Annotated in this window: 433 protein-coding genes, 2 tRNA genes, 1 other RNA gene and 1 riboswitch (2 of these 437 only partly in view); of the genes, 340 read left to right on the forward strand and 96 right to left on the reverse strand. The window is 52.4% G+C overall.

Annotation, left to right across the window (positions count from 1 at the left end; all coding sequences use genetic code 11):
• A protein-coding gene (locus tag D888_RS0104575) for a tetratricopeptide repeat protein (RefSeq protein ID WP_020675359.1) crosses the window boundary here: on the forward strand, positions 1-204 show its final stretch. 1,710 nt of this gene lie to the left of the window's left edge; 204 of the gene's 1,914 nt are visible here — the last part of the coding sequence; its start codon lies beyond the left edge, outside the window; its stop codon occupies positions 202-204.
• Positions 205-217: 13 nt separating this feature from the next.
• On the opposite strand, the gene D888_RS0104580 is transcribed toward D888_RS0104575, so the two are convergent.
• The 6 genes from D888_RS0104580 to D888_RS0104605 form a co-directional block, all read right to left on the reverse strand.
• On the reverse strand, positions 218-1,708 hold the full coding sequence (locus D888_RS0104580) for a tetratricopeptide repeat protein (RefSeq protein ID WP_169513265.1): 1,491 nt from the start codon (positions 1,706-1,708) through the stop codon (positions 218-220).
• A 269-nt stretch (positions 1,709-1,977) separates the two neighbouring features.
• A complete protein-coding gene (locus D888_RS24940) occupies positions 1,978-2,385 on the reverse strand; it encodes a GtrA family protein (RefSeq protein ID WP_020675361.1) in 408 nt (135 codons plus the stop codon).
• Positions 2,382-3,077, reverse strand: a complete 696-nt coding sequence (locus D888_RS0104590) for an FkbM family methyltransferase (protein WP_026362210.1) — start codon at positions 3,075-3,077, stop codon at positions 2,382-2,384. The genes D888_RS24940 and D888_RS0104590 overlap by 4 nt, the downstream gene beginning before the upstream one ends.
• 32 nt (positions 3,078-3,109) lie before the next feature.
• On the reverse strand, positions 3,110-4,189 hold the full coding sequence (locus D888_RS20690; RefSeq protein WP_020675363.1) for a Gfo/Idh/MocA family protein: 1,080 nt from the start codon (positions 4,187-4,189) through the stop codon (positions 3,110-3,112).
• The gene (locus tag D888_RS0104600) at positions 4,186-5,373 is read right to left on the reverse strand and encodes a glycosyltransferase family 4 protein (protein ID WP_020675364.1); all 1,188 of its coding nucleotides are present in this window, start codon (positions 5,371-5,373) and stop codon (positions 4,186-4,188) included. The genes D888_RS20690 and D888_RS0104600 overlap by 4 nt, the downstream gene beginning before the upstream one ends.
• Positions 5,374-5,447: 74 nt before the next feature.
• A complete protein-coding gene (locus tag D888_RS0104605) occupies positions 5,448-6,413 on the reverse strand; it encodes a glycosyltransferase family 2 protein (RefSeq protein WP_020675365.1) in 966 nt (321 codons plus the stop codon).
• Positions 6,414-6,594: 181 nt separating this feature from the next.
• On the opposite strand from D888_RS0104605, the gene D888_RS0104610 reads away from it, so the two are divergent.
• Positions 6,595-7,320: a tRNA1(Val) (adenine(37)-N6)-methyltransferase gene (locus D888_RS0104610; protein ID WP_026362211.1), complete on the forward strand. Its 726-nt coding sequence runs from the start codon at positions 6,595-6,597 to the stop codon at positions 7,318-7,320.
• Between the two features lie 4 nt (positions 7,321-7,324).
• On the opposite strand, the gene D888_RS0104615 is transcribed toward D888_RS0104610, so the two are convergent.
• The gene (locus D888_RS0104615) at positions 7,325-7,825 is read right to left on the reverse strand and encodes a DciA family protein (RefSeq protein WP_020675367.1); all 501 of its coding nucleotides are present in this window, start codon (positions 7,823-7,825) and stop codon (positions 7,325-7,327) included.
• Positions 7,822-8,076: a hypothetical protein gene (locus D888_RS0104620; protein WP_020675368.1), complete on the reverse strand. Its 255-nt coding sequence runs from the start codon at positions 8,074-8,076 to the stop codon at positions 7,822-7,824. The genes D888_RS0104615 and D888_RS0104620 overlap by 4 nt, the downstream gene beginning before the upstream one ends.
• A 180-nt stretch (positions 8,077-8,256) precedes the next feature.
• On the opposite strand from D888_RS0104620, the gene D888_RS0104625 reads away from it, so the two are divergent.
• The 11 genes from D888_RS0104625 (at position 8,257) to rsmI (ending at position 16,335) form a co-directional block, all read left to right on the forward strand.
• On the forward strand, positions 8,257-8,565 hold the full coding sequence (locus tag D888_RS0104625) for a putative Se/S carrier protein (RefSeq protein ID WP_020675369.1): 309 nt from the start codon (positions 8,257-8,259) through the stop codon (positions 8,563-8,565).
• 80 nt (positions 8,566-8,645) lie between these two features.
• Entirely contained in the window at positions 8,646-9,998 is a 1,353-nt protein-coding gene (gene ffh, locus D888_RS0104630; protein ID WP_020675370.1) for a signal recognition particle protein, read from the forward strand.
• Between the two features lie 75 nt (positions 9,999-10,073).
• The gene (rpsP, locus tag D888_RS0104635) at positions 10,074-10,349 is read left to right on the forward strand and encodes a 30S ribosomal protein S16 (protein ID WP_020675371.1); all 276 of its coding nucleotides are present in this window, start codon (positions 10,074-10,076) and stop codon (positions 10,347-10,349) included.
• A 50-nt stretch (positions 10,350-10,399) separates the two neighbouring features.
• Entirely contained in the window at positions 10,400-10,633 is a 234-nt protein-coding gene (locus D888_RS0104640) for a KH domain-containing protein (protein ID WP_020675372.1), read from the forward strand.
• A gap of 42 nt (positions 10,634-10,675) precedes the next feature.
• Positions 10,676-11,206: a ribosome maturation factor RimM gene (rimM, locus tag D888_RS0104645; RefSeq protein WP_020675373.1), complete on the forward strand. Its 531-nt coding sequence runs from the start codon at positions 10,676-10,678 to the stop codon at positions 11,204-11,206.
• Positions 11,203-11,943 (forward strand): tRNA (guanosine(37)-N1)-methyltransferase TrmD, encoded by a 741-nt coding sequence (trmD, locus tag D888_RS0104650; protein WP_020675374.1) that lies wholly within the window; start codon positions 11,203-11,205, stop codon positions 11,941-11,943. The genes rimM and trmD overlap by 4 nt, the downstream gene beginning before the upstream one ends.
• A gap of 86 nt (positions 11,944-12,029) precedes the next feature.
• Positions 12,030-12,377 carry a 50S ribosomal protein L19 gene (rplS, locus tag D888_RS0104655; protein ID WP_020675375.1) on the forward strand — a complete coding sequence of 116 codons (348 nt, stop codon included), beginning with the start codon at positions 12,030-12,032 and terminating at the stop codon, positions 12,375-12,377.
• Between the two features lie 86 nt (positions 12,378-12,463).
• Complete coding sequence (locus D888_RS0104660) at positions 12,464-13,105, forward strand: ribonuclease HII (RefSeq protein WP_051092402.1); 642 nt, start codon at positions 12,464-12,466, stop codon at positions 13,103-13,105.
• Positions 13,102-13,467 carry a YraN family protein gene (locus D888_RS0104665; RefSeq protein WP_020675377.1) on the forward strand — a complete coding sequence of 122 codons (366 nt, stop codon included), beginning with the start codon at positions 13,102-13,104 and terminating at the stop codon, positions 13,465-13,467. Before D888_RS0104660 ends, D888_RS0104665 begins: the two co-directional genes overlap by 4 nt.
• Positions 13,468-13,563: 96 nt before the next feature.
• The gene (locus D888_RS0104670) at positions 13,564-15,507 is read left to right on the forward strand and encodes an NAD(+) synthase (protein WP_020675378.1); all 1,944 of its coding nucleotides are present in this window, start codon (positions 13,564-13,566) and stop codon (positions 15,505-15,507) included.
• Positions 15,508-16,335, forward strand: a complete 828-nt coding sequence (gene rsmI / locus D888_RS0104675) for a 16S rRNA (cytidine(1402)-2'-O)-methyltransferase (protein ID WP_020675379.1) — start codon at positions 15,508-15,510, stop codon at positions 16,333-16,335.
• Between the two features lie 13 nt (positions 16,336-16,348).
• Here rsmI and D888_RS0104680 read toward each other — a convergent pair whose 3' ends face one another.
• Positions 16,349-16,849: an LA_2272 family surface repeat-containing protein gene (locus D888_RS0104680; protein WP_020675380.1), complete on the reverse strand. Its 501-nt coding sequence runs from the start codon at positions 16,847-16,849 to the stop codon at positions 16,349-16,351.
• 238 nt (positions 16,850-17,087) lie between these two features.
• On the opposite strand from D888_RS0104680, the gene D888_RS20695 reads away from it, so the two are divergent.
• Complete coding sequence (locus tag D888_RS20695) at positions 17,088-17,426, forward strand: glutaredoxin family protein (protein ID WP_020675381.1); 339 nt, start codon at positions 17,088-17,090, stop codon at positions 17,424-17,426.
• The gene (locus D888_RS0104690; protein WP_020675382.1) at positions 17,426-17,869 is read left to right on the forward strand and encodes a GFA family protein; all 444 of its coding nucleotides are present in this window, start codon (positions 17,426-17,428) and stop codon (positions 17,867-17,869) included. The genes D888_RS20695 and D888_RS0104690 overlap by 1 nt, the downstream gene beginning before the upstream one ends.
• A 33-nt stretch (positions 17,870-17,902) precedes the next feature.
• Here the strand turns inward: D888_RS0104690 and D888_RS0104695 are convergent, their stop codons facing one another.
• The gene (locus D888_RS0104695) at positions 17,903-18,721 is read right to left on the reverse strand and encodes an endonuclease/exonuclease/phosphatase family protein (protein WP_020675383.1); all 819 of its coding nucleotides are present in this window, start codon (positions 18,719-18,721) and stop codon (positions 17,903-17,905) included.
• A 191-nt stretch (positions 18,722-18,912) separates the two neighbouring features.
• On the opposite strand from D888_RS0104695, the gene D888_RS0104700 reads away from it, so the two are divergent.
• Positions 18,913-19,794, forward strand: a complete 882-nt coding sequence (locus D888_RS0104700) for a DMT family transporter (protein WP_020675384.1) — start codon at positions 18,913-18,915, stop codon at positions 19,792-19,794.
• A 34-nt stretch (positions 19,795-19,828) separates the two neighbouring features.
• Here the strand turns inward: D888_RS0104700 and D888_RS0104705 are convergent, their stop codons facing one another.
• Positions 19,829-20,614, reverse strand: coding sequence for a nucleoside phosphorylase (locus D888_RS0104705; RefSeq protein WP_020675385.1), 786 nt, complete (start codon positions 20,612-20,614; stop codon positions 19,829-19,831).
• Positions 20,615-20,840: 226 nt separating this feature from the next.
• Here D888_RS0104705 and D888_RS0104710 point away from each other — a divergent pair, with 226 nt between their 5' ends.
• On the forward strand, positions 20,841-21,350 hold the full coding sequence (locus D888_RS0104710) for a DUF2058 family protein (protein WP_020675386.1): 510 nt from the start codon (positions 20,841-20,843) through the stop codon (positions 21,348-21,350).
• A 48-nt stretch (positions 21,351-21,398) separates the two neighbouring features.
• A complete protein-coding gene (locus D888_RS0104715; protein ID WP_020675387.1) occupies positions 21,399-21,821 on the forward strand; it encodes a hypothetical protein in 423 nt (140 codons plus the stop codon).
• A 146-nt stretch (positions 21,822-21,967) separates the two neighbouring features.
• Here the strand turns inward: D888_RS0104715 and D888_RS0104720 are convergent, their stop codons facing one another.
• Together D888_RS0104720 and ligA are read right to left on the reverse strand one after the other, a co-directional pair.
• On the reverse strand, positions 21,968-22,243 hold the full coding sequence (locus tag D888_RS0104720; protein ID WP_020675388.1) for an acylphosphatase: 276 nt from the start codon (positions 22,241-22,243) through the stop codon (positions 21,968-21,970).
• Between the two features lie 2 nt (positions 22,244-22,245).
• Entirely contained in the window at positions 22,246-24,267 is a 2,022-nt protein-coding gene (gene ligA, locus D888_RS0104725; RefSeq protein ID WP_020675389.1) for an NAD-dependent DNA ligase LigA, read from the reverse strand.
• Positions 24,268-24,458: 191 nt separating this feature from the next.
• Here ligA and D888_RS0104730 point away from each other — a divergent pair, with 191 nt between their 5' ends.
• The 18 genes from D888_RS0104730 (at position 24,459) to D888_RS0104815 (ending at position 45,788) form a co-directional block, all read left to right on the forward strand.
• On the forward strand, positions 24,459-25,703 hold the full coding sequence (locus tag D888_RS0104730; protein ID WP_020675390.1) for an HlyC/CorC family transporter: 1,245 nt from the start codon (positions 24,459-24,461) through the stop codon (positions 25,701-25,703).
• A 220-nt stretch (positions 25,704-25,923) separates the two neighbouring features.
• Positions 25,924-26,364, forward strand: a complete 441-nt coding sequence (gene mraZ / locus D888_RS0104735; protein ID WP_020675391.1) for a division/cell wall cluster transcriptional repressor MraZ — start codon at positions 25,924-25,926, stop codon at positions 26,362-26,364.
• A 10-nt stretch (positions 26,365-26,374) separates the two neighbouring features.
• Positions 26,375-27,310 carry a 16S rRNA (cytosine(1402)-N(4))-methyltransferase RsmH gene (rsmH, locus tag D888_RS0104740; RefSeq protein ID WP_026362216.1) on the forward strand — a complete coding sequence of 312 codons (936 nt, stop codon included), beginning with the start codon at positions 26,375-26,377 and terminating at the stop codon, positions 27,308-27,310.
• 32 nt (positions 27,311-27,342) lie between these two features.
• Positions 27,343-27,660, forward strand: a complete 318-nt coding sequence (gene ftsL / locus D888_RS0104745; RefSeq protein WP_020675393.1) for a cell division protein FtsL — start codon at positions 27,343-27,345, stop codon at positions 27,658-27,660.
• A gap of 1 nt (position 27,661) precedes the next feature.
• Positions 27,662-29,617 (forward strand): penicillin-binding protein, encoded by a 1,956-nt coding sequence (locus D888_RS0104750; RefSeq protein ID WP_020675394.1) that lies wholly within the window; start codon positions 27,662-27,664, stop codon positions 29,615-29,617.
• Positions 29,618-29,630: 13 nt separating this feature from the next.
• Positions 29,631-31,148, forward strand: coding sequence for a UDP-N-acetylmuramoyl-L-alanyl-D-glutamate--2,6-diaminopimelate ligase (locus tag D888_RS20700; RefSeq protein ID WP_245554994.1), 1,518 nt, complete (start codon positions 29,631-29,633; stop codon positions 31,146-31,148).
• Positions 31,145-32,542, forward strand: coding sequence for a UDP-N-acetylmuramoyl-tripeptide--D-alanyl-D-alanine ligase (locus tag D888_RS0104760; protein WP_020675396.1), 1,398 nt, complete (start codon positions 31,145-31,147; stop codon positions 32,540-32,542). The genes D888_RS20700 and D888_RS0104760 overlap by 4 nt, the downstream gene beginning before the upstream one ends.
• 3 nt (positions 32,543-32,545) lie before the next feature.
• The gene (gene mraY, locus D888_RS0104765; RefSeq protein WP_020675397.1) at positions 32,546-33,622 is read left to right on the forward strand and encodes a phospho-N-acetylmuramoyl-pentapeptide-transferase; all 1,077 of its coding nucleotides are present in this window, start codon (positions 32,546-32,548) and stop codon (positions 33,620-33,622) included.
• Positions 33,623-33,624: 2 nt separating this feature from the next.
• Entirely contained in the window at positions 33,625-34,971 is a 1,347-nt protein-coding gene (murD, locus tag D888_RS0104770; RefSeq protein WP_020675398.1) for a UDP-N-acetylmuramoyl-L-alanine--D-glutamate ligase, read from the forward strand.
• On the forward strand, positions 34,968-36,071 hold the full coding sequence (gene ftsW / locus D888_RS0104775; protein ID WP_020675399.1) for a putative lipid II flippase FtsW: 1,104 nt from the start codon (positions 34,968-34,970) through the stop codon (positions 36,069-36,071). Before murD ends, ftsW begins: the two co-directional genes overlap by 4 nt.
• Positions 36,068-37,144, forward strand: coding sequence for an undecaprenyldiphospho-muramoylpentapeptide beta-N-acetylglucosaminyltransferase (murG, locus tag D888_RS0104780; RefSeq protein ID WP_020675400.1), 1,077 nt, complete (start codon positions 36,068-36,070; stop codon positions 37,142-37,144). The genes ftsW and murG overlap by 4 nt, the downstream gene beginning before the upstream one ends.
• A gap of 4 nt (positions 37,145-37,148) precedes the next feature.
• The gene (murC, locus tag D888_RS0104785; RefSeq protein WP_020675401.1) at positions 37,149-38,525 is read left to right on the forward strand and encodes a UDP-N-acetylmuramate--L-alanine ligase; all 1,377 of its coding nucleotides are present in this window, start codon (positions 37,149-37,151) and stop codon (positions 38,523-38,525) included.
• Positions 38,473-39,435 (forward strand): UDP-N-acetylmuramate dehydrogenase, encoded by a 963-nt coding sequence (gene murB, locus D888_RS0104790; RefSeq protein WP_020675402.1) that lies wholly within the window; start codon positions 38,473-38,475, stop codon positions 39,433-39,435. Before murC ends, murB begins: the two co-directional genes overlap by 53 nt.
• Entirely contained in the window at positions 39,432-40,367 is a 936-nt protein-coding gene (locus tag D888_RS0104795; RefSeq protein WP_020675403.1) for a D-alanine--D-alanine ligase, read from the forward strand. Before murB ends, D888_RS0104795 begins: the two co-directional genes overlap by 4 nt.
• 5 nt (positions 40,368-40,372) lie before the next feature.
• Positions 40,373-41,236 carry a cell division protein FtsQ/DivIB gene (locus tag D888_RS20705; RefSeq protein WP_020675404.1) on the forward strand — a complete coding sequence of 288 codons (864 nt, stop codon included), beginning with the start codon at positions 40,373-40,375 and terminating at the stop codon, positions 41,234-41,236.
• Between the two features lie 17 nt (positions 41,237-41,253).
• Positions 41,254-42,483 carry a cell division protein FtsA gene (gene ftsA, locus D888_RS0104805; RefSeq protein ID WP_020675405.1) on the forward strand — a complete coding sequence of 410 codons (1,230 nt, stop codon included), beginning with the start codon at positions 41,254-41,256 and terminating at the stop codon, positions 42,481-42,483.
• Between the two features lie 105 nt (positions 42,484-42,588).
• Positions 42,589-43,749 carry a cell division protein FtsZ gene (ftsZ, locus tag D888_RS0104810; protein ID WP_026362219.1) on the forward strand — a complete coding sequence of 387 codons (1,161 nt, stop codon included), beginning with the start codon at positions 42,589-42,591 and terminating at the stop codon, positions 43,747-43,749.
• 335 nt (positions 43,750-44,084) lie between these two features.
• The gene (locus tag D888_RS0104815) at positions 44,085-45,788 is read left to right on the forward strand and encodes a radical SAM protein (protein WP_020675407.1); all 1,704 of its coding nucleotides are present in this window, start codon (positions 44,085-44,087) and stop codon (positions 45,786-45,788) included.
• Here the strand turns inward: D888_RS0104815 and D888_RS0104820 are convergent, their stop codons facing one another.
• Positions 45,789-46,703, reverse strand: coding sequence for a DMT family transporter (locus D888_RS0104820; protein WP_020675408.1), 915 nt, complete (start codon positions 46,701-46,703; stop codon positions 45,789-45,791).
• Between the two features lie 171 nt (positions 46,704-46,874).
• Between D888_RS0104820 and D888_RS0104825 the strand changes: the two genes are divergently transcribed.
• Positions 46,875-47,969 (forward strand): TRAP transporter substrate-binding protein, encoded by a 1,095-nt coding sequence (locus D888_RS0104825; protein ID WP_020675409.1) that lies wholly within the window; start codon positions 46,875-46,877, stop codon positions 47,967-47,969.
• 88 nt (positions 47,970-48,057) lie between these two features.
• Here the strand turns inward: D888_RS0104825 and D888_RS0104830 are convergent, their stop codons facing one another.
• Positions 48,058-49,383: a TRAP transporter large permease gene (locus D888_RS0104830; protein ID WP_020675410.1), complete on the reverse strand. Its 1,326-nt coding sequence runs from the start codon at positions 49,381-49,383 to the stop codon at positions 48,058-48,060.
• Positions 49,376-49,930, reverse strand: coding sequence for a TRAP transporter small permease subunit (locus D888_RS0104835; RefSeq protein WP_020675411.1), 555 nt, complete (start codon positions 49,928-49,930; stop codon positions 49,376-49,378). The genes D888_RS0104830 and D888_RS0104835 overlap by 8 nt, the downstream gene beginning before the upstream one ends.
• A 339-nt stretch (positions 49,931-50,269) precedes the next feature.
• Between D888_RS0104835 and rpsF the strand changes: the two genes are divergently transcribed.
• The 8 genes from rpsF to D888_RS0104875 all read left to right on the forward strand — a co-directional run bounded on the left by rpsF (position 50,270) and on the right by D888_RS0104875 (position 56,503).
• A complete protein-coding gene (gene rpsF / locus D888_RS0104840) occupies positions 50,270-50,653 on the forward strand; it encodes a 30S ribosomal protein S6 (protein ID WP_020675412.1) in 384 nt (127 codons plus the stop codon).
• A 29-nt stretch (positions 50,654-50,682) separates the two neighbouring features.
• On the forward strand, positions 50,683-50,955 hold the full coding sequence (rpsR, locus tag D888_RS0104845; protein ID WP_020675413.1) for a 30S ribosomal protein S18: 273 nt from the start codon (positions 50,683-50,685) through the stop codon (positions 50,953-50,955).
• Between the two features lie 28 nt (positions 50,956-50,983).
• Complete coding sequence (locus tag D888_RS0104850) at positions 50,984-51,907, forward strand: DUF2232 domain-containing protein (RefSeq protein WP_020675414.1); 924 nt, start codon at positions 50,984-50,986, stop codon at positions 51,905-51,907.
• A gap of 27 nt (positions 51,908-51,934) precedes the next feature.
• Positions 51,935-52,390: a 50S ribosomal protein L9 gene (gene rplI, locus D888_RS0104855; RefSeq protein WP_020675415.1), complete on the forward strand. Its 456-nt coding sequence runs from the start codon at positions 51,935-51,937 to the stop codon at positions 52,388-52,390.
• A 107-nt stretch (positions 52,391-52,497) separates the two neighbouring features.
• Positions 52,498-53,892 carry a replicative DNA helicase gene (dnaB, locus tag D888_RS0104860; RefSeq protein WP_051092374.1) on the forward strand — a complete coding sequence of 465 codons (1,395 nt, stop codon included), beginning with the start codon at positions 52,498-52,500 and terminating at the stop codon, positions 53,890-53,892.
• 54 nt (positions 53,893-53,946) lie between these two features.
• A complete protein-coding gene (locus D888_RS0104865) occupies positions 53,947-54,861 on the forward strand; it encodes a lysophospholipid acyltransferase family protein (RefSeq protein WP_020675417.1) in 915 nt (304 codons plus the stop codon).
• Between the two features lie 122 nt (positions 54,862-54,983).
• On the forward strand, positions 54,984-56,057 hold the full coding sequence (locus tag D888_RS0104870) for a type IV pilus twitching motility protein PilT (protein WP_020675418.1): 1,074 nt from the start codon (positions 54,984-54,986) through the stop codon (positions 56,055-56,057).
• On the forward strand, positions 56,054-56,503 hold the full coding sequence (locus D888_RS0104875) for a hypothetical protein (protein ID WP_020675419.1): 450 nt from the start codon (positions 56,054-56,056) through the stop codon (positions 56,501-56,503). Before D888_RS0104870 ends, D888_RS0104875 begins: the two co-directional genes overlap by 4 nt.
• Before the next feature lie 16 nt (positions 56,504-56,519).
• On the opposite strand, the gene D888_RS0104880 is transcribed toward D888_RS0104875, so the two are convergent.
• From D888_RS0104880 to dusB, 3 genes are read right to left on the reverse strand one after another with little or no spacing between them, the layout of a single operon-like run.
• A complete protein-coding gene (locus D888_RS0104880; protein WP_020675420.1) occupies positions 56,520-57,956 on the reverse strand; it encodes a sigma-54-dependent transcriptional regulator in 1,437 nt (478 codons plus the stop codon).
• Between the two features lie 53 nt (positions 57,957-58,009).
• Positions 58,010-59,098, reverse strand: a complete 1,089-nt coding sequence (locus D888_RS0104885) for a two-component system sensor histidine kinase NtrB (RefSeq protein ID WP_020675421.1) — start codon at positions 59,096-59,098, stop codon at positions 58,010-58,012.
• Positions 59,091-60,071, reverse strand: a complete 981-nt coding sequence (gene dusB, locus D888_RS0104890; RefSeq protein WP_020675422.1) for a tRNA dihydrouridine synthase DusB — start codon at positions 60,069-60,071, stop codon at positions 59,091-59,093. The genes D888_RS0104885 and dusB overlap by 8 nt, the downstream gene beginning before the upstream one ends.
• 373 nt (positions 60,072-60,444) lie before the next feature.
• Between dusB and D888_RS0104895 the strand changes: the two genes are divergently transcribed.
• A complete protein-coding gene (locus tag D888_RS0104895; RefSeq protein WP_020675423.1) occupies positions 60,445-61,758 on the forward strand; it encodes a citrate (Si)-synthase in 1,314 nt (437 codons plus the stop codon).
• Between the two features lie 117 nt (positions 61,759-61,875).
• Here D888_RS0104895 and D888_RS0104900 read toward each other — a convergent pair whose 3' ends face one another.
• Positions 61,876-62,670: a class I SAM-dependent methyltransferase gene (locus D888_RS0104900; RefSeq protein WP_020675424.1), complete on the reverse strand. Its 795-nt coding sequence runs from the start codon at positions 62,668-62,670 to the stop codon at positions 61,876-61,878.
• Positions 62,671-62,977: 307 nt separating this feature from the next.
• On the opposite strand from D888_RS0104900, the gene D888_RS22635 reads away from it, so the two are divergent.
• Positions 62,978-63,967, forward strand: coding sequence for a permease (locus D888_RS22635; protein WP_020675425.1), 990 nt, complete (start codon positions 62,978-62,980; stop codon positions 63,965-63,967).
• Positions 63,968-64,033: 66 nt separating this feature from the next.
• Here the strand turns inward: D888_RS22635 and D888_RS0104910 are convergent, their stop codons facing one another.
• Positions 64,034-64,702: a hypothetical protein gene (locus D888_RS0104910; RefSeq protein WP_020675426.1), complete on the reverse strand. Its 669-nt coding sequence runs from the start codon at positions 64,700-64,702 to the stop codon at positions 64,034-64,036.
• Between the two features lie 134 nt (positions 64,703-64,836).
• Here D888_RS0104910 and D888_RS0104915 point away from each other — a divergent pair, with 134 nt between their 5' ends.
• The 9 genes from D888_RS0104915 (at position 64,837) to D888_RS0104955 (ending at position 73,727) form a co-directional block, all read left to right on the forward strand.
• A complete protein-coding gene (locus D888_RS0104915) occupies positions 64,837-66,030 on the forward strand; it encodes a class I SAM-dependent rRNA methyltransferase (protein WP_020675427.1) in 1,194 nt (397 codons plus the stop codon).
• A gap of 14 nt (positions 66,031-66,044) precedes the next feature.
• Positions 66,045-66,224: a hypothetical protein gene (locus D888_RS0104920; protein WP_020675428.1), complete on the forward strand. Its 180-nt coding sequence runs from the start codon at positions 66,045-66,047 to the stop codon at positions 66,222-66,224.
• An 81-nt stretch (positions 66,225-66,305) separates the two neighbouring features.
• Complete coding sequence (gene fabI / locus D888_RS0104925; RefSeq protein ID WP_020675429.1) at positions 66,306-67,073, forward strand: enoyl-ACP reductase FabI; 768 nt, start codon at positions 66,306-66,308, stop codon at positions 67,071-67,073.
• Between the two features lie 75 nt (positions 67,074-67,148).
• On the forward strand, positions 67,149-68,786 hold the full coding sequence (gene hflX / locus D888_RS0104930; RefSeq protein ID WP_020675430.1) for a GTPase HflX: 1,638 nt from the start codon (positions 67,149-67,151) through the stop codon (positions 68,784-68,786).
• A gap of 81 nt (positions 68,787-68,867) precedes the next feature.
• Positions 68,868-70,535 carry a LysM peptidoglycan-binding domain-containing protein gene (locus tag D888_RS20715; RefSeq protein WP_020675431.1) on the forward strand — a complete coding sequence of 556 codons (1,668 nt, stop codon included), beginning with the start codon at positions 68,868-68,870 and terminating at the stop codon, positions 70,533-70,535.
• Entirely contained in the window at positions 70,535-71,308 is a 774-nt protein-coding gene (locus D888_RS0104940) for a hypothetical protein (protein WP_020675432.1), read from the forward strand. The genes D888_RS20715 and D888_RS0104940 overlap by 1 nt, the downstream gene beginning before the upstream one ends.
• Before the next feature lie 114 nt (positions 71,309-71,422).
• A complete protein-coding gene (locus tag D888_RS0104945; RefSeq protein WP_020675433.1) occupies positions 71,423-72,148 on the forward strand; it encodes a tetratricopeptide repeat protein in 726 nt (241 codons plus the stop codon).
• Between the two features lie 9 nt (positions 72,149-72,157).
• Positions 72,158-72,862 (forward strand): Smr/MutS family protein, encoded by a 705-nt coding sequence (locus D888_RS22910; RefSeq protein ID WP_020675434.1) that lies wholly within the window; start codon positions 72,158-72,160, stop codon positions 72,860-72,862.
• Entirely contained in the window at positions 72,852-73,727 is an 876-nt protein-coding gene (locus tag D888_RS0104955) for an RluA family pseudouridine synthase (protein ID WP_020675435.1), read from the forward strand. Before D888_RS22910 ends, D888_RS0104955 begins: the two co-directional genes overlap by 11 nt.
• A gap of 76 nt (positions 73,728-73,803) precedes the next feature.
• On the opposite strand, the gene D888_RS20725 is transcribed toward D888_RS0104955, so the two are convergent.
• Complete coding sequence (locus D888_RS20725) at positions 73,804-76,218, reverse strand: Rne/Rng family ribonuclease (RefSeq protein WP_020675436.1); 2,415 nt, start codon at positions 76,216-76,218, stop codon at positions 73,804-73,806.
• Between the two features lie 508 nt (positions 76,219-76,726).
• Between D888_RS20725 and D888_RS0104965 the strand changes: the two genes are divergently transcribed.
• The 13 genes from D888_RS0104965 (at position 76,727) to D888_RS0105025 (ending at position 94,792) form a co-directional block, all read left to right on the forward strand.
• The gene (locus D888_RS0104965; RefSeq protein ID WP_020675437.1) at positions 76,727-78,025 is read left to right on the forward strand and encodes a TolC family protein; all 1,299 of its coding nucleotides are present in this window, start codon (positions 76,727-76,729) and stop codon (positions 78,023-78,025) included.
• 11 nt (positions 78,026-78,036) lie between these two features.
• A complete protein-coding gene (locus tag D888_RS20730) occupies positions 78,037-79,395 on the forward strand; it encodes an efflux RND transporter periplasmic adaptor subunit (protein ID WP_020675438.1) in 1,359 nt (452 codons plus the stop codon).
• Positions 79,396-79,424: 29 nt separating this feature from the next.
• Complete coding sequence (locus tag D888_RS0104975) at positions 79,425-82,727, forward strand: efflux RND transporter permease subunit (RefSeq protein WP_020675439.1); 3,303 nt, start codon at positions 79,425-79,427, stop codon at positions 82,725-82,727.
• Positions 82,728-82,785: 58 nt separating this feature from the next.
• Entirely contained in the window at positions 82,786-83,223 is a 438-nt protein-coding gene (locus D888_RS0104980; protein ID WP_020675440.1) for a hypothetical protein, read from the forward strand.
• A gap of 101 nt (positions 83,224-83,324) precedes the next feature.
• A complete protein-coding gene (locus D888_RS0104985; protein WP_026362220.1) occupies positions 83,325-85,244 on the forward strand; it encodes an ABC-F family ATP-binding cassette domain-containing protein in 1,920 nt (639 codons plus the stop codon).
• Positions 85,241-86,503 carry a hypothetical protein gene (locus D888_RS0104990; RefSeq protein ID WP_020675442.1) on the forward strand — a complete coding sequence of 421 codons (1,263 nt, stop codon included), beginning with the start codon at positions 85,241-85,243 and terminating at the stop codon, positions 86,501-86,503. The genes D888_RS0104985 and D888_RS0104990 overlap by 4 nt, the downstream gene beginning before the upstream one ends.
• A gap of 105 nt (positions 86,504-86,608) precedes the next feature.
• Positions 86,609-87,556, forward strand: coding sequence for a DUF2226 domain-containing protein (locus D888_RS0104995; RefSeq protein ID WP_020675443.1), 948 nt, complete (start codon positions 86,609-86,611; stop codon positions 87,554-87,556).
• Between the two features lie 276 nt (positions 87,557-87,832).
• Positions 87,833-88,948 carry a branched-chain amino acid ABC transporter substrate-binding protein gene (locus tag D888_RS0105000; protein ID WP_020675444.1) on the forward strand — a complete coding sequence of 372 codons (1,116 nt, stop codon included), beginning with the start codon at positions 87,833-87,835 and terminating at the stop codon, positions 88,946-88,948.
• A 195-nt stretch (positions 88,949-89,143) separates the two neighbouring features.
• Positions 89,144-90,046 carry a branched-chain amino acid ABC transporter permease gene (locus D888_RS0105005; protein WP_020675445.1) on the forward strand — a complete coding sequence of 301 codons (903 nt, stop codon included), beginning with the start codon at positions 89,144-89,146 and terminating at the stop codon, positions 90,044-90,046.
• Positions 90,047-90,078: 32 nt separating this feature from the next.
• Positions 90,079-91,302 carry a high-affinity branched-chain amino acid ABC transporter permease LivM gene (gene livM / locus D888_RS0105010; RefSeq protein WP_020675446.1) on the forward strand — a complete coding sequence of 408 codons (1,224 nt, stop codon included), beginning with the start codon at positions 90,079-90,081 and terminating at the stop codon, positions 91,300-91,302.
• On the forward strand, positions 91,295-92,098 hold the full coding sequence (locus D888_RS0105015; RefSeq protein ID WP_020675447.1) for an ABC transporter ATP-binding protein: 804 nt from the start codon (positions 91,295-91,297) through the stop codon (positions 92,096-92,098). The genes livM and D888_RS0105015 overlap by 8 nt, the downstream gene beginning before the upstream one ends.
• Positions 92,099-92,242: 144 nt before the next feature.
• Positions 92,243-92,950, forward strand: a complete 708-nt coding sequence (locus tag D888_RS0105020) for an ABC transporter ATP-binding protein (protein ID WP_020675448.1) — start codon at positions 92,243-92,245, stop codon at positions 92,948-92,950.
• A gap of 153 nt (positions 92,951-93,103) precedes the next feature.
• Positions 93,104-94,792 carry an ABC-ATPase domain-containing protein gene (locus D888_RS0105025; protein WP_026362221.1) on the forward strand — a complete coding sequence of 563 codons (1,689 nt, stop codon included), beginning with the start codon at positions 93,104-93,106 and terminating at the stop codon, positions 94,790-94,792.
• 14 nt (positions 94,793-94,806) lie between these two features.
• On the opposite strand, the gene D888_RS0105030 is transcribed toward D888_RS0105025, so the two are convergent.
• Positions 94,807-95,967, reverse strand: a complete 1,161-nt coding sequence (locus D888_RS0105030; protein ID WP_020675450.1) for a DUF362 domain-containing protein — start codon at positions 95,965-95,967, stop codon at positions 94,807-94,809.
• Positions 95,951-96,790 carry an alpha/beta fold hydrolase gene (locus tag D888_RS0105035; protein WP_020675451.1) on the reverse strand — a complete coding sequence of 280 codons (840 nt, stop codon included), beginning with the start codon at positions 96,788-96,790 and terminating at the stop codon, positions 95,951-95,953. The genes D888_RS0105030 and D888_RS0105035 overlap by 17 nt, the downstream gene beginning before the upstream one ends.
• Before the next feature lie 120 nt (positions 96,791-96,910).
• Here D888_RS0105035 and xerC point away from each other — a divergent pair, with 120 nt between their 5' ends.
• The 3 genes from xerC (at position 96,911) to D888_RS20735 (ending at position 99,428) form a co-directional block, all read left to right on the forward strand.
• On the forward strand, positions 96,911-97,810 hold the full coding sequence (gene xerC, locus D888_RS0105045; RefSeq protein WP_020675452.1) for a tyrosine recombinase XerC: 900 nt from the start codon (positions 96,911-96,913) through the stop codon (positions 97,808-97,810).
• A 106-nt stretch (positions 97,811-97,916) separates the two neighbouring features.
• Entirely contained in the window at positions 97,917-98,519 is a 603-nt protein-coding gene (locus D888_RS0105050) for a peroxiredoxin (RefSeq protein ID WP_020675453.1), read from the forward strand.
• A 219-nt stretch (positions 98,520-98,738) separates the two neighbouring features.
• Positions 98,739-99,428, forward strand: coding sequence for a 2-oxo acid dehydrogenase subunit E2 (locus D888_RS20735; protein ID WP_020675454.1), 690 nt, complete (start codon positions 98,739-98,741; stop codon positions 99,426-99,428).
• Between the two features lie 75 nt (positions 99,429-99,503).
• Here the strand turns inward: D888_RS20735 and D888_RS0105060 are convergent, their stop codons facing one another.
• From D888_RS0105060 to dctP, 5 genes are all read right to left on the reverse strand, one after another.
• Positions 99,504-99,746, reverse strand: a complete 243-nt coding sequence (locus tag D888_RS0105060) for a hypothetical protein (protein WP_020675455.1) — start codon at positions 99,744-99,746, stop codon at positions 99,504-99,506.
• A gap of 104 nt (positions 99,747-99,850) precedes the next feature.
• Complete coding sequence (locus D888_RS0105065; RefSeq protein ID WP_020675456.1) at positions 99,851-101,251, reverse strand: TRAP transporter large permease; 1,401 nt, start codon at positions 101,249-101,251, stop codon at positions 99,851-99,853.
• The gene (locus tag D888_RS0105070; RefSeq protein ID WP_020675457.1) at positions 101,248-101,802 is read right to left on the reverse strand and encodes a TRAP transporter small permease; all 555 of its coding nucleotides are present in this window, start codon (positions 101,800-101,802) and stop codon (positions 101,248-101,250) included. The genes D888_RS0105065 and D888_RS0105070 overlap by 4 nt, the downstream gene beginning before the upstream one ends.
• An 84-nt stretch (positions 101,803-101,886) precedes the next feature.
• A complete protein-coding gene (locus tag D888_RS0105075; RefSeq protein ID WP_051092404.1) occupies positions 101,887-102,867 on the reverse strand; it encodes a DctP family TRAP transporter solute-binding subunit in 981 nt (326 codons plus the stop codon).
• A 125-nt stretch (positions 102,868-102,992) separates the two neighbouring features.
• Positions 102,993-103,670: a TRAP transporter substrate-binding protein DctP gene (gene dctP, locus D888_RS0105080; protein ID WP_020675459.1), complete on the reverse strand. Its 678-nt coding sequence runs from the start codon at positions 103,668-103,670 to the stop codon at positions 102,993-102,995.
• Between the two features lie 464 nt (positions 103,671-104,134).
• On the opposite strand from dctP, the gene ispE reads away from it, so the two are divergent.
• From ispE to D888_RS0105190, 22 genes are all read left to right on the forward strand, one after another.
• On the forward strand, positions 104,135-104,995 hold the full coding sequence (gene ispE, locus D888_RS0105085) for a 4-(cytidine 5'-diphospho)-2-C-methyl-D-erythritol kinase (RefSeq protein WP_020675460.1): 861 nt from the start codon (positions 104,135-104,137) through the stop codon (positions 104,993-104,995).
• Between the two features lie 145 nt (positions 104,996-105,140).
• A complete protein-coding gene (locus D888_RS0105090) occupies positions 105,141-106,073 on the forward strand; it encodes a ribose-phosphate pyrophosphokinase (RefSeq protein ID WP_020675461.1) in 933 nt (310 codons plus the stop codon).
• 71 nt (positions 106,074-106,144) lie between these two features.
• Positions 106,145-106,759, forward strand: coding sequence for a 50S ribosomal protein L25 (locus D888_RS0105095; RefSeq protein WP_020675462.1), 615 nt, complete (start codon positions 106,145-106,147; stop codon positions 106,757-106,759).
• Positions 106,760-106,789: 30 nt separating this feature from the next.
• Positions 106,790-107,374 carry an aminoacyl-tRNA hydrolase gene (gene pth / locus D888_RS0105100; RefSeq protein WP_020675463.1) on the forward strand — a complete coding sequence of 195 codons (585 nt, stop codon included), beginning with the start codon at positions 106,790-106,792 and terminating at the stop codon, positions 107,372-107,374.
• 31 nt (positions 107,375-107,405) lie between these two features.
• Positions 107,406-109,412: a sodium-translocating pyrophosphatase gene (locus D888_RS0105105; RefSeq protein ID WP_020675464.1), complete on the forward strand. Its 2,007-nt coding sequence runs from the start codon at positions 107,406-107,408 to the stop codon at positions 109,410-109,412.
• Between the two features lie 81 nt (positions 109,413-109,493).
• Positions 109,494-110,588, forward strand: a complete 1,095-nt coding sequence (gene ychF, locus D888_RS0105110; RefSeq protein ID WP_020675465.1) for a redox-regulated ATPase YchF — start codon at positions 109,494-109,496, stop codon at positions 110,586-110,588.
• Positions 110,589-110,785: 197 nt separating this feature from the next.
• Positions 110,786-111,727, forward strand: a complete 942-nt coding sequence (locus D888_RS0105115; RefSeq protein WP_020675466.1) for a type IV pilus biogenesis protein PilM — start codon at positions 110,786-110,788, stop codon at positions 111,725-111,727.
• Complete coding sequence (locus D888_RS0105120; RefSeq protein ID WP_020675467.1) at positions 111,724-112,335, forward strand: PilN domain-containing protein; 612 nt, start codon at positions 111,724-111,726, stop codon at positions 112,333-112,335. The genes D888_RS0105115 and D888_RS0105120 overlap by 4 nt, the downstream gene beginning before the upstream one ends.
• Complete coding sequence (locus tag D888_RS0105125; protein ID WP_020675468.1) at positions 112,325-112,987, forward strand: type II secretion system protein GspM; 663 nt, start codon at positions 112,325-112,327, stop codon at positions 112,985-112,987. Before D888_RS0105120 ends, D888_RS0105125 begins: the two co-directional genes overlap by 11 nt.
• On the forward strand, positions 112,980-113,354 hold the full coding sequence (locus tag D888_RS0105130; protein ID WP_020675469.1) for a hypothetical protein: 375 nt from the start codon (positions 112,980-112,982) through the stop codon (positions 113,352-113,354). Before D888_RS0105125 ends, D888_RS0105130 begins: the two co-directional genes overlap by 8 nt.
• A gap of 6 nt (positions 113,355-113,360) precedes the next feature.
• A complete protein-coding gene (gene mshL, locus D888_RS0105135; RefSeq protein WP_020675470.1) occupies positions 113,361-115,058 on the forward strand; it encodes a pilus (MSHA type) biogenesis protein MshL in 1,698 nt (565 codons plus the stop codon).
• Positions 115,059-115,085: 27 nt separating this feature from the next.
• On the forward strand, positions 115,086-116,000 hold the full coding sequence (locus D888_RS0105140) for an ExeA family protein (protein WP_020675471.1): 915 nt from the start codon (positions 115,086-115,088) through the stop codon (positions 115,998-116,000).
• Positions 115,997-117,325, forward strand: coding sequence for a tetratricopeptide repeat protein (locus tag D888_RS0105145; protein ID WP_020675472.1), 1,329 nt, complete (start codon positions 115,997-115,999; stop codon positions 117,323-117,325). Before D888_RS0105140 ends, D888_RS0105145 begins: the two co-directional genes overlap by 4 nt.
• Complete coding sequence (locus tag D888_RS20740; protein ID WP_020675473.1) at positions 117,325-119,064, forward strand: GspE/PulE family protein; 1,740 nt, start codon at positions 117,325-117,327, stop codon at positions 119,062-119,064. The genes D888_RS0105145 and D888_RS20740 overlap by 1 nt, the downstream gene beginning before the upstream one ends.
• Entirely contained in the window at positions 119,065-120,288 is a 1,224-nt protein-coding gene (locus tag D888_RS0105155) for a type II secretion system F family protein (protein ID WP_020675474.1), read from the forward strand.
• Between the two features lie 27 nt (positions 120,289-120,315).
• Positions 120,316-120,909, forward strand: coding sequence for a type II secretion system protein (locus D888_RS22915; protein WP_020675475.1), 594 nt, complete (start codon positions 120,316-120,318; stop codon positions 120,907-120,909).
• 3 nt (positions 120,910-120,912) lie between these two features.
• Positions 120,913-121,353 (forward strand): prepilin-type N-terminal cleavage/methylation domain-containing protein, encoded by a 441-nt coding sequence (locus D888_RS24845; RefSeq protein ID WP_020675476.1) that lies wholly within the window; start codon positions 120,913-120,915, stop codon positions 121,351-121,353.
• Between the two features lie 161 nt (positions 121,354-121,514).
• On the forward strand, positions 121,515-121,964 hold the full coding sequence (locus D888_RS0105170; protein ID WP_033423230.1) for a pilus assembly FimT family protein: 450 nt from the start codon (positions 121,515-121,517) through the stop codon (positions 121,962-121,964).
• Positions 121,961-122,419: a prepilin-type N-terminal cleavage/methylation domain-containing protein gene (locus D888_RS0105175; RefSeq protein WP_020675478.1), complete on the forward strand. Its 459-nt coding sequence runs from the start codon at positions 121,961-121,963 to the stop codon at positions 122,417-122,419. The genes D888_RS0105170 and D888_RS0105175 overlap by 4 nt, the downstream gene beginning before the upstream one ends.
• 2 nt (positions 122,420-122,421) lie before the next feature.
• Entirely contained in the window at positions 122,422-123,240 is an 819-nt protein-coding gene (locus D888_RS0105180) for a prepilin-type N-terminal cleavage/methylation domain-containing protein (RefSeq protein ID WP_020675479.1), read from the forward strand.
• The gene (locus D888_RS0105185; RefSeq protein WP_020675480.1) at positions 123,237-123,632 is read left to right on the forward strand and encodes a pilus assembly PilX family protein; all 396 of its coding nucleotides are present in this window, start codon (positions 123,237-123,239) and stop codon (positions 123,630-123,632) included. The genes D888_RS0105180 and D888_RS0105185 overlap by 4 nt, the downstream gene beginning before the upstream one ends.
• Positions 123,633-123,637: 5 nt before the next feature.
• Positions 123,638-127,879 (forward strand): DUF6701 domain-containing protein, encoded by a 4,242-nt coding sequence (locus D888_RS0105190; protein ID WP_020675481.1) that lies wholly within the window; start codon positions 123,638-123,640, stop codon positions 127,877-127,879.
• A gap of 83 nt (positions 127,880-127,962) precedes the next feature.
• On the opposite strand, the gene scpC is transcribed toward D888_RS0105190, so the two are convergent.
• The 5 genes from scpC to D888_RS0105215 all read right to left on the reverse strand — a co-directional run bounded on the left by scpC (position 127,963) and on the right by D888_RS0105215 (position 134,488).
• On the reverse strand, positions 127,963-129,552 hold the full coding sequence (scpC, locus tag D888_RS0105195) for a succinyl-CoA:acetate CoA-transferase ScpC (RefSeq protein WP_020675482.1): 1,590 nt from the start codon (positions 129,550-129,552) through the stop codon (positions 127,963-127,965).
• A 364-nt stretch (positions 129,553-129,916) separates the two neighbouring features.
• Positions 129,917-130,657 carry an outer membrane protein assembly factor BamD gene (locus tag D888_RS0105200; RefSeq protein ID WP_020675483.1) on the reverse strand — a complete coding sequence of 247 codons (741 nt, stop codon included), beginning with the start codon at positions 130,655-130,657 and terminating at the stop codon, positions 129,917-129,919.
• A gap of 66 nt (positions 130,658-130,723) precedes the next feature.
• The gene (locus tag D888_RS0105205; RefSeq protein ID WP_020675484.1) at positions 130,724-132,700 is read right to left on the reverse strand and encodes a transglutaminase TgpA family protein; all 1,977 of its coding nucleotides are present in this window, start codon (positions 132,698-132,700) and stop codon (positions 130,724-130,726) included.
• Positions 132,690-133,517 carry a DUF58 domain-containing protein gene (locus tag D888_RS0105210; protein WP_169513266.1) on the reverse strand — a complete coding sequence of 276 codons (828 nt, stop codon included), beginning with the start codon at positions 133,515-133,517 and terminating at the stop codon, positions 132,690-132,692. The genes D888_RS0105205 and D888_RS0105210 overlap by 11 nt, the downstream gene beginning before the upstream one ends.
• A gap of 32 nt (positions 133,518-133,549) precedes the next feature.
• A complete protein-coding gene (locus D888_RS0105215; RefSeq protein WP_020675486.1) occupies positions 133,550-134,488 on the reverse strand; it encodes an AAA family ATPase in 939 nt (312 codons plus the stop codon).
• Between the two features lie 194 nt (positions 134,489-134,682).
• Here D888_RS0105215 and D888_RS0105220 point away from each other — a divergent pair, with 194 nt between their 5' ends.
• From D888_RS0105220 to glgC, 8 genes are all read left to right on the forward strand, one after another.
• On the forward strand, positions 134,683-136,587 hold the full coding sequence (locus D888_RS0105220; protein WP_020675487.1) for an AMP-dependent synthetase/ligase: 1,905 nt from the start codon (positions 134,683-134,685) through the stop codon (positions 136,585-136,587).
• A gap of 363 nt (positions 136,588-136,950) precedes the next feature.
• A complete protein-coding gene (locus D888_RS0105225) occupies positions 136,951-139,902 on the forward strand; it encodes an insulinase family protein (protein WP_020675488.1) in 2,952 nt (983 codons plus the stop codon).
• Between the two features lie 45 nt (positions 139,903-139,947).
• Positions 139,948-142,095: a bifunctional 23S rRNA (guanine(2069)-N(7))-methyltransferase RlmK/23S rRNA (guanine(2445)-N(2))-methyltransferase RlmL gene (rlmKL, locus tag D888_RS0105230; RefSeq protein WP_020675489.1), complete on the forward strand. Its 2,148-nt coding sequence runs from the start codon at positions 139,948-139,950 to the stop codon at positions 142,093-142,095.
• A gap of 26 nt (positions 142,096-142,121) precedes the next feature.
• Entirely contained in the window at positions 142,122-142,943 is an 822-nt protein-coding gene (locus tag D888_RS0105235; protein WP_020675490.1) for a TRAP transporter TatT component family protein, read from the forward strand.
• An 18-nt stretch (positions 142,944-142,961) separates the two neighbouring features.
• Entirely contained in the window at positions 142,962-143,963 is a 1,002-nt protein-coding gene (locus tag D888_RS0105240; protein WP_020675491.1) for a TRAP transporter substrate-binding protein, read from the forward strand.
• On the forward strand, positions 143,960-144,460 hold the full coding sequence (locus tag D888_RS0105245; protein WP_020675492.1) for a TRAP transporter small permease: 501 nt from the start codon (positions 143,960-143,962) through the stop codon (positions 144,458-144,460). The genes D888_RS0105240 and D888_RS0105245 overlap by 4 nt, the downstream gene beginning before the upstream one ends.
• On the forward strand, positions 144,457-145,719 hold the full coding sequence (locus D888_RS0105250) for a TRAP transporter large permease (protein ID WP_020675493.1): 1,263 nt from the start codon (positions 144,457-144,459) through the stop codon (positions 145,717-145,719). Before D888_RS0105245 ends, D888_RS0105250 begins: the two co-directional genes overlap by 4 nt.
• A gap of 156 nt (positions 145,720-145,875) precedes the next feature.
• On the forward strand, positions 145,876-147,117 hold the full coding sequence (gene glgC / locus D888_RS0105255) for a glucose-1-phosphate adenylyltransferase (protein WP_020675494.1): 1,242 nt from the start codon (positions 145,876-145,878) through the stop codon (positions 147,115-147,117).
• Positions 147,118-147,370: 253 nt separating this feature from the next.
• On the opposite strand, the gene ettA is transcribed toward glgC, so the two are convergent.
• Positions 147,371-149,047, reverse strand: a complete 1,677-nt coding sequence (ettA, locus tag D888_RS0105260) for an energy-dependent translational throttle protein EttA (RefSeq protein ID WP_020675495.1) — start codon at positions 149,045-149,047, stop codon at positions 147,371-147,373.
• A 358-nt stretch (positions 149,048-149,405) separates the two neighbouring features.
• On the opposite strand from ettA, the gene D888_RS0105270 reads away from it, so the two are divergent.
• The 9 genes from D888_RS0105270 to D888_RS0105310 all read left to right on the forward strand — a co-directional run bounded on the left by D888_RS0105270 (position 149,406) and on the right by D888_RS0105310 (position 160,090).
• Positions 149,406-150,416: a PhoH family protein gene (locus D888_RS0105270; RefSeq protein ID WP_020675497.1), complete on the forward strand. Its 1,011-nt coding sequence runs from the start codon at positions 149,406-149,408 to the stop codon at positions 150,414-150,416.
• Between the two features lie 2 nt (positions 150,417-150,418).
• Entirely contained in the window at positions 150,419-152,881 is a 2,463-nt protein-coding gene (locus D888_RS20750; RefSeq protein WP_020675498.1) for an HD family phosphohydrolase, read from the forward strand.
• Positions 152,868-153,257: an rRNA maturation RNase YbeY gene (gene ybeY, locus D888_RS0105280; protein ID WP_020675499.1), complete on the forward strand. Its 390-nt coding sequence runs from the start codon at positions 152,868-152,870 to the stop codon at positions 153,255-153,257. The genes D888_RS20750 and ybeY overlap by 14 nt, the downstream gene beginning before the upstream one ends.
• A gap of 14 nt (positions 153,258-153,271) precedes the next feature.
• Complete coding sequence (locus D888_RS0105285) at positions 153,272-154,114, forward strand: hemolysin family protein (protein ID WP_020675500.1); 843 nt, start codon at positions 153,272-153,274, stop codon at positions 154,112-154,114.
• Entirely contained in the window at positions 154,111-155,646 is a 1,536-nt protein-coding gene (gene lnt, locus D888_RS0105290; RefSeq protein WP_020675501.1) for an apolipoprotein N-acyltransferase, read from the forward strand. The genes D888_RS0105285 and lnt overlap by 4 nt, the downstream gene beginning before the upstream one ends.
• A gap of 258 nt (positions 155,647-155,904) precedes the next feature.
• On the forward strand, positions 155,905-156,924 hold the full coding sequence (locus D888_RS0105295; protein WP_020675502.1) for an amino acid ABC transporter substrate-binding protein: 1,020 nt from the start codon (positions 155,905-155,907) through the stop codon (positions 156,922-156,924).
• A gap of 66 nt (positions 156,925-156,990) precedes the next feature.
• Complete coding sequence (locus tag D888_RS0105300) at positions 156,991-158,199, forward strand: amino acid ABC transporter permease (protein ID WP_083928776.1); 1,209 nt, start codon at positions 156,991-156,993, stop codon at positions 158,197-158,199.
• A 1-nt stretch (position 158,200) separates the two neighbouring features.
• Positions 158,201-159,298 carry an amino acid ABC transporter permease gene (locus tag D888_RS0105305; protein WP_020675504.1) on the forward strand — a complete coding sequence of 366 codons (1,098 nt, stop codon included), beginning with the start codon at positions 158,201-158,203 and terminating at the stop codon, positions 159,296-159,298.
• A gap of 24 nt (positions 159,299-159,322) precedes the next feature.
• Positions 159,323-160,090, forward strand: coding sequence for an ATP-binding cassette domain-containing protein (locus tag D888_RS0105310; RefSeq protein WP_020675505.1), 768 nt, complete (start codon positions 159,323-159,325; stop codon positions 160,088-160,090).
• A gap of 75 nt (positions 160,091-160,165) precedes the next feature.
• Here D888_RS0105310 and D888_RS0105315 read toward each other — a convergent pair whose 3' ends face one another.
• Positions 160,166-160,648 carry an asparaginase domain-containing protein gene (locus tag D888_RS0105315; protein WP_020675506.1) on the reverse strand — a complete coding sequence of 161 codons (483 nt, stop codon included), beginning with the start codon at positions 160,646-160,648 and terminating at the stop codon, positions 160,166-160,168.
• 114 nt (positions 160,649-160,762) lie between these two features.
• On the opposite strand from D888_RS0105315, the gene D888_RS0105320 reads away from it, so the two are divergent.
• Positions 160,763-161,230, forward strand: coding sequence for a PaaI family thioesterase (locus D888_RS0105320; RefSeq protein ID WP_020675507.1), 468 nt, complete (start codon positions 160,763-160,765; stop codon positions 161,228-161,230).
• 62 nt (positions 161,231-161,292) lie between these two features.
• Here D888_RS0105320 and D888_RS0105325 read toward each other — a convergent pair whose 3' ends face one another.
• Together D888_RS0105325 and D888_RS22640 are read right to left on the reverse strand one after the other, a co-directional pair.
• On the reverse strand, positions 161,293-161,994 hold the full coding sequence (locus D888_RS0105325; protein ID WP_020675508.1) for a Bax inhibitor-1/YccA family protein: 702 nt from the start codon (positions 161,992-161,994) through the stop codon (positions 161,293-161,295).
• A 185-nt stretch (positions 161,995-162,179) separates the two neighbouring features.
• Positions 162,180-162,452, reverse strand: a complete 273-nt coding sequence (locus tag D888_RS22640) for a hypothetical protein (protein WP_156826949.1) — start codon at positions 162,450-162,452, stop codon at positions 162,180-162,182.
• Between the two features lie 400 nt (positions 162,453-162,852).
• Here D888_RS22640 and D888_RS0105340 point away from each other — a divergent pair, with 400 nt between their 5' ends.
• Positions 162,853-163,485: a hypothetical protein gene (locus tag D888_RS0105340; RefSeq protein ID WP_020675510.1), complete on the forward strand. Its 633-nt coding sequence runs from the start codon at positions 162,853-162,855 to the stop codon at positions 163,483-163,485.
• A 319-nt stretch (positions 163,486-163,804) separates the two neighbouring features.
• Here the strand turns inward: D888_RS0105340 and D888_RS0105345 are convergent.
• The 13 genes from D888_RS0105345 to D888_RS20765 all read right to left on the reverse strand — a co-directional run bounded on the left by D888_RS0105345 (position 163,805) and on the right by D888_RS20765 (position 171,496).
• Positions 163,805-163,890: transfer RNA gene (locus D888_RS0105345), tRNA-Leu, on the reverse strand.
• Between the two features lie 36 nt (positions 163,891-163,926).
• Positions 163,927-164,757, reverse strand: coding sequence for an aminotransferase class IV (locus D888_RS0105350; protein WP_020675511.1), 831 nt, complete (start codon positions 164,755-164,757; stop codon positions 163,927-163,929).
• Entirely contained in the window at positions 164,747-166,129 is a 1,383-nt protein-coding gene (locus tag D888_RS0105355) for an anthranilate synthase component I family protein (RefSeq protein ID WP_020675512.1), read from the reverse strand. The genes D888_RS0105350 and D888_RS0105355 overlap by 11 nt, the downstream gene beginning before the upstream one ends.
• A 162-nt stretch (positions 166,130-166,291) precedes the next feature.
• On the reverse strand, positions 166,292-167,338 hold the full coding sequence (locus tag D888_RS0105360; RefSeq protein WP_020675513.1) for a tyrosine-type recombinase/integrase: 1,047 nt from the start codon (positions 167,336-167,338) through the stop codon (positions 166,292-166,294).
• 30 nt (positions 167,339-167,368) lie between these two features.
• Entirely contained in the window at positions 167,369-167,683 is a 315-nt protein-coding gene (locus D888_RS0105365; RefSeq protein ID WP_020675514.1) for a hypothetical protein, read from the reverse strand.
• Between the two features lie 10 nt (positions 167,684-167,693).
• Positions 167,694-168,008 (reverse strand): hypothetical protein, encoded by a 315-nt coding sequence (locus D888_RS0105370; RefSeq protein ID WP_020675515.1) that lies wholly within the window; start codon positions 168,006-168,008, stop codon positions 167,694-167,696.
• A gap of 19 nt (positions 168,009-168,027) precedes the next feature.
• Positions 168,028-168,555, reverse strand: coding sequence for a hypothetical protein (locus D888_RS0105375; protein WP_020675516.1), 528 nt, complete (start codon positions 168,553-168,555; stop codon positions 168,028-168,030).
• A 37-nt stretch (positions 168,556-168,592) separates the two neighbouring features.
• Entirely contained in the window at positions 168,593-169,054 is a 462-nt protein-coding gene (locus tag D888_RS0105380) for a hypothetical protein (RefSeq protein ID WP_020675517.1), read from the reverse strand.
• A 3-nt stretch (positions 169,055-169,057) separates the two neighbouring features.
• Entirely contained in the window at positions 169,058-169,951 is an 894-nt protein-coding gene (locus tag D888_RS0105385; RefSeq protein ID WP_020675518.1) for a DUF6731 family protein, read from the reverse strand.
• A gap of 109 nt (positions 169,952-170,060) precedes the next feature.
• Positions 170,061-170,309 (reverse strand): hypothetical protein, encoded by a 249-nt coding sequence (locus D888_RS0105390; protein WP_020675519.1) that lies wholly within the window; start codon positions 170,307-170,309, stop codon positions 170,061-170,063.
• Between the two features lie 49 nt (positions 170,310-170,358).
• A complete protein-coding gene (locus D888_RS20760) occupies positions 170,359-170,667 on the reverse strand; it encodes a hypothetical protein (protein WP_020675520.1) in 309 nt (102 codons plus the stop codon).
• Positions 170,660-171,037 (reverse strand): DUF6864 domain-containing function, encoded by a 378-nt coding sequence (locus D888_RS0105400; RefSeq protein WP_020675521.1) that lies wholly within the window; start codon positions 171,035-171,037, stop codon positions 170,660-170,662. Before D888_RS0105400 ends, D888_RS20760 begins: the two co-directional genes overlap by 8 nt.
• Before the next feature lie 18 nt (positions 171,038-171,055).
• Entirely contained in the window at positions 171,056-171,496 is a 441-nt protein-coding gene (locus D888_RS20765; protein ID WP_020675522.1) for a helix-turn-helix domain-containing protein, read from the reverse strand.
• Positions 171,497-171,590: 94 nt separating this feature from the next.
• Here D888_RS20765 and D888_RS0105410 point away from each other — a divergent pair, with 94 nt between their 5' ends.
• The 18 genes from D888_RS0105410 to D888_RS20775 all read left to right on the forward strand — a co-directional run bounded on the left by D888_RS0105410 (position 171,591) and on the right by D888_RS20775 (position 182,845).
• Positions 171,591-171,809 (forward strand): hypothetical protein, encoded by a 219-nt coding sequence (locus D888_RS0105410; RefSeq protein ID WP_020675523.1) that lies wholly within the window; start codon positions 171,591-171,593, stop codon positions 171,807-171,809.
• Positions 171,810-171,872: 63 nt separating this feature from the next.
• Positions 171,873-172,334 (forward strand): phage regulatory CII family protein, encoded by a 462-nt coding sequence (locus D888_RS0105415; protein ID WP_020675524.1) that lies wholly within the window; start codon positions 171,873-171,875, stop codon positions 172,332-172,334.
• A gap of 3 nt (positions 172,335-172,337) precedes the next feature.
• A complete protein-coding gene (locus D888_RS0105420) occupies positions 172,338-172,553 on the forward strand; it encodes a hypothetical protein (protein ID WP_020675525.1) in 216 nt (71 codons plus the stop codon).
• Positions 172,554-172,851: 298 nt separating this feature from the next.
• Positions 172,852-173,043, forward strand: a complete 192-nt coding sequence (locus tag D888_RS0105430; protein ID WP_020675527.1) for a hypothetical protein — start codon at positions 172,852-172,854, stop codon at positions 173,041-173,043.
• A 14-nt stretch (positions 173,044-173,057) separates the two neighbouring features.
• Positions 173,058-173,210, forward strand: a complete 153-nt coding sequence (locus tag D888_RS23925; RefSeq protein ID WP_020675528.1) for a hypothetical protein — start codon at positions 173,058-173,060, stop codon at positions 173,208-173,210.
• On the forward strand, positions 173,210-173,407 hold the full coding sequence (locus tag D888_RS0105440) for a hypothetical protein (protein WP_020675529.1): 198 nt from the start codon (positions 173,210-173,212) through the stop codon (positions 173,405-173,407). Before D888_RS23925 ends, D888_RS0105440 begins: the two co-directional genes overlap by 1 nt.
• A 22-nt stretch (positions 173,408-173,429) precedes the next feature.
• A complete protein-coding gene (locus D888_RS0105445; protein WP_020675530.1) occupies positions 173,430-173,666 on the forward strand; it encodes a hypothetical protein in 237 nt (78 codons plus the stop codon).
• Between the two features lie 91 nt (positions 173,667-173,757).
• Positions 173,758-174,375 carry a tyrosine-type recombinase/integrase gene (locus D888_RS22920; protein WP_020675531.1) on the forward strand — a complete coding sequence of 206 codons (618 nt, stop codon included), beginning with the start codon at positions 173,758-173,760 and terminating at the stop codon, positions 174,373-174,375.
• A 3-nt stretch (positions 174,376-174,378) separates the two neighbouring features.
• Positions 174,379-174,594: a hypothetical protein gene (locus D888_RS23930; RefSeq protein WP_020675532.1), complete on the forward strand. Its 216-nt coding sequence runs from the start codon at positions 174,379-174,381 to the stop codon at positions 174,592-174,594.
• Positions 174,591-174,797: a hypothetical protein gene (locus D888_RS0105460; protein WP_156826950.1), complete on the forward strand. Its 207-nt coding sequence runs from the start codon at positions 174,591-174,593 to the stop codon at positions 174,795-174,797. The genes D888_RS23930 and D888_RS0105460 overlap by 4 nt, the downstream gene beginning before the upstream one ends.
• The gene (locus D888_RS0105465; protein WP_020675534.1) at positions 174,797-175,399 is read left to right on the forward strand and encodes a phiTE_072 family protein; all 603 of its coding nucleotides are present in this window, start codon (positions 174,797-174,799) and stop codon (positions 175,397-175,399) included. The genes D888_RS0105460 and D888_RS0105465 overlap by 1 nt, the downstream gene beginning before the upstream one ends.
• The gene (locus tag D888_RS0105470; protein WP_020675535.1) at positions 175,396-176,328 is read left to right on the forward strand and encodes a phage Gp37/Gp68 family protein; all 933 of its coding nucleotides are present in this window, start codon (positions 175,396-175,398) and stop codon (positions 176,326-176,328) included. Before D888_RS0105465 ends, D888_RS0105470 begins: the two co-directional genes overlap by 4 nt.
• Positions 176,328-176,774: a hypothetical protein gene (locus tag D888_RS0105475; protein WP_020675536.1), complete on the forward strand. Its 447-nt coding sequence runs from the start codon at positions 176,328-176,330 to the stop codon at positions 176,772-176,774. Before D888_RS0105470 ends, D888_RS0105475 begins: the two co-directional genes overlap by 1 nt.
• Positions 176,775-176,955: 181 nt before the next feature.
• A complete protein-coding gene (locus tag D888_RS0105480) occupies positions 176,956-177,531 on the forward strand; it encodes a hypothetical protein (protein WP_020675537.1) in 576 nt (191 codons plus the stop codon).
• Positions 177,528-177,809, forward strand: coding sequence for a hypothetical protein (locus tag D888_RS0105485; RefSeq protein WP_020675538.1), 282 nt, complete (start codon positions 177,528-177,530; stop codon positions 177,807-177,809). The genes D888_RS0105480 and D888_RS0105485 overlap by 4 nt, the downstream gene beginning before the upstream one ends.
• Before the next feature lie 3 nt (positions 177,810-177,812).
• Positions 177,813-180,797: a CHC2 zinc finger domain-containing protein gene (locus D888_RS0105490; RefSeq protein ID WP_020675539.1), complete on the forward strand. Its 2,985-nt coding sequence runs from the start codon at positions 177,813-177,815 to the stop codon at positions 180,795-180,797.
• An 801-nt stretch (positions 180,798-181,598) separates the two neighbouring features.
• The gene (locus D888_RS0105500; RefSeq protein ID WP_020675541.1) at positions 181,599-182,570 is read left to right on the forward strand and encodes a tyrosine-type recombinase/integrase; all 972 of its coding nucleotides are present in this window, start codon (positions 181,599-181,601) and stop codon (positions 182,568-182,570) included.
• Complete coding sequence (locus tag D888_RS20775) at positions 182,570-182,845, forward strand: Mor transcription activator family protein (RefSeq protein ID WP_020675542.1); 276 nt, start codon at positions 182,570-182,572, stop codon at positions 182,843-182,845. The genes D888_RS0105500 and D888_RS20775 overlap by 1 nt, the downstream gene beginning before the upstream one ends.
• 479 nt (positions 182,846-183,324) lie before the next feature.
• Here the strand turns inward: D888_RS20775 and D888_RS0105515 are convergent, their stop codons facing one another.
• The gene (locus tag D888_RS0105515) at positions 183,325-183,783 is read right to left on the reverse strand and encodes a hypothetical protein (protein ID WP_156826951.1); all 459 of its coding nucleotides are present in this window, start codon (positions 183,781-183,783) and stop codon (positions 183,325-183,327) included.
• 333 nt (positions 183,784-184,116) lie between these two features.
• Between D888_RS0105515 and D888_RS0105520 the strand changes: the two genes are divergently transcribed.
• From D888_RS0105520 to D888_RS20800, 28 genes are all read left to right on the forward strand, one after another.
• On the forward strand, positions 184,117-184,956 hold the full coding sequence (locus D888_RS0105520) for a hypothetical protein (protein WP_020675545.1): 840 nt from the start codon (positions 184,117-184,119) through the stop codon (positions 184,954-184,956).
• On the forward strand, positions 184,953-186,860 hold the full coding sequence (locus tag D888_RS0105525) for a hypothetical protein (RefSeq protein WP_020675546.1): 1,908 nt from the start codon (positions 184,953-184,955) through the stop codon (positions 186,858-186,860). The genes D888_RS0105520 and D888_RS0105525 overlap by 4 nt, the downstream gene beginning before the upstream one ends.
• Positions 186,857-188,080, forward strand: a complete 1,224-nt coding sequence (locus D888_RS0105530; RefSeq protein ID WP_020675547.1) for a phage portal protein family protein — start codon at positions 186,857-186,859, stop codon at positions 188,078-188,080. Before D888_RS0105525 ends, D888_RS0105530 begins: the two co-directional genes overlap by 4 nt.
• Before the next feature lie 131 nt (positions 188,081-188,211).
• Positions 188,212-189,621, forward strand: coding sequence for a hypothetical protein (locus D888_RS0105535; RefSeq protein ID WP_020675548.1), 1,410 nt, complete (start codon positions 188,212-188,214; stop codon positions 189,619-189,621).
• Entirely contained in the window at positions 189,618-189,797 is a 180-nt protein-coding gene (locus tag D888_RS0105540; RefSeq protein ID WP_020675549.1) for a hypothetical protein, read from the forward strand. The genes D888_RS0105535 and D888_RS0105540 overlap by 4 nt, the downstream gene beginning before the upstream one ends.
• A 126-nt stretch (positions 189,798-189,923) precedes the next feature.
• Positions 189,924-190,079 (forward strand): hypothetical protein, encoded by a 156-nt coding sequence (locus D888_RS23935; RefSeq protein ID WP_020675550.1) that lies wholly within the window; start codon positions 189,924-189,926, stop codon positions 190,077-190,079.
• Complete coding sequence (locus tag D888_RS0105550; protein ID WP_020675551.1) at positions 190,066-190,494, forward strand: hypothetical protein; 429 nt, start codon at positions 190,066-190,068, stop codon at positions 190,492-190,494. The genes D888_RS23935 and D888_RS0105550 overlap by 14 nt, the downstream gene beginning before the upstream one ends.
• Positions 190,494-191,597, forward strand: a complete 1,104-nt coding sequence (locus tag D888_RS0105555; RefSeq protein ID WP_020675552.1) for a hypothetical protein — start codon at positions 190,494-190,496, stop codon at positions 191,595-191,597. Before D888_RS0105550 ends, D888_RS0105555 begins: the two co-directional genes overlap by 1 nt.
• A 37-nt stretch (positions 191,598-191,634) precedes the next feature.
• Positions 191,635-191,982, forward strand: a complete 348-nt coding sequence (locus D888_RS22925) for a DUF2190 family protein (RefSeq protein ID WP_020675553.1) — start codon at positions 191,635-191,637, stop codon at positions 191,980-191,982.
• 76 nt (positions 191,983-192,058) lie between these two features.
• Entirely contained in the window at positions 192,059-193,042 is a 984-nt protein-coding gene (locus D888_RS0105565; protein ID WP_020675554.1) for a hypothetical protein, read from the forward strand.
• An 84-nt stretch (positions 193,043-193,126) separates the two neighbouring features.
• On the forward strand, positions 193,127-193,549 hold the full coding sequence (locus D888_RS0105570; RefSeq protein ID WP_020675555.1) for a hypothetical protein: 423 nt from the start codon (positions 193,127-193,129) through the stop codon (positions 193,547-193,549).
• A complete protein-coding gene (locus D888_RS0105575) occupies positions 193,549-194,010 on the forward strand; it encodes a hypothetical protein (protein ID WP_020675556.1) in 462 nt (153 codons plus the stop codon). The genes D888_RS0105570 and D888_RS0105575 overlap by 1 nt, the downstream gene beginning before the upstream one ends.
• Positions 194,007-194,291: a nucleoside phosphorylase-I family protein gene (locus D888_RS0105580; protein ID WP_156826952.1), complete on the forward strand. Its 285-nt coding sequence runs from the start codon at positions 194,007-194,009 to the stop codon at positions 194,289-194,291. Before D888_RS0105575 ends, D888_RS0105580 begins: the two co-directional genes overlap by 4 nt.
• Positions 194,284-194,736: a peptidoglycan recognition protein family protein gene (locus D888_RS22930; RefSeq protein ID WP_020675558.1), complete on the forward strand. Its 453-nt coding sequence runs from the start codon at positions 194,284-194,286 to the stop codon at positions 194,734-194,736. Before D888_RS0105580 ends, D888_RS22930 begins: the two co-directional genes overlap by 8 nt.
• A complete protein-coding gene (locus D888_RS0105590; protein WP_020675559.1) occupies positions 194,733-194,951 on the forward strand; it encodes a hypothetical protein in 219 nt (72 codons plus the stop codon). Before D888_RS22930 ends, D888_RS0105590 begins: the two co-directional genes overlap by 4 nt.
• Positions 194,944-195,429, forward strand: a complete 486-nt coding sequence (locus tag D888_RS0105595; protein ID WP_020675560.1) for a hypothetical protein — start codon at positions 194,944-194,946, stop codon at positions 195,427-195,429. Before D888_RS0105590 ends, D888_RS0105595 begins: the two co-directional genes overlap by 8 nt.
• A gap of 220 nt (positions 195,430-195,649) precedes the next feature.
• Entirely contained in the window at positions 195,650-196,102 is a 453-nt protein-coding gene (locus tag D888_RS0105605) for a hypothetical protein (protein ID WP_020675562.1), read from the forward strand.
• A 12-nt stretch (positions 196,103-196,114) separates the two neighbouring features.
• The gene (locus D888_RS0105610; protein ID WP_020675563.1) at positions 196,115-197,224 is read left to right on the forward strand and encodes a phage tail tube protein; all 1,110 of its coding nucleotides are present in this window, start codon (positions 196,115-196,117) and stop codon (positions 197,222-197,224) included.
• Positions 197,225-197,427: 203 nt separating this feature from the next.
• A complete protein-coding gene (locus D888_RS0105620) occupies positions 197,428-198,849 on the forward strand; it encodes a tape measure protein (RefSeq protein ID WP_020675565.1) in 1,422 nt (473 codons plus the stop codon).
• On the forward strand, positions 198,846-201,191 hold the full coding sequence (locus D888_RS0105625; protein ID WP_020675566.1) for a hypothetical protein: 2,346 nt from the start codon (positions 198,846-198,848) through the stop codon (positions 201,189-201,191). The genes D888_RS0105620 and D888_RS0105625 overlap by 4 nt, the downstream gene beginning before the upstream one ends.
• The gene (locus tag D888_RS0105630) at positions 201,192-201,851 is read left to right on the forward strand and encodes a hypothetical protein (protein ID WP_020675567.1); all 660 of its coding nucleotides are present in this window, start codon (positions 201,192-201,194) and stop codon (positions 201,849-201,851) included. It abuts the gene before it with no gap.
• Positions 201,852-201,889: 38 nt separating this feature from the next.
• The gene (locus tag D888_RS20790; protein WP_020675568.1) at positions 201,890-202,072 is read left to right on the forward strand and encodes a hypothetical protein; all 183 of its coding nucleotides are present in this window, start codon (positions 201,890-201,892) and stop codon (positions 202,070-202,072) included.
• Positions 202,059-202,745: an Ig-like domain-containing protein gene (locus D888_RS0105640; RefSeq protein WP_020675569.1), complete on the forward strand. Its 687-nt coding sequence runs from the start codon at positions 202,059-202,061 to the stop codon at positions 202,743-202,745. Before D888_RS20790 ends, D888_RS0105640 begins: the two co-directional genes overlap by 14 nt.
• Positions 202,746-203,003, forward strand: a complete 258-nt coding sequence (locus D888_RS0105645) for a hypothetical protein (protein ID WP_020675570.1) — start codon at positions 202,746-202,748, stop codon at positions 203,001-203,003.
• An 89-nt stretch (positions 203,004-203,092) separates the two neighbouring features.
• Positions 203,093-203,365, forward strand: a complete 273-nt coding sequence (locus D888_RS20795; protein ID WP_020675571.1) for a spike base protein, RCAP_Rcc01079 family — start codon at positions 203,093-203,095, stop codon at positions 203,363-203,365.
• 1 nt (position 203,366) lies between these two features.
• Positions 203,367-205,586, forward strand: coding sequence for a hypothetical protein (locus D888_RS0105655; RefSeq protein ID WP_020675572.1), 2,220 nt, complete (start codon positions 203,367-203,369; stop codon positions 205,584-205,586).
• Positions 205,586-205,999 (forward strand): hypothetical protein, encoded by a 414-nt coding sequence (locus tag D888_RS0105660; protein ID WP_020675573.1) that lies wholly within the window; start codon positions 205,586-205,588, stop codon positions 205,997-205,999. The genes D888_RS0105655 and D888_RS0105660 overlap by 1 nt, the downstream gene beginning before the upstream one ends.
• Complete coding sequence (locus D888_RS20800; RefSeq protein WP_020675574.1) at positions 205,992-206,228, forward strand: hypothetical protein; 237 nt, start codon at positions 205,992-205,994, stop codon at positions 206,226-206,228. The genes D888_RS0105660 and D888_RS20800 overlap by 8 nt, the downstream gene beginning before the upstream one ends.
• A gap of 82 nt (positions 206,229-206,310) precedes the next feature.
• On the opposite strand, the gene D888_RS0105670 is transcribed toward D888_RS20800, so the two are convergent.
• Positions 206,311-206,386, reverse strand: a tRNA-Ala gene (locus D888_RS0105670).
• Positions 206,387-206,541: 155 nt separating this feature from the next.
• On the opposite strand from D888_RS0105670, the gene selA reads away from it, so the two are divergent.
• The 4 genes from selA to D888_RS23940 all read left to right on the forward strand — a co-directional run bounded on the left by selA (position 206,542) and on the right by D888_RS23940 (position 211,183).
• Positions 206,542-207,951: an L-seryl-tRNA(Sec) selenium transferase gene (gene selA / locus D888_RS0105675; protein WP_020675575.1), complete on the forward strand. Its 1,410-nt coding sequence runs from the start codon at positions 206,542-206,544 to the stop codon at positions 207,949-207,951.
• Positions 207,948-209,876 carry a selenocysteine-specific translation elongation factor gene (selB, locus tag D888_RS0105680; protein WP_020675576.1) on the forward strand — a complete coding sequence of 643 codons (1,929 nt, stop codon included), beginning with the start codon at positions 207,948-207,950 and terminating at the stop codon, positions 209,874-209,876. The genes selA and selB overlap by 4 nt, the downstream gene beginning before the upstream one ends.
• Positions 209,877-209,947: 71 nt before the next feature.
• Complete coding sequence (selD, locus tag D888_RS0105690; RefSeq protein WP_083928779.1) at positions 209,948-210,982, forward strand: selenide, water dikinase SelD; 1,035 nt, start codon at positions 209,948-209,950, stop codon at positions 210,980-210,982.
• 36 nt (positions 210,983-211,018) lie between these two features.
• A complete protein-coding gene (locus D888_RS23940) occupies positions 211,019-211,183 on the forward strand; it encodes a hypothetical protein (protein WP_020675579.1) in 165 nt (54 codons plus the stop codon).
• A 38-nt stretch (positions 211,184-211,221) separates the two neighbouring features.
• Here the strand turns inward: D888_RS23940 and D888_RS0105700 are convergent, their stop codons facing one another.
• From D888_RS0105700 to D888_RS0105715, 4 genes are all read right to left on the reverse strand, one after another.
• Positions 211,222-213,375: a 3'-5' exonuclease gene (locus tag D888_RS0105700; RefSeq protein WP_020675580.1), complete on the reverse strand. Its 2,154-nt coding sequence runs from the start codon at positions 213,373-213,375 to the stop codon at positions 211,222-211,224.
• A gap of 52 nt (positions 213,376-213,427) precedes the next feature.
• Positions 213,428-214,084: a tetratricopeptide repeat protein gene (locus tag D888_RS0105705; protein WP_020675581.1), complete on the reverse strand. Its 657-nt coding sequence runs from the start codon at positions 214,082-214,084 to the stop codon at positions 213,428-213,430.
• Between the two features lie 87 nt (positions 214,085-214,171).
• Positions 214,172-215,053 (reverse strand): phosphoribosylaminoimidazolesuccinocarboxamide synthase, encoded by an 882-nt coding sequence (locus D888_RS0105710; protein ID WP_020675582.1) that lies wholly within the window; start codon positions 215,051-215,053, stop codon positions 214,172-214,174.
• Between the two features lie 4 nt (positions 215,054-215,057).
• Positions 215,058-217,001, reverse strand: a complete 1,944-nt coding sequence (locus D888_RS0105715; RefSeq protein WP_020675583.1) for a SurA N-terminal domain-containing protein — start codon at positions 216,999-217,001, stop codon at positions 215,058-215,060.
• Between the two features lie 204 nt (positions 217,002-217,205).
• On the opposite strand from D888_RS0105715, the gene D888_RS0105720 reads away from it, so the two are divergent.
• The 5 genes from D888_RS0105720 to rodA all read left to right on the forward strand — a co-directional run bounded on the left by D888_RS0105720 (position 217,206) and on the right by rodA (position 222,697).
• Positions 217,206-218,252, forward strand: a complete 1,047-nt coding sequence (locus D888_RS0105720) for a rod shape-determining protein (RefSeq protein WP_020675584.1) — start codon at positions 217,206-217,208, stop codon at positions 218,250-218,252.
• 144 nt (positions 218,253-218,396) lie between these two features.
• Complete coding sequence (mreC, locus tag D888_RS0105725; protein WP_020675585.1) at positions 218,397-219,215, forward strand: rod shape-determining protein MreC; 819 nt, start codon at positions 218,397-218,399, stop codon at positions 219,213-219,215.
• Positions 219,212-219,748 (forward strand): rod shape-determining protein MreD, encoded by a 537-nt coding sequence (gene mreD, locus D888_RS0105730; RefSeq protein WP_020675586.1) that lies wholly within the window; start codon positions 219,212-219,214, stop codon positions 219,746-219,748. Before mreC ends, mreD begins: the two co-directional genes overlap by 4 nt.
• Positions 219,738-221,600, forward strand: a complete 1,863-nt coding sequence (mrdA, locus tag D888_RS0105735) for a penicillin-binding protein 2 (protein ID WP_020675587.1) — start codon at positions 219,738-219,740, stop codon at positions 221,598-221,600. Before mreD ends, mrdA begins: the two co-directional genes overlap by 11 nt.
• A complete protein-coding gene (rodA, locus tag D888_RS0105740) occupies positions 221,600-222,697 on the forward strand; it encodes a rod shape-determining protein RodA (RefSeq protein WP_020675588.1) in 1,098 nt (365 codons plus the stop codon). Before mrdA ends, rodA begins: the two co-directional genes overlap by 1 nt.
• Before the next feature lie 17 nt (positions 222,698-222,714).
• On the opposite strand, the gene yidD is transcribed toward rodA, so the two are convergent.
• Together yidD and D888_RS0105750 are read right to left on the reverse strand one after the other, a co-directional pair.
• Entirely contained in the window at positions 222,715-223,131 is a 417-nt protein-coding gene (gene yidD / locus D888_RS22935; protein WP_020675589.1) for a membrane protein insertion efficiency factor YidD, read from the reverse strand.
• Positions 223,128-224,453 carry a replication-associated recombination protein A gene (locus tag D888_RS0105750; protein WP_020675590.1) on the reverse strand — a complete coding sequence of 442 codons (1,326 nt, stop codon included), beginning with the start codon at positions 224,451-224,453 and terminating at the stop codon, positions 223,128-223,130. The genes yidD and D888_RS0105750 overlap by 4 nt, the downstream gene beginning before the upstream one ends.
• 169 nt (positions 224,454-224,622) lie before the next feature.
• On the opposite strand from D888_RS0105750, the gene D888_RS0105755 reads away from it, so the two are divergent.
• From D888_RS0105755 to D888_RS0105800, 10 genes are all read left to right on the forward strand, one after another.
• Positions 224,623-225,477, forward strand: coding sequence for an NAD(+)/NADH kinase (locus D888_RS0105755; RefSeq protein ID WP_026362234.1), 855 nt, complete (start codon positions 224,623-224,625; stop codon positions 225,475-225,477).
• A gap of 11 nt (positions 225,478-225,488) precedes the next feature.
• Positions 225,489-227,159: a DNA repair protein RecN gene (gene recN, locus D888_RS0105760; RefSeq protein WP_020675592.1), complete on the forward strand. Its 1,671-nt coding sequence runs from the start codon at positions 225,489-225,491 to the stop codon at positions 227,157-227,159.
• Between the two features lie 12 nt (positions 227,160-227,171).
• A complete protein-coding gene (locus tag D888_RS0105765) occupies positions 227,172-227,621 on the forward strand; it encodes an N-acetyltransferase (RefSeq protein ID WP_020675593.1) in 450 nt (149 codons plus the stop codon).
• Between the two features lie 146 nt (positions 227,622-227,767).
• A complete protein-coding gene (locus tag D888_RS22940; RefSeq protein ID WP_156826953.1) occupies positions 227,768-228,634 on the forward strand; it encodes a M23 family metallopeptidase in 867 nt (288 codons plus the stop codon).
• Positions 228,635-228,896: 262 nt separating this feature from the next.
• Positions 228,897-231,596, forward strand: coding sequence for a preprotein translocase subunit SecA (gene secA, locus D888_RS0105775; RefSeq protein WP_020675595.1), 2,700 nt, complete (start codon positions 228,897-228,899; stop codon positions 231,594-231,596).
• A 30-nt stretch (positions 231,597-231,626) separates the two neighbouring features.
• Positions 231,627-233,327 (forward strand): response regulator, encoded by a 1,701-nt coding sequence (locus D888_RS0105780; protein ID WP_020675596.1) that lies wholly within the window; start codon positions 231,627-231,629, stop codon positions 233,325-233,327.
• A 112-nt stretch (positions 233,328-233,439) separates the two neighbouring features.
• A complete protein-coding gene (gene argJ, locus D888_RS0105785) occupies positions 233,440-234,618 on the forward strand; it encodes a bifunctional glutamate N-acetyltransferase/amino-acid acetyltransferase ArgJ (RefSeq protein WP_026362235.1) in 1,179 nt (392 codons plus the stop codon).
• Positions 234,587-235,285 carry a deoxyribose-phosphate aldolase gene (deoC, locus tag D888_RS0105790; protein WP_245554995.1) on the forward strand — a complete coding sequence of 233 codons (699 nt, stop codon included), beginning with the start codon at positions 234,587-234,589 and terminating at the stop codon, positions 235,283-235,285. Before argJ ends, deoC begins: the two co-directional genes overlap by 32 nt.
• Positions 235,282-236,469: a phosphopentomutase gene (locus D888_RS0105795; protein WP_020675599.1), complete on the forward strand. Its 1,188-nt coding sequence runs from the start codon at positions 235,282-235,284 to the stop codon at positions 236,467-236,469. The genes deoC and D888_RS0105795 overlap by 4 nt, the downstream gene beginning before the upstream one ends.
• 73 nt (positions 236,470-236,542) lie before the next feature.
• Entirely contained in the window at positions 236,543-236,923 is a 381-nt protein-coding gene (locus D888_RS0105800) for a DUF2914 domain-containing protein (RefSeq protein ID WP_020675600.1), read from the forward strand.
• A gap of 65 nt (positions 236,924-236,988) precedes the next feature.
• On the opposite strand, the gene D888_RS0105805 is transcribed toward D888_RS0105800, so the two are convergent.
• Entirely contained in the window at positions 236,989-237,411 is a 423-nt protein-coding gene (locus D888_RS0105805; protein ID WP_020675601.1) for a Ros/MucR family transcriptional regulator, read from the reverse strand.
• 216 nt (positions 237,412-237,627) lie between these two features.
• On the opposite strand from D888_RS0105805, the gene D888_RS0105810 reads away from it, so the two are divergent.
• From D888_RS0105810 to D888_RS20825, 8 genes are all read left to right on the forward strand, one after another.
• Positions 237,628-238,668 (forward strand): deoxyguanosinetriphosphate triphosphohydrolase, encoded by a 1,041-nt coding sequence (locus D888_RS0105810; RefSeq protein WP_026362237.1) that lies wholly within the window; start codon positions 237,628-237,630, stop codon positions 238,666-238,668.
• 549 nt (positions 238,669-239,217) lie between these two features.
• Entirely contained in the window at positions 239,218-239,634 is a 417-nt protein-coding gene (locus tag D888_RS0105820; protein ID WP_020675604.1) for a chemotaxis protein CheW, read from the forward strand.
• A gap of 40 nt (positions 239,635-239,674) precedes the next feature.
• Complete coding sequence (locus D888_RS22945) at positions 239,675-241,366, forward strand: response regulator (RefSeq protein WP_020675605.1); 1,692 nt, start codon at positions 239,675-239,677, stop codon at positions 241,364-241,366.
• A 148-nt stretch (positions 241,367-241,514) separates the two neighbouring features.
• Positions 241,515-244,172 carry a valine--tRNA ligase gene (locus D888_RS0105830; RefSeq protein ID WP_020675606.1) on the forward strand — a complete coding sequence of 886 codons (2,658 nt, stop codon included), beginning with the start codon at positions 241,515-241,517 and terminating at the stop codon, positions 244,170-244,172.
• Positions 244,173-244,519: 347 nt separating this feature from the next.
• Positions 244,520-245,197 (forward strand): succinate dehydrogenase cytochrome b subunit, encoded by a 678-nt coding sequence (locus D888_RS0105835; protein ID WP_026362238.1) that lies wholly within the window; start codon positions 244,520-244,522, stop codon positions 245,195-245,197.
• Between the two features lie 10 nt (positions 245,198-245,207).
• Positions 245,208-247,124: a fumarate reductase/succinate dehydrogenase flavoprotein subunit gene (locus tag D888_RS0105840; RefSeq protein WP_020675608.1), complete on the forward strand. Its 1,917-nt coding sequence runs from the start codon at positions 245,208-245,210 to the stop codon at positions 247,122-247,124.
• The gene (locus D888_RS0105845; RefSeq protein ID WP_020675609.1) at positions 247,124-247,864 is read left to right on the forward strand and encodes a succinate dehydrogenase/fumarate reductase iron-sulfur subunit; all 741 of its coding nucleotides are present in this window, start codon (positions 247,124-247,126) and stop codon (positions 247,862-247,864) included. Before D888_RS0105840 ends, D888_RS0105845 begins: the two co-directional genes overlap by 1 nt.
• Before the next feature lie 137 nt (positions 247,865-248,001).
• Positions 248,002-248,883, forward strand: coding sequence for a diacylglycerol/lipid kinase family protein (locus D888_RS20825; RefSeq protein WP_020675610.1), 882 nt, complete (start codon positions 248,002-248,004; stop codon positions 248,881-248,883).
• A gap of 138 nt (positions 248,884-249,021) precedes the next feature.
• Here D888_RS20825 and D888_RS20830 read toward each other — a convergent pair whose 3' ends face one another.
• The gene (locus tag D888_RS20830) at positions 249,022-249,849 is read right to left on the reverse strand and encodes a DsbC family protein (RefSeq protein ID WP_169513268.1); all 828 of its coding nucleotides are present in this window, start codon (positions 249,847-249,849) and stop codon (positions 249,022-249,024) included.
• 245 nt (positions 249,850-250,094) lie between these two features.
• Between D888_RS20830 and leuB the strand changes: the two genes are divergently transcribed.
• From leuB to D888_RS20835, 8 genes are all read left to right on the forward strand, one after another.
• A complete protein-coding gene (gene leuB / locus D888_RS0105860; RefSeq protein ID WP_020675612.1) occupies positions 250,095-251,183 on the forward strand; it encodes a 3-isopropylmalate dehydrogenase in 1,089 nt (362 codons plus the stop codon).
• A 117-nt stretch (positions 251,184-251,300) separates the two neighbouring features.
• On the forward strand, positions 251,301-252,026 hold the full coding sequence (locus tag D888_RS0105865) for a CbiQ family ECF transporter T component (protein WP_020675613.1): 726 nt from the start codon (positions 251,301-251,303) through the stop codon (positions 252,024-252,026).
• 1 nt (position 252,027) lies between these two features.
• Entirely contained in the window at positions 252,028-252,795 is a 768-nt protein-coding gene (gene truA / locus D888_RS0105870; RefSeq protein ID WP_020675614.1) for a tRNA pseudouridine(38-40) synthase TruA, read from the forward strand.
• A 190-nt stretch (positions 252,796-252,985) separates the two neighbouring features.
• Positions 252,986-253,414: a 50S ribosomal protein L13 gene (gene rplM / locus D888_RS0105875; RefSeq protein ID WP_020675615.1), complete on the forward strand. Its 429-nt coding sequence runs from the start codon at positions 252,986-252,988 to the stop codon at positions 253,412-253,414.
• Positions 253,415-253,437: 23 nt separating this feature from the next.
• A complete protein-coding gene (gene rpsI, locus D888_RS0105880) occupies positions 253,438-253,830 on the forward strand; it encodes a 30S ribosomal protein S9 (protein ID WP_020675616.1) in 393 nt (130 codons plus the stop codon).
• Between the two features lie 90 nt (positions 253,831-253,920).
• Positions 253,921-254,958, forward strand: a complete 1,038-nt coding sequence (gene argC, locus D888_RS0105885; protein ID WP_020675617.1) for an N-acetyl-gamma-glutamyl-phosphate reductase — start codon at positions 253,921-253,923, stop codon at positions 254,956-254,958.
• A 123-nt stretch (positions 254,959-255,081) separates the two neighbouring features.
• Positions 255,082-256,260: a L,D-transpeptidase Cds6 family protein gene (locus D888_RS0105890; RefSeq protein ID WP_020675618.1), complete on the forward strand. Its 1,179-nt coding sequence runs from the start codon at positions 255,082-255,084 to the stop codon at positions 256,258-256,260.
• Entirely contained in the window at positions 256,260-257,609 is a 1,350-nt protein-coding gene (locus D888_RS20835; protein WP_020675619.1) for a L,D-transpeptidase Cds6 family protein, read from the forward strand. Before D888_RS0105890 ends, D888_RS20835 begins: the two co-directional genes overlap by 1 nt.
• 19 nt (positions 257,610-257,628) lie before the next feature.
• Here the strand turns inward: D888_RS20835 and D888_RS0105900 are convergent, their stop codons facing one another.
• Positions 257,629-259,440, reverse strand: coding sequence for a diguanylate cyclase (locus D888_RS0105900; RefSeq protein WP_169513269.1), 1,812 nt, complete (start codon positions 259,438-259,440; stop codon positions 257,629-257,631).
• 369 nt (positions 259,441-259,809) lie between these two features.
• Positions 259,810-261,852 carry an HD domain-containing phosphohydrolase gene (locus D888_RS20840; RefSeq protein WP_020675621.1) on the reverse strand — a complete coding sequence of 681 codons (2,043 nt, stop codon included), beginning with the start codon at positions 261,850-261,852 and terminating at the stop codon, positions 259,810-259,812.
• Between the two features lie 388 nt (positions 261,853-262,240).
• On the opposite strand from D888_RS20840, the gene queA reads away from it, so the two are divergent.
• From queA to recJ, 8 genes are all read left to right on the forward strand, one after another.
• Positions 262,241-263,272 (forward strand): tRNA preQ1(34) S-adenosylmethionine ribosyltransferase-isomerase QueA, encoded by a 1,032-nt coding sequence (gene queA / locus D888_RS0105910; protein WP_020675622.1) that lies wholly within the window; start codon positions 262,241-262,243, stop codon positions 263,270-263,272.
• Positions 263,273-263,294: 22 nt separating this feature from the next.
• Positions 263,295-264,404, forward strand: coding sequence for a tRNA guanosine(34) transglycosylase Tgt (gene tgt, locus D888_RS0105915; protein WP_020675623.1), 1,110 nt, complete (start codon positions 263,295-263,297; stop codon positions 264,402-264,404).
• Positions 264,405-264,463: 59 nt separating this feature from the next.
• Positions 264,464-264,775, forward strand: coding sequence for a preprotein translocase subunit YajC (gene yajC, locus D888_RS0105920; protein ID WP_020675624.1), 312 nt, complete (start codon positions 264,464-264,466; stop codon positions 264,773-264,775).
• A gap of 65 nt (positions 264,776-264,840) precedes the next feature.
• The gene (gene secD / locus D888_RS0105925; RefSeq protein WP_020675625.1) at positions 264,841-266,439 is read left to right on the forward strand and encodes a protein translocase subunit SecD; all 1,599 of its coding nucleotides are present in this window, start codon (positions 264,841-264,843) and stop codon (positions 266,437-266,439) included.
• Positions 266,440-266,453: 14 nt separating this feature from the next.
• Positions 266,454-267,359 carry a protein translocase subunit SecF gene (gene secF / locus D888_RS0105930; protein ID WP_020675626.1) on the forward strand — a complete coding sequence of 302 codons (906 nt, stop codon included), beginning with the start codon at positions 266,454-266,456 and terminating at the stop codon, positions 267,357-267,359.
• Positions 267,360-267,384: 25 nt separating this feature from the next.
• Entirely contained in the window at positions 267,385-267,954 is a 570-nt protein-coding gene (locus D888_RS20845) for a tetratricopeptide repeat protein (protein WP_020675627.1), read from the forward strand.
• Complete coding sequence (locus D888_RS0105940; RefSeq protein WP_083928783.1) at positions 267,941-268,876, forward strand: right-handed parallel beta-helix repeat-containing protein; 936 nt, start codon at positions 267,941-267,943, stop codon at positions 268,874-268,876. Before D888_RS20845 ends, D888_RS0105940 begins: the two co-directional genes overlap by 14 nt.
• Positions 268,873-270,606, forward strand: a complete 1,734-nt coding sequence (gene recJ / locus D888_RS0105945) for a single-stranded-DNA-specific exonuclease RecJ (RefSeq protein ID WP_020675629.1) — start codon at positions 268,873-268,875, stop codon at positions 270,604-270,606. Before D888_RS0105940 ends, recJ begins: the two co-directional genes overlap by 4 nt.
• Before the next feature lie 373 nt (positions 270,607-270,979).
• Here recJ and D888_RS0105950 read toward each other — a convergent pair whose 3' ends face one another.
• Entirely contained in the window at positions 270,980-272,167 is a 1,188-nt protein-coding gene (locus tag D888_RS0105950; protein ID WP_020675630.1) for a pyridoxal phosphate-dependent aminotransferase, read from the reverse strand.
• Positions 272,168-272,392: 225 nt separating this feature from the next.
• On the opposite strand from D888_RS0105950, the gene pheA reads away from it, so the two are divergent.
• From pheA to D888_RS0105990, 8 genes are all read left to right on the forward strand, one after another.
• Entirely contained in the window at positions 272,393-273,481 is a 1,089-nt protein-coding gene (gene pheA / locus D888_RS0105955) for a prephenate dehydratase (protein ID WP_020675631.1), read from the forward strand.
• On the forward strand, positions 273,478-274,344 hold the full coding sequence (locus tag D888_RS0105960) for a prephenate dehydrogenase (RefSeq protein ID WP_020675632.1): 867 nt from the start codon (positions 273,478-273,480) through the stop codon (positions 274,342-274,344). Before pheA ends, D888_RS0105960 begins: the two co-directional genes overlap by 4 nt.
• 35 nt (positions 274,345-274,379) lie before the next feature.
• Positions 274,380-275,675 carry a 3-phosphoshikimate 1-carboxyvinyltransferase gene (aroA, locus tag D888_RS0105965; protein ID WP_026362239.1) on the forward strand — a complete coding sequence of 432 codons (1,296 nt, stop codon included), beginning with the start codon at positions 274,380-274,382 and terminating at the stop codon, positions 275,673-275,675.
• The gene (gene cmk / locus D888_RS0105970) at positions 275,672-276,376 is read left to right on the forward strand and encodes a (d)CMP kinase (RefSeq protein ID WP_020675634.1); all 705 of its coding nucleotides are present in this window, start codon (positions 275,672-275,674) and stop codon (positions 276,374-276,376) included. Before aroA ends, cmk begins: the two co-directional genes overlap by 4 nt.
• Before the next feature lie 30 nt (positions 276,377-276,406).
• Positions 276,407-277,237, forward strand: a complete 831-nt coding sequence (gene ispH, locus D888_RS0105975; RefSeq protein WP_020675635.1) for a 4-hydroxy-3-methylbut-2-enyl diphosphate reductase — start codon at positions 276,407-276,409, stop codon at positions 277,235-277,237.
• 160 nt (positions 277,238-277,397) lie between these two features.
• Positions 277,398-279,119, forward strand: coding sequence for a 30S ribosomal protein S1 (locus D888_RS0105980; RefSeq protein WP_020675636.1), 1,722 nt, complete (start codon positions 277,398-277,400; stop codon positions 279,117-279,119).
• A 69-nt stretch (positions 279,120-279,188) separates the two neighbouring features.
• Entirely contained in the window at positions 279,189-280,076 is an 888-nt protein-coding gene (sppA, locus tag D888_RS0105985) for a signal peptide peptidase SppA (RefSeq protein ID WP_020675637.1), read from the forward strand.
• Between the two features lie 38 nt (positions 280,077-280,114).
• Positions 280,115-280,393 carry an integration host factor subunit beta gene (locus tag D888_RS0105990; RefSeq protein WP_020675638.1) on the forward strand — a complete coding sequence of 93 codons (279 nt, stop codon included), beginning with the start codon at positions 280,115-280,117 and terminating at the stop codon, positions 280,391-280,393.
• 220 nt (positions 280,394-280,613) lie between these two features.
• Here the strand turns inward: D888_RS0105990 and ssrS are convergent.
• A non-coding RNA gene (gene ssrS, locus D888_RS23565) (6S RNA) lies at positions 280,614-280,790 on the reverse strand.
• Positions 280,791-280,898: 108 nt separating this feature from the next.
• On the opposite strand from ssrS, the gene D888_RS0105995 reads away from it, so the two are divergent.
• The 3 genes from D888_RS0105995 to D888_RS20850 are packed head-to-tail and all read left to right on the forward strand — an operon-like array spanning position 280,899 to position 283,293.
• The gene (locus D888_RS0105995; protein WP_020675639.1) at positions 280,899-281,843 is read left to right on the forward strand and encodes an RluA family pseudouridine synthase; all 945 of its coding nucleotides are present in this window, start codon (positions 280,899-280,901) and stop codon (positions 281,841-281,843) included.
• 32 nt (positions 281,844-281,875) lie between these two features.
• The gene (gene lgt / locus D888_RS0106000) at positions 281,876-282,655 is read left to right on the forward strand and encodes a prolipoprotein diacylglyceryl transferase (RefSeq protein WP_026362241.1); all 780 of its coding nucleotides are present in this window, start codon (positions 281,876-281,878) and stop codon (positions 282,653-282,655) included.
• The gene (locus D888_RS20850; RefSeq protein ID WP_020675641.1) at positions 282,652-283,293 is read left to right on the forward strand and encodes an HAD family hydrolase; all 642 of its coding nucleotides are present in this window, start codon (positions 282,652-282,654) and stop codon (positions 283,291-283,293) included. Before lgt ends, D888_RS20850 begins: the two co-directional genes overlap by 4 nt.
• Here the strand turns inward: D888_RS20850 and D888_RS0106010 are convergent.
• The 5 genes from D888_RS0106010 to D888_RS20855 form a co-directional block, all read right to left on the reverse strand.
• Complete coding sequence (locus tag D888_RS0106010) at positions 283,290-283,712, reverse strand: ATP-binding protein (protein WP_020675642.1); 423 nt, start codon at positions 283,710-283,712, stop codon at positions 283,290-283,292. The genes D888_RS20850 and D888_RS0106010 overlap by 4 nt on opposite strands.
• 17 nt (positions 283,713-283,729) lie before the next feature.
• The gene (locus tag D888_RS0106015; protein WP_020675643.1) at positions 283,730-284,065 is read right to left on the reverse strand and encodes an STAS domain-containing protein; all 336 of its coding nucleotides are present in this window, start codon (positions 284,063-284,065) and stop codon (positions 283,730-283,732) included.
• A 76-nt stretch (positions 284,066-284,141) separates the two neighbouring features.
• Positions 284,142-287,372, reverse strand: a complete 3,231-nt coding sequence (locus tag D888_RS0106020; RefSeq protein ID WP_020675644.1) for a sodium:solute symporter family transporter — start codon at positions 287,370-287,372, stop codon at positions 284,142-284,144.
• Positions 287,369-287,617, reverse strand: coding sequence for a hypothetical protein (locus D888_RS0106025; RefSeq protein WP_020675645.1), 249 nt, complete (start codon positions 287,615-287,617; stop codon positions 287,369-287,371). The genes D888_RS0106020 and D888_RS0106025 overlap by 4 nt, the downstream gene beginning before the upstream one ends.
• Entirely contained in the window at positions 287,614-289,167 is a 1,554-nt protein-coding gene (locus tag D888_RS20855; RefSeq protein WP_020675646.1) for a bifunctional aminoglycoside phosphotransferase/ATP-binding protein, read from the reverse strand. The genes D888_RS0106025 and D888_RS20855 overlap by 4 nt, the downstream gene beginning before the upstream one ends.
• Positions 289,168-289,394: 227 nt before the next feature.
• Here D888_RS20855 and D888_RS0106035 point away from each other — a divergent pair, with 227 nt between their 5' ends.
• Genes D888_RS0106035 through mutM form a run of 8 tightly spaced genes read left to right on the forward strand, consistent with a single transcriptional unit; the run spans position 289,395 to position 297,294 of the window.
• A complete protein-coding gene (locus D888_RS0106035; RefSeq protein ID WP_020675647.1) occupies positions 289,395-291,113 on the forward strand; it encodes a tetratricopeptide repeat protein in 1,719 nt (572 codons plus the stop codon).
• Entirely contained in the window at positions 291,110-291,892 is a 783-nt protein-coding gene (locus D888_RS0106040) for a DUF4292 domain-containing protein (protein WP_020675648.1), read from the forward strand. The genes D888_RS0106035 and D888_RS0106040 overlap by 4 nt, the downstream gene beginning before the upstream one ends.
• On the forward strand, positions 291,892-293,505 hold the full coding sequence (locus D888_RS0106045; RefSeq protein ID WP_020675649.1) for a peptide-binding protein: 1,614 nt from the start codon (positions 291,892-291,894) through the stop codon (positions 293,503-293,505). Before D888_RS0106040 ends, D888_RS0106045 begins: the two co-directional genes overlap by 1 nt.
• A 30-nt stretch (positions 293,506-293,535) precedes the next feature.
• A complete protein-coding gene (locus D888_RS0106050) occupies positions 293,536-294,513 on the forward strand; it encodes an ABC transporter permease (RefSeq protein ID WP_020675650.1) in 978 nt (325 codons plus the stop codon).
• Positions 294,514-294,540: 27 nt separating this feature from the next.
• Positions 294,541-295,161, forward strand: a complete 621-nt coding sequence (locus tag D888_RS0106055) for a GspE/PulE/PilB domain-containing protein (RefSeq protein WP_026362242.1) — start codon at positions 294,541-294,543, stop codon at positions 295,159-295,161.
• 15 nt (positions 295,162-295,176) lie between these two features.
• Positions 295,177-296,025, forward strand: coding sequence for an ABC transporter permease (locus D888_RS0106060; protein WP_020675652.1), 849 nt, complete (start codon positions 295,177-295,179; stop codon positions 296,023-296,025).
• A gap of 3 nt (positions 296,026-296,028) precedes the next feature.
• Entirely contained in the window at positions 296,029-296,460 is a 432-nt protein-coding gene (locus D888_RS0106065) for a hypothetical protein (RefSeq protein WP_020675653.1), read from the forward strand.
• 18 nt (positions 296,461-296,478) lie between these two features.
• The gene (mutM, locus tag D888_RS0106070) at positions 296,479-297,294 is read left to right on the forward strand and encodes a bifunctional DNA-formamidopyrimidine glycosylase/DNA-(apurinic or apyrimidinic site) lyase (RefSeq protein ID WP_020675654.1); all 816 of its coding nucleotides are present in this window, start codon (positions 296,479-296,481) and stop codon (positions 297,292-297,294) included.
• Positions 297,295-297,385: 91 nt separating this feature from the next.
• Here the strand turns inward: mutM and ggt are convergent, their stop codons facing one another.
• From ggt to D888_RS0106125, 11 genes are all read right to left on the reverse strand, one after another.
• Positions 297,386-299,125, reverse strand: a complete 1,740-nt coding sequence (gene ggt, locus D888_RS0106075) for a gamma-glutamyltransferase (RefSeq protein ID WP_020675655.1) — start codon at positions 299,123-299,125, stop codon at positions 297,386-297,388.
• Positions 299,126-299,298: 173 nt separating this feature from the next.
• A riboswitch (cyclic di-GMP riboswitch) is annotated at positions 299,299-299,387 on the reverse strand.
• 77 nt (positions 299,388-299,464) lie between these two features.
• A complete protein-coding gene (locus D888_RS22950) occupies positions 299,465-302,614 on the reverse strand; it encodes a PAS domain S-box protein (RefSeq protein ID WP_020675656.1) in 3,150 nt (1,049 codons plus the stop codon).
• A 116-nt stretch (positions 302,615-302,730) separates the two neighbouring features.
• Positions 302,731-303,933 carry a hypothetical protein gene (locus tag D888_RS0106085; protein ID WP_020675657.1) on the reverse strand — a complete coding sequence of 401 codons (1,203 nt, stop codon included), beginning with the start codon at positions 303,931-303,933 and terminating at the stop codon, positions 302,731-302,733.
• Positions 303,930-304,622, reverse strand: coding sequence for an ABC transporter ATP-binding protein (locus D888_RS0106090; RefSeq protein WP_020675658.1), 693 nt, complete (start codon positions 304,620-304,622; stop codon positions 303,930-303,932). The genes D888_RS0106085 and D888_RS0106090 overlap by 4 nt, the downstream gene beginning before the upstream one ends.
• Positions 304,623-304,767: 145 nt before the next feature.
• Entirely contained in the window at positions 304,768-306,000 is a 1,233-nt protein-coding gene (locus D888_RS0106095) for an ABC transporter permease (protein WP_020675659.1), read from the reverse strand.
• A 2-nt stretch (positions 306,001-306,002) separates the two neighbouring features.
• Positions 306,003-307,226 (reverse strand): ABC transporter permease, encoded by a 1,224-nt coding sequence (locus D888_RS0106100; RefSeq protein ID WP_020675660.1) that lies wholly within the window; start codon positions 307,224-307,226, stop codon positions 306,003-306,005.
• Positions 307,227-307,230: 4 nt separating this feature from the next.
• The gene (locus tag D888_RS0106105) at positions 307,231-307,962 is read right to left on the reverse strand and encodes an outer membrane lipoprotein-sorting protein (RefSeq protein WP_020675661.1); all 732 of its coding nucleotides are present in this window, start codon (positions 307,960-307,962) and stop codon (positions 307,231-307,233) included.
• Between the two features lie 190 nt (positions 307,963-308,152).
• Positions 308,153-309,550: a sigma-54-dependent transcriptional regulator gene (locus D888_RS0106110; RefSeq protein WP_020675662.1), complete on the reverse strand. Its 1,398-nt coding sequence runs from the start codon at positions 309,548-309,550 to the stop codon at positions 308,153-308,155.
• 3 nt (positions 309,551-309,553) lie between these two features.
• Positions 309,554-311,377 (reverse strand): ATP-binding protein, encoded by a 1,824-nt coding sequence (locus D888_RS0106115; RefSeq protein WP_020675663.1) that lies wholly within the window; start codon positions 311,375-311,377, stop codon positions 309,554-309,556.
• 103 nt (positions 311,378-311,480) lie between these two features.
• A complete protein-coding gene (locus tag D888_RS0106120; RefSeq protein ID WP_020675664.1) occupies positions 311,481-312,398 on the reverse strand; it encodes a phosphate/phosphite/phosphonate ABC transporter substrate-binding protein in 918 nt (305 codons plus the stop codon).
• Between the two features lie 140 nt (positions 312,399-312,538).
• Entirely contained in the window at positions 312,539-313,243 is a 705-nt protein-coding gene (locus D888_RS0106125) for a response regulator (RefSeq protein WP_083928785.1), read from the reverse strand.
• Positions 313,244-313,651: 408 nt separating this feature from the next.
• On the opposite strand from D888_RS0106125, the gene D888_RS0106130 reads away from it, so the two are divergent.
• The 13 genes from D888_RS0106130 (at position 313,652) to D888_RS0106190 (ending at position 333,309) form a co-directional block, all read left to right on the forward strand.
• Positions 313,652-314,698, forward strand: a complete 1,047-nt coding sequence (locus tag D888_RS0106130) for an NHL repeat-containing protein (protein WP_020675666.1) — start codon at positions 313,652-313,654, stop codon at positions 314,696-314,698.
• Positions 314,699-315,196: 498 nt separating this feature from the next.
• Positions 315,197-316,336, forward strand: coding sequence for a hypothetical protein (locus D888_RS20865; RefSeq protein WP_020675667.1), 1,140 nt, complete (start codon positions 315,197-315,199; stop codon positions 316,334-316,336).
• A 321-nt stretch (positions 316,337-316,657) separates the two neighbouring features.
• On the forward strand, positions 316,658-317,845 hold the full coding sequence (locus D888_RS20870; RefSeq protein WP_020675668.1) for a cytochrome c3 family protein: 1,188 nt from the start codon (positions 316,658-316,660) through the stop codon (positions 317,843-317,845).
• Positions 317,846-317,852: 7 nt separating this feature from the next.
• Positions 317,853-319,277 (forward strand): YncE family protein, encoded by a 1,425-nt coding sequence (locus D888_RS0106145; protein ID WP_020675669.1) that lies wholly within the window; start codon positions 317,853-317,855, stop codon positions 319,275-319,277.
• 11 nt (positions 319,278-319,288) lie between these two features.
• Positions 319,289-321,415, forward strand: coding sequence for a hypothetical protein (locus D888_RS0106150; RefSeq protein WP_020675670.1), 2,127 nt, complete (start codon positions 319,289-319,291; stop codon positions 321,413-321,415).
• 110 nt (positions 321,416-321,525) lie between these two features.
• Complete coding sequence (locus D888_RS0106155) at positions 321,526-322,092, forward strand: GNA1162 family protein (RefSeq protein ID WP_245554996.1); 567 nt, start codon at positions 321,526-321,528, stop codon at positions 322,090-322,092.
• Positions 322,064-325,522, forward strand: a complete 3,459-nt coding sequence (locus D888_RS0106160; protein ID WP_020675672.1) for a hypothetical protein — start codon at positions 322,064-322,066, stop codon at positions 325,520-325,522. The genes D888_RS0106155 and D888_RS0106160 overlap by 29 nt, the downstream gene beginning before the upstream one ends.
• Before the next feature lie 67 nt (positions 325,523-325,589).
• Entirely contained in the window at positions 325,590-327,386 is a 1,797-nt protein-coding gene (locus D888_RS0106165; protein WP_020675673.1) for a peptidylprolyl isomerase, read from the forward strand.
• A 62-nt stretch (positions 327,387-327,448) separates the two neighbouring features.
• Entirely contained in the window at positions 327,449-329,437 is a 1,989-nt protein-coding gene (locus D888_RS0106170; protein WP_020675674.1) for a cytochrome c3 family protein, read from the forward strand.
• Between the two features lie 12 nt (positions 329,438-329,449).
• Positions 329,450-330,724: a cytochrome c3 family protein gene (locus D888_RS0106175; RefSeq protein WP_020675675.1), complete on the forward strand. Its 1,275-nt coding sequence runs from the start codon at positions 329,450-329,452 to the stop codon at positions 330,722-330,724.
• 3 nt (positions 330,725-330,727) lie between these two features.
• Positions 330,728-331,627, forward strand: a complete 900-nt coding sequence (locus tag D888_RS0106180; RefSeq protein ID WP_020675676.1) for an NHL repeat-containing protein — start codon at positions 330,728-330,730, stop codon at positions 331,625-331,627.
• A gap of 236 nt (positions 331,628-331,863) precedes the next feature.
• A complete protein-coding gene (locus D888_RS0106185; RefSeq protein ID WP_169513270.1) occupies positions 331,864-332,700 on the forward strand; it encodes a cytochrome c3 family protein in 837 nt (278 codons plus the stop codon).
• A gap of 48 nt (positions 332,701-332,748) precedes the next feature.
• The gene (locus tag D888_RS0106190) at positions 332,749-333,309 is read left to right on the forward strand and encodes a hypothetical protein (protein ID WP_020675678.1); all 561 of its coding nucleotides are present in this window, start codon (positions 332,749-332,751) and stop codon (positions 333,307-333,309) included.
• Between the two features lie 35 nt (positions 333,310-333,344).
• Here D888_RS0106190 and D888_RS0106195 read toward each other — a convergent pair whose 3' ends face one another.
• Positions 333,345-334,832: a sensor domain-containing diguanylate cyclase gene (locus tag D888_RS0106195; RefSeq protein ID WP_020675679.1), complete on the reverse strand. Its 1,488-nt coding sequence runs from the start codon at positions 334,830-334,832 to the stop codon at positions 333,345-333,347.
• Between the two features lie 347 nt (positions 334,833-335,179).
• Here D888_RS0106195 and D888_RS0106200 point away from each other — a divergent pair, with 347 nt between their 5' ends.
• The gene (locus D888_RS0106200) at positions 335,180-336,091 is read left to right on the forward strand and encodes a patatin-like phospholipase family protein (protein WP_020675680.1); all 912 of its coding nucleotides are present in this window, start codon (positions 335,180-335,182) and stop codon (positions 336,089-336,091) included.
• Between the two features lie 5 nt (positions 336,092-336,096).
• On the opposite strand, the gene D888_RS0106205 is transcribed toward D888_RS0106200, so the two are convergent.
• Positions 336,097-336,750 (reverse strand): YceH family protein, encoded by a 654-nt coding sequence (locus D888_RS0106205; protein ID WP_020675681.1) that lies wholly within the window; start codon positions 336,748-336,750, stop codon positions 336,097-336,099.
• 252 nt (positions 336,751-337,002) lie between these two features.
• On the opposite strand from D888_RS0106205, the gene lysS reads away from it, so the two are divergent.
• The 17 genes from lysS to D888_RS0106290 all read left to right on the forward strand — a co-directional run bounded on the left by lysS (position 337,003) and on the right by D888_RS0106290 (position 356,252).
• On the forward strand, positions 337,003-338,484 hold the full coding sequence (gene lysS, locus D888_RS0106210) for a lysine--tRNA ligase (RefSeq protein ID WP_020675682.1): 1,482 nt from the start codon (positions 337,003-337,005) through the stop codon (positions 338,482-338,484).
• 19 nt (positions 338,485-338,503) lie between these two features.
• Positions 338,504-339,754: a lipoprotein-releasing ABC transporter permease subunit gene (locus D888_RS0106215; RefSeq protein ID WP_020675683.1), complete on the forward strand. Its 1,251-nt coding sequence runs from the start codon at positions 338,504-338,506 to the stop codon at positions 339,752-339,754.
• Between the two features lie 8 nt (positions 339,755-339,762).
• Entirely contained in the window at positions 339,763-340,440 is a 678-nt protein-coding gene (locus D888_RS0106220) for an ABC transporter ATP-binding protein (RefSeq protein WP_020675684.1), read from the forward strand.
• Between the two features lie 72 nt (positions 340,441-340,512).
• Positions 340,513-342,756 carry an outer membrane protein assembly factor BamA gene (gene bamA / locus D888_RS0106225; protein ID WP_020675685.1) on the forward strand — a complete coding sequence of 748 codons (2,244 nt, stop codon included), beginning with the start codon at positions 340,513-340,515 and terminating at the stop codon, positions 342,754-342,756.
• 25 nt (positions 342,757-342,781) lie between these two features.
• On the forward strand, positions 342,782-343,285 hold the full coding sequence (locus tag D888_RS0106230) for an OmpH/Skp family outer membrane protein (protein ID WP_020675686.1): 504 nt from the start codon (positions 342,782-342,784) through the stop codon (positions 343,283-343,285).
• Positions 343,286-343,299: 14 nt separating this feature from the next.
• Positions 343,300-344,337, forward strand: a complete 1,038-nt coding sequence (lpxD, locus tag D888_RS0106235; protein WP_020675687.1) for a UDP-3-O-(3-hydroxymyristoyl)glucosamine N-acyltransferase — start codon at positions 343,300-343,302, stop codon at positions 344,335-344,337.
• The gene (gene fabZ / locus D888_RS0106240) at positions 344,334-344,771 is read left to right on the forward strand and encodes a 3-hydroxyacyl-ACP dehydratase FabZ (RefSeq protein WP_020675688.1); all 438 of its coding nucleotides are present in this window, start codon (positions 344,334-344,336) and stop codon (positions 344,769-344,771) included. Before lpxD ends, fabZ begins: the two co-directional genes overlap by 4 nt.
• Before the next feature lie 21 nt (positions 344,772-344,792).
• Positions 344,793-345,563 (forward strand): acyl-ACP--UDP-N-acetylglucosamine O-acyltransferase, encoded by a 771-nt coding sequence (lpxA, locus tag D888_RS0106245; RefSeq protein ID WP_020675689.1) that lies wholly within the window; start codon positions 344,793-344,795, stop codon positions 345,561-345,563.
• A 77-nt stretch (positions 345,564-345,640) separates the two neighbouring features.
• A complete protein-coding gene (gene lpxB / locus D888_RS24535) occupies positions 345,641-346,804 on the forward strand; it encodes a lipid-A-disaccharide synthase (protein WP_020675690.1) in 1,164 nt (387 codons plus the stop codon).
• A 1-nt stretch (position 346,805) separates the two neighbouring features.
• On the forward strand, positions 346,806-348,557 hold the full coding sequence (gene msbA / locus D888_RS0106255) for a lipid A export permease/ATP-binding protein MsbA (protein ID WP_020675691.1): 1,752 nt from the start codon (positions 346,806-346,808) through the stop codon (positions 348,555-348,557).
• Positions 348,548-349,213, forward strand: coding sequence for a lysophospholipid acyltransferase family protein (locus tag D888_RS0106260; protein WP_020675692.1), 666 nt, complete (start codon positions 348,548-348,550; stop codon positions 349,211-349,213). Before msbA ends, D888_RS0106260 begins: the two co-directional genes overlap by 10 nt.
• The gene (locus D888_RS0106265; RefSeq protein ID WP_020675693.1) at positions 349,197-350,507 is read left to right on the forward strand and encodes a 3-deoxy-D-manno-octulosonic acid transferase; all 1,311 of its coding nucleotides are present in this window, start codon (positions 349,197-349,199) and stop codon (positions 350,505-350,507) included. The genes D888_RS0106260 and D888_RS0106265 overlap by 17 nt, the downstream gene beginning before the upstream one ends.
• On the forward strand, positions 350,482-351,732 hold the full coding sequence (gene lpxK, locus D888_RS20875) for a tetraacyldisaccharide 4'-kinase (RefSeq protein ID WP_020675694.1): 1,251 nt from the start codon (positions 350,482-350,484) through the stop codon (positions 351,730-351,732). Before D888_RS0106265 ends, lpxK begins: the two co-directional genes overlap by 26 nt.
• A 5-nt stretch (positions 351,733-351,737) precedes the next feature.
• On the forward strand, positions 351,738-352,787 hold the full coding sequence (waaF, locus tag D888_RS0106275) for a lipopolysaccharide heptosyltransferase II (RefSeq protein WP_051092406.1): 1,050 nt from the start codon (positions 351,738-351,740) through the stop codon (positions 352,785-352,787).
• Between the two features lie 87 nt (positions 352,788-352,874).
• Complete coding sequence (locus tag D888_RS22955) at positions 352,875-353,987, forward strand: glycosyltransferase (protein ID WP_020675696.1); 1,113 nt, start codon at positions 352,875-352,877, stop codon at positions 353,985-353,987.
• Positions 353,980-355,215 carry an O-antigen ligase family protein gene (locus D888_RS0106285; protein WP_020675697.1) on the forward strand — a complete coding sequence of 412 codons (1,236 nt, stop codon included), beginning with the start codon at positions 353,980-353,982 and terminating at the stop codon, positions 355,213-355,215. The genes D888_RS22955 and D888_RS0106285 overlap by 8 nt, the downstream gene beginning before the upstream one ends.
• The gene (locus D888_RS0106290) at positions 355,212-356,252 is read left to right on the forward strand and encodes a glycosyltransferase family 4 protein (protein ID WP_020675698.1); all 1,041 of its coding nucleotides are present in this window, start codon (positions 355,212-355,214) and stop codon (positions 356,250-356,252) included. Before D888_RS0106285 ends, D888_RS0106290 begins: the two co-directional genes overlap by 4 nt.
• Here D888_RS0106290 and D888_RS0106295 read toward each other — a convergent pair.
• The gene (locus D888_RS0106295; protein ID WP_020675699.1) at positions 356,228-357,313 is read right to left on the reverse strand and encodes a glycosyltransferase family 9 protein; all 1,086 of its coding nucleotides are present in this window, start codon (positions 357,311-357,313) and stop codon (positions 356,228-356,230) included. The genes D888_RS0106290 and D888_RS0106295 overlap by 25 nt on opposite strands.
• Between D888_RS0106295 and D888_RS20885 the strand changes: the two genes are divergently transcribed.
• From D888_RS20885 to D888_RS0106445, 30 genes are all read left to right on the forward strand, one after another.
• Complete coding sequence (locus D888_RS20885; RefSeq protein ID WP_020675700.1) at positions 357,313-358,083, forward strand: 3-deoxy-D-manno-octulosonic acid kinase; 771 nt, start codon at positions 357,313-357,315, stop codon at positions 358,081-358,083. The genes D888_RS0106295 and D888_RS20885 overlap by 1 nt on opposite strands.
• Positions 358,034-359,155, forward strand: coding sequence for a glycosyltransferase family 9 protein (locus tag D888_RS0106305; RefSeq protein WP_083928789.1), 1,122 nt, complete (start codon positions 358,034-358,036; stop codon positions 359,153-359,155). The genes D888_RS20885 and D888_RS0106305 overlap by 50 nt, the downstream gene beginning before the upstream one ends.
• On the forward strand, positions 359,148-360,188 hold the full coding sequence (locus D888_RS0106310) for a glycosyltransferase family 9 protein (protein ID WP_020675702.1): 1,041 nt from the start codon (positions 359,148-359,150) through the stop codon (positions 360,186-360,188). Before D888_RS0106305 ends, D888_RS0106310 begins: the two co-directional genes overlap by 8 nt.
• A 28-nt stretch (positions 360,189-360,216) precedes the next feature.
• Positions 360,217-360,795 carry a D-sedoheptulose-7-phosphate isomerase gene (locus D888_RS0106315; protein WP_020675703.1) on the forward strand — a complete coding sequence of 193 codons (579 nt, stop codon included), beginning with the start codon at positions 360,217-360,219 and terminating at the stop codon, positions 360,793-360,795.
• A 5-nt stretch (positions 360,796-360,800) separates the two neighbouring features.
• On the forward strand, positions 360,801-361,781 hold the full coding sequence (locus D888_RS0106320; RefSeq protein ID WP_020675704.1) for a GSU2086 family protein: 981 nt from the start codon (positions 360,801-360,803) through the stop codon (positions 361,779-361,781).
• Positions 361,778-363,250 (forward strand): bifunctional D-glycero-beta-D-manno-heptose-7-phosphate kinase/D-glycero-beta-D-manno-heptose 1-phosphate adenylyltransferase HldE, encoded by a 1,473-nt coding sequence (gene hldE / locus D888_RS0106325; protein ID WP_020675705.1) that lies wholly within the window; start codon positions 361,778-361,780, stop codon positions 363,248-363,250. Before D888_RS0106320 ends, hldE begins: the two co-directional genes overlap by 4 nt.
• A gap of 1 nt (position 363,251) precedes the next feature.
• A complete protein-coding gene (gene gmhB / locus D888_RS0106330) occupies positions 363,252-363,842 on the forward strand; it encodes a D-glycero-beta-D-manno-heptose 1,7-bisphosphate 7-phosphatase (protein WP_020675706.1) in 591 nt (196 codons plus the stop codon).
• Positions 363,843-363,978: 136 nt separating this feature from the next.
• Positions 363,979-364,272: a ComEA family DNA-binding protein gene (locus D888_RS0106335; RefSeq protein ID WP_020675707.1), complete on the forward strand. Its 294-nt coding sequence runs from the start codon at positions 363,979-363,981 to the stop codon at positions 364,270-364,272.
• A 73-nt stretch (positions 364,273-364,345) separates the two neighbouring features.
• Positions 364,346-364,582 (forward strand): hypothetical protein, encoded by a 237-nt coding sequence (locus D888_RS0106340; protein ID WP_026362247.1) that lies wholly within the window; start codon positions 364,346-364,348, stop codon positions 364,580-364,582.
• A 110-nt stretch (positions 364,583-364,692) separates the two neighbouring features.
• Positions 364,693-365,772: a dTDP-glucose 4,6-dehydratase gene (gene rfbB, locus D888_RS0106345; protein WP_020675708.1), complete on the forward strand. Its 1,080-nt coding sequence runs from the start codon at positions 364,693-364,695 to the stop codon at positions 365,770-365,772.
• Positions 365,773-365,816: 44 nt separating this feature from the next.
• Positions 365,817-366,725 (forward strand): dTDP-4-dehydrorhamnose reductase, encoded by a 909-nt coding sequence (gene rfbD, locus D888_RS0106350; protein ID WP_020675709.1) that lies wholly within the window; start codon positions 365,817-365,819, stop codon positions 366,723-366,725.
• Positions 366,722-367,597: a glucose-1-phosphate thymidylyltransferase RfbA gene (gene rfbA / locus D888_RS0106355; protein WP_020675710.1), complete on the forward strand. Its 876-nt coding sequence runs from the start codon at positions 366,722-366,724 to the stop codon at positions 367,595-367,597. The genes rfbD and rfbA overlap by 4 nt, the downstream gene beginning before the upstream one ends.
• A 9-nt stretch (positions 367,598-367,606) precedes the next feature.
• Positions 367,607-368,149 (forward strand): dTDP-4-dehydrorhamnose 3,5-epimerase, encoded by a 543-nt coding sequence (rfbC, locus tag D888_RS0106360; protein ID WP_020675711.1) that lies wholly within the window; start codon positions 367,607-367,609, stop codon positions 368,147-368,149.
• A 207-nt stretch (positions 368,150-368,356) separates the two neighbouring features.
• On the forward strand, positions 368,357-369,367 hold the full coding sequence (gene pseB, locus D888_RS0106365) for a UDP-N-acetylglucosamine 4,6-dehydratase (inverting) (protein WP_020675712.1): 1,011 nt from the start codon (positions 368,357-368,359) through the stop codon (positions 369,365-369,367).
• Positions 369,368-369,376: 9 nt separating this feature from the next.
• Positions 369,377-370,543, forward strand: a complete 1,167-nt coding sequence (pseC, locus tag D888_RS0106370) for a UDP-4-amino-4,6-dideoxy-N-acetyl-beta-L-altrosamine transaminase (RefSeq protein WP_020675713.1) — start codon at positions 369,377-369,379, stop codon at positions 370,541-370,543.
• On the forward strand, positions 370,540-371,235 hold the full coding sequence (gene pseF / locus D888_RS0106375) for a pseudaminic acid cytidylyltransferase (protein ID WP_020675714.1): 696 nt from the start codon (positions 370,540-370,542) through the stop codon (positions 371,233-371,235). Before pseC ends, pseF begins: the two co-directional genes overlap by 4 nt.
• Positions 371,232-372,323, forward strand: a complete 1,092-nt coding sequence (pseG, locus tag D888_RS0106380) for a UDP-2,4-diacetamido-2,4,6-trideoxy-beta-L-altropyranose hydrolase (protein WP_020675715.1) — start codon at positions 371,232-371,234, stop codon at positions 372,321-372,323. The genes pseF and pseG overlap by 4 nt, the downstream gene beginning before the upstream one ends.
• A gap of 180 nt (positions 372,324-372,503) precedes the next feature.
• The gene (gene pseH, locus D888_RS0106385) at positions 372,504-373,073 is read left to right on the forward strand and encodes a UDP-4-amino-4,6-dideoxy-N-acetyl-beta-L-altrosamine N-acetyltransferase (RefSeq protein ID WP_020675716.1); all 570 of its coding nucleotides are present in this window, start codon (positions 372,504-372,506) and stop codon (positions 373,071-373,073) included.
• A complete protein-coding gene (gene pseI / locus D888_RS0106390) occupies positions 373,073-374,125 on the forward strand; it encodes a pseudaminic acid synthase (RefSeq protein WP_020675717.1) in 1,053 nt (350 codons plus the stop codon). The genes pseH and pseI overlap by 1 nt, the downstream gene beginning before the upstream one ends.
• 77 nt (positions 374,126-374,202) lie before the next feature.
• A complete protein-coding gene (locus D888_RS0106395) occupies positions 374,203-375,474 on the forward strand; it encodes a lipopolysaccharide biosynthesis protein (protein WP_020675718.1) in 1,272 nt (423 codons plus the stop codon).
• A gap of 112 nt (positions 375,475-375,586) precedes the next feature.
• Entirely contained in the window at positions 375,587-376,999 is a 1,413-nt protein-coding gene (locus D888_RS0106400; RefSeq protein ID WP_156826958.1) for a hypothetical protein, read from the forward strand.
• An 83-nt stretch (positions 377,000-377,082) separates the two neighbouring features.
• A complete protein-coding gene (locus tag D888_RS0106405; protein WP_020675720.1) occupies positions 377,083-378,324 on the forward strand; it encodes a glycosyltransferase family 4 protein in 1,242 nt (413 codons plus the stop codon).
• On the forward strand, positions 378,299-379,219 hold the full coding sequence (locus D888_RS0106410) for an NAD-dependent epimerase/dehydratase family protein (protein WP_020675721.1): 921 nt from the start codon (positions 378,299-378,301) through the stop codon (positions 379,217-379,219). Before D888_RS0106405 ends, D888_RS0106410 begins: the two co-directional genes overlap by 26 nt.
• Before the next feature lie 178 nt (positions 379,220-379,397).
• Complete coding sequence (locus D888_RS0106415; protein ID WP_020675722.1) at positions 379,398-380,486, forward strand: DUF1972 domain-containing protein; 1,089 nt, start codon at positions 379,398-379,400, stop codon at positions 380,484-380,486.
• Between the two features lie 223 nt (positions 380,487-380,709).
• Complete coding sequence (locus tag D888_RS0106420; RefSeq protein WP_020675723.1) at positions 380,710-382,122, forward strand: sugar transferase; 1,413 nt, start codon at positions 380,710-380,712, stop codon at positions 382,120-382,122.
• Positions 382,123-382,265: 143 nt separating this feature from the next.
• Positions 382,266-383,141 (forward strand): YicC/YloC family endoribonuclease, encoded by an 876-nt coding sequence (locus D888_RS0106425; protein WP_020675724.1) that lies wholly within the window; start codon positions 382,266-382,268, stop codon positions 383,139-383,141.
• Positions 383,134-383,751 (forward strand): guanylate kinase, encoded by a 618-nt coding sequence (gene gmk, locus D888_RS0106430; RefSeq protein WP_033423233.1) that lies wholly within the window; start codon positions 383,134-383,136, stop codon positions 383,749-383,751. The genes D888_RS0106425 and gmk overlap by 8 nt, the downstream gene beginning before the upstream one ends.
• Before the next feature lie 14 nt (positions 383,752-383,765).
• A complete protein-coding gene (rpoZ, locus tag D888_RS0106435) occupies positions 383,766-383,972 on the forward strand; it encodes a DNA-directed RNA polymerase subunit omega (RefSeq protein WP_020675726.1) in 207 nt (68 codons plus the stop codon).
• Positions 383,973-384,056: 84 nt separating this feature from the next.
• Positions 384,057-386,219 carry a RelA/SpoT family protein gene (locus tag D888_RS0106440; protein ID WP_020675727.1) on the forward strand — a complete coding sequence of 721 codons (2,163 nt, stop codon included), beginning with the start codon at positions 384,057-384,059 and terminating at the stop codon, positions 386,217-386,219.
• 26 nt (positions 386,220-386,245) lie between these two features.
• A complete protein-coding gene (locus tag D888_RS0106445; protein WP_020675728.1) occupies positions 386,246-386,626 on the forward strand; it encodes a RidA family protein in 381 nt (126 codons plus the stop codon).
• Between the two features lie 106 nt (positions 386,627-386,732).
• Here the strand turns inward: D888_RS0106445 and rpmB are convergent, their stop codons facing one another.
• The 4 genes from rpmB to purM all read right to left on the reverse strand — a co-directional run bounded on the left by rpmB (position 386,733) and on the right by purM (position 389,209).
• On the reverse strand, positions 386,733-386,924 hold the full coding sequence (gene rpmB, locus D888_RS0106450; protein WP_020675729.1) for a 50S ribosomal protein L28: 192 nt from the start codon (positions 386,922-386,924) through the stop codon (positions 386,733-386,735).
• 73 nt (positions 386,925-386,997) lie between these two features.
• A complete protein-coding gene (locus D888_RS0106455; protein ID WP_020675730.1) occupies positions 386,998-387,456 on the reverse strand; it encodes a 2-thiouracil desulfurase family protein in 459 nt (152 codons plus the stop codon).
• A gap of 1 nt (position 387,457) precedes the next feature.
• Positions 387,458-388,117, reverse strand: a complete 660-nt coding sequence (gene purN / locus D888_RS0106460) for a phosphoribosylglycinamide formyltransferase (protein ID WP_020675731.1) — start codon at positions 388,115-388,117, stop codon at positions 387,458-387,460.
• 42 nt (positions 388,118-388,159) lie between these two features.
• Positions 388,160-389,209 carry a phosphoribosylformylglycinamidine cyclo-ligase gene (gene purM, locus D888_RS0106465; RefSeq protein ID WP_020675732.1) on the reverse strand — a complete coding sequence of 350 codons (1,050 nt, stop codon included), beginning with the start codon at positions 389,207-389,209 and terminating at the stop codon, positions 388,160-388,162.
• Between the two features lie 305 nt (positions 389,210-389,514).
• Here purM and rimI point away from each other — a divergent pair, with 305 nt between their 5' ends.
• The 21 genes from rimI to ndk all read left to right on the forward strand — a co-directional run bounded on the left by rimI (position 389,515) and on the right by ndk (position 412,238).
• Positions 389,515-389,955: a ribosomal protein S18-alanine N-acetyltransferase gene (gene rimI, locus D888_RS0106470; RefSeq protein ID WP_020675733.1), complete on the forward strand. Its 441-nt coding sequence runs from the start codon at positions 389,515-389,517 to the stop codon at positions 389,953-389,955.
• 3 nt (positions 389,956-389,958) lie between these two features.
• Positions 389,959-390,810, forward strand: a complete 852-nt coding sequence (locus tag D888_RS0106475) for a dihydroorotate dehydrogenase electron transfer subunit (protein ID WP_020675734.1) — start codon at positions 389,959-389,961, stop codon at positions 390,808-390,810.
• Positions 390,807-391,745, forward strand: coding sequence for a dihydroorotate dehydrogenase (locus D888_RS0106480; RefSeq protein WP_020675735.1), 939 nt, complete (start codon positions 390,807-390,809; stop codon positions 391,743-391,745). Before D888_RS0106475 ends, D888_RS0106480 begins: the two co-directional genes overlap by 4 nt.
• A gap of 68 nt (positions 391,746-391,813) precedes the next feature.
• Positions 391,814-394,432: a CBS domain-containing protein gene (locus D888_RS0106485; protein ID WP_020675736.1), complete on the forward strand. Its 2,619-nt coding sequence runs from the start codon at positions 391,814-391,816 to the stop codon at positions 394,430-394,432.
• A 104-nt stretch (positions 394,433-394,536) separates the two neighbouring features.
• A complete protein-coding gene (locus tag D888_RS0106490) occupies positions 394,537-395,235 on the forward strand; it encodes a site-2 protease family protein (protein WP_020675737.1) in 699 nt (232 codons plus the stop codon).
• 3 nt (positions 395,236-395,238) lie between these two features.
• Entirely contained in the window at positions 395,239-396,006 is a 768-nt protein-coding gene (locus D888_RS0106495) for a segregation and condensation protein A (protein ID WP_020675738.1), read from the forward strand.
• Positions 395,999-396,604 (forward strand): SMC-Scp complex subunit ScpB, encoded by a 606-nt coding sequence (gene scpB / locus D888_RS0106500; RefSeq protein ID WP_020675739.1) that lies wholly within the window; start codon positions 395,999-396,001, stop codon positions 396,602-396,604. Before D888_RS0106495 ends, scpB begins: the two co-directional genes overlap by 8 nt.
• Positions 396,601-397,320, forward strand: coding sequence for a pseudouridine synthase (locus tag D888_RS0106505; RefSeq protein WP_020675740.1), 720 nt, complete (start codon positions 396,601-396,603; stop codon positions 397,318-397,320). Before scpB ends, D888_RS0106505 begins: the two co-directional genes overlap by 4 nt.
• A 175-nt stretch (positions 397,321-397,495) precedes the next feature.
• On the forward strand, positions 397,496-399,676 hold the full coding sequence (locus D888_RS0106510) for a tetratricopeptide repeat protein (RefSeq protein ID WP_020675741.1): 2,181 nt from the start codon (positions 397,496-397,498) through the stop codon (positions 399,674-399,676).
• Positions 399,677-399,763: 87 nt separating this feature from the next.
• Positions 399,764-400,708, forward strand: coding sequence for an ExeA family protein (locus D888_RS0106515; protein ID WP_020675742.1), 945 nt, complete (start codon positions 399,764-399,766; stop codon positions 400,706-400,708).
• 75 nt (positions 400,709-400,783) lie between these two features.
• Positions 400,784-402,613 carry a DNA mismatch repair endonuclease MutL gene (gene mutL / locus D888_RS0106520; protein ID WP_033423234.1) on the forward strand — a complete coding sequence of 610 codons (1,830 nt, stop codon included), beginning with the start codon at positions 400,784-400,786 and terminating at the stop codon, positions 402,611-402,613.
• Positions 402,614-402,620: 7 nt separating this feature from the next.
• Entirely contained in the window at positions 402,621-403,541 is a 921-nt protein-coding gene (gene miaA, locus D888_RS0106525; RefSeq protein WP_020675744.1) for a tRNA (adenosine(37)-N6)-dimethylallyltransferase MiaA, read from the forward strand.
• A 17-nt stretch (positions 403,542-403,558) separates the two neighbouring features.
• Complete coding sequence (gene hfq / locus D888_RS0106530; protein ID WP_020675745.1) at positions 403,559-403,792, forward strand: RNA chaperone Hfq; 234 nt, start codon at positions 403,559-403,561, stop codon at positions 403,790-403,792.
• Positions 403,793-403,919: 127 nt separating this feature from the next.
• On the forward strand, positions 403,920-405,236 hold the full coding sequence (locus D888_RS0106535; RefSeq protein WP_020675746.1) for a DUF512 domain-containing protein: 1,317 nt from the start codon (positions 403,920-403,922) through the stop codon (positions 405,234-405,236).
• Positions 405,237-405,245: 9 nt separating this feature from the next.
• The gene (locus D888_RS0106540; RefSeq protein ID WP_020675747.1) at positions 405,246-407,678 is read left to right on the forward strand and encodes a heavy metal translocating P-type ATPase; all 2,433 of its coding nucleotides are present in this window, start codon (positions 405,246-405,248) and stop codon (positions 407,676-407,678) included.
• 9 nt (positions 407,679-407,687) lie between these two features.
• Entirely contained in the window at positions 407,688-408,167 is a 480-nt protein-coding gene (locus D888_RS0106545) for a TIGR00725 family protein (RefSeq protein ID WP_020675748.1), read from the forward strand.
• A complete protein-coding gene (locus tag D888_RS0106550) occupies positions 408,157-409,224 on the forward strand; it encodes a DHH family phosphoesterase (protein ID WP_020675749.1) in 1,068 nt (355 codons plus the stop codon). The genes D888_RS0106545 and D888_RS0106550 overlap by 11 nt, the downstream gene beginning before the upstream one ends.
• 94 nt (positions 409,225-409,318) lie before the next feature.
• On the forward strand, positions 409,319-410,377 hold the full coding sequence (locus D888_RS0106555; protein WP_020675750.1) for an N-acetylmuramoyl-L-alanine amidase family protein: 1,059 nt from the start codon (positions 409,319-409,321) through the stop codon (positions 410,375-410,377).
• The gene (rph, locus tag D888_RS0106560) at positions 410,377-411,105 is read left to right on the forward strand and encodes a ribonuclease PH (RefSeq protein ID WP_020675751.1); all 729 of its coding nucleotides are present in this window, start codon (positions 410,377-410,379) and stop codon (positions 411,103-411,105) included. Before D888_RS0106555 ends, rph begins: the two co-directional genes overlap by 1 nt.
• Positions 411,105-411,713 (forward strand): XTP/dITP diphosphatase, encoded by a 609-nt coding sequence (locus D888_RS0106565; protein ID WP_020675752.1) that lies wholly within the window; start codon positions 411,105-411,107, stop codon positions 411,711-411,713. Before rph ends, D888_RS0106565 begins: the two co-directional genes overlap by 1 nt.
• Positions 411,714-411,815: 102 nt before the next feature.
• Positions 411,816-412,238, forward strand: coding sequence for a nucleoside-diphosphate kinase (gene ndk / locus D888_RS0106570; protein WP_020675753.1), 423 nt, complete (start codon positions 411,816-411,818; stop codon positions 412,236-412,238).
• Between the two features lie 120 nt (positions 412,239-412,358).
• On the opposite strand, the gene ovoA is transcribed toward ndk, so the two are convergent.
• A complete protein-coding gene (ovoA, locus tag D888_RS0106575; RefSeq protein ID WP_020675754.1) occupies positions 412,359-414,467 on the reverse strand; it encodes a 5-histidylcysteine sulfoxide synthase in 2,109 nt (702 codons plus the stop codon).
• Positions 414,468-414,669: 202 nt separating this feature from the next.
• Between ovoA and rlmN the strand changes: the two genes are divergently transcribed.
• The 14 genes from rlmN (at position 414,670) to coaBC (ending at position 427,258) form a co-directional block, all read left to right on the forward strand.
• On the forward strand, positions 414,670-415,710 hold the full coding sequence (gene rlmN, locus D888_RS0106580; RefSeq protein ID WP_020675755.1) for a dual-specificity RNA methyltransferase RlmN: 1,041 nt from the start codon (positions 414,670-414,672) through the stop codon (positions 415,708-415,710).
• A 46-nt stretch (positions 415,711-415,756) separates the two neighbouring features.
• On the forward strand, positions 415,757-416,644 hold the full coding sequence (mtnP, locus tag D888_RS0106585; protein WP_026362253.1) for an S-methyl-5'-thioadenosine phosphorylase: 888 nt from the start codon (positions 415,757-415,759) through the stop codon (positions 416,642-416,644).
• A complete protein-coding gene (locus tag D888_RS0106590; RefSeq protein WP_020675757.1) occupies positions 416,644-417,552 on the forward strand; it encodes a PfkB family carbohydrate kinase in 909 nt (302 codons plus the stop codon). Before mtnP ends, D888_RS0106590 begins: the two co-directional genes overlap by 1 nt.
• A 27-nt stretch (positions 417,553-417,579) precedes the next feature.
• Positions 417,580-418,149 (forward strand): hypothetical protein, encoded by a 570-nt coding sequence (locus D888_RS0106595; protein ID WP_020675758.1) that lies wholly within the window; start codon positions 417,580-417,582, stop codon positions 418,147-418,149.
• A 27-nt stretch (positions 418,150-418,176) separates the two neighbouring features.
• Positions 418,177-418,923 carry a tetratricopeptide repeat protein gene (locus D888_RS0106600; protein ID WP_020675759.1) on the forward strand — a complete coding sequence of 249 codons (747 nt, stop codon included), beginning with the start codon at positions 418,177-418,179 and terminating at the stop codon, positions 418,921-418,923.
• Between the two features lie 98 nt (positions 418,924-419,021).
• Positions 419,022-419,543 carry a response regulator gene (locus D888_RS0106605; protein WP_169513272.1) on the forward strand — a complete coding sequence of 174 codons (522 nt, stop codon included), beginning with the start codon at positions 419,022-419,024 and terminating at the stop codon, positions 419,541-419,543.
• Positions 419,540-420,349, forward strand: coding sequence for a purine-nucleoside phosphorylase (locus D888_RS0106610; RefSeq protein ID WP_020675761.1), 810 nt, complete (start codon positions 419,540-419,542; stop codon positions 420,347-420,349). Before D888_RS0106605 ends, D888_RS0106610 begins: the two co-directional genes overlap by 4 nt.
• Positions 420,350-420,473: 124 nt before the next feature.
• Complete coding sequence (locus D888_RS0106615; RefSeq protein WP_020675762.1) at positions 420,474-420,857, forward strand: response regulator; 384 nt, start codon at positions 420,474-420,476, stop codon at positions 420,855-420,857.
• A 29-nt stretch (positions 420,858-420,886) separates the two neighbouring features.
• Positions 420,887-421,336, forward strand: a complete 450-nt coding sequence (locus D888_RS0106620) for a universal stress protein (protein WP_020675763.1) — start codon at positions 420,887-420,889, stop codon at positions 421,334-421,336.
• Positions 421,337-421,466: 130 nt separating this feature from the next.
• Positions 421,467-422,672: a hybrid sensor histidine kinase/response regulator gene (locus tag D888_RS0106625; RefSeq protein ID WP_020675764.1), complete on the forward strand. Its 1,206-nt coding sequence runs from the start codon at positions 421,467-421,469 to the stop codon at positions 422,670-422,672.
• 3 nt (positions 422,673-422,675) lie between these two features.
• A complete protein-coding gene (locus D888_RS0106630; RefSeq protein WP_020675765.1) occupies positions 422,676-424,259 on the forward strand; it encodes an NAD(P)/FAD-dependent oxidoreductase in 1,584 nt (527 codons plus the stop codon).
• 54 nt (positions 424,260-424,313) lie between these two features.
• Entirely contained in the window at positions 424,314-425,432 is a 1,119-nt protein-coding gene (locus tag D888_RS0106635; protein ID WP_020675766.1) for a 3'-5' exoribonuclease YhaM family protein, read from the forward strand.
• Positions 425,432-426,055, forward strand: coding sequence for an MBL fold metallo-hydrolase (locus D888_RS0106640; RefSeq protein WP_020675767.1), 624 nt, complete (start codon positions 425,432-425,434; stop codon positions 426,053-426,055). Before D888_RS0106635 ends, D888_RS0106640 begins: the two co-directional genes overlap by 1 nt.
• A 9-nt stretch (positions 426,056-426,064) precedes the next feature.
• Positions 426,065-427,258 (forward strand): bifunctional phosphopantothenoylcysteine decarboxylase/phosphopantothenate--cysteine ligase CoaBC, encoded by a 1,194-nt coding sequence (gene coaBC, locus D888_RS0106645; protein ID WP_020675768.1) that lies wholly within the window; start codon positions 426,065-426,067, stop codon positions 427,256-427,258.
• 130 nt (positions 427,259-427,388) lie between these two features.
• On the opposite strand, the gene D888_RS0106650 is transcribed toward coaBC, so the two are convergent.
• Entirely contained in the window at positions 427,389-428,312 is a 924-nt protein-coding gene (locus tag D888_RS0106650) for a zinc dependent phospholipase C family protein (RefSeq protein ID WP_020675769.1), read from the reverse strand.
• 52 nt (positions 428,313-428,364) lie between these two features.
• On the opposite strand from D888_RS0106650, the gene D888_RS0106655 reads away from it, so the two are divergent.
• The 12 genes from D888_RS0106655 (at position 428,365) to hypF (ending at position 442,512) form a co-directional block, all read left to right on the forward strand.
• On the forward strand, positions 428,365-429,102 hold the full coding sequence (locus D888_RS0106655) for a uracil-DNA glycosylase (RefSeq protein ID WP_020675770.1): 738 nt from the start codon (positions 428,365-428,367) through the stop codon (positions 429,100-429,102).
• A 66-nt stretch (positions 429,103-429,168) separates the two neighbouring features.
• Complete coding sequence (locus D888_RS0106660; protein ID WP_020675771.1) at positions 429,169-429,627, forward strand: NfeD family protein; 459 nt, start codon at positions 429,169-429,171, stop codon at positions 429,625-429,627.
• A 31-nt stretch (positions 429,628-429,658) separates the two neighbouring features.
• On the forward strand, positions 429,659-430,513 hold the full coding sequence (locus D888_RS0106665; RefSeq protein WP_020675772.1) for an SPFH domain-containing protein: 855 nt from the start codon (positions 429,659-429,661) through the stop codon (positions 430,511-430,513).
• A gap of 228 nt (positions 430,514-430,741) precedes the next feature.
• Positions 430,742-433,444, forward strand: a complete 2,703-nt coding sequence (locus D888_RS0106670; RefSeq protein WP_020675773.1) for a PD-(D/E)XK nuclease family protein — start codon at positions 430,742-430,744, stop codon at positions 433,442-433,444.
• Positions 433,441-436,800 carry a UvrD-helicase domain-containing protein gene (locus D888_RS0106675; protein ID WP_020675774.1) on the forward strand — a complete coding sequence of 1,120 codons (3,360 nt, stop codon included), beginning with the start codon at positions 433,441-433,443 and terminating at the stop codon, positions 436,798-436,800. The genes D888_RS0106670 and D888_RS0106675 overlap by 4 nt, the downstream gene beginning before the upstream one ends.
• Before the next feature lie 13 nt (positions 436,801-436,813).
• Positions 436,814-436,987: a hypothetical protein gene (locus tag D888_RS0106680; protein WP_156826960.1), complete on the forward strand. Its 174-nt coding sequence runs from the start codon at positions 436,814-436,816 to the stop codon at positions 436,985-436,987.
• Positions 436,988-437,090: 103 nt separating this feature from the next.
• Positions 437,091-437,639 (forward strand): DUF2059 domain-containing protein, encoded by a 549-nt coding sequence (locus tag D888_RS0106685; protein ID WP_020675776.1) that lies wholly within the window; start codon positions 437,091-437,093, stop codon positions 437,637-437,639.
• A gap of 20 nt (positions 437,640-437,659) precedes the next feature.
• Positions 437,660-438,058 carry a rhodanese-like domain-containing protein gene (locus D888_RS0106690; protein ID WP_020675777.1) on the forward strand — a complete coding sequence of 133 codons (399 nt, stop codon included), beginning with the start codon at positions 437,660-437,662 and terminating at the stop codon, positions 438,056-438,058.
• Between the two features lie 167 nt (positions 438,059-438,225).
• Positions 438,226-438,852 (forward strand): class I SAM-dependent methyltransferase, encoded by a 627-nt coding sequence (locus D888_RS0106695; RefSeq protein WP_020675778.1) that lies wholly within the window; start codon positions 438,226-438,228, stop codon positions 438,850-438,852.
• 16 nt (positions 438,853-438,868) lie between these two features.
• The gene (locus tag D888_RS0106700; protein ID WP_020675779.1) at positions 438,869-439,465 is read left to right on the forward strand and encodes a DUF924 family protein; all 597 of its coding nucleotides are present in this window, start codon (positions 438,869-438,871) and stop codon (positions 439,463-439,465) included.
• 106 nt (positions 439,466-439,571) lie between these two features.
• Positions 439,572-440,084: a hypothetical protein gene (locus D888_RS0106705; protein WP_020675780.1), complete on the forward strand. Its 513-nt coding sequence runs from the start codon at positions 439,572-439,574 to the stop codon at positions 440,082-440,084.
• A gap of 88 nt (positions 440,085-440,172) precedes the next feature.
• Complete coding sequence (gene hypF, locus D888_RS0106710) at positions 440,173-442,512, forward strand: carbamoyltransferase HypF (RefSeq protein ID WP_020675781.1); 2,340 nt, start codon at positions 440,173-440,175, stop codon at positions 442,510-442,512.
• Here hypF and pfkA read toward each other — a convergent pair.
• Entirely contained in the window at positions 442,445-443,407 is a 963-nt protein-coding gene (gene pfkA, locus D888_RS0106715) for a 6-phosphofructokinase (RefSeq protein ID WP_020675782.1), read from the reverse strand. The genes hypF and pfkA overlap by 68 nt on opposite strands.
• 680 nt (positions 443,408-444,087) lie before the next feature.
• Between pfkA and D888_RS0106720 the strand changes: the two genes are divergently transcribed.
• The 3 genes from D888_RS0106720 to D888_RS0106730 all read left to right on the forward strand — a co-directional run bounded on the left by D888_RS0106720 (position 444,088) and on the right by D888_RS0106730 (position 448,416).
• A complete protein-coding gene (locus tag D888_RS0106720) occupies positions 444,088-445,557 on the forward strand; it encodes a M16 family metallopeptidase (protein WP_020675783.1) in 1,470 nt (489 codons plus the stop codon).
• Positions 445,557-446,978 carry a M16 family metallopeptidase gene (locus D888_RS0106725; RefSeq protein WP_020675784.1) on the forward strand — a complete coding sequence of 474 codons (1,422 nt, stop codon included), beginning with the start codon at positions 445,557-445,559 and terminating at the stop codon, positions 446,976-446,978. The genes D888_RS0106720 and D888_RS0106725 overlap by 1 nt, the downstream gene beginning before the upstream one ends.
• Positions 446,979-447,045: 67 nt before the next feature.
• On the forward strand, positions 447,046-448,416 hold the full coding sequence (locus tag D888_RS0106730; protein WP_020675785.1) for a YhjD/YihY/BrkB family envelope integrity protein: 1,371 nt from the start codon (positions 447,046-447,048) through the stop codon (positions 448,414-448,416).
• Here the strand turns inward: D888_RS0106730 and D888_RS20890 are convergent.
• The gene (locus D888_RS20890; protein WP_020675786.1) at positions 448,371-449,114 is read right to left on the reverse strand and encodes a UDP-2,3-diacylglucosamine diphosphatase; all 744 of its coding nucleotides are present in this window, start codon (positions 449,112-449,114) and stop codon (positions 448,371-448,373) included. The genes D888_RS0106730 and D888_RS20890 overlap by 46 nt on opposite strands.
• A gap of 87 nt (positions 449,115-449,201) precedes the next feature.
• Between D888_RS20890 and gloA the strand changes: the two genes are divergently transcribed.
• From gloA to D888_RS0106755, 4 genes are read left to right on the forward strand one after another with little or no spacing between them, the layout of a single operon-like run.
• A complete protein-coding gene (gloA, locus tag D888_RS0106740) occupies positions 449,202-449,606 on the forward strand; it encodes a lactoylglutathione lyase (RefSeq protein WP_020675787.1) in 405 nt (134 codons plus the stop codon).
• A 3-nt stretch (positions 449,607-449,609) separates the two neighbouring features.
• Positions 449,610-450,389, forward strand: coding sequence for a tetratricopeptide repeat protein (locus D888_RS0106745; protein WP_020675788.1), 780 nt, complete (start codon positions 449,610-449,612; stop codon positions 450,387-450,389).
• Between the two features lie 30 nt (positions 450,390-450,419).
• A complete protein-coding gene (locus D888_RS0106750; RefSeq protein WP_020675789.1) occupies positions 450,420-450,761 on the forward strand; it encodes a CidA/LrgA family protein in 342 nt (113 codons plus the stop codon).
• Positions 450,754-451,449 carry an LrgB family protein gene (locus D888_RS0106755; protein ID WP_020675790.1) on the forward strand — a complete coding sequence of 232 codons (696 nt, stop codon included), beginning with the start codon at positions 450,754-450,756 and terminating at the stop codon, positions 451,447-451,449. Before D888_RS0106750 ends, D888_RS0106755 begins: the two co-directional genes overlap by 8 nt.
• Here the strand turns inward: D888_RS0106755 and rarD are convergent.
• Positions 451,435-452,358: an EamA family transporter RarD gene (gene rarD / locus D888_RS0106760; protein WP_020675791.1), complete on the reverse strand. Its 924-nt coding sequence runs from the start codon at positions 452,356-452,358 to the stop codon at positions 451,435-451,437. The two genes, D888_RS0106755 and rarD, sit on opposite strands and share 15 nt — an antisense overlap.
• 80 nt (positions 452,359-452,438) lie before the next feature.
• Positions 452,439-452,729, reverse strand: coding sequence for a PxxKW family cysteine-rich protein (locus tag D888_RS0106765; protein ID WP_020675792.1), 291 nt, complete (start codon positions 452,727-452,729; stop codon positions 452,439-452,441).
• 159 nt (positions 452,730-452,888) lie between these two features.
• Here D888_RS0106765 and D888_RS0106770 point away from each other — a divergent pair, with 159 nt between their 5' ends.
• Positions 452,889-453,206, forward strand: coding sequence for a CxxCxxCC domain-containing protein (locus D888_RS0106770; protein WP_020675793.1), 318 nt, complete (start codon positions 452,889-452,891; stop codon positions 453,204-453,206).
• A 132-nt stretch (positions 453,207-453,338) separates the two neighbouring features.
• A complete protein-coding gene (locus D888_RS0106775; protein ID WP_020675794.1) occupies positions 453,339-454,763 on the forward strand; it encodes a phosphoglucomutase/phosphomannomutase family protein in 1,425 nt (474 codons plus the stop codon).
• A 188-nt stretch (positions 454,764-454,951) separates the two neighbouring features.
• On the opposite strand, the gene hcp is transcribed toward D888_RS0106775, so the two are convergent.
• On the reverse strand, positions 454,952-456,583 hold the full coding sequence (hcp, locus tag D888_RS0106780; protein WP_020675795.1) for a hydroxylamine reductase: 1,632 nt from the start codon (positions 456,581-456,583) through the stop codon (positions 454,952-454,954).
• Between the two features lie 694 nt (positions 456,584-457,277).
• Between hcp and D888_RS0106790 the strand changes: the two genes are divergently transcribed.
• Together D888_RS0106790 and D888_RS0106795 are read left to right on the forward strand one after the other, a co-directional pair.
• Entirely contained in the window at positions 457,278-459,641 is a 2,364-nt protein-coding gene (locus D888_RS0106790; RefSeq protein ID WP_083928795.1) for a DUF748 domain-containing protein, read from the forward strand.
• Positions 459,642-459,772: 131 nt separating this feature from the next.
• Complete coding sequence (locus D888_RS0106795; protein WP_020675798.1) at positions 459,773-460,264, forward strand: ferritin-like domain-containing protein; 492 nt, start codon at positions 459,773-459,775, stop codon at positions 460,262-460,264.
• 148 nt (positions 460,265-460,412) lie between these two features.
• On the opposite strand, the gene D888_RS0106800 is transcribed toward D888_RS0106795, so the two are convergent.
• A protein-coding gene (locus tag D888_RS0106800) for a TatD family hydrolase (protein ID WP_020675799.1) crosses the window boundary here: on the reverse strand, positions 460,413-461,373 show its 3' portion. 428 nt of this gene lie beyond the right edge of the window; 961 of the gene's 1,389 nt are visible here — the last part of the coding sequence; its start codon lies off the right edge, out of view; its stop codon occupies positions 460,413-460,415.

Raw genomic sequence — 461,373 nt, forward strand, 5'->3', positions numbered from 1 at the left:
GATTATCTGCGGCGCGCCTTGCAGTTAAAGGGGCAGGATGTCGCAATGCTGAAAGGACTGGGGCTGGTCTTGCTGGAATCCGGAGATTTTGCCGGGGCGCGCGAACAGGTGAAACAACTGGAGGGCCTGGACAAAAGAGCGGCAGAGTCATTGCGGACTGTAATCCAATCCGTAAGGACCCCTTCTGTCGGGGCGAAACCTTAATTTCTGAAGCTATTCAAAAAGAAGACATGGGTAATTTAGGTTTCAAGGTGTCGGCGAGGGCCTGGTCACGTTGGGACAGTTCTTTGAGCAGGCCTGAATAATCAATATTTTTCTGCAGTGCTGCGGATATCAGGAGATAGTAAAACAGGGCATGCATGTTTCCGGGCTGCAGTTCACGGGTGATGGTGAAATGCCTTAGGGCTTCAACTTGCCGGTTCTGAAGATAGAGGGCGATCCCCAGATTGTAGTGTGCCTCGGGAGAGCGAGCATTCTTCTTTAAGGCCAGACGCAACAGAGCCTCCGCCTTGGGAAAATCATTGAACCGGCCATAACTGATGGCAAGATTCACCAGCATTTTATCATTGGCTTGCCCCAGCCCTCCTTTATCGATGCTGGCGGCGACCTGGTCGTAATTTTCTTTGGCGTTCTGGAGATCTCCCCGCTTGAACAGGGTGTCGGCTAACATGATCTGTGAACGATAGCTGCCATAGCCGTATGCGACATCATTTGTATAAAGTTGGAGCGGGTCAGCCCACATTGAGTTGCGGTTGTAGGACAGGAGTAAAAAGCCAAGCACCATTGCCAGGGCCGTGGCTGCCGCAAGCTGCGACTTGGTCGGAGATATTTTTGTCAGCAGGTCGACTACCAGAATGGCGAAGCCGAAGAGCGGTACATAGAGTCGGTGTTCGAAGATCGGGTCGAGGGGAATGATTGACGACTCAACCGCAAGAGCCACCGTCATCCACAGCAGGAAAAATAACAGAGTTGGCCATTTTCGGCGGATTGCGACGGCGATGCCGAACAGAGCGATGATGCCCGCCAGCGAGGCGAGAGTTGTCAGGTTAAAGATGGAATGAACCAGAGGGTATGCATAATCCAGGACCTGGTGAACTGGGATGCAGAGTAGTCGCAGGTAAAGCCAGAACACCGACAATTCGGTCGCAAAGTAGTTCAGCGGAGTCGCCGCGACTCCAGAGCGGAGCTGTTCGAAGTTGCCGATGGTTTGCCAGTTGCTCCCGGCCAGCATGGGTATGAGAACCATGCTGGCTCCGATGAGAATCGGTACGATCAGCAGGGGCGAGACATAGGCGAGATTTTTCCTGAAGTTGAAGTTCTTGGGCCGTAAAAAAAAATAATCGAAGATAAGAAACAAAAACGGAATGGTCGCAGCATTCTGTTTGGTGATCACTGCCAGAGCACCGCTGATGAGGTAGCCGGCATAAGGGAGCAAGTGCTGTTTCGCGAGAAAATTATCACCTTTTCCTTCAACTGCCTTTATGTAGCAGTAGAGCGCCATGAAGAGGAAGAGACCACTGAGGCAGGTGGATCTCTGGACGATGTAGGTGACTGCCTGAGTCTGAAGCGGGTGCAGGGCAAAGATGCCCGCCGCGACCCAGGGCCACAGAAGTGAGGCTCTGAAAACGCGAGTCAGGCAGAGGAAAACAAACAGGGTCGTCAGGACATGGATTGTCAGGTTGACAAGGTGGAAAGGAAAGACGTCCATACCCCAGAAACGAATGTTGAGGGCTATGGAGAGCAGTGCTGGGCCGCGTTGTGTGAAAAAGGAGGCAATTGCCTGGGAAATGTCTTGTGCCTGAATGTTGTTAACGATGCCCGGATAATCATCGAAATACCAGGGTGCGTGTAATGATGGAAGATAAGTGATGACGGTCAGGATTGTGAGCGCAACGCATGGGAGTACAAAACAAATGAGACGGCTTGGGGCTGTGGGTTCCTGCGCGTTATATTTTTTAAGCATAGTGATATTTCAGTTCAATCGATATTCTGAAAGGCATGGGTACGAAAAGCAAAATATTTTAAACCAAAGAAACTCACAACTGTGACAAAAACAATATTGATGGCATAGGAGACATAATAACCAAAGCCGTAAATATCTATTAAAATGATTAGACCAGACCATGACAATAACAACTGCAGGACGTAGACACAGAGGTGCCGAGAAAATTCTTTTCCCATGGGGGATTTGCTTTTAAAGGTAAAGTGCTTGTTTACAAAATAACTATTCACAACCCCGAACGACCACCCAATCCCGGAAGATAACAGATAGTGAAAACCTAGATAGGTCAGGGAACAATAGGCCGTAATATTGATAAGAAAGTTAAGGACTCCGGAAAATAGAAAGAATATAATCTGGTGGCCAAGTTTGGTCCTGGATTTCATGGAGTTTGAGTATCCAGAAAGAGGGTATTCGAAAAAGTCTGAAAGAGGGGAGCGTACCCACGCTGGAGCATCAATTTTTCAAAAAGTTCATCTCTGATATATTCTCCGCGGGTAAGAATCCCGGTCTCTATGCAAAGGATTGATGGCCGCCACCTGTCGAAATCCCAGGATTCCAGTACCTCAAAATCCATCCCCTCAATATCAATCGAGACGAAGTCTGGAGCCTGCCGAGGGAAATATTCCGCCAGAAGATCATTGATTCCAACAATCTTTACTTTTTGAATCGCCACCTCTGAACTCATCCCCTGCGAAAGGAGATGTTCTTGCCATTTTGGGTTTAAGGTCGAGAGCCCCTCAATATCCATCACGCTGAGGTCCATATCTTCTCCCCCTACCGCGGCAACGCCAACATTTATGACCTTGTCACGTTTTCTCGCCCGGCGAAGTTTCTTGCACATCTCGGAATTTGCATCGACTAGAACGCCTGAGGACCCGTTTCGGGAAAGGAGGTGCGTATTCGAATGGAGTTTCGGGTGGTTTGCCCCAATATCCAGATAGGTAATTACAGGCTTTCCCATGGTTAGAAAATATTCAAATACGCTCAGGTCTTCACCAAACTGAGAGCCAGATACGCGTCCTAACAGATAATCAAAAAGTTTATTTCTGTAAGCCGCGCGATTTTGCTTCGGCATGGATCGGTACCTTCTTAGTAGAGCTTTTAATTTCACGGGAGACCTCTTTTAGCGTTTCTGGCGTCAGATATTTTTTCCACAACTTGGCACATGGCGGTTACGGTATCGAGACCACGTTTTCCGTCGATGTGAGGCGCTGATTTATTGCTTAAGACTGAGTCAATAAAACTCTGGAGAACAATATCGACGCCGTAATGAAGTTGACCGGTAACCAAGCGGATGCCACTGCTTAAAAATCCTTTCCAGTGTTGAATGGTCGCCGTGCCGGATGTGCGTAAGATATTGAAGGCCAAATGTTGTTGATCGTTTGGCAGTACGATTAAGATATCCCTGAAAAAATCATAAATCGCCAAACGTTTATCACCAACCACCGTGAACAACCATTCACAGACCGGTGATTGAAAATTAATCGCAAGATGGGTTGGGATACCCCCTGCGCTCATTTCGACGCTCATGAGTTGTGGCGTTTTATCGCTGACATCGTCGTTGAAATGACCATAGGCATTCAAAATTTGAAGGGAGCCACCAAGCCGCTGAAGCAAGTAGAAGAAGTGGGATGCCTCGTCGAAGAATAAACCAAGAGGGAGATCTTTGTACCATGATGGCAATCGGCGGTTGCGACTGGTCAGTTGCGATTGCTGGAAAGAGACAATTTCCCCCAACTGCTTCGATTCAACCAGTTCAATCAGGCGCTGCATTCCTCTGGAAAACTGGAAATTATGCATCACATTCAAGGTTAGATTTTTTTCGGCGGCCAGGGATATGAGCTCTTTCGCCTCCGCGGGGTTCATGGTCATGGGTTTTTCAACCAGGACATGTTTGCCCAGGTCAAGACAGGTCTTCGCAAGGAGGAAATGTGTCTGTGGCGGTGTGCCTATCAGGACGGCATCTGTTGTGGTGAACCAGGCGAGAGACTCAAGTTGATTGCGGATATCCTTCCCGTCATTTATGAGGTAGGTGTTTTTCAAGTTGTAGCGTGCTGCTGTTGATGTCAGATCCTGGTTTTTTTTCCCAATAAGGCCGATAGCTTCCACGTGTTTCGTCTTGCGAATGGCAGGCAGGTGCCTCAGGTTGGTGATGTTCCCGCCACCAAATAAGCAGAGTCGTATCATGACTTGAGGTTCCTTTTATCGATTGAAGAAATCATCTGCACTTCGAGCTCTTCAGAGATTCGATCCCAATTAAAGTATGCAATAACCCGCGCCCTTAATTTTTTGGCCAGTTTTTTCCTCAGGCTTTCGTTTTCCAACAGGGTGCAAAGCGTCTCTTGTAGTTGTAATTCACTTTCAATGATCATGCCGTGGTCCGAGTCGATCAGGATTTCTTTAACTCCTCCTGCAGGAGTCGCAACCACCGCACAATTCATGAGCCCAGCCTCAAGAATGCAAGTCGGTAGTCCTTCAGGGTAGCGCGAGGGATAGGCGAAAATGTCCGCGGCATCTAACAACGATAAAACCGTTGAGTGATCAACCTCACCCAGAAAAACAATGCGGGGATGACCTGCTGCCAGGGTAATTAGCGAATTGGCTGCGGGGCCATCCCCGGCAATGAAGAGATAAAGGTCAGGATAGCGGGTTTCAATCGCGTTAAAAGCATTAATGACTGTATCCGCGCCCTTGTCGGGGAGTAAGCGTGCCGCAAAGGCAACAATTTTGGTCTGCTCGCTTAGCCCGTATCCCGGAAGAAAATCTGTTTTTTTGGCGGGAGTATCTTTTAGGTCTACCCCATTGTGGATTGTCCCCGACGATTTTATCCCAAAATGGGACCACCAGACTTCTGCCTGGTGGGAAACCGCGAAATAACTTTCTGAAAAAAGGTTGAGGGTTTTCGCCATGAGGTGTTCATATATGTGGAGGCAGCTATCAAGCCATGATTTGCCCGTTCTTATATGTCCCGTGCCGTGGCCAATGACCAATGCCGGGTTGGATTTGGACCAGCCCATCGCCGCACCGATAAGGCTCAAGGGGAACAGGTGGGTATGGATTACATAGACATCTGGTTTGGAATTCAATAAATCGCGGAGGCTTTTGCGGACAGCGCGCTGCCAGATTTTTGGTATAGGCATCCTACCTGAAGCCAGGCTGACCGATGGAATCCTTACAATTCTGAGTCCGTAATATTTTTCAGTTAACGCCGTATTGTGAAGCTGTGTCGTCAGGATTGTTACTTTCCAGCCCCTCAGATTCAGGTGTTTGGAAATACTAAAGACATAGCGCTCGATTCCGCCAATATGTGGCGGGAAAAAAGCGGCGCACATGACGACATGTCTCTGTATTTTTTCTGGTTGAGCAAGCATTGCAGGTGCCTTAAACAGCAATTGTTGGATATGGGGTGTCCGGGTTGATGCATCGTGTTCGAGCCGATGACTATTCAGCCGCTGCTGCGGGGCAGGGGGATGCGCGGGACACTCTGGACATCGAAATTGAGAAAGGCCAGCAGCATCTGGGTGCCGAGGATGATCGGCAGGGCAGAGAGCATGACGGTTCCGCTTGATACTGTGATCCCACTGGTTGCACTTTCGACCCACTTGATGGCCCCGAAGATTGAGCCGAACATGATACCTGCGCAACCCAGCAGGATTTCGAGAGAAGCGACGGTAAAATCGCGGAGGTAATAATTGTAGGCCAGTCGCTTGAGGAAGTTTCGGCTGTTTTTCAGTAGAAACTCAGGGATGGTTTTAAGGACTTTCAGATTACTCTTTTCTTCCCCGTATAGGGCACTCATCGGCAGATCCGTGACCACCGCCCTGATGGTGTTGAGGCGGAAGAGCATGTCCGACTCAAAAAAGAATCGTTTATCGATTTTATCAAGAGGTAAGTATCTAAGAACATCTGCGTGGATGGCAGTAAAGCCGTTGGTTGGATCAAAAATATTCCAGTAGCCGCTTGCCAGTTTCGTGAGAAATGAAAGACAGGCATTACCAAAAATTCGAACCGCAGGCATTTGGGCCAGATCGTCAGGGTTATGAAAACGGTTTCCCTTAGAATAATCAGCCTGCCCATTCTGGATAGGTTTGATCAATGCCGGGATAAGTTTCGGATCCATTTGACCATCACCATCGAGTTTGACGACTATATCGCAACCTTCCTCCAGGGCCTGTTTGTAGCCGGTGAGCATTGCTCCTCCCACGCCCAGGTTTTCCGTATGCCGCAGCACCTTAAGGCGGGAATCGGTAACTCCCTGTTGTGCCTGCCCTCCGGAATTTTCAGGGCATGCGTCGTCAACGAGGTAAATCATATTGACCTCAGGTCCGATACTGGAGAGGACTGATCGGACCTGCCCCCCGACCTTGTAGCAGGGGATGATTACGGCGATTCGCCACTTCTGCTGGCTCATGCGCTGGGCGCCATTGATGATGTCATCAGGACTCCGTGGGCGTTCTTGGAGATATGGGTTATGGATAATAACAAGAGATAATCCTCTATTTTCACATAGAATGAGAATCTTCGGAAGGGTAGATTTTTTGGTCGGACGTTTATATAGCGAATACTTGTTTGATCGATTATAATCCCACGCCATGGAAACTGTAGATATTTTGTATAGAGAAACCATTAAATTAATTCAGGCTAAAGACGGCTATCGATTTAGCCTCGACCCGGTGTTATTGGCTGATTTTATCACCGTGAATGGTGCAGCGCGTGCCCTTGATTTAGGTGCTGGTTGTGGAGTTCTGGCAGTGTTGCTTGCCCGAAGATCGATAGATTTGAAAGTTTTTGGTTGGGAACGGCAAGGACAAATGGTGACGCGGGCAATGGAGAGCGTCCGGTTGAGTGGGCTGGCAGAGCAGGTTTCGATTTGTGAGGCTGATCTGCGGTGTTTCCGCGAATTGGCTATTGCAGGAACATTTGATCTGGTTGTAACGAATCCACCCTATCGAAAAATTAATTCCGGCCGGATTGCTCCTGTCGATGAGCGTGCGGCTGCTCGACATGAACTGGCGGGCGGGCTGGAGGATTTTCTTGCTGCTGCAAGTTGGTGTTTGAAGCATGGAGGTTGCTTTGGGATTGTCTTTCTTGCCGAGCGACTGAGTGAACTACTGGTGGGCATGACCGCTGTCGGCTTAGAGCCGAAGCGCTTGCGCATGGTACACTCACGCCGGGGAGAGCCTGGCAAGATAGTTCTCGTTGAGGGGCGTAAAAAGGGTGCTGTCGGATTGAAAGTGGAGCCACCACTATTTATCTATAAGAGTTCAGGCGTTAACGAATATACCGAAGAAGTTAAACGAATTTATGAGAAAGAATAAGCATTTAAGTTCTTGATTTTGCTTTGGTTAGTTTTTTTTGCCGAATAAATAACCTGCGCATTTCATTTTTTAAGTCGTTTTCTGGCAATCCTGTCAGACTTTCCTCGATCTCGATTTGTTCGGATTCGGACAGTTTCTCTGTTTGCCACTTAATAGTGGGTTCTGATGCAGTCGTTGTCTCGGGTTGCAGGTCCCCGCGGCGCAGGTAGATGTCATCGATATCACAATTGGGCAGTTCGGCGTGGAGCTTTTTAATAATCTGTGGTTTAAGCATTTGGAGTTGCTGCATCCAGACTGGGTTGTCAACGCGAACTTCAAGGATCTTTTCTCGAATTCTGAGAGGTCGTGCGTGGCGGGCAATCTGCTCGCCAACCACCTTGTCCCAGACGAGCCAGGCCTGGTACCGTGGTAAGCGATCATCCAGCCCTGTGTCACCGAGCAGTTTTTTGAGGAGTCCGGCAACGGCCTCAGCTTTTTTGAGTTTCGGGCGTTCGCTGCGCTTCATAGTTGACGGCGACGGATGCGTGAGCCGGCTATCTGGCCTATCACGGCGCAGGCAAGGGTGAATGGGATAACGGTCCAGCCGAAATCGAGGGTAAGTCGCAGAACGATAATGAAGGGAATTGAGAGGTGGATCAGCAGGAACCAGCGAAAGGAGAATTTACGACTGGTTTCACGCAGGTAGCCGAGGGGGAGGTTACTGCCAAGAGCAAAAAGCAGTAACCCGGTCAGTTGCAGGGCACGATCTGGAGTCACAATGAATATTTATCCTCTGTAATGTTTTAAATTAAAGGTCAATCTTATCATGAGAATCGTTGTGGATGAAAGTGGTGCAGCGTCGATTTTGGGGCGAGATCTGCAGGGGTTTTGTCGGTCAACTGTTGAAGCTTTTGGTTAAGGACATTCCGCTTGCATCTGCAGGGGAGACGTGGCACTATGCCCGGCCGGACTGCTCTTGGGGTCCGTAGTTTGTTTGGGAGAGCGGCATTGGTTAAAGATGGTGATCTGGTCGCGATTTTTCACTCAATCCATCGGGTGATGAAGGCCGAAAAAATATTGAAGCAGGCGGGCAAGCAGGTGTTGTTGATTCCGGTGCCACGGCAATTGACGAGTGACTGCGGCTTGGCGATTCGATTTACGCAAGATTTACGGGTTGAAATTGAAGAGGTTTTGGCGGCTTCCGGCTTGGAAATTCAGGAGCTGTACCTGCGGAAATATAAGGATTTTGTCCGTCTTGATGGTTGATCTGGTGCCCGTTTTTGCTTGACAGGGTTGCCCGACCCTTCATATATTTACTCTTTCGTCTTTTAGGGTATTCTTAAAACGTGTTTGATGGCCTGTCCGACAAGTTGGATGCTGTTTTTAAGAAGTTGCGCGGACACGGGCGACTGACGGAACAGCATATCAAGGAGACCATGCGGGAGATCCGCCTGGTGCTGCTTGAGGCCGATGTTAATTTTCGGGTGGTGAAAGATTTCGTCGCTCGCGTTGGTGAGCGGGCCGCAGGTCAGGATGTCCTGCAGAGCTTAACCCCCGCCCAGCAGGTGATCAAGGTTGTTCGCGAAGAGCTCGCGACCCTGATGGGTGAAGGTGAAGAGAATGGTCTTAACCTGGCGGCACGTCCGCCGGTTCCGATCATGCTCTGTGGTTTGCAAGGTGCAGGCAAGACCACCACCTGCGGCAAGTTGGCGTTGAAGCTCCGCCGTGAAAAACGTAATCCGCTGCTGGTCCCGGCCGATGTCTACCGTCCGGCGGCGATAGAACAGCTTAAAACCCTCGGTCGGCAGCTCGGTATCGAAGTCTTCGATTCTGCGGCTGATCAGGATCCGGTCGATATCTGTCGTCGGGCCCTTGCTTATGGCCAGTTGAACGGTTTTGATACGCTGATTCTCGATACCGCCGGTCGGCTGCACATCGACACTGAGTTGATGGACGAGCTGCGGCGGATCGTTGATGCGGTGTCACCATCCGAGATATTGTTTGTTGCTGACGCGATGACCGGGCAGGATGCCGTTAACGTTGCGGCCAGCTTTAATGAACAGCTATCGTTGACTGGTGTGATTCTGACCAAACTGGACGGTGACGCTCGCGGGGGGGCGGCGCTCTCTATCCGTGCCGTGACTGGTAAGCCGATCAAGCTGATCGGCATGGGGGAAAAACTCGAAGCACTTGAGGTTTTTCATCCTGATCGCATGGCGCAGCGTATTCTCGGGATGGGCGATGTTCTCAGCCTGATCGAAAAGGCGCAGGCTGCGGTTAACGCAGATGAAGCTGCGGCGATGGACGCGAGTCTGCGCAAGCAGGGTTTCACTCTGGAAACCTTTCTCGAGCAGATGCAGATGGTTAAGAAGATGGGCTCGATGGAGTCTATTCTTAAGCTGATTCCGGGCGCGGGTAAAGCCTTGAAAAAGGCTGGAGACATGCAACTCCCCGAGAAGGAGTTGTCACGGATAGAAGCGATCATCCGGAGTATGACTCCTGGCGAACGGTTTGACCCCCGGATTTTGAATGGTTCCCGGCGGTTGCGTATCGCCAAGGGGAGCGGGACGCGCGTGCAGGATGTTAATCAACTGCTCAAACGTTTTGTTGAAGCTCAAAAAATGATGAAAAAAATGCAGAAAATGGGTCCCAAGGGGCTCAAGGGAATGCTCGGCCGTGGTGGTCAGCTTCCGTTTTAAATATGACGCCGAAATAATCTTGAACATTTAAGTTGTTCAGATAGCAAAGACAGATATTTCAGGAGGAACAACAGCATGGCAGTAAAAATCAGGCTCGCACGTGGTGGCGCAAAGAAGAAACCTTTCTATCAGATTGTCGTAGCTGATGAGCGTTGTCCACGGGATGGCCGGTTCATTGAAACTTTGGGTCAATATGACCCTCGTCAGGAGCAGTCTCTGCTCAATCTGAAAGAAGACCGTGCTCTGGCCTGGTTGGGCGAGGGCGCACAACCAACTGACACCGTTCGTCGCCTGTTACGTGATGCCGGCGTCTGGGCCAAGTTCAAGGGCGGAGATAAAGTAGAAGCCTGAAAACTGGTCCGAATCCGGGGCCACGGCCCCATCCACCCGGAGGATGACCTATGAAAGATCTGATCGAGTACATCGCCAAATCGTTGGTCGAAAAACCTGATGAGATCGAAATAACAGAGGAAGTTGCCGAAGATGGCTCGATTCTGGTCAAGCTGGCCGCTGCCCAGGAAGATATGGGCCGAATCATCGGCAAGCAGGGTCGCAATGCCAAGGCGATGCGTACCCTCCTCAATGCCAAGGCGACTCGCGAAAATAAACGGGCCGCACTGCAGATCATGGAGTAAGCTGTTTCATACGGCGATAGATCCGGGACAGGGTTGTTTTTAATGTCGATATCCGAAGACTCGCTGATTGAAACCGGACAGATAATCGGGACCCACGGATTGCGTGGTGACCTGAAGGTGCGGCCACTTTCGGGTGACCCCGGACCCTTGCTTCAGGCTGAGGAGTTTGTTCTGCGTTTGCCGGGTGGGCAGTTGCAGAAAGTAACCCCGCAGCGTCAGGCCCTGCACAAAGGGATTGTTCTTTTACGACTGAGTGGTTTTGAATCGCTGACGGACGTTGAAGGTTTAAAAGGGTGCCGCATTCTGCTAGACAAGACTCTGTTTCCCGTGTTGGAGAATGATGAGTTTTACTGGCACCAGATTCAAGGCTCACTGGTGGTGGACCGTCAACTTGGTGATATCGGCCGACTGGCTTCAATGTTTACCACTGCGGCACATGATACCTGGGTGGTTGAAGGTTCTGCCGGTGAGATTATGATTCCGGTGGTCGCTGAGTTTGTTGTCTCAATTGACACGGAGAAAAAAGTGATTCAAGTTGACCTGCCAGAAGGTCTGGTTGAGGTCGATTTGTGATATTTGAAGTTTTAACCCTCTTCCCGGCGATGTTCGCTTCTCCGATGGAAGAGAGTATCATCGGCCGTGCCATCCGTCAGCAGTTGCTTGATCTGCGGGTGCACAATCTGCGTGACTGGGCCGAGGGCAAGCATCTTCAAACCGACGATATGCCTTATGGCGGTGGCGACGGCATGGTGATGAAGCCTGAACCCGTCGGGCGCGCGCTGGCTGCGCTTAAAGAGAATTCTCCGCGGAGTCGAGTGCTGCTGATGACCCCGCAGGGTCAACCGTTCAAACAGCATCATGCCCTGCAACTTGCGCAAGAGGAGGGTTTGATCTTTCTCTGCGGACGCTATGAAGGGTTTGATGAGCGCATCCGCCAGTCGATGGTAGATGCAGAGTTTTCCCTCGGGGATTTTGTCCTGACTGGTGGGGAACTTCCGGCGATGGTAATAATCGATGCGATTGCGCGCCACTTGCCCGGGGTGCTCGGCAACGCCGGTAGTGCGGTAACGGATTCTTTTTCCGATGGTCTGCTTGAGTACCCGCAGTATACGCGACCAGCAGATTATGCCGGGATGAAAGTTCCTGAAGTGCTGGTGTCGGGTGACCATGCCCGAATTGCCCGCTGGCGTCGCGAACAGCAATTGCGCCGAACCTTTGAACGCCGTCCTGAACTTTTAGCCGCGGCGAACCTGAGTGATGCGGAACGTAAATTTATCAACGAGCTGCGTAACGAAGCGCAGAAAATATAAGAAGGCGGCCGGGTGGTCGCTCACCCCAAAGACCCAAACGTCTGAAAATCAGATTTACACAGAATAGGTAACAGGGAGGAAGCAGCATGAACATTATCGATCAACTTGAATTGGAACAAATGAAAAAAGATATCCCCAGCTTTAGAGCAGGGGACACTCTGAAGATCCATGTCAAGATTACTGAAGGTGACAAACAGCGGATTCAGCTCTATCAAGGGCTCTGCATTCGTCGCCGTAATCGCGGACTCGGTTCATCCTACACGGTACGTAAGATCTCGGGCAACGTTGGGGTTGAGCGGGTCTTTCCGTTGTACTCTCCCAGTGTCGCCGAGATTGAAGTTGTGCGCTGTGGTCGTGTGCGTCGTGCCAAGCTCTACTACCTGCGCAATCTGCGCGGTAAGGCTGCACGTATTACCGAGAAGCGCATGGTCTGATTTCGCTACATCCGCTACAATGAGCCCCGGCATTTTGTCGGGGCTTTTTTGTAGGTACTTTTTCATAAGGGGGGCCTTCAGTTGTGATCAACTTAGAACTCTTCCCTCAGCCTGAAATTTCGACGCTCTTCTTTGAGAAACAGGCTCGAGATAAGGGTTTTTGCGGGGTTGCAGGGATAGATGAGGCCGGTCGCGGTCCTTTAGCCGGACCGGTCGTAGCTGCCGCTGTCATCTTGCCAGAGCATTTTGTTCTCGCCGGTCTGGACGATTCCAAAAAGTTGAGTGAAAAAAAGCGTGAAGAGCTTTTTCCTCTGATCCGCATGCAGGTTCAGGCCTACGGCATTGGACTTGCCACCTCTGGAGAGATCGATCAGCTTAATATTCTGCAAGCGACCCTGCTGGCAATGCGGCGTGCCCTGAAGAGAATCCAGTCACAGGTTGATTATCTGCTGATTGATGGTATCACGGCATTGCCGGTCAATTTACCCCAGCAGACCCTTATCAAGGGGGATAGCCGTTCCTTGTCAATTGCGGCGGCATCTGTTCTGGCCAAGGTCGCGCGTGATCGCTTGATGGTTGAACTTGACCGCCAATATCCGGGTTACGGTTTTGCCCGGCACAAGGGCTATGGTACCCTTGTCCATCGTCAGGCCATTGCCGAGAATGGTCCCGCTGCGCCACATCGTCTGACCTTTGCCGGGGTCAGAGAATTTGTGCAGTCCCCATGACGCAGGCACGACTTAGTCTGGGGGCATGGGGCGAGGACCAGGCGGCGGATTATCTGCGACGACTGGGGCTGAAGATTGTGGCACGAAATTTTTCGACCCCGGTCGGTGAAGTCGATATTATCGCCCGCAGTAAAAAAGAATTAATCTTCATTGAAGTCAAGACGCGTCGAAGTAATGCCTACGGCACTCCGGCTGAAGCTGTTGGTCCGCGTAAGCAGCGACAAATTATCCGCACCGCCCAGTGGTATCTCACCGCGGAGAAGAGCCGCCTGCAACCCCGTTTTGATGTTGTTGGCGTCATGCCTGACGGGGAAGGCGGGGCGCGGATCGAACATTTACCCGCTGCGTTTGAAATGGAATAAGTCAGCGCAAACCGGAGTGGGCGTCTTCGGGTGGCGTCATAAAATAAAAATTTCTGAAACTGTGCAATAATCCTGAGAAAAGATCGGGAGAGACTGATGTCAATTGATTTGAAGCAACTGGGGATGTTCAGGGTCGCGGTGGTTACGCCGGAGTTGCGCGTGGCGGATGTCACATTTAACCTCGCCGCTATCAAAAAGACCGCCCTTGACGCTGGTCAGCTGGGGGCCTCGCTTTGTCTTTATCCCGAACTTGGGCTTAGTGGCTATACCTGTGCCGATCTCTTTTTTCAGCCGCTCCTGCAACAACAGGTTGTCCTGGCCTTATGTGAATTGGCGCGGTTCAGCGCTGCAGATTGTCCTGTGTTGGTGGTCGGCGCTCCTTTGGCGCAGGGTGGACGTCTGTTTAATTGTGCGGTGTTGATTGCGCATGGCGTCATCTGTGGTGCGGTTCCCAAAACATTTTTGCCGAATCGGGGCGAGTTCTACGAGCAGCGCTGGTTCGCCTCGGCGCGGGAACGCAATACCGATCACCTTCTGCTGGCCGGTGACCTGATCCCCTTTGGTGAGGACCTGCTTTTTCAGGCGGATCAGTACCCTGAACTGCGGGTCGGAATTGAGCTTTGCGAGGATCTCTGGGCGGTCGAGCCTCCCAGTGGTTCACAGGCCCTGGCCGGTGCAACCTTATTACTGAATCTGTCGGCCAGCCCTGAAGTTCTCGGAAAACGTGACTACCGTCAGCAACTGGTGGCATCGCAATCGGCGCGTTGTCTGGCCGCCTACGCCTACGCTTCAGCCGGGCCGAACGAGTCGAGCACCGACCTGGTTTTTTCCGGGCATAGCCTCATCGCCGAATATGGTCAGCTTCTCGCTGAAACCGAGCGTTTCCGTTTCGACAATCAGCTGGTCCTGGCCGATGTTGATCTGCAGCGACTGGTGGGAGAACGCCAGCGCAACAGCAGCTATGCCAACGCCAGTCCGCAACGTCAATACCGGGTCCTGAGTTTTTCTCCCCCGGCACCTATTGTCGCAAAACTGTTACGGCCGGTGAATCGGACCCCTTTTGTTCCCGATTCGGGGTCGGAACGTTCCGAGCGTTGTCAGGAAATTTTTGCCCTGCAGACTAGCGGGCTCGCCAAACGGTTGAAACATACCCAAAGCAAAAATCTTGTTATCGGCCTGTCGGGTGGGCTTGACTCGACTCTGGCACTTCTGGTCTGCATTCGTGCTTTTGATCTCCTGGGCTTAGAGAGGCAGGGGATTCATGCCCTGACCATGCCCGGCTTCGGTACGACCAAGCGCACCCGCTCTAACGCAGAAAAACTAGCTGAACTGCTCGGTTGCACCTTACGCATTGTTTCGATCGATGCCGCGGTGCGCCAGCATTTTGCTGATATCGGTCATGCTGAAACCCAGCGGGATCTGACCTATGAGAATTCACAGGCCCGCGAACGGACCCAGATTCTGATGGATGTCGCGAACCAGGTTGAAGGTCTGGTGATCGGTACCGGAGATCTCTCGGAACTGGCCCTCGGTTGGTGTACCTACAACGGTGATCATATGTCGATGTATGCGGTGAATACCGGAGTGCCGAAGACCCTGGTCCGCTATCTGGTCGACTGGTGTGCCGGGCATGAGTTTGAAGGGGAGATTTCGCAGGTGCTGGCCGATGTCTGTGCGACCCCGGTGAGCCCGGAGCTCTTGCCACCCGATGCGAATGGGGAGATTGATCAGATTACCGAAGACCTGGTCGGTCCCTATCTGCTGCATGATTTTTTCCTCTATCATCTGGTGCGCCTGCATTATCCGCCGCAAAAAATTCTACAGCTCGCACAACATTCCTTTGCCGACGAGTTTACGCCTGAAGAATTGAAAAAGTGGTTGCAGGTTTTTTACCGCCGCTTTTTCAGCCAGCAGTTTAAGCGCTCCTGTCTGCCCGACGGACCCAAGGTCGGCACAATCGCGCTCTCCCCACGCGGTGACTGGAGGATGCCGAGCGATGCCTGTGTCGAACTCTGGCTCCAGCAGTTGGAGACCCTGTAAGTGAGCGGTCTCCTGTATGTCGTTGCTACACCGATTGGCAACCTTGAAGATATGACCTATCGTGCGGTGCGGATTCTGGCTGAAGTCGATCTGATTGCCGCCGAAGATACCCGCCACAGTCGGCGTCTGCTTGACCATTACGGTATTAAAACCCGCCTGATCTCCTGCCATGAGCACAATGAAAAGGAACGGAGTATTGAACTCATCCAGCGGTTACAGACGGGCGAGAATGTTGCGCTGATCAGTGATGCTGGAACCCCGGCAATCGCCGACCCGGGTTACCGTCTGGTGCGTGCCTGCCGGCTGGCGGGTGTCGAGGTTGCTTGTGTACCGGGGTGCAATGCGCTGATCGCGGGGCTGTCGATCAGCGGGCTGCCGACCGACAATTTTCGCTTTGCCGGGTTTTTGCCCTCCAAAAAAACTGCACGGCAGAAGCTGATTTCAGATCTCTGCAGTGTCGACCACACCCTGGTTTTTTATGAGACCCCGCATCGCCTTCTGGCCGCACTCGAAGATCTGTGCCATATTTGCGGGGCTGGCCGCGAAGTCGCCATCGGTCGCGAATTGACCAAGAAACATGAAGAATTGTTCTTCGGCACCTTGCTTGAGGCGAGTGAATATTTTGCGCAAAAAACCGTCAAGGGAGAGCTGGTGTTGATGCTCGCCGCCGCCGCGAATGAAGCTCCAATTGAAACGATTGAAGCTGCTCTGCAGCGGCTGCATGCCGAGGGGGAATTAACCTGGAAAGAGATCGTTAAGCGGGTCGCGAAAGAGCATGGCTTGCCCGGGAGCGAGGTTTATGCCCGCTCGCTCCCGTTTCGTTCTTAAGCCTGCTTTGGAGTTAGAAGCGCCAGTTGACCAGAACCATAACCGGTGCAATCTCGTTGGGGAAGTTTCGGAACCAGTCCTTTGTGTTGTTCATGATATTAATCAAGCCCACCTGAACCCCCTTGTCAGAGGATTCAGCGAAATTTATGAAGCCGAGTTGCAGGCCGTGTAATTTAGCCGCGTAGTTGAACGCCGCCCACTGAAACCCGGTGAGCTTCACCGAAGAGTAGTTGGCGAACCATGCCAGCTGCGCCCCTTCGTAGGTCTCCGCATAGTTTGCCAATAATCCGACGGATACTCCTGAACTATCACCCGTGGAGCCGTTGACTAGCCCGAGCGCGATGGCGTTTTGCGGATTTTCTCCCCAGATATTTAAGGAGACCCCCTTGATACGGGTGGTTCTGGCTTGAATGGCGATATCCGGGATTAAGCTCAACTGAAACCCTTGGGTTTCGGCAGCCACCGCTCCGGTAGCAAGGAAGCAGCCGATTAAAACTAGGATCAACTTTTTCATCGTTTATGTCCTCCGTTGATTGTGTTGAGTCCTGACTGTGGATGAATGCCAAGTCTAGAGCGTGAGTGTATCACTAATCAGTCCGAGGGGAAAAATAAAAGCGCGCCCGGTTTTTCAATGTTTATGCGATGAAGAAATGTGGTCCAGGTGCTATCCTGATGCTGCAAATAACCTGTTCCCAGTTCTATCGTAGTGTTGTGTCTTTGGCTGAACCGGGTAACAATTCAAGGAGGATGAAATGCACCATGTAAAATCCAGTATGTTACTGATTCTTGTCCTGTTGTTGTTTTCCGGAAGTTGTTTCGCTGTGGACAACAAAATCTACCCCAATCCCCCCACGCAAAGTGTTGAGCTGTATGTCACCAGCTGGTGCCCTTATTGTAAAATGGCCGAAGCCTATCTGGATAAACAAGGGGTGAAATACCAGAAGTACGATGTCGAAAAAGATAGAGAAGCCGCCAAACGCATGAACCAGTTAGCCGGGGGTGGTGGCATCCCCTTCGCCGTGATTAATGGCGTCTTCATCAAGGGCTGGTCCGAAGGTGCCTACGCTGAGGCCTTGAAGAGGCATAACTGATGACAGCTTTTCATGAAATAGCCGGCGGTTGCCATTGCGGTAATATCACATACAAATTTTTCTCGCCGCTGCCGAAGTCCGAGCTGCCGCTTCGCAGTTGTGATTGCTCATTCTGCACCAAACAGGGCGCCTGTTACACCTCGCATCCCAAGGGGCGGCTGCTAATTCAGATAAAAGACCAGGCCCAAATCAAGCACTACCGCTTCGGTACTGAAACTGCTGAGGCGATACTCTGCGCCAGCTGCGGGTGCTTCCCATTCATCACCGCTGAACTTGATGGACAAACCTTCGCCGTGCTCAACGCTAACAGCATCGACGATCTGCAGATTGACCACGCCGTCATTCCACCGGCCCTGCATCTGGTGGATTTTTCTGTTGCTGAGCGGATTAGACGCTGGAAAAATTTCTGGATCGGGCAGGTTGAGATCGAGACCTTTCTCTGAACCTCAATCTCAACTGAAGGGGAATTAACATCCTCAGGGTTCATTTGTTGCGTGTTGAGCTCGGGCGTTGGCGAACAGAAGATCGTCCTTCTCCACGCAGGAGCAATACGGCCGTCGCGGCAGCTTGCGATCTTCTTCTTGCACTTCGACATCAAAGTCGACCAACACCGGCAGGTGGTCAGAAAAAAGTACCTGGGGTATCTGAAAGTTTCGCACTTTAATTCCCTTGCTGTGCAGGACAAAATCAAGGTGGCGGTGCGGGTTTTTGCTCGGATAGGTCGGCAGGCCTGCGACATTGGCATTCTGCAGTCCTGTCGCGGCAAGAAACATGTCGATTTCAGTTTCGCCCCAGAGCATGTTGAAGTCCCCTGCGACCAGACACGGGCGATCGGTTTGTTTGATCATCTCGTACAGTGCGCTTAACTGCTGATGTCGCGTTCGTGCTCCCAGGGCCAGATGGACCAGATAAACCACGACATGTTGCAGTTCCAGTTCGATCACCAGGCGTTTCATGCCGCTCTTAAAGAAATGAAAAGTTTCGCCACGAATGCGATATCGCGTTAAAAACGCGTTGCCCTGATTCCTTATCACAGGAACATGCCTCCAGAGCGAATCTTCTTCATATTTGATTGAATGTGAGTGATAGTGCCCCAGTGACTTTGCCAGCAATTCAGCCTGATTCTCGCCGCTACTGCGATACGAACCATGATCCACTTCGATGAGACCGACTAGATCCGGTTCAAGGTCGCGCAGGAAAACCGTAATTCGCTCCAGGTTCTTTTTGGAAGAACTGGCCGACTTGTGGAGTCGTGGACCGGTTGCGTAACGAATGTTATAGAGTAAGAACCTCATCAGGACCTCCGGAGTTATTAAAGCACGGCCAGGTGATAACGCAAGAGAGCAAGCCGCCGCAGAGTTCATCGGGCATCCTTGTTAATCTACCACCGGCAAGAGACATGGGGACAGCTACTAGTGGAAATCTCTTTCAATCACTTCTTTCCTGACATGAATGGTCCGCGACTAAACACGAGGAAACGCTCCATATGCGCCGCACCTTGATTAACTCAATTCCCATAATCTTTGTTGTTTTATGGAGTACCGGCTTTATCTCAGCGAAGTATGCTCTGCCATTTATCGAACCTTTTTATTTTCTCTTCATCCGTATGACTCTGACCATTGGTGTGTTTTTGCTTCTGTGTCTGTTATTTCGGGTTAAACGGTTGTCTGCTAAACAGGCAGGCCATCAGATGGTCACGGGTTTTTTGGTGCATGGTGTCTATCTCGGTGGGGTTTTTGCTGCCATTAAGTGGGGCATGCCCGCGGGTATCACCGCTATTGTTGTGGGTGTACAGCCCGTTTTGACAGCTTGTCTGGGTTGGCGTTTCCTGGGCGAACGCTTGCGGCCCAGGCAATGGCTGGGACTTGGGCTGGGATTGGCCGGGGTGGTGGTTGTATTGTTAAGCACCAGCCAACAAGGGGGGGCTGACTTGGCCTGGCCGGCGCTTTTCGCGGCCATTGCGGCCTTGATCGCGATTTCGCTTGGGACCTTATATCAAAAGCGTTTTGGCACCGGCACGAATTTACTGGCAGGATCTGTCTGGCAGTACCTCAGTGTGGCGCTGTTGATGGCGCTCTTAACCTGGGGGTTCGAAACTCAAAAGGTTATATGGGATATTCACCTGATCTTCGCGCTCGGGTGGCTGGTCCTGGGCTTATCGGTCACGGCAATTCTCTTGCTGATGTATATGATCCGTGAGGGTGCAACGGCCAAAGTGGCAAGTTACTTTTATCTGGTCCCGCCTGTGGCCAGTATCGAGGCCTGGTTCATATTTGACGAAGCATTAAGTACCGTCGCGATCGCTGCTATAGCGACAACAGTCCTTGGTGTCTATCTCGTGGTCAAAAGTGCACCAGCAAGAGCCTAGGAACCTGCCGGACTATGCGGGTTGAGTTTGAAATTCAGGCCCCTTTCAACTTCTCCAGCGCCATCAGTCCTACTTGCACCGCATTCTGCTCTGCCCGCAACTTGACGCTCAGGTCGACAGATTCGGCCACCAGGCGTTCGGCCAGCACGGCGCAGATGCATCCAGCTGCAAAGCCGTAGATCAGTCCCATCTTGAACAGGGTTCCGGCCTCCATTTCATAATTGAGGATTCTCAACGCCCGGTATTCTTCGGTTATCCCGCGCATGGAGCGTAGCAGTTGCGGGTTGACTGAACTGCTCCTTTCTTGCCCTTCGTAGAAGGTGTCAACGCTTGCGGTGACACCGAGGTGGGCGCTGATGCCGAGGTGATTGGCTGCTTCCATCAGCGCTACGCTGACATAGGGATCGGCCGCTGCCGGGTACTCGAGTGGCGCGATGTCCTGCGCGGCGCCCTGACGGCAGAGCGCGCTACTTGATATTACCAGTTCCCCTACCTTGATCTGCGCTGCGATGCCACCGCTGGTACCAACTCGGATGATGGTGCGTATACCGACCGATGCCAGTTCGTTAACCACGATCGAGAGGGAAGGGGCACCCATGCCGCTGGTGGCGGCGATAAATTTGTTGCCGGTCGGGCTTTGGCACAGATAACTGTGCAGCCCGCGGTTTTCCGAGAGGGTCGCAAGGCAACTCACCTCCCCGGTCTCTCTGGCAATGCGACGGGTCCGCTCCGGGTCACCGCACAAGAGGGCCGCCGTCGGCGGACTGGTGCCAAGATCTTTTTGACTGAAACCAATATGGTAGAGTTTTTCGTGATTCATGGGGCTACCCTCCGCAGGTATTCAGGGACGTCTCAATTCTAGTCGGTTGCACGCCGAACGCAATCAGTTCTCAAACCGGCAAGCGTGGAGAGGTTTGTTATCGAGGTTGGGCAGCTTCCCTTTTTCTGGATCTTGTTATAGGTTTTGCTACACAGAGGCCAGCTCTGTCGGCGTGAAGAGGCAGTGTCAGTTTCAAACATCAAGAAAATATATCCTGGAGTTAACAATGGGTCTTTCCTTACAAGAACAGCTGCTTAAGGCTGGGTTGGTTGACAAGAAACAGATCAAACAGGCCGACCACGCCAAGAGGGTGCAAGCCAAAATGAAAAGAAAGGCCGGCGATTCTTTTGAAGACCGGGACGCGCTCAGGCTGCAGCAGCAACAGATCGAACGGGCCAAACAGGATCAACAGTTAAATGCCGAACGGAACCAACGCGCCCAACAAAAAGCCGCGCAGGCGGCCGCGCAGCAGTTGATTGAGGCCAATTGCATGCGCCTGGAAGAGGGTGAGGTTGTTTATCACTACGTTTCTGGCGGTAAGATCAAGCGCGTTGCTGTTGGGCCGGAGGTTGCGGACCAGCTTGCTGAAGGGCGGCTGGGATTGGCGATGTCCAAGAGCGGGCTTGTTCTGCTTTCTGCTGAAACGGTTAAAAAGGTGCTGAACCGCGACCCGGATGCAATTCTTGCCTACAATGATCCGACAAAAAGCAAGGATGACTATCCGACCGATTGGTAGGAAATGGCTCGAGGTCGTTATAAGCGTGTATCTTTTTAGAGAATTGACATGATGAGGTTTGAAATAAGCAGTTCTCTGAATTTACCGCTCTGCCTGGAATGTGGCGGGCGGTGCTGTCAGGGGAGCCCCGGAATTTGGGTAGACCCTGAGCGTTTTTTTGCGCTCTTTTTCCACGGGCAGCATTTGTCGCTTGAGCAGCTGCGCGGACGCTTGTCGGCATTGAACATGGTGCTCTGGGAGAAGACCGGGGTGCCGGTTCCGGCGCCGCGGTCGTTGCAAACCGGCTGCTCATTTCTTGGGGTTGAAGGTTGTCGGTTTCCGGTGACTGCGCGCCCCTGCCAGTGTCTGGCGATGACCCCCAACCGCGAGACACTGATTCAGGCACAGGGCTGTCTTTGCCTGGTTCCCGCGGCGTTTAATCGGCGCGCTGCTCAACTTCACTGGCAGGAATATTGGCAGTCGGTCATTTAATCGCGCCGCAACCTCAAAATCCCCAATCTTATTCCGCCGGACATGATCGAGCGATTCTGTTCAGCGGTCGCCGAGTTTCAGTTGGCCGTAATGCCCTGAAGTATCCGTCCAATCCTTCATGACAGAGGGCTCCCGTGAGGTTCGTGTCAGCGGATCGTAAAACTTTCAAAAACTCCGCTATAGGTGAGCTCTTCGATTTCAAGCCCATCAACCTGTGACAGCTCCGGCCCCTGCTGGCACCAGACGAGCGTCGCTTCGACCGCCTGTTGCTCGCCTTCGATCAGCGCTTCAACCCGGCCATCTGGCAGGTTGCGGACCCAACCGGTGACTCCGTTTTTTCGGGCGGCCTGTCGGGTATAGTAACGGAACGAGACCCCCTGGACCCGGCCTGAGATGAGTAATCGCCGACAGATTTGCATCATCGTTATTCTCCGGTGGTCTGGTCGTGCAGTAAGTTCAGAAATTCTTCTTCACTCAGAATTTTGACCCCAAGTTGTTCAGCTTTCGCCAATTTACTGCCGGCACCAGGTCCTGCGACCAGATAGTCGGTTTTCTTGCTCACCGAGCCGCTTGCGCGCCCACCCTGCTGTTCGACCAGTTCCTCCCCTTCGCTGCGGCTGAAACGCTCGAGTTTGCCAGTGAAGACGAAGACCTTGCCAGCTAAGTGCACCCCTTGCGGCGCAGCACTCGCTTCGGGGTGAACACCTGACGCCTGGAGTTGGCGCAGCACCTCAAGGTTGAGCTCGTCGGCGAAAAAGCGCAGCAGGCTGGCGGCGACCTGAGGACCGATTTCGTGGGTCTCGAGCAGTTGCTCAAAGGTTGCCAGGCACAGGTTGTCGAGGCTGCCGAAGCGGCGACTCAGGACCTTGGCCAGGTGCGCACCGACGTGGCGGATCCCCAGACCGAACAGCAGCCGCTCGAGGGGGCGCTGGCGACTGGCGGCGATGGCGGCGAGCAGTTTGTCTGCCAGGACCTCGCCCATGCGCTCCATCTGGAAAAAATCTTCTCTGGTCAGGTGGTAGAGATCGGCGACATTCGTGACCAGTTTCAACTGCAGGAGTTGGTCGATGAAGCGGTCGCCCAACCCTTCGATGTCCATCGCGCCGCGCGAGGCGAAGTGTTTGAGCGCTTCTTTGAGCCGGGCCGAGCAGGAGAGCCCCTGGCAGCGCGGCACCACTTCCCCCTCTTCACGCGCAACTGTCGAGCCACAGGCCGGACAGCTTGTCGGCTCGGGGATAGGCTGCTCTGCGCCAGTGCGTTTTTCGATGAGCACTTTCACAATGTCCGGGATGACATCTCCGGCGCGTTCGACAATCACCGTATCGCCTACCCGGATGCCGAGGCGAGCGATCTCATCCCAGTTGTGGAGGCTGGCGCTCGAAACGGTTACGCCGCTGACATTGACTGGCCTCAAATTTGCCACCGGGGTAATCGCGCCGGTGCGACCGACCTGAAAGCGCACCGATTCGAGCACCGTCTGCTCTTGACGAGGTGGGAACTTGCAAGCGATTGCCCAGCGTGGGGTGCGGCTCTTTTCGCCAAGCTCCTGTTGCAGGGCGAAGCTGTTGACCTTAACTACCAGGCCGTCGATCTCAAAGGGTAGATTATCCCGTTCAGTTTGAAGTTTCTGGTAGCGCGTTATAACGGCTTCGATATCTTCAGCCAGAAAAAGGGTCTCAAGATTGACTCGCAGGCCCCAGGCATGCAGCTTTTGCAGCATCTCAAGTTGGGTGGTTGGCGGCTGTTCTGCTTCAATCTCTCCCAGCCCGTAGCAGCTGATGGTCAAGGGGCGTCGGGCGGTGATCCGGGGGTCGAGCTGACGCAGGCTGCCAGCCGTTGCGTTGCGCGGGTTGGCAAAGGTTTTCTCCCCCTCCTCGCGACGCTGCGTGTTCAACTGGCGAAAGGGGGCGAGCTCCATATAGACTTCGCCGCGCACTTCCAGCAGTGGTGGGGCATCCGGCTTCAGTTGCAGCGGAATGGCGCCAATCGTGCGGGCGTTCGCGCTGACATCTTCACCTACCTCACCATCCCCCCTGGTTGAAGCGTGCTGGAGGAGTCCGTCACGGTACACCAGTTCAATGGCCACGCCATCGAGTTTCATCTCACACAGATAGGCGATCGGTTCATCACTGGCGAGCAGTCGCTTGATGCGGGTATCGAATTCGCGCAGGTCTTCCGCGTTAAACGCGTTTTCGAGAGAGAGCATCGGGCGTCGGTGAACTATCTGCTTGAAGCCTGTTTGTGGCTGAGCGCCGACCCGTTGCGACGGCGACTGCGGCACGATCAGGGAGGGGTGTTTTTTTTCGATCTCCAGGAGTTCTTGCAGAAGTTGGTCGTACTCGGCGTCACTGATCTCGGGAGCATCGAGAGCATGATAGCGGTGACTATGATGATGCAGTTGACGACAAAGTTCCGCGTGCCTGGCTTGAACTTCTTTGTTGGTCATGGAGCGTCCTGCACGAATAGCCGTTGGGGTTAAAATATGTCAAATCGCTGGCCGTTTATATCATGATCAGGACGGACACGGCAATTATCAGTCGCGATGACGGGTGGGTGATGCTGTCGACAGCGCAGTGCAACTGATATACTATGCGCGGACGTTTCAGGTCGTGTGAAATTTACCTGTTGGGAGTGGAAATGGCTGAAGAAAATCTCTGGCGCTTGGGAGTACTGTTTGTGCTGTTGCTGTTGTCCGGTTTCTTTTCCGGGTCAGAGACCGCTTTGCTGGCGCTGGATCGGTTGAGGGTAAAGTATCTGCAGCAGAAAGAACGGCCAGGCGCTGCGCAGTTGGCGAAGCTGCTTGAAAGGCCGGACCGTTTGCTGGGCGGGATCTTGGTCGGCAATAATCTGGTCAATATTGCCGCCTCCGTGGTTGCTACCGGATTCTTTGTGAGTCAATTCGGCGATAATGGAGAGCTGCTGACGATTCTGATTTTAACCCCGGTATTGTTGATTCTTTCCGAAGTTTGTCCCAAGACTTATGCAGCACAGTACCCGGAAAAAATATCATTCCTGGTTTTGCGTCCTATTCTGGTGGTTCTCTGGATCTTATCTCCGATTATTTATGTTGTTACCCGGATTTCTGGGTTGTTGACCAGTTTTTTCCATAAGGGAGAGAAAGAGAATGATTCACTCTCCGAAGATGAGATCCGCGCGATTATTGAGGCCGGTGAATTGAGTGGCGTGGTTGCCGCTGAACAGCGGCGTATGCTGCATGGTGTTTTCGATCTGTCAGAGACCCGCGTCCGTGACGTCATGTTGCCACGCACCGAAATCGTCGGGGTCGAAGCGGGGAGCAGCTTTGCTACCGTGCTGGAGGTCTTGCGCGAGGCCCGGCATTCCCGGTTTCCGGTATATAGCGAGAGTCTCGACAACATTGTGGGGGTGCTTCATTCCAAAGATATTCTTGCTTATGTCGGGCACGAAGACTCATTTTCGCTGAAAAAAATCTGTAGTAAACCGAATTTTGTGCCAGAGTCAAAACGAATTGCGGTGTTGCTGCAGAGTTTTCGTAAACGTAAGGAACACCTGGCGATCGTGGTTGACGAATATGGTGGGGTTGAAGGGTTAGTGACCCTGGAGGATGTGGTCGAAGAGATTGTCGGTGAGATTCATGATGAGCATGATATTGAAGAGGCTGATTTTCAAAAACTTGGGCCGAAGCGCTATCTGGTCGACGGTGCGGTGTCGTTGCGGATCTTGAATCGTCGTTTTCACCTCGAACTACCCGAAGAGCATGTGACGACCCTGGCGGGGTTGTTGATGCAACAGATGGGGAAAATTCCGGTTGAAGGCGACTCCTGTGAAATACTGGGAATTCGCTTCGGCGTGCGGCAGATGGATGATCGGCGGATAGAGACTGTAGATATGCGCCTGGCCTGACAAAAAGGTCCGGCACGGTGGGCCGAAACTGATAACCTTGAGAAACCTTTGGACTTGTGGCCTTCTTCGTTCCGCGAAGGGGGCTTTTTTATTTTTTGACACCGCTCCCCATCGCAACAAACCCCCCGAAAAACCACAAAATTTCTTGACAGTGGGCCAGACCACAGGTATATTTTCCCCAAATAGTGTCTAACAGTGCCATTCAGTGTCAGGTGGGCCAATGTTTTACGGGGAATTCAATAATACTGTCGATTTGAAGGGGCGTGCGAGTATACCGTCGACCTTTCGTGAAACTCTTTTGAGTTTGACAGGCGATGTTTCCCTGGTTGTTACCAAAACTGACAAAGGACTTACCGCCTATCCCGCCTCGAGCTGGAAAAAAATCTCCCAAAAAGTCATGGCCTTGCCCGAGGGTCCGATCAAGCAGGCTAACCTGAGGACGCGTCTCGGGCCGGCCAAGGAGTGCCCTTTTGATAAGCAGGGCCGCATCCAGATTCCACAGGCCCTGCGCGAATACGCCGGCCTTGAGAAGGATATCGTAGTCGTCGGTATGGGGGGCAAAATAGAAATCTGGAATCAGCAGCGTCATGCTGAGGCCACTAGCGCATCTGAAAGTATGCTCAAGGATCACGCTCAAGCTCAAGCCGATCTCGGTTTTTAACCGGGTGGCGCTGCTCTTTGAACATCAGTCGGTTATGCCGCGCGAGGTCATCGACCTCCTGCAACCAGTTAACGGCGGGATCTATCTCGACGGAACCCTTGGCGGTGCCGGACATTCCAGGCTAATTCTGGACACGGCCCCGCAGGCGCGTTTGATCGGAATCGACCGTGACAGGTCTGCACTGGCCAAGGCGCAAGAGGTTCTGGCCGGGCATGAAGGGCGGTTCAGCCTGCATCATCAAACCTTCGATCGTGCCGGTGAGGTGCTGCAGGAGTTCGGGATTGATGGCTTGGATGGCATGCTGCTGGATCTGGGGGTCTCATCCCATCAGCTGGATACGGCCGAGCGGGGGTTCTCCTTCCGCTTTGATGCGCCGCTCGATATGCGGATGGATTGCAGTGCCGGGCCAACGGCCGCCGATCTGGTCAATGAATTGCCCGAAGATGAGCTGGTGCGGATCTTCTTTCAGTATGGTGAAGAACGCTTTTCGCGGCGGGTCGCGCGTGCCATTTTGAAGCGCCGTGAAACCCAACCCTTTACCCGGACCGGTGAATTGGCCGAGCTGTTGCGGGCCGTTATTCCAGGGGGGCGTAAGCCGTCACGGATCGATCCGGCGACTCGGGTGTTTCAGGCCATACGGATCGCAGTCAATCAGGAGCTAGATCAGGTTGAACAGGGGGTTAAGCGCGGGATTGAGCTGCTGAAGCCGGGTGGACGACTGGTGGTGATCAGCTTCCACTCGCTGGAAGACCGGATCGTGAAACATATTTTTCGTGAACAAGCCAGGGGCTGTATCTGCCCGCCGCGCATTCTTATTTGTCAGTGCAACAATCAGCCTGCTGTAGAGATTCTGACTCGTAAGGGTTTGAAGCCGCAGGCCGACGAAATTGAAGTAAACCCCCGGTCCCGCAGCGCTGTGCTGAGGGCCATCAGTCGCATCGGTTGATGCAGGGGTCTTGATATGTTCAGGAGGTGGCGATGTCTGAAGCCGTACAGCGTACAGTAGTCAAAATCAACGGCTTCGTTCTGCACCGTCCCCGGCTGACCCCGGTCTTTGTCGCGATTATTCTGGTCGCGGCCCTCTCCCTGCTGTTTGTCTGGTCGCGCCTGCAGGCGATCAACCTTGAATATGACATTTCACGAATTGAGACCCAGATCCGGGTCGGGACTGAAGATGTCAAAAGGCTCACCCTTGAAGTGGCACACCTTGGGAGTCATCAGCGGATTGAGGGTCTGGCACGTCAGGAGCTGAACATGCGCCTGCCGTCTCCGGGTCAGATCATCCGGGTCGATTGATATGGCGCCGACCGAACGGAGCATTCAGCTACGGATCCGGGTGATCGGCATCCTGTTTGTTGGCGTGTTTCTGGCTGTTTCGGGTCGTGCCGGCTATTTGCAGCTGGTCATGGCGGAGGATCTTACCGCACGGGGTGATCAACAACATCAACGGGTGATCAAACTCACCCCGCAAAGAGGCGTGATCTATGATCGCAACGGCGATCCGCTGGCTCTCAGCCTAGAAGTTCAGTCGCTGTATGCCAACCCCTCTGATCTGCAAGATGTTCCGCAGGTCGCTCATCAGCTGGCGCCCCTGCTTGACTCCCCTGAGAGGCAGATCCGGAAAAAGTTAAGTGAAAAGAAAAGCTTCGTCTGGGTGGAACGCCTGCTTACCCCGGAGGTGGCGAAAAAAATTACCGAACTAAAAATTCCTGGATTGCACTTTGTTCCTGAGCACAAACGTTACTATCCGCACGGACAGATTGCAGCACAGGTCGTCGGGTTTACCGGTCTCGACCCAAGGGGGCTGGAGGGGATCGAGCTGAAATATGACGCCGATCTGCAAGGGGAGGCGGGGCTGCTGATTTCCGAACGTGATGCGCGTGGCCGCGGGATGGCGACGGCGGGGCAGGATATTCGCGGTGGGGTACCGGGGGAGAGCCTGTTTTTAACTATTGATCGCACCCTGCAGTACATCGCGGAAAAAGAGTTAGCCCGAGAGGTTAAGCAGAGTGGTGCCGTAGGCGGCACGGTGGTGATGATCGAGCCGGCCAGCGGGCGGGTGCTGGCGATGGCGAGTCAGCCCTCATACAACCCGAATGCGATTAATCGCTACCATCCGGCTGACTGGAGAAACCGTGTTGTCAGCGATTCTTTCGAGCCGGGCTCGATTTTTAAACCGTTTATCCTGTCGGCAATCATCCAAGAGCAGGTTCTCAGCCCCGGTAGTCAGGTCGATTGCGAGCATGGTCGGTATGAAGTCGGCGGCAAAATCATTCGTGACCACAAGGGATACGGCCGACTACGGCTGTCTGAAATGCTGAAGTACAGCTCGAATATCGGTTTCGCCAAGCTGGGGAAGATGCTTGAACGTGAACGTGTCTATCGGTATGTGAGTGATTTCGGGTTCGGTGCCAAAACCGGGATTGATCTCCCGGGGGAACAAGAGGGCTTGTTACACCCCTCGAAGGGCTGGTTTGAAATTGACCTTGCGACCATCTCTTTTGGGCAGGGAATCAGTGTAACCCCGATGCAGATGGTCACGGCAATGGGTGCTATTGCAAATGGTGGTTTACTGATGAAACCGTATCTGGTCGAAAAAATTGTTGATGGCCAGGGGGCGACGGTCTTTAGCCGGCAGCCGCACGTTGTGCGTCGGGTCATCTCAGCGGCTACCGCCAAGCGCGTTCGTCAGATGATGGTTGGGGTAACTGAGGAAGGTGGCACCGGGACCAAAGGGGTGGTCGAAGGGTTTGATGTCGCCGGGAAAACCGGGACCGCTCAAAAAATCGATCCAGTCACCGGTACCTATTCCGATGAAAAGATGGTCGCTTCTTTTATTGGTATGGTACCAGCGGAAAATCCGGTGATTCTCCTGCTGGTGACGATTGATGAACCCCAGGATAAAATCTACGGTGGCCTGGTGGCAGCCCCTGTATTCAGTCGAATCGCTGATGAAGCTTTACGTTATCTCGATGTTCCGCCGACAACGGTTGTGGCAAAACAGACTCTTCCGGAACAGCCTCCGAAGATTGCCGGTGATAAGAGCGTAATATCGGAGCCTCAGGTCACAGCGGGCAAGGGGAGCTCCATGCCGAACTTCATAGGGATGAGTTACCGTCAGGTGCTGGAGGCGATGCAGCGTTCCGGCCTGAATATTAAATTGTCCGGCAGTGGCAAGGTGGTCGAGCAATCACCTTCCGCCGGCGCAGTCGTTCGCTATGGAGCAAAGATTTGGGTTCGTTTTGGTGCTTGATCAGGGGGTTCAATTGAAACAGAGGGCTCAACTCAGGGCGTTAATTGCAGAAATTCCAGGCTTGCTGGTTACTGGAGGCACCACTGAAGTTGCCGGTCTTGCCTGTGATTCTCGCCGGGTCGTGCCTGGAGATCTGTTTTTCGCCCTGCCAGGAGTCAAATGCGACGGATGGGATTATATCGCCGAGGCCCTGGCCGCTGGCGCCTGTGCCCTGGTTCTTAACCGCGCTCCGCAAACGGAGTATGGCGTACCTGTTGTGGTCGCCGAGAATATCAGACTGGCAATGGCTCAGATTGCGCAGCGCTTTTATGCCGACCCCAGTTCGGATCTGTTGGTTATCGGAGTGACGGGGACCAATGGTAAGACGACGACGAGCTATCTCCTCGAGTCGATTCTGAAGGCCGCCGGTTATCGACCGGCTGTGTTCGGTACTGTTGACTACCGTTTTGGTTCCGAAAAAATTCCGGCCAGTCATACCACCCCGGAATCTATCGAACTGCTCAAACTGGTCGCTGAGTTTCGTGGCAAAGGGGCGAACGCCTTGATACTTGAAGTCTCGTCTCACGCGCTGGAACAACATCGGGTCGACGGCCTCAAGTTTAATGTCGCGATCTTTACCAACCTGACCCCTGAACACCTGGATTTTCACGGGACGATGGACGCCTACTTTTCGAGTAAGGCTCGCCTCTTCGATCTGGTGCCGGCTCACTCTGGTGTAATCAATCTGGATGACAGTTACGGGGTCTGGCTGAAAGATCAGCATCCCGATGCCCTCGGTTTTTCGCGGCTGCTGCCAACAGATATCGGCCTGAAACAGTTGTCTTCAGACGCTAATGGGCAGCGAGGTGAGATGTTGATCGCCGGTAATGCGGTTGCTCTGAACTCGGCCCTGGTGGGTGATTTTAACGTGAGCAATATTCTGGCCGCTGTCGCTGGTGCCCATTGCGCAGGGGTCACGGATGAGGCGATCGCTCTGGGAATAGCCCAGGCGCCGCAGGTTCCCGGACGCCTGGAACGGGTTGAAAACCGGCGCGGGGTGCTGGCACTGGTTGATTTCGCCCACACCAGCGATGCCCTGACACAGGTACTGGCGGCTTTGGTTGGTATTCCCGCCCGCAGACGTATTACGGTGGTTGGCTGCGGCGGCGACCGTGACCCCAAAAAGCGGCCGTTGATGGCGGCAGCGGCGGTGCGGTCATCTGATTTGGCCGTATTGACTTCTGACAATCCTCGAACCGAGGACCCTCTAGCGATACTGGAGCAGATGAAACTGGGTGCGGTTGAGGCTGGTTGTGAACTGACCTTTGCCGAAGCGGTGGCAGGTGAGTCGGGCTTTGTGGTGATCCCGGACCGGAGGGCGGCGTTGGATTTTGCCGCCAGTCTGGCGGCAGAAGGTGACCTGTTGCTGGTTGCAGGAAAGGGCCATGAAGATTATCAGGTTCTGGGAACAACCAAGATTCACTTTGATGACCGTGAAGAACTGACCCGTGCGTTGAACTGCGCTACCCACACTAAAGGGGGGCATCAATGATACTCGATCTTGAGATGATCGCGCGTATCACGGCAGCCAGAATGACCGGTGATGGGAAGTCAATCCAGATCTCGGGGGTCTCGACCGATAGTCGCAATATCAACCCGGGAGAGTTGTTTATCCCGCTGCGCGGTGAGCGTTTTGATGGCCATGACTACATAATCCAGGCTGTCCGCAACGGTGCCGCCGCCTGCTTGAGCGAGGAGGTCATCGCCGGGCTGACCGTTCCGGTTTTATTGGTCAAGGACAGCTTGCGTGCTCTGGGGGATATCGCCAGTGCAGTGCGTCAGCAGTGGCATGGTCCTTTAATCGGGATTACTGGTTCAGCGGGTAAAACCACGACCAAGGAGATGCTGGCAGCGATTCTGTCGCGAACCGGAAGTGGCTTGAAAACAGCAGGAAACTTTAACAATCTGATCGGTTTGCCCCTGACCATTTTAAATCTCAGGGAGGACCATCAGTGGGCAGTGATCGAGATGGGGACCAGTGCGCTGGGTGAGATTGAGCGCCTGACCGAAATCGCGGCGCCTAACATCGGAGTCATTACCAATGTTGGACCGGTACATCTTGAAACCCTAAAAGGACTGGACGGAGTGGCACGGGCCAAAGGGGAACTCTTCGCCGGGTTGAAGGGTGGGACCGCGATCGTTAATCTGGATGATGAGCGGGTCGCCAGCCTGCCCATAGCCAATGGTGTGCGTCGGGTGATCTACGGGCTCGGAAGTTCAGCTGATGTGCGTGCTGAAGAAATTCGAGAAACCGGCAGTCAGGTGTTTTTCCAGTTGGTACTGCCAACGGAAAGGCACATGGTCAAACTGCAGACCCCGGGCCGACATAACGCTCTTAACGCCCTGGCTGCTGCGGCGGCCGCCTGGACCCTGGGGGTAGGTGGCGTAGAAATATCACGCGGTCTGGCCGATTTTATCCCGATCCACGGACGTATGAACATTTTTCCACTCCCCAGCGGGGGGGAACTGCTGGACGACAGCTATAACGCCAATCCCCTTTCCGTCCGCGCGGCACTGGAGACCCTGACCATCAAAACCGGGAAGGGGCGCCGCATCGCCATATTGGGTGACATGCTTGAACTTGGGGATGAGGCAGAGCGTTTTCACTATGATATCGGATGTACCGCAGCGGAAACGAGCGATCTGCTGGTCATCATCGGCCCCTTATCGCGACAAACTGCCAGAGGTGCGCGTGAAAAAGGGTTGAAACCTGATCAGATTCTCGAGTTTGATGACTGTGATGCTGCGATTGCCGGGCTTGCCGGTTTGCAGCGATCAGGGGACCGGATTCTGGTCAAGGGTTCACACGGTATGCGCCTGGATCGTCTGGCAGCGGTGCTCCGTCGTGCGGAAGAGTCCCCGTTATCCATCAGGAATGGAGGCTGACCTATGCTTTATCATCTCCTCTATCCTCTTCACACCGAGTATTCGGTGCTTTATGTTTTTCGCTACATCACCTTTCGTACGATTTACGCCACCATAACGGCGCTACTGATTTCGTTCATTCTCGGTCCCTGGCTGATTACTACTCTCAAGCGACTACAACTCGGGCAATCGATCCGCAAGGTCGGGCCTGAATCGCATTTTGTCAAAGAAGGAACCCCGACCATGGGTGGGGCGCTGATCATTCTTGCGATCGCGTTGCCGACACTGATGTGGGCGGATCTCACCAATCTGTATATCTGGGTAGCACTCCTCGTGACGGTTGGTTATGGCGCGGTCGGATTCTGCGATGACTGGCTGAAAATCGCCAGAAAGAACAGCGCCGGTATCTCGGCCAGGACCAAACTTTTCTGGCAGCTGCTGATCGCCTTTATCGCAGCGATGTTGCTGTATCAGCATGCCGGTTTTGAGACGACGCTATCACTCCCCTTTTTCAAAGGTTTACATCCCGACCTTGGCTGGGGCTACATCCCCTTTGCGATGCTGGTTATGGTCGGAGCGAGCAATGCTGTCAACCTGACCGATGGGCTTGATGGTTTGGCCATAGGACCGGTTATCATCGGGGCCGCAACCTTTCTGCTGCTCGCCTACCTGGCCGGCAATGCACGCTATGCCGAATACTTGCAGATTACCAGCGTGCAGGGTGCGGGTGAGTTGGCCATACTATGTGGCTCGATGGTCGGGGCCGGGCTTGGCTTTTTATGGTTCAACAGTTATCCAGCTCAGGTCTTTATGGGAGATGTGGGGAGCCTCTCCTTAGGTGGAGCGCTCGGGATCACGGCAGTGATCGCCAAACAAGAGTTTTTACTCGTGATCGTCGGCGGCATTTTTGTTGCCGAAGCGCTGTCGGTCATTTTTCAGGTCATCTCATTCCGCCTCTGGGGGAAACGGATATTCCGCATGGCTCCGGTGCACCATCACTTCGAATTGAAGGGCTGGGCTGAACCGAAGATTATTGTGCGCTTCTGGATTATCAGCATTATTCTCGCCCTGATCGGGCTTTCGACGTTGAAACTCAGGTAAATATGGATTATCTGCAGCAAAAAATTGTGGTAATCGGCGCCGGCCTCTCAGGTCAGGCGCTGGTACGTTTTTTCTGCGGCAAAGGTGCAGAAGTCACCTTGTCCGACCGTCGTGGGCAGGCCGATCTGCCCGATTTTGAGAATTTAGCTGATTGCAAGCTGTCCTTCGATCTGGGAGGGCACAGTATCGAGCTCTTCAGGCAGGCCGATCTGATTGCGGTCAGCCCCGGAGTGCCACTGAATATTGAACCGCTGATCGAGGCTGCAAAGGCGGGGGTCAAAATTCTCGGAGAAGTTGAAATCGCGGTCCGTGAACTAAAAGCGCCGATGATCGCGATTACCGGAACCAATGGAAAATCGACAACCACCAGCTTGATCGGCGAAATGCTTAAGGGCTGGGGCAAGAACTGTTTTGTCGGCGGAAACCTGGGGACACCTCTGGTGTCCGCCTGCGGGAAGGGCTACGACAGCCTGGTGGTTGAGCTCTCCTCGTTTCAGCTCGAAGCGCTTGAAACCTTCTCCCCAAACTTTGCCTTGATGCTCAATTTGAGCGAAGACCATCTGGATCGTTACTCCGACTTCAACAGCTATCTGGCGGCGAAAGAGGCGATCTTCAGCAATATGGGCGCGGGTCAGTACGCGATCCTCAACGAGAATGATGCACGGGTGCGAGAACTCATTGTTCCTGTTGCAATCAAAAAAATATGGTTTTCAGCCATCCGTCTCCTCGATGAGGGGATGGGCCGGCGTGAAAATCAACTGGTCTGGCGTTGGCAGGGGAATGAAGTCCGCTTTGATCTTGAGCAGTTGAAGATTAAGGGGGAACACAATATTGAAAATGCCATGGCAGCGATGATTGCGCCGCTTGTCATGGGGATGCCAGCCGAACTGGCGTGGCAGAGAGTCTGTGCATTTACCGGTTTGCCTCACCGGATGCAGCAGGTGTCACGCTTTAAGGGGCTGACCTGGATCAATGATTCAAAGGGAACCAATGTCGGCAGTGTCGTGAAGAGCCTGGCGGGCCTGACGGCTCCGGTGACCCTGATCGCCGGGGGAAAGGATAAGGGGGGCGACTATGCCCCGCTGCGCGAACCGCTCAGCCAGAAGGTCGCCTGCCTGGTGTTGCTAGGTGAAGCAACTGGTCGAATGGATGCGGCATTGGCAGACTGTTGTCCGACCCGTCATGCTGCCGATATGGCCGAGGCGGTAAGGGTGGCGGCTGAAGAGACGACCAGCGGCGGGACTGTCTTGTTATCGCCTGCCTGTTCAAGTTTTGATATGTACACCAGCTATGCCGCGCGCGGTGATGATTTTGTCTGCCGGATCAAAGATTTGGAGGAGCGCGAATGAGGTTGCATCGTGACTTCGATACGACACTGCTTTTGCTGGCGGTGGCCCTGACCTGCCTTGGGGTGGTGATGGTGTTCTCCTCATCCTGTGTTGTGGCCGGTGAAAAATATGGCGACGCGTTCTTTTTCTTAAAGAAACAGCTTAAATTTGCCCTGGTCGGTGGTCTGTTGATGGCTCTGACGATGTATGTCGATTACGAATTCTGGCGCAAAATAGCGATCCCGCTGCTGCTGCTGGGAATCTGCCTGCTGGCACTGCTGTTTGTGCCGGGGATGGGGGTTACGGCCGGGGGCGCTGCACGTTGGTTACGGCTTCCCGGCATCACTGTCCAACCGGCAGAGTTCGTCAAACTGGGACTGGTGCTTTATCTCGCCAGTTCGATGACGCGCAAGAAGGAGAAAATCCGTTCATTCAAGCTGGGACTCCTCCCTTATATCCTGGTTTTGGGGGCGATCCTCGGGCTCTTGTTGCTGCAGCCGGACCTTGGCAGCGCCATGATCATATCGGGTGTCGCCCTGACGATGCTGTTGATGGCGGGGGCGCGCTGGAGTTTCGTTGTCCCGCTGGTGTTGTCCGTCTTGCCGGCGGTTTATTTTATGATCATGCACGTTGATTACCGGCGGCGGCGGATTCTGGCGTTTTTAAATCCCTGGAAAGATCCTTATGACACAGGATTCCAGATCATCCAGAGCATGATTGCCTTCGGTAGCGGCGGCGTTTTTGGCAAAGGCTTGGGCGGCAGTGAGCAGAAACTCTTTTTCCTGCCCGAGGCACACACCGACTTCATCTTTTCGGTGATTGGCGAAGAATTGGGTTTGATCGGAGTGCTGGCGGTCAGTGGAATTTTTCTGCTGCTGGTGCTGAGGGGCTTGCGTATCGCCTGGTACGCGACCGACCCTTTTGCGCGCTATCTGGCCTTTGGCCTGACTCTGCTGCTCGGAATGGAGGCCTTTGTCAATATGGCGGTTTGTCTCGGGTTACTTCCGACCAAGGGACTGGCCTTGCCGTTCATAAGTTATGGCGGTACCAGCCTGATTGCCAGCCTTGTCGCGGTCGGGATATTGCTGAATATCTCAAGCAGGATTGAGGTGCCGCAATGAAAATGCTGCTGGCCGGTGGTGGTACCGGCGGACATCTCTTCCCGGCCCTTGCAATTGCCGAGCAATTGCTGCGCGATGACAGTCAGTCAGAGGTCTGTTTTGTCGGGACGAAGAAGGGGCTTGAGGCCAGACTTCTGCCTAAGTTGGGCTTTCAGCTTGAGTTTATAGACATGGTCGGGGTGGTGGGTCGCGGGGTGCGCGGTATTGTGCAGCTGCTCCCGAAAATGCTGAAAAGTTTGCGCCAGTCCTGGCTGATTCTGCAACGTTTTCAACCCGATATTGTGGTCGGTGTCGGCGGCTATGCCTCCTTTCCGGTCTTGATCACCTCAAAACTAAAAGGTATTCCCTTCATCCTGCACGAGCAGAACGCAGTGCCAGGCTTGAGTAATCGCGTTCTGGCCGGGTTTGCCCGCCGGATCTGCCTGTCGATTCCAGACAGCGGCAAGCGTTTACCCAGGCACAAGCTGGTGATGACTGGTAATCCCTTACGTCAGGCCGTTGCTGAGCTGAGTTCCGCACTCCCGGGCAGTGGGGAAATCTTGGCTTTTGGTGGGAGTCGCGGCGCCCACGCGATTAACGAACTGCTGGCTGAGTCTCTCCCCTTGTTGCGCCGGCACGGGGTCACAGTAAAGGTGGTACACCAGACCGGTGACGCCGACCTGGACCAGATTCGGGCAGTTTATCAGTCACAGGGTGAAACAAACATTGAAGTTATCCCTTTTATCGAAGATATGGCAAGTGCTTATAAAAACTCGCGTCTGGTCATCTGCCGGGCCGGCGCGACAACGATTGCTGAGTTGTGCGCCTGTGGCCGACCCGCGCTGATGATTCCCTTGCCGTCTTCTGCGGCGGATCACCAGACTGCAAATGCGCGCGCTATGGAAGCTGCGGGTGCCGCAATTATGCTGACGCAGCATGAAACAAGTGCTGAAAAGTTGGCGAATACCATTGCGGAACTCTGGCTGAACAGAGATCGCTTGCAGGTCATGGCCGAGGCAGCGGCTTCACTGGGCCAAAAGGATGCAGCTCGCAGGGTCGTTGCGGTTTGTATCCAAGTTTTAACCGAGGGTTAAAGATATGTACGGACGGATTCGTAAAATTCATTTTATCGGCATCGGTGGCATCGGCATGAGCGGTATCGCTGAACTTCTGCTGAACCTTGAGTACCACGTGTCGGGATCCGATCTGCGTGAAACGGATACCACCCGCCGGCTGCGGCAACTGGGTGGTGAGATCAGTATCGGGCACGCCGAAGAGAATATCGCCGGCGCAGATGTGGTCGTGACCTCCACCGCGGTCAAGGTGGACAACCCTGAGGTCGTGGCTGCCCACCGCGAACATATTGCGGTGATTCCGCGCGCCGAGATGTTGGCCGAACTGATGCGCATGAAGTATGGCATCGCCGTCGCCGGAACTCACGGCAAGACCACGACAACCAGCATGATGGCGGTTGTTTTGACCCACGCGGGGGTTGATCCGACCTCGGTGATCGGTGGGAAGGTCGATGCGATCGGCAGCAATGCCAAGCTCGGGCGCGGCAAGTTTCTGGTCGCCGAAGCGGATGAGTCGGACGGCAGTTTCATGCATCTCTCCCCGACCATCGCCGTGGTCACCAATATTGATGAAGACCACCTAGATTTCTATAGCGGGATCGAAGAGATTCGGGCAATTTTCGTTGCATTTATAAACAAGGTCCCTTTTTACGGCCGTGCCATCCTCTGCCTCGACGATCCACAGATTCAGGAGATTCTACCTCAGGTCAAAAAGCGTTACCTGACCTATGGACTGAGCAGTCAGGCTGACTTCCAGGCCACAGAGATTCGTATGCGCCAGGGGCGGACCAGTTTTATGGCGCATTTCAAGGGAGAAGAATTGGGGCGGATCTCTTTCCACATGCCGGGTCGACATAATGTCCTGAACGCGTTAGCGGTGCTGGCCGTGGCGATGGAGCTCGGCGTTCCGTTTCGTACGATCGTGGGTGGATTTCGCAACTTTGGCGGTGTACAGCGTCGGTTCCAGATCCGAGATGAAGTTGGCGGCGTGATGATTGTTGATGACTACGGGCATCATCCGGCAGAGATCCGCGCGACCCTGGCGGCCGCTAAATCGGGGTGGAACAAACGCGTGGTGGCGGTCTTTCAGCCGCATCGTTACAGTCGCACCAAGGCGCTGTTTACTGATTTTTTGACCGCCTTTTATCAGGCTGACTGTTTGATTGTGACTGATATCTACGCGGCCGGGGAAGCACCACTCGAAGGGGCCGACGCCGAAGCGCTGGTCGCAGGAATCCGTGAACATGGCCACCGTGATGTGACCTTTTGCCGCAGCCTGGATGACGCCGTGCTTGTTCTGGAGCAACATGTCGAGCCGGGAGATATGGTGATCACCCTGGGAGCAGGGAATGTCAATCAGCTATGCGATCGGCTGGCTGAAAAACTTCGTTTGCGGGGATGATATGAAGCAGCTCCTCGAGAATCTGATTCAAGGTTTTCAGGGCGAATTTCTTCGTCAGGAACCGATGTCGGCGCATACCAGCTGGCAGCTGGGTGGACCGGCCGAGATCTTTCTGATCCCGCAGAATCGTGAAGATCTGCAGCTGGCGCTGAGGGGAATCCATCAACTTCGGTTACCCTGGCTGGTCCTTGGCAATGGTAGCAACCTGCTGGTGTCGGATCAGGGCTTTCACGGAGTGGTGCTCCAGCTCAAAAATTTGAGCCGGATCGATCTTCTCCCAGGTGGGAAGCTTGAAGTTGAAGCCGGGGTTCAGTTAGGGGATTTGATCCGTCGTTGTTGCCAGCAGGGTTTAGGGGGACTGGAAGAACTGAGCGGAATTCCGGGGTCGATTGGCGGGGCGCTGCTAATGAACGCCGGAGCGCTGAATACCGAAATTGGAAATTTGGTGAATCAGATTTCCTTGACTGACGGGCTGGGTGAGTGGGTTCTGCGCCGCGAGCAGATCGATTTTTCTTATCGTTTCTCGGGATTTGATCAGAAAGACGTCATCCAGTCCGCCATCTTGAAACTTGAAGAAGTTGATCCTGTAGAGCTGGAAACGCGTCGCCAGTTGGTCTTGACGCGGCGGCGGCAGGTGCAGAAGGTCACAGGAGCCCATGCCGGGTCAGTGTTCAAAAATCCCTCGGGAGAATCGGCCTGGAAGTTGATTGAACAAGCAGGAATGCGTGGGCAGCAGCGAGGCAGGGCGCTGGTTTCGCCCGAACATTGTAATCACATTGTTAATCTGGGCGGCGCCAGCGCAGAGGATGTCATGACCCTGATAAAGGCGGTGCAGCAGGCGGTGTTTCTGAACGCGGGACAGCAGCTCGAACTGGAAGTTCGTATGGTCGGTTGGGAGGACGAGGGATGACATTGATCGAAAAAGCCGAGATGAAAACCAGAACGATCGGTGTCCTGTACGGCGGTATCTCAGCTGAACGTGAAATTTCGCTCAAAACCGGAACGGCGGTCTTGAATGCATTGGTGGCCGAGGGTTACAAGGCGGTGGGGATCGATGTCGGATTGAATCTGCCGATCCAGCTGCGGGATGCCGGTATCGAAGTCGCATTTATCGCGCTGCACGGTCGTTTCGGTGAAGATGGCCGTGTTCAGGGGCTGTTGGAGATGCTGCAGATCCCCTATACCGGTAGCGGCGTTTTGGCTTCGAGTCTGTCGATCGACAAGGTCGCCACCAAGCAGATGCTGCTCTATCACGAACTCCCGACCCCTGGTTTTCAGGTGTTGAAAGGGGAAAACGCTGCGGAAAAGGTAATCAATACCTGTCGCCATCTGCCGTTAGTCGTGAAGCCTTCGCGCGAGGGATCGACCATCGGAATCAGCATTGTGCACAGCCTTGAAGCCTTGCGTCACGGGATTGATACGGCTGCCGCGCTGGATGGCACGGTATTGATTGAGGAATATATCGATGGCCAGGAACTGACGGTGTCGGTATTAAACGGTGAGGCGCTGCCGGTGATCCAGATTGTCCCGAAGACCGGATTTTACGACTTTCATGCCAAATATACCGTCGGGCAGACTGAATATCTTTTGCCGGCGCCGATTGATGCAGGGGTCTACAGTCGCGTCCAGGAAGCGGCGGTCGAGGCCTGCAGAGTGCTCGGATGTCGCGGCGCCGCTCGGGTAGATTTTATGCTGCGTGAAAAAGAATTTTACTGCCTCGAGGTGAACACAATTCCCGGGATGACCGAAACCAGTTTGTTGCCAAAAGCGGCCAAAGCCGCTGGGCTCGAGTTTGCGGAGCTGGTTGAATCGATTCTGCTCGATGCCGATCTTGATAAGTAGGATTTATGCATGATCTGAAAGCCAACAGTAGCGGAAGCTTCCGAACCGGCAAACAAAGGGTTAAGGAGAACCGCAAAAACAAGCAGAAAAAACCGCTGAACCTGCGCAAGATTCTGCATCGGACCCTGCGGGTGCTTGTGGTTGGACTCTCAGGAGCTTTGATCGTCTTCGGACTGGTTCTGGTGATTCAGCTGTTGGTGGCTTCGGATCTGTTTCGTATCGATCAGGTGAGTATCACCGGGGAGAAGCAATTGAGTCGGGAGAAGATTCTGGCGCTGTCCGATATCCAGAATGGGGTAAGCACCTTCGCCCTTGATCTTGCGCTGATTGGCCGAAAAATCGAGGAGAACCCCTGGGTGAAGAGCGCCCGGGTTGAGCGGATTTTCCCGCGTCAGGTCAATATCCAGGTTGAGGAGAGGGTGCCGCTGGCGATCATCAATCTGGGCTATCTCTATTATCTGGACCAGTCGGGAGAGGTATTTAAGGTACTGGGGCAGGATGACAGTCTGGACTTTCCGGTGGTGACCGGCTTCGATCGTGCCGATCTGCTGGCCAGGCCCGAGGCAGGTCGGCAGCAACTGGGCCAGGTGGTGGCGTTGATCGAAAATCTAAGTCAGCGCAAAAGTTTCAACCTGACTGAGGTTTCGGAAATTCATCAGGAGCAGAATGGTGGACTGACCCTTTTTACCCAAAATGGCGGGGTCAAAGTCAAGTTGGGGATTGGCCGTCTGCCCGAAAAACTGACGCGACTCGAACGTATTTATGCGCGGCTGAAGCCACGCCTGGAAATGCTTGAATATATCGACCTGAATGTTGATAAACGGATTATTGTCGGAATTGAGCGGCGACATGCTGCTGCCGCAAGCTGAGGGCCTAAGGGGGTTCCATGAGTAGTAAACGTGAAAATTTAATTGTTGGTCTCGATATCGGTACCACGAAAATCTGTTGCATCGTGGGCAACATGACCGAAGAGGGTCTGGATATTGTGGGGATCGGATCCAGTCCGTCCAAAGGGCTACGCAAGGGCGTGGTCATAAATATCGAAAGTACGGTCGAGTCGATTAAGAAGGCGGTGCGCGAAGCCGAACTGATGGCGGGTTGTGAAATTAAAACCGTCTATGCCGGGATCGCAGGAGGGCATATCAAAGGGTTGAATTCGCAAGGGGTGATCGCGATCAAAAATCGCGAGGTCTCGCCCGAAGACCTGACCCGGGTGATTGACGCAGCCAAAGCGATTGCGATTCCGATGGATCGGGAAGTCCTGCATATCCTGCCACAGGAATTTATCATCGACGATCAGGATGGCATCCGCGAGCCCCTCGGAATGAGTGGGGTGCGACTTGAAGCCAAGGTGCACATTGTGACCGGTGCGGTCGCAAGTGCTCAGAACATTGTTAAAAGTTGCAATCGTGCCGGAGTCGATGTGGCTGACATCGTGCTCGAACAGTTAGCCTCGAGCGAAGCAGTTCTCTCCGCCGATGAAAAAGAGCTCGGGGTGGCGTTGATCGATCTGGGCGGCGGGACTTCGGATATTGCGATCTTCTCGGAAGGGGCCATCAAGCATACAGCGGTGCTCTCTATTGGTGGCGATCATCTGACGAATGATATCGCCGTCGGGTTGCGCACCCCAATGGCAGAGGCGGAGAAGATCAAAAAACATTACGGCTGCTGTTTGACTTCGATGGTCGGGCGCGAAGAGACGATCGAAGTCCCCTCGGTGGGAGGACGTGAGGCGCGGGTGCTCTCCCGTCAACTGTTAGCCGAAATTCTGGAACCACGGGTTGAGGAAATTTTTACCCTGGTCAATCGTGAAATTATCAAGAGTGGTTATGCCGATTTGATTGCGTCGGGAATCGTGATTACCGGTGGTTCCTCTATCCTCCCGGGGATGCCCGAATTGGCAGAGCAGATCTTTAACCTGCCGGTTCGACGTGGTTTACCACAAGGGATTGGAGGTCTGACCGATGTCGTGAATTCGCCGGTTTATGCGACGGGCGTGGGACTGGTCAAGTATGGAAGCAAAAACGCCCATCGACCTCCGTTCAAGATCGGCCAGGATAAGGTTTTTGAAAAGGTAATTCAGCGCATGAAAGAATGGTTTGGCGAATTTTTTTAAATCTGAACAACGACCAATTTGGGGTCATTAACAGCTGGTGCGAACGCGGAGTGGACACCGGCCATTCACAAGAGGGAGTCTATTATGCCGAACAATGAGGGAGTCATGTTCCATTTTGAAGAGTCTTTGGCCCAGGGCGCAAAGATCAAGGTTGTGGGTGTTGGTGGCGGTGGCGGGAATGCCGTTAACATGATGATCCGCAGTGAGGTTCTGGGGGTCGAATTTATCACCGCCAATACCGATGCACAGGCGCTGCGAAAAAGTACCGCCCCAATGAAAATCCAACTGGGGGGTCAGTTGACCAAAGGGCTGGGTGCCGGAGCGGATCCCGAAATCGGGCGTCAGGCTGCAGAAGAAGATGTCGCACGACTTGAAGAGCTTTTTGCCGGCGCTGATATGGTCTTTGTCGCCGCAGGTCTCGGCGGTGGGACAGGGACGGGAGCTGCCCCGGTGATCGCGCGTGCAGCCAAGGCTTCGGGTGCGCTGACGGTCGGGGTTGTAACCAAACCGTTTTCGCGTGAGGGGAAACAGCGCATGCTGCGGGCTGAACAGGGGATCAAAGAGCTTCAGGAGGTCGTCGACTCACTGGTGGTGATTCCGAACGATCGGCTGCTCGGCCTGGCGGGAAAACATATGAGCATTCTGGATGCCTTTAAGCCGGCTGACGACGTGTTGCGTCAGGCTGTGCAAGGCATTTCGGATTTGATAATCACCGAGGGGTTGATCAACGTTGACTTCGCCGATGTGCGGACCGTTATGAGTAACCGGGGTATGGCGATGATGGGGATCGGCATCGCCGAGGGTGAACGGCGTGCCTATGAAGCGGCTCATGCTGCGATCAGCAGCCCGCTGCTCGAAGAAATCGATATCTCCGGCGCCATGGGTGTGCTGGTTAATATCTCCGGTTCGTCAAACATGACCATGGAGGAATTTGAGGAAGCCTCGACCATCATCCACGAGAAGGTTCACGAAGATGCGAATATCATCGTTGGTCTGGTGATTGACGAGGATCTTGGCGACAAAATCAAGATTACCGCGATCGCTACTGGTTTCGGTGATGACTTTAAAGGAAAACGCAAGGTAACCGACGAAATCACGCGCAACGCGCACGCGATGATGCGCGGTGGCAAGATCGATCTGGATGTCCCGACGATCATCCGCAATCAGCAAAAAGTTCAACCCCGTATGGCCATTTCAAGCCGTGATCTGTTCAGCGATGACGAGCAGTTTGATATTCCGACATTTTTGCGCAAGCGGGTCGATTGATTAAATGATTCAATTATCAAGCTGAGCTCACATTAATGGCGCAGCACTTGGTACCAGGGGAGGGAGTATCAGCTTCTGGTTCAGTGTGCTGTGTCTGACAGGCGATCTACGCTTATTTTGCAGGAGTTTCATTGTGATGCTGTGCCGGAACTCCGCCCGGCCGATGTACAGCGGTTCTGTACGCTATAATGCCAAGCCCTGACGACTCCCTCGTCTCAAGGGGCCACCTAGTGTGGCCCCTATTTTTTTATTTAAAATATTGCAACCCGCCATGGGGGGTTGTCGAGGTGTCACGACCCGACCTATGATGGGTCATCTTTTCCAGAGGATCACTTTTGTCACGAAAAATTCTTGAAAAACATCGCCGTCGTTATGCCGCCGAATCTGGCGAAAATACTCCCGGGCCTGGTCCTGTCCGGATCGCACTCATCTACCCCAATGGTTACAGTCAGGCGATGGCCAATCTCGGCTACCAGACGGTCTATCATCTCTTTAATGCCTCGTCGGACTGCTGTTGCGAGCGTTTCTTCCTGCCTGACAAGGAGGATTTAGTTGAGTACGAGAAGAATCGTTTCCCTCTTGTCTCGCTGGAGACTGGAACCCCATTGGCCGAATTTGATCTGATTGCGCTTTCGATCTCGTTTGAAAATGACTATCTCAATCTCCCCAAAATCTTTGAACTTGGTCATATCCCGCTCTTTTCTGCACAACGGGGCGCGCATGACCCGTTGGTTTTGTTTGGTGGGGTCTGTGCCTTTCTGAACCCGGAACCGCTGGCCGAGATTGCTGATCTGGTCGCGGTAGGTGAAGCCGAGGTTATCCTGCCTGTGTTGATTCCTGCTTTGCTGACCTACCTGGGTCACGAATCCACAGCTCTTGGCGTCTTTGAACAACTGCCAGGAATCTATCTTCCAGCGCAGGTGGCGGTTGGATATCTTGGCGATGGCACACTGGCGAAGATTTCGGCGCCAGGGGTGTTACGCCAATATCTGGCCGATCTGGACACCTCGGCCAGTCGTTCATTTATTCTGAACGAAGAGGCCGAATTCGGTAGCATGGCCTTGACTGAAGTGATGCGTGGATGCTCACGGGGCTGTCGTTTCTGTGCTGCGGGGTATGTTTATCTGCCCCCTCGCGAACGAAGTCTCGAAAATCTCATTCCCCAAGTGGAGGCGGGGCTCTGCCATCGGTCGCGTATTGGCCTGGTCGGCGCAGCCGTTGCTGACCACGCAGATATCTCGGCGCTGCAGCAGGAGATTATGCTCCATGGCGGGGAGGTCTCGGTCTCCAGTCTGCGCCTTGATGCATTGACTTCGGCGGAGGCGAGGCAGTTACAGGCGGCCGGGTTAAAGACCGTAGCTATCGCTCCTGAAGCCGGCAGTCAGCAGATGCGGGACCTGATCAATAAAAATCTGGATGAAGCCCAGATTCTGCATGCGGTGCACCTGTTGGCCGATGCTGGAATGCTGAATCTTAAGCTTTATTTTCTGATCGGCCTGCCGGGAGAGGAAGATTCAGATATTGACGCCATTCTCGCTCTTGCCGACCAGGTTCGTCTGATCTGGCGTGAAGCAGGTCGTAAGCGTGGGAGTCTGGGGAATTTAACCCTGAGCGTGAACCCCTTTATCCCTAAGCCCTTTACCCCCTTTCAATGGGCGGGAATGGAGACGGAAAAAGGGTTAAAGCAGAAGCTGCGCAAATTACATGTGGGGGTTTCCAAATTACCCAATACCGAACTGATCAGTGAATCGATCCGTTCCTCCCAGTTGCAGGCACTGTTCGCACGCGGGGACCGGCGGATTGGGCGGCTGTTGCCCGAGATTGCAGCTGGCGGGAATTTAGGCCAGATTCTACGCCGCAACGGACTGCAACTTGACTTTTATGTGACGCGCGAGCGGGGAGAATTTGAAATTTTCCCCTGGGAAGTAATTGATCAGGGGAATCAGCGCAGTTATCTGTGGCAGGAATATCAGAAAGGGTTGTCGGGTAAGGCGACCCCGCGTTGCTTTGACGGCTGTCGCCGTTGCGGCATCTGCTGATCAGTCAGTTTTTTTAGCCAATTGAAACAGCACCATCCCGCCGAGCACCATCAGTATTCCGATCAGATGAAAACGTTTGAACTCTTCCCCTAAAAACAGGATAGCCATCCCTGCGGCAAAAACCGGAATCAGGTTGATGAAAAGCCCGGCGCGATTCGCTCCGATGATTTCGACACCGCGGTTCCAACAGATATAGGCCGCGATCGAGGGGAAGAGCGCTATATATAACAGGCCGCCAAATACGCTGGGGGTGGCGGCTGGCGGTCCCTTGACGATTAACTCCAGCACAAACGGTGGAATCAACATGAGGGTGCCGAGGGCGATGGTCAAAAGCAGAAAGCTGAAAGGGTGGACGCGCGGTCGCCGCGGGAGCAAGGTGGAATACAGTGCGTAGCAGAAGACTGCGACCAACATCCATAGATCACCGGAAACTAACCTGAGCGTGCCGATGCTGAGAAGTTTTCCTTGCAGGACAATCCAGACGGCCCCCAGTGAACAGAGCAGGACCCCGGCCCCCTGTTGTAGACTGACTTTCTCCCGGTTAAGCAGGAATCCGCAGAAGATGATGGCCGCTGGCATCAGGGTTTGCATCAGCGCACAGTTGAGTGCGGTTGTCGTCTGGGTGGCGGTATAGAGCAAGCTGTTGAAGCTGGCGATGCCGAACAGCGCACAGAGCCAGATGACGGTCCAGTGACCTTTTAAAAGATGCCGATCGCGCTGTAACTGGCGCCAGGTGAAAGGCGCAAGAAAGAGCAGAGCGCCTGCCCAGCGCAGAAAAGACATGGACATTGGCGGAATCTGCTGGGAAAGGCCGCGTGCCAGGACCACGTTCCCGGCCCAGAATATTGGTGGCAGGATCAAGAGGAGGTAGGGGCCAAAACTCTTGGTAGTCGTTTCGTCTGTCGCGTTTGACATGTTGTTCTCGCTTAATTCCAAGCTAAATAATTGGCGTTATTCTAACAGCCATACACTGTAATTGATAAGGAATTCGGGTTGAATGATTGACAAGTAACAAACGGAGTTCTATCGTTTGGGTTAGAATAGTTTTTCCCCTCAATCCAACATTCAAAGCAAGGGAGGTTCAGCATGGGCGATAACAATCGTCGGGAGTTCCTAAAAAAGGCAACCCTGGCCACGGCTGCAGTGGCAGCCGCAGGCACCGTTGTTGCTCCGGCAGTGCAGGCTGCCGAGAAGAAGTATCAGTGGAAGATGGTCACAACCTGGCCTCCACACTTTCCGGTACTCGGTGAGGGTGCGGACAAACTGGCTGAAATGATCAATAAAATGTCAGGCGGTCGCCTGACCGTTCAGGTCTATGGTGGTGGCGAACTGGTTCCAGCTCTGCAGGCATTTGATGCTGTCAGTCAGGGGATGGTCGAAATGGGGCATGGTGCTGCTTATTACTGGGCCGGCAAAATTCCCGCAGCCCAGTTCTTCGCCGCCGTTCCATTCGGCATGAATGCCCAGGGAATGAACGCCTGGATCTATACCGGCGGCGGTCAGGAACTTTGGGATGAACTCTATGCCCCCTTTAACCTCAAACCGATGCCCGCCGGCAACACCGGTGTGCAAATGGGTGGCTGGTTCAACCGCGAAATAAAAAGTATTGCCGATTTTAAGGGTTTGAAGATGCGGATTCCTGGCCTGGGCGGGAAGGTGCTGGCCAAGGCTGGCGGCACTGCCATCCTTTCCCCTGGCGGTGAAATCTACACCAACCTTGAGCGTGGCGTTATCGATGCCACCGAATGGGTTGGCCCGTACAATGATTACAAAATGGGTTTCTATAAGGTAGCTAAGTACTACTACTATCCAGGTTGGCATGAGCCCGGCACCGTGCTGGAGACCTTTATTAACAAAAAAGCCTATGAGGCATTGCCCGTTGATTTACAGGAAATTGTCAAGCGGGCAGCAGAGGCTTCCAATCTGTGGATGTTGTGTGAATCGGAGACCAAGAACCCTCTATACCTCGACAAGTTGGTTAATGAAGAAGGTGTCAAGTTGAGAAAGTTTCCCGATGACGTCATCCACGCGCTACGTGGTTACTCAAAAGAGGTGCTTGATGAAGTTGTCGCGAAAGATCCGATGAGCAAAAAGGTTTACGCGAGTTTCAGCAAGTTCCAGAAACAGCATGATGCTTGGGGTGAGATTTCGGAAGTGGCCTTGGCTGAAATGGCCAAATAGAATTATAAGATTTTGTCAGCATCAAACAACAAAGGGTTCGCCATTATGGCGAACCCTTTGTTGTTTGATGCTGAAATTAAGACTTAGATCAGGGATGTTTTGACATGATCTTCGGCAACCAGGTGACCGTGTCGGGGAAGAAGACCACCATTGCTAGACAGACCAGCTGGATCGCGATAAACGGGATGATCCCACGGTAAATATGGGCGGTTGTGACCTCGGGGGGGGCGACGCCCTTAAGGTAGAACAGGGAAAAACCGAAGGGTGGGGTGAGAAATGAGGTCTGCAGGTTCAGCGCGATGAGGATGCCGAGCCACAGCATGTCGACTCCCATCTGGTGAAAGATCGGCGCCACTACCGGGACGATGATGAAGGTGATTTCGATGAAGTCGATGAAAAAGCCGGCGATAAAAATGACCAGCATGACAATGAGCAGAAAATGGTGGGGTTCGAGGCCGGCATCCATAATCAGTTTGGTGATATAGCGGTCGCCGCCCAGCCCGCGGAACACCAGGCCAAAGGCCGCAGCCCCGATCAGGAGGACAAAGACCATACATGTCAGGGTGGTGGTGCCACGCATTACGTCGCGCAGGGTCTGCATGTTGAGTTTCCTCTGCCAGACGGTCAGCAGGGTCGCGCCCAGCGCGCCGACGGCAGCAGCCTCGGTCGGGGAGGCGATGCCGGCGAAGATCGAGCCGAGAACTGCGAGGATCAGGAAGAACGGGAGCAGAAACGCACGGAAGATACGGCGATACATACCACTCGCGCGAAATGCAGCCAGCTCATCTGCGGGCATTGACGGCGCCGATTCGGGGCGTACAAAAGCGACGATGATGATCCAGAGGATGTAGAGCACTACCAGCAGCAGCCCGGGGATGACCGCCCCCAAGAACATGTCGCCGATGGAGATGTTCATGACACTCCCCAACAGGACCAGAACGATGGAGGGCGGGATAATCTGCCCCAGGGTGCCTGATGCACAGATGACGCCGGTCGACAGTTCCGGGGAGTAGCCACGTTTCAGCATCGTCGGTAGCGAGAGCAGCCCCATGGTCACCACCGTGGCACCGACGATCCCGGTCGAGGCTGCTAATATTGCACCGACGACGATGACTGAGATGGCCAGACCTCCGCGGAGTTTGCCGAAGAGCATGGCCATGGTCTCGAGCAGCTCTTCGGCCAGTCCTGACTTTTCCAGCATCAGCCCCATGAAGACAAAAAGAGGCACGGCGAGCAGGACGTAGTTCGTCATCGTCCCCCAGATTCGCAAGGGGAGGAGGTGGAAGAAGTTGAGGCCGAAGGTGAAGTAGCCGAAAATCAGCGACACCCCACCAAGGGTAAATGCAACCGGATAGCCAAGCATCAAGAGCGCGAAGACGACGGCAAAAAGAACCAGGGAGATGTACTCAGGCATGAATTTCTCCCACAGGTTTTGACTGATTGTCAGGATCAAGAGGTCGATTAATCAGAGTAAAAAAGGCCCGCAGGGTCATGGCAATCCCCTGTAGCAGCACCAGCACTGAGCTGGTTGGAATCATCGCCTTGAGCAAGAAGCGATAGGGGAGGCCGCCAGGGTCCGGACTGGATTCCATGACTGACCAGCTCATGCTGATAAAACTCTGACTGGACCAGATGATCAGCAGTGAAAAGGGGATCAGAAAAAGTAACCCACCAATCAGGTCTACGAAGGCTTTGCCGCGGGGGGAGAGCAGGGTATAAAAGACATCGACGCGTACATGTCCTTCGTGCTTGAGGGTATAGGCCGCGCCAATTAAAAAGATTACCGCGAAAATATGCCATTCGAGCTCCTGCGCTGCGACGCTACTGTAATTGAAAACATAGCGGGTAACGACGTCATAGCAGACGACCAGTACCAGTCCGGCGGTGAGCCAGGAAACGGCATTGCCAATGCCTTCATTAAGCAGGTCGATCCAGCGAATCAGGCATTTTAATGTGTGCATAAAATCCTCATGACATTTTAATACAAAGGTGAGAAAGATTTCACAAGGAACAAGGTTCTAAACTTAATTGACCGGTTTGGTTCTGTCAACTGGAGTGGTAGTAATACTGCATCGAAAGAGATCCTGTAAACTCTAATTCAAAGGTGCTAAAGATCTGCGGGATACTGCCGGGTCGAAGCGTCCAATATCATCTCATTCGGCTTTTGGCTATCTTTAGGGCTTGAACTGAAAGCCAGCTTGTGCTAGAAGTCCACGTTTGCCACCAAATTGGTTTGGGGGTAAATCTTTCTTCCTTGCTCCGGGCGGGACCGGGGCTGCAACCCAAGAGGAGACGCAACAATGCGTAAGTACGAAAGTTTGTACATTGTTCAACCTGACGTTGTCGGTGAAGAGCTGACCGCCATGGTAGAGAAGTTTCAGTCTGTGCTCACAGAGCAAAATGCTGAAATTCTTAAACTTGATAACTGGGGGACCCGTAAGCTGGCGTATCCGATCAAAAAGCATGTGAAGGGCTGCTATGTGCAGACCATTTTTGAAGCGAGTGCTGAAGTGATTGCTGAATACGAACGGCGTCTGCGTCTTGATGAGAAAATTCTGCGGTTTTTGACTCTGCGTTTTGACGGTGATCTGGTTGAAGCACCTGAAGAAGTCGCTCCGGTCACATCCAGTCATGTTGATGATGAAGATGAAGACGATTCGGAAGGCTCTGATTCCGTAGAATAAACCGTTATCGATTTAAAGGAGTTCCTGTTATGGCTACATCATCTGCAAGTCGTCCGTCAGCACCAGCCCCGCGTCGTCGTTTTGGCCGTCGCAAAATCTGCCGTTTTTGTGCTGAGAAAAATGTAATTATTGACTATAAAGATATTGAAAGTTTGAAGGCCTATCTTTCTGAGCGCGGCAAAATTGTTCCGCGTCGGATCTCTGGCTCTTGTGCTGCACATCAGCGTCAGTTGGCTGAGTCGATCAAGAACGCCCGTCAGGTTGCTCTGATCCCCTATACCGGCTCGCACGCGGTCCGCTAAGCTGTCAAACGCAAAAGGGGAAGCCCCAATGAAAGGGGAAGCTGTCGTTTACAGCATTGCCGGAGTTGGTGTGACCTTGCTGCTCTTGCTAAGTTCACATTGGCTCGGGCCGGTCGGCGCATTTACAAGCATATTGGCGGCATTACCCGCCTGCTATCTGACCATGAGATATGGTCTTTCTGCTGGCATCTTTGTTGTGATGCTGTCTGCTGTGGCGCTTTTACAGCTGGCAGATTTTGCCGGTATCGTCAGTTATCTTGGGATGTATGCTGTTCCGTCACTGTTGCTCCCGAGTCTGCTGAGGCGCTCATGGTCCTGGGACAGGGCGCTACTGGTGAGTGGTGCCGTAACGTTGTTGGTAGCAGGTACTTTGCTTGTCTCTTATGTCCAGTTAAATGGGCAAGAGCTTGGTCCGTTGATAGATCAATACCTGAAGGCCGAGGTAGATTTGGCCATGAAGGCGTATAAAGAAGCCGGGTTCAGTGGTTCGCAACTGACCGACCTCAAGGATGTTGCTATCCAGGTGGCTGATATTATTCGCAATACCTTCGTTGGCCTTTATGCCGCCGGGGTGCTGGTAGTTCATTTTGTGACTCTGGCACTGCTTCAGCGGTTCAGAAGAAATCGCTACCAAATTGATGGTGCCGTATTTACTCAATGGCGGCTCCCCGCACTGCTGATCTGGTTCTTGATTATTGCCGGTTTTGCTCTGCTGGTGCCTCAGGTCGCGGTGGTTGGGCGTAATTTGCTTGCCGTTTTATTGCCACTCTATTTCGTTCAGGGGTTGGCGGTTGTCTGCTGCTTTGTGCAGCGTAAGAGTTGGCCACCGGCGATAAAAGGCCTGATTTATGTGCTGGTCTTTTTGTTGAATCCGCTACCGCTGGTGGTGACCGGGGTCGGGGTTTTCGATTTATGGATCGATTTCCGGCGACCACGTATAAAAGATTTATAAACCGATTTATCATATGGAGGAATCGTCATGGAAATTATTCTGAAAGAGAATGTCGATGGTCTCGGCATCATCGGCGAGCAGTTGTCGGTTAAGCCCGGATATGCTCGTAACTTCCTGGTCCCCAAAGGCCTGGCAATTGTTGCGGATAAAGCTTCGGTCAAGGAGCTTGAGCATCAGAAACGTCAGTTGGGACGTAAATTGGAAAAGGCCACCAAGGATGCTGAGGCGATCAAGGCCCGCATTGAAAAGGTAGCTTGTGAATTTATTCAGCGCGCCGGTGAAGAGGGAAAACTCTTTGGTTCGGTGACTTCGATGGATATTGAAGCCAAATTGACCGCCGCCGGAATTGAGATTGATCGTAAAAAGATCCATTTTGACGATGCGATTAAAACCCTGGGTGAGCATCAGGTCTCGATTAAACTGGATGCTGGAGTTGTCGCCCTGATCAAGGTCATCGTCAAGCCGCTCGAAGAGCAAGCCTGAGTTAATAATTAGTTACCAATTTCGGTTAAAAAGGGTGGTAGATCTCTGCAGATCTGCCGCCCTTTTCCCTTTTGTGCGCGCACCTTTTTTGATATGCTCCAAGGCCTATGAAAACTGCAACTCAATATACTGAAGAAACTACCGGCCATCGTATGCCGCCGCAAAACCTTGAAGCCGAGATGTCGGTTCTCGGCGGGGTTCTGCTTGAAAATGAAGCACTCAACCGGGCGCTCGAACATCTGGTGGCTGATGACTTTTATCGCCGTGGGCATCAACTGATATTTGGTGCCATGATTGCGCTTTCAAACCGCAATGAGCCTGCCGACCTCGTGACGCTGTCGGCCCAGCTCCGGACCCAGAAAATGCTGGAAGAGGCCGGTGGTAGTGGTTACCTGGCGACCCTGGTCGATTATGTGCCGACCGCCGCAAATATCCAGTATTACTGCAAATTGGTCAAAGAAAAATCGATTGCACGCAAGTTAATCAGTGTTTCGACCGACATTGCGACCAGTGGCTATGAGGGTGGCGACATGGAAGTAGTCCTTGATCGCGCTGAAAAAGCGATCTTTGAGATCGCCGAAAATCGGATCCGACCCTCTTATTTTCCGGTGCGCGATATCCTCAAGGATACCTTTCGCAATATCGAGCAACTCTACGAGCGTAAAGAATTGGTCACCGGTGTGCCGACCGGTTATACCGATCTGGATAAGATGACTGCCGGCCTGCAGCCTGGTGATCTGTTAATCGTCGCTGGTCGACCATCTATGGGGAAGACTGCTTTTGCCTTGAACCTGGTTGAATATGCCACGACCCATCCAGAAAAGAAGATTCCGGCGGTCGTGTTCTCGCTCGAAATGAGTAAGGAGCAGCTGGTACAGCGTCTGCTCTGTTCTGTGGCTAAAGTCGATGCCGGCAGGTTGCGAACCGGCAACCTGGGGGAGTCGGATTGGCCAAAGCTGACGATGGCGGCCGGTCAGCTCAGTGAAACCCAACTCTTTATCGATGATACCCCCGCGATTTCAGTGCTGGAACTGCGCTCAAAGGCTCGTCGACTCAAGGCCGAACATGGGCTTGGTTTGATCGTCGTCGATTACCTGCAATTAATGCGCGGCAGCAGTACCGAAAACCGCCAACAGGAGATTTCGGAAATTTCCCGTTCGCTCAAGGCTCTGGCCAAAGAGTTGAGTCTGCCGGTTGTTGCGCTGTCGCAGTTGAACCGTTCCCTCGAGAGCCGCACAGACAAGCGCCCGATGATGTCTGACCTGCGTGAATCCGGCGCGATTGAGCAAGATGCCGACGTGATCATGTTCGTCTACCGCGAAGCCGTTTATTGTGAGGACTGCAAAAGCCGCGAAAAGACTTGTGAACAGGGGCATGAAAAAGACGCTGAGGTCATCATTGGTAAACAAAGGAATGGTGCCATAGGTACAGTGCACCTGACTTTCCGAGGTGAATTTACCCGCTTTGAAAACCAGGCCAAACGTACAGATGGCGGTTATTGATGCCTTTAACAGCCCTGATCCTGTCTCCTTTGCGCCGGCCGTCATGCGAGCAACATGAGCCGCAATAAAACCACCTTTGTCGATTATCCCGTTTATCTCCTCCTGATCGGTTTCCATTTTTTATCACGTCTCTTCCCGTTGGCGATCTGGTGCCGGCTGGGGCAGCTGTTCGGTGGTCTGCTCTATCTGCTGGGCGCCCCCTTTAAGCGGATTGCGCTGATTAACCTGAAGTTCGCCTATGCCGATGAGTTGAATGATGCACAGCGCCGGTTTATTTTACGCAAAAACTTTGCTCATTATGGTGTCGGAGGTTTCGAGTGGATTCGGATGCTGCGACTGAATGAACGACGTCGCCAGCAAATCTGCCGGTTGATCAGGATAGAGGGGCGGGAACATCTGGACACGGCCCGTCAGAACAAGCAAAAAATTATTCTGCTCAGCGGTCATTTCGGCCATTGGGAATATGCCACGGTAAAATATGCCAGTGAGATAAATCCCCTTTCCTTTATCGTGCGTCGCATCGACAATCCTCTGGTTGAACAAGAGCGGTGCCGCTATCATGAGGACTTTGGTGCGCGAATCCTTTATAAAGAGAATGGCCTGCGCGAGGCGATTCGTGGCCTGGCAAAAGGGGTTGATCTGTTGTTGCTTGCCGATCGCAAGGCACAACTGCATGAAGGGATTCCTGCCCGTTTTTTTAAACGTAAGACTTCGACTCTAGCGATTGCCGTGACTCTGGCCCAAAAATATAACGCGGCCCTGGTCCCGATGTTTATTTTGCGTGGTGAGCAGCCCGGCGAACATCGTCTGATCTTTGAACCAGCCTTAGATATCGACAACTTAACGCTAGAAGAGGCTGTGCAGTTACAGAATGATTGCCTCGAACGGAACATTCGACGTGCTCCTCACCTCTGGCTCTGGCTGCACCGTAAGTGGAAGTGCTACCACGCGCAAATTTATCGTCGTTAGACTCAGGGTTTCTTTGTTGTCTAAGCCCTGACCCCTCTATATTCTAGAATTAAAATTCCCTATTCTTTTTGCCTCCTGCTATATTCACGGAATATCTCTCTGCGTATAGATAGGATCGAACTATGGCAAAAATTGATAAATTATTTCAAATTCTCCAGCAACTGGGCGGCTCTGATTTACATCTCTCTCCGGCAAACCCGCCGATGATTCGCGTGTCGGGGCAACTCAAACCGGCAATGGCTCAGGTCCTGAGCAGCGAGCAGTATCGACAGCTCGTCTATGAAATCATGACCGATGCACAGCGCTCAGTATTTGAAGAGCGGCATGATCTAGATTTTGCCTATGAGGTTACCGCGTTGAATGCGCGTTTCAGGGCAAATATTTTTATGGGTCGTCTGGGGATCAGCGCAGTTTTCAGGATTATTCCTGCAGAAATTCTGACCGTTGAACAATTGGGATTGCCCCAGACAGTGCTCGATCTGACGGAGTACAAAAAGGGTTTGATTCTGGTGACAGGGCCGACCGGTAGTGGGAAGTCGACGACGCTGGCCGCTATGATCGATCATATCAACCGCACGCGTAGTGAGCATATTCTCACGGTTGAGGATCCGATCGAATTTGTCCATCAAACTCGTAAAAGTCTGATCAACCAGCGCGAAGTTGGTGTCCATACTCAGAGCTTTGCTTCGGCACTCAAGGCTGCGCTTCGTGAGGATCCCGACATTATTCTGGTCGGAGAAATGCGTGATCTTGAAACGATTGAGCTGGCTATTACTGCTGCGGAAACCGGGCACCTGGTCTTTGGTACCCTGCACACCAGCAGTGCCTCAAAGACTGTCGACCGTCTTGTGAATGTGTTCCCCACCACCCAGCAGGAGCAGATCCGCACTATGCTCGCAGAGTCATTGCGCGGGGTGGTCGCTCAACAACTGTTGCGGACTCTCGATGGTAAACGCTGTGCTGCTCTCGAAATTTTAAAGGTCAATGCAGCATCTGCCAATCTGATCCGCGAAGGGAAGACTTTTCAGCTTCCGTCAGTGATCCAGACCGGGCGTAAGGATGGGATGCAATTGATGGATCAAGCGCTGCAAGAGCTGGTTAATGCGAAAAAGGTTAGTCTCGAAGAGGCAAGGCGTTTCGCTATGAACAAGAATCAGTTTGCTGAACCCAACTCCGGAGGAGGGAACCATTCATGAACGAACAGCGAATCAGTGTCGATGTGCGGCAGATTGAGGTTGTTCTGTCCAACGGGGAAAGATTGATGGGGGAGACCTTTCTGCAACTACATGGGATGTTGCAAAGCGGGCCGCAACGATTGAGTGAGGCGTTAAATGGTGACGATAACTTTTTGCCGTTGCGCGTTGCAGAAAAGATTAAACTGATCAATCTTGATCAGGTAATGGCCGTCTATACGGCCGCTGCAGAGGAATACGATCCACTCCTTGAATTGGGCGAAGAGCATCGGGTCAGGGTGACTCCAGCGGTCGGAGGACCGCTTGACGCGAAGATCTTTGTCAATCTCCCTAACGGAAACAACAGGGCCAAGGATTTCCTTAACCAACCGCGGCGTTTTTTATTGTTTCTATGGGGCGAGCAGGTGGCCTATCTGGCGCGAAAGAGGATTTTACTGGTCGAAGACTGAACTAATTCCTCGCCTGTTAGTCTGTACGTTTTACCGTAATTCCCAGAGTGGTGATCTTTTTACGCAGGGTGTTGCGGTTGATGCCAAGTATTTCGGCGGTGCGCACCTGATTACAGCGGGTCTGCTGCAGGATAATATTGATTAATGGGCGCTCGACCTGATGTAAAACCATTTCGTAGAGATTGTCGAGTTCCTGAAGATTCATCTGTGCCAGGCTGTTTTGCAGCTTATGTGTGACCAGAGCTTCCAGGGAGTCTTCCTGTTTCCCACACTCCTCTGTACAACCTAAACTGGGGAAATCCGAGGGCATGAGGACCTGATTGGGTGTCAGCAGGCTGGCACGTTTAATCAGGTTTTCAAGCTCGCGGATATTTCCTGGCCAACTGTGTTGTTTAAGTCGGAGGATCGCTTCCTTGCTCAATTCGCTCACATTGACTCCCATTTCCTGTTTTGCGCGATGCAGAAAGAATTCGGCCAGATCCTGAATATCTTCAATGCGCTCGCGCAAAGGGGGGAGAACGATCGGGACCACGTTGAGGCGATAAAAAAGATCTTCACGAAAGGTCTTGTCTCGAACCATGCTGGTTAAATTCTGGTTGCTCGCGGCAACAATTCGGACATCCACGGCCATGGTACTGTTGCCACCGGTGCGGGTTACCTCTTTTTCTTGCAGGACACGCAACAGTTTTGCCTGTAGCTCCAATGGCATATCGCCGATTTCATCCAGGAACAGGGTGCCGCCGTTGGCCTGTTCAAACTTACCCGCCTTACGTTCAATGGCACCGGTGAACGCGCCTTTCTCATGCCCAAAGAGTTCACTTTCGAGCAGTTCACGGGGGATCGCCGCACAGTTCAGAGCAATAAAAGGTTTGCCGAGACGTGGGCTGTTGTAGTGGACAGCGCGGGCGATCAACTCTTTGCCGGTGCCGCTCTCGCCGGTGATCAATACCGTTACATCTGAAGCTGCGACGCGACCCAGAATTTTATAAACATCCTGCATCGCCTGGCTGTTGCCTATAATGGTACGCCCGAAACGGTATTGATCCTGAATTTCATTGCGCAACTGGCCTATCTGATCGGTGACTGCGGCCGCCTTTTCTGCTTTAAGGATAATCGCGTCGAGTGCTGAGAGATCAAAAGGCTTGGTTAAATAATCGTAGGCGCCGTTCTTCATCGCCGCAACGGCATTTTCCATTGTTGATTCGGCGGTCATTACCACAACCAGGGTTTTCGGGCTTTCAGTTTGCAAGGTTTGCAGCAGTTCAATCCCCTGGATCCCTGGCATCTTGATGTCGAGGACTGCAAGGTCGTAATGGTTTTTGCGCGAAAGCTGGCGGGCCTGCAGACCGTCCTCGGCGAGATCAACAATGAACCCCTGTTTTTTTAGGGCTTTAGCGAGAACCCAGCGGATACTCTCTTCATCATCGGCAACAAGGATACGGCGGATCGACATGGCAAAATACCTCATTTTTTAGCAGTAGATTGTGTATTGAATCTCGGGTGTGGTCAGTGTCTGTGCAGCGGAAGAGATATGACAAAAGAACTGCCGCAGCCTTTGAGATTTTTAACGCCCAGTAGGCCGTTATGATCGCTGACTATCTTTTGACAGGTCGCAAGTCCCAGTCCGGTCCCACCGGTTTTCGTCGTATAGAACGGGGTAAAAATTCTCTCGAACTGATCAGCCGGAATTCCCGGGCCGTTGTCTTCGATGGCGATCTTGACCAGGGGTACAGCCCTCTCTCCTGGTGAACTGAGATGGTAGTCGGAGTCGATTCTGGTGATGATCCGGACCTCGCCGCCAACGTCAACGGCTTCACCTGCATTCTTGATCAGATTGAGAAAAAGTTGCGTTAGAAGACTCTGGTCCCCCCGAATCGGGGGGATGCTGGGATCGAGATGAATACTGAATCTAATCTGCTTTTCAATAAATGCTTGCCTCTGCAGCAGCACGATCTCGTTCAAGATTCTGCCTAGATTGACCTCATTGTTGGTCGCTATGCGGGGGCGCGAGAGGTCAAGTAATTCTTCAATGATGTTGTTGACCCGTTCCGTCTCGCGGATCATCACTTCCGGGTACTCGCTCAAGGGGCTCCCCGCTTCAAGCTCCATCTGCAGAAGTTGCGCGGCACCCTTAATCCCACCCAGGGGATTTTTAATTTCATGAGCGAGCCCTGCCGCCATGGTGCCGACCATCGAAAGCCGATCCGCGCGTCGGATCGCATCCTCCAAGGTTCGAATCTGGGTCAGGTCGCGCATGATAAGAACTGCGCCCTGTTGCTCTCCGTCCGGCTTGAAGAGAGGCGAAACAGTGGCGCTGACCGGCAGCGATTTCTTCGGCCGTTGAAGTTCGACCGTCTCATGATCTGAGATGGAACGACCAGCCGAGAGCGCTTTATCAACCAGCGAGCAGAGGATCTTCTGGTGACCGAAGCATTCGCTGAAGACCCGCCCCAGACATTGCTTTTCACTCAGTCCGGTCATGTTCTGAGCTGCGGGATTAAAAAGACTGATTTTCTCTTGCGGGTCCAGGGCAATGACGGCCTCACCGACATTTTCAACGATCAGCGCATAGAGTTGCTGTTTGGATTCAGGCAAGTTCTGCGCCTTCTTGTTCATTGAAAAAAGTTTCGCAAAATAACAGAAGTTCGGGCCATGATTCAATCTTCTGCAACTGACCGCGGAAATAATGAGCGCCCGTCAGCCCGCGAACGTACCAACTCAGATGTTTGCGCATCTCCAGTAGAGCTTTGTGCTCTCCGAAATGTTCGGCATGAAAATTCAGGTGTTGCAGTGCGGTCTGCCCGCGATCGGCGGCTCCAGGCAGCAGAGCGGGGGCGCCCCGAAGCAAGGCCGCGGCTTGCTGAAAAATCCAGGGATTTCCATAGCAGCCACGAGCGACCATCACCGCATCACAGAGGGTTTGCCTGAACATCGACTCGATGTCAGCGGCATTAAAAAGATCTCCGCTGCCAATGACTGGAATATCAAGGCTCGATTTCAGCTCCGCGATCATTTTCCAATCGGCTTTACCACCAAAATTCTGACTGCGGGTACGAGGGTGCAGGCATATGGCGTCCGCTCCGGCCTCTTTGGCGATACGTCCGACTTCCAGAAAATTAATGCTTGTTTGATCCCAACCAGAGCGAATTTTAAGGGTGAGCGGGCCAGGAAAGGCCGCACGCACGGCTTCGATGATCCGACCGACGCGGTTTGGATCTCGCAAAAGGGCACTGCCGGCACCGCTGCGTACAACTTTTTTAACTGGGCAGCCCATGTTGATGTCAAGCAGATCAGCGTGAGGGCCGACCATGGTCGCACCCTGCGCCAGAACTTGCGGGTCATCCCCAAACAGTTGGACCGCCAGAGGTTTCTCCTCTGGACAACTCTCCAGCAACGCCAGGGTCCTGCGCCCATCCCTTATGAGGCCATTGGCGCTGATCATTTCAGTGAAGACCAGCGCCGCACCGAAAGACTTCATGATCCGGCGGAAGGGGAGGCTGGTGATGCCCGCCATGGGTGCCAGGATTAGAGAATTGTCAAGTTGCAGGGAACCAATTTTTAAGGGCATGAATTGCATATTATTTAGGCATTGTAGCCGGATAAGCCAGGAAATCAAGCGAAAAGCGCAACAAGGTATGATAGATATGGGCCGTGTTGTAGAGGGTTGAGCCTGGATACTGTATACTAATTTCAACTTGACAAACCAAAGGGTGGTTGTTAGAACAATATCTGGAAATTTAAGCGAAGGAAGGTTTATCAAACCAACCAATCTTCGGCCTACTTACGTGGGTATTTCTTCTACCCTTTTGATCGCAGGTGAATCCGTTCGGGCGGACGTATTTAAAGCGATCACTGTTTTTTCCGCCTTGCGGAATGGATTCCCCGTTGGTCCCTCTGGGACATTAAAAACCTCGTTACGTTTACATCAAAGGAGAGAGAGTATGTCGACACTGAAGAAGGTCCTTGCTCAAAAAATTGATGAGCATCGCCCCCGTACGACCCGTTTGCTGAAGGAGTTTGGTGAAGTTAGTCTGGGAGAGGTAACTGTCTCCCAATGTATCGGTGGAGCCCGTGGCATCAAATCACTGGTCACCGATATCTCTTATCTTGATCCGATGGAAGGTATTCGCTTCCGCGGCAAGACTATCGATGAGACCTTTGCCGCTCTACCCAAAGTTCCGGGTAGCGAATATCCTTATGTTGAGGGTTTCTGGTACATGTTGCTGACCGGCGATGTGCCGACCATGGAGCAGACGCTTGAGGTTGTCGCAGACTGGAAGCGCCGTTCTCAGGTTCCTGAGTACGTTTACGATGTGTTGCGTGCCATGCCGCGTGACTCGCATCCGATGACCATGTTCTCGACTGCAGTCCTCACCATGCAGCGCGATTCGGTCTTTTCTAAAAATTATGCTGCCGGCAAGTTCAACAAGATGACCTGCTGGGAAGATATGTATGAAGACGCCAGCAACATGATGGCGAAACTTGGCCCCATTGGCGCCTATATTTATCGTATGAAGTATCGGGGCGACACGCCGATTGCGGCTGACCCGAATCTCGATTTTGGCGGAAACTTCGCCCACATGATGGGTGTCGACGCCCCTTATGACGACGTTGCGCGGATGTACTTCATCATCCACTCGGACCATGAGTCTGGCAACGTTTCGGCGCACACGACCCACCTGGTCGCATCGGCGCTTTCTGATGCCTACTACAGCTACAGTGCCGGCCTCAACGGCCTGGCAGGTCCGCTGCATGGTTTGGCCAACGAAGAGGTGCTGCGCTGGACTCAGAATTTCATGCAGCAACTCGGCGGACAGGTTCCGACTGAAGAGAAGCTGAAGGAAGCCCTCTGGGCGACTCTCAACAGCGGGCAGGTTATCCCCGGTTATGGTCATGCTGTTCTGCGTAAGACCGACCCGCGCTATACCTCACAGCGTGAGTTTTGTCTCAAGACTCCGGGCCTCAAAGATTATCCGTTGTTCCAACTGATCAAGATGATTTACGAAGTGGCTCCGGGCGTACTGACCGAGCATGGCAAGGCCAAGAACCCCTGGCCGAACGTTGATGCCCAGTCGGGTGTCATCCAGTGGTACTATGGTGTCACCGAGTATGAGTTCTATACCGTCCTGTTTGGTATTGGCCGCGCCCTTGGTTGTCTGGCTAATATTACCTGGGACCGTGCTCTCGGTTATGGAATTGAGCGACCCAAGTCGGTCACGACTCCTATGCTCGAAGCTGTTGCCGGTATCAAGTAAGTCACAGTCTCAGCACTGACCAGCAGAAAAGGGAGGCCCGAACGGGTCTCCCTTTTTTAATTGAATCAGGTTTTAAGTTGTTGCACCGCAACAGGTAAAGTCTGTCCCGTCGCGCGGTTATTTCTTCTCTTTTTCCTTGCGCGTGGCGTAGAGCAGAAGTTTTTGATCCGTAAAAGTCTCAACCTCGCCAGCGAACGATTCGATCTGGAAAAAGTCATGGATCTTGGTGGGGGCGTCCATGAAGAAGCGATTCAGTTCCTGAATTTTAGTTCTGTTCATCCCCGCACGTCGCGCCCAGTCGTGGAAGTCGTGCTGTTTCGGTAAGATGCGGGTTTCATGCAGAATAAGCTCTGCATCTTCGATCATTTGACGCCAATCTGCCTCGGTGAAGGCGCGGATATGAGTCGGATCACGCATCTGCTCCATGGTTTGGTAAAATTCGGCAATTTCAGAATCTGAGGGGAGCAAGGTGTCGATAATAACCATCCGCCCACCACGTCTTAAGACCCGATGGAATTCTTTGAGCGCTCGCGGGATGTCCGGGAAGTGGTGTGGGGCAATTCGACAACTGAGAAGCGTGAATGATCCTGCCGGGAAGGGGAGGTCTTCGGCATCCGCTTCTCGAAAGACCACATTGTCTATATTTCCTTCATCGGCAATATGTTCCTGGGCTTTCTTGAGCATTTGCATCGTCAGATCAGAAGCGACGACTTGCCGAACCATAGGCGCAAAATAGAAAGCGGTATGGCCTCCCCCGCAGGCGACATCGAGCATATTATCTTCTTTTGTCGGTTGCAGAAGTTCGGCTGCGGCATCGAGGTCTTTACCTCCGGCAAAGGAGCGTGAATAGACATAGTCCATGGCTGCTCGGCCAAACTGTTCGCGAACTTTATTTTTGAACTTCTGGTTCATCGTGGAACCTCCAGAGTATAAATCTGAGGCTTACAGGGGGGCTGAAAGCACAGATTGGCAGCAGTATAGCATTTCAAGCGAAAAAGTCTTGGAGAAGTTTGACCAATAAGGTATTTTTTCGCCGGAGCAGAGCATTTGGAGTCGGGCACGTCTTTTGCTCAGTTCGTGGGATCGGGATCGGGTTTCTGCGGTTGATACTCTCCCTGGGTGAGAATGAGTGAAGAGCACAGGTAACTTGCGGCGAAAACTTGTCTCTCTTCTGGTTTTAGTCGACGAAAACTGCACAATACTGAAGGGTTAACCAACGATGGGAAATGCAATGCAGATGGTGACCGAGTTGGCTATCGGTATCTGGAATGAATTTATTTATATCCTCCCTTATCTCGCTGTCGGGGTTCTGCTTGAGGCGATTATCCGGACCATGAAATGGCACGTAAAGATCCGGCATGCACTGACCCGTTTCGGCGGATTTTCAATCCTTCTTGCCACCCTGCTTGGTGTCATCAGTCCATTGTGTGCCTGTGCGACTCTACCGTTGGTGATCTCCCTGTTGCTTGCGGGATTACCCCTGGCGCCGGCTATGGCTCTGCTGGTGACTTCGCCGCTGATGAGTCCTGCCGGTTACACCCTGCTGAACTGGGAACTCGGTCCTGCCTGGGCGAATGTCGTGGTTATCTGCGCGGTCCTGTTCGGACTCTTTGCTGGCTATGTCACCCTTTTTATGCGCCGCTTCGGTTTTACCGAGGATCTTCTTTTTAAGAAAATTCTCCCTGCGGGTGATTTTCATGATCCAGCTTATCCTGTCGAAGAGTTGCGTTGTGATTGTGGCAAGCAACTCTCACATAAGGTCAATCGCTGCACCCATAATAAGTTCCTGGTTTTTTTGGCCAGGTTTTGGGAGGGGATGTTTAAAATAGGTAAATTTGTTCTGCTTGGTGTGGTGATTGAGGTTCTCACTGTACAGTTTCTTCCGACCGCATGGGTTTCTGGAATTCTTGAAGGGAATGGCGTTTTGCCTATCATTGCGATTACTTTTGCCTCTATTCCTTTACATCTGCCCCAGGTCGCTGCGGCGGCTATGCTTTATGGTTTCGTCTCACCTGAGTTTGGCCAGGGTATTACTTTGTCCCGTGGCGCCGGGATTGCTCTGTTGGTGGGGGGGCCGGTGACAGCTCTCCCGGTTATGGCGCTCTTTATTGCGATGTTCAAAAAACGTGTTCTGGCGCTTTACCTCGCGATTTGTATCAGCGGAACCCTGATGCTGGCCTTCGGGTACCGAGCTCTGCCATTTTTTTGAGTATCCGATCTATTCAGCAAAAGAGAGATCGCCAAAATTCAGGTGGTCTTTTTTTTGCGCATTTTGTCAGGGGTGGTTTGGATGATTCGACGACCCTTCTGTTTCGGGATCAAACTGCGCTGCCTGCTGCTGCAGATCATCGAGGATTTTACTGCAGGCAGCAAGAACATCGGCCGGGAGATTTGGTAATTGCTGGAGTAGGCTCTCAAGGCGGCGCGCAGTTCCTAACGATGCTTTAACTAACTGCGGTTCTGTCTGTTGAGAGTTCTGCCCGCTGAGTTCACGAAACTGCCTGGCGACCGTCGGGTGACTGCGCTCTTTGTCGATCACCGTTTCGCGGAGGAGTTGAAACTGTTCATCACTCAGGTTCTGCCCTTCACTCGCCTGTCGCAACATATCGATAGACCGATAGTCGGGGATCGTCAGCATCTGACGGCTACGCGCCAGAATTTCAGGTTCTTTTGCTTCGAGGTAGTTGTAGGCACCGGTTAATTTGAACGCGGTGTCTTTCTTTATCCGCACTTCATCCCGGCAGTAGTCCTCAAAGGAAGCATAGCCCCAGGAACTGTACTCCCCGGCTTTTCGGACCAGGCTGAGTTGCTGCCCGAGTTCGACCCAACTTGATTTGAACTGACAGGCCACACTCAAAACCCGATAGCGCGGCGAGGCCGGATCGAGTTGTTGCATAATTTGTTCAATAACGAGTTCACCTTTTGTTTTCGGGGTGTTACGCATGTAAATTTATCCTTTTATCGTTGGAAGAGGGATTAATTCTGGCTCACAGATTAGCACGGGGGTACTTTTAGTGGCCAGCGAAGAGCGGCTCGCGTAGAATACGCCAGAAAGTTTTTTGCAGAAAGTTGATCTCAATGAAAAAGTACGAAGTCGGTCCAGAGACCGTACGCATGCTTGGTTTAGGTCACCCCTGGGTCATAGCCGATCGTTTTACCAAAGGCTGGAAAGGCGCCGCCGTCGGAGAGTTGGCTCTGATCTGTGATGACAAGCAGAAGGCTTTAGCTACCGCACTGCTTGATCCGGCAGATCGGGTGGTGGCGCGTATTGTCGGGCCACCGGGGATTCATCTTGATGCGAGTTGGTTCCGGAAATGTCTGCAAAAGGCGCAGCAATTGCGCCAGCAGGCAGGCCTGGATGAAACCGATGCCTATCGCCTGGTGAATGCTGAAGGGGACGGCCTGCCGGGACTGACCATCGATTGTTATGCGTCATACTTGATGATTCAGCTTTATTCGGCGGCCTGGGACAATTTTCTGCCGGTGCTGCTTGAGGTGCTGAAAGAGTTGTTCTCGCCGGCGGGGATTTATCGCAAATTAAGACCGCAGGAGACGCGGCAACTTGAGGCAAAAACGAGTGGTAAGGAGTATAGCCGCCTGCTCTGGGGGCATGCCGCACCTGTCCCCTTACAGGTCAGGGAGAATGGACTGCTCTTTTTGACGGATCTGCGCGAGGGGTTGAATACCGGGCTTTTCCCCGATCAAAGGCGGCACCGTCTTGATCTGATGCAGCGGGTCAAGGGTAAGCGTTTTCTCAATCTGTTCGCATTCACCGGGGCGTTCTCGGTTGCGGCCGCGGCGGCTGGAGCGCGGCAGGTCACCAGTATCGATGTGTCCGGGCGTTATCTGGAGATTGCGCGTGATAACTTTTCACTAAATCGGCTGAATCCCAAGCGCCATCACTTTATCGTTGGGGATGTCTTTGCCGAACTTGCTAAATTAGATCAGGCGGGTGAACGATATGATGTCATCTTGTTCGATCCACCCTCCTTTTCAACCACTAAAAAGAGCCAGTTTTCAACCCGCGGCGGGACGGCGCAACTGGTCAGCGCGACCCTGCGGTTGCTGGAGTCGGGAGGGCTGCTGATCTCATCCTCCAATCATCAGAAGGTGGAGATGTCAGATTATTTAAAAGAACTACGCCGCGGGGGACTTGAGGCCGGTTGTGAGTTGAGAACGATCTATCGTGGAGGGCAGCCGGAAGATTTCCCGGTGCCGGCGAGTTTCCCCGAGGGGAGTTACCTCAAGTATGTTATCAGTGTTAAGGATTAGGAGGCCAGTTCGCGATGTTTTTTTTGATTTTTTTCGTGCCGATCGGCTTGATTTCCGCTTATCTCGCGTTTAGCTGCGTGCGTCAGAAGTACACCGGTGCTGCCCTGCTGATGGGGGGTGTCGCTGCAGCTTGTCTCATTATATCGTTACTGATTCTGATCGCCGGCTTGTTTGTGGTTAAAGCGACCGGATGATCAGTCGAGCCCCTTGTCTTGGCCGAGGGATTCTGCTAAAAAGACCCATTCAAATCAGGATTTATTACAGGAGTGGAAAAAATGGGATTGATGACCGGTAAGCGCGGGATTATTTTCGGCCTCGCAAATGACAAAAGTATCGCCTGGGGGATTGCGCAGCAGCTCAAGGAAGCCGGCGCTGAAATCGCATATACTTATCTGAATGAAGCACTCGAAAAGCGCGTGCGTCCTCTGGCCACAAGTCTGGGTGCCAACATCATCCTCCCGTGTGATGTCCAGGACGAGGCGCAATTGCAGGCTGTTTTTACTGAACTCGAAAAACAGTGGGGCAAGATCGACTTTGTGGTGCATGCTGTGGCCTTTGCCAATCGCGAAGATCTGAAAAATCCCTTTTCACAAACCAGTCGTGCCGGGTTTCAACTTGCCCTCGACGTCAGTGCCTATTCCCTGGTTTCGATGACTCGCGCTGCACTGCCGATCATGAACGAAGGTGGCAGCATCATTACCATGTCCTACCTAGGGTCCATGCGTGCCATCCCCGGCTATAACATCATGGGTGTTGCTAAAGCCGCTCTTGAGGCCTCAGTGCGCTACCTGGCGGCCGAACTTGGTCAGCGGGGGATTCGCGTTAATGCAATCTCGGCCGGTCCGATCAAGACCCTGGCGGCTTCGGGTGTTGCCAACTTCAACGATAAGTTGCGCGTCATGGAATCGCGGGCGCCTTTGAAGCGCACCATTACCCAGGAAGAGGTCGGCAAGGCGACGCTTTATCTGCTTTCTGATCTAGCCAGCGGGGTCACAGGTGAAATTCATTACGTTGACGGTGGATTCAGCATTGCTGAAGGCTGAGTTGATTCCCACATTCACATATTGTGCAGGGGCCCCGTTCGGGGCCTTTGCCGTTTCTGCCATTAATTATCAGCGATGATCTACGGCAATACCAGCGGTCTGAAACCGAGTGACCATAAAGCCCTGGAGCGGATCTATCGACGCCGGGTTCCGGGTGATTCTCTGATCAGTGATGAGTTGGCGCGCTACTTGACCGAACAGTCAGCCCAGATCGGTCGGCAGCTCGGGTTGATCATTAATCGTGCGGGTGAAGTGCTGCACGTCATTGTCGGTAATGATCGCGAAATCATGATCCCTGATCTCTCAGGGTTCGCCCTGGGCCGCAGTGGCCTGCGCGGTCTGCGCTGTATTCACACCCATCTCAAGCAGGAACCCCTCTCCCGCGATGATCTGACTGACCTTGAACTTTTGCGTCTTGATCTGATGGTCGCTCTGGGGGTGACGGCGCAGGGCCTGCCGGGGCGCGTCGAATATGCCCATCTGCTGCCGACGGGTGAGACGTCTCAGGTTGAACGGGTACAGGTGCCCGACTTTCATCGACTTGACCTCGATTTTAATACATTTATTCAAGCGCTTGACGCCGAGATGGAGCGACATGCGGGAGCTACGGTTGATCTTGAGGATGGCCGTGAGCGCGCGTTGTTGATTTGTGTTGGTCAGAATTCACGACGCGAAATGGAAGATTCACTCGCTGAACTGACCGAACTCGCGCGTACTGCCGACCTGCAGGTTGTTGATCAGGTGATGCAGCGACCACGACAACTTCACCCGCGCTATCTGGTCGGTGAGGGGAAGTTGCGTGAAATTGTGATCAATGCCCTGCAGCGCCGGGTGACTTTGCTGGTTTTTGACCGCGATCTGACGCCCAATCAGGTGCGCGCAATCTCCGAGGTTACGGAGGTCAAGGTTATCGACCGCACCCAGTTGATTCTCGACATCTTTGCCCGACGTGCCCAGTCGCGTGACGGCAAGGTTCAAGTTGAACTGGCACAACTCAAATATATGCTACCGCGGCTGTCGGGAAAGGGGACCGCACTCTCCCGTTTAATGGGAGGGATTGGTGGACGTGGGCCCGGCGAGACCAAGCTCGAAATTGATCGTCGTCGTACGCGAGATCGGATTCGGCGACTCGAAATGGAGCTTGACTCCTTAAGTCGCGGGCGCTTGCAGCGCCGCCAGAAACGGGTGCGTGCCCGGGTGCCGATTATTTCAATTGTCGGGTATACCAACGCCGGTAAGTCGACCCTGCTGAATGCCTTAACGCAAAGTGAGGTGTTGACCGAAAATCTGCTCTTTGCCACGCTCGATACCGCAACTCGCAGGTTACGATTTCCCCTCGATCGTGAAGTGATTATTACTGACACCGTTGGCTTCATCCGTGACCTGCCGCCCAGTTTGATCGGCGCATTTCGCGCGACCCTCGAAGAACTGGAGGACGCAGATCTGTTGTTGCATCTGGTCGATCTTTCCAACCCCCGATTCGAAGATCAGATCGCCGCGGTCGAAAAGATTCTGGCGAGCCTTGATCTTGGCCAGCAACAGCAATTGCTTGTTTTCAATAAAACAGATCAACTCGACAAACAGGAAGTCATAGAACTCTGTCGACGCTATGAAGCACTGGCAGTAAGTGCCTTCAATCGGCGTTCATTCGGCCCGCTGCTTGCTGCACTGCAGGCGCGTTGTTGGCCTGCTGATGAGCCTTCGCTGACTTGACATGAAAACACAAGATCCGTTAGTGTGCCTCGTTGATATTGTATACACCGGACTTAAATCTTTCGAATTTATAAGGACTTCATGCGTTTTCCTCTCTTCGAATGCGGCTTTTGTAGCGCCACAATAAAGCGACTGGTCTGTGTCCTGCTGCTCTTCGGGGTCGTGGGATGTATGCCTGCCGCAGAGGTGCGACCAGGCACGCTGTCGGCGCTTCCGACACCGGCAGCAAGCGACACAGGACCAGCTTCTGTTTCCGCAGCTTCTGCCCTGGCCCCTCCGGCCTATGACGCAAAATTAACCGCGGCGGTCCTGGCAGGACTTATGGCTCCGGTCCCCCCTTCAGTTGAGGATTTTATCGCCCATCGTCCACCGTTGCAGTACACGGGTGACATCCCCTTAACTAGAAACCCGCGGATCGACGCCCTGATTAAATATTATACCGGCCCGGGTCGCACCATGTTTGGTCATTGGCTGGAACGCGCGGCCAAACATATTCCACGTATTCAAATGGTGTTTGCCAGCGAGGGTTTGCCCCTGGATTTGGCATATTTGGCCATGATCGAGTCAGGATTTAACGAAAAGGCTTACAGCTGGGCGAATGCCGCCGGACCCTGGCAGTTTATCGAGAGCACCGGCCGGAACTATGGGCTTGAGAATAACTGGTGGCTGGATGAACGGCGGGACATTGAAAAATCCACTCGCGCCGCAGCGGGATTTCTCAAGGATCTCGAGCAGCGTTTTGATGGGGAGTGGTATCTGGCGATTGCGGCCTATAATGCTGGTGGGGGTAAAATCAGTCAGGCGATCCGCAGCGCAGGTAGTCGAGATTTCTGGGCCCTGGCCCAGGGCGATGTGCTGCAGGCTGAAACCAAAAACTATGTACCAAAACTGCTTGCGGCCCTGACGATCGTAAGTAACCTCGAGGCCTATGGTTTTGCTGATCTGAATTTTGAACCCCAGCCGAAATATGAATTCGTTACACTACCAACGACCACAGATCTTGAGGTCGTCGCCGAATTAAGCGGCAGCGCATATGAAGAACTTAAAGATCTGAACCCGGAACTTAAACGCTGGTGCAGCCCTCCAGGGGTCCGTGACTACAAGTTACGTGTGCCCCGTGGACATGGCGAAATGTTTACAGCCTCTTTTGCCGATCTCCCGGTGGCCGATCGTGCGCGTTACCATCGTCACAAACTCGTGGCCGGAGATACCTTGCGCTCGCTGGCCCACAGATACCGGATTCAGGTTGAAGATATCGTCAGCCTCAACCGGATCACTAATCCCCGTGCCTTGCGTATTGGCACAGACCTTATCCTGCCACTGAGAGAAGGTTTTTCGCGTTTGCCGTTCGACGAAATGGTTGATGATTACCAACGTAGCCACCGGAAACGTTATACGGTGCGCGAGGGTGACAGCCTGTGGAAGATCGCTCAACGGTTCAATGTGCAGCCGCATGATTTGCGCGTCTGGAACCGCCTGGGATGGAGTAACCTGTTGCGGCCGGGACAAGTTCTTTCGGTCTCGGCGCAAGGGAAGAAAACGAAACGGCAGGCAAAGAAGACCCGTTCCTCTGGTCCGCTGAAGAAGTTGGTCTATCAGGTTCAAAGCGGAGATACGCTCTGGGGGATCGGACGCCAGTTTGATGTTGCTACCAACCAGATTCGTCTCTGGAATGATTTGAGCCAGAAACACGTCTTGAAGCCCGGCCAGAAATTGACCCTTCACGTTCCCCTTTCCCGTAGCAGCTGATGAATCCATCACTCCTGGTTCGCGCACTGGCCCTCTCGCGGCTATCTGCCCAGTTAAGGCTAAGCGAATACCAGCGACTCTATTTCGGTGCAGAGTTCTGTAGTTGGGCCATGCCTGTCTCCCATGAAGTACTGCGGGCGCGCCGTTTGGCCCGCGAGGCCGGGTTGGGGTTTACCCTCATGACGCCGGTGCTGCGCGAAGAAACTCTGGTGGAGTTAGCCGCCCTGTTCAAGTTACTGGCCGCTGACTGGCAGTTTGAGGACGAACTGCTGATATCCGATCTGGGGACGCTTGAGACGGCACGGCGGTATTTACCCGAGGCACAGATTATCCTGGGCCGTGCCCTTTCAGGCCAGAAGCGCGGCCCAAGGATTGAGGCCCTGGCTCTTTCGGTTGAGGCGGCAGAATATTTTCGGCAGGGGAGCTGGTACTCACGCGAGGCTGTTCAACTGCTGGTGGAGATCGGTATTCACCGTGTTGAGCTGGATAATCTGTTGCAAGGGATCGCGCCGCTTCCTCGGGCGCTGGTTGGTTCGGTTCACATCCCCTGGTTGATGGTGACCAGCAGTCGTAACTGCCCCTATCATCCAGATAAGAGCGGTCGTCGCTGCACGGTTAATTGCGGGGAGGCCTTCAGTTTGTGTACCCCTCAGACCCCTCAACTATTGATGCAGGCCGGGAATAGCCAATTTATCGAAAACCGCAACATCCCTTCCGATTTGGGTGCTTTACGCATCGACCGCTTGGTTGAACATCCGGCGTTGCCACGTTAAGAGAATCCCACTGGATTCTTTTGACTTTTCGCGGCTGGATTGTTAAAGTTTCGCACCTTGAAATGGCCCCTGCGGCCGATGTGTTTGTACCACCCTCTAAAGGACCGCGCACTTATGTATAACCTGCTGATTTCTTTGTTTTGTTCCACTATTGTTACCTTCTCTGTGATGAAATTTGCCGGGCAGAGCCCTCTGATTGCGGGGCTTGCCGGGTTGGTGGTTTTTACCCTGGCCTATATCCTGATCATGCGGACTGTCATGAAGAGATTCGGCGCCTTGATGGAAGTTGCACAACGGGATGTGCAGGCCAATCGCGCCGATCGCGCGATTCACGTCATGAAGAGCGCTTTTAAATTTGCTCCATGGCAGCTCTATATCAAGCAACAGGTTAATGCCCAGATCGGCAGCATCCTCTATCTGAAACGGGACTTTCAAGAAGCCCTGCCTTACCTTGAGCAGGCCTTCGTTCGGCACTGGGTAGCCATGTGCATGCTCGGCATCAGCTATATGAAGAAAAACAAGCAGCAGAAAATGATTGAGGCCTTTGAAAAGGCGACCTCCGGCACCAAAAAGGAACCTCTTGGTTGGGCGATTTATGCCTATTGCCTGGAGAAAAGTGATGAACATGGCAAGGCGATTGCCGTGATTGAAAAAGGGCTTAAAAAAAATCCAGGCGACGAGGCGCTCAGTGAAAATCTTGAGCTGCTGAAAGAGGGAAAGAAAATGAAAATGAGGGCCTTCGGCGATATGTGGTATCAGTTTCATCTTGAAAAGCCCGGCGCGATTATCAAGCAACAGACCAAGGCGATGACCGGTCGGCGTAAGATGGTGCGGCGCTGAGAGTGACGGATGACTAAAAAAAAATCTTCTTCCAATCGCAAGACTATCAGTTTTGACTCAAACCCCTTCAAACAGTTGAAGGGGTTTGCTGTTTCCGCTCCCGCGCCCGTTAAGCCTTCCGCGCCGGCGGAGCCTGAACCGTCTGTACCTCCAGATCCCGAAATTGAACGTTCTTTCTTTGAAGAGATGAAATTTCTGGGGGTCGACCCATTGGCAAAAGGGCACAAAATCGTCAGCGACCCGGCCAGCGTTGAGCAGATCCGAACCCAGGTTTCAGAACCGCCTCAGAGCGAAGAAGAGTACTTTCTTGCCGCGCTTGGGCCCCTCGATGTGTGTTTTGAAGATCAACCGCCCAGCGCGATTAAACCGGCGGTCCCGAGACGTCTAAAGCAGCTAAAGCAGGGGCGATTAACCCCGGATGCCAGTCTTGATCTGCACGGACTGCAGCGGCAGCAGGTTGCCGAAAAAATCGAATTTTTTTTGCAGAATGCCCTCTACCAGCAGTGGCAGACGCTTATTGTTGTCACCGGGCGGGGACTCCATTCGGCAGAAGGTCAGACGGTATTGCGCGACGAGGCTGAACGGTATCTTTGTGATACGGGCAAACGCTGGGTAGCTGAATGGTGCCGAGCACCTCGCCAGTATGGCGGTGAAGGAGCCCTGGTGCTCTTTTTGAAGAACAATGACTCTGGAGCTAAATCCGATGGCAATTGAATTGAAGGTTGGTATGAAATACGCTGGCCTGACCGCTGCCCAGTTTCTACAAGGTGAAATCTGTGCAGCACCCGCGGCCTATGTAAATCAGTTGTTTAAAAAGGGCAAGGTTCTGCGCTCGGGTAAGGCGTTGATGACCGACACGCTGCTTTGTATCGAGGACAGCATCTGTTTGCCCGATAGTGCACGACTCAGCGAATTGATCAATCTCTCTCGTCAGCGTCCGGCACCTGCTGTGATTCTTTATGAAAACAGTATGCTGCTGATTGCTGATAAACCGGCGGGACTGGCCGTTCACTCTTCGGTGGGACATGAGACATCCAACCTGACCGCTTTGCTGCAGCAACAGATTGATAAGGGGGATAAGAAGTATCGCATCTCCCCGGTTCAGCGACTCGACCTTGAAACCTCGGGGGCCTGCCTGTTCGGCAAGGGGCGCAAGGCGCTTGGAGAGCTGGGAAAGGTTCTGATGGCGCATGAATTGAAAAAGACTTATCTCGCGCTGGTCGCCGGTTGTTATCGCGGCCCGGAGGAGCTGGTCTCGGAAGTCCATGCCAAGGGAAAGCTCAAAGAGGCGGGGTGCCTGGTTAAAACCCTCACCTCAAATCCAACCGCCAGCCTGTTGCAGATTGAACTCCAGAGCGGCCGTCAGCACCAGATTCGCCAACAAATGGCCCAGCAGGGCTGCCCGCTGTACGGCGATCGCCGCTATCATGGCCCCTGTCCCGCTGAACTGCCGCGCGTATTTCTGCACAGCCATCAACTCTCATTTCATAGCCCTTTCGGCGGGGACCCGATCAGGGTAACTGCCCCCCTCCCCGCAGAGTTAGTCGATTTTCTCGCCAGGATCGGTCTCAGGTTTTGAGCAGGTGATAAGAAAAAAAGGCGGCCATTGAAGAATGGTCGCCCTTTTTTTGTCTGGCTGCAAAAAAACGTAAATCTTATTCAATAACTTTTTTGACCACCGGTTTAGCGGTGCGGCGCCTTGGTTTCACTTCGACCAACGATGCCCCTTCTTGCGCTGCGCTACTGACGGTTTCTTCGGCTTTTTTGGGTGCTGTTTTGCGTCTGCGAGGCTTGGGCTTCTCTTCAGCTGGAAGCGGAGTTTTATCCGGAATCACTGTTGACACGCCGTCGGACTTTTTAGCCGCTGGTCTACGCCCAGTGCGTTTCGGTTTCTCTGGAGTCGGAGTTTCGGCATCGACAGAAACTACAGGCGCCGCAGCCGCCCTCTTTTTTGCTGCGGGCCTGCGTGTGCGACCTTTGGCCGGAGGTGCTACAGCTGCTGCCGCTGTTTCGGTCAGGGGGGTGGAAGTAACCGTTTCGGGGCTTACAGGCGCTTCTGCTGGAATGGCAGCCGGCTCGTTTTTGGCCCCGGATCTACGTCGGCGCTTCGGTTTCTCTTCCAGCGGAGGGGTTACTATCACAGGGGCGACAGTCGCCTCCTGTTCGATTGGTGCGGCGGTTTCGGTAGCAACTACTTTAAGGTCATCTTCAACTTTTCGGGCTGCGGGTTTGCGGCCTCGGCGCTTCGGCCTGGATTCGTCTACAGGGACTGGAGCTGCCTCTGAGATGATGACTGGCGTCGTTGTTTCATCCTGGTCTGGCCGGGTTGTTGTCTCTTCGGTCTGCTGATCTGCCGGTGCAGGATCGGCTCCTCCGCTCCGCCGTTTCCGCCTTCTCCGCCGCCGGCGTTTGCCTGTGGGACTCTCTCCCGCAGTTTCAATTTCGGGAGTGGCTTCTGCTACAGTTACATCCGCTGCAATTTCAGGAGGGGCAGAGGGCTCTTCCTTTTCGGGGGTATTCGCTGCGGCAAGGGCTTTTTCAATCCCCTCGGAGTGAGAGACGGGCGCCTGCTCATCATCATCGAACTGTGCTTTTTCCCGCTTCAACAGTTCAAGTTCCACCTGCTCTGGTATTGCGTCGAGACTTGCCAAAATCTGAATCTTCAGGTCGAAGCGTTTTTCCAGATCCGTCAGGGCCTGGCGCCGTTCGTTGTGCAGGTAGTTGGCGACATCAAGGGGGATAGTGGCCTTGATTGTTCCGATCTGTCCTTTTGATACTGCAGCATGCAACTGGCGCAACAGAGCAACCGCCTGAGCCTCGGGAGATTTGACTCGGCCCTTGCCGTGGCAATGGGGACAGTCCAGATAGGCGCCAACCGACAGGGTCGGGCGGATCCGCTGACGCGAGAGTTCGAGCAGGCCGAACTGACTGATTTTACCGAGGGTGATGCGGGCCTTGTCGTCTTTGACGCTCTCTTTTAAGGTTTGTTCAACCTCGCGCACTTTTTTGCGATCACGCATGTCGATAAAATCGATGACGATCAAACCACCCAGGTCGCGCAGTCGTAACTGACGGCCGATTTCGGCTGCGGCTTCGATGTTGGAGCGTGCTGCTGTTGCTTCGATCCCTTTTTCTCCGCCCATGCGGCCGGAGTTGACGTCGATCGCGACCAGGGCTTCGGTCTGGTCGATTACGATCGACCCCCCTGAGGGGAGTGAAACCTGATTGCGGGCCAAGGATTCGATCTGTTCCTCAATCTGGTAACGTGAGAAGAGCGGACGTTTTTCGCGATGCTGCTTCACCAGGTTCAGTTGATCCGGCATCACAAGGGAGAAGAAATCCCGGGCCTGCTGGTAGACCTGAGAGTCATCGATCATCACCTCATCCATATCGGTCGAGAAATAATCCCGGATACTGCGGATAACGATATCCGATTCCTGATAGAGCTGGGCCGGGGCCTTGGCCTTCTCCTTGCGCGCGAGGATCCCTTTGTAGAGACTTACCAGGTAGTTGAAGTCGCGTTTCAGCTCGACCTCTTCCTTGCCTATGCCTGCGGTACGTACGATGTAGCCCATTTCGTCAGGCAGGTTAAGTTGCGCCATGGTCTTTTTGAGGGTTTTGCGTTCCTTTTCATCCTCGATTTTGCGTGAGACCCCTTTGGTGCTGCTGTCGGGCATGAGCACCATGTAGCGTCCGGGGAGCGAGAGGAAGGTGGTGAGGGCCGCACCTTTGGTACCGCGCTCACCCTTGACCACCTGGACCAGAATTTCCTGGCCGCGATGGAGTATCTCGCTGATGCGCGGGTATTCTTTGGAGTCGGATTTGCGGGCGGGGTGAAGATCAGGGTGAATTTCACCTGTTTGCAGAAAACCGTGTTTTTCGGCGCCATAATCGACAAAGGCGGCCTGCAGGCCAGGCTCAACCCGGACGACAACCGCCTTGTAGATGTTTCCTTTAGTTTGCAGCTGGCCAGCGATCTCGATATCGAGCTCGCTGAGAATTCCGTCGACCACAATCGCAACCCGGTTTTCTTCCGGGTGCGATGCGTTGATCAGCATCTTCTTGCTCATGATATAAACCTCTCTTGGTACCCCCAGTACCAGACCTGCAATCCACGCAAGGACCACACCGTAAGTTCATACGGGGTCCGCCGTGCATGTTGCGAGGTCTAAATGTGGTGTCTCCCTTGACCGGGAGAGGGCCCCGAAATGGGGCGGTAACCGGCAACCTCAACGCCTGGGGACAGCGGAGGTCGATCCGGTAAAACTCGTGTCGCGTAAGTGGCGACTATAACAGAAAGTTATAAGAAAGCTACACAAAACATCAGGTGGCCCTTTGCCTTTGCGGGGGCGTTGCGTTGCGAACCGACCTCTAAAAAGGGATTGAAATGACTTAGGCTATTTCACAAGCGAGATAGTGTGGAATATTCGACATTTTGATGTATCATATTCTACATGAGACGATTAACATATCTTTATTTTTTATGCTAAGCGATTGGAATATAAGAACAAATATGCTTGGTATGAGTTTTGATACAAGTGACAGGATGCTATTAACCCGATTATGGAGTTTTGCGCCATGAAGTTGTTGTTATCATTGATCGTTCTTTTGTGCAGCCTGTCTATTGCCCTGCCGGTGTTTGCTGGTATGCCGGTGGATTCTGAGCTGCTTTCTTCCCTTCTTGCAGAAGCTGAAATCCATAATCCGGCATTGCAGTCAGCACGTGAGGCTCTGGATGTGGCGGCCTCCCAGATTGATCAGGTTTCAGCTCTGCCAGATCCGATGCTGTCGATCAGCCTGATGAATTACCCAATAGATACGTTGCGTAACGATAAAACGGCGATGACCGGTAATGACTTCAAGTTGTCGCAGATGTTTCCCTTCCCCGGAAAACTTGCCACCAAGAAAGAGCTTGCCCATCAGCACGAACTCTGGGCAAAAGCAAAATATGAAGATCTGGTGTTGCAGGTTCGCCAGCAGATTCGAGACACCTGGTTCAAATTGAGCTTTCAACGTCAGGCAATTGGCCTGATACAAACCAATATGAAGCTGATGGATGACTTTATCCGGCTGACCGAAGCGCGTTATCAGGTCGGCAAGGGTTTGCAGCAGAATGTTCTGAAGGCTCAGGTTGAGCGTTCGCGACTCCTTGATCGTCTGCTTGGCCTGCAGCAGGATGCTGAAAACAGCAAGGCGCGGATTAACAGTCTGGTCGGACGGCCAACGGAACAGTCCCTTGCTGATATCGACGAACCCGTTGAGGTTTCGTACACCCCGAGCCTCGAAAACTTACGTAAACTGGCACGTCAAAATCGCCCGATGTTCGGTGCTTTTGACGCATTGATAGGCCAATCTGAACAGAAGGGCAAGCTGGCCAAGCTCGATTATCGTCCCGACTTTACGGTCTGGGCAGGTTACCGCTTTCGTGCCGATGATCTCCCCGACAAGGGCACCGATTTTGTCAGTGGCGGAGTCAGCCTGAACCTCCCTTTCCCCAACGCCAAACGGCGGGCTGCAGTGCGGGAAGCCGATGCGAGTCTGCGGATGGCTCACCAGCAGCGTAACGAGTTTACCCGTCAAGTCGATCTGGCATTACATAACGGTCTGACAGATCTGCAGCAGGCTCAGCAGCTGGTTAAGCTCTACCGTGGCGGCATCATTCCCCAAGCTGAGCAAACCTACAAGGCGACCTTGTCGGCCTATCAGGTGGACAAGGTCGATTTCTTGACCCTGACTGATTCGCTAATGACGGTTTACCGTTTTCGTATCGATCTGGCGCGTGCCGAATCCGACGTTCAGCGCAGTGCCGCACGGTTGCTCGCAACCACCGGCCTGGACGATATCGCTCAATCTATCTCCCCCTCTCTCGACCGATAAGGACGCTCCTCATGCGTAAGCTTACTCTCTCATTATTATTCATGCCCCTGGCTGTGCTTCTGTTGGCAGGACTTTACTGGATGACGGCCTCGATGCTCGCACCTCAGACGGTCGATTTTAGTATCATTAGACGTGCTGCCGCTGCCGAGAGGAAAGTCAAATACTGGAAGGCGCCGATGGATCCGACCTATATCCGTAACGCCCCGGGAAAATCGCCGATGGGGATGGATCTGGTCCCGGTTTACGAAGACGATGCGCAAAGCGGCTCAACCCTCAGTATCGATCCTGTGACCGCCCAGAATATGGGGGTCCGTACGGCACCGGTGGTCGTAGGGGATATCTTTAAACGGATCCGCACCGTCGGTCTGATCGCTTACGAAGAACCGAGGCAGTACTCCGTTAACGCCAGAATCTCAGGCTGGGTCGAGAAACTCTATGTCAACGAGAAGGGCCAGAAGGTCAAGCAAGGGCAGCCGCTGTTAGAGATCTATAGCCCCGAACTGGTAACCGCCCAGCAGGAGTTGATTCTGGCGAAGCAGAACCTTGCTGGTCTCTCAAAAAGCAGTTTCCCCGAGATCGTCGAGGGGGCAAAACGGCTGCTTGAAGCCTCGCGGAGTCGTTTGAGCCTGTGGGATATTTCAAGTGCACAGATCGCTCAGATCGAAAAAAGTGGTCAGGTGCAGAAACGTCTGACTCTTGAAGCGCCTCACTCCGGGATCGTGTCGATGAAAATGGTCACCGAGGGGATGCATATCCAGCCCGGTGCGCCATTGTTTCAGATCTCCGACCTCTCGCGGGTCTGGGTTTACGCTGATCTCTACGAAAACGAACTGCCCTTCGTCAAGGTCGGACAGCAGGCCAGTGTGACCCTCCCCTATGCCAATGAGAAACCACGCAGCGCCAAAGTGAGTTACCTCTACCCCTATGTCGATGCCAAGACCCGTACGGTCAAGGCGCGGTTGGAGTTTTCCAACACCGACCGCAGCCTGCGCCCCGATATGTATGTCAACGTCGAGATTCAGGCCGAACCGCGCACGCATGTGCTGATGATACCGGCCGAAGCGGTTCTGAATTCGGGCGACAAACAGCGGGTCTTTGTTGCTTTGGGCGGCGGGAAGTTTGAACCGCGCATGGTCAAGACCGGGGTTCAGGGCGACGCGGGCATGATTGAAATTGTGAGCGGTGTCGCTCCCGGTGAAACGGTGGTGACCTCGGCTCAGTTCCTGTTTGATTCGGAAAGTCAGCTGCGCGAGGCGGTTAATAAAATGCTGGAGCCGAAAAAAGAGCCCTCCGCCGATGCTGGAGCCGCTGCCGATCTGTTTGGCGATGAAAAAGCTTCCTCCAAAAAGAAACTCGATGACCTCTTCTGATTCGACTGTGCTGAGCTAAGGAAATCGCCATGCTTGAAAAGATCATTACCCTCTCGATTCGCAACAAATTTATGGTCGTACTGGCCACCGTCTTTCTGATCATCGGTGGGCTTTATGCGGTGTCCAAGACCTCCCTCGATGCGATTCCCGATCTGTCGGATGTTCAGGTGATTGTCTTTACCAAGTATCCGGGGCAGGCCCCCCAGGTGGTCGAAGACCAGATCACCTACCCGTTGACCACCCAGATGTTGGCCGTCCCCTATGCCAAGACGGTGCGCGGCTACTCCTTCTTCGGTCTGTCTTTCGTCTATATTATTTTTGAAGACGGCACCGACATGTACTGGGCGCGTTCACGGGTGCTCGAGTACCTGAACTATGCCGCAGGCAAGCTGCCGGCCGGGGTCACGCCCGCTCTCGGCGCCGATGCCACCGGAGTCGGCTGGGTCTATGAGTATGTGCTCGAGAGCAAAAATCACGATCTGCAGCAGCTGCGCTCGATTCAGGATTGGTATCTGCGTTATGAGTTGACCGCCGTAGACGGGGTTTCCGAGGTCGCCAGCATCGGCGGCTATGTCAAACAGTATCAGGTCAAAGTCGATCCGAACCGCCTTGCGGCCTACGGTATCTCACTCGCTCAGCTGCGCATGGCGATTAAGCGCAGCAATAATGACGTCGGTGGAAGGCTGGTCGAGATGGGCGAGACCGAATTCATGGTCCGCGGTCTGGGTTACATAAAGTCGGTTGCTGATCTGGAGCAGGTGGTGGTGAGCACCGATAAGCGCGGCACCCCGATTCTGGTCAGGGATATTGCCCGGGTCGAGATTGGGCCGGAGTTGCGCCGTGGCCTGGCTGAACTGGATGGCAAGGGCGAAGCGGTCGGCGGCGTTGTTATTATGCGCTACGGCGAAAATGCGCTGAAGACGATCGAAAACGTCAAGAAAAAGCTCAAACAACTGCAGGCCGGACTGCCGGACGGGGTGACGATCAAGGCAGTTTACGATCGCAGCGGCTTGATTGAACGCGCGGTCGAAACCCTGAAAGGCAAGTTGATCGAAGAGAGTATCGTCGTGGCCCTCGTCGTGGCGCTCTTTCTCTTCCATCTGCGCAGCGCACTGGTGGCGATCTTCACCCTGCCGGTGGCGATTCTTATCGCCTTTATCATCATGCACGCCCAGGGGATCAACGCCAATATCATGAGTCTCGGCGGCATCGCCATCGCCATCGGGGCGATGATCGACGCCGCGATCGTCATGATCGAAAACGCGCATAAACATCTTGAACATAAAAAACCGGATGAAGCGCACTGGGATGTCATCCTGAAGGCGGCCAAAGAGGTCGGTCCTTCGCTCTTCTACTCGCTGTTGATCATCACCGTCTCCTTCGTGCCGGTCTTTACCCTGACCGGACAGTCCGGGCGGCTGTTTAAGCCGCTGGCGTTCACCAAGACCTATTCCATGGGGGCGGCCGCTTTTCTTTCGGTGACCCTGGTGCCGGTGCTGATGGGCTGGTTTATCCGCGGCAAGATCCCCTCGGAAACCGCCAATCCGATCAACCGCTTCTTGATTCGCAGCTACCATCCGGTCGTCGATTTTGTGCTCAGGTGGCGCAAGATGGTGTTGCTGGTGGCGCTGCTGGTGACCATCTCGATCATCCTGCCGCTGAAGCAGATCGGCTCGGAATTCATGCCGCCGCTCTACGAGGGGGATCTGCTCTATATGCCGACCACCCTGCCGGGAATCTCCATCACCAAGGCGCGCGAGCTTGTGCAACAGACCGACCGGATTATCGCCAGCTTCCCCGAAGTGGAACATGTCTTCGGTAAGGCGGGCCGTGCCGAGACCGCGACCGATCCTGCGCCGCTGTCGATGCTTGAGACCACCATCATGCTCAAGCCCGAGGCGGACTGGCCCAAGGTTAAGAGCGAGCGCTTCTACACGAGTTGGGATGAGGGACTCGACTGGCTGAAGAAGCCCTTGCGTCTGGTCTGGCCCGAAGAGGCGACGATCAGCGTGAATCAGTTGAAGCAGCAGCTCGACAAGGCGATCCACTTTCCTGGCGTAACCAACGCCTGGACCATGCCGATCAAAACCCGCATCGATATGCTGGCGACCGGCATCAAGACCCCAGTCGGCATCAAGATCATGGGGGACAACCTTGAGACCCTCAGCCGTCTTGGTAAAGAAGTTGAGGCGGCGATGCGCGATGTCCCTGGCACCCTGTCGGCTTTTTCTGAGCGGGTGGTGGGGGGCAATTACCTCGATTATGAGATCGATCGTCAGGCAGCTGCGCGCTACGGCCTGACGGTTGGTGCTATTCAGGATGTGATTCAGACCGCCATCGGCGGCATGAACGTCACCCAGACGGTCGAAGGCCTCGAACGCTACCCGGTTAATATCCGCTATGATCGCGACTATCGGAATAATCTCGAGGCCCTCAAGCGCATTCTGATTACCACTCCGCAGGGTGCACGAATCCCGATCAGCCAGGTGGCCAAAGTCAGCATCAAGAAAGGACCACCCGGCATCAAAAGCGAAAACGCGCGTCGTACGGCCTGGGTCTATGTCGATATGACCGGTAGTGATATTGGCAGCTTTGTCAAGAGTGCCCAGCAGGCCGTCAGCGAAAAGGTTAAGCTCCCGCCCGGCTATAACCTGGTTTGGAGCGGTCAGTACGAATATATGCAGGAAGCGAATCAGCGGCTGCAGATGGTCATCCCGCTGACCATCCTGGTGATTTTTGTCATCCTCTACATGAGCACCAAGTCGCTGGTTAAAACCGCCATCGTCTTTGTTTCGGTGCCGATGGCCCTGGTCGGCTGCTTCTGGTTTATTTGGTTCTTGGGCTATAACAGCTCGATTGCGGTCTGGGTCGGGGTCATCGCCCTGGGCGGAATCGCGGCTGAAACCGGGGTGGTCATGCTGCTCTATCTCGATCTGGCATATAAGCTCTGGGAAGAGAAGGGACGTATGAAAACCCGAGGTGACTTGGTGCAGGCGATCCACCATGGCGCCGTCAGCCGGATACGACCGATTATTATGACGCTTTCGGTGATCATCGCCGGTCTGGTGCCGATCATGTGGAGTCACGGTGCCGGTGCCGATGTCATGAAACGGATCGCCGCGCCGATGATCGGCGGGGTGGTGACCGCGGGGCTTATGGAGTTGACGGTCTTCCCGGTCATCTATTTTCTCTGGCGCGGTATTGGACTGATCAAAGATCTGACCCCGACATCTGCCGAAGATATCAGCGCGACCGAAACCTTTATTGAACGACCGATCCGACGCAGGGAGAAATATGACTGGGAAGATGATCCAACAGATTCCCAGATTTAGGCCAAACAAACAGCTGACTGATATTCAGTCAATACCCAAAAACATTGAGGAGAAAAACATGAAAAAGTTATTAATTCTTGCCCTGATGGTAGTTCTGGTTCCCGCCACCGGCATGGCGATGAAGGCGATGGACAACAAGGATATGAAGATGGACAAGGGTAGCATGGCGATGGAGGGCGTGATCATGTTGCAGGACGAGGTGGTCGATGGTGTCAAGGGTGCCGCTCACCTGATGGATGATCCCAAGATGGGCAAGATGCTGATGGTCATGTTCACCGATGAAAAGACGGGCGCAATGCTCAGTGAAGGTCGCTGCGCGCTCAAGATCGAAACCCCCGACGAGAAGGTTGGTGAAGCGCAGATGATGATGAAGAGCAAAGGGATGTTCGGTGTCGGTGTCAAGCTAGAGCAGAAAGGGATGTATCATCTCAAGGTTGGAACCAAACTGGCTGACGGTACGAAACGCGCCTTCCATTTCCATTACGAGAACAAATAAGTCCAAAGCCCTCTGTCCCTGATCGGACAGAGGGCTTTTTCTTGAACCTTTCCTCAGCTCCTGTCTTTTTCTCCCCCTCTCTTTATGCTATAACACGCGCCATGTTGCAATTACGTGGTGTGAATAAATTTTTTGCCGACCGACATATTTTTAACGCGATCGATTGGCATGTCCGTTCGGGTGATCGAATCGGTCTGTGCGGTGAAAACGGCGCGGGCAAGTCGACCCTGCTCAAACTTCTGGCCGGCAAGGTCGAGACCGATGGCGGCCAGGTGCAGTCGGCCAAGGGGACGACTTTCGGCTATCTGCCGCAGGATGGACTTGAGCACAAGGGGCGCAGCCTGTTTGCCGAGGTCCACAGCGCCCTGGAAGAGCTGCTGGCGATCCAGGCCGAACTGAAGCAACTTGAAGTTGTTCTGGCCGGCGAGCATAGCCCTGTCGATCTTGATCGTTACGCCGAGTTGCAGACCCTGTTCGAAAATCGCGGCGGTTACACTATGGAGGCCGAGATTGGCAAGGTGCTGGGTGGTCTCGGATTTGCGCCGACCGATTTCGAGCGACCCTGTGAACAGTTCTCCGGCGGCTGGCAGATGCGCATTGCGCTGGCCAAACTGCTGCTGCAGCGCCCGACTCTGCTGCTGCTCGATGAGCCGACTAACCATCTTGATCTTCCTGCGCGTGACTGGCTGGAAGCCTATCTCTGCAATTATCCCTATGCCGTGGTGCTGGTTTCCCACGACCGTTTCTTTCTCGATCAGGTGGTCAGCCGGATTGTCGAAATCTGGAACGGTAAACTGACTGAATATCCCGGGAACTACAGTAAATATCTGATCACGCGTGATGAGCGGGTCAAGGCATTGCGCGAGGCCAAGCGTCTACAGGATGAAGAGATCGAGCGGACCGAGGCCTTTATCAGCCGCTTCCGCTATCAGGCGAACAAGGCATCACTGGTGCAGAGCCGGATCAAGCAGCTGGATAAGATTGAACGGATCAATATTCCCCCGGAACGTAAACGGATCGCCTTCAGCTTCCCGGCCCCGCCCAAGGGGGGACGGATCGCGCTGGAGTTGAAGAAGGCCAGCCAGCGTTACGGTGATCTGCAGGTGCTCGACGCGATCGATCTGGTGGTAGAGCAGGGGGAGCGGATTGCCTTGGTCGGCCCGAACGGCGCAGGGAAGTCGACCCTGATGCGTCTGCTGGCGGCGGTGGAAGCTCCTTCGAGTGGCGAGCGAATCGCCGGGCATAATATGACCCAGGCCTATTTTGCCCAAGATCAGGCGGCCGAGCTGAATGGCGAGCGCAACGTGCTGGCCGAGATTTCAGCCGATTCGCCTTACGCGATGGTGCCGAAACTGCGGAATATCCTCGGCAGCTTTCTCTTTTCTGGTGATGAGGTCGAAAAGCCGGTCAAGGTTCTCTCCGGCGGGGAGCGCAATCGTCTGGCGCTGGCCAAGCTGCTGTTGCGGCCAGCGAATCTATTGCTGCTCGACGAACCGACCAATCACCTCGATCTGCAGTCGAAGCAGGTCCTGCTCGATGCCCTCAAGGGCTATAAGGGGACCATCATCTTTGTCTCACATGACCGTTATTTTGTCGATCAGTTGGCCAGCCGCGTCCTTGAAGTCGGGGCGGGAAAAGTTGAATCTTATTTCGGTAACTATGAAGACTTCCTGCGCGCCAAGCAGAAGGTTGGTGACCTGAGCCATAGCAGTCAACGTGTTGAGCATCTTGCCAGTGAACAGGTTGGCGAACCCGGGGAAAAGGATGAGCGCCGGCTGGTTCATGCCGATCGCAAACAGTTGCAGCGCCAGCAGCAGAAACGTGAAAAAGATCTGGCACAGGTCGAAGCCGAGATTGAAAAATTTGAGGGCGAACTGACTGGTCTGGAACAGTGCATGGCTGATCCGGCGCTGTATCAGGATCAGGAGAAATGGCGTAACCTCAGTGTGCAGTACCAAAAACTGAAGGATCGCCTCGAACTAACTTATGCCCGCTGGGAAGTGTTGCAGGAGCAGGTATGAACGTCAGCCCTCCATTTGTTGTGGTCCTCGCGGCGGCGGCGGCGGGCGTGGGGCAATCGACCCTTGCTGAAAATCTGGCAGTCTATCTCAGAGGGCTGGAAGAGGATCTGCCGGTGGCGGTTATCTCTTTCGATCCGGGTCAGGATCTGGCGCAAACCTTCGAAATCAAAGGACACCGCGCCTCAGACTGTACCCCTTTCTTTTCCGGGAAGGGGCTTGAATCCCAACTGACGCTTGGGCAATTTGGTATTGAATATCTGGCGGCCGGGGCGCTGCAGGATATGACCCCCGGTGCATTTCGCCGTACGTTGCGGGCGACCCGGTTTCCTGGGATTTTGATCATTGATGCTGGTCCCCTGACGCAGGTTGCTGCATCTGCAGCCTTACAGTCAGCGGATCTGGTTTTGGCCCCGGTCAAAAATGCGGCCGGCCTCGCGCCTTTAGCTGAGATTCGACGTGAGTTGAAGATGGGAGGTGGCGGCGATCAGATGCTCTGCCTCATCCCGGCGCTGCTTGATACGCAGCCGCCAGGACCACAACAACTCGATTTGTTGCGTTTTGCAGCCGCCGAACGGGGATGTCAGGTGCTGGACGGGGAATTTGAACGCGACGACCGGTTGCCGACGGCGACAGCTGGGTATGGTGGCTCGATATTAACCCGGTTGCCCGGCAGCTCCGCACATCACTTGCTGCGGGACCTGGCAGGGTTTGTCTTGCAAAAATTTGCGGACGGACCCAATAGTCGCAGCCATCAGCAACGCTTGCGAATGGATGCGGCTTTGCCACATCGCGCAAAACGGGTTGAGTTGAGCTGTCCTCTATGCCAGAAGCTGGCCTTGCAAGAAGCTGCACATTATTGTGAGGCACTCCCTCAGCGCCGGCGCTGGTTGCTGCACGCCGACTGCCTGAAAGATTTGCTGTCAGGCTGCCGGGTGCAGCCATTCTGGTTGAAGGCAGAGGAGCAAGTGCTGGTGCTGAGGACGGGGATTGAAGGGGTGGGATTGACTCCGGAGCTCAAATTACTGATAACACGATCTTCTGGCGCCGTGTTGGAGTCTGAGCAGTTTTCCCCTGCCCCGGAATCGGGATGGCAGACGCTTGTGTTGCACGCAACGGGTCGAACCCTGGCCGAGCAGTTGCCAGCATTAATTATGATTTATCCGGCGGTCAGCGGGACGCAATGCCTAAGTGCTGACCAGTATGTGCGGTACGTGAACTGGCGCAGACGCGTGAGGGCAGAGTTGGAATCTGACCTTTAGCCGTTTTATTGGAGTGAATCCGGAATATGGATGTGATTGACAGTGCAACGGGATATTCTTTAATCTCGAGTTGGCAGCAGCTGTCCGGATTAAGAAGGGGTTCATATGATTTTGCTTCCCAAGGGGAGTCCCGTTAAAGAAAATGTAAATCCGGCTCGAGTGAATTTACCCGAAGCGATGGAGAAACTTGTTGAAAGCCAATTCTCTGGGTATTTGCGCTTTGATTCTCCAGTCGGCACCGGGATCATCATTTTTGAAAATGGCCACCTCATTAGCGCTCTGATGCAGGAGGTTGACGCCGATGGACGGATTATTGCGTATGACGCCATCAGTCGCATCTTCGAAATGTCTATCTTTGGTAATGCTGTTTTAAACATTTATCGTTTAAATTCAGAAGTCGCCATGAGCATTCATGCCCTGTTGCACGGTGAATATATTTACCGTGGGCAGGACCTCAAACTGATCAATATTCAAGATTTATTAGGCCGCATCCGCAGCGACCGCTTAAGTGGGTGTTTGCGCGTCTATAGTGAGCGGGCGGTGGCACTGGTTTTTTATGAAGCGGGACACGCTCTCGGTTTTTTGCATGAAGGGGCAATGGAGCTGGAAACAACGGCCGATCTCTCTGTTTCTGTTGCTGCCCATCCCGGTGCCAAACTCGATCTGCTCTCAACTGTGACGGCCGATGGCATTCGGATGGCCGATTTAATGGCCTCTGCAGATCTGGGACCGATGTGGGAAAAAGTGCGGAATCGTTTGCTGATAGAACGCAAAAAGCGCGAAGTGCATACAGGCAGGTTGAGCGAGCGTGAACTTAATGACCGCTACCAAAGATTTTTTAAATTAATGCGTGGCATTGCAGAGCGTCATATCGGACAATATGGAGTGATGCAGGTCGAAAAGGCGCTCAAAAAAGTCAGTAACCTGATGTCGATTGGTGAACTTGACCAGTTCTTTGTTGAGTTGACCAGAGCCGCTAATCTCGTCGTCGCCCCGGCAAAGGTAAGAGAGATGATTGATGAGATGCGGCGTGGTGTGAATGCGCTTCTCTGAGGTATAGTTCTAGTTGTCCTTTTCTGGGAACTTTTGCCTGTGATGCAGGTTGCTGTACTGAATTGTGGGCAAATGGTGAGGATTGGAACTCCATCGAATACACGGGAAAATTGTTTCCCTCTCAATATAAAACGCCGTTCTTTAATTGTCACGTTTAACCTGTTTTATTGGCTGAATTTATTCTTGACTGCACTGTTTGATTCATTTATAAAGTATTCGGGTTTAATCAAACATTGTTTTCATTTCACTTAACTCTTTTAAGCGGAGGATCCCTAGATGAAACGTTTCACTTTACTGATGGCCGCACTCGTGGCCGTTGCGGGTTTGGCGAGTCCAGTCCTGGCAGCAGACACCATCAAGCTCGGTGTCGCAGGTCCTCACAGCGGGGATCTGGCGCCCTATGGCATCCCAACCATGAGGGCTGCTCAACTGGTCGTCAAAAAAATCAATGCTGCTGGTGGTGTCTTGGGCAAGCAGGTTGAACTGTTGATTCAGGATGATCAGTGCAAGCCTGAAATTGCCACAAATACCGCGACCAAACTGGTCACTGAAGGGGCTAATGTCGTCCTCGGGCATATCTGTTCGGGAGCAACCAAGGCTGCTCTTGGTATCTACAATGACGCCAAGATTCCGGTCATGTCGCCATCGGCAACTAACCCTGGACTGACCCAGTCTGGCGATTATCCCAACTTCTTTCGGACCATCGCTTCCGACGACATGCAGGCTAAGCTGGCGGTTGATTTTGCCATCAACAAGCTTGGTGCCAAGAAGATTGCAATCCTGCACGACAAGGGTGACTACGGCAAAGGGTTCGCTGAATTTGCCAAGAAATTTGCCGATGAGTCTGGCAAGGTCAAGGTTGTGTTGTTCGAAGGGATCACCCCGGGCGCCATGGATTACTCCTCGATTATCCAGAAGGTTCGTCGTGAAAACGCGGATGTGCTGATTTTCGGTGGATATCACCCCGAAGCGTCGAAGCTGGTTGCGCAGATGAAGCGCAAGCGTCTGAAAACTGCCTTCCTGTCGGATGACGGTGTCAAGGATGCCAGTTTCGTCAAGGTGGCCGGCAAAGATGCCGATGGCGCGTATATGACCGGTCCCCGCGACCTGTCAACTATTCCGCTCAACGCGGCCGCTACCGCTGAGTACAAGGCTGCTTACGGCGAAGATCCAGGCGCTTTCTTCCAGGAAGGGTACTCTGCTGCTCTAGCCCTGCTGAATGCGATTCAAAAAGCGGGTTCTACCGACTACGCTGCGGTCACCAAGGCTCTGCGGACCGAGTATGTCGATACGCCGGTCGGCAGGATCAAGTTTGATGCCAGAGGTGATGCTGAAGGGGTTGGTTTTTCGGTGTACCAGGTCCAAAAAGGCAAGTTTGTCGAAATTAAATAAGATCATGTCGGAATTGTCGACTTGATCCTGTTGAGTCCACTGTCAGGGGATCGGTTGAGGCCGATCCCCTGACCTGTGTCTGCGGCAACGACATGCCACCGGATATGACATTGGTTTTCGTGGGATAAAAATAAAGATTGTTGAGGCCGAAACTGGCTTCTGTTCCCTTTTGCTTTGCCAATTGGTTTGACCTACATGGAATATTTTATTGAACTCTTTCTCGGCGGCCTGACGCGGGGGAGCATCTATGCTCTGATCGCCCTGGGCTACACCATGGTCTACGGCATCATTCAGTTGATCAACTTCGCTCATGGCGAGATCTACATGATTGGTGCTTTCGTTGCTTATATCGTTTGCGGCGTATTGACGATCTATGGTTTTCATGGTGTTTCGATCCTGATTATCGCCGGCTTGTTGGCGATCGTTTATTCTTGCGCTTATGGCTACACGCTGGAGAAGGTCGCTTATCGTCCGTTACGCAACGCTCCGCGTCTGGCACCGCTCATCAGCGCCATCGGTATGTCGATTTTTTTACAAAATTATGTACTCCTGGCTCAGACCTCGGATTTTCTTCCTTTCCCGTCGCTGATTCCCAATTTCGCCTTCATGGAACCGATTGCTCATATTATCGGTTCGCCCGAACTCGTTATTCTGGTGACAACCCTGGTGACGATGATTCTTCTGACCCTTTTGATCCGGTACACCAAGATCGGCAAGGCGATGCGGGCTACCCAGCAGGACATGAGTATGGCGCGCCTGGTCGGGATTAACGTTGATCGGGTGATCTCGATGACCTTTGTGATTGGGTCGGCCCTGGCGGCTATCGGCGGGGTACTGGTTGCTTCCTATATCGGTCAGGTTAACTTTTATATCGGTTTTATCGCCGGGGTAAAAGCATTTACCGCTGCAGTACTGGGTGGGATTGGCTCAGTTCCAGGTGCGGTCATCGGTGGGTTGGTACTGGGGCTGACTGAGAGTTTCGCTGCGGGTTATATCTCGAGTGACTATGAGGATGTTTTCGCCTTCGGTCTACTGGTGCTGATCCTGATTCTGCGCCCGTCCGGTATCATGGGGCGAACGACCAAACAAAAAGTCTAGGCAGTTAACCTTGCTATCAACAGGCATAATCGATGAAAAACATTAAACAATCTCTGGCCGTATCGCTCTGGTTTATCTTCCTGACTTTTCCGCTGATGGTCGTCAAGGTTAATACTTCCGAGCAGTCGGTGCAGTGGCGTTGGATGAATATCCTCTGGGTTGGCGTCGGTATTTTCATCCTTTCTTTTATCTGGCGCTATGCTCTGGCTCGCAAGGAAGCAAACCAGATGGCGGCGCAGAGTGGACAGGATGGGCAGGATAAACCATCGAAAATCCATGTATTGCTGGAAAATCCGGAGATAAGGACCAAGGCAATCCTGGCTTTTCTGGCCTTTGTGCTGGTCTTTCCCTGGGTCTTCGATACCTATCAGAGCACGATCATGATCTCGGCTTTGATCTATGTGGTGTTGGGGCTTGGCCTGAATATCACGGTTGGTCTGGCAGGTCTTCTCGATCTGGGCTATGTCGCTTTTTTTGCTGTGGGGGCATACGCGTACGCCCTGCTCAATTACCACTTCGGACTCGGTTTCTGGACCTGCCTGCCCCTGGGTGCTGCTTTTGGCGGGCTGTTCGGCGTAGTGCTCGGATTTCCGATCCTGCGACTGCGCGGCGACTATCTGGCTATCGTTACCCTGGGTTTTGGATCGATCGTTAAAATTGTTCTTGAGAACTGGAGCGATTTTTCTTTCGGCCCCAGCGGAATAGCCAACATCGAAAGGCCGGGCCTGTTCGGCATGCAGATGGATATTGCCGGTTCAACGACTTACATCTACTACATCATGATCGCGATGGTGATCCTGACTATTGTTGTGACCGGCCGGCTGAAAAATTCACGCATCGGCCGCGCCTGGATCGCCCTGCGAGAAGATGAGATCGCCTGCGTCGCCATGGGGATTGACATGGCGCGCACCAAACTGTCGGCCTACGCGCTTGGTGCCTGCTGGGCGGGGATGGTTGGGGTTCTGTTTGCGGCCAAGACCACCTTTATTAACCCTGCCAGTTTCACTTTCATGGAATCGGCCATCATCCTCTCAATCGTTGTTCTTGGCGGAATGGGGTCGATCCTTGGCGTCATTCTCGGGGCAATGATTTTGATCCTGCTGCCCGAGTATCTGCGCGCGTTCTCCGAATATCGGATGCTTATTTTCGGAGCTGCCATGGTGCTGATGATGATTTTCCGCCCACAGGGAATCATCAGTAATATCCGTCAGAAATATGAATTCAAGGGATTGAAGGAAAAATCAGAAAATGTCTGATACTGCTAAGCACGTATTACTCGAGGTTAAGGGCCTGTCCATGGACTTCGGTGGATTGCGCGCCGTAGATTCGATAGACCTGAGCGTCTCTGAAGGCGAAATCGCGGCCCTGATCGGTCCAAATGGCGCAGGGAAAACTACATTTTTCAACTGTGTTACCGGCATATATACTCCGACTCAGGGGGATATCCTGATTCATCCCAAAGGGCAACCGACGCGGCGCGTTAACGGAAAAAAGCCGAACATCGTGACCGCCCTCGGGATGGCACGTACCTTTCAGAACATCCGGCTCTTCTCCGATATGACGGTGCTCGAAAATGTCATGATCGGTCGGCATTGCCGAACCAAAACCGGTTTGGTCGGAGCCATTCTGCGTGGCGCCGCAGTCCGCAAAGAGGAACAGGAGATCGTCGAGTCCGCCTACGATCTGCTTGAAAAAGTCGATCTGGCACAGTTTGCCAATGAGTATTCGAAGAACCTCCCCTACGGTGCGATGCGGCGGCTTGAGATTGCGCGGGCCATGGCGACGGATCCCTTTCTGCTGTTGCTTGATGAGCCGGCGGCCGGGATGAATCCGCAGGAGACGCACGATCTTGATGTTTTGATCTGTCGTATCCGTGATGAGGTGAAGATCGCTATTCTGCTGATTGAGCATGACATGAAGCTGGTCATGAACATCTCGGATACGATTCATGTCATGGAGTACGGCAAGAAAATTGCGGCCGGCACTCCCCATCAAATCAAGAACGACCCGAAGGTCATTAAAGCCTATCTTGGAGAAGAAACCGAGGCTTGATGGCCTTACGAAGATCTCCGCCTAACGGGGTTATCATGTTTTTCAGAGTTTTCAGGTGACCGTGCATGGTATCGCATCTGAAAAACATTCAGCCATGATCAGCGAATTTTTTGCTTAGCCATCTACTGTTTTAGAGAGATGAATATGCTTAGATTGCAGAATATCCAGACCTATTACGGTAACATCCAGGCACTCAAGGACGTGACTATCGACGTCGCTGAAGGTGAGATTGTCACTCTTATTGGTGCTAATGGCGCCGGTAAAACCACGACGTTGATGTCGATCTGCGGGATCACCCCGCCGCGTAAAGGAGAGATTGCGTTTAAGGGCAGTTGTATCCAGCACCTTAAGCCCGAGGAGATCGTCAAGCTCGGGATCTGTCAGGTCCCGGAGGGGCGACGGATCTTCCCTGACATGACGGTGGTTGAGAACCTTGAAATGGGTGCCTTCTTGCGCAATGACAAGGCTGCCATCAAGACCGACCTGCAGATGGTGTTTGATCTCTTTCCGATTCTCGAAAATCGGCGGGCTCAGCTTGGTGGAACCCTGTCGGGAGGAGAGCAGCAGATGCTGGCTATCTCGCGTGCGTTGATGGCACGGCCGCGGTTGCTGCTGCTGGATGAGCCTTCCCTCGGCCTGGCGCCGCTGATCATTCACCAGATCTTCGAGATCATCAAGAAGATCAATGAGGAGAATGGCACCACCATCTTCCTGGTCGAGCAAAATGCCAATCAGGCCCTCAAACTCGCACATCGTGGTTACGTTATGGAGAACGGTCGCATTACTCTGGTCGATAAGGCCGCGGCTCTGCTAGAAAATGATGCGGTCAGGAAGGCCTATCTCGGCCTGTAACACCATAAAAATTGACAGAAAATAGAGCCGCCCTTTGCTGTACTGCAAGGGGCGGTTTTTTTATGCCCGGGTATAGGTTCGGCTCCCGGGATTGGTTGCGGTACAATAGTGAAGGAGGGCCGACACATTGATCACTTAGCAATGAGAATTTATATGGAGCGTTTGAAAGGGATTTTGAATCGGATCGAAGGAGAGAGTTATAAGGCCTATAAACAGTTGGCCGGGCTCTATCATTATGAGGCCTTTGATCTCCGTGTCGAACATGTCCAGGGTGACCCCTTCGCTCAGGCCTCCCGGATCAGCATTCGGTTAACCCCGGATCAGCATGGCCTGCCGCCCGAGCTGTGGAATACTCGTATCCGCCAGACGGCCAGCGAGGATTTTTTGGCGCGCGCCGTTGCTTCAGCCTTAAAGCGAAGAGTCAAAGGGTCGCGTGGCACGGGACACAGCGGACAGATCAGTATCGCCACCAGCGGCCAGCAGGTGTTGCGGCGTAATGCGGTGCTGATTGAAGACGGAGGGATTGAGGTGCGTCTGCTTTTTGCTCTGCCAGCCGATGGTCGTTCCATCCGGATTCCAGATGCTCGCGAGATGTTCTTTCAGGAATTACCCCAGGTGGTGGTCGAAGGCTTGAACTACTGCGGCCGTGATCTTACCCCGATGCTCAGGCAGGTTGAGCAGGTTGAGGATCAGCAGTTTCTGAGAAACTGGCTGGTGGGGGCTGGCGCTGTGGCCTTCGTGGCCGATGGCTCCCTGCTGCCTCGTGCTACGGGAGTCGACGACCGTCCTCTGGCTGAAGGAATTCGTTTCTGTTCGCCTGAAAGTCTGCGCTGCCAGGTAACTCTCCCACATCGGGGTTTGATCAGCGGGATGTGTCTTCCGCAGGGAGTGAGCCTGATTGTCGGCGGTGGATTTCACGGCAAGTCAACGCTGCTGCAGGCTCTGGAGCGCGGGGTTTATAATCATCTCCCGGGAGATGGGCGTGAACTCGTGGTGACGACCCCGACGGCGGTCAAGATCCGCGCCGAGGATCATCGTGCGATCCATCAGGTCGACATCACCCCCTTTATTAACCATCTCCCCGGCGCACGCCCGACCGACTGCTTTTCAACCGGTAATGCCAGCGGCAGCACCTCACAAGCCGCGAATATTATCGAAGCGCTGGAATGCGAAGCCGCCTGTCTACTGATCGACGAAGATAGCTCTGCGACCAACTTCATGATCCGGGATCAACGTATGCAGCAGCTGGTCAGTGACGCGCAGGAGCCGATCACACCACTGTTGCAGCGGGTCCGTGAGCTGTATGAGGAGGCAGGGGTCTCGAGCATTATCGTAATGGGGGGCTCTGGCGATTATTTGTCGGTTGCTGACCGGGTGCTTCAGCTGGATAATTATCAGGTGCTTGATGTGAGCAGTCGGGCGGCAGACCTGGCCGGCGAAGGTCCGTTACCAATCGCCTCATCCCCGGCGTTACGGCAGCGGCGTCCCCGCTGGCTGCCTGTAGAATGGTTTGATGCGCGGCGCGCGGATGGGAAACCTCAGATTGTGACGCGAGCTGACGGGCTGCTCGATTATGGGCGTCAGCATATCGATTTGAGCAGGGTTGAACAGCTGGTGGATGAGGACCAGCTAGAAACTATCGGACGCCTGCTTGAGTATTATGGGCGTCATTATCCGCTTCACCCTGGTGGCATGCTCGCCGGTTTGCGCCAGTCTCTGCGTGATGCTGAAGAGCAGGGGCTCGATATTCTTTCACCATGGAAGGTCGGGCATCTGGCGCTGCCACGACTTTATGAACTGGTCGCGGCCGCCAACCGCATGCGGCCCGGAGTCAGTCTTTAGCCCTTCCTTGTTATTCAGCGCTTGATGAGCTGGGCCAGTTTCAACAATGACCCCTGCCGGGTCGAGAGTGCACCCTGCGGGCAAAGTTCCTGACAACAGAAGCAGCGGATACAGGTTTTATAATTGATTCTCAGCAGCTGTTCCTTAATGGCCATCGCTTCTGGTGGGCAATGCGAAACGCAAATACCACAGCGCGTGCAGAGTTGATGGTTCGGGGCCGGGCGTGCGGTCAGGGCCTGCTTGAGCAGGCGCTGCATAAAGGCTGGCATGCGGCCGTTGATATCGGTATTTTTTGCGGCCTTGAATCCGGTGATACGGAGCTCGGTCAGGCTACCGCCGACAATCTCAACGTCTTTCAGCGCCGCGCCCCGGCGTCCGGTTTCGAGGGCCAGTTTCTGTGTCCAGACCTGGCCCGGCTGGAGGCCGACCAGTTCCACCGCCACCGCATCGACCGCGAGGGGGGTGTCGCCGGCCAACAAGACACCGATCTGTACCGGGTCTCCGCTGCCGGGGCCATCGCCCTCCATGCCGACCACGGCATCGACAATTGTCAAGGCCGGTTTCAGTTGTTCACAGAGTTCCAGCAGCATCAGCGCAAAGAGCGTCTTGTCACTGCCGGCCTGCAAGTGCAGGCGCGGTTTACGCAACCCGATCATCGCCCCGAACATGTTTTTGACGGCGCAGGTCAGTCCCATCATCTGGTGGGTTTTAAGCTTCGGCAGGTTGATCACCACATCAGCTTCAAGGAGCTCGCCTGCGACCTCAAGTTTTTGAAAGGCGCGCCCCTGAGGATGGATTTTAACCGAAGTCTCAAAAGGGCTGAAATGAAGACCGAGTTCTTTAACGATGGCCATGATGCCACACTTGCGGGCGACACTGGCTGCGCTGCCAATGCCGGGTGAATCGCCGACCGAGACGATGCCACCGGCTTTTCGGGCCAGTATCGCGACGGCGCGGACAATTTCCGGATGGGTGGTGACGGCCTTTTGTGCCGGTTTACCTGCCAGCAGGTTGGGTTTGAGCAGTACCTTCTGACCCGGGCTGACGAACCTGCTCATCCCCCCGAGAGGTTCCAACAGCTGTTCAACCGCCGCGAGGGTTTGATCCGGAGCGTAATCTGCGAGCGACTGTAGACTGACGTGACAGTGATCTTTGAGGTCAGATACTTTTTTCATTGGCGATTTCAAGAGCGGTCGCGACCGCATCGATGGCTTTGCGACGGTAAAGCAGGCCGGTGTGGCCAATGCGATCAAGGACGATATTGTCGAATCCTTCGAGATGGGCGGAGTGGGTCGGGACGACCATATTGTCCTTTTTGCTGTAGACATTGAACAGTCGCGTATTCGGGGGCATCGGGCTATCGGCGAGTCTTTTTAGAAAATCCGAGTTCGGCACCAGGGAATTGCTGAGGGGCGAGAGTGCGAACGGAGTCAATTTAGAGCCGGCGTGCGGGGTGCCCAGAAATACGCAGCGATCGACCTTGTTCTCACCGCCGCGCAGTTGCAGATAGTTGCGTGCGATGATCCCGCCCATGGAATGTCCAACCAGATGAACCTTTTCAACGTCAAGGCTGAAGCGCAGTTCATCGACCCGTTTTGCGACCTGCTCGGTCAGTGACTCTTCATTATGGTAGGACGACAGATTGATCGTCACCAGATTGTTGAAGCCCCGGCGCCGCAGGGCCCATTTGAACCAGAACCAGCTCGCACGATTATTAAACAGTCCATGGAGAAGCAGGATCGGGGTCTCACCAACGATTCCAGGTTGCTTTCTGGGAGCCCACAGGCCGAAAGGGAGGAGCAGGAGAGTCAGGATGTTAAAAAAGATTTCTTCGGCGATCAGCGAAACTGCGAGCCAAAGAGATCGTGGTTTAAAACGCTCTGCCATCAACTCCGGGTTGCTGTTGGCATACTCACACCAGCACATGCTATAACTGAGCACGACAATAAGGGTTTCCACCAGCAACAGCGTTTTTAGCAGGATCAGAATAATGGTCATCAGGGTTCTCTATCTCTTCACAATGATGGACGATCTTTGGGCAGAACGAACTCTGGCCGAAGTATGCCACGCGGTTTAAGAGTGGTCAATTTTTGATACTGCGTCTTTGGAGGCGGCGAGATGAAACCGATTCTTGCAGACTTTATCCGACACCTCGAGATTGAACGAAATCTCTCTCCCCGGACTCTCGACGCCTATCAGCGCGACCTCCTGCAGTTTTACCTATTCCTGAGCACTGAAGACCGATCGGATGATGAGCTTGAGATGCTCTCTCTGGTCGATTCCTTGATGATGCGGCGCTACCTGGCAGGTCTGCATCGGAAGAATCGTCGTACCAGTATTGCGCGCAAACTCTCCGCGTTGAGAACCTTTTTTCGCTATCTGGTCCGGCAGGGCCTGCTCGCAGCCTCACCTGCAGAAACCCTTGCAACCCCGCGTCACGAGAGTTACCTGCCCAAAGTGCTGTCGGTTGACGAAGTGACCCATTTTCTTGACCATCCTCACCCCGGGCAAACCCCGTTGGACCTGCGTGACAAGGCCATCTTTGAGTTTTTCTATTCCTCAGGCGTGCGTGTCGGCGAGATAACCGCGCTGGATGTCGGATCGGTCGATTTAGCTCAACAGCTGGCGCGGGTGCTCGGCAAAGGGAACAAGGAGCGTCTCGTCCCGCTGGGGAAGATCTCCTGCACATCACTGCAACAATATCTGGCCACTCGTGGCAAGCCTGCCGCACATGAACCTCTTTTTCTCAACGCCCGGGGGGGGCGTCTGACCCCGCGGAGCGTGCAGCGCCATATGAAGAAATATCTGCTTCTGAGTGGCCTGCGGACCGACGCCAGTCCGCATTCCCTGCGGCATTCGTTCGCTACCCATCTGCTCGACGGAGGCGCGGATTTGCGCTCTATTCAGGAGCTGCTCGGCCACGTCTCACTTTCGACCACCCAGAAGTACACCCAGGTCAGCCTCAGCCACCTTACCTCAATCTATGACGCCGCTCATCCGCGAAGCCGTAAAAAATAACCAGAATGGTCATAATTGCCTTGACAGTCAGTCCTTCTTGGTTAAAATGATCACCGATATCAAAATCAATTACCTGTCATTTACGATTAAAAGAAGGAGAAAACTGATGAGCGTTCTGGTTGGAAAGCAAGCCCCTGAATTTAAAGCAACGGCCGTTCTGGCCGATGGTACTTTGAATCCCGATTTCAGCTTGAGTGATTACAAGGGGAAGTATGTGGTCCTTTTCTTTTATCCCCTCGATTTTACCTTTGTCTGTCCGACCGAGCTGATCGCCTTCAGTCATCGTATAAAAGAATTTGCCAATCGCGGAGTCCAGGTGATTGGCTGCTCCATCGATTCTCAGTTTACCCATACAGCATGGCGTAATACTCCGGTTGATCAGGGTGGCATAGGTCCGGTCGCCTATCCTCTGGTCGCTGACGTCAAGCATGAGATCTGCAAGGCCTATGATGTTGAATTTGAGGCTGCCGGGGTTGCTTTTCGTGGTTCGTTTCTGATTGATCAGAAAGGGACGGTCCGTCATCAGGTCGTCAACGATTTGCCCCTTGGCCGGAATATCGATGAAATGCTGCGGATGGTTGATGCTTTGCAATTCACCGAAAAACATGGCGAAGTCTGCCCCGCCGGATGGAACAAGGGGGATAAGGGGATGACACCGAATGGCGCCGGAGTTGCTTCTTACCTGGCCGCCGAGGCGGATAAATTGTAAGTTCTTTGCTGGATTTACCGATACCTGAAAAAATCGGGAGTGTCACTATTGAGGCGCTTCCGATTTTTTTTGGCCGCGAGATTCACGAGCAGGGGCAGATCTTGAAAACGTCATTGGAAATATATGTTGACACCTGTACCAATATGACTGATTTTCATAGGTATTAACCTATAGAAGCTCAGTAGATTTAGGTATTTTTTCGAATTACATGGAGACCAGATGTCTGAGCAAAAGGGAAAATGTACAGAAAAAACGGGGAAGGCGATCAAGATCAGACGTTTAATCTCCAAGAAGATGGAAGAAGCCTGGACCACAATTCCCCATTTTCATGTGACGATGACGGTTGATATGACCGATGTGATTTTGCTGCGCGAGGCGCAGGGATTGACGATCAACGATTTTATTCTTTCGGCAGTTGCTCTAGCCTTAAAGGAGCACCCTTGGGTCAACAGTTACTGGGATGGCGAACAGGGAGTTGAACTTGAGACTATTGGCCTGGCGTTTGCGGTCGCGACCGATTGCGGACTCTACTATCCGGTCATTAAAAAGTGTGAAAATTTCGGTTTGCAACAGATCAGCAAGAAGGCACGTGGCCTCGCGGGTAAAGCGCACAAGGGGACGCTCGATGAGACTGAATGTACAGCTGCCACCTTCACCGTGACGAACATGGGAATGCTCGGGGTTGAATCTTTTGCTACCCTGATTACCCCGCCACAGGTTGCTGTTTTGTCGATCGGGACAGTCAAGGGGGAGATTATCGTCGACGAACAGGGGGAACCGGCGGTTGCCCCGATCATGCGCATGACCCTGGGCGCTGATCACCGCGTGCTTGATGGTGCCGATGCCTCCGAGTTCTTGGCCACCGTCAAAAGCTATCTTGAGGCCCCGGCGGTCTTGATTGAGGAATAAGTTTTCCCCGCTATAAATGGAAAAATCCTGTGGGCAGTTTGCTGTTCACGGGATTTTTTGTTAATGGCTGAGTGGCTAGCGCACACTGATCCCCCCATCCAGATATTTGATTACCGGGTAGATGAAAAACTCAATGATGCGACCTTGGCCAACTTTGATTTCTCTCGTTACCGTCATCCCCGTGATCAGGGGGATTGCGACGCCCTCAACCATCAGAACCGCTTCCAGAGGTTCGACGTAGGCCTCCTCATAGACCCGCCCCAGATGCTTATCCTCGATACTATCATCCGCCACCCGTTGGAGTCTGTCGCGCAGCAAGCCGTACTTCTAATGGCCCTTCTTCATGCATGTTTATCTACCCAGCATATCCAAAGGGGAGGCAAGTGCCTCCCCTTTGGATATTTAGCTTTGTTGGTCCAGTGTCAGTAGCCCTTCAGGTGATCAATATAATTCGGCAAGAAGAGCGATATCGACGGAATATAAGTGATCAGCATCAGGAAGATCAGCAGGATCATCAGCCAGGGGAGGGCTGCTTTTAAAACCCACATGAGGCTTTCTCCGGTTATCCCTGCAGTAACAAACAGGTTCAGGCCTACCGGCGGTGTGATCATTCCTATTTCCATGTTGACAACCATGATGATGCCGAGGTGGATCGGATTGATACCAAGCTTGACCGCAATGGGATACAAGATCGGCGCCATGATCAGAATGATCGCCGAAGGCTCCATGAAGTTACCGGCAATCAGCAGCAGGACGTTGACTACAACCAGGAAGCCCCAGGATGGCAGGCCCCAGCTGACGATGGCTTCGGCGATGTGGTGGGGTATGCGTTCTGTCGTCAGCACGTGGGCAAAGAGCATGGCATTGCCGATGATAAACAGCAGCATGATCGAGACCTTCGCCGAATCCAGCAGAACTTTTTTGGTGTCCTTGTGAATCAGCGATAAGGGCATCGCTTTTGCTGTAAGCAGCAGGTTGCGGACTAATACTTTCGCAGGGCCATCGCCTGGGTTTTCCTGCCATTTTGCATTTTTGATCGGGCCCATATCGCGGTAAACAAAGATAGCGATGAAAAAGGCATAAACCGCGGAAATGGCTGCCGCTTCGGTGGGGCTGCAGATTCCGCCGTAGATGGAGCCGAGCACGATGATGATGAGCATCAGGCCCCAACTGGCTTTCATTCCGGACTTGACCAGAGTCTTGAACCCGACCCAGGGCTGGGCGGGCAGACCTTTGACCCGGGCGACGATGTAAATGATAATCATCAGCATAGTGCCCATCATGACCCCGGGCAGGAAGCCGGCCATGAAGAGGCGGGCTGCTGATTCTTCGGTGGCGGCCGCGTACACCAGCATGACAATCGACGGCGGAATCAGGATGCCGAGGGTTCCGGCATTGGTGATGACGCCGGCGGCCATTTCTTTGGGGTAGCCGGCTTTGACCATACCGGCGATCACGATGGAGCCAATGGCCGCAACAGTAGCGGGGGAAGACCCGGATACGGCCGCAAAAATCATGCAGGCAAGAACTGAGGCCATCGCCAGTCCACCACGAATCCAGCCAACACAGTCGATGGCAAAATTGATGATGCGGGTGGCGACTCCGCCTGTAGATAAAAAGGTTGATGACAGAATAAAAAACGGGATCGCCAGCAGGGTGTAATGTTCAGATTCTGCTGCCAGCAGTTTGAGTGCAATCGACGCAAGCGAATCATGTGAAAAGAGCAGAATCGTAGTGATACTGGAAAGTCCAAGGCCAAAGGCGATGGGCATGCCGGTCAACAGACAGAGCAGCAAGATGAAAAAGAGTGCGGCAGTGGTCATTCGGAGTTACCTCCCTGGGAAGCGGCTTTAGTCTCTTCAGCCAGGTGCATACTATCCTTGGCTTCATCGGCAAGCTGGAAACCTTCGGCTTCCCCGGTGAAAATTCGCCACAGGAGTGCAAGTAAGCGGAAGGCAATCAGCAGCATGCCGATCAACAGAATGCTGTGAGCAACCCATTTCTGGATGGGCAAATCCTCTAGTTCAATCCCTATGCTGTGCATTTTACTGAGATAGACCCAGGCGCCGAATGAGAACAGGGCCGTATAGAACAGGCATGCGAGCACCGCCGCAGTGCTGACGATTTTACGAGCAGTGGGGGGGAGGATTTTGACAAGGGCATCTACACCGATATGCGAGCCGACCTTGATCCCGTAAGACGCTCCGAACAGCACCATCCAGGCCGAAAGGAGCAGTGTTAATTCCTGAGACCACATCAGACCGATGTCGAACCAGAACCGCAGCACTACCTCTACGAAAACCAGCAAGGTCATAGTCGCCAACAGGAGAACAATGATTGTCTCCTCCAGACTGTTTATCATCCTGGTGAACATAAACTTTCCTTACGTAAATAAACTGCCTGATAAATTATCACGGGCCCATGTTCTGGGCCCGTGACACTTAAACATAGAGTGCTATTAGTTGTTGGAAGCGACTGCGGCTGCGATTCTTTCCTTGCCGATTTTGTTTTCGAATTGTTTCCAGACCGGCTTCATAGCTTCAACCCACAGCTTACGCTCGGCGGGAGTCAAAGTAATAACTTCCGAACGCTTGGAGTCGATAATTGCCTGACGGTCACTGATGGCTTTTTTGGCTGAGACGTCATTGCCGAAGGCGATTGCTTCATCAAGGGCTTTTTTCAACTCGGTGCGGATGTCAGCGGGCAGACCCAGCCAGAAGTCAGCTGAAGTGACAACCAGATAGTCGAGCACGCCATGATCGGTTTCAGTGATGTAGGGCTGAACTTCGTAGAATTTTTTCGAATAGATATTTGACCAGGTGTTCTCCTGACCATCAATAGCTTTGGTCTGAAGCAAAGTGAAAACCTCGGAGAAAGGTTTCTTCAGCGGCATAGCGCCAACGGCTTCATACTGGGCTGCGAGCACATCCGAGGTCATGATGCGGAATTTTTTCCCGGCAGCATCCGCCGGGACACGCAGCGGGCTGTTGGCAGAAATTTCTTTCATGCCGTTATGCAGATAGCCGAGGCCGATGTAACCCTTGCTCTTCATTGAGGTCAGCATCTCCTGGCCAACTGGGCCCTGCTGAAATTTTTCTACAGCGGCCATATTGTTGAACAGGAAGGGGAGGTCGAAAATCTGAAGTTCGGGGGTGTACTTTTCAAACTTGGACAGTGAAGGAGCGGCCAATTGAACGTCACCTAGAGCCATAGCTTCAAGGACTTTGTTATCGCCGAACAGCTGCGAGTTGGGGAAGACTTCAACCACAACTTTGCCAGCAAGGCGTTCGTCAACAAGCTGCTTGAACTTATTGGCCATTTGGCCCTTTGGAGTGTTTTCGGCGACAACGTGTGAGAATTTGATCATGATGGGCTCAGCCATCGATACGGAAGCAGTAGCTACCAGCGCCGCTGCCACTACCAGACCTACGAGTAACATCTTACTTTTTGACATTTTTTTCTCCTGTGTTTGATGGTTAAGTACTTGTTGCCCAAACAGCAACAGTTGTTGGGACGGAACTCAGGGTAATCATCGAACCTTCCTCATTTTTCCCTGAACTTAAGTCATTGAAGAAATAACTTGTCGATTCTGACCTTGCCAGACGCTTGCATCTTTGACAGCACATCGGTGTCGATTTGATTCGACATCTCGCGGGCATAGTCTGCTGCGTCCTTGATTGCGCCTTGGATGATCACCTGCAGATCATCAGGTAGCCGTGACCAGAAGACGGCGTTTACGAGAACCAGATATCCCTGATAATCGTGGCTACCTGGACCTGGAACCGATTTCTCTTGGTCAGGCTCCTGACCATTATCCCAGAATGACAGGACAATCAGTCCGCTTTTACCCGAGTCTGCCAGTAGTTTCGTAACGACCTGGTCGCCTATGTTCAAAGACCGCTGGGCTTTATTTTTAAATAAAAACGGTAAATAAAAAACCTGCAAAGACGGCTTAAACCCGGAAAGAGCAGATATCCCGGGTGCTGCCATCTGTAGAGTCCCGCTTTGAAGACCCAGCAGGCTTTCTGTCTCATCCCCGTGCTTCCCGCCGGCAACAAACTCAAGGGCGATGCGGTTATTCGTTCGCTGTTCAACCAGGCGTTTGAAATACTTGCAAACCTTGACCTTGCGTTGGTTGGCGTCTGCCCCCTGACTGAATTTAATTAAGATCGGTTCTGCATGCACCACCGCTGATAGTTGAAACAAAAAGAGCAGCGCCAGGAGAACTTTTACATAAGGCATTAGTCAATATTATCACTTCTTTTGGTGTGCTGTTTGGCTTCTCTCAAAAGGTATTTTACTTTTTCTGTCAAACTGATATTGGCAAGGATGGTGCCATTAATAGAAAGCTGTTTTTTAATTGCCAAACTGATTGATAATACAAGATAAAGTAGAGACGTTTGATTGAGTTTTCTTGGCAGGAAAAAAATTTGAACTCTTCTGAAGTGGCTATGTTCAGCCATGGGTGGCGAATATGCGCCACTTTTTCTGGTGCCGTATTTCAGGAAACTAGAACCAGGTTATGCCGGGCATGTTGCCGGTGGTGTTCGTGTCCGCAGTTATTTCAGCGGCCTCGATTTGTCTTTACTCGTGGTTTTTTTTCTGGATCAGGTTGACAGGTCAGGGCGCCCGGAAGATGATGATTGTTCCTTTTTCACCCAGGATTTTATGCTTCAGGTTAACGCCGGCGAATGGAGGTTTGTCCCGTGGATACATTGGTCATTAATGCTCCGGCCAAGATAAATCTTTGTTTATATGTCCTGGGTCGCAGGCTTGATGGATATCATGAGCTGGCGATGGCGATGCAGAGGGTTAGTCTGTATGACCGACTCGAACTCGGGATCGAAGACGGTGAGGGCATAGAGGTTCTTTGTGATGGCCTTGACCTGGGGAAGGAGGAGAACATTGCTGCTCGAGCGGTACGACTGTTTTTGGCAGAAACCTCACTTCAGCGGCGGGTTGCGATCAAAATTGATAAACACATTCCTGTGGCGGCAGGGCTGGGTGGTGGCTCATCCGATGCGGCGGCGGTTCTTTACGGGCTGAATAAACTGTGCGGCCAGCCTGTCGCGCCTGAGCGCTTGCTTGAGCTTGGCGCTGAACTTGGTGCCGATGTCCCCTTTTTTCTCTTTGGCCGACCGGCATGGGCAACCGGAACTGGTACAGAGCTGGTTGCATTGCCCCTTTTACCGGATGTTTGCTATCTGCTGCTTAACCCCGGATTTGCAGTCTCGACAGCCGGAGTTTATCAAAGTTTGCAGTTGACAAAAGGCGGCGAACTAGCTAACCTTCCGAGGTTTTCGGTCACAACAATCTCTGACCTTGTCAACGCGTTACACAACGATCTTGAGCGCGTGACGTCTGAGGCGCATCCAGAGATCCGTGAAATGAAAGAGTTTTTGCTGCACGAAGGGGCGCTTGGGGCGCTGATGTCCGGAAGCGGGGCCAGTGTTTTTGGGGTTTTCGCTGATACGGCGGCTGCGATGGCTGCTAAGGACGCGGTTTCGTCCCGTGCAAAGTGGAGAGCTTTTGTCGCTCATCCTCTCGCGCGGGACTTGACAGTCTGAGCCGATACAGGTAAAAACGCCCCGCCGGAAGAGGAAAAAATCTTTCAAAACTGGAAATCGAAGCCGCTATCTGCTCCTGACTGGCAGGCATTTTTTGCTGTGATCCGACTCGGGGTATACCGGGTATACAAAGGTTAGAGCCGTTATGATTAAAATTTTCACTGGCAACTCCAATCAGCCTTTGGCTCAGGAAATTTGTGATCACCTGTCGGTCAATCTCGGCCACGCCAAGGTTCATACCTTTTCGGACGGCGAAATTCAGGTCGAGATCGGCGATAACGTTCGCGGTCGTGATGTTTTTCTGGTCCAATCCACCTGTGCACCGACCAATAACCACCTGATGGAAATGCTTGTAATGGTTGATGCGCTCAAGCGGGCTTCGGCGGCGCGGATTAACGCGGTTGTCCCCTACTTCGGGTATGCCCGGCAAGATCGCAAGGTCGCCCCCCGTGCACCCATTACCGCCAAATTGGTAGCTGATCTCATTTCGGTTGCTGGTGTAGACCGTCTGTTGACCGTCGATCTGCACGCCGGACAGATCCAGGGATTTTTTGATATCCCCGTTGATCATTTATATGCTGCTCCGGTCATGCTGGATGAGATTCGTAACAAAAAATTGAAAGACCTGGTTATTGTCTCTCCTGATGCCGGGGGAACTGAGCGGGCTCGTGCCTTTGCCAAAAGGCTTGATGCCGGTCTGGCCATCATCGATAAGAGACGAAGCGGGCCCAATGTCTCCGAAGTCATGCATATTATCGGTGATGTCAAGAACAAGAACTGTGTCATTGTTGATGATATGATCGATACCGCTGGCACCCTGTGCACTGCGGCAAATGCGCTTTTGAATTCAGGTGCCATATCGGTTTCAGCCTGTGCGACCCATGGGGTCCTGTCCGGCCCGGCTTTGGAACGTATCACCGAAAGCAAGTTGCAGGAAGTGGTGGTTACCAATACGATCCCGGTACAACCCAGATTTAAAGATTGTGCTCAGTTGCGGACATTGTCAGTCAGCAAACTGCTGGCAGAGGCGATCCGCAGGATCCATAATGACGAATCGGTCAGTTCGCTCTTCGTCTAGAGCGGTTGCTGTCTGGAAATCCAAATAGATAGATTGACGTACCGAAGAAAGCTTACGGAGGAATTTGATAGATGGCTATTGCAGAACTAAATGTGACCTTGCGTGAAAAAGCGGGTAAAGGCGTAGGACGCAAGTTACGCGCTCAAGGATTAATTCCCGCGGTTGTTTATGGTAAAAATATCGAATCGTGCAAGATTGCCGTCGAACCCAGGGCTCTTGAAAAAGCGGTTTCATCCGGGAGCGGGTGGAATACTCTGCTCACGCTTAAGGGTGCCAAGCCAGTAGACGGGCAGGTTGTTGTTTTGAAAGAGCTCAACCTTCATGCAATTCACCGGAACATGGTTTCGGCCGACTTCCATGCCATTGATCTGTCCCATAAGGGTAGTTTCATGGTGCCGGTTGTTACTGTCGGGACGTCTGTTGGCCAAAAAACTGGTGGGCTCTTGCAGATGCTTCGTCACGAAATTGAAGTGGTTTGTCTGCCGAATGCTGTGCCGCAGTCGATTGAAATCGATGTGACAAAGCTGGAGGTTGGTGATGTCGTTCACATTGCAGAGGTCATAGCGCCTGCAGGTGTTGAGATCCCACACGATGTCAATTTCACTGTCCTTACCATCTCAGCACCTCAGTTGTCAGTAGATGAGGTTGAAGGTGAAGAAGTTGAGACTGAGGGTGACGAGGAATAACCTGCTTTAGTGCATGACAGCGGAGTCGCTGTGAAGCTACTGGTTGGGCTCGGCAATCCGGGTGAAAATTATCAGCAGACCCGGCACAATGTCGGTTTTATGCTGGCAGCCGAGATTGCCGGTCGGTTTGGCATCAGCCTGAAGAAGAAGGGCTATCAGGGCCTCTATGGCGTTGGACGCGTAGCTGGCGTTGAAGCCACTGTTCTGTTGCCTCAGACCTTCATGAATCTCAGTGGTGCCAGTGTCAATGCTGCTTATCAATCCCTCGGAGTCTCTCCGGGGGATTTGATTGTCGCCCATGACGATCTGGACATGCCCTTTGGAGCCTTACGGATTCGGCCCGAGGGTGGTCATGGTGGCCATAACGGTATTCGCAGCATCTGCGGTGTACTGGGGCGGGGTGATTTTATCCGGGTTAAAATCGGTATTGGTCGACCAGAACACGGTGATGTGACTGGTCATGTGTTGGGTCGTTTCTCTACCGCTGAAAGATCAGTGCTACCAGCCTTGTTGCAGAAGGTTGCGGATGCGACAGAAGAGATATTTCGCAATGGCGTTAAATCAGCCATGAATCTTTACAATAGTTCAGATCTGCTCGAACAAATCAAACCCTAAAAAGAGAGGCACGGAACAGATGGAATTGTACATGTTTGCTCCTATTCTGGGAGTTATTGGCTTTGCGATCGCGATTGTCTTGTACAAACTGGTCAAGGCTCAGCCGGTTGGCAATGCGCGCATGCTGGAAATTTCGGAGGATATCTACAAGGGTGCCATGGCCTTCTTAAACCGTGAGTACCGTGTCCTTGCCGTATTTATCGTGCTGGTCTTCGGCCTGATCGCCATGGGGATGAACTTTCAGACCGCCCTCGCATTTCTGGGTGGCGCTATTTGTTCAATGACCTGCGGTTATATCGGGATGAAGGCTGCTACCCGCGCCAACGTGCGGACAACCGAGGCGGCACGTGCCAGCGGTCAGGCCAAGGCGCTTGAGATCTCCTTTAACGGTGGTGCAGTTATGGGTCTCGCTGTTGCCTCGCTCGGGCTGGTCGGGATTGGAGTGGCTTACTATTTCTATGGCGGAGATATCACCACGGTTCGCTATATCAACGGGTTCGCCATGGGCGCTTCCTCCATCGCTCTGTTTGCGCGGGTTGGTGGTGGCATCTATACGAAAGCGGCTGACGTTGGTGCCGACCTGGTGGGTAAGGTCGAGGCCGGTATTCCTGAGGATGACCCGCGTAACCCGGGGGTTATTGCTGATAACGTCGGCGACTGTGTTGGTGATACCGCCGGGATGGGCGCTGATATCTTCGAATCTTATGTCGGTTCGATTATCGCGACCATGGCGATTGCCGCTGCCGCTGGTCCCGAGCTGCTTGCCAAATTGGGTACTGGTGCTACGGTTCAGACCAATGTGCTTGTTTTACCACTGATCCTGGCGATGGTTGGCTTGGTCTTCTCCTTTATCGGCATCGGGTCCATGAAGATTCTCAAGTCAATGGACCCGGCGAAGGCCCTGCATTACACCACTTTTGTTGCGGCTGGCGGCTTTCTGGTCGCAGCCTTCTTCGTTATCAAGGGCTATGGTCTTTCTACCGGGATTTTCTGGGCGATTCTGGCCGGTACCCTGGCGGGGATTGCCATCGGTCAGGTGACTGAATATTATACCGCCCACGCCCCGGTGATCCGGATCGCCGAGGCAAGTAAAACTGGTGCGGCCACCAACATCATTACCGGTCTGGCCGTCGGTCTGGAATCGACTGCGATTCCGGTCCTGATTATCTGCATCTCCATTTATGTCGCGAACTACTTCTCTGGTCTCTACGGTATCGGCATCGCAGCTGTCGGCATGTTGGCGACTGTTGGCGTTACCATGACCGTCGATGCCTACGGGCCGATTGCCGACAATGCCGGTGGTATCTCGGAGATGGCAGGCCTTGGTAAGGAAGTGCGTGAGATTACTGACGGCCTCGACGCCATCGGTAATACTACTGCTGCCATCGGTAAGGGTTTCGCGATCGGCTCTGCGGCACTGACTGCCCTTGCGCTCTTCTCCGCCTTTGCTACAACCGTCGGCCTGAAGTCGATTAACCTGATTGAGCCCAAGGTGGTTATTGGCCTGTTCATCGGCGGCGCACTGCCGTTCTTTATCGGCGCCTTGACCATGACCTCGGTTGGTCGTGCGGCGGGCAAGATGGTTGATGAGATCCGTCGTCAATTCCGCGAGATTCCAGGTCTTCTCGAAGGTAAAGAAGGCGTTAAACCCGATTCACAGAAATGTATTGATATCTCTGCCGCCGCAGCTTTGAGAGAGATGGTTCTTCCTGGTGTCGTCGCAGTTGTTGCGCCGGTTGCGGTCGGGTTTATTCTTGGTGCTGAGGCTCTCGGCGGTATGCTGGCCGGTGCGACTCTTGCCGGGGTCCTTCTGGCTCTGATGATGTCCAACGGCGGCGGTGCCTGGGACAATGCCAAAAAATACATTGAGCAGGGTAAGGTCGCTGGTGAGAAGAAGGGTGGCTCCGCGCATGACGCAGCCGTTATCGGCGATACCGTCGGCGACCCCTTCAAAGACACCTCGGGCCCGGCCATGAATATCCTCATCAAACTGATGAGTGTTGTTGCCCTGGTTATTGCGCCGCTACTGACGCTCTGATAACTCAAGCGACAATTTAGTCTCATTCGATAGCCGGGGTTACATGCCCCGGCTATCGCTATTTAAGAAGAGAGAACAATCATGGGTTTTAAATGTGGAATCGTTGGCCTGCCCAACGTCGGGAAGTCAACCATCTTCAACGCGATTACTTCTGCCGGAGCTGAAGCGGCTAACTATCCGTTCTGTACTATTGAACCGAATGTCGGTGTTGTTGCGGTCCCGGATCTACGCATGGATGCCCTGGCCGCGATTGTTCTGCCGCAGCGGGTATTACCGACCACGATGGAGTTTGTCGACATTGCCGGTCTGGTCAAGGGTGCCAGTAAGGGCGAGGGGCTGGGCAACCAGTTTCTCGGGCACATCCGTCAGGTCGATGCCATCGCGCACGTGGTTCGTTGTTTTGAGGATGACAATGTCGTGCATGTTGACGGCTCTCTCGACCCGTTACGTGACATTGAAGTCATCCAGACTGAACTTAATCTGGCCGACCTTGATACCGTCGAAAAAAGGGCTCAGCGGTCTGCCAAATTAGCCAAAAGCGGTGACAAGCAGATGCAGGCCGAGGTCGAAGTGCTGGAGAAAATACGCATCGCGCTCAATGAAGGTCTGCCTGCGCGGTCGGTTAATTTGACCGAAAATGAACGGCTGATCGTGCGTGGCTTGCATTTGATCACCGCGAAACCTGTACTGTATGTCGCCAATGTGACCGAAGATGATTTGGCAGGCGATCACCCTTTTGTCAACCTTGTCACTGCTCACGCTGCCGCAGAAGGTGCGGAGGCGGTTACTATCTGCGGCAAGATTGAGGCCGAAGTGGCAGAACTCGATCCTGAAGAGAAGGCTGAGTTTCTGTCAGAGCTTGGCTTAAGTGAGGCAGGGCTAGACCGAATGATTCATGCGGGTTATCGTCTTCTGGGGCTGATAACCTATTTTACCGCCGGGGTCAAAGAGGTACGCGCCTGGACCGTCCGCCATGGGGCCAAGGCACCCGAAGCCGCAGGTGTCATTCATACAGATTTTGAAAAAGGCTTTATTCGTGCCGAGGTCATTGCCTATGAGGATTTTATCAACTGCAAAGGTGAGGCGGGTGCGAAAGAGAAGGGGCTGTTGCGCCTTGAAGGTAAGGAGTATCCGGTCGTAGACGGTGATGTCATGCATTTTCGTTTTAACGTGTGAACCACTACGTAGAGGTTTGATTTTATTCTGGGGTGGTTTTTCTTTGCGGCGTGCTGGCCGGTTCTTTTGATAATGATTTAAAACAGCTCAGCCCCCTAATTATATTTATTTATTGATTCAAAAGGTGAAATAAAATAGATTATTTTTTAATTAAGTTAACATTTTAATTTTATTTTGATTCTGGCTGGAGGAAGTTGTTGTTTGGAGTGCGGAAGTTTCATAGCGCACGAGTGGCCGGTATTTTCTCGACCTCAGGCGAGAGAGCGCTGGTCATTCTGGACAGTGCGCGGGGTGGTGCCCTTCCGCAAGTCCACTGTTGCGAACTGTTCGCCTCGGACACAGCCGTTGCAGACTATGTGCGAACCCAACATTTGCGCCGTATGGTCTGTGTCGATGTCTTGCCGATCTCTTCTTATAGTCAAACCCTGATCGATATCAGCGGGGTGAAGGAGGAAGAACGGCGTGAGGCGGCACGCTGGCAACTGGGTGAACGGCTGGATTATCCGGTTGAAGAAGCCATTGTTGATTTGTTTGAAGTTCCGGTTGTCGGGGCTGAAAACAAAAAAAAGACCTTTGCTATCGCCGCCCCACGCAGGCTTTTACAACAGCGCGTTGCCAGCCTGAAGCTAATAGGCCTGCGGTTGGCGGCCATCGATATCCCTGAGTTAGCCCTGCGTAATCTACTGGCGCTCTTCCCAGATGAGCCCCACGGGCTCGGTTTACTCTGGTTCAGGGATGATAATTGCCTGTTGGTGATTATGCGCGGTGAAACCATCTTCTTCTCGCGTGTGATCAATATCGGTTTGACCCAACTGGCACAGCACGAAACTCCAGCCAAAGACGGTCTGCTGGCCGAAGGGCTACAGACACTGCTAGACGGCGTTGTCCTGGAAATTCAACGTTCCCTCGATTTCTGCGAAAGTAATTTCCGCCTTCCACCCGTGCCCAAAATATTGGTCGCCATGTGCGGCCCTGCATGCGATCCGTTGCTTGAATATCTTGCACGCTATCTGCAATCCATGGTGTGTCCGGCTGATTTCCATCAGATACTTGACCTGCCGACTGATGTTTCTGAGGAAACCATCAATTCCTGCCTGCCCGCTCTGGGGGCTGCGCTGCGTGCCGGAGGTAGGGCATGAGGCAAGAAATCAATCTCTATCAAGATAGCTTGCGAGACAAGAAAATTCCTCTGTCAGCCGGGGCTATGGTCTTTATCGTTGGGCTAACGCTTATGGCAATGCTGGTCATTTTGGTTGGGATGCGTTGGCAACAGAAAAACCTATTCGCCGAACTCGCCGTACTCAAAGCTCAACATACTAAACTGAGTAGTGAAGTTCAGATGTTCAAAACGAACACTCCCCCCCGCTCAAAAAATCCACAGCTTGAAGTCGAGCTTGCGCAGTTACGTCTTGAACTGGCCGGGCGCAAGCCCCTGCTCGATTATTTTGCCAACACTGATTCCGCGCCAGCGCATGGATTTTCGCCACTGCTGGAAGGGTTGGCCCGTTATCCTTTTGACGGGGTCTGGCTAACACAAATAACCCTGAATACTCTGAAAAAGCAGGTGAATCTCGCCGGCAGTGCAACCCGCGCGGAGCTGGTCCCGGCCTACCTTCGCTATTTGGGAGAGAAGCAGGTCTTCATTGGTCAGTCTTTCGCCAGTATGAAGCTGACGCGCCTGAAGGAGAACCTACATCAAGTTGATTTTAGACTTGAGACTGAGTTTGGAGCGTCCGATGGTCACTAGACACGCTCAAATCCAGTTGTATCTGAACCGGTTTAACAGTCGCAGTTTGCGTGAGCGGTTATTGCTGTTGTTGGTAATTCTTGTGGTACTGCTGGTTCTGTTTGATCTGTTTGTTGTGACGCCCGGGCTCGAGCAACGCAAGCAGGTTCAGGCGGAGATCAACAAGTTAAAAACCGACATTGTTGTCCTGCAGGCCGAGCAGACTGCGGCCAAGACTACGGCAACCGTCGACCCGGATCAGCTGGTACGTCAGCAGATGGCTCAGCTTCAGGTTGCGATCGGAACTCTGGATCAACAGCTCAAGAATCGGCTGATCGATCTGCTCTCCCCACGGGAGATGCCGGCAATGCTGCAGCAAATCCTCGGGCAACAAAAGGGTCTGCGTCTGATCAGTATGCAAAATTATCCAGCCGAGCCTGTGCTGCCGCAAGTGGATAAAAAAGCCTCATCCGTGGGACTCTATCGTCATGCGTTGCATCTTGACCTCGAGGGAGGATATCTCGATCTGCTCTCATATCTCAAGGCGCTGGAAGGGATGCCGCACAAAGTCTACTGGGACATTCTTTCAATTGAAAAGGATAAGCTGCCAATGATGCATATCCAGCTTCAGTTACATACCCTGAGCCTGACGGAGAACTGGATCGGTGTCTGAATTTCTGAAATCCACCTGCCTGCTCTTGATCCTTCTAGCTCTTGCGGCTACGTGCGCCTGGGCCGAAACGATGCAACTGGTCGACCCCATGTTGCCCCCTGTCAGTTCTCGGGTTGCTCCTTCTGTTACGAGTGGTGACACGGGAAAAGCCAAAACATGGCTGCTGCAGGCGGTGTTTGTCGGGCAACAGCGTAGCGTGGCGATCATTAACGGGGTCGCACTGTCGCGCGGAGATCGATACCGTGGTGTTAAGCTTTTGCGGATTGAGAAAGAACAGGTGGTCTTGCGATCCGCCGAGGGGAAAAAAATTATTTTGCATATGGCACCGGGAGTCGCAAAAAAAGATGTGCACAAAGAGGGAGACTGAACAACAATGAAATGCTTGGGCCTCAATATTTTCTTCATCCTGTTGCTCTTACTTGTTAGTTGCGCTCCCAAGCCCAGAGGAGATGAACCGCTGAAGGCGATCGACGCAGCGCTTGTGTCACCTAAGCCTGAAGTGCTGCAGCCGGCTCTGCCGCCAGCAGATATCAGCGCTGCCTTGTTACCGCGTGCAAATGCCGCTGATACTGATCTGGAACCCCTTGCGGCGCCCCGCTTCGATATCACCGCCGATCAGGTCGATGCACGCGAGTTTTTTATGGGACTGGTCAAGGGGACCAACGTCAATATGGTTGTGCATCCTGCCGTAACGGGGAAAATCAGTATCACCTTGAAAAATACCAGCGTGGAGGAAGTGCTTCAAGTCGTTTCCCATGTTTATGGCTATCCATATGTCAAGACGGGATCAATCTATCAGGTGATGCCGCTCGGGTTGCGGGCGCAAACTTTCCCAGTCGATTATATCAATATGGTGCGTAAGGGCACATCAGAAACTCTTGTCAGTTCTGGTCAGGTCAGTCAGACGAAGTCGTCGAATGAAAAGAATGAGAGCCAGAAAAACAGTAGCTCGGCCGGCAGCAGCATAGAGACCACTTCAACCGCTAATTTTTGGCAGGAGCTTGGTGCGGCCTTGCGCGGTATTATAGGTTCAGCTGAGGGGCGCACGGTTGTGGTTCAGCCGCAGGCCAGCGCAGTGGTGGTGGTGGCGATGCCCGAAGAGCTGCAGGCGGTTGCCTCCTACTTAAAAATCATTCAGACGAATCTACAGCGCCAGGTAGTCATCGAAGCGCGCATCATCGAAGTGACCCTTGATGATGGTTTTCAGTCTGGAATCAACTGGGGGGCTCTGGCTGATGGCGGTAACTTAGCCATTGGTCAGACCGGCGGAGGGACGATTTTCAATAATGGCGCGGCTCCTTCGGCGGGTGTCTTAGGGAACCTCGGCCGTGACGGAACCCTGCCCAATGCTCTTGGGACCGCGGCCTTTGGCGGGGTTTTCAGCATGGCTCTCAGCCTCAATAATTTCAAATCATTTATAGAGCTGCTGCAGAAGCAGGGGGACGTTCAGGTTCTCTCCAGTCCGCGGGTCAGTACGGTGAATAATCAGAAAGCGGTCATCAAGGTTGGAAGCGACGAATTTTTTCTGACTGACATTACTACCAACACCACGAGCAACACGTCGACCAACAGTTCGGTTGATATTACCCTGACTCCTTTCTTCTCAGGGATAGCTCTCGATGTCACCCCGCAGATCGATGCCAAAGGAGGGGTGATCTTGCATATCCACCCGACCGTCAGCGAAGTGACTGATCAGACTAAACACATCAGTATTACCGGCGCGCAAGGTGGTGGGGATCAGAACATGTCGCTGCCTCTGGCTAAAAGTACGGTGCGCGAGACTGACAGTGTTATCCGCGCCGAGAGCGGCCAGATTGTCATGATCGGCGGTTTGATGAAGGATAATCAGGTCAAACAGGAAGCCGGTGTGCCACTGCTCAGCAGTTTACCGTTTGTGGGGGGGTTGTTTCGTCACACCAAAAGCGTGGCGCAGAAGAGTGAACTGATCATCCTGTTACGACCCCAGGTCATGATCAGTCCAGAAGATTGGAGTCGCCTGCTCGGTGAGTCTCGCAACCGGATTCAGGGCATGAGTCCTGAATTTAATCGGGAATGGATGCCGTCCCCCTGAATACTGATGAGTTGAGGTTTATGTCGGATGTATGAGCCGTTTTTCGGACTGAAAGAGCTCCCGTTCACCCTGACGCCGGATACCGGGTTTCTCTACCGGCACTCGAGGCAGCAGTGCGTGGTGAATGAACTGCTCATGGGCCTGAAGAGTGGTGAAGGCTTTCTCTCCGTAGTGGCTGAGGTCGGCTCTGGCAAAACTCTCCTCTGTCGTGAACTGCTTGAGTTGCTCCCCGTAGACTGGGTCTCTGTTTACTTGCCTAATCCGCTGTTGACCTCGGCTGAACTCTATCTGCACATCGCCCGGGAGTTGTCGATTTCCGATAAACATGGACATACTCTGACTGAAATTCAGCAGCAGATCTTCGAGCGTTTGGTCGAAATCCATGCGGCTGGCGGTCAGACGGTAATTTTACTCGATGAAGCTCAGGCCATGCCGCAGCAGACTCTTGAGGCGCTGCGCCTGTTGAGTAACCTTGAGACCGAAAAAAATAAATTACTGCAGGTGGTCTTTTTTGCCCAGCCCGAATTTGAGAAAAGGTTGACTCAGCATAACCTGCGCCAGTTGCAGCAACGGATTACCTTTACGTTTTACCTTGATCCGATCTCATTAGATGAAGTCGATGGTTATTTGACGCACCGTCTGAGCAAGGCCGGGTACAATGGGCCACGGCTTTTTTCGTCGGCTGCGATGCATAAAATCTGGCGCAGTAGCGGTGGTTGTCCACGGTTGATTAACATTCTGGCTCATAAATCGATGCTGGTCGCCTATGGCAGAGGCGAGCGTAAAATCTCAACGTCTCAGGTTCGGGCCGCAATTGCTGACACCGCTTCGATTGCCTCTGGTGGTGTTTTTGGATCGAGCCTTGTGCCTTTCGGGGTTGGGCTCTGTTCGACCCTGGCCCTGGCTCTGGTCTTCATCTTTTTGTTGCGGGGGCCGGGATGAGTCTGCTTAACCAGGTTTTACGCGATCTGCAACAGCGGCAGGCGTCGCTGTCAGACACTGGCATTGCGCCCATTGTTTATTCCGAGGCTTCGCACCGCCGTAGAATTTTCCTTTTTCTTTTTATCCTCATGGCGCTTGTTCTGGCGTTTGGTGCCACGCGCATGTATTTGTCTCATGGGCCTGCTACGCCAGTGCCCACCATCGGTCAGCCAGCCCTGCCAGTCGACAATTTGCCGCTTGGTGTGGCTGACGCATTGGTTCAACCACGGTACAACCAGTTGCAGATGATTCGGCTGTTGCAATCTTCGGATTCCTCGCGTTTGCTCCTTGAATTTGCTGCGGCTCAAAATAAAATGCCTGAAATGCTGCTGGATGGACGGGTGTTACGGATATTTATTACGGAAATCGCCGTGCGTGCGCCACAATTGCCTCGGGTTGATCCACATGGTCTGATCCGCGATATGGATTTGTCCTGGCAAGACCATGTTTGGCAACTTCAGCTTAAATTTAATACAGATGTGCGCACCCAGAAATTGGTTCTGGCCGCCGATGGACTGCATGGTGAACGTCTCGCCATCGATATTTTTCCGCTGTCGGCTCCGGTAAAGACGCCGGTTCGCGGTGCTGCTCTGACAACCGCCGTGACGCGCGCTCCTCGTCCTGTGATGCGGCCTGTCGCTGCGCCAGTCATAGTGCATGCAGCGGTACCTGAGGCGCAGGTGGTCAAAAAAAACTACGTCCAGACGCAGGCTGAACGGGCCGAAGAACTCTATCAGCATGGTCTCAGTGCTGTCCGTCAGCAAAAGTTCGAGCAAGCGAGTATTTTGTGGCAGCAGACACTGGATCTTGCTCCAGGGCACCTTCAGGCGCGCAAAAATTTAATTCGCGTCGTCCTACCGCATGATCGAGCACGTGCCGATGCCCTGTTTGCGGCAGGATTACTCCTGCATGACCCGCTGGCTCTGCGTAAATGGTACGCCCGGATACTCTTACCCATCTATGGTCCTGCAGTGGCGGTTACGGTGCTTGATGCCCCTCTTGGCCAGGGGACGAACGACCCAGTATACCGCGCCTTGCAAGCCGGGTTCTGGCTGCAAGCCGGAAACTTTGAACAGGCGCGAGAAGCCTATTTGGCCCTGTTGCGGCACAACCAGACCAACGCTCTTTATCGTTTTGGTCTGGCGGTTGCTCTGGATCAGCTGCAGCAAAATACAGCACTTCAAGCGTACCGCAGCGCCGTGAAGGGTGATTTGCCGCCCAATTTAAATACTTATGCGCTGAGCCGGATTGAAGGACTCAGTACGGGTAACGGAGCGGGCAACTGATGGCCGGACCAAAACAAAAAATCAGGATCGGTGATCTGCTGGTTGAACACGACGTCATTACGGAAGAGCAGCTCACCAAGGCCCTTGCGACCCAGAAGGAACAGGGTGGCAAGATGGGCAATGTCTTAATTGGCCTCGGATATGTAGGCGAAATGCAGTTTGTCGAATTTTTGGCCAAACAGCTCAACCTCCCCGCCGTCGATCTGAAGTTGTTCCACTATGACCCGCAAATAGTCAAACTGTTGCCCGAAACCGCCGCCCGCCGTTTTCGCGCTATGGTTCTCAAGGACGATGGGGCGCAGTTGTTGATCGGCATGGCAGACCCGACTGATCTTTACGGCTATGATGAGTTGAATAAAATCCTCAAGCGCCCGATCAGTATGGCGGTTGTGCTTGAAGAAGACCTGCTGCGCGCACTCGATACGGTCTATCGGCGCACCCAGGAAATAATCAATATTGCCGAGCAATTGAATGAGGAACTCGCGGCAGGGTCCAACAGCCTTGAACAGTTGCTGATTGAAACAGATGTTGAAGACGCCTCGGTTGTACGCTTGCTTCGCTCGCTCTTTGAAGATGCGGTACAGGTCGGGGCCTCGGATATTCACATCGAGCCGGATGAAAAGGTGCTGCGCATCCGCCAGCGGATCGACGGGGTGCTGTACGAACAGGTGATGAAGGAAAAGCGCATCGCTACGGCGCTGGTGTCACGCCTCAAGCTGGTCTGTGGACTTGATATCTCGGAAAAACGCCTTCCGCTTGACGGACGCTTTAATATCCGGGTCAAGGGCCGCAGCGTCGATGTCCGTCTGTCGACCATGCCGGTGCAGTTCGGCGAAGCGGTGGTGATGCGTCTGCTCGATCAGTCGAGCGGTATCCTGAGCCTTGAACAGATCGGCATGGGAGATCTCCTGCTGAAACGCTTCAGGCAGCATCTGCACCGCCCCCATGGTCTCCTGCTGGTGACTGGTCCGACCGGTAGCGGCAAGACCACCACCCTGTACGCCGCTCTCAATGAATTGAATATCGCCGAAAAGAAGATCATCACGGTTGAAGATCCGGTTGAATACCGGTTGCCGCGTATCAATCAGGTGCAGGTTCATACCCGTATCGGGCTCGATTTTGCGCGAGTGCTGCGTTCGGGGTTGCGTCAGGACCCTGACATCATCATGGTCGGTGAGATGCGTGATGAAGAGACCGCCGAGATCGCCCTGCGCGCAGCCATGACTGGCCACCTGGTGCTGTCGACCCTGCACACCAATGATGCGGTCAGTACGGCCCTGCGCCTGCTCGACATGGGCGCCAAGGGTTTTCTGGTCGCCAGCTCGCTGCGGGCGGTGCTGGCTCAGCGGCTGGTGCGGCGCATTTGTGACAGCTGCTGCGGTAGCGCTGTGGACGATCCTCTGCAACAGCATTGGCTCGACAGCTGTGCCCCCGGGATGCAGGTAGTCGATTTTAAAGCTGGTCGTGGTTGTGCTCTGTGCAACAACAGCGGCTATCACGGTCGCATCGGTATCTTTGAACTGCTGGAGATCGATTCGCCGTTGGCTGATGCCCTGCGGCGAGGGGCCAGCGACGAATTTGCTAATCAGGCAGTCCGGCAAAATGGCTTTGTCAGCTTGGGGACCAGTGCCCTTGCCTTGGCCAAGCAGGGAATAACCAGCCTCGAAGAGGTCATCCGCATAGCGGGCCAGGTTGAAGAGCCTTTGTTGGCAATGGCGCACCTTGGCAGCGAGGACTAGATGGCACATTATCAGTATCGCGCCAGAAATGCCGAAGGGCAATTGTTTGAAGGGCTGATCGAAGCCGCTTCGGCCGGGGTGGTCGCTGGTCAACTTCAAGCGGGCGGAATTCTGCCGCTGACAATTGATGAAGTAGCGGCGCCACTGATAAAAGGGCAAAAAAAAGGTTTCAGCCTCGGTCGCGCCCCTCGTGTTGGCCGTGATGATCTGATCCTCTTTTGTCGTCAGATGTTCACTCTGACTAAATCCGGGGTGCCGCTGGTCCGGGCTATTCGCGGTCTGGTTGAAACGGCGCGCAATCCCACCCTGGGGCAGGCGCTCGGTCAGGTGGTCGATAGCCTTGAAGCCGGCCAGGATTTAGCCGGCGCCTTCAGCGCCCATCCGCGAGTATTCCCCGGACTGTTTTGTCGTCTGGTGCAGGTCGGCGAAAATACCGGCAAACTCGATGAGGTCTTTCGGCAGCTATCGACTTTTTATGAACATGAAAAGGACACGGTCAACCGCATAAAGCAGGCTTTGCGCTACCCGACCTTCGTGCTGATTGCCATCGTCTGCGCGGTTATTTTTATCAGCCTGTTTGTGATTCCGGCCTTTCAAAAGGTGTTTGCCAGCTTCGGGGCAGAACTCCCGCTGGCCACCCGGATTCTGTTAGGGTTGTCCGGCTTTATGTTGCACTACTGGCCGTTGTTGTTGATTCTCGCAATCATGCTGGTTGCAGCACTCAAGCAGTTATTAAATACACATCAGGGGCGCTATGCATGGGATCGCTATAAACTGAAAATCCCGCTGGTGGGCGATATTATTCTGCGAGGAACCCTGGTGCGCTTTTCCCGGGCGTTCAATATGAGTTTTGGGGCTGGGGTGCCGCTGACCCAGGCGCTCAGTTTCACAGCGCGCGGGCTGGATAACCTGTTTGTTGGCGAAAAGGTCGAGTTGATCCGTAACGGCGTCGAACGCGGCGACACCCTGACGCGCAGCGCCACTCAGACCGGCTTGTTTACCCCCCTGGTGTTACAAATGCTTGCCGTTGGTGAAGAAACAGGCTCGGTGGACACCATGCTGGAGGATGTCGCCGAGTTTTATGAACGTGAGGTTGAGTACGATATTAAAAATCTGTCCAGTGCCATTGAGCCGCTCATGATCATCATCATCGGCGGGATGGTTCTGGTGCTGGCGCTTGGAGTGTTTTTGCCGATGTGGAACCTCGCGGCCGTGGTCAAATAGATTAATGTGCTTGATTTAAGAATAAAAATGAAGAACAATTCACAGGGAAATATTCTTGTTAAAAATTACAATCTTGGGTTCACTCTGTTTGAACTTGTGGTTGTCATATGTATTATCAGTACGCTTGCTGTGGTTGCCACGGGTTACTATCGCAAACTGCTGGTTCAGGTCGAGCAAACTACCGTCGAATACAATGTCGGTACCCTGCGCAGCGCTCTGGCAATGCAGTTTGCCGCTTACTATGTGGCCGGTCGTCGGGACGAGCTACCGGCGCTGATTGATAGCAACCCGATGGAGATGCTGGCCCAAAAACCGAAAAACTATCTGGGTAGTTATTTTTCTGGACAGCAGCAGAATCTGCCGGTTGGTAACTGGTATTTTGATAGCGAAAAGAAATTGTTGGTTTATTTGGTGAAAAACAGTGCCTATTTCAGCAGTCCCTTAACTGGAAAGCCGCGTATCCGCTTTAAAATTCAGCCGGTGTATGCAGATACCGTGAAAGGAGAGCAAATCAAAAATTATATTTGTGGCCTAGAATTGAAGTCGTTGGAACCTTATCGTTGGTTGCCGCCGATCGTGTTAGACAAAATTGAAAGACTTGTCCAAGTCAAAGGAGATTGAAGAATGAAGAATCAAAAAGGTTTTACCCTGATCGAACTGGTGGTTGTGATTGTAATTCTGGGGATTTTGGCTGCGGTGGCAGTGCCCAAGTTTGTTGACCTTACCGCTGATGCCAGACTTGCAAACGCGAAGGCAGTAGCGGGCACCTTAGGATCTTCTTCTGCCATTAACTACGCGGCCGCATTGGTTAAAGGAGCGGTTATAGGTACTACTACTCCTAGCAAAACTGGTAGCGGGGTTGTTGATACTTTAGCTGCCGCTTGTACTGATGCAACGGCTACCGCGCTGATGGATACTGGAGCGACATTTGCGACAGGAACAGGGAATTACACCGTTAGCGGCACAGGAACTCTTACCAATATAGGTGATAAGGCAACTTGTACTATTGTCTATAATGATGATGCTGCTGCAACTGCCGATTTTGTTGTGATCGGTGCGAAGTAGGGTTAACATTTTCTGTAGCTAATAGATCAAAAGATATTTTCTGCAACAAGAGGTGGTTCGCCTCTTGTTGCAGAAAATCTGCGGATAAATACATCGCCTAGTCACTATTTTATTGGTTCCAGCGGCACTGTTTGCCCTCCTACGATTGTGTGAATGGATTGATGACAATATTGAACGGGTCAAGGCTCAGTGGTTTTACCCTGGTCGAACTGGTCATCGTTATTGTTCTGCTCGGCATTCTTTCGGCTATTGTCGCCCCCAAATTCTTCAACCTCAATGATTACCGCAACCGCGCCGCCTACGATGAACTTGCCGATGCGCTACGTTATGCGCAGAAGCTGGCGGTGGCCAGCGGCTGTGCGGTGCAGGTCAGCACCGGCGCGAATAGTTATACACTGAAACAACCTACGCCCAATTGTACCAGCAGCACCTTTGCGCCGATCAGCAATCATCCGGTCACCAGCGGCTCATTTAGCGGCGTAACCGTCAGCGCTTCCCCCGCCAGTTTTAATTTTGACCCCATGGGGCGCTGTTCCAGCCCCGTCGCTATCAATGTCGGTGGCTTGCCGATCAGCGTAGTGGCCGAGACCGGCTATGTGGACGCGCCATGATCGGCTTAAGACGTGCGCTTAATCAGCAGGGAGTGACCCTGATTGAACTGATCGTGGTGATGGTCGTCATTTCGATCGCGCTGGTTGGTGTGATGTCGGTGATCAATTACACCACCCTGCATTCTGCCGATCCGATGCTGCGTCAACAGTCGATTGCCATCGCCGAAGCCTATATGGAAGAGATCAGCCTGAAAAGCTACACCGATCCGGGCGGCCCGGTTGAACTTGGCCGCGCCGATTTTGATGATGTGGCTGACTATAATGGTCTGACGGATAACGGTGCTCACGATCAGACGGGCGCGGCAATTATGGGGCTCGAAAGTTATACAGTGCAGGTGACCGTCGGTAGCGCCAGTTTCGGGATACCAGCCGTCGCCGGTCTCAAGATTGATGTCACGGTTACAGATCCGGCGGGGGAAACCCTGACCCTGACCGGCTATCGGACGGACTACTAAAGATGATGAGGACTGTTTTTCGGCCAATAACCGCTGAGCGTGGTTTCACTCTGATCGAATTGATCGTGGTGATCGTGATTGTCGGGATTTTGGCGGTCCTCGGTGGGCAGTTTATTGTGACGCCGGTGAATCAATATATCGATCTCGCGCGGCGCACACGATTGGTCGACCAAGGCGAAATGGTGCTTCGGCGCATGCAGCGCGATGTGCGTCAGGCCCTGCCGAACAGTCTGCGCATTGGTGGCGGAGGTAAATATCTTGAGCTGCTGCACACTTCTGATGGTGGCCGCTACCGACGCTATCTTGATCCAGTCACCGGAGGAGATCTCCTCGATTTTACCACGGCTGATGTCAGCTTTGACGTTCTGGGCGTGTTACGCGCAGCTCCGCTGTCAGGCCAACGGCTAGTCATCTATAACGTCTCCGCCAGCGGTGTGGCGGGCAATGTTTATGCGAACGCACCGGATAATATGGCGATGATCGGCACCGGCAGCACGTTAAACCACGTTATTCTTACCCCCGCCTTTAATTTTAAGCATAAATCACCTTATCAGCGTTTCTTCATTGTCGATGAGCCGCTAACCTATGCCTGTGAGGGGAATGTCTTGAATCGTTACGCCGGTTACGCGCCCACAGCCAGCCAGCCGACCCCACCAGGTGTGACTCCGGCACTCGTTACTAAGAATGTTAGCAGTTGTAATTTCAGCTATGACCCTGGTGCCAGCCAGCGCGCGGGTTTGGTCACTTTGCGGTTGTCCCTGACCGAATCGGGAGAAACCATCACCCTGTTGCATCAGATCCACGTGTTGAATGCGCCATGAAAAAATTATTGATATTCCATAATCAGCGTGGTTTCACCCTGGTTCAGGCAATCTTCATTTTGGTCGTGTTGGCCCTGCTGGGGGTGGCGATGATGCGCCTGAGCGGCATCCAGAGTTCCACCAGTGTTTTTGCCCTGCAGGGCGCCCGGGTTTACCAGGCTGCGCGCAGCGGGTTGGAATGGGGCGCGGCTCGCGCCGGTGGCGGGAATTGTGCTGCCAGTACAATATTCACTGTTGAAGGTTTTAATGTGACGGTTGGTTGCAGCAGTGCCACTTTCACAGAAGCAGCAATTACTACCACTGTTTATCAAATTAACGCGCTGGCAGAATTTGGTAACTATGGCTCCCCAAATTATATTTCGAGGCGGGTCGAGATGAAGGTAGGATTTTGAAAGCTATGCAGATTAGGCGGAATGAGATCTCCCCATATATTTCGGTAACTCTATTTGTACGCCGCCTGCTGATTCTCTCCAGCCTCAGTTTGCTGATGGTCTTGATTATTCCTTGCGAGGGTCATGCTGACCGAACGATTACCTCTGTTACTCTCGATGGCGGGAACTCGGTCACTGTCCTCCCCTCGGCAACGATCAGTGCGACTGTAAACGTGACTACTGACAATGTGGGGGTGGGGGGTAGAATTCGGAATGATTGGCTTTCGACCGCCTGGCGCATTTCAACCTCGCCGCCAGGAACAATGACTTGTGAAAATCATAACGATCATACCCGGAAAGGAAACTACAGTGAAACCTTCAATATCACTGCACCGGCTGCGTCAGGAACCTACAATATCTATTTTATTGCTTATAATAACGACAGTTGCAGTAGTGGCGACAGCGCTACCTTCAGTCGTGCTAACGCTGTTGTTGTAAATTCACCACCGAGCGTGGTTTCAATTACTCGTGCCGGCGCAGATCCGGTGGCTAGCAACACAACAGTGACCTGGACGGTGATGTTCAGTACCAGCGTCAATGGAGTGGACAGTGGTGATTTTTCTCTGGTGACAACGGGTGGTGTCAGCGGGGCCACTTTGGGTGCGGTGACTGGCAGTGGAACCACCTGGACCGTCAGCGCCAATACCGGGAACGGAGCCAGCGAAGGGACGCTGAGGTTGAACCTGGTTGATAATGATTCGATCAGGGATGTCGCTACAGCTATTCCCCTGGGAGGGACTGGTTCCGGGAATGGTAATTTTAGTGGTGAATCCTACAGGGTTATTTCGCCTCCGACCCTGGTTTCGATCCTTCGTGCCAGTTCTGACCCGACTGCAGCTAATACCACGGTTGCATGGACGGTCGTCTTCAGTGCCAGCGTCAGCGGGGTTGATACTGGTGATTTTGTTCTGGTTCCCTCTGGCGGGACCACCGGCGCCAGTCTTATCGCCGTCAGTGACGCGGGGGGCAGAACCACTTGGACAGTGACGGCCAATACTGGGCCCTCGAGTATTGGAACCCTGGGGTTGAATCTGGTGGATAATGATTCAATCCTTGAAAATCAGTTATCTCAGCCCTTAGGCGGAGTCGGGGTTGACACTTTCCCCGCCGGGCCGGTTTATACCCTGGCGCCACCCGCTGTAGTTCTAAATAAAACTGCCGGCGCTTCTGCTGCGGTGGTTGGTGAAGTCGTGACCTTTACCCTTACCGCCACCAACCCCTATGACAATCCGCTTACCGCCGTGGTCGTTACCGATACGCTTCCGACCGGCATGGGCTATGTTACTCATGTTACGACCTTGGGTACGGCGGCGGTTGCCGGGCAAGTAATCACCTGGACTATCCCTTCGTTGCCCGCTAAGGGGAGCGCGCAGTTAACACTGGCTGTGTCTTTGTTGCAGCAAGGGCCGCTGGTGAACACTGTAACCTCGCCGGGGGCTCTCCCTGCCAGTGCCACGATTCTGGTGTTGGCCAGTGCGGTGACTCACTTTCGGATGGATGAACCCGCCGGTTCCTGGAGTGGTGCGGCCGGTGAAGTTATCGATAGTGGGGGGACCGCACTGCATGGCCGTCGGTTGACCAGTACCTCGCCAACCACTACCAACGTAGTTGACCCGGTTCCGACCATCTCTTCTGAACATCCGTCGGTTATTGGTGGGTTTTGTAACGCCGCCTTCTTCGATGGCCGTGCCATTGTCGAGGTGGCCGATAGTCCGCTCTTCGATTACACCACGCAGCTGTCGGCCTCGGCCTGGATCTATCCGACGGCCTATCCACCGAGTGATTATTACTCGATACTGTCGAATGATGTTAACTACGAATTTCATATCAGTCCTACCGGCAAACTTTACTGGTGGTGGAACTCATCAACCCTGACCTCGGCAACCACGATCCCCCTGAATCAGTGGACGCATGTTGCCATCACCTTCGATTCGTCGGCCGGAGTGAGGCGCCAGCGGATCTATATCAATGGTGTTCAGGATCCCAACACCAATAATTGGCAGGGGACTCTGGCGCCTAACAACTGCAATTTTTATATTGGTGGTGATATCGCAACCGGGGCCGCTTGCAGCATTATGCCAGGGCGAAATTTTCACGGCATGATTGATGAGGTTAAACTTTACAGTTTTGAACTCAGCCCTTCAGAAGTCGTTGCCGATATGACGCTGGGACGCTCCTGTTCCGGTACTTTCGATCATGTGCAGATTGAGCACGACGGTACAGCCTCGGTATGCGCCCCGGAACGGGTAACGATTAAAGCCTGTCTGGATTCATCCTGTAACACATTGTACCCTGGCACTGTGACAGTTAAACTTAAGCCGACGGGCTGGGTCGGCGGGGAAACCTTCTCCTTTAACGGTGGGATCGCCACTCGCCAACTCAGTCAAAGTACTGCCGGCGCCGTCACGCTTGGAACTGATAGCGTTACGCCTGCTCCGGCCACTGCCAGCCGCTGCTTCAATGGGGCGAGCGAAACCTGTACCCTCAACTTTACGGCTGCATCATGTGCGTTTGATGCCGTAGAGGTCAGCGCTGATCCACAAACTCCAATTTTTACCAAACTTGCGGGCGTGCCGTTCAATATCGATGTGCTGGCGTTACTTGGTCCTACTACGATTAACACAACCTATGCCGGGACGGTGGCTGTCGATCTGGTAGATGCATCGTCATCTGCCTGTCCAGTCGGAGTTGGGCTGACCACGGCGACTAACACGACCTTTAGCGGCGGGGAAGCCGGGCGCAAGACCGTAGCTTTTAATTATCCCAATGCCGCACGGAATGTCAGGGTGCGGGCCACAGTCGGTGCATCGGCTCCAGCGTGCTCTACCGATAATTTTGCGATTCGTCCAACGGCGTTTACGTTAACCTCCAGCGATGCCACTAACACCGCAACCACTGGTATCCCCATTATCAAGGCAGGCACCCCATTCAATCTGACGGCCAGTTCGGTGGCGGGATATGATGGGACGCCCAATATTGATAGCAGCAAACTGAATGGAACTCCCAACGCCGGGGTTTTGAATGGAAGTTTCGGCACGGCACCCGCTGCGACAGGAACTGCGGCAGGTTCCGGATTCTCCTACAGTGAAGTGGGCCATTTCGGTCTGGCTCAGAATGCGGTATACGACATCAGCTTCACCGCAGTGGATCAACCGGGTGACTGTACCGCGGATTATTCCAACACAATTTCCGGCGGGAAATATGGTTGTTCCTTTGGCAGTGCCGCCGTGCCACAGATAAACGGCAGTAGCGGATTCGGACGCTTCATCCCGGCCCGATTCAATCTGAGTGTCGCTGTCCCGCCACAACTGGGGCCGACCTGCAGCAACAGCTTTACCTACCTGGGTCAGCCATTCGGCTATCTATTTGACCCGGAAATGACATTGACCGCGTTGAACAACAGCGGTTCTACGACCCTCAACTATGGTGGCAGTTACTGGAAGATGAACTCAAATCTTGGCGGACGCAGTTACACCAATAATGCGGTAACAGCGGCAACGCTTGGAATAGCAACGGCAGGAAGTGTTGCCTGGGCCGGAACTGCTGACAGCGACGGGATAGGAACTGTCAGTATCAGCGCCGAACAGTTGGTTTACGCGAAGCCGACGATGCCGGAAGCCCCCTTTGACGCAAACCTGGATCTGAACTTCACTGCCGGGGATCTGACTGATGCCGATGGCGTCTGTTTCGACCCTGAAAATGATGGCATCTGTAATGCTTATTCTATCTCCGCCATCACTGGAACCGAGCAGCGTTATGGCCGCCTGAAGCTGCAGAACGCTTACGGTTCAGAACTGCTCAATTTACCAACTCCTTTTATTGCCGAGTATTTTACCGGTGGCGGATTTTCTCTGAACACCGCAGATAATTGCACCACGCTGACCACAGCCGACCAACTGCAATTGAGCACCGATGGCGGTGCCAGCTGGGTCAACGGCGATACGGCAGTGACGCTCGGTGGGGGGACGACATCGGCCACGCTGGCGTCATTTCCACTCCTTAACGGCGATGCCGGACTCTCCTTCAGCGCCCCGAACGCCGGAAATACGGGGACTATCGAAGTCCGCTCTCTGGTTGCCCCGGCCTTTCCCTGGTTATTGTTTGACTGGACTGGTGACGGGGTTGCAGATGAAGCTAGGGCACGTGTGACCTTCGGCATATATAAGGGGAGTCCCCACTTGATTTACACCCGCGAGTCGGTTCAGTAATCCTTATTTCAGAACTGGGCAAAAAGAAGCCCCGCCGGAAAGCCGGCGGGGCTATTTTAATGCAACTGCTTAAGGAAGGTCGATTACTCGCAGAGATCAACCTTCATGTCCCAGTTTTTAATTTTCATGGTGCCGTTTTTAGCAAGGTTAAGCTGCATTTTGAAGCAGCGATCAAACAGCTGCGGCTCGTGACCAACCCCACGGGCCAGGCAGTCCTTCGCGGCGATATCAAAATATTCCTGCATGATCGGCTTGTACTCGGGATGGACGCACTTGTCAATAATCAGCTGAGCGCGATCCTTAGGTGCCAGGCCACGACAGTCGGCCAGACCCTGTTCGGTGACCAGGACGTCGAGGTCGTGCTCTGTGTGGTCGATATGCGGCGCCTTGGGGACGACGCAGGTGATGCCGCGCGGGTCGGTCTTCGACGGACGGGTCGAGGGCGCATGCATTATTTTCAGGTAACCGTTGCGCAAAAAGTCGCCGGAACCGCCGAGGCCGTTGATCATCCGGGTGCCGCCAACCAGAGTCGAGTTGGCGTGAGCGTATATATCAAACTCAACCGGGGTGTTCATGGCGATGACGCCCAGACGGCGGATCGGCTCAGGCGAATTGGAGATTGAAATCGGACGCATCAGGATTTTGTCCGCGTATTTGTCCCAGTTGTCGAAGAAGCGCGGGAAGCCGGATGATTCGGAGAGTGATAGTGAGCAGGCCGAAGCGAAGTCGAGTTTGCCTGAGTCAAAGAAGTCGAGCATGGTATCCTGCAGAACCTCGGTAAAGACAGTGAGGTTTTTGAACGGTCCCTTGGCCAGACCACCGACGACAGCGTTTGCGATGGAGCCGACGCCCGATTGAAGGGGCAGCAGGTTTTCCGGCAGACGGCCACGTTTAACTTCGTGGGCGAAGAACTCCATGATGTGACCAGCAATCGCTTCGGATGTGTCGTCCATTTCGCTGAAGGCGCGACCTTTGTCACGATGCTTGGATTCGACGATGGCGACCACCCGGCTGATATCGATCGGGACGTAGGGGGTGCCAATGCGCGTATCGGCGGCGGTGATCATGAACGGCTGACGATGGGGCGGCTTGTTCTGCATCAGGATATCGTGCAGACCTTCAAACGAAGGCTGTCCGGTGTTGACTTCAAGGATGATCTTGTCTGCGACGGTGACCAGTTCGGGCACCAGGCCGCAGGATGAGGTGAGGGCCAGGCCGCCATCTTCGGTGATCGCCGAAACTTCGATGACAGCGACGTCAATCCGGCCGTTCTCAGTGTAGAAACCGTAGCCGAGATCCTGAGCAAAGTGACCCAGGTGCTTGTCACCCATGCGGATGCGGCCTTCATTGATTCCTTTGGCAATATTCTTGCCGGTCTGGTAGGGCCAGCGACGGTCGATCATGTCGAGGGATGCCCAGCGGTCTTCGGTCTCCGCTCCAGCCGAGGCTCCGACAAAGAGATTGTATTTTGTTTTGCCCTGAAGATTGTTCTTCTCAACGTGATCGGCCAGAGCGATTGGTACCGCTTTGGGGTAGCCGGCAGGAGTAAAACCAGACCAGCCGATATTCATGCCGGGCTTGAAAAACTCAACACATTGTTCAGCCGTTTTGACCTTCTTGAGTAGTTCTTTACAACGGACGCGATCATCCAGTGTTCCGTATATGTTCGACATTCTCTCTCTCCTCCTTGTGAAAGGCTCTAATGGTACCTCATTAGGTACCTGCCGGAATTGTTAACCAAAGCTGTGGCGAAATGGCGGATTTATAATCTCTGGAGGGCTCAGTGGTGGTTTGATCCCAGACCTTAGAACCGCTTCAGTCGTTGGAAAGTGTATTAAACTTTCTCTAATAGAATGACGTTATAAGAACGACGTTTTTTATATAATGGCATATATCGCAAGTCAAGTGAAAAGAAGGAATAAGGGGAGATTTATCATTTCTGGTATTTAGGTGGTTTTAGCTGGGCTTTTTTAACAGAACAGGCCGCTAAAACTTGAATTTTAGAGGCCTGTTATTCGATCGATAAGTCGTGAGCGCTCAGTAGTCTTTTGCGAGAATTTTTTGAGCCTGGCTGATGTATTGGCTATCCGGGAACTGGTCAAACAGGGTGTTGAAGATATCCGCAGCTTCCTTTTTCCGGTGAAGCTTGAGATAGGCCGTGCCGAGATAGAAAAAGGCCTCATCGCGATAATAGTAATTGGGGAATTCTTTGAGAATGCCTTTAAGTCGGTTGATAGCGGCCTGGTAGTGGCCGGTGCGCAGGTAGAACCGGCCAATATAAACCTCACGTTCGGCCAGGCGATTGCGCGTGCGCTGCACTAAGACGCTCACCTCTTCAATCCTTTTATCCGAAGGATAGTCCTTCATAAACCGCTGGAAGGTGTGCAGTGCGTTTTCGGTGGCGGTTTGATCGCGGTCCTCGCTCAGCATCTGTTTGTAATAAGACATCCCTAAAAAATAGAGGGCATCCGGCAGGCGCTTGTCTCGAGGATGCTCTTTGACGAATGCGCTGTAGCTGGATGCGGCTTCTTCAAAGTTGTCGGACAGATATTGTGCTTCAGCTATTTTCAGTTCGGCCAGTTTATTCAGTTCTGGAGAATAATAGCTGTCCCGAACCTTCTTCCATGAGGCTACGGCATCTTCATAAAGGTGGCTATCGAAAAATCTCTCCCCCTCTTTGAAATAATAATCAGCAGAGCGTGGTGGAGGAACAATTGTCGGGTTGCAGGCCGTAAGGAGAATCAACAGGATGAGGCTAAAAAGCAGAGATCTGAACATCTTTTTATCGTGCCTTGTCTTTGAAAGCAAAAATTCGTTTCAAGCTACGGAATCTTAAGGCGTTTGTCAATCTTTGACTGTTGCCGTGTCCCGGCCTTTCACGGAGGTATAAATCTCTTCGTGAACATGTTTGAAGCAGAATTGATGCGCTGGAATTTGCTGAATAATACGATTTAACTGCATGAGCTCGTTGGGGTCCAGTTCAGCCCCTCGATAGAGCGCAGCCCCATAAATCCGGGCAAAGTCTGCACAGAGAGGCTCCTGGCTTAGCTCGGCAATCGCAAAAAGTCCGAGATGATCGGGAATTTCCGTCTCGCCTGTCGCCTTGCGCAGGGCGCGCAGGTAACGCTTCATTATTTTCTGTTCTTGACTGGGATGTTTACCAAGTTTCCTGAACGACAGTCCGAGAGGGATAAAAAAGCAGAGCGGCAGTAACCACCAGAGATAACCTCCGGGTAATTCAGGTTTGAACTGGTGCAGTCTCTTGCCCGTCGCAAATAGAAGCGTCATCTGGGCCTGCAGGTCGTAAGTGATGACAAATCGACTCCAGGCCGTATCCAGAAAATCGGTGACCGTTTGCGACCAATTGAAAGGCAGACGTGCCAGCCCGTTAACCGCCACGCCGGCGTTGATTGCCAGTCGACTGGGGTCGAGTCGTTGCCAATGATTTTGATCATCAAGCGCTTCAACCCAGACGTGTGCCATATCTTCATCGACCAGATAGTAGCCGCCCAATTCGTTATAGCGCCCTCCCAGATAGCCGCCGACCAGCCTGGTCGGCACCCCTGAGATACGCAGGAGAAGCGCGTATGATGAAGCAAAATATTCGCAGTAGCCGCGTTTACTGTCGAACAGAAAGGTCTCGACCGGGGTCTCACTCAGTTGCAGGTTGCGTGCGGCATAGGACAGTTTCTGCTGGCGGAAAAAATCGGTTGCGGCCCGGATCTTTGACGCGCGGTCAGGCTGTTTGGCGATTTCGGCGGCAATCATGGTGAGGCGCTGCCCGCTGTGCTCAGGAATTTGAAGATAAAAGTCTTCTCTGGCAATGTCTTTTATTTCTTGAACGCCGCTGCGGGAAGACACAACCCTGTAGCGAAAGGATTTTCCCTGGCGGTAGCGGGCTTCAAACACCCCATCGGCAGAGACGCTGTTTCTGATTTCGGAGATTTCAATCGGCAGATCGAGCCCGGGAAGGTAGCGATCATTGCGCGGTTGACTGAAAATAAGCTGTGATGTTTTTAGGGCTTTCTCCGTGTTGATATCCGCCGGTGCCCTTTTGTCGCGAGTCCAGCGGCGCCCGTCGGTCTGGTTCAACACCAGCCCACGCCAGTAAAGTTCCTGTGGATCGATTGCGGCCATCTCGACTCGAAATGCCGCTGCGCCACTACTACCGAGATTGGCCAGACTTCCCGGGCTGACCTCTTCACTGAACCCGGCGTTTGAGGTAGCTGCCGGATTGAGGAAGTTCCACAACGGGTGTTCGGTGCGGGGGAGCAGGGTGAAGAAGAACAGCATCAGGAGCAAGGATCCGAGCGGTAACATTGATCCGGTGCGGAGCAGGCTGCGCCACTGTTGAGGGTTCAGCTGCAGCGTCGGATCCGTGGCGTAGAAACTGGTCAATAGCAAGCCGAAGGTCACCAGACTGATCAGCAGGATCAAACTGATCAGGTAGCCGGCGCTGAGACTCAGCAGAGATGATGCCGCCAGAATAAAGGTCGACAAGACAAAAATCTGCAGCAGGTTGCGCCCCGATTTGTCGGTCACCAGGCGCACTGCAAGGAGCAAGACCAGCATGTTGATGAGCGGTTCAACAATGTTGGTCCGTGACATCTGCAACAGGTAAAAGAAGAAGCAACCGAATGAGAGCAGGGTCGCCGGGAGCGGGCGCAGCACTTGCAGCTTGCGCCGATCCGCAATAAAACCCGCGATCAATGCCGCAAGCCCGGCGATTTGGGCGAGAGGAGTTAGATACAGAAAGGCCGGCGCCAGCCCGATTATGGCCACGAGGCTGGCGAGGATCTGCAGCACCTTCTCAACGGCCATGGTAGAGAGCCAGTTCGGTTAGGAGGCGGCGGCGCTGTCCATTGCCGCTTTGGGGTGAGATGAAACGTCCATTGAGCTTGAGACCGACCGGGCGCTGGTGGCGGAATTGCTCGAGCATCAGGCCCGTCGCCCGCCGGAGTTTCTCCTCAGTGGCCCCAGCCAGCTGAGCAATGTCGATCACGATCGGCTCTGCACCAAGGCCCTCATGTTGCTTGACCTTAAGACTGTTATGGCGTGCTGACAGCTTCCAGTGGATCGCCTTCAGCGGTTCTCCTCCACGGTAATCGTGGATCCCCCGCAGGTCGCCACTATCGCCGCTGACCGAACGCGCCAGCTGGTGGCGTTGGGCGTGATACCCTGCTACCGTCGGGGCTTGAGTCCGCTGTGGTTGAGGGAAAACCAGTAACTCCTGGTTAACTTCGATGCGCAGCGACCGCACAAAAAAGTTGATCGGAAAGCAGGAGTCGATCCAGATATATTTTAGCTGTTGCTGGCCGCGCCGGGACCAGTTCAGCATCAGACTCTGTTCTTCGGTGCCCCTGGCGGAGATCTGTGGAAAGAGCGGGAAGTCCGCGCCGAGATGCACGCGGATCAGGAAGGCTGGCAAGCGGTGGCGACGATTCTGTACACAGACCCCGATCAGGGTTGGCTGACCGGCAAAGATCTCCTGCGGCAAGGTGAGTTTGATCAGGAGGTTGCGCAGATTCTGCTGTCCCAGCCAGCCGGAGACGGCCATGAAACCGAGCAGGGCCGAGACCAGCAGGTACAGCAGGTTGTTGCCGGTGTTGACCGCCGCAAAGCCAAGAAACAGCGTCATGCCGACATAAACCATGCCGGCTCGGGTAAGTTTTAGGCCATAGGAACGGGCAGTTTTTGGAGCAGCGATCGGATGATCTCCTGTTTGTTCTGGGTTTCGTATTCGGTTTTCAGAATCAGGCGGTGAGCCGTCACCGGCAGCGCGATCGCCTGGACATCTTCAGGAACAACATAATTACGTCCCTTTAAGTAGGCCTCAGCGCGGGCGGCATCGGCCAGGTTGATCCCGCCGCGGGTTGAAATTCCCGCTAAAACCAGAGGATGTTGACGGCTCGCCTCGACCAGGTCGTAGATGAACCCCGCAACCTTCGTCCCGAGGGTGATCTCTGCCACAGCCTCGCGGGTTTCAAGAATCTGGGCGCGGCCGAGCAATGGTTCGATCCGGTCGAGTTGGTGTCGGATGCTGCCATGCTGAATAATCTGCCGTTCAAGCTCGGGCGGTGGATAGCCGATACCGGTCGCGGCCAGAAAACGGTCGAGTTGAGACTCCGGCAGGGCAAAGGTGCCGATCTGTTCCGCCGGATTCTGGGTGGCAATCACCATGAAGGGGTCCGGGAGGCTATAGGTTTTCCCTTCGAGGGTAACCCGACGTTCTTCCATCGCTTCGAGCATGGCACTCTGGGTTTTTGGCATGGTCCGGTTGACTTCATCGAGCAGCACCAGGTTGCTGAAGATCGGGCCTTCGATGAAACGAAAATTGTTCTTTTCGCGATCGAAAATTGATAGACCGGTTATGTCAGAGGGGAGCAGGTCGCTGGTGCACTGAACGCGACCGAAGCTCAGGCCGAGAATCTTCGACAGGGCCAGGGCCAGGCTGGTCTTGCCCAGACCGGGGATATCCTCGATCAGCAGGTGTCCGCCTGAGAGCAGGCAGATCATCGCGATGCGCAGTGCACGCACCTTTCCCTGGAGAATATCATGCGTCAGATTGTCGATAATTTGCAGAATCAGGTCGCGGTGCGGGAGCTGCATTATTCAAGGTTCTCCATAACAGGGAAAGGATGACGCTAACCATTATAGCGACAAATGATCCGGCAGGTCTGCAGGGGTTAAAAATCTTCTTCTCAAAAAAGTTGAGTTAAGCGCGGTGGAATCTTGCACAGTCCCTGTTTGCCGCTTATGATGAGGGGAGGGGATTCAACTCTTTAGCGACGGGTGAGCTCAGAATGCACAGATATAGCGATATAAATTACGGTACACTGTTCGAAATGTTCCTGCACAGTCGTTCCCAATATGCCGAGCAGATCGCCTTTGTTTATCGCGCAGCGGGGAGCGAATTCAGCGTCAGTTATGAAAAGCTCTACGAAGATGTTGTGATCCTGACGCGGGCCTTTGTCGAGCGGGGCATGAAAAAGGGGAGCCGGGTGATGATCCTGTCGGACAACCGCTACGGCTGGATTGTGACCGATATGGCCCTGGTCGCCCTCGGCGCGGTGAGTGTGCCGCGCGGTAGCGACACCCCGACGAGCGAGTTGGAATTTATCCTCGATCATTCGGCCTGCGAATTTCTGGTGATTGAAACCTCGGCGCTGCTCAAGGCCCACGAAGAGATGTTAAAGCGCAAAAAAATGCGCGCTATCTTTCTGATTGAAGGGGAGAAGACTCACCGCTGGTTTGATAACGTCTACAGCTATAACGACTTGCTCGAAGACCGGCGACTGACTGTGGATGAACTGGAAGTCTTTGCCGCGCGCTGCTTGCATTTGACTCAGGACGATCTTTTTACCCTGATCTACACCAGTGGCACCACCGGGGTTCCCAAGGGGGTGCGTCTAACCCACCGCAATATCATGTACAACGTGCGGAATCTGCCGCACCTGGTCGGTCTACGCGAGACTGACCGCTTTGTCTCGATCCTGCCGAGCTGGCACATTTTTGAGCGGGCGGTGGAATATCTCGCCCTCTCACAAGGCTGCTGTACGGTTTATTCCACGGTCAAGACCTTTGCCGCTGACCTGGAAAGCTATCGCCCGACGCTGGTGGCGACGGTCCCGCGCTTGTGGGAATCACTCCATGCCCGGGTCAACGGGACCCTTGAAAAAGAAAATCCCCGCCGCGCAAAAATTTTCCGGACCCTGGTCGCCATTTCGACAGCAACTAACCGCCAGCGGCGTATTCTGCGTGATCAACTGCCGATTTTCACCCAACAACCTTTCTTCAGACGTTGGCTGCGGAAGCTGCGGGCACTGTCCTGTCTGCTGTTACTGGTCCTGCCGGATAAGCTGGCCAAGTCACGTCTGCTGGCGGTGCAAGAGAAATTCGGTGGCCGTCTGCGCATGGCGATCAGCGGCGGCGGGAGTTTGCCTCCCTGGCTTGACGAGTGGATCGACGCCGTCGGCATTCGGATCGTTAACGCCTATGGCATGACCGAGTGTGCACCGGCCATCGCCGGGCGCGCCCTCAACTGCGAAACCTTCAGCACCCTCGGACTGCCGGTGGCCGACACCGAACTACGAATTGTCGATGAACAGGATCAGCCGGTTGCTGCCGGAGTTGAAGGCGAAATTCAGGTGAAGGGCGACCAGGTCTTTTCCGGTTACGAAAATAATGCCGAAGAAGATGACAAATCCTTTACCCCCGATGGCTTCTTCCGCACCGGCGACCTCGGGATGTTGACCCTGCGTGGTGAACTGGTGATTACGGGGCGCTCCAAAGAGATTATCGTGCTGGCCAGCGGCGAAAATGTTGACCCCAGCCGCATCGAGTCAGCGATTACGCGTCTGCCGTTTATCAGTGACGCGGTCCTGGTCGGGCAGGATAAAAAAGGGCTCGGAGCGCTGGTGGTTGCCGACTTCGATAAGCTGCGCGAGTTCGCTGCCAGCAAGCTGGATATGATCATTGAGAGTACCGAGCATCTGCGCAGCAATCATCATCTGCTCGAAAAGGTCAAGGCCGAGATGAATCGCATGCTGAACAGCAAGAAAGGCTTCAAGCCGTTCGAGAAGTTACAGAATATCCATTTTCTCGAGGGTGAGTTCAAACCTGGGGAAGAGTTGACCAATACCCTGAAGAAAAAACGTCACGTCATTGAAAAAAAATATCACGAGCTGATTAGCAAACTCCTGAAATAGGTTGCCGCAGTTATCCGTTGCAAAGAAAAGGCACGAGTCTGCTTGTCTCTATCATGACGCGCGGCACGCAGCACCGGCGGGGCGGGCCGCCAATCGCCGAGGGAGACAGAAGAACGTATGTTTGGATCATAGACAGACAGCTTGGGCGTTCGATTCTCCCGGGCGTTCTCGGCGCAATTTTCGGAAGACGTCGCACAAGCCAAAACAAAAAATTTCGACCGCAGCAGAGTCTTAACTTCAGTGGGGGGCATTTTAGATGGATTGACACTGGTCAGTCTCGCTCCCCTCGGGTATGGTGTAAGATTACAGTTGCAGGTAACCAGAGTCCCTGCCCCGATCACCAATAGCCGAAAGTCATTGACCATGAAAAAATATTCCTTCACTCCCGGGCAACGCTTGTCCGGGTTTATTATTGAGCAGATCGACGAAATTCCCGGAATTCAGGCGCGCATGATCCGCCTGCGCCACGAAAGGACCGGTGCACGTTACATGCACCTCGAGCGTGCCGATACCAATCGCCTGTTCGGCGTGGGCTTTCGCACCCCGCCGGATGATTCGACCGGGGTGGCGCATATCCTCGAACATACCGCGCTCTGCGGTTCGCAGCGTTTTCCGGTGCGCGACCCCTTCTTTTCGATGCTCAAGCGCAGCCTTAACAGCTTCATGAACGCCATGACCGCCAGTGACTGGACGCTCTACCCCTTCTCCAGCCAGAATCACAAAGATTTTAATAATCTGCTGGATATCTATCTTGACGCCGCCTTCTTCCCCAACCTGACCGAGCGTGACTTTTCCCAGGAAGGGCACCGGCTCGAATTTGAAGAGATGGAGAACCCCCTGTCGCCGCTGGTCTACAAGGGGGTGGTTTACAATGAGATGAAGGGGGCGATGTCCGACCCCTCCTCGCTGCTTTCGCGCCGTCTGGGCCGGGCGCTCTATCCGACCACAACCTATCATCATAATTCGGGCGGTGAGCCGTCAGATATTCCTGATCTCAGCTGGCAGCAGCTGCGTGATTTTCACGCGCGCTTCTATCATCCCTCCAACGCCTGGTGCTTCAGCTACGGTGACCTTGATCTGCCGGAACTGCTGCAAAAGGTCGCGGTACAGGCCCTTGACCGCTTTGACAGGATTCAACCGGACAGTGAGGTGCCCCCGGAAACCCGCATCACCGCGCCCAAGCAGGTTCGAGAGTCTTATCCCCTCGACGCCGGGGAGGAGACGGCAGGTAAATCAATGGTCCAGATGGCCTGGCTAACCTGCGATATCGACGAAAGTGTCGAGCGTCTGGGGCTGTCGCTGCTTTCGACCCTGCTGCTCGGCAACCCCTCAACTCCACTCTACAAGGCGCTGATCGACTCAGGGCTGGGGGCGAATCTGGCCCCTGGGTGCGGCTTTCAGGATGACAACCGCACCACCTGCTTTTCCGTCGGCCTGCAGGGGACCGATCCCGATAAATTGTCGCAGATTGAGGCGTTGATCATTGAGACCCTGAAGCAGATTGCCGCTGCCGGGTTCAGTGACGAACGGGTTGAAGGGGCTATCCACCGTCTTGAATTTTCCAATCGTGAAGTCACCGGTGACAGCTACCCCTATGGGCTGCAACTGCTGATGCGCATGTTCGGTCCCTGGTTGCATGGCGGCGACCCGCTGAGCGCGCTTGATTTTGATACCCAGTTGCAGGAGTTGCGCAAAAAACTGGCGGAAGGACCCTATCTACAAGTTTTGTTGCAGCGTTGGCTCATCGATAATCCGCATCGGGTGACGCTGTTGCTTGAGCCGGACCACCAGCTGCGCGGTCAGGAAGAACAGGCGTTGCAGAAAAAGCTGGCGGCGCTGGCCGCAAGCCTTGATGGCGGGCAGAAGCAGAAGATTATCGCTCAGGCCAAGGCCCTGCAGCAGTCGCAGGAGTCGGAGGAGAATCTCTCCTGCTTGCCGACCCTCGAGTTGACTGATATTGAAACCGAAGAAACGCCGGTAGAGGTCAGTGAGGAGACCGTTGCGGGGGTGCCGCTGATGTTGTGCGCCCAGCCGACCAACGGTATCGGGTTTCTGGCGCTGAACATGCCGATCGATTCTCTTTCGGCCGAACTGTTGCCGCTTTTGCCGATTTTTAGTGGTCTGTTGACCCAGGTCGGAACCACAGCCTCCAGTTACGTGCAGCTGGCACAAAAGATCGAAGCCGTGTCCGGCGGAATCAGTGCGCGCACTTCGTTGTTGGAGGATCCGCAGGACCATGCGGCCTTCACCGCCAGTTTCGTGGTCAAGGGCAAGGCTCTCACCCGGAACGCAGCCGCGATGTGTGAACTGCTCGGTGAAATCCTGACAGGGCTCGATTTCTCCGATATCGGCCGGATTCGGCAGGTCCTTGATCAAATCCGGATTTCACTGGCAAACTCGGTCCCGTCCTCCGGGCATTCCTATGCCGCCCGCGCCGCAGCTGCCTATCTGTCCCCGGCGGCGCGTCTGCGTGAACTCTGGTCGGGCCTCGAACAGGTTGCGCTGGTCCAGAAACTGGCCCAGCAGGATGATGAGCAGTTGCGGGAGACCGCCGAACGTCTGCAGCAGATCGCTGGGCTGCTCTTCAATCGCAGCGGAATGCAGGCCGCACTGACCGCCGAAGCCGGGCAATTCGAGGCATTTACCTCGCCCCTTGAAGCACTGCTGAAGGTTCTGCCGGGCAAAACGGCGGGCGGGCAGGGGCTCCCTCAGCTGGAGCCTGTCCCTCAACGGCAGGGGTGGGTCTTTTCGGTACCGGTCAACTATGTGACCCGGGTTTTCGCGGCGCCCGCCTTTACCCACCCGGATAGCGCGGCCTTGACAGTACTCTCTAAGCTGCTGCGTTCCGAATACCTGCACCGTGAAATTCGCGAGAAGGGGGGAGCCTACGGCGGAATGGCGGGCTATAATGCGGAAGCCGGAATCTTCTCGCTGCTCTCTTATCGCGATCCGCATCTGGAGCGGACGCTTCAGGTCTACGAAGATGCGATCGCCTGGGTGGTCACGGCAAGCCTCAGCGATGAAGTGATCAAGGAGTCGATTCTGGCCGTTTTCAGTGACCTTGATCGACCGCATTCACCCAGCGGGAACGGTGCGCGCGAATTCGCCAACCGACGCCAGGGGATGACCCTTGAACTGCGCAATCAGATGCGCCGGCGTTTACTGTCAGTCGACCGAAAACAACTGGTGGAGGTGGCGAAACGCTGGTTGATGGGGGAGGGTATCAGTGCCGTGTCGGTCTTGGCCGGTGAAGAGGCGCTGAAGGCGTACAATGCCGCTCATCCCGAACAGGCGCTGGAACTGAAGCGCTTGTGATTGTCCCTACCGGACCAACCTTTATTGAAAGTGTTTTCTTTAGCTATGTCTGATCAATCCTATTTTGCGACCGCCGCGCGCGGACTCGAAACGCTGCTGGTTACGGAACTCGTCTCCTTCGGCGCCGTCGAAGTTGAGGAGGCGATCGGAGGTGTCCACTTTCAGGGTCCGCTGCAGGTTGCCTTGCGGGCCTGTCTCTGGTCGCGGTTGGCGAGTCGGATTCTGGCGCCGATCGCCGAGTTCGCGGCCGATACCACTGATCAACTTTATGACGGTGTCAGGCAGATCGACTGGCGTCAACATCTGGATATCACCAGCAGTCTGGCGGTGGATGCCCATGTGTCGCAATCAAAAATCGACCATTCCCGCTATGCCCTGTTACGGGTCAAAGACGCGGTGGTCGACCAGCTGCGCGACAGCAACGGCCAGCGGCCCAATATCGATCCTCTCGATCCCGATCTGCGACTGAATCTTTATCTTTTCCGTAATCGCGCGACCATCAGCATCGATCTCAGCGGCGCTGCTCTGCACAAGCGTGGTTACCGCAGCGACGGCCTGAGCGCACCGCTCAAAGAGAATCTGGCGGCCGCGATTCTGCTCAGCTGCGACTGGCCAGCAATCCATGCGGCCGGTGGGGCCTTTCTCGACCCGATGTGCGGTTCCGGCACTCTGCCGCTTGAGGCTGCGATGATCGCGACGGATTCCGCTCCCGGTCTCCATCGTGAGCACTTCGGTTTTCTGGGTTGGCGTCAGTTCGACGGTCAGCACTGGGATGAGCTGCTGGAGGAGGCCGAAGCACGCAAGATCGCAGGTCTCGAACGTCAGCATCCACCGCTGATCGGTTACGATGAAAACACCCGCGCCATCCGTCAGGCCTGGGAGCATGCCCGGGCCGCCGGGGTGGATCGCTGGGTGCATTTCGAGCGGCGTGAGCTGGGGCAGGTTGAACCCCCGGCGACCGAGTCGGGGTTGCTGGTGACCAATCCCCCTTACGGTGAACGACTGGGAGAGGCTTCAGACTTGCCGCCCCTTTATAATCGGCTGGGGGAGAAGATGTGTGCCTTCGGCGGCTGGCAGGCGGGGGTGATCACAAGTGAAGTGGAACTGGGGCGGGCCATCGGCCTGCGCGCCCATCAGCGGACCCCGCTCTATAACGGGGCGCTCAAGTGCCAGTTGCTGCATTTTACCCTAGATGAAACCAACCACTGGAAATCACTGGCCGATGGCGCCGGACGTCCGGTGGCTCGCCGGCTGACCGCAGAAGCCGAGATGCTGGCCAACCGTCTGCGCAAGAACCGTAAAAAACTATCAAAGTGGCTGAAAGCTGAACGCCTGGAATGCTACCGTTTGTATGACGCCGATCTGCCGGAATTCAACATGGCGATCGATATTTATGGCGACGAGGTTCATCTTCAGGAATATCAGGCGCCCAAAGATGTCCCCGAACAGAAGGCCGAACGGAGGGTACGTGACGCTGTCTCGGCGGTCATGCAGGTCCTGGAGGTGCCGAACGGAGCGGTACATACCAAACAGCGCCAGCGCCAGAAGGGGGTCAGCCAATATCAACGCCAGGATCGGCGTGGCGTACTCAAACAGGTCAACGAGGGGGATTTGCGGTTTCTGGTGAACTTGAGTGATTATATTGACACTGGGCTGTTTCTGGATCACCGTCCGACGCGCCAACTGTTGCGTTCGCTGGCAGCGGGGACGCGCTTTCTCAATCTGTTTGCCTATACCGGAACCGCCAGCGTTTATGCCGCTGCCGGCGGTGCGGCGGAAACTACCACCGTCGATATGTCCCGCACCTACACCGACTGGGCGCAAAAGAATATGCAGCTGAACGGTTTTGACGGGCCGCAGCATCAGTTCGTGCAGGCCGATTGTCTCAGCTGGCTGGAGCAGCCGCAAAAAAGCTATGATCTGATCTTTCTCGATCCGCCCTCTTTTTCCAATTCCAAGGGGATGGACGGCACCTTTGACATTCAGCGTGATCATGTGAGGATTCTGCAGTCAGTCATCAAATTCCTGGCGTCCGGAGGGATTCTGATTTTTTCCAACAATCTGCGCAGTTTCAAGCTGGACAGCGACCAGTTGCCTGGGCTGAAGATTGAAGAGCTGAGTAACCAGACCCTGCCGCCTGACTTTGCCCGCAACCCGCGGATTCACAACTGCTGGCGCATCGAAAGGGCTTAACTCTTGTGCCTGAAAGAGGGGATGCCATGCACTACCTGTTAGTTCTGATGGTCCTGTTGCTGTCGGGCTGCGGTCTCAGCAGTATGCCGCAGCACATGGCACAGGCGACGCTGGATCAGACCGATCCCGAAACCGTCGCTGCGGCGGCACCCGCCTATCTGCTGCTGTTCGACAGTTTGATTGATGCCGACCCTCAAGACGTTGATTATCTGCGGGATGCTGCTGGGCTTTACGCTCTTTTCGGTGACGTGTTGATTACGGATAAGGTGCGTTCAAAGCGGTTGAGTGAACGCTCTTTTGCTTACGCGAATCGCGCCATCTGCAATGAGGAGCATGAGCTTTGCGGTCTGAATGCCCTGCCATTTGATCCCTTTGTAGCGAAAATGAAAACCTTCGCCGAGCTCGCTCCCGCCCTGCGACTGGTTTATCTGCAGAGCTGGCTGGTCTATTTGAAACATCATGCCGACGACTGGAATGAACTGGCGCGCCTGCCCCAGCTCGAAGCGCTGGTCGGTTACCTCCTGCACCATGAAGAAGGAGCAGAGAGCCCACAGCTGCATCTCTATCTGGCTATTCTGCAGACCCTGCGTCCTGCGATGTATGGTGGCAAGCCGGAAGAGGGACGACTGAATTTTGAGAGAGCCATGAAGCTCGCCCCTGATGATCTCTCGATCAAGGTCGCCTTTGCGCGCTTTTATGCACGTGGAGTTTATGATAAGGAACTTCATGATCGCTTGCTGAATGAGGTGCTGACCGCCGACCCGGTGAAGCCCGGCTTCACCCTGCTGAATACTCTGGCCCAACGTGACGCGCGTGAACTTTTGGCTTCTGGACCTGACTTTTTCTAAAAAACGGAGATAATTAATATGCTGCGCAACCTGTCCCTTCTGTTCCTGCTTCTGCTCATACCCTTATCGGCCAGTGCCCTGACGCTCAAGCTGGCGACCGTCGTCCCTGAAGGCTCAAGCTGGATGGTGCAGATGCGTGACGGCGCCAAACAGGTCGAAGAGAAGACCGCCGGTCGGGTCAAGATCAAGCTCTACGGCGGTGGTGTCATGGGCAATGAAAAGGCGGTACTGCGCAAGATTCGTATCGGGCAGTTGCAGGGCGGTGCCTTTACCAGCGGAGCCATGGCCACGGTCGCTCCTGACCTCAGTCTTTATAGTCTGCCGATGCTGTTCAACTCCCTTGAAGAGGTTGATTTCGTGCGTGCCAGCATGGATTCAATGATGATCAAGGCGCTCAAGGATGCACAGTTTACCTGTTTTGGTCTTGCCGGAGGGGGGATGGCGCTGATGTTCTCCAAGACGCCGATTGCTAATTTGGCCGATCTAGCGGGAAAAAAGGTCTGGGTGCCCGAGGGGGATCTCGCCAGTTATGCCGCGATGGAAGCCAACGGCCTGACCCCGGTTACCCTGCCGTTGACCGATGTGCTCACCGGTCTTCAGACTGGCCTGATCGACGTCATCGGTTCGTCGCCGCTGGCCGCTATCGCCTTTCAGTGGCACACCCAGGTCAAGTATTTCAGCCCGACGCCGCTCTCCTATATTTTCGCCATGCTGGTGCTTGATTCCAAGGTGATGGACAAGATGTCCAGCGCGGATCAGCAGGTGGTAAGCGCGGTATTTGAGGGGATTTATCAGCGGCTCGATAAGGAAAATCGCCAGGAAAATGCCCAGGCCGAAGAGGCCTTGCGCAAACAGGGGCTTATCGAAGAGCAACCGCTGCAGCAACTCGCGCAGATGCGTGCGGCGACTGAAGCCGCCCTTTCAACCCGTGCCCAGGAAGGACTTTTCAGTGCCGATCGCTACGCTGAAATCAAGGCACTGTTACAGAAGTATCGTAGCCAGGGAAAGGGGACAAAGTGAGTATTGGCGGGCTGCTAAAGCGTCTGGATGCGCTGGGTCGACGTATCGAAGATGTGCTGCTCGCAATCCTGCTGACCGGCATGATTCTGCTGGCCGGCTGGCAGATTGTGCAGCGTAATTTTATTGGCGGCGGCATGAGTTGGGCGGACGAGTTTCTGCGCCTGCTGGTCTTGTGGCTCGGCCTGCTCGGAGCCATGGCCGCCAGTCGTGATGACCGTCATATCGCCATCGACTTGTTACTGCGTTTTATGCCGAAGAAAATCAAACCTCTGGTCCAGATCATGTTGCACCTTTTTACTTCGACGGTCTGCGGCATGCTTGCCTTTTATTCGTTTAAATTCATCCAGATGGAACAGGAATATCAAACCAAAGTCATGACCGGGCTGCCCGCGTGGTGGTTTGAACTGATCCTGCCCCTCGGCTTCGGCATGATGTGCCTGCGCTACCTTGGCCATGTGCGTCGCACTATCTACCCACTCCCGGAAGAGGTCGTATGAGCGTGTTACTCCCACTTTTCGCCCTGTTCGGTGCGCCATTGTTCGCGATTATTGCGGCCAGCGCCATGTGGGGTTTTCATTCAAGTGGGATCGATCTGACCGTGATGCCGATCGAGATCTACCGCCTGGCCGAAATGCCGGTGCTGCTGGCGATTCCGCTGTTTACTTTTTCCGGCTATCTGCTCGGCGAAAGCGGCGCTCCGGGTCGCCTGATGCGGCTGTCACGCGCCTTTCTCGGTTGGTTTCCGGGTGGTCTCGGGGTGGTCGCCCTGATCGCCTGTGCCTTCTTTACCGCCTTCACCGGCGCCTCCGGGATCACGATCATTGCCCTGGGAGCGATTCTCTATCCTGCGCTGGAGCAGGCCGGCTACGAGAAAAATTTCAACCTCGGCCTGATTACGACCTCCGGCAGTCTCGGTCTGCTCTTTGCGCCGTCACTCCCTCTGATTCTTTACGGCATTGTCGCGCAGCAGGCGGGTGGTGATATCAGCGTCAATCTGGATGATCTCTTTCTGGCCGGCGCATTGCCGGGGATTTTGATGCTGGTTCTGCTCAGCGGCTACGTGGTCTACAAGCGCCGGGGAAAGAAACTTGGGGGGAAGATAACCCTTGGCGAGGTACGCAGTTCCCTGCGTGAATCGATCTGGGAACTGCCGCTCCCTTTTGTGGTACTGGGCGGAATCTATAGTGGTTACTTTGCCGTCAGCGAAGCTGCCGCGGTTACCGCCTGCTATGTGCTTTTGGTCGAGGTTTTCATCCTGCGTGAAATCTCCCTGCGCCAGCTGCCGGTCATCATGCGTCAATCGATGGTGCTGGTGGGCGGTATCCTGCTGATCCTGGGGGTTTCTCTCGCCTCGACCAGCTACATGATCGACGCCGAAGTTCCGGCCAAACTGTTCCATTATGTCCAGTCGCATGTCGAAGGGCGCCTGACCTTTCTGCTGCTGCTCAATATCTTCCTGCTGTTGCTCGGCGCTCTGCTCGATATTTTCTCGGCGCTGGTGCTGGTCGTTCCGTTGATCCTGCCGGTCGCGCTCAGCTACGGCATTGACCCCCTGCATCTCGGGATCATCTTTCTTGCCAATATGCAGATCGGCTACATCACCCCTCCCGTCGGGCTCAACCTGTTTATTGCCAGTTATCGTTTTGATGTGCCGGTGCTTACGCTCTATAAATCGACCTGGCCGTTCTTTTTACTGCTGCTCGCATCGGTACTGATTATTACCTATGTGCCTTTTTTGTCACTCTGGTTTCGTTAGCATTTGCAAAAAGGGTGCTTCAGCCTGTTAGAATAAATCTATAAAGAACCCTGCCGGTCTTAACGACTGCTCTTAACTTAGATTGGTTGAAGAGGTTTTAAAAATATTCAGCTAAATACTTAAATCGACTAGCTGTTACGCAAGGAGGGACACTTTATGTATTCCATGGACGGTGTAGGGAGAAATACCATCGCGATGGTGCTGGCCGGGGGGAAGGGGGAGCGGCTCAGCCCGCTGACCTTGCGTCGGGCCAAACCGAGCGTAGCCTTCGGCGGGAAGTACAAGATCATCGATTTTGTGCTCTCCAATCTGTTTAATTCGGGGATCAAGAAGGTCTATATCCTCACCCAGTACCGGGCCTACTCACTCAACAAGCATATCCGCGAGTCCTGGGGGAAATGGACCGGACTCGGTGAGTTCTACGTCGATATCTCGCCAGAGACCAGCAGCGAAAGCGAGGAGTGGTTCAAGGGGACCGCCGACGCCATTCTGCAATATCTGCGCTTTGTCGAATCCACCGACGCGGAATATGTGGCGGTCTTCGGCGGTGATCATATTTACAAGATGGACGTCACCCAGATGATCAATTTCCACCGCATGAATCGTGCAGACATCACGATTGCCGCGCTGGAAGTCCCGGTCGAAGAAGCCAGCCGGTTTGGGGTTTTTTCCGTGGACGAAGAGTCGCAGGTCATCGGGTTCGATGAAAAGCCAGAGAAACCTGAACGGATTCCGGGGCGCGAGACCTGTTTTGCCTCCATGGGCAACTATATTTTCCCCACCAAAAAGTTGATCGAAGTGCTGCTCGAGGGGAAGAAAAAGCATGCGGATCTTGATTTCGGCAAGCACGTGATCCCGATGATGCTGGCAAAGGGGGACCGGGTCTTTGCCTACAACTTCAATGATAACCTGATCTCCGGCATGCGGGCCGAGGAGCGTGGTTATTGGCGTGACGTGGGCACCCTTGACTCTTATTATGAGGCGAACATGGATCTGGTCAATGTGTCGCCGCAGCTGAACCTGTATAACTACAAGTGGCCCATTTTGACCAATCAGGGGAATCTGCCGCCCGCCAAGACTGTTTTTGACGGTGATGACCGTCGCGGCCAGAATATTGATTCCTACGTCTGTGCCGGCTGTATCACCAGCGGCAGCACGGTGCGACGCTCGATTCTGGGACCGCGCTGTAAAATCAACAGCTACAGCCTGGTTGAAGACTCCATCCTCTTCGAAAATGTCACGGTCGGACGGCACGTCCAGATCCGCAAAGTGATTATCGACAAGAATGTCGCGATACCGGACGGGGCGATCATCGGCTATGATCCTGACGCCGATCGGAGCAAGGGGTTCACGGTAACCGAATCCGGGATTGTCGTGGTGCCGCGACCCGATAAGTGATCTGTGACACCTGTGCATGAAGGAGGACTTTTTCCCGAGTCGATATTCTGGAAAAAACAGGTCGTGAAGCGACAGGACCAAACCCCGTGATCGCCCCTCTCTAGTCTGGCAATGACTTAGCCTGCGACTATTTATCAAATAAAGAAAGGCCAACCCTGTGTCGAGGTTGGCCTTTCTTTATTTGAACTGAACGATAGGTTGCAGTCCTTGTTTGTCCTGCAAGGTACCTGACCCTTTGGTATTTATCAGAATGCTACTGTCGGGTCAGATTCCGATAACGGATACGGTGGGGCTGGTCGGCGTCGCGACCGAGGCGCTTTTTACGGTCTTCTTCATATTCGGAGTAGTTCCCTTCGAACCAGAGTACCTGAGAATCCCCCTCAAAGGCGAGGATGTGGGTGGCGATGCGGTCGAGGAACCAGCGGTCATGGCTGATGACCACGGCGCAGCCGCCGAAGTTTTCGAGCCCCTCTTCCATGGCGCGCAGGGTGTTGACGTCGAGGTCATTGGTCGGCTCATCGAGCAAGAGGACGTTGGCTTCCTCGCGCAGCATTTTGGCCAGGTGCACGCGGTTGCGCTCGCCGCCGGAGAGGACGCCGACCTTCTTCTGCTGGTCGCTGCCGGAAAAGTTGAAGCGCGCGACATAGGCGCGGCTGTTGACCGACTGGTTGCCGACCATGATGATCTCCTGGCCGCCGGTGATCTCTTCGAAGATGGTTTTGTTGGCGTCGAGTTGACGGGCTTGATCGACGTAGCCGAGTTTGACGGTTTCGCCGACCTTGATACTGCCGCTGTCGGGCTGATCCAGGCCGGTGATCATGCGGAAGAGCGTGGTTTTACCGGCGCCGTTGGGGCCGATGACACCGACAATGCCGCCGGGGGGGAGGCTGAAGCTGAGTTTGTCGATGAGCAGGCGCTCGCCGAAGGCCTTGCTGATCTCCTTGGCTTCCACGACGATCCCGCCGAGGCGTGGTCCCGGCGGAATATAGAGTTCCAGCGTCTGCTCTTTGGCTGCGGCCTCATTGCCGAGCAGTTTTTCGTAGGCGCTGATCCGTGATTGACTTTTGGCATGCCGACCCTTGGGCGACATGCGGATCCACTCCAACTCGCGTTGCAGGGTCTGCTGGCGCTTGCTTTCGGACTTCTCTTCCTTCCGCAGCCGCTCCTGTTTCTGCTCCAGCCAACTGGAATAGTTTCCCTTCCAGGGGATGCCCTGGCCACGATCGAGCTCTAAAATCCAGCCGGCGACATTGTCAAGAAAGTAACGGTCGTGGGTGACCGCGATGACCGTTCCCTGATAACGCTGCAGGTGCTGCTCCAGCCAGGCGACGGTTTCGGCGTCCAGGTGGTTGGTCGGCTCGTCGAGGAGCAGAATGTCCGGTTTCGCCAGCAGCAGGCGGCAGAGCGCCACGCGGCGTTTTTCACCACCGGACAGATTCTTGATCGGGGTCTCGGGCGGCGGGCAGCGTAGCGATTCTTCGGCCAGTTCCAGGCGCGAGTCGAGATCCCAGGCGTCAGAGGCATCAAGTTTATCCTGTACCTTGGCCTGGCGTTCGAGCAGTTTGTCCATATCGCAATCAGGATCGGCGAAAGCGTTGTTGATCTCTTCAAATTCGGCCAGCAGATCGACGGTCTCCTGAACACCTTCCTTGACCACATCACGCACGGTCTTACTGTCGTCGAGTTTCGGTTCCTGCTCCAGATAGCCGACGCTGTAATCGCCGGAAAGGGCCGCTTCGCCGTTAAAATCTTTGTCGACCCCAGCCATGATCTTGAGCAGGGTCGATTTGCCTGAACCGTTCAGACCGAGCACACCGATCTTGGCTCCATAGTAATAGGAGAGGGAGATGTCTTTGATGATCGGCTGCTTGTTGTAGCTCTTGCTGACGCGCATCATTGAATAGATGATTTTTTTTGTGTCTTCGCTCATGGTTTCAACCGGGTGGCTAGGGATTAAGAAACAGTGAAATAATCGAAGGGTCTGTATAGCATTGCCACTGCCCGGGGGGCAAGTGGGGCAGGCGCCGGAGCTGTCAGTTGCGATACTCATTTCATCACTAAGGCTGAATTGCTTCCGGGAGTCGAGATAGAGGCGGTTTTGTCGGGGGACGCACAGCATAACCATTTTGGAGGAGGGGCGCAGAGCTTGATCGAATTTTCAGTTGGATCGACCAGAAATCTGGTTCAGGTCGGCTTTTTTGGGACACGCTTCAGAGATTGCAAAAAGCGCAGTTTTGATGCTAGATTGCGCCAGTGAATAGATACTTACCTTCAGGTCCAGCCTCGCTATGAGTCGCACGCAGAAATTTATTGTTGCTGATGCTGATCTCGTCGGAGCACTTTTGGGCCGTCAGAATCGCTATGTAAAGCAGGTCGCGCTCGCGCTAGGGATACGTATTGGCAGCAAGGGACTTGAGCTGCATTTCTCCGGTGACGCCGCCCAGGCTGAAATCGGACGGCGGGTTTTCGAAGAACTGGAGCAACTCCTCAAAGAGGGGATGCCGCTCTATCCCCCCGATGTCGATTATGCAGTGCGGATTCTTTGTCAGGATTCCTCTACAAAATTACGCGACATCTTTCTTGATACTGTTTTTATTTCTGCCCGCAAAAAAATCATCGGTCCAAAAAGTCTGGCGCAAAAACACTACATCGACGCAATTCGGGCGCATCATGTGGTTTTTGGTGTCGGTCCGGCGGGTACCGGCAAGACTTACCTCGCCATGGCCATGGCTGTTGCCGCTTTAATGCGTAAAGAGGTCAGTCGTATTTTGCTGGTACGCCCGGCTGTGGAGGCGGGGGAAAAGCTGGGGTTTCTGCCGGGAGACCTGGCAGAAAAAATCAATCCCTATCTGCGGCCGCTCTATGATGCTCTGTTTGATATGCTTGAGCCAGAGCGTGGGAAAGAGCTGGTTGCAAACGGCATTATTGAGGTTGCTCCGTTGGCGTTCATGCGCGGGCGAACTCTGAACGACGCCTTTGTTATCCTGGATGAAGCACAGAACACCACCAGTGAACAAATGAAGATGTTTTTAACCCGCCTCGGGTTCGGCAGTCGCGCGGTGGTGACGGGTGATGTGACTCAGATTGACCTGCCAGCAAGCAGCAACTCCGGCTTGTTAAGTGCGATTGATGTGCTCTCCAACGTCAGTGGTATCTGTTTTAATTATTTCAGCGATATCGATGTGGTCAGGCACCCGATCGTTCAGTCGATCGTTCAGGCCTACGAAGCGGCCGACAAGCGTTCACTGCGTCCCGGGCGCAATCTGAATCTCACGTCGGGCGAAGGAGCCAAAAACTAAATATGGCAAAAAAAGTTCAGTCCGGCCCTCTCGATAAACGGCCAGATAAAAAAGTCGAAAAGAAGAGCGAGAAAAAGGGCGATAGAAAAAGTTTTGCCTCGGCCGAACAGGCGCGGCTCTGGTATCGGGACAAAAATCAGGTAGCTAAGGTGCTGTTAATCGTCATTGCACTGCTCCTGACCCTGGTGATTATCCCCAAGGGCGGGTTTATCCCTGAATATCACGTGCCGGGTGAGATCGCCTCGCGGGACATTAAATCTCCGCGTGATCTGTTGATTGAAGATGAACCTTTGACCCTGACCAAGCGGGAAGAAGCTCGCCAGGCCATTCATCCGTTATATGATTTTGATGCAGATGCGGGTCACAATAGCATCGCCCGCCTGAATCGTGGCCTGCGTGAGCTCACGCGTGCTGCTGCTCAACCAGAAACAGCGAAGGCCGCAGACGCCACCGTCACTGCAGACGGGGACGAGGACAAACTGCGTGCTGCGGTTGAAACGGCCTTCGGCGTTGCGCTGACTGATGAGGACTATAAGGTCCTGAAGACCCTTCCCGCCGACCTTGACGTCGCCGCACTCACTCTTAGTCTACAGCAAGAGGTGTTTGATCGACCCCTCGTGGCTAATCTCAAACTGTTTCTTGCCGATCAGGCCAAGGGTGTTGTCGTTCGCGATCTCTCAAGCCAGACCGAGAAGGTCTATACCGATTTACCTCGGGTGATGGGTCTTACTGAGGCGCTTGCCGGGAGTGATCCTCTGCTCAAACAGACTCCGGGAATTAAACGTGCTCAGCGAAAGGTTCTCCTCGGGGTTTTTCAGCAGTTGCTTCGGCCCAGTTTGACCTACAATCAGCAAGAGACCGAGCTGCGTCGTCAGAGAGCATTCGATGATATCGCCCCCGTACTTTTTCAGGTTAAAAAAGGTGAGATGATTGTGCGGGAGGGGGAGCGGGTGACCGCCGTTCAGATCGCCAAGTTACATGCTCTGAGCGAACTCGGACGCGACAATCGAACCCTGCAAATCGGGTTTGGTCTCCTCTTGTGCATCCTTATTTTTTATGCAACGGCCCATTGTTTTGTCCGGTCGAGTATCCGCAAATACAACCCTGATGTGCGTGCTCTCCTCTTTTTGGCCTGTACGACACTGGTCTTTTTTCTGGTGGTTAAAACCTGCATGGCGATCGCGACCGGGCTGGCGAGTACTGTCGGGTTTATCGACGCCAACAGTTTTTACTATGCCATCCCCTTCGCCATGGGTGCCATGGTGGTGCGGATCATTCTAAACTCTGAGACCGCCCTGATCTTCTCTGTCTGCATCTCCTGGCTGGTTGGAGTCCTCTTCGGCAACAGCTTGTTTATTGCGCTTTATGTCCTGGCTTCGAGCCTGATGGGGGCGCATGGCGTGCGTCACTGTAAAGAACGCTCCAATCTTTACCGGGCTGGGGTCTGGGTTGCTCTGGTCAATGCTGGAATGTTGCTGGGCATCCACCTGCTGGCGGGTAAGCCGCTCGATTTGCAGTTGCTGTACAAGCTCGGTCTGGGGCTTTTTGGGGGCCTGCTCAGTGCGGTGGTGGTGAATGGTATTATCCCTCTTGCCGAAAGCATCTTTAAATACACCACCGATATCAAATTTCTTGAATTAGCCAACATGAATTCACCGGTTTTGCGCGAATTGATGGTTCAGGCCCCGGGGACTTATCACCATTCCATGATCGTCGGCAGCCTGGTTGAATCTGCTGCTGAAGAGATCGGTGCCAATCCCCTGTTGGCACGGGTTGCTGCTTATTATCATGACATCGGCAAGATCAAAAAACCGCTCTATTTTTTCGAGAATACCGGGGGACAGCGCAACAAACATGACAAGCTTGCGCCTTCGATGAGCGCCCTGATTTTAACGGCACATGTGAAAGAAGGTGTCGAACTGGCGCGTGAACGCAAATTGGGTGCCCCTATTATCGACATTATTCAGCAGCATCACGGTACGGCGCTGATCAAGTTTTTTTATGAAAAGGCCAAACTGCAGGTCAAGCCCGGGATGGAGCAGATCGATGAGCGGGCTTATCGCTATCATGGGCCAAAGCCACAGACGCGTGAGGCTGCTTTGATTATGTTGGCCGATGCGGTTGAAGCCGCCAGTCGTACCCTGACCGACCCGACGTCGGCGCGCATTCAGGGGATGGTGAAAAAGTTGATCAACAATATTTTTATTGATGGCCAACTGGAAGAATGTGATTTGACCTTGAAAGATCTGCACCTGATCGCTCGAAGCTTTAATCAGGTGCTTGGGGGGATTTTCCATAACCGGATTGACTATCCTGAGCCGGTTCATATAGTGCGTGAGAAAAAAATGGAGGCAGAGCCGACTAGTGAAAATCCAGATCGAGAACCACCAACGGAGCCAGAAGATCCTGATGCGGCCGCTGCGAAAGATAGCCACAAAGATCTTAAGCGCCTTGGGATTCCCTGATGGCGAGCTCTCACTGCTGATCGTCAATAACGACGAGATTCAACAAATTAATCGCGATTATCTGCAGCGGGACAGACCGACCAATGTCATCTCCTTTGCCATGCAGGAAGGAGAGGGGGCCGGCGTTCAGCCTCAGTTGCTGGGTGATGTGGTGATCAGCGCCGAGCGCGCGGCCGCAGACGCTGTTGACGCAGAGATCCCTTTTGAACATGAACTGGTGTTTCTGTTACTGCACGGAATTCTGCATCTGCTCGGCTTTGATCATGAGCGGGGCACTGAAGAGCAGGCCATCGAAATGGAAGCGAAGGAACGTGAAATTTTTTCGTTGATACAACAGGAGTTTCTCGATGAGAATGGCTTTAAAGCAGCACTCTAGACAAGGGGGATTGGTTGCAGCCTGAACGATCTGAGCCGGGTTTTATCCGCGGTCTGAAAAAAATCTTCTCGACACGCCCGCTGGCCAGCACTGAAGCTGACTTGCAGGAGATGATTGATGCCTCTGAGTTAGGGGGGATCATTGATGAAGAAGAAGGGGACATGCTCCAGTCGATTCTGGAACTGAATGACACCATAGTGCGGGAGATTATGGTGCCGCGCACCTCGATGGTCTGTTGTGATCGTACTGCGCCCCTCGCGGATATTTTAAAGGCGATCAACGATTCCGGGCATTCGCGTATTCCTGTTTATGATAACAGCCGTGACAACATCTTCGGACTTGTTTATGCCAAGGATCTTTTACGTTTCTGGGGCACCCCGCTTGAAGAACTGAATCTGAACCAGGTTTTGCGCCCTCCCTTTCTGGTCCCCGAGTCCAAAAAAGTCAGCGATCTACTGCAGGACTTCCGCCAGCGCCGTGTGCATATGGCCATTGTCATCGACGAATATGGTGGCACCTCAGGATTGGTCACAATAGAGGATCTGATCGAGGAGATTGTCGGCGATATTATGGATGAGTACGACCTTGAAGAGGATTGGTTGATTGTTGAGGAGACTGGTACGGTGCTGGTCGATGGACGTCTGAATATTGAGGAGTTTGAAGAGCATTTCTCGATCTCCGTAGCGCGAGAAAAATTCGATACCGTGGGTGGCTATGTCGTCGAAATGCTCGGTCGGGTACCCGCTCGCGGCGAGCGCCTTGAGTTCGACAAGCTGCAGATGCTGATTGTGGATGCCGACCCGCGGGCGGTGCGACAAATCAGGGTTTTCCCGGCCGGTCTCGTCGCTGAGGGATGAAGCCAGCTCTCCTTACATATTGCCGCAACCGAATCGATGTTTATTTAGTCCCGGCGGCGCTCTCCGGCTTGTTGCTGGCGGGGGCCTTCCCGCCGGTCAGCCAGGGCTGGCTCGGTTTTCTCGCGCTGGTCCCCCTGCTGCTCGTTGCCGAGCGCCGGCCCTTTGCCAGTGGCCTGGTCTGCGGTCTCTTTTTCTTCGCTCCACTCCTCTACTGGCTGAATATTGTCATGACCGACTATGGTGGACTGGCGCCTTTCTTCTCGGTGGTTGCCTGGCTGCTTTTGTGTCTCTACCTGTCCTTGTATTTTGGGGCTGCTCTCTGGTTGAGTTGCCGTGCTCAACATATGCTGCGTATCCCGTTACTGGTCTCCTTGCCGCTGGTCTGGGTGGCCTTCGAATATCTGCGTGGCATTCTGCTGAGTGGTTTCCCCTGGGGTCTTTTAGGCTATGCCGCCATCGACATGAATAATTTGCGGCAACTGGCCGATCTTTTCGGCGTTTATGGCCTATCCGCCCTGTTTATGATCTGCAACCTGACTCTGACCCTCTTTTTGCAATATCGACAACCGCGTCTCATCTGCTGCGGACTCCTCCTCTGTGCCCTGTTGCTGGGGGGTGGTTTTTATTATGGTCGTTCAATTCTGTCCAGTTCGGGGAGTAGTGATCTGCCGCGTATGACCCTTGGCTTGATTCAGGGGAATATTGGACAACACCAGAAATGGGACAGTACCTATCGTCAGCAGACTCTGGATGCGTATCAACGCCTCAGCCTGAAGGCAGCAAAACAGGGCGCCAGACTGTTGATCTGGCCGGAAGCTGCGACTCCTTTTTATCTGCAGGAGAAGAGTCCCTCCAGTAGTCAGGTTTTGCGAATCCCCGCTCTAACCGACACCTCATTGCTGCTTGGTAGCCCCTCATATCAAGTGACTCCTGATAATGGTTACCGTTATTTTAACAGCGCCTTTCTGCTTGGGGGCGATGGTCGGGTGTTAGGTCGGAGTGATAAAATCCATCTGGTCCCTTTTGGAGAATATGTTCCATTTGCCAAGGTGCTGTTTTTTATAAATAAGCTTGTCTCCGGGGTGGGAGATTTTAGCCCAGGAACAGTCAGGCCTTTGGCCCTGAATGGTCATGATCTTGGTGTCCTGATCTGCTACGAGGCGATCTTTCCGGCGCTGGCTCGTGAGTATGTGAATAACGGCAGTGATCTCTTGGTCAATATAACCAATGATGCCTGGTTCGGGCGCTCTTCTGCGCCGCGTCAGTTGCTCGATATGACTCGTATGCGTGCCATAGAAAATCGGATCTGGATCGCCCGCGCAGCTAATACCGGCATCTCGGCGTTGATTGGCCCGGATGGCGCGACTCTCGGCGAGACGCCTTTATTTCATGAAGCCATCGTCACCGGTCAAGTGGAACTGGGGGCGAGGCCATGCCTTTATCGCCATATCGGAGATCTTTTTTCCTACCTGTGTCTACTCCTCAGCGGCGGGCTTCTCCTGGGCTGCTTTATCCGGCGCCAAAAAGCCTGAAAATCGTTGGTCGTCTTCGCCTCCTGGTATTTTTTGAATAAAAATGTCTATTTAAGAGATTGACAGCCCCCGGGACTCTAATCTATTTTAATGGAACAGTGTTTTGTTAATATTGAACTCTGAGTTTTTCTCTCCTGATCTGACTGGCGATGCATTGAAATTATGCTAGGCTTTTAAGTGATGCTTTCCCGTGGGTCCCTGTGTCATTGGGACAAAAAACTATCTCACCACAAACTAACAGATAAAAGGAGAACGAAAATGCGATTTTCGAGATTGATGGCCTTGGTTGCAGCAGTTTCGCTGCTTTGCAGCGGAATGGCTTTTGCCGGTAAGGATCTTGACGCGGTTCAGAAAAAGGGTTTTATTCAGGCCGGTGTCAACGGCGGGGTGTTCGGCTTTGGTATGCCTGATAAAAATGGCGTCTGGAGAGGTCTGGATGTTGATACTGCGCACGCTATTGCCGCTGCGATCTTTGGCGATGCAAATAAAGTTAAGTTCACCCCACTGACCGCGCAGCAGCGTTTCACTGCCTTGCAATCGGGTGAAATCGACGTGCTCACCCGTAACGCAACTCGGACCCTGACTCGTGAAACTCAACTTGGTCTGAATTTTGTGGCGGTCAATTACTACGATGGCCAGGGCTTTCTGGTTCCGAAAAAACTTGGACTGAAGAGTGCGAAAGAGCTTGATGGGGCTACAGTCTGCGTCCTGCCTGGTACCACCACTGAGCAGAATGCTGCCGACTATTTCCGTACTAACAACATGAAATGGAAGCCGGTTGTCATCGAGAACACCACGGAACTGGCCAAAACCTTTTTTGCTGGCCGCTGCGACGTGCTGACCTCGGACGCTTCACAGTTGGCGGGGACCCGCGCGGTTGCTCCGAATCCCAAAGACTACGTTATCCTTCCTGAAATCATCTCCAAGGAGCCCTTGGCTCCAGCCGTCCGTCATGGCGATGACCAGTTCCGTGATGTCGTTGATTTTTCGGTACTTGCGATGATCAATGCCGAAGAACTGGGGATTACCTCAAAGAACGTTGATGAAATGCTCAAGAGCAAAGATCCTGTCATTCAGCGTTTTCTCGGCGTTATCCCTGGCAATGGCGCGGCGCTCGGTCTTGATGAAGCCTGGGCCTACAATATCGTCAAGCAGGTTGGAAACTATGGTGAGGTGTTTGAGCGCAACGTTGGGGTCAACACGACCCTCGGGCTTGAGCGGGGGCTCAACGCCTTGTGGACACATGGTGGCTTGATGTATTCACCGCCTTTCAAGTAATTTTTCTATGCGACCCGGGGGACGTTTTAGCGAACGCCCCCCGTTTTTTATCTGCACAGCCCCTGTATGAAAAGAGCTACCTTGGACACTCAGACATCCGGCACAAATGGTGATCTGCCGCCAACCGTTCCATTCTGGCGCGATCCTGATAAAAGAGGAATGGTGTTTCAGATCGTGGTGCTGCTACTGGCTCTCAGCATCGGTTATGTTCTCTTCACCAATACCCAGGCCAACTTAAAAAGACAGTCGATTGCGACTGGCTTCGGTTTTTTACAGCGAGAAGCCGGTTTTGAGATCGGTGATCCCGCGATCGCATATACTGCGGCGGATACCTACTCACGGGCACTCCTTGTCGGTGCACTAAACACCCTCAAGGTTTCTTTTGTCGGCATTTTATTGACCCTGCTCCTGGGCGTCATCGTCGGAATTTCGCGTCTTTCTCGTAACTGGCTGGTGTCGCGCCTGTCAGGCGGGTTTATCGAGGTGATGCAGAATATTCCGATTCTGCTGCAGCTCTTTTTCTGGTACGCATTATTTTACGAAGCTTTTCCGGCGCCTCGACAAGCCCTCAACCCGCTGCCGGGTGTGTTTTTGTGTAATCGCGGGCTGATCTTTGGCGTACTTGCTGATCATCCCGTGCATAGCCATATGCTTATTGCGTTACTGGTCGGCGTGTTCGGCTGGTGGTTGTTGGCGCGCTGGGGGCACAAGGTCCAGGATAACACCGGGCGGATTTTGCCGATTCATCGCATGGGGATAGGGCTTTGTCTGCTGCTGCCCCTGCTGCTCTGGTTGTTTGCCGGGGCCCCAACCGCGCTCAATATACCGGTCCTCAAGGGCTTCAACTTCTCGGGCGGGGTGACGGTCAGTCCGGAGTTTAGTGCGTTGTTGTTGGGGTTGGTCCTTTATACCTCGGCTTTTGTTGCCGAAATCGTACGTGCCGGCATTCAAGCTGTCGACCGCGGTCAGGTCGAAGCGGCTATGGCGATTGGCCTTCGCCCTGGACAGGTCCTGCGCCTGGTGATTTTACCTCAGGCCTTGCGGGTCATTATTCCGCCGTTGACCAGCCAGATGCTTAACCTGACTAAAAACAGTTCGTTGGCGATTGCCATCGGTTATTCAGATTTTGTTTCTGTCGCCAATACTACGATTAACCAGACTGGTCAGGCGATCGAAGGTGTCGCATTGATCATGGCCATTTACCTTTGCTTCAGCCTGTCGACCTCGGTCTTTATGAACTGGTACAACAAAAAAATGACTCTGGTGGAGAGGTAATATGCTGAATTCACGGATTGCAAATGCCGCCAGAGAACAGATGAAGCCACCGATCCGCAACGTTGGTGTGATCGGCTGGCTGCGCGAAAACCTCTTTAATAACTGGTTTAATTCAATTCTGACTCTCCTGGTTCTTTATGGCCTTTGGCTGTTTGTCCCGCCGTTGTTCCGTTGGGCCTTCGTCGACAGCCTCTGGTTCAGCAGTGCTGAGGCCTGCCGCGATATTAATGGCGCCTGTTGGTCGATTATTCCTGATAATGCCAGTTTTATCTTTTTCGGTTTCTTCCCCAAAGGGGAACACTGGCGACCGCTTTTAACCATGCTCTTGTTGTTCGGCCTGGTTTTCTACTCAAAAGACAGCAAACATTGGAAACGTTCCCTTGGTATCTACTGGACTATTGGCTTGATCAGCATGGGTACCCTGATGTACGGCGGTGTGTTTGGTATGCCGGTGGTTGAGACCGATCAGTGGAGTGGTTTTCCGCTGACCCTGATGCTGGCCCTCTTCGGGATGGTCTTCGCTTATCCTCTGGGGGTTTTGTTGGCCCTCGGGCGGCGCTCGAAGTTGACCGGAATCAAGTCGCTCTGTGTGGTCTACATCGAACTGATTCGGGGCGTACCGCTGATCAGTCTGCTATTCATGTCCTCGGTCATGTTTCCGCTCTTCCTCCCCGAAGGGATCAGCATCGACAAGGTGCTGCGTGCCCAGGTTGCAATCATTCTGTTTACCGCCGCCTACATCGCAGAGGTGGTGCGCGGTGGTTTGCAGGCCATCCCCAAGGGGCAGTATGAGGCGGCCGAGTCTCTTGGGCTGGGCTATGGCAAGACAATGCGCCTGATCATTTTACCCCAGGCCCTGAAAATTGTGATTCCGCCATCCGTCGGGATTCTGATCTCGGCTTTTAAAGATACTTCTCTGGTGGTTATCATTGCTCTGTATGATGTCCTCAAAACCACTCAGGTCACCCTGTCGAATCCAACCTGGATGGGTTATTCCAGGGAGGCGTATCTGTTTCTGGCCGCGCTCTATTTTATCTGTTGTTATGCGATGTCCAGTTACAGCCGAAAACTCGAAAGAGCACTTCACACCGGTCGTTAGATTATGAATAAACGGGATAACCTTATGAATGAACAGTCGACAAGAGTTCAGGAAAAAAATGGGGAGCCGATCATCGAATTGATCGGCATGCACAAATGGTATGGTGATTTTCATGTCCTGCAGGATATTAATCTGCGGGTTGTCCACGGTGAGAGGATCGTGATCTGCGGCCCTTCGGGGTCAGGAAAATCGACCATGATTCGCTGTATCAATCGCTTGGAAGAGCACCAGAAGGGGCGGATTATTGTCGACGGGATCGAACTCACTAAAGACATTAAGAATATCGAAAAGGTTCGCGCCGAAGTCGGGATGGTGTTTCAGCACTTCAACCTCTTTCCCCATCTGAGCATTCTCGAAAATCTGACCTTAGGGCCGATCTGGGTACGCAAGACCCCGAAAAAAGAAGCCGAAGAAGCGGCGATGATGTATCTGGAGAAAGTCCATATTGCCGAGCAGGCGCTTAAATTTCCCGGTCAACTCTCAGGGGGGCAGCAGCAGCGGGTGGCGATCGCGCGTAGTCTGTGCATGAACCCCAACGTTATGCTGTTTGATGAGCCCACTTCGGCGCTTGATCCCGAGATGATCAAAGAGGTGCTCGACGTTATGATCGATCTCGCTGAAGAGGGTATGACGATGCTGGTTGTCACCCACGAGATGGGCTTCGCCAAGAGTGTCGCCGACCGGGTGATGTTTATGGATGCCGGACAGATTGTTGAACAGAACACGCCGCATGAATTTTTTGACAATCCGCAGAATGAGCGGACGAAGCTGTTTTTAAGTCAGATATTGTAATAGTCGCGGCATGAGGCGTAAGGGACTGGAATCCAAGGCTATCTATTGTAGATAGCCTTGGCCTTTTCTGAGGGCTTATTTTCGTAATTCAAAGCGATTCTCTTCCACATTTTTTATGGTATTTTGTGGGTCGAAAATTTGTCCGTTCATGGCGATATAGACCCCCGGGGGGAGCGTTTGTGCGGCGGTCAGTGCTGAGGCGACATTGAAAAGGGCATCCGTTGCACGAAAGCGTGCCGGCTGCATGGCCCCCGTAAGAACCAGGGTTTTTCCAGCAATCCCTTTTAGCGCTCGACCGGTTTGAACCATAGTGTCCGTCCCATGAGTGATGACCACCTGGGTGGAACCACTCGCTTCGATCGCCCGCCTGATCTGGGCGCGGTCCTCATCGGTCATATCGAGGCTGTCCTTGCGCATAACCTCGGTCACCTTGACGTCAATCGTCAGGTTGGCCTCGATGAGCAGATCCTGAATAGGGGATTCGCCTATCTGAAAATTGCTTTTGGCATCAAAGTAAACCTTGTCAATGGTGCCACCTGTTGTAAAAATTTCAATCATTGGGTTACTCCCTGTCCAATGCTGGCAAAGTTGACCTCCGTGGCCCTTTTGCCCGGGCGAAAAAGAGGGGTAACCGTAGTGTATACAAAAAAAATCACATGAAAAGGAAAACTGATGACAACAATCCAAAAAACAGAATTTGACCTTAACGGAGAGAAGACCTGGGAAGCATTTGATGCGCCTTCTCTGGTCGGGAACTCTTTACGCTTTGTGTCTGGCGATCCCCAGGGACAAAGGTTTCGGGTCCGTTATTTTCGTGACGAAGAAAAGGCTCTTATGGCTCGCGTATGGTTTGGACCTGAAACAGAAGGTCCTCCTGGACATGCTCACGGTGGCTCAATGGCGGCAGTACTGGATGAGGTGCTAGGCCTCGCAGCCTGGGCGGCGGGTCATCCGGTCGTGGTCGGCCGATTGAACATTCATTTCAGCTTGCTGCTGCCGCTTGAAACCGTGATGCAGGTTGAAAGCGAGGTCGTGTCGGTTGAGGGGCGAAAAGTTAAAGTGAAGGGACGGATTATCGGCGCCGAGGGAACCATTTACGCTTCAGCCGATTGCCTGTGTATTAACATCCTGAAGAGTTAAAACGCCTGAAAAAAGCCAACAAAAACCCCCACTGCCATGGGCAGTGGGGGTTTTAAACAGTTTCAGCGGCGATTGCCCATGATCCTTAACATCATTAAAAAGAGATTGATAAAGTCGAGATAAAGAGTCAACGCGCCGAGAATAGAGGCTTTTTTACTGGACTCGGCATCCGCGAAGCCAGCGGCTCCGATTCGTTTGATCTTCTGGGTGTCATAAGCGGTCAGGCCGATAAAGACGCCGACGCCGATGTAACTGATGACCCAGGTGAGCATGGCACTCTGCATGAAGATGTTAACCACCGAAGCGATTATAATGCCGATCAACCCCATAAAGAAGAAACTGCCCCATCCGGAGAGATCACGTTTGGTGACATAGCCGTAAAGGCTGACCGCACCAAAGGTTCCGGCGGCGATCACGAAGGTGCTGGCAATGGAACTGCGGGTGTAGATGAGAAAGATCGAGGCGAAGGTCACCCCGCTTAAGGCGGAGTAGAGCAGAAACATCAAGGTTGCGGTGGTGGCGCTAATTCGATTGATCGCTGCTGAAAGGCCAATCACCAGGCCTAGTTCACCGAAGATCAGGGCGTAGAAGGCCAGCTTGTTGCCAAAAATCAGATTGAGCAGAGCAGGGCTCGACAGGGTCATCGTTGCCGCCAGGGCGGTCAGGCCCAAACCGGCGGTCATCCAGCCATAGACTTTGGGGAGGAAGGTTGAAACACCTACAATTCCTGAGGCGTGTGAGAAGGTTTGTCTGTCATTAAGCATTTTTTGAAATCTCCATTTTAGTTAAGGTCCAGCTGAAATATAGCCGATTCCGGGTGTCGGTTGCAAACTTCTTGCAACTGAATGCGGCTAGGTTAAATCCGCCCATCGATTGCTCTGGAGCATCGGTCGGCGGCCTGTCAGTCCCGTTGCCCTTCGCAGCACCAACAGGCATTAAGCTGCGCCTGTCAGGTCTCACCACAGAACTGACAGGTCCAAGTCTCAGCAGCCTCCCCGTCAGGTTTCGCCAGCCAACCATCAAGCAGGACGCGCACGTGCGGATAGGCTTCATCAGCGATGACCCATAGTTCGGGATAGCACTCGGTGAAGGGGGTTTCCCCCCAGAGCGGCGATGAGCTGCTCGTTACGCACCAGGCAACCAACCCCTCTGTTCGAAGTAACTCCTTGAATATTCCAGCCAGGGGGCGCCGCCATAAGTCGAAGGTGCGTAGCTTCTTCACTCCATGATTATAGCAATGAATGAAAGCCCGCGTAATGGGGATTCTCTTTAAAAAACAGATGGAAAATCGATCCCGCTGTGCGTTTTTTAAGTAGTGGACTTCAAACCCGGCTGTCGAGTGATTTGGGATCTCGTCACATTTGGGCGGGGTGCTAATCTGGGGTAAAATAGGAAAATCTGTCAGAGCGCTATTCAATAAAATGGGTTTTCCATCCATCTCGCCGCAATTGTGGGTTAATGTGGTAGCTTCTCGCAGGGGTTTTTCTATGGGGCAATGGGGTCAGATTTGCAAAGTCGCAAACCTGACCACCTCAAAGACAACCTGCTGAGTTTTTCTTCCATGGTGTTCGTGGGGTTGTACCTGAGAAGCAGAAGCATTGATTAATCTACTGGAGAGTTAAATGAAACGGTTATGTAATTTTATAATAAGCTTTACCTTCATTGTCATTATGCTCCTTATCGCCTCACCTGCCATAGCTTTGGAATTTGATGATTTTCATACAGGCATGACTATGTCGGAAGTGGTAGCTATGGGCAGAAAAAAAGATGTCCCTTTAGTAATATCTGGGAGCCCAGCTGGAAATATAAAGGGCTTCAATGAGCGGTTAATCGACAAGAATTTTTTAAATGCTTCTGCTATTGAATATACTTCAAAGCTCCTGGGAGTAAACACACGCATCACTCTAAAAATGACCAGTGTAGAGCCACGAAAGTTGTACGAGATAGAGGCTCGATTTCCCAGCTCAAAGAAATCTGAACTTCTGGAGATACTTACAGGGAAATACTCTATACCAAGCACTCCATATTTTAAGGGCCTAAAAGCCTACCAATGGGGGTTCAAACCTGATAAAGGATCCAAAGAAGATATACTTCCAATAGAAAATACTCTCGTGATTCTACTCCTAAATGACTCTTTTTATAATTATTTGACATATACAGATATAAAACTAAAAGAAATAGAACTAAAACAGAAATCTCATAATAACAAAATAGAAGAACGTAACTACACTCCTGAGGATACCAAGAGATTTTGAAGAGGTGCAACACAATACTACAACTTAGGAATTTATGTCTTCTTGGATGAGTTGGATAGCTAACTAGAAGGTAGGATTATGCTAGTTGTAGACAAATAGGCCGAAGGAAAGGCACTCAATGGCGCTCTGTTCGCGCCACCAATCGCAAGCATGGTTCAGGATAGTTTACAAAGTGCATTGCTTGTAAATCTTGCGATCCTCTTCATTTTTTATAGATCAGGCGAATCTAGGATTCCAGGGGTGATTCAGGTGTACCAAGGTGCGCGAATATAAAAACAAAGGGCTCGGCCATTTCTGGCTAAGCCCTTGTTTTTATAGATGGTACCGAAGGCCGGAATCGAACCGGCACGGCCAGAAGCCATCGGTTTTTGAGACCGACGTGTCTACCAATTCCACCACTCCGGCATGCGAAGGTCGATTATAGGCAGAAGTTCACCGATGTCAAGTCTCAGTTCGCAGTTTATACAGATGGTGAATTTCTTGCCAACGGGTGGCACGCTTAATTGGTTTGGCGTTGATGCTGGCGACCGGCAGCAGCTCGGTCATGGCATTGCTCAGCCAGACTTCATTCGCGGCATATAATCGTTCGAGCGGCAACGCTTCTTCTTTGAGTTTTAAGCCGTATTCAGTGGCGGTTGCGATCAAGGCTTTGCGGGTGACGCCGCCAAGGACCAGCTTGCCGAGGGGCGGGGTGAAGAGGGTTTCTCCGTAGAGCGCGAAAATATTGCTGCTGCTCCCTTCGATGATTAGCCCCTGGTCGACAAACAGGGCTTCGCGGGCGTTATGTCTGCGGGCAAAATCCGCAGCATAAAGACAATCGGCATGGTTGCCACGTTTCATTTGGGGGAGATGGTCGAGGGGATTACTGCGACTATTCGGCGCTAGCACGCAGGCGGCACCGGTCTCGCGCTCCTTGGCGCTGATCGAGGTCGCGGCAACCGCAGTCAGCGTGTACCAGCTGTCGTGGCCATCCGCGAGTTGAAAGCTGGTCGTCGTGCCGCGCCCCAGTGTCAGGCGCAGGCGTGAACATGGTTGATCGAGAGCCGCGGCCATCTGGGTTAACGCATCTTCAAGTCTGGACCGGTCGCAGGGAAAATCGAGAAGCTGGGCCGAAAGGCAGAGGCGATCGAGGTGCTCGGTTTGCAGGAGCACGCGGTTTTCTTCGGCCCTGAAAGTTTCAAACAGGCTGTCCCCATAGAGCAGGGCCGCGTCATCTAGCGGCAGCCTGGCAGCTTCAGGCGTGATGATCTGACCATTCAGACTAAGCAGCATCAGCGACCTCACTGAGAACCTTTCTTAAAGCCTCACCCTTGGCCAGGCATTCCAGCCATTCACGTTGTGGATCAGAGTCGGCAACGATTCCTGCGCCGACCTGGTAGCTCAGGTGATTGCCAGCGCGCTGGAAACCGCGGATCAGTATATTCAGATCCATCTCACCGCCGGCCGATATATAGCCGGCGCTGCCAGTATAGCTGCCGCGGCCGGTCGGTTCCAGTTCATCGATAATCTCCATGCAGCGCTTTTTGGGTACCCCGGTAATGGTGCCGCCAGGAAAGGTCGCACGCAGCAGGTCGAAAGGGGTCATACCAGCTTCGAGGCGGCCGCAGACATTGGAGACGATATGGGTCACATGGGAGTAGCGCTCCAGGGCCATCAATTCATCGACCCTGACGCTGCCGGCGCGGCAGACTTTACCGAGGTCGTTGCGTTCCAGATCGAGCAGCATAATGTGTTCGGCGCGCTCCTTGGGATGATCGAGCAGTTCGGTAGCCAGCTGTTGATCTTCGACTCGATCTTTGCCGCGCGCGCGGGTGCCGGCAAGCGGACGGGTTTCGGCCAGATCGCCACGCAGGGAGACCAGACGTTCGGGAGAACTGGAGATGATGCTGAAATCGCCCCATTGCAGCAGGCAGGCGAACGGCGACGGGTTGATCTCGCGCAGGCGGCGATAGAGTTCCGCGGAACTTCCCTGAATCTCACAGTCAAACCGGCAACTGAGATTCGCCTGGTAGATATCTCCGGCGGCGATATAGGCGCGCGTCTGTTCGACCATCGCCATGAAGCGGGTAGGGGTGATTCGCGACTGGGGGTGCAGGGGAATGTGCAGGTTTCCTGCAGGGAGTGGATATTGTTGGTGCTGAATAATATTCTCTGCGAGTTTTTTAAGATCATCAAGACGGGTGTCTTTGTTCAGGCTCGCGAGGGTCAGCATGCGTTGTTGATGATCGAAGACGGCGGTCAGATCGACCCAGTCAAGCTGAAGCTGCGGTATCGGCAGGTCGCGCTGAGCCTTTTGCGGCAGAGTCTCTATTTGCTGCGCCAGGTCGTAGCCGAAAAATCCGAAAAAGCCACCGGGGAAGGGGGTGTCTGTCGGTTGTTCAACGGCGCGGTGACTGAGGATATCCGCCAGTAGCCGCAGTGGGTCGCCGACCAGTTCACGTTGTTGTTTTCCCCGGGTCTGGAGGAGGTGCTGATGAGTCAGGCGGAACGAATCGACCACGCGCAGTGGGACAAGGGTATAGCGTCCGGTCTTTGCCTGCGGGTTCAGGGTTTCTAGAAATCCCGGGCCCTGCGGGAAGAACTGCTGATGACAGAGCAGGGGGTCGAAGGTTGCAAGCGGAATGCTGAAGGTCGTCAGGGCCATCGGTGTGTGTTACCCGGGAAAAGCAAAAAAAAAGAGGTTGACCCGCTGAAGGTCAACCTCTTGAATTTGTTTGGTGGAGCTACGCGGGATCGAACCGCGGACCTCTTGAATGCCATTTATATGGCCCACCTTGCAAGGGGCTGAACTTGTTCAGGTTTATGCCTAGTCGAGCTGACCGGTGTGGTCAGACTGACGCTGTTGGCCGTCTCGGAGTCTGGCGAGGCTTATCTGGGTGTATTTCTCGGTTGTGCGGATCTGGGTGTGTCCGAGGGTCTCTTGTACCAGGCGCAGGTCGTTGGTGGCTTCGAGGGTGTATGTACCACAAATATGGCGGAGGGTGTGAGGGCCTTTTATGGGGACTCCGCTTTTTCGGCTGGCGGTGGCGAAGGCTTTTTTCATGCTGGCGTAAGGTTCGCCGGTTTTGGGGTTTGCGGCGATATAACCTGTGGGATATTTACCTTTGTTGGCTTTACGGACTATGGCGGCTTGGCCGGCAAGGATCTTAATGGCCTCTTCGGGGAGGATGCTGGCTCTCGTTTTGCCACGTTTGGCGATGTAATAGATGACGCCATCGATCAGGTTGACATCTTGCCATTTTAGGCGGCTGGCTTCGGCATAGCGGAGTCCGGCACGCAGCATGATGTAGATGATGGCTTTTTTGGGGCCGTTATCGATGTGATCGAGCCATTTGTGCAGCTCTGCCGGGCTGGGTATTTTTGGTTGTGGGGCTTCGTAGGCGAGGCGCTGCACGCGGAAGGGGAGCGGGTCGCACATTTTGCGTTCGACCATCCAGCTGATGAGGCTTTTGAGGTAGTCAATTTCCAGGTTGCAGGATCTGGGTGTGCTTTTGCGTTTGGTTTTGTATTTGTTGATGTGGATCTCGGTGATCTCTCCGATCGTGAGTGCGCCGAAGTGGGGCTTCAGGTTTTTTAGGGCCCACAGGATTGAATCATAGGTTTTGGGCGCACGGTGCAGGCTGACCCATTCGAGCCAATCGGGGAGCACGTCAACGATGCGGGGGTTGATGAGGTTTTTTATTCCGGATCGGCGGCGCCTGAGCTGCATCTCAATGGCGTGGACTTCTATTTCGCTGCAGTCGTTGACGATCTGCCGGGTGCGGCGGCCGTTGCGGCCTTCGGGGTAGTAATCAATAACCCAGCTACCGGGGATGATGTCGCCGTTTTTGGTTTTGTTGTGGCGGATCGCCATGGGTACCTTTGTGGTGCTTCGCCAGAAGAGCTATGAAAGACGGAGAGTCTCACCGCATTTTGGGCAGGGTTTTATCTGCCCTGCATATTTTTCGGGATAAGATATTTTATTTTTGCAAGCGGGGCAGAGGATGCTTCCCGCAAGTTGTTTTTGTGGTTGCGCAGGTTCGGTGTTGTTTTTGTTTATGAGAGAGATCAACGTTTCGAGGTTTTTGTTTATTTTACGTAATTCGTCGCGGCTTGATCCTGTATAAACGTTGATAAAATACAACCAGATCGGCGCCAGAAATGCGATGATTGCAAATATGACGGCGGCTATTGTGCCGACAATACCGAAAGCTGCCATGGATTATCCTTTATTCGTTGATGTAGATTTGTGTGAGGGGATATTTTGTTTGCCCCATGTCAATCAATACGGATTCTCCTGATTTAAGATCAATATAAGTGCTGCCATTTCCGCAGGTGAGTTCATTTGTTTCAGACCTTGCACAGATATGGTTTGAGCGAATGGAGATATTTTTCCATTTTTCACTGGTGATCCTGACGCGGACGGAGTTGTCACCTCTGGCGCTGCGGTAATATTTTACTACGGTGACTCTGTATCCGGCCCGACTGGCGAGGGCGGCGAGTGGTAATGTGATAAAGATCATCAGGATGATTGCTGTTTTCATAATTCCCCCGTTTATCATTTTATTTCCCCGCTACGCTGATCCGCGCCATGCTGATGAGTCCATAGCCGCGATCGATCTTGACTGCGGTGAGGTCGATGATTCCACCTTCAAGCTGTGCCTGTTCTGGTGTAGCGTCTTTGAGGCCGAAACCGAAGGCGCCGATTCTGGTGATGGTGTGTGTTTTTAGATCTGTGTGGCGGTCCAGTCCGAAGAAATCGGGGACCTCTTCGTTAAACAGGACCGGGCCGCAGCCTGAGAGTACCGAGGTCAGTACCAGGGCAACCAGAATCGCTGAGGCGCGCTTGCTGAAGTGGGCTTGTTTTTTCCAGGCCAGGGTCAGGTAGATGATGGTGATGCTGAGGCTTATGATTGAAAAGAACGCGACCAACGTTTGAAACGGCAACATAGTGCCGATCAGCCCGAGGGCCAGAAAGGTCAAGAGGGTCAACTGGGGCTTCGATTGCTCGACAGCCGGCACGCTGGTGGCCTCGCTGAGGAGGCGGGCAATTCTGGTTTTTTTGGTGTTGATGTCTGTGATGTCTTGCACGTTACCCCCCTGCTGCCCTGATGTTTTTTGTCCTGTATCAGGCCGCATCATTTTTCAATATAGTAGAAAAGAGCTTAATGATCCTATATGAAGAGGAAAAAGCGGTTGATGCCAGGAAAATCCACAATACTATAACCATGAAATGAAAATATGTAGGATTGTCATAATTGAAAAACAAACATATAGAACTGTAAATTGCGAAGGCGAAGCACCAATGGATTGAACACATACAATGGTCAACTATTGTCATGTAGTGACCGCCGTCTTTCAACCATTTCATTGTCTTTGAATTTTTAATTGATATAAGTATTGCCTTTGTTGTAGCCAGAAAACCAACACCTATTGAGCTTATTGTGGTTGCTGATGACAAAAGCTCTTTAACTGAACCGTTAAATATTAACTTATAGTCAATAATAAAATTAAATACTGAAAAAAATAATAGCGTTATAAATAATCCACAAAGCCAATGGTATTTATATTCAACACTATTAGCACTCATAATTTACTCCTCTTTGAACATTACCTTAAGTTCTTTACTCCTCTTTCTCCAAGCAGCGAGTGCTGCATCTGTTAGAACCTTGTGGGGGACTACTCTGTTTTCTCCAAGATCAATCTCAACAGTTTCTATCATTCTGTCGTTGAACAGATCAATATATTCTGTTTCAGAACCGATCTCTTCCTTCCCGGATACAAGCAGTTTTATCTTTTCGTCAGCAGCTCCATGGTCGTGAACTCGTCCAAATAATTTTTTGCATAGCTTAACAACATCTTTTTTGAGGATTGAACCATCTCTTTTATGGCCCATGGAAAAAGTAAAGTTGGCGCTTATGGAAGGGGATGTATTCATAAGTTCAAGAAGTGTATCTGGTGAGATGCCCAACTCCTTAAAGAGTTGAGAGTTATTAGGGGCCGCCACCTGAAGCTCAAATCTCCTGATTATATCCATTTCAGCTAGCCTCTGTAGGGCCTCAGCCTCCAAAATAACATCAAAAACCACATCACCCTCATTGTCCTCTATCTCTGAAACATATGTACAGAAAGATGAGGCGGAAACGGCATCTCTGTTTTTTTGATAAATCAATATCTGTAGATCTGGGACATACACGAACGCTGCAGTATCACCAATTCCCTGATCTTCATCGAGGTCAATTTGGTCGGTCACACCATTCAGCTTCATCTTTTCAGGGATGTCTGTCATCCGTATTTTGGCGGCTTCACCTATAATACGGCCATTTTTATTTCTTCTCAATGCATTAAGTCTTACGTGATAGCGTGTGCCCTCGTAGGTTCTCTCTTCGCCAGGCAAGGCGAAAATACTATCGAGAAGCGTCTCAAATGTGCCACCACCTTCAGGCATGTTCACTTTAAAAAAATCAAAATTTATTTTCTTAATCATAATTCCCTCTTAATTTCATATTCGCATCGTATTGTGACTAATTACGTCACACATGCGCGATAACATCGGCAATGTTGTTTTGACTAACGCATAAAACGCTAATCGGTAATTATTTCCGACGATTTGGCTTCTGTGTCAGGGCAGAACCTGCAGCAGTTTTAGCGGGTTTAGCTGCGGAGCTGCGCAGGGTTTTAGACGCAGCCGTGGCGGCTTTGGGTGATGTAACTTTGGTTGGAGCTTTTCGCTGAGAAAGCGCAGATCCGGCTGCCGACTTGGCTGCTTTGCTGGCAGTGGGACTTTTGAGAGTTTTGGATGCTGCGCTTGCGGCTTTTTTGCCGGTGACTTCCTTGTTGGCCATGGACCCCTCCTGGTTGGTAGGCTTTATGTTTGTCTAGATCAGCTCGGCTTTACTCTTTTCCTTTTCCAAAAATATACCCGAGTGCCAGAGTGATGATCGGCACAAAAATGGACCAAATCGTTGCAATGGAGGAAATTTCAAAATTTAACTTAGGATCAAAATAGGACCCAATGAAAACCAAAACTGTCAGGGTGCTGCCAGCCAGAAAGCTCCATTTGATAGTTTGCCAAACAATTGCAGCTTGGGCATGCTTCCCGGAACCAATAACTCTTGTAATAGTGCCAGCTACATCGCGATCGAAACTGTCACGAGACCTTGGTTTCACATTTTGGGGCGCGACATCAATCCTATCAACCATCTACTTTCTCCCCAAGATAAAACGTGTATTCAATTTTCCTAAGATTCTCTTGCGGTTTGGCCTTACTGGTACTGATAAACAAAAAAAGGACCCTACCGTCTAAAGAACCAACACGGAGTGCCTCCGTCATTGACATGCCAATGTTGGAGTTAAAGTTATAAAAATCAATCGACAACTCAGTTGCACTAACAGGGGTAGTATCGAACCTTGGACCATCGCTATCAGTGATGAAGGTACAGTTTATGGTAAGGCTTTGGATGAGAAATTTAACTTCTTCAGTGAAAGAATGGACTAAGCCATTTCTAATAACATCCTTACCGCCGGTGCTGATAGAAAGAGAAACACCAGTCACATCGTGGGATACAGACACTTTAAAATTCTCCTCATATCAACTCGCCAGCCGAATCAGCTTGGCGACAGTTTTTTTGTCTACTTGCCTTCCTTCTTCTTCTGAAAACATTTCATAGAGCGTGGTGATCAGCTCGGCTTTTTTGGCCGGTGCCAGATTGCGTTTTTCGCCCTGCAGATATTCTTCAACTGCTTCGATCACTGCACGCAATGTGACCGTGTCGTCTATTTGGTAGGCGGTTTCGGTTTCGTTGGTGTGGCTGTGCTCGGTTCGCATTGGGCCTTCACCGGATTCCAGCCACTGTATCTTTATTCCAAAAACGTCTTCTACTGAATGAAGGGTTCTTTCTGAGAGCTGACTTCTGCCTTTGAGAGCCTCTGTCATAAGTGAGGGAGATACATGGATTTTTTTAGCAAAAGCCGATTGGCTGAGACCAGTCTCTGCAACAACTTTTTTAAGTCTACTGGAAAAATTATCCATTCACTGTATTTTCCTGCTTGACTATGTACAGTCACTGTAATATGTTTGTTCCAAGAACGATGCAAACAATACCAAGAACGAAGAGGTTACACAAATGAAAATAGATAAAGACGCCACTAGAGACCGTTGTCGCAAGAAATATGGAAGTGTCTTTGCCTGCCATGAGGCCTTTGGGGTGCATGCTCGGGTGTTTTACGCCGCAACGGATGGTACGCGGGGGCTCTCTGGTCGTGATGGCGTTGCGAAGCGCACCATCGATCGCCTTCGGACAGAGGGTTTGTTGGTTGAGATCCCTGAGACTGGTGTTCAGTAAATAGCTCATAGCGTGAGCATAACCACTGATTCGAAATTCGAATATTACAAAGGGGCTTAGGCGATGGAATCATACGAGGCAATGCGACGGGCGGTTGGTGGGGCGGCAGTAAAGGTGGCGAGACGTCTGGGCCGATCGAGCAGCATGGTTCAAAAATGGTGCGAACCATCAAACGACTTCACCACCAGTGGCGCCCTGAACCCGCTGGACCGCATAGAAGGTGTGATTGAGGTTGCGGTTCAAGAGCGGCGGCGTAGTTGTGATGCTTATGCTCCGATCTACTTCCTGGCACAACGTTTTGGTGGGCTGTTTCTGCCCCCTATCCCCATGACAATCAAAACCAGTGAGATCAGCGCTCAGTTGTGCCGCACGGTGAAAGAGGCTGGCGATGCTTTCAGCGTGGCAGCGAAGGCGTTGGAGGATGACAACCTGTCACCCAATGAGCGCCGCGAGATTTTGAAAGAGGCGCATGAGGCAATGGCGGCTTTTGCTGAGTTTACCCGCATGATCGAGTCGGAGGGCTGAGCAATGAATGTCACTTTAAAGAAACTAAAGAGAACAATCGGCGCAATTATCAGCGACATAGACACCGCAGACTTCAATATGGCGCTTGATGTCAGAACGCGTGTTTCAGCAGTGCAACTTCTCTTAGATTCTAGCTCAACCCCGCAGTCGTTCCTTAAAGTCATGAGCGATGCCTATCTGGTCGCCGACAATAAAATCAAAAAGGAAATGGCTAAGTGATGAGCGTTGAGCAGCGCCTTGAGCGTATAGAGGCGCTCTTGCAGACACTTGTTAAGGCGCAGTCTCAGACTGTTTCATCATCCATCGATATCGATTTGTGTTTGCGCGCTGATAACCCGCTGGCGGCTTTGCGGGAGCGAAACAAAAAGTTGAAGCAACAGAAGGGCAGGGCGCGCTCTGCAACTGGATCAAGCTAATCAATTTTAGTCAGTCACCCACAGTGCTGGCTTTGATCGGGGGGCTTTACCCCTCCTTAAGCTCCCCGATCTTTTTTAAATTTTTGCCGTGGAGGTTTGAAATGGAACTGGTTCCTGTTTGTGCCTGGTGCCCCGAAGTTGAGATCCCCGCTGGAAAACTTGCAACGCACACGATTTGCCGTGAACACCTGCTGGAGAAGTTTCCAAAGATGGCGCCTAAGGTTTTGGCCCGGCAGCAGGTTAAAACCCAGATCGAACTGGCCAACCCGTTTTTAGTTAACCAAACATTTTAATGGAGTGCGTCGCAATGAGTCATAAGGCCAAGGTATTTGGTTATTTGTATGTGGTCTTTCTGCTGCTGGTGTTCTGCTGGACAGGGGACAGCGACTACCAAGACGCAAAGCGGATGCAGTCGACCGGTGCTCAGGGATATCGAGTTCATAATTTAAGGGGTGAGTGATGGCTGACGGTGCGGTTGTCCTGGATTGTTTGCACTGCAAAAACCATGGTCGTTGCGGTGAGGTTGCCAATCGCTGCCGCACAACGCTGCGAGCCTGGGTGTATGACTTTATTCTGTTTGATTGCCCCCAGTTTGAGCCGCTGTATTACCGGGGGATTGAGGGTGTGATTGATCATTCCCAGCGGCAAGCTTTTTAAACACTGAATAGGAGAAAGACAAATGATGAGAGCAAAAATGAAAGTTATTAAGGTCGATGCAAATGAGTACAACGAAACAATCAGCATGACCGCTGTTTGTAAGGCTGAAGGCTACCCGGAAGACGGTAGCGACGAGAACAACACGTTTGCCAAGTTCACCCCTTCGGCGGACCTGACAATGCAGATTGCTAACCCTGATCTGCTCGGCAAGTTAAAGCCTGGCCAAGAGTTGTATCTCGACTTCAGCCCTGCCGAGTAGCAACCAAACTGCCGGGCTAGGGTAGCACCCGAAAAGCGGACGCCTCGCCGTCTGCCCGGTATTTCTTCGAGGCCAATGATTGGAGGCAGTCATGTTTGATACGAGCAAAACGCGAGCTGGCGAGAACTATCTGACCGAGGCGGAAGAGAAGCAGATGTTCGATTACCTTAAGCAACTCAAAATCCCCCAGGCTGAGCGCGATTATGTGCTGCTGAAGACCTATCGCCTGCTTGGCCTGCGCCGGGTTGAGGGTGTGCGGCTGAACGTGGGCGACGTGTACGGCAAGGATCGTCTGGTGATCAGCCATTATATCGCCGCCAAGGGTGCGGTCGGCGAGTTGCCTATTCCTGCCGAATTAAAAAAGCTGTTTGTCGAGTTTATGCGTTGGAAGCGCCAGGCGGGTGAATCGCTGGCTGAGGATGCGCCGTTATTTGTGAGCCGTAACGGGTCACGCCTGTCTATTCGCGCGGTCAACGACATTATGGCCAAGTGGCTGAATGCTGCCGGGGTTGAGCACAAGGTGACCCCGCACGGACTGCGGCATACCAAAGCGCAGCGGATTATGCGCGACGATCGTTACCTGACCCCGGGCCAACAAAAGAACGCTCTGCTGCTTGCGAACAAGCAACTGCGGCACAAGAGCATGAACAGCACCATGATTTATGTCGCGCCGGGACGGGAAGATATGGCCGCGGCGGCGGAGATTTAAGTGATGAGTACAGCGACGTGTGATGTGCGTGAAGCTGTGGCTCGGGTGGCTTGTGGCATGGCTGGCGTTCGTGAGGCACGGCTACTGGTTGGCAAGCTGCAGGATATCACCTGGCGGGTTGCGAATGTTGATGGGCAGCCGGTTGAGGTTTGCCGACACTGCCATGGTCGGCGTGAGGTTGGGCATGGGGCGCGATGTATTGCGGAGGATGTTGAGTGATGCTTTTCAGTGGAACGACGGCCAAAACATTAAACCCTGTACTGGCTCCGAGCGGTGCATGGATCGACCCAGGGACTGATTGTGTGGTGATGGGGACTATGCGCGATGCTGAGCCGGCGATTTATATGGTTGAGACGGCGGAGAACGATGAGTTTGAGTCGGAAGAGTTTTACTGCTTTGCGGATGATTTGGAGGTGGCTTGATGGGGGTTCAAAAAAGCACAGCAACAGTCTATCGAATCAGCGGCCACGATCAGGGTTTTGGCTGGGCCAATATTACTATTGATCAGCTCGGCCCGCTGCGGGATCCCCGCTATCGCGAGCCCTTTTCAATCCATATCGAGAGTGACTACGGTTCATGGTCTAACTATTGGTCACACCCCGGCGCCTGCTGGCGATCATTTCTTAACACCATTGATATCGGCTATGCCGCCAAAAAGTTTGGCGCGGCAAGTTATTACGACTCAGGTCTGACCGAAAAAGCCTACAAGCGTGACATCGTCGAGCTTAGAAAAGAGGTTGCCATAACCGCTGCTCAAGCTCGCGACATGTGGGACCAGATTGAGGCCGAGTTTATGGACTCTGACAGCAATGATCTGATCGCGCACCGTTTAATGGGCGGTGAATGGGGGGAGATTCTGTCCGAAATTGGGCACGAATCATGGGAATACCTGCAGAGGGTGACCACTATTTCCCCATCGTTCAGAGCCTTTTGGGAAGGCCCTTATCAAGAGTTTCTACGGGGCCTCAAGGCGGAGTCAGCCATAGCTGCTGAGTGTGAAGATCCCGAAGAGGTGATGGCGTGAATAGGGCTGATAGACGCGCCAAAGGACTGTATTGGGATCGGGCTTGGAAGTTGGTCGAAGGTTGCACCAAGGTTTCACCTGGCTGTGATAACTGCTGGAGCGAAACTAAGACGGCAATGCGCTGCTGGCATCCAAACGAGAAGATCAATAACAGAGCCATACAAGTTATCCATCCAAATACTGACGAGGGCTTCAACGGATCAATCACCATGCGTGAAGACAACCTTGACCTTCCACTGCGCACCAAAAAGCCAACTGTCTTCTCGATCTGGAATGATCTTTATCACGAGGAGGTGACCGACGAATTCCGATTCAAGGCATACGATGTGATGAGCATGTGTCCGCAACATACCTTCCTAATTCTCACTAAACGTGCCGCTTTAATGGCTGAGTTTTTCAACGAAATTTTTGGCTTCGGCATTGATAAAAATGTTTGGCATGGCATCTCAGCCGAGAACCAGCAGACCGCAGACGAGCGCATCCCTTATCTGCTGAAGTTTCCAGGAAAGCGGTTTCTCTCTATCGAACCGATGCTGGGATCGATCGACTTCAACCTTGGCTGGAACCTTCACCTTATTGAGAAGATCAATGCAGTTTTACTCGGTGGAGAGTCCGGCAAGAATGCGCGGCCTATGCACCCTGATTGGGCTCGTACTGTACGCGATTTGTGTGCTGAGGCTGGTGTTCCATTCTTCTTCAAGCAATGGGGGGAGTGGGCACCTATCGAAGCGATCCTTACTGATTTGCGGGGGATGCGATCCGCAGCGACATGGTTTGCCGACCAATGGATATTTGAGAAGGAAGACATTGGAGGTGATGGGTCTTACGAGGAATTCGAGCCTGATGTGTGGCGGGTCGGGAAGAAAAAGGCCGGGCGACTGCTTGATGGGGTGATTCACGACGGGCTGCCATGGGGAGGGGCTGAGTGATGGCAAGGGCACCAAAGGATATAGGTCCTTCAATTGGAGTGGTTTTTTACATCACAGCAAACCGTAGATCTCATTACGTGGCATTGATCGGGCATTGGCCTGCGCGAGCTGGGTTTGCCAGTACTTGTAGGTCAGGTATTCATCTTTTTTCGAGGCGTGTAACCGCTGAAGAGTTAAAGGAAGACCAAGCTTCACCACGGCATGTTGCTATTGTCTTCTCTTCATTCCACGCCATGGTTCGATACATCCTTGAGACAAGTGGAAATGATGCCAGGGAGGGGCTTCGCAAAAAGATATCTGATGATGCGTTCAGGGCCGGGTATTCGCTCACAGCAAAACAATTTGGGAGGAACCTGGCACGTTGGCAGAAAAAGAAGGCGAAAGAGCTGGCGGTTAAGGCTCTGAACCGAGAGTTGAGTAATCCACAGATGAAGTTGGCCATATAAGATTTTTTGTGAGGGTCCTGATGCCATCCACCGATAAAACCTACTGCGTCGCCAGATGCGCAAATACCGACTGCGATTGCAACCGGGTTAACCATCCCGTTAATGGCCGGGGTGGGTACGGTTATTCCCAAGCTGATTTTTCTGACCGATGCAAAGAGTTTTTCGCGGAGAGGGATGACCGATGAGCAAGCATTTCAACATGGGCAACGTCTTCGGTCGGGTGGTTATCGAGTCGATCGAGCGCAAGCCGAGCAAAAACAGCGAATTCCTTAATTTTCAAATAAATGTCGCTGGCCGTCACTGTGGATCGGTCAAGGCGTTTTGCCGGATGTGGCAGACGGAGCGGATTGATGCGTTTATGGCTCATGTTCGGGCGCGGCCGCATGATCCGCTCTGTTTGAAGGGATTTTTCGGCCAGTACTGGGATGAGCGAAATACAGTCTACAGCACGTTCACGATCCATAAATGGGAGGTTCGTGAGAGTGATCCGCGGGCGGCGTTCATCTTAAAAGGTCAGGTTGACGTGATCAGTGCGGTTAAAGGGGGCCATCGGTTGCTTTTAAACTACAGCCGCGAGGGACAGGAGACCGAGCGGCTTGAATTTTGGCTGCAGGATGAAACGTTGCTGGATACACCGCAGGCCGGGGATCTTCTCGAAATTAAGGGGTATCTGCGGCAAGAGCAGCCTGAGGATGATTTTGGGGGAAGCACTGGCCCGGTGAGGGCTTATCTCGAGAAGTTGAGGGTGATCTCATGAGCATTGAGGCCTGTGATAGCTATTTCAGGGAGACGATGACCAAAGTGGCGAATGTGGTTGAGGATCGTTATCTGGAGGCAGTGTCCGGGGCGATGGATTGGGGCCGTGCGTACTTGCCGAAGGTCGCTGAGCGTTGTGATGCAAGGGCCGATGAAGAGTTGACGGTTTTGCGCAACAACGGCCTGATCGCTGAATTTAAGGTTGCGGCGCTGGATTTTTGCCGGGCCAGGCTTGAGCTGTACAAGGCACATGCTCTTGCGATGGAGGCGGCTGCTTAATTTATGTCTGATTTTGCCACAATTAAAGAGGCGCTCAATCTGCAAAAGGTCATCGAAAACGCGACCAGCCAGGTGATGGGCAAAACGCATCTTCCGGAGTGTCCGTTTTGCGGTGGGCATGACTGTTTTTCTATCCCGAAGGATAAGGATTATTTCAAGTGCTTTCAGTGTGAAGAAAAAGGCGATGTCTTCAACTTTTTGGAAAAATATCACCAGACAGACTCAGCCGAAGCCCTGAAGATTGGTGCGGAGCTGGCGGGGATTCCCCTGGAACAGAAAAAGAAGAGTTCGCCGAAATTGAGCGTGACCGACAAGATCAGGCTTGAGGCGGCGGAATATTATCATGCTCATATGCTGAAAAACGGTGGACGGACGTATCTGATTGATGAGCGTGGTCATGCGTTGAAGACGCTTGAGAAGGAAAGGGTTGGCTTTAGTGATGGCCACCTGGTTGATCATCTGCTGAGTAAAGAGTTTTCAGAGCGGGAGATCTTAGAGAGTGGTCTGGGCCGAGAGCGTGAGTTAGAGGGCGGCCGGCGGGTTGTTTATGATTTTTTTAGTAAAGACCTGGTGGTTTTTCCGCACTTTTCAGCGGGTAAAGTACTGCATTTTACCCAGAAGGATCCGACGAAGAAGCTGAAGTATCAGCTGACGGCAAAGCAGCGGGACAAGCGTTGGGCTTTTTATGGTCAGGACGCGATCGACAAATATGATGAGATCTTGCTGGTGGAGGGTGAGAACGACCGCCTGCAGGTGATAAATACCGGTGTCGGCTACGTGATGGCGATGATCGGGCAGATCAGCGATGATCAGATCAAGGTTTTAAAGAAGTTGTGTGGAAGCAAGAAGCTTTATCTGTGGGTTGATAACGATAAGGCGGGGCGTGATTACGTTCGCAAGATTTGCGGCGGTTTGAGGGGACAGAACGTCAGGATCGTGGTTTACGGTAAGGATGGGGATGATCCGGATTCTTACCTGAAGGGGTTTGAGGGCGATCGGCGCAAGGAGATCCGCCGGCTGCAGCTGGAGGCGGTGGGTTATATCAATTGGGAGCTGCAACAGTCGGCGGGGTTGTCATCGCTTGAAGAGAAGCTGCTGCACTTAAAAGAACAAAAAATTTTCCAGCGAATCGGCCAGGAGCAGGCGGTTCAGCAGGATATTTATCGTGAAAAGTTGTCGGTGCTGGGTTTTAGTGCGGCGGCGATCGAGCAGCAATTGGATTTTAGTCAGGACCTGTTGCAGCAGATTCGGCAGCAGTGCGAGATGGTCGAGAACCCGAAGGATATCGATCCGATCGCGATGGCGGAGACGATCTTTCGTTTTTTTGCTCACCATGGGCGTTTTTACTATGACGCCGATAACACGGTGTGGCTGATCTACCAGAACGAGACCTACGAGGTTCACAACAACACCAAGTTCAATGCGTTGATGTTGAAGATGACGCGCATGATCATTAGTCAGGCGCCTGGTGGTCAGGTGTGGGATGCGTTGAGGCATACGGCGTATCTGAATGGTCGGCGGATCGATCGCTGCCGGTGGATCCACACTGACTCGGTTAAAGACACCATCTATCTCAATTTAAACGGCCCGAACAATACCATTCTGAAGGTTTCCCTCCAGCATATCGAAGAGATCCAGAACGGCATGAATGACGATCATGTTTTGCTTTCGTCCTCGCCCAAAATATCCCCAATGAACTGGCTTCCGGATGTGGATGTTCAGGAGGGGATGACGGCGCTGAAAGAGCTGGTTTTCGATAATCTGGCGATTAAGCATGAGCAGCGTTATCTGGTGTTGTGCTGGTTGATCAGTGGGCTTTGTCCGGATCTGGCGCCTTATCAGTTTTTGATGAAGTTCGGCGGGTATGCGTCTTCGGGAAAATCGACGGCGGCGAAGCTTATTTCGACGGTCTTTTTTGGCAATGATGAGCTTTCGGATCCGTCGGGCGCAGCGGCTTTTTCAAATGCTGCTCAAAACCCGCTGTTGGTCATCGACAACCTGGAGAACAAGGACTTGAACCGGGGTATGCAGAAGTTTTTGCTGCTGGCGGCCACCAGGGGGCAAAAGGAGAAGCGCAAAGGGGGTACAGACACCGGTACGGTCGATGAGAGTCCGCGGGCGCTTATCTGCGTGACGGCGATCGAGCCGTTCACTTTATCGGAGTTGATCACCAGGACCTTTGAGATTCCTTTTGATCGACGGGTGCATGGTGATGATTCTTTCTTCGAATCTGAGGTTTTGGAAAATCTGAAGAAGAAGCGCGATCTGATCATGTCGGCGATGATCCGCTTCATTCAAACGGAGATCCTGACCAACCTTGACCAACGTAAGCAGTACATGGCCATCCTCAATACGATGTTCAAGGGTCACTCCAAGGACCGCAGCAATGCCTATCTGGCGCTGCTGATGCTGATCAATTCGCGCATGCTGAAGTATATCCCTTTCTATGAGCCTGATGATCTGATGTACGGATATGAATCAAGAGAAAAAGAGATCTACGAGGCCTGGATCGAGGAGCAGAACAATACGGCTAGGGAGACCGAGACCGGTTCGAATAACATCCTGCAGCTGCTGGGTGGATTGGTGCGGGAGTATATCCAGGCCAATAAGCATAAAAATGAAACGGAGGCTGTTGCCGACTATAGCGAGCCGGTTTTCACTCTGGATCATAAAGACTACGGTTTAAGGATGTTTAAAACGATGGCGCGTGAGCATCAGGATGATAACGGAGAAAAGTATTTCATTTCGACCATTGAGTTTGTGGCTTCAAGTGCTGACGTGGTTGACGCTTTCGATATGTTGGCCAAGAACACTGGCAAGAATAATCCCTACGGCACGGCAGCTATCTTTACGGCTCGGCTCAGAAACGATCGGAGTGTGTTGTCTAAGTCTGGTTGGGAGCTGATTGAAACACCAGGTAAGGAACCATATTTCAAGGTGCTGCACGGCAACAGGTTCTTCAAGTTCAGGCATGTTCTGGTGAAGTAGGGGTGCAGTCGGTTTAAAGGGGTGCAGTTGTCATTTTGTCGGTGGGTGCAGTTGTCAAACGAAGTGGGGTGACGGAGAAGAAATGAGGGCAAAACGACCGGTTTTTTCTTCTTATATAAGTTCTCGCCCGCGCGTAGGGCACATTTTTGAAAGACTGCACCTCTGCACCCTTTTTAACTTAACTATTTAATTTTATTGATTATATCAGGGGTGCAGTTAGGGGTGCAGTCTGGGTGCAGTGGGGTGCAGTTGGGGTGCAGTTGGAGGTAGTTCTTTTGGACTGCACCCATGATCAAGCCCAGTAAACATGGGCCTTTATGGCAAAGGGTGCAGAGGTGCAGTGATTTAAGCGCCCAGCTGGTTGGCTGGAAAGCTTATCAATTTCTCTGGATAAGCTGCCGCAGGCCTTATGGCCTTCTTAAAAAAAGGGTTTGAGGAAGTTTTTACAGGGGTTATATCAACGCCCTTATATGTAGGCCAGTAGCAGTTCTAAATCAACCCTGTGCTGGCTCGTTTCGGGTGGTGGATAAAAAACAGGCTGGAACGAACCCAAAAAAGCTAAATGATCAACTGCACACTCTTACAAACTGTGCAGTTCAATAGACTGACGGTAACCACATATCAACCACTTAGGAGATCAACCCATCATGAACTGTGCAGTCCATCAGACAATGACCAGCATCCAAGCCCACCCCCCCCTCAAAAGCAATCAGACCAGCAACCAGGACTCCCCCCCATTGCTCTCCCATATCGAGAGCCCCTTTAAAAAGACTTTTTCCCAAAGCGGGGGGCGCGGGGGGAATGCTTGAGTCCTGTTTGCTAGATTGGATGGAGCACTGCCTGATTCAGCGTGGCCAGCAGCCGCGAGGCGTGAAGCAGTACGAGCGTGTTGTCCGTGGTTTCTTTACCTGGATCACTGAGAAGGGGTTCACTCCTGACCCTGAACGGATCGCCAAGGACCACATTACTGAATGGCAGCGCTCGATCTTCTTCGAGCATGGGAATATTTCGAACCGCACCCGGGCCAGCAAACTGTCGGCGCTTCGCTCTTTCTTTGGGTTTTTGTGCTATTCGGGGTTGATCGCTGCTGATCCGACAAAAGGGATCCCCTCGCCGAAGATTCAGCCCAGCCTCGCCAAAAAATTCAGCACCGAAGAATTACGCATGCTGTTCGCCGCCCCAGACCTTTCCACCCATATGGGAATACGCGACCTCGCGATCTTAAAAACACTCTACGCCGCAGGGCCCCGCGTTGAAGAGTTGGTCAATCTGGATACCCATCACATCCACGATACCGGCGGATATATCCGGATTGAAATAATCGGCGGCAAGGGAGGCAAGAGCCGCACCGTCACCCTGCGCACCCGAGCAAGCCGTACCCTGCGCGACTGGCTACTGATCCGCGACCAGATATCAAGCAAAACACCCGCTATCTTCATCGGACTGCACCAGAAAAATAAAAAAGAACGGATCTCAACTCGGCAGATATTGAACATCATCAAAAAATACGCCGCCCTGATCGGAATAGAAAGCGCCGATGCCTTCTGCCATAAAATGCGCTCCACATTCGCCAGCGACCTCTATGACAGCGGCAACGATCGCTGTCCCCACTGCAATCATCCCATCCACTATGTCGGGTTGCTCGAGGTACAGGCCCAAATGGGCCACGAAGATCCAAAAACAACCCAGGGATATATCGCCATATCAGACCGAGTCTTACGCAAGACCGCCATTCCCGATCGCAGATTTCGTGAAATTGAGGAGGAACTCTGATGCCACGTGGAGAAAACAAAGAGGCCATCGCCGATCTATTCGATCAGCTGCACATCGAATTCGAGGATCTGGCCCCCAGGATCATCAAGGTGATGATTAGTTGCCTGGGTAAGACCCGTATCACCTTCCCTGATTTTGACTATATCTACCGCCAGGAGCGCAACCGCAGGATCAGAAACGAGTTCGATGGTGTTAATTATGAGGAGTTGGCGATCAAGTACCGCCTGAGAACGCGGCAAATCCGGAGTATTTTGAAAAACTGTGAAAATGCATGATGTGTTGCAGATATAAAAAAGCCCGATCACGGAGGGGGTGTGTGACCGGGCTTAAAAGTGGGCTTATTCAGCCCCCTCAAAACAGATAGTAGTGATGGGGGCGGATGGTGTCAACCCGGGTAGAGATCAAAAATATACTTTTTTTTGGAGGGGTGGGGTAAATGATTTTAGCTAGGTGTCATTTCGGGACACCTGCTCATATTAAAATCAATCTTGTCACACACTAGTTACTTGCGCTTGGCTCTCTGTGATAGCGCCGAACCAGCCGCAGATTTAGCGGATTTCGAGGCAGTCTTAGATCGTAGCGTCGCAGAGGCTTTGCTGGCAGTGGCTTTGACGGCTGTCTTGCGCTGGGATAGAGCAGACCCGGCTGCGGATTTGGCGGACTTAGTCGCGGTTTTGGATCGCAGTGTCGAAGAAGCTTTACTGGCAGCGGATTTGCCGTTTTTTATAAGGGGGGTCATCGTGGTCTCCTTAACCTAGTCTTCATCGACTTCGTCATTTTCGGGGCCAATTATTTCTTCGTCGACAATACTGACTACGTTATTAATGAATATGGCCTGCTCACCATCGTCTAATCCAGCAGTAGCAAGGAGAGAACCTATCCTGGCCAGTGTAGCCTCATGATACCCCACCCAGTCGATGTATGGCTTGATGGCAATTCGCCGTTTATCCATAGTGTCGCTTGCCGCTTGCACACCTTGTAAGAATAACATCAATCCAACTGCAGAAGTTACCAGCAATTTACCGCCAGACAATGGAAAATAAAAATTTATGCCAAATATTAATATGAAGAAGCCAACACCAAGAAACATCATAATACCAGCACTGATCAAGTTTGAGATGATCATGGTAGAAACGGCTTGAAAGCGTCGATCATCGTCTACCAAGTATAGAGCTTCACGATATTGTTTAACTAGGATTTCTGCTTTTTTCATTGCAGAATCTCGGTTTCGCTTAGCCCACAGATCTGACAACTTCCATCGCCATAAATATCTAGCGATACTCCACAATACTACTGTGGGAGCCAATATTGTGACTATCCATTGGAGCCAATTGGGTACGTCAGGCATATTTAATATCTCTCTATGTTTAAAATTGAACCAGCCAGTTGAATATTCCGACTGTATACCACTTAATTAGGTGGGGTTAAATATATTTTTACCCCCTCAACCGCCATCATTAATGCAGTGATCTGCCAGATCACCGCTTGAATATTTGCTATGTAGCCTTCTATGAGCTGGAATTTATCCGGTTTATGGGAGGCTTTTTTGAATCTGGATGATAAACAGACCACGCTAGAGGTGCTATCTGCTGAGATCGAAGATCTTAAGCGCCGTATCGATATCGGTGAAACTGGCCTTTCCGGGCCGTTTTCCCGCCGTCTGCAGCTTCAGTACGCGCTGCGCGCCGAGCTCGAAGCCGCAGAAGATAAAGATGCCGACGAAGACCCACTGCTGAAGCGTCTGCGGGTCAAACGCTCCTACCGCATGTCACCAGCCGCGCTCGAAGCCCGCCAGCAAAACGCCCAAAAATCAACCGGACCTCAAACCTCCGAAGGTAAAGACGCCAGCGCGCGTAATAGCTGGAAGCATGGCCAGCATGCCCGCCGCCGGGTGATCGGTTTCGGCAAGCCCTGCAAATCAACCTGCCCGCAATACCCTTGCTCACTGGTCGAAGATGGCGCTGTTCAGCCTGGCCAAGATTGCCAGGACAAAGCCTATTTCGCCGCAACTTTAAATGCCATCTCAAAAGCCCTGAACGATGGCGATCTAACCGACATGAAAGAGGTTGTCACCTTGCAGCTGGGCGGCACCCTTCAGGTGATTGAAGAGCTTCAGGCCTCCATCCTTGAAAATGGCGTTTTCATGAAGAGCGAAAAGCTGGGCAAAGAAGGCCAGGTTCTCGGCTATGAGCTAAAACCGAACCCTTCGTTGTTGCCGCTCTCCAACCTGCTTAAGGCCGCTGGCGTAACCCTGCCGGACTTTATGATTACCCCCGCCGCGATCGAGCGGAAAAAAACCGACGACGACACCCGCGAAGGTTTGGCCGATATCTTCAGGGTTGCCAGTGAAGGGCTGACCCGCGCCCGTGAAAAGAAAGATGAATGACCTCCGCGCCGATCGAGACAATACCCCCGGTTGAATACCCGGGGTTAATCGTCCCGCCGCCAATGGCGCCGCTGAATGCTGAGTCCGATTTAGGCAAAGGCATCCTTGTTCCACACGCCACCTTTGAGCGAATTCTCGAAAACCTCGATTGGACCTGGCAGCAACTGACCCGCGGCGAATTTCCCCCCGCAATCTACAAGCTCGGAAAAGATACCCACGAACGCCTGCAGCTGTTGCAGCTGGCCATCATCTGCGAAGACCCGCTGCTCTGGTGCACGGCTTTTTTGCGTGAGCCCGAAGATATCGACCACAAAGATCCGTACCAGTTTTTTGATTATCAGGTCGCGTCCCTGCGCTGTGAAACCAGCGTCGTACACCAGGATGGCGCCGAGGTTGGCAAAACCCGCGAGATTGTCGCCTGGTCAACCTGGAAAAACCACACCTGCCCAAGCGGATCCGGATTGATCGGCGCGCCGCTGCAGGTGCACCTGGATGAGATCATCGACGCCAAGCTCGAACAGCTGTCATACAACCCGCTGCTCGAAAGACGCCTGGTCAAACATAAAAAACAGCCATACACCCAGTTTAAATTCAGTAACGGATTCAAAGAAGATTACCGCCCCGCCGGGTTCGATGGTAACGCCTACCGCGGCGTGCACGCCAAAACCTACGGTATTGTCGACGAGGCCGCAAAAAAGAAAAACCCCAAGCAATGGTCAGAGTTCTGGCGATCGCTCAAGCCATCCGCCACCGGCCGGGTGTATTCCGTACCCGATGGCGATCGCGAATCAGGCTACTACAAGCTCACGCAGCGTGCGACAAGTAACACCGACGAAACCGCAGGAGGACAAGAAGATGCCGGAAAATCCGACTTCAAAGATTTCGATAATTATGTCTGGACGCTCTTCCGTTGGGGCAAAGATCTTATGCCCGCTCCTTACTGGACGCCAGAGCGTAAGCGCTTTTACGTCGACCAGTACGGTGGCGAAGATTCACCAGATTATCGACACAACGTCCTCGGCGAACACGGCGATCCAGAAAATTCTGTCTTCCCCTGGGCGCAGCTGAAGCACTGCATCCGCGATGTGCCTGAATACCGCGTGCTCAAGGTGCTGGTCGATACCGCCAAACAAGAGGTCATCGTCAAAGGTTCTCGCTGTGATTACGTCATCGGTACTGATGGCCCCCAGCCCAGCGAAATCATTCTGCGCGAAGAACTGTTTGACCAAACCCAGCTGTTCGAAGTGGATGAATCAGGTGACAGCCAGTTTAAACGCTTGATCCGCGAGTTTTTTGTTTCTGTCCCGGGCTTAAGGCGGGGCGGTGGTGACTTCGGTTTTGCCCCCGATCCGACCGAGCTGACTATCTGGAATATTATCGGCAAGCGCGATCGCCTGGTCTCGCGCCTGCAGCTGAAGCAGGTCACCTATGATCAGCAGTGTCAGGCCTTAGATGCCATGGATGACCTGTGCGGTGGCGTAGCCGATACCGCAACCTGGGGCACTGACTACGGCAACGCCGGCAGCGCCGTTGCACACGATCTGCAAGGCCTGCAGATTTACCAGCACAAAAGCTACGAAGACCGCCTGCGCGGCTTCATGTTCCAAAGTACCACCGATAATGTCGACGAAAGCGGCGAACCACTCACCGACGCCAAAACCGGCAAACCCGCCAAGATCACCCTTAAAGAGTTAGCCACCGACCTCATCGTCAAGCAGATGCAACGCCAGCTGCTCGAGCTACCGGCAGATCCCGACATTATCAGCGACTACACCAATCACACCTGCCGAATCGGTGAACGGCAGCGCATCTACAACAAACAAAAAGATCACCTGATCGATTCGCATCGCACCCAAAAGCTGGCCGGGGTGCTTGGCCAAGAGGTGGAGGATATTTTCGCATGAACATTTTAGGGCTCAACATCTCACGCAGCAAAGCGCCGTCAGAATCACACACCGTGCAGCTCCGTCCGAACAACGGTCAAGGGCCCTACACCGCCGGGTTTCGCAAGTTCATCGCGCAAAAGCTGGATCCAACTTTCTTTGAGTTTATGCGTGAAGCCATCCCGGTGATGGATACGGCGATCTGGCGGTTGGTCTCTCTGGATGGTCACCTGGTGGTAAAAGGGAATAAGGCGGCGCTGGTCGAAGAGATTCAGGAGTGGATGGATAATGTGCAGGTCAATGACTTTCAAACCGGCATGCACGCTTTTCATCAGAACCTGACCAACGAAGGGTTTGAGCAAGGTTTTGCGATTGGTGAGTTCATCCCCAACAAACAACGCAATGACATTGTTGGTTTGAAGGTCGCCGATTCAAAATTCATCCGCTTCAACCGCAAGCCGAATTTGCTTGAGATTCTGCAGCGCGCCGACGGTGATCAGGACTGGCGAGTGCTTAAAATGGATCCGCTGCTCTACTGGTCCATCCATAACGAAAATCAAAACCCCTATGGTACCCCCCTGTTTCGTTCTTGCGAGTTTATGGCCCAAACCCTGGCGACCATGCACAACTCGCTGGCCAACGTCTGGGAACGCTTCGGGGATCCATCATATTCGGTCGTCTACAAAACCAGCAAAAAAGACGGTACCAACCATCAAGAACGTCGTGACGCCATGGTCACCGATCTTAACGACGCCGTGCGGGCCAAACGCGCCGGCAAGTCCGCCGACTTTGTCCATGCTATTGATACCAACAGCGAAATCGAAATCAAAATTATTGGAGCAGAAGGTAAAATCTTAAATCTTGAAGTCCCGGCTCGGCATGTCCTTGAGCAGATCGTCGCTAAATCAACTTTACCAGCCTGGATGCTCGGCATGCACTGGAGCACCACCGAGCGCCTGTCGGTGATGGAAAGTGAAATGGTCTTGGCCGATGCTAAAACCCGTCAATCAGCCAAGCTTCCCATGTTCAACCGCACCGTCTCTACCCTGCTGCAGATGCGCGGCCGCACCTGGAAAAAGGGCGACTGGTGGCTCGAGTTTGAACAGGTCAACCTGCACGATATCGAAAAACAAGCTCGCGCCAGATTCTTGAATGCCCAGGCCGATATGATGGGAGCCGATCCGGTAGCAACAGACACGACGCAAAAGAAGGAGGCCCAGTTCGTCGGAAAAAAGCTATAGCTGCTGATTGCCTTTGCGGTCAGCAGCACACCAAAGAGATTCACCGCACGGATCCATGGCCCGATCTTGACCGGTTAGAAAACAGTTTCGAAAGACGGCTGAAATCTGACTGGATTGCGCTGCGAGACAAGGTGCATGAAATCCTAACACTTGGCGTCGTTGTTCCTGAAAAGGGCGTCAGCCGGGAAAACTTTACCTTTTCGCTGGAAGAACGCGGCCAAGTGTTAGCCGAAATGCGCAATTGGATCGGCACCTACAAGGTTGACGCTGAAGATTCCCCTATCCGTTGGTATTACGGCGAATCATATAGCCTCGGTTTGATCCAGGCCGTCGAATTGATCGGCAAGGGGCGGCCGATTCTGGATATCCTCAAAAATCAAGAGATCCTCGACAAGCTTAAGAAAACCGGTTTCGACCTGGTAAAGGATAACGCCACCAAACGGATACAGAACCAGATTCTGTCCGAGATGGAGGCACATGCTTTGGCTGGGAGTAACCCGCGCGAAGTTGCCGCCAGGCTGGATAAGCTGTTTGAAGATGGCAACAGCGATTGGGAGCGGTTGGCGCGCAGCGAGCTGAGTATGGCGGCAGAACGCGCCAAGGAGGCAGAGTGGACTGCCTGGGGCGTTGAGACGATGGATTTTGTGCCAGCGCCTGACGCCTGTCAGCAGTGCACCGGCTTAGCTGGTGAGTACAAGATTAACGAATGTCCTCTTCCAGTTGAAGACACCCACCCACGTTGCCGTTGTGCAAGACGTCCTGGGGCAGGTGTTGATTCACTCAACCTGCAACGCCCGCCAGAACCAAAACCAGATGCCACAACATTTGTCGAAGCGAAGAGTTTGAAAGACGCCGAAGAGTGGGCCAGAAAAAACGGTCTGGCTGATCTGATCTCATACAAAGGCGCAACTGTCGAGGTTGCCAATGAATGGAACCGTTCGGTGTTTGATCATGTCACCCGTTTCCCCGAGCTGCGGCAGAACTTGAAATTTATCGGAACCACCCAGGAGCGGCAGAGGACATTCGTGCGGTTATATGTTGCCGAACTGCGCGATCGCTACCCGGGTTACAGTGAAGAGTCGTTGATCCGGTTGGCCAGAAAACAGGCCGGAAAAACTCCATCCAGTGTGTATGCTTATTCGATCAATGACCCATACACCAGCGGTATAAGTGTCAATTCCATCTGGGGCAAGGCACCAGACAAATTCAAAAGCAATCTTGCCTCAGATGTCGCATCCGGGTTCCATCCGAACGGGTGCGATTCGGTGCGTTCGGTTGTTGACCACGAGATGGCTCACCAGTTGGATAGTCTGCTTGACTTAAGACGTAGTGACGAATTTAAAGAAGTGATGCAGGGATTCTTAGCAGAGGGTGGAAATATCCCGAGCGAACTGTCAAGGTATGCCCTGAAAAGCCCGTCCGAAACCATCGCCGAGGCATGGGCCGAATACTTGAATAATGAAAGTCCACGAGCTCTCGCGAAAAAAATTGGTGAGCTGATAGAATCAAAATACAAGCTTAAGTTCGGAGGTGAATCATGATCGGACCAGAACCACTCTGCATGAAGTGCAAACATCTGCTTGAGAATGAGCCTGGTCAGTGGGGTTTTCGCTGTGCAGCTTTTCCAGAAGGCATCCCTGAAGAGATTATCAGCGGAGAGATCGAGCACCGCCAGCCGTATGTAGGGGATAATGGGATTCAGTTTGAAGAGATTTAGCAGATAGTAAGCTGAAAGATTTGATCAGGCCCCGGCAGAAATGTCGGGGCCTTTTTTTGTTTATTCCCTGCAAGTTTGTGCAGTGATCTGCCAGATCGCCGCTGGATTTTCTGTTATTCCGACTGCATGAGTAAAAAAGACGCCAACCGGTTGAAGCAGGGCCAGGTCAAAAAGATTGGTCATGTCGCCGACGAAGATGAGTGTGAATTCAAGGGGAAGGGCGTCGAAGTAACCAAGTCAACCCAACCTGAATCCAAGGAGAAACATCGTGGAAAAGATTAGTCTGCTGGTCACATTGATCGCCACTATCGCCGGATTTATGGATATCCCCGAAAAGGCAGACGCTAAGGCAAAACTGGCTGAGGCTTTCGAAGGTGAATTTACTGACGATGAGTTTGATCAGGCCGTTGCCCTTTTTGAGGAACAGCAAAAACAAGCTGCCATCGTCGCCGAAATCGGCAAGCTTAACCCTGCCGATAAAGCCCATTACACCAATGGGAAAAACCCCAAGCCGCATGCTGGCGTGTTGGGCGAGCGCCTCGGGTTCTCCATTTCGGCCAAAGAGCGCGATGCCGCCTTTGCTGTTTTTCTGAAAGAAAATCCCCCCGCAGAAGCCCCACCGGTTAAAGCAGAAACCGGCATGGTCACTGGTGAAGATGTCCTCAGAAATATGCGCAAGCAGGGGAAGCGGATCTGATGTTTATTAAGGGTAAGGGCAAAGGCCCACTGACCGACCAGGTGAAAACAGTTTCATCGCAGAAGAGCGCATCTTCTGCAGTCGCTATTACTGCCGAAATCCTGGCACAGGTCAACGTCTACGCGCTGCAGCCCTTAACCGCCGAACAGATCTTTGTCGGCAAGCAGCTGTTGGCCCATAACGGCATCGATCGCGACAACGAAAGGTTCCCCGTCGCCGTGCTGAATGATTTCGCTCAAACCATCCCCGGTAAATCTGCCCTGTACAGTCATGAAAAACGCGCTTTTCTTCCCCTTGGTCTGTATTTCGCCGCCAAGGTTGAAGATATGTCCGTTGAGCAGTTCAAAGCATTAACCGGTGATGATCCCAACCTGCCAACGGGTGAAACCGTCGTAAAGACCATGTGGGCCTGGTACTACGTTGTCAAAACGCCTGACGTTGAGCATGTGCTGCAAAACATCCTTGGTGGCACCTATCGTTATTGGTCTATCGGTTTTCGGGCTGCTGATCTTGCTCCAGTTAAAAGCGACATCAACGGCCCCACCCTTTACTGGGAATACGCCGCCCCGGCAGAAGCAACCGAAGGTTCTCTGGTCTGGCTCGGCGCTCAACAAGGCGCAACCTCACAAAAATCAGCTGGCAAATCGCCGGAAGATACCGACTCTAAAGAGGAGATTGAAAACATGAAAACTCTGATCGTGTTGCTTGGCGCAATGCTGGGTAAATCGTTTGGTGACAACACCACCGAAGATCAACTGGCCACCGCCGTTAAGACCGCCCTCGGCGAAAAAGACGCCCAGATTCTGGCCCTTGAAACACAGGTCACGGGTCTCAAGTCCGATGCCGAACTTGGCAAAAAGTACCTGGATAGCCAAGCCGCCGAGTACACCCGGCTTAAGGCGCTGCTGGGTGAGTGTGAAAGTACCGATGAGGCCAAAACCAAATCGGTCAATTTCGCCAAGAGCATGGGCGTTGATTTTTTGCTCACCGAGCTGAAAAACCTGACCACCCGGGTAAACGAAAAGTTCCCGGAAGGCGGTCAGCTTGCCGGACAGCAGGATCACGAAAAGTCTGCCGATAAAAATCCGCTGGTCGTCGAGTAATCGGCCCCGCATCAATTCTGAATAAAGGAGCACGAACATGGCCAACGAAATCGCAACAATCAGAGCCTCACTCAGCATGCTGCTGACTTTAATCCTGGCACACACCGCCGCCGTTCTTGATGGCGAAATTATCGTATCGGCCGGGCAGGTCCTGGTTGCCGGTAACGCCGCAGATGCCAACGCTGAAACGTCCTATGTTTTCAGAGGGCCGGTCGAATTTCCCAAGGTTGCTGCCCAGGCCCAACCTGCCGGAACAGTCGTTTACTGGGACGCCACTGCAGGCAATATCACCACCACTGCCACGGCTAACACGCGGGCCGGTATCGTCAGAGAAGCAGCGCTTGCTGCCGACACCACGGTATTGGTTGAGTTGCACGAAAATTAATCGTGTGGAGTGAGGAGTCCAGGGGCTTGCGCCCCAGCCCTCGCCTCTGACACTCACTTTTTCACGGAGGATAGACATGAAGCTTTTCGGAAAAAAAGTTATTGATTGGTCAAAGCTGAGCCAGGTTCCCGAAGCTGATCAAAAGGCTATGATCCTTGGTGCCATCAGCGTCGCGCTTAAGGCGTTGTCCGAGCAACCGCTGGGGGCCAAGGCCGCAACCGACGTGCTGGGTACCAAGGCGCTTGGTGCTGATCCGACCATGGTCGTCAGTGCGCCCCCAATCATCGTCTCCGGCAGCGACACGATCGACGCTCCCGACCGCGGCTATGAGGCGCTGTTTAAAGAGATCGACATGCGTCAATCAACCAGTAAGACCTTCGAGATGAATGACATCACCGGTGGTGTCACCTTCTATCAGCAGGTCCCTGGTGAAGAAGCCAAGCTGAGCAAGTTGCCAAAATCAGCACAAACAAACGTATCCATGCTGCGTTTCACTGGTGGTTTCCCGATTCTGGACGACTGGATCCGCTTTAACGAGCTCTACAAGATGGACGCCCTGACCGAGGATACCGTCAAGCGCTGGTACGACCAGAAGGCTAACTTGTTCTACGGCATGTTGACCGCCCTTGGCGCCGGCATCAACCAGGCCTTCGCCACCGACGATGTCACAACCATCAACAACGCCTGTGCCCAGATCATGGTCGATCTCGAAGCCGCGGGTGCAGCTATCAGCTCCGGCAGCAAGTTTTATATCACCTGCCACCCCAACCTGATGGCTCGTATTTACAAAGCCCTGGCGGCGGTCTTCACCAATCCCAATACCAACAACAACCAGATTGTCTGGATGATCGCCGGGGTTATCCCCACCACCAAGATCGCGGCAACTTCCTACTATGTGTCACTGCCTGGTTACAAATCGGTGCGTGGCGAGTGGGATGATCTGAACACCCGCGAACCACAACGCAACGAGCTGAAGCTTGGTGCTGATCATGTCTGGACCGGCGCTTACAACGGCGCGATCGCCAGCACCTTGCAACATCGTCGCTGCGCATTGTCCTAAACCGCCCCAGCACAGACTCTCTATCTGAAATAGGGCGGGCTTGATCGCCCGCCCTATTTTTTTAAACCCCAACGGAGAAAACCCATGCCCGCCAAAGTTACAGCCACCGAAATAATAGAAATGGGTTTCTCCCCAGAAATGTTCGGCAGCAATACTGCCGGGTTTCCTGCTTTTCTCACCAGTGTCATCACCGAACAATCCGAAATATTAGCCGGCCGCGTTGGCGCAACCGCTTATGACAGCACCACCGCACCAACCAGAACTTATGTGAAACGCGCCGAAAAATGCCTGATCTGTGCCGAGCTTTTTCAGCGTCGCTTTGTCCGGATCGCTCAGGATATCAAGCTGGGTGATGGCATAGACGCTTTTAAGCTGCGCCGTACACAAGAAAAGTTCGAAGCCGATGCCGAAATGTGGATCAGTAAAATCGCCTCCGGAACAACCACCGACGGCACTGGATTTTCCAGCGGGGTCGCCATCTCCAGCCACTTCGATGGGGATGCTTGATGCTTGGCCTTAACGTCACAGTGCAGGGCGACAAGATCATCCTCAGCGGCCTGCGCCTGTTAACCAACGATATTGATCCGGCTGCCGCGCGCGGGTTGGCTAAAGCCGCCAAAGGCAGCATGCGTGAAGCCCATAAGTTTCTCAGTGGCGCAGGTGGAAAACCGGGGTCCTACCCCGTCCCGGTCGAAACCGGGCACCTGCGCCGCATGCTCAACTGGTTAAAGCCCGGAGTCAGCAAAACCGCAGACGGAGAAACCTTCACCACCGGCAAGCTTGAAGCCATGGTCTACGATTCGGCCATCTATTCAAACGTTATCCATGACGGCACCGGATCGTCCAGCAAATTTGGGGCCCGCCCGTTTATTACCGATGGGTTTGAGCGCTTCAACCAGACCGTCGGGGTCGCCAATGTGATCGAGGATGAAATTGCAAAAGCTATAGCGAAGAGGGGGTTTAAGTGATGACTGTTGATATTGGAACCGCCTTTTTGCTTATCGCAGGATATGCGGGGCTCACATTGATTTCTGAACTTATCAAGATGTTCATGCAACGCATGCGGTCTGCTGACTATGTCACAAAAAAAGACTGCGAAAAGTGCTCACAAAAGGGCATTAAGGCAGAACAATCCCTTGAGCGAAAGCTCGATGCCATTACCAAGTTGGTCGTTGCCCTGGCGTATGCAATGAAGGTCGATGTTAAAGAAATTCAGCAACTCGTCGGAAACGGAAACGGTAATGGATAAATTCAAAAAACCACCGATCGGGATCTGTATCCACCACAGCGCGACAACTGACGGATCGCACCTCGATGCAGATGCAATCCGCCGTTATCACATCCAAACCAATGGCTGGGACGATATCGGGTATCACGCCCTTGTTGAGCGAGTTAACGGGCAGATTCGGGTTGTCCCCGGGCGATCAATAGAAATGCAGGGCGCGCATTGCCCGGCCCTTAACGCATCGTATTTGGGATTGTGCATTGTCGGCAACTTTGATCTGACGACACCCGATAACGATCTGCTTGATGTCGCCGCGGCCTGGTGCCGGCAGCAGATGGAACATTACAAGATGGATCTGAGGCGCATCGTTTATCACTGCGACTACTCGAGTAAAACCTGCCCAGGGATGAACTTCCCCAAGGGCGGGTTTTTGCTGCAGTTGGCTGGGGAAGAAAGGCCGGGGCTGTGAAGATTTCCGATCTATTCGAAAAGCACAAGCTGGTTCGCCGTCTGTCGCTGCTGTGGGCAGTACTGCTGATCTCATGGGTCGTTATTCAAGTCTTTACACATATCAACTTGATCAACTCGGCAGTAGCTACGGCACTTGGCATCGTGGTCGGTCTACTTACTACCGTTCTCGGGCTTTACCAGCACCACCGGCACAAGGAGGATAAAAATGCTTAGCCTCTTAGCACTCAAGGCCGGTTTGGCAACCCGCAAACTTTGGGGCCCTGCCATCCTTGGATTTATCATTCTGGCGGTTGTTGCCGGTGGTTATTTTTACATCTCGCACCTCAACAGCAAGGTGACCCGCCTGACCGGCGAACGGAACACCGCGATCGAGGGCATGCAACGCGCCAAGCTTGAAACCACGGAACTGCGCAAGGGGATTGAAAATGCAAAGCAAAACATCACCACCATCAATCGAGATCTGGCCGCAGCCCGAGAAGAAGCGCAGCAGTATCGCAAAAAGTTTGATGATCACGACCTGCGCAAACTGGCCGCCGCCAAGCCCGGTCTTATTACTCGTTTTGCTCGTCGCGCTACTGAGCGGGTGCTCAGCGATATTGAGTCCGCCATCAATCGTAAAGGTGATGGTTTGTCCGGATCCGCCGACAGTAGACCGGGCACAGCTAAGGCCGCACCCGCCGACAGTAATTGATATCGACGGCGAGCCGATGTTTGTTTTCGACTCTAAGGGATATGAAGCGATGGCCGAAAATCATCAAACATATCTGAAGGCGATCAGGCAACAACGGGCTGTGATTGATTATTACCAGCGCTGCCTCGACCAGGCCGAAAATGGCCCAGGGCAACCATAGCACCACCCAAAGTTCGTCAATTCTACGGCCAATCAGAAGGCCACTTTTTACGGAGAACCAATGTCCATACTCGCCGCCATCCTCGATCTAAAAAGCACCCTTGAAAGCGATAGTGCTCTTGATGCTTTTTGCCAGGCGAGGTTCGGGAAAAGCATCACCGTTAAAACCAGTTATCGCAACCGCGAAGAAATCAGCATGGGTGAGTGTCCCGTTGTTTTAATGACCCGCCCGCGGGTAACCCGTGAAAACGGTCTCAACCGTCGCGCCCGGGGGAACCACACCGTCCGGCTTTATTTTGGATTTTACCAGGCTGATACCGCAGGTGATCCCCGTGACACCGCCAATCAGACAGCCATTGAATTTGAAGAAGCGATCGAGGACGCAGTCTCCGCAGATACCACCCGTGGAGGTAATGCCAGCAGCACCGTACCTAAAGATTCCGTTAACGACGAAGGGATCCTTCACCCGGTTTATTTCGGGGTGATGGAGATCGAGATAACTAAACGCCTGTAAAGGAGATTTGCCATGTTCGGAAAGTCGAACGTTACCGCTTACGCAAAAATGCAAGGGGCCAAAGGGGCCGCGGCCAGCATCGCCAATACGGATGCCGTTGATTTTAACCGGGATTCCACCCTGGTTTTCCCAAAAGGCCGCCAGATCCAGCGCGGTCTTAACCGTTTTGGCCGCTTTCCCAGCAAGCAGTCTGTCGCGGGTCGCTACGGTGAAGGCGGATACAACATGGAACTGCGCGGCAGCGGAACCGCCGGAACCCCTCCCAACGGCTTATCACCTTTTTTAGAAACGCTCTTCGGTACCAAGGCCGTGAATGCTGCAGATACGGTTGATATCGGATCTGGTACCACCACCGGGTTTGATTGCGCTGCCTCTTTAACCGTCGGTCAGCTGGTGCGCGTGGCGATCGGTGCAGGGTTTGAGATTCGCATTGTCGACAGCAAAACCGGGGCCGGTCCCTATACCTACACGGTTTCAAAAGCGTTTAGTCTGGCCCCCGCCGATGGGGCCGAAATAAGCGCTGGTGTCAGTTTTTTTCACCTGGGCACCGAGGCCGCCAACTTTTTCACCCTTGAGCAATATATCAAGTCGATCCGCTACCTGTGTGTCGATGCTGTTTGCGAATCGATGGCGGTCAGCATCAGCGATGAAGATGTTATCAAATCAACCTTTGCCCTGCGCACATCCAGCTGTACCGATACCGCCGCCACGGTTGACCCTTATACCCCAGTCTATGACGACTCACCCGAGCTGGTCGGGCTTGAGTGCAATCTTATTCTCGGCTCAACCGCCACCAATATGAAGCAGGCCGAGTTCAGCCTTAAGACCCGCCGCGAGATCGGCGGCATCAACTCATCCGGAATCTCTGATCTGCCCTTCGCAAATAACTTTGAAGCCACCGGAAAAATAACCCCCTGGATGGAAGATGCCGCGCCCTTCACCGCATTTTTCGCCGGCACTGTCGCCGACATCGAAATCACCAAAGGGGTCGCCGGGAATCAGCTTTACATCCTGCAGCAAGATGTCCAGTACAACGGCCCGGAAGTCAGCGACGACAACGGCGATTTTCAGTGGAACCTGCCCTACAACATCACTGGCGGCGTGTGGTTGGGGCTGTTCTGATGCGGCCGTTTATCGGGTTAATTCTACGCGGTTTGGGCTGGGTGTATTCAACCTGGTGCAAGCATGTCCGCATGGTTAAGCAGGAGGCTTGGCGATGATCTTGTTTTTCAAGGGGTGCTGGCTGTTGGTCCGGAACCCGCGCTTTTTCCTAAAGGTTTGGCGTGACGCTTATCAAAAGCTGAAAGATCAGCAGGCGCAAAAAAATGGCTAAAAACCGCGCCCAAATCATCATAACCGGAAGCGCCAAGGGCGCGCTCAGCGCTATTAAAAGCGTTGCTGGTGGCATCAAGGGGTTTGGCTCTTCAGTCCTAAATCTGAAAACCCTTATTGGTGGTGCTATCGCCGGTGGTGGGATTGGTCTGCTTGGTAAATCATTTCTTGATGCAGCCCGTACCAGTGAAAATTATCGCATCCGTTTAAACCATTTACTCGGGTCGCAAAAAGAAGGCAACAAGCTCTTTAAGGCAATGGCAGATTATGCCGGCAGGGTGCCTTTTGCTTATGACCAGGTCATGGGCAGCGCTACACAGCTGGCAGGTATCCTCAAGGGCGGCGTCAGCGAGATTAAACAGTGGATGCCGCTGATCGGCGATCTTGCTGCCGTCTCTGGTTTAGGCATTCAAGAGGCTACCGAGCAGGTCAGTCGCATGCTCTCAGCGGGTGCCGCCAGCGCCGATATGTTCCGCGAGCGCGGCATTCTTGCCATGCTCGGATTTCAGGCGGGGGTTACCTACTCGGTTGACGAAACCCGCAAAAAACTGATGGAAGCCTGGAACGACCCAAAGAGTAAATTCAAAGACGCCACCAAAGATATGGCCAGCACCTGGGATGGTTTAATCTCCATGCTGAGTGATGCCTGGTTCAGCTTCCGTAACGCGGTGATGGATACGGGCGTCTTTGATGGCCTTAAAAAGATGGTCCAGGGAGTCATCGATAAGATCGCCGAATTAAAAAAATCCGGCAAGTTTGATGAGCTGGCCAAAGACTTCGGCGCCAAGATCATGGCTGGCATCATCGCCACCCTCAACGCTCTGCCGGGTATCGTACGCGGCGTTATTAAAGCCGCCGAAATGTTGCTTCTTGCGGTGAGCGGCTTCAAGCAGATCCGTGGGCTGTTTGATGTCTTTTTAGGCCAGGTGCAGATCTGGTCGCTGGAATTCATAAACAACCTGCGCCTGGTGTTTATCCGCCTGCTCGAAGGGATAGGGCGTATTCCGGGGGTCAATACCAGTGTCGCTGTCAAAGAGACCTATAACGATATCGGCACCACCAACGGCAACCTTGATGCGCTTGAGGCCCAGCTTGAAAAAACCAAAGTCAACCTCGGCAAGGTCCAGATCGAGCAGGATGCGACCAGCGCCGCCTTCGCGAAAATGGCTGAAAACGCCAGCGCATCAGTCAAGATGATCACCGATGGCGCTCTCAAGAGTTTGAGCGAAAGCCAGAAACAGTTGGCGGTTGATACCAAGGTCTCAGCCGATTCACAGATCAGCGATCTTGATCGCGTAGTGCAAAAATATAACGAACTGAACACCAAACAGCTTAAGGGCACCGGCTACGTCAGCCCCGGAGCCAGCGGTCTCGAGCAGATGGCGGCGGCAATCGATAAGGGTGACAACACATGATGCCCTGGCAGATTGGAATAGAAGATAGCTCTCTTGTCTGGCAGGCTCTTGATAATGGTCAGGTGCGTGAGGTGTCAAGTGGCACCGGCAGCGAGTCGCAGGTGATCCCTGATGTGTCACTAACTTTCGCCGCAAATATCGATCTTCCGGCCGGACTGCTCGATCCAGAGACCAACCGCGATCGCGCGCGCCTGCGCCTGAGCGACGGCACCAGCCTGCGCTTTTTTAGAATAGAAGAGTTGTCTGGCAGCGTCTCTAAAGCACACGATTATCCGCGCATCAGCGGCCGCGCCTGGGCGGGTATTATCACAGACTGGCCGCCTATCTCTTATGATTTTAGCGCCGACATCTTAGCCAGCGACATGGCCCGCCTGATTTGCACCCGTTACGTCGATAGTGGCAGCGGCGACGCCGTAGGTGTGATCTGGCTGGCCAGTCAAGATCCAGTCATACCCGGTGGGCGCTTTCTGGTAAGTCGCAGTGAGCGCTGGGCGCTGCTGAAAGAGCTGGTCGATAAGTGCGGCGCCAAGCTGCGTGTCTCGACAGATGGCCTCAACTTTGAGGTCTATGACCACCCAAGTATGTCACTCAGCGAGTCTGTGACCCGCACCTATATTGATGCGCAGAGCCTTAACTATCAGCTGTTGAGGGTTAAACAACCAGGCAATGCCGTCCGGGTGCAAGGTGAGCAGGCTAACTACACGCGGCCCCAACTGCCGGTTATTTTGTGCGGTGTTTATCCGACAAGCATTACCGCCGATGGCGTCAGCACCGCAGTAGCTATAGCTAAAGTTTATGATTCTAACGGCGCTCTGGTGCAACAGCGGGCAATAGTCGAAGAGGCGATCACAGCCGGAAGTTACACCGAAATACCCGTCTCCGGTTGTTATGCGGTGCAGGCTGTCTGGATAAACACCGGCACCACCGCAAGCCCAACCAAGGGATCGCGGATTGATTGGTCGGCTTTTAATTCAAGCAGCATCACCGTCCCGGATAACGGCACCCAACTGTTTATCGTCAGTTATACCCAGGCAGAGGAGGTCAGTTTTACGCTCACCGACCAGGCCGATGAAATCCTGGGCGAAGCGCAAAGCACCACGGGAGCGCTGGCCGTATCGACCAGCGCCGCTCTCGGCCGGGTGATCGGCGTTTATCGCAGCACCGACAGCAACCGCAGCGGCGTGAATTATTACACCGGCGGTTCAGCTACGCCCAATACAACAAGTATCACCTTGGGGATCACTCCGGGACCAATCGGCACGGCCGTGATAATCGACTATGAAACCTATAACGGCAGCCCCCTGTCAGCCAGCATCAGCCCGGCTTCTGTGCTGTGCGATGCTAACGGCATGGCACAAGCCACGATAGGCAGCGGAACTACAGTTGGTACGGCCAAGATAATCGCGCGAGCCTTAAGTCAGGAGGGTAGCACCTGGTTATCATTGCTTGGTTCTGCCGTGGCCAGCATCGACCTTGCAAGTGACAAGGCGCAAATCCTTGTTGGCAGCAGTATTGTGGGGCAAACGCAGGTTGCAGAAACAAACCTGGTGGTGCACTCAGATACCTATGCAGACGGCACAATCGGGTTTGATGGCTATGTCGTGGTAGCAAACGCGGTCGCGGGGAGTGTCGCCATTTCCAGTATCCTCACGGTTAAATATATTACGCGCAAGGTTGTCAGCGGTGAAAATCGGGTTTACCTGCGGGTCACTGGAGCTGGCCAGTATTTCACTTTCGGCTCAACCACAATTGATATCAATTACAACACGACCGCCGATATCAGCAACGATGCCGGCACCGCAACGATAACCGCCACCGTCACGCAGGCCGACTTAAGCCCTGTCTCTGATGGCACCCCGGTCGTATTTAGTTTTTATGGGCAGTCCAATGGCCGCTTGTCCAGCACCCGCTCTTATACCAGCGGCGGAGTGGCCACTACTGTGCTCACCGCCGGGGCATCTATCGGCCGCGCCCGCATCTCTGCCGTCTGTGGCAGCCAACGCGCCGATATTAGTATTGAGGTCGTGCGGGTTATTACTGATGACAGCGCCATTGGAACGGTCAGCTACCCAGCGGGTGCCAACCCTCCGGGCGGCACTACAGATGCCGTCGCCGATAGTGGAACCGATGGCGATATCAGCGGCAAGCGGCGCCTGATTTGCGACAATCAACCCCACGCCGGGGTCTGGGTCTCATTATGTAACGGCCAGATTAACCGGCAGACCGATAGCAGTGGATATTTTACGTTTGACTGCGGCGTCATCGGCACCAACAACGGCACCGCAACGATTGATGGTGAGGTTTATCCGTTCAGCTGGACCATTACTGCGCCGGCGGTTTAAATGGATATCTTTCTCTGCACCAGTGAAAAAATATCGGCACCATCATCAGATATTTTGCTCTGTCCGCATGTTGCTGTCACCGGTGATATTGAGTTATGTGCCTCGCCTTGCGCGACTGCGCCAGCGCTGTTTTTGACTGGTTCAGATGCCCCCAGTGTCGGGGATATTTATAGCGCCAGCGGTGGTATCGCACCCTATACCTATAGCTACACCGGCGGAACGATCAACCCCACCACCGGTGAGATATTAACTGTTTTAAGCTGCGTTTATGGGGACAATACCAGGGCCTCAGCCATTGTTAGTGTTATGGATGATTGTGGCGTCAGTGCGGCAATCGTTGTCAGACAGCCTGGTGGTGGATGGGTCATGCGTGACTATCAAACCAACCCGGAGAGTGGTGGCACCTATAGTAATCACGTTTTTACCTTAGGCAAAGATCAATACAATATTACTTTTGGCCGCACAGAAGGATCAGAAGGATCGATTACCCCTTGCACGAGTTCATGGCCTGTCTTTATTTTCGATTGTGCGGCTGGGGTATGGCTGTCTGCTTATTTTGGAGACTATTGGGGTGAGATGGGCATGACAGAGGCATGGTGCTCGCAAATCTATGTTCGTAACTTTGCTTGGTCGGAGTGGATATGTCCCCCTTTTTGGTAGATGACAGTGAGTCCAATAACCTACGACTGGAAACGCCCATGAGTGATAACCGCGAACCACGTATTGTGACCAGCTCCGGAAGTTCCCGCGGGCTGGGTGACAGCATCGCCAAGCTGACCAGCGCCCTCGGTATTAAGCCCTGCGGCGGCTGCAAAAAGCGTCAGGCGTACCTGAATAAGAAGATGCCCTACAAAACAAGGATGATCGATGCTGATAGCTAACCAGTCACCCGCCGAAAATACCAGCGCCGTGCGCCGTGATTGGTCACTGACGGCCGATGTAACCGATGCCAGCGGCATCAGCAGCGTGGCCCTCCTGGTTAACGGGGTAAGCGTGACCCCAAGCACCACCAGCATCACAGATGGTAAGCGCGTTGAATATGCCCCACCAACCGCTAGCGGCTACGGCGACCGCATCACCATTGAGCTGACAGCCACCCCGGTCACTGGCGCGGCAGTCACATACACCTGGCGCTTTACCACGGCCACCGGCTTGACCGCCGCAACCAGCTCACCGCCGCCGAACCTGGTGGTTGCTAAAGATATCAGCTTAACCGCTGCTGAAGCCGACGATCAGGTCGGCGGTGTGAATGTCATCTGGTTGGCAGATATCACCCACCCGCTGATCGTCACCGAAGATCAGGCCCAACTGGTTGGCAGCGTCGCGGTTAATGACAACTGTTATCACAAGCATCGTCGCACCTTACTGGTTGACCGTTTAGATGTTAATGGCGACGCCAGCGCCGCGCTGCAAGAAGGTGATTTAGTCGCCATCACCATTGGCGCCCTGGGAGAAACTGCACAAAAAGCCCAGGTGTTGGCGATACGACAAAGCATAACGCCACAAGATGGTGTGCAATACGAATTGCTGGTCGAATATTACGAGGCAGTTTAAATGGCAGACACCCTGACAAAAATTAAAAAGAGCCTCAACATCGACCAGCGCAACCTGTTAGTCGCCACCGTCATCTCTGACCATGGAGCCACTTTAAGCTTGCGCAGCACTCGTGGAGAAGCCCTGATCGCCGGTAACCCTGGCGGAAGCTATCGGGTTGGAGATCGCGTCGAAGTCAGCACCAACGGCACCACATACACTGTCACTGGCCTGGCGCTGGTTGTTGAATTAGCCGGAGAGAAAGTTGTTTTAATTTAGTGGAGCGGCACAGAAAACTTTTTAAATAACAAACCAGTTAACATAAACCAGCCTCGAAACCAGAGGCCCTGACCCAAAGGAGCCACATCATGGGCGATAAATTTGAAGGTGCAGTTTATGACCTCAACAGCATCCCGGCTAACATCCAGTCGATCACCCCAAGCGACACGGTAGATCTGCCCAACGTCACCCGCCGAATCTACATCGGCACCGGCGGAGATATCAAAGTCACCGCCAAGGAAAGCGGCACCGTAACCTACAAAAACATGCCAGCCGGATACATGGAAGGCGCCTTCACCCGCGTCTGGGCAACCCCCGACGGTGGCGGAACCCCAGCCGCTGACCTGATCGCGGAGTGGTGAGATGATTGGCCTCGGGACCACCATATTTCACCGCGCCAGATCAGCCGCTACCAGCGTTATTTATTTTTTGCGCAACGTCCTCAATAGCACTGCCACGACTGGAGCAGACTCAACCTTCACCCGTGGTGGCTCCCCGGCAACTGTTCGCGCTTGGGATGCTACGACAGGGCTGAAGCTCGTCACCTCTCAGGCTGATGAACCTGTCAGTGAGGGGATGCGGTATGACGCGGGCACTTGGCTCAACGATGACGGAGCAGGCAACGCCCTCCACCCCACCAACGCAGACGGTGCTTATCTCGACCTGCCTGCACGGATGAACAATGAAGCAATAGGCCCTGACGCGACCAAGAGACAGCTTGGCACTGCTGAACCGCATGACTACTACTATGAGTCTGTGGCGATGGGGGAGGAAGTCATCACCCCTCTACTTGTCGCTGGAGTTGGGGCGACAATCTCAGAGACTGATGGAGTTACAACTCAAACCAGAAATGGGTCATCAAGTTCAGCTTATGTAACGGGACTTCCTTTTGTTACCTCTGGTGCTAAATATCAGGTTTCAATCGATCTCATATCTATTAATGCACCAGCTACTGTGTCTGTCAGGGTTGGTGGCGTATTGACTCCGCTGACGGTAGGTATTAACACTTTTGAAGTAACAACCGTTTCCAGTGTCTATCTAACCATTGAAATTCTCAATTACACCACAGGAACGGCAGTCTACCGTGATGTCTCACTCAAACTCATCCCCAACACCAGCCTCACTAGCCCCTTGCGCGACTCTCTGGGCAGGATGTACGAGGAGCGGGTGGTCAATGGGGGCTTTGATGTTGACTATGGGTGGGTGAAAAATGGCAACTGGGCCATCTCAGGTGGTAGTGCTTCCTGTACGTCTACGGGAGTGAATGAGGATATTTATCAGAGTATAGTTACCACGATAGGAAACACCTACACTGTTTCATGTGATGTGTCTGGTGTCGTTGGCGCACCACGGTTCTATGTCGATGCCTCTCATGAAGCTCTAGTAAATGGACCATACGAAAGGACTTTTACTGCAACTGCTACCTTTGCAACCATCCGTGTACGAATGATTACGGGAGGTTATTCTGTCACCATCGACAACGTATCCGTCACAGAAGTCGATGCCCTCGGCAACCCGACCAACGTGCTGGATGGGGGGAGGCGGGTAGCGGCAAGTAACTACCTTCTGAACTCTGGCGCACCTATCACACAGACCACAGGAAGCCTTGCAATAGGCTGGTACACTCTCTGGGCTACAGGAACAGGTACGGTTACGGTATCAGCAGGGACCGCTACTATAAGCACAACGGCTATGGGTGCTGTGACGGACGGAACGGATGGTAGCTATATCTGGTTTGAAGTCACAGGCGCAGGAACAGTAACGGTCACAGTAGCAGGAACACTTGGCACGTTTGATCTGATCGGTGGAACCTACACACCAGCACAACAGCCTCATATTGTAACAACTTCAGCCCCCGTAACCGAAGCGGCGAATGTCGCGTCATCCGTCGTGTGGCAATACGGAGGTCGCTACAACAACACCGGGAAGATGCCTTATCTGTTGCATGAGGGGGCGGCGACGAATCTCTTTCTTAATTCAGATGCACCAGTTACTCAGAACATCACGACTACTGCACAGGCTTACGTCCTCTCAATGACAGGAACGGGAAGCATTACAGCGTCCGGTACAGGTTCAGGTGTAGCAACAGAGGGCAGTCCATTGACCTTCACAGCCACAGCAGGGACGTTGACACTTACGAAAACTGGTACTGTTACAACCGCTGATTTCTGCGCCGAGACCGTACCAACAAGCCACATCCCCACAACTACAGCCCCGGTCACCCGCGCAGCAACGAGTCAGACGTCTCCAATTGTCTTCAGTGCTGATCGTATCCAACTGCGTATCATGCCGTCAGGATTATCGGAAACCTTCCTGAGTGACGGTACAAACGCGCTGACCTACACAGGCACAGCTTTGCAATTCACGGATGGAACAAATATCCTGACGCATACAGTAACGCTTGCTGATGCTGATGTTGTCGGCATTGACTTCGCCCTCGGGACGCTCTACCTCAACGGGACTCTGGTTGATACCAATGCCCTTGTCTCTCCAACGTGGGGGGCTTTGACGGATATTGGCAATATAACGGACCTGAAAGAGGATGCTACTCTCGACCTTACCAGCATTGCATGGAGTAAATAATGGTAGATGCAATCTTAAAGCTCAAAGCACCCTTCGATGCTGACCCTCACGCAACGCTGGTTGCACTTGCCGAACTATCCCTTGCTATGTATGGGGAAGGGGGCAACCCAGATGCAAAGATCACGGAGGACTTCCTCGGCTTTGTCAATACACCCGTCTTCGGTGGCTACGTGACGATGAGGATTACAGAAGCCTACGCTATGGCTCTGGAGTACATTGAGGCGAACGGAGGGAATCCTATGGCTGAACTGATCAGAGTGGAATGGCCGACGACACTAGACACGAACGGTGATACGATCCCTGCGGTCTATGCTCCGATCACTTTCCCTGTTGAGCAGTTCGATATTGACGGCGTTTCACTTGGGTTTATTCAACAGTCAATTGGCATCATTGGTGGGGGCGTGCATGGTTAAGTTACCGACGATCCCAGCCGACAAACTCGGCCACTTCTTCTACTCCGCAATCCTCGGCGCAGGTTGTAACCTCTTTTTCGGTCCACTCGTTGCGCTCGTGGTTGTGGTAGCCGCCGCTATAGTAAAAGAGCTTTACGACAAGATCAGCAGCAAGGGAACGCCGGAAATATTGGACGCGCTGGCGGGGATTGCTGGTGGTCTGGTTGCGATCAGCGGGAGCTGGATTTAACACAACAACTAAATGTAGTCAGATGTGGTCAGATTGAACTAAAAAAGGGTTAGCCAAAAAACGGCTAACCCTTTGAAATGTTTGGTGGAGCTACGCGGGATCGAACCGCGGACCTCTTGAATGCCATTCAAGCGCTCTCCCAACTGAGCTACAGCCCCGAACAAGTGGAGCGTTTATAACAAAGGCCCTTGTGACTGTCAACAGGAAAGATATGGGTTGGTTTAATATCGCGTGGCCAGTTCGGAACCCGCATGTTAGAATCAGGCTTGGTTCTATGAATTGAATATCTTCCTGCCGAGTAGGGATTTTTATCGTGAGCTCTCATCCGCAAAATTTACTCCGCAAGTTGCCCGGTGTCGATCGGGTTCTTGTTACCGTTCAGGGCCTGGTGCATGAAGACTGGCCTGCCCACCTTTTAACCGCCGAGATCCAGCAACAGATCGCTGACTTGCGTGCGCAGTTATTAAGCGGCGCATTAGCAAAGGTGCCTGCGCTCGAAGTGATCGCCAGAGCGGTGATTGTCGGCTTGAATAAATTTCGCCAGCCCTCGTTGCGTCGCGTCATTAACGCCAGCGGGATTCTGCTGCATACCAACCTGGGACGTGCCCCCTTGGCGGTCGCGGCGCTGGAACAAATTCAGCAGGTCGCCAGTGGTTACAGTAACCTGGAAATGGATCTGGTCAGTGGCCGTCGCGGGTCGCGACACACCCATGTCGAAGACCTGCTCTGTCGTCTGAGTGGGGCCGAGGCGGCGATGGTGGTTAACAATAATGCCGGGGCGGTGCTTCTGGCGTTGACCGCGCTGGCCAAAGGGAAAGAGGCCCTGGTTTCGCGCGGTGAGCTGGTCGAGATCGGTGGATCTTTTCGCATCCCCGATGTGATGGAGGCGGGGGGGGTGAAGTTGCATGAAGTCGGCAGCTCTAACCGGACCCATCTGCGCGACTATGAACAGACGCTCGGACCTGATACGGCGCTGCTGCTCAAGGTTCATACCAGCAACTATAAGGTTGTTGGTTTCACCAGCAGCGTTACCGCCGCAGAGTTGGTGGCTCTGGCCGCCGCGACCGGTATCCCGTTGCTGGAAGATCTGGGCAGCGGATTGCTTAAGCCTTTGCCCAACAGCAACCTGCCGTATGAGCCGACGATTGCCGAAGCGGTGGCCACCGGGGTTGACCTGCTGACCTGCAGTGGCGACAAGCTGCTGGGCGGACCGCAGGCGGGGCTGATTTTCGGCCGGCGGGAATGGGTCGACAAACTGCGCAAGCATCCCTTGGCCAGGGCACTGCGCATCGACAAGCTCTCCCTGGCAGCCCTTGAAGCGACCTTGCGTCTCTATTTGACCGGTGAGGAGAGCAAGATCCCGTTGATGGCCTATTTTGGTGTCGGCGTGCAGGAGCTGGAGGAACGGAGTCGACGCTTGATGCTGAAACTTGAACCCTTGAGCTTAAGTGTCGAGCTGATTGAGGATGCGGCGAGGGTCGGTGGTGGTGCGATGCCCGAAGCTGAATTAGCCGGTCCGGCGCTGGCATTGACCTCTGATGTTCTGTCTCTTGATCAGCTGGCCGCGGGGTTACGTGCCTCAACCCCGGCCCTGGTCTGCCGTCTCCACGAGGGGCGGTTGCTGCTTAATCTGCGCACGGTTGATCCGCTGGAGGAGTCGTTGATTGTTGATATCTTTAAAACCCTGCTGCTGCCTGATTCACCTGTCAAGCGGGGCGCATGAAATCTTCCGTTCTGAAACCCGTTATTATCGGGACCGCTGGCCATGTCGACCATGGCAAAACTTCCCTGATTCAGGCCCTGACCGGGGTCGATACCGATCGCTTGCAAGAGGAAAAAGCGCGCGGTATTTCGATTGAACTTGGCTTTGCCCCGCTGCATCTGCTGGATGGGCGCCTGGCCGGGGTCGTTGATGTGCCCGGGCACGAGAGGTTTATCCCGCAGATGTTGGCGGGTGCCGCTAGCATCGATCTGGTGCTACTGGTCGTCGATGCTGCCGAGGGGGTGATGCCTCAGACTCGGGAGCATCTGCAGATTCTGCAGCTGCTTGAGGTCAAGCGCGGCATTCTGGTGTTGAACAAGATCGATCTGGTCGAAGAGGAATGGCTCGATATTGTCGAAGAGGAGATTCGCGAGCAGGTGGCCGGGACCTTCCTGGAAAACGCTCCCTGTTGCCGGGTCTCGGCACGGCAGAAACTTGGGCTTGAGTCGCTGTTGCAGACACTGACGACGCTGGCGATCAAACTGCCACAGCGCGACAGTGGCGGGCCGGTGCGCTTACCGGTTGATCGCTGTTTCAGTATCAGCGGTTTCGGTACCGTGGTCACCGGGACCCTGGTTTCAGGCACCGTGCGCAGTGGTGACCGCCTCGAAGTTTTACCGCTCGGAAAGCGGGTGCGGGTGCGGGAGCTTCAGGTTCACAGTAACAAAGTCGAGTCGGCTGAAGCGGGGCAGCGCTTGGCGATTAACCTGTCCGGTGCTGAGCGTGACTGGTTTAAAAGTGGTTCGGTGGTCGCCAGCCCGCATCGTTTCTGTGTCACCGAGCGCATTGATGTGCGTCTTCAACTGTTGCCCGAGGCACCAAGACCACTCAAGTTCCGCGATCCTGTGCATCTGCACCTCGGCACCGCGCGTGCCGTCGGTCGTGTGGTGCTGCTGGAGGCGGACAGCCTTGAGCCCGGAGCCAGCGCTCTGGCACAGATTGTCCTCGATCGTCCCCTGGCCGCCTGGCGCGGCGATCCTTTCGTGATCCGCAGTTATTCACCGGTGACGACCATCGGCGGCGGATGTATTCTCGATGCGCTGCCGCAGAAGCACCGGCGCTTTCGTCCCGAGGTTTTGCAACGCCTGCAGCAACTGGAGAGCGGCAGCAGCGGTGCGGTGCTGCATGCGGTGGAGCAGCTCAAGGCCGCGCGCCTGCGTGACATGGAGAAGCTGACTGGCCTCTCTCGCGATCTGTTGTTGCAAAATCTTGAGCAGTTAACCGAGAGCGGAGAGCTCTGCCAGCTTGGCGAACAATGGTTGACGGCCGGCTTGCAGACCGCCTGGCTCGATCAGCTGGAGGAGCGCTGTGCGGATATCCTGGCAGAGAATCTGCTGGCGCATGGCGTTGCGCGTGCCACGCTCAAAGAGAGCTTGCCACCGGTGCTGGCCTTGCGCAGTTTCGATCTGCTGCTTGAGCAGCTGTTGGCGGCGGCCAGGCTGAAGAAGGTGAATGATCTGCTGGCACCGCCGGATTGGTATCCACAGGTTAGTCCGCAGCAGGCGGAGCAACTGGGAAGGCTGCTAGAGCATTTTGAGCAGCAGGGTTGCCAGGTTGCCAGTCTCAATCAGGTGATTGAAGATCTTAAGCTGAATCAAACCGAGGTCGAACCCTTAGTCGTCTATCTGGTGGGGGAAGGGGATCTGGTGCGGCTTTCGAGTGAAAGTTATCTGGCAAAATCGGCCTACGCGCTGGCCCTGAAGCGCCTGGTTGAATATTTCGTCGAGACTGCTGAGTTGAGCCTGGCTCAGTATCGGGACCTGTTCGGCGGCGGGCGAAAACTGGCCCAGGCACTGCTCGAACATTTCGACGGCTGCAAATACACCCGGCGTCAGGGCGATATCCGTCTCGCCTGGAATTTACCTGTCCTTGAAAAAGAGGACTGAATTCACTTGGCAGTTGGGGCGCGTTGTGACAGCATGCTTTTCGCTAAAGCCATATTTTTGCAGGAGATAAGATGACCAACAGGGTACGCCTGACCGGTCTGTCGCGCAGCTCAGGTTGAGCCGCCAAGATAGGCCCCGAGGCCCTGGCCCAGGTACTGGGTCAGATACCAAAATTTAACGATCCCCGTCTGCTTTCGCAGCATATTCCCTTTGCCGATGCCGGTATCTTCCGCATCGACGAGAAGAGGGCATTGGTGCAGTCGGTCGATTTCTTCACCCCGGTGGTCGACGATCCCTTTATCTTTGGTCAGATCGCGGCGTCCAACGCGCTCTCCGATCTGTACGCGGTCGGCGCAACCCCGCTGACCGCGTTGAGCCTGGTCGCATTTCCGCTGAAGCTGGGCGAAGATGTTCTGGCTGAAGTGCTTAAAGGCGGTGCCGAACGGGTGGCTGCGGCCGGCGCCGTGATTGCCGGTGGGCATTCGGTGGAGGATGACGAGCCGAAATATGGTCTGGCGGTCACCGGTATTGTTGAGATTGAGCAAATGATGCTCGCCACCTCCTGCCGGGTCGGTGACCGGCTGCTGTTGACCAAACCGCTTGGTTGCGGAATTCTGGCTACGGCGCTTAAGGGTGAGGTCGTCACGGAAGCTGGAATTTCAGAAGCTATCGGCGGGATGATCGCCTTGAATGCTTCTGCCTCAGCAGCGTGCATGGCCAGCGGTGTGCGGGCCGCAACCGATGTCACCGGCTTCGGGTTGCTTGGACACAGTATGGAAATGGCGCAGGCCAGCCAGGTCCGGTTCGAGATTGAGACCGCGAGCCTGCCGGTTTACCCGCAGGTCGCTGAGATGGCGGCCTTAGGCCTGTTGCCGGCCGGATTGCACCGCAATCGAAAGTATTATCTGCCCAGGGCTGTTCAAGCTCAGACACTTGAACCCTTTGTCCTTGACCTGCTCTGTGACCCTGAAACCTCTGGTGGCTTGTTGATTGCGGTGGCGGCGGAACTGCTGCCGCGATTACAGCAGGAGCTGGCGAGTCGACAGGTTTGTTCCTTTGAGATCGGCCGGGTGATTTCCGGGGAGGCTGGTATTGTTCTGCGCTGAGGGAGTCAGGCTCGCTAAACCCAGGAGGTGCCGCTGATGTTCGGCTTTGGTGTCGGAGAGCTTATGCTGGTCGGGGCCCTGGTGGTTTTTGCGCTTATCAGCGGGCGCAATGTCGCGAGCATGTCACGTCAGGCCGGACAACTAACCAGCCTCTGGTTTAGGTTGAAACAAAAACTCTCATTTCTGCGTTTTTTCAAATAGTCTTTTTGCGCCCAACACCCAACATCCAACACCCAAACTTAATACTCAATCTTTGCAAATGCCGATTTTTCTGAAGCAATCAAGGCATCCTTCAGGGTGATGATCCCCTGTGCCTCCAATAACGGAATCAACTTGATCAGCACCTCAGCGGTTACAATCGAATCGCCGAGTGCCGTGTGTCGGCCAACGATGGTGATGTTGAGTCGCTCTGCGATCCCTTCGAGGCCGTGTCCTTTCAGGTTCGGGTGGATAATCGATGAGAGCAGCAGGGTGTCGAGGACGGGGTTGGAGAACTGGACGCCGGACTTCTGTTCCTTTAGCTGCAAAAAACGCATGTCGAATGCCGCATTATGTGCGACCAGTACGGCCCCGTCGGCAAAGTTATGAAACTGTGGGAGGACCTTGTCGATCGTCGGCTGGCCGATGAGCAGTTCGGGATTGATCCCGTGGATGGCAACCGAAGCCGCCGGGACATGGCGCCTTGGGTCGACCAGTTGATCAATAGTCTCATGGTGCAGAATCTGACTGTTGACGATACGGATGGCTCCGAGCTGGATAATCTCGTCCCCTTCCGAGGGATTCAGGCCGGTGGTTTCGGTGTCAAAGACTACGAAGGTCAGTTTGCGCAGCGGGGTCTTGGCCATTTCGTCATCACCACGGCGCTCGAAGAGATCGAACTCGTAGGAGATTGGACGATGCTCGATGCTGGTGTGGATTGAGAGGGTCAGATCTCTGTCTTGTTTGGCATAGTTGATTTTCATGCCAAGGAAACTTTTGCCGCCGTCCGAAGTCAGATATTGCATGTTGCCGGACATCTTCTCGAGCAGGTCCACGAAACTGAAGGTTTCGCCGCGGCTGTTGCTTATCAGAGGGGAGTCCCGCCAGTTGTTAAGCAGGCTGTCGTCAATCGACTTATACCACTCGATCCACAGGGAGAAGTAATCATCTTCAGTGGTGAGCTTGAACTGCAAGTGATCGATAGCGTGATGCATGTTGAGCATGTCAGCCAGGTACGAGAGAGTCTGGACAAAGGAATAGCTGTCAAGCCTTAGCCAGATGTTGGTCTCGCTGTGAAAAGTGACCTGACAGTGGAGACGGTCGGTAATGTTCTTGGCCAGCACTTCGAGGATACTCTCGCCGGGAATATCCTCGACCTTACTTTGGGCCCGCAGATGGGTCATATAGTTGTTGCGCGCCAGTTGGATGGTCTGCTCCAGCACCTGAGAGGCCCGGTCGATGGTTTTTCGGTTTTTTTGCAGTTGCTCCAGCTTCATCTCCGGAGTGTCGAGGATTTGCGTGATCGAATCCCTGATTTCACTCAAGGTCCCCTGCAGGTCATCGGTCAGGGAGCGGATCAGCGAATCACGTCGCGTGTCGGCAGCGATTTGTTCTGTCATGTCCTCCAGGGTGAGGACAAACCCGCTCATCTGCTCTTTCCCATCCCTGAGCACTAGAACCGGGGCCATGTTGACCCGCAAGTAGGCACCACCATGGTATGACATCATGAAACTGCTGATGGGGGTCGACTGGCCGCGTGCAAGAGCATGATTCAGCATTTCAAGCGCGTGTGCCAGCGGGTCGCGATCAAGCAGACCGAAGACAGAGCGGCCGAGACCGATTAATCCCATGGGTTGGATAGTGGCGGTATTTACTGCCGATTTCTTGTCAAAGAGGGTCTTGGCTTTGGTGTTGTAGAGAAGAATCTGACCATCGCTGTTACAGACCAGAACGGCGTGGGGCAATTCGGACATGAGCGCTGCGAGACGATTCCGCTCCTCCTTGAGCTGAGCCTTGGACTGTGCGATATGTATGTCGATATCCCTCTGCATGCGGGTAAAGGTGTCGGCCGACTCATTGAAAATCTCGGCGAGATGAACGAGTTCTTTCGCCCCTTTAGGCTTAAGGCGGTAGTCGGTATTGGCTGTCGAAATCAGGCGGATCTCTTCACCCATCTGCAAAATCGGGATGATGTAGTTGTGGAAAAGCAGGCTGACGAGTCCGCCGATAATCACACAAAGAAAGGCAGCCCCAATAATCGGAAACGGGATTAATTTTCCGATAAGATGCTCTAAATAGAGTTGTTCTTCGGTCGCGAGGCTGTGCCAGGACCCGGCAAAACTGGCGATAATAACGCTGAAGGTTATCAACACAATTGCGAAGAGGAAAAACCAGTATTTGACACGTGGTGACATGAAACCTCTGCAGCAGAACCGATGCTAAGCGCTGTGTGCGCTGGCGTCGGGGTTAATTTTTTGGGAAAGGGGCGTTACGTCGATCTTCCCAGTAGTTGGTAATGCGTGCAACCAGGCTGTGACCCCGTCCGTAGTTGACGGCTTCAAACAGGGCGCGAAAGGTCTCGCGTTCGAGACGCAATTTAAAGTAGATCTGGGCCATGTGGAAATTGGCCCAACCCTTCTCCTCATTATTTTTCGCCTGGGAAAGCGCCCGCTGACTTTCGTTGAGGGCCGGCTTGAATTGTCCTTGTTTCAAGAGAATGACCGATTTCAAGTCAAAGAGCCTGCTGTCGGCGGTCGGGAGGGTTTGTGCAAGGTTTTCAGCGGTCTTGAGGTTGTCAAAATTTACGGCTTCAAGTAGAGCCAGATGATAACTCAAGGTCTGTTTCTGAGAGTTGTCAGACGGATAGGTAAAGGCTTTTTTGTAGACGCGGCGGGCTTCTTTATACTTTCCCGTTGATTCTAACAGATCGCCATATAACAAAGCATCGTCAACATTCGGGTTGCCTGTTATGGCCTGCTGCATCTCTTTGAGCGCCCCGGGGATATCTTGAACCGAAATCATCGCCGTGGCCCTCAGGCGATGTTGAGCCGGGGTGATGGTGGTGCTGTTGGTTGCCGGGGCGCAGGCTGGTAAAAGCAGAATCAGGATGCAGAACAGACGCATTCGATATTCTCCGACGGATAGCTGAAAATCAGGAGATTCTACCGAAACGGCGGCCGCATCAGGAGCGTGGCCGCCGTTTTTATAAGATCAGCAGGTAAGGCGTTTGAGCGCCTCAAGATATTTTTCACTGGTCCTCAGGATAATCTCGGGCGGTAGCGGAGGAGCTGGTGCCGTTTTCCCCCAGTCAAGGGTTTCGAGATAGTCGCGCAGGAACTGTTTGTCAAAACTCGGCTGCGCTTGACCTGCTTTATATTGGGCGCTCGGCCAGAACCGGGAAGAGTCAGGGGTCATGGCCTCGTCAATCCAGATGAGTTGGTCACCGATGGTGCCGAATTCAAATTTTGTGTCGGCGATGATGATCCCCTTTGTCGCGGCAAATTCGCGCGCCCGCTGGTAAATCTGGATACTCACCTCGCTGACTTTTTGCGCCAGTTCCGGCCCGCATAGGTTGGCGGCTTCGGCAAGGGAGATGTTCTCGTCATGGGTGCCGAGTTCGGCCTTGGTTGATGGCGTGAAAATCGGCTCAGAAAGCTTGCTGCTTTCGAGCATGCCTTCCGGCAGCTTGATGCCACAAACAGACCCTTTTTGCTGATACTCTTTCCAGCCGCTACCAGAGAGGTAGCCCCGGACAATACATTCGATCGGCAGTGGCTGCGCTTTTTTGGTCAGCATGCTGCGACCTTCCAATTGGTCGCGGTACTGATGAGTGATAGCGGGAAAGTCATCAACCTCGGTCGAGATCAGGTGGTTTGGAATCAGATCTCCCATCATTTCAAACCAGAATTTGGAGACCTGGGTCAAAACAAAGCCCTTCTGCGGAATCCCTTCGTTCATAATGACATCAAAGGCCGAGATTCGATCGCTGGTGACGATCAGCAGGTGCTCACCGAGGTCATAGAGATCACGAACTTTACCCCGGTTGAGAAGTTTCAGTTCCGGACAGTTTGTCTGGGTTACGATCTTGGTCATAAGCTTATCTCCGGCCTCGGTCGTTGGTAAGGGATGGGTCGATCGTGATTTCAGCGGCTTCACGTAATGTTTTGAGTTTGTCATTGATGATGGCTTCCTTTTTCTGGGAGAGAAGCCGATCTTCGATCTTTTTGCGTTCCGCCGTGTCAAGTTTTGCCGGGTCAGATTTTTCGCTCTGCTTGAGGCTGACCAGAACATATCCCGCGCCCTGTTTGAAGACCTTCGTTGCCAGAGGCTTTTCGCTGGTCAGGGAGAAAGCTGCGTCGGAGAGTTCCTGCGATGTACCGATTCGGGGGATAAATGCGCCATAGCTGCGGCTGAAAAGACCGGTCTCCTCTACCTGGAATTTAGCTGCCTTGGCGGCGGCGCTCAGGCTTTTCATCTCAGTTGCCTGTTTAAGCAGATTGTCGGCGGCTTCTTTCGCAAGATCGATCGCATGGGTCTTGCGGTAATCGGCCTCAACTGCCGTGCGGACTTCCTTAAGTTCAGGAATGCGGCTTTGCTGGCGCTCTTTGATGGTGAATAGATATACACCCTGGCTGGTTTGGACCGGGTGACCCAATTCGCCATCGTTCAGGCTGAATGCAGCTGAGATGATTTCTTCTTCGCGACCAATGCCGTCGATAGCGTCGGTGCGCGCAAACAGGCTTGTCTCTTTAATCGTCAGGTCGTTCGCTTTGGCCGCTGCGTCCAGGTTGCCATTTTTGCGGTTGATATTGTAGGCATCCATCGCTTTCTCATAGGCGATTTGTCGCTCTTTTTCAGTTCGGAGACCCTGCTTGACCTGGTCCATGGCCTCAGCGAGAGTTTTAACTCCAGGCTCAATGTAGTCTTCAAGTTTGATGATGTGGTAGCCGAAATCGGATTCAACAATTCCACTGAGTTCCCCCGGTTTCAGGTTGAATACCGCTTTATCGAAGGGCGCAACCATTGCCCCTCGACCAAAGTAGCCGAGTTCTCCACCTTTGGCCGCACTACCGGGATCATCCGATTTGGCCCGAGCCAGGGTTGCAAAATCTTTACCCGCCTTGAGTTCTTTAAGAATCGATTCGGCTATCGCGCGGCGTGCTTTTTTCTGGGTTGCGTCAGCATCTTTAGCGACCTTGATCAGGATATGAGAGGCCTTGGCCTGTTCCTTGACTTCGAACAGGTTGATATTGCGGCGATAATAGCGATTGAGGTCTTCTTTGCTGAAACTGGTCACCTCTTTAGCGTAGCTGGCGGGGTCAAACTTCAGGTAGCGCAAGGAGATTTTTTCGGGCAGGCGGAAATCTTCCTGATGGTCCTTAAAGTAGGTCTTCAGTACTTCATCCGTGACAGTTACTTTATTTTCAAAACTGGCCGGCAACAGACGAACAAAGTTCAGGTTGATCCTGTCGTTCTCCTTGCGAAAGGCCTGGTTGATCTCGTCAGCGCTGACACTGACTCCCTGCTGCAACTGCTTGCGCAATTTATCGACCAGCAGTTGGCGGCGTTGACTGGCTTCGAACTGCTCTGCTGAGATCTTTTCATAGTTTAATACTTGAATGTAGCGATTGCGGTTGAATTTACCGTCGACCTGAAAGGCAGGGTAGGTCGCAATTGAATTGACTAATTCGTCTTTGGAAACCTCAAGGCCGGTTTTTTCGGCTTCCTGCATCAGCAGGGATTGCCCGATGAGTTGATCAACGGCTTGTTGTTTCAAGTTCAGCTGTTTTTCAAGCTGGGGGGTAAAGTTTTCTTTGTAGATGCCTTGATAGAGGTTGTAGAGGTTGCTGTAAGCGCTCTGAAACTCTTCGTATGAGATTTTGGTGTCGTTGATCTGCAGGGCAGCGGCCTTCCCACTGGCCCCTTTGTCGCCACCATGTCCCCAGACCAGGAAGATTGTGCCGATAAAAGCTGCAATGATCACCCAGAAGATGATCTTGACAATAATCGTTTTTTGTTTGGTGCGTATCATATGAAGCATCAGTGAAAAACTCCTCGAAAACCAAGTGAATGACAGGGCTAAAAACAGCCACGCATGTTAGCCCAGCAATCTGTTGAATTGCAATATATATTTCCCTTTTTGGGCCTTGCGCAAAGAGATGCGGTTTGCTAGAGTGGGCGCGGTTTTAGTAGGAATCTGAAGATGAGATTTTTTGACCATTCTGGCCAGGGGACAATACGCGTTATGTGGAATATTTTTGATGCCGTGTGGGGGATGTTTTCAAATGACCTCGCCATTGACCTGGGCACTGCCAATACCCTGGTGTTTGTAAAAGGGAAGGGGGTTGTCTGTAATGAACCCTCGGTGGTTGCGGTTCACACCGGTGCCGGTGGGCAGCGCAAAGTGCTTGCTGTCGGCAAGGACGCCAAAGAGATGCTGGGGCGGACTCCCGGAAGCATCGTTGCCATCCGTCCAATGAAGGATGGTGTGATCTCTGATTTTGATCATACCGAAGAGATGTTGCGGTACTTTATCCGTAAGGTTCACAATCGTAAAACCCTGGTCCGGCCGCGGATTGTAATCTGTGTGCCTTCGGGGATTACCCAGGTCGAAAAGCGGGCCGTGCGTGAGTCGGCGGAATCGGCCGGAGCTCGTGAGGTATTTCTGATCGAAGAACCGATGGCTGCTGCGATCGGCGCCGGATTGCCGATTACTGAAGCCTCGGGCAATATGATCGTCGATATCGGTGGCGGGACAACCGAGGTTGCGGTGATCTCACTCGCCGGCATCGTTTACGCCCAGTCGGTCCGGGTCGGCGGCGATAAGCTCGACGAATCGATCGTGCAGTATATGAAGCGTAAATATAATTTATTAATTGGTGAGCGGACCGCCGAGGCGGTTAAGATCGGAATCGGAAACGTTTTTGCTGCCGATGACGAGATCCAGACCATGGAGGTCAAAGGACGAGATCTGGTGAGCGGAATTCCCAAGACCCTCGAAATCAACTCGACCGAAATCCGCGAAGCGATGTCTGAGCCGATCAACACCATTATTGAAGCGGTCCGTATCTGTCTTGAACACACCCCGCCCGAACTGGCCGCAGATATTGTCGACAAAGGGATCGTCCTTGCTGGCGGCGGTGCCTATCTGAAGAATCTGGATGTCCTGTTGCGTCAGGAGACCGGGTTGCCGGTGACGGTTGCCGAAGATCCCCTCTCGTGTGTGGTCATGGGTTCCGGGATGGTGCTTGATCAGATTGATCTGTTGCGGCAGGTTTCTGTGCCCTCCTGAGGTTTAGGTGTCCACTGCATAGATTGTGCGGTCGATCTAGTGTGAAAACCTGATGACGGGAGGATCAAGCGATCCTCCCGTTTTACATATAGCCTGCGTGTCACGCAGTGCGGTCCCTGTCTGCCCCATAGCTGTGAGCCCCAGATGCGTGACTTTCTGAAACGCCATCAAATAACCCTGCTGATCACTCTGCTGATTCTGGTCGTGGTGTTTATCTATTCGGTCAACCTGCGCAGCAAAACTAAAATTACCCTTTTTGAACGTGTCGTTTTAGCTCTGACTGAGCCCCTTCAACGTGGGATAGATCAGGCAGGCACCGAAATCAGCGCTTTCTGGAACAATTATATCTGGCTGGTGGATACGCGCCAACAGAATGTTGCTGTGATGCAGGCCAATCGTGACCTGCGAGCCGGCCTGGTCGCAGTGAATGAAGTCAAACTTGAAAACAAGCGGCTTAAAAAATTACTCGATTTTGTGGAAGCTGATCCACGCATCGTTTTACCGGCTCTGGTTGTTGCCGAGGATGCCAGTAGTTGGTCGCGGACCATTGTTATAGACAAGGGGACAGACCAGGGGGTACATGCCGGAGCTCCAATTGTCGTGGCCGAAGGGGTTGTCGGGCGAGTCATCAAGGCGGCGGACAATAGTTCCCGAGTGTTGTTGGTGACCGACGCTTCCTCGTCCATCGCCGCTCTGGTCCAGCGGACACGCACCCGCGGAGTGGCGCGAGGCAATGGACTAAACCTGACCCTTGAATATGCCTTGCGTGACGATCAGGTTGAGAAGGATGATCTGATTGTCACCTCAGGCATGGGTGGAGTCTTCCCGAAGGGGCTGATTATCGGGCGGGTGACGGCAGTTCAATACAATGATTATGATCTTTTTCAGCAGATAAATTTTACTCCGGTCGTTGACTTTACCCGACTTGAAGAGGTTCTGGTTCTGATGGACACTACGCCATGAGGGGGCTTTTCTCGGTTTTTCTCTGTGGTCTGATGTTCATCCTTCTGCAGACTACAATTTTCCCCCGGTTTTTGTCTGCCGAGCTTCGGCCCAATCTGTTGCTCCTTCTGGTGATTTATCTGGGTCTGAGTGAATCTTTTTTGCGCGCAGCTATTCTGGCACTGCTGCTCGGCGCTCTGCAGGATGTTTTTAGCGGTACAACTTTTGGCCTGTATGCCACCGTGCAACTGACAATTTTTTTGGTGGTTCGGCTATTTTCTGACCGTCTTAATGCAGAAAGCCGGAGACTTATCCTGGGGATGGTGGTTGTCGGGACCCTGATTCAGACCTTTGTCCTCGGCTTTCTGCTAACTATTTTTGCTGAGGCTGGCGCAGTGGTGAGTATTCTGCTTGCCGATCTTCCTTTTCAGTTGCTGTCCAATGTATTGACCGCCTGGTTGTTGCTGCTTTTATGGCTGAGATTCCAACCCCTGATCGGGACAAGATCAGGGATGGCTGGCCTTTTGTATCAGAGCAAACACCATGGGACTTGATGCGCGCTGGATTGAACTGCCGGCGGTGCAGAGACGCTTGTTGCTCTTCTCTGTAGCTGCTGCCGGGCTATTTCTGCTTTTGGCCCTGCGTCTTTGGTACCTTCAGATCATCAGCTATGATCGTTACACTGAGAAGTCAATGCGTAACCGGACCCGTGTTCTCTCCCTGGCTCCCCCACGGGGGCCAATTTATGATCGAAACGGAGAGTTGCTGGTCGGAAATCGTCCCTCTTTTACCGTTTCGGTGATGCGCCAAGATGTAGATGATTTGCCGGGCCTGCTCCAGAAGCTGGCCGGATTGCTCGGAGTGGATATTGCTGTTTTGCGTGATCGCTGGGAGAAAGGGAGTCGTTTTCCGATCTACCGCCCGGTTCCTCTTGCCGAGGATGTCCCACGTGATGTGATGGAGCGTGTTCTAGAGCACAGTACTGAGCTCCCTGGCGTTCTTGTTGAAGTTGTGCCGGTACGTGATTATCTCGAGAAAGGCTCTGAAGCCCATTTGATTGGTTACCTGGGAGAGGTCACGGAAAAGGAGTTGAGTCAGGATATGTTTGACGACCTTCAGCCGGGTGATGTTGTTGGGAAAATCGCTTTGGAGAAGACCTATGAAAAATATTTACGCGGCCAAAAAGGGCAAAGATTGGTCGAAGTTGATGTTAAAGGGAAACTTCTCAAGCAACTTGAAGTCGACCCGCCACGTCCTGGGAATAAGTTGTTTTTGACGATTTCCCGTGAAGTTCAACGTGCGGCAGATCAGGCCTTTGGCGACCAGTCCGGTGCGGCAGTGGTTCTGGATGTGCATACTGGTGACGTTCTGGCCATGTTGAGTCGTCCGACCTTCGATCCGTCGCTTTTTGTGAGTGGGATTGAAGGAGACGCCTGGGCACAACTGCTTAAAGATCCACGTCATCCTCTGCAGAACAAAGTCTTGACCGGGCTCTATTCTCCGGCGTCCACCTTTAAAATGATTGTTGCTCTGGCTGCGTTGCGCGGGAAGGTTATTACCAAGAATCACATCGTTGATTGTAACGGAGAGTTCAACCTCGGGGAGGCGCGATATCGTTGTTGGAAGAAGGCCGGCCATGGACGGACCAATCTTAAAAAGGCCCTGCGCGAAAGTTGCGATGTCTGGTTTTATCAGGTTGGGCTGGAGCTGGGGATTGATAAGCTTGAGGAGACCGCACACGAGTTTGGCCTGGGTGCGCCGGTCGGGTTTCCTCTGGGAGGGGAAAAATCCGGAGTTATCCCCTCGCAAAGCTGGAAGCGGCAGCGTTTTAATCAGTCCTGGTATGCCGGTGAAACGGTTATCACTGCAATTGGACAGGGGTATGTTCTCACCACTCCGATTCAGTTGGCGGTGATGACGGCGGCCCTGGCGAATCACGGGGATGTCCTGCAGCCGCAGGTTGTTCGGCGGGTCGAAGATTGGAATGGAACGGTGTTGAAAGAAGAGACGCCGCAGGTTATGCACCATATCGATATTCCTGAGGATGCGTGGAACGCCGTCAACCAGGGATTGGTTGCCGCGGTTAATGAACCCCATGGAACAGCCTCTGCCGCAAGAATGGGCAATATCGAAGTGGCGGGTAAAACCGGAACGTCACAGGTGGTTCGACGGCGGTCGGATGAAGAAGAAGCGGCCGATCGTCTTGACGTCCCCTATCGGTTTAGAGCGCACGCTCTCTTTGTGGCCTACGCTCCTGCCGATAACCCCGAAATTGCGCTGGCTGTCGTGGTTGAGCATGGTCAACATGGCGGGAGTGCCGCCGGGCCGATTGCCCGGGCGATATTGGAGAGCTATTTCAAGGGGCGAGGCGATGTCGCGACCACCATCCTGGAAGAGAGGCCTTAATGTTCGATCGTCGCTTGGTCACTAACTTTGACTGGGTCCTTTTGACTGTGGTGCTGATGCTGGCCGGTGTCGGAATCCTTAACCTATACAGTGCAACCAGTGGTTGGGATGTTTACTCCTTACCCTTTTATCTGAAGCAGAGTCTTTGGCTGGCTGGTGGGCTTTTTTTGGTGCTATTGATCTGTTGCTTTGATTATCGGCACCTTGAACATTTTTCGCTGCCGGCCTATGTGGTGACACTTGGCCTTTTGCTCTTCGTTCTGTTGCTGGGCAAGACATCAATGGGTGCGACGCGCTGGATTCATCTTGGGTTTTTTAATCTGCAGCCGAGCGAAGTCGCTAAGCTGGTGATTATTATGGCCCTGGCACGGATCCTGGCACGGACGGTCCAACCCTCTGGCTATCGTCTGCGGGATCTCTGGCTCCCCGCTTTGCTGTTAGCCCCCCCCTTTTTATTGATTGTGAAGCAGCCTGATCTGGGTACGGCACTGGTCGTGGTTTTTATTGCCGCTTCGATGCTTCTGTTTGCTGGTCTGCAACCCAGGACCTTGTTGGTTTTAGGTGTGGGCGGGGTGGCGAGTGCCTGCGGTGGCTGGTTTATGTTACGTGATTATCAAAAGGCACGAATCAGTACCTTTTTGAATCCCGAGGCGGATCCCTTGGGCAGTGGTTATCACATTATTCAATCAAAAATTGCCGTCGGTAGCGGAGGCTTCTGGGGGAAGGGTTTTATGGCCGGGACGCAATCGCAGCTCTCTTTTCTACCGGAACGGCATACCGATTTCGCCTTTTCAGTTTTTGCTGAAGAGTGGGGTTTTTCCGGGAGTATGCTGTTATTGCTCGGTTATCTGTTCCTGGTGGTTTGGGGGATCTATGTGGCACGGCGAGCTGCGGATCGGTTCGGGATGTTCCTCGCCTTCGGGGTGACGGCGATGATCTTCTGGCACATTGTGATAAATCTTGGCATGGTCATCGGCCTGATGCCGGTCGTCGGGGTCCCTTTGCCGCTTTTCTCCTACGGGGGAACCAGCATGATTACCACCATGATCGGTGTCGGCCTGCTGATGAATATCAGCATGCGGCGCTTCATGTTCTGACGCCTTGCAGCTGTCTCCTATTTTACCTTGTTCCACCAGAAATCATTGTATGACAATGGATCGTTGAAGCGTCGAACCCCCCATTTGGTAACAGGTTCCTGTTGCTCGAGCGGATCTCCTTCATGAAATAAGCGATCAACGGTCATGAACATTCCAAGTAAGGGACCGTGCTTGCGGAGTGCCTGCCGGGCATAGGCCGAGCAGGTCGGATACATTGGACAGCGGGCACCATCAACCGGTGAGATGTAGGTTTGAAAGATACTGACCGCCTGATCGAGTGGATTGATATCTGTTGTCGCGCGCGCCGGTTTGTTGCCGGCGCCAGCGTCCCAGGGGCCCCATTCCGTCGCTAATGAAGTTGTTGCCGTCAACCCAACCGTCAGCATCATGAATGCCAGCGCCAGTCTTGAGCTCCCTGCCAGGCTCTTCTTCACCGGGGCTTCTCCTGGGTGGCCTCGAACTGGTTGCGAATAAAGGCCATCCGCTCGCCAATCAGTTTTTCATAGCCACGATCGGTCGGTCGATAAAAGACTGTGCCCTGTAATTTTTCAGGCAAATGCTGTTGCGCGGCGACTCCCCCCAGATGATCATGGGCGTATTTGTATCCCTTGCCGTAATCGAGCTCTTTCATCAGACTGGTGGGCGCATTACGAATATGCTTGGGCACCGGCAAGGACCCGCTGTTGCGCACTTCGGCCTGGGCCTGTTTGATTCCAACATAACTGGCGTTGCTCTTGGGGGCTGTCGCCAGATAAGTGACCCCCTGAGCCAGGTTGATCCGTGCCTCGGGGAGGCCGACGAAGTGGACCGCCTGTTGAACGGCCATAGCCAGTTGCAAAGCCCGCGGATCGGCGTTGCCGATATCTTCTGAAGCAAAAATAACCATACGTCGCACAATAAAGAGCGGATCCTCTCCAGCCTCAATCATGCGCGCCAGCCAGTAGAGCGCCGCATCGGGATCGCTTCCCCGCATACTCTTGATGAAGGCCGAAATGACGTTGTAATGTTCTTCAGCGCCCTTGTCGTAGAGCAGGGCCTTCTTCTGTAACGATTCCTGAGCCAGGGTCAGATCTATTGTCGTACCAGTAGTTGCCGCCGCGGCCACCTCCAGCGCTCCCAGCGCCACGCGTGCATCGCCAGCGGCCTGATCAGCCAGAAACTCGAGGGCATCCTCGGCGATCTGCAAATTATTGGCAGCGAGCCCACGTTCTTCGGAGAGTGCGCGCTGGATGAGCAGTTTGATTGCCGGCGGGTCAAGGGGCTCGAGAACAAAAACCCGTGAGCGTGACAGGAGCGCCGAATTGACCTCAAAACTCGGATTTTCGGTGGTTGCACCGATCAGGGTGATTTCCCCCTTTTCGACTGCGGGGAGAAACGCGTCCTGCTGCGCCTTGTTAAACCGGTGAATTTCGTCGACAAAGAGCAGTGTGCGCCGACTATAATAGGCGCGTTGATGTTTGGCTTCGGTCAGGATTTCTCGTACGTCCTTGATGCTGCCGAGCACCGCGGAAAAGAAGACGAAACGGCTGCGGGTGGTGTTGGCTATGACCTGTCCGAGACTGGTTTTGCCGGTCCCGGGCGGACCCCAGAAGATCAACGAGCCGAGTTGGTCTGTTTCGATGAGCTTACGGAGCAGTTTTCCTTTGGCCAGAAGATGTTGTTGGCCGACGACCTCGGCCAGACTGCGCGGACGCATGCGTTCGGCCAGGGGCCGATCACGGCTCTGATCCTGCTCCTGATTAAAAAGATCACTCACTGACGGCCCTTATATTCGGGTTGAAGAGGCCTGCAATGTAGCACGAAGGTCAGGCGCCTACAACTGCCTAAGTTGTTGAAAGCGATAGACTTTGGCGTAAACATGTGATATCTCCGAGGACACTTGTTTTTACCTGCTGAGGGACCCGCGAAACGGGAGAGCTACATTGATTCAGACTGTTGGAATATACGCTAAGATCAATCATCCGGACGCGCCGACACTGGTCCGGAATATTTGCACCCGGCTTCAAAAAAACGACATCAATTTCTTGCTGGAACCCTGGTTGGGCAAGGCTCTCAACAGCGAGTCGGTCGCCGCCAAGGATGTAATTCCAAGGCGTTCCGATCTGATTATCGTCCTCGGCGGTGACGGGACCCTGATCTCGGTGGCGCGGCAGGTCACACCGCTGCAGATTCCAATTTTGGGGGTCAACCTCGGCAGCCTGGGATTTTTAACCGAGATCACCCAGCATGAATTACCAGCGATGCTCGAGATGGTTCTGACGGGCCAGTATGAGATCACCGATCGAATGATGCTGGATGTTGAAATCCTGCGGCAGGGGAAAGTCGTTGAGGCCCTGACCCTGTTGAACGACGCGGTGATCAATAAGGGGACCCTGGCCCGAATTATCGACATGCAGACCCGGGTCGATGGAAACTATCTGACTACCTTTAAGGCCGACGGCCTGATCGTCAGTACTCCGACCGGGTCAACCGGCTATAATCTGGCCGCAGGCGGGCCGATTATTTATCCCGGCATTAATAGTCTTGTGATTACTCCGATCTGTCCGCATATGCTGACGAATCGGCCCTTGATCGTATCGAGCGATTCAGTGGTCGCCATCGATGTCAGCTTTACGGATGATGTTGTGTACTTTACCGGGGACGGTCAGATTGGGGCCAGTCTTGAACCTGGAGACCGGGTTCAGGTGCGCCAGTCAACGGCGCGGACCTATCTGATTAAAAGTCCGAATCGAAACTATTTCGAGATATTACGCGCAAAATTGAGTTGGGGCGAAAGATAACCTGAGTTGTTATGCTGTCTGATCTGATTATCAAAAACTTTGCCATCGTTGAACATCTGCATGTCAGTTTTCAAGACGGCTTCAATGTACTTACCGGTGAGACAGGGGCGGGGAAGTCGATTATCATCGACGCGGTCAATCTGTTGCTGGGTGGCCGGGCCCGGGGTGATGTAATCCGGACTGGGACTGAAGAAGCGACGGTCGAGGCGATTTTTGAAGTGGGTTCTACCCCTTTATTAAACCAGAAGCTGGTCGATATGGGGCTGGAAAACGGTGATGAACTGCTGGTCAGACGGATTGTCACGCGCAGCGGGAAAAATCGAATTTATGTGAATGGCTCGCCTGTCCCTTTGGCCCAGCTGCGTGAATTGACCCCCCTGCTGGTGAATATCTACGGTCAGCATGAACATCAGGGGCTACAGCGGGTGGAAACTCACCTGCCCCTGCTCGACATCTATGCCGGTTGCCAGTCCGAAGCCGAGGCCTATAAAGAGGCTTTTGTGCGCATGAACGAGATCGCCGGTCAACTCCAGCGTCTCGAGTTAGCGGAACGGGAGCGTCAACAGCGCCTGGACATGCTGAGCTTTCAGCGTCAGGAGATCGCCGCCGCCGACCTGCAGCCGGGGGAGGATCTGATCCTTGAGCAGGAGCGACGTCTTTTGCAGCACGCCGGCCGTCTATCCGAAGCGAGTCATGGCGGGTATCGGACCCTCTACGCCGGCAACGGTGCGGTCTGCGAACAGCTGACCGCCGTGGCTGAATCCTTAGCTGGGTTGCAGCAGATCGACCCACTGTTGGGGGAGCTGAGTGAGTCCCTGAAGTCGGCGCTTTATACGGTTGAGGATGTTGCAACCCAGTTGCGTGATTATGCGCAGAAACTTAGTTTTGAGCCTCAGCGTCAGCAGCAGGTTGAAGATCGGCTTGCACAACTAAAAACCTTGAAACGCAAGTATGCACCGACCGTGGAAGAACTTCTCGCATTCTTGCAGAAGCTAGATGCCGAGCTGGACGACTTGCAGGATATTGATGGACGGCGCCGGGAGTTACAGCAGCAGTTGGTGCAGGCAGAGGCAGACCTGCGTGAAAAGGGGGGATGCTTGAGTGCCAAGCGCCTTGCCGCAGCGGGGCTCCTGTCGCAGCTTGTGGAACGTGAACTCTCTGACCTGGCGATGACCAACGCGCGCTTCGAAGTGCGACTTTTGCCGCAGGTTAAGCCGGGTGTTGATGGTCTGGAGTCCGGGGAGTTTTATCTGGCGGCCAATGCCGGAGAGAATGCTCAACCGCTGGCCCGCGTTGCCTCGGGGGGGGAGTTGTCGCGCATTATGCTTGCGCTGCGCCGTAGCATCCCTGACGGTGACACGGTTCGGACCCTGATTTTCGATGAGGTAGATGCCGGAATCGGTGGCGAGGCGGCCAGCGCGGTCGGTGAGAAAATTTGTCGTCTGGGTGAAGGGATGCAGGTGCTGTGTGTCACCCATCTGCCACAGGTCGCGGCATTTGGCCACCATCACTATCGGGTGGCCAAGCAGCAGGTTGATGGCCGGACTCGTACCAGCCTGACCCTTCTGCAAGGGGAGCCCCGGGTGCAGGAGATGGCCCGCATGCTCGGGGGCGCTCAGGTGACAGAACGTACCCTTGATCACGCCCGCGAACTGCTTGACCGTTCCCACACCCTGGCTTGAGCCGGAGAGTTTATGATCCGTCGTGCACTTATTACTGACGCCAGGGCAATTCATCAACTGTTGCTCGGGTATGCACAGCAGGGACAGCTGCTCGGCCGTTCCCTGGTAGATATTTATGATGCTCTGCGTGATTTCCATGTCTTCGAAGAGGAAGGCCAGATTATTGGCGTTGGCGCCCTGCAGATCTGCTGGGAAAATCTTGCAGAGATTCGTTCCCTGGCCGTCAAAGACGGGTTGATCGGCCGAGGAATAGGCCGCCTTCTCGTTGAGGCCTGCCTTGAGGAAGCGCGCTTGTTAGGGCTTAAACGGGTTTTTGCATTGACTTACCAGCCGCGTTTTTTTGAAAAACTCGGTTTCACTGAAATCGAAAAATCGGATCTGCCGCATAAAATATGGACGGATTGTATCCACTGTATCAAATTTCCTGATTGCGACGAAATTGCCCTTGCTATCGATTTATAGAGGGAGTTCGTCCCTGGTTTGTCCATCTTTTTGGCCGGGTCTTATGGTTCTTTAGGGGGTGTCCCCCCTTGACAGCCTGGAGGAAAAGCTTTAAAAAGCTTAATCCAACTGAATCTAGATGTTTTCCTGGTGGAGATAATCTCAACGTGGCACGTCGATTTACCTTGATGTATATCCCCGATTCTGGCAAGCGGACCCGACGTTATCTGGTTACGCATCGCCTGATCATCTCAGCGTTGGCCGTTGCCAGCGTCTGTGTCCTGGTGTTGGGTTACATCTGTGTTGATTATTATCGACTGCAACTGGATCAGCAACAATTCACCCGGCTGTTGATTGAAAACAGCGAACAACGTCAGCAGCTCAGCCACCTGACGCGCAGCTTTGGCGAGTTGCAACGTGATGTAGTGGTTATGGCTGGCGCTGAAGCCAGGGTGCGAGAATCCCTGGGTCCCGACGCTTCAGTACCAAAAGCTGTCCCGGTCGGCATCGGGGGGGCGCTTGAAACCAGCGCTACTGACATGACAGCGTTGCAGAAACAGATCAACGATTTGCGGCTGGCCATCGATCTGCGCCGGGAATCTCAGGAAGAGGTCCGCGACCTGTTGAATGATAAACACTCTCTGGCCTCAGCGACCCCCGAAGGATGGCCGACCAAGGGGTGGCTGACCTCCTATTTTGGGATGCGGGAGTCTCCTTATAGTGGTGAACCCAAAATGCATGAAGGCCTGGATATCGGAGCCAATATCGGAACGAGTGTGACGGCTACCGCTGACGGCGTGGTGGTCAAAGCCACGACTGAACCGGGTTTCGGGAAGGTTGTCATGATTGATCACGGATATGGCTATCGCACCATTTTTGGTCACAATTCCAAACTTATGGTGACGCCCGGGATGCGAGTCAAGCGCGGCGACAAAATTTCAGAAGTTGGTAACACCGGCCGCTCGACTGGTCCCCATCTGCATTATGAAGTGCGTCTCAATGGCGTGCCGATCGACCCGCGTAAGTTTCTCTGATTTCCCTGGTTAACTCTCCTATGTCGGCATAAAACCGCATCATTTAAAATCCTCTCAAAGTCCGTATATCCCTGCAGTAAACCAAGCGAGCCCGCATTTAATTACGCGAGTAGAGGAAGCTATTCCTCCTTGTGAGCCTGAAGACCAGTATGGTAGTATGCCGGGTTTAATCCTACTTGTTCGTCTGCCAATAGGGCCGGATGAACCTAATTTCCCCGTCTAGCCAGGTCTGGCAGTAGGCGGTTATGGAGCCTGTTTTTCGATGATTAAGAGTCTGGTGCGAAAGATCGTTGGCAGCAAAAACGAGCGTGAAATCAAACTGATGATGGTTAAGGTTGAGCAGATAAACGCCCTTGAAGAGAGCTTGACAGCGTTAAGTGATGAACAACTTCGCGGCAAAACCCTTGAATTTCGGGCACGCATGGAGCAGGGGGAGACGGTTGACGACCTGCTGGTTGAAGCTTTTGCTGTGGTGCGTGAAGGGAGTAAACGCGCCCTTGGTATGAGGCACTTCGATGTCCAGATGATCGGGGGGATGGTGCTGAACGCCGGTAAAATTGCAGAAATGAAGACCGGTGAAGGAAAAACTCTGGTCGCAACGTTGGCGACCTACCTCAATGCACTGGTCGGCAAGGGGGTTCATGTCATCACGGTCAATGATTATCTGGCGAGTCGTGATGCCGAGTGGATGGGGAAACTTTATCGGTTTTTGGGGCTTTCGGTTGGCTGTATCGTGCATGGTCTCACAGATAAGCAGCGTCAGGAGGCCTATGGCGCAGACATTACCTACGGAACCAATAATGAATTCGGCTTTGATTACCTGCGCGACAATATGAAGTTTGCGCTGGCCGATTATGCTCAGCGACCCCTGCATTACGCGATTGTTGACGAAGTCGATTCGATTCTGATCGATGAAGCCCGGACACCACTGATTATCTCAGGCCCGAGTGAGGCTTCAAGCGACCTTTACACGCGGGTTGATATGATAATCCCGCGACTTGTGAAGGGCGAGACCAGCGAATCCAGGGATGGGGCCATCGGGCAGAGTGTCAAGCACTATACCGGCGACTTTACCGTGGATGAAAAAGCGAAATCGGCGATGCTGACCGAGGAGGGGGTGCTTAAAACCGAGAAACTCCTGGGAATTGAAAACCTTTATGACCCCGTCAACATTGAACTCCTCCACCATGTAAATCAGGCGCTCAAGGCTCATGCCCTGTTTAAGCGTGATGTCGATTACGTAGTCAAGGATGGTGAGGTCATGATTGTCGATGAGTTCACCGGGCGCCTGATGGAAGGTCGCCGCTGGAGCGATGGCCTGCATCAGGCCATTGAAGCCAAAGAAGGGGTCAAGATTGAATCTGAAAACCAGACCCTGGCTACGATTACCTTTCAAAATTATTTCCGGATGTACGATAAGCTCTCGGGGATGACTGGTACCGCCGATACCGAGGCCAAGGAGTTTCACGAAATCTATAAACTTGATGTCGTTGTTATTCCGACCAATCGCCCATTGTCACGACTCGACAACCCCGATGTTATTTATAAGACTAAGAAAGAAAAATATCTTGCAGCGATCGAAGACATTATTGCTTGCCACAAGGTTGGACAGCCGGTGCTGGTCGGCACGATTTCGATCGAAGATTCTGAACTGCTGGCAGAGTTGTTACAAAAGAGAGGCGTTCCCCATAGTGTTCTGAACGCCAAGCAGCATGGTCGTGAAGCCCTGGTGGTTGCTCAGGCAGGGCGTAAGGGGTCCGTGACGCTGGCGACCAATATGGCCGGCCGCGGTACTGATATCGTCCTTGGCGGGAATGCAGAAATGATGGCTCGGGTGGAGTCTGCCGACGCTGAACCCGAAGAACGCGAAGCTGTCTTTGAAGCGGCCCTGGCGAGGCACAGGACACAGTGTCTCCGCGAAAAGGAAGAGGTCTTGGCGGCAGGGGGGCTCTATATCCTCGGTACAGAACGTCATGAATCGCGCCGGATTGACAATCAGTTGCGCGGCCGCTCCGGTCGTCAGGGTGATCCAGGGGCCAGTCGTTTCTATATGAGCCTTGAGGATGATCTGTTGCGAATTTTCGGTTCACAGAGGGTCGCCTATGTCATGGAGAAACTGCGTATCCCGGACGGGGAGCCGATTGAGCATGGCATGATCAGTAAAGCAATTGAAAATGCACAGAAGAAGGTTGAAGCCCATAACTTCGATATCCGAAAGCACCTGATAGATTACGATGATGTCATGAATCGTCAGCGTGAGGTTATCTATGCGCAACGCCGTGAGATTCTTGGTGGACAGGATATTCGTGGCACCGTCGAGAGCATCCTGAATGAGGCGATCGGCGATTCGGTCGCATCGTTCTGTCCGGATAAGTCACGTCGTGAGGATTGGGATTGGCAACGCCTCAGCGAAGACATGCTGACTCAATTTAATTTTTTCCCTGAACTTGAGGCTGTTGATCAGGACAAAGTCAGTCATGACGAACTCGAGAATCTGCTGAAACAACAGGCGTTGATGCGACTTGATGAACGCGAACAGGAATTCACCCCGCCGGTGATGAAACATCTCTGTCAGGTCCTTTTACTGCAGAGCATCGACACCCAGTGGAAGGGACATCTGCTTGATGTCGATCATTTAAAGGAGGGGATCGGCCTACGTGGTTATGGGCAACTAGATCCCAAGGGTGAGTATAAGCGTGAGGCATTTGAGCTGTTTATGCAGATGATGGGGCGTGTGCGTCAAGAGGTTTTGCAGAATCTCTTCCGGGTGCAGTTGGCCCGCGAAGACGATCTGGACCAGATAGAAGCTCGGCGGCGTCAGCAACAGCAGATGGTCCTGAACCGGGCGGCTGGAGACACCGAAGTGAAGAAGCCGGTGACCCGAGAGGAAGACAAGGTTGGTCGGAACGATCCATGCCCCTGTGGCAGCGGGAAAAAGTTCAAGAAGTGTTGTGGCCGTTAACTCTCACAACTGATGGAGTCTGACCCGAGAATGAGCAATCTGAAACTCGATTCCGAACCGGCGGTTCTGCTGGTTGATGATGCTCCGTTGATCCTTGATCTGTTACAGGAAATTCTCGAGGATCGTGGTTATCGGGTGTTACGCACCGAATCCGGCAAGGACGTACCTGGGATTCTTGCCCATGAGCAAGTCGCGGTCGTCTTCTGCGACATTCTCCTGCCAGAAATAAACGGGGTTGAGGTTCTACGTCAGATCAAACAGCAGACCCCCGAGGTCCAGGTGATAATAATTTCGGGACAACAGAGCTTTGATACCGCGCGTGAAGTCATGCGCGAACGGGCGCTCGACTTTCTGGTTAAACCATTTGCTTCCGGAGAGGTTCTGAATGCCGCTCAGCGGGGAGTCACCGCCTATTACACGGCGATTAATCAGCAAAAGGCTCGGATCGAAGCGCAACGGCGCATGGCCGATCTGGTTCTTTTAAAGCAGGTCGGGGAGTCCGCGAGTGCTGGCAGCGACTTGCAGGAGCTGTTTGAGCAAATCCTTGACTCGATAGTCCTTTCGGCTGGTGTCGAGATCGCTTCATTGATGATTGTCGGCGAAGATAAGCTACTGCGGATTTCAGCTGCTCGGGGGCTTTCCCCCGAAATTGTGAACTCGGTACTGGTTGCGCCAGGCGAAGGGATTGCCGGCCATGTCTTTCAGTTGCGTGAACCGGTGCTGATTCAGAACATCAGTTTTGATGATCGTTTCGAAGCGTTGGTTGGTGGGGAGCGCTACAAAAATCAGTCCCTGCTTTCGGTGCCGATTTTGTACCGCGAAAAGACCCTGGGGGTTATCAACGTCAACAATAAGCGCTCTGGGGGGGCGTTCGACGCTGAAGATCAAAATTTACTGATGGCCATTGCGCATCAGGTCGCATTGGCGATGGAGAACTTCAAACTCGTCACTAGCCTTCGTCAGCAGGCACGGACCCTTGAGCGGACGAATGCCGACCTGGTCAAACTCAATCTGGCACGCACCAGGCTGGTCTGTAATCTGTCTCATGAGTTGAAGACGCCCCTGACTTCAATCATGGGGTTTGTTGACCTGGCCCTGACCTTTTACGGGCGACTTTCCGAGGAGGACCTGAAAGATTATTTGAGTCAGGCGCGTGAAGAAGGTGTGCGGTTAGGCGGGCTGATCACCAGCATGCTGCGGCTGTTTTCGATCGAATCCGAACGTGAACCGTGGAAATGGAAGGCGTTCAACCTGGGTTGGGCGGTCAGTGAGGCCTTTCAGTACCATGGTAAGCGGATCGAACGCGCCAGGTTGAAGGTTAAGGTCGCGATTGATGAAGATCTGCCAGAGATCTATGGTGACTCCGAAAAGTTCGGCATCGCCTTGAACGCCTTGCTGGACAACGCAGTCAAGTTTAATCGTGAGGGGGGGGATCTCTCAGTTCGGGTGGAAAGACGCGAAATCGACGGACTCGAGTTTGCCTACCTGCAGATTCAGAATGATGGTGTGACTATCCCTCCTGAAGCCAAAGCGACGATCTTTGATTCCTATACTCAGTTGGGCGATATTAATACGGAAAAGCCTCATGGAGTGGGAATTGGACTCTCTTTAGTGCGCGTCGTGATTTCTAAAATGAAGGGCCGAGTCTTTCTTGAGTCAAAAGAAGGGGAGGGCGCCTCATTTGGCCTGTTGTTGCCGAGTGAAGAGAGTTATGGGACTTTGCGCGACTGACTTTTTTGGATTACAATGAAAGGCAATATATCGCGAGGCTGCTCACAGGGTAGCCTCGCTTTTCTTCCAGCGGCTCCATTGAATTTTGAGGATTAAAGTGATGGATAAAATAATCTCTCCCAAGGGGTATCGTTATGCTGCCCTGGCCAGCGGTATAAAAAAAAGCGGCAAGCTTGATCTCGGTCTGATCCTCTCTGAAACTCCGGCGAACTGTGCGGGTGTTTTTACTCAAAATCTGGTCATTGCTGCACCCTTGCAGGTCACCAAACCACGAATTGCTCTGGGGAAATGTCAGGCTATTTTGGTCAACAGCGGGAACGCCAACGCTTGTACAGGGGCTTCAGGTTTAAAGACTGCCGAAGATTGCGTCACCTTGACTGCACGCGCCCTCGGACTCGACCCTGACCTGGTGGCGGTCGCATCGACCGGTGTCATCGGTCAACCCATGCCGCTTGAACCTTTTGTGGCGGCAATGCCGAAACTTGTAGCAGGGCTTGAGACCCAAGAGGTTGCAGATGTCGCCAGGGCGATGATGACAACGGATCGTTATACGAAAATTTCGTGCGTGAACGGATCTGTTGCCGGAACTCCGTATACGTTGCTGGGGGTGGCAAAAGGTGCCGGCATGATTCATCCGAATATGGCGACCATGCTTGGATTTGTTGTGACCGATGCCGCCCTCGGCTGCAAGCAGTTGCAGCGGCTGCTTAAACCGGCAGTTGACAACAGTTTTAATGCCATCACGGTCGATGGAGATACTTCGACCAACGACCTGGTGTTGTTGTTGGCCAATGGCGCTTCCGGGGCTGAAATAAAACCTGAGAGTGATGACGAAAAGCAATTTGCTGAAAATTTGCTTCAGCTGCTGCTTGATCTGGCAAAAATGATTGTTCGTGATGGCGAGGGAGCTACCAAACTGGCCGAAATCAAGGTTGTCGGAGCACAAAATCCGAGCGCCGCGCGTAGTATCGCCAAGACCGTTGCAACCTCATCTCTGGTCAAGACGGCATTCTTTGGTGAGGACGCTAACTGGGGTCGGATTATTGCTGCGGTAGGCTATGCCGGAGTTGAGATTAATCCGGATATGATCGATATCCTTTTTGATCAGGTCATGGTGGCCTCAGCGGGGCTGTATGTCGGCCCGCACATCGAAGCGCCTGCTACCGCCGTTTTGAAGCAGGCTGAATTTTGCGTGACCATTGATCTGCATCAGGGGGATGCAACGGCGAGTTACTATACCTCTGATTTGACCTATGATTATGTCAAGATCAACGCCGATTATCGTTCCTGAGATGTCGATTCTGAATCCAGCTCGGCTGATTGATCATACCCTGCTCAAGCCTCAGACCACGCTGAAGCAGATTGAACAGCTGTGTGAAGAGGCGGTCGAATGGGGGTTTGCGGCTGTGTGTGTCCCCCCGGCCTTTGTTGAGCGTGCTGTTGCCTGTCTTTACGGCTCGGAAACGGCGGTTGCCAGTGTGGTTGGCTTTCCTTGTGGTTATGACAGCACCACATCCAAGGTGCGGCAGACTGAGGAGCTGGGGAGCCTGGGTTGTACTGAAATTGATATGGTGATTTCGATTGGACTGGCCCTGTCTGGAGAGTTTGCACGGGTCGAGGATGAGATCGCGCAGATTGTTCTGGCTTCGGCCGGGGCAAAAGTCAAGGTCATCATTGAATGTTGCTATCTTGACAGACTACAAAAAATTGCATTGACCGATGCGGTTGTGCGCGCCGGTGCTGCTTATGTCAAAACCTCGACCGGGTTCGGTCCCTCCGGTGCCAAAGTTGAGGACGTGCATTTATTGGCCGAAACGGCTCAGGGTCGGATCGGGGTCAAGGCTGCAGGAGGAATTAAATCATTAAATGACCTGCGTCTTATGTCCGTGGCCGGAGCGAGCCGGATCGGCACCAGTTCCGGGGTCGAAATTATGCGGCAATGGGTCGCTTCCCTATGAAAACGCATCGTGATTTCAAGCGGGTCGTGCTGATTGTTCTGGATGGCGTCGGGGTTGGCGCTCTGCCGGATGCCGCAAGCTATGGTGATGCCGCGGCCGCTACTCTTCCCCACGTTGCAGAGGCCGTGGATGAATTTGGCTTGCCGAACCTGCAAAAGCTGGGGCTGGGGAACATTTGCCAGATCAAAGGTGTTCCTCCCACAGACCAACCACAGGCTTCCTGGGGCAAGATGGCCTCACTGAGCGCTGGGAAGGATTCAATCACTGGACACTGGGAGATTGCAGGTCTGGTCAAATCGGTCCCATTTCCCTCTTTTCCTCAGGGGTTCCCAGCTGAGATCATTGATAAGTTTTCGGTTTTAGCCGGAATTGAACCGTTGGGGAATATTGCGGCCAGCGGGACGGATATTTTACGGTTATTAGGGGCAGAGCATCTTTTAAGCGGGCGTCCCATTGTTTATACCAGTAGTGATTCGGTTTTTCAGATCGCAGCCCACGAGGATGTGTTGCCGCCTGCGCAACTCTATCGACTTTGTATACAGACCCTCGAAATGTTACGGCCTTACGGGGTATGTCGAGTGATAGCGCGTCCATTTGTCGGGGATTCTGAAGAAAATTTTATGCGCACTGCGCGTCGTCATGACTTTCCGATCGAACCTGAAGGGACGACAGTTTTGGATCTCATGCAGGCGGCCGGGTTTCCCACTTGCGGCATCGGGAAAGTCGGTGATTTGTTTGCCGAGCGGGGTCTTGATCGGAGCCTGCCTACTCGGAATAACAGTGACGGGATGCAGAGGTTGCAGCGAGAATTATTCTCTCTGAAGGAGGGGTTGATATTTGTTAATCTCGTGGATTTCGATATGCTTTATGGTCACCGACTCGATAGCAAGGGGTTCGCGCGAGCCTTGACCGAGTTCGATCAGCAACTTCCCGCAGTCTTGCAGGCTTTAAATTCTGCCGATTTGCTTTTGATTACTGCGGATCATGGCTGTGATCCGACGACACCGGGAACTGATCACAGCCGCGAGTACGTTCCATTGCTCGCTTGGTCGCAACAGTTCGATTGCGGACGGTTTCTTGGGGAGCGAGCAAGTTTTTCCGATGTTGCTGCGACAATTGGTTATATTTTCGGACTTGGAATGAAGACGGGAGCTAATTTTTTTGATTCGTTGAGATGCGACTGAGCATGTACTGTCCAGCGTTTTTTAGGTCAATCCAAAAGCCGTGGTTCTAGCGGCCTACGACAGGGAGAAGAAAATGATGAAGCGATATATCCTGACCATTCTTGCACTGCTGGTTTTTCCACTTTCGGCTTTTGCGTTGACGGTATCTGGGGCTGTTATTACTACAAAGGTTGTTGACCGTGTGCCAGTCGACAAGGTTGAGGTTTACCCTGCTCAACTCGGAAAGCTTTATTGCTTTTCAAGGGTTGAGGGTGCGACCGCCGACACCAGCATTGAACATGTCTGGCTGTATCAGGGGGATGAGATGGCCCGGGTCAGGCTGCCGGTCAAATCAGCAAACTGGAGGACCTATTCTTCAAAGAAAATGTTTCCGGCGTGGAAAGGAGAATGGGAGGTTCGAATTCTTGATGACGCAGGAAATGAATTGGCTAGAGTCCCATTTAAGGTCGAATAGATACCGATTTAAAAGAGCGCCTTTTATTTAAGAAGGGCGCTCTTTTAAATCGAATTTGTCGGGGATTATTTTTTCTTCTTGTTGGCACGTGCCTTGGCAAGGTTGTCTGCCAGGCCTCTGTCCACTGCCATCTGACGCCGACTTTCCGAGTAATTACGGGATGCAAGTGACTGGCTTGTGGGGATCTCAAATTGAACGCGATACTCTTTAGGGGTGGTGTCGTGCGCGGTACGTAGATGGCGTGAAAGGGTTTTGAATCCTTTACCACAAATCATGCAAAAAATTTTATCTTTGCCGAAGGCTTTTTTGCGACTGATGGAGGGGCTTTCAGTTCCTTCATCCGCTGCGGTAGGAACTTCTCCACGCTCAAGAGCGGTAAGCGTGTTATGCAGTTCTGTGAGTTCCGCAAACATTTCATCTTTTGACATTTCTGTCTTGGACAGGTGGGCCGAAAGGATTTGAGCTGCAAGCTCTGTTGGTGTCGCCATCTGTTATCTCCTTATTATTGGTATAAATTGAGCCGTCTTGATCGTTTCCTGTTTAATGCAGAGTATTCTTTTTAACGTATTTATGGTTAAAATCAAGTTTATTTTATTATTTCATCTAAAAATATTCAAAAAATAATAGTTCGGCATTTTCTTTTCTTTTTAAACTCGTATTTTTTGGCAAATTTAAGTCCTGCATTAATCGAAAATGGACAATTTATGAATATCAGAAAACATATTGAGAAGCGTGAAGCAATAAATCTTTCAGCATATGCTTGCCATAGTGTTAACTCTTTAGGTCGCTTGAAAATTGAACCTCTCTGTACAGTGAGAACCTTGTTTCAGCATGATCGCGACCGGATACTTCACTCTAAATCTTTTCGAAGGCTTAAACATAAAACACAGGTATTTCTATCTCCAGAGGGGGATCATTATCGGACTCGGTTAACCCACACGCTGGAAGTTTCTCAGGTGGCCCGGACAGTAGCCAGGGCGCTGGAGCTTAATGAAGATTTAACTGAAGCGATTGCGCTCGGACATGATCTGGGACACACTCCTTTCGGGCATGCGGGGGAAAGGGTCCTTAACGAACTTATGCCTGGTGGGTTTCGGCATGTTGCACAGAGTTTGAGAGTTGTTGATTTTCTTGAAAAGGACGGAGAAGGCCTTAACCTGACTCACGAGGTGCGCGACGGCATCCTTCGTCACTCCAAGGGGCGGGGACCGTTGTTGGCACCTGAGGATGAATCGCGGGCTGGAACTCTGGAGGGGCAGATCGTGCGCCTCGCAGACATTATCGCTTATGTCAATCATGACCTGGATGATGCTATCCGTGGCGGTGTCATTATGGAGACCGATTTGCCCACCTCTATCGTCGGGGCGGTTGGTGACACGCATGCTCATCGGATAGGGCGTATGGTGAGCGACCTGATTGAACAGTCGATGGCCGTAGGGGGTTCTCGAATCTGTCTGTCTGAAGAGATGGATGAAGCCATCCGGGCACTCAGATCCTGGCTGTTTGAACGGGTGTATGAGTCTGATGCTGTTCATAGTGATTTCGTAAAGGCTTCGCGCATGTTACGCGAACTTTTTAATTTTTTCATCGATAACGAAGCCATTTTTTTACGGGAGGGTGGGCGACGTTACTCGAGCGATTCTCTGGAGGTTTCGGTCGCGGATTTCATTGCCGGGATGACAGATCGTTTTGCTTTGGCGCTTTACAGTCGCTTGTTTTTACCGCAACCTTGGAGACCGCTTTGAATCGAGGTAACTCCTTGATTTTCCCAAGGTAAAAACTTGACACTCTGAAAAGCGATATGCTAGCGTTAGCGCGTTTTCAGGCGCGGATTGAACCAATTTTCCTGACTGGCTTCAAGGTATGGACGCAATCTCTCGTCGGCTACTATTTCGTATCGGAACGATAAGGTTCTGCCTCTACCTTAATGAACTAATAGAGATTCGTAATCAGACCGATTCGTTGTACGAGTGTAGACAACCTGACTTCCCGTTGGTCACTGTTGACGCTTTCACTGTTGGACAAGCGCAGATTCCTGTGGTCGAATTGTATGGCCGATTAAGTCTTCTGCCCGTCGAGGCAGAAAGCCTTTTGGTTTTGAGCAGTCTGGGTGGGCGTTGGGCGTTGGTTGTCGATCGGGTTGAAGGTTTTTGTTCGAAAGCTGAGATGAAAGACCTTCCTGTGCCCCCTCTTTTGCGCGTAGAGGGGTGGCGTTGCTTTCAACGAATCAGTCTGTATCAAGGGGTTCCTTATTTATGTCTTGATCTGGATGCATGCTATGGCGGGGAGCCAGAGTGATCGAAAAGTTTGGTCTTTTCAGTCTTGCGGAACGCGGCTATGCTGTTCCGTTAGTTCGCTTGTTACGCGTACTTGATAGCCCAAGGTCTGAATTCATCCCTCTCATCCCGCAAGAGATGGCCGGGATGGTAGTGGTTGATGATGAGATCATCCCTCTGGTCGAGTCAGCTTTGTTCCCCGGGGTCCCTGCAGGGAAGGCGCTGGCCGCGGAATTTAAGGTTCTGGTCGCTACTGAGTATGGTACCGTTGCTCTTCCTGCTGAAGGAACAATCGGAGTTGTTGCGGCAGATCGATGTGTGCTGGGTGCGGCAGAGAGATTTGCCGGTTTCTTGCCAGAGGCGATCAATTATCGCCGCAAGGAATATTTGGTGTTGGATGTAGACGCTTTTACTATGAGCCTGATTCGTCCCTGAGCTTTATTCGGGGCATATACTTGGTGCGAGGAGTTCTCGAATGTTGAAAAAGCTGCTTCTGGCCGATGACAGTCTGACGATCCAGAAGGTTGTCGGAATTGTTTTCGCTAATCTGAACTATCAACTTCTGATCGCCGACAACGGTGATGAGGCCCTTGCTCTGGCGCGCAAGGAATTTCCGGACCTGGTCATTGCTGATATTGGTATGCCGGGGAAGGATGGACTTGAACTCTGTCGAGATATAAAAAACGATCCCGGCTTAAGTCAAATTCCGGTCCTCCTGCTACCCGGTACTTTCGAGAACTTTGATGAAAAGAAAGCTCTTGCTGCTGGTGCTGATGGCTGGTTAACTAAGCCTTTTGAATCTCAATCCCTGATTACGAAAGTTGAAGATCTTCTCGCTGCGGCTTCTGCTCAGGCGCCGTCAATGGCAACTGCGGCAATGGTGTCCGACCAACCTGTTGCGTTTGAGGATACTATTGCTGAGGATGAGGAGAAAGGTCAGACGTTTGAATCTGTCGGCTTTGATGCTCCTGATTTTTTTGAAGATGAATCGGTCAGTTTCGAGACGCCTGAGCCTTTCGCGGTTGAAGCACCCCCAGAGCTTGAAACCTTTGATTCTCCTGACGCGGAAAACATTAACCCCCTTGATGAGCTCAGTTCTGCGGCAGACAATATCGTCAGTTTTGCCTCACCAGAACCTGCGTCGGTGGCTACGCCGATCAATTTTGATATCCCTGCTGTCGAGGAATCATCTTCAGATGCCGGAGATGATATCTGGGATGCAGTGACCTTCGAAGAAGAGGATCTTCGTTCCGAGATCAACTCACTTTCAATCGCGGACGAAAAGGTTGACGATCTGATCTCTTTTGATACCCCGGCAGAGATTGAGTCCGCCCCGGTTGACGAGGATCCCGCCCTGGTTGACGAGGAACCGACCCTGGTTGACGAGGAACCGACCCTGGTTGAAGAAGAACCCGCTCTGGTGGAAGAGGAGCCCGCCCTGGTTGAAGAGGAGCCCGCCCTGGTTGAAGAGGAGCCCGCCCTGGTTGAAGAGGAGCCCGCCATGGTTGAAGAGGAGCCCGCCCTGGTTGAAGAGGAGCCCGCCCTGGTTGAAGAGGAGCCCGCCCTGGTTGAAGAGGAGCCCGCCCTGGTTGAAGAGGAACCCGCTCTGGTCGAAGAGGAACCAGCTCTGGTTGACGAGGATCTTGACGATGACATCCTCGAACTCGGTGAAGAGGATATTTTCGAGCTTGAGGATGATGCCGTTATCGAAGAGAGTTCAGCCGATTTACCAGCGAGTACTCCGGACGATTTCGAATTCCCTGATTCTCCGGTGGAGACGATTGTTGATTTTGCGGCCCCGAGCCATGTCGAACCGGTGGCCGAGGTTGAGCCTGCAGCAGTCGAGGTCTCTGGTGATATAGTGTCGGAATTCCCTGACTATGAGGACGCTTTTGAAGAGAACCTTGACGATGAGTTTGCGTTCTCAGACGAGCCAAGTCTTATAGATAAGGTTGATACTCCTGCCCCTGACACTGATCAGATTGCAGCCCAGTTGGCGAAACTTGATCCTTCTGTCCTTGAAGATATTGTTAAACGGGTCGCTGGCCCTGTTATCGAGAGACTCGCAACTCGGATGCTCGAAGAGATTATATGGGAGGTCGTGCCGGACTTGGCCGAAAGCATGATCAAGGACGAGATCCGCAAAATCAAAGATGGAGCGGCTTGACCTTCCCGGTGAACTGAACAGCTAAGCTGAACACCCCGGGGGGGGAAGACAGAACAATATATCTTGTTCTGTCTTCCCCCTTTGTCGTATCTGCCCGGCACAACTTGAATGATTGCCGGGCAAAATAATATGAGGATAAACAGTGCAAATGGATAAATTACCCAAGGGGTACGAGCCCCAGCAGGTTGAACAGAAATGGTATCAGCATTGGGAAGCAAACGGATATTTTCGCGCCGATGAAAACTCATCATTGCCTCCCTATTCGATCGTTATTCCGCCTCCGAATGTTACTGGTGTCCTGCATATGGGACATGCCCTGAATAACACCCTGCAGGATATTTTGTGTCGCTGGAAGCGGATGACGGGACACGAAGTTCTATGGATGCCAGGGACCGATCATGCCGGGATTGCAACCCAGAATGTAGTTGAGAGGCAACTCGCCAGCGAAGGTCTCGATCGACATCAACTCGGTCGTGAGAAGTTTGTTGAGCGTGTCTGGAAATGGCGTGAAGAATCTGGCGGTCAAATTATCAATCAACTCAAGTGTCTCGGTGCGTCCTGTGACTGGGAACGTGAGCGTTTCACCATGGATGAGGGGTTGTCTAAAGCAGTACGTGAAGTCTTCGTCCACCTCTACGAAGATGGACTTATCTATCGCGCTAATCGTTTGATCAACTGGTGCCCACGTTGCCATACCGCCCTGTCTGACCTGGAAGTCGAGCACGAAGATAAAAAGGGCCATCTCTGGCACCTGCGTTATCCTGTCGTCGGAACTGATCGGGTGCTTATTGTTGCTACGACCCGACCCGAAACCATGCTGGGTGATACCGCGGTTGCTGTTCATCCCGAAGATGAACGATATGCCGACCTGATCGGAAAAACGGTCAAGTTGCCATTTACAGATCGAGAAATCCCGGTTATCGCCGATGAATATGTTGATCGCACCTTCGGGTCAGGAGCGGTTAAAATCACCCCGGCACATGATTTTAACGATTTCGAAATTGGCAAGCGCCATAATCTTGAAGTGATCAATGTCCTTGATGAGTCGGGGAATATCAACGAGAACGGCGGAGACTATCAAGGGCTTGATCGTTCGGTTGCACGAGGGAAAATCGTCGAAGATCTTGAACGACTGGGCCTGTTGGAGAAAATTGATGACTATGCCAACGCTGTCGGGGAATGCTACCGCTGCAGAACAGTCATCGAGCCTTATATGAGCAAGCAGTGGTATGTGGCCGTCGCCCCGTTGGCGGAGAAAGCAATCGAAGCGGTTGAGAGCGGCAAGACTAAGGTTCTGCCCGCGCAGTGGGAGAAAACCTACTTCGAGTGGATGAATAATATTCAAGACTGGTGTGTGAGCCGCCAGATCTGGTGGGGTCACCGCATTCCCGCCTGGTTCTGTGACGATTGTGGTGAAATTACCGTCAGTCGGGAAGACGCCAGCGTCTGTTGCTATTGCGGCTCTGCTGCTCTGCAGCAGGAAACCGATGTCCTCGATACCTGGTTCTCATCGGCGCTCTGGCCGTTTTCGACCATGGGCTGGCCAGAAAATACCACCGTCCTCGAGAAGTTCTACCCGACCTCCTGCCTGGTGACCGGTTTTGATATCCTCTTCTTCTGGGTTGCGCGCATGATGATGATGGGGATCAAGTTTATGGATGTGGTCCCCTTCAATGAGGTCTATATCCATGCCCTGGTGCGCGATGCACAGGGGCAGAAGATGAGTAAGAGTAAGGGGAACGTTATCGACCCCCTGACCGTGGTCGATGAATATGGTGCGGATGCCTTCCGCTTTACTTTAGCGGCCTTCGCTGCGATGGGGCGTGATATCAAGTTGTCGACCGATCGTATCGGGGGCTATCGCAACTTCATTAACAAACTCTGGAATGCCAGTCGTTTTGCCTTGATGAACCTGGAAGAATTCGATCCTGCTTCTTCTACCTTGTCCGATTATGAACTGAGCCTGGCCGACCAATGGATTATTGATCGTTTTAATCGCGCCGCGGTCGAGGTGGACAGCTGTCTGGCCAACTATAAGTTTAATGATGCTGCGAGTGCGCTCTACTCTTTTACCTGGCATGAGTTCTGTGACTGGTATGTTGAGCTTGCCAAGGACAGCCTCTATGGAGACGACCAGTTAGCAAAACGGCGAGTCCAATTGGTTCTCTATACCGTCCTCGAAGGGTTATTGCGCTTGTTGCATCCGTTTATTCCGTTTGTGACGGAGGAGATCTGGCAGGCCCTGCCAGGGGTGAGGTCGACAGAGACGATCATGCGCGCGACCTTCCCCTCTTGCCTCAATGGACAGACCAATGCCGAGGCTGTGGCGCGAATGGATCTGGTCATGGAGGTCGTTAAAGCTATCCGAAATATCCGTGGCGAACTTGATGTTCCTCCCGGCCGCAAGATTGCAGTCAGTCTCGACTGCCGGAGTCGGCAAACCGCTGAGGCAATTATTGAAGGGGAGCGTTATATCTGTTCTCTGGCCAGGGTCGAAAGCCTGATTGTCGGCGTTGGCATTGAACGCCCGGCTGAATCAGCAACGCAGGTTGCGGGCGACGTTGAAGTATTAATTCCCCTGGCGGGGTTGATCGATCTGGCTGAAGAGAAAGAGCGTCTGGAGAAAGAGATCGCCAAGGTTCAGAAAGATGTTGATTTCTTCTTCGCTAAGCTCTCGAACGAAAAATTTATCGCCAACGCCCCTCCGCAGGTGCTTGAGAAAGACAGGGCAAAATTATTATCGACTCAGGAAAAACTAAAAGTCCTCCAGCAGGGGCTTGCACGAATCTGTAGCCTCATGGTCTGATCTTATGTTCAATTAGAAATCGCATATCTTGGTGAATTGAGCTTTTATTTTATAACGATGTTTAGTATACAGTATACGCTTCAATACATTGTAAGCTTGTTGAGCCTATCCGGGGGATTTGACCGGGTTAACTAATTTTCATTCGCTGCGCTCCTCCTTTTATGAAGAGATTCTGTCCATGAGCAGGAGGAAGTGAAGCTGGCGCGGTCCGCCAGCAGTCAGTCGAGACTCAACTTCAGGAGGAAACAGCTTAAATGGGTATGAGTCGCCCGGATTTTGCGCAGCGGTTGGGTTGAAGGGCCAGGCTCTTCGATCGGCAATCATTCACTTTTTTGAGGGATTGAATTATGCATTTACTACAAAGTACTGTGGGACGAAAGATTCTGATGGCGGTGACCGGCCTGCTCTTGGTCGGGTTCGTGACTGTCCACCTGCTCGGCAATCTGTCAATTTTTGCCGGGCCTGACGGCATCAATGCCTATGCCGTACATTTGCACAGCCTGGGGGCTCTGGTCTGGGTTTTTCGCCTGATCATGTTGGTTCTCTTCGCGGTACACATCACCTTAGGTGTACAATTATCTCTGGAGAACCGTACCGCCAATCCGATCAATTATTCGATCAAAAGCCGGATGAAGACCACCTTCTCCAGCGAATCGATGCTCTACACCGGGCTCATTTTGCTCGCTTTTTTGATCTACCATCTGCTGCACTTTACTCTACAGATTACCAATCCAGAGATTTCGGCGCATAACCTGCCGCTCGATGCCATGATGCGTCCGGATGTCTTCACTATGGTGGTCTTAAGCTTCCAGAAGGTTTTTATTTCGCTGGTCTATATTGTTGGAATGATTGCCCTGTTTCTTCATCTGACCCATGGACTTTCAAGCTTTGTACAGACATTCGGTTTGAATAATGGCCCCAGCCTGGAAAAGGTCTCTCTCTGCGGTAAACTTCTCGCGGTCGGTTACCTTTTGGCTTATGTCGCTATTCCTGTTTTTATCCTTGCTCGCTTTGTGAACATTTAGGGGGTTTATTGTGATTCTCGACGGAAAAACACCCACTGGTCCTATTGAAAAAACTTGGGATAAGCACCGTTTCGATATGAAACTGGTCAATCCCTCCAATAAACGTAAATTCAAGATTCTGGTTGTCGGTACCGGCCTCGCCGGTGGCGCTGCAGCGGCCTCTCTTGGTGAGCTTGGCTATAATGTTGAAGCCTTCTGCTATCAGGATAGTTCGCGTCGCGCTCACTCGATTGCGGCTCAGGGCGGGATCAACGCGGCCAAGAACTATCCGAACGATGGTGACAGTATCTATCGTCTCTTTTATGACACCATCAAAGGTGGTGACTTCCGGGCCCGCGAGGCTGACGTCTGGCGTTTGTCTCAGGTCTCGAACAATATTATCGACCAGTGTGTCGCTCAGGGCGTGCCCTTTGCTCGCGACTATGCCGGTTATCTGGATAATCGTTCTTTTGGTGGTGCTCAGGTTTCTCGGACCTTCTTCGCCCGTGGGCAGACAGGTCAGCAACTGCTTCTAGGTGCATATTCTGCGTTGTCCCGTCAGGTTAAGGCCGGTACCGTCACCATGAACGAGCGGACTGAGATGCTTGACCTGGTTGTTGTGGACGGTGTCGCCAAGGGGATTACCTGTCGCGATATGATCACCGGAGAAATTAAATCTTTTTGGGGAGATGCCGTTATTCTGGCAACCGGTGGCTATGTAAATGTTTTCTATCTGTCGACCAATGCCATGGGCTGTAGTGTCACGGCCGCTTGGAAAGCCGCTAAAAAAGGCGCCTTCATGGCTAACCCCTGCTACACGCAGATCCATCCGACCTGTATCCCGCAGACCGGTGATCATCAGTCGAAACTGACCCTGATGTCCGAGTCTCTGCGAAATGATGGCCGCTGCTGGGTACCCAAGAAAAAGGAGGATTGCGATAAGGCTCCAGGCGATGTCGCTGAAGAAGATCGTGACTACTATCTTGAACGGAAATACCCATCATTCGGCAACCTGGCTCCACGCGATATCGCATCACGTGCGGCAAAGGAGCAGTGTGATGATGAGCGTGGCGTTGGACCAGGAAAACGCGGTGTTTACCTTGATTACGCTACGGCTATCGGACGCGTTGGTGAGCACACTATCAAGGAGCGTTACGGCAATCTCTTTGAAATGTATGAAAAAATTACCGATGAGAACGCCTACAAGCGTCCGATGCGGATCTACCCGGCACCGCACTACGCCATGGGTGGGCTCTGGGTTGACTACAACCTGATGAGCAACGTCCCAGGTCTGTTTGTACTAGGTGAGGCAAACTTCTCGGTTCACGGGGCAAACCGCCTCGGTGCCTCGGCTCTGATGCAGGGTCTGGCCGATGGTTACTTCGTCATTCCTTACACCATCGCGGGTTATCTGGCGACGGTAAAACCTGGTGTAATCACTGACGAACACCCGGCGTTCAAGGAGTCGAAAGAGCAGGTTCAGGCAGATATTGATAAAATGCTCAATATCAAAGGCAAGAAGACTGTTAGTGAACTACATCGTGAACTCGGCAAGGTCATGTGGGAAGATGTGGGCATGGCTCGCAGCGAAGTTAGTCTTAAGCACGCTCTGCAACGTATTCCGGAAATTCGTGAAGAGTTCTGGAATAACGTCAATGTCAGCGGGACAGGGACTGAATTGAATCAGCAACTTGAAAACGCCGGCCGGTTGGCGGATTTCCTCGAATTCGGTGAAATCCTTGCGACCGACGCCTTGCACCGTGAAGAGTCCTGCGGTGGGCATTTCCGAACCGAGCACCAGACCGATGATGGTGAAGCGACGCGTGATGATGAGAACTTCGCTTACGTTGGGGCCTGGGAGTTCAAGGGGAACGACAAGGCCCCTGAGCTGCACAAGGAACCGCTGAAGTTTGACAATATACATCTTGCCGTGAGGAGCTATAAATAATGAATCTTACACTTCACGTTTGGCGCCAGGCCGGGCCTAAAGATAAAGGGACACTTGAAACCTATCCTGCCAAGGATGTCAGTGCTGACATGTCTTTCCTTGAGATGCTCGATGAGGTCAATGAAGGTCTGATTAAATCGGGCAAACAGGCAATAGTCTTCGATCACGACTGCCGCGAGGGGATCTGCGGTATGTGTTCACAGGTTATCAATGGCAAACCTCATGGTGGTCAGGATCGCACCACTGTTTGTCAGTTGCATATGCGTTCGTTCAAGGATGGCGATGAAATTTTCATCGAGCCCTGGCGCGCCCGTGCTTTCCCGGTGATCAAAGACTTGATTGTTGACCGCACCGCTCTCGACACCATCATGCAGGCTGGGGGCTATGTCTCCTGCCATACCGGAGGAGTGCCTGACGGTAACGCCCACCCGATTGGTAAGCCGGTTGCTGATTATGCCATGGACGCCGCTGAATGTATCGGTTGTGGAGCCTGCGTAGCGGGTTGCCCTAACAGTTCGGCGATGCTTTTCACCAGTGCCAAGGTGGCTCAACTTGCGGTTCTTCCGCAGGGTCAGCACGAAGCCAAGGCCCGGGTCAAGAACATGACCGACACGTTGCAGGCTGCCGGCTTCGGTAACTGCAGCAATCACCTTGAATGCGAAGCGTCCTGTCCCAAGGGGATCAGCGTTAAGTTTATTGCCAAACTCAACCGCGAGTACATCAAGACGATTGCTGGTTGAATTGAAAATCACTGATGGATAAAAAAAGGCGGGCCCTTCGGGCTCGCCTTTTTTTATCCACCGCCTCAGTTAAAATTGTTTTCGCGGTATCCTTTACTTTTCATTGTGACAGTTATTTTTGTTCGTGGATTTAAGTTATGCAAAAAAGAGTCAAACTGATTGCCAATCCCATTTCGGGAGGTAATGCCAGGCCGAAAATCTGCCAGGTCGTACGTTTTCTGGAGGAGACTGGAGCCCAGGTCGAATTATATCTGACAGGAAAATCTGGAGATGCAGCAGTCGAAGCTGCGCAATCAAATGCAGACGAATTTGACCTGGTGATCGCGGCCGGAGGTGATGGCACATTGAATGAAGTCGCCAACGGTCTGGCAGGTCGTGGTATCCCCTTGGCTTTTATCCCATTAGGCACAGCGAACGTCATGGCTCTTGAAATGGGGGTTCCCACCAAGGTCTCTGCGGCCTGCCGGATCGCGATTGAAGGGGAGGCAAGACCTGTTTGGCTTGCAGAGACGGCTGAGTATAAGTTTCTTATGATGGCAGGTCTCGGGTTTGATGCAGCCGCCGTCAGAGGGGTGAGCTCTCGGTTAAAGCGAATAACAGGAAAGTTTGCCTATCTGGTCGCAGCATTGCGGGCCTTTATTTGGTTTCATCCTGAACCCTTTACCCTGATAACCGATGAAGGGGTGGAAATTAGAGCATGGCACACGATTATCAGTAATATAAGACTTTACGGAGGGCGTTTTGTTATGGCCCCGACGGCTGGATTAGAAAAGCCTGGCCTGGTTGCCTGTATCGTCGATCGTCCCGGACGCTTTGCGTTACTGTTTTTTTGGTTGAGAATTCTTTTCCATGAACGTTTTTTTGGTGCGGTGCGGCGAGTCGAATCGGTTCAGTTCCATCTTTCGGCGGTAAACCTTCCGGTTCAAATTGATGGTGATGAGTTTATTGAGTCACCGCAACACATCAGGTGTGTTTTTGGTCAACTTGATCTGGTTTTCCCCAGAGGAAAGAGCAAGTAACTCCAATAATACCTGTCGACAAGGGGCCTTGTAGGCGATACGCCTTGATTCTTGGGTCGCAAGAGGGGCCACCAAGGGTGTTCACCTCCTGTACGGATTTACAGCCGGCGGCGACGGCTTTTTATGTGGGAGCTGAAACTATTTGGGAACGGCCCCACTGGTGTGCTGGTTGGGTTTTTTCTCGATGCTCGCATTTTGTGCCGGTGTATTTTCATCGACCGCCTGTAACAGCTGGTCGAGCTTTTTGTATCCTGGAAGCATCTGTCCGTTTGGCATAATCAGGGTCGGAGTGCTGTGAATTCCAAGTTCTGCTGCAATTTTCAATGTCATGTCGATTGATTTGTTCTTACAGCCAGGAGGGGCAAGCTGATGCCCGGCAAAGGCGTCGTCCAGAAGGGACAACGATTTTTCGCAGAGAATCGTTTCGGCAGCCTCCCTTGAGCCTTTCTTGATCGGCATCAGTTTGATCAGCCAGGCTATATCAGGACGAACTTCGAGGGCCTTTTTGAGCTCCTGGTGCAGCTTGCTGCAATAGGGGCAATGGGGGTCTGTAAAGACGATGATCTTTATCCTGGCCAAGGGGTCACCTAGAAGGAGGGCGTCATCGAGCGGAATACTTGCAATATCGATCGGGTTGAGCTCTCGATAATGATTTTCAGTGAGATTCTGACGGCTGTCGAGTTGAATGACATTTCCAGAAATCAGGTACGATTTTGAATAATCAAGATACAGTGGCCAGGTCTTTCCCTTCATTCGCATGTCAATCCTCCAGAGACCAGGAACTTCGGCAGGGGAGACGCCGACGACTTCGCCTTCAATCTGCTTGAGGATGTCGTTTGCTTCTGCTGATGAGAGGGTGTGACAGTCTATGCAGCTTCCGGCTCCGCAGCCCTCAGAGCCGGGCATAAAGGCTGACGCTGGAAGTGAAATTAATAGCATGGCTATGGTGAAGAATACTTTTAGCAAAATGGCCTCCTGGTGCTTGGTGATGGTTTCGTCGGGCATCTTAACAGTGCCAGGGGTGGCTGTACAGGCCTGGTTTCTTTGATGTTGGTCCAGACTCAAATGGCAGAGTCAGGGGAGAAAGGGTTTGACAATTTTTTATCGGATACCTATAGTTGGTCCGCTCCAACTCCCGGATAATTAGGGGTTTTTTAGTTTATTGTGTGTTTATTTTTATTTGATCCCGATAAAGAAAGAGAGAAACGGTTATGGTGGCTACCCATAAGATTGCAATTCTTTCCGGTGACGGTATTGGTCCCGAGGTGATGGCCGAAGCACTAAAGGTGCTGGACGCCATTGAAAACAAATTTCAGGTCAGGTTTGAACGAACCGCTGCGAATGTCGGCGGTATTGCCATAGATCGTGAAGGGAAAGCTCTGCCCGAGACCACCATCAACGTCTGCAAGAATTCTGACGCGATTCTGTTCGGCAGTGTTGGTGGCCCTAAATGGGAGAATCTGCCTCCTGATGAGCAACCAGAGCGTGGTGCCTTGTTGCCCCTGCGTAAAATTTTCGGGCTCTTCTGTAATCTGCGACCTGCCATCATTTTCCCGGCGCTGACCGGGGCTTCAAGCTTGAAGGAGGAGGTTATTGCGGGCGGTTTTGATCTTCTGGTGGTGCGTGAATTAACCGGTGGGATCTACTTTTCGCAGCCTAAGGGCATCGAGATCGAGAATGGCGAGCGCAAGGGTTTTGATACCATGCTCTATCGCGAGAGCGAGATTGTGCGGATTGCCCGCGTGGCCTTCGAGACAGCTCGCAAACGGGATAAACGGGTGGTTTCCATCGATAAGGCCAATGTCTTGTCGACTTCGGTTCTCTGGCGCGAGGTTGTCGAACGGGTTTCCAAAGATTACCCTGATGTTAAATTGACCCACATGTATGTCGATAATGCCGCGATGCAGTTGGTAAAGTGGCCCAAACAGTTTGACGTTATCCTTTGTGGCAATCTTTTCGGGGATATTTTGTCGGATGAAGCCGCGATGTTGACTGGTAGCCTCGGAATGCTGCCAAGTGCTTCACTTGCCGAGGGAACCTTTGGCATGTATGAACCTTCAGGGGGAAGTGCCCCAGACATTGCCGGGCAGGGGATCGCCAATCCAATCGCGCAAATACTGTCGACCTCAATGATGTTGCGTCACTCTTTCGGAATGATCGAGGCCGCCGATGCAATCCAACTCGCGGTTGAAAAAGTTCTGCAGGCCGGGTTCCGTACCGGGGATATTTATCAGGGTCAGGTTGGCGAGAAGAAAGTAAATACTGCCGCGATGGGCGATGCAATTATTGCCTGCCTCTGATTAGTCCTTATCAAATTATACGCCCCTGCTTCGGTCATAACGTCGCGGGGATATCATTTCTTTTGCGCAGCCACCTTGATCCGGAGGTGACGCCTTTTCCCTTGGAAAGGTCGTTCGATGTCCAGCCTGCTTCAGCAGTATGATCCACGGTTGAAGCTCGTACTGCTCCTGATCCTGGTCATCACCATTTTTTCGGCCTCTGGGTTTCGCTCCCTTTTATTGGTGGGAGCCTTGGTGGCAGGCCTGCTCTTTTGGCAGCCTTCACTTTTTAATAAATTCATTCAGCATCTTAAATATATCCGCTGGCTATTGTTATTTACACTCCTCGTGCATGTTTTCTTAACGCCTGGACGTGTCCTCTTCGGTTTGAGAATGCTCTCTTATGATGGATTATTGCGTGGGTTGATGGTTGATTTGCAATTGGTTCTGGCCCTTTTTTTTACCCTCTTTTTCTCTCTGATCACCACTCCTTCTGCAGTCGCCTGGGGAGCTGCCAAAGTCTTGTCACCATTAGGGCGTCTGGGCCTGCCTGTTGAGGAGGCGGGGGGGCTGCTGGCTTTGGTTCTTCATTTTTTGCCGCAGGTATTCCAATTGGGAGCGCCTCTTGTTGAGCAGGCCAGGCAGGCCGATCGACGCACTCTGATTCAGCGTTTTCAAGTTTTGGCGAAGTCTTTGGGGGAGGCTGTTCTGGCTCTGGTTGGGCAAGCAGATCAACTGGCTCAATCCGTTGCACGAGGAGAAAAAAAACTGGTAGATAGCTCTGAACTCTCTGTTTGGCATCGACGTGATTCACTGGGTTTTGGTGTCGGTCTGATATTTGTCGCACTGTGCTGGAGTTTATAGCATGGCGGTCATTGCGTTGTGGCTGGAATTTGATGGCGGTGCGTATGTGGGCTGGCAGTACCAGACCAACGGTCAGAGCATTCAGCAACGGGTAGAAGAGGCCCTTGGCGATCTTTGTGGCGGACCGGTGACGGTTTATTCTTCTGGGCGGACGGATGCCGGCGTTCATGCCCGGGGCATGGTTGTCCACTTTGTTGTGGATCACATTCTTCCCCTGGCCGCTTACCTGCACGGCGTTAATCAACGCTTACCTGCTGATATTGCCGTGCGTCGGGTCCGTAAAGTTGCTGATCGATTTCATGCTCGCTTTAGTGCCATCGGAAAATGGTACCGGTACAGCATCTATCTGGCGCCGGTCCGTTCGCCACTTTGCCAACGCTTTGGCTGGCATTTTACAAAGCCTCTTGATTTGGAGTTGATGCGACTTGCCGCGCGAGATTTTATAGGTGAACACGACTTCGCTGCTTTCCGCGGTTCTGGCTGTAGTGCCAAGACGACTATCCGCCGCATTGACTCGGTAGAACTCGTGGAAGATGGTGACTTTGTTCATCTTGACGTGAGAGGGAGCGGATTTTTACGCCACATGGTGCGTATGATGGTCGGCACCCTGGTTCAGATCGGGGCAGGAAAGCGAGCACTAAGTGATGTTCGACGGCTTTTATCCCAGGGCGTTGTGGACGAAACCCGCTTGAATGCACCCGCGAAGGGACTTTGTCTGCAGCAGGTTTATTACCCGGATTACTTGCTTGAGCCTGAGGAGTCAAGCTGACGTATATTTATATTAAGCAGTGTGATTGAGGTGACTCCTGTTAATTGGGGGTCTCGAGTCTTAGGCAAGCTTTAGTTTGTCCCGTTGGCCGTAAGAAAAAGAGCTTGACAACCCGGGGCTTGTCAGCTAGATTCTTCGCTTTGTGAGCCCCGCAACCCGTAGCAGATACAGTTTACTGGAGAGGAACGCGATGAGTACCGAAATCGCTAAAGAGCAAGACATTAAAAGAGCATGGTATGTGGTCGATCTTGAGGACAAGGTTCTCGGCCGTGCCGCAACCGAAATTGCCCGTATTTTACGTGGCAAGCATAAGGCAATTTATAGCCCGAGTGTTGACACTGGGGATTTTGTTATTGTCGTCAATGCAGAAAAGGTAAGATTGACCGGGAATAAGATGAATGCCAAGATGTACCATCGGTACACGGGTTTTCAGGGCGGTCTGCGTTCGATCAATGCGAGTGATCTGTTGCAAAAAAAACCTGAAATGCTGCTTCAAACGGCTGTCAAGGGGATGCTTCCCAAGAATACCCTGGGACGCCAGATGCTCAGTAAATTGAAAGTATACGCCGGCACTGAGCATCCGCATGCAGCACAACAACCCAAAGAACTCGCTATTTAAGACGATAATCAGGAGATAGCCGAATGGCCGATCAAAGGTTTTATGCAACTGGTAGAAGAAAAGCGTCTGTAGCCCGGGTATGGATCAAGCCTGGTTCTGGCGAATTTGTTGTTAACAAGCGTACACTTGATGAATACTTCGGTCGCGAGACGTCGAAGATGGTGGTGCGTCAACCGTTTGAACTGACCGATAATTCCGGTAAGTTCGATGTCTTTGTTAATGTGAGTGGCGGCGGGGCCTCTGGTCAGGCTGGCGCGATTAAACATGGTATAACGCGCGCGCTTCTTGTCGCGGATTCAAATCTGCGTGGCGTGCTGAAGAAGGCTGGTTTCATTACACGTGACAGTCGAGTTGTGGAACGGAAAAAGTATGGCCGAAAAGGTGCTCGTGCCAGCTTCCAGTTCTCGAAGCGTTAATGTCGCAGGCCGGATATCGGCCGGATATCTGTTTCTGATAGAAAAGGGAAGCCCAAATGGGTTTCCCTTTTCTGTTTAAGGAGTCCCGCTATGCAAAAAGTTTCCGTGATTGGAGCGAGCGGCTATACCGGTGTTGAACTTTTACGACTCCTGGCCGGTCACCCTCGTGCCGAAGTGATTTCCGTAACATCTCGCCAATTCGAAGGGATGTCTATCGGGCAGGTGTTCCCCAGCTTAAAGGGGTATTACGATCTTAAGTGTGAAACCGTTGACATAAAGACGATCGCCGCACAGGCAGATCTTGTATTTACGGCATTACCACACAAGAGCGCGATGGAGATCATCCCTGAATTTCTCTCTGAGGGCTGCAAGGTTATCGATCTGTCAGCCGATTATCGATTGCAGGATCAGCATGTCTATGAGGCCTGGTACCAGGCGCATACGAGCCCGGAGTTGCTTGCCGAAGCAGTGTATGGTTTGCCAGAAATTAATCGGGCCCAGATCAAAAATGCCCGACTGGTAGCAAACCCAGGTTGCTATCCCACCAGTGTTGCACTCGGTTTGGCGCCCTTGCTTCTCGGGAAATTGATCGACCACACTTCTTTGATCATTGACAGTAAGTCCGGGACTACGGGTGCTGGACGCGGCCTTAAGGAGGGGAGCCTTTTTTGCGAAGTCAATGAGGGGTTCAAGGCTTATGGACTTGCCAGTCACAGGCATACACCAGAAATCGAACAGACCCTCAGTCAGTTGGCAGGTGAGGCTGTGACAGTCACCTTTACGCCGCATCTTCTCCCTGTTGATCGTGGTATCCTCTCGACAATTTACGCTTCCCAGACGCAGGGTAAATCTACAGCCGAGTTGATTGAACTTTTCCAGGGGCACTATGCTGCCGAACCTTTTGTCCGCGTCTTGCCTGAAGGGCAACTACCGAATATCTCTTATGTCCGTGGTACAAACCTTTGTGATATTGGTTTAGTGGCAGATGAACGCACCGGGCGGGTTATTGTGGTCTCTGTGATTGATAACCTGTGTAAGGGGGCTGCTGGCCAGGCGGTCCAGAATTTTAACCTTATCAGCGGGTTCGATGAGCGGACCGGACTTTCGGCTGCGCCACTTTTCCCCTAGAGTTTTACTGGGCTTCAACGTAAAATGAGCCCTTGAATTCTGAGGCGTGATGGTAGTGTTGTTGAATTTAATAATTCAATAATCAGGCAGTGAAATAAGCGTCAGAATATTGGAGTAGATTTCATGGAAGAACCGCTTGAACCTAAGCCTTTGGAAGATATGGCTTTGCGCATTGAAGATACGCTCGCTGAGCGCGAAAAGGAACGTATCGAGCAGTCAGCAGCAACGGGCGACAGCGAAGATGCCGTGCGAACTGCGGGGAAGAAACGATATATAAGTTATTTGTTGTTCTTCTTTGGCGTTGTTTTAGGTGCTTTAATTGGGGCGACTCTGTATTTTGTTCTGCCCGGTGCCGGAGTCATTAAACAGAAAGACGTGATCAAAGTTGCTGGACCTGCAGGTCTGGATGATGCAGATCGTTTGCTGGTCGCAGGGAAGCATGATTTAGCGCGTAAGGCTTATCTGGCGATTATATCTGCGAATCCAGAATCTCCACTCCCTTATAATAATCTTGCTTCCTTATATGCAGCCGAAGGGGACTTTGAGCAGGCCGAGATTTTATTGAATAAGGCCTTAGCGACGGATTCCGACTATTTAACTATCTATCGAAATGTCGGCACGGTGTACGCGGCTATGGCGCGAGATAGTTATGGTAAGGCACTGCAATTGGAAGGGAAGCGGCAACAGGTGCGCTTGCAGCTTCTTGGACCGCAGGGTGATGCTGTTATCGCATCGGTTGCCACTACTCAACCGGTTGCCACTACTCAACCGGTTGCCACTACTCAACCGGTTGCCACTACTCAACCGGTTGCCACTACTCAACCGGTTGCCACTACTCAACCGGTTACCACTACTCAACCGGTTACCACTACTCAACCGGTTACCACTACTCAACCGGTTACCACTACTCAACCGGTAATGCCTCAAGATGCGTCTACCTCCAACCCAGTAGAGCGCCTCTCGCCTCAGCAGTTTTTACGCGAATGGGCGAGGGCTTGGTCGTCACAAAACGTAGAGGCTTATCTGGATAGCTACGCTGCTGAGTATGTTCCCGATGGCAAACTCTCACATAACAGTTGGCGGGAATTGCGCAAACAGCGGTTGCAATCTCCAACCTTTATCAAGGTTTCTCTTGATCCGATAGAGTCGGTTATCCTGAAGGGTGGGACTGCGCAAATTCAAGCGATTCAGTCTTATCAGAGTGATCGATATAAAGATCGCACGCGGAAGAATTTCGTTCTTCGCAGAAAAGGGCAGGGCTGGTTGATTGTTGAGGAGAGGACTCTGGGCCGGGTAAGATAATGTTGAGACGCGGATTCGTCATATTTTTTGTTTTTCTGCTGCTGATTGCGACGGTGGTAAGCGTCTGGGCGCTTTGGCGCAATCAGCCGACTGCGGATGTGGTTAATCCAGCAGTTCAGGCTCAAAAACTTTTATCTGTTGAGGCTACTGGAGCCCTACTACCACAGCAGCAGGCGCTCTATCAACGCCTGCAGCAACGTCTGTTAGACAATCCAGAAGACTACGAAGCCACCTTGCTGCAATCGCTGCTATTTTTTCAGATTGGGCGACTGGATGATGCTATCGCTATGCTTCGGGACCTGACACAAAAGGCGCCCAAATTTCAATTAGCTCATCTTGTCTATGGTGATCTGTTGGTCGCTCGCTTTGAGCCTTTGCAACAGTTAGGTGGAACAAAGCTTATGGCAGCTCTGGACTCAAAACAGGGCGAGCATCAGGTTGCAAATTTGAGGAGCGAGGCGCTTGCGCGTTTGCGGGGGTATCAGACGCTGTTGCAAGGACAGAAGATTCCATCGGCGTTTATTGCTTTAGATTCGACAATAAAATATGCCTTGCTTGTGGATAAGTCAGCGAACCGGCTCTATATCTATCGCAATGTCGGCACAGGTTTGCCGCCGAAACTGGTCGATGATTATTATGTTGTTGTAGGTCAAAAGCCGGGGAATAAATACTCCGCAGGGGATCTGAAGACGCCGAGTGGTGTTTATTTTGTCACGGGCCATATCAGTGATAAAGATCTCCCCATTAAATATGGTACGGGCGCTTTCCCTGTCAATTACCCCAATACCTTTGATCTTCATTTGCAAAAAACAGGTCACGGTATCTGGCTGCATGGAACGGATAAGTCGTTGTACAGTCGACCACCGCGTGATACTGAGGGGTGTGTTGCTCTTACAAATGAAGAATTATTGCGCATTGGTCGTTATATTGAGCCGGGGGTGACGCCGGTTGTTATCAGCGGCTCGGTTACATGGATTTCTGGTCGTCAATGGTTAGATCAAAATGTTGAACTTCAGTCAATGCTGGAAAGCTGGCGAAGCAGCTGGGAGCACCGTGATCTTGATCAATATCTGTCCAGCTATTCACGAGATTTCTGGAGCAAAGACAACAACCTTTCAAGTTGGAAAAAATATAAGTCTCGTGTTTTGAGGGGGAAGCGTAACCAGAATATCGCCCTGCGCGGGGTTTCGTTATTCGGGTATCCCCAGCAGGGGAGCGAGGGACGCAATATGGTTGTCGCGACCTTTTTGCAGAAATATCGCTCGAATAATTACAACGGGGACATGGATAAGAAACTTTATCTGGTTAAGGAGGATCGTCGGTGGAAAATTTTGTATGAGGGAAAGTGAAGTTAAATCCAGTGTTGGTCTATAGTGCCTGGACCATTTCTGATTTTTCTTGAACCCTTGCTTGAGACCAGACGGTCACCTGATTTCGACCACTATTTTTAGCCTGGAACAGTGCCTTATCAGCCAGATTTAAGAGTTCATAGAGGTCGGTGCTGTCAGAAGGAAAGGTTGCTAATCCGATCGAGACTGTTAGCTTCTGCTGTGGCTGACTCTCTTCCATCCCGATAAAATTCCCCTCTTCGATACACGTGCAAAGTTTTTGTGCAACGGCCAGACCTCCTTCCTTGCTTGCTTTTGGCAGCAGGACCACAAACTCTTCTCCACCAAAGCGTGCTACCAGATCTATCCCGCGGGTATTCTGCAGCAGTAATGCAGCGACCTTCTTTAGGGCAATATCGCCTTTGAGGTGTCCATGAATGTCGTTGTAGGTTTTAAAATGGTCTATATCGATCATAAGTAGGCTGAACGTGCTGTGGTAACGGCGGGATTGCGCCCATTCCCGTTGAAGGTAGTCCTGAAATTGTCGTCGGTTGGCCAGACCGGTCAGATCATCCGTGGCTGAAAGGGCTCGGGTTTTTTCATAAAGTCGCGAATTCTCAATGGAGATTGCCGCCTGATCGGCAATGGCTTGGGCCATCTGTTGAGCCATAGCGTTAAAGGCTTTTATTTGCTGATGATGTATGTTGAGCACGCCTATGAGCCGATTTTGCAGGACCATCGGCATTGACAAAAGGCTCCCTGTCGATACCCAACGGCCCTTGTAGTTAAGATTTCTCTGGTCGACACTTAGGTCAGGGCTATAGATAGGTCGCATGCTCGCTGCTACCATGCCGCTGATCCCTTCTCCCAGGATAAATGACAGGCCTTTGGTTGTTTTGGTTTCGAGTCCTGTTGTTTTGACGACCTCCAAAGACTCAGATCCTGGCTGATAAAGTAGCAAGACGATGCTGTCACAGTGAAGCGCTTCACGGAAAATGGTGAATATTTTATCAAACAACAAGTTTTGATCCAGGGCTGAAGTCAGGCTGCGAGAAACCTGGAACAGCGCTGACAATTCCTCATACTGTTCCTTGAGTAAGATATTGGCCCTTTCTATCTCATAACTTTTTTTCTTCAAGTTCATGTTGTATTTCAATGTTTCTTGATTGAGAGCTTCAGATTTTTCTGCTTCGAGTCGATTTGCGTAAAGAATTTCGAGTTGACCCAGCATCTGGTTGAAACTTGTGCCCAGTTCATATAGATGAGAGCCTGGTGCGATGAGGGTTCTATTTGAAAGGTTTCCTTTGGCTACCTGATGAATGGTGTGGAGTAAATTTTTTAAAGGAGTTAGTGAGCGCAACAGCAGGCGATAGTAGAAGGTTGCCCCAATGATAAGTGTCAGAACAACGGTCAGCAATAATCGCCAGCTATTTGTAAAGAGCAAATTATTCATGTCCTTTAGTGAACGACTGGCGGAAAGGTAGAGCACGCCATTACTGCCAAGAGGTAGCGGCGACAGCATACTGTGATATCCAAAACCTTCAAGGTGTGAGGTTGATAAATTAATGCCATTTGCAATCTGGTTTATCGTCTTTTCGCTCAAAAATGATTCGATTTTATATTGGTCGTTGCTACTGGCCATGAGTCGACCTGTGTCGGAGTAAAGAGCAAGGTCGCAAAAGAAGCGATCAGCAAGGATCTTTAAAAGCTTCTGGTCGATTGGAAATTGCAGAATAAGTGCATTGTGTTGACTCGTAGCTGGTTCAACCAGAGTCAGCGAGTAGAGTTCAGTCTGGCTGTCGTAGGTAATGTTCCGCATGCTGGTATGACTGAGCCTGACAGCGTTAACCATATCCCGAAGGGGTGGACTTAGGCTGTCATGTGAATCGAACAGATGGAGATTCAGAAGGGGTTGATAGGCACGTATCTGAAATTCAAGAGTTTGGGTTGAAATTGAGGAAGGCTTCTGACTCAGCAAGCGTAGCAGCTCAGCGAGAAATAATTCGCGCTGTTTGAGGTCCTGGTACACCATCTGTTGGGCGTGATTCAGCTGTACGTCGATTGAGACACCAAGACTGCGTTGCAATAGCAGCCCTGAGCCGATGACAGAGGTTGCAGCCAGGAGCAACGAGAGCGCTATGAGCGGCCAGATGAGCTGCTTGAGTAATGGAAAGGTTTTGAGTTGGGGCATCTGCCGTGGTCCTTCCCCTCATTCTATCTCTTAGTTGGTCAAGTGTTCGGTGTGCATGAGTTCGATAAAAGCTTTCGCAACCCGGGGGTCAAACTGAGTGCCGGCATAAAGCCCAATTTCATTGAGGGCAACATCCTTGGAAAGTGCTTTTCGGTAGGGGCGATCAGAGGTCATAGCGTCGTAGCTGTCTACGACAGACAAGATCCGCGCTTCAAAGAGCAGTTTTTCTCCAGACAATCCTAATGGATAACCTTGCCCATCGAAGCGCTCATGATGCTGCCCGATGATCTCACGGACGCGGACCAGAAACTGGATGGGCTCGAGAATCCGCATGCCAATCACGGGGTGTTGGCGTAACAGGTCGATGTCGTTTGGAGAGAGTTGATCAATCTTGTGCAGCAAAAAGCTGTCAATGCCGATCTTACCAATATCGTGAAGTATGGCGGCCTGTTCGAGGTCCTTTTGAGAAGGCTCTGGCAGATTGAGGCATTTCGCCAGAGCCAGGGCATAGCGAGTAACCCGTTCTGAGTGGCCACGGGTATATGGATCACTTGCTTCTATAGCTGATACCAAGGCATGGACGGTATTGAGATAGGTACTTTGTTGATCCTCATATAATTGTGCGTTTTTAATCGCTACACTCGCTTGAGCGGCAATCGTTGAGAGCAATTCCAAATCTTCATCACTGAAGGCAACACCGTTTGGTCGGTTTGCAATCGTCAGGGTGCCGAAAATTTCATTATGAACAAACAGTGGGGCACAGATAACCGTTTCACGGGCAAAGCCGAGGCGACTCATGCGTGTGAAGTCTCGAGACTCTTCAATTTTACGAATGAGAACCGGCTCGCGGTTTTCAATAACCCAATTAGAGACTCCACCGCGAGAAAGTTCAATTGACATCCTGGGGTCAAAAACGGGACTGTTTAATCCAAAAACACTCCCGATGCGCAGTGAATTTCTATTTTTATCCAGCAGCAAAATATACCCGATACTGCCATTAAGGGAGTCGAGTGCCTTTTGCAACAGCAGGTTGAAGAGTTGCCCGAGGTCCATGGTAGAGTTGACCGCCAGCCCCATTTTATACAGGGATGACAGACGGTTGACCGCGCTGGCAAGGTTGGTGTTGCGGTCTTCAAGGTCCCCTGCCAGGTCGGCAATTTTAAAGTTCGCCTCTTCGACCTCCTCGAGCCGTTCTTCGAGGGTTATGTTTAGATATTCAATTTCACTGAGTCGATCCTCAAGGGTCATGTTCATATTTTCGAGTTCTGACTGGTGGGAAAGTTTTTCGCGATGAATAGCAGTTTCCCGCTCGTAGGTAATTGTCGAATCGATGAGAGACTGCAGACGTGCCACCATCCTGTTGAACTTCAGGGAGAGTGTCGACATTTCACGAGAACTGGTGATGTCTGTAGACGCATGTTCAAATTCACCATTTTCGAGTTTGGTCATTGCTTCGACCATCTGGCGAATAGGAGAATCTACATAATAGAGAATAAAGAAGGTGATCGAGAAAATCAGAATGACAATAATGGAGGCAGATGAAAGGAGAGTAGCTTCCCGGCCTTTTCTCTGCAGCGAATCAATACCGTCAAGGGATAGATGAACATTAAGGATGCCCAGCAATTTTAATTGCGGATTGTGGCAACGGTGGCAATCATTTTCATTGAAGATCGGCAGTGTCGATATGAATCGATTCCCTTCCCGGGTCATGAAAGAGAACTGCTCCGGCGACAGACGATAGGTCATCAGGTCCGCCGCTTCCACAATTTGATCATCCTCGGCATCAGATGAAGAAAGCAGAATTTTTCCGTTCGGATCAATGATCCGGATACCGCTAATGGTCTGTTCTTGGGTGATTTGTTTCAGGATGCTGGCGACATCTTTGTTGCGTCCGATCGACATGGAGGTACGAATACTGTTGTGGATAGTGTCGGAGATGATTCGACTTTCATGTGCTGCAACGCGTTCAATCATGGCTGACTGTGTCCGCAGATTATGCCAGGCTCCCAAGAGAACGGCGATAATCGTGATGCCAATCGTCAACCCTAATATTTTAATTTTAAGTGAGTTCATGGGTCGCGCTTTTCAGCCTTAGCTCGGCCTTAAGGCCGGGTTTTGTCGCTAAAAGCCCATTCAATCGAGGGGCTGAATTTCTTGGTGCGTTTATGGATTACAGTGACGCAAAAAGTTTTTAACGTGGCTGGCACCCAGATTGAGGTCGGAGGAGCATGAATAGTCAATGGGTTTTATTGCACGGCCATCCCTTAAGTGTTAGCGATTTGCAAATTGTCTGCCAGCAGAATTCTTTTGTGCCAGGGGTTCATTTAAAGTCGATTGCGACCGGGATTCAAGGGATTTTAGCCATCCTCGCGTGAGGAAAATGAATTTGACTTTGCCCCGTAACTATGATTTTCTAGGTCGCTGGTTTGCCCGGGATATGGGCGTTACAGAATGGTGTCGGATGCAGTTGGAAAATTTTGATTATGTGCTGCCTGATGAATTAATTGCGCAGTATCCGGCCAGGAGCCGTGACGATTCACGTTTGATGCGTCTGGATCGACAGTCGAAAACAATTTCTACTGGTGCTTTTCTTGAGATCGTTGACTCCTTTGTCCCCGGGGATCTCTTAATCCTCAACGACACCCGGGTCCGGTCTGCACGCCTACTGGGGAAAAAAGATTCAGGGGGACAGGTTGAACTCCTTCTGCTCAGGCGAATGCCGGGTGAGCCCGAGGACTGGCGCTGTTTGGGCCGCAGTTCACGCCCCCTGAGACCAGGGACACTGATTGATTTTGCGGAGGGCTTAAGCGCAGAGATTTTACCCGGCGGGGTTGATCAAGAGCGGATAGTGCGATTCTGTCGGGTCGAGAATTTTGAGGCTTTGATTGAAAGGATCGGTCATCTGCCTTTACCGCCCTATATCAGACGTGCTGATCAGCAGACCGATCGTGAGCGTTATCAGACCGTTTTTGCCCAGAATCTGGGCGCGGTCGCAGCACCCACGGCAGGGTTGCATTTTACTCAATCCCTGCTGCAGCAATTGCGTCTTAAGGGTGTTCAGATTGAAACTTTGACCCTGCATGTCGGGATCGGTACTTTCCTGCCGGTACGGGTTGAAAATGTGCATGACCATCGTATGCATAGCGAGGCCTATCAGGTGCCTGAATCCACGGCCACTGCGGTAAATCGCGCCAAGCAGGAAGGTCGGAGGGTTGTTGCTCTCGGGACAACCGCGGCGCGCACGCTTGAAACGGCTACTGATGAACAGGGGGCTTTGGTCCCTGGGGCCGGGGAGAGTGAAATTTTTATCTTTCCGGGATATAAATTTAAAACAGTCAATGGGCTGGTTACAAATTTCCACCTACCCAAATCGACCTTGTTGATGCTGGTCAGCGCCCTCGCTGGACGTGAGTTTATTTTAGAAGCCTACCAACGGGCAATTGCTGAGCGGTTTCGTTTTTTCAGCTATGGCGATTGCATGCTGATTCTTTAGGGCATTGCAGGATATATTTAATTTGATACCTTTTCGATTCGATCTTTTAAAACAAGATGGCAATGCGCGTTACGGAAAAATTCAGACGTCGCGCGGTATCATTGAGACCCCTGTATTTATGCCGGTGGGGACTCAGGCGACTGTCAAGGCGATGTTGCCCGAAGCGCTGGATGAACTTGGGGCGCAGATCATTCTGGCCAACACTTATCACCTCTATTTGCGCCCGGGGCATGACCTTGTTCGTCAGCTTGGCGGGCTGCACAAATTTATGAATTGGTCAAAGCCGATCTTGACCGATAGTGGTGGATTTCAGGTCTTCAGTCTTGGGGATCTGCGTAAAATCGAAGAAAACGGGGTCTCATTTCAATCCCATCTGGATGGCAGTAAACACCATCTGACCCCTGAATTAGCGATCGAGATTCAACAGGCGCTTGATTCAGATATCGTCATGGTTTTTGATGAATGCATCCCTTATCCTGCTGATCGAACGTATGTTGCGGCCTCCACGTCTCGGTCCGGACGTTGGGCTGAGCGCTGTCGCAAAGTCTTAGCATCGGGCGGCGAAAAAGCCCTGTTCGGAATTGTTCAAGGGGGGATGTATGAGGATTTGCGACGCCAGAGCGCTGAGGGCCTGATTGATATCGGGTTTGAAGGCTATGCCCTGGGTGGCTTGTCGGTCGGCGAAGAGGCCAGCCTGATGTATGAGGTAATGGAATATGCGCTCCCTCTCCTGCCGCAGGATAAGCCGCGTTACGTTATGGGCGTCGGAACTCCCGAGAATCTGATCGAAGGGGTCGCCCGGGGGTGTGATATGTTCGACTGTGTCATGCCGACCCGCAATGCCCGCAACGGGGTGCTCTTTACGGGGTTTGGCAAGCTGAGTATCAAGCAGGCCCGGTTTCGGGACGATCCACAACCTATTGATCCTTGTTGTGATTGTTATGTCTGCCGTAATTACAGTCGTGCCTATCTGCGGCATCTGTTTCAGAGCAACGAGATCCTGTCTTCGGTTCTCAATACGCACCATAATTTGTATTATTATCAACAGCTGATGGGGAGTGCCAGACAGGCTATTTCCCAAGGTAACTTCAAGGTCTTTCGTGACGATTTTTATCGGTCGCGGCAGGTTTGAAGGTTTGAGCTTGAGGGTTTCATTCGTAGAGTCATTACTTAACAAAGGAGATGAAGGAGATGGTATCTAAAGCTTTTGCAATGGCAGGCGGTGGTGCACAGGGAGGGCAGCAGGGTTATGAGGGCCTCATTATGCTGGTCCTTATGTTTGCTATTTTCTATTTTTTATTGATTCGTCCGCAGCAGAAACGCGCCAAGCAGCATCGTGAATTGATCGGGGCATTGAAACCCGGAAATCAAGTCGTGACGGCAGGTGGAATTTATGGCAAGGTGGCGGCCGTTGAAGAGTTGACCGTGACGGTTGAGGTCGCAACGGGTGTCAAAATCAAACTGAACCGTGCTTCAATCACCGAAGTTAAGGGTGATGCTTGATCTCTTGAATGTAAGCACTGGACATCGTTTAGGCGAATGTTCGTTTGAAAGGAGTTGCGACAATCATGTCGAATAGTCTTAAAATCAGGGGCGGGGTTGTGCTGATCTGCCTGATTCTGGCCCTGTTTTCACTGGCGCCGACCTTTATGCAGAGCAGCCTGCCGGCCTGGTGGCAGCATGCGGTCGATCCGATTCATCGTGGTCTTGATCTGCAGGGTGGTATGCACCTCGTGCTCGGTGTTGATGTCGATAAAGCCGTTGAGAGCCGGGTCGATTCTATGGTCGATCAGGCCGACGCCCTTCTGCGGGGGAAAGACATTGTTTTCAAGCGGATTGAGCGGCAACAGGGGAATCAAATTGTCATCGTCGTTTATGACGAAGACGCCAGTAAGCAGGTTGACACCCTGATGGCCGAAAGTTTCCCCAACCTCAAGGGGGAAACATTGCCGGCAAGCGGTGGTTATATCGAAAAGCATTACCACCTGAGTGACAAAGAGATAGCGAATATTGCCGATTATGCCGTACGTCAGGCACTTGAAACCATGCGTAACCGTGTCGACCAGTTTGGAGTGAGCGAGCCGACTCTTCAGCGCCAGTCTGATAATCGCATCCTCATTCAGTTGCCAGGCATCAAGGATCCGGAGCGGGCTATTTCATTGATCGGTAAAACAGCACGTCTTGAATTTAAGATGGTCGATGAAACTGCTGATGTTGCTGCGGCGCAAAAAGGGAAGTTGCCTCCGGGGACAGAATTGCTCTATGAGCGCAACACGAACAAGCAGACCGGCACTGTCAGTGAAAAGCCAATCGTGCTGTTTAGTAAGATCGCACTGACTGGCGACCTGCTGGAAGATGCCAATGTGCGCATCGATACACGCTACAACGAACCCTACGTTTCTATCGATTTCAATACGGTCGGAGCCAAGCGGTTTGACCAGCTTACCGCTGCCAACGTTGGCAAGCGGATGGCGATTGTACTGGATGATACAGTCTATTCTGCGCCTGTGATCCGGGAGCGGATCTCGGGTGGGAGTGCACAAATTTCAGGCTCCTTTACTTCCCAGGAAGCCACCGACCTTGCGATTGTACTGCGCGCCGGGTCGCTCCCTGCACCTGTGAACATTCTGGAAAACAGAACTGTCGGACCCTCTCTCGGTAACGATTCGATCCACAAAGGGATCAAGTCGGCCATCATTGGCTGTCTGCTGGTTATTGGTGCGATGGTCATCTATTACAACCTTTCTGGTCTGGTCGCGGTTGTTGCCTTGGTTCTGAATATTGTTTTTATCTGTGCCATGCTCTCGCTCTTCGGTGCAACCCTGACCCTGCCGGGCATCGCCGGTATCGTATTGACTATCGGTATGGCGGTCGATGCTAACGTGTTGATCTTTGAGCGGATCCGTGAGGAATTGCGTCTCGGAAAAGCTCCTAAAATTGCGCTGGATCTTGGCTTTGGTAAGGCTTTCCTGACAATCATGGACGCCAACCTGACCACACTGTTGGCAGCGCTGGTGCTGTTCCAGTTCGGCACCGGGCCGGTCAAGGGCTTTGCTGTCACCCTTTCGATCGGTATCGTCGCCTCGCTCTTTACCGCGATCTTTGTTTCGCGAGTGATCTTTGACTTTTTCCTGAACCGCCGGCAAGTGCGGCGGCTGAGCATTTAAGGGAGGTTCCGGAAATGGAATTGATCAAATCGGATACCAATATCGATTTTGTCGGCAAACGGACGATTGCAATGGCATTCTCCTTGTTGTTAATTGCGATCGGTATTATTTCACTGATCTATCATGGAGGCCCTGATTACGGCATCGATTTCGCTGGCGGAACCCTTGTCCAGGTGCGATTTGCCGAGGCGACCAATGCGACGGCTATCAAAAAGGCTCTTGCCGGGATGAAGCTCGGGGGGATGGTTGTTCAGCAGTTTGGTGATGATAAAAACGAATTTATGATCCGGATGGAGAATACATCACAGGAGCTTAAAGCTGTTGGTCTTCAGGTTCAAGAGCACCTTGATACAACATACGGCGCGGACAAGGTTGAAGTGAGGCGGACCGAGATGGTCGGGCCTCAGGTTGGCAGTGATCTGCGCATGAAGGGTCTGAAGGCGATCCTCTATGCCATGATCGGTCTGTTGGCTTATATATCCTGGCGTTTCGAGTTCCGCTTTGCGGTCGGGGCGATTGTTGCTTTGGTCCATGATGTGGCGATCACTATTGGGGCGTTCAGCCTGACCGGCCGGGAGATTGATCTGCCGATAATCGCTGCATTTCTGGCGATTATCGGTTATTCGCTTAACGATACGATCATCGTTTACGATCGTATTCGAGAGAATGTCGGGCGTTATAACAAGGAGAGTTTCTCCTTTATCGTCAACCGCAGTGTCAACGACACCCTGTCGCGGACCCTGTTGACCTCTGGAACCACCCTGCTGGCAGTCCTTGCTCTTTTTATCTGGGGTGGCGGGGTTATTCATAACTTTGCCTTCGCCATGCTGGTCGGGATTCTTATCGGGACCTATTCCTCGGTTTTCGTCGCCAGTCCCATACTGATGTTCTGGGAGCAGCGTAAACTGCGTAAGAGCTGAGATCTATTTTACCCGGAGGTTTTTGATGAAGAAAGAGGCGATTCTTTTTGCGGTAGTAGCCCTGGTTGTCGGGGTGTTGGTCGGCGTCATTTTCACTAATGCGCGCAAAAATGACCGGAATGTTTCGTCTGCTCCTGAGACTTCAGCGCCTTCTGTCAACGCCGGGCAGCAGATGGCGATGCTGGAGGGGATCGTCGCGAAGGAACCAGGCAACCTGAATGCCTGGGTGCAGTTGGGAAATGCATATTTTGATGCGAACCAACCGATGAAGTCGATCGATGCCTATGACAAAGCGCTGGCAATCAAACCCAATGATCCCAATGTGCTAACGGATCAGGGGGTTATGTTCCGCAAGGTAGGCTGGTTTGATAAAGCGATTCATGCATTTGAACAAGCATCAAAAGCCGACCCTACTCATATTCAGAGTCTTTTTAATCTCGGCGTTGTTTATCGCTATGATCTTCAGGATTTCACCAAGGCGCAAGACGTTTGGGAGCGCTACCTGAAGATTAATCCTTCCGGCCCCGGTTCAGATCAGGTTCGGGCAGAACTTGATTTTATCAAGAGTCATCCCGCCCCTGATGGCAATAAGTAAGTACTATTCATTGCACGGCCAGCCTGAGCGAAAGGCTGGCCGTTTTTTTACCCCGCGGGAAGATCATCCTCACATGTTGACCCGTCTTGTCCTGTTATCGTTCGTACTCATCAGTTTCACCGCCTGTAGTTTAATACTTAAACCACAGGACCAGATTCTTTACGGGAAGATTCTCTGGCAGGGGGTGGTGCGCCTGCATGGTGACATCATCCTTGACGCCGGGGCCATATTAACTATTGCGCCGGGCACGCGGGTTGTCTTTGAGCCTCCCGGTCCTGGTGAAGATCTCTATCGTGAACACCCTTATTTTATTGGGAGTGAATTGATTGTGCGCGGCCGCCTGATAGCCCTGGGCACAGCGACCATGCCGATTATGTTCAACTCAGCTGACCCCGAGGGTGCCGCCGGAAGTTGGGGAGGGATCAATATTGAAGACTCGCCGGAAGCTCATTTCTCCTATTGTCGATTTGAGCAGGCAAACAGTGCCCTGCATGCCCGCAAGTCACGGCTAACAGTGGAGCATTCGATCTTTCGGCATAACCTGGTTGGCTTGCGTTTTCACGATACCCGTCTTCTGGCCGAAAATAATCTATTTGAAGAGAACGATACCGCCATCCGCTTTCATTTCGGTTCACCGGTAATTTTGCATAATTTGATTCAGCATAATCACAAAGGGATATTTATTTCTGAAAAACCGGATGATTATCTGATTGAAAACAACAGCTTTGTTGACAACTCCCCATATCAGATAAGTCTGGGGGAAGGTGTAAGGCAGACCGTTGATTTGCGCAATAATTACTGGAGCGAAACCGGGGAGAATCTGGAGAGATTTTTTTTTGATGGCCGAGTCGATGACTGGCTTGGGAGAGTCGATTATCTCCCTGTCCTGAAGCAGCCAGATCTTCTGGAGCCGACACCATGACTATAAAACCGAAATGCTGGGTCGAGCGTAGCGGTCGCCCAGAGGCGGTCAGGCAACTCATGGCGGATCTGGACGTTTTCCCCTTAACGGCGTGTTCATTGGCCAATCGGGGGATTCATCAATTGTCCGCAGCCCGTGAATTTTTACAGGCAAGGCTGAACTCACTTCCTGACCCGGATCTGCTTCCTGATATGGAGGTTGCGGTCCAGCGTCTGGTCGAAGCGCTTGGGAAAGGCGAGAAAATTGCCGTTCACGGCGACTATGATGTGGACGGAATTACTGGTACCGCCTTGTTGGTTGAGTCATTACGCGCATTCGGGGCTAATGTTGAATATCATATCCCCTCCCGAATGAAGGATGGCTACGGTCTCTCTGCTGCTGCGATCAACTGTGCGGCCCAGAGTGGTTGTACTTTGGTGCTATCGGTTGACTGCGGCGTTTCTGCCTTGGTTGAAGCTGATCTGATAGCCAGATTGGGGCTTGATCTGATTGTGACGGATCATCATCAGCCTCCGGAGAAATTACCCAACTGCCTGGCGCTCGTGAACCCGCATCTGAGAGCTAATCGCTTCCCCTGTCCCGATCTTGCCGGAGTTGGAGTCGCCTTTTTTCTCTTGCTCAGTCTGCGTCGCCGCCTACGCGAAAACGGTTGGTTTACCGAACGCAAAGAACCTGATCTGCGCAAAGGGCTTGATCTGGTGGCGCTTGGTACGATTGCCGACATGGTTCCGCTTTCTGGAGTCAACCGTATTCTGGTTCGTTTCGGGCTGCAGCTGCTCGACGCTGGAGAGCGTCCAGGGGTCGCGGCCCTTAAAGTTGTCGCGGATGTCACCCGGGTCACCTGTGGTAGCGTCGGCTTTAGATTGGCACCGAGACTTAACGCCGCAGGACGCCTTGAAGAAGCGTCACTGGGTGCTCAGCTTTTGTTGGGGGAGGGAAGTGACTCACTTGCGGCCCAGGCGGCCCACCTGGATTGCTGTAATCGCGAACGGCAGCAGATCGAAGAACAGACCCTGCAGGAAGCGATCGCCCAGATCGAAAGTGGCTGTATCGCCGAGCATAGCCTGGTGTTGGCGGCCGAAGGCTGGCATCCCGGCGTTATCGGTATCGTCGCCAGCAGGCTGGTGGAGCGTTACTACCGCCCGACGGTTATGATCGCTTTAGCCGATGGGCTCGGGAAGGGGTCTGCCCGTTCTGTGCATGGTTTCCATCTGTTTGCAGCTCTGGGGCGTACCGCACAAAATCTGTTAAGCTTCGGCGGTCATGCCGCCGCCGCCGGACTCTCGCTCGAATCTGGGCGGGTCGAAGCTTTCAGAAATGATTTTGAAAAGGTCGCCGCGGAAGAATTAACCGCTGAGGATCTTGTCCCGAGAATTGAACATGACGGAGAGGTTGGCCTCGGAGACCTGTCATTGGCGGCTGTTGCACAGCTTGCCGAGCTGGCGCCTTTCGGTATGGGGAATCCTCAGCCGACGTTTGTCTGTTCCGGTCTGATCCCGAGTCCGCCACAGATTGTCGGAGGCAAGCATCTGCGTTTCAATGTTTCGGCGCAAGGCGCACAGCTGAATTGTATTGCCTTCGGCATGGCCAATCGTCTGGAGCAATTTCAGGGAACTATCGACCTGCTGTTTCGTCCTGAAATTAATAGTTTTCGGGGCAGGGATTCGGTCCAGCTTCAGGTTGTCGATCTCCGCAGCAGCGGCCTGCGCCGGGGAAGCATCGCTCTGTAAGGCTGATTCCCTTGCGGTCAAGACCGTCGAGTACGGCTGGTAATCATTGGTAGCAGCTTTGGGCAGGGGGGATGAGACCTGGTGCTATTCTACCTCGATAACTCTGTCTGATTTTGAATCAGGTTGCCGATGAGCGGCTACTGAGAGTCCAGAGCGTTGAAGCTCAGGTGTTTTGGGTTGAATAGCGGTGAGGTGATATGGAGAGACAGAACCTCACAGCAGAACCTTCAAAACGACTAAGGCAACGGTCGCCCTGACGGTGTCAGTGGGCACACGTAAATATAGAGTCAGACTTCAAATAGGGCAAGTTTCAAGCAATAAAGCATAGTTAGCCATACCTATGCTTTATTGCTTTATAATTATATGCCTTGCCTTATTTAAGACCTAACTCATTGGCTAATTTATCCCAGGCCCCAAGACTGCGTTCAATCATGTCATCGCTAACACAATAGGCGATTCGAAAGAACCCCGGAGCACCAAACCCGCTACCAGGCACCAGCAGAATCATGTATTTCTGCGCAATGCGGATAAATTCCATCTCGTCTGCCAGCGGGGATTTAGGAAAGAGAAAAAAGCCGCCGCCAGGTTTCACCATTGAGAATCCCAAGCCGGTCAGATGGGTGTATAGACGATCACGTTTTTTCCGATATTCTCCAACATCAACGCTACAGTGCTGAAGTTTGGTGATCAGTCGTTGCATGAGCGCCGGAGCGTTAACGAAGCCAAGGACACGATTGCAGAAGACCGCACCCTGGATAAACAACTCCACCTGGCCCATCGCCGGATTGGCGGCCAGGTAGCCGATTCTCTCTCCAGGGAGAGCGAGGTCTTTAGAGTGTGAGGTGACAATAATGGAATTTTCGACACAATCGAAAATGTTGGCAACCGGTTCTTCAAAGCTGATGCGGGCGTAAGGTTCATCGGAGATGACCGTCAGCGGGCGGCCGAATTCGGCTTCTTTACGTTTCAGCATTTTTCCCAGAGCCATAAGGGCCGTTTTGGGATAGATAACGCCGGTTGGATTATTCGGGGAATTGATAACTATGGCGCGGGTTCTGAGTGAAATGGCCTTTTCAATTGCGTTAAGGTCAGGCTGGAATTTTTCATCGGTCTGGACGATAACTGGAACCCCGCCCTGATTGTCGATGTAAAATTTATATTCAACAAAGTAGGGGGCGAGAATGATCACCTCATCGCCGGCATTCAGTATGGCTTTCAGGGTGACATTCATTGCGGCCCCAGCGCCGCAGGTCATCACGATATGTGAGGCAGCTACCGGCTGGTTGCAGTTTTCGGCAATGACCTCAGCGACCGCGGCACGTGTTTCGTCATAACCGGCGTTGTTCATGTATCGGTGCATGCCGGGGACAGGTGATTCGGCCAGCCGTTTTAATTCCAATTTCAGTTCTGCTGGTGGTTCCATAGTCGGGTTGCCAAGGGTAAAATCGAAAACCTTGTCATCTCCGTATTGTTGGCGTAAGGCCGCGCCCTCTTCAAACATGCGGCGGATCCATGAAGCGTTTTCGATACTGTCTTTTACCTTTGTGGCAATGATCGACATCGGGCACCTCTTATCTATAAAGTAAGGGTTCTTTTCAGCAGTTAAGGTTCCGCAGTTTAGCCGCCTGAAAGGGCTTGGTCAAGAGTTCGATTCATCGGTTTTGGCCTTCCGTATTGTGGGTTACGGGGTTTGCTTTTTGCCCCTGAATGGGCTACATTTCCTGACCCGTGAAGCCTCGGATTAGCAACCTCGGGAGGTGATCTTCGCTCGTATCAGGAGTACTCCATGTCGAATTCCAATTTAAAAAAACTCAGGAATAAGATAGATCAGATTGATGATCAAATTCTGGATCTGCTCAACAATCGTGCTCGGGTGGTGCTGGAAGTTGGCAAAGCCAAGGCCGGTGAGAGCCGCGAATTTTATGTGCCGAGTCGTGAGCGCGCGATCTTTGAACGACTTCAGGGTGGTAACCCCGGCCCTTTTCCCAATGAATCAATCTGTCGCGTCTTTCGCGAGATTATCAGCGCCTCGCTCTCCCTTGAAATGCCGATGAAAGTCGCATATCTGGGGCCACAGTCGACTTTTACCCATGTGGCTGCGATGGAACAATTCGGGCTCTCGGCTCAGCTCGTCCCCCAGAAAAGTATCCCGGCGGTCTTTGAAGAGGTCGAGCGCGGAAGGGCGCATTATGGCGTGGTTCCGGTCGAAAATTCGACGGAGGGGGTCGTGAACCACACCCTCGATATGTTTATCAGCTCCGAGTTGCAAGTGATCGCCGAGATCCTGCTCGAAATCTCCCATGACCTGCTCTCGCAAACGGGTAAACTCGAACAGATTTGTAAGGTGGTTTCTCATCCTCAGGCTTTGGCGCAATGCCGGCGCTGGTTGGATGAAAATCTCCCCGATACTCCCCAGATGGATTTGACCAGCACCGCAGCTGCGGCCCAGATGGCTGCGGAGGATGACACCGTGGCGGCGATTGCCAGTCAGGCCGCTGCTCGGCAATATGGCCTGCAGGTGGCGAAAGGGAAGATTGAGGACAACCCGAACAACTTTACCCGGTTCCTGGTGATTGGCAGCAAGAGACCTGACCCTAGCGGCCGGGACAAGACCTCGATCATGTTCAGCGTACATGATGAACCCGGCATTCTTTACCGGATGCTCGAACCCTTCAGCAAACGCGACATCAATCTGGTGAAAATTGAAAGTCGACCGATGAAGCAAAAGGCTTGGGAATATATTTTCTTTCTTGATCTGGTCGGTCATGTAGAAGATGAAAAGATCTCCGCGGCGATTGAAGATTTGCGCAGTCATTGTCATTTTTTGAAAATTCTGGGGTCCTATCCGTTCGCCGGGCAGGGGGAGAGGGAATGAAAGGTCATCGTATTGGCCGGTTGACGGTCATCGGCGTCGGCCTCATCGGGGGGTCGCTGGGGTTGGCCCTGAAAGAAGCGGGATTTGTGGGGGAGGTTGTCGGTTGTGGTCGAGGCAAGCCGAACCTTGAAGCGGCGCTCAGATTAGGCATTATTGATCGTTATGAACGTGATCCGCAAAAGGCTGTCCTTGGGGCCGATCTGGTCTTTCTGGCAACTCCGGTACGAACTTTGGCTGATTTGGTTAGAGAAATTGCGCCGGCGCTCAAGGACGGTGCAATTCTGACCGATGGGGGGAGCGTCAAGGGGTCGGTTCTGCGTGAGGTGAGCCCATTAGTGCCTGCGGGCGTGCATTTTATCGCTGGCCATCCGATTGCCGGGACAGAGAATAGTGGCGCTGAAGCCGCATTTTCAACCCTCTACCAAGGGAAACGCTGCATCCTGACCCCGAACACGCAGACCGATGCCGGTGCGCTTGAGGTGGTGTCGGCGATGTGGAGAGCCGTCGGGAGTGAAGTTATCTGTATGCCAGCCGAGAAACATGACCGAGTGCTGGCCGCTATCAGCCATCTTCCACATATGGTCGCTTATTCCCTGGTGAATGCCGTGGGGTCCTATGACCATTATGAAGAGAATATCCTCGAATATTCAGCCGGCGGGTTTCGCGATTTTACCCGGATTGCTTCGTCTGACCCGACGATGTGGCGGGACATTGCCCTGACCAATCAGGTGGCCCTGCTCGAGATGATGGACCAGTTTCAACTTTTCTTTGATGAATTGAAAGAAGACATTCGCAAGGGGGATATCGACCGCCTGTGCGAATTTTTTCTGCGTTCTAAACAATTACGTGACGCTATCCTTTAAGGTTCTTGTTTGCCGTGTATCAGAAAGTTAATTTTATGTCTCAGTTAGAGCAGAGAGTTATCTCTCCGAGCCGTGGGCTCAAGGGTGACATTGTTGTCCCCGGCGATAAGTCGATTTCGCATCGGGCCATTATGTTCGCGTCTTTGGCCGAAGGCACCAGTCGCATTCGTGGCCTGTTGCGTGGCGAGGATTGCATGTCGACCCTGGCGGCATTTAGGCAGATGGGCGTGCAGGTCAAAGAGGCTGGGGATTGTCTCTTAATTGAAGGGCGAGGCATTCGCGGTTTGCAAGAGCCCGGAGATGTTATTGACTGTGGCAACTCGGGCACGACCATGCGTCTGATGAGCGGGATCCTCGCTGCCCAGCCTTTCTTCTCGGTTCTGACCGGAGATAGATATCTTCGACAGCGCCCGATGGGCCGTATTCTTACCCCCCTGCTTGGCATGGGGGCTGAGATTAGCGGGCGGGAAAATGGGACTAAGGCACCGCTGGCAATTCGCGGAGGAATGTTAAGAGCCGGAGAGTATCATTCGCCGGTATCCAGTGCACAAGTGAAATCAGCCGTTCTGTTGGCCGGAATGCAGGTCGAAGGAGAAACGCGGGTGTTTGAGCCGCATCTTTCGCGAGATCATAGCGAGCGGATGTTGCGCTGCTTCGGGGTTGATATAAGATCCTTTGAGGGTGGCGCCTCTGTTTGCGGCCCCGTCATCCTGAAGGGGCGTGATATCGATGTCCCGGGCGATATCTCCTCGGCGGCGTTCTTTATGGTAGCGGCATTGATCACTCCAGGTTCTGAACTTCTGTTGAAAAATGTCGGTGTCAATCCAACGCGCAGCGGCATTATTGATATCCTGCAGCAGATGGGTGGGCAGATAACACTTTTGAATCAGCGCGAGCTTTCAGGGGAGCCGGTTGCCGATCTGTTAGTAAAATACAGCCCCTTGCGCGGGATTGAAATCGGTGGAGACCTTGTTCCACGAGCAATTGATGAGTTCCCGGTGGTCAGTGTGGCAGCAGTCTTTGCTGAAGGAGAGACCCTGATCAGGGAGGCAAAGGAGTTGCGCGTTAAGGAGACTGACCGTATTGCGGCCGTCTGCGATACGCTGGGGAAAATCGGTGGCCTGGTTGAACCCCTTGAAGATGGCATGCGGATTCAGGGCACGGGAACTTTACATGGCGGGCTGGTCAACTCCTTCGGCGATCACCGGATTGCCATGAGTATGGCGGTTGCAGCTCAAGCGGCAACCGGGGCAATAACAATTGCCGACACTGGATGTACCGCGACCTCATTCCCGAATTTCTGGGATCTTCTTGAGCAGGTGAATCATTGAATCAACGCAGGGATAAAGGGCGCAAGCCACAATTGATAATCGCTATTGATGGACCCTCCGGTGCGGGTAAAAGCACTCTCAGTAAAGCCTTAGCGACCACTCTGGGTTATACCAATATTGATACGGGCGCCATGTACCGTGCGGTCGCCCTTCTCGCGACTCGGCAGCATACTGCTTTAGATGACTCGGTGGCACTGCAGCAGCTTTGCCGTCAGATGCAGTTTGAATTCCGTCGTGTCGCTGATTCTGATCATGTTTTCATCAATGGTGAAGATGTCTCGGACGCCATTCGCACACCCGAGGTGAGTCTGCTGACGTCGAAGGTCTCAGCATGTCCTGCCGTGCGCGAAGAGTTGGTCCGGGTGCAGCAGCAGATGGGGCGCCTGGGTGGTGTCGTTCTCGAAGGGCGTGACATCGGTACGGTGGTGTTTCCGCAGGCTGAAATTAAATTTTTTCTTTCAGCATCCGCCGAAGAGCGGGGTCGCCGGCGTTTTGATGAGTTGCGGGCGAAAGGGATTGACGTCGACTTGCAACAGACAATCGCCGAGGTTGAGGCTCGTGATGCGGCCGACAGTAGTCGTGAGCATGCTCCCTTGCGCCGGGCTGCTGATGCTATCGATATCGATTCGACCATTATGGATATTCAACAGGTTCTGGCTCTGATGCTTGAAACGGTCCGGGCCCGTATGGCTCAAGCATAATTAAGTGTCCAGTAAGGGAGTTTGACATTGATGGAAATTCTGCTCGCAAAGAGTGCCGGATTTTGTTTCGGCGTAAAGCGTGCGACTCAGATGGCGTTTGATGCTTCCGACAACTTTAAGTCATTGCAGTCCCTCGGGCCACTGATCCATTCGCCGCAAATGGTAAAAAAGCTCGAAGATCGCGGGATTCGTGTCTGTCAGCGGGTTGAAGATGCTGATGGTGAGGCAATCGTCGTCCGCTCTCATGGAGTGACAGCCGGAGAATTCGTTGAACTTCAAGGCAGTGGTAAGACCATTATTGATGCAACCTGTCCTTTTGTGACCAAAGCTCAGAAATATGCAGCAGAACTGAGTCGTGATGGTTACCTGCTGGTGATTGTTGGCGAAGCCCATCATCCCGAAGTGCAGGGGATTGTTTCCTATGCGAGTGGCGAGGTTGCCGTTATCGCCAGTGCTGAAGAGGCCGGCGAATTGCCGAAGTCTCGCAAGATTGGGGTTATTGCGCAGACAACCCAGTCGTTTGAAAATTTTCGTGCAATTGTTGGGGTCTGCCTTGATAAATCCCGCCAACTGAAAATTCATAATACGATCTGCGACGCAACGTCTGTCAGACAGGAAGAAGCTGTATCGATTGCCGGTCAAGTCGATCTAATGCTGGTGGTCGGCGGCTATAACAGCGCCAACACAACGCGACTGGCCAACCTTTGTCGTGACAAGGGGACCGCGACCTATCATGTTGAAACGGCGGGGGAGATTGATCGACGCTGGTTTGAAGGGGTTTCGCGGGTCGGTTTGACGGCTGGCGCATCAACTCCTCAGTTCCTGATCGATGAAATCATGGAGATTCTTCGTACTTTTTGACTGGTTTGGGCTCAATAGCTTCGGTTTGCACCTGCCTCGCAAGTAACTAACCTGCTGAAAAATATTACTTTGTTTTTAATTTAGGCTGTGATAATGTGCGCGTCTCGCAAGAGCTCGCCGTCGCAAGGCGTCGGGAAATACGTAAGGGGGTTCTATCCCAATGGTTGAAGAAAAAGAAATGTTTGACGATGACATGGAAGTAGAAGCAGGAGAAGACAGCTTTGAGGCGATGCTCAATGAGTATGAGCAAGGTGGCCTTGAGCTCAAGCGCAACGATGTCGTACAAGGGACCGTCGTTCAGGTTAATCCTGATTCGGTCGTGGTCGATGTCGGCTACAAGTCGGAGGGTGTGATCCCGCTGCGTGAGTTCGCTAATGAAAAAGGCGAAATCAACGTTAATGTAGGGGATGTCTACGACGTGCTGTTCGGTGGTGGAGAAAGCGACAGTGGTATGATCAATCTGTCGAAAGAGAAAGCCGATCGGCAAAAGATCTGGAACAACCTCGAAGAAGATGCCGTTGTCGAAGGTCGGATCATCAACCGTATCAAGGGTGGTTTGTCAGTCGATATCGGTGTCATGGCCTTCTTGCCTGGATCCCAAGTCGATCTGCGTCCCGTACGCAACCTCGATAAGGTTATCGGTGAGACCTTTGAGTTTAAGATTATCAAGCTGAACAAGCGTCGTGGCAATATCGTTCTTTCACGTCGCGTGCTGCTTGAAAAAGAGCGCGAGAGCTTGCGCAGCGGTACTCTTGAGAACCTGGTTGAAGAACAGGTTGTTGACGGTATTGTTAAGAATCTTACTGATTACGGGGCATTTATCGACCTTGGTGGTATCGATGGACTGTTGCATATCACCGATATGTCTTGGGGTCGCGTTAAACATCCTTCGGATATTATCGCGGTGGGTGACCGGATCAAAGTTAAGGTTCTCAAGTTTGATCGTGATAAAGAACGGGTTTCCTTGGGGCTCAAGCAAATTGCTCCCGATCCATGGCTTGACGTCCAGGCCAAGTACCCGGTTGATGTCAGGGTGACCGGCAAGGTTGTCAGCCTCACAGATTACGGTGCATTTATCGAGCTTGAAGAGGGCGTAGAAGGTCTGATTCACGTCTCTGAAATGAGCTGGACCAAGCGGATCAAGCATCCGAACAAGATTCTGAATATCGGTGACGATGTTGAGTCGGTCGTTCTTGCGCTTGATACTGAAAATCGTCGTATCTCCCTTGGACTCAAGCAGATCGAGCCGAACCCCTGGGAAGTCATCGGCGAGAAATTCCCGATTGGTACCATTATTGAGGGACAAGTCAAGAATATCACTGACTTTGGCGTTTTTGTCGGGGTTGATGAAGGCATTGACGGTCTGGTCCACATCTCGGACCTCTCATGGACCAAGCGCATCAAGCATCCTTCTGAAGCCTTCAAAAAGGGTGATGTTGTCAAGGCCGTTGTGTTGAACATCGACCGTGAGAATGAGCGCTTCTCTCTAGGGCTGAAGCAGCTTAATAATGATCCTTGGGAATCTGTCCCGACCCGTTATGCACCAGGTACAATTATCAAGGGTGCTGTGACCTCGGTAACAGACTTCGGTATTTTTCTTGAGCTTGAAGAGGGGATCGAGGGTTTGATCCACGTTTCGGAGTTAAGCAAAGAGAAAGTCGAAGAAGCCAAGGATTTTGCCAAGGTCGGCGATGTCCTTGAGGCTGCTGTCCTTCAGGTTGATTCAGTTGATCGCAAGATTGCCCTGTCGATTAAAAACATCGACGTTCAAAAGGAAAAGGCTGAGGTGAATAACTTCCTCGGTGCGCAAAAGACCGCGACATCGAACCTTGGTGCTCTGCTTCAGGGTGTCAAGGGTCGTAACGACGGTAAAGACGCCTGAATTAGCTGAACATGCCGTGCCGGGACCCTGCAATGATTTGCAGGGTCCCTTTTTTTGGGGAAGGTACTGATGAAAAAACGCCCGATTTTGCTGGCAACCCTGACAATTTTCGGGATCTTTTTAGTGTTTCTGTTGCTGGCTGTCGTGCTCGGTAAAAACTGGTCCACGCCGGATATTGTATCTCTCGGCGAGAAAATTGGAGTTATTGAAGTTAATGGCCCAATCACAGCGTCTGATGGTTTGATTAAAAACCTTATCGATTTTCGCGATAATAAATCGATAAAGGCCGTGATTTTGCGGATCGATTCTCCAGGAGGGGCTGTAGGCCCTTCACAGGAAATTTATAGTGAAGTCGTAAAACTGCAGAAGATAAAACCGGTCGTCGTCTCGATGGGGTCGGTGGCGGCCTCCGGTGGTTACTATATCGCAGCTCCGGCTAAACGGTTGTTCGCCAACCCTGGAACCATTACCGGAAGTATCGGGGTTATCATGTCCTTCCCAAATTATGAAGGGCTGATGGAGAAGGTTGGTGTTTCTTCAACCGTAGTCAAATCTGGACGTTTTAAGGATATCGGGTCAAATTCACGGCCTTTTACCCCCGATGAACGAATTTTGATGCAGGCATTGATCGATGATGTCTATTCTCAGTTTGTGGAAGCCGTCAGTCTTGGACGTGATATCCCGGCCAATAAGGTACGAGAGATAGCAGATGGTCGTATCTTCAGCGGGCGCCAGGCCCTCGCTGTTGGACTGATAGACGAACTGGGTGGTTTTCAGGATGCTCTTGCCTATACGGCGAAGCTGACTGGCCTCGAAGATGACCCAACACTGATATATCCGGAGGTAGAGCAACCCGGTCTGGTGGAGCGTATCCTTAAGAGCGCTTTAGGTGAAATAGGATTTGAGGCAGGTCATCATTGGACGGTCGGTCCGCAGTATCTCTGGACTGGAATGTAATTGATTCGGCAAATCGCTTGTTGAAAGCGGAGGGAACAATGACTAAAAGCGAACTAATAGAAAAACTGTCGATTGAGCACGAATATCTGAATAAGCGGGATGCTGAGAGCGTGGTTAATCTGATTTTTGATGGAATTGGTGACGCCCTTTCACAGGGGGATCGCGTAGAAATTCGTGGGTTTGGATCGTTTTCTGTGCGCGAGCGAGAAGCGCGGGAAGCACGCAATCCCAAGAGTGGTGAGCTTGTGCAGATCCCGAATCGTAAAACTCCTTTTTTCAAAACCGGAAAAGAGTTGAGGGAGCGGGTCGACCGCTGATTAGTGGATTCGGTTGAACACGACAAAAGCCCCGACCGAGATGGCCGGGGCTTTTGTTATTGGAGATAATTGGCGAGAACACCGGCACCGAACTTAAAGCGGCAACCCGCTGACCACCCGTAACGGAAGCAACCAGAACCCACAATGTAGTTGGTTTTCAGTTAAACTAAGCACCAATGTAGCGAGGCATTGCTTTGTACGGGTCTGCACCAATTGTCAACTCATCTCCGGGATGCCGCTGGACTGCGCCTAGTCAACCGAGCGCCTAGGTTTGCCTGCGGGAACTCCTTTAGGCTTCCTGCGTTGACGCAGGCTTGCTCACCAGAATTCCACGCTATGACTTGTTCTTTGAACGTTGGTCAAAAACCGCCGTCGCACACGAACATCCCAGAGTTATCAAAGAGCTGTTTTGACCTTGCTTCGATGCTATCATTGGCTAAGTAAAAGTCAAGTAGCTATATCTGTCATTTCTAAACTCAGTTAGTATTCAGACTATGGGGCAAAAATGGAACAGGTAGCCTATCAGCGTGGTATCAGACAGTTATTCCGGATAACCGCCGGAAATCGTCCGGGCACACGTCTCGATCAATTTTTAAGTGATGAAATTAATGCGCTTTCCCGGACTGAAGCGCGTAAAATTATTGATCTTGGTGGTGTGCATATTAATGGTCGCAGGGTGCGCACTTGCTCGACCAATATTTCTGCCGGAGGTTTGGTCGAAATTTACACAGATGGGTTACCACTTGAAATTTTTCGCCTGGGGGAAGAACATATCCTCTATCGTGATAAATTCTTGATTGTTATAAATAAACCTGCCGGCATAGAGACGCAACCGACTCATTCACGCTATAAGGGGACCCTTTATGATGCCTTGCTTGTGATGTTGGGGGCCGCCTCTGGACAAAAAAAAGTCGAACTCGGCATGGTTCAACGTTTAGACCGTGGGACCTCAGGGGCGATGGTTTTTTCAATCCATCAGCATTCACATAAAGGCTTAAGTCAGATTTTTCTGGAGCATAAGGTCGATAAACAGTACCTTGCGCTGGTAGAAAAAGCGCCTGAGCCATCATTCGGGGAAATTCGTTCGATGTTGGCCCGTTCCCACAAATATAACCGGACGGTGTCCGTTGAGCATGGGGGAAAAGACGCAGTTACTCGCTATCAGACCCGACAGGCGGCGGAAAAAGGAGCTCTTCTCGAAGTAGAGCTTTTGACTGGGCGTTCTCATCAAATTCGCGCCCATATGTCCGAAGCTGGTTCCGCGCTTTTAGGTGACAGCTTATATGGCGGGGCGATGTCCTGCGCTGGAATTCCGTTGAGCCGACCACTTCTGCATTCTTGTCGACTGGCTTTTACTCACCCGATCAGCGGTGAAAAACTGGTTTTTGAACCTCCCGTTCCTGCCGATATGCAACGTATCTGTTCCGAATTGTTCGAAGGTATTTCTTAAAACATTTTTCTGTTATTGGATGTTTCTGCATGCTGACTTATCCTCATTTTGATCCGGTTATTTTCAAGATTGGTCCCCTCGCAATTCGGTGGTACGGCTTGATGTATTTGGCTGGATTTCTTTTCGCTTCCTTCTGGATATCACGTCTGGCCAAGGGACGTGGCTTAAATCTGAGCAAAGAGAACCTGTCTGATCTCGTATTTTACGCGGTTCTTGGGGTGATCCTGGGGGGCAGGTTGGGATATGTCATTTTTTACAATGGTGCTTATTTTCTTGAACATCCGTTAAAAATATTCGCGGTTTGGGAAGGTGGCATGAGTTTTCATGGCGGTCTCCTGGGGGTTGTCACTGCCATGTTGATCTTCTGCCGTAAACAGAAACTGCCGGTGCTGAATCTTGGAGACGTCGTGGTTGCGGCCGCGCCAATTGGTCTTGGCTTGGGCCGAATCGGTAACTTTATTAATGGAGAACTCTGGGGTCGCACAACAGATGTGCCCTGGGGGATGGTCTTTCCCTATGCTGGAGATCTGCCACGTCACCCCAGTCAGTTATATGAAATGTTGCTCGAAGGGGTTCTGTTGTTTTTCATCCTCTGGCTGCTACATCGCCTGAAAACACCAATAGGTGTTCCTTTCTTCAGTTTTTTTCTTCTGTATGGGGTTTTTCGCTTTGGCGTTGAATTTGTCCGCGAACCTGATGTGCAACTTGGGTACCTTTGGGGAGGCGCTACGATGGGGCAAATCCTGTCGTTGCCTATGATCCTCTTTGGACTGGTCGGATTGCTCTGGGTCCATCGTCGAGAGCATCGATGAACCCGTTAAAAGTGATTATTTATGATTGTGATGGTGTCCTCTTCGAGAGTCATCAGGCGAATCTGGCCTATTATAACCGGATTTTTTCAGCGTTTGGCTATCCTCAGATCAGTGACCCATTGTCCGCTGAAGCACATATCTGCCATACCGCCAGTAGCCCCGTGGTGCTGGCAAAATTAATGGCGGTTCCGGACGTTGCCCCCGCTCTTCAGTTCGCTCAAGGGATAGATTACCGTGATTTTATTCACCTGATGAGTGAATCTGCCGGACTCAAGGCTAGCCTGACCAGACTTGCTGATAACTTTACTCTGGCTGTTGCGACCAATCGTGGGAACAGCATGCATGAGATTCTTGAGTATTTTGCTCTAGGGCATTTTTTCAAGCGGGTTGTGACCAGTCGTGACGTTAAAAGCCCGAAACCAGCGCCTGACATGCTTTTGCTTGCTGCACGAAACTTAGGGGTGTTGCCACACAGCTGTCTTTTTGTCGGGGATTCTGAACTGGATCAGCAGGCAGCAGCAGCAGGGGATATACCCTTTATCGCTTATGGAGATCGTCTCGTGACCGGAACCAGAGTCGGGACTCACACCGAACTGGCCGACATTCTTTTGAATTCAACTGGGGTGTTAAGTTATTAGTGCAGATTTTTGATCATTTCCAGCACGTTGCGTTTTTTTGTTCTGCGATAGCTGACCTGATCCATCAAGCACCGCATAATGTGGATGCCGCGTCCGCATTCATCTGTTTCCCGCATATCATCGGTCACCATCCCGGCAAAATCAAAGCCGTCCCCCTCATCAAATACCTTAATGGTCAGCGCATCATTTGTTGCAGAAATCTGGATTTGGATTTGTTTGTTCGGGTCATTCTCGTTGGCGTGGCTGATGACGTTGCTGATCGCTTCGGTCAGGACAAGGTTGAGCTCATAAGCCAGCACCTCCCGGTCGCCGGGATAGCGACCGAGAGAGTGAACCAGATCTTCGCCGATGCGGCCAATTAAACCCAGATATCGAGTCTGATTGGGGAATATGATGTCGACCTCGACTTTGTCTTCCATCGTTAACCCTGCCAGGATTAGAAACTTTCTTGCGCTTCTTCAACAGAGGAAAAAATTTCAAACACACGGTGCAGACGTGTCAGTTCAAACATCGAGCGGACCTGAGGTTGCAAGCCACAAAGCTTGAGGTTCCCCTCACGAGTACTGGCATTTTTGAATCCTGAAACCAGAGCGCCCAGACCGGAAGAATCGACAAATCGCACGGCCGAAAGGTCGATGATGAGTTTGTTTTTTCCTTGAGCGAACAAAGCCAGCATCTGTTCCTTGAAGGTCCCGCTGTTGTGGGCGTCCATACGCTCTTCTTCGATTTCAATTAAAACGATGTCGCCTATTTCTACAGTCTTTAGTTGCATGCTTTATCTCCTGGTAGCCGTCATGAAGAATACGTATCCAAGTATACCGTATCCACTAGTCAGAATGTGTTTTGATTTACTCGTTAATTTGATCTTGCTGGATGATTTTCATTACGACCAGAGACACATCGTCGTTAAAGTGTCTGTTGCCCGTAAATAAACGAATTTGTTCAAGGATCTGGTCGATAAGCTCAGCGGCCGGAAGGTGCTGATATTCATTAATCAGTGCGTATAGACGCATATCGCCGAAGAACTGACCACTGCTGTCTTCCGCTTCGGTGATTCCATCGGTATAAAGAACCAAAATATCACCTGTTGTCAGATGTGTTTTTCGTTGTTCAAAGTCTATATCTGGCTTAATGCCGAGGATCATACCATCGCCATCAAGGGTCTCGCAGGTGTGGGTATTACTGCGCCAGAGTATCGGGTTGTTATGTCCTGCATTTGCATAGAGCAATTCACCCGTGGTTGGGTGATATTGCGTGTAAAACATGGTGACGAAGAGTTCAGCACGCGATAGATCTTCACAAAAGAATCGATTTAATTCATCGAGCATTGCGTAGGGTTCTTCAATCTGCCGCATCGCCTGAATGAATGTGCGAGTTTCGGCCATAATAAGGGCCGAACCGATGCTGTGTCCAGAAACATCGGCGATAACGAGATCGAGAGTGCCATTGGGCCGACGAATGAAGTCATAATAGTCACCACCAACCTCATGTGCCGGGACACAGAGTCCGGCAAGGTCGATATTCTTGAGATCAGGCATCCCCAAAGGAAGCAGGCTCATCTGGATGGTTTTGGCAATTTGCAGATCACGTTCCTGCTCTCGGGCACTTAATAATTCAACCAGTTGCTGATGGTTGCGCCAGGCGATGCCAACCTGACGGGCCAGATTGTTGAAAAGGGCAACGAATTCGTCAGTAAAGATACCCTTTGAGGTGCGTGAAAAGGCAGAAAGAACGCCGGCCGGTTCACCTTCGACCACAATTGGGGCATGTGCGAAGGACTTTATCTTTTCACGATGAATAATAACGGCTGAATCATGTTTATCGAGAAATTCCGTGTCATTAACAACTGAGGCTGTATTCGACAAGAAGGTTGCGCCGATATAGGTCTTCATGTCGAGATTCCGCTCAGATTGACCGAAGTGCTCACTGGTCATACCCATTTGTGCCTTGACAGACAGGGTCATGCTTTGTTTGTCAAGAAAACGAATCACGCAGAGGTCAAAGCGAAATTGTTGCATTAATAATTTCAGCAGACCATCCAGGGTTTTGGCAAGGTCACTGCTGCGCGATACGATTTTTGCGGCTTCGTACAAAACACTTAATTGATCGCGACTGGCCGTACGGCTGAGGGTAACAGAGCCGAAGATGTCAAACACATCTTCCATCTCGCTGCCTCGGGTCGAGAGGTAATTTGCAAGAATTATTTTTGCAGGGGCTGACCCAACGTAGCCGGCCAGGGTCCTTTCTGTGAAGGCCTTGAGTGCCGGGATCTCATGATCGGACAAACTGCCTCGACTGTTGACTTCATGATCGCTCAAAAAGGATGAAATTGCCGCATTGGCCGGCTTTTCGCCAATAAACTTGGACATTAACTCAACAAATTCCATGATAGTCGGCGCCTTGCTGATGCGACGTCTCTGTTCCGGGACCAGTTTCTCTCCATAGAAATCGATGAAGTTTTGGGCCTGTTCGACTTCGGTCTGCTTCTGTTTGCAGAAGAAACTTAAGCAGAGGTACGCACCCAGATTGAAAAACATTGTCCAGAAGAGCGCATTGGTCCAGAGATCAAAGCCGGTCAAGCCGAAGAGATGAAGGGGCCGCAGCAGACTGATACCGAATGGCCCCTGGTCGAGAATGCTGCTCTTCATCCACCCGGACAGGACAAACGAGGGGATCAGCAGGGTGTAAAACCAGACGAGAAACCCGAGACTTAATCCCGTCAGTGCGGCTTTCTGGTTGGCCCGCCTCCAATACAAACCGCCGATAACCGCCGGTGCAAACTGGGCTGCCGCGATAAAGGAGATGAGCCCCATATTGGTCAGGGCGTAAGAGTCGCCGATGACCCGGTAGTAAAGGTAGCCGAGAAAAACGACGGCGAAAATACCGATTCGTTTGAGGTTGATCAGGATCACGGAATAATCAGTAATATTAGCCTTGAGGCGTAAAATGATCGGCATGATCAGGTGGTTGAGAATCATCGTCGAGAGGGTTACTGAGGAGACCATCACCATCCCGGCAGAGGCTGAAAACCCGCCGATAAACACCAGCAGTGCCAACCAGGGTTGTCCTGCGGCCAGTGGCAGGTTGATCACAAAATAATCGGCCTGCGAAGTATCACCACCGTTGAGCAGCAGCCCGCCCAGAGCGATGGGGATGACAAACAGGTTGAGAAGAAAGATATAGGCTGGGAACCGCCACATCGCGCCCTTGATGTGATTCTCATCGGCATTTTCGGTGACCATGATGTGAAATTGGCGCGGTAGAAACATGATCGCCATCATCGAAGCGAAGAGGAGGGTAAACCATTTGGTATAGGGAATTGCTGCGGTGTCGAGGCGAAACAGGCTGAGTCTTTCCGGAAATTGCTGGGCAAAACGGGTAAAAATATCACCAAAACCATCAAACATACCGAAGGTCACAAAGATGCCCACCGCGCAAAACGCAAATAACTTGACGATTGACTCAAAAGCGACCGCAGCAACCAACCCTTCGTGCCTCTCCGAGGCATCAAGATGACGTGCCCCGAACAGAACCCCGAACAGGCCGAGGATAAACGCCATGACAAACCCGGTATCAATATAGTTTGGCAGTGCCGGGAAGAGCTCGTGCAGACCACCCTCAGTTATTGTTGTCGGGCTGACCAGAAGGTCAAAGGTTCGTGCCACCGCCTTAAGCTGCAGAGCGATATAAGGCATGATTCCCAGTACCGCGATCAAGGTCACGACCGCCCCCAGCAATGGAGATCTGTCGTAGCGACTGGAGATAAAGTCGGCGATGCTGACAATGTTCTGCTCTTTACTGATCCGGACCATCTTGCGCAGCAGGAACCACCAGGTGAAGGCGATCAGGGTCGGTCCGAGGTAGATCGGCAGGAAATCCAGACCACTGGTTGCGGCTCGGCCAACGCTGCCATAGTAGGTCCAGGAGGTGCAATAAACTCCCAAGCTCAAGGAGTAAATATAGGGATTGTTGATGATGCTGCGGCCTGCTTCCCGTCTCGCATCGGCATAATAAGCCACGGCAAAGAGGAGTGCGAAGTAACCGACTGAAATCAGCGTCACGATAAGGGGGGAGATCATTGATCCTCATCATTATCAGGAATATGGTCGACCTCTTCTTCATGCTGCAGGCGATTTACAAACAGAAAGATAACAAAAATGGAGATCGGCCAACCAATGAAGAAGTAAAATATCAGAATGGGGATGCCAAATATGGAACTGCCGGTATTGAATATCTGCAGAAAGGGGAAGTTGAGCATAATCATCCCGAGAATCAGGCACAGGACCCAAGCCTCACGTGTTGATGTCGGATTTGGAGCTTTCATGACAATGTCCCGCTAACCTGTAAAAGATTCTCGATGACGAAGTCTACATTATATTCACGAGGTTGACCAGTATCGACCCGGACCGTTAAAAGTTTAGAGGATAAAGGTTCAAACCGTTGTCGCTGTTGCTCAAAATGCTGTAGCCCGGCTTCTGAACCGTAGCTTGAACCGGGGTCTTTTGAACGCTGCCGCAGTCGCATGCGGATTAAGTTTTCAGGGCAGGTCGTTTCAATGAAATAGCAGGGTATCTGTGCGTGAAGGGCCAGTTCCTGGAAGGGGAGGCGCATCTGCCGGTTTTCAAATGTCGCATCGATAACCAGGGTCTGTCCGGTCTGTGTTTCTTGTTCGACCTGTTCGGCAATTTTTTGATAGAGCGCGAGACGGTTCTCTGGACGGTAACGACCTTGATCATAGCCTTGGTTTTCCCTCCGGGGGGCATGCCCCATCCCTCTGACAAGGTCACTGCTGATCACCTTTGCCTGCAGCGCAGTGCCCAGATCTCGCGCCAGGGTCGACTTGCCACTCCCGATCAGACCGCAACAGCAAAGGAGTAGCTGAGGCAGAGCGTAGCGGCTGGCAAGGTGGAAGTAATCTCTGGCCTGCCGCTGATGATCTATCTGGCCGCCAGAAAGTTTGGCTTGAAAATGGTGGACCTTCCCCCGCACCCAGGCGCGATAGAGAGAGTAGAAATTTAGCAGGCTCTCGGCATGGGGGCCGATTTTGATCCCGCTTTGATAACTGAGCCAGAGACGGTTTGCCAGGTCCGTTCGATGATGTAACTCAAGATCCATGTATAAAAAAGCCAGATCGTTCAAAATATCTGCCGTGCGCAGGCCCGGATTAAATTCGATGCAATCGAAGATCTGTATCGGTTCACTCATGCAGATGTGTTCACTGTGCAGGTCTCCGTGGCCGTCACGCACATAGCCAAGCTCTTGCCGACTGTCAAAGCGCTCGGCATTTTCCTGCAGATAGCGCTCGATCAACTGTTCGAGATTGTTGAGGATTGCGGGGCTGATCACTGCGGCGGGACAGTCACCTGTCTGCTCGAAGTTCTGTTGCCAGTTGGCTTGCATCACGCGAAGGTCATCGTGAGTCCCTTTATAGAGTCGCGGTGCCTGGCGATGAAAGCTGGCAAGCAAGTTGCCAACACGATTTATCAGGGCAGGCAGATTATTATTTTGTTCAGGATTGGTAATCAGGCGGTCTAACATGAGTTGGTCTGGCAGACGTCGCATGCGTACGGCGTACTCCACGATTTCCCCGGGTTGGTCGATGGCAAACTTGTCTCCATGACGCACAATTTTACTTACACCCAAATATGAATCGGAAGTAAGCCGCCGGTTGAGTCTGACCTCCTCTTCACAATAGAAGCGCCGACGATCAAGTCTGGTAAAGTCACAGAACCCGAAATTGACCGGCTTTTTAATTTTGTAGACCAGGCTATCGGTCAGATAAAGACATGAGATGTGGGTTTCGATAAAATCGACGCGCATCGGCGCATCAGGATAGGTGTCACAGCGGGTCAGTGCCTCATGGAGTTCGCACATCGGGCAAATCTCCTTTTTGTGATCTTTCCTCGACCACCTGCATTCAAATTTACCAGAAAAATCAAGCCTGTAAAGCTGGAGGGTTTGTCGTTATAATGGTTTGACGCTTTGGACCTGCTATGCTAACACAACCACCTGAAACACGGCATTGCGGGCATTAGCATTGCGGGCATTACAGTAAGCTCTGGTTCCAATCTCCGCCTAGGTTCATCTGATAGAGGAATGACATGTCATTGATATCCATTTTGCTGCTCGGGTTGTCTCTTTTGAGCGGTTGCGTTTCACTTATTACGCCTCCGAACCCGGGGACTGCCGGCCTGCGCCGCCCCTACCTCTCGGAGATTGATCTGCCCGAGGCCAAAGCCTTTTTTGGCTATGCTCAGTTCCGTTTGCTGATTGTTGAGAATCGTTGGGATGAGGCGATCTCTGCTCTGGAACGCGCCCAGTCATTCGACCCACAATCAGAATGGCTGAGGATGACCTTGGCCAAGGCCTATCTTCACAATCAACAGTTTGTTGAAGGCGGGGAGGCACTTGAAACCCTGCTGGCCGATCATCCGGAAAATTCAACCGGCTGGGCGCTCCTGGGGGAGTTGCGGTCCTATCAGGAACGCTATGCCGATGCGGTACAGGCCTATACTCGAGTTTTGCAGCTTGACCCCGGCAACGAAAACATCCGCCTGCGCCTGATCGCGGTTTATGACCTGCAAAAAGATCTGCCGCGTGCGCTCGCTGCGACCAGGGAGTTGCTTGCGTTGAACCCTGATTCTGTAGCAGGTCGTTTGACTCTGGCGCGTTTGCAGCGTGAAGGACGGCAGACCGACGAAGCGATCAAAACCTATCGTGACCTGCTGGTCCGTCGGCCAGGGCAATTGCAGACGATACTCGAGTTGGGCCAGCTGCTGGAAAAAGAACAGCAGGTCGGTGAGGCGATTACGCTCTACCGCGAAAGTATCAAAGACAATCCCGAACTTCTGGCGGTCTACCGACAATTGGCGCGTATTTTGATTTTGCAGGAGCGTTATGATGAAGCCCTCACTCTGCTGCAACAGGCCCATCGCCAACGGCCGGAAGATCTTCAAATTCTGAATCGGATGGGATTGTTACAACTCAGCCGCGAAGACTATCAGGGTGCCGAAGAGACCTTTCGTCAGATTCTCGACGTGCAACCCGATCTGCCGCGCGCACTTTATTCTCTGGGATTGGCGCTCATCGGACAACAACGCAATGCGGACGCCCTGGCCGCCCTGAAACGGATCCCCAAAACTTCTGATATTTATTCTGAAGCCGTGTTGCAACTGGGTTATCTCTACCGCGCAGAAGGCGACCTCGAACAGGGGATCCAAATTCTTCAACAGGCCGTTGACGGTGGAAGTCAGGGTGTCGACGTCTATTATTACCTCTCTTCTTTTTTGGGGGAGGTCGGTCGTTACGCTGCGGCCGGCCAGACAGTGCGCGCAGGATTGAAATTATTTCCCCAGGAGTCACGGCTCCATTATCAGTTGGGAGTCATCTACGAACGGATGGATGATCATCCGCAGGCGTTGGCCGAAATGCAAATGGTCCTGACCCTCGATCCACAGAATGCGGATGCGCTGAATTTTATTGCTTATCACTACGCTGAACAGGGTGAAAATCTGGAGCAAGCCCTGGCGCAGGCCAAATTAGCGCTTGAGCAGAAGAAGTCCAGTTATATCTATGACACCCTCGGCTGGATCTATTACCGTATGGAACGCTATACTGACGCACGCGAGAATTTGGATAAAGCGGTCGCACTGGATTCGCGGGACCCGCTGATTCTGGAACATCTAGGTGATATCCTCGTGGCTCAAAAACTCTGGGCCGAAGCTGAAAAGACCTATCGCAAAGTCCTTGAACTCAATAAGACCTCTGCCTCGGTGGAGAGGAAATTACAGCAGCTGTTGAAGGATCATTCACTTCGATGAAATTTATTATTTCCAGTTTGCTGCTGAATCTGCTGCTGGTCGGTTGTGCTGGCCCCAAAATTCAGTTGCCGCCCGCTCCCGAGGCTGAGGTCTTGTTGCGAAGCCTCGCAAGGAATAATGAGCGCTGGCAGCAGTTAGATGCCGCCGCGAAAATCGCTCTAGACCAGCACGGGAAATACATGTCAACCCAGGATTTCTTGTTACTGGAAAAGCCCGATCGACTCAGGCTTGACGTGCTGTCACTCTTTAACCAGCTGGCCCTGCAGTTGGCGGTTGATCAGGGCGAGCTGCAGGTTTTTCTCAACACCTCAGCACCGGGTCAATATTATCGCGGCCCGGCCAGCGATGAGTTGCTGGCGCGTTTTACCCGTGTGCCGCTCGGAGTGGTCGATTTAGTGCGCCTGTTGCTGTACGATCCCCCGACACAGGCGTATCAGACCGCCGCGGTCGAGGTAAGTGATGATCGATACCTGCTGCGTCTGACCAATGGAGATCGTCAGCAGCAGTTCTTTTTTGACCGCCAACTTCAGCTGCGACGAGGAATTTACCTTTCGCTTAATGAACCTTTCTTGATTGTAAATTACGACAAGCAGAATCCAGCCGATGGCTTTCCGCGCCGTATCCAGATTGAAATGCCAAAACAAGAGACCAGTTTGACGGTCACTCTGTCTGAGGTCAGATTGAACGTCCCGGCCAAGGCCGGGCGTTTTCAGCTTTCTTTCCCGGCGAACGCGACCCCTCTTGAATTGCCCGGCCTGAACACAAAAGGGGAAGGGTGATGCGATGGTTGTGTTTGCTGTTCTTTGTGAGTCTGGCGGCCTGCACCCAGACCGATCCAATGTCCGGTCTGGAAACCTCGGCCGATAAAACGCCCGCCTTCGGCGACACCTTTATTGAAGGGTCAATCGGCGATGCCTCTACCCTGTTGCCGATTCTGGCCTCTGACAGTGCCTCCAGTGAGATCAATGGTCTGGTTTACAATGGTCTTGTTCGCTATGACGGGAACCTGCAAGTCGTAGGCGATCTGGCTGAGAGTTGGGAGATTTCTACCGACAACCTGACTATCACCTTCCATTTGCGACATGGGGTCAAGTGGCATGATGGCGCCCCGTTTACCTCTGCCGATGTGCTGTATACCTACCAGCTCTATGTGGATCCGGAGACCCCGACCGCCTACGCCGAATCTTATCGGCAGGTTAAAAAGGCAGAAACTCCTGACGATTTCACCTTTCGCGTCACCTATGAGCAGCCCTATGCCCCGGCGTTGATGAGTTGGGGAATGTCGGTACTCCCCAAACACTTGCTCGAAGGAAAGAAGATCACCGAGAGTACCCTGGCCCGTCATCCGGTCGGGACCGGTCCTTATCATTTTGTCGAATGGCAGGGCGGGGAGAAGATCGTACTCGAGGCGAATCGCGATTACTTTGAGGGGAGTCCGTACATTAAGCGTTTTGTCTTTCGCATTATCCCCGACACCTCCACCCAGTTTCTTGAATTGCAGACCGGCGGACTTGATTTTATGAGCCTCTCCCCCCTGCAATATGATCGTCAGACCGATACTCCGGCGTTTCAGCGGTTGTTTAATAAGTATCGCTATCTCTCCTTCGGCTATACCTATCTGGGTTACAATTTGAAACGGCCCATGTTTCAGGATCGGCGGGTGAGACAGGCACTGGCTTATGCTATTGATAAACAGGAGATCATCGACGGCGTCCTGCTCGGTTATGGTAAGGCGGCCACCGGTCCGTATAAGGCCGATGCCTGGGTTTATAACCCCAATGTGAAACGTTACCCCTATAACCCCGAAAAAGCCCGGCAACTTCTGGCCGAGGCCGGATGGGTCGACAGCGATGGTGATGGTATTCTCGACAAACAGGGGGCTGCATTTTCGTTTACGATCGTTACCAATCAGGGGAATGATTTGCGCAGCAAGGCCGGCGAGATCATTCAACGGCGCTTCAAAGAGGTCGGGGTCGATGTCAAATTGCGGGTGATCGAATGGGCAACATTTCTCAAGGAGTTCATTAACCCCGGTAATTTTGATGCGACGATCCTCGGCTGGAGTGGCAGCCCCGAGCCTGATCAATATGAAATCTGGCATTCGAGTAAGACCGGCCCGCGTGAGCTGAATTTTATTGGTTATAAAAACCCCGAGGTCGACGCCCTGCTCGAGAAGGGTCGGCGGATCTTTGATCAGGCGAAACGCAAGCAGGTTTATGACCGCTTTCAGGAGATTCTTGCCGAAGATCAGCCCTATACGTTTTTGTTTGTGCCAGAAGCCTTGCCAGCCGTCGCCAGACGTTTTCATGGAATTAAACCGACGGCCGCCGGAATCCGCTATAATTTCAACAAGTGGTATGTGCCAAAAGGACGTCAGAAGTTCAGTCGCTGAGAGATCTTGGCGTTTCACATCGGATTGCCTATGTATCGTTACATTTTACGCCGTTTACTGATGATGATCCCGCTCTTGATCGGGATCACTCTGATCTCCTTTATGGTGATTCATCTGGCTCCCGGCGAGCCGACCGATATGCAGACCCAGATGAACCCGCAGGCCAGTTCGGACCTGCAGGTTAAACTGCATAAACAGTATGGCCTGGATAAACCCCTTCCAGAGCAGTATCTGCTTTGGCTCGGGCGGATGGTGCGGCTAGATTTCGGGAATTCCTTCGCTCAGGATAATCGGCCGGTGTTGAGTAAAATTGCCGAGCGTTTGCCGGTGACGATCCTGCTTAATGTGCTGTCGCTGGGGGTGATTCTGGTGCTTGCACTTCCGTTGGGGGTTATCTCTGCGGTCAGGCGCAATAGTTTTTTTGATCGCGCGACGACAGTGCTGGTGTTTGTCGGCTTCGCTATGCCCTCTTTCTGGTTGGCTCTGCTCATGATGGACTGGATGGGGGTGCGCCTCGGGGTGCTGCCGGTTTCCGGCTTGAAATCCTTGGGTTACGAATATATGAGTCTGTCGGGTCAGTTGTTCGATCGGATTTCACATCTGCTGTTGCCGGTTTTCATCGCTGCGATTGGCGGACTGGCCGGGTTCTCACGCTACATGCGTTCGAACATGCTTGATGTCATCCGTCAGGATTACATCATGACCGCGCGCGCCAAGGGGCTCTCGGAGCGGGTGGTTATTTATAAACACGCCCTGCGCAATGCCCTGCTGCCGGTTATCACCATCCTTGGTCTTTCGGTGCCGGGTCTGATCGGAGGGAGTGTTATCTTTGAGACGATCTTTGCGATCCCTGGGATGGGGAAACTTTTTTATGACGGGGTCATGATGCGCGATTACCCTCTTATTATGGGAGTTCTTGTGATCGGGGCGGTCCTGACTCTGGTCGGCAATATGCTGGCTGACATCTCTTATGCGCTGGCTGATCCACGCATCAGAAACAGTAACTAACAGTGTGCGTCAATGGGGGAAGAGAGAATGGGGAGAACGACTAAATTAGGTGAGATGCTGCTGGAAGCGGGGTTGATTGACAAGTTTCAACTGGAGTCCGGTCTTTCGTTTCAACGCAATGTCGGTGGCCGTATCGGCAGTGCGTTGGTGAAGCTTGGTTACATCGCCGAAGAGACGATTTTGACGTTTCTTGATGATCAGGAAAATATCGTACGGGTCGATCTGGAACAATTGCAAATCCCACCTGATGCGTTAAACACGATCCCGGTGGCTAAACTTTACGAAAATATGGTCGTGCCGGTTGAGTGGCAGTCACAGGGGAGATCGCGGGTGCTGGTCGTGGCGATGACCGACCCGACTAACCTGACCCTGATCGATGACCTGCAGTTTGTGGTCGGTAGCCGGATTCAGCCCGTTGTTGCGCCTGAGGTTGATATTGAAACCGCCCTGAATCGGCATTTCCCCGCCGGCCGGCCGGGAACTCACTCCGTTGCGCCGCCGTGGGATAAACAGATCGAAATTTTGTCGCCGCCTGTTGAACGAAAAATCGATAAGAGTGCTCATGCCGGAGATCGCCTGGACCGTTTGATCGCTCTGTTACTGCGCAAGGGTGTGCTCTCTGATCGGGATGCTGACTACCTGAAGTAGACTGGGAAACTGTTGGTGAAAAAGAAATCATTCTGGATTCAGGTCGTTTGGGGGCAGCTGAAACATAACCGTATGGCCCTGTTCGGTGGGCTTATCGTGTTATTGATGTTTCTGCTTGCCGGGTTGGCGGCAGTGTTGCCGGGCGATCCGGCGGCGATTAATATCAAGCAGGCACTCCTGTCACCCAGCGGCGCTCACCTGCTCGGAACCGATGATCTGGGGCGCGATGTGCTCCTGCGTATGATCTACGGCGCGCGCATCTCGCTGCTGGTCGGGTTTGTCGCGGTCGGGATCTCGACCATGTTAGGGATTCTGGTCGGCTCACTGGCCGGTTTTTATGGGGGCTGGGTTGATGCCCTGGTGATGCGGTTTGTTGATATCATGCTCTGTTTCCCGACCTTTTTTCTGATTCTGGCGGTGATCGCCTTTTTGAACCCGTCCATCTGGAACATCATGGTCGTCATCGGTATTACCAGCTGGATGGGGGTCGCGCGCTTGGTGCGGGCCGAATTCTTAAGCTTGCGCGAGCGTGAATTTGTGCTGGCGGCGAGAGCCGTTGGCGCCAACGATCTGCGTCTGATCTTTCGCCATATGCTCCCTAACGCCCTGTCGCCGGTGCTGGTTTCGGCAACCCTTGGCATCGCCGGAGCGATTCTCACCGAGAGCGCGCTGTCGTTTCTCGGCATCGGCGTGCAACCGCCGACACCCTCCTGGGGGAATATGCTGATCGCCGGCAAACAGACCCTCGGTTATGCCTGGTGGCTTTCAGTTTTTCCCGGACTGGCGATTTTGATCACGGTGCTTGGCTATAACCTGCTCGGTGAAGGGATTCGTGACGCCCTTGACCCACGCTTGAAGGACTAGGCGATGGCGCATCCTGAACTGACCCTCGATTTGACCGCTGAAGATTTGATCCGCGTGCGTTTTGCCGCCCTTAAAGAACAAAACTTCTCCCTGCTTTATGCCAGCTACCACCCACGCGCGCCGTTTCTTGAGCAGTTTCCTACGCTGAACAGCTACCGTGAATTTGCCGTTCAAACCCTTTCTGACCTGCGGCTTTACGACGCCGATGTCGGCGCCAGTCGTGTGACACCCGAGGGCGTCGAAATTATCTGCATCCTGCGTTTTGATCTCGGCAGCGAAGTTCAGATTTTGTATGAGTTGGTCCTGGTCATCCCGACCGACCTTGGTTGGCGTTATCATTCGGCGCAGAAATTGAGTACCGAAGATTATCAGGGCGAGTTCGCCGCGCTCGACTTTGTCCATTTCGATCATCAATCGCCAAAAATCAGATTTTAAGTCAGCCCGGAATTAATTATGCCTGAACTTCCCGAGGTCGAAACTGTCAGGCGCGGCCTTGAACCACAGATCTGTGGCCGGCGTATCGTCGGGGTCATCTGCCGCGTGCCGAGGTTGCGTCTGCCGCTTGATCCTCAACTGGAGATGTTACTTGGCGGACAGGTGATCCACGCCATCTCCCGCCGTGCCAAATACCTTTTATTCAAGCTGGATAAGGGGACACTGCTGCTGCATCTTGGCATGAGTGGAGTTTTGCGCCTGGTCAAATCGGAGGCTCCCATCGCAAAACATGATCATGTCGATTTGCGCTTGGATGACGGTCAGCTGCTGCGTTTCAACGATACCCGCCGGTTCGGGCTGCTCCTTTACCTTCAGGGTGATCCTAATCTCCATTCGCTGTTGCAGCATCTTGGCCCCGAACCGCTGGAGACTGACCTGCCTGAAGATTATCTGTTCACTCGTTCCCGCAAACGCAACCTGGCGATCAAGAATTTCATCATGGATCAGAAGGTATTGGTCGGGGTGGGAAACATCTACGCCAGCGAAGCGCTCTTTGCTGCGGGGATTGATCCGCGCCGCAAGGCCGGGAGGATCAAACGTCAAGAGTCGATCACGCTGTTGCGGTGCATTCAGGCGATTCTTGCCGAGGCGATTATCGCTGGCGGCACGACCCTCAAGGATTTTCGCCAGAGTGATGGCAGGCCGGGTTATTTCAAACAGCAGTTACAGGTATACGGGCGTAAAGGGATGGGCTGTCTGCAGTGTGATGGGACAATTCAACAGGTGACACTTGGGCAGCGGTCGACATATTTTTGTGAAAACTGCCAGGGATGAAATAAGCGGTCAGCCTGAATCTTTGCAGAGCACTGAGGTTTTGCGCCAGATCATTCAAACTCAATAATCAAGACTTTCCCGTCCCTGCTGATCATAGTCCTGCCGCAAGTGCGGTCGAACGGCGTGGATCGGCAGCGCCATACATCATACCGCCTTTAATCAGAACCGATTGAATGGCACCCATCGCACTTTTTTGTTTGACCTGGTACCCCTCCTCTTGAAGGATCCTGATGGTATCAGGGCTGATCCCTTCTTCGATGCGCAGCTCGTCCGGGAGCCACTGATGGTGGACTCTGGGTGCGGCAACCGCGCTCTGGATATTCAGACCGTGATCGATGACGTTCATGATGACCTGCAGGGTCGTGGTGATAATCCGCGAGCCGCCCGGGCTGCCTGTTACCAGAAAGTTTTTCCCGTTTTGTTTGACAATGGTCGGCGACATCGAGCTGAGCATGCGCTTGTTCGGTTCAATCTTGTTCGCTTCGCCACCGATCAGGCCATAGGCGTTAGGAACGCCGGGCTTGGCTGAAAAATCATCCATCTCGTTATTCAATAAAAAGCCCGCGCCCTCGACCACAATCCCTGAGCCATAGCTGAAGTTAATGGTATAGGTGTTTGAGACCGCATTGCCGAACTTGTCGACGATGGAGAAATGGGTGGTTTCATTGCTCTCGTAGGGGAGGGGGGCGCCGGGCCTGATCCTGGAGCTCGGGGTCGCTTTGGCCGGGTCGATCTCTTTGCGCAAGGACGCAGCGTAATCTTTGGAGGTGAGCCCTTTCAGGGGGACCTTGACGAAGTCCGCATCGCCCAGATAGAGGGAGCGGTCGGCGTAGGCCAGCTTCATCGCCTCGGCCATCAGGTGAATCGTCTGGGCCGAATTGTGACCATATTCCGCGATGGGATAACCTTCAAGGATATTGAGAATCTCCACCACGTGCACCCCGCCCGAGCTAGGGGGTGACATCGAGTAGATATCGTAGCCGCGATAGGTGCCATGCACCGGTTTTCTGATGACGGGAGTATAATTTTTCATATCCCCGCGGCTGATCAACCCGCCATGCTTCGCCATTTCGGCGGCCATCAGCTCAGCCGTCTTGCCGGTGTAAAACTCCTGCGCACCATGTTCTGCGATGCGTTTCAGGGTAGCGGCGAGATCTTTCTGGATAAAGAGCTCGCCCGGTTCGTAGAAGCCGCCGTCCGCCTTGTAGAATACTTTGCGGGTCGAATCCCACTTCTTCAGCATCTTCTCCTTTTCTTTTAGTCCTTCACTAAAACGCGGCGTGACAATGAAACCCTGCTCCGCAAGTTTGATCGCAGGCGCCATGGCCTCCGCCAGGCTGATGGTGCCATATTTCTGCAACGCAAGGGCGAGGCCAGCAACTGTCCCTGGAACTCCTGCCGACAGGTGCGAATAGCGCGACACCTCAGTGTCGGCGTCGCCTTTAGCGTCAAGGAACATGTCAACGCTCGCCTTGTTCGGCGCCTTTTCGCGATAATCGATGGCGACGACCTCGTCCCGTTTTTCAGAAGAGATCAGCATAAAACCTCCTCCTCCAATGTTCCCGGAACGGGGCTGGGTGACCGCCAGGGAAAAAGCTGCCGTGACTGCGGCGTCGATGGCATTGCCGCCCATTTTCAGGACCTCCAGAGCCGATTCGGTGGCGAGGAAGTGGCTGGTGACCACCATCCCCTCTTTCCCTGGGACGGGGGTCATGCGTTCCCCTTCAAGGATTGACGCCGAGTGAGCCAGGGCAGAAAAGAGCAACAGCAGGGCGCCAAGAGTTGTCGCAGTCCGCCAAGTCATCATCAGCCGAAAGAATAATCGGTACATACGAACCTCCCTGCTGTTAAAAGTTTGAAACGTCTTGGGAAGAATGGGATCTCGTAAAAATGGACTTTTTCGTTACCTCATCAGGGTAGAATCATCTGTCAATCAGCATGCGCACCACAAAAATCAAGCCACACCAAATAAAAACAGCCGAGTTCCCAAAGATAGAGATATCCTTCGGTAGCTCAGCCGTCTTGTTGTCGTTTCGTAGTTAAGACCCGGTGCTTTCCGCGCTCCCCTCACGGGAAGTTGGGCGTTTCGAGACTAGGTAGATCTGTTTTCATTAATAGCAAAGATCTATGAGCTGTCAAGTTGGCTTTGTGGGGTCAGGGCAGCTAACTTTTACCTGGCTCCGCTGAGAATTTCTCTGAGTGTCGACAGTTTATAGGGTTTTTGAATAAACCCCGCCAGACCCTTGCCGATGAACTTCTGGGTGACTTCCTGCTCGTTGTAGCCGCTGCTCATGATCACCTTGATCTGCGGATTGAGCTTCTTCAACTCGCGAAAACATTGCTCTCCGTCCATATGCGGCATGGTAAGATCCAGGACGACACAGATCGTGTCAGGATTCTCTTTGAACTTTACCAGGGCGTCTCGCCCATCAGTTGCCGTGACTACCGCAAAACCCAGCTCCTGAAGCATGTCGCTGCCGATCCCGCGCACTGTCTCTTCATCATCCACCAACAGAACCTTGCCCGAACCCTTCCATTGGTCTGGAACCGCCTTTTCGTTAAACAATTCAGCCGGTCGATTATGGGCGGGGAGCAGAATCTTGAAACTGGTTCCTTTGCCGGGTTCACTGTAGACCTTGATCGCCCCGTGGTGGCCGCGCACAATACCGAGGACCGCGGACATCCCTAACCCCCGACCGGTGAATTTGGTAGTGAAAAAGGGATCAAAGAGCTTGGCAAGGGTCTGCTTGTTCATGCCACAACCGGTGTCGGAGATTTCCAGGTAAACGTAGAGCCCAAAGCTCAGGTTTTCATTGAGCCAGACATCTTTCAAATAGCTGTCGTCGCAGTCCATGCAGCCGGTGGTGACAGCGATGACCCCGCTTTTATCACCAATGGCTTCTGAGGCGTTGATCACCAGGTTCATGATGATCTGGTGCATCTGGGTGGCGTCGACTTCGACTGAGGGGAGGGGTCGATGCAGATTGAAACGGAGCACGGCCTTTTTGGAGATGGATACCTCAAGCATATGCAGCATCTCTTCAAGCAGATGATTCAGGTCGATATTCTCAATCACAAACTTCCCCTTGCCTGAATAGGCGAGCATCTGCCTGGCCAGATCCGCTGCTCGCTCTGCAGCCTGTTCAATGCGCTGCAGGTTGTTGACCGCTGGAGACTCAGGATTAAGGCGTCTCAGTCCGAGTTCGGCGTTGCCAATGATCGCAGCCAGCAGGTTGTTGAAGTCGTGAGCAATGCCGCCGGCCAGCACCCCCAGACTTTCCAGTTTCTGGGTGTGGAGGAGTTGTCGTTCGAGGTGCAGGCGTTTATCTTCAGCAAGTTTGCGGTCGGTGATGTCTTGAACGATTGCCAAGACCTGGTTTGTTTTCCCCTCTGTATCGAGGAGAGGAGTGTTGAACCACTCGCACTCAATAATGCGGCCATCTCGGGTGAGATTTTGGTTGGTACTCTGTATAAATGTCTTTCCTTGGAGCAGGTCCTGCCAGAGTTCCGAGATCATGGGCTTGGCCGTTGCTGGAATGATAAAATCCGATCCTGCCCTGCCGAGGGCTTCAGCGGCAGAATAACCAAATATCTGTTCGGCAGCCGGGTTCCATTCAATTACACGAAATTCTCGGTCCCAAACAATGCAACCCGTCGGCATTCTGTCAAAGTAGACTTGCAACCGTTGAAGCAGGCGTTGCTGATTGTCGCGCGCTGTTTTCAACTCTGAAATATCCGTGATGTGACCCACCAGTCCGATAGGCGTCCCTTCCGCATCTACGTAACGGCGGCCGGACAGGTAACCCCACAAATCACTGCCGTCACGCCGGACATAGTGGCGCTCGACAGCGACATGATCTATTTCCCCTCGAATTAACTGGCGCATGCGTTCATCACCGTTGTCACGCTGGTCGGGGTGGATTAGCCCCGCATATTTGTTGCCGATAATCTCTTGCAGGTCATAGCCGAACATTTCAGCCATCCGGTGGTTCGCGGTGACGATCACTCCGAACAGATCGACCATAATAATCCCGGCCTGAGACGATTCAAACAGCACGCGAAGCTCTGCTTCACGATCCTTAAGGTTGCTGATCAGGGCCTTCTGCTCGCTGATATCATCCACCACCTCAATAAATCCGTTTGAAGCTCCATCCAGCCCAAACAGGGGAACTGCACGGAGCATGACCTGAAATTTTTTGCCATTATTTGTAACACCTTCTGATTCAACCTGCGTGACCTCGCCGTTGGTCATGGCGAGGATACCTGGACAGTGGTCGCAGGGTTCATCTCTTTTTTCAAATTCATGGAAACAACTGCGCCCGACAAACCACTCCGCAGGATGTTCAAACATTTCGGCCTGCCTGCGGTTGACCATTTGAATTTTAAAATTCTTATCAATCAGGGTGATCCCGAGCGGGATATTTTCCACCAGAGAGCGATAAGTATGCATACTTTCAGCAAGCTCTCTGGTCTTTTGTTTGACCACACGACGCAAGACCCACAACCAGACAGCGAATAAGGCCAGAAACACGGTGGCACCTAACGCAAAATGCCAAGCGTAGCGAACGTAGAGGGAATTCGTCAGCACGGTGCCCATCCAGAGTTTATCGATCGCTTTATATTCGGCAGGAGTTATTCGGGCAAAACCCTCCTCGACGAGCTTCAGTAGTTGGGGATTCTGTCTTGAAATGGCGCGATGAAACTGGCCAGAATACATCGGTTGCGTCTCATGAAATTGATCCAGAATTCCGAGTTTCGTCATGAAGTAGATCGCCGGGGCGCGTTCTTCGGTAAAAATCTTAACCTTACCGTCCCTGGCGGCTTCTATGATTTTTTCATAACTGGAATATTGAACAATGTTGGTTACGCCATGTTTCTCCAGATAATCGATGACGGCGCCACCGCTTTTGACTGCCACCACAAAACTACTCAGATCTTGTACTCCACGGATTCCGGAGATGTCGCGGTGTACAAAAAGCGGAACCGGCAGATCGGCGTAAGCCGGAGTGAAGTTGTAAATTTTTTCACGCTTTTCGTTTTGGAAAATTGTGTCGATAACGTCGAATTCACCAGCCTGCATGCGTCTTTGCGCTTCGGCCCAATCGGTGGCAACAATCTCGACGGGAATGCCGGTTTTTTGCTCCCAAAGGTGCCATTGATCGATGGTGATCCCTTTGAGCTTGCCATTTTCATTCTTAAAGACGTACGGGGGGTAATTGTCGTCCATCACCACGCGAATGCGCTCTGATGCAGCGCAAGACCATTGAGGCAGGAGCGCAAGAAAGGTTACAAAAAACAGGCGAACAGCGATAGCAAGCATGGGGTAGTTCCCCTTTTCATTTCAAAGGGTGGCCCGTGAGAACACGGCTCAGATGAGGTTATTGACCTCTCATGTGCATCATAAATCGGAGAATTATATAAAGCAAAACTAATATTTTAAAAATACCAGCGCAACAGTAAGCCTCCGCTGTCACCCGCTGCACCGAACTCTGATTGGGGGATGGAAATTGATGGCACCAGAACACGTGATTTCGCGCCAAAATTGAAGCTGTAAAAAAGCTCCAGGTTTATATTGTCGTTGAGGGAAATCTGTGCCTGCGGGCGCAAGAGCATAGAATTGTCTTTGAGATTCCTGATCATCAGTCCCGAGAGGGTCAGCAGCGGGTGAACCTCCCAGGAGGGGGCGAGCAGCAGATATTGCTGTCCGAGTAGCGGGGAGATGCCTTCGCGGAACGCCGCTGAGGCGGCTGTCGCGGGGTAGTCGTTCGGACTGTTCCCACCGGCGCCGTTGTACAGATACTCAGTGAGCAGCACGATTCCACTGTCAAATCGATACCAGAGCTCCACGGCCCCGATGGCGAAGTCGTCATGCAGATCCCCTGCGGGAAAGGCGGTCTCTTTGCCCTGATAATGGGTGATCTCACCTTTGATGCCGAGAGGGCCGAGACTCCCCGCCAGCCCGATCCCGAGTAACCTACGCTCCCGCAGGCTTCCACCGATACCGAGCAGGTCGATGCCGGACTGGTTTTTGGAAAGAGTCAGCAGGTAGCTGTTGTTGTCCGGCTGACTCCCGAGCACGATGGTCCCGCCGACCTGACCGCCGAGGCCGAAATAATGCACCGCGCGCAGGGCATCGACCCCCGGTCGGGTATCCGTGTCCAGGGAATCCGGCGCAAACGGTGCGACCACATCCAGCGGTGAAAACAGCACAATCCGGCCGAAGCCGATCGCCTGACGCCCCACAGACCAGTCGAAAAGAGTCGAACGACCTTTCAGGGCGAGGCGATCAATGCCGAGGCGGTTTGACCAGTTCTCCCCGCGGTTCCAGTCTTGCGACAGGCTGACCCTTTGGTTGGGCGAATCCAGTGGAAGTGCTAACTGGGACGGATGATCGCTGTAGAGCAGCAGGTTATCGACCGCGAATTCAAGTTCCGTTGCGGCGTTCAGGTTGCCTTTCCATTGCAGGCGCAGATCGTTGGCGGAGAAAAAACCATCGGCCAGAGGCGTCCCGGGCGGATGCATATAGCTCAGGTCAAATGTTTTCAGATGACCGCTGACTTCCGGGTTTTGTATCAGGCCAGCGAAGACGGGTTGAACCCACTGTAGCCACAGGAGCAGCAGAAGGAGAACTCTGATCATCGTGCGTCCTGGCGCATGTCGCTTTCGAGTTGACCATCGCGCAGACTGATCACGCGCTCGGCGCAGGCGATCACAAGCGGGTCGTGCGAACTGAAGAGGAAGGTCGTCCCCTGTTCCCGGTTCAACCTGCGCATCAGGTGCAACAGCTCCTCGGCGGTATGTGAATCGAGATTGGCGGTCGGTTCGTCGGCCAGGATCACCGCCGGTTGGGCGGCGATCGCCCGGGCGATGGCGACGCGCTGCTGTTGGCCACCGGATAGATCGTTCGGCCGCCGTGATTCAAGACCGGCGATGCCGAGCTGGGCAAAAATCAGCTCAATTTTTTTGCGGCGCTCCACCGCCGGAACTCCCTGGAGCATCAGGGTGAACTCGGCATTTTCGGCAGCGGTCAAAACCGGAATCAGGTTGTAGGACTGGAAGATGAACCCGATCCGCCTGAGTCGAAACTCCGCGAGTTGTTTTGCGCTCATCTCCTGGTAGCTGACACCATCCACACTGACAGCTCCTTCCGTCGGCCGATCAAGGGCCCCGACGATATTCAGGACCGTGGTTTTGCCGCTGCCCGACGGTCCGGCGAGCACGGCAAATTCACCGGCCTTGATCTCGAGATTCAACCCCTGAATGGCGGCTATCTGCTGGTTGCCGGTCGGGTAGATTTTGCTCAGGTTGCGCAGGCTGATCAGGGACATATCAGTTCTCTTTCTTAAGCCAATGGCTAAGCAAAAATTTCGTCCAACAAGGCGCCGTGGATTTTTGGGGGCGCAGGCATACGATCGTATGTCAAGGTCCTGAAAATATGCGGTAACGCAGTTGGGCGGACTTCTTGCGACGCCATTAGTGATGACGCATGGCCGCAGCTGGCGCTATGCGCGCGGCCTTGGCGGCCGGATAGAGTGAGGCGACTAAGGACAACACCAGAATATAGAGCGACATCTGCAGCATGTAAGCTATATCCCAGCTTGCGCGCATGACCGGATCAAAAACCACGCCGCCAAACTCCATGGTGTCGGGGATGAAGTCGCGCAGGTCGATGCCGACATCGGCCAGATACCAGGTCGCCAGGGCGCCGAGCAGGTTGCCGAGCAGCATCGAAACCGTGCCGAGCAGCAGGGCTTCGGTCATGACCATGATTCTTAATCTTCCCGGTGTGGCCCCCACGGCCAGGATAACCCCGAATTCTCGAATCCGTTCCATGACCGCCATCAGCAGGGTGTTGACTACGCCGATGGTCACGATCAGTACGATCACCACAAAGATAAATTCCTGGCTGGCGTGATCGAGTTTGATCGCGTTGGCCAGGTTGGCCATGGCGACCTGCCAGCTGACGGCTTTCAGGTCAGAATCGGGGGGCAGGGTCCCGGCCACGAGCGGCAGCAAGCGCTTCTCCAGTTTCGGATTTTCAAGAATAACCGCGAGTTCATGGATAGCATCCGGATCGCCGGTTATGGACGCCGCGCGTTTGAGCCCGACCATCACCAGCGAGCCGTCGACTTCGCGGATCCCCGAGGTGATGACGCCCCGGATGCGCAGGAGTTCACTGATCAGTTCCCCATGCGGCCCCTGTGCGGTGACGACAAACTTGTTGCCGATCTTCAATTTCAGCTCGGTTAACAGCCGGCTGCCGAGCAGGGCGTCGCGGCCGTCTAGTGATTTGATCAGTGCAGGGGCATCAATATTTTTGAGTAACGGGTTGATGGCATTTTCGGCCACCGGGTCGATCCCGGTCAGCATGATTCCCCGGCTCTCGCGACTTGATTGCGCGAGCGCCGGAAGATAGAGCCGCGGGAGCACCGCCTTGACCCCCTCCAGTTTGGCAATTTTCTGGTCCAGATCTCCCTTGTCCCAAAAGAGGTGATCGTCCCGCGAGCTGGCATAGTTACCACGGTAGACGGCAATATGGCCGGAGCCTGCGCGCACGCCGCTGTCGACCATCTGGGCATAGACACCGAAGGAGAGGTTGTGAAAGGCCTGAACCAGCATCAGGCTGAAGCTCATGGCCAGAATGGTGATCAGGGTGCGGCGCCGGTTGCGCCAGGTATTACGCCAGGCCAGCAGCAGGGTCTCCATCTTTAGTCCTCCCTGAGTGCTTCGACCGGCAGCAGCTTGGCCGCGCGCCGGGCTGGTAAAAATCCGGCCAGCAGTGAAACGATCAGCAGCATATACGCGGGGTCAATAAAGTTGCGCTGTTCAAAGATCGCCTTCAGGCGCGGCTGAATAGTGCCGCCGGCATAAGTGACCGGTGTAATCCAGGACGACAGGTCGATGCCGATTCTCGACATGTAGAGGCTGAGCAGCAGGCCGAGCGCCAGGCCGAGGCTGGCGCCGAGCAGACCGAGCAGCAGTGACTCGAGCAGCACCAGACTGCGTACCTGCCCCGGGCGCAGGCCGATCGCCATCAAAATCCCGAATTCCCGGGATCTCTCCATCACTGACATGAATACCGTGTTCAATATGCCGAGCCCGGTGGCGAAGTAGAGGATGACCACGAAAATAAAACGGCTGACGTCAAACGAGGCGATCGCTTCGCGCATTTCGGGGAGCAGTTTCCCCCAGTCGGTCGCCACTAACCCTGCAGGCAGCAAGGCCGAGATCCGCTTAAGCTGGTCGGCTGCGCGCAGCGGATCGTTGACCGCGAGGGCGATTTCGTGGATTTTACCGTTCAGCGCCATCAGCCGCTGCAACCAGCGTTGGGGCACCAGCACCAGGCTGTTGTCGTGTCCGTTGTTCCCGGTGCGGAAGATGCCGCGAACCTGGAGCAGATCGTTGCCGATCGAACCGTCGGCCGCCTGCGTGACAATTATCAATTCATCCCCTGGCTTGACTCCGAGTTTTTGCGCGAGGCCTGCGCCGAGGACTGCACCGTTGGGGTCATCCTCGGTCAGGTAGCTCCCCTGTGTGAGCTGTTGCTGCAGCGTGGTTACGTGTATCTCCTGTGCGGGGCGAATGCCCAGCAGTTCGGCCGGGTAGCTGCTGTCGGCGTGAGAAACCAGCCCGAAGCCACGAACACGTTCACTGACCCCGATGACCGCTTCATCCTGCGCCAGTTTTGTCAGCAAAGGTTGATCGGCCGAAAAGTTGTTATACATATCGTGGTCATCCAGGTAGCCCTCGGCGCTGATGACGATATGGCCGTAATATTGTTCGGTGGTCGAAGCGAGGATATCAACCAGCATACCGGAGAAAACCCCGAGAGAGAGGCTCAGGAGGGCTAGAGAAACGATCATGGCTGAGAGGGTCAGGAGGGTGCGGCGCCGATTGCGCCACAGATTTCTGGAGGCGAGTCGCAGCAGCATGGCGCTAGCGTTTCAGGTTGCGCAGGGAGAAGAAGCTCTCCGTGAGCGGGATATTGAAGTCGATGGCTGAATAGCGGATGACGGTCCGCTCCAGGGGCTCATCCACGGGCTGAATCGTCATGCGCAGCGGGATGTTGCGTCCATCAATCTGTTGCACCTCATCGAACACCAGGTCACGCACCCGGACCATCTCTTCATCGAAGTAGGCGACCGTACCCGGAACTTCGAGCGGCAACAGGATTTCATAGATGATTTTACCCCAGACCACCGCCGCTTCGGGTTTGGGCAGGCATTCGATCAGCAGATGGTCTTTGGTCTCCTCCAGCAGCTTCAGATTGTAGTCCTCGTCAATCTTGTTGGCCTTGACCAGATCATCATTGGTGAGATGACTCCCCATCCAGGCGCCACCCATCATCGACGGCGGCACCTTGATCACTCGGTCGACCTTGGGAAGATAGTTCCAGACCTCCCTGTCGACCTTCAGTGTCGTGACGTCCCGCTCCTTGGCCGGCTCGATAATCCGCACCAGAAAATGATCACGACCTAAGGACCAGGCGTCCATCACTAGTGAGCGTTGCCAGTGCTTGGAGTGGATATTCATCTCCATACGCGATTTCGATGAGCGGCCCATGTATTGCTGTTCCACCTTGCGCACCAGCGTCTGAAGATCCAGAGCCCAGAGCGGGGAGGGGAGAAACAACAGACAGGAAAAAAGGATCACGCAAAATTTGAGCATATAAACCTCATAAAATGTTGGGCATGTTGTTCGATTATAGCGTTGATTGAGAGAGGTCGTCGATTTAACCCTGACCTTTTTCGTTTATAAAGAATGACTGGCCGCCCAGATGGGTGAGTTCCCAGCGTATATCCTGGGCTTAGGGGTGGGGAATAGGAAAAGGGTTTTGAATAATGCTGGTCCAAAAGGGTCAGAGCAGGTCGTATTTTTTGGCCTGATATCTGAAAGTGTCATAACTGACCTTTAGCAGTTTGGCCGACTGGGTCATATTGTTCCTGGTTCGTTCGAGCGCGAGTCGCATTAATTCCCGCTCAACGTCTATCAGCGATACACCGTTCTCCGGCAGTATGATCTGAAAGTTCTTACGTTTTTCTCTCACCCGCTGTTCTTTGCCGCCCAGGTCGAGGGGCAGACAGTTCACGGACAGGGTCTCCATGTTTTCCATGACGACACACCTCTCTATGACATTGCGCAGCTCGCGGACATTGCCTGGCCAGGGATAGTTTTTGAGCAGTGTTTCCGCTTCATTAGAGATACTTTTGACCGGTTTTTTTGAGTATTTCCCGGCAAATACGTTTAAAAAATGCCTGGCCAGCACGACAACATCCTCTTCCCTTTCATTGAGCGGTGGGATGTGGATGGCAAAGGAATTCAGTCGATAATAGAGATCTTCGCGAAAGGCGCCATCTTCGACGGCTTTTTTGAGGTCCCGATTGGTGCAGGCGATGATCGTGACGTCGACCGGCTGGTCGACCTTGCCACCAATGCGGCGTACTGTCCGTTCTTCGAGGGCGCGCAAGAGCTTCCCCTGTAGCTCGAGGCGCATATCCCCGATCTCGTCCAGCAATAGAGTACCGCCGTCAGCCAGCTCGAAAACGCCCTTCTTGTCGGTCTTGGCATCGGTGAAAGCCCCTTTGACGTGACCAAATAGCTCCCCTTCGATCAGGGTTTCCGGTAGAGCGGTACAGTTGATGGCAATATAGGGGATGCTGTCATAGTCATTTTGACTTCCGAACCGCCAATGGTGAAAATTACGCGCCAGAACCTCTTTTCCTGATCCGGATTTACCGGTGATCAGAACCGAGGACACCCCGGCTTCTGCCATCTTTCGGGTATTCTTAAGCACGGTCTGAATGGCGGGAGACGCGCCGATAAAGGTTCTGCCGAGAACTGCGGTGGATGACTCTTTAAGGTAGCGAACTTCATTTTTAAGCCGGGAATTGGCCAACAGTTTCTTGAGAACAATTTTGACCTCTTCAATGTTGAACGGCTTGTTAAGGTAGTCCGCCGCGCCATGACGCATCGCCCTGACCGCTGACTCGGCCGAATCATCAGCGGTTAACATGACCACCGGGAAATCGATCTCCTCTTTCTGCAGCATCTCCAACAGGTCCAGTCCGCTCGGACCATCCCCCAGATCGACATCCAGTAACAGGGCATGGGGTTGCCAGGAGCAGATTTTTTCTACCGCCTGAACCGCAGAATTCAGCATATGGGTTTCATACCCCTCCTTCTGCAGCGAGCGGGCCAGCATGGAGATGATCAGTTCATCATCATCAACCAGAAAAATCCGTCCATGGTTACTCATAGATTACTCCCTGAATTTTTGTACCAGCGGGATGAAACAGACAAAATCCGTACCTTCTTCAACTCGGCTCTCCACTTCAATCCGGCCGCCATGTTGCTCGACAAGTCGTTTGCAGATGGCCAGACCCAATCCGGTCCCCTTGCTTTTCGTGGTGAAGAAGGGGGTAAAGAGTTTTTCACGTACGGCTTCAGGCAGCCCCTTGCCGGTATCCGAAATTTGAATCCGGACAGCCTCTGCTCCCTCCAGGCGGGTCAGCGTGGTAATCGTGCCACCGTCCTCCATGGCATCAATCGCGTTGAGGTAGATATTCAGAAAGACCTGTTGCAATTGCGAAGGGTCAGCTTCGACTTGTGGCAGCTCGTGATCTAAATCGGTAACGAACAAAATCTTTTTATGCGCTCCGTTCGCCGCGGTTACTTCCACATTTTTGATCGAACTGTCGAGCAGCTGGTTGAGGTCGACCCGATCAAATTGAGGCATGGGTGGCCGGGCGTAGTTAAGCAGGCTTTTGAGTAAGCGTTCCATCCGGTTGATTTCGTTGATGATCCTGGCAAAGAGATCTTTATCCTCGGCTTTCAGCTCCAGTTCATCGGACAAAACATCCAGCGACACCTTGACCCCGGCGAGAGGGTTTTTAATCTCATGGGCCAGACCCGCCGCCATCTGGCCCACCAGTGCCATCTGGTTGGCGCGCTGCAGCTCTTCTTCGGCCTGCAAGGTTTCACTGATATCCTTGCAGAAGGTCAACAGGTATTTCTGCTTGTCCAGTTGAAACATGCCGAGACTCAGGTCGACGGGAAAAAGGGTGCCGTTCTTCTTTTTTCTCTTGGCTCGCAAGTGGGTCCATTCCCCGTTTAATGCCGCTTTCATCCTCTCTCTGAAACGTTCTTCCTTATGCTCCGGAACCAGCTTGACAATATTCATCCCCAATATTTCATTGATAGAATATCCATGTAAGTTGCAGGCTGCGGTGTTGGCAGAAACGATCCGGCCCAGAGATGCTCCTTCCAGGCTGGTAATCATGATGGCATCGCCGGCGCTTTCAAACAGGGTCTGATAGAGGGTGTGTACCGATTCAAACTTTTGACGCTCAGTATTGAGCGAGTCGACCATGCTGTTAAACCGGCTTGCCAGAGTCTTGAACTCATTTTTCAGCGGAGTTTTAATGCGGTATTCCAGATCACCCGCTTCGAGTTCCCGAGTGGCTTCCACCAGGGTGTCAATTGAGCCCGTGAAGCGCCTGAGGAAAAAAACCGTAATAAAAATAATCGCAAGTGGACCCAGAATGACGCAGGCAATCAGAAAGGTGTTGGTCGCGTGAATATCAGCGCGGATAGTATCAATCCGGCTCGAAATTTTATCAGCAGAGGCAATTGACAGGGTATTGACCTCGTTAAGGACGGCTTCGCCGCGGGCAAAGGCCGCCATTTTCGCGGCTTCAAGGCGAGGCTGATCGGCGTGTAAGGTTAACGACTTGCTGATCAGGGCCATATATTTTTTGATATTGTCTTTCATCTTGGTAAAAAGTTTGGTCGTTTCAGGTGGGTGGTGACAGGTAAAGCAGATATTGATCGCTTCCTCCATGGCATTTACATGCTGAACGGCTGTTTCAACATCAAACTCATGGGGAGAGCCCTGCAGCAATAGATCGGTCTGGGTAACTTTGATGTCGTTGATCAGTTTTTCACGCAAAAATTCGACGCGGTGAAATGAGATGACTTTTTCGAGTTTGCCGGTGACATCATTTATTGAGCTGATGATGTAGACCCCGCCACCGATAAAACAACACAACATCAGGATGAGCCCGAGCAGGGCGTATTTTTTCATAGATGGATTATTACCCTGGAGGTTGCCACTTTAGTTGTTTACGCTAAAAAGCCAGTTTTTCACTACAAACAATTGTCAGACCGTGAAATGAAATTAAACGGGTCTAAAAGGTGAAGCTGGGTAGATCCAGACCGACACTTTTTACGTAGTCCCGAACTGGTTGATAATCGTTGGCAGTTGTTTCGATAAATGCTTCGAACCCTAAGGCTGTCAGGATACTGCGCCCCTCGCTCGTTTGATTTAAAGTTAATAGCCTCTGTTTAAGGAGTTGCTTAACCTTAAGGGGGAAGTCTTTTCTTAAAATAAGGCAGTTGGACGGGACACGTGGTGAGGTCGCAAGAATTTCCAACCCTTCCGAAATGCGTTTGTCCGCTGCGGACATGCGTGAAAATACCGTATTTTTGGCCGCACCGACGTCCGCCTGCCCATTCAGCACATCCAATATTGAATCTTCATGACTGCCACTGAAATAGCTTTCGCGGAACCAGGTTTTATAGTCGGCAATGCCGAGGCTAGCAAAAAAATCAAGCGGCAAAAGGTATCCAGCGGTCGTGGCCCGGTCGACGAACACCATCCGCTTCCCGCGCATATCTTCGGCATTACGAATACCACTCCCCTTTTTTACGAAGACAATGCCGTAATAGGTTGACGCCCCCCCAAGGTATTGCGGTCGCGCTATCGGCTCTGCGCCCAACTGTTCGATCGCCATCTCCCCGTTGAAGCTCCCCATAAAGGCTCCATCCAGGGCAAGTTTGTGGAAATTATCGAGCATGTTCCTATAGCCGGGCAGGCTGACAATTTCGAAATGGGCACCAAGTTCAGAAGAAAGATAGTCGAGCAAGGGCTGGTAGAGTTTTTGTTGTTCGAATAGATTAAGTTCCGGGCTCAGACCAATACGAAATGTCCGGGGCTTTTGCTTCGGAGGCTGGTCAGCCATACTTTGCTGGCAACCCTGCAAAAGCAGACAGAGGCAGCAGAAAAAAAGAATACAATAAAGCTGGCGATTCCCCCAAGTATACATGTTGCCTGCTCCTTGATTAAGTAAACATTCCAAACGGCTTTCCAAGTCGTGATCTTTTTAAAGTGTCTGAAATCTCCGATCATCTGTTCAGCTAAAATAAAAAATAAACGGATTAAACAACCTGTGTACGAGGCGAGGGTTCAGTACAAACTCACTCCGACTCGGCAGGTCTGGTCTTCCATCCAGCAGCTCCAGGCGACGATCCCGCTCTGATTGTGCATGGATTCACCAAGATTGATCACCTGGTTCTGCCTCAGCGGCGCGTGGGTCAGCAGGCCAAGGCCGCAATCACTGACATCTGTAAGAATCCCTGTGGTAAAGCTTTTTTTTTGTTCCCCGTCGACGATTGAGGTAAACGAAATCTCCACCGACTGCACGTGGGAGCGGCGAAATTTCAGGCGTTTTTCGTTATCAAAATTGTGCGCCAGATCGTTCAGACAGAGCTTGACCTTGCCGTGATCCAGAAAAATGACCTCGATGAAACTCAGCATTCTGTCAAGGCTGAAGGGCTTTTCCATCAGGTGCCAGGCGCCATGCTTGCGTGCCGCCCTGACTGCGTCGTTCAACTCGCAGGACTTCATGTCGGCTGTGGTCATGATGATGATCGGCACATAAGGGCAGCGTGTGTCGATGGCTTTCAGCAGCTCCAACCGGCTTGGGTCGCGCAAGTCAAAGTCGAGCAGAAAAAGGTCATAATGGCAGCGTTCAATTTCGGCCAGAGCCTCTTGAGTGGTAACGACCGTTTTGATATCGAGGGCTCGGCCTTCGCAGGCGCGCTCCAGCGCCCAGAGGAGGAGTTTTTCGTCGTCGACAGCCAGTATTTTGAAGGGGGCTGCATGCATCATTGGCTCCTGTCGCTCTATATTGCATTGAATTGAATGTCAAAAGATTAGAGCAAAAGTCGTTCCAGCTTTTTCCGCTTGCTACCGATGCTGTTGTTTCAGCCTGATTCCAAATTCCAGCGACTTATTAGCTCGGGCATTAGTCCTAAATTCAGACCCTCAACGCGGCGAACTCAGCGCAGAGATTGATACAGAAATCTTGGGCTGGTTTTCATCGAGAAAACCAATGTGGGAATTTTACCAGATAAATTTGGGAATTTTCCCACATTTAATTTTATGTGCGTTAATACAGATTTGCGTGTCTGGGAAAAAGTGACCAACAATGACGATAATCCTTGGAGAAGACAGTGAATTGGCAGGGCATTTGATCATAATGGGAAATGGCATGTTGGTTGCTAATCTGGTTGCTACATGAATATTTTTATCCTCCGCTATAAATTGAGCATTATCTTCGGACTCCTCCTTTGTTTGAGTCTGAGCGCTTCTTATGTGCCTGCAACCCCATTGCAGAAAAGCGAACGTTCGGGCGCTAAGCTGAATGCCAGCTTCCTGTATATGTTGTCGGATTTTTCTGGCGTTGTGCCTTCTCAGTGGGCCTTGCTGGCGATTGAACCTAAGAACCATGAGGTCTATACCCTTATCCCCGGGTCAAACGAACTGCGCATCTATAATGCACAGGGGATGCAGATCTTTGTCACGAGTGACGAGTCAGGAGTGGCATCTGTTTCGGACATCGCCGTCACCGAGACGGGGGACATCTATCTTTTACCGCGAAATTTTACTGCGCAAAGTCTGCAGATACTCAACTTTCGCGGCGAGTTGCAATCCACCCTGAGATTAAAAGGCCTGCCCCCAGACTATCGGAATTTTGGACCGGAGCTGCTCGAATATCGTGACGGGCGATTCTATCTGTTTGAACCCGGAGGACTACGCATCGTCGAGGTTGCCGCGGACGGCGGTTTTCTGCACGCCTACGATCTGCGTGACAAGATCACCGCGCTTGGCCGGAAGCGCGAACCGGACAAGAAGAAAAAAGAACAGGAGCTTTCGGGGAGCGATTTTTGCGTCGGTGTTGACGGCAGTCTCTATTTGACTGTCCCGACCCTGTTTTCTGTGTTCATTCTAAAACCGGACGGAACCCTGGACAGCTTCGGTGTCTCCGGAAGTGGGCCGGGAAAATTCGGCGTCGTATCTGGGGTCACCAGCGATGACCATGGAAATATCTATGTGGCGGATCGCTTACGCTCGGTGGTGATGATCTTTTCGAGGGGCTACGAATTTTTAGGCGAGTTTGGCTATCGCGGCTCACGCCCGGAAGATATGATCGTCCCGGATGATCTGGTGCTTGATCAGCAGAGCGCACAGGTCTATGTGTCTCAGGCAGCGAACAAAGGGGTTGGGGTCTATCAAATACGGATTGACAACCCCGCGCCTGAACAACCTGGCACATCTCAATAAGCAGTTTTTCAAATACCTCCTTTTAAAACTTCTGATTGATCGCCCTTTTAATTTTGAGCAAAGATTCCCATTCTTAGCCACCGCGGCACCGCCTCCCAGAGTGTATACATCGTACGCCAGGCAACACTCTCGCCGTGCGACCCGGAATTTTCTTCTGCCCGCAATAACGCGCTGTCCTGCTTTAACCTTCTTTTTTTCTTTTTATGATTTTCTTGTCCTTCTGACACTTCAGATCCGTGTGAGGACCTCTGGAATTTCTGCCAAATCTGGGAATTTTTCGGTATGTGGCCTTGGAATTTTCCTAATCTAACCTCTGGGGAAATTTTTCAAATTTTTAAAAAACACTCCAAGCTATTGAAATTAAACGGGAAAATATAAACATTAAATTTGGCATGTCGCTTGCCTTAGGTCTCTGCAGAGATTAACGCAGCTTACCAGCGCAGTCCGGTCTGGCTGGTATTTAATTCCACAGCACCCTAAACAGGAGGTTACAACAAAATGAAAACGAAGATGATCCTGGCCCTGCTTGCTAGCTTTTTCCTACTCGGTGGAACCGCTTTTGCGTTTCACGATGGCGGCGTCGCACATTGCGACGGCTGCCACTCAATGCACAACTCGGCTGACAATTTACGAAAAGGTTCTGCCACTGCTGCTGACCTGATGAAAGGTTCAGATGCCAGCTCCACCTGTTTGAACTGCCACGAAGGGTCCGGCCGATACAAAGTCGACAGCGCCGACGGCACCAATACCAAGGCTGGTGGAGATTTCGGCTGGCTTAAAACTGCTATGGACTATCTCGTAGATACTAACCATGATGGTATCCCGGATGCAAAAGCAGGCACTGACAACCGTGGTCACAATGTTATCGCTCTCGACTACGGCCTTGCGGTTGATGGGACAAATGTCACTGGTCCTGGTGGTTCGATACCCGCCAACACCCTGGGTTGTACCAGCTGCCACAACCCCCACGGTCAGGTCGCTGGTGGCACTGCTGGCGGTTCAGCTCCGATCTCCGCTTCAGGTTCTTACGGAGACGTAGCGCCCACTGATGGCTCGATTTTGGGCAACTATCGTCTCCTGGGATCCGCCGGTTACAAGGCCATCACCGCCGCGGCTCCGATCGCGCGGGCTGACAGCTATACTTCCAATTCAGTTGACTACGGTAAGGGGATGTCCGGCTGGTGTCTGAGCTGTCACCCATCCTTTAATGACACCGCAAACATGCACCCGACCGGGCCCGTTACCCAGGGTCGTTTTGATGGAATCTATAATTCTTATGTTAAAACTGGCGACTACAGCGGCGTTGTAGCTAGCTCTTACGACGCGCTGGTCCCCTTCGAGCGTAATGTCGCCAGCGGCGATCTACTTGATGAGACCTCAACCTACGGTGCCGACGGCAATTCCAGGGTAATGTGTCTCAGCTGCCACCGCGCTCATGCTTCGGCCTTCGACAACGCTCTTCGTTGGGACAACAAGGTCGCCTTCATGGAGGAGTCATCAATCGTCCAGAATCAAGTTCAACTCGGTACATTTGCTACCGCTGCACCCTACTACAAAAATGGTGTTAAAATTGATATCGTCGCCGAATATGGTCAGTATCAGCGTCAGTTGTGTAACAAATGCCACGCGAAAGACTAAGTCTTTTGATCATCGGTTGACCGGAACCGATTGCTAAAATCCTGGCTGGCGGTGCAAAAGCACCGCCAGCCTTTTTCATGCGCTACAGGGAAATCTGGGAATTTTCCCAGATTTCAGATTTTGATCTATCTAAGTTACCACCTGAAATACCCTTTTTATCCTCTCATGATTTCATAAGTATTTGATTGTATTGATTATTAACTCTGGAGCTGATGCTGGCATACGGCTTGCTAAGTTTTGCGTGTGCCGTGTTGCTGTTTGCTGAGGGTGCTATGGCGTTTTACAGTTCCCAGCTTGCCTTGCAAGGGATCCCCTTATTCCATGACATTTCGCATTTGCAGTCAGCGCCTGATTCTGAATCTGTGTACGGCCTGTGTCTTTGGTCTGCTGATCGGCAGTGCTCTGACTTGTCCCGCCCAGGGGTTTCATGAAGGTGGCGTCGGGAATTGCAACGGTTGTCATTCGATGCATAGCGCCAAGCCCGGCAGTCAGCAACTGCTGCTGAGTTCCGACCCCAGTTCAATCTGCCTCAACTGCCACGCTGGTGCCGGCGGCCCCAATAGCCCATCGGTCTTCAGCCCGGACGGCTCGGCGCTTACTCCCGGCGGAGATTTTTACTGGTTGACCCGCAGCTACAGCTGGCTGGACGGCAGCAGCCCGGCGGCCGACCATGGCCATAACATTGTCGCCATAGATTACGGTTTACTCTCTGACCCGGTTTTGTCCACCTCGCCTGGCGGGAGTTTCCCTTCGGCCGCCCTGGGTTGCACCAGCTGTCATGACCCGCACGGTCAGGTTGGCGGCGGTACCCCGCGGGGGAGTCTGCCGATCACCCGTTCCGGCTCTTATGGTGACGTGGTCGATATTGGCGGTGTGAACGGCAATTACCGTCTGCTGGGCGATTCCCGTTACACCCCTGCCAACGGACCGGCTTTCCAGGCCAATGCGCCGGCTGCGCGGCAGAGCAGCGTCAACCGATTCGAAGAGACCGACAGCTCCCATGTCGCCTACGGTGCGGGGATGAGTGAGTGGTGTGGAAACTGCCATGGCGATCTGCTGCACAACGCTCATCAGGTTGCCGGGAGCAGTTTTGTGCATCCTTCCGGGAGCGGCGCTCTGCTGACACCTGCACTCGTCTCGACCTACAACAGCTATCTGCGGACCGGAGATTTAAGCGGGGTTGCTTCGAACGCCTACCTCCAGTTTGTTCCCTTCGAACGAGGTACCAGCAACCTGCAGCTGCTCGATCCGAACAGCACTCAGGGGCCGGAGGTCACCTCAACTGTCATGTGTCTGACCTGTCATCGTGCCCACGCCTCGGCCTTCCCCAAGGCCGGTCGCTGGGATTTCAATGCAGTTCTGTTGGTCGACTCCCACCCGAAGGTCGGTGATATGGGGGGGACGGCCGGTGACGTATATGCCAGCTATTACGGCCGCGATATCGCCCTGGAGTTTGGCAGCGGGCAAGGATCATTCTGTGAAAAATGCCATGGTTCCACTACGCCCTGAGGGAGTTATGCTGAGATTAAATTACCACGGGGATCTGAAGTATCTGCTGATCGGTCTGTGCTTGTTGTCTCTCGTTGCCTGCTCCTTTGCGGTGCCAGCGGTGACCGCTCCAAAAGCCGCGCTGGATAACCTGACCCTGTTTCTGCAGCCTCTCCCGCAGGAGGCCCATCGCCTGACCATTCATCTGGCAGAGCTGGTCGCTTTACGCGTGGATGGCGGGGAAATCGCCTTGCCACTGGCTTTGAACCCGCTGGTAGCCGATGACCTGATTGACGCCCAGACGAAGCTGAGCGGTGTTTCCTTGCCGATTGGTCTCTACCGCGGCCTTGCCCTGCGCATCGCCGCCGTCGAGCTGCTCGGAGAAGAAGGTCAGATCAATCTACTCCCCCCTCCAGAACGTTTAACTGTTGAGTATCCTTTCCAGATTAGCAAAGACCAGAGCGAGATCCTCTATCTGTCTCTGGCGGCCGACCGCCTGATCACAGACGGCGCGATTTTCACGCCGCGGTTCTCCCTGTGGCAGCCGGAAAGGGTGCTGCTGAACCTCAAGGGCTTCGTCAGTAATAGTGGCGCTAGCAGTCTGACCGTTTTCAATAAACGGACAGTTGAAGTGCTCGGCATCCTGCGCATGGGTGAAACGCCGCGGGATTTGCTGCTCGATCAGGCCCGCGGCTGGCTCTATGTCGCGCTGAGCGGAGAGAACGCGATCGTGGTGGTTGACCTGAACACTGGCAATCTGCTTGGACGGGTCGCCCTGCGCTTCGGCGATCAGCCCAGCAAGCTGGCACTGACACCCGGCGGAAAAACCCTCCTCGCGCTTAATCCCGGGAGCAACACCGTCAGCCTGATTGATCCCCAATCCCTGTTTGAGACCGGACGGATCAATCTCCTTTCAGAACCGAATGGCCTGATTGCCGGGGCTGATGACACCCATGCCTACGTGACCCTGGCCAATAATTCACTCACCGTACTCGACCTTAAGGGCCGACAGATTCAGCGCACCGTCCCCCTTAATGAGGCGCCAATGGACGGGGTGATCAGTCGGGATGGCCGAACCTTGTTTCTGATTAACCGGTTTTCCGCCGACCTGACCGTTTTCGACCTGGCCTCGCTGACGACGTCCAGAAAGATTTATGTCGGCAACGGGGCTCTTTCGCTCAAGGCTGATGGCTCAACCGGACTGATCTACATCGGCAAACAGGATGGCGGCATCGCGGTGGTTGATCCGCGTTCGCTGAGCGCAGTCGATGCCTTCAGTCTGGACCCCGAGCCGGTGCAGGCGATCACAATTGACGAGGAGGAGAATGCCCTGTTCGCCGTGCAACCAAACAGCCGCACTCTGATAAAACTTGACCTGGTCAGCAAAAAAGTGTTGGGCCGTCTGACCCTTGAGGCCGGCAGCCATGATGTTGTGGTCATGGGTGAGCGGTGAGGGTGCCCGGCGTGAAGAGTCTGCGGACCCTGATTTGCGTTGCGCTGATATGCAGTTGGACGCTGCTCTGCTCCTGGTCTGCCTCCGCTGACAGTCTGCGTCTGCTCACCGATCTGAAATACGATCTCAATCGGAGCCATAAGACCGATAAATACACCTTGCTTGAGACCGACTCTGAGCAGAGGAATTTTTCGCAGATTTACAACCTTGAAATCCAGAAGGAGATTTTCCCGACCTTGAAGCTGAATACCAGCGGTCTGTTCGACCAGAATAATTCGAAGAATAGCTCGACCGATCCCACCGTTTCAGACGGTAATTCGGTCGAGAACGCGTTGCGGACCTCGGTTGATCTTCAACTGACGACCCCGTTGCTGCGTGCTGCGACCGGTTACCGGAAAAGTGAGGTAAAACGGAGTCTTTTGTCTGCGGTCACGACCCGGAATTTTACCGAGAGTTACAGTACCGACCTGCACTGGACCCCGGTCGAATTGCCGCGGGTCGATCTGGTTTTCGCGCGCGATCTGGTTTACAACCTTCCGCGAACTAACGATCAGAAGACCGACACCTACCAGCTGCGGAGCAAATACAGCTACCAGGACTACCAGTTCAGCTACGATCATACGACGGCAGATGCTTTGAATAAAATCTCGGAATTCAAGACCCTGTTGAATTCTGACACGGGGTCGGTGCGTCTGGGGCGGAGCTTTCAACAGGGGAGAGTTTCCCTCAACAGCAGCTTACGCGCTGCACGGCAGCAGGTCGATTTTACCGGGATCGGTGAGCGGCTGGTACCACCGGCCTCAAACGGTGTTGTTATCGGCAGGCTGGATGATGCAAGCCCGGCGACCAGTAACCCGGAGGCTGGATTCGTACTGAGCTCTATCGATCTGCTGGTAGATTCTCTGCTGGCCGCCAGGCAGCTCAGTTTTGGCCTCGATTTCGGAACACCCACAGCACTCGATCGACTGCAGGTCAAGTTTGCCGATCTTGGCAGCCACACCAGCAACGAGTTCCCCTGGCAGATCTATATCCGTGATACCGAAACCGAAAACTGGAGTCTGGTCTCCGGTGTTCAACAGAGTACCAGCCTGGCCGGAAACGCCTTTGATCTGAAATTTTTATCTATAAAAACCCGTTACATCAAGGTTGTCACCACGCAGCAGGTGCAGGTTGGCGAAAATTTACAGATTACCGATCTGGTTCCGCGGCGTTCTTTGCCACCAAATTCCTCGACCTTCAGCTCAATGGACTGGAGTGGCGACCTTTCGACTACCTGGAAGATGACCGACAAGACCTCGACCGGTTACGACCTGCTATACCGTGAACGCAGCTCGGAACCACTGGGCGAGAAGTCGTCCCTGGTCAATGCCGGTGTCAGATTGAGCCACATCTTCAGCAAGGTGTTCGTCGGCAACACGCGTCTTCAGCATACCGAGGGCTGGGAGAACGGCAAAACCTCCAGTATTGACGATACCTTTTCTGTGGCGCTGGCGGCCAGGTACCTGGATACCTTCAATCAGAACCTGACTTACAGCTTTAGCCAACTGACCGATGCTGATTCCCACACCAGCGACAGTCACGCGGTTTTTCTGCGCAACAATCTGGATCTCTATAAAGGCTGGAGCATGTATCTGGATAATGGCTACAGCCTGCAACATCCTGCTGATTCTTCAGATATCGACACATTTTTTCTGAGGGTCGGCAGCAACATCATTCCCAATAGCTGGATGAATTATACCCTTTCTTATGGAGCATCCTGGGTTCATGGCGGAGACAAGGCGGAAGCACACGATCAGGATGGGCGCCTGATTGCGACCTGGGTGCCCACTGCGGCGATCAGCTTGTCTGCGGATCTGTCGTTTACCGATAAATCCGGTGAGATACACGAATCAACCGCCGAGCAGAAGTATTTTGTCAACTGGTCGCCGTTCCGCGATGGCACTCTCTTCATCTCCCTGACCTATGGTCGGACCCAGAACACCGATGACAAAAAAATCTGGACGTTTTCTCCTTCGCTGCACTGGCAGCTCAATCGCAAGACCCTGCTGACACTGGAATATCTGAAGGGAGAAACGGAAGATCAGTCCGAAATTGTGGCGTTTGAAAATTTCAGTTTGGGGATTCGAGTTTTTTATTAAGGTTCGTGTTTGATTCTGGAAAAGGAGTTCCCGGGTTCAAAGTAATGACAAATCGCGGAGTTACCCCCTTTCAGCAAGAGGTTACGCACATGAAATGGAACAGGCTTCTGATGAATATCCCGCTGGGTTTTTGTTTGCTGCTCCTTTTGGCCGGCTGCAGCGGTTCAATGAGTTCAGTTCACGATTACACCAACGCGCAGATGGATTTCAGTGCGGTGCACACAGTGGCCGTTCTGCCGTTTCAGAATCTGTCAGCGGACGATCAGGCCGCGGAGCGGGTCAGGGACGTCTTCATGGGGATGCTCCTGACCACGGAGCAGATCTACGTGCTGCCGACCGGCGAAGTGAAGCGTGGTATCGCCCTGGTCGGTATGCGCAGTCCGCAGACACCGACGACCGAAGAGATCACCAAACTGAAAAACATTCTGAAGGTCGACGCGGTCATCACCGGTGTGCTCAGGGAGTATGGCACGGTCCGCTCCGGCTCGGCCGAAGCCAACCTGGTCTCGTTGAGCCTGCAGATGGTCGAGACCCAGAACGGCACGACGGTCTGGTCGGCCTCTTCAACCAAAGGAGGGATCAGCATGGCGGATCGGATGCTGGGGAGTGGTGGCCGACCGATGAACGATGTGACGACACAGGTGATTAATGATCTTCTCGACCAGCTTTTTGAATAAAATCTGGCGAATTATACTGCTCGTGCTGATTTTGTCCAACAACTCAGGGGCACGTCAGCTGCAGTCGTCCGCCGAGCCGCAAGCGAGCCTGCTGCCGGTCTTTCAGGTCGTCGCTGATCTGCCTGCTCCCCAGGTTATGGAGCGCAGCGCTGTGACCTGGCAGGTCGTCTCAACCGATATCGGGGAGGCAGCGCAGTTTTCGTTCGAACTGATGAACGAGGACGGCCGGGTCGCGCAGGTTCAGAAGGGGAGTTCGTCTGAGTGGCGTTGGTGTCCCGACACGGCCGGAACTTTCCGGGTCCGGGTGAGTGCCCGGGCCGAAGCAGGGCACTGGTCGGAGGGGGAGTGGTCCGCTCCCTATGTGATCGTCCCGCCTCTGTTGCTGGAGGGTTCAACCGTTGACAAAACCAGCCCGCAGATGGCCGGAACCGGACCGATTGTCTGGCGTATCGCGGCCAGCGGCGGTGTCGCCCCCCTGACCTACGATGTTGAGCTCGAAAAAAATGGAACGACTTCCGGGTTTATCGGGGCACCGGCTGGGATCCTGGCCTGGACCCCACAGGCTGCGGGCAGCTATCGACTGCGGACCCTGGTCAGCGATGTGCGTGGTAATACCGAATTTGGGGAATGGTCTCAGCCCTTCGAAATTGTCCCGGCCCTGACAGTGGAAAAAATATCTGTCGACAGGCCGTCCCCTCAGATGGCCGGGACCGGTCCAGTGACCTGGACCGTTACAACAACCGGCGGTGTTGGTCAACCTGTTGTGCATTTCGAGTTCGAGCCTGAGGGTGGACCTTCTGAAATTGTACAGTCAGGGGCGGCGAAGAACTGGATCTGGCCTGCTACCGAGCCCGGGAGTTACCGGGTTCGGGTCTTGGTTGAAGACCTCCAGGGAAATCAGGTTGAAAGTCACTGGTATGGTTTTTTCAAAATCGCACCGTCGCTGAGGGTACAGGCCCCGGTGCCTGACAAAGCAGCGCCGCAAGCCGCATTGACAAAACCGATTACCTGGGTGGCCAGCGCGACCGGCGGTGTGGTGCCTCTCTCCTATCAGTTTGAGTGGTCGCGTGATGGAGGCGATCAACAGACGCTTGAGTCGGGGCCTTTATCCGACTGGAATTGGGCCCCGGCTGAGGCTGGCGATTACAAGGTCAGGGTGTGGGTCACAGATTTGCGTGGCAATCAAGCTGTCAGTGCCTGGGCTGATCCCTACAGGGTCGCACCACCACTGAGCATTGAAGCCCCGATTGCAGGAATCTCTGCTCCGCAGATGGTTGCGACCGTGGCGGTTCCCTGGACGGTGAACGCCAGCGGCGGGGTGGGGGCAAGGACCTATATGTTCGAGTTGGCGCGGGACGCGGGTAAGGTAATCACCATGCAGAGCGGCCCTGCTTCGACCTGGAGCTGGCAACCGGTAGAAGCTGGTGTTTACCGGGTGCGTTCACTGATGTCCGATGCCTTGGGAAATCAGGTTTCAAGTGACTGGTCGGCGCCCTTCGGAATCGAGCCAAAACTTCAGATTAGATCTTTTTCTACCGATCGGTCTTCTCCGCAGGCCGCACAGACCATGCCTGTCGTCTGGAATATCAGGGTGAGCGGAGGGGTAGGGGAGAAGAGCTATCGGTTTCAGATGGCGTGCAATGGAGATGAGGCGCGCACTGTTCAGGAGGGATTGAGCGCGAGCTGGTCCTGGCGTCCGCTTGAAGCTGGGGATTGCCGCTCACGCGTTATGGTCAAAGACAGCCTCGGTAACCAGTTGCAGGGAGATTGGTCACCCTCCTACCAGATTGTTCCCCCTCTGATTGTTTCTGTACCTGAACCGAATAACCCTGCGGAGCAATATCTTGTTGGCACCCAGGTCCGTTGGAAAACCCGTGCTTCTGGTGGGGTCGGAAAGAGAACCATTCGTTTCCTGTTCGAGGAGATAGCGGGCCAGCCAGATCAGGTTCAGGAAGGTTCAGAAGCTGTCTGGCTCTGGCGGATAGAAAAACCCGGGTACTACCGAGTCAGTGCCGTTGCCATTGACAGGCTCGGCAACAAGAAAGAGAGCGATTGGTCCGACTGGAAGGAGATCCGGACGCCCCTGGCCCTTGACTCCCTCACCTCTTCATTGTTGTCACCGCAACCGACTTTGGAGAAGGGTCTCTACTGGCGAGCGAAAATTTCAGGTGGCATCGGGGACGTCACCTGTGAATTCAGAACAATCAGGGACGGTGTCGAGGCAATTGAACAGCAGGGGGGGGCGCCACGCTGGAACTGGTCTCCAGCTAAAGCAGGTCATTACCGGGTAAAGGTCAGGGTGTTGGATTCCGCAAATCATCTGGTGGAGAGTGACTGGTCAGACGATTATCAAATCACCCCGGTCATTACTCCTGCCAGTCGCGTTGCACTTCTGCCGATCGAGAATCTGACAGACGGCAAAGCCCCATTGCAGCAGATAGTTTCTGAGTTCAGCGACCAACTAAATGGCCGACTGCCACTGCTCGGTGAGAAAAAACTTGAACAGTTCATGCGTGCCCATCGTATGCGCTACTCCGGGGGGATCGATGCGGCCTTAGCCGCTGCGTTACGTGAGGAAACTGGTACTGAGGCGGTGTTCATTACGTCGCTCGAGACCTGGCATGAAACCCCGCCGCTGCGTATCTCCCTGTTTTCGCGGCTGGTGACCACCGGGCCCGAGCCCCGGATCATCTGGATGGACAGCATCGGGTTATCAGGAGATGAGGCTGCGGGTCTGTTGGGCCTTGGAAAAATAAAGGACATGCATGCTCTGCTTAATCAGGCGATCGGTAAACTGATCACTTCCTTTCAGTCCTATCTGGCCGCCAAGGATCCCAGCTTTCGACATACCCCGGATCAACAGGTACGACTGATAAATGGGGCTTCGGGTACCGCGGAGAACGCCCTTGGTTCCAGAAAGGCCAGGTATAATCCGCAATTCAGTTTTCGCTCATCATCGTTTGATCCGACCAGGAAAATCCGGTTGGCTTTAATCCCATTTTTAAATGTCAACGCGCGCAAGCACGCGGAAAAGATTGTGACTCTGAACACCTTGAAGCAGCTTTATCGCTATGAAAATATCGAGGTGTTTGAACCCGGAATGATCAGGGAGATTCTGCTGCGCTATCGGATGATCTTGCAGTCCGGACCATCTTTGGCGACCTCGGATATTTTGGCCGACGCCGGCGTTCTGGGGGCCGATATCATCCTGTCGGGAAAAGTTTTTGATTATCAGGACGCCATCGGCGAAAGCAAAGTAGATTTCTCCCTACAGGCTTTTGACGGACACACCCGAGAAGTCGTCTGGACTTCTCACAGTTATGCGACTGGAAAAGATGGCGTTTATCTGTTCGACCTTGGAAAAATATCGAGCACTCAGGAACTGACCAGCCTCATGACACAGGCAGCAATCAAGCTGCTGGAAGAATAATGCGGTTGCTCGCGCGCCGCCTCTTGCCGAATCGTGTTTCGCGATTTCGGAGGAAAAGGATGTCACTATGTTAAGAAATTTCTGTCACCTCGTTTCTGCTTTGATTCTGGTTGCAGCTACTTCTGTTTGCGGATTTGCCTTCGGAGGAGGGGGCCAGGCCGCCGATACCAAGGTGCCGTCAGTACCTGTGGAGTTGAAGGAGCTGACCGTTCCGCTGCGCGCCAGGGGGGAGATGGTGGTCCGGAATATTCCCCTGTTCTCTGCAAAGTATGCCGATACTCCGGTCGCCATGGTCAATGACGAACCGATCACTATGGCCAAATTCGCCATGACCCTGGCCAATATGCACAATCAGATGGCCGGTTCCGAAGCTGCGGGTAAACAGGACTATTTCAAGGCTCTCGACCGCCTGATCCAGGTCAAGCTGGTGGAGCAGGAGGCGCTCAATATCGGCTTTGACCGCACCCCGGAAGTGCGCGCCCAGATGGACAGTTTTGCCCTGACCACCCTGATTCAACAGCTCCTCGCGCAACAGGTTCTGGATGTCAAGCTGGACGAGAAGGAGATAGATGCGCTGTATCAGAAGATGGCCATCGAGACCAAACTGTTGACCTATAAATTCAACGAGAAACCTGACGCCGAAGCCTTTCTGAAGGCCTACAGAGCTGGGGGTGATTTTAAAATACTCGCGGACCAGCAGGTCTCTTCCGGTAAGGCCGCAGGTGGAGAAAATTCAGATTACATGAAGTTGATCGACCTGTTCCCCTCGGTCGCCAAGGCGGCTTTTTCAATGAAAAAAGGAGAGGTAAGCGATATCTTCCAGGCCGAGAAGGGGTTCCTGATCTTCCGGCTCGAGGATAAAAAAGTCTACGACGATCCGCAGGTTCGTGATCAGGCGGCGAACACTCTGTTTCAGCAAAAATCACGTGAAAAACAGATGAAGTACCTGAAATCTCTGGTGAGAAAATATGCGAAAACCGATGAGAAAGTCATGACTTCGTTCGATTTTGGCAAAATCATGAGCAAAAAACCGCAAGCTAAAGGAACGGAAATATTTGCGCAGCTAAAAGAGGATAAGCGTCCTCTGGCCACCATCACTGACGGCAAGGAGAAGGTCACCATTACGGTCGCTGAGGTGGCTAAAGAGCTTGAAGCTTCTATGTTCCACGGGACGAATATCACCCTTGATGCCAAAAAGATGGATAACCAGAAAGATGACCTGATTTACAACAAGGAAGTGGCTGTTGCCGGCAGGATGGAGGCGCAACGCCAGGGGATCGACAAACAGAAGAACTATATCGCCGCAGTTGAAGAGAACAAGGAGCGCTTGCTGTTTGAAGCCTTTGTCAACAAAGCGGTGGTGCCGGGGCTGACCGTCCGCGATGAGGATGCCAGGAAATATTACTTCAACAATCTTGAAACCTACGCTTCTCCGATGATGCTCAAAATGAAGAGTCTGATCTTTAACGATAAAGCCAGAGCCGAAGACGCGTTGCGTAAACTTAAGGCCGGCAGTGATTTCAAGTGGGTTTCGTCCAACGCGACAGGACTGGCTGATACGACGGACAAGAATATTCTTACCTTTGATGGCAACCTGCTGGCGGCAACTGCCCTCCCGGAAGATCTGCAAAAGCTGGTGGGTCAGGCCAAGCAGGGCGATTATTATCTTTACGCCGGACCGGACCAGCTTTTTTATACCCTGCAGGTTGAAAGCGTCTACCCCTCTGTTGCCAAACCCTACGAGGAGGTCCGTCAGGAGGTCGGGCGGATTCTTTATGGTCAGAAGATCAATGACGCGCTGGCTGATTGGGTGACCAAACTTAAGGCTGCTTATGAAACCGAAAGCTTTCTGGTACAGAAATAGTTGTAATTGCTGACGAGGCTGACTGGTCAGGTTCTGAAAAGTTTCAATGAATGGAGTTATTCATGATGCGAAAAAACTCTGGTCTGATGAAGACCCTATTTGGGTGTGTGTTGTTGCTTTGTTGCCTTCTGGCCGTGCAAATGGCCTGGCCCGACACAAGCTATGCCGCGCGAAAATTCAAGAAGAAAGAATGCGCAGACTGCCATGACGATTTCGCCAAAAAATACCTCGGACTGAAAAATCTGCACCCCGGGGTCAAGGAGGGGAAATGCCAGGATTGTCACCTTTCGCACGGCATCGTCGGCAAACTGTTACTGGTTGAGGATGGCAACGGCCTTTGCTTCCGTTGCCATAAGAAAGAGGATTTCAATCTGGACAAGAAGGTCGGCGTGCATACCGCCCTGCGGCGCGGGAAATGTACCACCTGTCACAACCCGCATGGGTCCTCCGCGCCTAATCTGCTGGTCTCCGAAGGTGAAGGCATCTGCTTCACCTGCCATAAAAAGGATAACTTCACCCGCAAGGTCGTGCACGGGATCATTCAGGACAAAGGCTGTCGGGTCTGCCATCAGCCCCATTATTCGAAGGAGGCGAACCTGCTCACCATGGAACCCGGGAAACTTTGTCTTTCCTGCCATGACAAGAATAAATCAGCTTTCAAAAAGTCTCATGGCGGGTATCCGGTCGCCGCCAAATCGTGCACCATCTGTCATGATCCGCACAGTTCTGAAAATCCCAACCTGCTCAAGACCAGTCTCCATAGCCCGGTCGCCGAAGCGGAATGTTCTGCCTGTCATAATGCTGCAGATTCGGCTAAGCCTTTCGGCTTGAATACTCCCGCCAATGAGCTCTGTCTGAGCTGCCACGATAGCGGGTCAATCCAGGGGAACGGGGCCGTTAAACATGAGCCATTCAAGGAAGGTAACTGCCTCTCTTGCCACAACCCGCATGCCTCTGAACAGAAAACCCTGCTGCTGAATGCCGGCAACAAGCTCTGTTTTAATTGCCATGAAGATACCAGCCATATTATTCGCTTTCCGCACGCGCCGCTGCAAAGCGAAAAGGGCTGTCTCTCCTGCCATTCTCCGCACTCCGCCGCCTATAAAGGGCTGGTTAATAAGCCGGAGGGGGAACTCTGTTTTGGCTGCCACGCCAAGACAAAAGAGGACGGTGCGAAGAACAAGCACCAGCATGCTCCGTTTAAGGAGAACATGTGCCTCAGCTGCCACAACCCGCACGGCTCAAGCGCCGAGCACCTTTTGACCGATCGTGCCGATACCGTCTGCTACAGCTGTCATTCCGGACTTCAGGGTGAGTTTCAGAAGACCATTATTCACAACCCGGTTCAGGGTGGGCAGTGCATTGCTTGTCACCAAGGTCATGGCTCCGACAATGAAAAACTTCTCAAGGCTACTGGCAAGGAACTGTGCTCCAAGTGCCACGAGGATTCGATTCCTAAAGACTCTGCGGCTTCACTGCACGAACCCTATGTTGATGATGACTGCTTGACCTGTCACGATCCCCACGCCAGTGACAACAAAGGGATGACCACAGAACCGCAGAAGGTTCTATGTCTCAATTGCCACAGTGATCTGGCAGAAAGCATTGCTACCGCTGCGGATAGGCATGCACCAGTCTCCGCGGGCAAGTGCACCGAATGTCATAGTCCGCACCTGTCCAAATTAAAATCGTTATTGTTGGCTGAAACGCCTGATATTTGTCTGAACTGCCATACTGGACTGAAAGCAAAGATGGCGTCAGAAAAAGTTCATTCTCCTGCTGCCAGGGATTGCCTGCGCTGTCATCAGCCACATGCCTCAAAAGGTTCTCGGTTGCTGGATCAGCCTCTGCAATCGCTGTGTGGCGAATGTCACGGGTTCGACAAGGTAAGTTTTCAGAAGGCCCACCTGTCGATTGCAGCAGACGATATGAATTGTATCAGCTGCCACGATCCACATTCATCGAAGGATCCGAAGTTCTTCAAGCCTGTTATGCACGCCCCCTTCGCCGCTAAGTCCTGCGATGCGTGCCATATTGCCGGGAAGGAGTAAAGGGTGTTCACTATGAAATTCCGACAACTCGCCACATTTATTGTTCTGGCAAGTCTGGTTCTGATCCTCGTACCTGTAGCCAGCCGGGCCGAGGGGAAATTCAACCTCAAACCAGGTGCTATGGGGAAAATCTGCCTGACTTGCCACACGGCTTTTTCAGATAAGCTGAAAGCCAGGTATGTCCATACTCCGCTCACGGAAGGTGAGTGTACCGGGTGTCACAATCCGCATGCCTCAGGCCACGACAACCTTCTGGATGCTGATGCGAATCTTCTTTGTTACAACTGTCATGACAATATGGTACCGAAAAAAGCGACCAGTGTTCATCAGGTTGTGGCTGAAGGAAAGTGTGTTGCCTGCCATGATCCCCACGCTTCCAATAATCCATCCAACCTGATCAAGGCTGGCCAGGAGTTGTGCTTCAGTTGTCACAAGGAGTTGGGTGAGCGCATCGCGACGAATAAGTATAAACACGCGCCGGTGCAGAAGGACTGCCTGCTCTGTCACACCCCCCATGCTTCGGAGAAGAACGCCAAACTCTTGAAGACTGAGCAGCCTGCTTTGTGCCTGAAATGCCATAAAACAAACAGTGGCAGCTTTAAAAAGCGGCATATGAATTACCCGGTCGAAAAGGGGAGATGCACCTCCTGTCACGATCCTCACGGTTCTAATTCTGGAGCGATTCTGGCTGATGTTATCCACAATCCGGTCAGCAATCAGATGTGTAATCAGTGCCATAACGAGCCTGATTCGGCCAATCCGTTTGGCCTGAAAAAAAATGGTTTCGAAATCTGTCAGGGCTGTCATTACGACATGATCAACACCGCCTTCAGTAAAGACCGTGTGCACTGGCCCCTGGTGGACAGGACCGGTTGCATTAACTGTCACACCCCGCATGCTTCAAACAGCAAGGGCCTGCTGCGCAAACCGATGATCCAGGTGTGTGGGAAGTGTCACGCCGACACCATTGCACGCCAGGAGCGCTCATTTACCAAGCACCAGCCGATCAGTTCGGGTAATTGCACGGCCTGCCACTCGCCACATGCTTCGGATAATATGTTTCTGCTGAATAAGGCAAAAACGGTCGAAGTCTGCGGTCAGTGCCACGACTGGCAGACCCACTCAACTCACCCGATAGGCGACAAGGTTGTTGACCCGCGTAACAGCAACCTCAGGCTTCAATGTCTGAGTTGTCACCGGACTCATGGGACTGAATACAAGAGCTTCCTGCATTTCGCTGATGTGCAAAGTCTGTGTGTTCAGTGTCACACCAAGTATCGGAGATAGATCATGCGAAATATTCTGATTATAATTACAGCCTTTTGTCTTTGGTTTCCGCTCACCGGGCTGGCGACTGAAACGGTTAAGCTGAAGCATATTAAATCCATCTATAGTGACAGTGCCGGGGTGGGCCTCAAATACCCGGAAGGGGTTGCCTGTAACAACACGTCATTCGTGGTGGCCGATACCGGGAACCGGCAACTGGTAAGGTTTAAGTTGCAGGATCAGACGTTCAGCCCGGAAAGTTCAATGACGCTGACGGACTCTTCACCGCGAACAGTGCAATTGACTGCGCTGGGCGATATATACGTGCTGGACGCCAAGGCCCGTAACATTCTCAAATTGAATGCAGCTGGTGAGAGTCAGGGGAAGCTAGCTATCAAGGGTTTGGCAGACGCGGATAAAATAGTTCCGAAAAGCTTCAAGCTTGATAGTGCGGGCAATATCTATCTGCTGGATATCTTTGCTAACCGGGTGATTGTTGCTGGTCCGGATCAAACCTTTATCCGGCAGATTAATTTCCCGGCAAGGTTCGGTTTCTTTTCGGATCTTGCGGTCAACAATCAGGGGTCAATCTACTTACTTGACAGTGTTGACGCCGATATTTTTGTGGCGGAACCTGGCGCTGATGCATTTGTCCAATTGACGAAAGGGTTGAAAGAGTACGTCAACTTTCCGGCCAATATTGCGGTGGACGGACACGGCATCATTTTTCTGTCAGATCAGAATGGCAGCGGGTTGGTTCTGATCGGGAGAGCTGGGTCTTTCCTGGGGCGAAAACTTGGTTCCGGTTGGGATGAGGGGCAGTTGCAGTATCCGGCACAGATCTGCATCAACGATCAATATCAGCTGTTTGTCGCTGATCGCAACAACAATCGGGTGCAGGTGTTCAGTATCCTAGCCGAATAGTCAGGTTTTTAGGGATTGTCTATTCGTCTAGATTGTACAGGGGTTTGATGTTGTCATTTTGTTCGCAAAAATGCATACGGATATGCCTGGTGGCCGTGGCTGTTGCCACGGCCACCGCGCTGATATTTTTATTTTTCTGCAATCTCTTGTTCGCGGCCTTAGACACTGCGAGGGATAGCTCTGCCGATGAAGAATGTATCCGTTGCCATGTTGCTGTTTATAACAGGGGACTGGCCATGACAACCATCCATACCCCTTTCTGGGAGAGGCGCTGCGTGGTCTGTCATCTGGAAGACGGTGTGTCCTGGTCTGCTGGCCGTAGTGTGGCCGCAAAGGCATCTATCAACGGGAAGCTCGTCGACCAGGGGGACATGTGGCGTAAGCTACAGACCTATTCGCAATCTGCCGGTCCTGTGATGGATCATCTGATAAAAATCCCTGATCTGGAAATCTCCGCCGCGTATCGCTTGCGAATTGTCGTCAGCTCTCAGGATCGCACTGCCGGCGGGAAAAATCATCAAAGTCTCTGGTTGGGGTTAAAACCGAACGAAATATCCGAGCCCGGAGGTGCCGCGCAACTTCGGACGCGCGATGGTTTGACTTCTTCGATCAGCGCGTTTGTCAAGGAGATCACTCTGGCCCGTAAGAACTCCACTATTGAAGCCTCATGGGCAACGGCTCAGCCTCTCTATGGTTGGGTTGAACTGCAACCTCTGGCAGGGCTAAGTCTGACGAAACTTGATGTGAATCCGAGTACGTCAGCGGACCTTTCTGCGACCCGGAAGCAACATTCGCTTCTACGAAATTCGGAAGACCTGGCGATTAACGCCTGTTACCAGTGTCACCCGGAGTCAAGCCTGGGCACTTCACATCCGGTGCGGCTATATGGGGGTAAGGATGTCCGTATACCTGAAGAGCTTCCTACTGTAAACGGGATGCTGACCTGTGTCACCTGTCACGATCCCCACGGTTCCGCAGGGAAGATGCTAGTAAGGGAGACGATAAAAACCAAGCTCTGCGTCGCCTGTCATTACATCTTCAAAAATAGTTCAAAAAGTACAATGTTTAACTGATCCCTTTCTGTCCGTTCAGATGTTTGCCGTTGATCAGGAGCTGTACACATGAAAGCTGAAAGACCATACAAAAGAAAGTTGTTGAATTTTTCCGTCAATCGCAGCATGCAGTTACGCATGATTTGTTGGATCAGCGGGATTGTGTTTGTCTGTTTGTTACTGAGCAGTGCGATTTATTTTCAATTCGCCAATCAGGAGATTGAAGCCTCTTTCAAGATGTTTCATGTTAAGGCGCGAAACTTTCTGGATATGCTTTTGCCGGTTGTTGGTATCTCCTTCGGCACCAGCTTGGTTTGCGGTGTTATTGCCAGCCTGTTTTTTCCGAAACATTATGCGGGTGCCTTGTATCGCATCGAAGAGGATTTGAATTCTATCGTCGAGACGTCTGACCTGAGACTGCGAATTATTTTGCGTGACGGAGATCAGGCTGGGCCTTTGGCTAACCAGGTTAATGTCCTACTGGCTGATTTGCAGACTCGGATGGCGGTTGCACAGCAGGCTCTTGAAAAACTGGAGGAGATATGTGCCCAGAATGTGGGGTTGGATCCGGCAGACTTACGCTTAATTTGTCACCAGCTGCAACAACAGATCGGGACGCTGAAAACTTGAAAGTGGGCTCGGCAGGATCAACCTGAGGGCCGCGGTCAAGATAGTCGAGAAAACCAGATACTTTGGTTCAGGTTGTCTTCATCCCGGATGTTACTTGGAAGCCATTTTACGTTATTGCGGCCAGTCCCTTTAGCTTCCTGCAACGCAGATTTGACACGCAGTAAGGCCCCGTTAATATCCATTTCATCAACGCCCAATTGAGTAACTCCCAGACTGGCCGTGATATGGAATTTCACCTGTGGTTGATCGTAAACATGGCTTGACAGGGTTTCACGAATTTTCTCTGCGAGTTTGATTGCTCCTTCAAGCTCAGTCGCGGGCAGAATAAGCAGGAATGCTTCTCCCTCGAAGCGACTGACAATATCTGTCTCACGACATGCCTGTAGCAGCAAGCCTCCCAGGGCTGAGAGGGCCTCGTCTCCGCTTGCGTCTCCGTAATCCTCATTGATTCTTGAGAAATGATCCAGATCAAGCATGATCAGTGACAAAGTTGAGCTGTGTCGTTGAGCCCTCTTGATTTCTGTCTTTGCTTGTTCCATGGCGTAACGCCGGTTTGACAGGCCGGTCAGTGCATCTGTTATAGAAAGAAGTTCAAGCTTTTTGATGCTTTCGGTTTGGCGCCGTTGTAATTTTGCGGTCCGGTAGGTTAAAAACAGGATTGTCAGGCTGATAAACACTCCCAGCAAACCGTGGTTCCAAGCATCTTTTTGCCAGTTTGTAAACGTGGTATTTTCCGTTTTTGCGATACTTATCACGAGCGGATACCCGGTCAGTTTATGAATTGTCATGAAGATAGTTTTGCCGCCCGGGCTGTCGAGGTGGACACCATCAGGTGGGATCTTGCCGTTTCGCAAAAGGGTGGCTATCTGATCGATGCGTCTGAAACGCATAACCTCATGTTCGGGAATCCGGGTGTAGATGTCTCCTTGGGGAGAAAAAATTGTGAGTTGGCTGTCAGCACGGGTGAAAAGTTTTTCGTATTGCCGGGCAAAAAAATTGACATCGATGATGGCTACAATGACCATGTTGAGATTGCCGTTGTCGTCGTGAAAACCTCGGCTGACACCAAAAATTTTTTGATTCTGATTTATGACGGAAGGTTGCGGCCGGCCAATGTACAGACCGTCAACAGCATGTGTTTTATGAAAAAGAAAATAGTCCCGTTGACTGAGATCAGGTTTCTGTAAATTGTTGTTCCAGTGCAGTATCTGACCCTTATTGTCGAGGACAATCAGGCTTGTCAGATACGGGTTGTTTTGCAGGAGTCCATCAATAACCCTTCTTATTGCAGGGGCGTCGACAGTGGTGTTGGCATAGGCTTCTATGGTGTTTCTCAGGCCGAAAAGCATCTGATCCAAGCCAGAGAAGGAGTGCACCAGATCCCTTTCTACCGAATCGGCCAGGGCGTTTGTGGTGGCATGGGACTGTTCAAGGGCGATGTTTCTTTGCAGTCGGACATCGTAGCCGATAAACAGGAGCGTCAGAATAATCCCGAGTATTCCGAAAATCCAGATTTTTCTCATCTGTGTCTGCCTTGGCTGGAAATGCTGTTGTAAGTTGACAGTTCGGATTATTAAATCAAAATTCTACAGGAGGATTTTTTTAAATTTCATGTAAATTAGCGTAAGTTTAGGTCTTATTCAATAACCCAATAATTAGAATCGGGCCTCCATCGAGGGACTAAGTCCTGATTTTAATTTAGGGACATCCACTTATCTTCATCATTTGAGGCACAATACCTAAACTTTCCTCCTGCCGTATAATGAAAGGGTGTATTACATAATTAAACGTGGGGGTGTATTTTGAACTTTTTCTCCTGCTCTTGTGGCGCTGGCCGATTTTAACTAATTGATGCGGAGGGACCCTGCTGATGGGCTGGTTCGATAAAAAACGACTCGGGTTGGCTTTGGGTGGCGGTGCGGCGCGCGGGATGGCGCACATCGGTGTACTTCAGGCCTTCGAAGAGGCGAAAATCCCGGTTGATGTAGTGACTGGAACCAGTATGGGGGCGATCATCGGGGGGATGTATGCGTCGCGACCCGAGGTTGAACCCTTGAGAAAAAAGTTCGAAGCCTACTTGAAGAGTGAGGTCTTTCGTCGGTCGCGACTCGATTTTGCGGTAGAGCGGGATCAGCTGAATGGTGGCGGTCTGTTCTTCCGGTTCTCACAGCTGGCGCGTCAAAAAATATTTTACATGCTTTCGTTAACCACTTTGGCGTTTGTTTCCCAGGAGACGACGAATCAGAGTTTTGCCTTTTTGCTCCCCGACATCGATATTGAGATGATGTCCCTTCCTTTTGCGACCAGCGCCCTTGATTTACATAGTTGCCGCGAAGTAGTGTTGCAGCGCGGTTCTCTGCGTCAGGCTGTAGCAGCGACCTGCGCCTTGCCTGGAGTTCTGCCGCCGGTGGAATTAAACAGTCAACTGCTGGTGGACGGCGGCTGGATCAATGCGGTGCCGATCATCCCTGCCCGAGACCTTGGCGCCGACCTGGTGATCGCGGTCGATGTCGGTTGCCATCTGGGTGAACTGGATACAGTCAGTAGTGGGCTGGAGGTTGTCTTCAGGGCTGATGCCGCTGCGCGCAACGCATTATCTGAACTGCAGCTGACTCAGGCAGATCTGGTGATCCGTCCGGACGTCGGGGATAACCACTGGGCCGATTTTAGTCGGACGGATTGGCTGATAAGAAAAGGATATGAGGCCGCCAATGAACAGATGCCGCAGATTCGCGCCTTGGTGAATAGTCGATCTTTTATCGAATCCCTGGGGTGGTCCTAATTTTTTTATTCGAACTGCTGCCGAAAAAGCTCAAAGGTTGCTTTTAATTCTGCGATCTCGCGCTTGAGTTCGCTTACTTCAGTCTCAAGGTTTTCAATCCGCTCATTGCCGGCGCGGGCGTTAAGAATCGCCGTGGTTGGCGTCGTTCCGACATCTTTAAGGTCCGGTTCTCCGGACAGCAGATGTGCGTAACGGGACTCTTTGCGGCCGGTTTGACGTGGGAGTTTGGTCACCAGGGTCTCCTCCAGTTCCATCAATACCGTCAGAATCTCCTCGACCTGCTCCATCGAATCGAGTGGACGCATGCGACTGGCGCGTTGCCGTAGTTCGCCGCCGGTTTGGGGCCCGCGCAGCAGCAGTTCGGCGAGGACGGCCATTTCGGCATCCTGTAGCCGATACTTACCATAAAGGTTATGGCAGAACTTGGCTGCCCGACCACCCTCGACTGACTGAATCGCCAGCCCTAGCGGGCGCAAACTTTCCAGTGCTTCTGCCACGATTGTTTCATCGAAAACAACGACCGGGGAGCGGTTCGATTTTTGATTGCAGGCGTTGACCAGAGCGTTCAGGGTCATGGGGTAATACTCGGGTGTCGCCAGTTCTTTTTCGACCAGGCAGCCGAGAACGCGGGTTTCTGCCGGGGTTAAATCACGAGTCACAAAAGTCTCTCCCTTGAAATGAGTGGAGGTGATTAGCGCAGGTCCATTCTAGTTGATTTGACTAAAAAATGCCGCAGAAGTTTTTGCTCCATAACGGTTTACCCTGTGGGAGCGCGTTTGAGCGGCTTTTGATATGAGTCTGTCTGCCCCGTTTTATGATGCCTTCCCGTGGGCATTCTTCCTTGACGAAACCTTGTGGCAAGGGGTATCGTTCGGCACTTCAGCCTAATGTGCACAGGATAGAGAGTCGATATGGAAGAGTTGAACGATTTACTACGGCAACGCCGTGAAAAAGTTGAAAGTTTTCGGGCTGCGGGGGTGAATCCCTTTGCCAATAATTTTGTGCCCAGCCATCAGGCGGCCGAGGTGGCCGAACTGCATGTTGATAGCGATGCGGAACTGTTGCAGGATTTTCTGGAGACCTATGCCATCGCGGGGCGCATTATGGCGCGGCGTGATTTTGGAAAGGCGGCATTTATCCAGTTGCAGGATGGCAGTGGCCGGATGCAGGTTTATGTTGCGCTTGATCAGGTGGGAGAGGAGTCTTTCGGGCACTTCCGCAAGTTTGATATCGGAGATATTGTCGGGATCGTCGGGGTGCCGTTCCGGACCAAGACCAATGAACTCTCGCTGCGCGCCTCCCGGATTCAGCTGCTGACCAAGTCGTTGTTGCCCCTGCCAGAAAAATGGCACGGCTTGACTGATGTTGAAACGCGCTACCGTCAGCGTTATCTCGACCTGATCTCCAACGTTGAGGTTAAGGAGCTGTTTCACAAGCGCAGCCGTATTGTCAGCCTGATCCGTCAACACATGATCGATAACGGTTATCTTGAGGTCGAGACGCCGATGATGCATCCGGTCGCCGGTGGTGCCACGGCGCGCCCCTTCACGACCCATCACAATACGCTGGATATGGATCTTTTCTTGCGCATTGCACCGGAACTTTATCTTAAACGGCTGGTGGTCGGTGGCTTTGACCGGGTGTTCGAGATCAATCGTAACTTTCGCAATGAGGGGATCTCGATTCAACACAATCCCGAATTCACCATGATGGAATTTTACCGCGCTTATGCAACCTATCATGATCTGATGGATTATACCGAAGAACTTATCTGCAGTGTTGCGAGTGATATTTGCGGCGGATTGAAGATCAGCTACGGTGGCAAAGAGGTCGATCTGACTCCGCCCTGGGACCGACTGACCTTGAAGGAGTCGATCGTCAAATACGGCGAGGTTGAAATGGCCGTGACCGATGACATCGCTAAGCTGCGCGACTATGCCGAGAGCCTCGGCCTCGAACCGGATAAAAATATGGGCCATGGCAAGCTGTTAGCTGAGGTCTTTGATGTTGTGGTTGAGCCGAAGTTGTGGCAACCGACCTTTATCACTGAATATCCGACCGAAATTTCACCGCTTTCACGAAAAAATGATGAGAATCCCGAGGTGGTTGACCGTTTTGAACTCTTCATGGTCGGCCGTGAACTGGCAAATGCCTTTTCCGAGTTGAACGATCCGATCGATCAGAAGGAGCGTTTTGTCAAGCAGCTCGAGGAGAAGGCCGCCGGTGATGACGAGGCCCATGCCATGGACGCCGATTATATCCGTGCCCTCGAATATGGCCTGCCGCCGACGGCGGGTGAGGGGATCGGTATCGATCGTCTGGTCATGTTGTTGACCGATGCCTCTTCAATTCGCGACGTGATCCTCTTCCCCCAACTCAAGTCTGTCGACTGACAGGAACGGTCCTCTTATCGTGTCCTTCGAATGGTTTGTCAGCCTGCGTTATCTGCGGGCCAAGCGCAAGCAGACCTTTATTTCGGTCATCTCCTTCATTTCGATCTTCGGTGTGATGCTGGGGGTGGCGGCCTTGATTCTGGTGCTCGCAGTGATGACCGGTTTTACCAACGGGGTTCGGCAGCAGATCCTCGGCAATGTGCCGCATGTGCTGGTTCAGCGCTTTGGTGAGGGGATTCGCGATCACCAGAAGCTGGAGGCGGCCGCACGCAAGCTGCCGCAGGTGGTTTCCGTTACCCCGTTTGTCTCACGTGAGGCGATGCTGCTCTCCCACGGCAATGTCGCCGCGGTCAGCGTTAAGGGGGTTGAACGCGAGCACAAGGTTTTTAAACAGGATCTGCTCCAGATAAAAGACGTCAATCCCATCGATGGCGTCTTTGGTGCGAACCTGAAACGCCCCGGCATCATTATTGGCCTCGACACGGCAACGACGCTCGGGGTGGCTGTCGGTGACAGTATCAATGTGATCCCGCCGCTCTTCAACATTACCCCGTTCGGGATGATCCCCAAAATGAAGCCGTTTCGGATTGTCGGCATCTTTGAAAAGCCGAGCAGTCTGATCGACAGCTTTTACGCCTACATTAATATTGAAACGGCTCAGCAGTTTTTTGAATCGACCGGTGAAGTCACCGGCATTGAAATTGAGGTGCAGCGGTTCGATCAGGCCCCACAGGTTTCGGGGGAGTTGAGTCGTCAGTTTCCTTTCCCCTACATCATCCGTCCCTGGCAGAGTCTTTACGGTTCCTTCCTGAGTGCTCTCAAGCTCGAAAAGCTCGGTCTGTTTATTGTGCTGGCGATTATCGTTCTGGTTGCGGCGTTCAATATTGCGACCACGCTGATCATGGTGGTGATGGAGAAAAACCGTGACATCGCCATATTGCGTGCCATGGGTGCGACGGCGAGCAGTATTATGAAAATTTTCGTTTTCGAGGGGGCGATCATCGGAGTTCTGGGGACCTCGCTCGGTACTCTTTTCGGTGTGGGGCTGGCTCATTACGCCGACGCGATTATCAAGTGGCTCGAGTCGGAATTTGGGATCCGGATTTTCGATCAGGCAGTTTACGGCATGGAACATTTTCCTTCAGAGCTGGTCTTGTCTGACGTGATTTCCGTGGTCGTGGTTGCGCTGGCAATTTCTCTGGCAGCGACCATTTACCCCGCATGGCGGGCTTCGCGTATGGACCCCGCCGAAGCCTTGCGCTATGAGTAGGACTGTTCATGATCCGAATCTCTAATGTTAATAAGTATTTTAATATTGTTGGCGGTCAGTTGCATGTCCTGCGCGACATCGACCTGAAGATTGATGTCGGACAGCGGATTGCTATTGTCGGGACTTCAGGTGCGGGCAAGACGACCTTGATGCATATCATGGGGGGGCTTGATCGTCCGACAGATGGAGAGGTTTTGTTCGAGGAACGAAACCTGTTTGCCCTGAAGGGGGCAGCACTCGATGCTTTTCGTAATCAAACCATCGGTTTTGTGTTTCAGTTCCATCAACTGCTGCCCGAATTTACCGCTCTGGAAAATGTGATGATGCCGCTGCTGATTTCTGGCCAGTCCCGCTCTCAGGCGCGGGGGACTGCAGCTGATGTTCTCGCAGAAACCGGGCTCGGGAAACGGTTGGAACATAAGCCCGGAGCTCTTTCTGGCGGCGAACAGCAGCGAGTGGCGATTGCACGCGCCCTGATTCAGAAGCCAAGGCTGTTGCTGGCAGATGAGCCGACCGGCAATCTTGATCGCCGCACCTCTGATGAAATTTTTGTTCTGCTTGAGAAATTGCATTGCAGCCATAACCTGACCATGGTGATCGTGACCCATAATGATCAACTCGCGGCCAGGATGGACCGGGTGGTGCGCATCGAAGATGGTCGGTTAGTCGCTGATGATCTGAATTAATTTGTGCTCCCTCTTTCAAATCCCTATAATCGCGACTTTATGATCATTTAATACAAAGGGAATCTAGATCTGATGCTACGTAGAATTTTTATAACCTGTTTGACCCTGTTTTTTCTGGTCCCTTTGGCCCATGCGGATAGCCTCAAATTTTCCAATATCCGATTGGAAGGGAATGACCGGGTGGAGGGATCTTCGGTCCGGGCGGTATTGACGGTGAAACCCGGTCAGGATGTTTCCCTTGAAGATATCGATCGCGACCTTCGGGCGATCTTCAGTTTGGGGAAGTTTGATGACGTCACTGCGGACGTACGTGAAGAAGGTGGCGCCAAGGTTTTGGTTTTCATTGTTCACGAACGGCCACTTGTCAGGGAATTTCGCTTTGTCGGTTTAAAAAAGTTGACCGAGGAGAAATTGCGGCCTCTTGTCACAATGCGTGTTCCCGGGATCTATGATCCCGTCAAAATTAAGCAGAGTGTCGCGGCAATTGAAAAGCTGTATCACACCGAAGGTTATTATGCGGTAAAGGTCACTCCTGAGCTGAAAACAGATAAGCGGAATGAAAGTGTCCTGACGTTTAATATCTCCGAGGGGACTAAAGTTCTGATTGATCAAATCGTATTTGAAGGGAATCATGTTGTAACGAGTAAAGAGCTTAAAAATGCTATGATGACGAAAAAACGCTGGATCTGGTCCTGGATTACGGATCGTGGCACATATAAAGCCGAACAGATTCCGTATGATATAGATTTGATGACATCCCTCTACTATGATCGCGGATATATGGATGTGAAGATAAAACAGCCTCAGATCAGCATGGTCGATGGCGGGAAACACATGAAGTTGCTGTTTGAAATTGAGGAAGGTCCACAATATCGGGCAGGGAGTGTCAGCCTGGTCGGTGACCTTATTAAGCCCCGCAAAGAGCTTGAACCTCTGATAACCCTCAAGGAGGGAGATGTTTTTAGTCGCACCGAGTTGCGCAATTCTGTCCTTGCTTTGACCGATTTGTATGCGGACCAGGGTTACGCCAATGTGAACGTTGTTCCCTTAACTAATAAGGATACTGAGGAGAAGAAGATAAGTCTCAAGTTCAAAATCGAAAAGGGGGCGTTGATCCATATCGAAAAGATCAATATCAGTGGCAACACCATTACGCGGGACAAGGTCTTGCGCCGGGAACTCTCTCTGGTTGAGGGGGATCTTTATAGTGCAACGAAAATCAAAACCAGTCGTAGCCGGCTTAAAAATCTCGGATATTTCGAAGATATTAATGTTTCTACTTCGCCGGGAAGCCGGAGTGACACCGATGATTTGAATGTTGCAGTCACGGAAAAACCGACAGGCAGTTTTTCCATCGGCGCGGGTTACTCATCTGTCGATCACCTGATCGCTCAGGGCTCAATATCGCAGGCCAACTTTTTAGGGTATGGCCTGAAACTTAATGCCTCAGCCACGCTGGGGGGGTCTTCACAGCTCTATAGTGTCGGCGTGACCGATCCCTACTTTCTGGATACGCATTGGACCGCAGGGTTTGATTTGTACAAATCGGAGCGCGACTGGACCGACTTCTCACAAAAAGCGACCGGTGGCGCCCTCAAAATTGGCCATCCCCTGGGGCAATATTCCCAGGGTCTTCTAACCTATCGTTATGAAGAGAAAGAAATCTACGGTGTTGCCAGTTATGTCACCGATCCCTCAATACTTGATCAAGTCGGGCTGTCAACTCTTTCGTCTCTGACCGGCACTCTGACCCGCAATACAACGGATTATCGTTTAGATCCATCTCGTGGCGGGGTCTCGGCCTTTACCGCAGAATATGCCGGTCTGGGCGGGACTGACAAGTTTGCCAAGTTTGATCTCAGCCATCGGCAGTTTTTCCCACTGTTCTGGAAAACGGTACTCTCGCTTAATGGAGATATCGGTTATGTCTTGAAAACGACCGGCGCCGAGATTCCTGTCAGTGAAAAATTCTTCCTCGGGGGGTTACGGTCAATTCGGGGCTTCAGGACCCGCGAAGTCGGCCCTACGGACTCTGGCGGGACCTTTATCGGAGGTGAAAAATCGGCCTATTTTAATCTCGAATTTCTCTTCCCCCTCAACGAAGAATACAAGGTTAAAGGCGTACTCTTTGCCGACAGTGGCAACGCCTGGAAGGAGAGTCAGAATTACTTTTCGGATATGCGTTACAGCGCCGGGTATGGAATCCGCTGGTTGAGCCCATTGGGGCCGTTGCGCTTCGAATGGGGCTATAACCTATCCCCAAGAGGGACTGAAAAGAGCTCAGTCTTTGAATTCAGTATCGGTTCGTTCTTTTAATCAACTTTGCTTACGGAGAAAGAAAATGAAAAAAATTGTTTTGGCGGCCATCCTTTTGTTTGTTGCCTCGACCACTTTTGCTGCCGGCGGAGTTGGTTTTATCGATTTACAGAAGGCTTTGAACCTGAGCAATGCCGGAGTTAAAGCCAAGGCAGATATTGGGCAACAGGTAAAAAAATACGAAGCCAAGGTCACAGCCGAACAGGACGCTCTCAAGGAGATGAAAAGCGAACTCGATAAGCAGTCCGTTTTGCTGTCCGACGAAGCGCGCTCCAAAAAAGAACGCGAATTTCAACAGCGGGCCAAGGAATTTCAACGGTTCACTAAAGACATTCAGGATGAGTTGAAACAAAAAGACGCAGATTTTACCAAACGCATTATTGACCAAATTCTTAAGGTGACGCGTAAACTTGGCAAAGAAAAAGGTTATGTCATTGTTCTTGAAAAGAGCGAAAGTTCACTTGTCTATGGGGATTCTTCCGTTGATCTGACGGATGATGTGATCAAGGCTTATAACGCAAGCAACTAGACGGATTTTTGCAGATGGCGACACTTGATCAACTCGCAAGATTAGTCGGCGCGCAGGTTGTTGGCGATGGTCGGATCGAAATATCCAGAATCCGCACAATTGACCAGGCGGGTACTGGTGATCTGACGTTTCTGACCAATCCGAAGTATTTGCCTTATCTGGAAAAGTGTCAGGCCTCGGCAGTTATTATGGCGCCTGGAACCGAAGCTCCAGGCAAGAATCTGCTGGTCTGTCCAAACCCTTATCTGGCCTTCGCCAAAATTCTTACTGAATTGCGTGGTGAGGCCTACCCGTATGTCGGGATTTTACCGGGAGCGGTTGTTGCGCCCTCGGCGAAAATAGGACAGAACGTCAGTATTTACCCGGGGTGCGTGGTTGGAGATAATGTCGTCATCGGCGATAATTGCATGATTTTCCCGAATGTGGTGATTTATGCCGATGTCCGGATCGGGAGTGATTGTTTGATTCATGCCGGGTGTCTGATCCGTGAGCAGACCCAGATCGGCAATCGGGTCATCCTGCAACCGGGCGCTATCCTCGGCTCTGATGGTTTTGGTTTTGCTCCTGATGGCGAAGCCTACTTCAAAATTCCGCAAGTCGGGATCGTGGTGCTTGAGGATGATGTTGAACTCGGTTCCTGCTGCTGCATCGACCGCGCGGCACTTGGCGAAACACGGATTAAAAAAGGCTGCAAAATCGATAATATGGTGCATGTCGCGCACAATGTTGAAATCGGTGGTGATTCGGTTATCGCCGCCCAGACCGGTATTGCAGGCAGCAGTCGTATCGGTCGGCATGCGACCTTTGGCGGACAGTCGGCCGTAAGCGGGCATGTCACTCTCGGCGACAATATTACCCTCGCCGGCAAGGGTGGGGCAGCGCAAAATCTGGACGGGAACCAGATTTATTCAGGAACCCCGGCCATCCCCCATAAACAATGGTTGAAATCTTCTCTTGTATTCGGGCGGTTGCCTGAAATGCGTCGTGAAATATCCGCTCTGCAGAAACGTTTGCTGGAGCTTGAAGATCAAATCAAGGAGCTGAACAGATGATTAGTCTCGATACGATGGATATCCTGAATCTCCTGCCTCACCGTTATCCATTTTTGTTAATTGATCGACTAGAAGAAGTGGAAGAGGGAATCAAATGTGTGGGGTTCAAAAATGTGACAATTAATGAGCCTTTTTTCCAGGGACATTTCCCTGGTCATCCCATTATGCCTGGGGTGTTAATTCTCGAAGCGATGGCCCAGGTTGGTGGGGCCTATATCGCGGCAACCAGCAAGGCAGAAAAAGAGCAGGTGACCTACTTTGTGGGTATCAATAACGCGCGATTCCGTAGGCCGGTAAGGCCAGGGGATCAACTGCGTATGGAAGTCGAATTTATCTCAACCCGACGCGGGATCCACGTTTTTTTCGGTAAAGCTTATGTCGGGGAAAGTTTGGTTGCCGAAGCTGAATTGAAAGCCACTTTTGTCGATAAGTAATGTTTTTAGACAGGACTATAAATGATTCATCCGACCGCTATTATTGCCCCGGGTGCCAAGCTTGCCGCCGATGTTTGTGTTGGACCCTACGCCGTTATTGGTGAACACGTCAGTATTGGTTCAGGAACCACGGTTGGGCCCCATTCGGTGATAGAGGGGCGCACAACGATCGGGATAGACAATCAGATATTCCAGTTTGCTTCGATCGGTGCCGTGCCGCAAGATTTGAAATTCCATGGTGAGCAAACGACGCTGATCATTGGTGATCGTAACAAAATCCGAGAGTTCACAACTCTCCACCTTGGAACCGAGGATGGAGGGGCGGTGACACGGGTCGGTGATGACAACCTGTTTATGGCCTATTCCCATGTTGCTCATGACTGCCTGGTTGGAAATCATGTCATCCTGGCGAATTGTGCAACCCTGGCGGGTCATGTCGTGGTGGATGATTATGCGATTATGGGAGGCCTGTCAGCTGTTCACCAGTTTACCCGGGTCGGTGCCCATGTTATGGCGAGTGGCGGTTCGATGATCGCGCAGGATGTCCCCCCCTATACCATTGTTCAGGGAGACCGCGCCAAGGTAGTGGGGTTGAATCTTGTTGGGTTAAAACGACGCGGTTTTCCTGCTGCGGTTTTAAAGTCGATCAAGCAGGCATATAAACTCGTCTTTCGCTCCGGGATGAAGCTTGATGAGGCGATCGCGGAGATTGAGCGGACCCTCGATGTTTCAGCCGAACTGGATCTGTTTACCCATTTTCTTAAAAAAAGTGAACGTGGTCTGGCCCGTTAGCCACAGATAGCAGACTAAACTGCTTTGGCGAAAACGGCATTGTCCCGTTTTCGCCTTCTGCATTTAAAGGGCTGGTAATGCACAAGGACGTAAACCCACTGAAAAAAGTCATGATTGTCGCGGGTGAATCCTCAGGAGATTTGCACGGTGGAAATCTGATTCAGGCCGCCAAAGAGCAGGGTTTTGGTCTAAGTTTTTACGGGGTTGGCGGTCGCAGAATGCGTGAGGCGGGGTGTCGCATCCTTTTCCCCGCGGAAGATCTGGCGGTGATGGGGCTGGTTGAGGTTGTTGGGCATCTGCCAACGATTCGTAATCGTTTTAAGCGTCTGGAGGCCCAGTTACGCGGGGCTGAAAAACCTGATCTCCTGCTGTTGATCGATTATCCAGGCTTTAATCTGCGACTGGCGAAGGTCGCGCGCGAAGTCGGGGTACCGGTACTCTATTACATCGCGCCCAAGGTGTGGGCCTGGAAAAAGGGTCGCATTAAAACCATCGGTGAACGTGTTAACCAGCTCGCTCTTATCTTCCCCTTTGAACCGCCGCTTTACGCCAATCAACCCCTTAATGCAACCTATGTCGGGAATCCGCTTCTCGATGAATTTGACCGGGCGCAGCCAATTACTGATCTGCGACAGCGGTTGAATGTGTCTCCCAGCGTTCCGTTGATTGGCCTTTTCCCGGGGAGCCGGAAGAGCGAGCTTAAATTTTGTTTTGCAACTCTGATCGAGACGGCGCATCAAATTCTGCAGCAGAAACCTGAGGCCCGTTTTGTGCTGCCGGTTGCACCATCCCTCGATCTGAATGAAATCAAAAAACTGCTGGCGGGAACTGATTTACCTATTGAGTTGAGTCAGGAATCGATTTACGCCATTGCTTCGGCGTGCAACGCGGTCCTTTGTGTTTCGGGAACAGTCACATTGCAAACGGCCTTATGTCGGACACCGATGGTGGTGATTTACAAGGCCGCGTTCATAAGCTACCTTGTTGGCAGTCTGCTGGTGAAGATCCCCTACTTCAGCCTGGTCAATATTGTCGCCGAGCGGGGAGTGGTTCGCGAATTTCTTCAATATCAAGCGAATGCCGAGAATTTGACGGCTGAACTTCTGCGTTTGCTCGATGATCAGGAATACCGAGAGCAGATCATTCAAGGGCTCGAGATGGTGTGTTACAAGTTGGGGCAACCCGGGACCTCTAAGCGGGTTGCGCGGATGGCTGCCGATATCTGTTTCAGGAAAGAATAACGTGAAATACAGGAAAGATCAGATTTTCAAAAGACTTCTCAGCTTCGCGGCACCCTATAAGGGGCGGATTATCCTGTCAATGATCGCGTCAGCAGGGGTCGCTGCCTCTGACGGGGTAATTGCCAAGCTGGTCGAACCATTTATCGATCGGATCGTCATTGCCCAGGATTACCAACTCGCCAAAATGGTGCCGATGTTCGCCGTCGGACTGGCGGTGTTCAAAGGGGCCTCTCGCTACGTTCAGGAATACTTTATCAGTACCGCTGGACAGATGGCGATTCAGGATATCCGAAATGCCCTCTTTGGCCAGAGCATGGACCTGTCAATGCGTTATTACACTGGGAACGCTTCTGGTTCATTGATGTCGAAAATACTTAATGATGTCAACTTGATGCAATCTGTCCTCTCTAATGTCGTGGTTTCGGGCATCCGTGAAACTCTGACCCTCGTCGGCTTGGCTGGCGTTGCGTTTTACACCGATTGGCGCATGGCGCTCATGTCCTTTGTGGTGATCCCGGCGGCGGCAGTTCCCGCTTCAATCATCGGGCATAAGATCAAGAAATTTTCCCGGCACGGACAGGGGGCAATGGGGGATCTAACCACGGCACTCGAACAGGCTTTTTCCGGGATCAAGGTTGTTAAGGCTTTTGCGACGGAAGATCGGGAAAAGAAGAAGTTTTTCGGGCAAAACCGGGCTTATTACCGTTTTATCCGTAAGACCATCAAGTATGGTGCCCTCTCTTCACCGGTAATGGAAATTTTAACCGCTACCGGAATCGCGGCGGTGCTCTGGTACGGTTTAAGCCGCGTTCTGGCCGGGGAGATGACCCAGGGACAGCTCTTTTCGGTTCTAGCAGCTATTCTGCTGATGTATACCCCCTTGAAACGCCTGACCAAGGTGAATAATACCGTTCAGCAGGCCATGGGAGGTGCAGAGCGGGTGTTTGAAGTTCTTGATGAAAAAATCGAGATAGTTGAAGCCCCTAATGCGCTGACCTTGAAAAGCTGTCGTGGTGAAGTTTGCTTCGATAATGTCAGCTTCTCCTATGATGCTGAGCCGGTAGTCCAGCATCTGGATCTGAGCGTCTCACCAGGTGAAGTCGTTGCGCTGGTTGGGCCGAGTGGCGCTGGAAAGAGTACTATTGCGGGGCTGATTAGTCGTTTTTATGACCCTACAGAAGGACGGATTTTGATTGATGGCGAGGATATCAAGATGCTCAGCATCCGTTCTCTGCATGAAAATCTGGCACTGGTCGATCAGGAGACTTTTCTGTTTAACGCTACAATCAGTGAGAACATCAGTTACGGCTCGGATGATGCGACAGAAGATGAGATTCTGGCTGCAGCTCAAAAAGCCTTCGCCGACGAGTTTATCTGTCTGATGCCCGAGGGTTATCAGACGCTTATTGGCGACCGCGGGGTACGTCTCTCCGGTGGGCAACGGCAGCGCCTGTGCATTGCCCGTGCAATTCTGCGAAATGCCCCGATCCTGTTGCTTGATGAGGCTACCAGCGCCCTCGATACAGAGAGCGAAGCTATGGTTCAACGGGCGCTTTCTAATTTGATGCGTGAGCGTACCACCTTTGTGATTGCTCATCGGTTATCGACCATCAAGCATGCCGATCGGATTCTGGTGCTGGAGCAGGGCGTCCTTAAGGAGAGCGGCTCACATCAGCAACTGATGGAGTTGGACGGTCTTTATCGACGCCTCCACGATATGCAGTTCAATGATGCGGCTCCTTTATGCGTCTAGGTGACCGACTCCTGGTCTGGTTTGCGCCGCCACTTGCGGTGGTGATTATTCGCCTGCTGCATCTCACACTACGTTGCCAGGTGCTCGGGCAGGAGCGTTTGACTCAGCAATGGGAAAAGGGGCAGAACGTGATTCTCTCCTTCTGGCATGATCAGTTACTGATGATGGCCCTCGGGTATCCGGGGAAAAAATCCAGAATTTTGATCAGTGCTTCCAAAGACGGTGAACTGATCGCACGAGTCATGCGTTTTTTCGGGCAGGATGCCGTGCGTGGATCCTCGAACCGGGGCGGTCGCGAAGCGTTTAAGCACCTGCTTAAGATCGCCAGCGAGCCCACCGACCTGGTCATCACTCCGGATGGACCCAAAGGGCCGCGCCACCAGATCAAGGATGGCGTGGTGCAACTGGCACGCTTGACCGGTCGACCAGTGATTCCGATGTCTTTTGTCGCAAGCAGGGGACATCGCTTTGCTTCCTGGGATCGCTTTCTGCTCCCCTATCCTCTGGCGCGGGGTGTTTACTCCTTTGGTGAGCCGGTTTTCTATGTGCGTGGCGAGACGACAGAGGTTTTTCGGGGACGCATCGAACAGGCGATGAAAGTGAACCAGCGTACGGCGGAAGAAGGCCTGGAGGCTAAAGGTGAGACTGCTGTATGACATATTAACTGTGATGGTCGCTCTTGTTCTGCTGCCTTATGGAATTTTAAAGGGATTACCCTACGGGTTGGCGGTTCGAGGGACGCTGGAGCGTTTTGCTCATTATCCGCGTTCCGTCAAAAAACTCTTGCGTGAGAAACGAGTTATTCTGATCCATGCCGTGTCGGTCGGCGAAGTCCTTGCGGCGGTCCCTCTGATTCGTAAGTTGAAGAGTGAACATCCACAACATTTTTTGGTTCTCTCCACCACCACCTTTACCGGACGACATGTTGCAGCGCAGATTGAGGAGATCGGCCTGCTGGTTTTTTTTCCCCTCGACCTCGGCCTGATTATGCGAAGGTTTATGCGGCGCTTGCACCCGGAACTCGTGCTGATCGTCGAGACCGAGCTCTGGCCTAATTTCTTACGCTTGATCAGGCGGCGTAATATCCCATTGCTGCTCGTGAACGGCCGGATCTCAAAACGCTCTTTTTCGCGCTATCGCCGCGTTCGGTTTTTGGTTCGTCCTATGTTGAAGGCCTTCACGGCGTTCTGCATGCAGGATAATATTTGTGCGCGCCGGATTAAAGCCCTGGGGGCTGCAGAGAAGCGTGTGCTGGTTACGGGAAACGTCAAGTTTGATGTCGCAAGCAATTTGAGTGAACATGCAGCGGCACCCGAATTACAAAAGATTCTTGCGCCCGGTGGATATGTCTGGGTGGGTGGTTCGACGCGTACCGGTGAAAATGAGATCCTTCTAGACTGTCATCGTCAGCTTCTGGAGCGCGGGATTCCCAGTTTTTTGGTTCTGGCCCCCCGGCATCCACGACGGTTCGATGCTGTTGCCGATCTCCTGAACAAATCAAATGTTGCTTTTGTCCGTCGCTCCGAATGGCTTTTATCTCCCCCGCCCCTCGGCTATTCTGTCCTGCTTCTCGATACCATGGGAGAACTTGATCAGGTCTACGAACTCGCCGAGGTGGTCTTTGTCGGTGGGAGTCTCGTTCCCCTGGGGGGGCACAACCTGCTCGAACCCGCCCGAAGCGGCAAGCCAGTACTTCACGGTCCGCACATGGCAAACTTTATGGAAATTGCCAAGCTCCTTAAAGAGGCCGGGGCATCGCAACGGGTTGATAATCCGGAAGATCTTTTACTGCAGCTTGAACTGTTGTATGCAGACCCCGCCTTGCGCACTAAAATGGGGAGCAACGGGCGAATGATGATTGAAAAAAATGCCGGTGCCACACTCAAGACCCTGGAGCAGATTCGCCCCTTATTGCGGAGTCCGGATGAACAAGCTGGAAAATCTGCATAGTCGTTTGACCGGCCAGGGCCCTGAAGGGATTTTTGAACAGGGTTTGTTCTATCTTCTGCGCATACTTGCCAGGATTTATGTGCTGGTCGTTTGGTTAAGAGGGCTGACGTTCAACCTGGGTCTGCGCAAAATATATCATAGTCGCCTGCCGGTCATCGCGGTCGGTAACCTGGCAGTTGGCGGAACCGGAAAAACCCCGATGGTGGATCTGTTGATCCGTTATCTGCAGCGCCAGGGGTTGCGGGTCGCCGTTGTCAGTCGCGGATATCGGGGAAAATATGCTGGTGGCGCAGGAATTGTTTCTCTCGGGGAGGGTCTTTTGCTCTCGGCTGAAGAAGCAGGGGATGAGCCTTGTCTGCTGGCTCATCGCAATCCCAAGGCGATCGTGCTGGTTGCAGCCAGACGGAAGCTTGCCCTTGAATACATTGATCTCCATGAATGTGCCGACCTGATTATTCTTGATGATGCCTTTCAGCATCGACAGGTTGCACGGGACTTGAACCTTGTCCTGCTTGACGCAAAACAACCCTTCGGCAACCAATTCCTGCTCCCTGCCGGAATCTTGCGGGAGCGGCAGTCGGCGCTTGCACGCGCGGATTTGATCTGTCTGACTGGCGCTGAAGGTGAATATTCGATCCCCCTTGCGAACAAACCTGTGATGCGGATGCGTTCAACCCTCTCGGATATCGCTCGTTCGCTCACCGGTGAAACGCAAACACTAAAAGCATTTTCCGGGATGAAAGTCGTTGCCTTTGCCGGGATTGGCAGACCTGAAAGATTTTTTTCAGCACTTGGACAGGCAGGCATCTCAACCCTGGCTGAACTCGCTTTAGGTGACCATGTTCTTTATGACCAGCAATTGCTTGAGCGGATTAATGCTTCGGCAATTGATGCTGAAATTCTTCTGACAACCGAAAAAGACGCCGTTAAGCTGGTTGCGGATAATTTCGATCTTCCCTGCTATGCGGTCGGACTGGAAGTTTATCTTGACCCGGGTCACACCCTTTATGACCAACTGGACCTATTGCTGCAAAAGGACAAAACCATGCCCCTTTCCGCTGAATTGCTCGAAATCCTCGCCTGTCCTAAGTGCAAGGGGCAGGTGACTCTTCAATCCGTCGACGCTTCGGAAGTTATTGCCTGTGCTGTCTGCCGACTTGCTTACCCGGTGCGCGACGGCATTCCGGTCATGCTGATCGATGAGGCGATTGCGCTGGAGGATTAATGCCGATGGCTCGTCTTGAACCCCTCGCGGGGAACCCGTGCATCCGTAAAATTATGGTGCGTGTCACCAATTGGGTCGGGGACGCGGTCATGGGGACCGTCGAGATGATGGCCTTGCGCAGCAGTTTTCCTGACGCCGAAATTGTGATCGTAGCTAACCCGCTGGTTGCTGAGCTCTTCAGCGACCATCCCGCTTGCGACAGGGTGTTGATTCACGATCGCAAGGGACTCCACCGGGGGGTCTTTGGCCACATGAAGATGGTTTTGGCGCTGCGGCGCGAGCAGTTTGATCTTGCAGTTCTGTTGCAGAAGGCCGCGGGAGCCGCTCTTCTTGCGTTTCTGGCGAGAATTCCGCGGCGCATGGGTTTTTCCAGCGATGGACGTAAGTTGTTGATGACACATACAATTCCTTTTGATCGTGAGATCTGGGCTATGCACCGGGTGCAGCAGTATCGGGCACTCTTTGCCGCCTTCGGGATTGACGGAGGTGATGGCCGCCTCTGTCTTGGTGTTACGCCAGGCGAGCAGGGATGGGCAGAGGGGCAGTTAGGGGGGGGCAACTGGCTGGCCATAAATCCGGGCGCGGCTTTCGGTTCGGCAAAGCGTTGGGTTCCTGAGCGTTTTGCCGCGGTCGCAGATCGACTGTGCCAGCAGTATGGCTTTTCGGTGGTGCTGACCGGAGGGCCGGCGGAAATCGAAATCGGGTTGGCGATTGAGCAGGCGATGAGCCATAAACCGCAGAACCTGATCGCTAAAACCAGCGTCCGCCAGCTTGTTGCGGTTATCGATCGCTGTGGTTTGATGGTCAGTAATGATTCCGGCCCGATGCATGTCGCTGCGGCACTTGGTACGCCAGTGGTTGCCATCTTTGGGCCGACCGACCACACCAAAACCCACCCCTGGTGTGACCATTATCGTGTTGTCAGACATCCCGTCGATTGTGCACCCTGTATGCTCAAGGTTTGTCCCATCGATCACCCCTGTATGGAGGGAGTTACGACGGAGATGGTGGTCGAGGCGGCTTGCGCTCTGCTTGATGTCGAGCGCGGGCAGTGACCGTCCAGGTAAGCCATTTCGGGATAGCATATACCATCACCTGTTCGTTATAGATCGCATGCTAGCGCAAGAACGAAAAAACGGCACATGAAGATCGCTCATCTCACAGAATGTCTGACCGATAATGGCGTTACCACTGTCATCCGGAACCTGACTGCCGGTTTCCGCGAGGCGGGACACCAGGTTGACATTATCACCTGGAGACCTTCAGCCATCCATGACCCCGGATTGCTGCAAATCAGGCTTCAGGGGCTCGGTAATACCTCCAGCTCGTTTACCTCTCGTCTGGTCAAGGGCCTAATCGGCAGTCGATTGTGGCAGTATTCCCGTGCAAAATTATTTTGTAGCGAATTTCTGGCACAGGTCGATTTTGATACATATGATGCGGTTTTGATTCATGGGCTGGCATGCATCCCTCTTTGGCGTTTACCTGCCTCAGCCATTATTGTTGCACACAGTACTAAGTCCAGGATGCTGTTACGTTCGCGTCAGTTTGTGCTGAAGCCAATTTTACGTTTTCTCTACAGTCGAATGTATAGAAGTCACCCGGTGATCTGCGTGTCACAGGGCTCACGGGATGACATGCTTGTGAACTTTGGTGTTGATCCTCAACAGGTGACAGCCATTTATAATCCCTTCCCTGTCGAGGAGATCCGGCGAAAGTCCAGGGAGCCGATCAGTGATGTGCCAGATGTCTTCGTTTTGGCTGTTGGGCGACCGGTAAAATCAAAACGTTTTGATCGCTTGATGCGGGTCTATAAACTATCAGGAATAGACGCTCCATTAGTCGTTCTGGTCGGTAGTGGAAAGGCGAGTAAGGTAGATAAACTCGCGCGTCGTTATGGTATTTCCGAAAAGGTCAAGGTGATCGGACATCGAGAAAATCCCTACCCCTATATGGCCAGGGCGAGAGCCCTGATTCTGACCTCAGATTATGAAGGGCTGCCTACTGTATTGATTGAAAGTCTGATTTGTGGGACAGCGGTTGTGTCTTCAGATTGCCCTTCAGGCCCATCGGAAATTTTGGTCGGGAATTTGGCTCGTTGTCTGGTGCCGCCGACTGATGAGTGGCGGATGGCAAAAGTATTGAAGAGTGTTTTTGATGATGAGCAGAGCGTCTGTTCTTTAAGTTTTGACGAATTTTCCCAAAAAACAGCAGTACTTAAATATTGTGAACTTTTAAGGAATTTGAATGAATAAGTTGGATGGAATATATAAAGGCGATGTCGGAGATATGGTATTCCCTGATATTTATTTAAATATATTTATGTTTTTATGGGGTTGTTTGATATTTATATTTAACGATTTATATAATGCTATGCCATTAATTTTATTTTTTGTTAGTTTATTCTTAATATCTAGAAATAAAATTGTTTTTTCAAATAAAAACTTACTGTATCTTAACTTATCTTTTTCAATATACCTAATACCAATAGTTATAAGCATAATTTTAGGATATTCAAGGCTTAGCTACTTAGATTGGCCGTCTAGATTTTTATTGTTTGTTCCTATTGGATATTTTTTAAGTACATATTCATTCAAGAAGGAAAATTTACTCTCTGGTTTTTTAACAGGATCATTTATTATTATGTCTGGACTTCTTTGGAAATGGTTCCATGGGGATACCAGACCAATGTATTGGGCCCACTGGAACATTCTATCGGAAGTCTCTGTTGGAGTGTTTTGTTATTGTTTTATCTTTTATGACAAACAGTCCTCCAGGGTTAGCAAGTGTCTGGCGGTTGCGTGTCAACTTGTCAGTTTGGTGATTGTTCTGGTTTCCGGGTCTAGAGGTTCACTCCTCTCCTTATTGGTTATCGTAATTGCTTTTTTTACTATTCACTATTACCTGTTTAGAAGAAAGAAAGTTATCGCCTTTTTTCTGGTAACAGTATTGGTCGCCCTGAGTTTAACCGCAGTTTTTAGTGATAGTATGAAAAACCGAATCGTTGAAGGCTACAGTAATGCCATGGCCTATGCGAGCGGTGAGCATCAACAGACATCTGTCGGTTACCGATTTGAACTTTGGAAGGCCTCTTTTATAATGATCAAGGAAAAGCCCCTTTTTGGGTATGGAAATGTTGGGGCTTACGAGAGACTGCAGGAGCTTATTAAAGAGGGGCGAGTTTTAAGCTTTATTAAAGACCGGCAGCATCACCACTCAGATTATATTGAAACTTTAGTCACAAGAGGAATATTTGGTCTTTTTACTTTATTGCTAATTTATTTTGTCCCGTTGGTATTGTTTTTTAAGTCATTAAAGTCATCACCTTTTTTGTCGACGTCAGCCATTCTGTTTGTTCTAAGTTATATGGTTTGCGGTATTGCTGAAGTTCCACTAAGAAACGGTTTTTCGCTTATTTTTTATTTTATGATGACCACAATATTTGTCGCTCAAATTTATCGTTCCGAGGCTGCCAGTTCATGATTATTGTTCATCTTAACTTCGCTCCCGCCTATGGTGGGGGTGAAGTGCAGACATTGAACCTTATTTCCTGGTTGGCTGAACATCAGATTGAACAGTGCGTATTGGCGCGCAAAAATAGTCCGTTTGCAAAAAAGGTATCTGAGGAATTGCCCCATATCCCACTTTTATCTTTGCCCCGGCTTTTTTTTCAACTGCTGCTGAGGAAAAAAAAGAATCTTGTTTTCCACGCCCATGATGGCCGCAGCTTGCACTATGCCGCTCTCCTGAAAATGATTTTTGGCTTCAGGGCTGTTGCTACCCGCCGGGTCGACAAGGGGTTGCCTTCGCATCGACTGTCGCTTCTAAGCTACCGCAATATTGATCGTTTAGTTGCCATCAGCACCCAGATTGAGAAACGGCTTGAAGATGATCTTGGTTCAGATAGATGCGTCAGAATCCCAGATAGTTTTTCTGATTTTTCACATGAAAATAAAGCTGTTGCCGAGATCCGGGAGCGTTTTCCCGGAAAAAAACTGATCGGCCAGATTGGCAGTCTTTATACGATCAAGGGACATACTTTTACTATCCAAGTGGCCAGGAAACTGGCTTTGGAGAGACCTGACCTTCAGTTTGTTATTTTAGGGGAAGGGGGCGAGCGCTCGCGTCTGGAGCAGCAGGCCACCGGCTTGAGTAATCTGACGTTTATCGGATTTGTGCAGGATGTCGGCAACTGGTTGGCCGCTCTTGAAGTGCTTGTTCATCCATCACTGCGGGAAGGCTTAGGATCTATTCTGCTTGAGGCCCAGCAACTGGGGGTGCCGGTTATCGCTTCGGATGTCGGGGGTATCCCGGATGTGGTCATTGATGGAGAGACCGGACTCTTGGTGCCTGCAGGAGATAGCCTTGCGCTGCAGGAGGCGATTTTAAGGCTGGTGGACAATCAGGTGTTGCGTACTCATCTGATTACTGGAGCTAAGAAGCGCTTGACAAAGTTCTCGCCTGAAACCGTTGGAAAAGCTTACCTCACCCTATATCAAGGACTGGTAGACGAATCTTGATTTTCTGCTTTTAAGACCTGCTCAATTCTCTTGATGACATCACCGACTTTTATCCTCTCCATCACCTGTGGATTCCTCACCCGTTGACCCCATTTGACTTCTGAAACGGCTTTGCCGAGTTCCCTTTTTAGTGCCTCCGGATAGCAATTCACCGTCAGGTCGCGATGAGAGTAGGGGCCGGTGCGGTCTGGATTGGAGCTGGCGTAGAGTCCGATGACCGGGGTACCGACGGCATTGGCGATATGCGCTGGACCGGTGTCGGGGGAGATCATCGCTTGAGCGCCCTGGCACAGGGCGGCTAGCTGCTTGAGGCTGGTTTTCCCCACCAGGTTCAGCGGTGTCGCTTCAGCGGTTGTTATGATCTGCTCTGCATAGTTGATTTCCTGTTGATTCGGACCGCCGGTCAGGACCGTTGTAATACCGAAGTTTGCAGCAGCATGGTCGATGACCGCGGCGTAGTGCTGGTAACTCCAGTTGCGCCAGTTGCGCGCACGGTTGCTGGAGCAGGGGTTGATCACCAGGTACTGGTCGACTGCGCCGAGGAGTTGACGGGTCGATTCGATAGCCTCCGTCGGAATCGGGATGTCCCAACGCAGGGTTGGTGGGTCAATGCCCAAATATCCAGTGAAGGACAGGAAGCTGTCCAGAACGTGCTGATTTGCGGTATACGGGATGCTGTAGTTGCAGGCCAGATTGTGCAAAAATTTCCCGCGTCTGGAATCGAAGCCGAGCCGCACGGGGCTATTTATCAGTCGACTCACCAGGGCAGCGCGCGGTGAGACCTGCATGTTGAGCAGCAGGTCGAATTTTTGACCGTGTAATTTTTTGCGCAGCTCGAAAAAGGCTTTTGTTCCCATCGCCTTGTCAAAAATGATAAACTCCACGCCGTCGATGTCGGCGACCAGTTGGGCCTCGATCTTGCCGATGATCCAGGTGATGCGTGCTTCGGGCCAGGCCGCTTGCAGGGTACGCAGGGTCGGGAGCATATGCGTGACATCGCCGATCGCCGAAAGGCGCAGCAGGCAGATCCGTTCTGGTGGCGTAGTCAAAGGGAAAATCATTGTCGGTAGAAATCCGCAAGGAAGAAAAAGATCGTTCGATTATCCTGTTTGATGCCGGGATCGTCAAGGATTCAATCGAGAACCTCTGGCAGGTGGCGGATGAGCTATTTCCAACAGCGCGGTTGATTCGCGGGAAACCCTGCTTTTTTGAATTCGATGGAACGGCTTACAACTTTCGCCACTTTCGTCGCGGGGGGATGGTCGAGACGTTATTTCAGGACCGCTACCTCGGTCGCGGCACCAAATTCAACCGGGCTTTCACAGAGTTTCGATTGCTGGTCTGGATGCGCGCCCAGGGACTACCGGTGCCGCAACCGGTGGCGGCGCGGGTGAAACCGGGCACGCTCTTTTATCGGGCGGATCTTTTGACCCTGAGGATCGCGGGGGCTGTTTCGCTGGCTGAACTTTTGCCGGATTTGCCACTTGGGGCCGCACAATGGCAGCGACTCGGAAGCGTCATCGCGAATTTTCATTGTGCCGGAATCTATCACGCCGATCTGAATGCCGGGAATATCCTGCTGGATGCAGAAGGCCGTTTTTCCCTCATCGATTTCGATCGTTGTCGCAGGCGTTCTGCCGGGTCGTGGACCACCCATAACCTGAAGCGTTTGCTGCGCTCCTTCACTAAACTCAAAAATAAGGCATCCGGCAAATTCAACTTTTCAGCTGTGGACTGGCTCCTTTTACAGCAGGGGTATGACAGGGCACGGACCATAACCCATGGAACAGACAAACAGGATAATGACGCAGATTCCACAACACATTCTTGAGAAACCAGGGGCGCGGCTCCTGTATATGACACCGCTGGCGCTGGGAGATTTTCTTTACCAGTCCGGGTATCTGCAGCAGATCCAGCGACAATATCCCCAGTTGACGATCGATATCTGGTTTGATGACCTGCGCAAGCGCAGTAAGAGCTGGCAGCAGGGGCGCAACCGGATCCTTGGTCAGTGGCTGGAAGCGACAGACTATATCGAGCAGTTCTACCCGATTCCTGAAACATCCGTTGAGCGTGAGGAGGCGGTTGCAAGGGCGCAGCAGCGTGACTATGATGCGGTTTTTTTTCTCAGCAAATCGCGGGTCGACCGCTACGAAAAGTATGCCCGGCGGATCTGTCCTAAAGGGTTTGTTGCAGCAGTTGCCGCCTCTAAGAACCGGTTGAAGCGGTTTCTGTTCGGTGCTCGGCCCGATCTCTTGCTGGCGCTGGAGCGTTTCAGCCTCGCAGACGGCGCGCACGTTTCAGAGCTTTATTCCCATTTTTTCCAGCAGGTTTTTAACCTGAAAGTTCAAACGGTTAAGCCTGCTCTTGAAGTTCCCGAGAGCTGGCAACAGCGTATTTCTGCCCGGTTTAAGGCGCAGCGCCAGCAGGGGTGCCGATTGATTTTGATTAATTTTCTGTCGACCAATCCCAGTCATGACTTAAGCCTCGATGCCGTTATGTCCCTGGCTGGAGAAATGCTCGTACTTCAGACGCAGCTTGCGTTTGTGCTCTGTGTGCCTCCGCATGAACTTGAGCATACCGAGAAAGCTTGCGCTGCCGTACCTGATGCCCTTGCAGGCAGGGTGCTGGCATTTACCGCGCAGGAGCATTTTTTTGAGTTGCCGGCGTTGGTTGAATATTGTGATTTTATCCTCTCCGTCGACACCTCCGTAATGCATTTTGCCAGTGCTCTCGAGCGACCGCTGGTCGCCCTGATGCGCACGAATAATCGCCAGTGGCGACCCCTTGAAGCATCCACCACAAGTGTGGTCTACGCCATGGGGACAGATTGGGTCAAAGATATCCCCCAAAGTTCGATTGTCGCGGCATGTGAAGCACAGGGATTTTTCCATCATGGCTGAAGTGCAGAGAATATCTAAACCTATTATCGCCCTGATTCCCTCGCGCGGCATGGGTGACGGTTTACTCCAGTTGCAGTGGGCCAGAATTTTTCAGGATAACGGCTACCGGGTCATCTGCTACCAGAATTTTCTTGCTCAGCTTGGTCCGTTGCTCGACGGGATCGAAGTCCGCCCGCTACAGCAGATCTACTCACCTGAAGCCGACGCGCAACCCGGCGTGGTCTGGTTTGATGTCGGTTCCGATTTTGAGCCAGCCAAAACCGAGTTTTCATCAAGCCTGCTCCATTTTCCTTACTGCTTGTCGCGCAGCTGGCAGCCGCCAACCGATATCCGCTCCTCCTATAGCGGAGACGATCCTCTGCTGCAGAGCATGCGCCAGGCGCCATATAATGTGTATAACCGCAAGAAAAAATCATTGATCGTCGAAGATATCCGCTGGTTCTGTCGTAATTTTTTGAACCTCGATGTGGATTCACCTCAGGGGTCGCCAATTAAAGCAGCTTTTCGTCAGGCGCCCGGGTTTGATCCGCGGCGCGTGCTGATTCATCCATCAAGTTCTAACCCGATAAAGAACTGGCATTTGTCAGGATTTGTCGCATTGGCTGATCGTTTGAAGGCACGGGGCTGGCACCCGGTCTTTACCTTTTCTCCGGCGGAGGAGGCCGAGGTCGTTCCGGCGCTGCAGGGACGGCATGAGTGGCTCTTGACCTCAAGTATTGCCGAACTGGCCGAAGGCTATCGTGGCGCCTGCGCCCTGATTGGTAATGATTCAGGCAACGGGCACCTCGCTTCCAGTCTGGGGCTGCCGGTTCTGACTATTCTCAACGCCATGAAGCTCAACTATCGCTGGCGCCCCTGCTGGACGCCCAGTCGTCTGATCTCAGGCTGGGTGCCGTTTAAATTTTCGCAGCGCTACTGGCATTATTCACTTTCGGTGCAGAAAGTCGTACGGGCCTTTGAGGGCCTGATGGCCGATCCCGCACGCTACTCAACTCACGTCGATCATGTTAATCTTGACCGCGATAATATTTAACCCGGCGACTCGCTAAGGATTCTTTCTTATGAAACAACAGATACTTAATCACCTGGCCGAACATCAGAAGGCCTTTGATCATCTCCGGTCACATATGGTTGGCCAGATCGAAGCCGTGGCTGACTTGATGGTTGGGCAGTTGTCAAAGGGGCATAAGATTCTGGTGATGGGTAATGGCGGCAGCGCTGCCGATGCCCAGCATTTTGCGGCCGAACTGATCGGGCGGTTTTTGGCCGAACGCCGTGCTCTGCCGGCGATCGCCCTCACGACCGACAGCTCGATCCTGACCGCTGTCGGCAACGACTACGGGTTCGACCAGATCTTCAGTCGCCAGGTCGCCGCTTTGGCTAATCCCGGAGATCTGGTCGTCGGCATTTCGACCAGCGGCAATTCACCCAACGTGCTTGAAGCGCTGAAGATCGCAGCGGCGGGCGGAGTAACGACCTTGGGGCTGGTCGGGCGCGATGGCGGCAAGATCGCGGCGGTATGTGATCACGTCCTGTGTATTCCGGCCCTCTATACCCCCGCCATTCAGGAGGCACATATCGCGATTATCCACATCCTTTGTGACCTGATCGAAAAAAAGATGTTCGGTACGGGGGCGTGAAATAGATGAAAAAAAAGTATCAGCCACTCGATTTCTCTGCCGTCAGCACCTACTCCCTCGCAAGCCGCGACAACAAGGTCAACATCGCCGACCATTTTGCTGGTGAGATCAGGGCCGGCCTCTCCCTGCGCGAATTTGCCACGCGTCTGCCGCGCCTGCTCGGGGCGGAGAGTCTGCAGGCGGTCGCGGAATTGGTTGTCGCGGCGCGCCAAAAACGGAAACCGGTGATCCTTGCGATCGGCGGGCATGTCATCAAGTGTGGTCTGCAACCGGTGCTTAAAGGGCTGATCGAGGCCGGTGCGATTTCGGCGGTGGCGATGAACGGTTCGGCCGCCATCCATGACTTTGAGGTCTCGCTGATCGGCGCCACCTCGGAGGATGTCGGCGCGGTGCTGCACGCCGGTGATTTCGGCTTTTCTGCCGAGACCGGGCAGGGGATGAACAGGGCTCTGGCCGCCGCGCGTGAATCGGGAGCTGGTTTCGGGCAGGCGATCGGCGCGCATATCCTTGCTGCCAACCATCCGCACGCCGACTACAGTCTGCTTGCCTGTTGTGTCAAACATGGGATTCCGGCCACGGTTCACGTCGCGCTCGGCACTGATATCATTCATCAACATCCCGAGGCCGACGGGGCGGTGACCGGCGAGATGAGTTATCGGGATTTCAAATTACTGGCGGCTGTCGTCGCCGAACTCGGTGACGGCGGGCTCTGGCTCAACGTCGGTTCGGCCGTGCTGCTCCCCGAGGTCTTCTTGAAGGCGCTCTCGGTTGCCCAGAACCTTGGTCATCAGGTCAGTAACTTCTCGACGGCCAATTTCGATATGATCCAGCACTACCGTCCGCTGCAGAATGTGATCAAGCGCCCGACCTCGGGCGGCGGCAAGGGTTATACCATTACCGGCCATCATGAAATCAATATACCGCTGTTGGCCGCCCTGATTCACGAGGGGCTGGCTGAAGCTGGACTGCAGGGAGAAGAGGTATGACCGGCAATGAAATCAAGGAATTCTTCTTAAGGGCGAAGCAGCTCAAGGCGTTGGTGGTCGGCGACCTGATGCTCGATGAATATCTGTGGGGCAAGGCTGAACGGATCTCGCCCGAGGCACCGGTCGCGGTGGTTGATATTACGCGGCAGGATATGCGATTGGGGGGCGCGGGGAATGTTATTAACAACCTGTTATCACTCGGTTGTGAGGTTCGGGTTGCCAGTGTCATCGGTGATGATGAGGATGGGCGCACGATCCTTACGCGCCTTGAACTTCGTGGTGTCGAGGCCGATGGCGTGGTGCTCTCGGCCCTGCGCAAGACCAGTCGTAAAACCCGGGTTTTGGCCAGCAACCAGCAGATGCTGCGCATCGATCGGGAAAGCCGGGAAGAGATCGACCTGGCCTCCTCACAGCAGCTGCTGACCTACGTGCATCAGCAGCTGCCTCAGGTCCAGGTCGTCCTTCTGTCAGATTATTTAAAAGGGGTGCTAACCGACAGCCTGACCAGAGAGCTGATCGCACTCTGCCGCTCAGCCAAGGTCCCGGTATTGGTCGATCCTAAAGGGAAGGATTACACCAAGTATCAGGGCGCAACCCTGTTGACACCCAACCGCAAGGAAGCCGCCGAGGCCAGCGGCGTCGCGATCAGTTCGGGTGACGATGTCAGCCGTGCCGGCTGGAAGCTGCTGCAGGAGCTGAGTCTGGATGCCTTGATCCTGACCCGCAGCGAAGAAGGAATGAGCCTGTTTATGGCGGGCAGGGATGAAATTCAACTCCCCACCCTGGCGCGTGAGGTGTTTGATGTCTCCGGTGCCGGTGACACGGTGCTGGCCACCATCGGCTTCGGTCTGGCCGGCGGGCTGGGCCTTCCTGATGCGGCGCGACTGGCCAATCTGGCAGCCGGGGTGGTGGTCGGCAAGGTCGGCACTTCCACGGTTACTCCCGATGAAATCCTGCGCTCGATTCGTGTTGATGTCGACCGCACCGACGCCAAGATTCGCACCAGCAATGAGCTGCAGCAGATTCTGCTTGAAGAGAAGAACCATGGTCGCAGTATAGTCTTTACCAACGGCTGTTTTGACCTGCTGCACGTCGGGCATGTCAAGTATCTGCAAAAGGCCCGCGCCCTTGGTGACCGGCTGGTGTTGGGGCTGAATTCCGACGCGTCGATCAGGCGACTCAAAGGGGAGAAGCGGCCGTTGATCGGCGAAGAAGAGCGCGGCCACATTCTCGCCGCCCTCGACTGCATCGACTATGTTTGCGTGTTTGACGAAGATACCCCGCTCGAGTTGATCGACCTTCTGCGCCCTGACATCCTGGTTAAGGGCGGAGACTATCTGGCTGCTGAAGTGGTCGGCAAGGAGATCGTCGAAAGTTATGGTGGCCGGGTCGAGCTGATCAGCTTCGTTGATGGCAAGTCGACCACCAATATTATCGAAAAAATACTTTCTCAATATCGTGAGGAATGAAGTGACCCCTCACTCCTCCCTCCTCAGTCCTCACCGGAACACCGCGCGTCGCGCGGTGTTCCTTGACCGTGACGGAACCATTAATGTCGAGAAGGATTATCTTTACCGGGTAGAGGATTTCGAATTTATCCCCGGCGTTCCCCTGGCGCTGAAGAAACTTCAGGATGCCGGTTTTCTGCTGGTGGTTGTCACGAATCAGTCTGGCATTGCGCGCGGTTATTACACCCTGGAAGATGTCGATGTTTTGCATCGCCATATGTGTAAAGAACTTCAGGGCTTCGGGGTTGAGATCGCCGGGATTTATATCTGTCCCCATCATCCGTCTGTGGGGCCTCCAGATCAACAGGACTGTCTCTGTCGCAAGGGGCGACCTGGTCTGTTGATTCGGGCCGCCAGCGAACTCGATATCGACCTCTCCCGTTCATTTATGGTGGGGGATAAAATGTCGGATTTTGAGGCGGGCGTCAACGCTGGATGCACTTCCTGTCTGGTGGCTTCCGGGCACAGAATTTTACCTCAGGGCGAGGCCAATATATTTGCTGATCTACCCGCAGTCGTTGAAGCTATTCTGCTTGGTCAAGCAACCCTTTGAGATAAAAAAATACTTCAAAAACTGCACATGGCGTGCTAGGGTGCGGCGTTCTCCAGAATATGGGGGAGGGGGAAGGCGATAACGGTTTTGCTAGCCGTTAATGCTCCATAATGGGGCCATATACAGGAGGGGTTAAATGAAAATTTCCGTTTTAAAGTTGTCTTGTGTTTGTCTGTTACTCATGTTCTGTATGTCATCAACCTTGGTCTTTGCCGCGCAAAAGGTGAATATCAATAAGGCGACAGCGGTCGAACTCGTTACCCTGAAAGGGGTTGGCGAGAAGACTGCGCTCAGTATTATTGAATATCGGGAAACCCACGGTCTCTTCAAATCGATCGAAGACATCGTAAATGTTAAAGGTGTTGGTCAGAAATCTTTCGCCAAACTGGCAGAACTGATCACAGTTACCGACGAAGCACCTAAACAGTAAATCCTGCAAAACCGTTTATCGCACTGGTTGGGGGAGGTCATTTTCTCCCCCAACTTTTTATTGGGGGTAGTAGATGAAAATTGTTAAAACGGACGCCGCAGGTTTTATCGATTTTTGTCTGACCCGATATTTTTCTGATTTTCAAAGCTCATCCGTCGCCATTGATAACCTGCATGATTATTTTAAACTTCCCTTCATTTCGGTCCCACTTCCACGGTTAATGTTTCGGTCAAACTTCCATTCCCCACAAACTGGTGTTGCCAGGGATTACCGGTCTGATGGGGGGTATTCTTTTGGCATTTTTTGTTGAGTTTGTAAGTAATGCGCGGTGACGGATGAATTTGGTAAACAAATAGATTCTATATCTGAGTCCTTAAAATCTTTGAACCGCCCATTTATTAGGAAGGGAACGTCGAGTTTATGAAACTTCTCATCACTGGCGGTGCCGGCTTCATTGGTTCTGCGGTTGTTCGCCATATTATCCATAACACCTCTGATGCTGTGGTGAATGTTGACAAGTTGACCTACGCCGGAAATCTTGATTCCCTGTCCGAAGTCGCAATCAACGATCGTTACGCTTTTGAGCAGGTTGATATCTGCGATCGAATCGCCCTTGATCGGGTTTTCGCCCAGCATCGGCCCGATGCGGTTATGCACCTGGCGGCGGAAAGTCACGTAGATCGTTCTATCGACGGACCGGGCGAGTTTATCCAGACCAATGTGGTTGGCACCTATACCCTGTTGGAAGCCACACGTGCCTACTGGAGCGGTTTGGCCCCGGCGGAGAGAGAGAGGTTTCGTTTTCACCATATCAGCACAGATGAAGTCTATGGTGATCTGCATGGCACAGATGATCTCTTTACCGAGACCACGTCTTACGCGCCGAGTTCACCTTATTCCGCCAGCAAGGCCTCCAGTGATCATTTGGTTCGGGCCTGGCAACGCACCTATGGTCTGCCAACCCTGGTGACCAACTGTTCGAATAATTACGGGCCCTATCATTTCCCGGAAAAACTCATCCCGCATGTTATCTTGAACGCACTTGCCGGCAAGCCTTTGCCGGTCTATGGCGATGGGAAGCAAATCCGTGATTGGTTGTATGTTGAAGACCATGCACGGGCTCTCTATCAGGTCGTCAGCGCCGGCCAGGTGGGGGAAACCTACAATATCGGCGGACATAATGAGAAACAGAATATTGAAGTGGTGCATACCATTTGCGAGTTGCTTGAGGAGTTAGTCGGGAGAAACCCCTCACCCCTCACCCCTCACCCCTCACTGGGCAAGCCTTACGCCTCTCTCATCACCTTCGTCAGGGATCGTCCTGGTCATGATGCACGCTATGCCATCGACGCCAGCAAGATAGATCGCGAGCTGGGCTGGCGCCCGCAAGAGACTTTTGAGAGTGGCATGCGCAAAACAGTGCAGTGGTATCTGGACAACGAGGCCTGGTGGCAACGTGTGCTCAGCGGGTACTATAAGTTGGAAAGAATCGGAAATTAAACTGGTGTGTTCTTTGTTCGCAACTAATCCTTGAGGTCACGCAATTGTCTACAACAAAACGCAAACTGGCTCTTATCGGCGCCAATGGAATGCTGGCCTCAGCAATCCGAAAGCTGGCTCCTTCTGAGTATCTTATTCAGACATACGATCTGCCTGATTTTGACCTGACGAGTCGCCAGCAGGTTCTTGCGTTGCGCCATAGCGCACCTGATATCATCCTCAACTGTGCCGCTTTTACCAATGTCGATGGTTGTGAAGAGCAGCGTGAACTGGCCATGCGGGTTAATGGTGGTGGGCCCGGGTTGTTAGCCGAATTGGCTAACAATATCGACGCCGTGTTGGTGCACATATCGACCGACTTTGTTTTTGATGGCAAAAAAGGGAGGCCCTACCTCGAGGAGGATCAGCCGCGGCCACTTTCCGTTTATGGCAAGAGCAAGCTGGAGGGCGAACGGCAGATATTGCAGTCGGGATTGAAGAAATATTTCATCGTCCGTACCAGCTGGTTGTACGGTGCAGGCGGAAATAACTTTGTTGAAACCATCATCCGCCTTGCAACTGAGCGCAAGGAACTCTCCATCGTTACGGATCAACTTGGCACACCGACTTATACCAGCGATTTAGCTACCGCGATTTTCCAGCTGTTGGCTGTGCCCCCTAACACTTTACCCCTCACACCTTACGGTATCTATCACTACAGCAACGAGGGTGAGTGCAGCTGGTTCGATTTTGCTACAGAGATTGTTGTTCAACTGCGGACCTGGCAGGGAGTCAAGGTCGAGCACCTGATCCCCATCCCTACGGAGGGCTACCCATTGCCCGCCGAAAGACCGAAATATTCGGTGATGTCCAAGGACAAGATCAGACTGGCGGCCAACTTGGTTATTCCAGCATGGCAAGAGAGCCTGAAGGCTTACTTTAAACAACGAAATTCAAAAGAGGACTTCTCGTGAGTATACAAAAAGGCATCATTCTCGCCGGCGGCTCTGGTACGCGTCTTTATCCTTTGACCCTGGTGGCCAGTAAGCAATTGCAAGCGATCTACGATAAGCCGATGATTTACTATCCGCTCTCGACGTTGATGCGCGCCGGTGTGAAGGATATCCTGATTATCTCCACGCCGCTTGATACGCCTCGCTTCGAGGCCCTGCTTGGTGACGGCAGTCGCTGGGGGATTAAGCTCAGCTATGTTGTCCAGCCGGAGCCCAAGGGGATTGCACAGGCGTTTCTGGTCGGCGAGGAGTTTATCGACAGCCAGGCGGTCGCTCTGATCCTGGGGGACAATATCTTCTATGGTAAGATGGGTCTGACCCGCATTTTTGCTGAATTTGGAAGCGGCGCCAAGGTCTTCGGTTATCAGGTGAATGATCCGGAGCGTTACGGGGTGGTCGAGTTCGACCGAAATGGGCATGCGATCGGCATTGAAGAGAAGCCGTCACAGCCGAAGTCGCGCTATGCCGTGCCTGGCCTTTATCTCTATGATGAAAAAGTTGTCGAACTGACCAAGCAGTTGGTCCCTTCTGCCAGGGGAGAGCTGGAAATCACAGATCTTAACCTGGTTTATTTGCGGCGCCAGGAGTTGATGGTCGAAAAATTGGAACGCGGAATTGCCTGGCTCGATACCGGTACTCACAGGAGTCTGCTTGAAGCGAGCCACTTTATAGGTACCCTTGAAGCCCGTCAAGGTGTCAAGATTGCTTGTCTTGAAGAGGTCGCATATCGTAAAGGATTTATCGACAAGACCAAGTTTGTGACTGTAATTGAGCAGACGCCAAAATCGAGTTATCGGGAATATCTTGAGCAGATTTATAATGAAGAGCCCTGAGGTCGTGTGATGAAGGTTATTCCTACTGAAATTCCCGAAGTGTTGATTGTTGAGCCTCAGGTGTTTGGCGACGAACGAGGTTTTTTCTACGAAAGCTTTAATCAGAAACGTTGGGAACAATTGACCGGATTGCAAACGACTTTTGTTCAGGATAACCACTCGCGTTCCGCAAAGGGAGTTTTGCGGGGGCTGCATTATCAGATTCAGCACCCGCAAGGTAAATTGGTGCGAGTGATCGCGGGCGAGGTATTTGATGTGGCCGTCGATCTTCGCACAGGATCAAAAACATTCGGTAAGTGGACCGGTGATTTCCTTTCTGCCGAGAATAATAAGCAGATGTGGATACCTGAAGGCTTCGCGCATGGCTTTCTGGTTTTGAGTGAGTCTGCTGAATTTCTGTACAAGACCACAGATTACTATGCATCAGAGTATGAGCGCTGCATTATTTGGGATGACCCATCTTTAGGGATAGATTGGCCGTTAACGGGTGACCCTGTTTTATCAACCAAGGACCAGGCCGGGGTGATTTTTACCGCTGCTGAACTTTATTAAAGAACTACGTGCTCTGTGTGGCTGGCAATCCATCAAGTAGTTATCTGGTTTGGTTATAAATATTGCTCTTGTCAGGGGTTACTACAAAAAACAGATGGAGTTGAAGGTTAAGTTGATTCGACTGTTCTCCTGTGAGAACAACATGCAGCATCTGCTGTTTGAATTCACTTCACTTTTGGAAATAACCATCGGTATAGGAGTTTTATATTGTTAACGGGAAAATCAATACTTGTCACCGGTGGTACCGGGTCTTTTGGTAAGCAATTTATCAAGCGTATTTTGACGGATTACCCCGAGATTGAAAGAATCGTTGTCTTCTCCAGAGACGAACTCAAGCAGTTCGAAATGGCTCAGGAATTGCCTGGAGAAAGGCACAAACAGATTCGGTACTTCATCGGGGATGTTCGTGACCAGGACCGCTTGGTCAGGGCGATGGAGGGGATTGATATCGTTATCCACGCCGCCGCCTTGAAGCAGGTTCCGGCCGCGGAGTACAACCCTTTCGAATGTATCAAGACCAATGTTATGGGCGCTCAGAACGTCATCGAGGCCTGTCTCAATACCGGGGTTAAGCGGGTGGTGGCGCTCAGTACTGACAAGGCGGCAGCACCTATCAATCTGTACGGTGCGACAAAACTCTGCTCCGATAAACTTTTTGTCGCTGCCAATAATATGAAGGGTAAACGGGATCTCAAGCTTTCCGTTGTACGCTACGGTAACGTCATGGGTAGTAGGGGTAGTGTTATTCCCTTCTTTCTGAACAAGCGGCAAGAGGGCGTATTAACTATTACCGATGAGCGTATGACGCGGTTTAATATCTCCCTCGATGAGGGCGTTGACATGGTTCTGCGCGCATTGGAAATCATGTGGGGCGGCGAGATTTATGTGCCCAAGATCCCCAGTTACCGGATCACAGACGTGGCTAAGGCTATAGGTCCCGATTGTAAGCTCGAAATCGTCGGTATCCGGCCGGGTGAAAAACTGCACGAAGACATGATCACCGAAACTGATGCCATCAGTACCGTTGAGTGCAAAGATTACTTTGTTATCCTCCCTTCGATGAGAATGTGGGATATTGAAGCGTTTATGAGGACCTTCGATGGGCATATGTGCCCGCCCAATTTTTCTTACAATAGTGGGACTAACACCGAATGGCTGGATGTGGATCGGTTGCGTGAATTGACCCGTTTGCATGTCGATCCTGACTTCAGCGTTTAAGAGGTTTCTGTGAACAAACGAGTCATTCCTTACGGGAAGCAGAGTATCAGTGAACAGGATATTGCCGCGGTCACTGAAGCCTTGCGTTCTGACTGGTTGACCCAAGGACCGACGGTGGGGAGGTTTGAGGCCGCCGTTGCCAAGCATTGCGGTGTTCGGCATGCGGTTGCCGTTTCTAACGGTACGGCAGCGCTACATCTTGCAGCTCTGGCCGCCGGTTTCGGTCCTGGTGACGAAATCATCACCTCGCCGATAACCTTTGTCGCATCGGCGAACTGTATCGCTTACGCCGGTGCTACCCCAGTTTTCGCTGACATCAGACCGGATACTTATTGTATTTGTCCTGCCGAGATTGAAAAGCGGATTGGTCCTGCAACCAAAGGGATCATCCCCGTCCATTTCGCAGGTCAACCCTGCGAGATGGGGTGCATAGGTAAAATGGCCAAGGAGCATGGCCTGATCGTGATCGAAGATGGTGCGCACGCTGTCGGTGCGAGCTACCAGGTTGAAGGCCGGACCTATAGGGTTGGTTCCTGCGCCCATAGCGAGATGACCATTTTTTCTTTCCACCCGGTCAAGCATATGACCACCGGCGAGGGGGGGATGATCACCACCAACAGCGACGACCTCTACGCAAAGTTGCTCCTGCTGCGCACCCACGGGATCACCAAGGATCCGTCCAAACTGACTCGTCATGATGGTCCTTGGTACTACGAGCAGCAAGCCCTGGGTTTCAACTACCGAATCACCGACTTTCAGTGTGCACTCGGAATCTCGCAGTTGGATAAACTTGACGGGTTCGTGTCTCGGCGTCGTGAAATAGTTGCAACTTACAATGCCGCCTTCAGCAACAGTGAGAAGCTTATTCTCCCCTTCGAGTCCGAGCAGGCGCAATCATCCTGGCACCTCTATATGCTTCAGTTTAAAGCGCTTGACCGTCTAAAGGTTTTTATCGGTTTGCGCGACAAGGGGCTGGGTGTCAATGTTCACTATATCCCGGTTCATCTGCAGCCCTACTATCAGGAGAACTTTGGCTACGAGGCTGGTGATTTTCCTGTGGCAGAGGCTTACTATGCCCGCGCGATTACCTTGCCGCTCTTCCCGGCGATGACCCAAGAGGATGTCGCGTATGTAATCAATTCAGTAATCACCACAGTCCACGAGCTCGAAGGATGAAGACCGTCGCAATCATTCCGGCCCGTGGGGGAAGTAAACGCATCCCTCGGAAAAATATCAGAATCTTTGCCGGCAAACCGATTATTGCCTACTCCATAGAGGCCGCACGCGCAAGCGGACTTTTTGATCGAATCATCGTTTCCACCGACGATGAAGAGATCGCCGCCGTCGCTCAAAATTTAGGTGCTGAAGCTCCCTTCCTGCGGCCTAAAGAGATAGCCGATGATTTTGCTGGCACTAATGCTGTGGTGAAACATTGTCTGCAATGGCTTGAAACTAACGGATTTCCGGCCCAGTATGCATGTTGTATATACGCTACCGCTCCATTTGTTCAAGCTGCGTTTCTGCGCAAAGGATTCGCCAAACTCATTGAATCCGGGAAAGCGTTTGCCTTCTCGGTGACTTCTTTTCCCTTCCCTGTTCAAAGGGCATTGAAAATCAATTCGCAAGGATTGGTAGAGCCCTTTTATCCAGAAAATATTTTCGCCAGGTCACAGGATCTTGAAGAATCATTTCATGATGCAGGCCAGTTCTACTGGGGGAGGGCTGAGGCCTTTCTGACAGATATCGTTACCTTTTCACCCGCCTCTGTTCCCGTAATCCTGCCTCGGCATCTGGTTCAGGATATCGACACCGAGGAGGATTGGGAAAGGGCCGAACTGATGTATAAGGCCTGGGAGTCTGCCCAGTGAAGATTGCATTTCGCGTCGATGCCTCACTGCAGATAGGCAGTGGACATGTCATGCGCTGCCTGACTTTGGCTGAGGAATTAAAGACTAAAGGGGCTGAAGTTGTTTTTGTTTGCCGAGCACATCTTGGAAACTTATGCATTTTAATAAAAGAAAAGGGTTATAGAGTCATTTGTTTGCCGTCCCTTGGGGAGGGTCAACTGGCGAGCATTCAAGGTGCTGGTATGTATGTTGGCTGGCTTGGCGTTCCATGGCGAACCGATGCGGAACAGACGTTAGCCTCACTTATCGATAGTGACTGCCGCTATGATTGGCTGATTGTTGATCATTACGCCATCGATTATCGGTGGGAGGGGTTGCTCCGTCCTTCTGCCGATAAAATCATGGTCATTGATGATCTGGCCGACCGCCGTCATGATTGTGACTTACTCCTCGATCAAAATTCTTATGCTGATTTTGAACAACGATATCTGGGGCTTGTGCCTGAATTTTGTCAAAAACTCCTTGGACCTTCTTACGCTCTCTTGCGCTCAGAGTTCAATGAAGTCAGGGAAAATCTTCGTGAGCGTGATGGGTCAGTAAAAAAAATTATGATATTTTTTGGCGGAACCGATCCTACTGATGAAACAAGCAAGGCTCTTGATGCTCTAGCTCTTTTAAAGCGCCCTGATATTTCTGTTGATGTGGTTGTTGGTCAAGGGAATCCCCACATCACCGAGATTAAGGAAATATGTAACCGTATTCCTCAAGTTCGTTTTTTTTGTCAGGTAGACAATATGGCAGAACTGTTGGCAAATGCGGACTTATCTCTTGGCGCTGGAGGAGCTACGTCTCTGGAGCGGTTATCGGTAGGAGTTCCCTCTTTGATTGTAGCAGTGGCCCACAACCAGGAAGCTCTGTCCCGGGATCTTGGCGAAATGGGACTCGCCATTTATATGGGCCGGAGTTCCGAGGTTGATAGTGAATTGATCAGAAACCATCTGGAAAGGGTTCTTGCAGATCCCGGCATTCTGCTGGGATTGCAGAAATCAGGTATGAAAATAGTAAATGAAGTTGGTACTAAATCGGTTGCGGATGTCGTAGTGAATTAATTTTTGCGATTAATTGATATTACGAGAAACTGTGTCCATGGTTTTTGTCGGTGGAAATTAGTGCGACCTTCCCATTTAAGTTTGGCCATAATAATGACTCGAAACAGTTCTCTGAAAGTGCAGGATTGTAATTGCGGATAAGGCCGGTTCGGTTATCGGTGATATGTCAGCGGGGAGAAGATGGGTGTCGGTATGATAAATGGTTTTGCTTTAAGAGAGATGGCCGAAGATGACCTTGAGATGGTTTTGGCGTGGCGCAACCTAGAAATGGTCCGCGCTAATATGTACACAGATCACGTCATTTCCCTGGAAGAGCATCGTAAGTGGTTTGCTCACGCCAAGCAGGACCCTAAAACCGTCTATTTGATTTGCGAACGACATGGGATTCCGATTGGAGTTGTGAATTTCGTTGAAATTGATCGAAAAAACAATAAAGCCTATTGGGGTTTTTATCTTGGTGATGAGGAGGGACCACGGGGCAGGGGGTCTGCAATGGAATTTTTAGCCCTGGAGTATGCGTTTGATGTCCTTAACCTCCATAAGCTGTGTGCCGAAGTATTCTCTTTTAACCAACCAGTCATCAGATTGCATTCTAAATTTGGTTTTAAGGCAGAGGGGTGTTTTCGACGTCATATATTGAAAAATGGTCAATATGAAGACATTGTCCCTATTGCTCTATTTCGTGAGGAATGGAAAGAAAATCGTGATCGAATGAAAATAATATGTTTTCGTACCAGGGATCGATCCTGATGAGTAACATGAAAATTGGCAATCGCCGGATAGGTACCGAACATCCTCCGTTCATCATTGCCGAAATGTCCGGCAACCATAATAATTCACTTGAGCGAGCATTGGAAATCGTTGAAGCGGCAGCTAAATCTGGAGCCCACGCCTTAAAGCTTCAGACCTATACCGCTGACACAATGACCTTGGACATCGCTGAGGGGGAGTTTTTCATCGAAGACCCCAACAGCCTCTGGCAAGGGCGGACACTCTATGATCTTTACCAGGAAGCGCACACCCCCTGGGAGTGGCACAAGCCAATTTTCGATCGCTGTAAAGAACTTGGCATTATTTGTTTCAGCACGCCCTTTGACGCCACCTCTGTCGACTTCCTTGAAGGACTTGATGTCCCCTGCTACAAAATTGCCTCCTTTGAAAATACCGATATCCCTTTGATTCGCAAGGTAGCCGCGACCGGTAAGCCGATGATCATCTCAACCGGTATGGCGACGATTGCGGAACTGGATGAAACGGTCAGGGCAGTGCGTGAAGCTGGTTGCAAAGATTTGATCTTACTGAAATGTACCAGTACCTATCCGGCGACACCCGAGAATACCAATCTTCTCACCATCCCTCACATGCGTGACCTGTTCGGATGTGAAGTTGGGCTTTCAGATCACACGATGGGTATTGGTGGAGCCGTTGCGGCTGTGGCACTTGGTGCGTCCGTAATCGAGAAACATTTCACTCTGAGACGCGCTGACGGAGGCGTCGATTCAACCTTCTCGCTGGAACCGCAGGAAATTGAGGCATTGGTCATCGAGAGCGAGCGGGCTTGGCAGTCACTTGGGCAGATTAGTTATGGCCCAACGGAAAAGGAAAAGAACTCGCTGGTGTTTCGGCGTTCGTTGTATGTGGTCAGAGATATGATGGAGGGAGAGTTTTTTACCCTTGAAAACATGAGATGCATTAGACCTGGTTTAGGATTGTCTCCGAAAGTTTTTGATACCTTGCTGGGAAAAAGAATCAAAAAATCGGTAAAAAAGGGGACCCCGGTAAGCTGGGATTTGATTGGTTGAACCGCGCAAGCTGTCCTATATACAATTCATGGAGGTAGTTCGGTAATAGGCTATCAACATTACAGAGACATTTTATAATGAGTTCAGCCAAGTCGCTTCTGCAAAACGCCGCAGTTTATTCCTTTTCAAATATCTTGAATGCTGCAATACCATTTCTGCTTCTACCCATACTTACGCGGGTGTTGTTGCCCGCAGACTATGGGGTTATTGCGATGTTTAATGCAACCTTAGGTGTTCTGGGTGCATTTACAGGTTTGAGCGTACATGGTGCGGTTAATGTACGTTTTATTGATCGTGAAAGCATCGATTTTCCAAGATATGTAGGATCATGTCTATGTGTATTGTTGCTAAGTACCCTCGCTACATTAGTTGTAGTTGCTCTATTTATGAAGCCACTGAGCGACTTTACAGCTGTCCCGCCAATTTGGTTGATTTGGGCTGTGTTAGCATCCGGCTTTAATTTTTTGATCCAGGTTCGACTAGGTATCTGGTTGATGGCCAAGAAGCCTCTTGCTTACGGAACATTCCAAGTGTTGCTTAGCCTCTTGAATGTTAGTCTTTCACTGGGCTTTGTAATCCTTTTACGGCAGGGCTACGAAGGGCGTTTGTTGGGCCAGATTATTGCTCTCGCATTATTTGCGCTTATAGCACTATTTTCGTTGTCTCGTGGCAAGTGGGTAGCATTTCGACCAAGTATTCCATATATGCGCGAGGCATTAGCCTTTGGTGTCCCTTTGGTCCCCCATGTTATAGGAGGGGTTTTACTCGGTTTAGCTGATCGATTTATCATTAATAAAGCCTTGGGGCTTGAAGCTGCTGGCATCTATATGGTCGCTGCGCAAATTGGTATGGGTATTGGGTTGTTGGCGGATGCATTTAATAAATCATTTGTGCCTTGGCTGTATGAACAATTGAAGTCTGGTGGTCAAGCAGCTATGCAACGCATTGTAAGAGGATCCTGGCTTTATTTTGGAATAGCTTTGGGTTCTGCCAGTGTTGTTGCAATTTTGTCATATTGGATAGTGTCCATAGTGGCTGGACCCAAGTATATTGATGCTGCGGAGGTATTGGCTTGGCTTGCTTTTGGCCAAGCGTTTAATGGCATGTATCTGATGGTTACAAATTATATTTTTTATGCAAGAAAGACGAAAATTCTTCCATGGGTTACGCTTTTCTCCGGTTGTGCTGGGCTTGCCCTGACATGGGTGGTGGTTCCTGTTTATGGAATAATCGGAGCCGGCGCATCTTTCGCAATTGCCATGTTTTTGCGGTTTCTTTTGACCTGGGCACTCTCCCATAGGATATGGCCTATGCCCTGGTTCTCATTCTGGGGGACAAGTCGTTTGTGAATGTAAGGTATCAAAGATCCTGAAGCTTAAAATAAATGATGGAACGTCGATTTATTACCTAATTAGCGGGGTTACGGAATGGCACATACATTAATCAAGGTGATTTTGTAGCTTGGCTACTCATATTATCCCTATGGAATGTTCAGACTCAGATCTCGATACTCTTTTCTCAGAGATCGAAAAAAGCATCGCCAAGGTTCATGGGGATGACGCTTTCTTTCTTTCCTCCTTTAATAAATCTACTTTTTTCGGTGATGCTAAATTCAGTAAAAAATCAAATCTGAAATATAATATATTTTTTATTGTTTTATATTATTTTATTTTTCCATTTTTTTTGAATAAAATTAAATATTTAACTTCAAGTAAAAGTGCCATTAATCAGGTTTTTTTTACTTTTGATAACAACCATTTAAAAATTGTTTCACCTGTTTTTCAGAGGAGGCCGTCAAATTCTCATATCCTGTCTGCGCTTATTGGCGGCAGGCAGGTCGTGTCAACTCTTCGAAATTTATTTAAGAAAAAGCAGTTGTTTTTATTGGATGGTTTTATCGATGTCCCATCTTTTATGAAATTTTATTCAAGGTACAAAGAGGTACGAAAAGAATATTTAAAAATTAAAGAAAAGATAAATGAAAATACCATAGAGAAACAGGAGAGTACTATCCAATGTGCTCGTGAAATAATGCTCTTCCATTATTTGAACTACTGGCGGAATTGCCTTATTGCCGAGAATGTTATCAAGAAATATCCTGATTCCAGATTCTATTTTGGAAATGACTCCTGTCACAGGGGCAGAGCGCTCATTACTGCCGCGCGTAAGGATGATATCATGACCATTGTTATTCAGCACGGGCTGATTGCCAATGTAAATGGATATATCCCCTTCGCGGATAACATTGCGGTTTGGGGCTCCATCGAAAAAGAAAAACTCATGGATGCCGGGGTGGACCCTGCAAGAATATGCATAACAGGGTCGCCAACCCATTTGAAACCGTTGCCAATTAAGTCGCTTTGTCCGGATAAAATTAAAATTCTTTTTGCCATGACTCCCCTCGCTTCAATGTCTGAAAACCGTGAAATTGTCCGGAACGTCGTTGAGGCGGCAAATCTTCTTCGGGCTGAATTGACGATTCGACCTCATCCCATGGAGAATTTGGGCCACTATAAAAATTTACAAAATGATTTTGAATTCAGGCTGGATAATGAGACTTCGCTTCAGGAGCAGCTTGAGGTAGCTAATGTCGGGATAGTCTTCAACTCTACCGTCTCGCTTGACATGGCGCTGAGAGGCTTGCTTGTTATGAGCTATAAGGCCAGGTTAGGGGTAGACGCATCACGACTGTCTGATTTTCAGTATGTCCGTCCAGTTTGTAATGCTCAGGAGCTTGTAGCTACCGTTAACTCGGCTATTGAAAAGCCATTGAGTGAAAAGGGCAGAACCGAATTCTTAAGTGCGTTCTTCTTTGCATATGGGGAAGATGCTGTTCAGAATATCTATGCAATTGAACCATGTCGTGCTGGATGAAGGCTGAACTGATCCTTTGATATCATGATCCATTTTTCAGGTTATTTATAAATACTTGTTTTCAATAAGGGATCTATTCGCGAATGAAAGTCCTTCTCGCACATAAATTTTTTCAATTAATCGGTGGGGCCGAGGTTTTCTTTTTTGAAACTGGTCGAGTTCTTGAGGAACGAAACCATGATGTCATTTATTTTTCGACCTCCGCAGAGGGAAACAAGGCGAGTCCTCACTCCGATTACTTTATCGACCCTCCTAATTACAGTGAGGGCAGTTTTATTAGTCGCGTACTTGGCATCCGCAGGATGATATATTCGCGTGATGCCAAACAAAGCTTTGCCCGGCTGCTGGCAGAGACCAAGCCTGATCTGATCCATGTGTTTGCGATCCATGTGCACCTTACCCCTTCAATACTGGTTGCGGCTTACGAAGCAAATATCCCCGTCGTTATGTCTTGCAACGATTACAAGCATATTTGCCCGAATTACAAAATGTATCATCACGGGCGTATTTGTACCGATTGTAAGGGGGGCAAATTTTATAAGGCGATTATTAATAAGTGTTGTAAAGAATCGCTCGCGTTTAGTGTCGCCAGTTGCCTTGAGGCTTATGTGCATAATTCGCTGGGGATTTATCGAAAATATGTACACACTTATTTATTTGCGAGTGAGTTTATGGCAAGAGAAACTGAGCGTTTTTGGGGGGTGGATAGCTTTCGTTGGGGCATCCTGCGTAATCCATTTAATAGTAAGCAGTTCCATGTCTCAGAAAGTTGTGACGATTACGCATTATTTTTTGGTCGATTGGTCGGTGAAAAGGGTGTTGACGTTTTGTTGAAGGCGGCAATTCATGCCGCAGATATTAAAATCAAAATTATCGGAAACGGTCCTGCTGAAGACAGTTTGCGAGCCTTGGCAGGAGAACTTCGTCTAACAAACGTTGAGTTCCTCGGCCCGATGTGGGGCGATGACTTGAACTCTATTTTGTCACGGGCACGCTTTGTTGTGGTGCCCTCCGTATGGCATGAGAATTTTCCCTACGTTATCAATCAGGCTTTTGCTTTCGGTCGGCCTGTTGTCGGTTCGGACCGCGGTGGAATCCCTGAATTAGTTAGCCATGGCGAACGTGGACTGATTTATGCGGCTCATGATGAGCGTGCATTAGCCGCGGCTATGACCGAGTTATGGGATAATCCGGTTCGTGCCGCAGAAATGGGCCGCGTTGCCAAACTTTTCTCCGATTCTGAATTTAATGATGAGCGTTTTTACCAACGGCTAGAGAGTGTCTATAAGGGGGTTTTAGATGAGAGTTCTGGTCCTCGGAGGTAATGGTTTTATTGGCTCCCACCTTGTCGATGAATTGTTGCGACGTGGCGACCGTGTTCGTGTTTTTGACCGATTTGATAATAATAAAAACGCAAAAAAAAATAATATTGATTGCAGATTGGGAGATTTCTCAGATACTTCCGCGTTGGCGGAGGCGTTGCACGATATTGATGTTGTTTACCATCTAATAAGCACGACAGTTCCGAGCACCTCTAATCTGGACCCGGTTGCTGATATCCAGGGCAACTTAATTGCTACCGTTCAGTTATTGCAACAGATGGTTTGTTTGAACGTGAAGAGGATTGTGTTCCTGTCTTCTGGCGGTACTGTCTATGGCAATCCTTCTCTGGTCCCCGTGCCAGAGACCCATCCCCTGAACCCAATTTGCTCCTACGGGATTGTTAAAGTTGCCATCGAAAAATATCTAAATATGTTTGCAGAACTTCATGGCATCAAGCCTCTTATTCTTAGAGCCTCTAATCCCTATGGCCCTCGACAGGGCCATATTGGTGTACAGGGGGTGATCCCAACATTTTTGAAGCGATTGGTTGATGGGGATTCTTTTCACATCTGGGGTGATGGCTCGATTGTCAGAGATTATATCTTTATTCATGACCTTGTGAAGCTTTGTCTGTTGGCAGGTGATTCCGGTGCTGTCGGTGCTTTTAATGCTGGAAGCGGCCTGGGTTATTCATTGCTGAACATTATAAGTGCGATCACTGAGGTTTCCGGAAGAATTCCCCAGGTAGAATATTTCACAGAACGTAAATTTGACGTGAAGAGAGTGGTTCTTGATATGAAAAAGGCACGAGACGTGTTCGGCTGGACACCTGAAACTTCTATAGAGGATGGCATTTTGTCGCATTGGGAGTGGCTATTATCCGTTTCTGAACAATGACGTTTCCCAGAAACATTCGGTCCCAAAATATTTTCACATATCGACGCAGAACCTTCTTTGGAGTCTACACCTATTTTGATAATGGGCCCTTTTGGTGACACCGTGGAGTATTACGATGTCTGGATGAAATCTCTCTGAGAGGTAGGCTCGGCTGTTCTTGTTAAACAATAGAGGGACAATGAAGATTTCTATTTTAGGTACACGGGGGATCCCCGCAAAGCATGGTGGTTTTGAAACTTTTGCTGAACATTTCGCTCTCTACCTCCATCAAAAAGGTTGGCATGTCACCGTTTACTGTCAAGGAGAGGGTGCTGGACAAATCTATAAGGATGTGTGGTGCGGTATCAATCGTGTTCATATCCCTGTTGTCCAGAAGGGCGCCAAAGGCACCATAGTTTTTGACTGGAAATCAACCTTGCATGCGGTGCAAAGTAAAATTCCTGTATTGACGCTGGGTTACAACACCGCAATTTTCTGTTTACTCTATCGTTTAAGGGGTGTCAAAAATATTATAAATATGGATGGGATTGAATGGCGGCGTGGTAAGTGGAGTCCTTTGGAAAGAGCATGGCTTTATGCCAATGAAAAACTTGGTGCGTGGCTGGGGAACCATCTTGTTGCAGATCACCCTGAAATCCAGAAACATCTGTCCCGGTTTGTCTCTTCTTCAAAAATAAGCGTGATCCCCTATGGTGCAGATATTTTGGAGTCGGCAAATGAATCTCTGCTTTCACCTTTTAATTTAGAAAAAAATAAATATGCAGTTTTGATAGCTCGCCCTGAGCAAGAAAACTCAATTCTCGAAATTGTAAAGGCATACTCAAAAGCTGCGCGTGGTATGTCGTTGGTTGTTCTTGGCAATTATGCTCCTGAGGCAAACAACTATCATAGGTTAGTGGTGGCTGCTGCAGGTGATGAGGTGCAATTTGTTGGCGCCATCTATGATAAAGAAGTAGTCCAATCACTAAGGTTTTTTGCACGCTTTTATGTCCACGGTCATACGGTAGGAGGCACAAACCCTTCGTTAGTTGAGGCCTTGGGGGCTGGGTCGCCCGTGCTTGCCCAAAACAATAAGTTTAACCGCTGGGTGGCTGGCGAAGGGGCCCGATATTTCTCCACGGAAGAGGAATGTGCAGAGCAGATTGATATTCTTATGCAAGATGATGGACTGATTGCCTCCATGAAACAGCATAGTTTTCTGCAAATGCAAAATAATTTTACTTGGGATAAAATACATAGAGCCTATGAACAGCTCTTTTTTGATTAGTCTGATTTAGTAATATTTAACCCATATCAGGCAGGGAATACAGACCACAGGGTTTTTTAATTTCTGGGCTTAAAACTGTGAGAGAAAGTCGCCAGATTTTTACTCTTCAGATTTATTTTTCTTTCTGAAATGTGATTTGTTCTTGAACTTTTTTATAAATAATTTTACCCCATTCATAAAAATTACAATCAGATGATCAATAAATAGTTTTTTAGGGAGGGATATGTTCCGTCAGCAGTCAAAACTGTTCAATCGGCTTTCTATCATAGTCGATATTGTTATTATTATTGTCGCTTTCGTGTGCGCCTATCATTTCAGGAAACCCCTATCTGGAGGTTTGAGGAATTTTCGGGAATATGCTTGGGTGCTTTTTATTGTAGTCCCTGTCTGGGTTTACCTCCTTAAAAAGCAACAACTTCATGCATCTATTCGTCGGCTTTCAATTTTTGATATCTTATCCCGCCTGATATCGGTTCATTTTATTGGTGGAATACTGGTTGCTTCTATTATCTATTTTGTAGACAGGGATCAGTACAGCCGCGGACTTTATTTGGCCTTTCTAGGGTTTTCCTGGGCTTTTTTCAGTTTAGAAAAGGTTGGTTTACGGACTGGGTTAGGATTGTTGCGCCGGCGTGGATACAATACCCGGAATCTCCTGATTATCGGTACTCAGAAGAAGGCACAACGTTTTTGTCAGCTTATTGAAGAGCATAAGGACTGGGGTTTGGCCATTTTAGGATTTGTCCAGATTGCCCCGGGACCATCACTGGACGAAGTTGAAGGGCATTGCGTTTTAGGCCGGTCAGAAGATCTGATCGAAATATGCAAGGGCAAACAGGTTGATGAGGTGGTGTTCTGTATTCCCAAAGACTACGTTGTCGAAGCCGAAAGTAACCTTCAGGACCTTGAGGAATTGGGTATCGCAGTGCGGATGGTTGTTGATTTTTTTGAGTCCTCATTTTATCGCAAGGAACTGAGTTTATTCCACAATGAGTTGCCTATTCTTACTTATCATCCTAAGGCTTTTGACTCTCAGCAGCTCTTTATTAAGCGTCTGATTGATATTGGGGGGGCAGTCGTCGGTCTGATCATTACTGGAGTTCTTCTTCCTTTTATCGCTTTTGCATTAAAGCGGGATTCTCCGGGGCCCCTCTTTTTTAGTCAGGAGCGTGTAGGACTTGGTGGTAGACATTTTAAATGTTGGAAGTTTCGCTCCATGTACATTGATGCCGAAGAACGGAAAAAGGATCTTATGGTTGAAAATGAAATGGAAGGTGCGATGTTTAAAATAAAAAATGATCCCCGTGTCACCAGGGTCGGAAAGTTTCTGCGCAAAACCAGTCTCGATGAATTACCTCAGTTTTGGAATGTGTTTGTGGGTGAGATGAGTCTTGTCGGGACAAGACCTCCGACTCCCGCAGAGGTTTCTGCCTATGAGAACTGGCATCGTCGTCGGATCAGCATTAAGCCCGGAATTACCGGAAATTGGCAGGTGAGTGGTCGAAGCGAAATCAAGGATTTTGATGCTATCGTCAGATTGGATCTGGATTATATAGACCGCTGGTCATTGTGGCTGGATGTAAAAATTCTTTTTCAAACCATAAAAGTTGTTCTGGGTCGAGAGGGGAGTTTTTAAATGTGACATTTTTGAGTTTTTTAGATTAATCAAAAGAGAAATAGCTGCATGCAAACCCGCCTTTGACATGGACAACGGCGGGGTTTTACGTTCTAATGCTCGGCGTGAGGGGGCATTTGATGCCCAGGTAGGCGTGAGGACATATGATTCGAAGTATGACAGGTTACGGTCGAGGGCAGGGAAAGGCGAATGGGCTTATTTTTTCGGCAGAGATCCGGGCCGTAAATCATCGCTATGGGGATATTAATATTAAGGCCCCTCGTCTATTGTTCCCATTTGAGGCGGAGGTTAAAAAGCAGGTTGCGACTGTTCTTAAACGCGGGAAAATTGACGTATTTGTGATTCAGGAGACTTCTGAAGACGTCGTTGCTGTTCCGGTACTCAACAGGGCCGTCGCTCGAGGATACGTAGAGCTTTTCAATCAGATGCGCACCGAATTTAATCTGTCGGGTGACATTCCTCTTGAATTGCTGGCAGCTCAAAAAGACGTGTTGATCGTCAGGGAGAATGCTGTTGATGAAGGGGCTCTGCGCGATGCGCTGCAGCAGGCGGTTTGCGGGGCGTTGACGGGGATGCTGGCCATGCGTGAGGCTGAGGGCGAAGCAACGCAGATTGATATTCGGGCTCGGCTCGGTTTGATCCGTCAGTCTCTGGAGATGATAGCATCTCGTGCGGCGCAGGTGCCTCTGGAGTGGCAGCAAAAACTTAAAGAGCGCCTGCAGCGTTTGGCCGATGATGCTGTGGATGAACAGAGGCTTGCTCAGGAGTTGGTGCTCTTCGCCGATCGTTGCGATATCAGTGAAGAACTCTCCCGGTTTCAGAGTCATCTTCAACAGCTTGATCAGCTTTTCAGCAGTCTAGAGCCGGTTGGGCGGCAGATGGATTTTTTGATCCAGGAGTTGAACCGGGAGACCAATACCATGGGCTCGAAATCGAACGATGCCGACTTGACGCGAAATGTTGTTGCGATTAAGGCTGAACTCGAAAAAATCCGTGAACAGGTCCAGAATATTGAATAATAAAAGACCTGGAATTCTGTTCGTTGTCTCTGCTCCGTCAGGAGCGGGTAAGACAACTCTGTGTCATGCCATGTTTGACAAATTCCCGGATTTGCGGCAGTCTGTCTCGTTCACCACACGGCCAATGCGTGCGGGGGAACAAGATGGTGTTGATTATCATTTTGTTGACCACGGCTGTTTTGAAAAGATGGTACAGGCAGGTGAATTCCTGGAATGGGCCGAAGTGCATGGTCACCTCTATGGCACCGCCCTTTCAACCTTGCAGCGAGCCGCGACTCAAGGCGCTGATCTTCTGCTGGAGATTGATTGTCAGGGAGCACGGCAGATTCGTAATTCACTGAAGGATGCAGTCTGTATCTTTGTTCTTCCCCCTGACTTTTCTGAACTGGAGCATCGCCTGCGTGGGCGTGAGACAGACAGTGATCAAGTTATTGCTCGCCGCCTGGCAAATGCGAAGGATGAAATTTCTCAGGCTCATTGGTATGATTATATCGTTTTAAACGACAGCATTGAAGATGCGGGGCAGCACTTTGCTTCCATTATCGAAGCAGAAAGATGCCGCACGCATCTTTGGCTCGAGTTTCTCAAACATAATTTTGCACTAAACTAAGGAGAACCCAAGATATGGCACGTGTTACGGTAGAAGATTGTCTCGAAGTTATTCCTAATCGCTTTCAACTTGCAATTGTAGCGTCTAAACGCGCCAAGCAGCTTTATAAGGGAGCAGAACCGCTGATTGAGAATAAATCCGGGAATAAAAAAGTCGTTCTGGCCTTGCGTGAAATTGCGGCGGGAGTTGTCGCATACGATATTCCGAAACGCCGTCGTTAGTTTTTACCGTAAATCAGTCGGGGGCCTTTTCTGAAGGCCCCCGACTTTTTTATGTCCTTTATTGCAGGCGAAACACACACACCTATGGTGCATCTGGACGGTCTTTTAAAGCAGGTCCGTGAGTATAATCCAGACATTGATGAAGCGATGGTACGCAAGGTCTACGACTTTTGTGTCTCAGCACATCAAGAACAGACCTATGTTTCCGGCGCTCCTCAGCTTGATCATCTCCTCGAAGTCACAGAGATTCTGGTGCAACTTAAAGTTGATGAAACCACCCTTCTGCTCGGCCTTCTACATGATATTCCAAATGTTTCAGATACCGCCCTGGCAGAGGTTAAGTCTCTGTTTGGTGAAACTCTCTTTCAAATGGTTTCAACGGGACATCGTATAAGCCAGATCCCCTATCGCAACAGCACTCAGCAGCGCGTTGAAAATTTCCGCAAGATGTTTATCACCATGGCACGTGATCTGCGCGTTGTGCTTGTCAGCCTGGCTGACCGCCTCTGTATGATGCGAAGTCTTCAATTTGAATCGCCAGAAAAACAATTGCAGGTTTCTCGAGAAACTCTTGAGGTCTATGCCCCTTTAGCCAATCGACTCGGTATAAGCTGGCTTAAAGGTGAGCTTGAAGATCTTTCGTTGAGTTATCAAGAAAAAGATAAATATGAAGAACTGATCAATCGCATATCAAGTCAGAAAGATGAACGAGAGCGTTATGTTAAACGGGTTAAGGAGGATCTCCGTGAACTGCTAAAGCGGAATTCTGTTGAGGGCAAGGTCTCTGGTCGTTCTAAACACCTCTATTCTGTTTTTAAAAAAATGGAACGGACCGGAGTTGATCTGGAGGAGATCTATGACCTGACGGCGTTTCGGGTGCTGGTGGAGACGGTATCCGAATGTTATGCAGTGGTTGGTCTGGTTCACGCCACCTGGAAACCAATTCCAGGCCGCTTCAAAGATTACATCGCCATGCCTAAATCAAACCTGTATCAGTCTCTGCATACCACGGTGGTCGGTCCCTTCGGCGAACGAATGGAAGTGCAGATTCGTACTCACGCAATGCATGATATTGCCGAACAGGGTGTTGCGGCCCACTGGAAGTACAAAGAAGGCGGTGCGGTGTCGGCAACTGGTCGTGATGACCAACGCTTCAGCTGGTTGCGACACCTGCTGGAATGGCAACAGGATGTTACGCTGTCGTCTGAAGGCTCTCATTCTGGGCTGCTTGATCTCTTTCCAGAGGAGGTCTATGTCTTTACCCCAGGTGGTGACGTAAAGGAGCTACCCAGAGGGGCGACCCCAATCGACTTTGCCTATGCCATTCATAGTGACGTTGGTAACCAGTGTGTCGGTGCCCGAATCAATGGTAAGCATTGTCCATTGAGGACGATATTACAAAATGGCGATATCGTCGAGATTCAGACACTGGCATCGCATCGGCCGAGCAAGGACTGGCTCAATTTTGCAAAAACCTCTAAAGCGCGCAACAAAATACGTCAATTTGTCAAAGATGAACAACGGGAAAAAAGTCTCGAATTCGGACGGGAACTGTTTGAAAAGGAGTTGCGAAAATACCAGTACAGCATCAAGCGTGCACAGACTCTCAGTGGGTTCAGACAGGGGATTGAAGATCTCGGTTTCAAGGAGTTTGATGATGTGCTGGCGGCGATCGGTTACGGCAAGCTGACTGTCGGGCAATTTGTTTCACAGATTTTACCGAAAGATGAACTGAAAGCAGCCGTACCGCCCAAGATGAATCCATTTACGAAGGTTCTGGATAAGCTTTCCGGGAAAAAACGTTCGGTCAGCGCAATTCGGATTGATGGGATTGATGATGTGATGGTCCGGTTTGCGAATTGCTGCAACCCGCTCCCCGGGGAAAAAGTTATAGGCTTTATCACTAGGGGACATGGTCTTTCGGTCCATTCAATAGACTGTTCTCAGGCGATGGCCTGTGATCCGGAACGTTTGATCGAAGTCGAGTGGGATCTGGGTAAGCAGACCAATCGTCCCGTTAAAATACGTATTTTCTGTAATGATCAAAAGGGGATGTTGGTTGCTATTTCCGGGGCTATTACGGCAGCAGATGCAAATATCATCAGCGCTAATGTCCATGCGACTTTAGACAAGGGGGGGATGAACCTGTTTGAGATAGATGTGCACAATCTTGAACATCTTAATCGAGTTATTAGAGAGGTAAAGAAAATCCGTGGGGTTTACCGGGTTGAACGAGTACGCTTGTAAGCCTTTAACGATAAAGGAGAGTTCATATGGAAATTACCCAGGTCATAACAGATCAGGCTCCGGCAGCTATCGGCCCTTACTCTCAGGCGATCAGGGCCGGCAACCTGTTGTTTTGTTCAGGGCAGATTCCGTTGCTGCCTGATGGCTCAGTAGTCGAGGGAGGGATTCGTGAGCAGACGCTGCAGGTGATGAAGAATCTCAGGGCCCTGGTTGATGCGGCCGGTGCGGATTTGAGCCGGGTTGTCAAGACGACCATTTATTTGGCCGATCTGGGAGATTTCGCCGTGGTTAATGAAATTTATGCGGAGAGTTTCACCGCTCATCCGCCAGCGCGGGCGACAGTTCAGGTGGCTGGTTTGCCTAAGGGTGTGCGTATCGAGATCGATGCGATTGCAATGTTTGCCTGAGTTGCCCGCTACAGGTCCAAGCTGTATATTTTGAAAAACCACATCAAAAAGGGATGGCGCCATAGGGTGCCATCCCTTTTTGATAAACTGGTGTAACAGGTATGCGTCAGATTGCTTTTTGGACTTTTTCAGCGCGGATACAGCGTGTGCAGACCTTCATCGCACGAACGACTCCGTTTTGAACGCCCCGGACTTTTTGCAAGTTCGGATTCCAGACAGCCCTGGTTTTGTTGTGTGCGTGACTGACATTATTACCGGTAATGGGTTTCTTCCCACAAATTTCACATACTTTGGCCATCGGTCTGACTCCTTCACAAATTTAAGAACGCGCATTCATAGCACACTCAGGTTACGAATGTAAATAAGTTATTTCAGTAAAGATCTTCTTCGCTGAGGATCTTGAACCCTTGTTGTTGCAGTAAGGCGCAGGTGATTCCTGTCCCTTTGACCAGTTGACCGTTGCGGTGAATCTGACGGCTGCCGCAAGAGGGACTGCGTTGTTTGAGGATCGCAGTCTTGCAACGGCAGAGATGAGCGATGCGCACAGTTTCTTCAGCACCCCGTAAAAACAGCTCCGTAGGGTTTTGGCCGGTTTCATCGGTCAGCTGTGCTTTCCCCTGTAGAAAGTCATCCCCGTCTCCCCTGACGAACCAGGCTTTACTCCTCGGCGTAGAGAGACCGCCGAGCTGTTCAGGACAAACCGGGATCGGCTGGAGATTGTTGTTTGTCAGGTAATCAATGACACCCTGATGGTAGGTGTTGGTACCGTCGTAACGGCAATTAACCCCCAGGAGGCAGGCACTGACCAGAATAGGGTAACCTGAAGACATCTTAGTCGTTCCCCTCTGGTTCGTCCGAAGACTCTGGTCTGTTCGGGGTTTTGGGGAGAATCCGAACGCGTCTGTTTTCGATCAACAATCGTCCTTCAGCAAATAGCTGAATCGCCTGAGGATAAATTTTATGTTCTTCGATCAGGATACGCGCGGCCAGGTCCTCGGCGCTGTCGTCTTCAAGGACCGGGACCACTGCCTGCAGAACGATTGGGCCGGTATCAACGCCAGCGTCGACGAGATGGACCGTGCAGCCTGAAAATCGAGCGCCGTAGTCAATGGCCTGCTGCTGAACATGCAGGCCGGGAAAGGCCGGCAACAGGGCAGGGTGGATATTGATGATGCGTTGCGGGTATGCCTCAAGGAATACCGGGCTGATGATCCGCATAAACCCGGCCAGGACTACCAGCTCGACGTTTGCTGCCTGCAGTTGTTTAACGACCTTGCTGTCAAAGTCAGAGCGCCTGGTGAAATCGCGATGGTTGATACAGCAGGTTTTGAGCCCGGCGGTTTCTGCGCGTGTCAGCGCACCTGCCCCTGGATTGTTGCAGATCACAATAGCGACTTCTGCGCTCAGGGTGCCAGCAGCACAACCGTCGATTATCGATTGCAGGTTGGTACCACCGCCAGAGGCGAGAATTCCAAGGCGTAGTTTTTTCACAGGGATTCCGATCTTCTTCGCGCAGTGTATCAGCGGGCGGACTTAACTGAGCACAACCTGCGCTTCTTCGCCTTTGCGCGACGCAATCTCACCGATCAGATAAGCGCATTCGTTCAGACCGGACAAGCGCCCTATGATGTCTTCAACCTGAGCAGCTGGGACCACCAGAACCATACCGATGCCGTAATTGAAGGTGCGATACATCTCGAAATCATCGAGGTTTCCCCCTTCGCGCAGCAGTTCAAAAATGTCCGGTTTTGCCCAACTTTTACGGTCGATAATCGCCTTGCAGTTACGTGGCAGAACGCGCGGAACATTTTCGAGGAGGCCGCCGCCGGTAATGTGGGCAATCCCTTTAATGTTGAAGTCGCGCAGCAGGTTGAGAATACTCTTGACGTAGATGCGGGTCGGGGTGATCAGAGCTTCACCCAGTGTGATGGAGAGGCCTGCAGGGATTGCGTCCAGCGGCAGGGCCATTTTTTCAAGCAGGATTTTACGTGCCAGTGAATAGCCGTTGCTGTGCAGGCCGCTTGAAGCGATACCGATAATATGGTCATCGGTATTGATTGACGAACCGTCGACAATCATGTCGCGGTCGACTACACCGACCGTAAAACCGGCAAGGTCATATTCGCCATCGAGGTACATCCCCGGCATTTCGGCCGTTTCACCCCCCAGCAGCGCACAGCCAGCCTGTTGACAGCCCGCCGAAATGCCCTTCATGATTTCCACAGCTTTTTCAGGGGAGAGTTTACCGGTCGCCAGGTAATCGAGGAAAAACAGCGGTTCAGCGCCCTGAACCACGATATCATTAACGCACATTGCAACCAGGTCGATGCCCACAGTGTCGTGCTTGTCGAGGGCAAAGGCCAGTTTAAGTTTGGTGCCAACACCATCGGTCGAAGCAACCAGCGCAGGCTGTTTGTACTTGCTGCTATTTAACGAAAAAAGGCCGCCAAACCCGCCGATATCGGAGATGACCTCGGGCCGAGATGTGGCTTTGACCAGAGGTTTGATCATCTGTACAAAGCGATTACCCGCCTCGATGTCGACTCCGGCGTCTTTATAGGTGATCTTTTTACTGTCGCTCACGCTGTACTCCTTGCGCTGTTGAAAAGGCCGGTCATTAGAGCATCGGGTTGTTTGTTTGTCAACCGCTACGGGTGCATGGTTTCCCACAGATAATCGTCTTTACAGGCTCCGGTGGAATACCTATTATAACGCTGGTTATGGACTTGCCAGAGGCGCGTCAGCTGAGGAGAGTCTCCGATTGTACTTCACGGATGATAGCATCGATTCATTGGAGTCGCCACTGACGACAGAGCTGATTGATATTAATTTTAGCGGGTGATCTTATCTCAGTTTGCAGCCTAACAGAATGGACGCATCGCCAATGCGTGCCCGAAGATCTTCCCCGCGTCCTCGAGGTTGAACAGGCCTCTCATCTTCAACCCTGGACGCAGGCTCAGTTCAGCCAGGAATTGGAGTCGATTTATTCTCGGACAGAACTTTTATTCCGGGGCAAGCAATTGACCGGCTACATCTGTTTCTGGGTTGTCGCCGGGGAGATGCAAATTTTAAATGTGTCGACTGCGCCTGCATTCAGGCGACAAGGTGTTGCTCGTCGATTACTGGAATATGCCTTTGATCTGGCAAAAATAAGCCTGGCACAGTCGGCTTTCCTTGAAGTTCGTATCAGTAATCATGGCGCGATTGCTCTTTATCGCGCCCTTGGTTTTGTGGATGATTGCATTCGCCCCAAATATTACAGCGATGGTGAGGATGCCTTGCTGATGAGTTGTCCTCTCGATTCGGTGAGGAGTGAGGAGCAGAAGTAAAAGATGAAAAACCTGCAAACGATTGTCCTTTCCAATCAGGAAATCTCCCCCGGTTATTTTCGGATGCGTATCCTGGCGCCTGGTTATCAGGGGAAGACGCAACCGGGTCAGTTCGTGATGTTCCGTGTACGGCGCTCGCTTCCGCCCTTGTTACGTCGTCCGTTTGGAATTTTTCAGATTGGTTTTCTCCCTGCCGATTGTGCCGGGATGCCTGAGAAGGAATTTATCGAGCTGATCTACAAGGTTGTCGGCTCCGGTACTGAGGTGATGCGTGAACTGCATCAGGGAGACCGGATCGAATTGCTCGGTCCTCTGGGGCGCGGCTTTGATATTGATGATGAGGCTGGAGATAAAATTCTGGTCGGTGGCGGCATCGGGTTGGTGCCACTCTATATGCTGGCGGGCTCGCTCCCAGATCGCTCAAAAACCCGTCTGCTGATCGGTGGCCGCAGCCGCGAAGACATTATCACAGTGACGGAGTTTGAACGCCTGGGGGTGACGACCCATGTTACGACCGAAGATGGCAGCCTCGGGGAATCCGGACTGATCACCAAGATACTTGAACGCAAACTAAAAAAATATCCGCAAGCCAAGGTCTATTCCTGTGGCCCGATGCCGATGCTGCGTGCGGTCGAAAAAATCTGTTCTGAACGACAGGTCTCACTGCAGGTTTCACTCGAAGCGTTGATGGCTTGTGGCGTTGGTGCCTGTTTGGGATGTGTGGTTAAGGGGCGGGAGCATTCAGAGCAAAATCCGCAATATCTGTGTACCTGCCGGCAGGGGCCGGTATTTCACAGTCATGAACTCGATTGGGATCGCCTGCACCAGAATACCGATCATAAGGAACAGCCATGAGTCAACCTGCCGCAACTCTCTCGAAACCGAACCTTGCAGTCGAATTTGCCGGTCTCAAATTGAAGAACCCCCTGATGCCGGCTTCCGGCACCTTCGGCTACGGCCAGGAGTTTGCACCCTATCTTGATTTGAATCGACTCGGGGCGATCGTCACCAAAGGGCTGTCGCTCAAGCCCAAGGCCGGTAACCCGACCCCCCGGATTGCCGAGACCGTCAGTGGTATGCTTAACGCTATCGGTTTGCAGAATGTCGGGGTCGATGCCTTTATTTATGAAAAAATGCCATTTCTTGCTCAGTTCGACAGTCCGGTGATTGTCAATTTCTTCGGTAATACTCAGGATGAGTATTGTGAAGTCGCCGCGCGGCTTGATGTGGTCCCGGGGGTCGCTGCGCTTGAAATGAATATCTCCTGCCCAAATGTCAAGCAGGGTGGGATTGTCTTCGGTACTGATCCGAAGGCTGTCTTTGAGGTGGTTTCCGCAGTGCGCAAGCGCATGAAGAAGCCGTTAATCGTCAAATTAACCCCGAATGTGACCGATATCCGGATTACCGCGCAGGCGGCCGAAGATGCCGGTGCCGATGTGATCAGTCTGATCAATACCATCACCGGAATGTCGGTCGATGTGCGCAGTCGTAAACCGCGTATCGCCAATGTCATCGGCGGCCTTTCCGGGCCTGGTATCCGTCCGATTGCGGTCCGCATGACCCATCAGGTTGTACAGACGGTGAAAATCCCCGTCATCGGAATTGGTGGCATTATGCGCGCCGAAGATGCCCTGGAGTTTCTGATTGTCGGCGCCAGGGCGGTCCAGGTCGGAACGGCTAACTTTGTTGATCCGAATGCCATGCAGACTATCCTGGACGACCTTCGCGTCTTTTGTATTGAGCAAGGGGTCAGCGATATCAACGATCTGATCGGAAGTTTGCAGCTTTAGAGATGGGTGAGGGGGGAGGTGTGAGGTGTTCACACTTAAACCCTCACACCTCACGGATTTTTTGAGCCATGGATGTTATTACCACCCATATAAACGCTGATTTCGATTGCCTCGGTGCAATGATTGCCGCTCGCCGCCTCTATCCGGAGGCGGTGCTGGTCTTCCCCGGTTCACAAGAGCGCGGGCTGAGAGCTTTCCTGCTCGATTCCACCCTTTATGCTTATAATTTCAAACGGCTTAAGGAAATCAACCTGGGTGAGATTACCCGTCTGATTCTGGTCGACGTGCGTCAAGCTGCCCGTATCGGGCCCTTTGCCTCTGTGGCTGTTGACCCGCGGGTTGAGCTGCATATCTTTGATCATCATCTCTCGACGATTGACAGCCTGAAAGGAGACTTCGAGCGCATTGAAGATGTAGGTGCGACCACAACCATCATGACCCGAACTTTTGTTGAGCGGGGGATTGTCCCAACTCCGGATGAAGCAACCATGATGATGCTTGGGCTATACGAAGATACCGGCAATCTTCTTTACGGCTCAACCTGCGCTGAGGACTTTAGTGCCGCGCGGTTCCTGTTTGAGCAAGGGGCTAATCTCAATACTGTCGCCGATTTTCTGGTACGGGAAATGACGCCCGAGCAGGTTGACCTGCTCAACCGTCTGCTCAAATCCTGTCGCCGCATTCAGGTGCATGGGGTTGAAATCGCGATTGCTCAGGCATCGCTCGATTATTACGTTACCGATATCGCATCTCTCGCTCATAAGTTGAAGGATATCGAAAACCTTTCGGTACTGATCGTTGCGGTTCGTATGACAGATCGGGTTTTTATGGTGGCCCGATCTCGAATCGCAGCCGTGGATGTGGGGGAATTGTTGCAGGGTTTTGGCGGCGGCGGACACTCCTTTGCCGCCTCAGCTACTGTGCGTGATATGCCGCTGGAGCAACTGCTTGATACGTTGGAGCGACGACTGCACGAGCAGATCACACCGCGTATGACGGCTGGAAGCATAATGAGTACTCCGGTAAAATCTCTGGCGCTGACGTCCAGTATTCGTCAGGCCGCGGAACTATTGACCCGCTTGAATTTCAATGCTGCACCGGTTCTTGATGGCACGCGGATCGTTGGGATTGTCGCGCGGCAGATGGTTGAAAAAGCCCTGCATCATCAGATGGGAGATACGTCGATCAGTGAGATCATGTCGAGTGATTTTTCGCAGGCGTCTTCCGGTACCGACATTCTCGATTTGAAAGAGATGATCCTCGCGCATCGTCAACGCTTTATCCCGATCATTGATGAAGGGGTCCTGGTCGGGGTTGTCACACGCACTGATCTGCTTCAGCACCTGGTCGGAGAACAGGGGAGCAATGGTGGCACCCGGTCTCGTTTGAAACGCAAAAGTGTCAGTCGTTTACTCCCGCAAATTGTACCGCTGGATCTGTTGTCTCTCTTGCGCCGGATTGGAGAGCTGGCAGAAAGTTCAAATGTTAAAGCTTATCTCGTGGGTGGATTCGTGCGCGATCTGCTCTTAAGACAACCCAATGATGATGTCGACATTGTCGTTGAGGGGGAGGGCATTTCTTTTGCTGAGCAGGTTGCCCGCATGCTGGATGGGCGGGTTAAGGCACATCCTAAATTCGGAACGGCGGTCGTTGTCTCGCCGGAGGGCCTGAAGATAGATATCGCTACCGCGCGCATCGAATATTATGCAGCGCCGGCGGCGTTGCCGGAAGTCGAATATGCTTCCATTCGTCATGATCTCTATCGCCGTGATTTTTCGATCAACACCTTGGCGATGATTTTAAACCGTTCCAATTTTGGTCAGATACTCGATTTTTTTAATGGCCAGCGTGATCTGAAGGACCAGGCGATCCGGGTTCTGCATAATCTCAGTTTTGTTGAAGATCCGACACGCGCCTTTCGGGCGGTGCGGTTTGAACAGCGTCTCGGGTTCAAAATCGGTGGGCAGACCGAACGTTTGTTAAAAAATGCCGTAGCGAATAAGGTTGTCGCACGGGTGAGCGGACGGCGGATTCTGAATGAATTGCGCCATATCCTTGGAGAAACCCATCCATTGCCGGCATTGAAGCGGCTTGATTCCCTCGGTCTGTTGCCCTTTGTTTCGCCGAGTCTCAGGTTCGACGAAGTCGCAGAGGGTTTGTTTGTTGCAGCTGACAAGGCATTGAACTGGTTTGAATTGCTCTTCACAGGCGAGGACTGTGATCCCTTTTTGGTTAGACTGCTCTGTTTATTTAATGATTTACCGCGACGTGAACTGAAGAAAACCCTGGCCGCACTGGAGTTGAAGCTCAGCTGGCAAAACGTATTAAGTGCCGAAGTCATTCAGACGCGCAAGGCACTGGCTTTCTTAACTCGTGCCACTGAACGTTCAACTATGCCAGCAGCCAGTCGGATTTATCACTGGTTAAACCCCTTGTCACTTGAGTCGTTGATCTATCTTCTGGCCCTGTCTAGATCAGAAGATGCGCGACGCATGATATCAACCTATGTGACCCGCTTGCGCCATCTGCGGATTGAATTGGATGGGCATGATCTGACCGCCCTGGGGATGACCCCCGGTCCGCAATACACCAGGATACTGACAAATCTGCTTGATGCCAGGATTGACGGAAAAATTTTATCGCGTGAGGATGAAGTACAATGGGTTAAGAAGCATTTTATGCTCTGAGTTCTCGAATTGAGCATTTCATTGACTCCCCTCGGGGGTTCTGCGAAAATCTGCCCTGTTTTCTTTGTATTACCGCTGGAGCGGGCATGGAGTAATTTGATTTTATGGGGCATGGAATAGACGCTTTTTTACTGAAATTGTCGGTGATGCTGGTGCCGGCCCTGCTTGCTATAATCCTGCATGAAGTCGCTCACGGCTATGTTGCAGACCGATTGGGAGATCCGACCGCGCGCCTGCTGGGGCGTTTGACCCTTAATCCCTTACGCCACCTTGATCCGATCGGCACGATCGCGATCTTCGTTTTCGGTTTCGGCTGGGCACGGCCGGTGCCGGTCAACGCCAAAAACCTGCGTCATCCGCGACAGGACATGATCTGGGTCGCCCTGGCAGGCCCGTTGACCAATCTCGCTCTCGCTTTGATTTCGGTCCTCTTTCTGCGTGGCATCAGCCTCCTGGAAACGACTCAATTGGTCAGTAGCCAGATGTTCTTGGATATCAGTCGACCCCTCAGGGTTATGGCGGCCTTTAGCCTCTACATCAATCTGCTGCTCGGTGTTTTCAACCTTCTCCCGATCCCTCCCCTCGATGGCGGACGTGTCCTGGTAGGCATTCTGCCCGGAAAACAAGCGCTCTGGCTCAATCGTTTTGAACCGTTCGGATTTGTCCTGCTACTGTTATTGATTTTTTTTACCGATGTCTGGAGTCGGCTGCTTTCGCCGTTGATGACTCTGCTGCTGCAGACCCTGGCCGGGGGTGAATACCACTATGTCGAAAAAGCGATCAGCTTTCTTTTTGGTGGTTAGCTGATGTCGATTGCTATCAGTCTGCCGAACTTCGACGGTCCCCTTGATTTGCTGCTTCATCTGATAAAAACCAACGAAATGGATATTGCCGATATCCAGATAGGTGAAATCACCGAGCAGTACCTTGCCGTGATTGATCAGATGCAACAGCTGAATCTGGACGTCGCCGGTGAGTTTTTAGTCATGGCGGCGACCCTGATGCATATCAAATCACAGATGCTGTTGCCAGTTTCAGAAGATATTGTCGGTGAAGACGAAGAACTTGATCCACGCGCTGAACTTATCCGGCGTCTACTGGAATATCAGCGCTATAAGGATGCGGCCAATAATCTGGACCTCCGTCCCTGTCTGAAGCGTGACGTTTTTTTACGCCAATTCGTTGAGCCTGACACAAGCGAAGCCAGCGTGGGAGATGATATTAGTCTCGGGGTGTACCAGTTGGCAGCTGCATTTCATAAGCTGCTGAAACACGCCAAAATCGACGTTGTTCACGAGGTTATGCGTGAGCAGTTGTCGGTTTCTGACTATATTCATAAGATTCTCGAGCAGCTGCAATCTTGCGAACAACGCGCCTTTGCGGATTTTTTTACCCATAGGGGAACACGGCGTGAAATGGTTGTGACTTTTCTGGCGATGCTCGAACTTGTGAAAATGCGGATGATCAAGATTTCACAAAGTGCGGAGTTTCAGCCGATTTGGCTCAGCCTGGCCGTACAGAATTCCGGGCCCGATCCCTTGGCTCTGGACGAGGAGGCGATGGGGTATGGATGAACGTTGCCGGGCGGTTGCGGCATTAATCTTTGCCGCTGAGGGTCCCATGAGCCTCGATCGTCTTTGTCTGTTTTTTGAATGCCAACGTGCGGAACTCAGGCCTGTCATTGACCGTCTGCTTGAGGCGTATCCTGTCTCACGGGGTGGCTTCTATCTGGCTGAGATCGCCGGGGGATATCAGTTTCGCACTGACCCGGACCTTTCACATTGGTTGGGCAAGTTGAATCGTGATCGACCTTTCCGCTTTTCACCGGCGGCTCTGGAGACCCTGGCGATGATCGCTTATCGGCAACCGGTGACTCGAGGCGAGATCGAATATTTGCGCGGTGTTGATTCCGGGGGAGTATTAAAAACCCTGCTCGATAAGGGATTTCTGCGGATTTTGGGGAAAAAAGACGTCCCCGGTCGACCTTTAATGTATGGGACCAGCCGGAACTTTTTAGAATTTTTTGGTTTGAAAGATCTGAGTGATCTACCGACGTTACGTGAATTTACAGCTTTGGACCCAGGACTGGATTCTGCTGCTGATCTTCAGACGGAAAGCGGGCTGGCGCCAGCTGAAGAACTGATTATTGAACAGGAATTGAAAGACGCATGAAAGAACGATTGCAGAAATTAATCTCACGCTCCGGGTTGATGTCACGTCGCCAGGCAGAGGTGAAGATCCGTCAGGGGCTGGTCTCGATTGATGGTCGCATCGCTCAATTAGGGGAGAGCGCCGATCCTGCATTGGAAGAGGTTCGGGTTGAAGGGGCGCAACTTCAGTTCGATTCTCATACACTAACCCTGATCTTGAATAAACCAACCGGATACATCTGTACCATGAACGATCCGCAAAACCGTCGTCTGGCGAGTGATCTGCTGCCGAAGGAACTCGGACGCTTATATCCGGTCGGGCGACTCGATTATAATACGGAAGGATTGCTGTTATTGACGAACGATGGAGAACTCGCTCAGCATCTGACCCATCCAAGTCATCAGGTGACAAAAACATATCTGGTTAAGGTCCGCGGGTGGTTGGATGATGCCGGCCGAAATAAGCTGGAAACAGGCGTCCCCCTGGACGACGGCCTGACTGCTCCGGCAACCGTTTCTGCAGTGCGGCGTAGTGGCAAAAACTGCTGGTTTGAACTGACCCTCGGGGAAGGCCGGAATCGTCAAGTTCGCCGAATGTGTGATGCTATCGGTCTTTCGGTCATTCGATTGAAGAGAATTGCCTTGGGCGATTTACACCTTGGGGAACTCGAAACTGGAAAGTTTCGTGTTTTACAGGCGACTGAATTACTCAGGTTGAAAAAAAATGCGGGTCTGTAATACTCTAAACCGGTGAATATGGAGTGGGAGGGGCCATTGTATTCTCAATATCGTCTCTCCCAGAACAAGCTGTTTTTCCTAGGGAAACAGGGTGTCTTTCTTGACAACTCGGAATCTCATCGCTTATCTTTGGCGAGTTGATTCTGAGTCCGTTTTGAAGTGGGGAGCACATCTTTTGTCAAACAAGCAAAAATATATTGATTCAGCGCAGAAGAATATCAAGAAAAAACTCTTTTCCCGGGCGATCAAGGACTATCAGAAAGTCGTGGAAGTTGATCCGCGAGACATCCGTTCACGCCAACGCTTGGCAGAACTCTTCGTAAAAACCAATCAAACCGGCGAAGCTTTTGAGCAATACGAGGCAGTTGCCAAGTATTTTGCAAGTAATGGATTTTACCTCAAGGCGATCGCTATTTATAAACAAATGCAACGCCTTGATCCAAGTCAGATCAATATCTTCAGCCGACTTGCGGAGTTAAATGAAAAACAGGGGCTGGTGGGTAATGCCCTTGCGGAACTGCGACATCTCGTAGGTTACTACGAAAAGAACAACATGGTGGCCGATGCGATCAAGACGCTTGAGAAGATGCGTGATCTTGATAGTGGCAGTATCAATGTGCAGGTCAAACTAGCTGAAGTTTATGCTAATAATGAGCGTGTTGCCGATGGACTTGCGGAATTTAAAGATATTTTAAAGCAATTGGAAGGGAAGCAAGATTTCGATAAAATTTTACGTCTCTACCGAATATTCCTTCCGCTCTTCCCACAAAATATTGATCTGCAAAAAGGATTGGCGCTGACCCTGATTCAGGTGGGGGATTCCTCCAAAGGCATTACGCTACTTCAGCAGTTGTTGCGAAACCACACCTGTGATGCCGAAATTCTGCCGATCCTCGGTACTACATATCAAGACTTAGAAGATTATAAAAATGCTCGTTTGACTTATCTTCACCTGCTGAAACTGGATTCCAGGGATCTGGACGCTCGTGAAAGTTTGGTTCAGTGTTATCTAAAAGAAAAAAATTATCCTAAAGCACTCGCTGAGCTGGAAGACTGGAAAGAAGCATTCCTTAAGATTAATCGATTGGAGCGGCTGCAAGAATTCTACGAATCCCTGCAGTCCATGTTGCCCGGAAATCAACAGGTTCTTCAGACCCTCGACTCCATCTATGAAATGACCGGGGATGGGGGCAAGCGCCTTGATATGGTCTCAGGGACAGTTACACACGGAGAGATTGGTTCTGTGCGTGCCAACGTCGCTGAAGAGACTCTGTCAGACTCCTTGCTGGGCGACATGGGGTCTGGCGATGATAATCTTGATTTTGACGTGTCTGATCTGATTGGTGATTCCGTGGGTGCCGAGATTCCGGTTGCTGAAGAAGGGTCCGAACTGGAGCTAGAGCTTCTGGACGAGGTTGAGCCTGAGGAAGAAGATGAGTTTATTGAGCTTAATCTCACAAATTCTCCTGACGCCGAAAAAAGTAATTCATTTGAAGAGATGAGCCTCGACTTTGATCTTGATGATGATGACATTTCGGCCCCTTCTCGGGACGTTGATGCCGATCTGGAAGAAGCTGAATTTTATCTTCAGCAGGGGTTGTTTGAAGAAGCCGAAAAAGTTTGTATCAGTATTCTCGAGCAACTACCCGATAGCATGGAAGTGAAAACCAAGCTTGAGGAGATCAGGTCTCGCAGGGATGTGCAGGGCCTTCAGGGAGAAACTTCTACTGAACTTCAGGATCTTGCCGCCGAGCTGCTTGAAGAGGGCTTTCCTGAAATGGATATCGAATTGACCGACGAGGCAGGGCGGGACCAGTTCGAATCCTTTTCCGATTCTCCGCCAAAAAAGACTGAGAATACTTCGCGTAAGGTTTTCCGCACTGATGTTGATGAGCAAATTGCGGCAGATGATATGGAGTCACATTACAATTTGGGGATCGCGTATCGCGAGATGGGTCTGTTTAGTGACGCCGTTGCTGAATTTGGTAAGGCTGAAAGAGATCCTGCCCGTTTTGTGGATTGTCAGACTTTAAAGGGTCTTTGTTGTGTTGATCAGGGTGACTTTGAAAAGGGTGAGGAAGCCTTTCTTGCCGCATTGGCTGGTGATGATCTGGCGGAAGGTCAGAAGTTGAGCCTGCATTATGAGCTTGGGCTTCTATACGAAAACTGGGAACGTCCTCTGGATGCGCTGGATAGCTTTCAGTATGTTGCTGATTCCGAGCTTTTTTTTCGTGATGTCGCCGACCGTCTGGAGCAGTTGCGAAAAAAATTAGGGCTTGATGATGACTCCGACCAGCAGAAGGCCGATGCAAAGGGTGAATCGTTGGTACCGAAGGATCGGATCTCCTTTCTGTGAATAAACTTGCAATTGACCGATATTTAATCGTGCCTCAGGTTATGCTATTCGCTAGCGGTTGCTGTTTAACCCTGAGAAGGAGGGATTATGGGGTACGCTGAATATTTTAATCTTGAGCGGGAGCCTTTTTCCAACGCGCCAAACGATAAGTTTTTTTTCAATAGTGATCAACATAATCAGGCTTTGCTGCGTTTGATGTATGCCGTCGACTCGAATAAGGGTCTTGCTGTTTTGGTTGGTGGTGTAGGGACGGGCAAGACAACTCTGGCGCGTCGAATGCTGGATAACTTGCCTCTTGATCAATATGAATCTTCCCTGCTGGTGATGATTCATTCCGGCATTACTCCGGTGTGGATTTTATCGCGCATCGCCCTGCAGCTTGGGGTCAAGGCTCCCGATAACGATCCATTGAGAATCCTCAAGCAGCTCTATGAAAGACTATTGCAGATTCATGATGAAGGTCGCAAAGCCGTGGTCCTGATTGATGAAGCGCAGATGTTACAGAGTCGCGAACTGATGGAAGAGTTTCGCGGTCTGCTTAATCTTGAAATTCCAGGGAAAAAACTGCTCAATGTTGTGTTCTTCGGTCTCTCGAATCTGGAGCAGAGCATGAAACTCGATGAACCGCTTGCCCAGCGGGTAGCAGTTAAATACACGCTCAAGCCTCTATCTGCAGAGACAACGCACAGTTACATTGCTCATCGCCTGCGTGTTGCGGGGGGTGAAGAGATGCTGTTTGAGGAGTCCGCCATTGATAAGATTCATAAGTATGCTGGTGGTGTACCGCGACTAATCAACACGATTGCCGATAATGCGCTGTTTGAAACATATTTGCGACATGACTTGATTGTTTCTGAGGCGGTCGTAGATAGTGTTTCTGAAGATCTTGGGTTGAGTAACCCCATAAGTTTTCAACCGGTTAGCACTCAAAGTGCCGTTGTCTCTGCAGTGCCAGAAGCTCAACCCGATGGTGATGATCAAAATGATTTGGAGGCTATTGACACAATGCTCCAGGGCTTTCAGGAGGGTTGAAACTCCCAGCCAGCGTGCTTTTGATTGTAGCGACCGGGAGTTTGGTCGCTACTGTTGTTTTAAGTGAGGTTTTACTTGGATAACCGATCCCGCATAAAAATTTTAGATGAAAGTCTGTGTAACCAGATTGCGGCAGGAGAGGTGGTTGAGCGACCAGCTTCTGTGGTCAAGGAACTGGTAGAAAACTCAATTGATGCGGGCGCTGATGAAATAATTGTCGAGCTTGAATCCGGAGGCTGCAAATTAATTCGTGTCGGTGATAATGGTTGTGGCATGAATCGACAGGATGTTTTTTTATGCCTTGAACGGCATTCGACAAGTAAAATTCACAAAGCCGAAGATTTGTTCGCTTTGACGACTTTGGGTTTCCGGGGGGAAGCGCTGGCGTCAATTGCGTCCGTTTCTCGCTTCCGTCTGCGCAGTAGTGCTACCGATGATGGTCTGGGGCAGGAGCTTCTGGTAGAGGGTGGACATGTTAAAAGAGCAGAAGAAGTTGGCATGGCACGCGGAACCCTGATGGAGGCCCGCAACCTTTTTTTTAATCTTCCCGCCCGGCGAAAATTTTTACGTCGAGAGCAAACCGAACTCGGGCATTGTGCTGATGTTGTCACCAAACAGGCCCTTTCACACCCTGGTATTAGTTTCAAGTTGTCGCATAATGGTCGTTCCATGCTTGACCTCCGCTGCGAGAAGGGGCTCACTGAACGCGTCGCGGCCCTTCTTGGCCGTGAAATGCTCATGGAAATGCAGGGCGTGGATGTTAACGATGAGGCTGTCGGCATCCGTTTGCGGGGTTTGATGGGACAGCCGAGTCTGAACCGTTCTGCCTCGACTCATATCTATAGCTTCATCAACGGCCGTTATATTCGTGATCGTGTTGTGCAGCACGCCATTATGGATGGTTATCGGCACCTGCTGATGAAGGGCCGCTTTCCGGTTGTGGTGCTGTTCCTAGAGGTTGCACCGGACAAGGTGGATGTTAACGTTCATCCGACCAAGCACGAAGTGCGATTTAGGGATCAGGCCCTGGTTCATAATTTTATTGCCGCGTCCCTGCAGCAGCAGCTGAAGCCCGCCAACTGGGTGCAACCTCAGACAGCTGAAATCCCTGTTCCACGATCCGAACCAAGCCACCCTGCGCCCTTCGTTGCCCCTCTTCAGACCTCTTTTATCCGTGAGCCGCTCGCTCCGCTCTATGCTCATCGACCGACACCTGCGTTGACCCCTGATTCTGTGAGCGCTGAATCTGTCGGGGTGGTATCCGTCCCACCGCCAGGGGCTGATTCTTCAGGCCCTTTAGCTCATTTTGATGATCGGCAACAATATTTTTCAGGTCTGCGCTATTTAGGTCAGTATCATAACAGTTATCTGCTCTGTCAGGACGGTGACGATCTGCTGCTGATCGATCAACACGCCGCTCATGAGCGGATCGGGTTTGAAAGTTTGAAAGCCGGGATATCAGCAGGACAGATTGAGCAGCAGAGTCTGATGTTCCCCGAAATACTCGAACTCGATTTCCGTAGTAGTCAAGCGCTTGCCGAGCACCTGGGCGATCTCGCGCAACTCGGCTTTGATGTGGAACCTTTCGGCGGGAAAAGTTTTGCTTTAAAGGCGGTACCGCAGCTTCTGGCGGGGGAAGACAACCGGCGGTTAATTGTTGATATTGCTTTAGATCTCGAACAGGTTGGCAGCAGTGGCGGGCTGATGGATAGGCTTGACGATGTGCTGATCATGATGGCTTGCCACGGGGTCATTCGCGCAAATCAGGCCCTCGATCCGCGCGAGGCTCGAGCCCTTCTGGAGCAACTGGATCGGGTCGATTTTAAAGCAAACTGTCCTCACGGTCGGCCGGTAATGCAGCGGATGCGCCTGGTCGAGATTGAGCGCCTGTTCCGGCGGCAATAAGGGGTCTATGGCGCAAATTCCATTGTTGGTGATTCAGGGCCCAACGGCTTCCGGCAAGACCGGATGGGCGATTCGGCTGGCTAAATTTTTCCCGCTTGAGGTGATCTCTGCCGATTCGCGTCAGGTTTATCGACGTATGGATATCGGCACAGCCAAGGCGTCTCTTGAGGAGCGCGCCGGTATCCCACATCACATGCTCGATCTGATCGATCCCGATGAAAGTTATTCGGTCGGTGACTTTGTGACGGCGGCGCGAGAAATAGCGACGGAAATTTTTGCGCGGGGAAAGCTACCTTGCGTGGTTGGCGGGACGGGACTCTATACCCGCGCCCTGATGGGTGGTCTTGCCGACGTTCCGCGCGGAGATGATGATTTACGCATTCAACTCAACCAGCGCGAAGAACAGCTGGGGCCAGGAACCCTTTATGCTGATCTGCAGCAGATTGATCCCGTCTCGGCCTCCGGGGTTCATCCTCACAACCTGGTGAAGATTATTCGTGCTCTGGAGGTCTGGAAACTGACCGGAGAGCGGATTTCCGACCTCCAGCGCAAGCACGGTTTTGTCGACCCCCTTTTTAAATCTCTGAGTTTCGTGCCTGATTGGTCTAAAGAGACTCTGCACCAGCGGATTGCCGAGCGCACCCGGCACATGGTCGATAACGGTCTTATTGAGGAGACGGCCGCGCTGGTTGCCGATTATGGAGAAAACCTTAAGAGCCTGCAGACCCTCGGCTATCGGGAGGCGCTCGCCTATTTACGCGGGGAGGCCAGCCGGGATGAAATCAAGGATATGATTGCCCTGCAGACCCGCCGTTATGCTAAACGGCAGCTCACCTGGTTCCGTAAGGAAAGCGAAACAATTTGGGTTGATTCCTGTCAAGAGTCTGATAGAGTGTTGGACTTAATTGATAATTTAATTCTGCCGTAATGATGAAGGAGCGGATCATGCCAAAATCACCATTTAATATTCAGGACCAATACCTGAATCAAGCCCGCAAGGAACATGTCAAAGTGACCGTGAAAATGATGTCGGGTGACAAGTTTGAGGGTCATATCAAGTCATTCGACAGCTTCTGCGTTCTCGCCGAAAGTGATGGCGATATCCTGGTTTACAAGCACGCCATAGCTACAATAACCTCTTCTGACGGGACTTTCCGCCTTCATGGAGGCCGTGATTAGTTCCTTATTCAATATAGTGGACATTAAACAGGGGTGCCAGTAATGGCGCCCCTGTTCTGTTTTTTCTAAAAGAGATCTTTTGGGGCCGGTGTAGCGACCGGTGGTAAGTCGATGCTAGGATGTAAATATGATTAAAATTGATCAAGTCATGCCCGATTCGCCGGCCGATATTGCTGGCGTGGAATCAGGGGATCAGTTGCTGGCGGTCGGTACGCGGACTGTTACTGATATTGTCGACTATTTCCTGGCCCTTGAAGGTCAATCCACCCTGTCTTTGTTGTTGCAGCGGAATAACGCGCCCCCCTTTGAAGTGCAATTCGAACTGGAAGAAGAGGAAGATCCGGGATTGGTGCCGGAACACCCGGACCCGACGCGGTGTGGCAACAACTGTATCTTCTGTTTCGTCCATCAACTCCCCAAGGGGTTGCGCCGCACCCTGTATGTCAAGGATGAAGACTATCGGTTCTCCTGGCTTTACGGTTCTTATGTAACCCTGGGAAATATCAACGAAGTCGATCTGCAGCGGATCATCGCTGACCAGCTCTCCCCGTTATATGTTTCCGTTCACGCGACCAACGAAGATGTCCGGTGCCGGCTGTTGGGGAAAGAGGTGCCTCCAATTTTGCCACAATTGGAGCGGTTGACCGCGGCGGGGATCGAGCTGCACACGCAGATTGTTCTTTGTCCGGAGTTTAACGAGGGGGACGTGCTACAGCAGACCATCGATGATCTGGCCGCCTTTTGGCCAAATATCATTTCTCTCGCCGTCGTCCCTCTCGGCCTGACCCGTCATCGCGCTCATCTGCCTGACCTTCAACCCGTCAGCCAAGGCCTTGCTCGCGAGACCCTGGACATCATAGGACGCACACAACAGCGGCAGCTTCAGAAAACCGGAAGTCATTTTGTGTTTGCTGCCGATGAGCTCTACCTGCGGGCCGGGGTTGATTTCCCGCTCATCGAAGATTACGAAGAGCTCTGGCAATATGAAAACGGGGTCGGCATGATACCGCTTTTTCGCCGTGAAGCCGAAGAGGTCCTTCTTGATGCGGGCGCACTTGAGGTCGGAACTGTCAGCCTGGTGACCGGGGCGTCCTTCGCCTCCGAACTCAAAGGCTTTGCCACGCGGCTTGGGACCAGGGTTGGCGTTAATATCCAGGTGGTGGAGGTCGAGAACAGGTTCTTTGGCTCCAGTGTCACGGTGACCGGGCTGCTGACTGGAGCCGATATTCTGGCGGCCTTTGAAAACATCGATCCAGGAGATGCAGTTCTCCTGCCAGATGTACTTTTCAATGACGGGGATAATCTCCTGCTCGACGATCTGCGACTTGAGGATCTCGAACGCCAGTTGAAGATCCCGGTGTTGCGGATCAGCAGCGATCCTTGGGGCGTTCTGGATGGTCTCGAGCGGCTTGACGCTAACGATATCGAAATTTTGCAGGGGTGATTGTCAGCTATGACCGCGGCAAAGAGTCTTCCGGTTTACGGCATGAAATGTCAGAAATGTGTTGCTCGGGTTAGTACGCTGTTGGCTGAACAACCAGGGGTAAGCGAAGTCGAGGTAGCTCTTGCGGAGCAACGCGCCTGTTTTGTCCTGGATCCCGCGGTCGGTTCGCTTGAGGTTATTGTCGCTGCCGTTGAAACTGCCGGCTTCTCAACCCACCCCCCGGTTGAAACTGAATCTTCCCCGCCGCTCCTCAAACAGATAGCGCCTATCGCACAGCACCGGTTTGCCATCAGTAAAATGAGCTGCGCTAACTGTGCGGCGACCGTAGAGAAGACGATCTCAGCTCTGCCCGGGATCCTGTCCGCACAGGTCAATTTTGCCGCTGAAATTCTCATGGTTGAGCATGATGGTGCGGCTGAACGCGAGAAGGAAATATTACAGGCGCTCGAAAAGGCAGGCTATCCCGCCCAACTTCAGGACGACCCCGATCGGCAAATACTTGAGGCGCGGCAAGCCTTTTACTGGGTGCTCTATTCAGGCCTGCTGGCCGTGCCGATCATGTTTTTCATGTACCTGCAACCCTTTGGTGAGGCGACCCGCCTCGTCAATGCAGGTCTCTCCACGCTGGCGCAGTTCAGTGCCGGACTGATATTTTATCGTGGTGCCTATAAGTCGTTGCGCAACCGTTCGGCCAATATGGATGTTCTTGTCGCCATGGGGATCACCGCAGCCTATGGATATTCGGTCTTGGCCCTTCTGGGCCTGCTTGGCGAGCATGGGGTTGTTTTTTTTGAAACCAGCGCGATGCTGATCTTCTTTATTCGTTTCGGCAAGTGGCTTGAAAGTCGTGCCAAGGGGCATGCTGGTTCCGCTCTGAAAAAGCTGCTTAAATTGCAGGCCGATCGTGCAACTCTGGTGGTGAATGGTATCGAGGAAGTGGTTCCTGCCAGTCGCTTGAAACCTGGCGACCTGCTGGTGGTGCGCCCCGGAGAAAAGATTCCGGCAGATGGACAGATTGAAACCGGGATCAGCGCTGTCGATGAATCGATGATTACTGGCGAGGCTGTCCCGGTGGCGAAAAAGGCAGGAGATCTGGTGACCGGCGCCACGCTGAACCGTTCAGGACGGATTCTGGTCCGGGTCACCCAGGTGGGGAGTGATACGGTCCTGGCGCAGATTGTGCGACTGGTCGAAGAGGCGCAAGCTGACAAGGCGCCGATTCAAAAGCTGGCGGACCGGGTGTCAAACATCTTTGTGCCGCTGGTTATCACCATTTCTCTGACGACATTTCTGCTTTGGTACGGCGTCGCGGGAAAAGATTTTCTTTTTGCCTTCCGCATGGCGATCGCAGTGTTAGTGATTGCCTGTCCCTGTGCCCTGGGACTGGCGACCCCGACCGCGATCATGGTCGGCTCGGCGATCGGACTGGAACGTGGCATCCTGTTCAAAAAGGCCTCAGTGCTCGAGCATATTTCGCGACTCCAGGTGTTGCTGCTGGATAAAACCGGTACATTGACCACGGGGGTATTTGTGGTCTCCAATCTGGTTCCGGCTGCAGGGGTGGATGAGAACCGTCTTCTGCGGCTGTGCGCCTCGATCGAGGCCGGGAGTAATCATCCCCTGGCGCGCAGTCTGGTAGCGGCCGCGGTTGAACGTGAGATCGACTTTACTCCCCTTGAGGAAATCGAAGAGATCGGTGGTCAGGGGTTGTGCTCTAAGCAGGAGGGCGGAGAACTGCTCTGTGGGAGTGCGCAACTGCTTGAAGGGCGACAGGTCGATCTTTCACCGCTTGCCGCAGAAGCGGACAGCCTCACAGAAAAGGGCTGTTCGCTGATCTATCTCGCGCATGCCGGAAGCTTAATCGGCATTATCGGTCTGGCCGATCAGATTAAGCAGAATGCGGCCTCCGCACTCGCTGGTTTGCGCAGGCTTGGACTTGAACTGGTGCTGGTGACCGGGGACCGCAAAGTGGTGGCGCAACAGGTCGCGGAGCAGCTTGGGATTGACCTTGTCGAAGCTGAAGTGAGACCTGAGCAGAAGTTGGCAATTGTAGAGAAGTACCAGAAACGTGGGGTCTTTGTCGGGATGGTCGGAGACGGGATCAATGATGCTCCGGCCCTGGCCAAAGCCGATATCGGCATCGCTATAGGGAGCGGGACAGATATCGCCAAGGAGACCGGCGATCTGATTCTGGTTGGTGGTGATATTCGTGACATTGAACGCGGGATCCGCTTGGGGCGTCGGACGCTGGCCAAGATCAAACAGAATCTCTTTTGGGCTTTCTTCTATAATATCCTGGGTATCCCTCTTGCCGCCGGGCTGTTTTATTCCTGGTTCGGCCTCTATCTCGAACCGGAGTACGCCGGGTTGGCCATGGCCTTCTCCAGCGTCTCGGTGGTCAGCAATAGTTTGTTGTTGCGGCGTATCCGGCATCAATTGTAGTTTGTGGTGATGAAAATAAAACCTCGAATCATCGGAGTTATCGGCTCGTCTGCCTCCAGTCAGGCTGGATTGGATCTGGCCTTTCAGGTCGGTCAAGGGATAGCGAACGCTGGGGCAGTGTTAGTGACAGGGGGGCTGGGCGGGGTTATGGAATCCGCGTCAAGAGGTTGTGCCGAGGCCGGCGGTCTGGTGCTCGGCATTCTGCCCAGTGTCGATTCCGACACGGCGAACCCCTATGTTGATATTACAATCCCAAGCGGCATGGGACACGCGCGCAATATTCTGGTGGCACAGACGGCCCAGGCTTTGATTGCGATCGAAGGCTCACTTGGGACTCTGTCGGAAATTGCGATCGGCTTAAAAATCGGGCGAGCGGTTTTTCTGCTCGGATCAGAGCTGCGGGTCGAGGGCGCCGTTCCGGTGGAGACCGCACATATGGCGGTGAACGCAGCGCTACGGGCGCTGGAGGAGGGTTCGAATGACAGATGAGACCGTTGTCTCTACCGAAACGCCCCGCTGTTGCGGTAGTTCGGTTGTTGAGAAGCTGATCGACTGGATTCGTGGCAAGGGACGCATCCTGATCGTCACCCATGATAATCCCGACCCCGATGCCCTGGCAGCCGCTGTCGCCTTGCGTCATCTGCTTCTGATGAGAACGGGTGAGAAAGCAGTGGTCGCCTTTGGCGGGGTGATCGAACGCAGTGAAAATCGTATGATGGTCGATGCCCTTGAGCTTGATGTGGTACCGATTTCTGAACTGAATTTTGATGATTTCGGGGTGACCTGCATGGTTGATACCCAGCCTGGCACCGGAAATAATTCTTATCCTGAAAATCGCCCTCTGCATCTATTGATAGATCATCATCCGCCGCTTCGCAATTACTCTGATATTTATTGGGTCGATGTGCGGCCTGAATATGGGGCATCGGCCACCATTCTATTCGAATATCTGCGCGCTCAGGGTCTCTCGATCGCTACGCGATTGGCAACCTGCCTTTTTTATGCGCTGAAATCCGAAACTCAAGATCTGGGGCGCGAATGGTCTAAAGCTGATCGCGAGGCTTATCTTTATCTGTTGCCGCTGGCGAATAATCAGATTCTTTACCGTTTGACCCATCCCCCTGTATCGAGCACCTACTATTCGACTTTTCACCGCGCGATAGAGAACGCCACGGTGTACGGCAAGGTGCTTGTTTTCAATCTTTTTCATGTGGAGAACCCCGATCTTGTCGCTGAATTGGCCGATTTTCTGTTACGCCAGAAGGATGTCTGCTATGTCTTGGGGCTCGGCTGTTATAAGGGAGATGAGCTGTTGTCGGTTCGTACTACCAAACCGGAAGCTCGGCTCGGCTCGGTGATTCGGGAGATGATCGCAGGGATGGGGACCGCCGGCGGTCACGGCATGATGGCGGGCGGGCAGATACGTGGAGTCGCAGAAGATAAAAGCTCGCAGCAAGAGTTGGAACATCTGCTGACGCGGCGCTACATTAAAGCCCTCGGATTACAGCCAGAACCAGGTATCGCGCTGTTGGAGACCAAGCCATGAGCCCCTCTGCGGGTTTGACACTTATCCTCAGGCCGAGGTATAACGGCTTGCCTTTGATGCATAGATTACAACGACTCCTGCAATGAAACCTGCCATGTCCAAACTTCTTTACCTTATATTTCTTCTGCTTCTGCTGACGGCTCCGGCCTACGCCGACATCGAACTTGCGCCAAAAGGGAAGCAACCCTTGCTTTTAACCGACGTTTACCTTCAAAACGGTCTTCCTTATGTTGCCCTTGATGATGTGTTGGATGCCGTCTCTCTTCGCGGTGACTGGGATTCGGTGAAGCACGTCTATCGCATCAATACCCCTCAGGGCACGGCTGAACTCAGCCCTGGCCGGCAGAACCTTAAACTCGGGGATAATTTCTATCCCTTGAAGGAGAAGCCACGCTTTATTGACGGGCGTTTGCGGGTCTCCGAAAATTTTATTCTTGGTCAGTTACCAATGCTGATTAATCGGCCGATCTATTATCGCAACCTGAATCCGGTCGAAGATCAATCCGAGGTCGAAGATAATTCCCTTGATCGGCTCTTTTCGTTTTTGTTGCGTAAAAAGAATGCTCCGATCGGGAATAAGCTCCGCGGCGTAGCCATCGACGTTGGACACGGTGGTTTGGACACCGGTGTGATCGCCCCTGACGGCTACAAGGAGAAGGAGTTTACTCTCGCCCTGGCAGAGCGTCTCAGCAAGACGCTTAAAATGAATCTTGGCATTCCGGTCTATCTCAGCCGGGATGAAGATTATGAGCTGACCCCCAAACAAAGACTCGCGCCGGTGACCCATGAAGATGCTGATGTCTGGCTGTTGCTGCATGCCCAGGGGGGATTTTCTCCTCAGGCGGCGGGCGCGGTGCTCTTTATCCGGGGGCATAAGGCTAAGGATGGTCAGGCCCCAAGGGATGAGAGCCGAGACCTGGCGAAGTATTTAAGTGCTGCCCTTGTGCAGGCCGGTGTCCCTGTGGCAGGAATCTTTTCTTCTCCTCTGATTGCTCTGGGCAAAGGGAGTTTGCCGACCGTGCAGCTTGAACTCGGCTATCTGACAAATCCTGATGACCTGGCACGCTTGCGTAGCTCCGCCGGTCAGCAACAACTGGCTCAAGCTTTGTATCAGGGTTTGCAAGATTTCACCCTTAACCGAAAGATAAATTGATGTCTGATTTTAAACGCACTCAAGATCGACCTGCCGACGCCTTGCGTCCGGTAAGTTTTACGCGAAATTTCACCAGATATGCCGAAGGCTCGGTACTGGTCTGTTTTGGGGAGACCAAGGTTCTGTGTAATGCCAGTGTTGAGGAGCGGGTCCCGCCGTTTATGCGTGGTCAGGGAAAGGGCTGGGTTACTGCCGAATACAGCATGCTGCCGCGTGCCACCCATACCCGCTCGATGCGCGAAGCGGCCAAGGGGAAGGTCTCAGGTCGCACTCAGGAGATACAACGTCTGATCGGCCGTTCCCTGCGTGCCATCACCGACCTTGAAGCCTTGGGTGAAATTACCGTGCAGATCGATTGTGATGTGTTACAGGCCGATGGCGGCACCCGCACCGCCTCGATTACTGGGGCCTATGTGGCGCTGAAGGATGCCCTGCAGGGGCTGGTCGACAAAGGGACGCTCAAAAAACTCCCGCTTCTCGATTCCGTTGCCGCCATCAGCGTCGGGATCGTTGAGGGCGCGGCACTGCTCGACCTTGAATATATCGAAGACTCCGCTGCTGATGTCGATATGAACTATGTCATCACCGGAAGCGGCGAGTTTGTTGAGGTCCAGGGGACCGCCGAGGAGCGGCCCTTTACCCTTGAGCAGATGGATCGCATGCGCCAGCTGGCCCTTGACGGGTGTCAGGTCCTTAACCGGTTGCAGCAGCAGGCGTTTGAGCTCTGATGAAGCTTCTGGTTGCAACCAAAAACGCGGGGAAACTCCGGGAGATTTCGGCCCTGTTCGTCAATCAGGGGGTTGAGGTTCTGGGTCTGAACAGTTTCCCGAATGCCCCGGATGTGGTTGAAGACGGGGACAGCTTCTCTGCAAATGCGCGCAAAAAAGCCTTGGAAATTGCCCGGTTTTCAAACTGTCTGACCCTGGCAGATGACAGCGGACTTGTGGTGCCGGAGCTGGGTGGGGCACCCGGAATATTCTCGGCGCGCTTCGCCGGAGAAGCTGCGACTGATGAGCAGAATAATTTGAAACTGCTCAATGAGCTGAAGACAATTCCACCTGAGAAACGGCAGGCCTACTTCTGCTGTGTCATGGCACTGGCCGATCCTGAAGGGCGCTGCCGGACCAGTGAAGGTCGTCTGTTGGGGCACATGATCAGCGAATTTCGGGGGAAACACGGATTCGGCTATGATCCGCTCTTCCTGGTGCCGGAATATGGCAAAACTCTGGCGGAGCTGCCGTTTGAGATAAAGAATCGTATCAGCCATCGCGGCAAGGCGCTGTCTCAGTTGCTGCCGTTATTTAAGATCGCTGATCCCTTGCAGGATGGACTGTGACCGGCAAATGTTCACCGAACCCGGACTTGACAGCGTTCAGGCCCGATGTTAAAAATGCGCGTCAATTTGACAGATAACCGATCTTTTTTAGGAGATAAACAGATGGCCGTTGAAAAAACATTCGCAATCGTCAAACCCGATGCCTTTGCCGCTGGTTATGCCGGTAGAATCCTCGCCCGTATCTATGCCGAAGGTTTCAAAGTCGTTGGTCTGAAAAAACTCTACATGAGCAAGGTTGAAGCTGAGGGCTTCTACGCGGTTCATGCAGCGCGCCCCTTCTTTGGCGAACTGACCGATTTCATGAGCAGCGGGCCCTGCATCGTGATGGCCCTCGAAGCCGAAGGTGCTATCGCCAAGTGGCGTGACCTGATGGGTGCCACCAATCCGGCTGATGCCGTCGCCGGAACCCTGCGCAAAGAGTTTGGCGCTTCGATCGGTGAGAACGCGACCCATGGTTCTGATGCTCCCGAAACGGCTGCGTTTGAGCTGGGTTACTTCTTCAACGGCCTGGAACTTCTTGGTTGAGTTACTGACTTAGATATATGAACGTAAAGAGGCCGGGAAAATTCCCGGCCTCTTTACGTTTGATCTGGATATCGATCTCCATGTTCAGGTCTTGTTTCTCTGGTTTTTACCCCCGGATATTCATTCAAATTTTTCCCAGATACTCACCTGAGACACTGTATGTTGGAACTTGCGTGCTGTTTCTCGAATCACAAAGGGGAGGTCCTGTGGTTCACCAAGCAAGTGGAAGTGCGAACTGAGTAGTTCTTGCAACCCTTCAAAACTGGTGAAGGGTTCACCAGCGCGTCGAACTGCGCCGATCCAGTTCTTTTTTTTGGTAAATTCTTCGAGCCAGGTATAGGGCGACGCGATGACCAGCAGTCCGCCAGGGTTGATCCTTTCGCTTATGCTGGTCAGAAAGTGGGCCGGATCAGACAGGCGATCGATGAGGTTGGCCGCTATCACCAGATCGTACCCCTTAAACTGGGGTTTTAAATTGTGAGCGTCCCCCTGGACAAACTCGATCTTCGGGCTGGTTTCGCTTAAGCCGAAGCTGTCAAGCTGCTGCTCATGGACAGAGACGATGTCACCCTCCTCCGGGAGCTGGTAATGAATGTTCCCTTTGAGTTGGAGTTGGTGGGCAATGCGGATAAAACGCGCTGAAAAGTCGATGCCGGTGACCGATTCGAAATGTCGGGCGAGCTCGAAACTCGCACGACCGACCGCGCATCCGAGATCGAGGGCCCGCTCTTTGGGCTTGCCTCTCATCGCGGCCATAGAGAGGGACACGAGTTGCGCCTGGAAGTTTTTTACCCCGAACTTGTCCGGGCCAAAGTGGGCGTCACAGTATTGGGCGACAGCGGCGTCGGTTTCGTACATTGCGTCGGCGATTTCGAGTTCCTGCTCGGTAGCGACATAACGAAAGCCGGCGTGTTGGAAGAAGTGGCGGCGAAAGGCGTAGCGTGCATCCCGGGTTGCCTCATTACCGGTTGAAATCCACGAGCCCCCCTTGATCAGGTTGTGCTGGGTGTCGAAGGTCGGGGTTGAAAAGTCGTCGTACCAGGGATGGACTTCAAAACCGGCAAAGCCACTGATCGAGGTCTCGGTCCACTGCCAGACATTCCCGATCAGGTCGTAAAATTTGCCAAAGGGAAAGCGGTTCACCGGGCAGGGGGAGGCCCAGTATTCCAGATTAATATTGCCCGGCGCGTTTTCCCACCAGGGTTGATCGGGGATCTCGTGCAGGTCATACATCCGTCTCCACTCATCCTCGGTCGGCAGGCGGATCGGTAGCCTGCTGCTTTGTGCTTTCCAGTTGCAGAAGGCTTTGGCTTCCAGTTGGTTAACCTCGACCGGCCAGTCCCAGGGCATGTTGATCACTTGCGCCAGAGTCCGCAAACGGTAGTTTGATCCGTCTTTTAGCCAGAAGAGCGGCCGCTCGGCGCGACTGAACGCGAGCCAGCTTTTTCCCTCTTCGCTCCAGAATCCCGGTTGTGTGTAGCCGCCCGCCTCGATGAATTCACGAAATTCGTGATTACTGACCAGATACTGACTCGCGGCGAAATCATCGACCGTAAAGCTATGTCGGCCATATTCGTTATCCCAGCCGTAGAGCGGGTGATCCTTGGTTTTGCCCAGGGTTACCTTGCCTCCCCGAACCGGAAGAAGCTCATTTTGTGGTGCCGTGCCGGTCTCGCTGCAGATCTCCCACAGGGGCAGCTGGCGCACCATCTCAAGTGGGAGCCGGCGGATAATGACGGACGATGTCTCAATATGAATCCGCGAATGTTCAATCCCCATCATGATCGCCCAGAAGGGGCTTTCTGCGTCGATCGGCAAGGTCAGAGGCAGGCTCTCGATCACTTCATCGACCCGCTTGCGCACCTGCTCACGGTAGGCTTTGACTGCGGCGACCGTCGGCCAGTCGTAGTGTTCTGCGTTCAGGTCATCCCAGGACATTTCATCTACGCCGATGGCGAACATCGATTCGAAAAACGGGTTGATCCGGGTGCTGATAATGCCGGCGACGATTAGCTTGTTAATGTAAAAACTGGCGGTGTGGCCGAAGTAAAATATCAGCGGATGGCGTAAGGGCTCGGCCCGCAGATAAAAAGCCGCATCACAGTCGAGCAGGTCGTAGAGCTTCTCGTCGAGGCTGAAGGATTGATGAAAGTAGTCACGAATTTCGCGGCGTTTATCTTCGACTGTGCCATTATTGAGAATAATGGTGCGGGTGCTCCTCTGATCCATAACAAACTCCTGAAGGTAGATTTTAATTTCGCACATTATAACAGGACGGTCGTGATCGGTCTGCTTGTTGGTTTAACCTTTATGAGAAAGGGGCGTTTCTTGCTGATAACTGGAGTTTCCGGGTACTTTCTCTTGAATTTACTGTATCCTTTGGGCTAACTTTCATATTTCTCCATTTCTTTGTCACAGATAGTGTTCCTCAATGAATGAAAATCTCTTAATTGATATAAAGAATCTAACCCTGGCTGAGTTGACCGTGCTGCTCTCCGACCTGGGGAAGGAAAAATTTCGCGCCCTGCAGATCATTAAATGGGTCTACGCGCGTGGCGTCACATCGTTTGACGAGATGACCGATTTATCAAAGGTGTTACGCGAGGACCTGAAGCAGCGCTTTATGGTGTCGGATTGGACTCCGGAGCTGGTTGAAACATCATCGGACGGAACGCGTAAATATCTTTACCGCCTGAGTGATCATGAGAGCGTCGAGACCGTGCGGATTCCTATGGAGAGCGGCAAGGATACCCTGTGCATCTCAACCCAGGTGGGCTGCGCCATGCAGTGTCAGTTCTGCATGACTGGCACTTTCGGTCTGACCCGAAATCTGACCGTGGCTGAGATTGTCAATCAGGTTTGCGCCTCGCTCAAGGATGGTCCGCTGCAGAGCATCGTCCTGATGGGGATGGGGGAGCCGCTGCATAATCTGGATAATGTGATCAAAGCGCTGGATATCCTTTATCTTGATCAGGGCTGCGGCTTCGGCCCGCGGCGGGTGACGCTGTCAACCTCCGGGCTGGTGCCGCAGATGTTCGAGTTGGCCAGGCGAGTCAAGGTCGGGCTGGCGGTGTCGTTGAACGCGACTACCGACGCCTTGCGTGACCAGTTGATGCCGGTGAACAAGAAATATCCCCTGGCAGAACTTTTGAAAGCTTGTCGTGAGATCCCCCTTGAACCGCGGCAGAGGATTACCTTCGAATACATCTTGATAGGCGGAGTCAATGATACGCTGACCGATGCCAAGCGTCTGGTTAAATTGATGCACGGCCTGCGCGCCAAAGTGAACCTGATCACCTACAACGAGCACCCGGCGTCAGCATTCAAAAGTCCGAATCCAAAGGCGGTTGAAGAATTCCAGCGTTATCTGCTTGATCGCGACATTATCGCCATCAAGCGTGCGAGCAAGGGGCAGGATATCTCGGCGGCTTGTGGGCAGTTAAAGGGGAAGCTTGAGAGGCATGATGTGTGATGCGAGTTAAGCGATGTGTGGAAAAATTTCAATGGGAGCTGAATTGATGTCGAAACCTGTAATTGGCGTGATTGGTGGTAGTGGCCTTTATGAGATTGAAGGTCTGAGTGATATTCGCGAAGTAAACCTGGAGACTCCATTCGGGGCGCCTTCAGACAAGTACGTAACCGGCGTGCTTGACGGGGTGAAAATGGTCTTCTTGCCGCGCCATGGACGAGGGCATCGGATTTTGCCTTCCGAGGTAAATTACCGCGCCAATATCTACGGGATGAAACTGCTCGGTGTTGAGCAGATTATCTCGGTTTCGGCGGTGGGGAGCATGAAGGAAGAGATTGTCCCCGGGCATATCGTGATTCCTGATCAATTTTTCGATCGGACTCAAGGTAAGCGCGCCTCGACCTTTTTCGGCAACGGGGTGGTCGGGCATGTTCAATTTGCCGATCCGGTTTGTCCGGCGCTTTCAAAACGCCTGGCGGCCGCTGCTACGGCTGTCGGCGCGAGGGTTCATCGTGGCGGGACCTATCTTTGTATCGAAGGACCGAACTTTTCGACTCGCGCCGAATCGAACATCTACCGCAGTTGGGGAGTGGATATTATCGGCATGACTAATATCCCTGAGGCTCGTCTGGCCCGTGAAGCCGAGATCTGCTACGGCACTGTGGCGCTGGCAACCGATTATGACTGCTGGCATCAAGGGCATGAAGATGTTTCTGTCGAGGCGGTGATCGCCATCATTCAACAGAATGTCAACACGGCGCGGCAGATCATTATGCGGGCGGTTCAGACAATCGCCGCCGAATGGCAGGTGGCGGATTGTCAATGTGATGAAGCATTGAAATTCGCGGTCATGACGACCAAAGAAATGATTCCGGCCCAGACCTGCAAGGATCTTGAGCCCCTGCTCGGTAAATATCTCGGAAAGGTCCAAAGCTGATGAGTGTTCTGGTTGTTGGCAGTGTGGCGCTGGACTCTGTTGCTACTCCCTTTGGGGCGGTCGAAGAGGCCCTTGGCGGATCGGCCTGCTACTTTTCGACTTCGGCCAGTTTCTTCAGTGATGTCCAGCTGGTGGCGGTGATCGGCGATGATTTTCCGGAAGAGCATATTGATTTTCTCGCCAGCCGTAACATTGATCTGAGCGGCTTGCAGCGCAGTCCAGGCGAAACCTTTCGCTGGAAAGGGCGTTACGCTTACGATCTGAACGAGGCGCAGACCCTGGATACCCGGCTGAATGTCTTTGAGCAGTTCCGGCCGGTGTTATCCGCTCTGCACCGAGAGGCTGAATACGTCTTTCTTGCCAATATTGATCCCGAACTTCAACTTGAAGTCCTGCAGCAAGTTAAAAAGCCAAAGCTCGTTGCCTGTGATACGATGAACTTCTGGATTGGCAGCAAACGTGAAGCATTGATTAATACCCTCGGGTATGTCGACATCCTGATCATCAATGAGGCTGAAGTGCGTCAGTTGGCTGATGAACCGAACCTGATCAAGGCCGCCGAAATTGTGCGCGCTTTCGGGCCGAAGACTCTGGTCGTCAAGCGAGGCGAATACGGGGTGCTGATGTTCACTGAACATGCGGTCTTTTCAGCGCCCGCCTACCCGCTTGAGTCAGTTTTCGATCCGACCGGCGCGGGGGATACGTTCGCCGGTGGGTTCTTCGGTTACCTTGCCTCGACGCGCAATCTGGATGAGGCCAGTTTGCGCAGAGCAACAGTCTTCGGTACAGTTATGGCGTCATTTACGGTCGAAAAGTTCAGTCTCGAACGGCTCAAGACCCTTGAGCTCAAGGAGATTGAGGAACGTTATCAGCATCTGCGCGCAATGACAGAGTTCTCATTACCCTGATTCGCTCAACCCTTGGGGAGACTTGAGATGTTTGTTCAGCAAAAGCAACTTTCGATGCTTAATGTCCCGTGTAGCCGCGTGGCAATGATTTTTCGCTCGGGAGCCGAGATTCAGCTGGCCTTGCCTGGGCTCCCTTCGCAAATGGGAAGTGCCTTTTTGGTACTGCTCAAGGGGGCAGGGAAGGTTCAAGTCCTGGTTGCGCTCTATATGCTCAAGAGTCGGTGCAATATCTTTTATATCTCTGATGCCGGGGAGGTTTCGATCGAACAGGCGGACAAGGAGCTTGAGGCAGGGCTGGTCTTCGCTGAATCAATGGGTTTTGTCCTCAATGACACGGAATTCAGCAGACTGTCCGTTGAAAAACAGGAGCTCTACTGGAAGAGTTTGCCAATCTGTCAGCGTTCAACTGCACCTGTAGATGAGCCAAAGCCAGCGGCATCTCAACTATTAAAGGCTGATGCCGAAACCGCTCAATTGGTGACAGGTCAAGCGGTGAAGCCGGTTGCACAATCCAATATTGTTTCACCACCTGCAGGGTTATTGAAAAAACGTCAGAAATTAAAAGAACAATTCGGAAAGTTTTTAGCATCTTTATGATGAGCGATTACCCCTTTGGAGGAACACATGTATTTCAGGACTCTGTTGATCGTCCTGCTTATTGCTCTACTTGTTGGTTGTGCCGGAAACGCCAGTAAACAAATTAAAGCCAAGCCTCACTATACCTTGGGCCTCTCCTTCCTGCAGAGTGAAAATCCGACCCTTGCCCTCAAAGAATTTCTCAAGGCTGTTGAGGAAGACCCGAAGGATGCCGGGAGCCAGGCAGGTCTGGCGCGCGCGTATCAAATGAAAAAAGCCTATGCCCTAGCCGAGCAACACTATCTGAAGGCCCTCGAATATTCGGATAATGATCCTAACTATCAGAACAACCTGGCGGCGCTCTATTTGTCGATGGAACGTTGGGATCAGGCAATAGCCTATTTTCAGAAGGCCGCTGATAACCTGCTCTTTATGCACAGTGAGCTGGCGTTGATGGGAAAAGGTTACGCGTTGTACCGTAAGGGCGACTATCCCTCGGCGCTCCAGGCGTATCGTAAAGCTGAAGCGCTTGCTCCACATCTCGGGACCGTGCATTTTTACATAGGCGAAACCTATCTGGCGATGGGTCGACTGGAGTTGGCCAGGGCCTCATATGAAAAAGCACTTCTCTACCTACCAAACTACTCTGAAGCTCGCTATCAATTGGCGGTTCTCAAGTTAAAACAGAACCATATTGATGATGCGAATGCACTTCTCAAAATTATCGTAAATCAGGAACCTTCGTCTGTTTGGGGTGGGAGGGCTGCTGATTTACTCAAGACCCTGCAGCACTAAAGAGGTTGCAAGTCGAAAAATGATAAGTATTCTCTAAGGAGTTTGGTTTTTCATTCTGTTTCTGTTTAAACGGACTCTTTCGGTTGAATGGGATGACTATGATTCTTCAATGCCCCGATTGCGCAACACGTTATCGCATTAAGGACATGACACCGGGTCGGCCCGCGGCCAAACTTATTTGTCCTAATTGCTCATTTCATTTCACCCTGATTGCCCCTAAAGCAGAGGGAGAGCTTCCTTCCATTCAATCTGGTGCCAGAGTCCTTCTGGTTGATGACGCCCATTTTTTTCGTGAAATGCTGGCTGATTTGCTCTTGCCGCTCAACCTGAATCTTCTGCTGGCCGCCACGGCTGAAGATGCCTTGATGCAATTAAATCAACATCCTTGTGACCTGATGCTTCTCGATCTGAACCTTCCTGATAAAAATGGTCGTGACCTGATTCGGGAAATTCGTGCGAATAGCCAGATTGGCAAGATTCGCATTCTGGCTATGAGTGGTGTTTTTCGTCGTGAAGAAGATGGTATGGATGCAATCAGGGCGGGTGCCGATGCCTTTATTAATAAATCATTCCGGCCGGAAGATTTGCGCGAAAAAGTCAGAAAGTTATTAGCTCGATGATTGAGCTCTCTGCCATGGAACGGACTCTTGACCTGATTCAGCGACGAACTCATGGATTCTCACCTGTGATCGCTATCATTCTTGGATCCGGGATGGGACCCCTCCAGCAGAAAATGCAGCATGCGCGTGTGATCCCTTACGCCGAACTTCCTCTCCTTCCCAGGCAGACGGTGAGCGGTCATCAAGCTGAATTATTGCTGGGAGAGCTCTTTGGGCGTAAGGTTGCACTTTTTTGTGGTCGTTTCCACGTTTACCAGGGCCTAACTGCTTTTGAGTCGACACTTACGGTCCAGCTTGCAGCCGCGCTGGGTTGCCACGCGGTTGTTCTGACTTGTGCCGTCGGTGGTATTGGAGATGAGGTCTTCCCCGGCGATTTTTTGTTGATACGTGATCATTTGAATTTCAGCGGGCTCAACCCACTGCAGGGGGGGCAACCCCCAGCCTTTGTTGATCTTCACGACTGTTATCGGTATGACTTTGCGCAATGCTTGACAGCTGAAGCCGTAAAGCTGAAGCGATCCTTGTCCACGGGAATTCTCGCGTACATGCCTGGACCGAGTTATGAAACCCCGGCAGAAATAAATGCCCTGCGGATTTTGGGCGCTTCGGCCGTCGGAATGTCTACTGTGCCGGAAGCGATTATGGCGCGGGCCCTGAGGCTTGAGGTTGCGGCGTTGGCGCTGGTGACCAATCGTGCTGGTGGCAGCCCGTCGGAAAAGCTTTTCCACCAGGAGGTCCTGGCCTGTTCCGCAGATGCGGCAGAGCCCTTTGCCTCACTTGTCAACAGCCTCCTCTCCCTGTTTTAAAAAGTGTAAGCGCTGTTTTCTTTAAAATCCCGCAAAAACAATATGTTAGACTTTTTTTCTCTGGCTTGACAGCATCCGGATGCATGTTAGACTTCTCATGATTTATGGCTGTCTGGAGGCATGCTTGGGACAGAAAATTAAAAAAATTCTGATCGTTGATGATGAGGAGAATGCGCGCATCGGTTTAAGCAAACTGTTGAGCCAGGAGGGGTATCAGGTCAACGCCGTGGGGAACGGAAACGAAGCTCTTGATTTCTTGAGCCACGATAGGGTCAGTCTGGTAATTACCGACATTAATATGCCTGAGATGGATGGACTCTCTTTTTTACGTGTGCTGAACCGCGAATATCCGAGTACGGATGTGATCATGATCACAGCTTACGGTGGGGTTGAGTCCTATCTTGAAGCGATGAATCTGGGTGCTTTTGAGTACCTGAATAAACCGATCAAGTTGGATGAATTGAAATCGGTGATGAAAAAAATCTTTCAGCATCGAGACTGTGCCTGAACCATTTACTCACAGGGAAAGGGGCTCCGATGAAAAACCTCGACACTCTTCTGGTTGCAATTGATTTTTCTGACAGCTCGGATAAGGCCTTTAACTCTGCACTCTTTATGGCCAAGAAGTTCTCTGCCCGGCTGATCCTGGTCCATGTCATAAATGAACCGGTTGATCTGCGCGGTTTTTACGTTCCGCATATCTCTTTTGACAAACTGGAAGAGGAGATCACTGCCGGAGCGGAGAAGATGATGGAGCATTTTTGCCGTAACCACCTGCAGAATTTTAAAAACTACGAATCCTTGATTGTGCCCGGGGTCCCCTATCAGGAGATCATCAAAACGGCACAGGATAAAAATGTCGACATGATAGTCCTGGGGACACACGGTCGTACCGGTCTTGATCATGTCCTGTTCGGTAGTACTGCCGAGAAGGTCGTGAGGAAGTCACCACTGCCGGTCTTAACCGTTCGCCTGGACGATGTCTAAACAGGCATTATTTACTGGCAGAGAAAAAAGGGCAGCGATTTCGCGGCCCTTTTTTTATTCTTGGTCCGTATTGCATCCCCCATCTTCTCGGGCTATTCTCGGGACCACTTTTGATCCCTTGGAGAGCTTTATGCTGAAGGAACATACCAGTCAGTTTGCAGGTGAGAAAATCCTGATAGCCGATGATGAGGCCGTTATCGTCGACCTGACTGCACTGCTGTTACGCGGACGCGGGTTCGAGGTATTGATCGCCCATAACGGCAAGGAATGCCTTGAACAGATCAAGAAGGAACATCCTTCGCTGGTGTTGCTCGACTATATGATGCCGGTGATGGATGGAGAAACCGCATTAAAAGAGATCGTCCAGTATTATCCGGATACCTACGTCATCATGTTTACCGGCAAGGGGAGCGAAGAGGTTGCTGTTCGTCTGATGAAGGCCGGCGCGGCAGACTATCTGCAGAAACCCTTCGTCAACAGCAGTCTGCTGGAGCGGATTGATACTGTGCTGTTGATTCGTCAGATTGAACTTAACAATCGTGACCTTCAGCGCGAAAAAGAGACTCTGCAACAGGAGATTGAAGCCTGGAGTCTGCACCTTGAACGCCGGGTTGAGGAGAAATCCAAAGAGCTGGATCTGGCTCATCGCGAGATTCTGCTCTCCGAAAAGCTTGCAGCGCTGGGCCATATCACGGCGGGGATGGCCCATGAGATTCGCAATCCCCTGAATGCGATTAATCTATTTGCCCAGATTTTGTCCGGGGCTTACAGTGCCGATGTCGAAAACAGTAGTTATATCCGCAAAATTATTGAGGAGGTCGAACGAATCGACGGTATCCTGATCAAGATGCTGGCGGCAAGTCGTGGCTCCATGGCCCCGCGCAGTGAAGTCAAATTTGATCTGATTGCGCGCAAGGTTTTAAGTGCCTGCGAGGTCTTGTGTCGTTCACAGCGCGTTGAGGTAAATTTCCAGATCGCGGATAACTTCCCTTCAATAATCGCCGATCCGAATGAAATTGAACAGATTTTCACCAATCTGGTGACTAATGCGCTGTTCGAAATGCAGGAAGGTGGAGCTCTGGGCCTTCATCTCAGCTATTCCGATGATTTTATTTATTTGAAGATTTCTGATACCGGCCGGGGCATTCCGGATGAGCATCTGAGTCAGATCTTTGATCCCTTCTTCACCACCAAGGAGAAGGGGACCGGGTTCGGCTTGTCGGTGGTGCTGCGGATCGTGCGTGGCTACGGTGGTCAGATCAAGGCCGAGAGTGAAGTCGGTAGTGGTACGACCTTTATCGTCAAACTCCCGGCGACACCAGCCTCAACGGAATAACCGATGGCACTGCGTTTACGCGAACTCAGATTACATCTGGATGAAGATGAATCCCTGTTGGCCGCTCGGGCTGCACAGCAACTATCGCTGAATCTGATCGATCTTCAGGATTTCAGGATTGTGCGCAAAGGGGTGGATGCGCGCAAAAAATCTGACATTTTAAGAGTCTATACTGTCGAGTTCGGTATTGCTGATGAGTCGGGCCTGCTCAAACGTCAAGCGCAAAACCCTCTACTAAGTCGGGTTGAGCCCCCCGATTCTTTTGATCCGATTCGGCTGGGCAAGCGTCGCCGCGTCATCGTGGTCGGTATGGGTCCGGCAGGTTATTTTGCTGCACTGACCCTGCAGAAGAATGGTGCCGATGTCCTGCTGGTCGAGCGGGGAAAACCAGTCGCCGAGCGCCTGAAGGATGTTCAGTCGTTCTGGCGTGGTGGCCCGTTGAATCCGCAGAGCAATATCCAATACGGCGAAGGCGGGGCAGGGACTTTTTCGGACGGCAAGCTGACCACCCGCATCAACCATCCGTTGGTAACCGAAGTTCTCAAAGCTCTGATTGAATTCGGTGCGCCCGAAGAGATCCTTTATCAGGCCAAACCACATATCGGCTCGGATCGATTGCGCAAGGTGCTGGTAAGGATGCGGCAGTGTCTGCTGGCGGGTGGCGCCGAGATCCGCTTTTCGACATGCCTGACCGATCTGGTGCAGGGGGCCGGGGGGCTGGCCGGGGCGATTCTCAACGGCGACCAGTTTGAAGCCTGCGACAGTCTGGTACTGGCGGTCGGACACAGTGCGCGTGATACCTACCGCATGTTGCAGCAGCAAAAGGTCGCGCTGGAGAGTAAACCCTTCGCGATCGGTCTTCGCGTTGAACATCCCCTGGAGTTGATCAATAGGATTCAGTACGGTCATCCCAATCATCCGCACCTCGGCGCCGCTGAATATGCCCTGACCTGGCAGGATAAAACCGCCGGGCGCGGTGTTTACTCCTTCTGCATGTGTCCGGGGGGCGTGATTGTCAACGCCTCGTCTGAACCAGACGGGGTGGTGGTGAACGGGATGAGTGACTTCAAACGCGACGCCGCATGGTCGAACAGCGCACTGGTTGTGACCGTTGGAGGTGAAGATTTCGGCTCGGCTGATCCTCTGGCCGGAATGAATTTTCAACGTCATTGGGAAGAGCAGGCTTATCAAGCCGCTGGCAGCTGTGGTGCAGCACCGGGGCAGTCTTTACTCAGTTTTTTGAATGGCCGTAGCGCGGATTTTAGCTCGAGTTGCCAACCTGCTGCCGTTGAAGCTGACCTGAGCCGGGTCCTGCCTCCGGCAGTAACTGAGTCACTGCGGCGCGGACTTCCCCATTTTGATCAACGCATGCGCGGTTTTGTCGGCTCGGAAGCGATGCTGCTGGGGGTCGAGACCCGCACCAGCGCACCCTTAAGGATTTTGCGTGCGGAAGACGGTTGTTCGCTCAATCTACCCGGGTTATTCCCCGCCGGAGAAGGCGCCGGTTATGCTGGCGGCATCATGAGTGCCGCCATTGATGGCATCAAAACCGCAAATCTAGTAACCTGTCATCTCAACAAACGTTAAAAGATTGTGAGTTTGGTTCTCTTCTAATTTATTCACGGTATTAAGGATAAAAAATTGAAACAGATTTATGTCAATCAGATCGGTGAACGAGATCAGGTCGAGGCGGTTTTTCTGGTACGTGAATGTACCCAGGCCATGGCGCGCAACGGCAAGCCCTATATGACCCTGAAACTGATGGACCGCACCGGTGAGATTGAAGCCCGGGTCTGGGACCGGGTTGAGGAGTGGGCGAGGCTGTTCGCCAAAAACGACTTTCTGCAGATCAGCGGTCGCGGCAATCTATATATGGGCAAGATGCAGCTGGTGGTTCAGGACCTGAAGAAGGTCAGTGAGGATTCGATTGACCTCGCCGACTTCATGCCGGTATCGAAGCGACCGCTGGTCGAGATGCGCGGCGAACTTGATGAGTTGCTCGCCTCGATGACAGACGGTCCCTTCGGAGAATTGATGCGTGCTTTCTTCGCGGATGCCAAGTTTTTCAAGCTTTATAGTCGCGCCCCTGCTGCCAAGGGGATGCATCATGTCTTTCTTGGCGGCTTGCTCGAACATTCGTTGGCCGTTGCGGCTTTAGCCTGTGATATCGCCAAGCGCTACGCTCAGGTTGATCGGGATTTGTTGATCGCGGGTGCCTTGATGCACGATGTCGGTAAAATCGCCGAACTCAGTTATGAACGGTCCTTTGATTATACCGATGAGGGGAAATTAATCGGGCATATCGTGATGGGCGTCGAAATGATAGAAGAGCGCTCCCGTACCATCCCGGATTTTCCTCGTCAGCAGGTGATGTTGCTGAAACATCTGCTGTTGTCGCATCATGGCCAGTATGAATACGGTTCTCCCAAGCGGCCCAAAATACTTGAAGCGGTGATTTTGAGTTTCATCGATGACCTTGATTCCAAGATTAACGGGATACAGACTCACATCGATAAAGAACCTGCTCGCACCGGAGACTGGACCGGCTACCATCGGTTGTATGATCGCTATTTTTACGCTCCGCTTGAACCTCAGGATGCGGCCATTGTCGAAGCGACTGCCCCGGTTGCGCAGCGTCCTCAGACGTCGGAGCCTGCCAAGGTGTATCGTTCACGGAATGAACCCCTCGGCTTTACCCTGGGCGAAAAATTGGCCGGCCAGAATCTGCCTCTGTTCGGCAATGATAAAAAGGACAAATAATGATAGTTGAAGTCATTGAGGTCGGTCCTCTGCAGGTGAACTGCATTATTCTGGGCTGCGAAGCGACGCGCAAGGCGGTGGTTATTGATCCGGGTGCCGATATCGAGCTCATTGAAGCGTCTTTGAGCAAGCATAGGTTAAGTGTCGAACTGATTCTTAACACCCACGGACATTTCGATCACATCGGCGCTAATCGCGCGCTGAAGGCCTCGACCGGTGCACTCCTCATGATCCATAAGGACGATGTCGAATTGCTGCAGATGGCGCGTCTGCAAGCCGCAACTTACGGGCTGAATGCCGATGATTCGCCGCCGCCCGATAAAGAGCTGCAGGAGGGTCAAACCCTGTCCTTCGGTGAGGAGAGTCTTCAAGTCCTGCACACCCCCGGACATTCTCCCGGGTGCGTCTGTTTCTACCGCGAAGGCTTGCTCGTTTCCGGCGATACTCTGTTTGCCGGCTCGGTCGGTCGAACCGATCTTCCCGGAGGGAACCATGAGCAACTGCTGCAGAGCCTGCGCGATAAAGTGGTCGGTCTGCCTCCTGAGACCAAGGTTATCTGCGGGCATGGCCCGGTGACGACCATCGCTCGTGAACTGCGGCATAACCCCTATCTGGCGAGCTGAGAGGCCAACATGCTTTACGGAAAAACGATTGTCCTCGGTGTCAGTGGCGGTATCGCGGCCTATAAGGCTGTTGAACTGCTGCGGTTGCTGACCAAGGCGCGGGCTGAAGTTCATGTGGTGATGACGAAAAACGCCCGTGAATTTGTCACTCCGCTGACCTTTCAGACCCTGTCACATCACCCGGTTCATACCGAAATGTTCGACCTGAATCAGGAACAGGAGATCGGCCATATCTCACTGGCTGATCGTGCTGATCTTTTTCTGGTGGCACCGGCAACGGCAAATCTGATCGGGAAATTGGCCAACGGCCTGGCAGATGATCTGCTCTCGACCAGCCTGATGGCGACTAAAGCGCCGGTGCTGCTCTGTCCGGCGATGAACACCAATATGTATGAAAACGTCCATTACCAGCGCAACCATCGCCTTCTGGTCGCGGATGGCTATCATCTGCTCGAACCGATCAGTGGTGATCTCGCCTGTGGCTGGCAGGGGGCCGGGAAACTTCCCGATCCGCAACAGATTTTTGCTGAAGCCTGCAGATTGCTGGCACCGGCAGACCTCACGGGTGTACGTCTGCTGATAACTGCTGGCCCGACACGTGAAGAGCTTGATCCGGTGCGTTATCTGAGCAACTATTCTTCCGGTAAAATGGGTTATGCTATAGCCCGGGTCGCGGCCGCCCGTGGTGCCGCGGTGACCCTGATCTCAGGTCCGGTTGCCTTGAGCGCACCTGCCGGAGTCAAGACCCTGCAGGTGACGAGCGCCCTCGAGATGCAGTCTGTGCTGAATGAGAATTATGCCGAGGTGGATGTGGTGATCATGGCGGCGGCTGTCGCCGATTACCGTCCGGCCCACAAGGCAGAGCAGAAGATCAAAAAGAATACCTCTGAGTTCAGTCTTTCTTTGGAGAGAAATCCTGATCTTCTGGCCGAGCTCGGTCAGCGTAAAACGGGGCAGATTCTGGTCGGCTTTGCCGCTGAAACCGAAAACCTCGTAGCCAACGCAACGACCAAACTTAAAAATAAAAACCTTGACCTGATCGTGGCGAATGACATCACGGCAGAGGGTGCCGGTTTCGGAAGCGAGACCAATCTGGTGAAACTTCTCTTTGCTGATGGGCGCCAGGAAGAGTTGCCGCTCTTGAGTAAGGATGAGGTCGCAGCGCAACTGCTTAACAGGATTGTGCTTCTGCTGAAAAAATAAGAGAGTTTATCAGCCAGATAACCGCACAGCATGTGGACTGCCGCTATTGTTTGCGTCCGACACTGTCACTTAACTTACCTGCAAGCAGCATCCGCAGGCCACAAGCCCTCGTTACTCTGTCGAAGAAAATTCAAACCTGAATCAAGAGGTCGAGCAGGCTGTCGGGGTCGGTGATTCCGGCGCGAAAGCGCTGTTTTAAATCCCCCAGAATCATGTCAGCATCTTCAGGACGAAGCTTGCCGTCGAGCCAGAGCATGTTGAGGTTTCTGCGAATTAACCTGGCGGCGGTCAGTGCTCTGTCACCGGTTGGATCAGCCTGCCAGAAAGGACTCCGTTCGTCCCCCAGAATCCCTTCGATGGCGGTGAAAGCCAGGTCGACATATTCCTGCTGATCTTCGGCGGTAAATTCCCACTTTGAACGTATTGTGACGCCGTTCAACAGCTTTTGCCACTGCTGCAATCGACTGACCAGCAGGATTGAATTGAACAGTCGCTTGTTGGTGCGGAACGACAAGATGGTATCTGAGAGTACGCTGCTGAGCATGGCATCGTGGCTGCGGTAATCTCTCTTGCCCAGATCGCGAGCCAGCTGCCAGATCTCTTCAGTCACCTGATTTTCGGCGCGCATTTCCCAGTAGGTGTGTTTGAGCATCACGGTATTGAAGGTGCGGGTCATCTTGAAGGGAACAAAATAGTTGTGGGCGACAGTGTCTGCGGCAAGATGAGCGATATATCCCCAGGCGCAGGCCTTATGCTGCGGGCTCTTGGCATTGTCGAGAATTTTCAAGCCGATCCGCCAGTTGTGACAGTGCTCAAGATAGTGGGTAAACTTCTTTCCCAGGGTAATATCGGCAGCGACACAACCGTAGAGAAAATCGAAGGGCCAGGCGGCCAATAGTGCCTTGAGCGCCTCAGGTAAGGCCTGCGGGTTGGCTAGAAGCCTGGCACCGAGAGTCAGATGTACCCCGGCACCCCAGGCAAAAACATCTCCAGGATGCAGCAGGGTGACAAAAAATAGAATGACGGCGGCGAAGCACATGGTATGTTGTTTCATATTATTATCCGCGGGGAAAGCAGCGGAAGACTCCTCTAAAGGTTGAATAGCCATGCCCGACAAATTATATCAGGAATGTCACGCGGTGATCAGTGGATGTCGCGCCATTTTTGAAGATCTGCTCGAGTCCGGCGTAGTGCGGGTTCCGCTGGATATCCCGAAACAAGCCACCTTGCACAGTGTGACCGAAGTGGAGTCGATGGCGCAACCCCATCCCATTGAGATGTCCGCTGAAGATGCGCTTGCCGCGATTCAATGCGAACTGGTTGATTGCCAGAGGTGTGGCCTCGGACACCGGCGCCGGCAAGTGGTGTTCGGAGTTGGCAATCCCAACGCCCGATTAGTCCTGATCGGCGAAGCTCCAGATGCGGAGGAAGATGCCCAGGGTGAACCTTTTGCCGGCGAGCCGGGGCAACTTCTCGATCGCATCCTGTTCGCGATGAAACTGAGCCGTGAAGAGGTCTACCTCTGCAATGTTGTTAAATGCCACCCTTCACTCGAGGGTGATCCTCAAAAAGAGGACTTTGAGATTTGTGAACCTTTTTTAAAACGCCAGCTGGCAGCAATTTCGCCAGAGGTGATTTTGGCCCTCGGGCCTTTTGCCTCCCAGTTATTGCTTCAGTCTAGTGAGCAACTGAGTAAACTGCGTGGGCACTGGCAAGACTACGCCGGGACCCCGCTGATGCCGACCTTTCATCCGGCGACTCTGTTGCAGAATCCCGCCGCAAAGCATCAGGTCTGGGAAGATGTCAAACAGGTAATGCACCGTCTGCAAGATGGTGAAGGTTGACGATCTCAGCTTAAAATCATCACTATCTCCTGGCTTAAGGTGTTATCTCTTCATTTCAGAGGGCTTATGAATATCACAATACTCTGGTGGTACTGGTTCGCATTCGGCATGCTCTTGATGATGGTAGAAATTTTTGTCCCCAGCTTCACCATCTTCTGGTTCGGATTGGCTGCGCTGGTCGTCGCGTTGCTGGTTGGAATTGCGCCTGATGTTGCGCTCAGCTGGCAACTGACCTGCTGGGCCTTTGCGAGTATTCTTTTCACGCTTCTCTGGTTTCGCTATTTCAAGCCGCTGATGCTTGATCGCACTAAAGCCGGGATCAGTCTGGAAGCGGTGTTGGGCCAGACCGGGCAGGTGGTTCGCCTGCCACGAGAGGGGGGGCGCGGACTGGTCAGATTTGTCATGCCGTTACTCGGGGCGGAAGAATGGGAGTTTTTGTGCGGTGATGATCTGGCCATTGGTGATCGGGTGATGGTCGTCGACGTGTCAGGGAACACTCTGGTCGTTACTAAAAAAGGGTCTTGAGGCAAGGGGCCTATTCATGGAGGACTAGGTTATGGCAGGTCTGGTTATTGCGGCAATTTTTGCGTTTTTGGTGCTGATTTCTATTTTTCTCGGGGTCCGTCTGGTACCGCAGGGCTCCAAGTTTGTCGTGCAGCGTCTCGGTAAGTTTCACATCGTCCTGTCCCCGGGGCTGAATATTATTATTCCCTATGTCGACAGCGTCGCCTATAAGGTCACCACCAAGGATATCGTGCTCGATATCCCCAGCCAGGAAGTCATCACCAAGGACAACGTTGTCATCATTGCCAACGCGGTGGCTTTTATCAACATCATCCACCCTGAAAAAGCGGTCTACGGGGTGGAGAACTATACCATTGCGATCGAAAATCTTGTCCAGACCTCACTCCGCTCGATTGTTGGTGAGATGCAGCTTGATGATGCCCTGTCAAGCCGCGAGATGATCAAAGCCAAGCTCAAGACCAGTATCTCGGATGACATTGCCGACTGGGGGATTATGCTCAAGACAGTTGAAATTCAGGATATTAAACCGAGTGACACCATGCAGACCGCGATGGAGAATCAGGCCGCGGCTGAACGGCTACGGCGTGCGGCGGTCACCAAGGCCGACGGTGCGAAGCAGGCGGCAATTCTTGAGGCCGAAGGGCGCTTTGAAGCATCCAAGCGGGACGCCCAGGCCAAGATCGTGTTGGCTGAGGCCAGTCAACAGGCCATTGAAAAGGTTAGCCGCGCGATTCAGGATCAGGAACTGCCGGTCATGTATCTGCTCGGTGAAAAATATATCGAAAGTATCAAGGATATTGCGGTCAGTAATAACAGCAAAACCATCATGCTGCCGGCAGATATTCCGGCCGCGATCCGCGGCATTATGGGTGGGATCAAGCACTAAATCCTGGTAGGACTTTAAACCACTGGTTTCAGGGTGTCTCAAAAAAAGGTCTGGCTCCTGACGGGGCAGGCCTTTTTTCTAAAGAGGCGAAGCCTGATTTATTTCAACGCTGATGTCGAATCCCTTTAACCAAACTGACTTTTTGTTATTCTGGCAAGGGGAGATGCCGATAACGCAGCGATTCAGTCTCATGGTCCATTCTTATCTCCCTGCTGAAGGGGTTCATCCGTGACCGCATTTCTTAAAAAAATCACCAGTGCTGTGGCCGAGGGCGCTCTGGTACTGACTTCCAACAAGCGACTTGCGCGCCATTTGCACCAGGCTTACGACCGCCACATGCAAGGGTTGGGTAAGCAGGTCTGGCCAACGCCGCAAATTTTCAGTCTTGATGCCTGGTTTGATCGTAGGATTGCCGACCTTAGCGAAGATTGGCGTCTGCTGCAGGGGCCGCAGTTGAAGCGGCTCTGGGAACAGATTATCGAGGAGGATTCAGCCGGTAGCGAGAAAGAGCTGTTACAGCTTTCGGCCACGGCCGAGAAGGCGCGTCAGGCGGCTGAGCTGCTGAGTGAATATGGGTGCACCCTTGATTCGTTCTCTTTGACCGAGGATCAACGTGCCTTCAACACCTGGTTGGGACGCTACCGAAAATTCTGCGAAGACCAGGGCTTTTTGGATCGCGCTGCCTTGGCCTCTTTGGTGCTTGATGGACTCAAAACCGGGAAGCTTTGTTGTGCCGAACGGTTGTTGGTGAGCGGCTTTGATCAGCTCAGCCCGTTGTTATTATCCTTATGCCGGCAGATCGAAACCTGCGGTGGGCAGGTTGAGGTGATTCAACCGGAGCTCGCATCTGCCTGTCGGCCAGGACTCTATGCGGCTAGGGATCAGCGGTATGAAATGCAGCAGGCAGCCTGTTGGGCGCGGGGGCTGCTGCTGCAGGGAGCGGACTCGATCGGCATAGTGGTGACCGATCTGCAGGCGCGGCGCAGCTCGATTGAGCGGATTTTCCGCGACCAGATCGACCCGCAGGCGATTCTGCGTCTCAGCGAAGAAGAGACGGCCTTCAGCCTGTCGCTGGGTGCGCCGTTGATCGAACAGGGGCCGATTTATGCCGCGCTGGAGATTCTTGCGGTCGGGTATCGCTTGACCCTCGATCAGCTCAGTTTTCTGCTGCGCACCCCCTACCTTGGCGGAAGTGTGACTGAAGCCGACTGTCGGGCCATCTTCGACAGTCAGGTGCGTTCTTTTCGGCAACAGAGTTTTCGACTCGAGCGTATCATCAAACTGACCGCACCCGTAAAACCCAAAAAAGAGGATGAGGTCACGCCAGGCCAGGGAAGGGCTCCCGGGTTCGGGGTCCATCTGCAGCGTCTGGCCAAACTGACCGCTGGCGAGCAACGGAAGATGCCAGGGGAATGGGTTACGCTGTTCGCCAGTACCTTGTCACAGGCTGGTTGGCCGGGTGAGCGGAGCCTTGCGAGCAGTGAATATCAGATGCTTAAGGTCTGGCATGACAGAGTGCTGCCAGCCTTTGCTTCTCTCGATGCCGTTTCAGCACCGATTGAGCGTAACCAGGCTCTCACCCTCTTGCGGCGCCTAACGGCAGAAACAGAGTTTCAGCTCGAAGCGCCTACTGGTCCGGTACAGGTCGTCGGTTTGCTTGAATCCGCCGGGCTAGAGTTCGAGCACCTCTGGGTGATGGGGATGGCCGAAGATGCCTTGCCGTCTCCCGCGCGGCCGAATCCGTTTTTGCCCGTCGCCCTGCAGGTTGCAGAGCATATGCCCCATGCGAACGCCGAGCGTGAACTCGAATTCGCGCGGCAGGTGGTGATACGCCTGAAGGCGGCGAGCCCCGCGACTATCTTCAGCTATGCCCTGCGCGACGGTGATTGTGATCTGCGCCCCAGTCCGTTGATTCATGATCTCCCCATGGTGGAACCAGTTTTTGCATTTCCCGCCGATATGCGCAGCCAGATGCTGACGAATCCTCTCTTCCTCGATGAGCATAGCGATGTTCAAGGTCCCCTCCTTGCGATGGAACGTGCACAGGGCGGAACCAGTATCCTCAAGGATCAGGCGCTCTGTCCGTTTCGGGCTTTTGCACGCCATCGTCTTCAAGCTTACAGTTTCGATGAGGCTCAACCCGGGCTGGACGCTATGACGCGTGGTAACCTGCTGCACAAGTCCCTTGAACTCTTCTGGCTAGAGGTCAAGGATCAACGGACGTTGAACGGGCTGTCCGGTACCAGACGCTGTGACACAATCCAGCGTGCGGTGACTCTGGCTCTTGATCTGTATTTCAAAGATCGTCCCGAGCCTCAGTCCGGTCTTCTTGAGATTGAGCAGACCCGGCTGCAGAATCTGATCGAAGAGTGGCTGGACCAGATTGAGCAGGGGCGCCCGCCGTTCGAGATTATCAAGCTGGAGGATGATCGGGTTCAACAGATCGGGCCCTTACAGATCCGCACGATTATCGATCGTATCGATCGCCTTGAAGATGGCAGCCTGGTGATTCTCGATTATAAGACCGGCGCGGTCGAAGCCGAACTGCTGGTCGGCGAGCGGTTGCTTGAACCCCAGTTGCCGATCTATGCGATTACCAATAGCGAGGCCGAGGCCGATGGTGTCGCCTTTGCGCAAGTGCGCCGCGGCAGTTGCAAGCTGATCGGGGTGGCGCGTGAAACGGGCCTGTTGCCGAAGGTCGACGGCGTCGAAAGGCATAAAAAAGCGCAGCTGCTTGCATTGCACAGTTGGGATGAATTGCTCAAGCACTGGCGTCAGCAGCTTGAGACGGTCGCCGCGGATTTTGGCGCAGGGGTGGCCCGCGTCGATCCCGTCGATTATAAACATGCCTGTCAATATTGTGACTTAACCGGGCTCTGCAGAATTGCCGAAGCTGAAGTGAGAATTGCGACTTTTGGAGGGGAAGAATGAGTCTGACGATTGCCGATCAAGCTCAGCGTCAAGCCGCCATCGACCCAGCTCGCTCCTATATCGTTCAGGCCCCGGCTGGATCAGGCAAGACCGAACTGCTGATTCAGCGCTTTCTCGCTCTGTTGGGCCGGGTCGAAAAGCCGCAACAGATTCTGGCGATCACCTTCACGCGTAAGGCGGCGACCGAAATGCGTAATCGGCTGCTTGAGGCGTTGACAGCTGCCCACCAGGCCTGCCCTGCTGAAGAGCACAAGGCACAGACCTGGCACCTGGCCCGTCAGGCGTTGCAGCGAGATCAGGATAAGGCCTGGAATATTTTACAGAACCCGGCCTTGCTGGCGATCCAGACCATCGACAGTTTTAACAGCTCGCTGGTGCGCAAGATGCCATGGCTCTCCCGGTTTGGCGGTCTGCCGGAATTGGCTGATGATCCTGAGCAGCTCTATTTGAAGGCGACTGAACGTCTGTTGCAACGTCTGGGGACCGATCAGCCCGGGAGCGCATCAATAAAACGCCTGCTCGCCCATTTAGACAACAACATGGCGCGTCTTCAGCAAATGCTGGTGGCGATGCTGCAAAAACGCGATCAATGGCTGCGACACCTCTATGGTATCCGCGATGCCGACCCCTGTGATCTGCTTGAGGATTCACTCGCACAGGTCGTTGCGTTGGATCTGGCTGGACTTGCCGCGGCTACTCCTCAGGGGTTGTGCACAGAAATTCTGGCCTGTGGGCGGACCGCTGCCGCGAATCTGGCTCAGGGGAAAGAGCGACCGCTGCTCTATCTGACCGATCTCGAGTGGATGCCGCGCGCCGAGAGTGCGCATCTGCCCCTATGGCAAGGGTTGGCCGACCTGCTGTTGGCCGGCGTCGGGACGCTGCGCAAACCTGGCGGGATCAATGCCGGGATCGGCTTCCCGGCTTCAGACAACGAACCGCGAGCACGGATGCAGCAACTGGTCGAACAGCTTGCGGCTTTCCCCCTCTTTATCGAAAAGCTGGACACCTGTCGTAACCTGCCCGATGCTAAATATCCGCCAGAGCAGCGCCTGATTCTGGCCTGTCTGATTGAGCTGTTGCCGCTTCTGGTCGGAGAACTCTGGTTGGTTTTCCGTGGTGAGGGGCAGGCCGATTACGCCGAGATTGCGCTGATGGCTATGGCGGCGCTGGGTTCAGCAGATGACCCGAGTGACCTGCTGCTCAAACTCGACAGCCGTCTTGAACATATTCTGGTCGATGAATTCCAGGATACCTCCTGGATGCAGTATGGCTTGCTCGAGATGCTTACGGCAGGTTGGCAGGCGGGTGACGGTCGCAGCCTCTTTTTGGTCGGTGACCCGATGCAGTCGATCTATCGGTTTCGTGAGGCCGAGGTCGGACTCTTTCTCAAGTCGTTTGAGGGGCAGCTTGGGGCGCAGGGGCCGACACTCGAACCCCTGCACCTGTGTTGTAACTTTCGTTCGCAAGCGGGGCTTGTCGATTGGGTCAATCTGACCTTTGCCGAGATATTCCCCGCTCAGGTCGATGCGGCGACTGGGTCCGTGCCATTGGCGGCAGCCACAGCGGTTCATGCAACGCTCACCCCCCCAGCAGTCACTTTGGCCGCTTTCAATGGTCGAGACGACAAGAGCGAGGGAACGTTGGTCGCGGGATTGGTTAAGCGTATCCAGCAGGCAAGCCCGGAGCACTCCATCGCCATTCTGGTGCGTGGGCGCAGTCACCTGACCGTGATTTTGCACCAGTTGCGTGAACAGGGGCTGCGGTATCAGGCGAAGGAGATCGAATATCTCGGTACCCAGCCGGTTGCCCTCGATCTGCTCGCATTGGTGCGCGCTTTGGTCCATCGTGCCGACCGTCTAGCTTGGTTGACGGTGCTGCGGGCTCCCTGGTGTGGGCTGATGCTTTCTGATCTGCATACTTTGATCGAAGAGGCGCGAGGCGAGCCTTTGCCTGCAGTGTTGCAGAACCCGAAACGGTTACTTGCCCTTTCGGTCGACGGGCAAGCGCGGCTTGCCCGGATCTGGCCGGTGCTGGAGCAGGGGGTGAATCGGCGCGGGCGGTTTAATCTGCGCCAGTTGCTGGAATCTTGCTGGCTCTCCCTCGGCGGTCCGGCCTGTTACAATCAGGAGGGCATCGAAGATGCTGCATTGGTCTTTGATTTGGTCGAACATCTGCAAAAAGGTGGAGAGATGCCGACTCATGCCAGTCTCGAGCAGGGCTTAGCCAAACTGTTCGCCGTGCCCGATACCGAGGCCGATGGGCGCCTGCAGGTGATGACGATTCATAAGTCAAAGGGACTCGAGTTTGATCATGTTATCCTCCCCGGGCTTGGGAGGATGCCGGCCGGGAATGACAACCCCCTGCTGCGTTGGCTGGAGCATCCTCAGGTCGGATTGCTATTGGCGCCGATCGCAGCTAAAAATGGTGGAGAGCAGGATCCGATCTACCAATTTATCGGTCGACTTGAACGGCAAAAGCAGGATTTTGAGGCTTCGCGACTGCTCTATGTTGCCGCGACTCGGGCCAGACAACATCTGCATCTGTTTGCCCATGCCAAAGAGAACAGTAAAGGTGAACTTAAGCCTGCGAACGGCTCGCTGCTGGCAAAACTCTGGCCGGTGATCGAAGCCGAGTTCTGTCGGCAATCGCATGCGGCGGTTGCGGAAGAGCGGGAGAGTTTTGCCCTGAATTTGCGCCGACTTTCCCTCGACTGGTCGCTGCCCCAGGCGGAAGCTGCACCGATCCCGGAGATTTCGCAGGCGAATAAGGCCTCTGCACCGGCTGAAGAGGAGACGCTCTTTTTTTCAGGCTGGGAGCAGCAGTCCCTGCGTCATGTCGGGACTCTGGTGCATACGATTCTCGAACAGATTGGTCGGCAGGGATGCGACTTCTGGGTGGCTGGTGAGGTGGCGCAACAGGATCAGAGACTTAAGCGTCAGCTGGCAAGTCTGGGTGTGCCAGCCCATGACCAGGGTGGTGCTTTGACCCGGATTCGTGAAGCGGTCAACCGGACGCTCAGCAGTCAGCAAGGACAATGGATTCTGCATGCGCATCGGGAGGGGGCCTGTGAGCTGGAACTTTCTGGACAGATTGCCGGGCAGGCCATTCATGCCGTGATTGATCGCACCTTTATCGATGAAAACGGCACCCGCTGGGTGATCGACTACAAGACCAGTTCCCCAAAGGTGGCGGAGAAAGTGGAGTCTTTTATTCAGCGTGAGACAGACCACTATCGAACGCAGCTTTCGGGTTATTTGCGGTTAATGGCGGCAATGGAACCGCAGCGTGAGATTCGCGCGGCGCTCTATTTTCCGATGATTGATCATTTTGTGGAGCTGGATGATGGGTCGAGATAGGTTTTTTATTTTGATGGTTTTCGTTATCGTGTTGAACGGTTGCGGCCAGCGCACCGGCTATGAAATATTTCGTCAGATGGGCTATCAGGAATGTCTTAAAAATAGCCCGCGACCTGCCGAAGACTGCCGGTATTCCCCTGATTTTGACAAATATCAGCAGCTGCGCAAGGAGCGCTATCCTGAATAAATTTCACCATTTGGACTGAGCAGAATGTGTTTCAGATTGACGACAAATTGGGTATGCTGTGTTATCTTCGACAGGCAACATTTTTAAATTTACAGGAGCTGCTATGAAAAAGTTGGTAATGTTTGCTTTGATCGTCCTGATCTCTCTCCCTGTTGTCGCTCGGGCGGGCGATACTGAACGTCGTCAGTTGGCCGAACAGTTTCTTACTCTCAATAAGGTTAAGGAACAGGTTGATATGATGTACGGAAAAGTAGAAGGTATTATCGTGTCCCAGATAGAAGCGATAGATATCCCCGAGAATCGAGAAAAAAATCTGCTTGAGATGCAGAAGATTGCGCGTAATCTGCTTTTTAAAGGACTCAGCTGGGACAGCCTGAAAGAAGAATATACCAAGCTGTATACCGACACTTTTACGGAAAAAGAGCTCCAGGGTCTTATTGAATTCAGCAAAAGTCCTCTCGGGCAGAAGATGGCAGAGAAGAGTCCGATTTTGATGCAGAAATCGATGGAGATCGGTCGTCAGCATGCCCAGCAGGTGATGCCGAAGGTACAACAGGCAATTCAGGACTATATGAAAGAGAATGTCAAGACGGTCAAGACGCCGTCAGAAACATCTGAAAAAAAACCTGCCGCAGGGAAAACCGCCGACTGAGACGTGAAAGGGGGCACACGATGGAATTATCCACAGGATTTCGCCAACTGGTAGCTGAAGCTGAATCCCGCGTCAAGAGGGTTCAGGTCACGGATCTGCTCGAAGATGCCCAGCGTCAGAACTACATGTTGGTTGATCTGCGTGACATTCGCGAACTCTGGCGCGAGGGGACGATCCCCGGCAGCATCCACGTACCACGTGGTATGCTTGAATTTTGGGTTGATCCCGAAAGCCCATATTTTCACAAGGCGTTCATTGACCCGAAACCGCTGATTCTCTTCTGTAACAAAGGGTGGCGTTCGGCGCTGGCGGCTGATGTCTGTCAACGGATGGGGATCACCAGAGTTGCCCATATCGAAGGTGGCTATGAAGCCTGGGTTGCTGCTGGTGGCGCTGTCGAGCCAAAAGAAAAGCGTTGAATAGCTGTTACTGCCTGCCTCCCCATTATTTTAAAGGGACCCCTCTTCTGAGGGGTCCTTTTTTTGTGTTTGAAGGGCTGTGTCTTCAGTGGCAGAACACCTCAGAGTACAGGGCATGTTACTATGCTCGAAGATGATGACAATAAAGGTCAGGAGCCCTGAGTGCCATGAATCTCTATCGAAGCCTGGTGGCCAGATTTTACGATTACGCAATGCGCAAGGTTGAGCATCTCTGTCTCGAGGGGTGGAGAACTGAACTCCTGTCTGAAGTGGATGGGGATGTGCTGGAGATTGGTGCGGGCACTGGAGTGAATCTTGAATATTATTCTTCCGGGGTCAAACATTTAGTGCTATGCGAGCCGGATGCCGCGATGCGTCAGCGCCTTGAACGGAGACTGCAGGACAATCCACGAGCATCCGTGCTGATTTCTCCCTGTGCTGCAGAACGCCTGGACGTTGCTGATGCCAGCATCGACAATCTGGTTTCGACTCTGGTGTTCTGCTCGGTGACCAACCCTCAACTGGCGATGCTTGAGGCCTTTCGTGTGCTTAAGTCGGGAGGCCGCCTAGTCTTGATGGAGCATGTCGCTGCGAATCCTGACTCTGGTTTATTCTTCTGGCAACGCTTCTGGCAGCCTCTTTGGAAGGGCTTTGCCTGCAACTGTCATCTGACCCGTGAGACAGCCCAACTGCTTGAGGAGATTGGCTTTAAACTGGCATTGCGTCCGGAGACCATGCGCGGAGCGCCGGCGATCGCGGCACCCATGATTGTCGGTTATGCGATCCGCCCCTGATACAATGGAGTCCGTTATGAAGAAACGTTTGCAAGAAGTTCATTCCTTCTGGTTTGGTCAATCGGAAGACGATCTGGAGGTTATCCGGCAGAAAGGAAAGCTCTGGTTTGCAAAGGATGAACAGGTTGATCAGTTTATCCGTGAAACATTCTCGGATCTCATGCAACTTGCTTCCAGGGAGCAAATCTCTCTGAAACCTTTGTCCCCCTCGCTGCAGCTGGCGGTGATCCTGCTTCTTGATCAATTTTCTCGCAATGTTTACAGAAATGACCCGCGTAGTTTTGTTTCTGACCCTGTCGCACGTAAGCTGGTGCAGCAGCTCATGCCGCTGGCAGAGGCGCTGCGCCCTGTCGAAAAGGTTTTTCTTTACCTCCCACTTGAGCATTCAGAAAACCTCGATGATCAGAGGAAATCTGTGGCGCTGTTTCTGCAGCTATCAGAATCCGTCGATGATCGGCTGAAAGATGCCTTTGTCGGCTTTTTCGATTATGCCGTTCGTCACCACGACATCATTGTCAGATTCGGGCGATTTCCACATCGCAATAAGGTGTTAGGGCGTACTTCATCAGCTGAAGAGCTAAGGTTTTTACTTCAACCCGGCTCTTCTTTTTAGATCCGACTCCTTTTGGAGACAGGATTGCTTTAAACTGGCAGGGAGGTATATATTACTTCAAAGGTCATATTTTAAATTGTCGCCGTCACAGCGGGGGAGCAAGCCGATGGAAATGTTGAAAACCTACATGGAATCCCGATCTGAAGGTGTCTTACGTCTGCTGGAAGGAGGGAAAAGGCGCGGGCTTGAAGAGTTGCGCAAAGGGAACGGTCGCGGTACGCAGAAGGCGCTGTTTGAAATCGTCGCAAGTTCGCAGCATACATTTCTGGAACTCCATCATCGCTGTCAGATGGCGTTGCGCTTTGCCCATGGTGAGACCGCACGGGAGGTCGCGCTGGATATCCAGTATCTCCTCTATCTTTTCAGCAAAAGGGTCTATGAGGTAGCCTTCTCGCGCGATGAGACTGATCCTTCGATCAGCTTTCCGCCGCCAGAAGCTTACTCCCGACATTATCCCGGCTCAGGTCCTGAGGAACCGGAGAGTCAGAGGCTCTTCCGGCGCTATTTCGATGATACGGTCTACTCAACTGATAAGTCGCGACTGCAGGTGGGGGCGGAACTTGATGTGGCGCGCAAGGAAAGGTTGGCGCAGGTTTTGGGGCAACCCAGCGCGGCTTGATGTGCCTCGTTTAACGCAGGCCAGTTAATTATGCGCCTGCGCGATTTCGACAGTTTAATTCTCTTTGTGAACATGTCAGTATGGCGGAATGTTAAATAAACGCCATGTCATTCGTGTAGAGGGGATCGTTCAGGGGGTCGGTTTCCGCCCGTTTATTTATCGCCAGGCTCAGCTGTTTGCCCTGAATGGCTGGGTGTACAACGATACTCAGGGTGTTCTGATCGAGGTTGAGGGACCAGAGTCACAGTTTGCTCTCTTTTTAACGGCTATCCGCACCAAGCTTCCTCCGCTGGCCCATATCTCCTGCCTCTCAACCCATGAAATACCGTTGACTTCCGTGCCAGGCTTCGCTATTCGCGACAGTCGGCATTCTGTACAGCAGTCAACACAAATCTCCCCAGATGCCTATGTGTGCCCCGATTGTTTATCAGAACTCTTCGCTCCCGAGGATCGGCGTTTTCGCTATCCCTTTATCAACTGCACCAATTGTGGTCCACGCTACAGTATTGTCTGTGGCGTTCCCTATGATCGGCCTTTGACGACTATGGTCGATTTTCCTCTCTGCCAGGCATGTCAGCAGGAATATGACGACCCGACCTCGCGCCGTTTTCATGCGCAACCGAACGCCTGTACCGACTGTGGCCCCGCCCTTGGTCTCTTTGATCAGGACGGCGTGCAAATCCCCACGGATGACCCATTGGCAGAGAGTCTTGTTTGTCTGCAGCAGGGGGAAGTGCTGGCCATTAAAGGGCTGGGTGGTTTTCACCTTGCCGTTGATGCACAGAATTGCGCAGCTGTAGCACGATTACGGCAGCGTAAATTTCGTGATGAAAAGCCCTTCGCTCTTATGGCGAAGGACATCCAAACGGTTGGGCAGTTTGCCCACCTCGGGGCAGTTGAAAAGCGACTGCTCGAGTCAGTTGAACGGCCCATCGTACTGCTGGAAAAGAAGCTTGAACAAACACTCATCTGTGAGTTGACCGCTCCGAATAATCGCTATCTGGGGGTGATGCTCCCCTATACCCCGCTCCATTATCTTTTGTTTGAAGCCTTTCCGGCCCTGATTATGACCAGCGGTAATCAGAGCGACGAACCGATTGCCTACGGCGAAGCAGAGGCCTTTGCCCGCCTGAACGGGATCGCGGATGTCTACCTCAGCCACAATCGACGGATTCAGATCCGAACCGATGATTCGATTGTGCGGGTCATGAATGAAGAGCCCTTGATGCTGCGACGTTCGCGGGGATACGTGCCTCGCGCGGTGAAATTAAACCGGGCGCAACCCTCGGTGCTGGCGTTGGGAGCGGACCTGAAGAACACCATCTGTCTGACCGCCGATGATCGTGCGACCCTGAGTCACCATATTGGCGATCTTAAAAATCAGGCAGTTCTCGATTCACTCAAACAAGCAGTCGAACATCTGCAGCAACTGCATCATATTCAGCCGCAGCTGGTTGCACATGACCTGCACCCTGATTATTTTTCGACCTCAGTCGCCATGCAGATGACTCATTTGCCTAAACTGGCGGTTCAGCATCATCACGCCCACCTTGTCAGTTGTCTGACCGATAATGGCCGTGACGAACCGGTGCTGGGTGTGATCTTCGACGGGGTGGGGTACGGCAGTGACGGGCACATCTGGGGTGGCGAATTTCTGCTTGGTGATGCTGCAGGGTTTGAACGGGTTGGACATTTGGCGGAACTGGCCATGCCAGGGGGGGATGCCGCAACCCGTGAACCCTGGCGGATGGCATTAAGCCTGTTAGTCGCGGCCTATGGGGAGAACCTCCCGGCGCTCGCGGTGCTCGAAGATATTCCGCCCGTAAACCGCAGATTGTTGCTCCAGATGATGCACAAAGAGATCAACACGCCGCTGACATCCAGTTGTGGGCGTCTGTTTGATGCAGTTGCGTCCCTGGCGGGATTACGCCAGACGGTCAGTTATGAAGGGCAGGCGGCGCTGGAACTTGAAATGCGTATTGATAAGACGCAACAATTGACACCCTACCGTTTTGAACTGCTGGATAATGACGGGAAGATTATCGTTAATCCGCGACCCATGGTGCATGAACTGGTGGCCGACCTGCAACAGGGGCGGGACGCGGGAGCGGTCAGTCTCAGGTTTCATCTGGGCCTTGCTGAGGCGATCTTGCAGGTATGTCAAAGAATCCGCGCGCGGCAGGGGGCGTTGCCGATCGCTTTGTCCGGTGGTGTCTTCCAAAATGTTTTCTTGACGGAGCGGGTGACAGCCCTTTTGCGAGCGGCTAACTTTGAAGTGTTGCTTCATCGGCAAACCCCCCCCAATGACGGAGGACTGGCTCTGGGGCAGGTGGTGATTGCCGGTCGATACCTAGATTCGCTTAAATTGCCAGATTGTTTGCCAGGCGTAGCAGGAGCTTATCAATTGGACGGATACCAGCACCGATGACATCATCAAGCGGGGTCAATACCATCCGTGAATTGATCAGGCCCAGCATCTTTCCGTGTTCTCCCTTGAGCAGGTTTACAACCGCCGCCTGACCAAACCGAGCCGCCAGCAGTCGATCAAAAACGGTCGGTGACCCGCCACGTTGGTAGTGACCCAGTACGATGGTGCGGGTTTCAAACCCGATCTTATCCTTGATCTGTTCACCGATCTTTTGTGCGTTGCCGGCCCCTTCGGCTACCATGATGATCGAATTGCTGCGTCCCTGCTGATACCGGCGGCGCAGTTCCTGACAGATCGCTTCGAGATCAAAGGGTTCTTCGGGAATCAGCGAGTATTCGGCGCCACAGGCGATGGCTGAGACGACTGCCAGATAGCCGCAGTTGCGCCCCATGGTTTCGACCAGAAAGGCACGGTCATGGGATGAAGCCGTGTCTTTAATGTTGTCGACGGCGCGCGCAATGTTGTTGAGGGCTGTGTCGACCCCAAGGGCCATGTCGGTGAAGGGGATATCATTGTCGATTGAGGCCGGAATACCGATGACCCGCACATGGCGTTTGGCCAGAGCCAGGGCGCCCTTGAGCGAGCCGTCTCCGCCGAGTACGATCAACCCCTCAACCCCAAGCCCTGCCAAATTCTCAGCCGCCAGACGCTGCCCGGCTTCATCATACATCTCCTTACAGCGTGCGCTCTGTAAAAAGGTTCCTCCACGCTGTAGAACATTGCTGACCGATTTTGTGCTCAAAACTTCATAGTATCGATCGATCAGCCCCTGAAAGCCTTTTTGAATACCAATGATTTCGAGGTTTGAGGCTAGGCAGGATCTAACGATAGCGCGGACTGCCGCATTCATCCCTGAACAATCACCGCCACTGGTCAGAACCGCGATCCGTTTCATAGTAAATTATTTGCTCCTTAGCTGGTTAGTTGTCGCCCCTCCATCTTACCGTATCTCTTTGATATTTTCCCATGTGAAGGAGCAATTTTTTCAAGACGCATTAATAATTCTAATATAATGATATTCTTTAAGAGCTTACCCCTTTAGAAATATTAAAAAGTGCAAAAAAGGTAACTTTCGCCCTGCTTCGGCAATCTGCTAATCTCAGCGTTGTCTTGTCAATGTTTGTTTATGACTTAAGGAAAAGTAGGTCCCTCGTATTCTCAAGGAAGATCCGTCAGGGATGGGTCGTAATTAGTCTTCAGACTCCTAACATTTTGCAAATCTGGCCGCTGAAAGAGCACATCGTCTTTCCGTATATGATGATTCCGTTCTTTTCCCCACGCGAAGCTGATGCCGGACTTTGACGTTCATCTGGTTGAACAGGTTGACGAAATCCTTGAGCACAGCCTGATACCCTTGCTCGGGAACTACCGTTCAGGTATAGCTGTCAACGGTCTCCCACCGGTCGAACCATTTTGAAAATTACCGAAAGTGGTGCCGTTTTAAGCACAAGAGAAATCTTCTCCATAGAAAGTGGGGATTTTTTGTGGATGTCAAATTATAGCCAGCCTGGTCACGAATAGGGTAGACTTTAACGAACTTTGAAATCTGGACCATTCCCCCTGTAGAGGTGATACATGCGTCGTTTGATAATTTGCTTAGGTCTGCTGCTCTTGGGCCAGCCACTTTATGCAGCTCAGCTTGGCGATCGGGTGCAGGAAGAGCACCTTGCCAATGGGTTGACCCTGATAATGCTTGAACGGCACGAGGCACCAACGGTTAGTGCCTTTATTACCTTTCGGGTCGGCAGCTCAAATGAGGGGGTAGAAAATCGCGGAGTTGCACATCTGCTTGAGCATATGCTGTTTAAGGGGACTAAAACTCTTGGGACTCGTGATTATGCCGCCGAGGAACCGATTCTTGAAAAGATTGAAGCCGTCGGGAGCCGTATCGATCTGCTGAAGAATGATCCCGGCGCTGATGCGGCTGAACTTGAAGGCTTGCGTGAAAGGCTTCATCTCTTGCAGCAACAGGAGAAGCAATATGTTGTGAAGGGTGAGTTTTCGCGTATTTACGCCGAAAATGGAGGGGTTGGTTACAATGCCTTTACCGGTAAAGATCAGACCACTTACCTGATTTCGCTCCCGGCAAATAAGCTGGAGCTCTGGGCCTCGATTGAGTCGGACCGGTTGAAAAATGCGGTGTTGCGTGAATTCTATACCGAGCGCGAAGTGGTGCGTGAAGAACGTCGCCGTTCCTACGACAGCAACCCCTCCGGTCTACTTTACGAGGCACTGATCAGTTCAGCGTTCAAGGTTCACCCCTATCGAAATCCGGTGATCGGTTGGGACTCTGATATTGAAAATCTTTCTATTGCCGAAGCTCGTGATTTTTTCAAACGCTATTACCGCCCCGTCAATATGGTCATAACCCTGGTGGGCGATTTTGAGGCGCGGAAGGCGCGGGCGCTGGTGGATCGGTATTTCTCTTCCATATCCCCCGGGGTGCCCGTTCCGCGGGTGGTTGCGCTTGAACCACCCCAGCAGGGGGAAAGGCGGGTTACGGTCAATTTTGACGCAGAGCCGGCGCTGTTAATCGCCTTTCATAAACCGGCGATGCCTCATATGGATGATTATTGCGCCGATGTTTTAACGGATATTCTCGCCGGTGGTTCGACTTCGCGGCTTTACAAGCGCCTGGTGATTGAAGAGCAGCTGGCGAGCAACGTTCAGATCTACGGAGCTCCGGGGAACCGCTATGCCAATCTGCTGGTGATTGATGCAACACCGCGCTTTCCCCATTCCGCAGCTGAAGTCGAAGCGGCAATCTATGCTGAGCTTGACAAGCTTAAGGTGGCGGCGGTCTCAACCGCAGAATTGAAAAGGGCGCGTAACCGGCTGATTACCAATAACCTGAGGCAGATGCGCAGCAATAAGGGCCTGGCCGGTTTACTCTCAAGCTATGCTGCCCTTGGCGATTGGCACTATCTCATTGACTATGCAGATAAGCTTCAAGGCATTGATCCTCCAAAACTGATTGCTTTTGCCAATCGATATTTGACCTCGGCCAACCGCACCGTGGCCGTGCTGCAGCGTGAGGTGAAGTGATGAAATCTTTTCTGTCGATCTTGTCCTTATTGCTTCTGACAGCCTGTAGCATGTTGGTGCGTCAACCGGTTCGCCCGGACGCCTTGACCTTCCCGAAGCTGACCTTTGATTTTCCCCAGGTTGAACACCTGACCCTGGCGAATGGAATCGAGGTCTATCTGCTGCCTGACCATGATCTGCCGTTGGTTGAAATCACAACCCTTACCGGTGGCGGCTCGATTTTTGATCCGCCCGAAATGACCGGCCTGTCTGACCTGTTTGTTGAAAGTCTGCAGACGGGTGGGGCAGGGGACCGTTCTCCCCTGATCTTCCAGGAGACCCTGGAAAACATGGCGGCGGATCTGAAGGTCAGCAGCAGCAGCTATGCTTATCAGCTCGATATGTCGATGCGGCGTCAGGATGTCGTGTCGGGGTTCGGTCTTCTGGCAGATGTTTTGCGTCGTCCGCAATTTGACGCCCAACGGATTGAGATCGCGCGACTGGGACTTATCGAAGGCGTGCGCCGCCGTAATGATGATCCTGCCTCGATTGCTGCCCGCACTCTGGCAAGATCGATTTACGGCGATCATCCTTTTGGTCGTGTTGCCAGGCAAAAAACTCTGAATGCTATCCGGCGTGAAGATCTGCTGCGACTCTATCAAACCTACTTTCAGCCGAGCAACCTGTCGATTGCCGTTTCAGGTGATATTGATCTCGATGAGCTTAAAACCTTGTTGTCCCAGACTTTCGGGGACTGGCAAGGTACGCGACGACCTAGTCTGAAGCCCCCCGCATTGCCTGTGAAGGACCAAAAAGGAGAGCTTTTTATTGCCGATAAAGATCTTCCTCAGACGACCATTATGATGGGACAACCGGGGATCGATAAAAACAATCCTGACGCGATGGCGCTGAAGGTTGCAAATTATATATTGGGCGGGGGTGGTTTCAACAGTCGAATGATGCGTGAGATCCGCTCTAATCATGGTCTGACGTATTCGGTTTACTCCTATTTTCAAATCGGACGACTGTTACCCGAGCTTTTTATCGCTCAGTGTGAAACCAAGTGCAGTTCGACCCTGGAAGTTGTCAGCATGATGCGGGCGCAGATGCAGGGATTGATCAATATGCCGGTCTCTGACGCGGAATTGACGACCGCCAAAGAGAGCCTGATCAACAGTTTTGTCTTCGCCTTCGACAGCAGCCACGCGGTTGTAACTCGTCAACAGCGCCTCGATTTTTATGAGTATCCCGCAGATTATATGCAGACCTATCGACAAAAAATCGCCGCTGTGACCAAGGCGGACGTGCAACGGGTCGCCAAAAAATATCTCCACCCCGATCAACTCCAGATTGTGCTGGTTGGTCGACGGAATGGGTTTGAACAGGACCCGGCTGCGGCACTCGGGATGCCGGTCGAAAAGGTAGATCTAGGGGTTGAATAGAGCTTTTATTAATTTAAGCCGTTTATGTCTTTTGTTTTGGCCTTCATTGCCATCAGGGGTGAATCCCATGTCTCAGTCGCATCGAAATCGTGTTTTTACACTTAAGCAGAAATGGCATCGTTTGCTCTGGGAACAAGATCTGCGCATGCTCAGCTATCCCCGGTCTTTTTTGTTGCGTCAGTTACAGACAGTTTCACTGGTGACGCGGGATTTCCTGCAGGATCGCTGTATGCTGCGTGCCTCAGCCCTGACCTATTCCTCGCTGCTTGCGATCGTTCCGCTTTTGGCCCTGACCTTCGCGCTGCTCAAAGCGTTCGGGGTGCAAAACACTCTGGAACCACTGATTCTGGACAAATTAAATGTTGGTTCACATGAGGTCGTGACCTCGCTGCTGACCTATGTCAACAATACCCAGGTAGGAAAGCTCGGAGCTTTCGGTCTGCTCTTCCTGCTGATTGCGGTTACTTCGCTGCTCTCAAATATTGAAGACAGCTTCAATCATGTCTGGGGGGTAAAGGGGTTGCGTCCGTTGATCAGGCGCTTTTCCGATTATCTGTCAGTGCTGCTGGTTGGGCCGGTGCTGCTGATCTCTGCGATCTCCATGACCTCTTCCCTGACCAGTCATAAACTGGTGCAGCGTTTAATTGACATGGAAGTGGTTGGCAGTCTGATTTTGACCTTGTTTAAGATGGGGCCTTATCTGCTGATGTGGATCGCCTTTGCAGTGCTGTACGTGTTTATGTCCAACACGCGCGTTGAATGGTCGTCAGCTTTTGCCGGAGGGATTATCGGGGGGACACTTTGGCAGTTGGCGCAGTGGAGTTATGTCAATTTTCAGGTTGGCGTTGCCAAATATAATGCCATTTACGGCACCATGGCGGCGCTGCCTATCTTTATGATCTGGGTCTATCTCTCCTGGAATATTGTATTACTGGGGCTTGAATTTACCTATGCTCGACAGAATTTGCGCACTTGGGGGCGCGATCTGCACGGATATGAAGTTAATCGAAGTAGTTACGAACGGGTAGCTTTGATTCTGCTGCTGTCGTTGGCAACCAGATTTTATCGGGCCATGGATTCCGCCAGCAAAGAAAGCTTGTCTCGGCAGTTGGGGATTCCTCCGCGGTTGTGTGAACATATTTTAGCTGAACTTGTTGAACTTGGTTTCGTTAGTGAAACCTCAGGCGGGGGTAGAAATATAAAACGCTACCAATTGGGGCGAGCGGCGGAGGCTTTAAGCGTTAGTTATATTCTGTCAAGACTGCGCGGACATGGTATAGAAGTTCTTCATTTAAAACCGCATTTCGTAGTTGAAGTTGCGAGCCAGAGCCTGGCTGATATGGCACTTACCGAGCAGAAGAGTGGAGCGATCACCTTAAAAACTTTGGTTGATCAATGTACCCGGTCGGATGAGGCATCTGAAAAGTCTGAGTCTTGAAATGATTTCAACTCTGCCTTGCCGTTGATCAATTCCAGATAAGAGAATTGATGAATCCAGTCGCCTAAAACAGTGACCTTCATCTCAGAGATACTGGTTTGCAGTGGGTAGTGGAAATGGCCACAGATGAAACAGTCAGCCCCCTGCTTCAACGCCTGTTCAGCATAGGGCAGAACGAGAGCCGAGGGGTCATGGTGGTGATGGGTTTTTTTTCGGCTCTGTTCACAGAGGTAATTTCCAAAACGCCAGGCGGTATCCGGTGGGACAATTTTTGCCATAAACTTCAGGAATCGACTGCGCCAGAAGGCACGCATCAGACGATAGCTCTTTGCTTTGGGGTCGGCAAGGTCTCCGTGGCAGATAAATATTTTCTGTCCGTTCCAGTCGACAATCTGCTGGTCAGGGACCACCGTGCACTTCAGGGTTGTGCCGAAAAACCCTTCGAGGTTGAAGTCGTGATTCCCCTCTACATAGAAAAGCTGACATCCTTCACTGACGAGTTGCTGCAGGCGGGTGAGTAGTGGGAGATGCTCTGAAAAAACAACGTGCTGATATCCGATCCAGAACTCGAAAATATCTCCTAGCAGAAACAGCGCGTCGAGGTTACCCTGTTGCTGGTCGAGAAATGCGAGCAGTGTCCGATAATTTGTGTCAGAAGGATGGCGCAGGTGCGCATCTGAAATAAAGAGGGCTCTCATGGCCGCCAACTATAGATAGACGGTCAGGCGCTGTCAACTGACCAGTAATAACTACTTTTCAGTAAACATTATGTTAAAGGAGATCCTATGCTGAACTATCCCATGATTCATATCTGTTACCGTGTCCTCGATCTTCAAGCCTCTGAGGCGTTTTATCAGAAAGCGTTCGGGTTTGAAGTCGGGCGCAAAAAAGATTTCCCCGAAGGGGGCTTTACCCTGAGCTATCTGGTGAGTCCGGGGCTGCCCTTTGAGCTGGAGTTGACTTATAACTACGGGCAGAAAGAGGCCTATGTTATTGGGAATGGCTATTCGCATCTTGCCGTCGGGGTCGAAGATCTTGAAGGCTCACATCGGCGACATAGTGACGACGGGCTTAATCCGACTCCCATCAAGGGGCTGACCCCAGGGAAGGGGAAGTTCTACTTTCTGACTGATCCCGATGGTTTTCGGGTTGAGGTGGTTCGCCTTACGCAATCCAAAATGGAGATATAAATAATGGGCCGACTGAGTGAACTACTGGGGCAGGGACGAGTTCTGGTTGAAGAAGGAGAGTTCAAGCAGGCCCTGCCGCTGCTACGCGAAGCCGAGGCGCTTTGTGCCGATAGTCCTGAGCTCTGCCTGCTGCTGGCCGAGGTGTTGGTGGAAGAAGGCCAAACTAATGAAGCTCTGACCTGTCTCCGCCGTGGGCAAAAAAATGAAGCGGACAATATTGATCTTCTCTATGCCCTGGGGGATCTGCTCCTTGCCGCTGGGCAGAGCAAGGAGGCACTGGAGTGTTATGGCAGAATTGTCGGGTTAGATGCTGAGGAAGCAGATGCCTGGGTCAGTCAGGCTCTGGTCTATGTTTCCCTGGAACAACCGCAGCAGGCTGAACAAGCCTGTCGCAGTGCCTTGCAGGTTGACCCTGACTCAACCTTTGCGCTGAACGCGCTGGGGGATGTTTGTGATAGCCTCGGCAAAGAAACAGAAGCCTTGTCCTGCTACCGCAAGGTTCTTGAACTCGATCCTGAGGATGCACAGGCCCATTTGAATTTAGGGGAATATTATTACGCCGGTGGAGATCTGGCTCATGCCGAAAAACACTGTCAGTTGGCGTTGGAATTTGACCCGGGTTTGACCTTCGCCTGTTTGACCCTCGGGAATATCTGTATGGACCTTGATCGTAATGAAGACGCTGTGAACTGGTTTCAGCAGTTTCTTACCCTTGAACAGGATCCGGCCGCCAAGCAGATTCGTGAAGAAGTTGCAGCGGTGATTGATGGCTTGAACTCCTGACATTGACCGATTAGACCAGAGGAGTTACTTGTGCTACAGGGTTTGGTGTTGTTATTTGGCTTTCAATTTATTGGTGAGTTGCTCTCTCACCTCTTCGCACTCCCAATTCCGGGAAATGTGATTGGCATGGCTTTAATGCTGGTGGCCTTGACCAGTGGCATAGTGAAAGAGGAATCGATATCTGAGGCCGGGGAGCTTCTGCTTAAATATATGGCACTGTTTTTTGTGCCGGCCGGTGTCGGGGTGATGCTCTATTTTGATCTGATCGCGCGCGAGTGGTTGCCGATCATTGTCGGCACTGTCGTGAGTACCTTTGTCGTCATGGCGGTCACCGGGTGGACAGAACAGCTGCTTGGGGGGGCAGATGACTGAGCTTGTTACGACCCCTCTGTTTGGTATTATCCTGACTCTGGCAACCTTTTGGATTGCCGAGCTGGTATATCGACGTACCGGTTTTATTCTGCTGAATCCGGTGTTTGTTTCGATCTGTAGCATCATTATTTTTTTAAAAATGACGCATATCGACTATGCCGCATATGCCAGCGGCGGGAAACTGCTTTTGTTCCTGCTGGGCCCGTCGGTTGTCGCGCTGGCCCTGCCTCTATGGCAACGGCGTGAGCAGATTCTTAAACGGAAACTGCCGATTTTGGTCGGTGTCTGTGCCGGAGCGTTGTCATCAATCATCTCAGCTGCAGGGACTGCCTGGCTGTTGGGCGGAAGTCATAAGGTCGTACTCTCGCTTGTGCCTAAATCGGTAACAACCCCGATCGCCATCGGCATCAGCGAAAAAATCGGCGGCATCGTGCCGCTAACGGCAGCGTTGGTCGTATTGACTGGCTGTATCGGCGCTATTTGCGGGCCGGAGTTCTGTCGTTTGATCCGGATTCGCAAGGCCACGTCGATGGGCCTGGCAATTGGTACGGCGAGTCATGGTATCGGAACAGCGCGGGTACTGGAAGAAGATCGTCTGGCGGGCGCCGTCTCGGGACTTGCCATCGGATTGAACGGCTTGGCGACAGCTATTCTGGTGCCGCTTCTGTGGTTTTTATTCGGCTGGTAAGTTTGGGACGATTTTGATCGAGGTAGAGCCATGCCGGTTTGATGCCTGGCGGAGCGCATTGACCGAATAAAGCAGCAGGCCGCTCCAGACTAGACAGAAGCCTAGAAGTCGGCCCTGATCAAAGGGCTCATTGAACAGAAATACTGCCGATAAAAATTGCATGCTGGGTGTGATGTATTGCAAAAAGCCCATTGTTACCAGACGCAGGCGCTTGGCGGCTGCGTTGAACCAGATCAAGGGGAGAGCAGTGACGACCCCGCAGAGCGGTAGCCAGAGATCGAGAATTGTCCCGCCGCCAAAACAGAGTTCGCCTTTGAAATGAAGCACATAAAGAAAAAACAGGGCAAAAGGCGACAGGAGTAGGGTTTCTATGCTCAATCCCAGAATCGGGCCGACACCTGCCTGTTTCCGGAGCAGACCGTACAGCGCAAAACTGAACGCGAGACTCAAGGCGATCCAAGGCAACTCACCTTGCTGCAGGGTCAGGTAGATGACCCCGGCGGTCGCCAGCAGCAAACTGCAGGATTGAAGCAGGTTGAGTCTTTCCTTGAGAAAGGTAACTCCGAGCAGGGCGCTGACGAGTGGACCGATGAAATACCCAAGACTGGATTGCAAAACGTGGCCTGCAGAGACGGCGTAGATGAAGACCAGCCAGTTAATGGCGATTAAAATGGTTGTTGCTGTCAGCTGGAGCAATAACCTGGGTTGTCGAAGCAGGCGTTGTAACTCGGGTTGTTGGCGGCGCAAGAAGACCAGGCCCAGAAGAAAAAGAGCCGACCAGAGAATGCGATGGCCCAGTACTTCGGTTGCTGGTACCGTCGCTACCTGCTTGAAATAGAGCGGGAAAAACCCCCATACCAGATAGGCGGCCAGACCAAAGAACACCCCGGTTTTTTCTTCGTCCGCCATGGAGTAATCCCGGAAAAGGAAAAGGAAAAGGCCCTCGCGGGGCGAAGGCCTTTTCCCAGGTCAGAAATGTGTTGCGCTGGTTATTTCTTCTTGGACGCTGCCGCGCGTTTGGCCGCTTTGAGCGGATTGATACGAGCGTCATTCACCTTGATATCAACCTTACGGTGGGTGGCATAGTTGCAGAGGCCACTCTTCCATTTTGCTGCGGGGCTTGGGTACGCGGTGCAGACATCGCCAATAGTCCCTTTGGCGATGCGCTCGCATCCGATACAGTCTTCGACAATAACCTGGCAGCTGCCACCTTCAGCGGCGCAACCTGATTTTTTCCAGAAGGTACACTCGGTACCAGCAAGTACGGTTTGGCACTGCATGATCTTTATATCCTCCGATATCTATGTGTCTCTTTGTGTCCAGAACGGCTACTAATACACAAGAAGCAGGGGCTGAGTCAATGCTTTTTTCATATTTTAATCGGGCTCAGTCCCTGTGAGACAATTGACCCTTTTGCTGTGATTGTTTAGGCTGGACCGATGAATTCAAAAATCGAGAAACTTAAAAAATTGACTCAGGAGCAGTGGGAGGGGCTATGTCAGCGCTGCGCCCGCTGTTGTTATGAAAAAATCGATTTTAACGGGCATATTTTTTATACCCGGATTCCCTGTGATCAACTTGATCTGGAGACACAACGCTGCCAGATTTATAACGAGCGGGACCAGGTTCGTACAGATTGTCAACGCTTGACACCCGAGGTGGTTGAGGCTGGAATTTTGCCGGCTGATTGCCCCTACGCCCTTCTGGTCGATGATTACGTCGGGCCGTCGCTGGGCACTGAAACATCAAACAAGTGAGCGCGAGGCGATGATTGGAGTTATAATTGGCCCGTTAAAACCTGAATTCTGTTTTTGGCCTACTTCGTGGTAATTTTGCTAGCAGCTGAGTCAGATGTTTCTTTTACGCTGATTAATATTGGAGGGCATTGAATGGACCGAATTAAATTTGGCACGTCCGGCTGGCGTGGCATTCTGGCTGAGAGCTTTAACTTAGAGAATGTCCGCATAGTTACTCAATCAATTGCAGATCATCTGCATGCAGAAGGGCTTGGCAAGCAGGGCGTTGTCATCGGTTACGATGCACGCTTTATGGGGCGTGATTTTGCGAGGGAGGCGGTCAGGGTGCTGACAGGGGCAGGTATCCGCAGCTATTTTTGCATGCGCGACACCCCGACGCCGGTCATCGCACACGCTTTGCTGAAACTTAAGGCCGACGGCGCGATCAACTTCACTGCCAGCCATAATCCCTATGATTACAATGGCATTAAATTTTCTCCCGCCTGGGGGGGGCCGGCATTACCGGAAACTACTAAGGATATTGAAGATCGGGCCAATGCCTTGCAGGGGGAGATCTGTTACAAGCAGATGCGCTTGGACGATGCCTCTGATCAAGGTCTGTTCGTAGAAATCGACCCGGCACCTGATTATTTCGCACGTCTTGCTGATCTGGTTGATCTGCAGGCGATAGCTGCGTCAGGGATGAAAATTGCGGTCAACCCGCTTTACGGTTCGGGCCGTGGCTATCTGGACAAAATCCTGCTTGATGCGGGAGTCGAAATTGTATCAATCAATGACCACGTAGACCCTTATTTTGGTGGTGAACCACCGGAGCCGGCGGAGGCTCATATTGCTGATTTTATTGATCTGGTAAAAAGTGATGCTTCAATCATGCTTGGTCTTGCCACCGACGGAGACTCCGATCGCTTCGGGATAGTTGATCGTGACGGAGGCTATATAGAGCCTAACTATATTTTGGCGCTGTTGTTTGATTACCTGATCCGTCGCAAAGGACAAAAAGGGGACGCGGCTCGCAGCGTTGCAACATCACACCTGATTGATGCGGTTGCTGCACATCATGGTGTCAAGGTCCTGGAAACACCGGTCGGATTTAAGTTTATCGGCGAATATATTGCCGCAAACCGTATTCTGATTGGCGGGGAAGAAAGTGCCGGCTTAACGATCCGAGGTCATGTTCCCGAGAAAGATGGTATTCTTGCCTGCTTGCTTGTAGCTGAAATGGTCGCCGTTGAGCGCCGGTCATTGAGTGAACTCCTGGCTGAGTTGTATGCCCGGGTCGGTAGCTTTTATACGCGTCGCACCAATTTGCGCTTGACCGGTGACCTGGCTGAGGGCATCAGTTCGCGCCTTGAAAATCCTCCGGCCGCAATAGGTGGACGCAGCATACGCAACGTTATCCGTCTCGATGGGAGCAAATACCTGTTTGAAGATGGCTCGTGGATGCTCTTTCGTAAATCAGGGACCGAACCGGTCGTGCGCCTGTACGGAGAGGCCAGTTCTGAGGCGGCACTCGATGAATTAATGGCGGCAGGTGAAAAGTTTATCCTCAAAGGGTGACCGCTTTGTTTCTAACCCTACTTGCTGTTGCAACCGTACATTTTACACCTGGTCGTAGTTAATTATAGTCGCAGGAAGTCTTGGGTTAGGCCGGTTGGGACAGGATCAGATTCCCGTAGATCATCACCGTAAAAAAAGGGCGAAGTCGTTATGACTTCGCCCTTTTTTTACTCTGTGGAAGAGACCGTTTAGCCGAGGATCTGTTTGAGATCCGCCTCGGCCGTGGTGATCGGCCCGATGTTGAAATTCTCAACCAGGAAATTGAGTACATTCGGGGTAATAAATGCCGGCAGATTCGGTCCGATTTTGATGTCCCGTATGCCGAGGTGCAGCAGGGTCAACAGGATTGCAACCGCTTTCTGTTCATACCAGGAGAGGATGAACGAGAGCGGCAGGTCATTGACGCCACATTCAAACGCGTTGGCCAGAGCGACGGCAATCTGAACGGCCGAGTATGCATCGTTGCATTGTCCGATATCCAGCAGGCGCGGAATGCCGCCAATGTCACCGAATTCCATCTTGTTGAAGCGATATTTACCACAGGCCAGGGTCAGGATGACGGTATCCTTGGGAGCCTTCTCGGCGAACTCGGTGTAGTAGTTACGGCCAGTTTCGGCACCATCGCAACCACCGACCAGGAAGAAATGCTTGATCGCGCCAGACTTGACCGCATCAATCACCTTGTCAGCCACGCCGAGGACGGCGTTATGTCCGAAACCGGTAAGAATTTTCTGTCCCGGAGCCTCAGGGAAGCCTTTTCCGGCCAGGGCACAATTGATTACTTCGGAAAAATCCCAGCCATCGATATGTTTCACATCAGGGAACTGGACACGATCCCAGGTGAAGAGGCGATCTTTATAGTTCTCTGCTGGCTTCTGGATACAATTGGTGTTGAAGACGATTGCACCCGGGAAGCTCTGGAATTCCTTGTGTTGATCCTGCCAGGCGCCGCCCCAGTTGCCCGCCAGATGGCTGAACTTTTTCAGTTCTGGATAACCGTGGGCTGGCAGCATTTCACCGTGGGTATAGATGTTGATCCCTTTCCCTTCGGTCTGCTTGAGAATCTCTTCGAGGAAGCGCATGTCGTGCCCTGAAACCAGAATGGCTTTACCTGCCTTGGTGCCAAGTTCAACGGGGGTCGGTACTGGATGTCCGTAGCGATCAGTGTGAGCCTTGTTGAGCAGTTCCATGGTCACCAGGTTGATACGACCGCATTCCATGGCGATGCCGACGAGATCCATCAGCCCGAGGCTGTCGTTTTGCAGGTCGGTCAGGGCCTTGTGGGTAAACGCATAGATTTCATCGCTTTGGCGCTCAAGGATGATGGCGTGGTCGGCATAAGCGGCATACCCCTTGATCCCGAACAGAATCGTGCTGCGCATTGACTGCAGGTCAGCATCCAGTTTGGCGTCCTTGACGCCGTGCAGCTGAGCAAGGGCCAGCTGGGCAGAGCGTTCTGTTGGAAATGCCCAGTTTTGTGCGGCTTCAGGGACAGTACCGCCGAACGCACCGCCATTGGCTTTCTCGAAAAGTTGACGGGCTGTTTCACGCAGGCTTACAGCTTCGGCAATGATCTTCGCGATGGAGTCGTCGGCAAAGTCAACATTGGTCACAGTGGTGAACAGCGCCTTGATTACAAACTGGTCAAGTTCATTTGAATGAGCACCTTTTTGACGTGCCTGATGCGCCCAGAAGCTGACGCCTTTAACAGAATAGACCAGGAGATCCTGAAGATCTGATGTGGTTGGCTGTTTGCCACAAACGCCAACTTTGTCACATCCGACTCCTTTGGCTGCGGTTTCACATTGGTAACAAAACATGCATGTCCTCCTTCTAAAGGTTTTTGGGCCACTTGTAGCCGAGTTTTAAATGCTATCTCGTATTGAGATGGATGCAAGATAACAGAGGTTTTCAGCTTAAACTTTGACGCTGGTCAAGAAATGTCCAAAAGATGATTTAAATTGTCATCTTTCAGCCTTGATCGTTAGGTTATAAGGGTAAATGCTGTCGAGTTTAACGGTATAACTCAGATACTGATTTAGGCTCGAGTCGAGACCTTTGAACTTTTCGCTTAAGAGCATTTCGGCTGCGGTATGAAGGGCTGGATAACCTCCTGATGAATTCTCCGTCTATACGTCAAAACTGTGTCTGGCGATTTCAGCCTCAATAATTCCCTAAGATTTGAGAATTTTCAGATGGCCCGCTTGCGGGGTCGGTCATGTTGCCAGCATAAAATGTCCTTTGGGGATGACAAGATTCGTGGCCGGAGTGTCAGGTCATAAACAAAAACACAAGTTATATTAAACCCCAATTGGAATTTATCTTTGTTTCGCTTGCCATCAGGTCTTAAGTACAGGCTGATGGTCGGACTATAAATAAGAGACATTCCTTGTATACATATTTGTTATGTCAGTCTGGATTTGGCGCTGGTATAGTTAGGGATCAATTTTGAATATATCAGGTATTTAAAGGCTCCCAGATTGGCTCTTGATACATGGTTAGGGAAGGCATTTCATGAGTAAAATAAAGACAATTATACTGGGAATTTTTGTTGTATCGGGTCTCTTTATTGCTGTGTCAGCCCTACTGGTCAAACTATACGTTACGCCCGAAAGAGTACGGACTCTCGTCCAGACGGGACTCGAAGAGGCATTGCAGAGACCGGTAACATTGGGAGCGGTCTCTGTTGGGCTCTTTACCGGGATCCGGATGGAAGAGCTTAAAATCAAAGGGAAAAAATCGGACGATGTTCTTCTTTCGGCCCAAAATATTGAAATGTCATATGACTTTAATTCTCTTTTCCATGGTGAATTACGCTTGGGGAAGATTTTGATTATGCAGCCACAACTGAGGTTGGTGCGTGAAGCTGATGGTCGCTTGAATATCGATGATCTACTCAAGGGGCATTCGGCTCGGGAGAATGACGTCGCTGCCAGTTCCCCAACAAAGGGGGCAGCAGCACCGATCTCCTTTATTGTGAAACGATTTTCACTGGAGGGAGGCAGCCTGCTGTTCCTGGATCGCAGGTTGAACCAGGTCTCGCCCTATCGCTACAAGCTGGATGATCTGGGTGTGGATGTTGAAAATTTTGCCCTCGGTGAAGTTTTTCCTGTGAGGATAAGAGCCAAATTGAACGACAGACCATTTTCAATGGAGATGCGTTTCAGCTTTGAGGATGGTCTGGAGCAGTTACACTTTAAGTCGCATCAACTGGATCTTGTCCCGTTTCTCCCTTATCTGAAAGGTTATTTGCCGGGAAGCCTTGGGCGCGGGCTCCTTTCGACAGATATTTCCATAGATAGGGAACATGATGATTTTGTAGCGAAGGGTGACCTGACCCTTGAGAAAGTTGATCTCAGCCTGAACCTCAAGAATCCCTTACACTGGAATCAGGTAAGGATTGCTGTGACCCATGAATTGACTTATCACACGCGTGATCAGGTCGTTGACGTTAAAAAGTTGCGGCTCGAAATAGATGGTCTCACCGCGGATTACCAGGGGAAAATATTACTGAATCAGGTTCCGCAGGTTGCAGGCGAAGCCAGTCTTCAAATTCTGGATTTACGTAAAATTTCCTCTCTATTGCCACTTGAAATTCGTGAGCAGGTCGCGACATATGGGATCGCGGGTGCTTTGGATCTGCAGGTTCAGGTCGAGGGGGAGCCAGTGGTTGCACAGGCTGTTCGTCAGGCAACCCTAAAGGTCAGCGAGCTTCAGGCCAGCCTTGGAGGGGTACGTCCTGCCCTTAATGGGACTCTCAGTTATAAAGCCGGGCGAATCAGGGGCTCACAATTAAAAGTAGACCTCAACGATCAGCATTTGCAACTGGATCTGGAGGCGACGCAGGTTTTTTCGAATTTACCGCACCTGGAAATGACTGTTTCTACGGATAAATTCAACCTTGATCCCTTTTTCCCAGGATCGCGCGTCGGCGAGAATTCGGCTCAGGCAACTCGGTCGCAAGTTGGTTCTGTTGTCCCCAAGGCTCCCCTGCGGGGCACCCCGGCACCTCCGCTGTCTGTCAAAGCTCTGCTGAAGATAAAAGACCTCAATTACCGCGAAGTTTTATTTGAGAATATTGAAGGCCAGATGGTTTTGCAGGACGGTCTATTTCGAATTGATCATATGATTGCCGACCTCGCTGGTGGTCACGTCAAACTTTCGACCGTTACTGTTCTCGGAGAGGCTGATCTTCCTTTGAGTGGCGATTTTAGTTGTAAGGGAATAACTCTTTCGACCTTGACCGATGCTCTTTTGCCTAAAGAAAAAGGGAGCATCAGTGGTTCCTTGACGGCTACGAGCCACTTCAGCACGCACGGCGGAGCGATTGATCCGCTTGCTGTCCTGCAGGCAAAGGGAACCTTTGATTTACAAAGTGGTGAGATTAAAGGTGGCCCTCTGCTCGCCGAATTCTCTCGCTTTCTGGCTAATCCTGAGCTTCAGGTTGTTGGTTTTAGTCGGTTTTCAGGGACCTATGGAATAAAGCTAAAAGAAGGGACGATAGACTCAAAGTTGGAAAGTCGTCACATATCTATTGCCCCCAAAGGGCAGTTTACTTTGAATGGTGGCCTGGATCTGACGCTGGAAACCCGATTCGACCCGGAGACGATGGCAAAAGTTGGTGTCGGGGGCAAAGGGCTGAATTTATTAAAAGACGAGCTGGGTTGGAGCCTGTTCCCCCTTAAGGTCAAGGGGACGTATACCAGCCCCCGTTTTCTTCTTGATTCTTCCAGTCTTACAAAACAGCTAAAAAAGGGAGTTGTCCAGGAGCTTGAACGGGAGCTGCAGAATAAATTGGGGGGAAAGACCGAAAACGTACAAAAACAGCAGATGCGGCAACTTCTGAACGGGACACTGAAGCAGTTGTTCGGCAATTAGTTGCATTGCCTGGTTCGGCTTTATCAATTGCCACAACTGGTCTGGACAGATTGCAGAGAAAAAGGTAATTTGATGGCCGAAATTGCATAAGGAATTTTGCATAAGGAATTTTATTCAGGAGATAAAACCCTATGTCTGGAACAGATGATTTTAGTGGTTTCGAGGTAATTCGAGCCGCGATGGAAGTTGAGAAAAATGGACATCGTTTTTACGCAGCAATGGTTGAAAAATCTCATACGCAACTGGCGCGGGAACTCTTTGCGCAGTTGGCCCAAGATGAGGTGGGGCATTTGCGGACACTGGAAAATTTAGCAACCACGTACGAAGATGGTGCCTTCTGGGAAGGGGAGGAGGAGTTTCTTCCTTACCTGCGACGTTTTAACGATAAAGAGGTTTTCCCCTCAACTGAGCAGGTTGCAGCCGTACTGGTCAGCAAGGAAGGGGATATCCGGGCACTGGAGTTGGCGATAGACGCCGAAGAAAAGTTCGCCGCTTTCTTCCAGACCGCGACTCTAAACGCCAGGGACCCCGAAGGGAAGAAAGCTTTTGCCTGGTTGGCTGCAGAAGAGGGCCGTCATGCGGCGATTTTAAAAGAGCGGAAAGCAAAAATTCTCGGGCACTGAAAAGATTTTTGATCCAACCTGAGTTAACAGGAGTTCCGATAGCGATAATTCCCGTTAACTCAGGTTTTTTTGCGCCCAAATGCAGCGAAAAGGCCCTGATGTCCCATGGTGCTTGCTGTGAATTTTTCCTGAGTGAGGTCTATCGATTCTAGCCGACTTCATTATACTCACGCGCGCGAAATTCAACCCCAAGATCCTCTGCCACTTTGCGACAGGCCGCGATGTCTACACCCGGGTAACTGACCGCGCTGGCAATAACTTCGGGGATATAGGTCGGGGCCTGCTTGAGAAAATCCTTGACCGCTTCATATCCAATTTCGGGATACTTTGAGCGGCAGAGTTTTTGATACTGTGTGGCGTCGGGTGCATTGAGTGAAACCGAGAGTGCATCAACTTTCCCCGCCAGGTCTGGCAGAATATTGCGACCGTGCACCAGATTAGCCTGTCCGTCAGTATTGATGCGAACCTTGACCTGATGTGTTTTTAGCCAGGCTGATAGTTCGCATATCAGTTCGAGACGCAACAGTGGTTCGCCGTAGCCGCAAAAAACCACTTCCCGATATTTTTTCGGGTCACCAATGGCACGTTTCAGCTCTTCAATGTCCGGTTCATGATCGAGTTTAAGTTCATGCCCCTTGACGACAAAATCATCAAATTTGGCGCAGAAGACACAACTGTTCGTGCAGCGGTTGGTGATATTGAGATAGAGCGAATCGCGGATCTGATAGGCAATTTTTGTCTGCTGGTCGACAGCACCGATGCCGAACAGATCATAGACATTGCGACTGGTTACGCGGGCGACATCGCTTAAGGTTAAGCCTTTTATTTCGGCCAGCTTTTCGGCTGTATAGCGGACATAGGCAGGTTCATTGCGTTTGCCCCGATGCGGGACAGGTGCGAGGTAGGGGCAATCAGTTTCGATCATCATGCGGTCAATCGGGACGGCGGCCACAACTTCACGCTGGGCTTCATTTTTGGGATAACTGATCGTGCCAGGGAAAGACAGGTAAAAGCCGAGGTCCAGACAGGCGCGGGCCATCGTGATATCGCCGCTGAAGCAGTGCAGCACTCCACCGCAGTCTGCAGCATGCTCCTCATGTAAAATCTGG

The sequence above is a fragment of the Geopsychrobacter electrodiphilus DSM 16401 genome (assembly GCF_000384395.1).
GTDB lineage: Bacteria > Desulfobacterota > Desulfuromonadia > Desulfuromonadales > Geopsychrobacteraceae > Geopsychrobacter > Geopsychrobacter electrodiphilus.

Coding starts and splice junctions, on each gene's coding strand:
- D888_RS0104580 (WP_169513265.1), bottom strand. CDS start 1,708: ATGGACGTCTTTCCTTTCCACCTTGTCAACCTGACAATCCATGTCCTG.
- D888_RS24940 (WP_020675361.1), bottom strand. CDS start 2,385: ATGAAATCCAGGACCAAACTTGGCCACCAGATTATATTCTTTCTATTT.
- D888_RS0104590 (WP_026362210.1), bottom strand. CDS start 3,077: ATGCCGAAGCAAAATCGCGCGGCTTACAGAAATAAACTTTTTGATTAT.
- D888_RS20690 (WP_020675363.1), bottom strand. CDS start 4,189: ATGATACGACTCTGCTTATTTGGTGGCGGGAACATCACCAACCTGAGG.
- D888_RS0104600 (WP_020675364.1), bottom strand. CDS start 5,373: ATGCTTGCTCAACCAGAAAAAATACAGAGACATGTCGTCATGTGCGCC.
- D888_RS0104605 (WP_020675365.1), bottom strand. CDS start 6,413: ATGAGCCAGCAGAAGTGGCGAATCGCCGTAATCATCCCCTGCTACAAG.
- D888_RS0104610 (WP_026362211.1), top strand. CDS start 6,595: ATGGAAACTGTAGATATTTTGTATAGAGAAACCATTAAATTAATTCAG.
- D888_RS0104615 (WP_020675367.1), bottom strand. CDS start 7,825: ATGAAGCGCAGCGAACGCCCGAAACTCAAAAAAGCTGAGGCCGTTGCC.
- D888_RS0104625 (WP_020675369.1), top strand. CDS start 8,257: ATGCCCGGCCGGACTGCTCTTGGGGTCCGTAGTTTGTTTGGGAGAGCG.
- rpsP (WP_020675371.1), top strand. CDS start 10,074: ATGGCAGTAAAAATCAGGCTCGCACGTGGTGGCGCAAAGAAGAAACCT.
- D888_RS0104640 (WP_020675372.1), top strand. CDS start 10,400: ATGAAAGATCTGATCGAGTACATCGCCAAATCGTTGGTCGAAAAACCT.
- rimM (WP_020675373.1), top strand. CDS start 10,676: ATGTCGATATCCGAAGACTCGCTGATTGAAACCGGACAGATAATCGGG.
- rplS (WP_020675375.1), top strand. CDS start 12,030: ATGAACATTATCGATCAACTTGAATTGGAACAAATGAAAAAAGATATC.
- D888_RS0104665 (WP_020675377.1), top strand. CDS start 13,102: ATGACGCAGGCACGACTTAGTCTGGGGGCATGGGGCGAGGACCAGGCG.
- D888_RS0104670 (WP_020675378.1), top strand. CDS start 13,564: ATGTCAATTGATTTGAAGCAACTGGGGATGTTCAGGGTCGCGGTGGTT.
- D888_RS0104680 (WP_020675380.1), bottom strand. CDS start 16,849: ATGAAAAAGTTGATCCTAGTTTTAATCGGCTGCTTCCTTGCTACCGGA.
- D888_RS20695 (WP_020675381.1), top strand. CDS start 17,088: ATGCACCATGTAAAATCCAGTATGTTACTGATTCTTGTCCTGTTGTTG.
- D888_RS0104690 (WP_020675382.1), top strand. CDS start 17,426: ATGACAGCTTTTCATGAAATAGCCGGCGGTTGCCATTGCGGTAATATC.
- D888_RS0104695 (WP_020675383.1), bottom strand. CDS start 18,721: ATGAGGTTCTTACTCTATAACATTCGTTACGCAACCGGTCCACGACTC.
- D888_RS0104700 (WP_020675384.1), top strand. CDS start 18,913: ATGCGCCGCACCTTGATTAACTCAATTCCCATAATCTTTGTTGTTTTA.
- D888_RS0104705 (WP_020675385.1), bottom strand. CDS start 20,614: ATGAATCACGAAAAACTCTACCATATTGGTTTCAGTCAAAAAGATCTT.
- D888_RS0104710 (WP_020675386.1), top strand. CDS start 20,841: ATGGGTCTTTCCTTACAAGAACAGCTGCTTAAGGCTGGGTTGGTTGAC.
- D888_RS0104715 (WP_020675387.1), top strand. CDS start 21,399: ATGATGAGGTTTGAAATAAGCAGTTCTCTGAATTTACCGCTCTGCCTG.
- D888_RS0104720 (WP_020675388.1), bottom strand. CDS start 22,243: ATGATGCAAATCTGTCGGCGATTACTCATCTCAGGCCGGGTCCAGGGG.
- ligA (WP_020675389.1), bottom strand. CDS start 24,267: ATGACCAACAAAGAAGTTCAAGCCAGGCACGCGGAACTTTGTCGTCAA.
- D888_RS0104730 (WP_020675390.1), top strand. CDS start 24,459: ATGGCTGAAGAAAATCTCTGGCGCTTGGGAGTACTGTTTGTGCTGTTG.
- mraZ (WP_020675391.1), top strand. CDS start 25,924: ATGTTTTACGGGGAATTCAATAATACTGTCGATTTGAAGGGGCGTGCG.
- ftsL (WP_020675393.1), top strand. CDS start 27,343: ATGTCTGAAGCCGTACAGCGTACAGTAGTCAAAATCAACGGCTTCGTT.
- D888_RS0104750 (WP_020675394.1), top strand. CDS start 27,662: ATGGCGCCGACCGAACGGAGCATTCAGCTACGGATCCGGGTGATCGGC.
- D888_RS0104760 (WP_020675396.1), top strand. CDS start 31,145: ATGATACTCGATCTTGAGATGATCGCGCGTATCACGGCAGCCAGAATG.
- mraY (WP_020675397.1), top strand. CDS start 32,546: ATGCTTTATCATCTCCTCTATCCTCTTCACACCGAGTATTCGGTGCTT.
- murD (WP_020675398.1), top strand. CDS start 33,625: ATGGATTATCTGCAGCAAAAAATTGTGGTAATCGGCGCCGGCCTCTCA.
- ftsW (WP_020675399.1), top strand. CDS start 34,968: ATGAGGTTGCATCGTGACTTCGATACGACACTGCTTTTGCTGGCGGTG.
- murG (WP_020675400.1), top strand. CDS start 36,068: ATGAAAATGCTGCTGGCCGGTGGTGGTACCGGCGGACATCTCTTCCCG.
- murC (WP_020675401.1), top strand. CDS start 37,149: ATGTACGGACGGATTCGTAAAATTCATTTTATCGGCATCGGTGGCATC.
- murB (WP_020675402.1), top strand. CDS start 38,473: ATGTCAATCAGCTATGCGATCGGCTGGCTGAAAAACTTCGTTTGCGGG.
- D888_RS0104795 (WP_020675403.1), top strand. CDS start 39,432: ATGACATTGATCGAAAAAGCCGAGATGAAAACCAGAACGATCGGTGTC.
- D888_RS20705 (WP_020675404.1), top strand. CDS start 40,373: ATGCATGATCTGAAAGCCAACAGTAGCGGAAGCTTCCGAACCGGCAAA.
- ftsA (WP_020675405.1), top strand. CDS start 41,254: ATGAGTAGTAAACGTGAAAATTTAATTGTTGGTCTCGATATCGGTACC.
- ftsZ (WP_026362219.1), top strand. CDS start 42,589: ATGTTCCATTTTGAAGAGTCTTTGGCCCAGGGCGCAAAGATCAAGGTT.
- D888_RS0104820 (WP_020675408.1), bottom strand. CDS start 46,703: ATGTCAAACGCGACAGACGAAACGACTACCAAGAGTTTTGGCCCCTAC.
- D888_RS0104825 (WP_020675409.1), top strand. CDS start 46,875: ATGGGCGATAACAATCGTCGGGAGTTCCTAAAAAAGGCAACCCTGGCC.
- D888_RS0104830 (WP_020675410.1), bottom strand. CDS start 49,383: ATGCCTGAGTACATCTCCCTGGTTCTTTTTGCCGTCGTCTTCGCGCTC.
- D888_RS0104835 (WP_020675411.1), bottom strand. CDS start 49,930: ATGCACACATTAAAATGCCTGATTCGCTGGATCGACCTGCTTAATGAA.
- rpsF (WP_020675412.1), top strand. CDS start 50,270: ATGCGTAAGTACGAAAGTTTGTACATTGTTCAACCTGACGTTGTCGGT.
- rpsR (WP_020675413.1), top strand. CDS start 50,683: ATGGCTACATCATCTGCAAGTCGTCCGTCAGCACCAGCCCCGCGTCGT.
- D888_RS0104850 (WP_020675414.1), top strand. CDS start 50,984: ATGAAAGGGGAAGCTGTCGTTTACAGCATTGCCGGAGTTGGTGTGACC.
- rplI (WP_020675415.1), top strand. CDS start 51,935: ATGGAAATTATTCTGAAAGAGAATGTCGATGGTCTCGGCATCATCGGC.
- dnaB (WP_051092374.1), top strand. CDS start 52,498: ATGAAAACTGCAACTCAATATACTGAAGAAACTACCGGCCATCGTATG.
- D888_RS0104865 (WP_020675417.1), top strand. CDS start 53,947: ATGAGCCGCAATAAAACCACCTTTGTCGATTATCCCGTTTATCTCCTC.
- D888_RS0104870 (WP_020675418.1), top strand. CDS start 54,984: ATGGCAAAAATTGATAAATTATTTCAAATTCTCCAGCAACTGGGCGGC.
- D888_RS0104875 (WP_020675419.1), top strand. CDS start 56,054: ATGAACGAACAGCGAATCAGTGTCGATGTGCGGCAGATTGAGGTTGTT.
- D888_RS0104880 (WP_020675420.1), bottom strand. CDS start 57,956: ATGTCGATCCGCCGTATCCTTGTTGCCGATGATGAAGAGAGTATCCGC.
- dusB (WP_020675422.1), bottom strand. CDS start 60,071: ATGCCCTTAAAAATTGGTTCCCTGCAACTTGACAATTCTCTAATCCTG.
- D888_RS0104895 (WP_020675423.1), top strand. CDS start 60,445: ATGTCGACACTGAAGAAGGTCCTTGCTCAAAAAATTGATGAGCATCGC.
- D888_RS0104900 (WP_020675424.1), bottom strand. CDS start 62,670: ATGAACCAGAAGTTCAAAAATAAAGTTCGCGAACAGTTTGGCCGAGCA.
- D888_RS22635 (WP_020675425.1), top strand. CDS start 62,978: ATGGGAAATGCAATGCAGATGGTGACCGAGTTGGCTATCGGTATCTGG.
- D888_RS0104910 (WP_020675426.1), bottom strand. CDS start 64,702: ATGCGTAACACCCCGAAAACAAAAGGTGAACTCGTTATTGAACAAATT.
- D888_RS0104915 (WP_020675427.1), top strand. CDS start 64,837: ATGAAAAAGTACGAAGTCGGTCCAGAGACCGTACGCATGCTTGGTTTA.
- D888_RS0104920 (WP_020675428.1), top strand. CDS start 66,045: ATGTTTTTTTTGATTTTTTTCGTGCCGATCGGCTTGATTTCCGCTTAT.
- fabI (WP_020675429.1), top strand. CDS start 66,306: ATGGGATTGATGACCGGTAAGCGCGGGATTATTTTCGGCCTCGCAAAT.
- hflX (WP_020675430.1), top strand. CDS start 67,149: ATGATCTACGGCAATACCAGCGGTCTGAAACCGAGTGACCATAAAGCC.
- D888_RS20715 (WP_020675431.1), top strand. CDS start 68,868: ATGCGTTTTCCTCTCTTCGAATGCGGCTTTTGTAGCGCCACAATAAAG.
- D888_RS0104940 (WP_020675432.1), top strand. CDS start 70,535: ATGAATCCATCACTCCTGGTTCGCGCACTGGCCCTCTCGCGGCTATCT.
- D888_RS0104945 (WP_020675433.1), top strand. CDS start 71,423: ATGTATAACCTGCTGATTTCTTTGTTTTGTTCCACTATTGTTACCTTC.
- D888_RS22910 (WP_020675434.1), top strand. CDS start 72,158: ATGACTAAAAAAAAATCTTCTTCCAATCGCAAGACTATCAGTTTTGAC.
- D888_RS0104955 (WP_020675435.1), top strand. CDS start 72,852: ATGGCAATTGAATTGAAGGTTGGTATGAAATACGCTGGCCTGACCGCT.
- D888_RS20725 (WP_020675436.1), bottom strand. CDS start 76,218: ATGAGCAAGAAGATGCTGATCAACGCATCGCACCCGGAAGAAAACCGG.
- D888_RS0104965 (WP_020675437.1), top strand. CDS start 76,727: ATGAAGTTGTTGTTATCATTGATCGTTCTTTTGTGCAGCCTGTCTATT.
- D888_RS20730 (WP_020675438.1), top strand. CDS start 78,037: ATGCGTAAGCTTACTCTCTCATTATTATTCATGCCCCTGGCTGTGCTT.
- D888_RS0104975 (WP_020675439.1), top strand. CDS start 79,425: ATGCTTGAAAAGATCATTACCCTCTCGATTCGCAACAAATTTATGGTC.
- D888_RS0104980 (WP_020675440.1), top strand. CDS start 82,786: ATGAAAAAGTTATTAATTCTTGCCCTGATGGTAGTTCTGGTTCCCGCC.
- D888_RS0104985 (WP_026362220.1), top strand. CDS start 83,325: ATGTTGCAATTACGTGGTGTGAATAAATTTTTTGCCGACCGACATATT.
- D888_RS0104990 (WP_020675442.1), top strand. CDS start 85,241: ATGAACGTCAGCCCTCCATTTGTTGTGGTCCTCGCGGCGGCGGCGGCG.
- D888_RS0104995 (WP_020675443.1), top strand. CDS start 86,609: ATGATTTTGCTTCCCAAGGGGAGTCCCGTTAAAGAAAATGTAAATCCG.
- D888_RS0105000 (WP_020675444.1), top strand. CDS start 87,833: ATGAAACGTTTCACTTTACTGATGGCCGCACTCGTGGCCGTTGCGGGT.
- D888_RS0105005 (WP_020675445.1), top strand. CDS start 89,144: ATGGAATATTTTATTGAACTCTTTCTCGGCGGCCTGACGCGGGGGAGC.
- livM (WP_020675446.1), top strand. CDS start 90,079: ATGAAAAACATTAAACAATCTCTGGCCGTATCGCTCTGGTTTATCTTC.
- D888_RS0105015 (WP_020675447.1), top strand. CDS start 91,295: ATGTCTGATACTGCTAAGCACGTATTACTCGAGGTTAAGGGCCTGTCC.
- D888_RS0105020 (WP_020675448.1), top strand. CDS start 92,243: ATGCTTAGATTGCAGAATATCCAGACCTATTACGGTAACATCCAGGCA.
- D888_RS0105025 (WP_026362221.1), top strand. CDS start 93,104: ATGGAGCGTTTGAAAGGGATTTTGAATCGGATCGAAGGAGAGAGTTAT.
- D888_RS0105030 (WP_020675450.1), bottom strand. CDS start 95,967: ATGAAAAAAGTATCTGACCTCAAAGATCACTGTCACGTCAGTCTACAG.
- D888_RS0105035 (WP_020675451.1), bottom strand. CDS start 96,790: ATGACCATTATTCTGATCCTGCTAAAAACGCTGTTGCTGGTGGAAACC.
- xerC (WP_020675452.1), top strand. CDS start 96,911: ATGAAACCGATTCTTGCAGACTTTATCCGACACCTCGAGATTGAACGA.
- D888_RS0105050 (WP_020675453.1), top strand. CDS start 97,917: ATGAGCGTTCTGGTTGGAAAGCAAGCCCCTGAATTTAAAGCAACGGCC.
- D888_RS20735 (WP_020675454.1), top strand. CDS start 98,739: ATGTCTGAGCAAAAGGGAAAATGTACAGAAAAAACGGGGAAGGCGATC.
- D888_RS0105065 (WP_020675456.1), bottom strand. CDS start 101,251: ATGACCACTGCCGCACTCTTTTTCATCTTGCTGCTCTGTCTGTTGACC.
- D888_RS0105070 (WP_020675457.1), bottom strand. CDS start 101,802: ATGTTCACCAGGATGATAAACAGTCTGGAGGAGACAATCATTGTTCTC.
- D888_RS0105075 (WP_051092404.1), bottom strand. CDS start 102,867: ATGTTACTCGTAGGTCTGGTAGTGGCAGCGGCGCTGGTAGCTACTGCT.
- dctP (WP_020675459.1), bottom strand. CDS start 103,670: ATGCCTTATGTAAAAGTTCTCCTGGCGCTGCTCTTTTTGTTTCAACTA.
- D888_RS0105090 (WP_020675461.1), top strand. CDS start 105,141: ATGATTAAAATTTTCACTGGCAACTCCAATCAGCCTTTGGCTCAGGAA.
- D888_RS0105095 (WP_020675462.1), top strand. CDS start 106,145: ATGGCTATTGCAGAACTAAATGTGACCTTGCGTGAAAAAGCGGGTAAA.
- D888_RS0105105 (WP_020675464.1), top strand. CDS start 107,406: ATGTTTGCTCCTATTCTGGGAGTTATTGGCTTTGCGATCGCGATTGTC.
- ychF (WP_020675465.1), top strand. CDS start 109,494: ATGGGTTTTAAATGTGGAATCGTTGGCCTGCCCAACGTCGGGAAGTCA.
- D888_RS0105120 (WP_020675467.1), top strand. CDS start 111,724: ATGAGGCAAGAAATCAATCTCTATCAAGATAGCTTGCGAGACAAGAAA.
- D888_RS0105125 (WP_020675468.1), top strand. CDS start 112,325: ATGGTCACTAGACACGCTCAAATCCAGTTGTATCTGAACCGGTTTAAC.
- mshL (WP_020675470.1), top strand. CDS start 113,361: ATGAAATGCTTGGGCCTCAATATTTTCTTCATCCTGTTGCTCTTACTT.
- D888_RS0105140 (WP_020675471.1), top strand. CDS start 115,086: ATGTATGAGCCGTTTTTCGGACTGAAAGAGCTCCCGTTCACCCTGACG.
- D888_RS0105145 (WP_020675472.1), top strand. CDS start 115,997: ATGAGTCTGCTTAACCAGGTTTTACGCGATCTGCAACAGCGGCAGGCG.
- D888_RS20740 (WP_020675473.1), top strand. CDS start 117,325: ATGGCCGGACCAAAACAAAAAATCAGGATCGGTGATCTGCTGGTTGAA.
- D888_RS0105155 (WP_020675474.1), top strand. CDS start 119,065: ATGGCACATTATCAGTATCGCGCCAGAAATGCCGAAGGGCAATTGTTT.
- D888_RS22915 (WP_020675475.1), top strand. CDS start 120,316: ATGAAGAACAATTCACAGGGAAATATTCTTGTTAAAAATTACAATCTT.
- D888_RS24845 (WP_020675476.1), top strand. CDS start 120,913: ATGAAGAATCAAAAAGGTTTTACCCTGATCGAACTGGTGGTTGTGATT.
- D888_RS0105170 (WP_033423230.1), top strand. CDS start 121,515: ATGACAATATTGAACGGGTCAAGGCTCAGTGGTTTTACCCTGGTCGAA.
- D888_RS0105175 (WP_020675478.1), top strand. CDS start 121,961: ATGATCGGCTTAAGACGTGCGCTTAATCAGCAGGGAGTGACCCTGATT.
- D888_RS0105180 (WP_020675479.1), top strand. CDS start 122,422: ATGATGAGGACTGTTTTTCGGCCAATAACCGCTGAGCGTGGTTTCACT.
- D888_RS0105185 (WP_020675480.1), top strand. CDS start 123,237: ATGAAAAAATTATTGATATTCCATAATCAGCGTGGTTTCACCCTGGTT.
- D888_RS0105190 (WP_020675481.1), top strand. CDS start 123,638: ATGCAGATTAGGCGGAATGAGATCTCCCCATATATTTCGGTAACTCTA.
- scpC (WP_020675482.1), bottom strand. CDS start 129,552: ATGTCGAACATATACGGAACACTGGATGATCGCGTCCGTTGTAAAGAA.
- D888_RS0105200 (WP_020675483.1), bottom strand. CDS start 130,657: ATGTTCAGATCTCTGCTTTTTAGCCTCATCCTGTTGATTCTCCTTACG.
- D888_RS0105205 (WP_020675484.1), bottom strand. CDS start 132,700: ATGGCCGTTGAGAAGGTGCTGCAGATCCTCGCCAGCCTCGTGGCCATA.
- D888_RS0105210 (WP_169513266.1), bottom strand. CDS start 133,517: ATGACGCTGTTTCTTGGCTTTGCGGCGGTCAACACCGGCAACAACCTG.
- D888_RS0105215 (WP_020675486.1), bottom strand. CDS start 134,488: ATGCAGCTCCCGCACCGCGACCTGATTCTGCAAATTATCGACAATCTG.
- D888_RS0105220 (WP_020675487.1), top strand. CDS start 134,683: ATGCACAGATATAGCGATATAAATTACGGTACACTGTTCGAAATGTTC.
- D888_RS0105225 (WP_020675488.1), top strand. CDS start 136,951: ATGAAAAAATATTCCTTCACTCCCGGGCAACGCTTGTCCGGGTTTATT.
- rlmKL (WP_020675489.1), top strand. CDS start 139,948: ATGTCTGATCAATCCTATTTTGCGACCGCCGCGCGCGGACTCGAAACG.
- D888_RS0105235 (WP_020675490.1), top strand. CDS start 142,122: ATGCACTACCTGTTAGTTCTGATGGTCCTGTTGCTGTCGGGCTGCGGT.
- D888_RS0105240 (WP_020675491.1), top strand. CDS start 142,962: ATGCTGCGCAACCTGTCCCTTCTGTTCCTGCTTCTGCTCATACCCTTA.
- D888_RS0105250 (WP_020675493.1), top strand. CDS start 144,457: ATGAGCGTGTTACTCCCACTTTTCGCCCTGTTCGGTGCGCCATTGTTC.
- glgC (WP_020675494.1), top strand. CDS start 145,876: ATGTATTCCATGGACGGTGTAGGGAGAAATACCATCGCGATGGTGCTG.
- ettA (WP_020675495.1), bottom strand. CDS start 149,047: ATGAGCGAAGACACAAAAAAAATCATCTATTCAATGATGCGCGTCAGC.
- D888_RS0105270 (WP_020675497.1), top strand. CDS start 149,406: ATGAGTCGCACGCAGAAATTTATTGTTGCTGATGCTGATCTCGTCGGA.
- D888_RS20750 (WP_020675498.1), top strand. CDS start 150,419: ATGGCAAAAAAAGTTCAGTCCGGCCCTCTCGATAAACGGCCAGATAAA.
- lnt (WP_020675501.1), top strand. CDS start 154,111: ATGAAGCCAGCTCTCCTTACATATTGCCGCAACCGAATCGATGTTTAT.
- D888_RS0105295 (WP_020675502.1), top strand. CDS start 155,905: ATGCGATTTTCGAGATTGATGGCCTTGGTTGCAGCAGTTTCGCTGCTT.
- D888_RS0105300 (WP_083928776.1), top strand. CDS start 156,991: ATGAAAAGAGCTACCTTGGACACTCAGACATCCGGCACAAATGGTGAT.
- D888_RS0105305 (WP_020675504.1), top strand. CDS start 158,201: ATGCTGAATTCACGGATTGCAAATGCCGCCAGAGAACAGATGAAGCCA.
- D888_RS0105310 (WP_020675505.1), top strand. CDS start 159,323: ATGAATGAACAGTCGACAAGAGTTCAGGAAAAAAATGGGGAGCCGATC.
- D888_RS0105315 (WP_020675506.1), bottom strand. CDS start 160,648: ATGATTGAAATTTTTACAACAGGTGGCACCATTGACAAGGTTTACTTT.
- D888_RS0105320 (WP_020675507.1), top strand. CDS start 160,763: ATGACAACAATCCAAAAAACAGAATTTGACCTTAACGGAGAGAAGACC.
- D888_RS0105325 (WP_020675508.1), bottom strand. CDS start 161,994: ATGCTTAATGACAGACAAACCTTCTCACACGCCTCAGGAATTGTAGGT.
- D888_RS0105340 (WP_020675510.1), top strand. CDS start 162,853: ATGAAACGGTTATGTAATTTTATAATAAGCTTTACCTTCATTGTCATT.
- D888_RS0105350 (WP_020675511.1), bottom strand. CDS start 164,757: ATGCTGCTTAGTCTGAATGGTCAGATCATCACGCCTGAAGCTGCCAGG.
- D888_RS0105355 (WP_020675512.1), bottom strand. CDS start 166,129: ATGGCCCTGACGACCTTCAGCATTCCGCTTGCAACCTTCGACCCCCTG.
- D888_RS0105360 (WP_020675513.1), bottom strand. CDS start 167,338: ATGGCGATCCGCCACAACAAAACCAAAAACGGCGACATCATCCCCGGT.
- D888_RS0105365 (WP_020675514.1), bottom strand. CDS start 167,683: ATGGCAGCTTTCGGTATTGTCGGCACAATAGCCGCCGTCATATTTGCA.
- D888_RS0105370 (WP_020675515.1), bottom strand. CDS start 168,008: ATGAAAACAGCAATCATCCTGATGATCTTTATCACATTACCACTCGCC.
- D888_RS0105380 (WP_020675517.1), bottom strand. CDS start 169,054: ATGAGTGCTAATAGTGTTGAATATAAATACCATTGGCTTTGTGGATTA.
- D888_RS0105385 (WP_020675518.1), bottom strand. CDS start 169,951: ATGATTAAGAAAATAAATTTTGATTTTTTTAAAGTGAACATGCCTGAA.
- D888_RS0105390 (WP_020675519.1), bottom strand. CDS start 170,309: ATGGCCAACAAGGAAGTCACCGGCAAAAAAGCCGCAAGCGCAGCATCC.
- D888_RS20760 (WP_020675520.1), bottom strand. CDS start 170,667: ATGGTTGATAGGATTGATGTCGCGCCCCAAAATGTGAAACCAAGGTCT.
- D888_RS20765 (WP_020675522.1), bottom strand. CDS start 171,496: ATGGATAATTTTTCCAGTAGACTTAAAAAAGTTGTTGCAGAGACTGGT.
- D888_RS0105410 (WP_020675523.1), top strand. CDS start 171,591: ATGAAAATAGATAAAGACGCCACTAGAGACCGTTGTCGCAAGAAATAT.
- D888_RS0105415 (WP_020675524.1), top strand. CDS start 171,873: ATGGAATCATACGAGGCAATGCGACGGGCGGTTGGTGGGGCGGCAGTA.
- D888_RS0105420 (WP_020675525.1), top strand. CDS start 172,338: ATGAATGTCACTTTAAAGAAACTAAAGAGAACAATCGGCGCAATTATC.
- D888_RS0105430 (WP_020675527.1), top strand. CDS start 172,852: ATGGAACTGGTTCCTGTTTGTGCCTGGTGCCCCGAAGTTGAGATCCCC.
- D888_RS23925 (WP_020675528.1), top strand. CDS start 173,058: ATGAGTCATAAGGCCAAGGTATTTGGTTATTTGTATGTGGTCTTTCTG.
- D888_RS0105440 (WP_020675529.1), top strand. CDS start 173,210: ATGGCTGACGGTGCGGTTGTCCTGGATTGTTTGCACTGCAAAAACCAT.
- D888_RS0105445 (WP_020675530.1), top strand. CDS start 173,430: ATGATGAGAGCAAAAATGAAAGTTATTAAGGTCGATGCAAATGAGTAC.
- D888_RS22920 (WP_020675531.1), top strand. CDS start 173,758: ATGTTTGATACGAGCAAAACGCGAGCTGGCGAGAACTATCTGACCGAG.
- D888_RS23930 (WP_020675532.1), top strand. CDS start 174,379: ATGAGTACAGCGACGTGTGATGTGCGTGAAGCTGTGGCTCGGGTGGCT.
- D888_RS0105465 (WP_020675534.1), top strand. CDS start 174,797: ATGGGGGTTCAAAAAAGCACAGCAACAGTCTATCGAATCAGCGGCCAC.
- D888_RS0105475 (WP_020675536.1), top strand. CDS start 176,328: ATGGCAAGGGCACCAAAGGATATAGGTCCTTCAATTGGAGTGGTTTTT.
- D888_RS0105480 (WP_020675537.1), top strand. CDS start 176,956: ATGAGCAAGCATTTCAACATGGGCAACGTCTTCGGTCGGGTGGTTATC.
- D888_RS0105485 (WP_020675538.1), top strand. CDS start 177,528: ATGAGCATTGAGGCCTGTGATAGCTATTTCAGGGAGACGATGACCAAA.
- D888_RS0105490 (WP_020675539.1), top strand. CDS start 177,813: ATGTCTGATTTTGCCACAATTAAAGAGGCGCTCAATCTGCAAAAGGTC.
- D888_RS0105500 (WP_020675541.1), top strand. CDS start 181,599: ATGCTTGAGTCCTGTTTGCTAGATTGGATGGAGCACTGCCTGATTCAG.
- D888_RS20775 (WP_020675542.1), top strand. CDS start 182,570: ATGCCACGTGGAGAAAACAAAGAGGCCATCGCCGATCTATTCGATCAG.
- D888_RS0105515 (WP_156826951.1), bottom strand. CDS start 183,783: ATGAAAAAAGCAGAAATCCTAGTTAAACAATATCGTGAAGCTCTATAC.
- D888_RS0105525 (WP_020675546.1), top strand. CDS start 184,953: ATGACCTCCGCGCCGATCGAGACAATACCCCCGGTTGAATACCCGGGG.
- D888_RS0105530 (WP_020675547.1), top strand. CDS start 186,857: ATGAACATTTTAGGGCTCAACATCTCACGCAGCAAAGCGCCGTCAGAA.
- D888_RS0105540 (WP_020675549.1), top strand. CDS start 189,618: ATGATCGGACCAGAACCACTCTGCATGAAGTGCAAACATCTGCTTGAG.
- D888_RS23935 (WP_020675550.1), top strand. CDS start 189,924: ATGAGTAAAAAAGACGCCAACCGGTTGAAGCAGGGCCAGGTCAAAAAG.
- D888_RS0105555 (WP_020675552.1), top strand. CDS start 190,494: ATGTTTATTAAGGGTAAGGGCAAAGGCCCACTGACCGACCAGGTGAAA.
- D888_RS22925 (WP_020675553.1), top strand. CDS start 191,635: ATGGCCAACGAAATCGCAACAATCAGAGCCTCACTCAGCATGCTGCTG.
- D888_RS0105565 (WP_020675554.1), top strand. CDS start 192,059: ATGAAGCTTTTCGGAAAAAAAGTTATTGATTGGTCAAAGCTGAGCCAG.
- D888_RS0105570 (WP_020675555.1), top strand. CDS start 193,127: ATGCCCGCCAAAGTTACAGCCACCGAAATAATAGAAATGGGTTTCTCC.
- D888_RS0105575 (WP_020675556.1), top strand. CDS start 193,549: ATGCTTGGCCTTAACGTCACAGTGCAGGGCGACAAGATCATCCTCAGC.
- D888_RS22930 (WP_020675558.1), top strand. CDS start 194,284: ATGGATAAATTCAAAAAACCACCGATCGGGATCTGTATCCACCACAGC.
- D888_RS0105595 (WP_020675560.1), top strand. CDS start 194,944: ATGCTTAGCCTCTTAGCACTCAAGGCCGGTTTGGCAACCCGCAAACTT.
- D888_RS0105605 (WP_020675562.1), top strand. CDS start 195,650: ATGTCCATACTCGCCGCCATCCTCGATCTAAAAAGCACCCTTGAAAGC.
- D888_RS0105610 (WP_020675563.1), top strand. CDS start 196,115: ATGTTCGGAAAGTCGAACGTTACCGCTTACGCAAAAATGCAAGGGGCC.
- D888_RS0105620 (WP_020675565.1), top strand. CDS start 197,428: ATGGCTAAAAACCGCGCCCAAATCATCATAACCGGAAGCGCCAAGGGC.
- D888_RS0105625 (WP_020675566.1), top strand. CDS start 198,846: ATGATGCCCTGGCAGATTGGAATAGAAGATAGCTCTCTTGTCTGGCAG.
- D888_RS0105630 (WP_020675567.1), top strand. CDS start 201,192: ATGGATATCTTTCTCTGCACCAGTGAAAAAATATCGGCACCATCATCA.
- D888_RS20790 (WP_020675568.1), top strand. CDS start 201,890: ATGAGTGATAACCGCGAACCACGTATTGTGACCAGCTCCGGAAGTTCC.
- D888_RS0105640 (WP_020675569.1), top strand. CDS start 202,059: ATGCTGATAGCTAACCAGTCACCCGCCGAAAATACCAGCGCCGTGCGC.
- D888_RS0105645 (WP_020675570.1), top strand. CDS start 202,746: ATGGCAGACACCCTGACAAAAATTAAAAAGAGCCTCAACATCGACCAG.
- D888_RS20795 (WP_020675571.1), top strand. CDS start 203,093: ATGGGCGATAAATTTGAAGGTGCAGTTTATGACCTCAACAGCATCCCG.
- D888_RS0105655 (WP_020675572.1), top strand. CDS start 203,367: ATGATTGGCCTCGGGACCACCATATTTCACCGCGCCAGATCAGCCGCT.
- D888_RS0105660 (WP_020675573.1), top strand. CDS start 205,586: ATGGTAGATGCAATCTTAAAGCTCAAAGCACCCTTCGATGCTGACCCT.
- D888_RS20800 (WP_020675574.1), top strand. CDS start 205,992: ATGGTTAAGTTACCGACGATCCCAGCCGACAAACTCGGCCACTTCTTC.
- selB (WP_020675576.1), top strand. CDS start 207,948: ATGAAATCTTCCGTTCTGAAACCCGTTATTATCGGGACCGCTGGCCAT.
- D888_RS23940 (WP_020675579.1), top strand. CDS start 211,019: ATGTTCGGCTTTGGTGTCGGAGAGCTTATGCTGGTCGGGGCCCTGGTG.
- D888_RS0105700 (WP_020675580.1), bottom strand. CDS start 213,375: ATGTCACCACGTGTCAAATACTGGTTTTTCCTCTTCGCAATTGTGTTG.
- D888_RS0105705 (WP_020675581.1), bottom strand. CDS start 214,084: ATGCGTCTGTTCTGCATCCTGATTCTGCTTTTACCAGCCTGCGCCCCG.
- D888_RS0105710 (WP_020675582.1), bottom strand. CDS start 215,053: ATGACCAAGATCGTAACCCAGACAAACTGTCCGGAACTGAAACTTCTC.
- D888_RS0105715 (WP_020675583.1), bottom strand. CDS start 217,001: ATGCTTCATATGATACGCACCAAACAAAAAACGATTATTGTCAAGATC.
- D888_RS0105720 (WP_020675584.1), top strand. CDS start 217,206: ATGTGGAATATTTTTGATGCCGTGTGGGGGATGTTTTCAAATGACCTC.
- mreC (WP_020675585.1), top strand. CDS start 218,397: ATGCGTGACTTTCTGAAACGCCATCAAATAACCCTGCTGATCACTCTG.
- mreD (WP_020675586.1), top strand. CDS start 219,212: ATGAGGGGGCTTTTCTCGGTTTTTCTCTGTGGTCTGATGTTCATCCTT.
- mrdA (WP_020675587.1), top strand. CDS start 219,738: ATGGGACTTGATGCGCGCTGGATTGAACTGCCGGCGGTGCAGAGACGC.
- rodA (WP_020675588.1), top strand. CDS start 221,600: ATGTTCGATCGTCGCTTGGTCACTAACTTTGACTGGGTCCTTTTGACT.
- recN (WP_020675592.1), top strand. CDS start 225,489: ATGCTGTCTGATCTGATTATCAAAAACTTTGCCATCGTTGAACATCTG.
- D888_RS0105765 (WP_020675593.1), top strand. CDS start 227,172: ATGATCCGTCGTGCACTTATTACTGACGCCAGGGCAATTCATCAACTG.
- secA (WP_020675595.1), top strand. CDS start 228,897: ATGATTAAGAGTCTGGTGCGAAAGATCGTTGGCAGCAAAAACGAGCGT.
- D888_RS0105780 (WP_020675596.1), top strand. CDS start 231,627: ATGAGCAATCTGAAACTCGATTCCGAACCGGCGGTTCTGCTGGTTGAT.
- deoC (WP_245554995.1), top strand. CDS start 234,587: ATGTCAAGATCAACGCCGATTATCGTTCCTGAGATGTCGATTCTGAAT.
- D888_RS0105795 (WP_020675599.1), top strand. CDS start 235,282: ATGAAAACGCATCGTGATTTCAAGCGGGTCGTGCTGATTGTTCTGGAT.
- D888_RS0105800 (WP_020675600.1), top strand. CDS start 236,543: ATGATGAAGCGATATATCCTGACCATTCTTGCACTGCTGGTTTTTCCA.
- D888_RS0105805 (WP_020675601.1), bottom strand. CDS start 237,411: ATGGCGACACCAACAGAGCTTGCAGCTCAAATCCTTTCGGCCCACCTG.
- D888_RS0105810 (WP_026362237.1), top strand. CDS start 237,628: ATGAATATCAGAAAACATATTGAGAAGCGTGAAGCAATAAATCTTTCA.
- D888_RS22945 (WP_020675605.1), top strand. CDS start 239,675: ATGTTGAAAAAGCTGCTTCTGGCCGATGACAGTCTGACGATCCAGAAG.
- D888_RS0105830 (WP_020675606.1), top strand. CDS start 241,515: ATGGATAAATTACCCAAGGGGTACGAGCCCCAGCAGGTTGAACAGAAA.
- D888_RS0105835 (WP_026362238.1), top strand. CDS start 244,520: ATGCATTTACTACAAAGTACTGTGGGACGAAAGATTCTGATGGCGGTG.
- D888_RS0105845 (WP_020675609.1), top strand. CDS start 247,124: ATGAATCTTACACTTCACGTTTGGCGCCAGGCCGGGCCTAAAGATAAA.
- D888_RS20825 (WP_020675610.1), top strand. CDS start 248,002: ATGCAAAAAAGAGTCAAACTGATTGCCAATCCCATTTCGGGAGGTAAT.
- leuB (WP_020675612.1), top strand. CDS start 250,095: ATGGTGGCTACCCATAAGATTGCAATTCTTTCCGGTGACGGTATTGGT.
- D888_RS0105865 (WP_020675613.1), top strand. CDS start 251,301: ATGTCCAGCCTGCTTCAGCAGTATGATCCACGGTTGAAGCTCGTACTG.
- truA (WP_020675614.1), top strand. CDS start 252,028: ATGGCGGTCATTGCGTTGTGGCTGGAATTTGATGGCGGTGCGTATGTG.
- rplM (WP_020675615.1), top strand. CDS start 252,986: ATGAGTACCGAAATCGCTAAAGAGCAAGACATTAAAAGAGCATGGTAT.
- rpsI (WP_020675616.1), top strand. CDS start 253,438: ATGGCCGATCAAAGGTTTTATGCAACTGGTAGAAGAAAAGCGTCTGTA.
- argC (WP_020675617.1), top strand. CDS start 253,921: ATGCAAAAAGTTTCCGTGATTGGAGCGAGCGGCTATACCGGTGTTGAA.
- D888_RS0105890 (WP_020675618.1), top strand. CDS start 255,082: ATGGAAGAACCGCTTGAACCTAAGCCTTTGGAAGATATGGCTTTGCGC.
- D888_RS20835 (WP_020675619.1), top strand. CDS start 256,260: ATGTTGAGACGCGGATTCGTCATATTTTTTGTTTTTCTGCTGCTGATT.
- D888_RS0105900 (WP_169513269.1), bottom strand. CDS start 259,440: ATGGTTAACGCTGTCAGGCTCAGTCATACCAGCATGCGGAACATTACC.
- D888_RS20840 (WP_020675621.1), bottom strand. CDS start 261,852: ATGAACTCACTTAAAATTAAAATATTAGGGTTGACGATTGGCATCACG.
- queA (WP_020675622.1), top strand. CDS start 262,241: ATGCAGTTGGAAAATTTTGATTATGTGCTGCCTGATGAATTAATTGCG.
- yajC (WP_020675624.1), top strand. CDS start 264,464: ATGGTATCTAAAGCTTTTGCAATGGCAGGCGGTGGTGCACAGGGAGGG.
- secD (WP_020675625.1), top strand. CDS start 264,841: ATGTCGAATAGTCTTAAAATCAGGGGCGGGGTTGTGCTGATCTGCCTG.
- secF (WP_020675626.1), top strand. CDS start 266,454: ATGGAATTGATCAAATCGGATACCAATATCGATTTTGTCGGCAAACGG.
- D888_RS20845 (WP_020675627.1), top strand. CDS start 267,385: ATGAAGAAAGAGGCGATTCTTTTTGCGGTAGTAGCCCTGGTTGTCGGG.
- D888_RS0105940 (WP_083928783.1), top strand. CDS start 267,941: ATGGCAATAAGTAAGTACTATTCATTGCACGGCCAGCCTGAGCGAAAG.
- recJ (WP_020675629.1), top strand. CDS start 268,873: ATGACTATAAAACCGAAATGCTGGGTCGAGCGTAGCGGTCGCCCAGAG.
- D888_RS0105950 (WP_020675630.1), bottom strand. CDS start 272,167: ATGTCGATCATTGCCACAAAGGTAAAAGACAGTATCGAAAACGCTTCA.
- pheA (WP_020675631.1), top strand. CDS start 272,393: ATGTCGAATTCCAATTTAAAAAAACTCAGGAATAAGATAGATCAGATT.
- D888_RS0105960 (WP_020675632.1), top strand. CDS start 273,478: ATGAAAGGTCATCGTATTGGCCGGTTGACGGTCATCGGCGTCGGCCTC.
- aroA (WP_026362239.1), top strand. CDS start 274,380: ATGTCTCAGTTAGAGCAGAGAGTTATCTCTCCGAGCCGTGGGCTCAAG.
- ispH (WP_020675635.1), top strand. CDS start 276,407: ATGGAAATTCTGCTCGCAAAGAGTGCCGGATTTTGTTTCGGCGTAAAG.
- D888_RS0105980 (WP_020675636.1), top strand. CDS start 277,398: ATGGTTGAAGAAAAAGAAATGTTTGACGATGACATGGAAGTAGAAGCA.
- sppA (WP_020675637.1), top strand. CDS start 279,189: ATGAAAAAACGCCCGATTTTGCTGGCAACCCTGACAATTTTCGGGATC.
- D888_RS0105990 (WP_020675638.1), top strand. CDS start 280,115: ATGACTAAAAGCGAACTAATAGAAAAACTGTCGATTGAGCACGAATAT.
- D888_RS0105995 (WP_020675639.1), top strand. CDS start 280,899: ATGGAACAGGTAGCCTATCAGCGTGGTATCAGACAGTTATTCCGGATA.
- D888_RS20850 (WP_020675641.1), top strand. CDS start 282,652: ATGAACCCGTTAAAAGTGATTATTTATGATTGTGATGGTGTCCTCTTC.
- D888_RS0106010 (WP_020675642.1), bottom strand. CDS start 283,712: ATGGAAGACAAAGTCGAGGTCGACATCATATTCCCCAATCAGACTCGA.
- D888_RS0106015 (WP_020675643.1), bottom strand. CDS start 284,065: ATGCAACTAAAGACTGTAGAAATAGGCGACATCGTTTTAATTGAAATC.
- D888_RS0106020 (WP_020675644.1), bottom strand. CDS start 287,372: ATGATCTCCCCCCTTATCGTGACGCTGATTTCAGTCGGTTACTTCGCA.
- D888_RS0106025 (WP_020675645.1), bottom strand. CDS start 287,617: ATGAAAGCTCCAAATCCGACATCAACACGTGAGGCTTGGGTCCTGTGC.
- D888_RS20855 (WP_020675646.1), bottom strand. CDS start 289,167: ATGTGCGAACTCCATGAGGCACTGACCCGCTGTGACACCTATCCTGAT.
- D888_RS0106035 (WP_020675647.1), top strand. CDS start 289,395: ATGTCATTGATATCCATTTTGCTGCTCGGGTTGTCTCTTTTGAGCGGT.
- D888_RS0106040 (WP_020675648.1), top strand. CDS start 291,110: ATGAAATTTATTATTTCCAGTTTGCTGCTGAATCTGCTGCTGGTCGGT.
- D888_RS0106045 (WP_020675649.1), top strand. CDS start 291,892: ATGCGATGGTTGTGTTTGCTGTTCTTTGTGAGTCTGGCGGCCTGCACC.
- D888_RS0106050 (WP_020675650.1), top strand. CDS start 293,536: ATGTATCGTTACATTTTACGCCGTTTACTGATGATGATCCCGCTCTTG.
- D888_RS0106055 (WP_026362242.1), top strand. CDS start 294,541: ATGGGGAGAACGACTAAATTAGGTGAGATGCTGCTGGAAGCGGGGTTG.
- D888_RS0106065 (WP_020675653.1), top strand. CDS start 296,029: ATGGCGCATCCTGAACTGACCCTCGATTTGACCGCTGAAGATTTGATC.
- mutM (WP_020675654.1), top strand. CDS start 296,479: ATGCCTGAACTTCCCGAGGTCGAAACTGTCAGGCGCGGCCTTGAACCA.
- ggt (WP_020675655.1), bottom strand. CDS start 299,125: ATGTACCGATTATTCTTTCGGCTGATGATGACTTGGCGGACTGCGACA.
- D888_RS22950 (WP_020675656.1), bottom strand. CDS start 302,614: ATGCTTGCTATCGCTGTTCGCCTGTTTTTTGTAACCTTTCTTGCGCTC.
- D888_RS0106085 (WP_020675657.1), bottom strand. CDS start 303,933: ATGATCAGAGTTCTCCTTCTGCTGCTCCTGTGGCTACAGTGGGTTCAA.
- D888_RS0106090 (WP_020675658.1), bottom strand. CDS start 304,622: ATGTCCCTGATCAGCCTGCGCAACCTGAGCAAAATCTACCCGACCGGC.
- D888_RS0106095 (WP_020675659.1), bottom strand. CDS start 306,000: ATGGAGACCCTGCTGCTGGCCTGGCGTAATACCTGGCGCAACCGGCGC.
- D888_RS0106100 (WP_020675660.1), bottom strand. CDS start 307,226: ATGCTGCTGCGACTCGCCTCCAGAAATCTGTGGCGCAATCGGCGCCGC.
- D888_RS0106105 (WP_020675661.1), bottom strand. CDS start 307,962: ATGCTCAAATTTTGCGTGATCCTTTTTTCCTGTCTGTTGTTTCTCCCC.
- D888_RS0106110 (WP_020675662.1), bottom strand. CDS start 309,550: ATGAGTAACCATGGACGGATTTTTCTGGTTGATGATGATGAACTGATC.
- D888_RS0106115 (WP_020675663.1), bottom strand. CDS start 311,377: ATGAAAAAATACGCCCTGCTCGGGCTCATCCTGATGTTGTGTTGTTTT.
- D888_RS0106120 (WP_020675664.1), bottom strand. CDS start 312,398: ATGTATACTTGGGGGAATCGCCAGCTTTATTGTATTCTTTTTTTCTGC.
- D888_RS0106125 (WP_083928785.1), bottom strand. CDS start 313,243: ATGATGCATGCAGCCCCCTTCAAAATACTGGCTGTCGACGACGAAAAA.
- D888_RS0106130 (WP_020675666.1), top strand. CDS start 313,652: ATGAATATTTTTATCCTCCGCTATAAATTGAGCATTATCTTCGGACTC.
- D888_RS20865 (WP_020675667.1), top strand. CDS start 315,197: ATGAAAACGAAGATGATCCTGGCCCTGCTTGCTAGCTTTTTCCTACTC.
- D888_RS20870 (WP_020675668.1), top strand. CDS start 316,658: ATGACATTTCGCATTTGCAGTCAGCGCCTGATTCTGAATCTGTGTACG.
- D888_RS0106145 (WP_020675669.1), top strand. CDS start 317,853: ATGCTGAGATTAAATTACCACGGGGATCTGAAGTATCTGCTGATCGGT.
- D888_RS0106155 (WP_245554996.1), top strand. CDS start 321,526: ATGAATATCCCGCTGGGTTTTTGTTTGCTGCTCCTTTTGGCCGGCTGC.
- D888_RS0106160 (WP_020675672.1), top strand. CDS start 322,064: ATGATCTTCTCGACCAGCTTTTTGAATAAAATCTGGCGAATTATACTG.
- D888_RS0106165 (WP_020675673.1), top strand. CDS start 325,590: ATGTTAAGAAATTTCTGTCACCTCGTTTCTGCTTTGATTCTGGTTGCA.
- D888_RS0106170 (WP_020675674.1), top strand. CDS start 327,449: ATGATGCGAAAAAACTCTGGTCTGATGAAGACCCTATTTGGGTGTGTG.
- D888_RS0106175 (WP_020675675.1), top strand. CDS start 329,450: ATGAAATTCCGACAACTCGCCACATTTATTGTTCTGGCAAGTCTGGTT.
- D888_RS0106180 (WP_020675676.1), top strand. CDS start 330,728: ATGCGAAATATTCTGATTATAATTACAGCCTTTTGTCTTTGGTTTCCG.
- D888_RS0106185 (WP_169513270.1), top strand. CDS start 331,864: ATGACAACCATCCATACCCCTTTCTGGGAGAGGCGCTGCGTGGTCTGT.
- D888_RS0106190 (WP_020675678.1), top strand. CDS start 332,749: ATGAAAGCTGAAAGACCATACAAAAGAAAGTTGTTGAATTTTTCCGTC.
- D888_RS0106195 (WP_020675679.1), bottom strand. CDS start 334,832: ATGAGAAAAATCTGGATTTTCGGAATACTCGGGATTATTCTGACGCTC.
- D888_RS0106200 (WP_020675680.1), top strand. CDS start 335,180: ATGGGCTGGTTCGATAAAAAACGACTCGGGTTGGCTTTGGGTGGCGGT.
- lysS (WP_020675682.1), top strand. CDS start 337,003: ATGGAAGAGTTGAACGATTTACTACGGCAACGCCGTGAAAAAGTTGAA.
- D888_RS0106220 (WP_020675684.1), top strand. CDS start 339,763: ATGATCCGAATCTCTAATGTTAATAAGTATTTTAATATTGTTGGCGGT.
- bamA (WP_020675685.1), top strand. CDS start 340,513: ATGCTACGTAGAATTTTTATAACCTGTTTGACCCTGTTTTTTCTGGTC.
- D888_RS0106230 (WP_020675686.1), top strand. CDS start 342,782: ATGAAAAAAATTGTTTTGGCGGCCATCCTTTTGTTTGTTGCCTCGACC.
- lpxD (WP_020675687.1), top strand. CDS start 343,300: ATGGCGACACTTGATCAACTCGCAAGATTAGTCGGCGCGCAGGTTGTT.
- fabZ (WP_020675688.1), top strand. CDS start 344,334: ATGATTAGTCTCGATACGATGGATATCCTGAATCTCCTGCCTCACCGT.
- lpxA (WP_020675689.1), top strand. CDS start 344,793: ATGATTCATCCGACCGCTATTATTGCCCCGGGTGCCAAGCTTGCCGCC.
- lpxB (WP_020675690.1), top strand. CDS start 345,641: ATGCACAAGGACGTAAACCCACTGAAAAAAGTCATGATTGTCGCGGGT.
- D888_RS0106260 (WP_020675692.1), top strand. CDS start 348,548: ATGCGTCTAGGTGACCGACTCCTGGTCTGGTTTGCGCCGCCACTTGCG.
- lpxK (WP_020675694.1), top strand. CDS start 350,482: ATGAACAAGCTGGAAAATCTGCATAGTCGTTTGACCGGCCAGGGCCCT.
- waaF (WP_051092406.1), top strand. CDS start 351,738: ATGGCTCGTCTTGAACCCCTCGCGGGGAACCCGTGCATCCGTAAAATT.
- D888_RS22955 (WP_020675696.1), top strand. CDS start 352,875: ATGAAGATCGCTCATCTCACAGAATGTCTGACCGATAATGGCGTTACC.
- D888_RS0106285 (WP_020675697.1), top strand. CDS start 353,980: ATGAATAAGTTGGATGGAATATATAAAGGCGATGTCGGAGATATGGTA.
- D888_RS0106290 (WP_020675698.1), top strand. CDS start 355,212: ATGATTATTGTTCATCTTAACTTCGCTCCCGCCTATGGTGGGGGTGAA.
- D888_RS0106295 (WP_020675699.1), bottom strand. CDS start 357,313: ATGATTTTCCCTTTGACTACGCCACCAGAACGGATCTGCCTGCTGCGC.
- D888_RS0106305 (WP_083928789.1), top strand. CDS start 358,034: ATGGAACAGACAAACAGGATAATGACGCAGATTCCACAACACATTCTT.
- D888_RS0106310 (WP_020675702.1), top strand. CDS start 359,148: ATGGCTGAAGTGCAGAGAATATCTAAACCTATTATCGCCCTGATTCCC.
- D888_RS0106315 (WP_020675703.1), top strand. CDS start 360,217: ATGAAACAACAGATACTTAATCACCTGGCCGAACATCAGAAGGCCTTT.
- D888_RS0106320 (WP_020675704.1), top strand. CDS start 360,801: ATGAAAAAAAAGTATCAGCCACTCGATTTCTCTGCCGTCAGCACCTAC.
- hldE (WP_020675705.1), top strand. CDS start 361,778: ATGACCGGCAATGAAATCAAGGAATTCTTCTTAAGGGCGAAGCAGCTC.
- D888_RS0106335 (WP_020675707.1), top strand. CDS start 363,979: ATGAAAATTTCCGTTTTAAAGTTGTCTTGTGTTTGTCTGTTACTCATG.
- D888_RS0106340 (WP_026362247.1), top strand. CDS start 364,346: ATGAAAATTGTTAAAACGGACGCCGCAGGTTTTATCGATTTTTGTCTG.
- rfbB (WP_020675708.1), top strand. CDS start 364,693: ATGAAACTTCTCATCACTGGCGGTGCCGGCTTCATTGGTTCTGCGGTT.
- rfbC (WP_020675711.1), top strand. CDS start 367,607: ATGAAGGTTATTCCTACTGAAATTCCCGAAGTGTTGATTGTTGAGCCT.
- pseF (WP_020675714.1), top strand. CDS start 370,540: ATGAAGACCGTCGCAATCATTCCGGCCCGTGGGGGAAGTAAACGCATC.
- pseH (WP_020675716.1), top strand. CDS start 372,504: ATGGGTGTCGGTATGATAAATGGTTTTGCTTTAAGAGAGATGGCCGAA.
- pseI (WP_020675717.1), top strand. CDS start 373,073: ATGAGTAACATGAAAATTGGCAATCGCCGGATAGGTACCGAACATCCT.
- D888_RS0106395 (WP_020675718.1), top strand. CDS start 374,203: ATGAGTTCAGCCAAGTCGCTTCTGCAAAACGCCGCAGTTTATTCCTTT.
- D888_RS0106405 (WP_020675720.1), top strand. CDS start 377,083: ATGAAAGTCCTTCTCGCACATAAATTTTTTCAATTAATCGGTGGGGCC.
- D888_RS0106410 (WP_020675721.1), top strand. CDS start 378,299: ATGAGAGTTCTGGTCCTCGGAGGTAATGGTTTTATTGGCTCCCACCTT.
- D888_RS0106415 (WP_020675722.1), top strand. CDS start 379,398: ATGAAGATTTCTATTTTAGGTACACGGGGGATCCCCGCAAAGCATGGT.
- D888_RS0106420 (WP_020675723.1), top strand. CDS start 380,710: ATGTTCCGTCAGCAGTCAAAACTGTTCAATCGGCTTTCTATCATAGTC.
- D888_RS0106425 (WP_020675724.1), top strand. CDS start 382,266: ATGATTCGAAGTATGACAGGTTACGGTCGAGGGCAGGGAAAGGCGAAT.
- rpoZ (WP_020675726.1), top strand. CDS start 383,766: ATGGCACGTGTTACGGTAGAAGATTGTCTCGAAGTTATTCCTAATCGC.
- D888_RS0106440 (WP_020675727.1), top strand. CDS start 384,057: ATGGTGCATCTGGACGGTCTTTTAAAGCAGGTCCGTGAGTATAATCCA.
- D888_RS0106445 (WP_020675728.1), top strand. CDS start 386,246: ATGGAAATTACCCAGGTCATAACAGATCAGGCTCCGGCAGCTATCGGC.
- rpmB (WP_020675729.1), bottom strand. CDS start 386,924: ATGGCCAAAGTATGTGAAATTTGTGGGAAGAAACCCATTACCGGTAAT.
- D888_RS0106455 (WP_020675730.1), bottom strand. CDS start 387,456: ATGTCTTCAGGTTACCCTATTCTGGTCAGTGCCTGCCTCCTGGGGGTT.
- D888_RS0106475 (WP_020675734.1), top strand. CDS start 389,959: ATGAAAAACCTGCAAACGATTGTCCTTTCCAATCAGGAAATCTCCCCC.
- D888_RS0106480 (WP_020675735.1), top strand. CDS start 390,807: ATGAGTCAACCTGCCGCAACTCTCTCGAAACCGAACCTTGCAGTCGAA.
- D888_RS0106485 (WP_020675736.1), top strand. CDS start 391,814: ATGGATGTTATTACCACCCATATAAACGCTGATTTCGATTGCCTCGGT.
- D888_RS0106490 (WP_020675737.1), top strand. CDS start 394,537: ATGGGGCATGGAATAGACGCTTTTTTACTGAAATTGTCGGTGATGCTG.
- D888_RS0106495 (WP_020675738.1), top strand. CDS start 395,239: ATGTCGATTGCTATCAGTCTGCCGAACTTCGACGGTCCCCTTGATTTG.
- scpB (WP_020675739.1), top strand. CDS start 395,999: ATGGATGAACGTTGCCGGGCGGTTGCGGCATTAATCTTTGCCGCTGAG.
- D888_RS0106505 (WP_020675740.1), top strand. CDS start 396,601: ATGAAAGAACGATTGCAGAAATTAATCTCACGCTCCGGGTTGATGTCA.
- D888_RS0106515 (WP_020675742.1), top strand. CDS start 399,764: ATGGGGTACGCTGAATATTTTAATCTTGAGCGGGAGCCTTTTTCCAAC.
- miaA (WP_020675744.1), top strand. CDS start 402,621: ATGGCGCAAATTCCATTGTTGGTGATTCAGGGCCCAACGGCTTCCGGC.
- hfq (WP_020675745.1), top strand. CDS start 403,559: ATGCCAAAATCACCATTTAATATTCAGGACCAATACCTGAATCAAGCC.
- D888_RS0106535 (WP_020675746.1), top strand. CDS start 403,920: ATGATTAAAATTGATCAAGTCATGCCCGATTCGCCGGCCGATATTGCT.
- D888_RS0106540 (WP_020675747.1), top strand. CDS start 405,246: ATGACCGCGGCAAAGAGTCTTCCGGTTTACGGCATGAAATGTCAGAAA.
- D888_RS0106545 (WP_020675748.1), top strand. CDS start 407,688: ATGAAAATAAAACCTCGAATCATCGGAGTTATCGGCTCGTCTGCCTCC.
- D888_RS0106550 (WP_020675749.1), top strand. CDS start 408,157: ATGACAGATGAGACCGTTGTCTCTACCGAAACGCCCCGCTGTTGCGGT.
- D888_RS0106555 (WP_020675750.1), top strand. CDS start 409,319: ATGTCCAAACTTCTTTACCTTATATTTCTTCTGCTTCTGCTGACGGCT.
- rph (WP_020675751.1), top strand. CDS start 410,377: ATGTCTGATTTTAAACGCACTCAAGATCGACCTGCCGACGCCTTGCGT.
- D888_RS0106565 (WP_020675752.1), top strand. CDS start 411,105: ATGAAGCTTCTGGTTGCAACCAAAAACGCGGGGAAACTCCGGGAGATT.
- ndk (WP_020675753.1), top strand. CDS start 411,816: ATGGCCGTTGAAAAAACATTCGCAATCGTCAAACCCGATGCCTTTGCC.
- ovoA (WP_020675754.1), bottom strand. CDS start 414,467: ATGGATCAGAGGAGCACCCGCACCATTATTCTCAATAATGGCACAGTC.
- rlmN (WP_020675755.1), top strand. CDS start 414,670: ATGAATGAAAATCTCTTAATTGATATAAAGAATCTAACCCTGGCTGAG.
- mtnP (WP_026362253.1), top strand. CDS start 415,757: ATGTCGAAACCTGTAATTGGCGTGATTGGTGGTAGTGGCCTTTATGAG.
- D888_RS0106590 (WP_020675757.1), top strand. CDS start 416,644: ATGAGTGTTCTGGTTGTTGGCAGTGTGGCGCTGGACTCTGTTGCTACT.
- D888_RS0106595 (WP_020675758.1), top strand. CDS start 417,580: ATGTTTGTTCAGCAAAAGCAACTTTCGATGCTTAATGTCCCGTGTAGC.
- D888_RS0106600 (WP_020675759.1), top strand. CDS start 418,177: ATGTATTTCAGGACTCTGTTGATCGTCCTGCTTATTGCTCTACTTGTT.
- D888_RS0106605 (WP_169513272.1), top strand. CDS start 419,022: ATGATTCTTCAATGCCCCGATTGCGCAACACGTTATCGCATTAAGGAC.
- D888_RS0106610 (WP_020675761.1), top strand. CDS start 419,540: ATGATTGAGCTCTCTGCCATGGAACGGACTCTTGACCTGATTCAGCGA.
- D888_RS0106620 (WP_020675763.1), top strand. CDS start 420,887: ATGAAAAACCTCGACACTCTTCTGGTTGCAATTGATTTTTCTGACAGC.
- D888_RS0106625 (WP_020675764.1), top strand. CDS start 421,467: ATGCTGAAGGAACATACCAGTCAGTTTGCAGGTGAGAAAATCCTGATA.
- D888_RS0106630 (WP_020675765.1), top strand. CDS start 422,676: ATGGCACTGCGTTTACGCGAACTCAGATTACATCTGGATGAAGATGAA.
- D888_RS0106640 (WP_020675767.1), top strand. CDS start 425,432: ATGATAGTTGAAGTCATTGAGGTCGGTCCTCTGCAGGTGAACTGCATT.
- coaBC (WP_020675768.1), top strand. CDS start 426,065: ATGCTTTACGGAAAAACGATTGTCCTCGGTGTCAGTGGCGGTATCGCG.
- D888_RS0106650 (WP_020675769.1), bottom strand. CDS start 428,312: ATGAAACAACATACCATGTGCTTCGCCGCCGTCATTCTATTTTTTGTC.
- D888_RS0106655 (WP_020675770.1), top strand. CDS start 428,365: ATGCCCGACAAATTATATCAGGAATGTCACGCGGTGATCAGTGGATGT.
- D888_RS0106660 (WP_020675771.1), top strand. CDS start 429,169: ATGAATATCACAATACTCTGGTGGTACTGGTTCGCATTCGGCATGCTC.
- D888_RS0106665 (WP_020675772.1), top strand. CDS start 429,659: ATGGCAGGTCTGGTTATTGCGGCAATTTTTGCGTTTTTGGTGCTGATT.
- D888_RS0106675 (WP_020675774.1), top strand. CDS start 433,441: ATGAGTCTGACGATTGCCGATCAAGCTCAGCGTCAAGCCGCCATCGAC.
- D888_RS0106680 (WP_156826960.1), top strand. CDS start 436,814: ATGGTTTTCGTTATCGTGTTGAACGGTTGCGGCCAGCGCACCGGCTAT.
- D888_RS0106685 (WP_020675776.1), top strand. CDS start 437,091: ATGAAAAAGTTGGTAATGTTTGCTTTGATCGTCCTGATCTCTCTCCCT.
- D888_RS0106690 (WP_020675777.1), top strand. CDS start 437,660: ATGGAATTATCCACAGGATTTCGCCAACTGGTAGCTGAAGCTGAATCC.
- D888_RS0106695 (WP_020675778.1), top strand. CDS start 438,226: ATGAATCTCTATCGAAGCCTGGTGGCCAGATTTTACGATTACGCAATG.
- D888_RS0106700 (WP_020675779.1), top strand. CDS start 438,869: ATGAAGAAACGTTTGCAAGAAGTTCATTCCTTCTGGTTTGGTCAATCG.
- D888_RS0106705 (WP_020675780.1), top strand. CDS start 439,572: ATGGAAATGTTGAAAACCTACATGGAATCCCGATCTGAAGGTGTCTTA.
- hypF (WP_020675781.1), top strand. CDS start 440,173: ATGTTAAATAAACGCCATGTCATTCGTGTAGAGGGGATCGTTCAGGGG.
- pfkA (WP_020675782.1), bottom strand. CDS start 443,407: ATGAAACGGATCGCGGTTCTGACCAGTGGCGGTGATTGTTCAGGGATG.
- D888_RS0106720 (WP_020675783.1), top strand. CDS start 444,088: ATGCGTCGTTTGATAATTTGCTTAGGTCTGCTGCTCTTGGGCCAGCCA.
- D888_RS0106725 (WP_020675784.1), top strand. CDS start 445,557: ATGAAATCTTTTCTGTCGATCTTGTCCTTATTGCTTCTGACAGCCTGT.
- D888_RS0106730 (WP_020675785.1), top strand. CDS start 447,046: ATGTCTCAGTCGCATCGAAATCGTGTTTTTACACTTAAGCAGAAATGG.
- D888_RS20890 (WP_020675786.1), bottom strand. CDS start 449,114: ATGAGAGCCCTCTTTATTTCAGATGCGCACCTGCGCCATCCTTCTGAC.
- gloA (WP_020675787.1), top strand. CDS start 449,202: ATGCTGAACTATCCCATGATTCATATCTGTTACCGTGTCCTCGATCTT.
- D888_RS0106745 (WP_020675788.1), top strand. CDS start 449,610: ATGGGCCGACTGAGTGAACTACTGGGGCAGGGACGAGTTCTGGTTGAA.
- D888_RS0106755 (WP_020675790.1), top strand. CDS start 450,754: ATGACTGAGCTTGTTACGACCCCTCTGTTTGGTATTATCCTGACTCTG.
- rarD (WP_020675791.1), bottom strand. CDS start 452,358: ATGGCGGACGAAGAAAAAACCGGGGTGTTCTTTGGTCTGGCCGCCTAT.
- D888_RS0106765 (WP_020675792.1), bottom strand. CDS start 452,729: ATGCAGTGCCAAACCGTACTTGCTGGTACCGAGTGTACCTTCTGGAAA.
- D888_RS0106770 (WP_020675793.1), top strand. CDS start 452,889: ATGAATTCAAAAATCGAGAAACTTAAAAAATTGACTCAGGAGCAGTGG.
- D888_RS0106775 (WP_020675794.1), top strand. CDS start 453,339: ATGGACCGAATTAAATTTGGCACGTCCGGCTGGCGTGGCATTCTGGCT.
- hcp (WP_020675795.1), bottom strand. CDS start 456,583: ATGTTTTGTTACCAATGTGAAACCGCAGCCAAAGGAGTCGGATGTGAC.
- D888_RS0106790 (WP_083928795.1), top strand. CDS start 457,278: ATGAGTAAAATAAAGACAATTATACTGGGAATTTTTGTTGTATCGGGT.
- D888_RS0106795 (WP_020675798.1), top strand. CDS start 459,773: ATGTCTGGAACAGATGATTTTAGTGGTTTCGAGGTAATTCGAGCCGCG.